A 461,373-nucleotide genomic window follows, 5' to 3' on the forward strand; every position below is an offset into this window, starting at 1 on the left:
TCTGAAAAAATCATCACAACAATCAGCTTTTTCCCTGAATCTCTCAGATAGAATTGAAAGTTGGCATATTTACTCCCCTTGCTCAGAATCAAGCATTGAATCTCTCAGATAGAATTGAAAGTTCACAAATTTAGTCACAAATGCGCTAGGAAACAGAAGAATCTCTCAGATAGAATTGAAAGTCAAACCCATGCTTTCTTAGTATTTCTGCTGCTTCTGAATCTCTCAGATAGAATTGAAAGCTCTTGCTAATGCTCTAGCAGTCGATCATAGTAGGCGAATCTCTCAGATAGAATTGAAAGAATAGCAAAATCCACTTATCGCCTACCCAATCTTTAAAGAATCTCTCAGATAGAATTGAAAGATTTTAAGCGGGATCGTGGCTCCTGTGCTGTCAACCGGAATCTCTCAGATAGAATTGAAAGTTGCCTTTATCGGTAATGTATATTTTCCGGCTTACATGAATCTCTCAGATAGAATTGAAAGAACCATCCCCAAACATATTGAATACCGCTAAGTATAGCGAATCTCTCAGATAGAATTGAAAGCTTGAGACCCCTTGCCCAACTCCTGCTGAAACACTTATGAATCTCTCAGATAGAATTGAAAGTATACAGACCATCTCTCACAGCATCAGCTACAGCCATGAATCTCTCAGATAGAATTGAAAGAGAATTGTAAGTGAAGCAATCGCAACAACAATAACTAAGAATCTCTCAGATAGAATTGAAAGAACTCTTCCATGTATTCAACCAAACTTTCCAAATCCTGAATCTCTCAGATAGAATTGAAAGTTAAAATTAATAGCGAAATTCAAGCGGTGATTCATAAGAACTTCTTCAACACTTCCTCTATAGGGAAACTTTCCTTAGATCTTATCCATGCTTCTTCAACGAAGAACTTTATTGCCATTTTCGCTGCTGTTTTGTCTATCGGAATTGCATCAGAACTCGTGCTGAAGTAGTTCATCATAGACATCGCGGAAGCTAATTGAATTGCCCTCTTCTCCAGTCTCATCGAAAATGGCACAGTCTTTCCTCTCAAGCTTTCAAGAACGAGCTCGGATGCTCTTTCTATTAGGCTGATCATCTCATCGGTGAGCAAGATCTTCTTCTCGTTGAAGATTCCCCTTACCATAGGGTTCTTGGTCTGTATAGCATAAATGAGAGTGAGATGATCTCTGAGCCTTGGGGCAACCATCCTCATCTTACTTTGAAGAGCTCCGAGCATGAGCCTCATCTGGCTCTTCGAGAGCTCGCTGTACTTCTCCTTTGTGAGCCTGTGGAGCCTGCACAGCATTCTATCTTCGATGGCATTGAAGTTGGGATCGCTCACAGTTACCTCATATCCAACTTCTTCCACTTTCGTGTTATAGTTCACTGAAAAGAAAGAAGAGAACTTATAGGGGCCTATGCTGTAGGACTTCGTCTCATATCGGATTGTTCCTCTCTCCATAGCGAGCTTCATTGGTTCCACCATACCTCTATATTTGAACCAGTCGTTGAACTCGGTAACTATGAAGTTTAACTTTCTATTTTCATACGCCTCACCTATAGCTATGAACTTCGCTGGGGTCATACCGCCGCAGTACCTGTTTAAACCCGGGAGACCGTGCGGAGGGACGCCTGAGCTCTCGTTGCCGAGTATCATGTCCTTGGAAGCAAACGTTTTACCTGTTCCAGGCTCACCGAAAAGAGCTAGGTTGAAGCCGATGCTGCCAGCCTTATTATTCGAACCTGTTATGATATCAGAGTCTGCGAGGGAGTACTGCTGAGTTATCGTGAGTAGGTGGTCGAAATAAATCGCGGGGCCGAAAAGATCCTGCAAATAATCTATGAGAAATTGGGGCGAGAAGGTTTTTCCAAAATTAAAATTCACAGCTTCATCGAGCCTTTCCTTTACGAGTGAGTTTAAATAACTCTTGAACTCTTCCTCCATCCTCTTAACTTCATTGAGCTCCTGTTCGGCATCCTTTGTGCTCAGCTTCGGGATCGGAGACCTTTCTAATTCAGAAAGGGCCTCTATTACCGCTGGCCTTATCTCCAAAGGCATCATCCATCCCCAATAATTAAAGTTCTTAGAATGCCAGACGAGATCCCATCTCGTGTAGAGCTCAGACAGGAGCCTAGCTGGATAAAATTTTTCTCCTAAAATCTCGCTGACCTTCCCAGCTATCTCATCTATCGAAGCGAATTCGGATTCGGCGAGGACTTTTAGCAATGCATAGCCCTTTCTCCCATGTGCCTTGACCACTTCTCTCACAGCTTCCTTTACTTCTCCCCATGAGCTTTTCAGCTCCAGAGTTCCCCCAGCTTTAACAGTATAGCAATTTCCTCTGAAGTTTTCAATCTCCTTGTAGGGTGAAATCTCAACGACCTTTCTCAGCTGAGAGTCGCTCATGATACTCGCCAACTCTTTTAAATCGACCTGCTTTCCAAGCTTCAGCTTCTCCAGCAAAGGAGAGTTCGCTGCTGTGATGGAGTTTGCGAAGACTTCCTTGTAAAGCCTGAGTCTGTCGATATCGCCCCAGCTAAAATCCAAGTATGGGTAGTACCTCTTGAGTATAATTATCCTTTCTCTGATCTTTTCCTCTGGAGAGCACACATATGGAGAACTGGAACCCATGCATTTGCACCATGCTTTAAAGCAGTAGAAGCTTTGGATAGGCTTCTAATATGTATATGCGTTTCACTTCTATATTAGCATGATCTGGCTATCTTGAGAATTTTTCCCGAATTTTTCTCAAATCTTAAGAAAGCTCAGTGGGAAAGAATTTTTCAAGCTTTCCCGCTCAATCGAGAAACGGGCTTTCAGTTCATGGATTTGGAGGGGAAATCGCAGATTCCCATGAAATCCGCTTTAATAGTCTTTGGTGGTCTGCGATCTATTTACTGAGTTTTCAAAAGCATCAGAGAATATACCCAATTCTTCAGGTTTTTTCGTTTTTTCCAGGTGTCCCTTAGCCTTCTTCAATTTTCTTTTCATTATTTTATGTGAACATTTGTATGCTTATGATTGCGCGTGTCTCAAAAACCTCTAAATATGATGAATCAAGAGGAATAAACAGGTGTGCTGGTATGATGGCTATAAGTTAAGCCATCAAAAAGATATTTGCTGAATTGAAAGAGCTGCCTCTGCTGAAGAGGTCATCGGAATCATTCATCATAGTGCGCAAAAGTTTTTTAATGATTAAAAATTAAAAAATAATGGGAAATGCTAATGATAAATGTTGAGAGCCTCGTGGTTTCGTATGGACGGCTTAAGGAGCCTGTTTTGAAGAGTGTTAATGCGGTCTTTGATGGAAAGAGTCTTGTTTTGGGGCCGAATGGCTCCGGAAAGACGACCCTTTTTAGGGCTTTGTGTGGGCTTACAAATGTGAAGGGGGGGGGCAGGATTTTAGTTGATGGTGTTGATGTTGAGAACATATACGCTAAGACAGGAGTTATAGCCGCAAATTTTCCGGAAGTTTTGTCTCTTTTATCGATTAGAGTTGTTGACTTGATAGATTTGCATGCGGACTTAACTGGCGGAGATCGATCTGTTGCTTTGCGAATTCTTGGTGATTTGGGGATAAGTGAAGCATTTTTGAGAGGTAAGAAGTTGCATTAGCTTTCAGCAGGTCAAGTGAAGGCTGTTTGCACTGCAATAGCCCTTGCGACTCGCGCCAAGCATGTTCTTTTAGATGAACCTTTCGAACAGTTGGATCCTGCTAGAAAGAGCAGATTAATCGGATATTTTGAAGGCTATGATGGTTTAATAATCTTAAACACTCATGAGACTTGGCTTATAAGAAACTTGACTGGTTGGAAGGTCTTTTTCATGTTTGAGGGAGTCCTATACGGGCCTATCTCGACCGACGATTTGTTGAATGCCAAATTCTCCATTAAAGATGAAGCTGGAGCCCTTATCAAAATGTTGGTTTCAGGCAAAACCGTGAGCTTAGTTAAAGGAGAGAGTGGAAAGGCAATTTTAAGTTTGGATAGCCTTGATAAAGTATACGAGCTTGCTTTGGAGGCTGAAAGAGCTTGACGAAGTATTTCAGACTAAACCTTAAAGCGTTACTTAAAAACCCGGTACTGATCTTCTGGGCAATAATTTTCGTCGAGTTTTGGGTCTTAATGTGGGCTTATGTTTTTGGGGCAAGCGTGCCATCTTATGAAGAGGCGGTCAAAGATTATGTATCTCTTGCATTCGGAAGCCTAACCATTATAAGCCTTTCTGCTGTGGCAACAGGAATAATGAATTCTCTTATCTACGCTTCAAAGTCAATAAAGTTTGTAACTAAGTATACAAAGCTTTCGCCATCAAGGTTTTTGATGGAAAATGCGACCTCCTCGCTTGTGGTTCTGTTAACGGTGTCTGCCGTAATGTTCTTTTCCATGACTGGGGTATTTTGGCAAAAATTTGGGACGCTTATCCGCCAGAAAACACGTTAGGCTTAGTTGTCAGCTCACTTTTAAGCGCTGTCTTTCTATACGCCTTTTCAGCCTTTCTAAGCCTCTTGATGATAGTTTTAAAATCCCCTAAATCAGCATCTTTTGTGACAGCCGTCCCATTAATGCTGTCCTTTCTAAGCTACTCCTCCCTCTGGTTAAATTTAAAAGCATCCGCCTACATATCACCGTTTAACTGCATATCCGCCCTATTCTACTATTATTTTTCAGGTAACGAGCCTGCTACCGGAGGCTACTTCACTTCTGGCGGCAAAGAACTGATGAACGTGACATTAACAGCTTTTTCCCTAATAGGATGGACTATTATCATGCTCATTCTCGCAATTATTCTGCTAAGAAAGATGCGCGGAGTAAGCATAGAAGAAATCAGACTTGTATAGTAGCTGAAGGCTCAACTTTCCAAGCGTGCAAGCTGAAAAATTAAACAAATGGTCTAGATAGGCATACGGCATCCGCGTACATCATAGCATTAAGGGCACTAAGAGACCTTCAAAAACTTTAATAAACCTTATTCCCTGAAATAGACGCTAACCCTCACTAGATACAAGAAGCTCCGCCGCCCTGATGGCTGCCCACGTTGGATCTATTAAGGCATTTCTATGCTCTTCTCGAGGGACTGGGCAAGTCCGCCAAGGCCCATGCACTTTAAGAGTGGAACATTGGCTCCCACTATCTCTGCTTTTACTGCCTCCTTCCTAAGCAGATTCAGCGTTCTTTACCAGCCTTTCTCTATGTCTGCTATTCCTATGGGAATTCACCAAACGTCTACAACATTTTTCCGAAGCCAAAGCTCCTAACCCTTTCCCTTATCATTGTCAGCCCCTCTTCTTCTGCCCTGCCCCCACGTTAATGATCGCTATGTTTCCGCAGAACCTCGCAATGCTGAGGGAGCTCTCGGCGGGACCCAGCACGAATATTTTATCCCCTATCTTCTTCCTCGATACTGAAACCCCTGGATTTAGAAAGCAGTTGACTATTACTGCATCATAGCCTTGTTAGGCTTCTCTCCAAGCTCTATATGTTTCAACTGTTTCGGGACCTGAAGGGAGAGATCTCACTTCTACTGCAGTACCTGGGCTGGCATAATACCTGTAGATTTTCTCATCTCCTTCGTTCCACCTGGAGCGCCCTATGGGATTTATTACCAGGACCTTCTTCATGCGATCCCTCTCCTGCTAACTAGCTCTTCTACAGGTATGTACTCAAGGTTGAACCCGAAGTGCTTGGGGCCAAAGAGCTCAAGACCGCGCTCAGTCCTCCAGACTTTCGGAGAGGGGGCAGCTACTGCTATGACCTCCATACCTTCCTTCAGGTCTGTGTTAGTTACAGGATTTCCATCGCTCGAGAGAAGAGTAAAAATGTCGGGTGGCATTACTAGCGACTCATCGTTGATCCAAACCATGATGTGCTCATTCATTATCCATGATCTCAGCTTTCTCCCAGCATAATCTCCTTTCCCTCTTAATTCAGCTTCCCCTCTTAAAAATCCCCTTTCATCTCTCCAACTGTACTTGCTGACTATTCCTTCGAAGACAACCCAGCCTCTCAGCAGATCAGCCACTCTTTCTGCAGTGATGTTCCCCCTCTCTCCCCTTGCTTTTGCTGAGAGAATTTCGTCGCCCAATTTATAAGCTAAGCTCATGGTTCCCTTAACAACAGCATTTTCAGCCATCTCTTTAGTGAGAGGAGTATCAACAACAGCTACAAATCCCCCTCCGAGGACTGAAATATATCTTGCAATAGCTTCGTAGTCGTCTATATAAGCATTTTTTACAACAACCACATCTCCCGTTTCAGTCACGAGAGCAGAAGGAGCCATCGAGTACCCAAAGATGAGCACAGTGCATTGATGGAGCTCTGGAGCAGCCCTCCCAAGAAGATCTCCATCTATTGCAGGAAGATCTCTCCTTGCCCCTATGCTTAGAGCAATGGAGGTGTTGGAACCTCCCATTTCCGATGCAACAACGGCGTTCACTTTCTTCCCTAGCTCTTTTTCCAGTATTTCGAAGGCCTCAGAGATCGGATCTTTGATAACTACTGGCTTCTTCTGCTTCAGACCAGGTGCTATGGATCCTACATAATACGGTACCACGATGACTCCATCGCTGGGCAAAGATTCCAAGTCAGCTATTTTGATGGGCTTCTCCTTTTCCTTTAGGACCCCGCTCAATGCTTTGTAGCCTTCCTTCGGATCTCCGCCTCCGCCAGTTCCTAGAACTGTAGCGCCAATAACGAGCCTTTCTACATCTCCTTCATTTTTGAGCTCCTTTACCATATGCTCCCCTATGAGTAATTGAATGTTTTATATTTAATTCTAACCGTTAAGTTTGCAATTCAAATATAATTGAAAAACTAAGGAATCCGAGGGCTCTATAGATTGCATCGCGAAGCATCCAAAGAAATTCTACAATCTTCTCATTGCCGCTCTCTGGAAAAGATCTCTAACCCTCATTGAGGTATGTCCTTAAAAGAACATTTTAAAAGAATGCGGAGAGATTCATAAATAGCATGTAAATCGCTACAATAATTATGATTATTGCGAAGATTTTGGTAAGCAATCTTTTTGAAACCTTCGATGCGAAGTAAGCACCTATCCACCCTCCGAAAATGCCGCCTAAGATATATGATGCTGAAATAATTAAGTTTAAATCTCCGCTTATAGCATATCTTATAGCTGTTACCAATCCGAATAATCCTACCGATATCAGGGATGTTCCAACCGCCTGCAATATATTTAAAGCGGCGGAATAAATTAGTCCCGGCACAATCAAAAAGCCACCTCCAATACCAAAATAGCCTGATGCAAAACCGACCAGGAATCCTATAGATAATAATTTCGCAATTGATTCTTCATGTTTTGGTTCTGCTGCCGCGTTAACGCATTTTCTTTTCAGCATGTATATACCAATGATTATCATTAATATAGCAAATAAGAACAAGAGTTTTTTACCAGGAGTTAAAAGCCCTAATTCAGCACCAATTAATACACCTGCAACTCCTGGAATGCTGAATAAAATTCCTTTCCTAAAATTCACGTTTTTCTTCCTCGCATGAGGTATCAAATTCAGGAAAGCATTAATGCTTACCGCTAATGCGGTAGTCCCTATTACCATATGCGGATGGTTAAATCCGACGAAATATAAGAGAAGTGGTATAGCAAGTATTGAACCGCCGCCGCCTATCAAGCCAAGAGAGAATCCTACTATCAACCCGGAAATAATAGAAAGAATTATTTGGATCCCGGTAGGCTCCAACATACTCCTCAGAACACCACTATGCTATATTCTTCTATTTCCTGACCTGTTTCCGCATCATCTGAAATCGGTTCTATACTGAGCAATTCATCTTGTTCGGTTGAGTGGTATTTTTTAAGACCAAGAGAACAGGCTTTCACAAATATTCTCATCTCAGCGGCATCGCCGATCCGCCCTTCGAACGGTGATGATTCTACCTGTTTTTTGTTTGCGACCTGAATATCCCGCCTCAGAGGCAGCATTTCTATTTTACTAAAGGAATTTTTTAAAGAATTGATTTCAGAATTGAAAGCTACCATTTCTGCTTGAATGCTACCTTTGCTCGACAGAACCATAGCCAACATCCTTCCCATATTATGTATCACCGAGGTATAAAAAAAAATAGGTTAAAAAACTTATCTATATCCAATTTTATTAATTTTCAACCTAAGCATTCCATACAGTACAATCCATGCGCTGAGTAACACCGTAACCATGAAGACAAAGCTTGATACGGCCATCTGTATATTACCGCTCAATATATGTCCTGAAGCGCAACCATTTGCCATTCTTGCCCCGAATAACACCAGGAAAGTGCCTATGAATGAGCCTATGGCCCTTTTTGTCTCACTTGGACCAAATCTACGTTCCCATACTTTTGGAACCAGGGGCTTGAATGCCATAAACCTCTTTGATATTAATGTAGCAGATATGAGACCGCCAAGGAATGTGCCGAGATCTGAGAGAGGTTCCCAGCCAATTTCGCTAAATGGATTATTTACAGGGACGCCGTTAACCAGGTGCATGCCGCCGAAGAGCTGGAAGTATAGATTTGAAGCAGCCCACATAGGATTCAACAGATACGATAATTGCGCGCCAATCCAAGAGTATGTTGTAGATTCACCAAATATTTGATGCAAAATTATCACCGCCACTGCCGTGATCGTAAATTCCGCACCTAAAATCAATATATATCTGGCGTTTTTGATACTGCTTTCATTTGTAATTCTCGTAATAAAAGGTCTTGCATGCGGATATTTTTCTTTCTCCTCATTTATCAAATCATTAAATTGAATTACGCTCTTGCTTAATCCCAGTATGTGAGCGCCGCAGGAATCCTTTATCTTTTCTCCTGGATACCTCGGCAATATCAAGAACAAAAGTATTAATACTGTTCCAAAAATAAGCGAGACCTCGAACATTCCTATTTTTGATGTTTTACCTAATATGTCAGCCCAGGTAATAGGCCCATAGTTGAGAGTATCCCAGAAAAATGGTTTAGCATAACCGAATATGAGGGACCACGTAAACGCTCCTAGCAATCCTCCCAATAATGCCCATATAGCATCTCTGCGCCCTTGACCCAACGCAATCCATACCGTCCCTGGAAAATAACCGGCTATTCCAACACCTATTCCAAATATTATTCCTCCTATTATTACCCCAGGCACGAAGAAACTTTTGATCCCGAAGTTTGGACTCGGCACTATCAGGTTCAGCGCATAAAGCAAAATCGCACCAAAACCTATTGCGAATCCAAAGCAGACCATTAGGAATCGATCCTGGAAAGCCATTACCCTATATAGCGTATCTGGGTCAGAAAAGTTCCACAATTCAAGCGGTATAGCGAGTAACATGCCGGCAACGATTCCGAGTAATAGAGGAGCCTTGGTCTCATGCAGGACAATCTGCATGTATATGCCGCCAAAGAGCATTAGCAAAGATATTATAAGCAATGTTACTGTTGCTCCTAGAAATATTTTCTCATCTTTTTCCATTTTCTGATACCACAATAAGGAGATCGATGTAGTCAAATAAAAAAATATCGCTAATATTTATAATGTCTAGATAGCATATCCGCTACCTCCAAATGCGCCATCACTATTCGCACCATTAACCAAGAACGTGTAGCTTACTGGGTATTTGAATCCTTGCAGATCCCATTTAGTATTATGATCTGCTTGGTATGAAAATTATTACGCAAGTAGCCTTTATGCTTGGGCATAAGGATAGCATGTAAGTTAAAAGGGTATAATGCACACTCGTATATATAATATATTGATAATAGACGAATACATAATTAATACACAACCATATGTGCTATTTTCCATAAAGTAATTCTTTAAAACCCAGTACCGTGCATCTGAGTATAAAGGTTTGGGTGGAGTAGGTTATGAGCTGGCATAAAGGAGAGAGATCCATAGTCTGGGTAGATGAAGTGAGGAAATGAGACATATTCTTCGTCGGAGGCAAAAATGCCAACCTAGGCGAGATGATTGCAATAGGATACAAGCAATCCGGGATTCGCTGTCACGCCACACGTCTTCAAATATATTTTCAATTCTAATTGACTGTGAAGGAAGCTTAGTGAGAGAAGTCTGCTGCGGTGAGCTTTAAAGTTCCGAAGTAGCTCTCGAGCGCTCTCTTCATTCCCTCGAGCCTGCTCCTTTTCCTCGCCTCTGCATGCACAGCAAACAACTTGATCCCTCCAGCTGCATGTTTTTTGAACAGATTGGCAGAAGAATTCTTCGTTATTGAAACCTGGGTTGAAAAAAGCAAACGATTTGGGATTTGGAAACTAGCTACTCTCTCCGGATAATTAGGCCATCTCATTCTGATCTCACGGTATTAATGCTGCTTGTTTAGTTAGAGAGGTGAGAGAACGAACGTGAGCGAAGCGTTATTTATCAGGTCCTGCTTGAGAATATGAACGCTACCAGACGCTATCCGTAGAAGCGCTCGTAGCTCATAACAAAAGTTCTGAGCGGCCAGAAAAAGCAGAAATGCTCGTTCTTTCCATTAACGCTTTTGTTCAATTCAATTCTTTCATCTGAAAAGCCGATCTGAAGTTGCAATTGTCCCCATCAAGCAGAACATTCAACATCTCAGAATGCAAACTTTTTATATTATTAACTTCAATAGATCATTTAGATATGAAGAGGTAATCGATCTATGATCAAGTGCCCAGTATGTGGACATGAAGGTAATGAGGGAGAGTTCAAGCTGTTTAAGGAGCCGTGGAAGTTCAGGTTCTACGATGTTAAAAGGCTGGAGTGCCCAAAGTGTCACGCTATATTCAACTATTACAGCGGAACTTCTCCAAAAGGGAGGAAGTCAGAGTTTGTGATCAAGGTGAAGCCGAGGGAAGTCAAGAGGGTTAAAAAGTAAAGCCGTCCTTCTCTTTGCTATATCAAAACTGAAGAAAAGCTATTTCTTCAATTTTTCAAAAATCATCTTCATATAGTATGGATTTTCAGTGTGAATTGGTACAATTTCTTTAGGCCTCAGAATACCTATTAAATCAGAAAACTGATGGGGGTAGTAGTGACCAGAGAGGCGCAACCTATATACTTCAATGCCAAGCATTTCGAACCACTTTGCCAATACCGATTCTTCCACCTCTTTATAGCCTTCATTAGGCTCAGGATCTGTTAAGACAGCGACAGCTCTCGGAATCTTCAATTCCTTCCCCCATAGCTTCATCCTTCTCAAAATTTCGAGCAAATTAATTGGTTCAACTATTAGAATATAATCTCTTGGGTTCTGGAGGATGTCATATTCGATGCTTACTGCATTAAGAAGAATTGGTGGCGGAGCTTTTCCTTCAATCGCCATGTATATATCCTCAGTCGTAGAATTGTACCTATCGCGGATTTGCTCGACCATCCAGAAAATCCTTTCAGAACCTACTACTACTTTCCTTCCGAACATTCTAGCAAAATCCAATAAAAAGCTGAATAGCTCAAAGTCCAAAGGGTCTATAAATACGACAATTAAGTCATAAGCAATGAATATTTTGTTGAAGGCATCTCTTAACATATTGACAGTGATCGGAAAGCTCTCAAGTTTAGAGCTGAAGTTTGTCCCCTCAATAAGAGCTAAGTCAACCCTTTCAATGCCGAGCTTTTCAATGAAGCAACGAAGATCGCAGTGGAATATAGTTGAGGGAGATTCTATTCTTAGATCTCCATTGTAGAAAATGTTCGTATCTTTGCCAAAGTAAATGTAGGCAGATGAGTGAAAAGCGCTATGGTGAACAGGTATAAGGTAGTCTATGCAATATCCAACCGAAAATTTTTTGGTAATGAGTTGAGTATATATATTATAGAGTATGTGATAGCATAAACAGACCGAATTCAGTTTTTAAAAATCTACTGAGCTTTACTTGACTACGCCTCTTTAATGCGAGAGACAGTAGTTCAATCCTTATTTCTGTTTTATAATTATAAACATTCAGAAACTCTTACAACATGCAAACTCATTCAAGATATGAAATATAATTTTATGAATTCTCAAGAATACTTGGTGGAGCAGTTATCAAATTTAAAATAAAACTGAGGAATATGTGGAGATTTCTTGCCCTTTAGGACGGGAAGATAACGGATGTTAAAGCACACTATTTTGATAAAAACTAATTAATTCATACTCAGGTTAAATGATAGAATTTGCTTTTAGTTTGGTGCTATGTTTTGAAAATAAGTTCAAGCTATATAGGTTGCAAGCTTGCCATAGAAATTGAAGGCATTCGGAATGATATTTACGAATGATGAAGGAAGGTCATGGATATTTTGGCTTGAGGACCGTGGAAGATCGCATCCTCATATAATCTTAAACTGATGGGATAATTGCTTTTACTCCAACGTCTTCAGAGGCTTTTGCCTGCTTTTTATCGAGAGTTATCAATGGAAGATTTTTCTCTGCAGCTAGTGCTATGTATAGAGCATCATAAACAGTTGTGCCAGTCTTCAGCGCTATTTCAAATCCTTTCGAGATGTATTTGCCCTCGGGCTCTATTAATACGTTGATACCGATCATTGAGAGCAGTATCTCTCGCAACCTTACAGCTTGGTCTATGCTAATAGTTTTTCTAACCGAATAATCTCTCCATATGGTGTTCAATACTTCTTTCACGGCCAGATCTATAGTTGTACATAATTTTACAAATACTACCAGTCTTTCCCACCCAGGTTCTTTTCTAATGAATGCAGCTAGTACAGAAGCATCAATGACTTTCACGGTCCTCCCTCACAGAAGAAGTTGAGGAGCCCCTGGGGGACTCTATAGGTATTTGTGAGAGCTCCTCGACAATTTTTTTAATATTGTCCTCGGCTTCCAGCGTTCTCAGCTTTTCTTCTATAAATTTCCTTATCTCCTCAGCCCAATTGACCTTATCCTTATACCTGTTCATCTTCTCCTTGATATCCCTTCTAAGCTTGAGACTGAAAACACTCATCTAACCACCAAGATAATAGTAGGTAAACTAAAAAATAAACCTATTGGTTTACTTAGAAATAAAGTCATCACGAAAACATATACCCCAGCCACCTTTCAATTCTATCTGAGAGATTCCTAGTAGAATTAAAGTATGTTGATAGGCTGAACAAGATCTTTCAATTCTATCTGAGAGATTCAAAGCGGGTTAAGAGTTTTCAAAGAAGACGAGTTCCACTTTCAATTCTATCTGAGAGATTCACATAACTTTAATTCAGAAACGCTAAAGCTCTTGATTGGAAACAGAGACTTTCAATTCTATCTGAGAGATTCAGTGGGCTTACAAGACATTTTTAGTCTAAGAGAGAGCTTTCAATTCTATCTGAGAGATTCAAATCAAGCAATTATGTGAAAGCGGCAAGCTGGTCAGCTTTCAATTCTATCTGAGAGATTCAAATAGCTGATGCATTAGGGTTCTTCATAACTATCACACTTTCAATTCTATCTGAGAGATTCATGTCGATATACTTATTTTTTCGCCTTTTGCCTTTTTCTTTCAATTCTATCTGAGAGATTCACGTTAAGCGTGGCAGCACTTGAAGCAATATTCACATCTTTCAATTCTATCTGAGAGATTCTGTGGGCTGGTAAATACTTCGAAGCCGTGCTGCCGACTTTCAATTCTATCTGAGAGATTCAAGTCAAGCCCTGTCCCAGCTATTTTTGTTGAGGCGCTTTCAATTCTATCTGAGAGATTCAACGCTGGCTTTAATGAATTGAATTTCTTCACCTCTTTCAATTCTATCTGAGAGATTCATGGTGAAGTTGTTGAAGAACAGCCCGGTTTTATAATCTTTCAATTCTATCTGAGAGATTCCGGAAGAAATAGCACAGCAAGTTAAGCTCATACTTGACTTTCAATTCTATCTGAGAGATTCAACCCAAACCCCAAACCAAGTAAAAGATCCTAGAGCCTTTCAATTCTATCTGAGAGATTCGTAGTTCAAATTAGCGTTGATCAAATTATGGTGCCGGACTTTCAATTCTATCTGAGAGATTCCAATGCGTTTGAATTTACTGAAATGCATTTGGTAATACTTTCAATTCTATCTGAGAGATTCACAGCATGGGATCCTTCAGCCTATCCAAGTTGCTCTCACCTTTCAATTCTATCTGAGAGATTCTACAAAATAATGCTAAAGTATTTGAAGCAGTTACAAAGCTTTCAATTCTATCTGAGAGATTCTGCACGATTTTTTGAGCTCATTTGTATAATTTATAATTTGGTATTATAATAAAAACTTTTCGGTCCAATTGCAAAAATTGCAAGATCTGATATATTTTTCCCCATTTTTTCTAGGAAATTGTAATAAAAAATATATAATAGAAATATGTTTAATTTATCCTTTAGTTTAAAATCAGCTTTGTTCCCAACTATGCGAAATTTCATCCATAAAATTCATTCACAAATTTTTATTTATAAAGGATTTAAATACTTCCCAAAATAAAAAGGGAAAAAATAATGAATTTTAGATTAAGGTTTGGTGCTTTTCGGCTCTAGCATTTTAAAAGCAGAATTTTATGGTTTCTAAATGATATTAAAGATTTTAGCGAGAGAGTATAAAATTTCAGTAAAATATTATATTTATTCAAAATGAAGAAGAATATAGTTGGTGAAACATTTGGACCTGATAATTCCCTACTCTCCAAGCAATCAGGTTCTCATAGGAACGCTCGGCTATGAGCTTCTAGCGAGCGATAATATAGAGAGAGTCATTGTACTTTCTGAGAATGATGCTGGCTCACAAGCTGAGGCTTTGAGATCTATAGGCAAAAAGCTGGGAATCAGCGTTGAGATCAAGAACCTCGGGACTGAGCTCCACTCGTGGTCCTCCTTTTCAATGACCCCAGACTCTGTTCTCGACATAACGCCGGGAAGGAAGATCTATGCCTCCCTCCTACTTCAGAGCTGCATGAAGAGGGAGGGATGCAGGGCGAGGTACCTCTACTTGGAGGACGAGAAGAAGTACGGGTACAATTACTTCGGATACATGCCCATGTGGGCATTCAAATTCATTGAGTTCCACCCAGAGCTCCACCAAGCAGACTTGAGCGTCAGAAGGCTTGAAAAGGTGCTCCACGCGGAAGGAATAGAGGAGAAAGAAGCAAGCGTTATTCCAGAAACTTTTCAGTCCATAATAAATCTCCACTCATATTCAGGAGATGAGGAGTTCTCGATCGAGGCCTGCGGGGGGAGGGCTGAGTTCAGATTTGGAGATAAAGGGCTGTTTCTAAAGGATTTCTCATTCTTGGGAAAAGGGGATGAGGAGGCGTTTGATGAAGCTCTGAAGAGCTTTCTCGAAATAGAGAACAGAGATGAAGCTGCTGAGAAGGCCAAGAAATGCATAGATGAGGGAGGGGTCATCGCACTGGACACCAATGTTCTAATACAGGGAAGGATGTTCAACTTCTTGAGATCCCACAGTAAAAATGTGGAAATACTGAAGCCGGTTTGGTCGGAGATCATCCCTTATGCTCTTGAGGAGAAGATCAGCTCAGTTGGAAGGAGGCGCCTCGCAGCATTGAGCAGGGCCGCTGCGCTCAACAACTCTGTACCTGCTATGAGGGATTACCGCAGAGGGGATCAGGAGATCATCAACTCCCTCAAAAATATGAAGAACGAAAAAATGAAGGTCTGCTTCATGAGCTCCGATAGGAGGCTGAGTGCCATTGTCTCAACGGTTCTTGGAGACGACACAATATTTCTCGAATCGCCAGAGCTCAGAGAAGAGAGCAGAACGTGCGCCGAGGAGGTCGCGGGCTTCATGATGAATCTGGCTTTTTACTGCAATGAAGGCAAGCTCAGGATAGGAAGGGAAGAATATATGTTCAAGCTTGGAAAGATAAGCAACAAAACGCTTCAAATGCCTGAGCTGAGGGTCTCTTCTGAATCGATGAGCGTTTTGAAAGCCATAGATTTGCTCGTTAGGGCTACCGTTTAGCTTATGCTGTGTTAAAAATAAGCAAGACTAAGAGAATATGCTTCTTGAACTGAGAATGTTACTGAGGAATCTCTCAGATAGAATTGAAAGTTTCTTGTAGGAGAGGGCTCCACCCCTTCAATCTCCATCGAAGTCAAAGGAGATGAGCAAGTAGGTAACTATAAGTACTCATTTTCAAATATAAAAATATTTGATGATTGCTATGCCTCTTTCTTATGTTGGAACGAGCGGCTGGGTATACGACTGGAATGAAGGAGGGGATCTCAGGTGGTACGCAGAGAGCTCTGGGCTCAACGCTGTCGAGCTGAATGCGAGCTTCTACAGGTTCCCCTTCCCCTCCCAAGTTCTCGGATGGAGGAAGAGGGGGGAGAGGCTCAGGTGGTCAGTGAAGGTCCACAGGAGCATAACACATCTCAGGAAGATGGGGAAAGGATCTGAAAAAATATGGGAAAAGTTCAGAAGGCTGTTCTCCCCTCTCGATGATATAGTAGATTTCTACCTTTTCCAGCTACCCCCGAGCTTTTCCTGTAGGGAGGAAATGATGAAGAAGATCGAGGATTTCGAGTCCTCCTCCAAGCTTGGGGAGAGGATGGCAGTTGAGTTCAGGAGCAGCTCGTGCTTCAGAGAAGAATTGTCTTCTTGGGGGGAGAGGCTGGGGATCACCTTGGTTTCAGTCGACTCACCTGAAGGGACATGGGTAGCGAAGTCTAGCAGTTCTCTCTATTTGAGATTGCATGGGAGGGGGGAGTGGTACTTCTACAACTATAGCAGAGAGGAGCTCGTAGAGCTGATAGAGAAATCGATCTCGCTAAAGCCTGAAAAGATCTACATATTCTTCAACAACGACCACTACATGCTGGAGAATGCTAGGCTGGCCCTCGAGATCCTGAAGAAATATGAGGGGTAGGAAGCGTTCATCGAACCTCGAAATGCACATGTCCTTAGTTCCAGATCCGCTCTCGGCTGGGGCTTTCATCCTCTCCGCGATCATTCCGAGCCAGCTTTCCCCGAGGATCTCCCTCAGTATTTCCTTTCTCATCATTCTGCTTGATCTCAAGCAATATATTGGGATCTGCAGGGAGAGGTCTCTAATTGGTTCATCGAGGAAAGGGGAAAAAGCATTCATGTTGAGGCACTTCGCTATTTCCACCTCAGGAAACCTTCCGTATGAGAGCATTCTTATTGAGTTATCTAGATCTTCTTCTCCCAAGCTCAGGAGGAAGCTGTATCCCGCGAAGAGCTCATCTCCCCCGCTACCAGTGTAAATGCACCTGCACCTGTCATCTCTCGCCTTTTTTATTACTGAGTAGAAAACCGCGTCGTTCCTGAACTCTATACAACCTCCATCGAGGTGAGAGTTCAGGTTTTCCTCTCCGATGCACTCAGTTATACTCTTCCTGAGATCCTCAGATCGGTAAGGTTCTATGAAAACGAGCTCAGCATCTATATTGAACTTCTTTGAAAGGTAGTTGGCGAATGCTATATCTTTCGGGAGCCCTCCTCTGTACACTGCAATATATCCTTTCGGCTTGATCCCCTCTAGCAGAGATGCGAGGAGCACAAGCGAGGAATCTATCCCCCCGCTTAATGCGATGCAGTCGCATCCGCTCTTCTTAACTGCTCTCCTGAGCATCTTGAGGAGCTCCTCCCCATAATACCAGCAAGGCGCTTTGATCCTCAATCAGATCACCCTCAGAATTTTGTAACCGTCGTAATCCTCAACCAGGGATTTTGAATATGAAAGCGGGGCTCTGTGCATTGGTCCGGAGATGACGAGAGTGTGGTACTCCCCCCTCTTTTCGCATCTCTTAAGAAATTCTCGACGCTCTCAGAGCTTATCTCTCTGCCAAGCCAATTGCTCATAGAATATTCGCACCCTACTACTAGAGTCCTTATCCCGCTGGCAATCTCCTCATGAAGGAGCTCTTCAGGATCTATCCCCCAGAGGCTCTCAACAAGCTTTGCCCCAACCTCCTCCCCTAACCTCTCCATGTATTTGAGGTGATCCTCTACGTATACATCCCCAGCAATTATCTCCTCTGCTCCAAGCTTTCTGAGCACATCCGCGGTCTCCTCGAACTCCTTCCCCTTATTTAGCTTTACAGCAGCAACAAGTCTTCCAGTGAGGAGGATCGTTTCTGGGGACTTCCCCATGTTTAAAAGTGAGGGCTCGGTCTGGGAAAATCGTAGACAAGGAAGAGACCTACGTCGAACCTTTCCTCATTTTTATAAGCAGCATAAGAGGAGCCTCTCTCTTTCCAGAGATCTCAAGATAGAGATAGCCCGTCCCTCCTCAACTCCTTCTGTAGGAATGAGATCCTCAACTGGAACAAACTCTATGCGGATCACCGGAGCCTCCGCAAAAAGCCTCCTCCCACCCATAACCTCCACTCGTTGAAAGATCTATCAGAAAAGAATATATAAAAACAGCGATAAAGCCAGTAGAGTCGCGGTGAATGCGAGGGACTCGCACAGGGCGAGCCTCAAAGCTCTTTCCAGATCGTGATAAGAGGGGAGGGGAAACTCCTTTCCTATCGTATAGTGCATGTGCTTTTCAAGCTTAATTCTCAGGCACCCCGATGCAGCAGACATCGGATTTCCCGCATTTATGCTCTCCGTGCAGTTCCTGTACTTTCTGAATGCAGCCCAGGCCTCCTTCACCTTCCCACCGACGCACGGGCAGAGAAGGACTGTGATGAGGGACCCGATCCTTGCAGGGATGAAGTTCAATATGGTATCCATTTTCGCGGAGGCCCATCCCTTCTCCCTGAACTCATCATCTTTATATCCAAGGGCGGAATCCATAGTATTGGCCAGCCTCTGCAGCAGAGCACCCAAAGGCCCAAGGAGCAAGTAAAAGAAGAGTGGAGATATGAAGCCATCCACCATGCTCTCGAAGAGGGACTCGATCCCCGCAGACGCTATATACCCCTCACCCAACCTGCTCAAATCCCTCCTCACTATATTGGAGGCGCTTTCTCTCGCGCATTGAATATCTCCTCTCTTCAGGCAGTCGCTCGCTTCCCTCACATAGTCTATCAAAAGCCTCTGAGAAATCGACACCTTCATGATATATATTGAGAGGATCATCCAAACTAATTGGCTCACTGGCCTGAGTATGAACATTGCGAGACCGTAAGCAACTAGGTGGATCCCTACAGAGCAGATCCAGATCGCGACTCCCGCGGCCTTGCTCTTGGGGAGCCTTCTATGGAGGAAGAGGGCGAGCGCATAGGATGTGTGGACGGGGTGCATATAGTAGAGAAAGCCTTCGTGCTTCGGATACATCCAGTCGAGGAGTAGGGCGGAGAGGAGGATGATCGAAAAGTAGGAGAAGCCTGGTGGATAAAGCCAGCTTAGATCCATAGATAAGCACCTGCAGCATATACAGTAAGGAGGAGGGCGTAGCAGAGCTCATTCGAAAATCCCAATACATCGCCATTGGCATATCCTAAAGCTTTCTTGCCCATATAATATGAGAGAAGCGAGGATAGAAGGAGGGAGGACAGGGAAAGGGCTGTGATGATCAGAGAGAGCTTCAAGCTGAAAGAGAGCATGAGTGTAAACGGAAAGGAGATGAGGAGGGAGGCTGCAAGGCTTGAAGGAGAGGAGCTCCTCTTGAATTCTCTTCCCATCCCTTCAGGAGGCTCCCCGCTGAGTAGGGAGGTGAGGATCATCGATGAGGGGGACCAGACTTCGGCTGAAATGGGAAAGAGTATAAGAGCATATCCGGGCTCTTGAAATGAAGAGAGAGACGAGTAGAGCCACAGAGTAAATACGGAGAAGGACGCTATAGCGTAAGATCCCCTGTACTTATCCTTGAGGACTTTTTTAGCATCGACGCCAAACCTCCCAGCAAGCAGGGCTTCAGTGAAGTCTATAAATCCGTCTGCATGGAGAAAGCCCTGCATGATGAAGTGAAGGGCTACAATAGAAAATGCGATCAGGGGGACGAGCTTTATTTTGAGGGAGAGGAGGACAGCGGCTGGAATTATCGCGATGCCTCCCCTCAAAAGCCCTATAATGGGAAGCAGGTAAACAGATCCGAACGAAAGGCCTCCTTCTCTGTACTTTCTTGGGACTGGAATGGGAGTTAGGAAGGAGAGGAGAGAGAAGAAGTCTTTCACTATTCTACTCGTTTTCTATCACCCTCTTCAGGGCATTTATAAGCTCATCGTCCTCATGGGGCTTCCTGATCCCTATCCTTATAAAGCTGCTCCCCAATCCCTTAAACGAGGCGCAACTCCTAACATGTATTCCCTCCCCCTTCAGCAGGAAGCTTAGATCCAGACCTCTGGGAGACTCAACCAGTATGAAGTTAGCGGAGCTGTCATAAGGCTTAAGCCCAAGGGATTTAAGCTCATTCAGCATCCTCTTCCTCTCGCCTTCGATATACCTCCTCGACCGCATTATAAATTCCCTCGCCTCATCCTTCCTGCTCAATAGCTCCCTAGCGAAGCAGTCCGCGAGGCTTCCAACGTTCCACGGCTGCCTCACAGCATCTATTTTCTCAAGCACCTCTCTGCTTGAAGAGAAGAGAAATCCGAGCCTTATTCCTGGGAGGGAGAGCCACTTCGTCATGGACCTAACGAGGAGGAAGTTCTCTGGAATGCCTGATCCCAACTCTATTGCGCACCTACTGCAGAGCTCCGAATACGCCTCATCCATTAAAACCCTCGCTCTGCATCTTGAGAGCTTCTCGATTATTTCTCCCCTCTCAATATAGATCCCGAGGGGGTTGCTCGGATTAGTTATGACTATAAGTGAATCTTCCCTTCCGCACGCTTCCTCCAGATCAGAAAAGTTCAGGGAAAAAACGTCTCCGCTTTTCCTATAGAAAACAGGCTTGTATGATATCCCCAGCGCTTTCGAAAGAACCTCATATTCTCCATATGATGGCTCCAAGACGTAGATCCATTTAGGCTTAAGAGCGAATATTGCAAGGTTTATCGCCTCCCCTGCACCTGAGGTCGGCACTATGTCTTCTTCTCTGCAGCCGTAAAAGCTTGAAATGGCCCTCTTCAGCTTTTCATAGTTGTAGTCTGGATACCTCTCAAGAACCCCGCTCTTAATGCACCTCTCCACTACCTCATAGGACCCTTCAGGAGGTCCCAAAGGGTTAAGGTTAACGCTGAAGTCTACCCCCTCTTCTCCCCTTCCTCCGTGGATCCGCAAAGCTCGACCGCCTTCTTCAAATCTTCAGGTGTGTCTATGTCTAAAAGATCTCTGTCCTCGTTAAAATACACATTCTCCCAGCTGCCCCCCTCCCTATTGAAAAGGGAAATCCCTGTTTCCTCGGCTGATCCACTTCTCATTTTTACGAGAGTGACGACATCTGCTTTAGAATTCAATGCTTTATCCAAAAACCTCTCTAATGCTTCCCTCGAAAGGAAGGGCATGTCTCCGGGAAGGATGAGAGCGGGGAAGGTGACCCTCTTCAGGATGAGTGATAGGTCCTCAACATATCCAAGGCCAGGGCATTCAACTGCTTGAACCCCCTCTCTCCCCTCAACCTTCCCCAAGTCCTCTCCCCTCACACATACATACACTTTTCCATTTCCCCTGACCTTTTCAGCGGCATCGATGGAAACATCTATGAGCCTCTTCCCGCATATTATGAGAAAAGGCTTCTTCAATCCCCCCAGCCTCTCTCCTCTCCCTCCAGCCATGATCACTATATCCAAGGCTCACTTCCTCGAATACTTATCGTATATCCTGCTGAGCACCCCTCCAACAATCGCTCCGACCACGTCGTCAGTCATCAGAGGCAGCCCGCTCAAATCCTCGAGATCTTTATCCCCCTCCTTGATCCTGTCTATCCAGTAGTATGCGAGGAGGCCTTTGAATCCGTTTAAGTATTCGGCAATAGCCTTTCCCATTACCTCATCAGCTATTATTCCAGAGGAATCGCTTGAGTACTCCTCCGCTTCAATCCCTGGAAGCAGCCCAAAGGACAGGAATGATTCGGCGAGCCTCGCACTCCTTATGATTATCCTCAGGTTCGGGTCCTTTAGAATGGAGTCGATCTCCTCTTTTATTTCTTCCTCAGCATCAAGTTCACTGAGGAACGGTATTGGCGCTTTTCTGTAGGCCCTCACTGCCAGCTTTACGACCTCGTCAATATCTTTGAATCCAAGAGTTTTCGCGGTGTGCTCATCAACAGGAGCGTTCCTGATCTGCTCTGAAAGCGCTCTCAAAACCGCTAAGGATGCAGAGATCCCCACATCTGTAGCCGAGCCTGCAAATCTCTCCCCTCCAAATGGAGAGGCGACCATTGTCGCATCTGAAGGCGTTCCTACATAAGATGAAGAGTAGCACATTGGGCCGCCGAGTGACATTATCATCCCCTTCACCTCGGAAACTGTCCTGAAGAGGTCCAAAAGCCCCACATCGCTAAGAGGCTCATCCACGATTACAGCCACATTTATGGTCCCGAACTTCCCTCTCTCTGCACCTTCAAAGCATGAAGGAGAATCTACGCCATACGTAACGAAAGCCTCCGCTTCTACCCCTTTGTAGCTGGAAGATCCCCTCGAGTATTTTTTCAAGTCTACAGCCGTGAGAAAGATGGCGGACTCCTCAATGTCTATCCCCAAGCTTCTGGAAGTTTCCCTGCAGAAGTTGTTAAGATCAACATGCTCAAAGTTCTTCGGAACCCTTTTGAACCCTATGTACCTGATCCCTCCATAAACCTTTGGGCAGCCTGATGTCGAGAGGGAAGAGTAGCTCTTTCCCAGGTCTATAACTAAAGCATCGCTTTCCTCAACAATTACCCTTGATATGGCCTCTCACCTCATTTTCATGAGCCTTTCATACTCAATATATATGGACCGCTTTAAATCCTCCACGCTTCTTCCCTTCAATAGGGCTAGTACTGAGGTCCCTCCTGCCCCAACTCCCTCCTTCACAAACCCCTCATCATAAGCCTTAAGCCCTTCAAAGGGGGAGTCGGAAAAGGAGAGGTCCGCATAGACTAAGGAAGCTCCAGGGGCTAATGAGCCCACTAGTTTGCCCATTTTCTCTCCCTTATCATCAAAGACCCACTTCGTAGTTGCTATGCTCACCTTTTCCTTATCGAATTCCTCTCCTGATGCCCTCATGAGCGCTAAGGCTGCGAGCATTTGAGTCCCACCTGCAAGTATTACATGGCTCCCCCCGCTCAATGCGCCGATCGCGATTCCAGCTATTGATATGTGGAGCGGGTCCCCCAAAACGTCGTTAATCTCGAATGGGTCATCCATTCCTTCAGCCCTCTTGAGGGCTGCTTCTACGACCGATTTCTTTATGTCAATAGGGTTTACATTTGAGGAGCTGCTTACAGAACTGCAGTCCCCCATGCCCAAACCCTTGAGTATAGAAAGAGCAGTAGTTGTACCACCAGGCATGCTCTCCCCTATCAAAACAACATCTGATAGAGAGCTGAAGGTCTTCCCCGCGGTCTTCGCCTCAGAAAATAGCCTTTTCGATGTCCCTCTTGGAAGCGCTTCCTCTTTATCTATCCTCCCCCCGACCCTCCTGCTAGGGAGTGTGAGGGCAGGCAGCTTTGGCTCCACATACGACCCTGAATTCACTACAATGAAGGGCGCGTTTGAAAGCTGAAGTGCCGCCCTCGTTATAACTGCAGGCGTGGGGATCCCCGAAGGTGTAGTAGGGATAGAGTCTATGCTTTGAGGCTTCCCATACTGAACGTACTCGACATCTAGAGCTGGAGTGAATAGAGTAGCGGCTGCCATTTCCCCTGCCAGAGAAATGTTCGGAATTGTTGATGTGAGTGTGGAGGCGATTACGCAAACTACTACAGCTTTTCCCTTTCTCATCTCTTCAGTTTTGAAAGAGCCGTGCACTATCTTAATTCCCTTTTCCGTTTCAAGACACCCCCTTCTTGCTTTGGAAATTAAAACAATTGCTATACCTTGAGATCCTTGAATAATACTGATGTTCTTCTAATCAAAAAATAAAAGTTTTATTCAAAACATAAAAGTGAAAGTCCTTGTAGGCTCATTTAATTCGGGCAATAGAACTGAAAATTCACTCCCTGGATAGATATTCAGCAAAGAGCCCGACAATCTTTTCCGGGTCATCGCAGTAGATTCTAACAGTTTTAACTCTATCCTTCTCCCCCCGATTTATTTCAATTTTATTTGATGAGATCCCGGTAAGTTTTGAGAGGAATTTTATTAGAGAAGCGTTGACTTTCCCCCGCTCTGGAGGTTGTGTAGAATGAAAGATTAGCTCTCCCCGTTCAGAAATGATGCCCGTATCTTTGGATTTCGGCTTGACATATATGATCAGGTCGACAAACCCGTTTCCTATCTGAATTGAGCTTTTTGCAACGCCGTTTTTACCAGGCATATCGAAGATCCCCGAATTCTATTAGAGCTGAATCTGAATGATGCTCTAAGCAATTTCTATAATTTAATGAAGAGTTAAAATGCTTTACAGCAGGCGATTGAATTGCATACATGCTTCTCGTTAGACCTTCTTCTGGCGCGGCATCGCACAAGATGCAATTGGATGAGGGAGGTGAGGATGAACTGTTATGGAATAGACCTGCGCAAATGATTTGGGGAATTGAGCTTTTCAAAAAATATGTATTTAAAGCGTCATAGCGATATTTTAGTTCAGAGGGGGAGGAGTTTCTTGAGCGGTGGTGCGGTAGAAGTAAGGTGCAAAGGAGGATTCTTGAGGAGCATTAAGGCTGGAGAGGAACTTGTGGAAAAAATTGAGGAGATTTCAAGTTCATATATGATAAGAGCGGAGGACGTGATATGCTCTCTAGCTGAACCTGTTGAGAACTACTACCTGAGAGTGAATATAATGAAGGGGAGCAGAGAGTACGTCCTCTCAAAGATGCCTCACGACTCTCATGCTTCTCAAGATGAAAGGTTTGAGGAGATGATCAACGTCAAGGTAAGAGGAGGAGAGAAGGTTGAGGAGATGAAGAGATACGTGATCGCCGATATCAAGGCAGCAGAGAGGGTCATGCTGGGCTCAGACCTCTTCATGCCCGGGGCATTGAAAGTTGTCAATGGAAAGAGGGGGGAAGAGGTCGCAGTTGTTTCGGAAAACGGATATGTTGTTGGGAGTGGAATTCTGGACATCGATCCTTCAGAGGTGAATCCAAAAAAGAGGGGAATTGCCGTTAGGATCGAGAGGAGCCCATACAAAATGGTGAAGCTGAACTCTCTGGATATTTTCAAGGAGGGATACATCTACGACCAGTCATTCCCATCAATGCTCCTCATCCACGCTTCCTCTCCAAGAGAGGGAGATGTTATAGCAGATCTGACCGCATCGCCCGGCGGAAAGATCTCTCATGCATATGAATTCACTCGCGGAAAAGCTGAGTACTACGCCTTCGATCACACAAATGCGAAAGTTGAGAAGGTCGAGGAAACGATGAGGAGGCTCGGGCACGAAAATGTAAAGGTATACAAGGCTGATTCGAGGTCTTTGGGAAAGGAGTTCCCTTGGCTCTCTCCAAGCTTCACAATTGTCGATCCCCCATGCACGGGGCTAGGAAATAGGCCTAGGCTCTCTTTCAGCTTTGAAGAGGAAGAGCAGGAAGTCCTTATAAGGCTGCAGAAGGCTCTCCTGAGTGAAGCCATAAGGATAACATCTCCCGGGGGGAAGATCGTATACTCAACATGCACCTTGACGGTGGAGGAAAATGAAGGAGTGGTCGAATGGGCTTTGAAAAACTTTCCAGTATGTGCGGAAGAGCCCCTAGCGCCTTATCCGAGAACAAAGCTTTCAGATTTCCCCTTTGCGAGGTTCCTTCCAGGATACCACAAATATCCTGGCTTCTTCTTCGCCGTTCTCAAAAAGCTCTGATCCCATTTAGCATTCAATTCCGACCTCCTCCCAATCCCAAAGAGAGAGGGGACTCGCGCATCTATCTGCTTTTACATCCTTAATCTGCGGGGAAGTGGATGCGATCAGAGGATCCTCATCTGGAGCTCGAATAGAGCTTTTTCCTCAATGTTTAGAACTGTTAAAATGCCTCTATTTTGTTCAAGTAAAGAAAATCGATAAAGTTAAGCTGGTGCGTTTCACCTAAGGAAAAAAAGCTTTAGCGGAGCCAAATATTTCTAGAGCTATATTTCATTTTCATGAAAAGAAAAAGGGGGGTTATTTTGCAGTCAATCCTTCTTTCCCCGTTTTCTCTTCTTTCTTTTCCCCCATCTCTGCAACTTCTCTCAATCCTACTATACCGTAAGGGCTGACCGCTCCAGGGCCTGCAGGCATTAGATTAGTTGGTATTAGCATAAGCGTGCCCTTTCCTTGAAGCCCGAGCTCATACAATATATTCATCCACCTCAGCTCTAGACCGTACTTGCTTGATTCATACAGCTTTGCAGCCTCTATCATTTTTGCTGCAGCTTCATATTCAGCCTGCGCAAGCGTGACCCTAGCCCTTCTCTCCCTTTCCGCTGCTGCCTGTCTGGACATCGCTTCCTGGAGGGCTGTTGGAATTAATACGTCTCTAATCTCAACGGAAGTCACCTTAATCCCCCAAGCCTCTGTCTTCTGATCTATAATGTTCCTTGCAATTGTCCCTATCTTCTCCCTTTCCGCGAGAAGCTCATCAAGAGTGATACCTCCTATAACTTCTCTAAGCGTTGTCTGTGCAGCAAGAGTTGTAGCTAGAATATAATCTTCAACGTTCAAAACGACCTTCTCAAGGTCGACTGGCTGGAAGTACATTACCGCATCTACATTCACAGGGACGTTGTCCTTTGTGAGCGTCTGCTCGGTTTTAAACGCCTGAGTTTGAAGCCTTGTTGATATTACGAATGGAACCTTGCTTATGAGCGGAACAATGTAAACTATTCCTGGCCCCTTGAAACCTCTAAATCTCCCCAAGACCAAGTAAGGTGCTCTTTCCCACTCCTTAAAGACCTTTATGCCTGAGAGAAAGAATATGAGTACGAACAAAACTGCGATAGATATTCCGATAATCTCTCCTAAATTTGCACTTATATACATACATTTTACCCCAAATATATATATACTTGAATTTTAGGAAAAGGATCTTCCCTCGCAACTATTGAAGCATTAAGAAGCGCATTGCAATTTTTAAAGCTTTGAAAACTCGCTGATTTTTCAGCTTTTACATCGATCCTTATCCTATAATATTTCATATATATTGCTAAACGCAAATATAAACATTTCATATGAGATGTTCCAAATTCTTCCCCGATTTCCCTCTTGCCTCTTCAACGATTAAAATCAGCTCTTCCCTCGCTACGACTCTCACCTCGCTTCCGGCGCTTATCCTCTCTCCATTCTTCGATCTAGCCCTCCATATTATCCCCTCAACCCTAACTTCCCCTTCCGGGTCAAGATCCTTTACAGCAATTCCCTTCTTTCCAATTAAAGACTCCGGCCCAGCCTTAGGCTTAACTCTGAACGTCTTCCTTATCCAGTTCAGGTAGTAAGCGGCGATTATGCCAAGTCCTGCAATAATTCCAAACATTATATAAGAGAGCATTCCGTATGGAGAGGGAGAGTAGCTGATCCCAGATGCAAGTATCCATGTGCCGAATAAAGACAGTAGCGTCCCCGCGATCAGTAAGAGACCGTGCCCGACCTTCACCTCTGCGATTATTAGAGTTCCCCCAACCAGGATGATTAAAACCCCCACGATATTCCCCCCTATTATCTGCGATCCCCAAAGTCCGAATGCGGAAAGCAGGATTCCCAATATTGTGAGCAAAATAGTTGCGTGGAAGATGTCGAGCATTATTGCCATCATACCGAGCGTTATAAAAAGCCCATCTACAGTTGGGTTGCTTATAAAGCTCACAAACTGGTCATATACGGAAGGAGAGGAAACAGTTTGGGAACAGCCTGAAATGTTCATTGCGACGAGGACATCGGATAGCGAATTGGCTATTCCGTCGATCAAATGGTACTGGTATGCTTCTCCTGCGCTGTAAGCAGTATTGTTTAACACCATCGCTTTCACGGCTGTGACATTCCTTCCATGAAGCTGGGCGAGGCTAACCATCCAGGCTAGCATTGCATTTTTAACATGCGCCTGCTCCTCAGCGTTCCCTCCCTCAACGATGGGGGTTGAGGGGCCTATAAAGGTCCCGTTAGACATGTATATTTTATCCGATGCAACTGCAATATATGATCCAGCAGATGCAGCCATCCCTCCTGGAGGAACAAATGTAACTACAGTTATGTTCTTTTGCTCAGCCTGAAGCGTCATGTTTACTATGGACATCATTGAATCCAAGTATCCTCCTGGTGTGTTCATTTCGATAATTACATACGGAATGCGGTTCGATTCAGCGTAGCTGAATGACCTCTGGAATAGGGATACCGCGCCTGGATCAACCTGCATATTGAAGTTTATAATCATGCATTCATGGTTCTCCTGAGCGTTTGCGAGCAATGGAAAGAGAAGAATGATGACGGCTGCGGATATAAAAATATACTTTAGCGAATTTGGCAAAAGTCATCATCAATTACTAATAATATGATTTTCAGAATTTATTTTTTGCCTCTTCAAAAGACTGAAAGCAAATGCTTTTTTAGATCTGCAGGAATTAATTATACAGAGGTGGTGTGCGTTGGAAGAAATATGCTTGAAGCCGATCGGATTTGTGAGACATGAGAAGGATGAGGAGCTGAGGAGGAGGTGGGAAGGTGTTGAGGGCGAAATAGAGATACTTCCCGAGTATGAGGAGGGCTTGAAGGGAATAGAGGGCTTTTCCCACATAATCCTTATAGCCTACCTTCATTTAGTAGAGGGAGAGAAGAGGAGAGTCCTGAAGGTGAAGCCGAGAAGGCTAAGAAATTTTGGAATAAGCATAGATGACCTCCCTGAAGTTGGGGTCTTCTCTTCCGATAGCCCTCACAGGCCGAATCCTATAGCTATTTCAATCGTGAAGCTTAAGGGAGTCCAGGGAAGGGTTTTAGAAGTTGAGGGCCTCGATCTATACAGCGGCACCCCCATCCTCGACATAAAGCCTTACGGATATGAAAGGAGGATAGAAGAGATAAGGGTTCCGTGGTGGTCAGATGAGGTGAAGAGAAGAGTCGAGGAGAAAATGGGAAGGGAAAAAAAGAGAGGGAAAGCGGATGAAAGCCCTGATCTTCACCCGTAGAGCTTATATAGGAGACCCAGAAAGTCGTTTATCGTTCCATTGACCCAGTAGAAGCCCGTTGGTCCCACCATGCACACAACGTTGGGATAAACCAGTCCAAGAGAGTTGAGCCTGTTTATGTAAGAAGTGACCGCAGAATATGCCCCACTTGCATCGACCTGGACGAACTCCTGGTAGTTTATCCCCGCAAGCTCCGCGGCAGCTGGATCTAGAAGAGAGACCTTCCCGCTTCCCTCAATAATTAATGTGAAGCCCCAATACGGGTATTTGCTGTACCCTGTCCCGTTCAGAAGAACCATGTAGATAGGGGGCATTGATGTGTTAAGGTAGTTACTTAAATAGCTCGCATATAAGGTTGAAAGGAGTAGTGCCTGATCCTTCGCATCACCATATCCATTGTTCAATACTTCTGTGGCGTTTTCAAAGTAGAGCTCCCTAAGATAAAAAGAAGCGCTCCCTCCGCTCTGATTTACTACCAAGAAAGGAGTGTCGTAGTTGAGCCTTATGCTTCTTTCTACATAGTTATAGAGCCTGTAGAGTCCTATGTAAGGAGTGGTCTCATTTCCAACAGCGCTCCTCATCGCTGAGATCACGGCTGGAGAGTTGTAGTCGAAGAAAGCTTCAAGCTGAGCTCCCGGATTCCCCCTCTCAAATGAGAGCTGGGAAATCGTGGAGAGCTGAGAGAGGAGGTTCGCATATGAAGTGTTCAAACTAGAGAGTTCTGATATTGCATATGAGTATGTCTCGTTAAGCTCGCTCATTTTTGTCAGGAGCTGCGAGTAATTTGCCTTCAGGCTTGAATATGAGGCGTTTAAGCTTGAGTACTCGTTCATGAGCTGCGAATAAGATGAGAGCAGGCTCGAGTAAGTCTCATTCAGAGAGCTCAAATTTCCATTGCAAGAAGCTAGGCTTGAATTCAGGATTTCAATAGTGCTGGTGAGGTTCTGGTTCATCTGCTGGAGCTGGGCGATCGTCTCGATATATGTTTGGTTCAGCTGGCTTAAAGAGCTGTTGTAGTAGAAAAGCTTCTGTTGCAAATCCGAAATCGTCCTCAATGCATTTTCGAGGGACTGCTGAACTGAGCTAGAGCCTCCTGAAGTGTTCTGAGGAGTTTGGGAGCTGCTGGTGAGCTGATAGAGGTACGATGCGAACCCAGTTAAGAGTATAAGCAAAAGGATCGAAATTAATATGCTCAAGCTTCCTTTTGAAAAGATCTTTTTAGCCAATACATACACCGTTTTTCTCTGCTTAAAACTAAAAAGATTTTTTATAATATTTGTCTTTTATAAATAAAAATATTTTTCCTCTCTATATGAAGGACCTGCAAAATCTACTGAAGCCCACGCCATTTTATTCCGGGGATGAAGGCCTTTATTGATCATGAACTATTGCCCTCTTGCAAAAAAGTATTATCGCATTAGATGTTACGGTTGAGCTGTGCGCGTCTCCGCTAGGATCGGTTAAGTGAAGAGCTCAAGAAATTCAGCATTTCTGTGAGGTTTGCGCTCTACTTTTTTGGGATAGGAAAGCTAAAAATTTGCAGTCATTAATGAGGAAATTGAATAGAGTTGAGGGCTTTTAGCCCAGTTGCTTTCTAATTCAACTCTCTTTGCGCCCTTAAAACAGAAAGATGTACAATGTTATTGCAATTGCGGCCGCATATGCGACCAGTGCAAATAATACTTCATCCTTTCTTATGCGCATTCCCACCACCAAGTAAGATTGTAGTGAAATTCATCAAGCTACATGCTTCATATTTTTCCGTTTTAACATTGCGCATTTTTATAAAGTATTATTACAGAAAAAGTCTTTATAAATTTTACTCCAAATATTTGTTTATTTTTAAATTATATAACTTTCTTATTCGCTGTAATATTTATGGAGAATGGGAGCTATTTGAAAGCGGGGAGCCACCAATCGACCTATGATTGCATGTTTCATGCATTGCCCAAAAGAGCTCTTTGCTCGAAGCAGAGTGCCATAGATTCCTTAAAAGAAGGCTTTGCTCTAAATGATTATGCTTTTGGAAAGATTTCTCATTCACGATTTCTTAATAAATCGTTTTTTAAAAAAATTTTATCTGGAGGGCTCCGTATAAGCTGCTCATCATCTCATTTGAGGGAAAGGCGATGCATCAATACGAAGAATTGGGAATCAAGCTCGATCAATTGATTAATTCTGACAGCAATGGAAGAGGAGTTGCGAAAAAGCTCTATCCTTATGCTTTCGAGAAAGCTGGTGAGCCTTTAGTATATAAAGCTGCAAGGGAGCTTGTAGAAAATTCAGATAAGGGCTCTCCAGTCTTGATAATGACGGGGTTTAGAACTCCCCCACTTTACGTTCAAGAGACAGATGGTCCTTTAGGAGCGGCATCTATTTCTAGAGCTTTCAGCATATGCTTGAATGCTAAGCCGATAATTCTGACTGAGCAAGACGAGAGGTCCTTGAGAATAGTGAGAGCTGCAGTTGAGGGAGCGGGGCTCAAAATATCGCCTCTGGAAGATCTGTTAAGAGGAGATCAAGACCTCTCAGCTTCAGTCGTAGGATTCACGCACAGTGAAGAATATGCAGAAGAGGATGCGAAAAGACTCATTGATGAGGTGAATCCGAGAGCCGTTATAGCTGTGAAGAAAGCGGGGAGGAACTTCAAGGGCGTATACCATAGCATGAGCGGCTTGAATGTGAGCAAATACCACGCGAAGGTTGAATATATAGTCGATGAGGCGAGGAAAAAGGGGATCTTGACAATAGGCACAGGAGATGGGGGTAATGAAGTGGGAATGGGAGCAATCGAGGATGCTGTAAGAAAGCACGTCCCATATGGAGATGTGTGCAGGTGCCCGTGCAGAGGGGGGATTGCATCATCCTCAAAGGTCGATGTATTAATAACGTCCTCGATATCTAACTGGGGAGGATATGCGCTCAGCGGGATGATCTCGAAGATCCTTGAGAAGCCCAACGGCATTCACGATCCTGAAGCCGAGGAGCTCATGTTCTCCTTAGTCGCTAAGGAAGGAGCAGTTGATGGAATTAAGGGAAAAGCTGGGAAATCTGCGGACGGATTGGGCGTCGAGGCTCATAAATCAGTTTTAATGCTCATACGAGAAATGCTCTTTTAGCATCGCTCAATGTAAAAAAATAGGAAAGCTCTAGAGCGGCAGATGAGATCCCTCCATTTTGAGCTCTGCCACGGGTGCTAAAACCTCGGCAACAAAAATCCTCATCTCCCCACAGTTTTCTTCCAGCATAACTCGACACTAGAAACTACAAAGAATGCGCCGGTATGCATGGTACCAACAGCTACCTCCTGATAAAGAGCAACGCAGGGATGGCTTGATACTGCGATCTCGATGAAGGGAAGATGACGAGCGAATTAAGAAATGTTATGAACAGCTATGAGAACAGAATTCTGAATGGCTACGGACTTCAAGGTACCTCCAGATAAGATGTTCGGCTTGAGCTCACTTCTCGCACAGAAACTCTACTGAGAGAGTGAACACGGGGAACCCAATGTCCGCTTCCTCAGGCTGTCTGAAAGTCAGGCTGGAGAAGATTGGACATTATACGATAGGCAGGGAATTCCGTTTCCTTCCTCCGAAGATTTGGAGAGAGCGCTTAAGCTCGCAATCTGCGAGTCGCTTGCATATTTGATCATTGTTCTCCTCATATCATCATCTTTTTATTTCCTTTCAAACTAATTCGATGTGGGTGAGAGCATTGTCCACGATGAGTATAAGATCCTGGAGGAATGCTGAGCTCCTTCGAATAGATGAGATCATTCCTGCAGAGGATATAGAGGAGCCGAGGTTGAAATATTTGCTCGCTTCTCTGAGAGAGAAGAAGGTCCTTCACAGACCAATTATCGTTGAACACAGGAAAATGCTGGTTATAGATGGGCATCACAGGCTAAGAGCTCTAGAAGCCTCAGGGGCTAAGCTAGTTCCTGTCATACTTGCAGACTACAGAAGTGATGTTAGATCTGTTGGAAGGTGGATGTATATAGGTTCGTGGAGCATCGATAGGGAAACAGTTCTCAAAAGAGGGCTCGAGGAATTGGAGCACTTGGTAAAAAGAGGAGGGAGCAGGAAGATAGAAGCTAAGGTCAGAAATGAAACGATGAACATAAAAGCTGACAGGCTCGATGCCTATATCTCCCTCAAGTATTCCGAATTGCTTAGGAGAGTGATGAATGAACTGAGCAAGGTCCCATTCGATGAGGGAAAGTGCAGATCTTCCGAGATTTGCCTCTCTTTTCCAGAGCTAGAGATAGATGACATGTACAGGATCCCCTATACTTCTCTCCTCCCTCCGCGCTCAACACTGCATGAAACGAGCCTTAAGGAAATAGAGGTCCCCTTCAAGTTGAATGATCTAGGAGGTAAGTTTTAAATGAGGGTTGCCTTCCTTTCTGGAGGAAAGGACTCTTATTACGCAGCATACAGGAGCAGCTCGGGCTTCGATATAGGCTTGTTCCTCGTTTACGATTTCCCGAGGCCGAGCCCCCATTTTCTGAACCTGGGAAAGAGCATAGAAACGATCCTCCTAACTGGAAAACCTGCGGTAGTTGCGAAGCTGGACAAGGGAAAGGAGTTTGAGGAAACAGTATCTATACTCAAGAGGCTCGGAGCAAGTGAGATAATAGCTGGGGATGTTTACATTGAGGATCACTTGAAGTATATGGAGAGCTTGGCGAGAGAGTCAGGTGCAGCTCTGATCGAGAGCCTTTGGGGTCTAGACAGCGAGGAAGTATTGAGGAAAGAGATGGAGGATGGGATAAGGGGTCTGGTCCTGGGATCGATTTCTTCGATAGACAAATGGATAGGAAGAGAGCTGAACGCTGGAAGCGTTGACAGCTTCATTGAAGATGCGAAGAGAGCTGGAGCAGATCCGCTTGGGGAGAATGGAGAGTATCACACAATTGTTACCTTTGGACCTATGCACAGGGCTCCCCTTTCCTATTCCAGAGTTTCAATTGAGGACTACGATGGATACAAGATCCTGAGGCTGATCTGAACTTGAGGACCAACGCTCCTTGTTGGTACTATTCTTATGCCTTATTCAAAATTCTGAAGGTTGTAGTAAAGGAGAGCAATTGCGACTGCATAGCTCTCAGCGGAGGGATAGATTCCTCAACAGTCCTCGCAGCCGCTATTTCAGAGGGCATTAAGCCCAGGGGCTATGCTTCAGTATATAGAAATGGTCTCCCTAAAGATATTGCGTTTTTGAACTACATCTCTAAGCTCTTCAACTTGGAAGTGAAATATGTCTTCATTGATGACCAGGATATTGAAGGGCTGAGGAAAAGCATCGTCGAATGCATCGGAGAGGAGAAGCTGAACTCCCACGAAGATGGAGGATGCATAGAGTTCAGAAATGATGCTGTATTTTACTCAGTGATCAGAAAGGCCAAGGAAGATGGATGCAAATGCATTTATACTGGAAGCGGGGGCGATGAGATATTCGCGGGATACAGCTTCCTGCTGAGCAAGGAAAGCGATGAGCTAGACTCATCTATAAAAAAACTGGCTTACGGCAGATTCCCCGAGCTTGAAATAGCTGAGTGCCTGAAGATGAGAGCTATTGCGCCTTTTCTCGATAACAGGTTGAGGAGCTTCGCTCTGAGCATACCTGTAAATTGCTTGAGGTCAAATGAAATGAAGGGAAAGGATGTTCTGAGGGAAATTCTCAGAGGAGTTGGCTTGAAGCTGATAGCTGAGAGGGCAAAGGTTCCTGCGGAAAGTGGTTCTGGGACAAGGAGCATGTGCACTTCCCCCTTAGATGAATATAGAGAATAGAAAAGCTATTTTTGCTGAACGAATTCACGGTTCAGAAACTGAATTGAATCCCTTTTCATCTCCCTGAGAGGAGTATGAGTGCAGGAAATTCCGAACAAACGACCATTCCACTGCATTGAAGGCATATATACTATTAACCTCAGTCTTTCCATCTTCGTTATTGGAAATATCTTTATAATTCAGGATGAACAATAAATTTCCTATACAAGAATCTGTTAGATAGGATTGAGACAACGTTTTACACGTTCCAGGCTCACCGTGAATCTATCAGAAAGAATTGAGAGCCAGAATCCCTCCATCTTTCTCTCGGATCTGAAAAAGCTGAACGGAAACAGAAATTTTCAAACTTTCCTGCTCAATTTGAGAAAAGAGCTTTCAGTTCATAAAAAATTGAAGTATAGCATGGATCCCATGGATGTCGCTCCAATGGTTTATCAGGTCTATGATCTATTTTCTTGAGCTTCTCCTGTTTTACTTAAAAAGCGATTCAAGAATTCCTCCGTAATCTTATTTGCTATCTTCCTTACATCCTCTTCATCGAAGTCAAGAGTTGGAAGTTTGTTTATTCCCTCCTTTGCAACAGTTATCTCATAAGTAGGCTGTATCCCCTTCTGTTTCAGCACGTTAGAAGCACACATGAGCTGGCAACCGTTAATAGCTATTACTGCTCTAGCTTTCTTGAAGATATCTAAGTGAAGCTTGCTTCCAGAAGCTACTGCCGAGAGGCAGCACATCCTCACCTTGTCCGGAAACGTTTTTGTGAGCATTCTGGCAACTTCGTTGCCTATCTGCCCAGTTGAAGAAGCTCCATCGCAGGTCGCAACAATTATCAGACCTTCAGCGTAAGTGCTGCAAGAAGGGAGAAGCTGATATTTACTTGTTTTCTCAGAGCTCATCAAGGTAGTTCCCCTTCCAAATGATAGCAGTCAAGACTTACTCTGATAAAACATGTCTTAATAAATATTAAATATATATTTGGTGAAATTCATGGGAATCTCTTTTCCCTCCTTGTTTATTTCCGATACTTAAAACACTTTTCTCCATAGCACACCAATTTCTCTATAGCCTTACCCTCAACCTCTTTGCTGCTTCTCTGTAAACGTGATCAAGGAACTCGTAGTTCTCCAAGATGCTGAGCTTCTCCAGCTTATCAATCATCCTAGAGAGCGTCGATTTGGGCATAACTATCCCGAACTTCTCCCCAATATACTTCCTCACATCACTCCAGCTTCTCTTTCCATTCGCTATTGCTTCGAGGACCATCTTCTCCCTGTCACTGAGCTTCGATAGCTCGCTCAGGGCAAGCTCTACAGCAGCCTCCCTTATGTCATCCATCCCCCTCTTCCCATCGATGTATTTCCTGCCGAAGAGGACGAGCCACCCAATTATTTCGTCGAAGAACTCCACAGCTTCCCTAATCTCTTCCTCTGGTGGTTCAAAACCTTCCTCTCTGAACCCCCTCCTCAAGAATTCCTCGGACATCCCCCTGGAGAATCTCTCCACGCTCACCTCATAGATCCCTCTTCCGTAGAGAGGGGAGGAGGGGTTCTCTGTCCCCAGGAATTCCCGGAGGAGCCCAATCTCGGAGCCAGCAACGATGAAAGTTATGTGCTCCAGGTTGTCATAAGAATATGCGATGAGGTTCTTGACTTCAGCGGAGAGGGGAGGTCTAAGGTTCTGAACCTCATCCAACATGACGACGAACCTCCCTCTTCTTGTTTATTTCTGTCAGCAGCCCCGCGAGGCTGAGAGAATCCCTCCCTTTCCATCTGATCTCTAGGGAGAGCCCGGCGACTTCGACTCCCCCTTATCCCCTCGGGAGCTTCTTCATTTTGGCGATATTGCTGCTCATCGCATCCGCTACCCTCATGTACATATCATCCCTTTTGACTAGGCCCCTCATGTCTAGGTAGACCCCATCTACCTCGTTTGCGAGTACCTTCAGCACGCTGGTCTTGCCTATTCTCCTTATTCCCAAGAGGGCAATCAATGGATACCGTTTGTCCCTAGATGTTCATTCCAATCATTTTATATAGGTTCTTGGTCGCATCTAGGGACTTCCACCTCGCCCACAGGTCACGAGCTATCGCTGTGGGCTCATGGGTGGTTGTCGAGCCCAACGGCACGAGGCTCCCATCTAGGGGAGACCTGCCTAGGCTCGGAGCAGTGCTCCCATCGCCTAGGCGGATCTTGAGGAGGTTCCAGACGGCTACCACGTCCCTGTGCCAGGCCTCGCCGCCCTTAGTGCACCTCCCGAGCCTGGATCCATTCTCGTAGGCGATCTCCGAGCAGTGGATCGGGCAGAGCCTGGACGTATTCCTCGGGTTCACGTAGACTACCGGAAGGCCGTGTTCTCGGGCTTTCTCCTCAATCGCCTTCTGCATGCCTCTAAAGGCGGCTTGGAATATCCTGTGCCTCAACTGGCGATCCCTTATCCTGGAGACCATCTTCTCACCGGGTCTCCTGCCGAGCCTCTCCATGACTATGGCGTAACCTCTCTTGGAAGCCTCTCTCACAATGATGTTCGCAATCTTCCACCTCGCGTCATCTTTCTTTTCCTTTTCCTTGAGCTTCCTCAGGATCCTCTCTTATTCTTTCTCGAAAAAAAGGTGCCCGAGCCAATATCGAGAAGCTCTTCTCCAATCGAGAACTCTTTTTCCCAACTCCTATTTACTTTCTGTGGATCGATGGTCGTTCGATCCTTTCGGTGAACTCCCCCTCCATATATTCTCCGTCGACATACCCTGAAATATCCTCTTTCTCGGATCTTTAAACGGATGGAAGCATGCATTCTGGATATAGATTTTCTCAATCCGCATCTCTCTCAGAGGATGCAGGAGGATTCGTCCTGAAGAGAGAGGGAGGGGTGGAGGATGAAATGAAGCGGTTGGAAAGCAGGCTGAAGCGGGCCGAGAAGCTCCTCGGGAGCCACAAGCTCCCGATGAACAGGATCAAGAACATCATCGAGACCAGCGTGGACTGGAGAGTTTGCTCTCCTGATACGATCAGGAGGATCTCGAAGGAGCTGAAGGAAGCCCAGTCTATAGATTGAGCGAACGAGGGAATCCTTCTATGGAAGAGTGCTCTGGTTGCAAGGAGTTGATCTGGGACTACAGGACGGGGGACATCATATGCTCCGAGAGCGGAGAGATCTGCGAGAAGATATACGTGGAAGAAGATGCTCCTGCGAGAGTAGAGGGGGAGGGGAAGAAGTCCAGGGGGAGGAAGAAGGACCTACAGAGGTCCTACAGGGCATATTTCAGGCTATTGAAGAAGGCGAAAAGAAAGGGGCTCCTGATAAGCGAGGAGGGCTTCATGCGCTATCTCAGCTCAGGCAAGCAGGTCATGGTCTTCTCCCATCCCAAGACCCCCTCCCTCATGCGCTTCATAATGGAAAATGAGATCATCAGGAGGGCTTTCGAGAGGGTGAGCAGGGATCCCAGGTTCTCCGGGAGGACTCTGAGGGCCAAGGCGGCTGCAGCGATGATCTTGGCTTCAAGCGACAGCATTGCGCGCATAGCCGAGGTGACCGGGCTGAGCCCCGAGCATATAGCGAGGCTGAGGAAGCTTCTTAAGGAGGACAGCTTTTAAAGGGAGATTTTTTCTGGGGATGAGAATGGAGTTCGAGGCCAGGCTCTTCAGGTTCGTGAGCACGGGGGACATCTCAATTTTGAACGAAAGGGCTTTCTCCTTCTTCAGGATGAAGCACCTCCTCTATTTCTTAATTTCTATCTTCTTCCTGTGGAGGGGGATGAATGGGAGCCCCTCCCTCCTGGCTATGGGATCCACGCTGGTCGCTTTCTCTATCCTAACTTCCCTGCTGAGCAGAGGGGCTATGAGCTTCGAAGCGAAGATGATGGCTCTCCTATCTTCTATTCTCGAGATGACCGTCTCGCTGGGGAGAGAATATGAAGGTTAAGTTCGGCTATAGAGTGAAGGGATCCTTCGAGATACCGTTTGGAAATTACAGGGTGGAGCTCTCTCCATACGATTTGGAGAGCATAGTCCTGAAAGGCTACGTTCTTCATCCCAGAATAACCCCCAGAGGGATCCTGGGGAACGCTTGGGTCGAGAGCATTGAGAACTGCGAAAACGCCGTTTTCTTGAACGAGGACTCGTATATTTGCAGTGCTCTCGCAGGACTTTCACACGAGGAAATGGGGGTAGCCCTGATCAAAGGCATAAAGGAGTACATCGTTGAGCTAGGGAACGGAGCAAGATATAAGGGGGAAAGGGCAGTTTTCTCATCGGCAGCGGGAGCCTCTGTCATCGCCCTCTACGATCCTCCCTACACCCATGTCTTCACAGCAACGCAGGAAGGTTCTACTGTTCATGAGAGGGTCTACAGGGGGGAACCCGAGAGGGTTAGCATAGGCTACAGGAGCTTTTCCGTAGTCTATAGAGATGGGAGATCGCAGATCTTTCACGCAGACGAGATAAGTGAAGCGGGCTTTCCCATCGATGCTCTAGCTCATTGCAATGGCACCGTCCTAGGAAAAAGCTCTGGATGGCTCATTTGGATGGATTCAGAGATGCCGAAGCCAACCACCATAGTTGAGAGCGAAAAGATCAGCTTCATTGGCTTCCAAAGCGGGCTCCCCATCTTCAAGATAGAGAATAAGCTCCTTCGATTAGAGGGAGGAGCGCTGATAAACGTGGAGATACCTGATGCTTCAGGATTCGTTACTGCGAGCAATGTCATAGTCATAAATCGAGACGATGAGCTCTTCGTCTATGATGCGAACCTGAAGCCATATATGAAGATGAGGAAGGATGCTTCTTCGAAGTGCTTTGCTCATGAAAGCGAGGTCTTCTGCTGCACTGAAGGCATTTGCGGGTTTCTTGAAAGAGGGGAAAGCGAGCTTCAAGCTTCAGCAGACATCTCTAGCGGTTCTCACACTCTCCATATCGCAGCGACCGATTTCCCCTTCTACATTGTCTCAGAGAATGAAGAGAGAAGAGGGGGAGAGATAGAGATGAGGGAGGAGAGAGCGACGATACTTGAGCCGTTTGAGTTCTTGGTGGAGCTGAGGCACCTGCTGGGTTCGCACAAGCTATACCTCCTATCGCCTGAAGCTGAAGTCTCCATCGACGCGGAAGCGAAGATTCTCACTAGCTCTGGAAGACACGAATGCGGGGGATCGGCCTACGGGAAAATAAACGTGAAGAGAGTCGAAGCTCCTGAGAGGATCAAGCTCTTCGCCCTGGGAAAAGATCTCAAGGAGGGCGAGAACATAGAGCTCTGCCTAGAGAAGGCTTCGGAGACTATAAATGTTGAGGCCTTCGATGCTATATCTAATGTCAGGAAGGAAATAGCGAATATAAAGCCGAGCATAACCTACATCGGTTCTCCCTCATCTGATATCAAGGTTGTACATGAATATGATGAGAGCGTGATCGAGATCGAGAGCGATGCTGAGGTGAGGAATCCAATACTGCACTGCAGGAATGGTGATTTTCCCCTTCAGGGAAAGATCAGCGAGGTCAAAGGGTGCGTGGCTCCCGCTTTCATAACTTATGAGCTCTACAGAGAGGGTTTCATTTTTCTTAGGAGGAGGGATGTTGTGCTCAAGGGATTGATTGACTTCCTGCCTCTGAGCATAAAGGAGTCTGGACTGAACGAATATAGCGAGGGGGGCTTCGTGGTGAAGATTGCGGTTCCAGAGCTACCAAACATCGATCCCCTGAGCAGCTTTAAGCTCAAGGTCGGAAGAGGTGCTGAGCTCTATTTCAAGAGCAAGCAAATCGGAAGGATCGCCATCCTGCTGGGGGATAGGAGCTTTTTGAAGACAGCAATAGTCAGGGCTGGGATGAATGTTTTATATATTCCCTTCAGCTCGAGCTATTTCCTAACTTTCGATAATGGTCATAGAACATACAGCTATAAGCTAGAAGTTCCAATCGAAGAACTGATGAGAATTGCCGTGAAGCAGGCAGAAGCCCTAGCGATGAAAACTGAGCAACGCATCAATTTTATCAATCTGCAGCAGCTTTGAATCGATTTCTTCTCTTAGTCTTGCTTATTTTCAACTTGGCTCTGTTGTTGGGAGGCAGGTTGTGGTAAAATTTTCCAAAAAGTTATTCAGCAAAACCTTCTGCTACAAACTACTGAAGCTGTCTCACTTTTCGCAATATTTCCCGAGCTATTTCGGGAAGTATTTAAACCCCTTATAAATGCAAAATTCAGACAAAATTCTATATATAATTTCAACATGTTATTCCATCAAAGCAGGAGACATTATAAATGAATAACTTATTTGTTAAATTATTATATACTTTTAATTATAATTTCCCAGAAATTTCTGGGAATTGATGGTCCTTTCGCGATCTTTTCGAGCGAGAGCGAAAAGCTTTTATTGATAATACCGCACAAGTTCATGAATTAAGCGGAAAATTTGTAAGGGCAAAAAGCTTTTATTGATAATACGCCATTATAAATAGTAAGAATGAACGCTACAAATAGTGCAGAATCTACTAGATAGAATTGAAAGTTTTTTTCGATCCATCTTCCGGATTTCTGTATACCACGAATCTACTAGATAGAATTGAAAGCTTTTCATGACCTTTGGAATGGTGTTTCCCTATGGAGAAGCAGGTTGTAAACCGCGAACCGGAGAAGAGGATAGACCCTCTGGTGAAATACGCAGAGTGGAACAGCCTCGACGTCAACGAGAACGCGAACAGGTACATAGGACCCACTGGGTTCTTCAGCTACCTCCTCGAAGATTACATGAAGAGGGAGCTCCTCGGGCTCATGCCAAACAGGGTTCTCAGATCCCACTCGGAAGGACTCATCTATATCCACAAGCTCCCTCACAGCATCTACATCCCGTATTGCTCGGGCCACAGCATAAGCAGGCTCCTCGAAAAGGGTCTGGAGACTTTCACCGTAGTGTCTAGACCGGCGAAGCACTTCGATACATTCGTAGATCACGTCGCAAATTACCTCATAACCATGCAGCACTACTTCACTGGAGCTCAAGCATTCTCGAGCGTCGAGTGGTACGCTGGCCCATTCATAAGGAATGATGGGCTCGATAGCAGAGAGGTGAAGCAGCACATCCAGAGGCTGCTCTTCAACCTCAACTACCCAACGAGGGTTGGAATGCAGACGCCCTTCACCAACTTCACGGTCACGATGGACGCCGCCAGGAAGGCTCTGGAGGGAGACAGCGCCGTATATGATGGGAAGAAGCTCAATCCTCTCGGAGCATACGAGGACGAAGCTAAGACCTTCTTCAAGGCGATGGTAGAGCTGCTCATGGAGGGGGATGCTCTCGGGCAACCCTTCACATTCCCGATCCCGACCCTCATGACAACAGCTTCGTGGCTCTGGGAGGACCCAGAGCTCCATGAGCTCATATTCAGGGCAGCAGCCAAGAAGGGAAGCTTCTACTGGCTCAACACGAGGGTCGTTGATCCCGATGCCTCATTCGCGATGTGCTGCAGGATAGCGATAGACAGGAGCGAGCTGACCTACGCCCTTTCTGGGAAAGGTAAGCCAGGTCTGGGAAGCTTGAAGATGAGGGACCTGGAGGAGGTTCAGAACGAGTACTGGAAGAAGATGGAGAGGCAGAGCTTCGGGGGAATATGGGCCATGCCCGACATAACTGGAAGCGTCAATGTTGCTGATGTGAACCTCCCCAGAGTAGCTTTGGATGCCCAGAGCGAAGAATCAAAGTTCTGGGAGCTGTACGAGGAGAGGCTCATGCTCGTGAGGGAGGCTGTGGACTGGTTCAGGCAGAGATATGTTAAGCTCATGAAGCAGTACCCGAGCCTCTATGGAATGATTCTGAAGTACATGCCCGAGTTCCCATCGAGCCACTTCAATACGATAGGCTTAGTTGGCTTGCCCGAAGCCGCGGCGATATTTATGGCTGATCCGAAGCTCTGGTTCGAGGGTTCGAGGAGCAACAAGATGAGCGCAGCCGATCTCATGAGGAAGATGGTGGAGTTCGCAACGAAGCATGCGAGGGAGTGGATGAGGGAGAGCGGTGTGCCCTGGAACGTCGAGGAGGTACCCGCTGAGTCCGCTTCTCCGAAGATGGCAAGCATGGACCTGAAGCTTTACCCCCATCTCTCTGAGTATTTGCCAGATCCCAGCGAGCCCGTTTACAGCACGAGCATCGCCCCATACTATGGGAGCATAGAGCTGCCGGAGAGGATAGAGATAGAAGCGAGGGTGCAGAAGTTCTTCACTGGAGGAGTCATGATGCACATATTCCTCGGGGAGGAGGCTGAGCCGGAGTCCCTAGCTAAGCTAGCTAAGAGGATGATGGAGATGGACCTAGTATACTGGAGCTTCACTCCTTCCCTAACTTACTGTCCCTCGTGCAGGAGAACCTTCACTGGCCTCCACACAAAGTGCCCGGTCTGCGGGAATGAGAATGTTGAGATATGGAGCAGGATTATCGGCTATTACAGGCCGCTGAAGAACTGGAACCCGCAGAGGAGGAAGGAGTTCTGGACGAGGAAGCACTACTCCTGGTGAGCTCCAGCTTTGAGCGATGCGAGGCTGATCGGGGCAGGCTGGAAGAGCATTAGCCTCATCGACGTCGTGGATTCAGTGACCTTCACTGTATGGCTCTGCGGATGCAACCTCAGCTGCCCCTTCTGCCACAACTGGAAGCTAGCTGGCAACAATCCAGAGAGGTGCGACTTTCTGGACAACAGGAGGCTCCTCGAGGATGTCGAGGCATCTAGAGGCCTGATCGATTTTCTGCATGTGACTGGAGGGGAACCCCTGGTTCAGTACATTGAACTCGGGAAGCTTCTTCGGACTTTGAAGGAGAGCTATGGCATCGAGGTGAGCTTGAACACTAACTTGACCCTCACCTCTCCCTTGAGTAGAATTATTGAAGAGGATCTGGTGGATCACCTCGCTACGGACTTCAAGGTACCTCCAGATAAGATGTTCGGCTTGAGCTCACTTCTCGCACAGAAACTCTGGCAGAAATATGAAGAGGGCCTCTCGCTCGTCGCAGATCACCAGCTCCCGCTCGAGCTGAGGATCCCGATAGCTAAGTTCACCACCCCCGAGCTCCTCGGAGAATATCTAAGAAGAGTGGAGAGGAGCCTCTCCAGGCTAAGCAAGCTGGTCATTGTTATCAACCCCCTGCTTGGTGAGCCAGCAACTACTCCAAGGGATAGAGAGTGGTGCTCCTCTCACTGCAATCCAAGCAACGACCGATTGGATGAGATAGCTGAAAGTGTGAAAAAGCTCGGCTTCGAGGTCAAGATCAAGAAGTGGGTCCTGGGCTGAGAAATGATGCAAAAGATGTGGAAAAACTATAGTTCTTTATCCTTTCATGGGGCGATATTTCTCTGGTTGCTCTTCTTTGTTTTGTGTGAAATCGTTCAGCTTATAGTCCCATTTCACAGCTGTGTGGAGCTCTCGAAAATTTCTTTCAATGATCGATCATAAGATCCCCGGTAGAAAGTACAACAAGAGAGAAATTTTTTCTCGCTATTTTTCAGAGTAACATCCTATCCAAGATGAGAGAGGAATTAAGATGGTAGAAGGAATCGAGACTGCGCATGGTAGCTTGGATTTAGAAGGGCTGGTAAAGGAGAAGCCGATCGCTGTGTGTGTCATTAGTTCAACGCTCACATCTACAATACCGAATATATCATTAGCAGGAGAGATATCCATAGCAACCCTTTTCACTCCCACTCTCGATGTAGAATACGTCTTCTATGGAAAGCCCATGAGCATAGATATTATTCCAACCACTCCCAGCGGGATACCAACTCCAGCTCTCATAACAAGAGTAGCGCTCCAGCTCTCAGGGATCCCCTTCATAGCAGTTGATTCAGGTTCATATATTGAACCCAGGATGCCCTTCATTGCCTTGCCGAGTAGGAGGGTCGGGGAAGATAAATGAGGAGGAAGCTCTCCCGAGAGGCACTTCGAGGAAGCTCTTTCTCGAGGCGAAGAGTCTGGGAAAAGTCCTCGGATCCCTCTCGAGAGTCGTCATGGTCGGAGAGAGCATGCCTGGTGGAACTACGACTGCCCTCTCCATACTGAGAGCCCTCGGAATAGGCGATTACAACTCCACGAGCAGCTCCTCGAATATTAATCCTGTAGATATAAAGAAGAAGGTGGTGGAAAGAGCCTTAGAGAGGGCGAGAGGGGTGAGCGATCCCTTCGAGATAAATGATATCGCTGGAGATCCTCTGCACATATCTGTAGCAGGTATGGCAGTCGGGATATTGAGTGCAAACAGCTACGCGATACTTGCTGGAGGAACTCAGATGCTCGCAGCTCTGGCATTGATGAAGTCCTCGGGTGAGAGCTTCAATGAAGAGAGTGTGGCAATAGCGAGGACGAGATGGGTCTACGAAGATAGGGGAGAGGAAATGGTCAAGATAGTGAAAAGGATATCGCCGGGATCATCGATCCTCTATATAAACTTGAACTTCTCGGATTCTCCTTTCGAAGGTCTCAGAGCGTTCGAGAAAGGCTTCGTGAAAGAGGGGGTGGGAGCAGGAGGGGCATCGATACTTGCCATCTCGAGAGGAGTGAGTATGGAAGGTCTGAAGGCATCTATTTATAAGGAGTATGAGAGTCTCATAGAGAGAAAGTGAGGCTCTATGGCAAAAGTAATTGATGAGAGCAGCGACTTCCTTCTCATAGATCTCGAAGGAGAGCTCATGTCTCTCTCTACTTCAGGCTGCCCGAAGGTATATGAAAGAGCGAGATATTTAGCCTTCAAGAGGGTGCCGAAAGGCTTCGAGCATGTTGATCTAGATGAATACTGCAGAGAGGTATCGAGGAGCCTCGGAGTTGATATCGAGGAAACAGCCCTTTTCTTCACTGCAGTGGACCTGAGGAATTACTCGAAGGGATCATACAGCCATAGAGGAGTGAAAGCTGAGGCGTTCGTAACCTATGGCGTTGACTCACCATCATGCTTCGAGGAAAGAAGGCGGGAAATTGGGACGATAAACGTCGCAGTAATAGTAGAGAAGCCCATGAGCAGGGTTGGGCTCCTCGATCTCTTCAGGACAGTCTCTGAGATAAAGGGCATGTCGATATCGCTCGGAGGTCCTATGTGCCCCTCTCATTCCTCAGTAGGAACGGCATCCGACGCAACAATGGTAGCATCTCCTCAAGGCGATGAGAGTTTTGGTGGGATAGCTACGGATGTAGGCATCTCTGCTTCTCTAGCGCTTCTCGAGGCGATCTCCCAGCAAATTGCATCGATACCCCTGACCTTTAACTTTTGCCCCATGTCATGAAGGAAGCCTATCAAGAAAGCATCTTGAGATTCTGGTACATCCTCATATCTTTTACCATAAACCTCGACAAAAATTTCGAAGGCCCTCCCTACAGCGTAGCTGTGAAGAAGAAGCGATATCGATGTCCAGTACTTCGCAGGGGTAGATGATATAGGTGGAGGAAGCAGAGAATAGGCGATTTTAAGGTCGCGAGCGTAACCCAATATTGATTCACTCTTACATCATTTCTTATATGATTTTGTTTTTTAATATTTAAAACTTACCCGCCATTTGGTCAAACTATGACAAGGGGAGGGAGAGAATGTCAATTTAATAATGTATGGAAGGTTTTTTAGATCAGACCACAATTTATAAGGAGGTCGATAGTAGATGAACATTAAAGGCTACAGGGTAATCGTGGAGGTCGAGTCGAGCCAGCCAGTAGTGGAGTTCACAGGGAGGTTGGTCAAGTCATTCGTTTTCGCTTTGAACCCGCATTTGGAGCTCATGAAAGGCTTTGAAGGAATTTTGTCGCCACTGCACATATCCCCACTCTTCAAAGTGAAGCTTGACCACGACTTCGGTGAGCCGGCTTACACATTTGCTGTTGTTTCAAAGAAGGAGGAAAGGGAGATAGAACCCCTGAACTTGAACGGAGAGTTCGTATTTCACGTTGGGGGAGATGAGAGTACAGTGAACAACGTAGTGGATAAGATAGGAAAAATCAATGGTTCCATCTTTCTCAGGATCCACGACGCCTTGGTCAAGTATAAAGTTGAAAAAATAGTGGACGTTACCGAGGAGGTATTTGGAAAGGTATATCAAATAACTGACAAGGTTAAAGTCTACCTGAAGTCACCGGCACAAATATTCAACCCCTATGCATCTACGAAACTCCCAAAATTCACTCCTTCTGCGATTGAAGTACTGATCGCCCCATATGCTATATTGAACCGAAATTACACGATAACGGAGAGCTTAGTCGTTTCCTCTTTTCCAACTATCGGGAAACTGGTGGAAACTTGGTACAGCATAAAGACTTTGAGGCCTATAGCAATATTCTTCAAGGGAAAGAAACAAGTTAACCTGGCAGGAAGTATAACCTATTTGATTCAGAACGAGAATGCTAAGGAGCTCGAAATGGTGCAGAAAACTCTGGCAGTTGCGGAACTAGCAGGTATAGGTAGATCGCGTCAGAATGGTTTCGGAACAACAGTCGTGGTCAAGTAAATAGAGGGGAGGTTTCGCTTCAGATGTCCAGGAAAGTATTTATAAGCTTTTCCGACAAAAAAATACATGTCTGCAAAGCTGACGGGATCCTTTTTGTCGGTGAAAATTGGGGTCCCGCATAGAATTTCCCGCATGTCAAAGCCCCGGTTGAAAATAAGCAAGACTAAATCTGCCAGATAGAAATGAAGGGGAGGATAAAAAAAGAAACAGAGCTGATTTCACTGTAATTAAGAGTCAAGGAAAAGGGAGATCTCTCCCAGTCCTATTCCCCTGCTTTTCCCTACCCCAACTATCTCCGCGATCTTAAGTAATCTAACAAAAGCTCCAGCAACCCCCTCGTTCATTGCCCTGTAGTTGATCCAACCGATTATTCCCCTGCCTCTCCTCATATTTCCCTTATCATCCTTTCCAAGCAAAACAGTGACAGGTTTGAGCTCGTGATCGACCTCTTCTACGAACAGGTCAAAGAAGCGAAGCGCCATGTAGGGGACCCTTTGATCCTTTTTGCCTATTTCACCCAAGTGCTCTAGCAGGTTCTTCAAGACGCTGCCCGCGAGCAAACCAGGAGTTGGTAACAGGGAATAGCTATCCTTCAGAGCAGAAGCTCTCTTCGAGAGCCATGGCGGTGTTGCTATCTTCTTGCTCAATATCGTCGGAGTTAGGAATCTCACCCTCACGGATCCCGCTGTTGAAGCAGGAACTTCCCGTATGATGTCGATCGTGGTCACCTCTAGCTCAACTTCGCCATAGGGAGTTTTGACCGAGACATATGGCTTCGGAAGGTAACTCATCAATGCATTGCTATCAGATATCAGGACGATCTCCGCCTCATAGAACTTATCAGGATCCATATGAAGGAGACCCTTTTTCCCCTCGAGAGCTACAAGCCTCCCTCCGCTGCCAGGAAGCCTGAGTGCCTTGTAGAGCACTTTTCTAGGTCTCTTCGATTCAGCATACATTTCCCATATATTGTGCAGATCTTCCGAAGATGCTACCGCGGCTTTGAGCAGGTTCGAGCTCAATGGCGGAAGCATTATGAAGTCTCTCGACTTGACCCTGTAGCTTATTCTAATCAGGCTTCTCGTTCTCAAGAACTCCTCTACAATCGCGTTCACTTTTTTGAGCATTTCAATCAACGCCATCAGAGTGGTTTTTTTCTCCTTCAGATGGAAGTACGTTCCTGAAAGCTCTGGAAATAACCATTCCCTTGGGTGTGAGTTTGTACAGATCTTTCCTTCCTCTCTTTTCTGGTGTTATCAGCCCCAGCTGTCTGAGTAGCTTCACTGATCTGAATACTGTTGGCTTCGATTTTCCAAGCTCACGGGAAATATCGTCGAGCGTCAGCGCTTCCTTTCTGGAAATCAAGTCAAGAACTCTCAGCGACAAGCTGGATAAAAATGGCTTGACAGTTATGTAAGTAAGAAAAGATATATCGTATCTACCCTTCAGATCTTCGGTCCATATTCTGATTTGGAGCCTATAGGGATCCACAGAAGCAATAGCTGCTCCGAGGGTTATTATACCGATGAGCCTCATTCCACTGCTAACATCTATTATGATGCTCGATTCTTCTAGATCGAGAAGCCTCTTTGAAATCTCATGAAAAGCTTCATGTGGTGAAGAGAAATCTATTTCCCATACTTCCACGCTTCTTTCAACATACTCTTTGATAAAAGTTGTTATTTCATCGAGAGCTTTCAAAACCTTTTCGTTCTTGTCGTTGTTTATAACTGCTATGAAGAGATCTGCATCAGGCTGTTCTAGAATCGTCTTGAATATGAATTTCGGATCGAATCCAACGGTGAAAATGACCGATTTCTTCATTACTTCATCTCTCCTCTATACATGACAAGTCGAAATCGACGAAGAATTTCTTTTTAATGTTTCTCTCTTCACCCATATCGCTTTCAACTTGGCTAGCAGAATAATTGTCGCTCATGATAAGTACCTTCAGAATATGCTGAGCCATCATCGATACCTTCGCAGCTTTCGGTTCATGCATTTCAAATATATTCCACGCTAAATATCTTTCTGTAAACTCTTTATAAGTTTCAATTAATCCTTTGAGTTCTTCATCTTCGACTTTCTCCCTCATTTCCAGCCATTCTTCCAGTCCCATCCCATTGACCACTTTAGCGAGAAAGTCCCTTAAAATGAAAGGTATTTTACTTCTATAGGTACTGTTAAGGAATCTCCCATAAAATCGATTTATTATCGCTAAAGTGCTTAACCTATCTCCCATTGCCAGGTGGTGAGCACGCACAGCGAGATGCATTGAGATCGGAACTGCATAGAACGAGAAATCATCGGGTTTCATGTTCTTCTTTAATTCAAGTTTCTTCGAAGCGATGTGCATTACTAGGCTGGAAAGGATCTCATGTCCTGCGAAGCTTTCAGGTGGCTCCTTGGTTTCAGGATTATGATAAAAAATTTTCCCCATATCGTGAAATATAATGGTAGAAACCATCGCCATGTCCAGCTCTCTTTCCGGGATGCCGAGCCTCTTAGATAGCCTCGCTGTGTATTTCCTACGTTTGTAGCACTTCTCATAGAAATCTATCATTTTTTTAATATGTTCATCTAACATCTGTCCTTTTCTAGCCCAAAAGCTCATTATCGTCCACCGTAAGCGATGTCCGCATATAAATCTTCTGATATGCTAATGGACTCGATGCAGTTCTCTTTCAAATAAAGGTTAACTTTTTCTATACTTTTCTCTCTACTGAGCATAGCTTCAATCTTATTTATAAACTCTTCTTTACTCAACACCTTCCCCTCCTCTCTGCAAGTTTCGATGTTGCGAATTTCGTTCAAGAGCCTATCTTTAGGGTATGCGAAGAGATCCTGAACAGGTATAGAAACGCTGTCTCCTCTCCTCCCCTCGATAAAAGCATTTATGCTAACTATCCTTCTTCCGAGCTCTCCAGTTAAGAAATCATTGATGTTTAGAGGTTGATCTCGCGGAGAGAGCGATAGTATGTCCTTTCTATATTGGATGTGCTCCTCGTCGCTTCTCATCAGACCATCCCACTCTTCTACTAGCTTCATATAGCCTATTTTTCCCTCTTTCCCCAATGGTGCTTTGAGTGCGACCCTATTGAGCCTCTCAACTAACAGGTCTTTCGTCGCCTCAACTTCTTTTGCATCATAGGGTCCTCGTCTTTCTGTAATCAGTATCACCAGCTCTCCATCCACATCTTCATCCTTCCTCAGGAGCCTGCCTGCCCTCTGTATCAAGCTGGGGAGAGGAGACAGTTCGGCAACCATGAAATCGCTGCTAATATCGATTCCAGCCTCTACAACGCTAGTCGCCAGTGCTATATAGCTTTCTCCCCTCTTGTACATATCCAAGAGCTCCGAAGTTCTCTCTTCTCTATCGTTCTTCGAGAGGAGACCGTGAAGAAGTATGGGCCTTTCTCCCAATTCTAATAGCTTTCTCTGAGCTTTCAATACTGTTTCCCTGGTATTCAGTATTATGAGGACCCTTTTTCCCTCTCTCTTTCTCTTAATTGCCAAAGAGAGAGAATCATCCAAACTTTCGCTCATTGATATGCTCACTCTCTTGGCAAGAGCTTTTTCTTCGAAATCTTCATCTCTGCCGTCCGCTTCCCCGCACTTTTCTCCATATAAGCACTCTGTATACTTTATATCAATTTTCAGCATATCCCTGGTCGTTTCCAGCAACTTCTTCGCATTACTGATCATGGATCCAGGTATCGTAGCCGAAGCCAAAACCACCGTCGCACCTGTCCCCAAAAGATAGTAGAGCGTGTTATAGAACATTTGCTTCATGCCTTTCTCCAATACCATCAGATGAGGCTCGTCTATGAACACTAGAGACTCGCTCACGTTGCTCCTCGATACGGGATAGTGACCCCTCGTCGAAAAATCCTTCTTGAAGAATCCGCGGAGAAGGGCTTTCAATTCTGGAATTGGAATCTTGTGCAAATGCATGCCTATAGTGTCTATGGTCGTGACGATGACCTTTTTATGGAAAAAAGGCGACTCTCGGCGCTCCATATATTCCCTCGCTAAGATGTCAGAGTTCTCCCTCAAACAGGGGACCCGTTCTGCTAGCTTTCTGTACAGATCCTCATTCAAAGTTCTCAGGGGGGAAACATAAACAGCCCTCTCTATGTTCCCATTGCATGTCATCTCTGCAAATTGGAGAAAAAGCTCCGTCTTTCCATAACCTGTGGGTAGCCTCAGGACTCCCAGTCCTGGCACGGAGGGATCGAAAAAATCTTGAAACTCAGTTATGAGGAGCCTCATAGGAATCCCTCGTTATGCGCATAAACACCTCAAGCCTTCTTTATGAGCTTCATGAGTTGCCTGAGTACTCTGGGGTCTCTGAAAGTATATTCAGCATCCCCCGAGAGTCTAGAAAGTCTATAGACGTTTCCATAAGGATCGATGCCTGAGAGGATATTCCAGAGGCTCCTGACCATTGCGCTCATCGTCGAGAGATCTCCCCATTTCTCCTGGCAGATCGCTGAGCTTCTGCCCGCGGCAGATCTCAGGGTACACTTCAGCAAGTCCTCGATGCTTTTTTTCAGCGTTCCATACTCCACACCCGTGATGAGGGGCTGAAGCATTTGATAGAGCGAGCTGAGGCTTATGGGGATTTCTTCTGTCACTATGTATGCGTTGTTCCCAACGGAGATCCTTTGATAGCTGAGGCTTATGACACCCGCTCTACCTAGTATTTGCGGGCTCATGTTGAGGAATAGTAACAGGGTATAGGCTTCTCCATGAGAAGGCGGCTCTTTAACCTTTATGGGAGCTTCTGAGAAGTCTTCTATAACGGAAGTTATAACGCTAGCTGAACCTATATTCTGGATTTCGGATAATATGAGGTTTTCATCAATCAACAAGCTGAGGAGTGTATCTCCGAAGTAGCCAGAGAAAGAGGCCAGCCAACCACCACCGAGTATGCCGTACCAAAGCGGAGAAATCTTCATATCGCCCTTGAATTTCAGCGAGAGGTAGTTTCTTCCATATTCATATTTTTCAAGCTTGAGTACCTGTAACTGGGCAAAGTCAGCCATGTCTCCTCCTAAATATAGAGTATCACCCGAAAGATTGATGCTTTTCAGCTCTGTTTCGAGGGCGATGTTGCCGATCCTGGATATATACATAGGCATGCTATCTACAACTTTCTTGAAGAAGGAGCAAATGGTGTCATCATCGCTGATGGAAAAGCCAAGCTTTGATGAAAGTCTTTGGGCTACCCACTTATAATCGTTGATATTCAGTTTAATACGGGGGCAAGGAAGTCTTTCACTATTCGTGGCCAATAGCTTTGACTTATACATATTTGTGATTGAGGAAAAAGCCCCATTGAGGACAAGGTCAGGCGAACCACTGAAAACAAGAGAGTCTCCAGCTATATTGACTCCACTAGGTGCATAGCCCGCCATGAATGAGGCGAAGTACAGAGAGAGCCTCCTCGCTGTCTGAAACTCGAAAGGCGGAATTTTCATGATAAATCCTCTTTCCCCCATCGTTCTCACCATTCTATCAGCTTTATCTCATTCTCCTCGATAGCGTATGCGCAGATATCTCTATCCGAATATACCCTGAGCTTCTTCTGCGTGAAAACGCTGCCGTCGTATGCGAAAGCCACCTTAATTGTCGGCATCCCCATCGACGTGGGACCTGACATTTTCCTCCAATCGTAATGCTCGACGATTTCAACCACTCCTCCATCAAAACTCTCTACCTTGAGACCAATCTGTGTAAGGGGAACAGTGTAATCGGTCACGAATTCCTTATTGCATATTTCTTCAGCTACTCCATAAGAGACCTTTGTTGGAGAAATGAGAGATTCTTTGTCTCCCAATCTTACCATGGAGAAAGATGCAGCTATAACTTCCTCCTTCCATCGGTGTCCCAGATTCCTCGAGGCAGCATCCTCATCGAACAGATATATGACGGAAAGATCTGACTCTCCGCTGACATAGAGCCTCTGGTAGGCGAAAGCATCGCTCTTAAGTTCTCTTTCATTCTTCTTGTAGAACCACATTTTCGTCACAGTGCTATAAGGAAGCAGCGATAGACCGCTTCTGAAATACACTCCTCTGAGCGAAGAAGACAGCAACTTCGGCATGTAGTCTTCGCTCGATTCTGGAAAGTTCTTCAATTTTGCCAATGGGTAGGAAAGTGCCCCAATCAGCGTAGTTGGTGGCGGTAACCTGAAAGATGTCCTGCTCTTTGTAGCCGTAATTATTCCGAAATTCACCGCTGAGGATACGGGCAAAAAATTAACTTTTAGAAAAAAGGGTTTATTCTGAGTCATGGACCCTCTGCACCTAAACGACTCAACACGATTCTCGTTAATTCTTTGAAGAACTCCTCGGGCGTTTCTGTTGACTTCACCCCTTCGACTTTTTCTCCGTAGACTATCACATCCTTCCAGAACTCCAGTTCAAGATTTTTCATCAAGTCGGCAGTTTTTTCCACCTTCTTAATGGTTTCTTCTATGTATCTCTTTTTCTGGGGGGGCACGGGTGCTATGGGAACAGGGTGACTTACTACTCCAACTAGGCTCTCTACACTCAATATTGGATTGAACCTGCTCCTCTTCGCTCCGAACTGCTGCGCTCCAAATGTAAGTGATAAGGCTAAGAGCGCCGTTTTTACTCTCCTGAGCTTTTCAGCATTATCTACAACATCCTCTTTTCTTATCATGCTCGTTTTTCCGATATTCGAAACATCAAGGAAGAATGAGATCCCATATACAGTGGAGGCTACTTCAACGTAATAGATCATCTGCGACTTTCTCTTTCTCTCCTCTTTCTCTGTTTTCTCTTTTATTTCCTCTTCTGTTTTCTCTTCTATTTCCTCTTTAGAAGCTATCTGTCTGGTGTGCATTTGAGCTTCTATCACCGATTCAGCTACAGCATCTTCTATGGGGGTCGCATACCCAACATAAAAGAGGCTGGTCCTTCTGATTGGAAGTTCTTCGGCAAGCATGAAACCTCCAATATCGGCGACAAGGCTTTCCTTGATGGCGACCCTTTCAAACTCATGTTGGAAATCTTCCACAGTTTTTTTGCTTCCTTTATTTGATTTCGCTTGTTCGAGGATTTCTTTCAGAGAGTCAGTTATGTGTTTTTTATCGGAGAACTTTATCATCTCGTTCCTCATTGCCCATTGGTCGATCGGTGGAGGATTGATCTTTTCCTTTTCGTATATCAGTTTTGCCGCTTCGACTAAGTTCGATTGAAATGCATGTCCTAGACTTTCTCCGCTGATTGCTGGAACATATATGACTCTGTACCCCTCCGACGTCTTCATTATATATGGAACTCGCCGATGCTTTGAAACGTTTCCAATGGTCTCTGTCATATTCAGTGCCTCAGCGTTTGCAATAACTCTTCCTGAAATGTATATGTATACCATTACGCAACAACCCCCTCTGCTTTATTTTCTTCGCTTTCTTTCTCATGAGTTAGCGAGAGAGTTGCCAAAATGCTGCCAGCGATTTTTCCCTTCTTTTCATCCATCAGGAGCCTGATGGTGATTTCCACGTCCCTCTGTGGAGGAAGTCTATTGGGATCTTCGCTCGCTATCATCCTGAGGGCTCTCCACAGAGATTCTACTCTCAGTTCAGGTTTCTGAGAATCAGCAATGACATCTATAGTGTTGTAGGCCTTATTTTCTATAAGAAGGTTCAATGCCGTCGCAACCCTCCTGAGGGCCCACCACTCTGAAGGTTCGAGCTTTTCGGCCATATTTATCACTATAATAATCAAACGAAGAAGTTGTATTTAAACTTTTGTTTTTTAGATATATTAATTTTAAAAGTTTTATTTCATTTTTATGAAATAAAATTTTCTGCACAATAGGATAGAATTGGGTACTCTTTCAATTCTATCTAATAGATTCTTTTTCAAAATGATCAATTCTTTTTCGAAAAGTCATTCTTTCAATTCTATCTGGCAGATTCAATATCCAATCCTTACCATGCCCTTCATAATATGTACTTTCAATTCTATCTAACAGATTCTTGAACAGTATGGGGGGGATCCTCGCGAGACCAATACTTTCAATTCTATCTAACAGATTCCCCGCAGGCAGGCGATAGAAAACATTGTTAATGCGCTCTTTCAATTCTATCTAACAGATTCTAACCGGGCTGGTTTGTGCAGTATTCGACGGGATCGCTTTCAATTCTATCTAACAGATTCGCAATTTGCTAATTGCCACAAGAATAAAACAACTACTCTTTCAATTCTATCTAACAGATTCAGCAGTCGGGCCACGTTAATCCGGGGCTAATTTCCCTTTCTTTCAATTCTATCTAACAGATTCACTCTCAATGTCAGCGTTACTAACTCGCAGCTAAATGCTTTCAATTCTATCTAACAGATTCTTGGTAGGCGCAATTACGTTTATTAGCCAACTGAACGCCTTTCAATTCTATCTAACAGATTCAGCTAAGCAACCGCAACAACAACAACAAAGCACACTTGCCTTTCAATTCTATCTAACAGATTCACTACCTTTGGCAGGAGTTATACGAGAAGAAACTAACTTTCAATTCTATCTAACAGATTCAAAAACAATCGAAGAGGACATAGAAAACTTAAGAGAACTTTCAATTCTATCTAACAGATTCGGATCCCCAGCGTTGACATATACGAAACGAACTCGTCCTTTCAATTCTATCTAACAGATTCCGAAGACAAAAGTAAGCAAGATGAAATAGCGGATTTCTTTCAATTCTATCTAACAGATTCAATTTATCGCTGGCCAATACTCTTAAAGATCATGGCTTCTTTCAATTCTATCTAACAGATTCAAGCGTTATATTTGAGCTTACTATAGTAGCGTTCACATCTTTCAATTCTATCTAACAGATTCCAGAGGGTAAGATAAACGAGGGGCTGATCGCCCTATCTTTCAATTCTATCTAACAGATTCTGCACTATTTGTAGCGTTCATTCTTATTATTTATAATGGCGTATTATCAATAAAAGCTTTTCGCCCTCGCTCGAAAAAATCGCGAAAGGACCATCAATTCCCAGAAATTTCTGGGAAATTATAATTAAAAGTATATAATAATTTAACAAATAAGTTATTCATTTATAATGCCCTCTGCTTTGATGGAATAACATGTTGAAATTATATATAGCATTTTGTCTGAATTTTGCATTTATAAGGGGTTTAAATACTTCCCGAAATAGCTCGGGAAAAAATTACGAATCGCGAGACAGCTTCAGAAAAGCATGATTTTTCACAGGTATTTCCGGGATTTTTTTACTATCTCAACTTTCATACAAAAAAATTTGCAATTCTAAATAATGTTTCGATGATGCAGATGCTCTTTTCTCTGGTGAAGGATGTTCCCAAGAGGCTGTATTGGCTCAGGAGCAATGATCCTGTTCCCGAGGACTTGAGAGGATGGAGCTATCATACCTACCCGGTCAGGCCCAGAGCCTATTTCGGATTGGGGGTGAGCGAAGTAGCGTACAAGTACTGTGAAACCTTCAGAGATCTGTGGATGCGGAGGAAGGAGTATGTCAGGGGGGAAGTGCTCGAGAGCTCTCCTCTTTACATGGGAAAACTCATCCATTCGCTCATGAACTATGCTTTCAGGGATGCTTCAGAAATAGTGAGCAGAAATCTCGGTCCTCTGGAATCCATTAGAAGGGCTCAGGAGCTGTCCAGAAAAAGGGCCTCTGAGCTCACGAAGAGCTATTATAGGAAGGCTATGGAATTCTACATGACTATGGTGCTCTCGGCGATCAGCACACTCTGGATACAGCAATCTCTGACTAACGATCCTCTCTCTTACATATCGATCAAGACCGAATTCGTCATCGATGGTACGCCTGTAGGTTTGAGCAACACTCTGAGGGTCGATGCATATCACGAAGGAGGAGTGATAATCGAGTACAAGCTGGGAAATCCAGATCCTTTGCTGACTGAGAGGCATTCTGTCGGACTCGCAGGATATGCTCTCGCCATCGAGAGCTCTCTCGACATCCCAATAGACTACGGCGCAATCGTCTATATCAGCGAACTTTCCAGGAGACCATCGATAAAGGTCTTTCCCGTTTACATCTCATCCCTATATCGCAAAAAGTTCTTGGAGAACAGGGACGAAGCGATAGAGGTTCTCATGAGGGCAACACCGCCTCCGAGAAGCGGCAACTGCTATCAGTACTGCCCCTTCTTCAAGGCGTGCAACGGAGGGGAGAGGAGTTGAGGCTGCTTGTTATAACCGGCTATGGGAAAAGACTCTCTGTCGAAGGAAAGGTCTTCAAGATTGAAGATAGGAATAAGAGCTCTTCGAAGGTAAATCCAGCAGATATTGAGAGCATAGTAATTGAATCGAGTGGAGTGAGCATAACTTCCGCAGCAATAGAGCTCGCCTCGATGGCCGGAATACCCATATTTATAATCAGAGGAAGGGGATCCCCCACCGTGATATCTCCGATATACTCCGTGAAGACCGCTGAGACCAGAAGGAAACAGTACTCTGCTACGACGGGAAAATCCGGCTGCACCCTCGCCAAGAGCCTCGTCAGATCTAAGATATCGAACCAGGCTGAGTGCCTGAGAAATCTGAACCGATACTTCAACGATGAAGATGTGAGGAAGGAGGTGGAAAAGCTCAGGGAAAACTCGAAGAGGGCGCAGGAGCTTCAGTGCTCGGAAAATTGGAGTTCTCAACTGAGACAGATCGAATCGAGCGCCGCGAGGGCTTACTGGGGGAGCTTGGCAGTATTCCTCCCAGAATCTATCGGCTTCGATGGAAGAGATGTGGATTCGGGAGATGCGTTCAATTGCTCTCTGAACTACATCTATGCTCTCCTATACAGTGAATGTTTCAAGAAGCTATCGATAGCTGGTCTTGATCCTTACGGAGGGATATATCACGTCGATAAGGCGGGAAGGATGAGCTTAGTCTACGACTTCTCCGATCCGGTTAAGCCATTTCTCGATTACAGCCTAACTAAGGAGAGACAACTCCTCCTCAACATCAAGGTCTCAGATGGAGTCCTGGATGAAGATGCCAGAAAGAATATAATTCTTCTGTACGATGGGGCGAGGAAATCTAAAGTCAGAATCTACGACAAGACGAGCGTAACTTTTCAGGAAGCCCTCACATCTTTTGCCTTCAATCTAGCTGAGAGCTTCAGAAAAAGCGAGGAGGCCAGGATGGATATGTCGATGAAGTGGTGATCTTTGGGCTTCTATATAATCGTCTATGACATAGGAGATCAGGGCAAGAGACAGAGGGTCGTGGAGATCCTTGAAAAGTGGGGGCTGAGAAGAATACAGAGGAGCGCGTTCGTGGGATACGTGCAGGAGGGAAGAGCGAAGGATATCGCGAGAGAGATAGAGATGACGATCGATTTGGAGAAAGATGTGGTCCACATAGTCCAAATAGAGAGGAAAGAATGGAATCGGGCTATTGTGGTGGGAACGAGCAAATGGAGCGCCGGATCTCCCGAAGGATCGGTGGTCTTGAGATGAAAGAGCTGAAGGGCAGCATAAGCTTGAGCCTAATAAGGAACCTACCATATTGCGAGAGAATGGTCTGGTTCAAGTTAAACTCAGATATAGAGGAACCTCCAACCCCCTCGATGATTCTATCGAGCGAGAGGCACAGGGATCTCAAGAGAATCGCGGAGAGCCTCATGCTACCTCAGCCCATGCAATTCAACAAGAAGCTATGCCATCCTCAAATTCCCGTCTGCGGTTCGCCCGACATCATTTCTGGGGAAGAGAGGAAGATCATAGTCGAGTACAAGCATTTTTCCAGGGAGAGAGGCGACTTCCAAGACTTCAGAGCCCAGCTGCTGACATACGGCTGGTTAGTTCAAGAAGTGGAGGGGAGAGTCTGGAAGCTAGTCCTCATGGTGGGAAGAGAAGTTGTCTGGGAGCAGGAATACAGTTACGAACTTCACATCAGCGCGAGGCATCTCGTAGAAAGACTCCTGAAGATTTTGGACTCTCCTACACCTCCAAGCGCGAGCTATGGGGGAAAGTGCTCATACTGCTTCTTCAAGTCAGTATGCTCCTCTTCCAACCAGCCTGCCGAAATTTTATGACTTCTTTTCCAATAATTCTCTACTTTCTTCGCTGAGGAGGGCGGCTGCCTCTCCCCAGGGAGTGAGCTTCAGCGGGCTCCTCCCCTTCCTCTCTACCAGTCCGAGCTTTTTCAGGTAAGATATCCTGTTCACCACGGTCTTCTCTCCGCAGCCAGTAGCCTTAGCGATGTCCTTTACGCTCATGTTTCCCGAGTTCAACACGGCTCGGAGAAGCTGGGAGTCCTTCGTGCCTAGTCTGCTCATGAGGAATTGGATGAAACCCTCCGGTATCTCCAGGTCCGAATCTGTCCCCCTCTATGCTCGTCTCAACGGAGAAAGATCTCTTCATGCTGAACAGGGCAAGCATCAGCATGACCGTGATCCCCCTGAGCCCTCCACCAGCTTCAACGACAATTCTCCTGTCTCCGCAGACCTCCCTTATCTTCTGTGCTATCGCTGGGATGCCCTTCCACGGTTCAGCGGGATCGATCCTGAGGGTCTGCATGTTCTCTTCCTTCACCCCAGCCTTGCTGGCGTAGAGCTTGAACTCCTTCACCGCCTTCTCTGATGCGGGGATGGAGGGACCGGAGATCACGAGGATCCTATCCGCCGTCTTTACCCCTCTATCGGCAATCCTCCTCAGTCCTATATCCGAATGGAACCCTAGAGTGACGATGAGACAAACCTCCAATTGAACCACCTTTATCCCGCGCACCGTGCATATTTCATATGGCTCATTATTAATGATTTGCCTTCCGTACTAAAGAGTTTCCCTAACTATCATGTCCAAGAACGCTAAGTCGTCAGCCCTTTCGGGACCTTTCAACTTGAGATTGGGTATACCTGTACCCAGCTCGCCGATCCTCCCGAGCTCGAAGGAAAAGGTCCTTTCAGCCATGCTCAGCTTGAACCCCTTGCACTGGAAAGCTAGGTTCAGAAAGAAGCTGTAGAGCTCCTCCGCGCAGAATTTCCTTCCCTCTTCGAGAAATGGAGCTCTCATCAGAACTTCATCTCCCCTCAAGACGTTGCTCACTGCTAGGCTCAGCCTGACGTCTGAGGTGAGGAAGCAGACCTTCTTCCTCTCGTCGAGCAACTTCTTCAGGGAGTTGATTATCTCAACGTCTCCCTTCAGCATCCTATCCATAGTGGGAATGGTCTTATTCAGGGCTGTGGCTCTGATCACCCCAAGCAGCTTCTTCCTCCCGAGAGAGGTCTCCTTCTCCTCCAGCGCCTGGGGGAGCAGCTCTGCCCAGATTGGCTTCATTATCTCCACATACTTGTACTGGGACTTCAGATAGTCGAAGATCCTACCATGGATGAAGACGTTGGTGTCGGGGACTATGATCCCCCCTTCGCTTACGCACTTAGAGAGTTTAGAGTAGACCTCCTCCTTGTTCTCCAGCTCCAGAGAGCTCGAGAGAACCTCCTCGAAGGTTTCCAAATCTCCAGAGCCAAAGGAGCTGTAGCTCTTCAGGATGAGGCTTTCCTCTGTGAACTCGAACTCGGCCCTTCCACCGCATGCTTCTATGGAGAACTCGTTAGCTCCAGACTGAGAGTACAGGTTCACGATAGCTTGTATTGTTTCTGGAGCTACCTTCTGTAAATGCTCCTGAGGGTCAGAGATGTGAACTTCCTTGAGCTTCGATGCATCTAATTTCAAGAGATTGAGCTCTGGATAGAGCTCGATGAACTTGAAGGACCACTTCGGCATATAGCCGAAGAACTTGTACCCATATTTCTTCTCCTCCTCTATGTAGAGGTACCTCGCCCTGCAGCTCCTGGAGACTAGGCATTTCTGGAGGAGGACAGAAGCATATATCTTCCTACCAGGTGTAATGTCCAGGATCGTATCTTCCGGTATCTCGAGACGGGCCCAGGACCTCGGGTCTCTCCCCAGAACCCTCAAGCTCAGCTTCGCTCCCAGAGCTCGGGAGATCTTCTCGATGATTTCCAGCATCTCTTCCGGTTCCTGCTCCGATGTCAAAATGATCTCCTCGAACTTCTCTCCAGTCGCGATCTCGTATCCGAGCGTCCCCAGGAGAACCTGCCTGCTGGGAGAATAGGGTATGATGAGCTTCATTGAAAGTACCAATATAGTTCTAGTAAAGCCAAATAGTTAAAGTTATATTTCAGAAATTCTTTTTTGAGCCGCGCAAAAGAGTGTGTTTCGCGATTCGCAATATTTCCCGAGCTATTTCGGGAAGTATTTAAACCCCTTATAAATGCAAAATTCAGACAAAATGCTATATATAATTTCAACATGTTATTCCATCAAAGCAGAGGGCATTATAAATGAATAACTTATTTGTTAAATTATTATATACTTTTAATTATAATTTCCCAGAAATTTCTGGGAATTGATGGTCCTTTCGCGATTTTTTCGAGCGAGGGCGAAAAGCTTTTATTGATAATACGCCATTATAAATAATAAGAATGAACGCTACAAATAGTGCAGAATCTGTTAGATAGAATTGAAAGTGAGGATGACTACATTGTAGTGCCTCCACAGAGACAGCGAATCTGTTAGATAGAATTGAAAGTGTCAACTTCAAGCTGAATTACTTGCTGCTGATCGCTGAATCTGTTAGATAGAATTGAAAGTTTGTGCCACTTTTTGCGATCGGCGCGATTGTGCTAAATGAATCTGTTAGATAGAATTGAAAGAAATCCGCTATTTCATCTTGCTTACTTTTGTCTTCGGAATCTGTTAGATAGAATTGAAAGGACGAGTTCGTTTCGTATATGTCAACGCTGGGGATCCGAATCTGTTAGATAGAATTGAAAGTTCTCTTAAGTTTTCTATGTCCTCTTCGATTGTTTTTGAATCTGTTAGATAGAATTGAAAGTTAGTTTCTTCTCGTATAACTCCTGCCAAAGGTAGTGAATCTGTTAGATAGAATTGAAAGGCAAGTGTGCTTTGTTGTTGTTGTTGCGGTTGCTTAGCTGAATCTGTTAGATAGAATTGAAAGGCGTTCAGTTGGCTAATAAACGTAATTGCGCCTACCAAGAATCTGTTAGATAGAATTGAAAGCTCCAATGCCTGGGGCACTAGAGTTATTATTATTATGAATCTGTTAGATAGAATTGAAAGTAATAACGAGGCCTTCGTTCTCGAGCTGTTTCAAATGAATCTGTTAGATAGAATTGAAAGACTCCTAGCCCAATATCAATTAATGCAAGTTCTGTAGAGAATCTGTTAGATAGAATTGAAAGTATAACATGCATCTTATCACCTAAGCTATCATCTTCCTGGAATCTGTTAGATAGAATTGAAAGGCTTTAGATATCTCGTGTTCCTTCAGATAGTATTTAAGAATCTGTTAGATAGAATTGAAAGCTTGTTATTTTTCCTTGGCTAACGAGACTGTCTAAGTGAATCTGTTAGATAGAATTGAAAGTTAGACACGGCGAGACGCAGATAATACCCTGGACCGGAGAATCTGTTAGATAGAATTGAAAGTATCGTGCATAACGAGTTTAAAGAGTGAGTACCAATCGAGAATCTGTTAGATAGAATTGAAAAGCGATTCCGAAAAAGATATATAGTTTATAGCTAAATAGAAGTTTAGGAGAACTGCCTTGAGCGAGAAAAAGTACCATGTAATTGTAACCGTAGGGACAAGCATACTCAGGAACACCTCTTCGGAGGATACGGAAAGAGCCTGCAGCGATCCGAAAAGCCAAAAGTGCCTTGAATTTCTGGTCAAGAAGCTGAATTTTGATCCGAGTAAGGTGAGCGCAGAAGTAAACTCCATGCGAACATATCTGAATGAGAAAGAGCGGAAAATAGCTAGCGTGACTCTTCTGGCGAGCGATACGGATGAGGGGAAAGTGTGCGCGGAGGCCCTCCGAAGCTTCTTCGAAGATCGTGAAATAAAGGCGGAAGTGATGGTCGTAGAAAAGTTAGGTAAAGCCTTCGAAGTGGGTACTTCGAACCTTATGGATGCGATAGCGAAGGCAGTCGCAACTGCAAGAAAGGAGGGGCTCGAAATCATCTTGAACTTGACAGGTGGATATAAGGCCGAATCGGCCATCGCCTACGTTTCAGCGCTCCTCCTCAGCGTTGATAAGGTCTTATACATTCACGAGACCCTGAGGGTCCCAGTGGAATTGCCCGCCCTCCCGTTATCTATAAAGGGAGAAGAGCTCGATAGGCTCAGTAGGCTCACCGAGCTGAACCCTTATTGCAAAGATTGGCTCGAAGCAGGGTTCAACGTCAGAGAGATCGAGGACCTCGTTGACAAAGGTCTTGTGGAGATGGATGGAGGAAAGTGCAAAGTGAGGGATATAGTGAAGGAAATCCTGAAAATATATGAAAGTTAAAAAATGTTCAATTCTTGAAGTTTATGTTTTTATAGGGATGAAGCTCACTTCGACTACTCCATATCCTGTCATAGTTTTCGCTCCCAAACCAAGCGGGAACTCTCTGAAATTCTTGAAGGCTCCTACGAACTTTGTGAGTGCCTGTTTTTCCTGCTCGTCAAGCTCATCGCATACAGCTGAGAACGCTCTGAATGTAACCCCGCTGGGAACAGTCAGGAAGAGAATTGGGTTGGGTTTACTTTCATGTTCGCCAATCCCATAATCAACTTCCCTTTTGCCAATCTTATGATCAGATTCCCTGTAGTGAGGTGTGATAACATCTGCTTCAAATAATCCATTTTGCGCTTTCACTGGATAAGCATCGAAGATCGAGAGGATCCCCGGATGCTTTCCCTCTTCCCCCTCGCTTTTGCCGAACAGAAGCGAAATATTGTTATGCGAAATATCGTTATTATTGAGGGACAGTTGCATTCTCAGAGCTCCTCGTAGCGAAGAAGCGGGAATGAATGGAACATTCATGTAAGGATCGATGGCCAACCCTAAATTGAGGGGCATATATGGGTATTTCATCGAAACTATAAACCTGCTCTTCGTCTCTATCTCGAGCGAATATACTCTTGGACATGCCTCTTTGAGTCCATTTTCTACATCTTTTAAGTATTCATTAACAAGATTCAGGTCAGTTTTTTCTCTGCTTTTTAGTTGTTGTATATGCTTGACAATTTTCCCGTAAAATTGGGTTAATTCTACTTCGCCAGATTTTTCGCTCGTAACCTCATAATATTCCAATATGGAGCGAACTATTGAGGAGTACAGGTTTCTGTTTACGAGGCTCTTGAAACGTTCGTTCAAGATATCGTGCATATTTCTTTCCTCTACCCCTTCTTGTTCTCTACTTCTATCAAAACCACTCCCTTGCTTCCTCATATTACCATCTCTACTTCTATTATGGTGCGGTGATCTACTTTCATCCCATTTCATATTATTTCAACCTCCGTGGCCAGATCCTTGTTATTTTGTATTTAGTCGAACAGTAGGCTTTCAAGCAATTCTCGAATGTTTTTTTAGCATCCCCAATCTGCTGCGAATCGATTTGTTTCCCATTTATCATGATATCAGGCCAGTCAGCTGATGCGAGAACCGTCAAGAATGCACCATTTCCAAATATCTTGTTATCGTGAGCTGATAATATGACCGGGGATGGTCTTCTCCATTCTTCAGATTTCCCTCCTTCCTTCTCTTCTTTATATTTCCCTTTTCGTGGTATCCCCAGGAACCAATCGTATTCCTTTAAATTAGAACATATTTTAGGGAAGTTTCTTTCTCGTGACCTCATACTCAAATTGAATAAATTATGGAGATCCTTAAATACATCAAAAGCCTTCTTACTCTCATCCCTAGCCTCAACATGATAAATTGAGGTAATATCCTCGTGATTTTTTGAGAGGCAAGGGAAGTTCGGAAGGTTTTTATCTATTGATTTTTTCGTGCATTGAGGATCTTTAATTGAATCCAGATTTCTGAAATGTTCGTAGGTCTTATCTACTAAATCCTCAACCTTCAAACTAAGTTCATTTATTCTCTTTCCATTTATTTCAGGCTGTTTCTCTATTTCTATAATATCGAGGCTACCAAGACCTCTTCTTCCTCCCTTACCTATCCCCATTAACATAATGGCTGATAAGAAAGATAGTACCGCTGCCGCTTTTTTATTAGAATCACTTTCTGTAGAAAATAAAGAAATAGTGTAAAATCTAGACTGCGGTAAATATAGTTCTAAAGTCCTCTCAACCCCACCTTTCCCCCTTCTCTTTAAGATCACTTTTTCCGCATTATTAGGTTCTAGACTCTCAGGCCTACCACCCAAAAGTAACACGATCCTCTGAAGCTCCTTTAAATCCGTTTTATTTATACTCGCCTTTTTGAAATTCGTAGGTTCAAAAGTTTCATTTACTCTTATAATGTACTTCGAAGGCATGGCGCTTTTACCACCTATGTTTACCCCAGCATATCCAAGCCCAAGATCCTTTCCAACGATTTTAACGAGATCAGAAGGTAAAGGGTTGCAGCCTCTATCATATAAAACACCACAGGCAAAGGCTCTAGCCCACCAGCGCCATATACCTTTGAGCTCAGTTGGTCTCAATCCAATCGGATCCACTATGTTCGGTTCATACCAGCCCACTAAGAGAGGGGTAAAGTTTGTGACCTTCAGCCTCAGTATCTCCTCTATCAATGCTGTTCACTCTCCGGTTCCGGTAGATATGCTTCTGAGAACCTCTTTATGAGCTCAGATATTATGAGGGCTTTCTCAGAAAGCGGGGGATAAGACGATGCCATCTTCAAGAAATCCTTAAGATTCGTGTTCTCTCCAACGATTCTCTGCCTTTTTAATAGATACATGAGTATGAGCAAATAGCTTCCATACCCAAAATCCGGCGACTCACATTTTTTCTCCTGCCCATCATCAGTAACAATTAATTTTTTTTCTAGATTCTTCAACAATATATCCCTATCTGGGCTTTTCGATAGTTCATTAGCCATTTTGGGAAAGCAATCCTTAGATTTCGCTAAGTATGTCACAGTGAATAGAGCTAGTCCGCTGGTGAAGATTTCGGTGGGAGCGTCCCTAGCCCTAGACCTCAGGGCCTTCAAGTATTCCTTAACATCTTTATCTTTGCTTTCAGCGACTTTACTGAGGTAGTCGAATATCTCGATGAGCTCCTCCATCAACCTCACATTTGGGTCTTTCAGCTCGTATGCATTACCCATTTCCTTCACCTTAAATATCAAGCAGATAGATTTCAGCCAGTCCTCTTCCCACAGACTCCTTACCGCCGATGAAAAGGTAGAATGGATTCTTCTCCACCAAATTTTTGAGTTTGCTCAGGTCGCTCTCATTTACGACCAATGCTGATAGCATGAGGGTCTCAGATGGCAGAAGCTCCTCGCTCCACAGGCCACCCTCCTTCACCACCTTTTCATCACCTTTTAACCGAATCCTGTACTGTATTACTATGCTTTTGTTTATTATCGCCCTGCTCTTCGATTCCTCGTCAGTGACGAGACAGATGCCTCTTTCTTCTATCCTTTTGATTAGTTTCTCAATTTTTTCGTTCTTTATCGAAGATATCTTATTTATGAGTGTATTGATCATATTGAATTCCGTTGGATTACTCTTTGCGGTGAGGTCAAAGATTTCGTTCAATGTGATTTTTCCATCTTCCAGAAGATAATCTTTATTGACTATCACATCAACTTTCTCGATGGGTTCATGAGCTCCAGCATTTCCCACAGTGCTAGACCCTTTAGACTCTACTCCCGTATCTAACTTGAACCCTGCGAGCTCTGCGTATGGCTCGAGCCTCTCAATAACTTGCTTTGAAGTAACGTATGTCCAGACTTTTTTATAGGTCCTCGCAGGTATGAGAAAAAGCCTCGCATCCAGAACCCTCAATTTCGAAGGTTTTTCATCATCACCAAACAGCTCTTTGATGAATTTTTCATCTTTGCCATATATCCTGTTGAACTGCGATTTTATCGCTCCCTTCAGGCTAGTTCCCCATATGATGGGGAAGCCGAACTCGTCTCTCTGCACTGAGAGATCGACGTGCTCTCCTTCACCGACTCCTACATGCAAAGGCGTAATGGCCCTTATTAATAGGAGAAGGGCCTTTTCCCTATTATAATTTAATCCCATTATTCTCTCACCTCTTTTTTAAATTTAATGTTAAAAAAAGTTTGTAAGAAATATGAAAAAATAAAATTGAAGCTCAGTCCTGACAAAGCTCATCACCAACCTTCAACAGTGATGCGAAACCCAGAGAGTAGAGTACCTTCAGAACTTTGGAATTGTTGCTTCCATGTTTATCAGAGACCTCCAGCAAAGTGCCCTGGGGAAGTGCTAGAATCTGCGGCCTCCTGCTCTTATATACTTCGGAGAATCCGAGCCCCATCCTCACTACCTTGACCTTGCAGCTTCTCTCGTCGCATATGCCACGGACTGAGGAGGGACCTCCGAATGGCTCCAATCCCGTAACTTCGCTAATATGAGAGGAGTTTCCGTGCTTCGGTATGAGCGGTATTGGAGAGAGAGCAAGGTAGCACCCTTGCTCGAGATTCGAAAGTGGGGAGAACATGGCGCTGAAGATAGAATCCTCTTCTTTGCTTCGGTTGATCTCCAGGAAAGCTATCCCACCTTCGCCTCCAAACCTTATTGCCCTTTTCTGTTGAATGTTCCCCGATCCTTGACATCCCGTTAGCTTGTAGACGTAGTTCGGCAGGACTGGTCTCTTTTTCTCATTTTCGACCATCTCGTACACAGATACCAAGTATCTGTAGTGCATGCCAGACCTTCCGACTTTCTCTTCACTTTGGTTATAGCCCCTCTTCAGGGAGACCCCGACTCTTCTCTCTGTTCCATGAATCAGTTTGGCTTTATTCTGATCTCCAATAACAGCAATTTTCTTCACATTATCGTATTGAACGGGGAGAAAGACCCCCTCTCCAATTGGGACAAAATACCTACCCTCTGTTTCCAGAAGGGGTCCTGTGATGCTGAAAGGTATCCCGCAGGGCTCGGTGAGCTTTTCATTCAGCTTCTCTGAAAGCTTATCTAAGCCTAGCAACTTGCTGCTCTCATTTGTTGGAATGGTGATTCCCAAGGCATCTCCCAATGTTCCCGCTACCGTGGTGGGAGGCGGTATCTCCCAGACGCTGTGGGATGCTATGTAGTCGGGAGAGCTGAAAGGCCTCCTCGAGAATATAGGATTCGTGATGGGTTTTATTCTGAGGATCATTTTGGCAGATCCCTCATGATTTTTATCGATTTGAATATGTGATAGAGAAGGGCGAGGTTCTCATATGAATCCCCAACCATACCTTCCGTTGCCTTAGAGTTAACAGCGGTGAAAGCATTCGCATCTTCGAGCGATCGCATCAGTTCATTGACCATTTCATCTTTTCTCTTGGTTGAGATATTCCTCTTGAACACGTATCCGTTGAGCTTTTTCAGAGCATTTCTTTTCTTATCATTATCGGGGTTCCATAATTCCGATGGAACTTGGTCGAAGGCGTCTTCGGGGAGGTTACCTGAGAGCATTCCGAGTAGCCTCAGCATCCACAGCCTCCCCAATGCTCCAACATGGACTTCATCGATGACGAGCTCTATATCTCTATCTTTCCTCAACGAAAACGGGAGGAGAGATATGTTCTTATCGGAGCTGTCACTCATCACGATGGTGTCCTTCGCCACCCTCTTGCCGTTCAAGCTCCATGAGCTCTCTTTGGCTTCATTTTCTAAGAGCTCCCCTGCCTCTGCTATTTCCTCTCCCGTTAAGTCCTTTATCTTAGCGAACCTCAAGGAGGCGCTCCTTCCCGTAGGCAAGAGAGATGAGACAGGGATCGAAGCTTCCCGTAATGGTAAATTGTAGTCCTTCTCGCTTTCCTCTCTCTGGTCTCCTCTGATTCTCAAGATAGCGAATCTATCTTTCCCTTCATTCCAGTACCAGAAGGATTTTCTGAGCTCAGCTACTGCCTTGATAGATGTCTCAATTGGAAGCAGGGCATTGAGGTCATCTCCTCCAGCGTAAATTGGGAAGCCCTCATTCATCCTGATGAGCATAGTATCTCTCAAGGCCTGGAGCATCAGAGATGTGGATATGTGCATGTAGTAGCTTGGAGAGACTATGATGCCCTCAAATTCTTTGTATTGAGAATGCATGCCTTCCCTGATCTTGATGGTTTTCTCTAGGATTTCAGCGTTTTCCATCGCCTTCTTCTCAACTTCCTCTATTTTCACTCTCTGCTCTCCCGAAGCGTTTTTCTTCATGCTGTCATATAGCATCTTGACGTACTCGCTCAGCTTCATCGTTCTCATCTTTCCATCATCGGTGAACATCTCAGAGTAGAGGGGGAGCTTGCCAGAGACGATTCTTCCTATGAAGTCGCCGTCCATTCTAAGTATGGCATAGTATCTCCTCAGCCTCAGCATCGCCTCGAAGAGCGAGAGGGCTCTATCCAACCGCACATCTTTCTCATTCTCCTCATCCTTATTCTCCTCACGATTCAGGTATTCTTCAAATAGCCTTCCGAGGTCCTTTCCAAAGTGTTTTGAGACCATTTCAGCGAGTTTGCCCATGTCCTCTTCATTAGCGAGAAACTTCTCCTTCTTGAGCTCTTCTTTAAGATTCCTCAGAGCATCTTCTAGCATATTTATGAACTTCTCCTCTTCATCTATTCCAAGTTTATTGGCTGCTTTCTCGAAGCCTTCATACCTCTCTTTCCCCAAATGGGAGAAAGTCTCAGAAAAAACGAGGGAAAGAGCCTCCCTAATTTTATCGTTATCCAACTGGACGTTTGTTTTTACCCCCTCTCTCTGATCTTCAACGACTTTGATGAAGTTCTGCAGCAGTTTTTCCCTTAAATCGAACTCCTTTATGAACAGATCTAGTGATCTTAGGACCAACCTATCCGTGGACTCGAATCCAAGTTTTTCTCTTTTTTCTAAGTAGAGCAGCCTTCTCAAAAGGCAGTAAGGACCTAGCGCCTCGCCTGGCTTAATGATTGAAGGGAGATCTTCCAGTTCGCTCCTGGAAACTCCAGTGATCTCGAGAATTTTCTCGAGATCTTCTTCTTTATATTTAGCAACGTCATTCTTGAATTCTTTGCCCAGCTTTATGGCCGGCTCCTCACCACAGAGGGAGCACTGGACCCAGCTCTTGAACTTCATCTTATCAACATCTACTTTATCAGAATCGTAAACTGGAACTATGGAATCACCATTATCATCGAGGACCCAGAATGCTTTCGGGATGGGATCTAGCCTGTAGGTTGGGCTCTTGTCCAATAGGAAGATCAGGACGTTCCAAAGGAGGGGGCTGATCTCCCCTTCCTTGCTGAGAAGAGCTGAGCTCTGACCTCCTTCGACCTTCCAGCCGATTTTTTCCAAATACTTATTTAAGTTCTTGTTGACCTCATCGACATTGACGACTTTTATTCTTGGGTAGAATGGGGGTTCTTCAATAACTTTTTCCCCAAACTGCTTTATCATCTCCCTCAGAGCTTTCTTCATCCTATCTCCATTGGAGTAGAAGCCCGCTTCTTCCAGTATTTCTTTCCAGGCTTCCCTGAACCAAACCTTGACGAGGTCAGCAACGTCCTCCTCTCTCTCTATGTATTTTACGCTTCCATCTTTGTCCTCTATGTAAAACATCTTCGGGAGGATGAACCTGATCTTCTCGGGTATCATTGGGGTGATCTCAGCTAGTTCGAACAGATCGTTGCCACTGAAAGATTCATATGGTGATATCATTTTCATGAGCTCGTTTGTAGATTTCTTTAAAATGTCGACCAGGTTTTTCTTCTTCAGATCTTGTTTTCCCAGTTTCTCGGCCTCATTAGATAAACTGACGAGCAAGTAGGGATTCAGCCTAGGTGAAGGAGATATCAGTACATCAGGACCAAATGCCTTTATAGCCCTCCATACCGTCCTCCAGGATAGGTTTGATATAATCCAGCTCGCAGCCCAAAAATCTCCGAGCTTCCTCGAATGAGAGATAAAGCTCTGAACTCCTGGGATATCGACGGAAACCACGAAGCCCTTTGGGACATCCGTTACTCCATTGTTATCGTAGAAGAAGTTCGATGCGGATGCCGTTGCGTAGAGGTGGTCGAAGACCGTGTGCGTGGGGAACCTCGTATCCGCTAAGCTGGGAGGTAACCCCAATTCGTACCACTTTATTTCGTACAGAGCAAATAGAGTTGAATATGCGAGCCAAGTTGATTTCCTATCTTGTGGATTACCCGCTGCCATGGAAACTGCTTTATTGAGCTCTTCGGCCCATCTTTGGACAAGTTCATCCATCGTTTTTCTGTCGGGGAATTTCAGCTCTATGCTCTCGTCTGGCTTGAAAATATTATGGAGCCTGTAGTAATCGAGATATCCTCCCTCATGGAATTTCTCGACCCCATGGAGGATGAGTCTGTCGAAAGAGCTAGCCAGCCGGTCCGCATTTCGCTTGAGCCTTTCCTCATCTCCAATGCTCCCCTTGGCGAAGCTGCTCAAGACTTCATCTTGGAGCACTTTCCCTATCCTTTCATGCCCCTCCTTGAGCACAACCATCTTATGAGGGGGATCATGGAACAGGAGCTTCGCTTTGAGCTTGTAGAAAATGTTCAGATGGTTCCCTTTCGAATTGTTCTCTTCCATGAAGTATCACTACGCTTTGGCAAAAATAGTTACAATCATATAGTTCATAATGGAAGAACATATATATATGCATTTTTGATATAAGATATTGAAATTCATGACTATTTCTGGGATGACCATGAGTAACCATGGCTCGAAAGATCAAGAACTTATAATAGCTACTTGGGGAGCTCCTTGGGTATGGAGAAAAACGAAGTATGTACTTCATGAGGAAGGAGTTAGTGAGTCGGTTGAATCATGTTCGAGCGTTTTCGCGCTAGCTAAGAAGCATAAAAATGCGAAAGTGATAATAGTTGGAGCAGATAGCCTGCTGGATTACGAGCAAAGACAAAATGGAAGAGGCGACGATCAAATCTGCAGAGACATATTCTATGAAGTCGCGGATAAACTTGGAATTGAGCCCTTATCCAAGTCTATGGAGAAATATAGCAGCTATGAAGAAATCATCTTGGATGCTAAGAAGCTGATCAGTGAAACAGCTAAGAGGATGAGTCCAGAAGGCTTGATGCTGAACAATATGGAAGCGATCATCATGCCAATGCTTGGGAAGCCCTCTGAGGTCACTTTCAACGGAGGGCCAAGGGATCCCTTTTCTGTCCTCTTATTCGAACTCTTCAAGATAACAAAAGATAGTTCATTTGGGAAGATATACCTCGATCTGAGTCAAGGAGTCAACTATATGCCATCCCTCCTCCTACAGGCAGCGAAGATGCTAGCCTCGCTGAGCCTCTTTGATCCATCGATAGATACCAAAGATGTTGTAGAGATAAAGGCTTTCAATTCCGAGCCTGCCCGAAAATTGAGTGAGATCGCTCTTCACGAGATTTATTGGGAAAATGTGGGAACGATTCAGGTCCCCTTAGGCTTAGGAGATAGCAGAGAGATCAAAGTTTTGGACAGAAGAATTGAGATAAAGGGGGATGATGGCGAAAAGGCCGTAGACAGCTTGAAAAAGTTCAACGAAAAATACGATAAGATTAAGGGATCCGTGAGCAAAGTCCTCAAGAGCTTGAGGTACCCAGTTCCTCTTCTCCTCAGGTATAGCTGCTCTACGATAGAGGATTATAGGGAATTCCTCAATGCCCTCGATGATGCGTTCTCACTGTGGAAAGAGAATACCGTCATCAATAGCGACGGCAAAAGGATCGAGAGGAGGTTGGAGCTGAACTACTGGGGATTATATTCTTACTCATTGTCCTACAAAGCGTGCTCCCAAATCAAAGATTCAGTAAGACAAAATGCCGATGGATCGACGAAGCCGCAGAACTCCAATGACGTCATCATGTACTTGGATGAATTTGATAAAAAAATCGCGAGGAAAATCTATAGAAGAGTGAGCAGAGCTTTCGAACCGATAATAACAAACGAAGTGAGCAATATAGATAAAAAGATAGAAGAAAAGGGTGAAGTCTTGAATAAAGGAGAGTGCCTAGAACTGGATGAGCTTTTCGAGAAAGAAGGAGATTCTGAGGAGAAAGGATCCAGTGCTTCGAAAGGAACCAGGGAACCGGATAGAAGAATCGTCATAGCCCATGCAGGACTTCAGAGAGAATATGTAGAAGTTTGCCGTGAAAAAGGGGGTGGAAGAATATACCTTAGGTACATAGCTGACAGTCCAGAGAGAATTTTGAAAATCCTAGAGTAGCTTTTTTTAAACCCTTTCATCTTTGCTTGATAGCTTCTGATTTCGTCATGAGGCATTACAAATGAATAACTTATTTGTTAAATTGCTATATACTTTTAAATATAACTTTCAAAAAATTTTTGGGATTCGATAATATTTCTGCATCTCTTTAATAAGCGCTACAAGTAGTGCTGAATTTGCTAGATGGAATTGAAAGGATTTTCTGCGTTAAAAATACCTCTCTCTCGATCAAATCAACGAAGCTCCACATCAGTAATGGTATTCAATAGATATCGTCACAGCCGTGCCTAGCAGTATTGAAGGGTTATGGATGGTTATGTAAGTCTCACCTGGAAGCACAGGTACAATGAACGTCCCGCTTGAAGACTCCTTCTGGAGTGGATATCTTGAGAAGTAGCTCCCCCCTGGAAACTGCTGGGAGAAGTTGCCCCCTATCAGGATATAGACCGGGCTCGTTGAGGAGTATGAGATTTTCAAGTAACCAGCATAAGGTAGGGTGTAGTTCATAGTTACCTGCCCCATGGAAGGTATGGCTATTGCCCTGTTCGTTTCCAGTGTTTCGCTGTACTTCAAGCTTACTATATTGGAGAACCTGTTCTCTTCATGATAGCTCCATAGGAAAGCTCCAATGAAAAGTAGCATCAAGATCAGAAGGATGGATATGGCTTTAGAAGATCCTTTTTCTCTCACCTTTGCTTTCGATTTCAGTTGACATTTTCTCTCCTTCTCCATAACTTAGCTATATCTATTATTAATACTTTACCAGTTGTTTGAAATACAAGAGCTCAGCTTTCATATGAATCGGGACTTTGGCTTTGCTGATTCAAGCTGAAGAATTTTTCGAGTCAAGATTCTCGGTTCACCTGGCATCGATCGCATGTTCTAGAATGGGAACAAGGATATTGTCTTTAAGGATAAACTTTTATATATCATATTATTAGATTCGAAGTGTTCAGGTGTTTCTACATGTCTTCTGATAGGGAGAGAATCGAAGCCCTCTTGAAAAAAGCAGAGGAAATTTCCGGAGAGTCGAAGAGGACCGACTACAAGATGCCGATAATTCTCCCATTCATCCCAGCGATTCTCGCAGTCATAGCCATGATACTCATGTTGTTCGGCTTCTTCTATTACTTCCCGAACCCAGGTCACATCTATTATGCAGTCTCAATTTACCAGGATATTCCCCCAAATGGAATGGTAATTTATCCTTTCAGGGAGATCGGCTATGGGATACTTTTGATTGCCGTGCTGATGTATTTCTATGTCGTCTATAAATGGATCAAGAGGAGGAACGATCACTTCGCTAGGACTCTTTCCTTCTATGAGAACATAGCGGAAGCGGCTGACATCCTGAAGTTCAAGAGAGCATACTCGATAAAGTCCAGGTTCAATGAGCTGAAGGAAGTCGACAGCAACACGAAGAGCGCTATAGCCAACGCGATCCTCATAATCGTGCCCTTCTACATCTTCTACGTGTTCCACTTCCTCAACAAGGATTTCTACAAGCACTCGGAGAAGGAGAAGCTGCTGCTGAGCGAGCTGTTCGATGAGATCAAGGAAAAAATCCCCTCTTTCACCAGGAAAGCTGAGGAGTTCGCCATTGTCCCAGACAGGAGCACGTTCCTGTACATAATCCTCTATTTGATATCTTCGGGGCTCTTTGGAATATACTGGGTCTACACTCTCACGAACGATCCGAACAAGCACTTCGAGAGCCACGAGCTGATCGAGAAAGAGCTCATCACGGCGCTGAGGGAGATTTCCTCAAAGCAGTAGATTTTTTCCTTCGAAATCTCCTTCGCAGGATGAATTCCAGGCTCCTTCTGTTCAACGCTGAAAAACTTCTGGACTTCAGTCACGGCTCGGCGATTTCACCATTGGGTGAAATGTGAGCTTTTCCGATATCAGCAAGGCTCTATGGTGCTCGGCGGCTTAGAAGTCACCGCATATGTAACCATCGTCACGTTCTCAACTGAGCTCGTGATCTTTTTGACCATCTCATCTAAGACTTCATAGGGCACTCTGAAATAGTCGGCTGTCATTCCATCCACGCTCTCCACGATCCTTATCGTCACTATGTAGCCGTGGCTCCTCGCATCGCCTTCACTCCAACCCATCTATCCTCTCCAACCGTGGTGAAGGTCTGCCAAACCCTCTCGTAGAGCCCGTGCTTCTTCAGAACATCCTCGACTATCTTGGAGGATCTTCTCACGACCTCCAGCTTTTCCCTCGTGAACCTTTCGATCACCTGCACCACGAGACCTGGACCTGGAAAGGGGTGACTCTCGATCAGGCTCTCGGGAAAAGTGTAGTTTCCGAAGGGCATATAGCTGAGAGATCATACAAGTTTTCACGATGGCTCTATTTACTCTAAAAATAATATCATCTTTTTTATCATGCTTTCAATGGATCGGTGCTGAAAGGGCAAAAACCAAGGCTGCTATCGATGGTATGAGAGCGCTCTTCAGCTTTCCCAGGGCGAGCTTCTCCGCAACTATGCCATAGGTTAAAGCGCTCACGTAAGCAATTGCGATCTGGCTCGGGAATAAGGTACCTCCGAGATTCAGCATCATTGCGCTCATTATCGGGGAAAAAAGAGAAGTCCCGAATACTATAGCTAAGACCTGTGTGAACTTTTTGAGTGAGCGCTCGCTCTCATGTATGAAATCAACGAGGAGCTGGAAGATGTTGGGATCGCAGTCCCCTGCGCTCTTGAAGAAATGCCTCGCCTCGTCCATGAAAACCACTATCCAGGGCTTCACACTCTTCCTCCTTTCCCTTTCCATCGTTTCGCCCCTGTAGAGGAGCAGGCTCCTCCAAACCCTCACGTGGTTCAGCATGTCCTCTGCGATTTCATCGACGCTCGAGGCGAAGACAGCTCTGAGCGTTGAGATGAATCCAGGGAGGCTGAGGATAAGGGCGATGAGAGAGAGCTCAAAAACTAGCCTTCTGAACTCCTGGGCATTGCCGTTGATCGCAAGGATCATCGCTGGAAGGAAGAGAAGGGACCCTGCAGAGAATGCGATTAGGTTCAGCGCTCTTTCCACATCCTTCCTGAAGATCACCCTCATTGCTAGAGGGTAATCGGGGATCATGCTGAGCAATAGTGGGAAAAATGCCAGAGCTCCCCAGGCGAACGCATATGTTGAGTTGGATGGAGCGTTCGATGAGCCTTCAGTCAGGCTGAAGCTCTGGAGAGCGAAGAATCCAGTGATCATGCTCGGAGCCATGCCCAAGAGTGCGATCAGAAGCAGAGCGAGCATGATCCTCGACTGGATGCTCTTTTCGAGCTCCACCTGAGCATTCTTCACCATATCATTTGCTCGATCTCTGAGCATGTACAGTGCAGTCCCCGAGCTCAAGCTGGAAGCGTATTCGTTCAGGAGCTGCCTCGCTCTTCCTCCCAAAATGTTCGAGATGTAGTGGAATGCTTCGTTGTTCCCGAACAATTCTGAAAGCTGGACGAACCTCTCTCCTATTGCCTTGATCCCCTTCATCGCCTTCGAATTAGCGGAGAACTTGAGGTACTCGGAGAGCTCCAGACCCGTCTTAGAAACAGAGGCTGAAGCGATCAGCAAAAAGGCGAATTCCTGCTCCACATTCTTCCTCAAGCTCTGTATCGAGAAGGCTGTGTTCAGGATTTTGAAGATGAGGAGCAGGGGTAACGCTAGAATGAGGAGAGCCGTCATCAGATCGATATTTCCAAAAGCGAGATAGAAAGCGAGGAGAAGCGCGGAGGAAAAGAGGGATGAATAGAAGGTTAGCCCAACTTCCTTCCTTGCATTCCTGTACTTCCTCAGATTTGGGTCGCTCACTGCTATCAAATGCATGTATTTCTCCTCAAGGCTCTTGAGCAAGCTCAAAGGGATCGACCTTCCAGGAGATTTTCGAACATCTTGCTTTCCTCCTCATCCTTCACCTTTCTGTTCAGGGCTTGGAAAGGCTTCTCCAACCTCATCTCGAGCTCCTCGATCTTCTCCGATCTCGAGATGAGCGTCTCGAGGGAGATTTCCATCCCGTCCTTATCCCTGTCCCAGATGGTCTTCGAAACTACATTCTGAGACAGCGGATCGTACTTCAGCTCTGCCAAGAGCTTGAGCTGTCTCCTCGGTTTATCTCCGAAGCCCATTATTGCGACGAAATGGAACATGCCAACTTGAGATGGAGCTAGGTTTATCGGAGGGCTCATGAGCCTCGTGGAGACTTCTTCAGGGGAAGAACCGTGGAAGCTAGTCAGAGCTCCCAATCCCACCATCATGGCTTGCGCTAAAACTCGTGCTTCCTGCCCCCTCGTCTCCCCAACTACAATCAACCTCGTTCCTGAAGCCCTGAGAGAAGCTTTTGCTAGATCGAATAGATCCACCTTCACCGAACCGAGCTCGAAGGTAGTATAGCGTGTCCATGGGGATCCTTGAGGAGGATCGATCTCGCCAGTGTCCTCTATGACCATGACCTTCCATGTTTTTGGAACGGAATGGTAGAGTAGGGAACGCATGACCGTAGTTTTCCCAGAGCCTGGAGGTCCTGCAACTATGACAGATCCCCTGGCATTGAGGACGAGCCTCAGCAGCTCAGCAACTGCTCTTGGCATGACCTTCATCTCTATGTACTGCTCGATGCTCGGAGGCATAGGGAGTCTCTTCCTGATGACGATCTCTGGTCTCTGATGGGAGACCGTTGGGAAGACGAGGTGGACTCTGTGTCCTCCGTCCTTTGGGGGGAGCTGCGAATCTAGGATGGGGTTGGAAGTCGATATGAAAGTATTGCACTTCGTTGCTATGACCTGCTGCATCATGACAATTTCTTCGTTTGAATTGAAAATGATATTCGTGGGGACGAAGTCCTGCTCAGGCCTGAGCATTTCAACGAGAGAATGCCTCACCCATATTTGCCCAGGTCCTTCAACGCTCAAGTCCAAGATATAGGGATCATCGAGGATGGCTTGCAACTTCCCGTAGCCAACGGCGTTCCTCAGCACATAGATAGCATCGGGGATCCTCTCCCTCTCTATCTTCAATACTGCAGAGATGATATCTGCAATGTCGTTCCCCCTCTTCATCAGCAGGATAATTTCCTCCAGCTTCTCTTCAATTCTCTGCCTTAGATCCTCGACGTTCTTCAGGGGCTTCACTACATAAGCGAAGTTGCTCCCGCTCTCGACGATGCTGACTCTGAAAGCGCCAATGTCGTAGCTGGAGACTGAGTTCCCCGCGATCTCGGGGAAGCTATGGGAGGAGCTCAGGAGCCTCAGCTTCTTCTCCCTCTTCTCGAAGAACTCTTTCAGCTTCCCAAAGAGCTCTGAGCCCCTTGTCCTCTCTTCCAAAGCTTCCCCCCGTATAGAAGAAGGATTTTAAAAAATGTTGGGTTCTGAGAGGGTCTTTCCATGCAGAGAAGCTCCTCAACCTCCCCCTATTGCAGTTATCCACTGAGACTGCAATGAAATTGGTTCCTGGACCCGGACGTTGATCTGCTTCACAGCCACCCCGCTCCCAGCATTGACAGTTATCACGTAGATCTGGTCGCTCTTCGCTGATATCGTGTTAGGAAGAGCGGGGGTTATCCCCGTTGCAGAGAAGGAAAGAGCTGTACCGTTGCTCAGAATTACCTGGACCTGGTTCACGGCGAGGTTGCCCTGCAGGTTGTTCCTGACGTCCAGAGAGATGACATATCCGCTGAAGGTCGTTTGGACGCTGTAGCTAGCTGTAGCCATATCTATGTTAGTCATCCTGCTTTGTTGCGTTGACAGCCACCCCCTCAGTGCGAATACGGCAACGACAGCGATGAGGAGCAGGGCCATTACGGAAACGATCTCGCTGATTCCCCTCTCCTTTCCTTTCCTCGACCTTCTCTCACCCTTTTCCTCTGGAATACCTTCGCCTTCCTGGGACATTCTATTCCCCATAGATATAACAGCTGGTTTATAAAGCGTCAAGATATGAGGCCTGCTATCAGGGCTGAGTAGAAAGCCATTATTAATGCCCCGATTATAGCCCCTATCAAGAGCTTCTTCCCGCTCTCCGTGTTTCCCAAGACGAAGTGAATTGCCCCTGCTATAAAGCCCCCTGCAACAGCTATCCACCCAAGCCACATCAACCAGCTCAGCAAAGTCTGTATCGCTCCCGAGATGCCGGGAGGAGGAGAAGGTGTTATGCTTATGGGAACTGTTTCAGCTTTTGCCTCCATTCCAAAAAGAGAAGCAATGAAAGCATATATGCCTTTTCCGGGCATTTCATCCCCCAAAAAATGGGGGAGCATTTAAAAAGTGACGTCCAAGGACCTTCGATCTTTTCAGAAATTAGAACATTCAACGAGATAGAGCAGTTTCGAACTTTCGTGGGGGCAAAAAAAGTCTAACTAATATATGCGATAGCGGAAAATCATGTTATTGAGACTCCCCCATCCACTACTACGACGCTCCCAGTCATGTAGGAAGATTCTTCGGAGGCGAGGAATGCTGCTACATTGGCGATCTCTTCGGGGTTCGAAACCTCGCTAGCACCACCCTCTGTGAGTTCAGTTTTTTGAACTCCTCCGGAGTCATCATGAGGTTCTTGGCTGCCCTCTCTATCATCGGGGTGTCCACCCATCCTGGAGCGATCGCGTTCACTCTTATCTTCAATTTTCCAAGCTCAATAGCAGAGACCATCGTGAACATTATGACTCCAGCCTTTGAGACGCTGTAGGCATCGCTCCAGCCAGCGGTTTTGAGCCCCGCCATGGATGCAATGTTTATGATCGATCCCCCACCCCTCTTCGCCATATGGGGCACCGTGTACTTCGTTATGAGCCAGACTCCCTTCAAGTTTACGTCCAGGACTCTGTCGTACTCCTCGGAAGTAAGATCGAGGAGAGATTTGTTGGGAGGCTCAATGCCCGCGTTGTTCACCAATACATCTATTCCCCCGACCACCTCGATTGCCTTCTCTAGGCCCCTCTTCACGCTCTCTTCATTGGGAGACATCTACCTTGAAGAAGTGAGCATTCCCTCCCTCATCGTTAATTTGCTTGGCTACCGAAGATCCGCTCTGCTCCGAGACATCGAATATTATGACCGTGGAGCCCATAGAGGAGAGCTTTTCCGCAATAGCTTTCCCTATTCCACTCCCTCCCCCGGTGACGAGGGAGATCTTATTCTTTAATGACAAGTAAGTCACCAAACATAATATAGGGTAACTTTCAATAAAAATGTTTTGTATTTATTTAGCTTGAAATAAAGAGCCAAGGTCATGTTTTAGTAGATAGTTAAGCGCTCGGCTTTCAAGGATATATGGAGATTTTCCTTGAAGTGGGTTCTTCTTCATTATTTTAAAAATTGAGGAAGTAGATTTTGTGATTTGGTGCCTCTACAGAGCGCATTTTTATGTGGGAAAAGGTCAGTTTCAGATAGCTATTAGATATCTATTATTTTTTGCTAGCAAAAATACATGGTCGTGAAACTAGTGGGGTTCTCTATGTCGATGGAATTTTGAGCTCCCCACGAAATTTACCGTATACCGAAATATTTAGTTTTTTTTAAAAAAAGCCAGACTGAGAGTCCGTTGGGTGCGATGAAGATCGCTACATAGCTATAGAATTGTCCGGAGCTCCAAGCGTGATTTCCATTGGCCGTTAAGTACTCATTGACCTCGAAAAGAGCGTGGTAACAACTGTGGGAGGAAAAGAGCTTCGCTCTAAATCTTTGCCAAGGGAAGTGATAGAGATAATAGAAGCTGGAGGTTTGATAGAAAAGCTGAAGAAAGAGCTCGTCTCCTAAACTTTTTTCCAGTTTATATCAGCAGGTTCCATTTAGGAAAAATCTTTGGTCTTCAAAAGGGAGAAGGATCCTCCTAGTGATTATAAAAAGTGCATAGTGAAGAGTTTTTCCGGAGAAAATCTCTGAACATCATGAAGAAAGGAGCTCGGCTGTAAATTAATAAGGGTGTTCGCATAATATTTTCCAAGTTCATGGGAATACTGGGATGTAGCTCTGTTTGGCATAGCGGCAGGCTCAAAGCTATCAGAGGTGCTTCTGGATGATCCAGGTATTGATATCCTACTGGCTCGCCATCTTCATCGCCGTGTCATTGCTAGGGTACGAGCTCAGTAGGCTCTTGAAGAAGATGGTATTGGAATGGAACTTCGAACCTCCAAAACTCTTGAAGAAAGTTTTCGATGTGCTCGACATCATCGGGCTGGGATCCTCCTCGGAGAAGTCCTTCCTCAAATACATCGCCGATGCCTTCCTGCTCAACTTCATTTTAATAGCCATAGACACGATTATGCTCATGAAGCAGAGCCTGTTCTTTGGGGGACCCGATCTCCCTTGGGACTTGGCTTTGAACACGGCAGTTTCATTTGTCACGAACACGAACCTGCAGCACTACGCTGGGGAGATATCCCTCACGAATATGGCCCAGTGCGTTGTCATAGGGACAACGATGTTCATAGCTCCTGCGACTGGAATAGCCGTTTCCTTGGCTTTCATGCGATCCCTCAAGGGGCTCCAGGCCGGCAATTTCTACCGAGACCTGGTCATGGTCACCTTTTTCCTCCTTCTCCCCATCTCCATCATCGCTGCCGTGATTTTAGCTTCCCTCGGTGTGCCGCAGACATTCGAGGACCATGTGGCATTCGAAAACCCCTACGCGGGCTCATTCATCATGAGGCTGGGCCCGATCGCTTCATTTGAAGCAATAAAGCTTCTCGGGACAAATGGAGGAGGATTCTTCGGTGCCAACTCGGCTCACCCCTTCGAGAACCCAAATGGTCTGTCGAACTTCATCGAATCTGTCCTCATGCTGCTCATACCGACGAGTCTGCTCTTCACGTTCGGGAGGATATTCGGGAAGAAGAGAGGGCTCTCCATGTTCGCCATCGCCTATGCTTTGGCCTTCATGATTATAGGCGTCGCCGTGATGAACAGGGTCCCAGCTCTCTCCTATCTCGCAGAACCCCGCCTAGGATATGAAGGGGCACTAGCTTTCAACACAGCCTCCCTCCTCTCCGATACAGGAGCGACCGCATCTAGCCTCTTCGCCATGAGACCCTCAGCCATCGCCTCATTCCTCATAGCGATGTTCATCCAGTCTGTGCCCGGAGCTGATGGGGTTGGACTGCTCTACCTTCTGGTCTATATCTTCATAATAATATTCATAGGATCCCTCATGATAGGGAAGACGCCAAAGTTCCTCAACATGGGGATATCTCCGAAAGTCGTAAAGTATTCTACTATCGTATTCCTCATCCACCCTACCATCATACTCGTCCCAACTGCCATCGCTCTCCTCACGAAGCAGTACCTTTCTTTCGCCTCATCTCTGAACCCCCAAGTCTACACGATGGTGCTCTATGAGTTCACCTCAGCTGCAGCAAACAATGGCTCCGGCTATTTAGGCACGATGGGAAACACAGCCTTCTGGAACGTTTCGACAGCCATCGTCATGTTCCTCGGGAGGTATTTGCCGCTAGGGCTCTTCCTCCTCATCGCCCAAGATCTGCACAGATGCAAGAGGGGGGTAGCAGATGAGCCTGTTAAGACCCAGGGCGGTCTCTTCATAGTTTTCTCCGTTGTGATGATAATCATTCTGACTGCGCTGACCTTCTTCCCGTTCATCGTCATAGGTCCAATGCTCATGGGTGGTTGACATGAAGAAGTTCGATGTTAACTGGAATACTGTGCTCCTGGACTCCGTCAAGAGGCTCAGCCCTCTCTACCTCCTCGGAAAGAGCCCCATAATGTTCATTGTGGAGCTGGGGGCCATCTTCGAGCTACCGCTCCTCTTATCGCCTTCGAAGCAGTTCAGCGCGTGGTTCTACCTTGCTGTGTTCATCATTCTATTCATGACCGTCTGGTTCTCGACATTCTCCGAGTCCCTCTCCGAGCAGGAGGCTAAAGCCAGGGTAGACTACCTGAAGCAGTTCGAGGAGATCGTTATTGCCCACAAGCTCGTGGGGGAAAAGAGAGTTGATGTGAGGTCGAGCGAGCTGAAGATGGGGGACTACGTGGTGGTGGAGCAGAACGAAGTTATTCCTCAGGACGGCTTCGTGGTCGAGGGTGAAGCTTCTGTGGACGAGTCGATGCTCACTGGGGAATCGGAGCCCGTCTTCAAGGGAAAGGGAGACAAGGTCATCTCTGGCACAAAGGTAGTTGCAGGGAGGATAGTCGTTGAAGTCGCTGCGGAGCCCGGAAAGAGCTACTTGGACAAGATGATAGCGCTCATAGCCGGGGCGAAGAGGAGCAGGATGCAGAGCGAGGTCATGCTCTCCATTCTCCTTCTCGGGCTCTCCCTCATATTCCTAATCGTAGTCTCATCCCTCTACTTCATCTTGGGATCCTTCGGTTCCTACCCGGAATCCTCCCTCATGATATCCCTTCTCGTTGCTCTGATGCCCACCACTATAGGGGGACTCCTCCCAGCGATCGGCATATCTGGAGTTCTCAGGCTAGCTGAACACAACATTATAGCTAAGTCCGGAAGAGCAGTTGAAGCTGCGGGGGATGCCGACGTTGTGATCTTCGACAAGACTGGCACGATAACTGAGGGGTCGAGGAGTGCAGTTGAGTTCATCCCCCTCGACGGCTTCACGGAGAGAGATGTAGCCATTGTAGCTTACCTCTCAGCCATAGGGGACTCGACCCATGAGGCCAAGTCCATAATCCAGCTGGCCGAGGAGAAGGGAGGGATACCCGCTAAGTTTCTTATGGAGGAAGCGAAGGTAGCTTCGAAGGTTCTCTACACCCCGAGCAGAAGGTACAGCAGCATAACGCTATCTTGGAAGGGGAGCAAGAATCAGCTGAGTCCCCAGGAGATATCGTCGCTGAGCAGGATAGAGAAAAAGATGCTGGTCATGAGGGATTTCGGTGAAGATGTCACTATAATAAAGGGAGCTCCAGACGCCGTGCTCAAGCTGCTCAACATAGATAGGGATCCTGTGGTCGAGGACATCATAAAGAGGGTGGGGGCGAGGGGGGACACCCCGATACTGATTGCCCTCAACGACAGGCTCATAGGTTTCGCGGTGCTGAGGGACAAGCTGAAGAAGGGGATAAAGGAGAGGATAAGGGAGCTGAACCTGATGGGGATAAAGACAATCATGATAACTGGGGATAATCCATATACAGCTGCGAACGTAGCAAATGAGGCGGGGATAGAGGGCTTCTACGCCCAGGCCAAGCCGGAGGACAAGCTCATGCTCGTAGAGAAGGAGAAGAAACAGGGATTCGTGGTGGCTGTGATGGGGGATGGAACAAACGACGCTCCCGCCTTAGCAAGAGCCGATGTCGGCGTTGCGATGCACACGGGGACCGCTCCAGCTAAGGAGGCAGCGAACATGATCGATTTGGACTCTAACCCCTCCAGGATAGTGGATATAATCAAGCTGGGGAAGTCCATACTCACGACGAGGGGGGCCCTCACGACCTTCAGCATCATGAACGATATAGCGAAGTACTTCACGATACTACCCTTCATAATATCTACCATAATGCCAGGAGTGAGTTTCCTGAACTTCCTGAACCTCTACAACACCGTCACAGCAGTTCTCGCAACGATGATATTCAACGCCATAATAATACCCATGCTCATACCTTTGGCTCTGAGGGGGGCTGGCTTCAAGGTCTCAAGCTTCAGGGAGCTGCTCATCAGGAACCTCTCCATATATGGAGTGACGGGGGCGATAATACCGTTCATAGCCATAAAGCTGCTGGACACGCTCATGGCCTACGCTTTGTATGGAGTTTGGTGGTGGTGAGAAGATGACTTATTTTAAGAGATTCTTGGGTGCCGCGCTTCTGCTCCTCGCCATGATCGCTTTCCTTGGCCTGCTCTATCCAGCCTTGGTCTGGGGCATATCCAGCTTGGTTTCTCCATGGAGGGCTGGGGGGAGCCTCTATACTTCGTGCGGCAAAGTCATATCCTCTGATCTCATTTCTGTCTATAACGAGAGCAGCCCTCTCTTCCACCCGTTCCCTCCGAATTCGACGAGCTCGGGAGTAGATCCCTACATCCCCCTCGAGGAGGCAATGAAGCAGGTGGAGAGGGTCTCGAAGGAGACGGGAATACCCAGGGAAAAGCTGGTAGACCTCCTCATGAGCAACGCCGCATATAACGACATGATTGATCTGCATGTTTTCTCGCCAGGTTATTCGATAGTGAACGTCGAGGAAGTCAACATGCAGATTATGGAAATGATGAACGTGACATGTGGGGTGAGATGATGGATCTGCCCACACTTCTTTTCATCATCTTCATAGCTGCATCGGCATCTGTTCTGATATGGTCTCTGGCGAAGGAGGAGCTGATCTGAGATTGAAGCTCATGGATAGTTACAAAATTGCTGAGGTTTCAGCTTCAGATGTCCAGGAAAGTATTTATAAGCTTTTCCGACAAAAAAATGCATGTCTGCAAAGTTGACGGGATCCTTTTTGTCGGTGAAAATTGGGGTCCCGCATAGAATTTCCCGCATGTCAAAGCCCTAGTTGAAAATAAGCAAGACTAAGAGCCTACAATACTGACTGCATTCTTACTGCTTCGTTGAAAATAAGCAAGACTAAGAGTGAGTTTGGTTCAGGTAGTTATAGTAAGTCCCCGAAGCGATTAGTTTTCCTCCGTAATATACCGAAACGTCCATGTGTCTCTTCGCATCCCCTCCCAAGAATATCTGAAAACCATGGAAATCGCCGAAGGGCAGAGAGACCAGCGTAAATGATACTTTCTGTCCGCTTATCTCAAATTTCTGTGCATCTTCATTATAAACAGAATATATGCCATATAGCTGCGATATGACGTTCTTGTTGGTGGTCGTGGTGTATATCGTGATGGTCGTGTCGTTTGGCGTGGAGCTCGTGGGCATCGGGCTCACGAAATAGAATAAGTCGATGCTCGTTGGAGATGGGTTCGGGGGAGTTGTTGATCCGCCACCGGATGGTTTGTGTGTGCTCTCCGTTGAGAAGGTCATGCTGACGTTCCCGCTCACCGTTATGCTGTATCCGTTCGGGAGCGTTATCGTTTTTGAGGCATGAGTCCAGGTTATCTTTGGATTGCTTCCTACAACATCGTTCCTGTTGAGGGACCAAGATTGCGATGTTATCGTGTAGGTATAGCCTGATGCCATTTTCAGAGAAGCTGGGGGATTGAGGAAAGCGAGGTATCCTTCTCCCTTCAAGTCGCTAATTATAGGTGTCGCAATGGGTACATCTAATCCCGTTGATCCGAGAGTATCCTGGTCTTGGATGAATATCTGGACATCGCTTCCATAACCTGCCCATGCTGAGTAGGAAGAAGAATCAGCATAAGCTCCTCCCATGATTAGGTTGTTGATGGAGAGACCCACAGATGAGGGAAATTGATATTGTGAGGCGGGATAAGTATATCCAGTGGCGAAATCGGTTCCTAGGGTTATGCTCGCTGAACTCCCATCTAAGATGCTATTCACCGTATAAACAAATTTGAAGACAGACACTGTATTTCTAGTCACCATATCGGTTGCAACTCCTGCATAAACTTTCGAGGTGCTCAGATATACTATAGCTATGAGGTCTGACGATGGCATCTTGTATAGCTGGACATCCGTCATCCCAATGGCGTTCATGCTTGGAGAGGAGATGGATAGCTTCATTTTCTTGAAACTGCTCAAGCCAGCTATAGATTTGCTCAGCCCAGAACCATCTGTGTTCATCTGGATCGATACCCTCCCTCCCTGTCCATCGGTTATCGTGAGATTGAATGTATTGGAGTTCGGGAGCCACGTCTCGCTTATGCTTGGAGAGCCCGTGTAGAAGACGATCACAGGCGTCCAAGTATTGCTCACTGAAACACGCACAGAAAGGTCTAGCTCGCCAGCATTATTGACACCATAAGCTCCAGATCCCGTGACGGCATAGCTTAAGTAATACTCCGTGTTGTTTCCCACGAAGTAAGTTTTAAACGAACCCGTTTTCTCCACGGTTCCCACAGCACCGAGGATAGTCCGATTCAAATACTGCATTGTGGGTAGATCGTAAGGCGTGAAAATGAACAGGTTTCCGTATTTCGTTATCACTCCGAGCGATGAGTTCTTATACTGTGTAATGTAAGTTAAAGAGCTCTGGGAAATGTTCAATGGAATCCAGGTCTCTTGGGGGAGGCCGAGCGTTATATTGTAGAAGTTCTCATCATAGACAGCTTCGTTAGAGAATATGATCCATCCTATTATTCCCGAGGTTATCGAGCTCTTGACATATATTCTACCATCGGAGGCATTGTAGTAGAACAAAACGTTCTCAGCACGCTTCAAGTTGAAGGCATTCACGAATTGGTTGAAGCTCCCGAGATAGTTATACTCGGCCTGGATGTTCCTGACAACGACAAACATCCCAAAGACGATTAGGAAGGCAATAATAATGGCTCCCAGAATTTCAGATTGTGCTCTCATCTTCACGAGAGCCTCATCTCCTGCGTCCCCAAGCTGTAGTTCCAGAAGAATGCGTTTCCATACTGCGTCAATATGAGGATGCTAGTGTTCGCATTGATGAAGGAATCGATACCCAGCGTCTTCAGATCGACGCACGAATTTGCAGGTATAGTAGCTCCCACGTCTTGAAATCTGTTGATCTCGGCATTCCCTGGCGTATAGACCACGAGCAAGACCACCTTCGTAGCTATCGTGGAGCTTATGCAGATGCTGTTTCCCGTGGCATTGAAGAATATCCTCTCTGCTTGCTTGAAACTCTGGAGCTGGTTGTAGTGAGCTATTTCCTCGATTCTCTCCCTCTCGATCATGACAATTTTCCCGAAGTGGTAGAAAATCGTCGCAAACATCACTGCGATTATGATTAGAGCGAAAGCTCCAGCGATTGCTCTTTGCTTCATCCTATATTCACCACCTCGACACCAAATGTGTTTCCCAAGTTGTCGGAATAAGCTATGGGACAGCCGGGGATAGTAGCGATGACATAGCTTCCCGCGGGGATGTATCCCAAGCTGTACATGGCATTTGCTCCAGACGTAGTATTGTAGATTATGTAAGCTTTCGGAATGCTCTTGATCCCGTAGTTATAAACGATGACTTGATAGTTCCCATTGTAATAGAAGGCGAAGGCGCTTATGGTGGGGGAGCTGGGAGATATGCTGCTCTGAGCCCTTTCGCTCTGAATCTCCAGCCACGGTATTACGTAGAGGGCAGTCGCTATGAGCACCAAGCTCAATGCTATGCCCACGACTATTGTTGAGATGCCCCTCTCCCTCATTTCATTCCCCAGATCTATGGAAAGTTTAAAAGCGGTCGCTTTTCCTGTGGGAGAAAGAGCCTTCTAGAGCCTGCATGACTTTAATATCTGGGAATACAGATGACCTCCTGGCCGAAACTATTCGAGCTATGGAGTAGAGCGGGATCGATCGACCTTGCTGAACAGGAAGGGAGGGAGCTTGGCGAGGGTGGGGATGAAGCTGACCCCAGCGCTGCTCATCTACGTTTCCATCGTGCTGATAAGGGCGGCGAATGCGAGCTTCATCGTATCACTCGTCGCAGCCTTCCACTCGATCTCCGCCTACATGCAGGGGATCATACAGGCCTCCTACTCGTTGACAGAGGCAATCTTCGGAATCTTCGCGGGGATAATATATGAGTACCTTGGAAGCTTCAGATCCATTCTCCTCTCCTCTTCCCTGCTCTTCGCTTCTTATGCTGCAATGGTGGTCTTCTCTTCGATTGAGGTTGGACCACAAGCTTTCGCGGTCCCCTCAGCCCTCGCGGGACTCTCAGCCTCCTTCTTGCTCACCTCCTCCTTCGCCGTGATTTCCGAGGAGACGACATATGCGAGAAATCCATTTGGCTTGAGAACCTTGAGGCCCAAGTATATGAAGAAGGCATATATGTTGGGTCTCCCCCATATGATCTCCCCGAACGACTTTCTCAGCGATCTCGACCAGCCTCGGATCCGCCTCCCAGCAGTGGAGCTCCGGCTCAATGAAGTGCTCCATTACAGAGAGCAAAAATTCTCCGGTCCCGCATGAAATGTCGAGGACCTTCGGCCTCTCGAGCCTCGGGAGCTTGGAGAGGAGCTCCTCTCTGAGGCTCCTCAGAGTGAAGAACTGTCCCATCCTCTTTCTGTAGATGGGATCGCTCTCCTCCAAATACTTGAGCGTCTCAGGATGGTACTTCCTCATCTTCATTCCTTTCTCCTTCCGAAATCAATTGTTTTACAGAAATCAAATATATTCATTCTTGCCGAGCATTCATCGAGTGCGATGCTCTTTGCACGGGGAAGAATTAGCAATGCTTTCCAGATGGAAGGCATAGCTTAGCTTCCCGTGAAGCTTTGGTGGGAAAAGGGCAGCATCTTTTAAGACCTTTCATTTCTTTGGGAGGAGAGATGTGGAGAGAAGGAAAAAGATGGAAGTGGTACAGGCTCCAGGGGTCGAGCTTCACCATCCTACCATATGAGGATAGGGATCTGTTGCTCTCAGACTTCGCTTCTATGCTCACATCTTCGAAGCGGGGAGCGATCCTCGCGAGGAAGACGCAGAGAGAATTTCAGTATTCCTCCCACATCTTTCAGTCGTTTGAAACGGAGTTCTTCCTCGCAGCGAGGGCCGATGCCCAGATATTTTGGTTCGAAGCGAGAGAAGTTGAAGAGCCGAGCAGACCGAAGGTGAAGAAGCTCCTAGATCCGTTCACGCTGAAGCTAGAGGATGGTTCTCTCACGAGGGTCCTCGTGGCATATAGGTTCCCTTCAGCGCTCCCCGAGGGGATCCTATATTCGCTCTTCTCCGAAGTGAGCGAGGTAGCTCTGCTCTTCAGGGAAATTGAGCATTCAAAGGCTGTGGGCTTGGTTGAGAACGCGAGGAAGAGGAGGATGGATGGGGAAAGGATCACCGAAGGCTTCGAAGCCCAGAGCTTAGGCGATCTAGCTCTGAGAGTCCTCTCAGGCTCATCGCTCTTCGAGTTCTATGTCCTCTTCACGCTCATAGGCTCTGATGCGAAAGAGCTCAGAGCCAAGGAGAGGAGGCTGAAGGCTCTTCTCAAGGGATATGGGATGGATGCTGATGCACCCCCGATCCAGCGGGATCTATACATGCTCAATCCATGCTCGGGGATATTCTGCATCGAAAAGCATTTTTCCGATGGGGAAAGCTTGAAGCCTCTGTTCTTCTTGATAGATGAAGAGCTCCATGATCCCAATGGCGTTTTCCTCGGCATGAGCGGGACGGGATCTCCTGTTCTCCTCGATCTGTGGAGCAAGCCGAATTTGAACTTCGTGATCGTGGGGATCACTGGATCGGGAAAGAGCATGACAGCAAAAGTCTTCCTCAAGCGTTTGAGAGAAAAGGATGCTTCTATTCCAATCGTGGGGATCGATCCAGAGAGCGAATACACGGAAATAGCTAGCAAGTTCGGAGCACAGGCTGTTGAGATAAAGGAGAGGGAAAGTTTGGGTCTAGATCCTCTGAAGCTGATGCGAGAGGGAGCTATGGAGATCGGACAGGTGAGCGATGTCCTAAGCGAAATATACAGCATCCCTGATGCTCTGCAGGGCGTCCTGAGGAAGGAGCTCTTCATGAACGGCGATTACAGCGAGGACATCGTGGAATTCGCTTCGAGCGTAAAGGATCCCACGCTCTCGAGGTACCTGCAGGGGATAGGAGCTCCGCCAGACAGCTATGTCTATGAGGGATCCCCTCCCGTTTTGTCGAAGAGCGTTGTCTTTGGATTGAAGAACGTGAGGAGCAAGAAGCTAAAGCTCCTGATCTCAGCCCTGATTTCGAGCTATGCTTACAATAAGCTTTTAACGAGAGCACAGAAGAGCGCGTTTTTTGTTGATGAAGCCTGGCTCTTTATGGAGACTCCGAGCATCTTATCGCTATTCGAAAACATAGCGAGGAGGGGGAGGAAGCACGGGACTGCCTTCCTCTACATCTCTCAGAGAGCTGAGGATTTAGCTAGGAGTAAGGAGGGGAGGACGATCCTAGAGCAGGCTGGGACTGTTTTCCTCATGAGGCAGGAGCCACAAGGAAAAGACGCTGTGAAGGAGATCTACAAGCTCTCAGACAGCGAGGCTGAGTTCTTGGTGGGGGCTCCTATTGGCTCTGGGATATTGAAAAGCTGGAGGAAGAGGATCACTCTCCAGATCGCTACCACTGAAGAGGAACTCGGGGCATTTTCAACAAGCTTGGGGAGATGATGGGGATGGGCTTTCCCGAACTAATAGCTTACATTTGGGAGAGGGAGTGGAACGCCCTAACATCGCACTTTTCGAGCGTACCTCAAGGCTTGCTCGCCTTCTTGATCTCTGTTTCACTCGCCACGCTTTCAGTGTTGCTATGTCGCTTAATCAGGAAGCTCGCTTACGCGTCCCTAATAGCACTCTGGGGCATCGCCCTCATTTCACTGCTCATCATTGGGGCGATACCAAAGTGATCGACGTCTGGGCTCTAATCTCTTGGGGGATGTGGATAGCGTTCTCCATAGCTTCAGGCTCCCTCATTTATGGAGCGATATCGAGGATCTTCGGAAGGAGGGAAGGGGGGAGATACCTTGCTGGGGGGATGGTTGCAATATTGGTCATAGCTTTCGGATGGGGTCTAGTCCAAGCTCTATACGAAGGTGCTTCTCCTCCTTTACCATATGGATGGGTGTTTTATGCGGTCGCGGGCGTCCTTCTAATAGGTTCAGCTGTTTATCTGGCGATGGGGAAGAGCTCCGAAGGAGCATGGAGCCTGCTCGGTGCCCTGCTCATCGTAGGGATTGGGATGTTCGCATCTTCTATCGCATCTGGAGTTTCCTTCCAAGGCGTTGGGAATATCGATGTGAATCTCTACCTCGATAGCTTGTTCCTGCAGAGCGGGGAGACTTTGAACCTCACGATAATTCCTCAAGGGGGATCGCCTCCCTATTCAACAAGTGTGGATTGGGGTGATGGTTCAATACCCACAGCTACAAATATCTACAACATTGTCACGCTCCAGCATACTTACGTTTTGGGAGAAAACCAATCTGGGAATGGCTTCACAATAGTTGTGAGTGCTCGGGACAGCTCGGGAAAGGAGGGAATGAATGCTGTGGGTATAAGCGTGGTGAATGCTGACTACTGCCCTCTGTCATGGCCCTTCGATATCTTCTGCGGTCTGGTGAAAAAAGTTTCGGTGATACTCCCCGCCATCGACCTCCAGAAGCTCGTCGCTTCTCCCCTCATGCCCACGAGCGGAGAGCTCTGGGATCTATACCAGCAAATCCTGAAGCTGAGCATGAGTGCTTTCGGTCTCTTCCTAGCATTCAGGATTGCCTGGGACTTCATCGAGGAAGGGAGCATCGCGGAGACTTTCATCTCAATATTCAAGGATGCTGTAGTTGTCATCGCTCTGGCTCTACTCATCCCCTATATCTACAATGCAACAGCACATATCCTCAACACCGTGAGCTATTCCCTCATCTCTCGTATAGACATATCGTGGGTGATGGGATGGATCATGCTCGAGGTAGCTCTGGGAGTAGCCCTCGGGTACTTCGTCCCGTTCGTAGCAGAATATGCAGCTATGCTCGTCTTCGTGCTCTTGATAGCGAGCATGTTCATATATGTCAGGTACTTCCTCATCCTGAGCCTGGTCATAGCTTCCCCACTCCTCTCCATAGCGTATTTACATCCAGGTCTTAGGAGTGCTGTGAGGACAGCAACTAGCTTGATAGGCGGGCTTATGCTCTCTGGGCCTATGGCAGCGGTATTTCTCCTCGTCATGGAGGAGCTCATGCCCGGGAAGAGCATGACCTTCGGGATACTTTATCCTGTAATTGTGGGGACCCTCCCAAATATCCTCGGGATCTTCGGCTCTGGCATCGCAGGAAGCGTGACGAGGTCCCTGAGGTCACACATGAGGATCCTCTACTATCCAGTAAAAGCCATTGGGAGCTTGAAGCTGCGGGAATCTTCTGTTTCAAAGGAGGAAGAGCCCTATGTTGCTGTGCAGAGAACTGGCTATGCTAGGCTGAGGATACCCCACTCTTCCGCACAGAAACCGACTTTCACAATGAAAGCAGCGGAGAGGGAGCTCAAGCCCATAGTAACGGGAGAAGTCATAGGCAGAGCCTACAGGGAAGCGAAGAGAACCAAGGAGGTGATGGAGAGGTTGGCCGAGCTCCAGGAAAGAAGTCTTGGGGTAGTCGGAGTGTTGGAGGGTTTCGAGAGAGCTAAAGAAGTCGAGAGGATGTTGGCCAGAGAGAGGATCGATCCGAAGCTTGAGGCTTTCAAGAGCTTCACCATGTCATTGGGAAAGCATGCTGTGAAGCAGGGGGCAACAAACTTGAGGAGTCTCGCGGAGCACACGAGAGAGGCGCTGAAAAAACACATTGAAAGCGAGATCGAATATGGAGCTAGGATGTTTCGGGAAGCCCCTCGCGAATTACCTGAAAGAGTGAAAAGGAACTTGGAAGATGTCGAAAGGAGGTCTGTTAAGCTGAATCGGCATCGATGAGGTCTGCTTCGTGCCAGAGCATCCCCAGCCTCGGAGCGATGTAGCCCTTCTCTATCCACGACAATACCTCTTTTCTCTCCTCCTCATCTTTTAAGTCCATTTCGTCAGCTTTTTCTAGGAAGATGCCCAAGAGCTCCCCCCACCTTATGCCTGGATTGACTTCAATGTTAGCTAGGATTTGAGATAGAGCTGTGCTTTTGCTCAAGAACTTCACACCATCTTCCCTCTCAACCAAGAGCTCCCATTGATCACCCTGCTTTTCCTCGATCGTTCTGAACTTCGGGAAGAACTTCAGTGCATCGTGGGCGTAGCTTCCAATGTAGCTTATATCGAGATCTCTGAAGTTCGGGAAGAACAGGTATGGATAAGCGGGGAAGAAGTCCAATTCTCCGTTGGCACTGTAGAGATCTGGAAGCACAATAGCATCGTCTTCCAATTGGGCGTTCCTCAAGCATGGCTTGAATGCGAACTTCATTGCTTTGCCTCCCTTCAGCTCAACTCCGAAGATCTTCTTTCTCCTGATCTCGCTCAAAGCGGAATGCGCGTCCATTTTCCCAGCCCCAAATATCTGGGGAGGCTTTAAAGGGTCGTCCCGAGGGAGAGCGATCTCTTTAATAGAATACGATCGATTTGGGGGATGAGACCTTGCTCTATGAGCTTGAGCCAAGGATAGGTTCAGGGCCCTTCAGCTATAAGCTCTTCGGACCTAGATTCACTCTCTGCACTGTGAACGATGGAAAAGAGCTGAGGCTGTTTCTGGAGACGGCTTCAAGCCTTGAGACGCTGAGAGCATTCTTCGGAGTGGAGAAGGCAAGCCTCAGAGATGTCATGGGGATCTTTGGGAGAGAGCTCTGGGTAGGGGATGCCAGGGTGAAGCGAGAAGAGGACTTCTTCCTTTCCGAGGTCTTCGTTTTAGATATCGCGGGGCTGGTCAACTCTCTCGAATTCAGAGGAGGGATATGCACTGGAATGTCGAGGGATCCAGAGCTTAAGAAGCTTTTCTTCAGAAGGGCGAGCTCCCTACAAAACAGGGCCTCGAGGTACAGGAGCGGGGAACTCAGCATAAAGGCGCAAGAGGTGAGGAGGAGGATACCCAATGTCTTGCTCGGGAAGCTCCTGGCCCTCGCGGAAAGCAAAAAGGGGCTCATGGAGCTGGAAAGGCTCTTGGAAGCATCATCTTCCGTTCCTTTGAGATTCGTCAACAAGAGGGTGAAGGATGAGGAAGCTCTAGGGAAAGCCCTGGATCCTCCAAATTTGGGAGGATTCTGGGGAATAATTTTCGGAGAGAGGAACGAGATAATCTGGGACGAGGAGAACTTTGGAGAAGTGATCAAGCTGCCGGATCCCTCACTGCACAGGATAAGCTTCGTCAGGGGATCACCGCTCCCCTCTCTGATCCCTATGAGGATGGGGAAGGGGAGCTTCAGGATTGGGAAGCTGGAGGATGGGAGGGAGTTCAGGCTGAGCGTTGAGGATCTCTACAGGCACGCCTACTTGATAGGGCAGACGGGATCGGGTAAAACCACCTTCCTCAAGCTCCTGGTTCACAGGATCCACGAGATCGGAGAAGCTTCGGTTATAGTCATAGATCCCCACGGAGATATGACTGTGGAGCTGAAGCGAGAGATCCCCCATGCGAAATTCTTCCATCCCACGAGAGCTCCCTTTTCAATGAATCCTCTGGAGCTCCCGAGAGCTGAGAGCAGGGACCACGCCATAACATTGGCTACGGACATCTTGCTCAAAGTCTTCAAGGAAGTTCTGAATTTAACCGATTACGCTGTAAATGTTAAGTACATGCTCCAGGTCATTTTGAGGACTCTGTATCAAGAAAAGGAAGAGCCGACGATGGCAGATCTATATCATGCTATCCTGGGTCTCTATGAAGGAACCTATGTGCTCGATGTGAAGGATATCAGGTGGAAGCAGAGCGTCGAAGCATTGCAGAGGATGAGGGAGCAGACGTTCATTTCCGCACTCTCGAGGCTGGAAGCTTACGCGAATGATCCCTTGCTTCAAAAGCTCACAGGTAAAACGAGCATAAATATAGAGGAAATAATGAAGCCTGGCTCTCTATCGCTCTTCTCTCTTCCAAAGGCCGAGCTCGGAGAAAACGTCACGAGACTCACAGCATCAACAATTGTCATGAAGCTCTGGTTCGAAGCTCTAGCTAGGGCGAGGCTCCAGAAAAAGAGAACACCAGTTTTCCTCATGATAGATGAGTTTCAGTTTGTCGCGGATTTGCCTATCATAGAAACTATCCTGAGCGAAGCAAGAAAATACGGCCTGCATTTGATAGTTGCACACCAGCACACGAAACAGATCCCCGATGACCTCCTGCAGAGCATTTTGACGAACTGTGGAGTGAAGGTTGCATTCGTGGTTGGAGGAGAGGACTTGAGTAAGTTGGGAAGGATGGATGCATCCTTTGCCGAGAGCCTGAGCAAAGCTCTGACTGGTTTGAGGGTAGGGAAGGCTGTGGTGAAGATGACCGCGAGAGCGGGGGAGCAACAGCCTCCACCAGCAGTCGTTGAGATCGACGGTGATTGATCTAATTAGTTTTCAAATCGTAATAAGTATTGGAGAAAAATTTTATTAATAGGGGATTTTATAAGATCAAATCAAAAAGGGAAATATAATATGACAGAAGAACTTCCTTTTATTTCGCTCTTAAAGCTTGAATTGATTAAAAGAAATCCACATGAGGAAGTCATGATACAGAAGAGCGTGCTTCCTGATCCGGAGGCGGTGGGCTTCAAGAAGGCTCTAGGGGAGCCTAAAGGGCAGAGAGCAGATTACAGCTATCCTCTGGAAAACGGCGGGAGGATACATCTCCTGGACTACGGAGATCACTATAGAGCTCACAGGGATAATGTAGATCCAGATAGAGACCCGATAGGGCACTTGATCTATGATTCTCCTCGTATTGCTCTCGCCTTAGGGGCCATCGTTGGAGGTCTTCTCGGCAAAAGCTCATCGAAGGGGGATAAGACTGAGGGGTTTTTGTGTGGCGCTCTTATAGGGCTCCTTCTAACTAGTATCTTTTTAGTAGGCTCCCCTCCTCTCAAAAGATGAATGCATCAAGCAGGGTTTCCCATATGATTTATTTCCAGTATGGGGCAAAAGAGAACGCTTCATAACTGCAATCCATCTCCGCGAATAGTGGAGGAGCTCGAAGGGAGGAAGCTCTTGGATCCCTTTGCTGGTTTTGGCTCAATACCGCTCGAAGGCATGAGGTTTGGCTCGAATGCGACTGCCGTCGAGTTACTTCCAACTGCATATGTTTTTCTGAAGGGAGATGTGGGAATCTCTGGCAGTGAGGCTAAGCAACTTGAGATAGAAGATATTGTTAGGAGTTTCAACGATTCGAGACAGCTGAACAATTCAATTGAGTACAAGCTACCTAGCTGATTTATGACATAGTTAAATGAGGCAATCGCGTCACCCAGCAATTGAAGGATGACCATGATATCAAAGAGCTTTATGATATGGACACTGCAGTCTACATAGGAAGCTGGGAGATCAAACGCCCATTTTGTGGAAGATACACTCCGTTAATTGGGAATTGATGCGGGGGGTGGGATTTGAACCCACGCAGGACTTCTCCATCGGAGCCTCAGTCCGACCCCTTTGGCCATGCTCGGGCACCCCCGCCCTCGTTTTGTTAATGGCACTCAAGATTTTTATATTTTTCTACTGATATTTAATCTCGATCCGATTTATTTACTTTCTCTTCTATATCTTTTTCCATCCCCGCTTATCCAGTACTCTCCATCTTCTCTAACTTCAAGCTTAAATACTGGAGGCTCAAACTTCGCCCTCTCTAGGGCCTCCTTCGCGGAATCGAAGGCCTTTTTCCTGGAAGTCGCGGAAGATGCTACAAGTATCGTCGGATCCCCGGGACGGAGCTCGCCTATGCTCTGAACTATTATTAGGGAGAGGACCTCCTTGTCTGAGGAGAAGCTCTTCGCTATTGAATCGAGAGCTTGGGAGGCGTAGGGCTCATATGATTCATAAATCAATCTCTCAACTCTATGTCCCTCAGCTCTGCCCTTAACCGTTCCCAGAAATATTGAAAGGCCTCCAGAGCCATGCGGGCTCGTTGCACGAGAGATCCACCTTATAATTTCAAAAGCCCGCTCAAATGTCAGGTGCTCTGCAGTCCTACCCTGGAAGCACTCTGCCTTGAGGATTGGAGGAGGATCAGTGCACGGATTGTAGCTCTCTCCCATAGTCTAGCCTCCTGATGGGGGAGGTATTATCGCTACCTCGTCCCCCTCCTTTAAAGCTTGATTCTCCGGGGCCCTCTTCCCGTTCACAAGAACGATAAGCCCCTCGCTCCTCGCACCCTTCATATAGTAGAATTCAATTCTCCTCATGAGCTCCCCAACGCTCAGATCATCCTCAACCTCTTCCTCCTTCTCATCCCACCCGGTCAGATCCTTCACCAAGCCGAAAGCTCTAATCCTGATCTTCAAAGCATCCGCCCCAATCTAGACATCCTCAAGGTGTAAAAAAATTCGCGTATAGAAACAAGATATATAATTTCTTTTTTAAATAATTTTTCTTGGATCCTTATCGGATTTTCCGATCATCCGCATCGAGGAAGGCTGTTCTGAGCATGAGGAAAAGCGATCTCGAAGAGGTCTTGAGGCCTTACACTTTAGAGTGGTTCAGGTGGTCATTTGGAGATTTCACTGAGCCTCAGAAGAGGGCAATACCCCTGATCAAAAGAGGAGAGAATGTGCTCATCTCGTCACCAACAGGAACTGGGAAGACGCTGGCTGCATTTTTGGGAATAATAGATGCCCTCTACGCGCTCTCAGAGGAGAAGAAGCTCGAAAATGAGATCTATGTTCTCTACGTCTCACCGCTGAGGGCTCTTAACAATGACATCAGGAGGAATCTCATAGAGCCTTTGGAGGGGATAAAGAAAATAGCGAGGGAGAAGTACGGAGTGGAGCTTGAGGACATAAAGGCCTCAATAAGGACGAGCGACACCCCTCAGAACGAGAGGCAGATAATGCTCAGGAAGCCACCCCACATCTTAATAACGACCCCAGAGAGCCTCGCTTTAATACTGGTAGCCCCTAAGTTCAGGGAGAGGCTCAGGAGCATAAGGTGGGTTATAATAGACGAGATCCACGAGATCGCCTCATCGAAGAGGGGGAGCAACCTTTCAATACTTTTAGAGAGGCTTCAGGAGCTCGCTGAAAGGGAAGTTCAGAGGATAGGGCTCAGCGCTACTATATCCCCCCTTGAGAAGATTGCGAGGTTCCTCGGAGGATACGGAGATGATGGGAAGCCGAGAAGCGTGAAGATAGTAGATGCGAGGTTCAAGAAGCCGTTCGATATAAGGGTTTTGGTTCCAGTTAAGGACATGATATATGCGAGCGAGGAGGAGCTCTCTGATGGGATATACTCTAAGATAGCGGAGCTCGTCCTCTCTCACAAGTCCACACTGATATTCACGAACACGAGGAGCGCTACAGAGAGGGTGGTCTTCAAGCTTAAGAAGGTCCTAGCTGAGAAGAACCTTGTCGGCCTGGATGATATAGGGGCGCATCACAGCAGCTTGAGCAGAGATATAAGGCTCGACGTGGAGGAGAGGCTCAAGAGGGGGGAGCTCAGGGTGGTCGTCTCGAGCACCTCCCTTGAGCTCGGAATAGATATAGGATATATAGACCTCGTGCTCTTGCTCAGTAGCCCTAAGTCGGTGAGCAGACTGCTTCAAAGGGTTGGGAGAGCGGGGCACAGGCTTCACGAGGTCAGCGAGGGAAGGATAATAACTGTTGATAGGGATGATCTGGTGGAGTGCTCAGTGCTTGCTGATGCTGCAAGGAAGAGGCTCATAGACAAGACGAAGATCCCCGAGGCCCCCCTAGACGTATTGGCTCAGAACATCGTTGCAATGAGCTTAGAGAAGAAGTGGAGGGTTGAGGATGCGTACAGAGTTGTGAAGAGAACTTATCCGTACCACAAGCTTAAGTACGAGGACTTCCTCTCAGTTGTGAAGTTCCTAGGTGGGGATGAGAAGAGGCTAGAGGAGCAGAAGGTATACAGGAAGATCTGGTACGATCCTGAGGAAAACGCTTTCGGGAAGAAGAGGAGCACGAGAATGATATTCAATCTGAATCAGGGGACGATTCCTGATGAGGCTAAGATAAAGGTATTCCTCAAGGGGAGGAAGTACATAGGGGATCTTGACGAGGGCTTCGCCCAGATCCTCTCTCCTGGCGACGTCTTCGTGCTAGGAGGAAAGACATACGTCTTCAAGAAGCTGACGGGCTTGAAGATGTTCGTGGACTCGGCGGAAGGCCAGAGACCTACAGTTCCATCATGGTTCAGCGAGATGCTACCCCTATCATTCGACTCAGCTCTATTAGTTGGGAAGTTCAGGAGGCATGTGAAAGAGCTTCTTGAGAAGTACGGATTCGACCTGAATAAGGCTTCTAAGGATATAGCTGATGAGATGATGCTAGATGAGGATGCTGCAAGAGAAGTAGCGAGATATATTAGCGAGCAATATGCCTTTACCTCGGGAATAGTTGCGAGCGATAGGCTCGTGCATATAGAGATCTACGATGATGAGAGGGGGAGGAACATCATATTTCACTCCCTCTTCGGTAGGAAGGCGAACGATGCCCTTTCGAGGGCTTATGCTTATGCGCTTTCAGAGCAATCCGGAACCGCAGTTAGGGTCACAGTCTCAGATAACGCATTCATGCTCACCCTCCCGGGGAGGCCTGAGGTTGATGTGTCGACCTTGGTGAAGAGTGTGAACTCGAAGAACGTCGAGGATCTCCTCACAAAGAGCATATACAATACTGAGATGATGAAGAGGATATTCAGGCAATGCGCGCAGCGTAGCTTCATGATACTGAGGAACTACAGGGGGTGGGAGAAGTCCCCGAATAAGCTTCAGCTCAGCGCCCAGACGATACTAGATGCATTGAAAGAAGATAGCGAGAATCCTGTAGTGAAGGAAACTGTAAGGGAGATAATACATGACCACATGGATGTGGATGCTGCAAAGGAGGTTTTGAAGCGGATCGAGGACGGAGAAATAGAGGTTGAAATTACTGGCCCATCAGAGGTTCCGAGCCCGTTTGCCCATCACATAATTGCAATAGGATACCAGGACATAGTATTGATGGAGGACAGGAGGAGACTGCTACTGTCGTTATATGAAAAGGTAAGGAAGTACATCGAAAATAATGAGAAAATGAGAGATAACCTGGCTTTTTCCTCTTCCTAGTCCTCTAGCTTTGAAATCTTGAGAGCCCCCATGGAAGGAGGCAAATATTAAATATTCTGTAAAAGAAAAAAATATTTGGCACACGGGTAGGGTCAGGGGCTCGCCCTCCCGTTCCCGAAATGGGCGAAATGCGGGGACCAGCAATCCCGTGCATGGGGAAGGGGCACGGCGGGCAGGTCCTGGATAGCTATGAAGTCCGCCCTGTGGGGTCGGGGGAAGCGGCCGGCCGTCTGGAGGGACGGTCTGGACCGCTTTTGCCGGGGAAAACAGGCCAGGCCCGGAAGGGAGCAACCTATCCTCGGACTCCGGCGTTCACAGGTCACCGGGCAGAGCGATTCCAGGGGAACCGCTGTCGCGCTCCTTTTCTATGCACGGGAAGCCGTGTGCCAAAATGGAAATATTTATTTGAAAAAAATTTAAAAATATTTGTGGTGTTACTAGATGAGCAAAAAGTTCGGCAACTTTACTATAGAATCTATAATGAGTAGCCCCCCCGTGGTTGTCCACAAGGAAACCTCGGTTCATGAGGCTGCGAGGATAATGTTCAATAACAGGATAGGAAGCGTTTTAGTTGTAGAAGATGATGGTAGGCTCATAGGAATCCTTACGGAGAGGGACCTTGTTTACCTAGTTGCTTCCGATAAGCTCCACACGGCGAGCGAAATGAAGGTCTGGCACCTGATGACTGAGAACCCGATCACGGTGAAGGCAAACGAGACCATCGGAGATGCTCTTTCGAAAATGAAGGAAGTGAACATAAGGCACTTACCCGTAGTAAACGACGAGGGAAAGCCCATAGGCATCGTTTCAATGAGGGACATTTTAGACTATATAATAAGCTTTCTGGATCTATCCTTCCATTAGAAACCTTCACATAACGGGTAGCTTTCCTTAACGGTTCAAGACATTGAGAACGATTTTCTAAGAATAGGGGAGGAGAGGGGGAGGTCCAGAGCCCCGCATCCTTGGCCGCTAGACTACCCGGCTTCATTCAACAGTTATTATTAAAAATTTAAGGATATATTTATTTTTTCTCCAGGAACTCCTCTATCTTCAATGCGGCATCAAGCCCGCTCTTTACTGCGGGCCCTATCTGGGAAGGTCCGTGCTTTACATCTCCCGCCGCAAATACCCCTTTAACGCTCGTCTCAAACTTTTCGTTTGCAGCTATAGTTCCATTGCTGTTCAGTTTTATTCCAGCCTCTCCAACATCTATTGGAGGGGTGGGAATAGGGCCAATTGCATTTATGATCGTGTTCAGGTAATAGGTCTGAACCTTATCTTCATGTACTATGAGCTCAGCGCTCCTGCCGCTTCCCCTCATCTCAGTGACGTAGAAGCTCATTCCTTCAGCAACTCCGTTTTTGCATAAGACTTCCCTAGGTGATAGCAGCTCGTAAAATAAAACGCCCCTCTCCTCGAGCATCTTTATGTCATTGGCCCCCATAGGGGCATCTTTTTTCGTCCTTCTGTAAAAGATAAAGGTTTTTGCCTTAAAAGCTGTGCTTGAAATGAAGGCTGCATCTGCAGCAGTAAACCCTGCGCCTATGACACCTACAGGCTCCTTTACATAGGTCCTTATGTTGAAAAGCTTTTGATATCCGAACTTCTCGAGATGGTAATCTATGAGCCACTCCACCGATGGGTAAACATTCTCCGCATTTTCACATCTCACATTCATCCTCTTCGTCTTTAGAGTACCTGTTGAGATAAGAGTTGCGTCTGAGCTTCTTATTATCTCTTTAAGGGGGACCTTCTCCCCGACCATTGTCTTGAGGTGTGCTCTCACCATTCCAGTGGAAATCAGCTCCTTAACCCCGTTCCTAATGCCGTCCTTTTTCAGCCTTTCCTCCGGTATCCCAAACATCATGAGGCCTCCAAGCTCAGGATGAACGTCATAGACGTGTATCTCGTATCCCTTGCAAACTAAATACCCTGCTGCGCTTAATCCTGCAGGCCCTCCGCCAATTATTGAAACTATTTTATTCTTTTCCTTTGCTATTTCTTCTGCTTTACACTTTAAGAACTTCAAGATGGACCACCGGAAAATCTTTTTACTTTATTTTTTAAATATTAAAAATATATAAAAAATGAATTATTTATCAAACTGAGAAGCTCTCCTTTTCGAGCACTTTCCTAACGTGCTCTGGAAGTTTTATTGTAAGCTTCGTTCCAGGAAGCTTCGGGATGTAGAGCGGTTTAGGAATCCTCGGGCCCTCTATCAAAACGCCTATGACCTCTCCTGACTTAAGCCTAACAAACGTAAGCCTGTAGCCCTGAACGAATATCGGCTCATCATACACAACGGAGGCTTTAGCACTCATATTTATTTTCACATCTTTGTTTTGAATGCACATAAAATATTATGAAATAATGTTATAATAAATTTACCTAATAGTTTTTTGAAAATTAAGTTGTTGAGTAATAAGATATTCTATTTTGTTGAAACTCCTCAGTAAGCTGAAAGAAAAGAGCGCCGCGGCCGGGATTTGAACCCGGGTCACGGGCTCGACAGGCCCGCATACTAGGCCAGGCTATACTACCGCGGCATCCATCGGATCAATATTTTTTGACATGAGAGAGATTATAAATTTTTGCTTAGAGAATTCAGGAGTTTTTCGAGGAGCTCTTTCCAGCTGGTAGATTTTTATGCCGCAAAAGATTAAAAATGAGGGAGCTCAAATATGAACAAAAAGAGGGCAATTCTGAATTGAGAAGTCCCCTCAATACGTGCGGAGAAAAGGGATACTATGTTCTGTTTTTAAAGTGCACAAGGGATGTGAATGTGAAAATTAAAGATCGCGGCGAGTTCTATTTTAAGAGGGGGTATTACGCGTATATCGGCTCTTCGTTTATCAGAGGGGGAATACAAGCGAGGCTTAGGCACCACCTAAAAAAGAAGAAAAAGAAGTTTTGGCACATCGATTTCTTGACATCGAACGAGAGCTTTACAATAGCAGGATACATATGCCTATCTTCCCAGAAAAGGGGGCTTGAGGCTGAGCTCGCGGAAGCTGCTGAAGAGTATTGTGAACCGTACATAAAAGGCTTTGGGGCTACAGACACAAAGGATGCGGGGCACCTATTTTTCATTGGTGAGGATGTATTTGAATTTTTGTATCATTTCATGAAAGGTCTCTTTGCTTAGCTGAAAGCTCAGCTCATTTCCAGGATTTCCCTTATGATCCTCTCTCTTTCCTCTTCGCTGAAGATCCCTCTTGTCTTTATCGATTTTATTCCTAAAACAGAATATGTCCTTATATCATAGTCGCTGTCCCCTATGAAGACGATCTCTTCCTTCCTCAGCCCGTACTTCTCCATCAGGAACTTCAGGTGGGGCTCTCCCTTATAGCTGTCGCTTCCATTAAAACAGAGAACCTCATCAAATGCTCTTATGCCCTCTATTAGGTAAACGACGGAGCACTCGTTGTTCGTTGAGAGGGATGAAATTATCCCCCTCTCCTTAAGATTCCCGATCAGAATCTCCACATGAGGAGAAATTCTCTTGCTTTTTAATATCACCATCTTCCCCTCTATGAACCTTCGGTATATCTCTTCCGCCTTTCCGCCTTCAATTCCCATGATCTTCAGCTGCTCCTTGAAGCTCATGCCTGCTGTAGAAAGGTATAAGCTTTTCGCCTTCTCTCTATCAATGCCGGCTATTTCCTCAATAATCTCAGAGGCAAGCCCAGCATATTCATTCATCGTATCGATCACCGTCCCATCGAAGTCAAACATCACGGCTCTTATCATTATTATCCCCTCCCTTTTTCAAATGCTTTCTGAGCTCAATTTTATATTTTTGAATTGGGGTCTTAGTTCCGCAGTCCTCAACGCATAGCCCTATGGCTTTTGATTTTTCACAATCATAAGGCTTGTACTTGATTCCGCTCCCCCTCTTCCCAGCTAGGTGCTCGACTTGATATCTCGCGATCTTTTCATTGTAATCAGGCAGCTGCTTGAAGACCTCCAAGACATCATCTATGCTTATGTTCAGGTTGAGGAGAAATGTGGCTATCTGGAACCTCTCCTGATGGCTCAAATTTTCTCCGTTTGATGCCTTCCTCAAGATGTTCTTTATGCACGGAGGGAAAAGCTCCGGCTTATAGGCTATCGCTCCTCCACCCTCTCCTCCAATTTGAGATTCTCCATAAAAGCTGATCCTCCTCTTAGCTACCTGAGACTGAACTTCTACCGCAATATCCTTCAGCTGCGGAGGAAGGATGCTGATATCGCTTATATCGTTTGAGATGCGCTTCAACTTGTCGAGCACCTTGTAATAAACTGCCTCTTCCATGAGCCTTTGGAGCTCTGCTCTTTGAATGTAGACCATTCCACCGCTTATAAGTTGGTTGGAGAACCTCCACTTCTCATCGCCTTCTAGCCTCTTCCCAAGCCTCATATAGTCAAAAATTGTTATGGAAAAGGTAAAAGACTTTCTCTGATCCCCTCTGCTCAGCTTTCTTATCGGAATAACCAGAGGTTCTGCTAAAAATCTCACGCCGATCTTCAGATAATCTCTTGCAATCTTAATCATCGTCTCCTCATCAAACCCGTTGAGCTCCTCTCCGAAAGACTTAGCTATCGATATTGAGAATCTGTTCATAAGCCAGTTGTCCTTCACAGATGAAGTGACGATCATAGCGCTGTAAAGGGAAACCGCCTCCCTTTTCAGATTCTTCTCATCCCTTTCGAAGCTGTATGACTCTTTCTCAATTACAGAGGAGATTATCTCTCTTATCCTCGGAATGGCTCCGTGCATTTCTATTATATCTATTAAGCTCATTCCCTGCGGGATCCCCTCATACGACCTGAGATATCCTATAGGATCGTCGAGAAGGAAGGAGTACCTGAGCAGCCTGAAAATAGATCTTCCTGAAGGCATGTCATTCATCGCTTAAAGCCATTCATAAATGCCGTATGTTAGGAAATTTCAAGGGATCATATAAATTTAGTTCTCCCTCTAAAAAACCTTTTTTCTTTTAAAAATAAAGGAAATGCATATAGAAAAAGCTAGAGCAGCAGGATCTCGCGCTTCTTTTCAAACACCTCTGATCTGAACGGAGAGGATGAGGCCCCAATGTTTCTTGACTTTAGAGCGCCCGCAGTGACCGCAAGCTCCAAGCTCTCTTCTACGCTTCTAGTCTCTATTAGGGCGCAATTGAATACAGCATCGAACGCGTCGCCCGCTCCAGTGGTGTCCACATACTCCACCTTTTTCAGGATTCTAGAAGTTCTTTTGCCCTCGTAGAATGCTTCTGCCCCCCTTTCGCCCAGCTTCAATGCCACGATCGTCTTCCAGCTCATATCGTAGAGGAAATCTGCAAACCCATATCCCCAAACATTCCTTGCGAATTTTTCATTGAGGAAAAGAACGTCTACAAGCCCCGTGAATTCGCCAATCACTTTTTCATACTCTCTGCTTTCTGTCCCCGGATCGAGAGAAAAGATGGGGCTCTTTAGAACACGCTTCTCCTTAATCTTTTTAATTGCGCTGAGAGCAACGGAGCTCTTTACGCTTGAAAAATGGACGACATCAACCGAATTTATTTTTTCAACCGAGCGAGCTATGTAATCATCATCCAGCAAGTTATTGACCCCCCTGTATGAGATGATCCTCCTCTGCTCGTTTGGGAGGTGTATTATGTTCGAAACTCCCGGGGAGCCCTCTTCTACAATCTTTACATTATCGATCTTAACCCCGTTTTCGATCAGGTATCTGAAAAATCCCAGCGATGAGAAGATGGGTGTAGTTATGCCGATCAAGTAGGAGGTGTGTCCAAACCTTGAAGCTGCCACAGAATAATTCAGCGCGCCTCCTCCCGCCCCTATGAAGAGGCTTTTCGCCTTTACGGAATCATCTTCAGCGGGAAGCTCAGGCACGCTCGAAATTATGTCGATGTTCAGATTTCCTACCGAAACATGCACTCCGAACTTTCCAGAATTGCCGGATTTTAAAAAACTCTTCATTACTCTTCACTAAAGCCGCATCTTATCTTTGAGGAGGAGCGAAGGATAGAAGCTCCTCTTCCCGCTGTTTCTCTTGAGCTCATCCCACTCGCTCAGTATTTTTACAGCCTCGTCTGCGACCTTCACAGCATCATCGACTCCAGCATTCGGCACGAACTCGTTAGTCACTCTATTTGCTATCACGGCGCATATCGAAGAGGCCCTAGCTCCGTATATGTTTGCCATCGTGAATATCGTGGATGCCTCCATTTCGAAGTTCAATACGTTGAGCGATTTGAGCTCTGAAATTATCGACTTCGCCCAAGAGTTCATGAAGTTTTTATAACCAGGCCTTCCCTGCCCTAGGTAGAAGCTGTCGGTAGACGCAGTTATCCCAACCCAATACCTCTTATTTAGGCTTTCCGCTGCCTCTACTAAAGCCAAAAGAACCTCATAGCTTGATACCGCTGGGTACTCAGGAATAGCATACTGCTTGCTCGTTCCATCAAGCCTCACAGCTCCGCTCGATATGATGAGGTCCCCGATCTCTATCTCTCCCTTTATCGCTCCAGTGGTCCCCACTCTGATGAATGTGTCTGCCCCCGCTCTGAGCAGCTCCTCTACAGCAATAGCTGCGCTCGGACCGCCTATGCCTGTAGATGTCACTGAGATTTCAGCCCCCTTGTATTTTCCGCTGTATGTTACATACTCCCTGTGCCTTGCTACAAACCTCCACTCATCCCAGGTCTTCGCAATTAATTCCGACCTCTCAGGATCTCCGGGCAAAAGAACATATCTGGCGACATCTCCCTGGGATATGCCCAGATGATAGAGCTTTCTTCCATCGGTCGTAGGAGAATCCGCCTTAATTTTTCCCCCCTCCAAAGAATTCACCTCCTCGTTTTATAAGTTTCCTTTTTGAACATATTTCCTATTTGATAGTAGACGTTCACTTCCTCAATTGCATCCTTAGGCAGCTTTGTGTAGTATAAGAGCGCTCCTCCGGGCTCCAGCTCCTTGTTTTTGTCTATCGTCTCAGTTATCTGCTTCTTCAAATATCTCTGCTCTTGGCTTATTTGATCGAGAGGAGTTACCGTTATGTAGTATACAAGCTCAATCTTCCATACTATGATCTTGTCGCTTCCCGCATTGACGATTTTTAAGAAACCCTTATCGCTGAGCTCGATATTAAGCAAAAGCTTCACCTTCTTTTCGCTCAATTACGGCTGAAAAAGCCATAGGATCAAGAGTGAAAACCAACTAATAATTCTTTGCGATCTATTATTATTAAAAATTTTCCACAAGCTGAATTCATAATTTTTCGAGGATGGACTTGAGCTCAAACAGATCCTCAACTACATAGTCAGCTCCAGCCCTCAAGAGCTCCTCTCCGGACTTGCACCCATTTATCGTTATCCCTATGCTTATGCACCCGTTCTTTGGACCTGCAGATACATCATCCACATAGTCTCCTACCAAAATGCACTTACTGAAGCCTCTATGGTTGTTTATTATCTTTCTGACGGCGTCATCTTTAAGGAAGGGCTTATCACTATCGTAAATTTTCAGCGTATAGACCTCGCTGACGTATTTCGAAAGAGAGAAGTACTCAAGCTCCTTCAAGACCTCATCCCCATCTACCCCTCTTCCTGAGAGGACCACGACTATACCCCTTTCATTCAAGAACCTCAAGAGCTCCTCGGCTCCATCTATTGGCTTTATTTCGCTCCTGTCTTTAGCATAGTACATCTCTTTGAAATCCTTCCAAAAATCTTTAGGATAATTCTTGTAGTTATCTAAAGAGTTCGTGCAGAACTTTTCGTAGAAATCCTCAAAACTGATATCTTCATTGAAGTACTTCTTTAAAAGCTGGCTATATACTCTGTAGAATACCTTTAAGCTGTCTATAAGGGTCATATCAAGGTCCAAAATGTAGAGAGTTTTCTGCATTAAAATTTTACCTCTAAACCCTTATCCTTCAGAGCGAACATGAAAAATTACACATCTTCTTTTAGGTGTTATTTCCTATTAAAGCTTATTTGATCAGCTTGCAATGTGATGATGATCAGCCCCGAGCACAAAGCAATAGAGTTCTCTGTGCGATCAAGAAGGATCCATTCACTTTCCAATCTTCTTCAAGAAAAAGTGTTCATGAATAGATGCGGGAAAGACGCTACACTTCAGAGCGTAGATAATGTGAGCACTAAAGCACAATGTCCATGAAGTCTACAGGCAGGGGCTTGTTTTTGCTCACGTATTCATCATACTTCGAGGAGAGGAATTCCATAAAAGTTGGGCACATGTCGAACTTCCCATCCCTGTCGCATGTCTTTCCGAGCCTTATGAAGCACTTTTGGGTTTTCTTGTCAAAGTAGGGGCATAGCTTGTGATGCTTTTTCGCCGATTTAATCATTTTTTGGATCCATTTGTCCTTTTCACTTAACCCTTGCGCATCCTTGCTTCCAGAAAAATCGATCACTTTGAACCACCTCAAACGATCAAAAGTTTTAATATCTAAGTCTTTTATTAATGTTAGCAGTAGTCAGTTATATATTTTAACCTTACTGGAAAAGCCTGATGATGAGGCTTTCAAGGTTCGAGGCAAATCTGTCGATGAGTTCCGAACCCGCGTCTGAAGAAGAGGTGGTTTGCAATTCCCTGTCCTTTCTTTAAAAATGGTATGTGCTACAGTCCCCTCCTCCCGGAGCCGAGGGCTGATATCGTAAAGAAAGGCATTTGCGACGGAGACGAGCTCTCCTATTCAAGGTGCAAGTACTATACGAAGGTATTGAAGGATGAGGGAAAGAACGAGGAGTATCTAATTCAAAAGTACAGACCTGATCCTATGCTTAACATGGTCTCATACGAGCCCAAATCGGGCTGTGAGTTCTTTAAAGTTGTGAAGAGCAAAAACGGCTATGTCGTATTCTGCGATGCCCTTCAAAGATATTTGACAAAGCATGAAATAGAGCTCTGCATGAAAGATTTTGAGAGGTGCCCAATTAGGAGGGTTCTAAGTTTAAGGGTCTAAAAATTACTCTTCTCCTTGTTCCTCAAAGAGACTATGCTTGATTCTATATCGCTTATTGCAGTATTGACCATTTTATTTATATAAGGAAGGACTGTCTTCTGTGAGGAGTAAACCCTCAGCTTCATCAATTCGTTTAATGCATCTTGCATAGCATAAATGGCCAGCATCTCCTTGGTTTTTACGACCAGATTTTTAACAATGTTCAGCTTCATTATGGCTACATCTAAAAGCTCTTTTGAGTTCACAAAAATGCTGTCGCTAGAAACGCTTCGGGACGCTTTTGGCTCCACATTCTTTAAAGCGTTCTCTAGTAAATCGAGATAGTAGTCTATTTTTGCCTCAATTTTCAACAGCTCATACCTTTCTTCAAATATCTCCTGCAAATTGCTCCCCTACTATTTTTTTATGAAATAAAGAATACTTAAAAGGGAAACCCCAAGCTCAAATTACAACTGAAATCCTCGCAATTTTATAGAAGGGATGAAGGTTTATAAGATTTGGTAGCACTCTAAATGGACCTCATTTGGTAGCACTCTAAATGGACCTCTCGCCCTCTAGAGTGTGAGGAGATCAGAACGGATCTGGCATTTTTTAGTGCGGAGAAACTGATTTTTGAGGAAAAAATCAGGTTTAATAACTAGCCATTTGCAATTTTTAGTTAAAAATATTATCAATAAAAGGTTTATTTGAATCAGTTGAGCAGGTGTTGCTTGATTTGAGCAAAAGTCAGAAGTCAGTTAAAACCGGTGCATCATTCATCGAAAAGCTATACTCTCACAAAACTTTAATATCTCTTGCGATAGTAATCGCAATCTCTGCGGCTGCTTTTTACATAAGAATGCTCAGGGTCTTCAAATATGGCTACATGCTGGATGAAGCAGATCCTTTTATTGCATACTACGCGACTAACTATATGGTTCAGCATGGGATATCTTCATGGTACTCTCTAACACAGAGCAATCCCGCCATGCAGATATTTTGGTACCCATGGGGAAGGGACTTGGCATATTCTGACTACCCGCTCTTTATGATGCTCGCCGCTCTTACATATCCCATAGGGAAGCTATTTGGCCTGAGCGTTATGCAGTGGGTAGTTATACAGCCTCCTATTGCCGGCGCGCTTATAGCTCTGTTTTCATACCTGCTTGTAAGAGAGGTCACAGGCGAGATGGCAGGGATCATCTCAGCATTCATGGCAGCTGTTCTCCCAGGAATGCTCGACAGGACAATTGCAGGATTTTTTGTAAAGCTCGGAATGGTTCAACCTCTGATAGTGCTGGCATTTCTATTCCTCGTGCTTATGTTTAAGGAAGGAGAATTAAAGCGAAAAATTATTTATACCATTATTTCAGGAGTTCTAGTCGGCCTTGTAGCTTGGGACTGGGGAGGATATCAAGTAGTTGACCTTGTAATAGGAACTTTCCTAGTTTTTTACCCCCTTGCAAAGGAGCCTGAGATCAGAGAATTCTACTCCATTTGGCTCTTTACAGCAGTAACCCTAATTGTCCAACTTCTCTCTCCCCCAGTAGGTCTGATGAGCATAATAAAGGGCTCAGGACTTTTCATAATAGGTGGAGGCATCGCATATACCTTCTCATTCCTTCTGCTCAGGTACTCTAAGAAGATTGCTCTCCTCAAGAAGTACTCATGGAGAAAGATATATTCAGGTTTTCTAGTGTTCCTAGCTGTCGTAGCAGTAATAATGCTTTACTTCAACTTCTTCGATATTTCCGGAAGGGCTTATTACTTCATTGGACTAAATACAAACAACGCACTTGTGGCTTCAGTTTCAGAGCACCAGGAAATGACATTGAGCGGCTTGATAAGCGAAGTGGGGCTCTCCTTCATACTTACAGTCTTTTACATAGTCTACGGATTGTTCCAGTCGAGGAAGCAACCGCTTCATATGTTCTTCATCGTCCTCGCAGTGTACTCAATAATCATGGGGTTTAAGGCCTCCTACCTTCTCATGTTCGTTGCGACTTCCTTCAGCATTACAGGAGGCATTGTGGTAAATCTGATATCAGACAACTTGGTCAAAGCTTTCGGTCTTAAGGAGCTGAAGGTTGAGAGGAAAAAGAAATCTCAAAAGGTCAATAGAGACAGCATTGGGATCACTATTTGGTCCGCTGCCCTCATTGTGATAGTTGTCATAGGATTCATTCAAATGAGCACGACTATAGCTTATGCACAAACTCCCCCGCTAATTCTTTCGGGAGGGATCGGGATGGCGAGGGAGAATGACGCTTGGATATATACGCTAGATTACATCAAAAATGATACTCCTGCGAACAGCGTTATTTTAACGTGGTGGGATTACGGCTACTGGATACCGGTCATGACCGGAAGGGCTACTGTGGCGGATGGAGCAACGATAAATCAGACGCAGATACAGCTCCTCGCGACAATTTTAACCAGCGACAACATTTCAGAAATAGATAACATAGCTTTCAATGAGCTGCGAACTCCTCAGAATGCCACGTATGTCCTCACATTTGATGTCTTCGAAGCATATAAGCAGAGCAGCAATACCTGGGTCGTTGGGCCGTACACCAGCATATACTCAGGCTCAGAAGGGCTCGCGGATATTCCAAAGTCTATTTGGATGCTGAGGATAGCTGATAGAGTGAACTTGACTGGATATTCGCCTTACTTTGCAGTAACTACAATACCTTACCAAGGAAGCTATTATCCGGTTATTGGACCTAACTGGACGAATCCTCTTGTTCAGAGCACTTTAATTTACAAGATGATGATAGACGGTGTATACATGCTCAATAACACAGATATTGTAGCTGGGACGGTCAATAATTTAACGGGCAATGTAGAGTTCATGGATTATGCAACGGGCAACATCATTCCTTATCATCCACTTGACGGTCTCCAGCCTGTGAAGATAATAACTGACAGCATTTACAGCAATAATACTACAAACATATTTGTTGCAGTATTTCTATATAAGCTAGGCTGACTTTTTCCAAACCATAAGTAGGGTTTTACGTTATTATTGTCTTCCTGAAAATTTTTTATCATCTTCCATTTAGCATTAAAGGCTGGAATTTAGCGAAAAATATTTTTGATAATTGTTGGAAATATTAATTATACAAAGTAAGCTTGAAATTGCTGTGCTGTTAATTTAAAAATTGGTAAAAGGATTTTCAATCGTGAAATTCGTTTAAAAATTATAAAAATTATTTGGAGAGCAGTGGAGATCTCGGCATGAAAAAGGATGAGTGCAATTGGACTGCTTTATATGTTAATTATTCAAGCAAAATAGCATTAGAAATTGCGGATCAGATACTAAATGAAGCTCGGGAAATAGGTGAAGAAGTGAAGATCATATATCGAAAAACAGGCCTTCTTGAATATGATGGCTATAAAGTAGAAAGCAAAAAGCCATGCAGGCTCATTATAGTAGGTGGAGATGGGACTCTCTTAAATGCTCTTCAGGATGAGACCAATCATGACGCGATCATTGCGACTGTTGCGGGCGGGAGGAGAAATTTCTATTACGACGCCTCATCCATTCAAGGAAGAAGCATACTGAAAAGACTCTTGAACGGGGCATATGTCGAGCAGAAGGTCTGGGGATTAAAATTGGAAATGGGAAGGAGAAAGCACTTCTTTTTTAACGATGCGGTTATAGCTTCGAATCACATGAAAGTAATTGAGCTAAATGTCTTCATAAATGGGAGGAAGCTATACGAAGTTGCTGGTGACGGCATCATTATCTCAACATCATCAGGCTCTTCTGCCTACAATATTAGCTGCGGAGGTCCGCTGGTTGACTTCTCTCACCCTTCCATACTCTTGAGTCCTTTGAATTCGACTATACTCTGGAATAGGCCCGTTGTTTTGGACTATTTGTCTTCAGTTGATATAGAAATAGAGAGAAATATCGAATATTCAAAAGTGATTTTAGACGGAACAAAAGTTTTAGATCCTGAGGAGAAGATAAAAATATACATGTACGAGAAGCCAATTAGGTTTGCTCGCTTTGAGCGGTTGCAGACATATGAAAAAATCTTCAGATTTTAAAACTGTTTATATATTCGACACTGGCGCATTCCTGACAGGACTGCACCTGTCATTTCCGTTCCAAATTTATACAGTGAAGGAAGTTGTAGATGAAGTGAAAGATTTTGAAAACAAGAGCAAGCTGGAATATACCTTATCAGCGAACAGAATAATTATTGAAGAAGTAGAAGACGACCTTAGATCATTAAACAAGAAGCTCAGTAAGGCGTTAAGCAAAGCGGACAGAAAGCTCATAAATCTCGCGCTGAAGAAAAAAGGCGAAGGTTTTAATGTTGTTGTGTTCACAGATGATTACAAAATTCAGGAAGCGCTCCTCTCTGTCGGCATAGAGTTCAAGCCAATTAGATATAGAAGTATTAAGAGATAATCATAACAAAAGACTTATTATTCCATATGTTGAATTTAAAACATGTACCCATGCAACTTCTTGAAGCATGGGGAAGGGGAGCTGTGAGCCCCCCAGGAAGAGCAAATGACGGGAACGGCATAAAGCCTTCTCTAGATGCTTAAAGCCCTATAGAGGGTAGCTCACGCAAAACATAACGGAAGGTATGAACTTTGAGTGAAGAGAAAGATATGGGCGAAGAGCCCCAAAATAAAAAAATAATGGATTTAAAACAGGGCGAAAGCTCTGTTAGTATAAAAGCCCGAGTTCTTGAAACGGGCGATACAAAAACAATAGAAACGAAGAAAGGAACAAGAACAATAAGCGAAGCGATACTGGGAGACGACACCGGAAGAATAAAGGCGACTTTTTGGGGAGATAAAGCGGGAAGCGTGCAGGAAGGACAGGCTGTAGAAGTTAAAGGCGCATGGACAACGAGCTTCAGAGGAAAAGTGCAGTTGAACGTAGGATCGAGTTCAGAGGTGTCCCAAATAGACGATTCGGAAGTACCACAGAAAGATGAAGTCCCAGAAAGCGAGCCGACCGCCCCAATGGAAGATAGAGGATATGGAAGCAGAAGGCAGGGCGGAGGAAGAAGGGACTACAGACAGGGAAGGAACTATCCTCGTAAGAGAGAATGGTGAATATAACAAATGAGCTATGCAGAATTGAAGAGCAAAAAGTTCACGCATAAAGGAGAGGAAACTGGTGCTACTGAAGATACGTTCTATGTAACGGATGAAAATCAGGTCACATATGAGATGTCCGCTGCAGTATACTATATATGGAAAGTTTCTGACGGAACTAAGAGCTTGGAAGAGATCGTAAAGCAAGCAAGCGAGGAGCTTAACATACCGGTCAATGAATTGGAAGAGCCTATTGCAATGATAATTACCAAGTTACTCGAGAGCAACTTACTAGCAGAAGTTAAATAAAAAAACATAAAAACCCAGTTCAACATAAAATAATATCGGCGGGTAAAAAAAGCGGGGTAGGGCAGCCAGGTAGCCCGCGGGAGGAGCAGAAAAGCTTTCTGCTCCCGCGAAGCTCATAAAAGGTTGCCCAATGACATTTGAGAAACCCCGAGGTCGGTGGTTCAAATCCACCCCCCGCTATCTTTCGGGGGACCCGCCGCCAAAATTTTTATATCTTTAAGATTTTTTCCCTCATAAAAGAAAAGCAGGATTTTCTCAACTCTTCATTTTCCAGTAGTTTGCTATAGTTTTCGCAGTTTCTTTTAAGAACGGAATAACCGTAATAATCCTTTATGCCTTGAATATGAAGAACAATGTCGCTTTTTCTATCGAATTTTATCTCTTTTTTTATTTTTTCCTCTAATTCTTTGCACAGATCCTTCTTAACCCCTCTTACTTCACAATTTACATACTTTACTGAGATCTCCGACTTTTTCAGTACTTTTAAGAGTTCATCTGAGCTCAACAAGGGGTAGATCTTCATAGGATAAGAGAGAACGCTGCTTATCAAGAGATTATAGGCGAAATACGGCGAATCAGTGAAAAAAAGAACAACCCCCCCATAGACGGCCTTTCTTTCTTCAAACTTGACGTTTTTCAGAATGAAAAAGCTCAAGACCTCATTTATCAGCTCATTCTCGCTGTTTATTTTCGTTGTTATGAGAATCAAATTCACTCGCTCCTCCATCTGCAGATATCTGCTAGAGGACAGAGATCGCACTTTTCCCCTTTCGGTCTGCAGAATTTCCTCCCTACGTATATTAACTTGTAGTGGGCTTCTTTGAGCAGATTTCTATCCAAAACTTCCCTCCAAAATTGGCTAACTTCTTCATAGTCCATTTTTTTATCCAGAAGCCTTTCAGTAACCCTCTTTATGTGCCTGTCAACTGGGAAGAGAGGCATGTTGCAGTATACTGATAAGAAAAGATCTGCGGTCTTCTTTCCAATTCCCTTAATTGAAGTTAGCTCTCTGCGTGCCTCTTCAGGAGGCTTTTTGCACAGATTTTTTAGGAAGAGCTCATCTTTAGATAAAAATCCAGCTAATCTCTTTATAGTTTCTGCTTTAGATTTATACAACCCAGAAATTCTGATTATTTCCTCCAATTCACCCAAACTCATTGAGTTCAATTTCCGAAAATCGAGCCCTCTTTCTACCAAATTCAAAAAAGCTTCAATTGCATTTCTATCGGTGGTGTTCTGGCTCAGTATAATTGAAATTAAAAGATAAAAAGGATCGTCGAAATTCTTACTGACCTCTTTGACTATAAATCTCTGTCCTTTCTCTAAGTTCAGATCTCTTAGAGCTTTGTTGATCTTTTCTCTTAAAAAATCATTAGTGTCTTTTTGCATAAAGCTTCCTTTTTACTCAGTTACTTCCCAGAGTGTGAATGGAGTCCACATCAGCCAAGCTGGCGCGTTCTTGACGAATTCATAAGCTTCTTCCCATCCGTTTAGCCCGATTTCCTTCGCCAGCTCCTCAAGGGTCATTTGAGTGTACACGTACTTTCTCAATACCTTCAAAAGCCTCTCGTCAATAGGTATTTCTCTATCCTTTACTTTTACCACACTTATAGATCTTACCTTATTTTTCGTTTCGCTCATTTACATATCACCTTCCATTTGGTATGAGATAAGCAAGCATGGGGCCGCCGGGATTTGAACCCGGGACCACCAGCGTTCCAGGTTTTGTCATATCGGGGTTCCTCCCCAGGCTGGCATCCTACCAAGCTAGACGACGGCCCCCCAGACACTCTTATTTTTTAAGAAAAGAGTTTAAAAGTATTTATTAATATATTTCCTTCTAAACTCCTTCAAAAACGAAAATTGAAGCGGACTTTCACGTCCTTTTCCTTTTAAATCTATAGCATAAACTATTATTATTTAGGCGAAAAAAACCATGTCCGCTATTGATAAGTTTGGTAAAAGATGGTCTCCGCAAGATTCAGAAGGCATGTGGTCTAAAATTAAAGACAGAATAGTTCCACCACCTCCTGTCAGATACAGAATAACAATGGCATTGTTCAAAATTAGGATTGAAAAGAACAAGCTTGAATACACACTCAATAAGCTTCAGGAAAGAGCAAACGGCCTGTTTGAAAAAGTGGTAGACGCTCAGGTTAAAAAGGATAGCGAAAGAGCTGCGATGTATGCAAACGAAGTTGCAGAAGTAAGGAAAGTTGCGAAGACAATTATGAGCTCAATATTTGCTCTAGAGAGGATCGGATTGAGGCTAGAGACAGTTAGAGATGTGGGAGATCTGGTAAGCGCGATGGGACCAGTAGTAGGAGTTGTAAAGGAAGTTAGAAACAACTTGATGGGCATAATGCCAGAAGTAGCATTTGAGCTTGGAGAGGTCGACGAGATACTTCAGAGCACAGTGACTGAGCTAGGAGAATTCACCGGAATTCAGATGAACAACATCTATGTAACTGATGAAGCAAAGAAGGTAATGGAGGAAGCTGCCACAATTGCAGAGCAGAGAATGAAGGAGCAGTTCCCAGAGCTTCCTGGAGGAAGCATGAACCTGCCAGCGCCGCCATCTGCCAACGCATCTGACAAACACTAACAAAAATTAATATTTTATTAAAACAGTTTTTTGTTTATTTTTTATTTTCTGAGTCAGCAGCGTTTTCATATCATTGCATGAGCTCAAAGCTTTTAACCTTCATCATTCTAAGAATTGAAAATTTAATTTTTAGATAAAAAACCTTCTCCCAGCAAACTCGGAGTATCCTGAAAGCAGGGATTCAATTTCGATGAGTCTGTTGTACTTCGAAGTCCTCTCTCCTCTGCATGGTGCTCCTGCTTTTATTGCTCCATTCCTCAGTGCAACAGAGAGGTCTGCGATAAATGGATCGTCGGTCTCCCCGCTTCTATGGCTTACAATAGCCTTTATGCCAGAATGCATGGCCATTTCTGAAAACCTTATGGTTTCTGTTAAAGTGCCGATCTGGTTGGGCTTTACTATGACCCCAGACACGCTCCCTTTTTCTAAAGCCTTTTCGAGCCTTTTTGGATTGGTTGTTAGAAGGTCATCCCCAACCACGAGAACCCCCTTCTTTCTTAATTTTGAATTAAGCTCAGAGAAGCTTTCAAAATCTTCTTCATAGAAGGGATCCTCTATGCTTTTAACAGGATGAGCATCGATCAGCTTAAGATAGAATTCGAGCAATTCATCTTTTCTGTAATTCTTTCCGTTTACCGTATATACCCCTTTTTCCTCGTTGTAAAAGTTACTCGAGGCAGCGTCAATAGCTATGTAGAAGTTGTCCCCGACTGCGTAACCTGAAGCCTTTATAGCGTCTTCCAGCAGGATCACTGCTGCTTCAGGATCTCTTATTGGAGGAGTAAATCCCCCCTCATCTCCTACAGAAGTGTGGATTCCGCCGTACTTTTCTTTAATTATCTCCTTCAGTTTGTGATAGACCTCTGAAGAAGCCCATATAGCATCTTTAAATGTATCAAACCCTACTGGAACGATCATGAACTCTTGGAAGTCGAGTCCGCTACTTGCATGCTTTCCTCCGTTTATTATATTCAAAAATGGAACTGGGAGGATAAACTCACCGACTCCTCCCAAATACGAATACAGCTCTTGAGAAGTAAGGATTGCAGCCGTCCTTGCAACTGCTAAGCTCACACCAAGCATAGTGTTTCCTCCTAATTTGCTCTTGTCTTCTGTACCGTCTAAAGACATCATTATCCTGTCTATCTTCTGTTGCTCCCTCACATCTTCTCCAACAAGGGCTTGAAGGATATAGTCTTTCACTGTTTCAACTGCCTTTGAAACACCCTTTCCCCCGAGCTTTCCGATCCCGTCTCTCAGTTCTGCAACTTCATGCTTCCCTTTTGAAAGCCCTGATGGAACGTTTGCGCACCCTCTCGCCTTTTTTGTTGAAACGCATACCCTTAAAGTGGGATCTCCTCTAGAATCAAGGATCTCATAAGCGCTAATTTCTGTGATTGCGAAGTCTGAAGAGTCTATCATAAAAATCACCTTTAGCTATAAAATGCAATTAGGATTATAAATGTTTTCCTAGTTAACTTTTCTCTCTTCATTTTAAGGATAAGTTTTCATTCTCTTCGCCAGAGATCCTTTTTGTAAGGGCGGGGTAGTTCACTTTGGTGTAAAAAAGAAAATTAATTATTTTCAATTTTTGATCATAATGACTTGGAGGTATTGTGATTTGGTAAAAAAGGAGAAGAAGCCAAACGTTTGTCCTAGGTGCGGTACAGAGGTTCCAAATCCAACAAAAACTTGGAACTTTGTTTCCCCTCTACCAGATGATAAAGGTAGGATCACAATAACAGTTATGGGATCATATAAGTGCCCTAACTGCGGATATAGTTGGAAGGCCGCTATTTCCAAGCTTAAAGTCGGAGGGGGAGAAGTCGAAATAGATGCAGGAGGGAAGGAGAAGAAGATAGCGGGGGAAGCTCCAAAGCAAAAGCCTGAAGAGATTGAGCTGGATTTAGAGGATATCATCAATGAAGACGATATTAATGAAGAATAAGCATGCGTTTATTTTAAAATTGCCGCTTTTTGCAAAAACGCTCATAATAAACTCAGTTGTGTATGAGCCCCCTTTCTAAATTTTTTCCTTCTTCAATGCTAGAAGATAAAACTTTGCTGAAGTATGGCTCTGAGAGTATATTTAAAAGGAGATCCTCGATTTCATCTGTGCCTGAGGCATTTGAAATTTTATTCGCGCTTATCCTATATTCATTTATTTTTACTTCATTTTCTTCAGGAGACTCTCCAGGAATGAGGACTGTAGTAAACTCGGTTTTAAGACCGTATTTCAAAGCGATGCCCAATACTGCTTCCTTCAGCATCCTCTCGGCCTTAACGCCTGAGATAGAAAAGTCTCTATAGAGAGTGATCTTGTTCATATGTCCACCTTAAAATATAGTTATATAATGGATAGGATTTAAAAGGAAAAAAGCGAAAGAGTTTTTACTCAAACAGCTTTTTAATGTTTGATTCGTAGTCTTTTTCAACAATCCCCTTTTCCGTTACTATTCCACTTACCAACTCAGGAGGGGTCATATCAAAGGCAAAATTATAAGCGCTCGTGCCTTCCGGTGCAATCCTCAGCTTATTGAGCACAGTTGTGACCTCGCTTTCGTCTCTGTTTTCAATGATAACGTCTTCAGGAGAAGTAGTTAGGTCGAATGTTGATGTAGGGGCCACAGCGTAAAATGGGATCTTGTGGTAGCTTGCAAGTACCGCGATGCCATATGTTCCGATCTTGTTTATAACGTGACCTGTCCTAAGAATTCTGTCTGCCCCGACAAATACCTTGTGAACCATTTCCTTCATCATTACTATTCCGACCATGTTATCTGTTATCAGTTTGAATGGTATGCCTTCTTTCTTGAGTTCCCAGGCCGTTAGCCTAGCCCCCTGAAGAAGAGGCCTCGTCTCAGTCGCTATAACTTTTATTTTCTTTCCATTTTTCCAAGCCGTTTTTATCACTCCTAAGGCAGTCCCGTGCCCTGCTGTAGCAAGGGATCCTGTATTGCAGTGTGTGAGTATCGTATCTCCATCCTGTATCAGCTTTTCTCCGATTTCCCCCATCTTCAAATTGTTTTTTATATCTTCAATCTGTATTTTAAGCGCCTTAGAGAGGAGCTTCTCCTTTATTTCCTGAGGACTGAGGTCAATGGACTCGTAGAAAGTCTTCTTCATAATGTTTAGAGCCCAAAACAAGTTGTACGCCGTAGGTCTCGTATGAGAGAGGATCTCTACAGCTTTTTCTATGTTTTTCATCATTTCATCTTTATTGTTAGGAGAGTTGTAGGCAACCATCGCAACTGCGAGGGCAGTAGTAACACCTATAGCGGGTGCTCCCCTTATTTCAAGCCTTTTTATTGCTTCAGCTACTCTATATATATCGCTTGACTCAACATATCTTTCTTCCCAGGGAAGAGATGTAACATCTATCCATCTTAGCTTTCCATCCTTCCACTCTATAGGAACGATAGAAACTTCTTTTAAGACTTCTTGAAGCTCTTTTTTAACAGAATCTAGCTCACTCAAAATACTCACCTTATAGGCTAAAAATATTATCTGAATCTTTATTTAAATATATTTGCTATAGATTTAGTACTCTTTGCCTGTATTTATTTTGTTTAAATAATGAAAAAAATACTAAAAAATAAGTAGATACTTTTTTATAAGTTTATGTTTCTAAAACTTCTTGATCGGCTATGTCCAAAAAGATAACGCTTCTTGAGGCTATAATGCTTGGAATTGGCGGAATGTATGGAGTAGGTATATTTGTCTTTCCCGGATCGACTGGAAGGCTGAACGACGGGTTGGACTTCCTTGCTTGGCTAATTACGGGCATTATGATGATTGCAGTTGGGCTTGTTTATTCAGACATGTCCTCCGCATTTGAGGTCGATGGCGGTCCCGCAGTTTATCCATTTGAAGTATTTAAGAAAAGAGCATTATCTAAGTTTTTATCATTCTACAGCGGCGCAGGCTTTTTCGTTGGATGGACCATTGCCATAACCATATGCGCGATAACTTCTCCTTATTATCTGTATTATATATTACCGATTTCTCTAAACTATTCTATTGTGACCTCTCTCATTCTGATTTTTTTCGCAACTTTATTAGTCATTTTTGGAGTGAAATTAAGCGGAAAAGTAAACCAAATCTTGACGTTTATTCTTCTAGCAATTACACTTGCTTTCACAATCGCTGTTTTTTCATATTCTGGACTCCCCATACATTTATCAAATAACTACAAATTCGACATAAGCAAATTTCTTGCATCCATTGGAATTATAATCGGTGCATATGGAGCGTGGGCTTCAATACCGAGCGTTTACAGCAGCGTTGAAAATCCAAAAAAGAACGTCCCGCTGTCCGTCGCAATATCGATCCTTTCTGTAGCTGCCATCTACGTTCTTATGGTGATGTCGCTCCATAGCTTGATTCCGTACAATGAGTTTTTGAACAATCCCGAAGTGGCATACTCACCTTTTTCTTATGCGTCCATTCAGCTGGAAAAGCTCACAGGTACAAAAATATTTACATATTTATTTTCGCTTTCCGCTTTATTGGCGATTTTCACGACCATGATCGTGGGTTTCCTCTCCCTCAGCAGAGCCGTTTATGCTATGTCTGAAAAGGGGATAATACCTCAAAAAATCTATGACATAGACTCGAAGAATGGAAGATACATCCTGTCAACTGTGATTATAAGCTTAACTTCTTCGCTCTTCTCATTATTTCCACAGTATTTCTATAAGTTCATGGTAATTGGTCTAGTAGTAGGAACGAACATTCCCTACGCTATAAATCTAATCTCATATATATACTTTAAGCATAGTTCACCTTCAGGCTTTCTGAGCAGAAGAATAGGAATCTTTTTAGGAATAATGTCCTTTAGCATCATAATCGTTTCATCATATGCTCTTTCTCTTCAAGAAGTTAAGGCATCCGCTATAGCTCTCTCTATCCTTTTTGTTGCATATGTTATATATTACTTTTTTAGGAAATAAAAAACCATAATGAAATTATATTTTTCATATTTTAGAGGAATTTGTAAATTTGAAAGATAAAAACATTTTATTAACTGTAAGATCGGCTTTTTCACAAATTATTATAATCAAGTTTTTTATAATATAAGTAAACTATAGCTTTCGTATTATTTATATAAGTCTGTAAGTAATGCTCTAAAGGAGGTATTTATCAAAGGCAAAAGTGTAAATGTTGTATTAAGCACAGGTCATGAAGAGGATATAAAAATAGCAAGTGAAACTAACAGTATAGACGTAGTTGCTAAGGTCGTTGATATTTATGATGATGTAGCAATTATAGAAAGATATTAGAAAGCAAAATGATCTATGAAGTTACTCTAGTTATTTAAAATTAATATTTTTTATTTGCCTTATAATTTTTATTATTATAAAAATTTTTAAATTAGGTATTCAAAAATCCTTCTCCCTCTGTAGTTGTATACAATTGCTTTTATAGCCATAACTTCTTCAATACTATAGGCTATACTCTCCCTTCCTATGCCGCTCTCTTTTCTGCCACCATAAGGATAGTATCCAATTCCATGTCTAGGTATGTCATTTATGTATATAGCGCCGTATTCCAGATACCTTATGATTTTTCTTATCCTATTTATATCCTTTGCAAATATTGATGCATCAAGTCCATATTTCCTATTATTTGCCAGCATTACTGCTTCATCTTCGTTTGCATAATTAAATATTATTGCTACCGGAGCAAAAACTTCTTCTTTATAGAGAAGCAGGCTATTCAATTTGCTTTTATCCGTTATTTCAATAAGTGTCGGTTCCACATAGTTCCCATTTAATCTCCTTCCTCCATAGAGAATTTTTCCTCCTTTCTCTACTGCATCTTGTATACCTTTCATCATTTCTTCGACTGCTTTTTTAGATATAAGAGGTCCCATAGTGGTATTTGGATCCCTTGGATCCCCTACTTTCACTTTTGCTAAATTTTCTACAATTTTTTTCTTTAGCTCATCCTTTACGGAATGATGCGCAATTATCATTTTTATAGCATCACACCTTTGTCCTGCATAGCTGTATATCCCAGTTGATATCAATCTTGAAGCCTCATCTATGTCTGCATCATCTAAGACTATTGCCGGATCTCCTCCGCCTAACTCCATTATGTATCGTTTAATTCCACCCGCTTTCAATACTTTTTTCCCTGTTTCACTGCTACCAGTTAAGCTAATTACTCCAATTCGAGGATCTGAAACCACTTTCTCCATTTCGCTTCCGGGAACAGTTAGCACCATGAGTGATTCCTTTGGAAAGCCAGATACTTCTGCAATACGGGCGAACATTAATGATGGAACTGGAACTTGTGTTGGTGGCTTTATTATAACAGCATTCCCCGCGACTACACTATATGTAAACTTAGCAACTGTATCGAAAAGGGGATAATTAAAAGGTGAGATAGCGAGCACTATTCCATAAGGTTCTTTTCTGACTAGACTTTCGGACTCTAATGTTGTCTGATCCCAATCACCAGGGATATACTCGCCATATACTTTTCGAAGATCAAGCATAGCACTCTTTAACCTGTTTATGCTCGCATTTACTTCTCCGGCAGCCTGATCTCTCGTTTTTCCAGCTCCAATCATTAGCGATTCAATAAAATCCTCTCGGTGTTCTTCAATTAATTTAGCCATTTTCTCTAAGTATTCGATTCTCTTATACCCTGGAGTATTCCTTATCTTCCATTTTCCCGATTCATACAATTCTTTTATATAAGGCTCAATATCATCATATGTCAATTTAGGTATAGTTCCAATAGTATTGGTATCTATGGGAGAGAAGATTTGTTCTTCCTCCCTACCAAATATCCACTTTCCAAGCACAAAAGCCTTATATCTTTTACCTAACTTATTTTCTTCAAAAATATCTGAAAAGAAGTCTCTGTCGTCTTTATTCATGATGTTTACCTTGATTTTTATAATTAATTTTTATCATTACATATAAATATATAAAAATATAAAATTATTTTTCATTTTTTAAAAAAGGATATTCAGAAAAGGCAATGCGTTTTAGTAAAAAATTTATAGCGAAATAAAAATTACTAATTTTAAAATTTTTTAATTGATGAGCATCGTCTTAAAAAGTGATGCAAGATGTTTAAAGGTTCAAGATAGTTCTAGTCCGAGACGAAGGGCATGTTAGTACTAACCACAGGACTTATCTAAGCTTTGCACTGAGCTCCTACGGATCTCTTTCCTTTTTTTAGACAAGCTATTCTTCCTGTAGAAAGCGATAGCAACGGAGGGGTTAAAACAGGGCAGTATGGCTTGTGCAAAATAGAGGCGTCCCTATTGGAGTCTGAATTCAAACCTGAAGAGGTTGCAGCCGTTGATCCGAGGAAGCTCGATAAAGCAGCTGGTCCGGAGTCAAGGGCTGTGGGGATCAGATCGATTGATCCGCTTGGAATTAATTATGGGATAGCCATAATAATTCTCCGTAGATTTTGTCACATCTTCCACGGTTATCATAAATCCAAAGCTTATAAAAAAGCGGGGGAGATTTTTGGCTTTAACGAGAGAGATATGGATGTTAAAATGCATCAGTTTTCTTCAATAGAAGGGAAGTCCTTGCATAAAACATATTCGCTGTTGATTATTTTGAACCCAAATGCAATCAACGCTTTCAATAATGAAGCTTTAGAGGAATCCACCGGTATCCGAATTTTCATTTTTGGCTTTAAGGCTATTTTGGTTTTTATAGCACTTGCTATTGTTATCAACGAATCAGTAGCTTTATAATAAGAAAGCGCTAATCTCTCGATTACAACTTTATTTTTATCTATATGCGCCCTTGCTACTCCTATAAGCCTTTTCCCGCTATATATAGTAATATATGTAGCTTCTTCCTTGCTGATTTTATATATAGAATCATCGATATCCCAAGTCAAATTGCTCCATATTGATGTGTCCAGGAGCTTTATCTTCGAATTTATCTCATTATGCTTTTTTACGCTATCAACTTTCAGCTTCAAGCCCTCAAGCTCTCCAAGCTTTCCATTTAAATTATCCAATCCAGCTTCTAAAATAAATACAATGTTAGTAACTTTGTAGCCGTTTTTCAGGTACAATCCTAAAGCATTATTGTTTCCGTTTTTCACAGAGAGATATATCCTTTTTACTCCCTCAAGCTCAAGAGTTTGCTCTATACAATTCAACAGTTTCCTTCCTATTCCCAATCCTCTATAGCGAGAATCCACCGCAAAAGCATCAATGTATGCTTCTTTCCTTTTTTTATAAAATATTATGAACCCTACAAGTTTCTTTCTTTTTAATGCGACATATATCCTCGCCCTTCTGCTCTTTTTCTTAATTATGCTTTTCAGCCAATTCTTGCTCTCTTCATCCAAATATTCGATGTTTTCACTATATATTTTGAAAATGCGGTCCACGTCAGAAATTCTTGCCTTCCTAACGATAACGTTCTTCATCGAATTTTCTTTTTTAGAAAAACTATCTTCTAATTCCAAATTTTCCATGCTTTCACATTCAGCATATACAAGTTATTTATCAAAGCTCAATTAAGATAAAATAGATTCCCTTTTATTAAATTTATGGAATTGTTTCATAAAAAATAACAGTTCCGTCATCTTCCTCTTTTACGCCTTTTATCTTGATATAGTTGATTTCGCTTGTATTCTTTACATGTGTGCCGGAGCATGGAATGGAGTTGATATTTTGTATCTCAACGATCCTGTATATTCCAACATCCGGCAACCTCTCTAGATTTGGTGCATTAAATACAAATTTTTCCAATTCCTCTCTTTTAACATATCTGACATTTACACTTATGCCCGCTTTGACCGCTTCGTTAGCTGTTTTTTCTATCATTTCCAGTTGAATATGACTCAAGTTTATATGCTCATATTTTATGTAGGATCCGATACTGGCATGATTGGCTTCGATTGTATTTACCTTTTTTCCAGTAACTTTCATAACAGCGTAGTCAAGAATATGACCTGCAGTATGAGATCGCATGATTTTGTACCTTCTCTCCCAATCAAGCTTTAGTCTAAAAATCTCCCCCTTTTCCTGTATTCCGCTGTTTTTTTGTATATTGGCATAATGAAACGCGACACCATCAACTTCCAAAACCTTTTTCACCTCAAAAAGCCTCTCGTTATCATAAATTGTTCCGGTATCGCTCTCCTGTCCTCCGCTTTTTGGATGAAAGATAGTCTTGTCAAAGACCAGGTATGCTTTGTTTTTGCTTTCCATTAAAATTGATAAAAGATTGGCGTTTATTTCCTTCAAGTAGGAATTTTCCAGGTAAACCTTTTCAGTTGGGCTAAATTTCCTAGCTTCTTCTTTTAAATTAACCAAATTCTACCACTCAAGGTATATTTTAAAAAAATAATAAAGATATTTAACTTATTTCAAATCTTCTATAATTTCTTCAGTGCTTACTACCTTTGCATAAATTTGGTTTATTATCCTCAATTCCATTTCATGGTACTCTTGCGAAATTGCAGCTGTTGCATCCTCTACTACATAAACTATGAAACCCCAATCTGCTAAATCTCTCACCGTTCCTGCAACGCATTGATCCGTGACAATTCCAGTAACTACAACATGTTCAATTCCCATCCATCTAAGAATATGTCCCAAGGAAGTTCCATTAAGTGCGCTGTCAGTAGTTTTGTAAACAACTATTTCGTCTTTTAGCGGTCTTAATTCATCAACCTCTTCCTGCGAAGAAGTTCCTATAATTTGAAGCGAATAATTCCATCCAGGTCTAGATTGAACAGGAGACCTATCTTTTCCATCCGTTCTGTAACTTCCTATAACAGCATGCACTACAGGAAGCTTATTTTCTCGGAAAAAATCGAGGAGCTTTTTTATATTGGGTATAGTGACTTGGACGAGTCTATCATATAGATATGCGTGTCCATGCTTTTCTTTTATCATCTTTGCCTCTTCTAAAAATCCCTTCTGGACATCGACTATTACAAGGGCAACTTTATCTTTTTTTGGCTTCATCTTTTCCCAAAAATCTCCTTCTGGAATGAATTTATAATATAAATTTTGATATTTCTTAAAAGTAGGTTCTTTCAATGGTATCCCCTAATATATTCTAATTAATATAACATATTAAAAATTTTTTATTATTAAAAAATTATTTATTCTTTGGAATAATATATTTTGTAGCAATTATGAGCAATATTGTCCATGTCAGATTTCCTAATATTGTAACAAAAGCCGTAAGAGCCCCATAGGACAAAAACATATCTAAAATCATTGCAAAGAAAATTAAACCGAGGCTGATAACTGCAAAAGCAGGCGTGAGAGGCCATAGCGGGACTTTCCAGGGCAGTTTTTCTATAACATCTTTATGCTTTTTCCTTAGTTGAATAGCAGCAGCAAGTGTAAATATCCAAGAAACTGCCCAAGCCCAAACGAGAGAGTACCCCAGCATAGCATACACTGTCGTTTGTCCGGCCATTGCACCTAAAATTATTAATATGATGGAAATTACTAATACGAATAAAGTAGCATAAGTCGGTGTTTTGTACTTAGGATGAAGATATCCCCACCACTTGGGTACTTTATATCCTCTCCTTGATAGATCATATAAATTTCTAGGGGGCTGGTACATTGTCCCCATTAGAATGCAAGTAGCGGCAGCGAGCCAAGCTCCAAAAGTGATAATCAGCCCTCCAGCAGGTCCCCATAATCTCTCTGCAGAGGTAGAATATAGCGCTTGATAAAAAACGACAACTTCGTTATATGGAATTGTGCCAACCGCACAAACCAAATCCCAACTGTAAAGAATTATAAAGGTCAGTGAAGACCAAAAAAGGGCCCTAGATATATCTATTGGTCTTTTAGCTTCCTCACCTGAAAATATTATAGTTGAAGCTCCCATATACGCATAGACACCTATAGGAATTGCGGCAAGAAAACCGAAAAATCCGTTAGGCATAAAGTTTTCTTTAAAATAAGAAAAATTGATATGAGGAGTTGCAAATGCTGCATAAGCTACCATTATCGCCACTAGAAACAAAACCATTATCAATTGAGCTTTTGCTGCAATATCAACTCCAAGTATGTTCATTATAGCAAAGATTACATTAAACAGAATGGCAAAAACAGTTACCCATAACGTTATATTTCCCAAGTGAATACCGGCGTAATCAAGAAGCCAATAGACATAAGTTCCAGTAGCTAATCCTGTAGAACCTCCTGCAATTATCCACCCAATGCTGTATGAGACAGAAGACACCAACTCCCATTTTTCTCCCAATAGCTCTTTTACCCAAATACTTGGTCCTCCAGCAGAAGGTTTCCATACAACAAGTTCGCCGAATGATAGCATTAAAGCCATTTGAGTAATTCCCGCGATAAGATATGCAATAATTACAGATGAACCGGCCGAAGCGACCGCATATCCAGTAAAGGTGAAAATCCCGTCTCCGACTACGGCTCCGACAGCAATACCCCAAATCATCCAGAAAGAAAGGACCTTTTTCAATTCTAACTTTTGCGCTTCTTTATTTTTTTCTTCCATAAGTCCACCTTCCTTCCATATATTTATTAAAATATTTTAAAATCATATTTATAAACAAAACTGTTAAAAAATAAACAATAGTTATGGTTTTATTTTAATTAGAATAGTAATATGTTTCATAAAATATGGAAATGTAAAGTATTAACAAAAATTTCTAAACAATTCATTTATGATTATAATACTGAATCGAATTTTTGTACTTATATAAAGTTAAAAAATATTAATCCGATTTGATTTTAGATAACATCAATAATGGTATTATGTAGAATTATTGAGAAGAGCTGATTATTATGTTCTACAGAAAAATTTTCTATCTTCTATCGATCATTATTATTGCTGCATCCTTTGCCATAATTGTATCAGAAGCACAAACCTCTGAACCAACAAACACTCAAATAAACTCAATTAATTTCGTTTCTTCTCAAAACACTCCTGTTTATCCCGGGAGCAAAAATGCCCAATTGAGGATAGAAGTTCTCTTTAACGTAAATGCCAGTAATGCTATAGGAAACTTGAGCAGTTTGCCACCCGGTTTTTCCCCGAGCTCAAACAGCGGGTATTCATCAGCTGCGAGAGATTTGTATGGGAACCAGGTTTATTTTATAAATGCTAGCGATGTGGTGTATTTTGAGTACTATTTAAATGTTAATAGCGATGTCTCTCCCGGGACTTACCCTATTGGGTTCTCCTTATCTTATACCATTAATTCCACAACAAGAGAGACTGACTACTTTACAATTTACGTTACAGTCTCTCAATATCCCCCTTTGATGGTTAAAGTTGTCTCTTCCCAGTGGAATCCAGCGGGATATCCTGGGACTCAGAATACGCAGCTTCAAATCACGATAGAAAACGATGGTAACAGTACGATCAATTCTGCGGTTGCTTCTCTTTCGCTTCCAAGCGGGTTTGTCTATACAGGCGGAAGCATTCAGATTGGAACCCTTCAGAGCAATTCAAGAACGACGATCTCTTTTTCAGGAATAAATATCGATAAAAGCCTCTCGCCCGGCAATTACACTTTTTCTATAACCTTAAACGCGTTAATGTCCACCCAGGACGGAGTTGGATATGACGCGCAGGGAACCATTACATTTACAGTTCAGGTGGAGAGCATTCCCTCCTACTATTATGAGCTAAATCTTCTAAGCCTAAAATGGGGAGCAGCATCACCTCAGCCCGTCTATGAGAATTCCAGATACGTGCAACTCAGTGCAACCTTTTTAAATACAGGTCAATACCCGATTTTTTCTGTGAACGGCACAGCAAATTCTGAGTACTTCATTCCGATTTCGAACATCGACTCTTACTATGGAAGCATTTCAACTGGGGGAACATTCACTCTTTCGTTCTATTTCGACATAAACTCAACTTCTCTCTCTCAGCTTCTTTCCCAAAATGAAGTTCCTGTACACTTCAATGTTTCTTATATGATAAATTTAGGAAACAACGCATACATAGTAATTTTTTCAAACTTCACTAGCTTTGTAGGAATTGAGAATTATGTAGGAGTAAGCAACGGAACAGGGGTCTCTCTCATATCGAGCGGCTGGCTTAGCAGCTACACAGTTTATCCAAACACAGACAACGCCATTTATACTGTACAGATAGCAAATAGGCTTCCATTCTCAATCAACGGTATAAATGCCACACTGTTCCTTCCAAGCGGCTTTGAAAGCAACGGGTGCAATTATGCAAGTGCATATTACGGCACTATCTTGCAAAGCTATTCCTCTTCTACTCTTCAGTTTAAATTTAATGTAGGCAACATTCCTCCGGGGATTTACAATGCTACACTCTTGGTTGACTACATAGCAAATACAGGAGGTCCGGGCTCAAGGCTCTTCAATTTATTTCGAGTACAGCTTAATATAACTGGGGAAAGCAATACATTAGAGGTAGTCGACTCGTCTTTTCCACTAAGCTCCGCTGACACTTTTTCCCTCGGCGATCAGTTCAGGCTTACAATAAGGAATTTGGGATACGATTCTATGAATTACCCCGTTTTAACCGTTAACCTACCCCCGGGGATCACGTACTCAAACACAAATACTTCAGTATTTTCCATCCTTCCATATACTCCCTCAGTCTCTCTTCCATCTCAGCTTACAGTTCAGAGCCTACAGGCATACTACCAGCAAGTGCTTTCGAGCTCTCAGCAGTCTAGTACCCAGCAGTCAGGAATTCAGAAGGGAAGTACTATTACATTTTCATTCCCTCTGAACATAAATGTTAACAGTACAGGAATTTACACTGCAAATGCAACACTCAGCTTCGTTGATGCTTGGGGGAACATTAGAAATACCTCAATAAGCTTTCAAATTCCAGTGCTTGGGAACATTAGGTACATTGACGTTAAAGTATTTGGGTCTCTCGATATAAGGAGCAGATACACCAACATGACCGTTGTAATATGCAATTACGGAAGTAGCCCTGCTTATAATGTATATGTAACTTTATCTCCTCCCTCAACAATAACCTCAGGTGCATCATCCTCACTGCTCTTGGCTACGCCATCTGTCTTCTACATAAAAGAAATTCCTCCAAACAGCAATGTGAGCTTCCCAGTTACTTTTGCATTCAATCCGCTTGGAGCTCAGTCCTTTTCCGGTGCTTCAACAATTATAAACTATGGAGTCGCGCCATTGAACATCCAAATAAGCTATGAAGATCCTCAGGGAAATTCAAAGAGCTTCACTACCTCTTTGGCGCTGTCAATTGAGCCATTCATAGATATAGCTTTGACCGGCGGACAAGCTATATACAGCAGCAATGACATAAAGGTGACGGGAACATTGATAAATTACGGCTCATCAACCGCTTACAGGGTTGAAGTTGTTGGGAGCACAGGAAAACAGACTTCTAGCTATTTTGTTGGAGACATAGATCCAAGCTCACAGTATGCCTTTAGGGTCGATATCCCAGCTTCTCAGTATGTCCCGATTGTAAACATAACAATAAGCTATTATAACGCCTTCAATGAAAATATCAATAGAACGCTACAGCTCTCTGTTATCAACCAACAGGTGAACGAAACTTCCGCAACAACTACAACCTCGACCAGCGAAATGCCTGAAGAATATATTATAGCATTATTCATCGTGGCGATTTTCCTGCTTGGTGCAGGATACATAATTTATAGAATGTATAAGACTCACCAAAAAGACATTGAAAAAAGGTTGCCAGAATGAGCATCAAAAGGTTTTTCTCGCTTTTGGGAATGTCCTATAAAATGGCAGTTAAGTCCCTCGGAAGCAGGAAGCTAAGGAGCATATTGACTATTCTAGGAATAATTATAGGCCCAGCAGTAATTGTCATGATGGGAGCTGTAGTAGGAGGGTACTCTCAATACATCCTCAATCAAGTGACGAGCCTCGGACAAAACAACATAATGATAACTCCGTCTTCAGATTATACTCTGACATCTAGCGATCTGAGCTACTTCAAGTCGTTCAGTTATGTTGTAAATGCCGTGCCATATTACTTGACACAAGCAACAGTCACAGTGGGCAACTCTCAAGAGCAAATTTATATTTACTGCACGGATGTGAACTTCGTATTACATGCGATTGGAGGGCTGGAAATCGAGGAGGGAAGCGCTCCTTCGCAGGGAGATGTGCTTGATGCATTAATAGGGCATAAAGTCGCCTACGACCAAAATGGAAATTTAGAATATGGAGTGGGCGATGTGGTACCATTAAAAGTTTTTACGAAAATCACTAACGGAATCCCTCAGTACAAAACAGTAAACGTAATTGTAAGCGGAGTGCTTAAAGAATATGGGGGCGCTCTTATCTTCAGCCCAGACCAGACAATATTCTTAGATACTGATGCGGGTCAGAAGCTTTTAGGTCTAAACAGCTGGAGCGGCATATTAGTACAGGTGAGTGATCCTATCTACGTGAAGGATTTTGTCAGCACCGTAGAGAGCACCTATGGAAATAAGGTTTCTGTGATCTCCTTCAGTGCAATTGCAGATATAGTTTCAAGCATAACTGGAGCAGTAAACTATATAAATTATGTAGCTTCACTTTCTGCATTTGCCGTTGCAATAGCTGGGACAACAGCGACCATGGTTACTTCAGTCATTGAAAGGACGAAAGAGATAGGCGTAATGAAGTCGATAGGATATACCAACAGGGAAATCATAATAATGATATTATCTGAATCAACTCTCATGAGCTTTATAGCAGCCGTTGCAGGCAGTCTGCTCGGAGTTGCAGGTTCATTTGTGCTTGGAGGAAGTGGAATGACTATAAGGGCTGGAACAAACACAGTTGTAATAAACAGTCATCCGCTGTTCTCTGCACATTTATTCATAACTTCAATTGGATTGACAATACTTGTAGGAGTAGTAGGAGGGATTTTGCCTGCATATATGGCCTCGAGGATCCCTCCCGCTGTTGCGTTGAGATATGAATGAGTTTTTTAAATGTAAAAAATATATAGAGAAAAATAATTATAATTTATTTGGTGAGAGAATGTCAGAAGTACCACTAAAGCCTGTGGGGAAGGAAGAGATCAGAAAACTTGAACTCGCTCTTATTATTGCGACTTTGTTCAGAGAAGACGTCCTTCAGCAGGCTCTTGAAACGAAAGACAAATTGACATGGCTTGATTCTCTGATAGTTGCTGCAGGAGCACTGGCTAGGGAGAGAGCGGGAATTCCGGCATCGAGGATAGCTGAAGAGCTTGAAAGGACTGAAGCAACTATAAGAAACCACCTTTCAGGAAAGACAGATGCTGGAAAGATGGTTAAAGAAACTTACGAGCAATTGGTAAAGAGTGGAGGGAGCTTAAGCAACATAGTTCCCGAAATCCTTGTAAAGAGCAGCGAAGAGGAAAAGTGCAAGGAAAGACTTGAATTAGTGAAGCAAAAAATCGAAGAGATAAAGAAGCTATTAGAGTAATTTTTTCATTTTCCTCAGCAACCAGTGAGACAAAGAGCTCTGGAAGAAGGGAAGATGCTGCTCATTCCTTCTCCTAGACTGAAGACAGGGTTCATGCTTTTGAACCCGAGCGAGATCCAAAAAAAGCTATACAGGGAAGCTAAAAGGAGCAAGGCTGAAGAAGCATTCAATAAGCTCAGGAAGATAATAAGCTCTGAAGATTTAGGGGGAATTGAAAGATCCAGCAGAGAGTTCAGAGAGGGATTCAAGCTGAGATGAGGCTAATCGATACAAGTGTTTTGATTGAGGATGTAAAGAAGGGAGTCTACGAGGAAGGAGCCATTTCGTCAATAACTTTAATAGAAGTGCTTCGTGGTATAGCTCCTGAGAAGAGAGTAATGGTTAAAGAGCTTTTGGAGAAAAGCTACGAGCTTAAAAGCTTAGATAATGAAGCAATATTAAAGTACTGCGAATTATACGATGCCCTCAAGGAAAAGGAAAATCTCATACGTGATGCGGATCTCTTGATCGCCTCTGTAGCTATAGCAAAAAACTTAGAGCTCATGACGAAAGATAAAGATTTCGAAAGGCAAAAGGACTTAGGGCTCAAATTGAAGCTGGAAAAATAAATTGCAAGCCTAGACAAACTGTTTTTAAATTCATTACAAAAAACTGAGCTAATTAGCTGATGTTCATGGCTAATGAGGAAAAAGAAGCGATAAGGAAGAGAATTTGGTCCCTCCTTGAGAGTAGACGAATCTCGTATTTCTAAAGGATGTAAGAGGAAGAATACCAAGCTTCAAGGGGCAAGAGAGAGTAGCTGAAATGCTGTTCAGCACAAAAGAATGGAAGAATGTTAGAATCATCAAGGTGAATTCAGACTCTTATCTTTCTTTTTTTTAATAAAAAGGTAAATAAATGCTTGAATTAAATTTTTAAATGAACCATATTCTGTTAAAAGGGTAAGAGCGAAATGGCGAATCTTCCACTAAGTATAAATGATAAATATTTGTACAACCGGATACTTCTTGCTTTAAGGGAATCTCTTGATGACGAGCTGGGTCCGTCTTCTCAAGACAGGCTTTTCTTGATCTCTGAGCCTCCTGAAAATGTAGATGCTGATCTGTCTTACCCTCTTGTTAGAGAAATAAGGCAGATGAAGAGAGGCATTGAAGATTATACTAAAGAGCTGAGCAGAAAACTTACCGAAGCTTCTGGAGTAAAAATCGACGCTACATACACTTCAGGGTACTTGAATTTAAAGTTTAACAGAGTGGAGTTTGCAAAAAAATTCTTTGAGGAATTTTTTAGAGATCTAGATAACTACGGCGGTGGTCAGGCAGTTAAAAAATTGAACATTGTCGTTGAACACACGAGCGCAAATCCACTTCACCCACTGCACATAGGGCATGCCAGAAATTCCTGCTTGGGCGATACTATAAGCAGGTTGCTAAAATTCTACGGAATGAACATTGAGAGAAGGTTCTACATAGATGATATGGGCAGACAGATGGCTTTGCTTATATATGGGATATTAAAGCTTAATGAAGATGGTGATTGGAAGAGATTTTTGAATGAGGAAAAAATCGATCATAGGATAGGGGAAATATATGCTGCCACAAATATACTTGTTGAAATTAACGAGTTAAAGAAGAAGATTAAAAGTGCTAGCGAGGACGATTACCAAGCTTTAATTGCTCAGCAGGATGAGCTGGTTGCAGAAAGCGCGAGGATAAGGGATAGATCGCCGGAGATTTTTGATGTGCTTGCAGAAAAAATTATGAAAGACGAAGATCCTGAAAAGGAGATTTCTCAACTTTCTCTGAGATATGAGCAGCACGATGAAAATGTAGTGAAAATATTCAGAGAAGTTATAGAGCTTGTGATAGGAGGCTTTAAAGAGACTCTGGGTAAGCTTGGGATAGAGTTTGATAAATGGGATTATGAAAGCGACCTTGTTTGGAGCGGTCTTGTTGATGAAATTTTAAGGAAAGCTAGAGAATCCCAAGTCTTCACTATATATAAAGGAGCAGAGGCTTTAAGCTACGAGACCATTCTGAACGATAGCTTAAAGGAAAAGCTGTTCATACCAAAAGAGATGGATATTCCTCCTCTGATTTTGAAAAGGAGCGATGGAACTACCCTATATACTACGAGGGATATCGCCTACTCTATTAAAAAGTTCAAGGAGTTCAATGCAGATTACGTTATAAACGTAATAGCAAAGGAGCAGACCCTTCCGCAGGCGCAGCTCAGGCTAGCTCTCTACTCTTTGGGATATAGAGAGTACGCAGAAAGGCTTATTCATTACTCATATGAGATGGTAAATCTCCCTGGATACAAAATGAGTGGAAGAAGAGGAAGGTTTGTTAGCCTAGATGAGCTAATTGAGATGTCTGAAAACGCAGCAAAGCAGGAGCTTTTGAAGAGGAAGGGGCAGGTTGCTGAAGACGTCGAACAAGTGTACAAAGCTGTAGGCAGGAGCGCTGTTAGGTACTCGCTTGTAAGCATTTCTTCGGAGAAGCCTCTCGTACTTAAGCTGAATGATGTAATAAACTTTGAGAAGAATACCGCTCCATATGTTCAATATACCTATGCAAGAGCTTTCAGCCTATTGGCAAAGGCCGGAAGCTATGAAAGGCCCACGGAATTTGATATCATAGAGAAAGACGATCAGACATATAAGCTGATAAGATCTCTCTCAAAATTCCCATGGGTGATTCACAAATCTACAACTGAACTGAAGCCTGAGCTCATTGTGGCATATTTAGGCGATATCTCTCAGAAATTCAACAGCTGGTATGACAACGTCCCGGTTCTTGGTGAAAAGGATGAAAGGTACAGGGCTCTAAAAATTGCCACAGTAAATGCCGTGAAGAGCATTATTGGATCAGCTCTCAATATAGTTGGAGTTGTGACATTAGAGAAAATGTAAATCAAAATTTTCTTCACTTTTTAAACTATCGGCTTTTTTGCTTCATAGCAGACAAATGATCCGTTTTCATTAAAAGAAGGCTCTTCTGGAACTGGACTCGAATTAGGAGGGTAGTGAAGCACGCTGCCAAATTTTTCCAGAATGAAGCCTGCATTGCTGATCATTTCCTTAATCTCTTTCTTTGTGAAGAATACGGCTTCCTTATAGAAGAAAGTCTCTTCTTTCTTCTTCTTTTCTTCGTAAAAAGATCCCCATTGTGAATCAAGCGGGACGACACATGTGACCAGTTTTCCCTCTGGCTTTAATATTCTAAAAGCTTCCAGAAGAGTCCTGTTAGGGTCCTCTACGAAGCATAGTGTGACGATTAGGTAGGCTGTATTGAAACTCTCATCTCTAAGCGGGAGATATTCAGCAGTCGCCCTAATTACTTCAATCCCTTTTTCTGCTGAGATTTTAAGAGATGAGACAGAAGGATCTATACCAAATTCGACATTTAATGGTTTAGCGAATCTCCCTGTACCTACTCCAATTTCTAAACAAGGGCTTATGCACGGAAATCTTTTAGCGAGATCAACCTCGCTTTTATATATTTTTTGTTGTTTATCAAACCATGAGTCATATTCTTTCGTTCGCTCATCAAAAATTTTAAAAGTGATCCTTTTTCCTTTGTTATTCAATTTAATCAACCAGGAAAAATTAACACTTTTACATTTAAAAAACAAACTCTATATCCATTCCTGCAATTTCCTACAAAACGTTTTTTATTATGTTATGATAATTTTAAATTGTTAATTTCGAATTTTAGGTGTTTTGCTTGATAAGGGATTTCATTGATAAAAAGCCAGTCGTAATGAATTGGGCTGATTCTCTGCTTGCAGTTTCTAGGGAAATGCTGAAGAGGAATAGGAATCATTCAATAATAGTGGATGACAGCGGAAGGGCATGGGGGGTTGTGAGCATAAGGGATATTGCAAAGGCCATTTTTGTAGAAGGTGAAGAAGGAATAGAAATACTTGAATCTGGAAGGCTTGGGAAAATACTGGAAAGTCCTATAAAATACTACGCATCATCTCCAATCATCTCCCTTAATATTGAGAGCTCCCTGGACGACGTCATCGATCTTTTGGTGAACAAAAATATAGGCTTTGTCCCAGTTATAGAAAATAACGAGATCATGGGTGCAATTGATGAGAGAAATTTACTAAAAGCGATCCCAGAGCATATAGACTTGAGCCCGTGCGAAGTTCCAGCTCCAGAGCCGCAGTCTGTCGATTTCGATGAAGAGATACTGGTTGCTGTAGGGCTTATGCTGAGCACTGGAGTGAAGCAGCTTCTAGTGATGAAGGGGGAAGAAATATACGGCATGACATCATTATTGAAAATACTTTACTACGTGCTTTCTGAGCATTCAGTCGATCTCCTCCTTAAAGGTAGCAGAAAGCCAGTTGAGGAGATGGTTGCGTATGTTTCAGAAAATCCATGGCAGATTGATTGTACCTATTCTCTGAAGGAAGCTGCGTCTTTAATCTACTTTGAAAGGCTTGGAGCTGTATTGGTAAGAATTAATGGAAGCGTAAAAATCATAAGCGATAGGGATTTATTGAAAGTTCTGCTTTTTAACTACTGAACCTAAAAATTTTAAACTGTTTGTTAAAAATTTTAGATTAGCATAAAATCAATACATATTAAAAAGGGAAATTTAGAAATTTTTGATATATGTAGGTGTCACAGAATGGAGATTTTGTTCATTGGAACAGGAGCTGGAGGTAGTCCAGGCTCAAATAGATGGAGGGCTTCGTCTGTAGTTTTCAGTGAAGAGACAGCTCTCTTAATCGACTGCGGAGTGGGATGCCATTACAGGCTCGGTGAAAGAGGCTTGCTAAAGGAAATTGATGCAATATTCATAACTCACTACCATATGGATCATTTTTTGGGATTACCGGAGCTTTTATTCCAAGCCCATATTGAAAAAAGGAGCAAGCCACTTAAAATAATTGGTCCCAATGGAATAGAGAGCATGATAAGAACAGCTGCACCCCACCTCTTTTCAAACATAAGCTTCTCCTTTTCAGTTGAAACAGTTAAAGTACATGAAACCTATAAATTAAATGACCTCACTTTGATTCCAGCACCCGCATGTCATACTATTGAAAGCTACGGGTTGAAGATCCTCGATAAGAGGGGGAACTCATTAGGATTTTCTTCAGATACATCCGAACCATGTGAATCTTTGATTTCCGTATTAAAGGGGGTAAAATACCTTGTTCATGAGGCGACTTGTGATGAGAGAAACAAAGATTTATGTCATAAATATGGACATTCCACTGTTTTAGAAGCAATTGAAGCGGCAAAAGCAATTGGAGCTGAAAAGCTGATTTTAAATCATATAGATGAAAACTTCAATAACTTGAATAGCAGTTATCAAATTTTACCAAAATCGTTAAACGGCAAAGTAATATTTGCAAATGACCTTGATAGGATCATACTCTCTTAATTCTTCGATCGTTAGGGATAAATCCTAACTTCTTACACTACAAAAACTTCTCTACTTCTCAGAGTATAGTATCCTCATTTTTTAGAAAAAGTATTACCCTTGATTTTTATGAAGGTAGCTTCATGCTAAAATAACTGGGCTTTTATCATTTTAAATTTTATTTGGATTTGCAAATTGAAGATAAGAAAATTTAAAACAGATTATAACAAATTTTAACTTAAAAATAGGTGATCTTATTTATGGGTAAAAAGAGAGCTATATCCACAATTGCAATCATAGGAATTGTAATTGTCATTGCCGTTATAGGGATTGTAGCCTATTACGCGATGGAAAACAGGGGAGGAACCTCCCCAACAACAACCACCACAACTACTTCTGGCTTGAATGGATCTCTTACAGTGCTTGTGCCAAGCGGAGATCCTACTCTTCTACCATACGTGCAGATGGTCGCGAATGACTTTATGTCGAAAAACCCTGGAGTTACTATCCAGGTTCAACCTGTTCCATTCGGACAGTTGGTCTCTACAGCTTTAACATCTCTCAGAAACCAGAATCCTTCTCCTGATTTAATTATATATTATCCTTCACAAGCGTCAACATTAGGACCATACCTCCTTGATGTGAGGCCCTACTTTACGAAAGGGGTATTTAATTTAAGCGATATACCGCCATCCACACTCCTTCCGGCATACCTTCTAGATTCACAAGGAGGAGTTGTTAAGATATCAGGAGTGCCGTTCCAGCAGGTATTCGGTTATGTGCTCATTTATCAAAAGAGCATATTCGAAAATCAGACACTAGCAAATGAGTTCAAATCCAAATATGGCTTTGACTTTGATCCTACGAAGTGGGATACTTGGGACAAGCTTATAGATGGTGCCCAATTCATTCAATCTCAAAACATAACCAAATACGCCCTTCTATTCCCTGATGGATTGACTCAGTCGATATTCAATGGGTATGTTTCAATATTCTACACATATGCGATAAACGATCCGTGCACTCAAGTTCCGCAATCAAGTCAGCAGGGAATCCCTGTTCAGGGATACTGGGCGTTTTTCAAGCTCGTCAACAAAACGATCGTGCCTACAATAAATTGCACCGCTGGTGTTCAGGCACTTGAAACATATAAGCAATTGATCCAGTTCCAGCCTCCAATTGACCAGCAGGCAATGGAATACGATCAGCTCAGAGACCTGTTCTTAACTGGAGATTATGCGATGGTTGCGGCTTGGACGAGCTTCATACCAATTTACAACAACGCATCTCTCTCTAAGGTAGCAGGGAACATCGGGATTGCGCCACTTCCAAGCGTTGCAACAGGTCAGGCACCAACATTTATAGGAATCAATCCGAACTCAAAGAACCCAGACCTAGCTGCGGACTTCATTGCATTTATGACGACGGCTCAAGAATATAAGAAGGGAGCTGAATTATATGGTTTCATGCCGGCTACGTTTTCCGGTATGGAGGTTGCAGCAACCGTTAACAATACTGCATGGGTTGCAAACTTCATACCTTTGCTGAAGAACATGACCATACCGAACCTTCAGAGAATGGCCCTCGTAAACTACATTAGCAACTTCTTTACAGATTTGAGACCAATATTCATTAATACTGTCGCCGACTACTTTAGAGGAAAAATAAGCGCGCAGGACGCAGTGAATTACATAGAGCAACAGTGGATAAACCTTATGAAAGTTTCCTCATAAACTTTTTTTTGGTGTAGTTCATGAGGAAAATAGACAAATATATTTTTTTAATTTCACTTCCAGCCATAGCTTATATTCTCATATTTACAATTTATCCTATAGTAAGTAACTTCATCTTAAGCTTATATACTCAGGATCCTCTCGGAAGATTGATATATACAGGTCTTGAAAACTATTTCTGGTTTAAAAAGGATCCATATCTTTCCAGGATCATAGTGAATACGCTTTTATACATGTTTGCAACCCCGATTATTGACATAATCTTCGCGATTCCCTTAGCTGTTGCACTGAAAAGGGTAGGGAGCAAGTGGCTGTTCCTCATAATGCTTCCTGCATTTATTCCTCCTGTCACAGCTGCAAGCATGTGGTACCTCATGATAAATCCGTTCTTTGGAGTAGCATATTACCTCACAAAAACCAACTTAGCTTCATCAATTTGGACCGTTGTGCTTATAGATGTGTGGAGAAGCCTTCCGATGGCTACGCTTATAATTTATTCCGGATTGGTTTCAATACCAAAAGAAATACAGCATGCTGCCAGCTCTGATGGTCTTGCAGGTGCAAAGAGATTCTTTATGATAGATCTTCCTCTCATCTCGCCTCAAATACTTACGGCTTTTGTCCTTATGATGATAACTGGACTCTTTACATTTGACCCAATTTATATAGGCACATCTCAAGCTGGGCCGAGGATTCTGGACAATTTAGCATATTACGCCTTTGACCAGTTTTACTCCGGTGTTCCTGGATATGCAGCTGCCATAATTGTTCTCATGTCGCTACTATCAACAGCTCTCGCTATTATCTACATAAAAACTTTAGGATCTCAGAAGTTCATGAGGCTGTCCGTTCCGGACTTTATACCAAACTCTGAAGCTCCCCTCTGGTTGCATAAGCTTATTGTTGCTATTTACCTAGCCTTCTTCCTCATACCGATGTACTGGATTATAAATATAGCACTGAAGACACCTATTGAGCTTATAAGCATCCCTCCCTTACTATATCCGAGGTCAGTAACGTTTGCCAACTTCGATCTCATGTTTACTCAAGGTTTGCCCTATATAATAACTACACTTGCAGTGGCTTCTATAAATACTCTTATAACCCTCTTTCTCGTTTCCCCATTGGCGTATTCGATGGCATCTCATAAATTTGGCGGTAGCAAGTTGCTTATCTACATCCTCTACCTCAACGCTACTCCTACGCTTATATACATAATCCCAATTTTCGCATTTTTAAAAATACTAGGTATAATTAATACGTGGTGGGCCTTAATACTGACATATCCAATAATGACGATCCCAATAACGACGTGGATAATGTATAATTATTATTTAAAATTTCCAAAGCAGATCGAAGAAGCTGCTCAGATGGATGGTATGAACAGGCTTAAGGTATTCTACAAAATGGTTCTGCCATTGAGCAGAAGCGGTCTCAGCGTTGCGGCCATCTATGCATTTTTGTATAGCTGGGGAGCGCTCATCTTTCCTCTAGCTTTTACCTATTCGCCATATGATCTCAGTAAGCCTTTAAGCTTTTCAGGGGCTCAGACCTTTTCAATATTCATAGGACTCCTCATGAGTCCTGTTTCTATGAGCTATGGGGGTGTAGCTGCGGCCGGAGTCATAAGTTCAATCCCGTCTCTGGTGCTCCTCTACTTCGGTAGGAATAACCTTGAAAAAATTTGGGGCTCAAGTGGTGGAAAAATATGACACTAAGGCTTGAAAATTTGAGAAAGAGATATGGTCAGTTTGAGCTTAGGATAGAGGAATATACTTTCAAAGAAAAAAGCTACAATGTAGTTTTAGGCTCTTCTGGATCTGGAAAGACTACCACCCTCAGGCTCATTGCAGGATTGGAACTCCCAGATGAGGGGAAGATAATACTAGATGGTGTCGACATAACAAATGTTCCAGCATGGAAAAGAGATATAGGGCTCGTATTTCAGAACTATGCTCTTTACCCTCATTTAACTGCGTATGAAAATATTTCCGTTCCGCTTAAAATAAAAAAGCTAGACAGAAAGACAATAGATGAGAAAGTTAAGAATGTCGCTGAGATACTCGGGATCTCCAGCGAGCTTCATAAGTATCCTCATCAGCTTTCTGGTGGACAGCAACAGAGGGTCGCAATTGCAAGAGCCCTAGTTAAGGAGCCAAAAATACTTCTCCTCGACGAGCCTTTGAGTAATTTAGATGCGAGGCTAAGACTTGAGGTCAGGGTATTTCTAAAGGAATTGCAAAGGAAGCTGAACATGACTGTAATACATGTAACACATGATCAGGAAGAGGCTATGGCAATAGCTGATAATATAGTAATACTGAATTCCGGCAAAATCGTTCAAGACGGCAGTCCCGCTGAAATCTACAGGAAACCTAAGAACACATTTATTTTTACCTTTATTGGACTGAGCAACTTGCTTCCTGCGTCGTTTTTTGGTATAGATGATGCTGACCTTGTTGGGTTTAGGCCAGAAGATGCTGAAATTGTAAACACCGATGGAGACATCAGCGGATTAGTTGAAGAAATTCAGTACTTAGGTGCTTACAAGCTATTGGAGATTTCAATTGATGAAAAACACAGCGTGATTGTGAGGGTTTTGCCTAGTGAAGAAATTTCTGAAGGACAAAAAGTTGGGATATCGATCCCAAGAGATTTAATGCTTAAGTTTAAAAATGAGGAGAGAGTCCCTCAATGAGAAATTTCAAATTAATTTCGATAACTCACACAGATCTAGACGGAGTAGGCTCTTCATCCCTATACATAAGAAATACAAAGCCTGAAAGCTATAAAGTTATATTCGTTGAGCCTTACCAGCTTTTAAAGGCGGTTAAGAGCATAGCAAAATCTGATGAAAGTTTCGATGAACTGGTTATTACCGATATAGGTCCGAATGCCTCAACTATTAAAGAAGTAGAAAGAGCGTTGGAAAAAATATCGAGGGAAAAAGGAGCTAGAATAAGATGGTTTGACCATCACATATGGAATAATGAGTGGAAGGATGATCTCATCAAGCAAGGTGTAGATCTGAGAGTTGACGAAAATCACTGCGCTACTGAGGTTGTTTATAGAAATTTGAACACCGATGATATTTTTTCTTATATGCTTTCCAAATCTGTGTGCTCAGCAGATTTATGGATATTTAACGACTGGGCTGCACCTTTTTTGGTTAGATTTGTAGGCAATGGCAGAGGAAAAAAATGGCTCGAATACGTTCATAGCATATTTGTAAAGTCCCCGAGCTTCGAAACGCTAATTGAAGCATCAAAAAATAAAGCCGTAGAAGTGTTTGACAGGGAAATTGAGCTCATGGGATTTTATAGAGAAAAAGCGGAAGATATCAATATAGAAGGGATCAAACTGACATTTGTATTTAAAAGTCATAACGATCTGAGCACAAGCATGCTTGCTCAGTATCTTATGTCTGTAAGAAATTCAGATATCGTAGTTGTGGTGGATAAGAGAGGGAAATATGAATTTAGGTCGAAAAAGTGCAACGTTAGAGAAATAGCTTTCAAGCTGGGAGGTGGCGGGCATCCGGAAGCTTCAGGAGCTCCTTTTCCCAATTTTCTTACACTACTTATGAAAATGAAGCTCTATGGGCTTGCTGTTGATTTGGCAAAAAAGAAGCTCTTAAATACTGTAAAAGAAGTTTCATGCATCCCCTTTAACGTTATTAAGAAAGAGATTTAAATTTTTTATCCTGTTCATTACGTAATATCGTTCTTTTAGAAATAATAAAGATCAGATAGATAAAACCCTGGAGCTATTTTTCAATTAAAGAAGCATGGGAAACCTAATATACGCAGAAAAATAGCAGAAGCTAACGGGCCCGCGGGGATTTGAACCCCGGACCACCAGCTTAGGAGGCTGGCGCCCTATCCTGGCTAGGCTACGGGCCCTTCAAATATTTTGTTTATACAAATTACTTTAAAAAACCTTTTCATGTACTTAAAACTTCTTCAATTATATTGGTTTAAAATTCAAGCGCAATCTCTCTTTCTATTTTGCTTCTTATGCTCTTTATAACTTTATAAACGGATATCGGCTCTTCACAGATAATCCTTATCTTAAATCCTATCTTCTGTTGCTCATCGAGCCATTGAATGCTCGAAAAGTGCGGCTGTGCAAACAAGACGCATCCTTCTTCTGTCAAGCCTGTTATCGTTCCGCCCACGTGTGTCTTCTCTCTGAGAATGCTGGAAATAGCGTCCGAGAGAGAGGTTAAATAACCAGCTTCAGGCACTCTTACAAATAAAGAAATATCTATTGTTCCCATATTACATTCCTTATCTTTTTTACTATTAAAATATTATTCATCTTTTCAATAATATTTTTTAACATGCCATTAGAGAGATCTTACAACTGAAAGCCTCGCCCTTTAGGCGGGGAGGAGGTCAGAGAGGAGTAAGGACTTGGACAAATTAGAATTAGTCAAAATTCTTCTTCAGCTGATTCCTCCTGGAAAAGTTACAAGCTACAGTGAGCTCTCAAAGATAACTGGCTGGTCACCGAGATCAGTTGGAAAAATATTATCAAAGAACGATGAGCCCATCTTGGTTCCCTGCCATAGAGTTGTAATGAAAAACGGCAATCTGGGAGGTTATTCTGCTTTTAGCGGTAAAGAATTTAAAAGAAGGCTTTTGGAACTAGAAGGAGTTGAATTTTGCAGTAATGGAAAGATAAAAAGAAGTAATTTTTATAAACTTTCAGAGATCCTTTGAGCTCAGCTTTTCAATGATTTTTTTCGCTAAGAGTTCAAGAGATCTGTCAATTTCGCTCCCGCTTGCAAGCTCATAAATAGGAACGCCCTTATCCTGGGACTCTCTGATCCTTTCATCTAAAGGAATTTTTCCTAAAGCCTCAATCCCGTGATCCCTTGCAATCTCCTCGATGTAGCTTTTTCCAAAAACTTCGATTTTACTGCCATCATCGCAAGTGTAATGACTCATGTTTTCAACGATCCCTAGTATGGGAATCTCCATTTTCTTGAGAAAGACCACTGCCTTTCTAACAACTCCTTCAGATAGCTTTCCGGGAGATGAGACGATGATTGCATATTTTGGTGAAGGTACATATTGAGAAATTGTAATAGCCTCATCACCAGTACCTGGAGGCATGTCGAATATTAGGAAGTCGAGATCCTCCCATCGAGTCAAAGCGAGGGTTTGAAGTATGAACTTCGTTCTTAAAGCGCCCTGCCAAATTAGAGGAGAGTCCTTTTCTTTTAGCATTAACTCAAGACTCATTACCTGTATACCTTTAATGTTTGCAGGAATAAGCTCTCCAGAGCTTTCTTCCATATATATTTCGGCATCGGAATTCCCGAGAACGAATGGTATTACGGATCCCGTCTCATCAGCATCATATACCCCAACCTTATAGCCCATTTTTGAAAGATACATAGCTATAGATGCAGCTATAAAGGTCTTTCCGACACCACCTTTGCCGCTGAAGATCATTATCCTGTTTTTTATTTTTTCAAACTTTTTCTGCATCATGCTTATGTACTGATCTATCTCTTCGGCTGCCTTTTTCGGATTAGTAGTAGTGCTCCCTGCCTTCATTTCCCTAATTCTCAGATCATTTTTTCCGCTTCTGCTTTCTGACATGCTATACACCCTTTCTACTGTATATAGTTAACAATTGAGGTTTTATAAAGAATACATATGTAATGCTTTCAAATGCAGATCTCATGCAATTGGAGTAAAGGTTATTGCTGAAAGTACTAAAAGCAGCGTAAAAGTCTGTATGAAGAAATTCAGAGCTTTTCCTTTATTTCCAGGGATTTTCAACGAAATGATTTCGCTTATTATCCTCCCTCCATCAGTGATAAAAATAGGCGCCGCATTTATTATCGCGAGGCTGAAGTTTATAACATACATAAATGTGAAAAATTCCAGCATGGGAAAATAAACACTATCCGGAAGTGATTGTATGCCTTTTGCCTGCTCGATTGTGATTCCAATCTTACTTACATTCGAGGGCTTGTAGACAAGCAACCAGCTGAGGTTTTCAGAGCTTGGAGATCTATATGTAATATTGAACCAAACCCCACTGTTGGTGTAGTTCTCGATTATCGGCCCTATATCATATGGAGAGCCTATTTTTGTACCGTTTATTTCCAGTATCGTGTAACCCGGCTTTATTCCATAAATTTGTGCTGGAGATCCACTTTCCACAGAAACCACTGTCGCTCCGACAGCATTTACTGTCATGAGTAAAATTAGAATTAGAAAGATGAACGCTATTATCAGGTTAGATGAAGGCCCAGCAGAGAGTATTTTAATCTTATCTTTAAAAGATGCTTTTTTGAACGCCTCTTCGTCCGGCTCCACAAATGCGGCCGGTATAAATACTGCAAGTATGAATCCTACGTTTTTAACGGGGATATGTGCTACCCTTGATGCAAACGCATGAGAAAGCTCATGGATTAGGGCAGCTATTCCTATAGAAATAAGTATGTAGATAATAGCGGTTCCTTTTATTGTTATCCCAGGTATAATTGGAACGAGACCACCTGAGCTGTATCCTGAAAACCTTAAAGCTACAGCTTCGATCATGTAGTAATAGAACATGAAGAGCGATATGAACGTGAGAATTACTGAAGCGTATATTAATCCTCTCAGAAACTTGTTTTTTTCATATTTATCCAAAAAGGAGAGAGCAGAAGGCTTTTTAAAAATTATAAAAAAGGGGGAAACTTCCAATCCTTTAAATTTTTTCCTTAAAGCATACCCAATGGCGAGTGCTATGACCCAATAAGTAACGATCGCGACAACCGTTAAAACTACATCATTCAACGATCATCACACATAAAAAAATCAAAAAAGGCATATATAACTTTAGCTTAATTCTTTTACCTTTTCGACGAAGTCAACTTCGTAAGGAAGTCCCACAAATGCAACTTCTCCATTTATTGCTATTACAGGCACGCTCATCACATTGTATTTGTCAGCGATGTCAGGGTTCTCATAAGCTTCTACTGTATCTGCAATTACGGATTTGTTTCCTGATTTGTATGATTCGAAAGCGATCATGTTTGCAAGCAGCGCTGCATATGGACAGTATGGGCATGATGGAGTAATTATAACTTCAATATACACCTTTCTGTTTATGCTTTTGATGGTTTGCTTGCTGCTTTCTTCAAGACCTGAATCGTTCTGACTAATTCTGATAATTGTCTCTACTAAGCTCCTTATCTCCTCTCCTGAAGGTATACCAGTATATCTTATCCTTCCCTCAACTAATGTTACAGTAGGCGTTCTTGATATTCCATACTGCTTAAATTTCTCTACATCCTTTTCTTTATCATATACAACAAAATCAAACAGCTTTTTTCCGTTTACGCTAGGACTTTTTTCCCTGAAATAACTTAAAAGCTTTATCGTTTCCTGACAGTAGTAGCAGCTTTCTTTAACAAAAATCTCTGCAATCACTGGAGATGCCATATCTCTAAGCGCCTCTTCGAGAGCCTCTAATGTTTCTTCGTCAAGCTCTCCTCCAGGCACCATTGGGTGCTCTTCATTAAATTCGGATGTCTCTTCTTCTGAACTCATGATTATTCACCTAAAAAATGACATAATCACTCTTTCGTTTGAAGGATTAAAAGGTTAACGTAAAGATCTTTTTTTGCACATTAGAAATGTCATATTTAATCCGAGAGCCTCCTCTATCTTAGTATGATGTTTGAATATTCCTAAGGTATTATTTTTTAAAGCCCGATGATAAGATATGAGTATGGTAAGGGAGTCAGTTCATTTTAGCACTTGATCCTCGAATACTCTTTCTTTTAAGGTCAGCGTCTTACCTTTTTAATCCTGTTTCTTGAATTTCAAAATTTTTAATTTAAAATATCTGGAGATCAGATTATACAACATGTCCATATCAACAAATTGAAGGTTTTTAATCATGAAGCTGTACTCAAAAAAAGGCGATGAGGGAAGCACGTTCTGCATGAAGTATCTAGAAATGGTTCCTAAGAATCATCCGTTTGTTGAATTCGTCGGAGAGCTTGATGAGGCTGAAGCTTCCTTAGGGCTAGCTAGTAGCTTGATTCCAGATGAGCTTAAGGAAATAAAAAGCGAGGTTGATTGGATCCAAACCCTTTTGTTCAGGATAGGTTTTACTATCGCTGGTAAGGACTGCATCAGCGAAGAAGACTTAAAAGTACTTGAGAGCATAGCAGATAAATATTCAATTTATGCAAAGCCTCTATTTTTGCTCAACGGTGGGCATCCCGCTGCAGCAGCCGTATCGCTATCTAGGGCAATAGTCAGGAGAGTTGAAAGAAGACTTATAGATTTAATTTCAAGAAAGGAGGTCATAAACAAAGAAAAGCTGGTCCTTTCCATTTTGAATAGAGCGAGTAGCGCTTTGTATGGAATACAATTAGCCATAAACGGCAAATTGGGATATGAGACCAAAAGGATAGAGTGTGGAAGCTCAAAGCTCGTATAAAAATTCCGGAATTTCTACGATTTTTTTCCCAGAAATTACCTGATCAATGCTGTGTATTACTCCTCCATAGTTTAAGAGCTCCCTTTCAACTTCTTTCAGATCAATATCTCTGCCCTCTATCACTATTAAGATTGACTCCGTTTCTACATCAATCTCTTTGACAGTTATGTTTACACCTTCAACTCCCCTCACTCTTTCTAAAACTAGCGAGAGCTCATCAATGCCTATTCCTTTGATTGGAATGAGAACATCCAGAACGGCCCTTAAAATGCCCATATCTTATTATCACCGGCCTATTCCAAAATTATATTTGATTTGTTATCTTTATCTTTTTTTCTATATATTGCGGCTCGCTATTTTCCTTCCATATCAACCTCAAAGTAATCGAACTAGAATTAGGAGGCAACTTAAGCACCAGCTCCCTCTTTGCTGAGCTTTTTGGCTGTATGCTTTCTAAGTCAATTTTTGATACGAGAATACCTGAAGAAAATGCAACCAGCATCGGTGCTTCGAGCGGACTTTCAGAATTATTGAAGACGTCTACATTTACGATTACACCGCTTTCATTTCTTCCCCTTATCTCCGCCTCCAAATCTATGCTCCGCTGTTTCTTGCTTGCAGAGTTCACTATCAAATTTGTAATTAATATGAAACTCTTGCTCTTTCCGCCGACATCAATTCCATCATTCTTAAAACTTAAAGTAAATATGGGCTCCTTGTCAAAGGGAATTTGATAATCATCGCAATTTTTTGAAATCTCTAAGCGCTTAACGTATCTCTCATTAACCCTTATCTCTAAATACTGAGGAACTTTCTGCGCAAATATGTTAAAGTGAATGTTATTTTGCCTCAATTCATTGCTTTTTACGGATATCTTCTTTATTTCCTGGCTCTTTATAATAGCCCCTCCAGTATAATACTTTATCCAGTTAGTCGTATCCGAATTATCTTCAATTAGCTTTATAATCGTCGCATGGGTCAAAAACACAGGTGTCGAGGATATAACTGTAAGCTTATGGAACCTCCTCTTCGCCTCTCTATTTACAAGCGGGGTGATGTCTATCACCGTAGCTCCATATGTATTTTCTCCAATAGGTAATATAAAATTCGGCTTAAATTGTTTTGATACAGAAATACCATCGAACCAGATCCTCCACTTAACGCTTTCCTGCTTGTCAAAAATTGCTCCTATTTCAAGCAGTGATAAAGTAGCTTTAGAATTGTTCTTCACTTTGTGAAAATAGACTGACTGCTTAGAAGGTCTATACAGACCGCCAATGCTTTCGCCTATTACTACCGATTCGCTAAGAGCCTCACCGCTGAACTTTTTTTCCAATAGTGCTGTTAAAGTGCTATCATCCAAAATAATGTCACCCTTTCAATAATTCTTAACTAAAAAGCAATATATATCATTTGACAGTTTTAGCTTTTATCATTTGCCTAATTAAAAAACATGCTAAAGATTTACCAATATAAATGATAAGGGAACAATTATTGGAACCACAAATCCTGTCAGGAAGCCCTGCACGAAAGCAGCGATAACGCTATCTTCACTCTTGCAGTACTTAAGCACAAATGGAAACAAAACGTCATATACAGGATCTCCGGCATAAGTTACTGCGCCAAAATCTCCAAAGTATTTTTGAATGCTTGGAAATGCGATTATGCCGAAGAGCTCACGGGACAAATTGGAAAAGAAGCCTATAGTTCCTAGAGTGCTTCCGCCTAAAGCGCTTAAATATGGACCTGTAAAAGTATACCATCCGAGCCCCATGCATGCAGGTATGGAGCCCTTCCCAAGCACAAAAAAGAAAAGCAAACCCGTTATAAGAGAACCTAAAATTCCGAACAACAGCGTTCTTACTCCTAAAAACGCCTTTCTAAAGCTTTTGATTTCCCTAATCCTTAAAGATGCTTCTATGCTGGCAAAAAACACAAGCATCACTAAAAAAGAATTCTCCATTAAAAGACTTACATTCTCAGGCCTAAATAACTTTCCTGCAATAAAACCAGCTATGAACGCGAGAATTACTGCTTGATAAAACTTCATCATTTGGTACCTTTCATAACTATTTTTGCTAGAAAAGCTCCTAAAATTCCACTTAACACTCCCATTATTGAAGATATTGTGATCAGAAAGACGTCTGCGGTTTCCCAGCTTGAGCCCATCTCCATACCCACAGAAAATATTATAACAAGAACTGAAATTTCTAGCCCATAGCCAATGGCCTTTTTCACTCCCTTTCCGTTTTCAAACCTTTTCCTTCCAAAAATTCCAGCGAGAAATCCTATAAATATTGCAAAGTAGAGAATGCCCAAATATGCAATTTCATCCATTTATCCTTCACCTTTTGCTCTCCATTTTCCCATATGTTTAGGATAGTTGTATTTTGGTTCTATTCCAGCTTTTTCAAGCATTTCGCAGAGCTTGCATACATCTCTTCCGATGCTCGTCGGCTCGCCACATATTCTGCAAGTTGGGAGGGAGTTTAGTTCCTTCAGCTTGTTTGTTCTATCTAAAAGCAAGTTATCAAAAAATTCCAAAATCCTCAGCTCAACGCCCGGAGCTTCCCTTTCAAGCATGTAGAGCCAGTGCCTTATTCTTGCTCTCAATGTCGGCTGGTAGATTATATACGGACACTCGGTTTCTTGAAATTTGAATCCAAGTAAATAGGCATAAAATGCTGCCTCATACTCGTATATCTTTCTCAAGGGCTTTACTCTCTGCACTAGCTTGTCGCTCAACTTAGGGGAAAGTGGGTGCTGTCTCAGTAGCCTTTCCGGATCTCCTCTAAGTATGTTCATAAAAACGGTTTGAACCTCATCATCCAGATTGTGGGCTGTGAGTGTCCTGTCTGCTCCGAGCTCTCTGGCATAGACATTAATTATCCTTCTCCTCAAGCTGCCGCAGTAAGTGCAGGGAGAGAGCTCAATCCCCATTTCACGAGATTTTTCTACTATTTCTCCAAGGGAATAGCCCACAAATTCCTTTATGCTGGTTATTACTGTATCTATGCCCCTCTCTTTAGTATATTTCTTTATCCTTTCTATGTACTCCTGCCTATTATATCCGGGAATTCCCTCTACAATTGATAGTGCTATAATTTTGCTTGAAGGGTGAAAATGCGATACTGCATCTAGAAGAACAAAGCTGTCTTTTCCTCCGCTAATTGCGAGGAGGAGATTGTCTCTTTCTGAGAACATCCTCTTATCTTTTACTTCGTTTGCAATCCTTTTCCTAACATCCTCTATAAAGCACTCTCTGCAGAGATACTTGTTCGTGAAGGCTTGATAGAAAACTGCCTCTCTTCCGCACAAACTGCACTTCACAATCTCACGCACTTGCATCAGTATTATTGAAATGAGAAATTAAATACATTTTGTTTAAAAAAAGAGATAATTTTTAGAAAAAGTTTATATTAAAATATGAAAAAGATCAATTGAATTTTAACAAAGGTGACTATTTTGCTTTTAACGAAAGAAGATGCTTTAATAATCGGCGATTGGGACGCTGATGGAGCAGTCTCCGCTGCAATACTTTCGTATATGCAGAACAGCAGAGCGTACCCTTCAAATAAAAAGCTTGTCGTATATGTAAGACCTAGCGGTCCCAGAGAATTGAGAAAAGTTATGAACGATTATTCTGGGTGCCCCGAGTTTATTGCGTTTCTAGACATACCATATATCCAGGAAAATTTTGGGATTTTTGAAGACATAAAAAAGAGCTGTCCTAACACGCAAGTCATTTATGTAGATCACCACTTCTCCACAATAGACAATGTCGAGGTGCTTAGAAAATTTATTGACAAGTTTAGACTGGGGAAGGATAAGCCTACGTCCATGCATTTATTGGATATTGCTCACGAAATTAAGCTCCAGCTTCCTCAAAGGCTTGAGCTTTTTGCGAAGGCTCTTTGGTATATAGAGCTAGGGAGGAAGCCATCTGATGAAATAAAGGAGACCGTTAGAGTTGTGGCTACGATCTCGAGGGCTCTAAAGCTGAACAGGGAGGAGAAGTTTTGGGAGAAAATGGTTAGGTGGCTATCCAACCCACTCCCGATACCTTTGGGAAAAAGCGATTTGGAAATACTGAATAAAGTTGAAGAGGAAATAAAAAAGAGAGATGAGGAGCTTGAAAAGGCAGTGGAAGACCTTGCAATAAGCGCGAGGAGGGTCGGATGCTTCAGGTTTGTTGACGCGAGAAAGAAGTGGAAGAGGAGAGGCGTCTCCAGTCTTGCGACGAGGTTAGCGAGGAAGTTCAAGGCACCTGTCGCTCTTTTAGCTAAAGTAAAGGATGGAGAGATTTTGGTGATAAGGACTAAAAATGCAACTGCTAAAAAAATCGCGGACGAGCTCTATGCTATTGGCATGGCTGTTAATACTGGAGGCCATAGAAATATAAGCATTGTAAGGCTGAAGAGCGGTTATGATTTGAAAAAAATAGAAGATGTATTAGTAAAGTACTGTAGGTACATATGAAAAATCACATCACGTGGCTTTTGAAGACCTTGTCATGATATATAATTATTCCCTTATCAGTTATATCGAAAGGATGTCTTCTCATATCATGCGCAGTGCCCCTCATCTTCCAAACAATTATAGACCTTAAAAGCTGCCCATCATATTCGTCAAGATCTAGCCTTATTATCCCATCAGCAGCATGCTCAACGCCAGGACCTCCGAAGCCTCTTTCTGTTACGCTTACTTGGGAAATTAAAAAGCTTGTTGTTCCCAATCCAGAAAGTATCCTTTTTAGTTGCATTACTGTATTTCTGGCAATTGCAGGCTTAGTCATGTATAAAGTGGAGACGGAATCTATAACTACTCTCTGAGCATTTGTCTCTTTAATAGCCATTCTAATTACATCTATGAGCTCTCCGACATCATCAACGCTTTTTACAACATACTTCTCTCTTTTCGCAGCTTCACCTATGCCCGAAGTAAATGCATCTACAATAGCGAACTTTCCCTCCTCTTCAAATTTTTTCACATCCCAGCCGAACGTAGCCATAGCTCTCCTCACTTGAACGGGATGCTCCTCTAAAGACACATATACTGAAGCCTCTCCCCTCACAAGTCCATTGTACAGAAAGTGCTGCGAAAGTATTGTCTTTCCTGTTCCCGGCCCTCCGGTGATTATGACAACGTTTCTTTTAGGAATCCCCCCATTCAGTAGCTCATCAAGCCCGGGGATCCATGTTTTTACCCTTTCAATAGTAAAAGACACTTTTTATCACTCATAATGATTTTATAATATATTATGCAGGCGTGTAATAAATTATTTACTGAATATTTTTATCTGAAACTTTTTCTGAAACTTTTCTGTGGTTTATTTGACGCGAATGCCTGAAAGATACGTCTCCTCTATCTTTACATCTCTGATCTCTCTCTCATCGAGCTCAAACGGATTTCTATTTACAACGATGAAGTCGGCGTATTTTCCTTCTTCTAGGCTTCCCAAACTACTCTCTTCAAACAGGAGATATGCAGAGCCCTCTGTATAGAAATAGAGAGACTCCTCTAAGTTTATCCTTTCATCTTTCGTGAATTCATATATTGGCAAATTTTCGTATTTTCCCCTTGTAATGGAGCTATAAACCGTTTCCCATGGGTTCAGCGATTCTACTGGAGAGTCTGTGGAAAATCCCAGTTTAATTCCTTTCTTAATCATCGACTTGAATGGGTAAGCCAACCTGATCCTTTCCTCTCCAACTCTATTTTTGATCCACCAGTCAGATATTACAAAGCGCGGCTGAAGTGATATAGCTATTCCAAGTTCAGCAATCTTTTCTAATTGGTCAGGCCTCAGGATTGATGCGTGCTCTATCCTATGCCTTTTCTCCTTTAAATTTCCAAGCTTTTCGTAAGCGCTAATTATCATATCTATTGCCCTATCTCCAATTCCATGAACAGCAATCTGTAGCCCCAGCTCGTCCGCAGCTTTAACAATTTCCATTAGAACTTGTTCATCAATATTTGAATGACCGCTATTTTCTGGGTCATCAGAGTATGGGCTTGAAAGCCATGCGGTTCTTGCGCCAAGGCTTCCGTCTGCTATTATTTTAATTCCCATGAGCTTCAACATATCATCCCCTACCCCTCTTTTTAATCCCAAACTCTTAAAGAAGTCGAATAATTCCATAGCTTCTTGATAATTCAAATAAGCCCTTACCCTAACCTTCATCCTGCCCTCATCTTTTATCTTCATAAGAGCTTTGAAAGCCTTTAAGCTACAGCTCACGAACCCCACAGTAGTTACTCCTTGGGAAGATGTGTAATTCATCGCATCTTCCAAAAACTTTGAGTAATCGTCAATGGTGAGGGATTCCGAAAACTTTCTCCTTGCAACTTCAAACGACTCCTCTTTCACCACTCCAGTTGGAATTCCATTCTCATCCTTCATAACACCAGGAAGATCGCTGTTTATAAGACCAGTGAGTTCCATAGCTTTAGTATTTAGAACTGCAGCATGCATGCAGATCCTTGTAAGCATTACTGGCTTCTCCTTTACAACTTCATCCAGGTCGTGCCTAGTTGGCCATCTCTCCATTTTTTCTTGATCCCATCCGTGCCCGAGGATCCAGGAATTTCTTGCTTTTCGAACGTATTCCCTAAGCATAGACTTCATTTCTTCTACGCTCTTCACTTCTCTCAGATCAAGCATATTTAAAAACATTCCGAGTTCATCCAAGTGCATATGCGAGTCAATAAATCCAGGAAGGACCACTCTTCCATTAAGGTCTAATATTTTTCCATTGAGCTTTCTGACCACATCTCTCACAATGCCTTCCTTACCCACATATACAACCCTACCCTCGCTTACGATCATTGCCTCTTCTATCCTCAAAGGGTTAAAAGACGCATATATCTTCGCATTAACGAAACCCGTTACCATAAAGCTCCCCATCACTTGAATATAATTATAATCACTCACTTTAAAGGATGTGGGTTCTTAAAAGCGAAGAAGGAGGTCAAATAGGATTTTGCAAAAATTTAAAAAGCAATAAATTTTGCGCTTTTAGAAATTAAAGAATTGCAGTTATTTATAGCTAATTCAAAAAATGCGGCGGCCGGGATTTGAACCCGGGATCACCGGCTTGGAAGGCCGACGTCCTAGTCCAGGCTAGACGACCGCCGCTCTTGTTCCTCAACTAGTGATGTTTAATGAAAAAATCCTTATAATTTTTTTGCTTTTTCAAAAAAGGAGTATAGGGGATTGTTAAAAAATTATTGAGCCGTATATCCCCCATCTACTACAACTTCTGAACCAGTCATGAAAGATGACTCATCGCTCAGCAAAAATACGATAACTGAGGCGATCTCCTCCGGCCTTCCAAGCCTTCCAAGAGGATGCAGCTTCTTTAGGGCCTCATATACCGCATCTCTATTTCCTGTACCCTCCGCATAACCCCTCACCATTGGAGTATCAATAAATCCAGGATGGACAGAATTCACTCTTATGTTATATTTCGCATAGAATAGAGCATCGACCTTAGTCATGATCCTTACGGCTCCTTTTGAAGCATGATATGGAGGTACATCCGGAGCTCCTACTATTCCATAAATAGAAGACAGGTTTACTATGCTACCTCTGTTGTTTTTAATCATGTATGGAACTGCGTGCTTTGTGCAGAGGAACACTCCATTGAGGTTAACATTTATGACCTTATTCCACTCTTCAAGCGTTATCTCATGAGTGGGCTTGCTCACTCCCGCTATTCCAGCGTTGTTAACCAACCCGTAGACATCTCCCAGATCTTTTGAGATCTGCTCAAATGTTCTCTTTACCTCATCTTCGTTCGTCACATCAAGCCTGTAGAATTTTACGTTTTGATTCCCAGTTGTCCTCTTAATCTCCTCTGCAGCCTTTTTCCCTTCATCTTCAAGAACATCGCACACTGCTACCTTTGCCCCTTCCTTCGCTGCGAGCATTGCTGTAGCATATCCAATGCCTCTTGCAGCACCTGTTATTACCACTACTCTATCTTTTAATCTTTCACACAATTTTTACACCATTTTATATTATAATCTTCTATACTATTTAAAAGTGAGTATATATTTTATATAATTTTATATTTTATAATTTTTTCATAAAATTAATTTGTTACTGTGAAAAAGAATTCAAAGATCGGAGAACCAGTAAAAAAAGCGCTTTTTCAGCTTATTTTTAGAAGATTTTTTAATTTGAATTTCCAATTGCCCGGACGCTTCGATAATCGATTTAGCGATTGATCGATCAGTAAATTTATCGGTGCACTTTATAAAACACCTCTGCAGTTTTAATATGGAGAAATACTTTGAATCAATTTTTTGGAAAAGTTATGGAAATACTTTGGAAGATGTTCCACTTCAAAAGAAAGGAGTTTAGCTATTTAAAAGGAAGATTTTCCTCTATATAAATGCTTTTAAGTTTTACTTCTTTTCCTTCAATTGATATATATGTATGAAAGTTTTGTATGATTTGTGGGAACACCATAAGCTTTGAGAAAACGGAAAATTTTCGCCGATTAGCTATGTATTTTACCCAATTTTTTGTGAAAGGATAGCTAACAAAATCCCCTTAATTTTTAGTGTAATTTAATACTGAAAAATCGGATAGCTTCATTAGATATAAACTTTTTCTGTAAGATTTTTGGCACTCTGTACAGCATTTCTTCATTTACCTTTTAGTGAATTTAAATAGCTATTTTGCCATTTTCGAGGTTAGAGAACATTCATTTTTAATACCAGTTGTCCTCCATCTTAAAAAGGAGAAATGAGCTTAACAGTTAATTGTGAGCATGATTGAAATGCTCGGACATCTTTTTTCTTGGTCTCCGCACGGCGCATTGGAAATGAGGTTAAATCAACCGCCGGTGTTTTTAATCTCCAGTTAAACACACCGAATTTTAAGCTTGGTTGTCTTGACATAATGCTCGGATGTTTTCATGGAGACCCTCATCGGAAATCTTCGTTAGAGAAAATTTCTTTTACATCGGCACATCTGGTGGAAGCCTTATGAATATAAACGCTTTCTCTATATCACTCAGAAAGGCATCTTATTTCTTCAACATTATTGCTTTCAATCTTCTTTCCAACAACAGCAAATAGGAAGCCTCTGTATGCTCTAAACAGTTATATTCCGCACTCAAAAATACAAATCCTAAAAGAAGAAAAGAATTAAGATGGATCTTACGGAATTCCTAGACATGCTAAGACAAATGGAGATATGGAGAGAAGAACTACCCATATAAAGGACAGTAATACTAACAAACTCAGAACGATTAGTAGCAAAACCAAAAAAAGTAACACGGACAAGATGGCTCAAATTGTTAATCGTATAAGTATATAGACTGCAATTCTTCGATCAACACTACTTCTGCGAACTACCAAAATCCTAAAAACGATCAAACTCAAAAAACGGTACCGAAATACGCAAGGAACCAAAACCTTCCTCTCTAACAACCTAATAAAAATTTTCAAATCCAACACGATACCAATCATCAAACCCTCTTCATCTCATGCTCACGAAGCCTAAAAATAAAATACCAATGACCAACTATCCTTCTGCGCTTGAAGCAATACTTATTGGAAAGCCTTACCACGTTAAAGCTCTTTTTATAATGGGTGGCAATCCGGTATTAACAATCGCTATTTACAGATGGCTAAGGAACTAGATTTTATAGTTTTTTGATGCAAGTCGATAAAAACCCTTTCAACTCTAATCCTATATCTGTAATTTTCCAAATTTGCTAGAATTTTTATGATGAATAGTTTTAGAAAAGTTTTTTACTTTCGGCACGAAAGTAACTTTCGGTGTGAAAATGTTATTTGATCCGAGGCCAAAAGTAAATAAAAAAGATCTTTACGATTTCGAAAAAGAATTTGAATTTCTCAAGAAAAATATAGGAGAACCACTTTTAGTAGTATCGGGCTTAAGAAGAACGGGAAAAACATCTCTCATTCTTTCCACTCTCAATGATTCCGACATTCCTTATGTTTTCTTTGATATGAGAAGCATGCCGAATTCAAGAAGAGACCTATATCATCTCTTATCCGAAGGGCTCACTGACTTTCTTACTAGAATCTCAAACAAAGAAAAGTTTTACAAGTCCTTAACCAAGATGCTTAAGCTGATTAGAGGCATATCTGTAGATGGATTCGAAGTTTCTCTTTCATGGGGGAAAGATAGAGCTTCGCTTGTGGAAATTCTTAGAGCTTTAGATGAATCATGCGTTGAACACGGAATAAAAGCGGTTATTGTCTTTGATGAACTTCAGAGGGTAACAGGAAAATTATCTGTAGAGCTGGCTAATGCCATTGCATATTCGTATGATCACTTGAGGAATTTATCATTTATCGTTTCTGGCTCGGAAATGGGTGTACTATACCGATTCTTCGATGAGCCGAACGCTCCACTCTACGGAAGAGCTTACCTTGAAGTAAAGACTAGAAGGCTTGACAAGGAAAAATCTATAGATTTCTTGAAAAGGGGATTCGAAGAATCGAAAATTAGAGTAAATGATGAAGAATTAGAAGCTGCTGTTGATAAGCTTGACGGCATTATTGGCTGGCTGACTTATTACGGATATTCTAGAACAATGCAGAATAGAGATTTTGAAAGTATATGGAGAGAGGCTGTTACAATGGCTAGGCAGGAGCTTGAGAACTTTTTAAAAAACAGGGTAAGTGCAGAAAGATATAGAGCCGTATTAAAATTTCTCGCTAATGGAGAAAGAGAATGGAAAGAGCTCAAGAAAAAAATGGAAGATTTGGAAGGAAGGGTTTTAAGTGAAAGGGTGCTTTATGATATCCTCATTACGTTGAGGAAATATTCAATAATTGATGATCAGAACAATTTCCTAGATCCTCTTGCTGAAGAAGCTGCAAGGAACTTATAGTAAAAGTGATCTTTGAAGAATAAAGGTTTTTAAGACTATTTTAAGCGATTTTGTTCAATATTAATAGGTTATTATTTTAGAACCATAACACCAAAATATAAAGATCTCTTTACTAATCTCGTCACTATTTTTGCAATAGCCACCCTTTATCCATATATGGTTCAACTGAGAACAGAAGCGCTAGGAAGGCAGTTGAAGCTTTGGAAGCAAATTATAATCTCATTAATTTACGTATTCATTTTGTTTCCACTACTAGCAATATCTGTAGCGAATAAGTTGGGTCCTCAGTTTGGAATAGGATTTGTTGCAGCGAATTCGGTGCCAGCATCAAGCGCAGCACTTGGTTACGTTTTAATTTCGGCAGGAAACGCAGAACTTGCTACTGCCCTAATACTAATTTGACATAATTGTTGCAATTCCAGCCTTGCCAGTAATTTTGGGATTATACAGCAGGAGCATATCCGTCCCCGTGCCAATTGGCACAATTCTTATCTCACTGACTGAAATATTGATCCTCCCGCTGATTGCAGGACAGCTAATCAGAATATATATAGAGAAAAGTGTGGAAGCTTGAAGAGCTTAGAGTGATAAGGAGCTCACTTTCAGTAGCGACTATGATTTCACTGTTTGTTTTGATATTCATTATAATTTTTTCAAAAGCTTCATTGCTTATTGCAAAGCCAACAATTGCCTTAGAGATCATAGGTTATCAAACACTGATAGTGTTCGGATTAATTGCGCTGTCTTTGGCTGTCGATAAGGTCCTGCGCATAAAGTATGAAGATCACCAATCAATTATATTGACTTCCATTACCAAAAACGAAAGTGTTGCTGTAGCGATGGCTACAATGGCGCTTAGCCCTGCTGCCTCCGTAGTTCCGCAATAATCCTATTGATCCAGCCAGTGCTTGCAATTTCTTACATTCATCTTGAAAAAGAGGTAAAGAAGTTATTAGGAACAGCAAACTCCTAATTTTTAAGAAAAGCTTCAGCAATTGCTTGTTTCAAGACAATTCATATTTCTTTGTTTTTCCTATTAATAAGTCCATCAGAAGTTTTTCATGCTTCTTTTCATCTTCTTCTATAAGCTCAAAGATTTTTTTGATTCCTCCCTTTAAATTCTCTCCGAGAATCCTGGTGATAATCGAAGACAGAGCTTCCTCATAAACTCCTCCTTCATAATTAACCAGCATACTTATAATTTCATAAATTTGCTCGTCTGAAATTTTGTCTATTTTAAATACAGAGGCCTTTAATTGCTTTATAGAATTCAAGGAATCCATAAATAAGTCTCCAAGAATATCTCTACAAAGATCTTCATCGGAGGATTCTCCGTTCAAAAGTCTATCGTAAATCAAATAATGCTTATAAGAGTCCATCCCGATGTATAAAAATATATGCTTGATGTCTTCTTTTTCTATTTTGGAATAAAGCATGTTATAAACAAAATATGTTTCATATTCTATATCTCTTAAACACTTTAAGTATTCTTTAAATTCTTCCATAACTTTACATCTCTTTAAAATTTTCTCTTCATTTATGTTTTATATTTTTTCCGTTTGCTGAAAGATCTTAGGTTTTCAATAAATAAGTACGATCATTCCAATATATAATTGCGATCGATTTAACATTATTAATGCAAAAAACTTATATAAAACCTTCATTTTTTTTCAATTGGTGAATTATGCGTTGACGGAAAAATATCTTCAGGAAAGGAAAGATTACGTAATAAGTGCAGTTTCCCTATACCATCCGATAACCGTCATAAGAGGAGAAAATGCTTTTTTATTTGATACTGAAGGAAAAAAATACATAGATTTCACCTCAGGGATCGGAGTTACCTCTCTAGGACATGCAAATCCTGAGCTTATCGATGCGGCTGTAGAGCAGCTGAGAAAGTTGTGGCACATATCAATAATGAACCTCAATTATCCTTCATATGTTGAGCTGGCAAAAAAGATATCCGAAGTATCTCCAGGAAAGGAGAAGAAAAGAGTTGCATTCTGGAACAGCGGATCAGAGGCGATTGACAACGCTATTAAGGTGGCAAGACAGGCGACTGGAAGGCATGTAATAGTTGCATTCGAAAATGCATTTCACGGAAGAGGCACTTACGGTCCAGCGCTGGCTGCTACAGGAAAATATATGCCATACAAAGAGAGCATGGAGCCATTTTCCCAAGGAGTTGAGCTTCTTCCATATCCTTATTGTTACAGATGTCCATTTAGGCACGAATATCCGGAATGTGGTCTAGCTTGTCTAGATTATATGAAAAAGTGGTTTACACATGCAAGATATCCTCCCAACAGAATTGCTGCATTTTTAATGGAGATGATCCAGGGAGAGGGAGGCTTCGTCGTTCCTCCAAAGGAGTATGTAAAGGAGCTGAAGAGCTTTTTGGAGTCAAATGGCATTCTGCTGATAGATGATGAAGTTCAAGCAGGATTTGCGAGGACTGGAAAAATGTGGGCAGTTGAGCACTTTGATGTCGAGCCAGATATAATGGCATTTGCAAAGGCGGTAGCCAACGGCCTTCCACTCTCGGGAATCGCAGTTAGAGAGAGCATCGCGGAAAAAGTGCATTTAGGCTCCCTTGGGGGAACCTTTGGTGGAAACCCGGTCTCCTGCGCCGTTGGATTGAAAGTTTTAGAAATAATGAAAAGAGACAACCTTCCTGCTAGGGCTGAAATGCTTGGAAGGATAATTAGAAAGCGGCTAGAAGAAATGTATGAAAAATATGAAATAATAGGGGATGTGCGTGGCTTGGGGATAATGCAGGCAATAGAGATTGTAAAGGATAGAAAGACAAAAGAACCGGACGAGGATATAACAAAAAAGATAATAAATACAGCTAGAGAAAGGGGTCTTCTTTTGCTCATAGCCGGTCTATACTCTAATGTTATTAGGCTACATCCGCCTTTAACAATCGAAGAAGACGTGCTAAAAAGAGGGCTCGATATATTAGATGAGTCAATAAAAGAAGCTTTAAAAAAGAAGTAATTTTTACTTTTTCTTTAAATATCCTATAATTATTAATGCGGTTAAGATAAAAGCGGATCCTAAACCTACCAATGCTAAATAGTTATATGAAGCAACTATGTTTATAATTGAGCTATATACGCTGAATCCTGCTGAATCCGTTACTTTTACTTGAATTTTATTTAAGCCATTCGCTAGAGAAAATGTATATTCCGGCTCACTGCTTGTTGATACGATCTTTCCGTTTAAATACCATGTATAAATGTATGGAGGCGTACCGTTATTAACGCTTACAAAGACCTCGACCTTGTTGTTTTCAAACAAAAAGTTACTTGATGAAGAAATATATGTGAAGTTACTCATAACGGGATCTGGATTTACATCTACTTTGATCTCTTTTGAAACTTCATATCCTGCTGAGTCTTTTGCAATGGCTTTAACATAATAGCTTCCTGGATAGGTCGCATTAAGTATATACTGAGAGGTGTTAAAAGCAACGGGAGTTCCGTTGATCATCCATATATACATAAAAGGAGGAGTCCCTGAGCTCACATTTACAGTAAAAGCTATTGGAACGCCTACATCACTATTACTTCTTGCATAATCAAGACTGATCGCTGGAGGACTGTTTACTTTTATTTCAAGAAGCTTTTCTACGGTGAAATTCGCAGAGTCTTGTAAATATAGAACAACGAAGACAACTCCAGAGGCGCTTGGAGCATATGTAACATTAACTTTGCTCCCTTGCTGCAAAATACTTCCACTATCTATAAGAGACCCATTGGCATAGATAGAGTAGGTGTACTGAGGAGTGCCGTTAAATGCATAAAATGAGATACTTATTGGTACACCGACATCTGTTTCTGTTGCATTTGCAGAAATAAAAACGAAAGGATCTGGGTTTACATTTATAGTATAACTATTTGAAAAAAAGGAATTCCCTAAAGAATCATTTACTTCAATAACAATATAATGCCCTCCCTCATTCAGAGGCTGAACAAATGCTAAAAAGTTTAGCTTATCTGAATAGGAAGTTAGCTGATAGATTGGAGAACCGTCTACATAAATAATGTAAGTATATGGGGGAAGACCTCCGATGATCTGAGAACTTATTTCAATTGGAAAACCGACATCTGCATCTGCATTTGGATATGATATTGCAATTTTTGCGCTGAGTTTAGAGAGATTGACCGAGTAGAACACAGGATAAAAATTTCCGCTCCCTATTTGAACCGTGGGAATTCCATCAATTAAATTTGTCGAGAGGTCATCTGCTCCTTCAGCTGTATCGCTCCCAAATCCATATAGAGACATGGGAAGAACAATTGTTTCATTCTCCAGAACATATTTAAGCATCAGCTGGGCATTCATTTTTGTAAAATTAGTGATCTCTCTATTCCCTTCTCCTCCGAACACCAATTCAGAGTCGTAAAAATGTCCGCTTGGAGTTTGGGAGAAGCCCGAGATTATAAATGAAGCTGATGTTATCCCTGTTTGTGGTATAATAACTTTATCGTACCAAGTAATTTCTTCGCTTTCTCCCAGAGAATATCCAAATGAGATGTATACAGCGTTACTTGAGAAATTTTCGCTCACTGCAAGTTTTAAGTTCAAAGGAAGAGTATATTTTCTCATTTCTGTTGAATAAGCATAGTAGTCTTCTCCTACGTTGTCAACATAAACATACCCATTTCCTTTAACGCTCTGGTTTGTAAGGAAAGAAAAATGTGAAGTAAAGTTCCAAACGTTATCTACAAAGAACAAAGTATTATTATTAGTCCAGAAATTTGGAACGTTCTGAACCCAATATGTATAAGATCCGTATGTTGTATTCACCTGAAGAACAACGTTGAGCTGAAGACTAGCTCCGTATTCTGAAACCCCAGATGGAGACGTTGAATTATATGCCTCTATTGAGTATATGTTCGCTATTCCAATAGCTTCCTTGTAAAGCAATTCATATGGAATTAGGACTCCCGAGGAATTTACAACCCCATAGTCCGCAATTCCGATTGGCGCAGGAAGGCTGTTATAATATGAATATACATCTATAGGGATCGTTGAAACCTGGTAGCTTACATAAGCTATTTCGTTCGAGGCATCATTGTAAACTACTAGATAGTAAGTTCCGTAATGCATAGGACCTATATTAGCTGAAATGTTATATCCTCTATAGGAATAAAGATATTCGATTGAGCCGGAAGATTTAAAAGTAGATAATTGGGAAGGAGTCATAAGATACACATCTACTATTTCACTGGAATTTACCTCAAATGTTATGTTCATTCCGCTTTCAACTTGTATAGGATAGTAGAGAAAGTAGTTAGGTTGGATGCTCACATAACTTAATGAGCTTTTTTCTGGCACTTCTCCGAAAGGCTCAGATCTTGCAACTGAGCTATTTTCAACAAGTGCAACATTAGAAATACTCGCAATAGCAGTAACAAAAATAATTGTAAAAGCAAGGCAAAGAACTTTCTTCCTCATTTATAGTAGACCTCGCTCAGCAAATATAAATAAGCATTTTTTTAAAAGCTTTTCTATTTAAATTATGAAGGTGCTTTTGAAAGCTTTTTCTTTTTGTTTTAGTACATATTGAAAAAATATAACCTAATTTTACTTACTTTTAATGTTTTTTAAGACTGGGGAACTAAGTTGACCGGAAAGCTTGAAAACCTAAAGAGAATTCTAGCTATAGGTCCAGCAACTTTAGTTTCTGTCGCATATATTGATCCGGGAAATTTTGGGACGAATATTGAAGCTGGCTCTAAATACGGGCTCACTCTGCTTTGGGTCGTCTGGCTTTCCGGAGCAATGGCGATCATGTTTCAGTATATTTCCGGAAAGGTTGGTATTGTCACGGAAAAAGGACTGCTTGACGTATCGATGGCAAAGCTCAGAAAAAATGAAAAAAAGCTCTACTTTTTCGGACTGTTTATTGCGATACTCGCCACCGACATGGCGGAGTTCGTAGGTATGGCTGTCGGTTTTCACCTAATTTTAGGCATACCGCTCTCAATTTCAGCTGGCCTCTCAGTTGTGGATGTTCTCTTGCTTTTTTTACTTACTGAAGACTTAGGGAGAATGGAAATTGTAATAGCAGGACTTGTAGGGATTGTTGGATTAAGCTACTTGATCGAGTTAGTAATTGTTCATGCTAATCCTGAAGAAATTCTCATGCATTCATTCATCCCTTATTTAAGTGGAAGTGAAATGATCCTGACCGCAACAAGCATAATAGGTGCGACAATAATGCCTCATGCAATTATTCTTCATTCGTATTTGTCTGCAGAAAAGTCAGCAGGGAAAGGAGGAATTAAACAAAAAAGGGGAAATTAAGAACCATCTTAAAGAAACACTCGTTAATTTAGGAGGTGCCAGCCTTGTTAATGCTGCAATACAGATAATGAGCTATTATGCATTTTATCTAAAAGGGTTGACTAATATTACTAGCTTGGAAAGTGCGTATTACACATTAGCTCCTCTTTTCGGTGCTTTAGCATCATGGATTTTTGCGATCTCTCTCTTCTCGTCTGGATTGAGCTCCTCTATGGTAAGTGTAATAGCTGGAGTAAAGATATTGGAAAGCTATTTTGGAACTCCTACTAAGCAGTGGAAAGTTAGGTTAATGCTGAGATTGATAAATATGGTGCCATTTCTAATTGCAGTTTACCTTGGAGTGGACATGATGAGCATTCTCGTCTATACCCAGGCAATTCTCTCTTTCTCTCTTCCCCTTGTGCTCTTTCCTCTTATTAATATAAGTAAAGATGGAAATTTAATGGGAGGATACAAAATTAGTAAGCCTCTTTACGTTATATCCTTAGTATCTACCGTATTTATTGTCCTAATAAACATCGCTATGTTTGTCTTTTAATTTTTCTGACCTCCTTCCCAGCTTAAAAAGCGAGGCTTTCAGTTATAAAGAGTATTTGCAAAAAGAATTTTGAATATTTGGAAGTAGATTTATCCAAACCATTATTCGAAAAAACGATAGAAAAATAAATTAGTGATAATTTTCATCCTGTAGATCAGATGCTTTTTCGTTTTTCGTTTACACTTTTTTTGTAATTAATCAGATGCTGGTTTATATCCAATTTCGTTACGACTTTAAAGACAAAGCTCTATATTTCAACAAGCTCTTCAATCGGTATAAATCTTCTATACCACTTATCAAAAATCTCTCTAGTAATAATGTGTAGCTCGATTGGTTCATCTATCGATTTAAAAACCTTCACCATTATTTCATATTTCAATTCAATTTTTTCTGTTATTATCAAAATATCAATGTCGCTTGAGGCTACGTTTTTTCCCTTGACAGCTGAGCCAAAAATATATAGTTTTGCATTAGGGTCAAAGCTGTTTACAATTTCTTTAATTTTTCTCCCTATTTCTATATAATTTTTAAAATTTGCTTTATAGGAAAACATTATAATTCATCAATTATAGGTTTAAATACTTCTTTGACAAATTTAAAAAGGCTAATTGTTTCCTTTTCTTCATAAGTATAAGGGAAATATCTTGAAGCCACGTATGCCTCCTCTAATCTTGCTATGTAATGCAGTTTATCCTCGTCTTCAATAAATGAACGCAATTTTGTATTTATTTTTGTTAAATCTTTTATAAGTCTTCTAATTGAATGAGTCCTTGGATAAGTTCCAAAATGCACCAGCATTTTATATTTTAAAATAAGCTGGCAGTACTGCTCCAAGCTAAAAACTGCGAGGTCCCATTCCTTTTTCCCAATAAGATCCTCAGAATTCCTTAAAAAAGCTTCAGCCCTTCTCTTTATGATTTCCGCTTCTTCAAAAGACAGTTCTGTTCACCATGAGTTCTTTAGGTTTGTTTTTATTATAAGTTTTGCCTATACAATAATTTCGACAATAGTATTAAATTAAAATAAGATCTTCTTTAGCTGCATAATCAACTACTTCAAAATATTCATCTTTTCTCACTTTCCGATTTAAATCTCTCCACCTCTCGCTTTCTGATAACACCCTATAAGTAGGATAGTACTGATCCATAATGTTTACAACAAGCCAATCCTTCGGCATGTTTTTAGAAAGCCATTCAATTATCGGGATACTGCAACACTTCACATGGTTTGGAAGCACTAAATGCCTTAATATGATGCTACCTTCATTTTCTATCAATAACAAATTTCTGATTACAGCTTCTCTATACCTTGGTGCAGCGGAGAGCACTATTGCATGAGAATCATCCCAGTATTTAAAGTCTGGAAGCCAAAGATCTATGAGATCTCTGAGCAGTATAGTGAGTTTCTCGCTCATATAGAAATTGCTGTTCCATATCTGAGGCGTATTCGTTTTTAGATATTTAAAGCTTTCAACAATTGCATGTGTATAAGGGGTAGGCTCTCCACCTACATGATTTATATTCTTTGCACCTTCTTTTACAAGCTTATCCTGTATTGCAGCAAGCTGCTGAGGTGCTACGACTTTTCCTTTGAGTGGAAAGCTTTGAGAGATTTCATAGTTCTGGCAATAAACACATCTGAGATTGCATCCAGAGTAAAAAATTGTCCCGCTTGGAACAAGTGGATATTCTTCTCCGTAGTGCAGAAAATATGATGAAATATATGTCTTATAATCCACTTTGCAGAATTTTCCCTTATCTGTTAACCTATTCGATCCGCATTTTCTCTCGCAATATTCGCAATTTGTAAGCATTCTTTTTAGTATTTCAATTTTAAGGTCCAAATATGAATTATTAGAAGAATCTCGTAGCTCGATGGATTCGTCTTTCATTATGTCGTTTGATAACTTATGAAATTCTTTCTCAAATTCTTCATGTAAAGACCAAAGCTCTTGTAGGCTAAGGGAGGTCAACTTAACATCGACTTCAAGACTTCTAGCGATCTTATATTTGGGCGGATACCTTCCTCTTAATATTCCATAGTACCAGCTTAGTGCTCTCTCGATTCTTGAGTTCAAACTGATCCCTTCCGCGAACTCGTCATAGAAAAAATTGGTCAAAAGGATGTTTGATCCGATGTTATTTGATTGAAATGAATGTTTTTAATTGCAGACCTTTGCATCATCTAATAATTGATTTTAAATATACGGATTTGTCAGGAACAGAGGGGGATATAATGTCTAGTACTTCTTCTGTAGCTTTCATTGAATCCCCATTAAATGGCTCGTATACATACATTGCATCTTTAATTAGGTCAATATCAATTCCCGTAATAATGGAATATAATTCTAAATATCTGCTTCTGTCCTTCGAATACGCTTCTAGAGATTCTCTATACATCCAAGTTATTTTTTCTCTCACACTTTCAGCAACAATATTTGAAATTGCTAGGGAGCAACACAGCTCATTTTCCATAATTCCCGCATCTTTTACTACTTTAAATCCCATCGATTCGACTTTTTTATACAAAGGATGCCAAGTTATTACATAACCTTTTTCTTTTTTGGCCATGTAGAGGAGCTCATCAGGAGAGCTATAATATACGGTATTTTCAGCATCAATAATACCATTTTTGATAGATAAGCTTCTTATGTAATCCATAGTGCTGAGCTTACTCGAATGAACCTTATTCCCCCCATCAAGATATAAAATCTCATACCCTCTCCCCATACCTCTAGGGAGAATTTTGTAGCTTTCATAAATGGTTGAAAAAATGAGCTGACCAATAAAGGGGGAAATTGCAAGATCTATTCTCCCGTGGACTAAAGCATCTAGAGCTTCTAAGCCATCGCTAAAAACTTTCACGTTCACTTTATGTTTCATTTCGTTCATTTTTTTCAAAAAGTATCCCAAGAAGAGGTATTCGCTCGAATAAACTATTCCGATCGTCATCCTCATTTCATCTTTTTCATGAGCTTTTTCCTTTATCCCGGTATATGCATAGATAAATTTGCTTCTTCCTATCTGCTTCCTTTTTATAAGCCCTTCTCTTTCCAGCTCATATAGGATTTCACTTACTCTCGACTTTGAAGCAGAAATGCTTCTATGAATATAAGATTGGGGTATTGATTCCCCTTGAAAGTTTGCGAGAAGTTCCAGTATTTTTTCTTTAAGCTCTCCTTTAGACATGATCTCAAAAAATTTTATATATAACTGAGTATTTAAAATTTATCGAACATATGTTCGGTTGTGATTTAAAATGAGAAGAACATATATAACGTTTAGCTTTCTCATATTAGCTCTTTTTTATCTGGTTCCCTATGCTTTTCTGAGAAATTCAAAAGGAATTGAACTCCTACTCTTCTGGCCTTCTTTAGCTTTCTTTTGGATATTGCTCTCCTTAATACTCTTGTGGAGAGGAAAAATGGAATGAACGTTTTTATCATCTATTTTTTAATTTATGCTATTATTGGAACAGCAATTGCAGTTGCATCAAAAAGAGTTGGCATAAAGAGCGCGAGAGATTACTATATTGGTGGAAGAAAAATAGGAGGAATTCTAGCTGGTGCTACTTATGCTGCGACCACTTACAGCGCGTTCATGATGATAGGACTTGTAGGAATGGCTTATTCGACAGGAGTGGGGACGCTTGGCTTTGAGCTTTCATATTTGCTTTCTACAGTCGCAATTCTCTCAACAGTCGGATATGAAATATGGAGGATCTCAAAAGAAAGGCAATGGATCTCTCCATCTCAGATGCTAGGAGATCTTTATGGTTCTATCTTTTTATCAAAATTTATTGCTCTTTTATACATTTTTGCTATGATCCCATACATAGCAGCTCAAATTCAGGGGTTGGGCGTAATTTTCCAAATAGGAGGGATGAGCTATGAAAGTGGCGTTGTCGCTGCGGCCGTAATCGTCGCACTTTGGATAGCTATTGCGGGAATGTGGAGTGTGGCAACTACCGATTTGTATCAAGCTATTTTAATGCTCGGAGGTGGAATATTATTTTTATATGTCGTTATTTCGATGATTTTGCCTTTTGGCGGATCTCTAAGGGCGATAGAGGTTCTAGCAAGCAGCGGATATTTAGGTATTATGCCATTTTGGAGCTTTCCCGTTTTTCTTTCTTATACACTACCATGGATCTTCTTTGCTATAACAAATCCTCAAGTCATTTCAAGGCTCTTCATACAGAGAGATGAGAAATCTTACAAAATGAGCGTCACATTCTTCGCTGCCTTTGGACTTCTATATACTTTATTGGCAGTAATGATTGGGCTTTTTGCGAGATATCTAGCAATAAACGGTATAATCCCTTCAGGTTTGGGAGGCAATTATGTTACTCCCGCGATTCTCTCGAAGCTTAGCGCAATAGCAGCTGGTTTCATAGGGATATCTATCATAGCTGCTGCGATTTCTACGGCTGACGGCATTATTCTCTCTGTATCGAGTGCTATCTTCAAAGATCTTCTAGGACTTAAAGATAAAAAAGTTGAGTTGATTGCTACAATCGATGTGGTTTTGACAGTAGTAGCTTCAATTTTAGCTTATCTTCACCCTGCTTATATTGTTGACCTTTCAGTTATGACTTCATTGTTATTATTGCCTTTAGCTCCAGTAACTATAGCTGGAATTGCTTTTAAAAACAAACTGGGAAAGTTTTCAAGAGCTTCCAGTTTAGCTTCTATAATATCGGGAGTGACGATAGGTGTTTATGGTTTGTATGCCAATGGAGCCGGAAGAATATTCACATCGATGCTTTGCGGATTGCCAACATCCCTATGGGTTTTATTGATATCATGCTTAGTCATTGTAATAGGGATATCTTTAGATTATTAATCCAAATTAAAAAGACATATTTTAGATTTAAAATAATTTTTAACAATAAAAATGATAATAATGAATTTTTATTATTAAAAATTTTATAAAAACTTATAAGTTTTTTAAAAATTGTAAAAATTCTACAATAAATTTTTATATATGAGAAAATATTATAATTAATATGGGTGGAAAATTTGAAAGAAGATTTGGAAGACTTCTTAAAAATGAATTTGGAATCGATATTTACACTTACTCCAGCTAGGCCAGTTACGTATTTTGGAGTTGGAGCGATCAGGATGATATCTGAAATTTCAAAGAACTTAAAGTCTAAAGGCATTGATAGGGCAATTATTGTTACAGATCCTATTGTTTGGCAGTCTACAAAAGTGGAACAATATATTAAGCCTGCTCTTGAGGAGAACGGAATAGAATTTACAATTTATGATAAGGTTAGACCGAATCCTACTTATGCTTCATGCGATGAATTAGCTAACATTGCAAGAGAATTTAATGCCAAAGTATTTATAACAGTTGGTGGAGGAAGCCACAATGATACGGCGAAAACGGCAGCCGCACTCTTAAAGAATCCGGGAAAGACTGCAAAGGATTTGTATGAGAAGATAATTCTGATAAATGAAGCAATACCAGTTGTCTCAATCAACACTACTCATGGGACTGGGAGCGAGCTTGATAAATATGCAGTAGCTCAATCTGATGGCGGCTACAAGCCTGCAATTGCAGGTCCAGGTTTATATCCCGTATTTGCTATTGAAGATCCGGCCCTTACCTTAACCCTTCCTAAGAGGCAGACTCTGTCAACAGCATTGGACGCATTTCACCACAGCTTTGAGGCTGCAACCACAAAAACAAGAAATCCGTACTCAACACTTTTATCGAAAACAGCAATAAGGCTAATTGCAAAGTGGCTGCCCGTAGCAGCGAATGAGCCCAATAATATTGCTGCAAGATACTGGCTAATGTATGCTTCTGCTATAGCTGGAATATCATTCGATATCGCATCTCTACATTTAACACATACTCTGGAGCATCCAATGAGCGCGCTGAATCCAAAAACTCCTCACGGCATAGGACTGACCGCAATTTTTCCAGCTGTATTAAATGTAACTTATAAGATCTTCCCGGAGCTATCAGCAGATCTTTTGAGCTCAATAATACCAGATCTAAAGGGAGTGCCTGGAGAGGCAGAATATGCTGAAAGAGAAATTGAAAAGTGGTTCGCATCAATTGGAGTTCCAGACAAGCTGACGGATTTAGGATTTACGGATAAAGATGTAGATAGACTTGTAGAAAATGCAATTACTTCTCCAATGACTCCGCTCATGGCAGCAACTTCACCTGTTGAGGTCACAAAAGAAGTTGTAAGATTTATATACGAAAGGTCGCTCAGACCGATACATTAAATTTTAAAAAAATTAACTTTTTTTCCGTATGTCTTCTAATATTTCTTTCGCCCTATAGAATGAGATGTTTTTCTCGTTTACCATTATTTCAGCTATTTTTTCAGCCTCTTCGTAGCTTGCTCCTGCCATCACAGCAATATTCTTAGCATGAAGCCTCATATGACCTTTTTGTATTCCTTCTGTAGTAAGTGCTCTGAGCGCCGCAAAATTTTGAGCCAAACCAACTGCCCCCATTATTTCTGCTAGCTGTTTAGCAGTACTTATGTTTAAGATCTTCAATGCGATCTTTGTTATTGGGTGAACTTTAATAGAACCTCCTACTATACCAACTGCTAAGGGCATTTCCAACGTACCTACAAGATTCCCCTCTCTGTCTTTTTCCCAAAATGATAGGGTTGTATATCTTCCAGTTCTAGCAGCATAGGAATGAGCCCCAGCCTCTATAGCCCTATGATCCTGACCTGTAGCGAGGGCGACGGCTATTACTCCATTCATAATTCCCTTGTTATGAGTTGCAGCTCTATATGGATCGGATGCAGCAATTTCAGAAGCCATTGCGATAAGTTCAACAGCCTCCTCTCCAAGCATTTCTTTTTTAACGATAGCCCTTGTCCTTACGATCCTCCTATCAGCCAGGTTGCTCAAGATCCTTAAAATTGCTCTTCCTTCAGTTAATTTTTCAATGAATGGCGCGACTTTTTCTGCCATTGTGTTAACCGTATTAGCTCCCATTGCATCTTTTACATCTACTAGTAGATGAACACATAGAACTTTTCCATAATTTCTCGTATCAATTGCCCTTACCTCAACGTCCTTTGCTCCCCCTCCTATGTTAACCAGATATTTATCTGTCTCATTTGCTAGCTTCAAGATTTCATCTTTATTCTCATAAATGATTTGCGAGGCGAAGCTGATGTTTTTTACTCCATATATATAAATTTGCCCTATCATGATCGAATCTGTAGCAATGCTGATTATTCCGTTGCCATCTCTCATAAACCTAGCAGCGTTTGATGCTGCAGCTACAACGCTGGCCTCCTCTATTACCATTGGTATTAGGTAATCCCTTCCGTTGATTCTAAAGTTTGGTGCAACGCTGAAAGGCAGAGGCATCACTCCTACCACATTCTCTACCATAGTTTCGGCTATTTTTCTATCTAGACTACCCATGCTTTTAAGGAGGTTTACTTCTTCATCGCTCAAATTTGAAAATTCCTTGACTATTTTTAGCTTTTCTTCAAAGCTCATTTTATGGAAATCCTGGATTCTAGAGCTCTTTTCTCCCATCTTTTCCACCTTTCAAACTTGACCTCCTGAAGAACCGTCTCCCCTTATATCGCTGTAGGCCGCTTTTACTCCATTTTCCAAAATTTCTGCAATTGCTGCAACTCCGATCCTACTCGGATATCCCCTTTTAATAATCTTTTTCCCATTCAATTCATTCGCGCTAGGCATATCTATTCCCTCCTCATATTCCACTAAATTATTTTCAGGGTCCCACACAAACCTTGGATGCTCGAGAGCTTCTTGAGGATTCATCTTAAATCTAAAAATGTTCTCATAAAGTTGAGCGTGTAGCTGAGGCCTGTAATGGGCTCCAGAAAGCCCTAAAGACATAACCCTTTCTTTACCCTTTATTATCATTGCGGAAAGAGTGTGAAAGGGTCTCTTTCTCGGTCCAAGCGCGTTCGGATGCCCATCAATCAAGTTAAAAGAAGAAGCCCTCTTATTAAAAGTAATTTCAAATGTCGGCTCAGTTACATAGCTTCCCCAGCCTGTAAATAATGACTGTATCCCGCTAACTACATAACCGCTTTCGTCTATAATAGAGAAAAATGTAGTATCGCTACCTTGAGTAGATAGCGTGTTTCTGTATTTCATTGATTTTATTGCATTATTTAGAAACTCCTGACTTAAAAGCTCCTCAACAGTTGTTTTCATATATTCAGGATCTCCTATGTATGCATCTCTAACTGCATATATAGGCTCATAAAGCCTCAAATGAGATAAAACTCTCTCTCTTGAGGTTGAATTATAGCTCATTCCAAGATACTCCAAGAGCTTTAGAAGCTGAAGGGTTGTTATTCCTTGGGTATTGGGAGGCATTTCATATATGGTGTTGTCTCCCAGCTCTATGCTTATAGGTTTTCCGATGTGGGCTTTAAACTCCTTAAAATCTGAAAGCTCAAACGCTCCACCAAGACTGTTTAGGTATTCTACAGCCTTTTCAGCTATCGGACCTTCATAAAACTCTCTCGGATCCTGCGAGATAAGAATAAGCGCATTAATTAGGCCGTCATATTTGAATATATCTCCTGCTGTATAGCTTTCTTTGTTCGAGAAGTAGGTTTTTTTAGATCCAGGATCCTCGAGAAGTTTTTCCTTGCTTGAATTCAGAGCAGAAGCGAATGAATTGCTAATCGGAAATCCGTCCTTAAGTGAATCGACAACTATACTAACCAACTTCTTCCATTCCATTGTTCCGAACTTTTCCCACATAACTCTCAAGCCATCTACCAAGCCCGGAACTACAATACTATGAGGTCCCTCGTTAGGCATCTTATTAAATCCTCTGCTTTTCATATATTCAATACTAAGCCTCTTTGGGGCCCAGCCTGAACCGCTTATGTAGTGGACTTTTTCAGAAGGATCCGCGATCAAAGCAAAAAAATCTCCACCGATTCCCCCGAGGTGAGGAAGTACAACGCTCAAAGTCAAAGAAGTCGCAACAGATGCATCAATCGCGTTTCCCCCCAAATCCAATACCTTCACTCCTATAGTTGTAGCAATAGCAGACTCACTTGTAACTACTCCACCTTTTGAATAGAACGGATGCTTAAACATAAATTTTACCTCTTTTATAATTTATTTTTAATTTAATAAAAACTTAATGGAATTTTCTAACATAAATCGACTAGCTTTCTAGATAACTCGTGTTATTTTTTTCCCTCTTCTTTGATAGTTTTCTTTTCACGCTCGAGAGATAAATAGTGAAGATATGCAAGATAAATTGCAACCGCTCTAATTTTAATATAGCTTTCAATTTTTTTCTTTTCGGAGTCAAGAAGTTGCTTATAGCCTTGTGACTTCATCCTTTTTATTATCATATTGATCTCCTCGATGTCGGCTAAGTCTGCTTCCTTTCCAATTAATTTTCCATAGAGCCTTTTGCCGAGCATTATGTAGGGCTCAAGTGATGGCGGCTGCATTACGTTTTCCAGCAACTTCATTACTTCAATTCCCTTTGATTCAATCATTTTGGGGAGCTTTCTAAGCCCCATTGTAGATATGGACTTCGCGACCTCTTTCGAACTGATTAGTATGTTGTATTCTTCGTATTCTGCGAGATCATCGATTTCACTTTCAATTTTTTTAAGCATTGCTCCTGGTGGAAGCCCGAATGAAATCATGTCAACCCTTGTCTCCCCTTCTAGATTCTCTCCATCAAAGTATGTTAAGCCCAAAACGTAGAAGAGGGGTGCTTCGCTACTCTGATCTTCTATAGGTTCAAGTAGCGCGTCTATCGATAAAAGCTTTAGAGATTTGCTGGGCTTTGTTATCCTTGCAGCGAAATTTTTTACAGAAAGCTCTATGTGCCTCCCTTGGTCTAGGTACTCTAGGACCTTCTGGGCATAGCTTTTTACATCTTCCCATCCCATCCCAAAAGCGAGGAAATCAGCATATGCTATTTCATCGACCTGATCCATCATTATAAGATCAAGAGTATCGGGCTCATATCTTCTGACTTTTTCCGCGAACTCAAGCCAATCAAATGAGTCCAAAAAACCAGCCGATGCAGATTCGTGAACTTCAATGAACTTCTTCTCACTGACATTGCTGATTCCATATTCAATAAGGCCAAGATGTATACTCTCGATCCTCCTCAGAGCTACGGAAATAAATGCAAGAGCGATCCTAAGCATCCTTAAGTCGAGTCTTTCATCCACTTCATAGATATAGCCATAAGTAAAATCTCTGTACATACCATGAACTTCAACCGGAACTACTATCGCCCTCTTCTTCCTGTCAACTATAGTTGAATTTCCTACTTTGAATATTGAAGGCTTTTTCGATGATACGAGCCACATTATAGTATCAGGAATTTTAGTGAGCATTCCAAATCCATTTCTGGGAGGATATACAACAGGTTCCACTCTCGAAAAGAGCCTTCCACTTCTTATATCATTGTAAAAGTTGGCATCTTCCCCCCACCTAGCTTTTGTATCTAAGTACTCCTCAATCGCTCTCGCAAGTCCCTCGTCCTGCCAAAAGTTCACATCTTTGATCTTCTTTTCGATTACTGAAGTCACGGATCTATATTTTTCAGACATTTGGTGGTAAACGACTATCGCATCATTTGCGTGATCGAAGCATCCAAGCTGAAATATTTCTACCAAATCGCAGAATCCTATAGGCTCTAAAGGTATCTTTTCACTGTCACTCTCCAAGTACCTCTTTATGCCATACGGGGGGCCAAGCTCATAGAAGTTCAGCCTATCCCAAATGAACTTTAGCCTGCTTTTATTGACCTGCCCATCGGTCAAGATCTTAGCTCTTTTCAGCGCCTCTATTTCTGGCTCAGTTAAGTCCTGCCTCAACCAGGGGGAGACAAGCTTCACTATTCCAGTGAAGAGCTTCATGTACAGATTCTTTGGGTTTATTATTGTTTTTTCTACAGGAAGCGAAACCCAATTTTCAAAAGCCTCGTAGCCCTTCGCAAAAAGCTCTCTATCCCAGTGGTTGTGAGGAATAATTATTGACTCAGTAAACGGTATTTCCTCCCTTCTTCCCTTCCTTCCTTCCCTCTGCAAAAATTCTCTTAAACTGTCTGGAAGACCTATATGCACAATCCTAACTACTGAACCTATATCAATGCCCTGTGAAAGCGTTCTCGGCGAGACTATTATCTTTATTTTACCCTCTTTCGCCCAATCCTCGATCTTCTTTCTTTCTGATTTCGAAACTAAATGATGATGAGTTGCAACCTTGTCCTCTCCAACTTTTATTTTCAGCTTCCTAGCAATCTCTTCAGCTCTGTTTATTCCCGAAGTAAATACAATTGTAAGTCCATCATCTTGCAGGTATAAAGATAAGATATCTGTAATATCAAATTCTATGGAAGGAACATTATAGCCTAAAGCCTCAAGATACTCAAGGGTTTTGTAGGGATTTTTCTTAAACGAATTGAGATCTTTTAGGGAGTCCAATATTGACTTGTCGACATCTTTTCTGCTAGAAAGTGACCCTTCATACTCTTTTAATTGATTCCATATTTTTTCAAGATCTTTTCCAAGGACGACGCATAATCTGTTTTCAACATGAAAAGGTTTTCCTTCTATTATTTCAAAGTCTCTATCTGTGATCGTTTTTAAATAAACTCCCAACTCAGTTGGATTGGAAAGAGTAGCAGTTAAGATAGCTACCTGAGGCTTTCTTTGAGATACTTTGCTTATGAGCTCAAGGATGCCTAAAATTAAACTAATGCTTCTAGGATCGTAAAAATCAAGTTCATCAATAACAATTAAGCCTGGATTGAAGTAAAAGTCCTGAAATATTGATGTATTCTGTTTTGTGAAAAATTTTTTCAGGTCTGTCAAGAGGAATGCAGGATTGGTTATCAAGATTTTGCTTGAGATTATCTTTTTTCTAAGGCTTAAAGTTCCGTGTTCCTTCCTATAAGCTTCTTTTGACGGGGAATCCAGCTGCATTACAGGAACTGAAAAAGCCTTAGAATATGCCTCAATCCTGCTCACTTGGTCATTTGAAAGAGCTAGCGTTGGATATATAGCAATTGTCCTGAAATTTTCATGAGTGCTGGCCTTTTTTAAAGCATAGAGGGCCCATGCTTCAGTCTTTCCAGACCCCGTTCCAGACTTTATAATGATGTTTTTTCCTTCTTCGAGGGCTTTCATAGCTTTCAACTGATGGGAAAATATAGGCTTATCAGATATTCTTTTTATGAACTCCTCTTCCGTATTTTTGAGCTCAGGAAACATTTCTGCAAAAGTGATCTTTTCATATTCGGGAGAGATTTTTGGTTCGACCTTTGTTATGACCGTATAGCCCTTTTCTTTTAATACATCTGAAGAATCTGTAATCCTCATCTAGAGTTCACTCACTATAACGTTATTTCACACTCTCTAAAGGCAAATCTAGATAACTGTTTTCTGTAAAATCATTAATGTATTTTGAATCTAAGAATAAAAATAATTTACCATATAATTCAGGCATTCTGTTTTTCCCTGATAAAGCACACAATTCTTTAAGGGCAGAGGTGCAGTTTATTGAGCACCGAATAAGCTAATTATACATAAACATAAAAAAGTAGATTTTATTTAAAAACATTAAGAATTTTAAACTGGTGATAAATTGTTCAGCATAGTTGTTGTAAGCGATAGAGTATTTAAAGGAGAAGCCGAAGATGAAAGCGGAAAGCTTATGAAAGGGCTTTTAGAATCTAAAGGATTTAAAGTCGATTATATATTTACAGTTCCTAATGATCCTAAGGAAATACTGAGAGTGTTAAGAAAGTCGAATTCAAAAGCATTTATATTCATAGGAGGGACGGGCCCGAGTCCAAGAGATATTACACTAGACACTTTGGAGGAAGTAGCTTGGAGAAAGATTCCGGGGTTCGGGGAAGCGTTTAGGATGAAATCCTTTGAAAAAGTTGGTGCGGCAGGGCTAATTTCAAGAAGCGAGATGTTTCTGCTTTATGACGGAAGAGTATCTGTGGTAATTCCAGGCTCTTTAGATGCTGTCAAGACAGGATTCGAGCTAATAGCAGGCATCGTACCGCACTTGTTAGAAGAGGCAGAAAGGTTTGAAGGAGAACACAAAAAGCCTAATGTTAGCAACAAATAACTTTTCCTGCATTGCTATCAGCTATATATCCGAAATACCTCTCTGCAATTTTTTTGATCTTATTAAACTCTAAGTAATCAATAAATGTCTTAACAGCATTTTTTTCAAGGCTCTTTCTGTTTACTGCGAAGTCATAGTGCTCCTCTGTCAACGGTATATATCTCAGTCCATAAATTCTAGCTGCATGCTCTATGCAAACACCTGCATCTGCTCTTCCCTGTGAGATAGCAGCAGCAACTGAATTATGAGACGGCAAATTATATTCGTAACCTTTGAGCTCCCTAGTTATCTTTTTAAAATCTACCCCTTTTTCAGCAGAGATTCTTTTGAGGAGATAGTCAACATACATTCTTGTACCGGAGCCCTTGTTTCTATTTGCAAATCTAAGTCCACTTTCCAATACATCTTCTAATCCTCTTAAATTTGTTCCCTCTCTAAATGCCAGCACGAGCTTTCTTGAGTATCCTCTAACAAGCAGCGCACTGCTTTTTAGAACTGGATCTTTATTCAGAAACGGAGCATTGTAAGTACCTGTATTCTCATCAAAGAGGTGGATTGGAGCTATATCAATAAATCCCCTCTTAACTAACTCAAGCCCTAAATATGACCCAACAGGTATGTATGAGAGTTTCGCTTCGAGTCTGCTTTCTTTCAAAATATCTGGAAGCATTAGATCGTGGCTTCCCATTATTATTCCTTCCTTGTCTTCAAAGCTGTTAAAAACAACGACATCTACCTCGCTTCCCTCCTCAATTACATCTTTATTCTCACTCAAAAGAGCGATCCCATCAGCCCTCGCAACCATCATTATGCTTCCAGAAGATGTAGAAAAAGGTATTGCATATATTTTTTTATCAATACTGTTAAGTAATACAGGGACCAGCCACCTCCTTCCGATATCCTTTCTAAAGCTGACCGCAATAGAAGCTTTTTTTGTTTTTGCCCTATATTCAGTACCTCTGATTTTGAATAATGCAGGTAGTAAAATGAGCAGAGAGTTTGCAAGAGAAGAGAATGGAAAGCCCGGCAATCCTATTAGTAGTTTTCTTCCAGATCTCGCTAAAACCGTTGGCTTTCCCGGCTTGAGCTTAAAACCGTGTATAAGTACTTCTCCTACCCTATCGAAAACTCTATAAACAACATCATCGATTCCAGCAGATGTTCCTCCACTTGTTATAATGATATCATAGCTTTTGAGCAATTCTCTTATTCTTTCTTCAAGTATGTCTTCTTTGTCTTGAACGATTCCAAACATATCAGATTCTATTCCATGAGCTTTTAACAAGCTGTATATCATATAGGCATTTACATCGTAGATCTTTCCGATGCTAAGATCAGATCCGGGTGGAACTAACTCATTGCCGGTGGAGAGAATAGCAATTTTCGGCTCAATATATACTTTTACCTTGTTTATTCCCATTGAAGATAGAATTCCTATGTCTATATGGTCCAAAACCCTTCCCCTACTAAATAGAAGCTCTCCTTTTGCGATATCGCTACCTGCAAATGATATGTTCTCTCCGGTGTAAACAGATCTGTAAACTTCCACATATTCATTCTCTTTTCTTTTTGTGTATTCCTCCATTACTATTCCTGAAGTTCCCCTCGGTATCATTGCTCCTGTATCTATTTCTACCGCGTTTTTCTCATCTACTTCTATTTTTGGGAACTCCCCTATCCTTACCTTTCCAGCTATTTTGAGGACTGCAGGATTAAGCTCATCCGCGTTTTCAACAGATTTTATATTTACAGCATATCCATCTACTTCAGACCTATCAAAAGGAGGATAGTCGATAGGAGCATATATGTCATCTGCAAGGACTCTATAAAGGGCTTTCTGCAAATTCACTTCTTCAATTCCCAGGGGATTTAGCAACTGCTCTTCTTCTAGAACTTCCAATCCTTCTTCAACTGATACTAACCTATGAAACAGCTTTCTTTTCTCCATCTTCATTTCACCTTATAGAATAAAATTTATATTAGATGGACCCAAACCGTCTCTCCCTCTTCAAAACCTTCAACATTTCTCGGTATTATCATGAATGCATTCGTTTTAAGGAGAGAGCTCAATATTCCAGATCCTCTGAGCATAACGGGCTCCGCGCAAAGCTCATCGCCGCACCTAAATACATTTACACGGATAAATGTATCATAACCAATTCCTCCCGTAACCCTCTTTGTAAGCTTTGCAGGTATTTCAATATTTTCTAAACCCTTTGTCCCGAAATACTTTGATAAGAACGGGAGAAAGATGAATCTCAAAGCTACAAACGAAGCAACAGGATAGCCAGAAAATAAGAATATTGGTTTTCCTTCTATTAAAGCTATGGTAGTAGGCCTTCCAGGTCTCATCGCTATTCCTCTAGAGAGAATCTGCCCGTTTAGGTTTAAGATTGCATCAAATGTGAGATCTCTCTCCCCTGGACCAGTGCCACCTGTAGTTATTACGATGTCGTTTTCTTCTAAAGCTTTTTTGAGAACCTCTACGATTTTCTCCTTCTCATCTTCAACTACTCCATAGTGAGTCAATTGCAAAAAATTATGCTCTATTAATGAAGCGTAAATCAGCCTTGATGTAGAATCAAATACATAGAATTCTCCCTTTTTGTGCGTATTATTTATATCTACAACTTCAGAGCCTGTAGCTATTATGCCTATTTTAATCTTTTCTAAAACTTCAACCTCTTTAATTCCCACTGAAGCAAAAAGCGATATGTGCCAAGGCTTAAGGATCTGACCTTTTTCTGCAATTATATCTCCCTTTTTTAGATCCTCTCCTTTTTTAGAGACATTTCCGTATTTTGGAACGCTTTTCAATATATGGACTGAGTGCTCATAAATTCTGGCATCCTCCTTCATAACTACTGAATCGTATGGAGAAGGAATGGGCATTCCGGTATTAACTTGAACTGTTGAGCTGCAGTCAAAGCCCTCTCCATTCTTTTTCAAAGCTAGAATTATGGGATTGTTGAATGATGCAAGCGATACTTCGTCGCTACAAACAGCAAAGCCATCTACTGCGCTTCTATTCACTTCTGGCACATCTACTGGGGAAACAATAGATTCATTTAAGATCATCCCTATAGATTCATTTATGTGTGTTTTGAAGCCTCCTTTGCGGATTTTTACGCTTTCCAAAAGAATCTTAATTGCATCTTCTATTGGTAAAAAATTATATTCATAAGCAAAGTTCATATTGACGCGAGCACCATTTTTATTCTGAATAATGCATTATTAAAAACGTTTTTGTATAAATTTTTAACCGCGAGATTCAAATATTAACGAAAGATTTTTTTAATATGTGTTTTAATTTAATATCATTAAATTTCAAGGGGCAATAGTTTTGCAAAACGATAAATTGGTCGATAGATTCGGAAGGAAAGTTGATAGCTTTAGAGCTTCAATTACATCTCGATGCAACTTCTCCTGTATCTTCTGCCACCATGAAGGGTTGACTGCAATACCTAGGGATGAGCTTCTTTCTCCAGATGACTATGGCTTTCTATCTCTAGTTGCAAAGAAGTTCGGAATAGTTAATTATAAACTTACAGGTGGAGAGCCTCTAGTGAGGAAGGACGCGCATGAAATTGTTCGTGCTTTAAATGAAAACGGCCTTCATGTAACTATGTCGACAAACGGATATTTTCTCAAGGAAAAATCAAAAGATCTCTCTGAAGCTGGTCTGGAGAGGGCGAATGTGAGTCTTCACTCTCTAAACCTGGGAACATTTTCGTACCTTACTGGAACAAATGGGAAATATCTGGAGAAGGTCATTGAAGGGATTAATGAAGCTTTAAGCTACGGTATAGACATCAAGCTCAACTTCATACTGATGAACTCCAACAAAAATGAGCTTAAGTCAATAGTTGATTTTGCATCAAGCAAAGGCGTTAATTTGAACTTAATAGAACTTATTCCCTTAGGCACTCCGAAAAATGTATACGAAAGGGAGCATTTTCAAGTTAAAAGTGGATTTGAATATCTTGAAAAAGTTTCCGTAAAAAAATATATAAGAGAATTTCAAAACAGGCCTGTATATGTTTTGCCCAATGGAGTAGAGGTTACAGTAATTATAGGATATGGGAATCCTTATCTTTGTAGCAAATGCTCGAGACTGAGGCTAACACCTGAAGGAAGAATTAAAACCTGTATTTTCGTTGAGGACAAGTATGTTGACATACTTAAAGAAATAAAAAATAGAGATGAAGACGGTGTTGCTGAAGGATTGAGGAAAGCCGTTTTATTAAGGGAGCCGTATTTCAAATTTGGAGGTGAAAAAAATGTGCACCAAAATGGTTGACATTAGCGAGAAGGAAAGCGTTTACAGAGAAGCGATGGCAACTGGATTTATAAAATTAAAGAAAGAGACACTTGAACTCATGAAAAGCGGAAGAGTTGAAAAGGGAGATGTATTCTCGGTTTCGACAATTTCTTCAATTATAGGAGTGAAGAAGACTCCCGAGCTCCTCCCTCTTACTCACAACATACCTATAACTAATGTCGATACAAAGTATGAATTTGAGGAAGATGGAATTAGAGTCTATGTTACAGTAAGAAGTGTCAGTAAAACTGGAGTTGAAATGGAAGCACTTGTAGGTGTTGCGAGTGCACTCTTAAACATATGGGACATGGTTAAAAAATATGAAAAGGATGAAAATGGTCAGTATCCAACAACAGAGATAAGGGAAATTAAAGTAGTTAAAAAGATTAAAAAGTAAAAAAGAATTTTTATAGTTAGATCAAAACTTAAAAAATTTATATATTGGAATCACATTATATATTTCTTAAAATAATTCTAAAGGTAAGGAAATAATGTATGGGAATTGGGGTAAGATTTTAAGGGTAAATCTTACTGAGAAAGAGATAAAAGTTGATACTTATGAAGAGGAAGTAGCTAGGAAATGGCTCGGCAGTAGAGGACTTGGAATTTATCTACTTCTAAAAGAAATGGATCCGAAGGTTGATCCGCTCGGTCCAGAAAACAAGCTTATTATTGCTGCAGGACCGTTAACAGGGACACCGGCTCCTACTGGAGGTAGGTACAACGTTATAACCAAGAGTCCTTTAACAGGATACATAACGTTCTCTAATTCAGGAGGGTACTTTGGAGCTGAGCTTAAAAAGGCTGGATATGATGCGATTGTCGTTGAAGGAGCCTCAGACAAGCCCGTTTATCTATACATAAATGACGAACATGTAGAGTTGAGGGACGCATCTCATCTGTGGGGCAAAAAAATGAGCGAAACAGAGGCAATAATAAAGAAGGAGCTGAATGAGGAACACTTGAGGGTTGCAGGAATTGGCCCAGCTGGTGAAAATCTGGTGAGATTTGCGAACATTATGAATGACGTGCACAGGGCAGCTGGAAGAGGAGGGCCAGGGGCAGTTATGGGTAGCAAAAAGCTCAAGGCCATTGCTGTTAAGGGTAGCAAGGAAATCCCCGTAGCAGATAAGAACAAGTTTATGAATGTCGTGAGGGAAAAGGTCAACAAAATTAGAAATGACCCTGTAGGCGGAGGAGGTCTTCCAAAGTACGGGACCGCAGTTCTCGTCAATATAATAAACGAGAATGGTCTATACCCAACAAGGAACTTCCAGACAGGAGTTTTCCAATATGCATATGAGCAGAGCGGAGAAGCGCTTGCAGAGAAATATCTTGTAAGGAATAATCCGTGCTTTGCATGCCCAATAGGATGCGGAAGAGTTACAAAGCTCCCAACAGTTGGTCAAACAGAAGGTCCAGAATATGAGACGATCTATGCTTTAGGCAGCACGTTGGGAATAAATGATCTTGCCACAATAGTTGAAACCAATCATTTAGCGGATGAATACGGCCTTGATACTATATCTCTTGGAGGGACCATTGCTACAGCTATGGAGCTATATGAAAAAGGATATATTAAGGAGGAAGATTTACAGAAAGGTCCTCCGCTTAGATGGGGCAACACCGAAGTACTTCACTATTATATTGAAAAAATTGTGAAGAAAGAAGGTTTTGGAAAAGAGCTCGCAGAAGGAGGATATAGGTTAGCAAAGAAATATAATGCCGAGCAGTATTTTATGGGAGTAAAGAAATTGGAGCTTCCAGCATATGATCCCAGAGGGGCAGAGGGACATGGCTTGGGGTATGCAACGAATAATAGAGGAGGATGCCATGTAAAGAACTACATGATTAGCCCTGAAATTCTGGGATATCCGTACAAGATGGATCCCCACGATATTAGCGATGCAAAAATAAACATGTTGCTTCTATTCCAGCACCTCACTGCAATTATTGACTCTGCAGGTCTCTGCCTCTTTACGACATTCGGGCTCGGTGCGGATGATTATACCGATCTACTCAATGCTGCACTTGGATGGAACCTGAAAACGGAAGATTATTTGAAGATCGGAGAGAGGATTTGGAACGCAGAAAGACTATTCAACCTCAAAGCAGGTCTCGATCCGCTAAAAGAGGATACATTGCCAAAGAGGTTCTTAGAAGAACCTATGCCTGAAGGTCCAAACAAAGGAAGAGTCGTCAGGTTAAAAGAAATGCTTCCGAGATACTACAAGATGAGAGGATGGACCGAAGACGGGAGGATTCCAAGAGAAAAGCTTAAGGAATTGGAATTGGAGCAGTTTGCTTAATATGAATATATATAAATATTTTTTTAAATTTTTCTTTAAAAAATTTGCTAAATACACAATAATATAAGATTTTTATTAAGATGAATTGAAATGGTTAAGGTAAGACTTTTCGCAATGCTCTATGAATTAACTAATAAGAAAGAGCTTGAAGTAGAAAATGCAAACACTGTCAGAGAAATTATAGAAAAACTTGATTCGATGTATCCAGGCTTCAAAGGATTTCTTGAAAAAGGCTACCTTATATTGGTTAATGGAATAAACATTGTACATTTAAATGACCTCGATACAAAAGTTAATGACACCGATGTAGTGAGCATATTTCCTAAAGTAGGCGGAGGGTAATTATGAGTAAAGGCGAGAGAAAATTAGAGACCGATTATACATTAGAATTATGGGATTCGACTGTTTTTTTAAGACCTTCGCTTAACATGAAGTACCTATATATTGAGCTAACTACGAGGTGCAATTTGAAGTGCAAAATGTGCTTTAAGCAGTATTGGGAAGATAAAGAAGGTGATATGGACTATAATCTCTTCTTAAAAATATTGAACGATACACAGGAATTTCCAAGCATAAAAATGATCTTTCTTGGTGGAATAGGAGAGCCTACCGTATATCCGAAATTTACCGATGCAGTTAAAGAAATAAAAGATAGAGGCTATGCTTTAGGGCTTTCAACTAATGGAACGCTTTTGAATAAATCTTTAATAGACTTTCTTATCAATGAGCAAGTTGATCTCATTTATTTTTCAATGGATGCCCTTCCTGTTCAGTCAAATCAGGTTAGATTGGGGCATGTGACTTCAGAAATAACAGGTGCAAATATCAAGAAAATAATTGAGGAGAAAAAAAGACGTGTACTTCCAAAGCCTTCTATCAGCGTGGAAGTTGTCGCAACGAAAGAAAACTATAAGCAGTTGCCAGAAATGGCAAAATATCTAAATGAATTAGGAGTTGATTCGATGCTTATATCGAATCTCTTGCCAATGACTGAAGAACAGGTGAACGATATCGTCTATGACGGGAAAGTAGACATGAGTAAAATAGTTGATGAACTGGAAAAAATATCATCTTATGGAATTTATATAAAGATCCCCTACTTTGAGTTAAAAACTGAGAGGAGATGCGAATTTGATGAGAACAATGCAGTTGTAATTAGATGGGATGGCGAGGTCTCGCCTTGTTACAGGTTCCTTCATACTTACTATGAATACATATTTGGAAGGAAGAAAAAGGTTAATGCTTATTCTTTCGGAAATGTGAAGAATAGGAGCCTTAAGGATATATGGCTCGATCCTAAATACTCGAAGTTCAGATTTGTCATGAAAAACTATATGTATCCTTCGTGTACTGATTGCCCACTGAGAAATGCTTGCGATTTCGTAAAAACAAGCGATATAGACTGCTGGGGTAATGAGCCCAGCTGTGCTGATTGTCTTTGGTCAAGAAGACTGATTTTCTGCCCTATTCCTCAATATATGTACGGAAAGTACTTTTAAAAAATTAGAGGTATTTTTTAAACCATGAAACTATTTGATTGAGCCTTTCAACTCTGTTTTTAGGTTTGCCCTTTCTTGAGAGCTCGTGGTTTTCACCTGGAAATATTACGAGCTTGGTTTCCACACCTTTAAGCTTTAATGCTGTGAATAGTTGGTATGCTTGATCTATCCAGCACCGGTAGTCCTCATCTGAATGAAGGATAAGTGTTGGTGTCTTGACATTGTTGACATATTTCAATGGACTTCTGTCCCAATATACTTCTATTAAGTTACCTGTCCATAGATCCTTCCCTAAGTCTCCTCCTATTTGATCTTCAGCGAAGTAATAGCCTATATCAGAAGTTCCATAGAAGCTTATCCAGTTGCTTATTGACCTCTGAGTTACTGCCGCTTTGAACCTATTAGTATGACCAATTATCCAATTTGTCATGAACCCGCCATAGCTTCCTCCAGCAACTCCAAGCCTATTTTCATCAATGAAGGAAAAGTTCTTAATCGCGTAATCTAGTCCTTCCATTAAATCCTGATAGTCTCTTGTACCATATTTTCCTCTCATATCCTTGAAGTCCTCGGTATATCCTGCGCTTCCTCTGGGATTGAAGTAGATTACCGCAAACCCCGCATCAGATAGTACGTGGAACTCATGCATGAAGCTCTCGCCATATGCAGTTGCAGGTCCGCCGTGAATGTATAATATAGCCGGGTACTTTTCACCTTCTTTGAATGTTGTTGGCTTGAGAACCCATCCATCTATGATGTTCCCATCAGAAGCAGTAAACCTGAAGTACTCGGGAGCCTGAATCTTAGCTTTTTCTATAACTTCATCATTAAAGCTCGTAACTTTTCTCAACTCTTTGTTTTCATAAATGTACAGCTCTGCAGGTCTCGTAGAGCTCATTATTGTTAAAGCCACTCTATCTTTAAACGATGTAAAGTCCTCAACCGTAAATTCACCTTCTACGGCTGGCTCAATCCTTCCTATACCATCAGTTCTATAAAGGGAAACTATTCTTCCTCTATTGAACGGGAAATAGAGCCATTTCTCGCTCCATTGGAGCTTTCCCTGAGAGGAGGGACCTCTAACATCAGAATTCATATTATTTGCAATGTCCCAGTCGCTTAAAGTAATCTTCTTTATTTGTCCGCTTGATAGATCCATTATCCAAAGCTTTATATGGGAATTTAGACCATGGGTGAAATCGCTAGCTCTAAAAGCTATTTTAGAAGAATTTGGATCCCAGGCTAGATCTTCAATCGAAAACTGTCCCTGAGTGAGCTTTGTTACTTCTCCTGTTTGCAAATTAATTAGCTTTATATCCGTTTTGTAAGGCCTCATATGGTCTTCCGCAGAAATGTAAGCAATTTTCTTTCCATCAGGGCTAATTTGAGCAAAACCTATTTCTTCATTTCCCTCAGTAAGCTTTTCTAGATTCCCATTGTTCAGATCTAAAAAGTAAAGCGCATTCCTTTCTCCATATATATATCCTTGACCATTGAACCAAAAAGGAACTTCATCTATTATTTTTATCTCTTCTTTCTTTTTAAGCGTCGGTAGGCTTATTAAGACCTTATCTTTTGAAGGGTGATGCCCGAATATCTGGAAGCCTTTTTCATATTTGAACACCAATCTAGGCTCCGTTTTGTTCTTTAAATCGAGAACCCAAAGCTCTAGTCCCTCTTCGTTTTCTTTTATCGATCTTCTAGATAGGAAAAGGATCTTGTTCGAATCTCCTGCCCAGAATGGGGAAAAATCCGACGGTCCGTTTGTTACGTGATAGTATTCATCTTTTTCAATGTCATATATCCAAAGTTTCGAGTAGTATTTATTGTCAGAAATGGAGGGCTTTGTTGTGACAAAAGCGACCTTCTTTCCGTCAGGAGAAATCTTCGGATCTGATACGAATGTTATCTTTTCAAGATCTTCTATCTTAAGTCCCATAAATTCCACCTTTTAAATTTTTAACAAGTCTATTTATTTAAAAATTATGTATGTTAATAGCACTTGCATTATTAATTAGTAATTTAAGGTTCCATTTGTAAGCTAACATTGAGAGGAAATTTTGAAAATCTCTAACATAATTATCTAATTAGGTTATCATAATTTAAGGAAAACCGACTAGATAAAAAAATTAGATTATTCCAAAAAGCATAATCAAAATTGTTGCCAATATTAAGCTGATTATTGTCAATATGAGCGTTGACGAAGCTGTGAAGTTTGGGTGCCAGTTATATTTTAAAGCCATTATCGTATTTAGCGTTGCGGGTGGCATTATCCCAAGCAATATTGTTTCATACCTATAGAGCTGTGAAATATGGAATATATAAATATATGGAAGGTAGACTATTGGATTTAGGACAAACCTCATGAATGCCATAACATAAAACGCTTTTCTGAAGCTCCCTCTAAATACGTCTGTACCGAAAGTTAGTTGCATTCCCATTACAAATATTGATAAATAGACAAGGGCTTTTGGAGCCCAGAAAAGCAGAATCGGAATATTTGAAGCGATATATGGAGTAGCGTAGTGTATAACGTTTCCCATAAAAAATCCCAAGATCACAGGATTCAAGATAATCCGTTTTGATAACACTTTACCGCTTCCTATAATATCTGGAATAAGTATTGCATATATAAACGATATTAGCCCAAAATATAAAGACATAGTTGCATTTCTAAAAGCTGAATATAGGACAGGATATCCTATAAATAAGTTGTTTTGGTTGACGCTATTTATTAGAACTACATATTTCGTTTCTTTATCTTTGAACGACATTTTACAAATAATTACCCCTGCAATTAGAACGAATGTAGTTATTGCTACAAAGGGAAAAATGAGCACACTCATAATTCCGCTTTCTGAAAAATTGTTTATGAATGTTAAAGGGGTGAGCACCCAGTAAACAATATTGAAAAGTATTTTTGCCGTTGCTGGATACCAGTTATAGTTTATGAAAAGACGCTTGTAGAAAAAGCCTGCAAACATAATTGCAAAAAGCAATGCTATAGACTCTAGCACAGGTACTAAATCGAACGCCATTCTTCACCATCTCTTCTTATTTTTCACTTCTAGTAGCCGGATTTAAACAAACAACCACCAACCTCAAAATGGAGGCTCACGTTTTTTTTGTGAACTAGACTGAATTATCATTTTCCCTTAACATCGCCTCTGACACTCTATTCTCCTTAAACTAAGAGGTTTCCCTTTAGGTAGATTCATAGGTAATATTTTTAGTAAAAAAATATTTTTTGTAAAGTTAAAAAATGTTTTTAATAATTTTTAAATAAAATGATATCATGGTATTAGGTAGAGGTATTGAAAATGTGGAAACTTAGAGCCTTAAAAAAATTTCCCTTTGGCGGACTCTATAAAAATAAAGAAGAAACAAAAATCAGCTTAATAGGCGCACCATTAGATTTGACAAATTCACATGCACCGGGTACATATCTTGCACCTGAGGCCATAAGGAGAATTGCTGAAAGCCTTGAATGGTATTCGCTTCTCTATGAAGGAGACTTTTCTGAAAATGGAATTTATGATGAAGGAGATTTGGTGCTTTTTCCCGGAAAAGTGAGGGAAAATATAGATCTTATTTCAGAGTCGCTATTAGACATTAAGGAAGAAAAAAGAATTCCTTTTATGCTTGGCGGAGAGCATACCGTGACACTCGCTTCTTCAAAACTGCTTGATGAAGACACTTTGTTGGTTGTGTTCGATGCCCATTTTGATTTGAGGGACGAGTATTTGAATTCAAACATAACACACGCGACAGTAATGAGAAGAATAGTTGATAATTTCGAACCAAAAAATTTACTTTTTATCGGAACGAGAGCTGTTTCTCAAGAAGAACTGGATTTTGTAAAGAAGAATCAGATTGAATATATAACAAGCAGAAGGATCTGGCTGTATGGAATAAGCGAGTTTGCGAGGAACATTGAAAGAAAGTTGGAAAAATTTGGAAAAATTTATGTTTCCATAGATATAGATGCGGTAGATCCTGGTTACGCACCTGGGGTGAGCACTCCTGAACCTTTGGGGATAGACCCGCACATGTTTTTTGGACTACTGGATCCTCTTGTTAATGAGAAGCTAATAGGATTAGATATAGTAGAAGTGAATCCAATTAGAGATGCAGGAGAGGCAACAAGTGCTCTAGCAGCAAAAATTGTGATAGAATCTGCTATAAAGCTTAATAAAATCTATAACAAAAGATAATAGAAGATTAAATTGCCTTGATTTTTTTCACTGAAGGCTTCCTGACTTTATAAATAATTTTGCTACCGCAGTAAATGCACTTTATGCTGTGAAGTAGCTCGAAATCGTGAGGTTTAAGCTCTCTCCCGCATCTTGCACATATGTAAATTATACTTTCTAGACCTTCATTCTTACCTTCTTCTTCCAATGAAATCACCCGGCTATTATATTCTTGTCCATCATTGGTTAATTACTTTTTTTAAAAATCTAGAATTGGAAAAATTATTTTTCATCGAACCCCTCTTTTCCTATAAGAGGAACAAAAACACACGAAATACTTTTTTTAATATTGAAGGTTTTTTCAGAATTTTTTCTAATTACATAAAGCGACTGAAATTCTATGCTACCTATTGGTATTACCAAAGTTCCTCCTACTTTTAACTGATCCTTTAGGCTTTCAGGAACTTTTGGAGAGGCTGCGGTTACAATAATTCTATCATAGGGCGAAAATTCTTTCAACCCTTGAGAGCCGTCTCCTACAAAAACGGTGACTCTATCACAATAGCCTGCCTTTTTTAAATTTTCTTTAGCGAACTCAGCAAGTTCTTTAATTCTTTCTACAGTATATACATGACCCGATTTTTTAATTTCTGTGTTACTTGGTGCTACTATTTCTGCGAGAATGGCTGCTTGATACCCGCTACCCGTTCCAACTTCGAGGACTTTATCTCCAACTTCAGGATCAAGTAGAGTTGTCATTATTAAGACCATGTGCATAGCGCTTATAGTCTGTCCATATCCTATAGGCAATGGAGTATCTGCATTGGCCATATCTTCATATTGCTGAGGAACAAAGAGCTTTCTGTCAACCTTTAGAAAAGCCCTTCTAACTTTTTCTGGAATTCTAAATCCTTCGCTTTCCAAATTTTTTATTACCCATTCTTTTTCCTTCATCCGCTTGCCTCTTATCATTATTAATTTGTTAAGAGTAAATATTTTTTACAGACAGAAAGTAGCTTAAAATTGGTGCATTGCCATTGAGAGAAATAAAACTCATCGTAGCAGCCAGTGATTGGATCGTCGCTTATGGACATTACAATGTCTTAGCTACCCACAGGACAACTTTTGAAATTACAAAGGATAATTATCTTACAAAAAGGGGAAATTGCATAATAGGTATAAAGTCATCGAAATCATTAAAAGATCTTTCTGAAGATATGAAAAATAACCTGAGGAATTCTAATACAATAGTGAGATTAATTCTATATGTAGATGGAAAGAGTGATGCCGTAACGTGTATGGGCAATGAAAACCTCATACTCAACAGCGATTCGAAAATAATTGTAAGAAAAAGTGGCTATATCGATGGCTCGACGCTATGCATAAATGCAGATAAGTCTTCGAATGAGCTAAGCAGAGAAGTCGTAAAAAAATTAAGAGAAGGTAAAAAGGTCACTTTAGGATTGATTGTATACTCATTATCACTTCATTGAACTGATATATCTATTCTGTAGATAGATTTTGACGGAGAGTATTCGATTGCCTCCTTTATATAATCTATCCTTGAAGATTTGATCAAAGACGCAATCCCCTTAACTTTTTCTTCAAGTTTGTCCTTTACTATAAGGGCATATATATGAAGCGTTGTCCCTGTTTTTACAACGGCATTAACGTTTTGAAGAAAACCTTCGATCATTGTCGGATTATTCATTATTATTCTGTCAAACTTAGCTTTCTTGCTCATCATTAAAAGCAGTTTATTAGCCTCGAGGTTTGAAGCTATTACCTCTCCAATTATCTTCTTTTTATTGAGCAAAACTGAAGCATTTAAGAACTTTATTGCATATGGATTTATGTCGTTTGCGAAGACAATAGCTCTTTTTGCTGCAGCCAAATGTATGGAGAAGCCTCCAATTCCTGAAAAAAGGTCAAGCACAACCTCCCCATCTTCTGAAATTTGTGATATATAGTGATGCTCTTCTGCAAGTCTCGGATTGTAATATACCTTTGAAATATCTACATAGAAGAGGAGCCCGTATTCCTTTGCTATTGTCTCCGTCTTTTTTTCCCCGAGCAAATGTATTATCTTTGGAACCCTAAATTCTCCTTCAGTTCCAATTTTACCATAAACACTTTTTATATATTTGTTCACTCTCAATATCTTCTCAGCGAGCTCCTTTCCACGATCAATCTCATTTTCATTTTTTAAATTTACTAATGCAATGTCTCCTATCACTAAGAAGCTTGAACTGCTATCTAGGTTTTTATTGTTAGAAAGTTGGTTTTGAGACATTTTTCATCATTTTTTAAATAGTGAAAAAAGCCGCCGGCGGGACTCGAACCCGCGACCACCAGCTTACAAGGCTGGCGCTTTAGGCCGTTGCGTCTGCCTGCTGAGCTACGGCGGCATATAATGTTTTTATCTATTAAGATTTTTACAAGAGGATTTAAAAATTTTATACTTTGACCGTATATAAACAAATTTAAAATCTATTCAATAAAATGTATGCTATCCATCAGGTTCTCTTCGTATGTTTGTGTTGAGAGATCAATTACTGCATATGCGCCTGTCTTATTCTTGTACGGATAACCCTTCGTAGTAAAGAGAGTAAGTACACGTCCATCATGATTTATCTTATAGCCAAGCTCTGTATATTCATGCCCCCTTATAACCATTTTTATGCCAAAGTTATCAGCAACCCAATTGGTCACTTGCTTTCCCCAAAGGTATCCTATTCCTCTATATGAAGGAAGTTTGTCTATGTTTTCCTCAATAGGATCGTTCCAAAGGATTTCTGTAATTACATTTATTTTCTCGCTTTCGTTCCTTCCAAGGAGGTACTCATAGATATTACTTACCTTTTGAAAAGTCGTTACTGGAAGCCCTCCATGAAGTGCTATTATGTTTTTATTTAATATAATTGCGGCATCTAAATAATCTACCAAGCTGACAAATGTATTATAAATTCTTATCCCTCTAGTGAAACCGTACCTGCTATAAAGTTCTGTAGGGAAATCATGAGGATATGGAGGCGCATGCTTTAAAAGCTCGTGATTCCCTCTTAGAACGAAAATCTCTTCAGGGTACATAGATTCTAATTCAAGAACTGAAAGGAGAGTTTCGGTTTGATATAGTCCTCTATCCACATAGTCTCCCAAAAAAATAATCTTTAAATCTCCTTTTTCTAAGCTGTTATAATCAATTTTTGACAGTATATTTTTTAAAGTCTCAAAATCGCCGTGGAGATCTCCTATAAAGAAGACTCTACCGCTATGAGTTACCTCTCTTACATAAAATTTATCGTTATTCCTGCTTCTTTCTTCAAGATAAATTCTAAATGAGTTCAGCTTCTCTTCAACCTTATAAGGATCATTTATGTAAGAGTTTATAATTGAAGCTACTGCTTCTGCGATCTCCACAGAAACTCACTGACATTATTTTAAAAACATTTGAAATATAAAGCATTTTCTCCGCATATACTAAAAGAGCAAAGAACAGCAATTTTCTAGATGAAAAAAATAAATTATAGTTGTGCATATAATATATATAAAAATAAATAGGTGAAGTTTGGTGGAAGTCTCATTAAAAACAGGACCGGTGAGAATGAGCGGATATGCTTTAAAGCTTAGGAGGGCCACTAATGCAGCTTTAAGGAAACTTTACCAGGAGAAGAAAATAGAGCCAAAAATCGCTAATCAGATGCTTACTGACCTCAACAAAAGCCTTTATGACATACTGATAAATAAATACAATATTCCAAAAGATGCTGTTATAAATATAGAACTCGTTCTTGATATATCAGACAGCAACCTAAACCTCAAAGATATAAATATCTCCATTTATGATAAAGATGATATACTCAGCGGAAATGTAACTAAGGAACTTAAGCAGTTATTGAAATTATAACCTCTATTTAAAATTTTTGCCATTTTGTTAGCTATAATTTTGCGAGAATAAGAATAGGTTATCGAGCAATCAAATACGAAAAAATATCGTAATACGCGGTTTTCTCATTAAAAAGGCACTTATAATATTATATAATAATTGGATCGGAGGAGCTTGCTATGAGCTTAAGTAGTGATTCAAATGAAATTAATGACTCTATATTCAAAGAGAGTTATATCCTTTACAAGCTTTCAGAACTTAGCAATATCGAGCTCTCAGCCATATTTGAGAAATCTCTTTCAAATGAATCTTTCGAGCTTAACTTAGGCATTGAGCCAGATGGATATGCTCAGATACTATTTAACGAGGTCTTAAGAAGGGCGGGGAGACTGCCTTATTCAAAAGAGTTAAATTTTTATATATACAATGATCTTTTAGAATTTACAGTAGAAGATATAATTCAATCGGTTGGGGAGGAAAAGCTAGAAAAATTAATCATGTTTATGCTTGATGAAAATGATAAAAAAGAAGAGATAGAAGCAATAATATTTGAAATGGTAAAAAATTTTTCGAATAATGATGAAGTAATTGAAAAATATCATGAAGTCAAGAATGCATTAATAAGGAAGTATGAGAAAGAGAAATCGGTGATAAAGAGCTTTATAGCACACATGATAAATAAAGCAATAAACAATTCCTTCCCGCCGGCAGTGATAACCCTATGAGACCTGATAAAAATGAGAAAGCCATGGCAAGAAGAATTTACATATAGCGTAATAGACCTCTATCTATTCAACAAAGGCGATTTGAATTCAGTTTCTCAGATCCTTCCGATGGGTCTTAAGGCATTTGGAAGCGAGCTAACCGATTATATCATAAAGAATACTATTAAAGAAGCAAATGGAGATTTTTACTGCGGGATTTGCTCAAAGGGACCATTTTCTAAAAAGGGAATAAAGCTTCACTTACTGAGAGTTCACCAGAAGGACATATTGGAAATTATTGATGAGTTTGTCATGAGCAGAATAAGCGCGATCAAAAAAAGCAGGATTTAGCTATAGTGTCATTAAAGCTTAATGATCAGCTTTGCAATGTGATGACGATTAGCCCCGAGCACAAAGCAATAGAGTTCTCTGTGCGATCAAGAAGGATCCATTCACTTTCCAATCTTCTTCAAAAAAAGTGTTCATGAATAGATGCGGAAAACCTATGAATTGCTCTAAAAAACTTATTCCTGAATTGAGGAGAGTAGGTCAGTTAACTTCAAGTGCTGGCAATTATTAAATTCTTTCTTATTTTGTCGGTCTTTCTTTTTACGTACCCAATAAAGAATCTAAGCAAGAACTTTAAAGGATCATACGCTCTTGACTTCAGATAATAATGGTTCATGATTTCCTCGCTCCAATATATGGAATGATCCAATATCTTGAACATCAGCTCTATATGGGAGTCTTTCAGCATCTCTCTCTTGAACATTACTCCATGTTTTAAGTTACCCATAGGCACGAAGAGCATTGGGACTATAAGGCTTCTATATGGCCTGAGCTTTTCTATCAATTCAATTGTCTCCATTACATCCTTTTCCGTTTCTTCAGGAAGCCCAATTATAAGCGTTGCTGCAGGAATTATGTTGTTTTCATGCATAATTCTAAAAGCATCCTCTACTACTTCATGCCATTTTTCTGGTTTGTATGGAGCGGACTTAGCAGGCATGATCTTCTTCGCAAGTTCATATCCTCCAGTTTCAACACCTACTTCAACCCCTATATAATCCTGTTTTTCTCTGATCTTCTCCATAACTTTCGTTATGAGCTTATGCTCTTCTTCTGCATATTTTATTGCAGCTAAACTTGCATGGCTCCAAGCAAGGCTTTTCACGTGCTTGAGCACGGTATCATGAAGCTTGAGAACAGGATCAGGTCTGGGCTTAACTCCATCTGCGCCGTAAAGAAGGATATCCTCGCTGTGTATTAAACCTCTGGTTACACCATTCCTAACATTCACTAGAACTTCTTCTTCAATTTTTTCGAGAGGAATATATCTCAAAGGTCTGAGCGTTACGCTGCAGAATTTGCATCCTCTTGGACAACCCCTCATAATTTCAATAAGCCCATTAACGCTTGCTTTTTTTATCGTAGGAATTTCCTCAATGCTTGGAGAGTCATGTGAACCTGCATAAATATAAAATGGTAGCTCCTCGTTGTTTAGTGCTTTCTCTATTATATTTGGAAGAATCCTCTCAGCTTCTCCATCGAAAATAGATGTGACTCCCCACTTTTTCCAAAGCTCTACCTCATAAAGCCACTGCCACGCAGCTGGTCCGCCTGCGATTATCTTCACGCCTCTCCTTCTCATCTTTTTAACAGCTGGACTCTCCATAAGCCTTCTAAAGCTTTTTCTATTTACAGGCTCCCTTCCTGTTATAAGCCACCATTCATTGCTTGGAGGTCCATATGCAAAAAAGTCATGATGTCCAACCAAAAGAAGCTTTGAAGTATCAGCATATCTGTTAAGATAGCTTGGATCTATAATTGATGCATTGTATCCTTTATCTAAGAGTACTGCCTCCACTTTTCTCAATCCATACGGAGCTTCATTCGGCTCTCCGTTAGCCTTTATTTTTGGCTTCGGTGAAGAAATCCAGGTCCATAAAAATTCTGGAAGCCCGATAGATGGACCAGTTGCAACGAAGCCTAAAAACTCCCTTCCATGATGATTAGACATCATAGTCCTATCAGTGGTAATAACAATATCCAAATTACTCACTTTCATTCACCCTTTTTAGAATTGTAAATTGTATTCCCTTTTTCTTTAGGGCAGAAATTGCGCTTTCAAATTGCTCATCTACAAGTGTAAAATCCGCCATGTCATCTAATGCCTCATCATCCAAGCTGGGGTCTACTTTCCTCACATATATATTTACTCCAAGGAAAAAGTTCATTTCTAAGAATTTTTTCACAGTTAAAACTGCTTTAGGCTCATAAAGAGGGGTAAAGATTATAAAATCTACGCTTTTTCCCTTATTTAGAGCCTCTCTGTATATGTCTGAAAAAGTACCAGAAAAATCTAGCATGCTGTTATCTTTCGTAAAAACGTTCACTCTGAGAGATGTTCCATTAGGCGTTTTTGCTCACCCTTCTAAGCATTAAATCTAAATCACTAAGGAAAGTTTGAGCCTTCTTTCTGTCTTTTTCATCTAAGTTGTTAATAATAGAAGATAAATTCTCCTGAAGGCTTTTTAAATGCATAACTACATGATTATATATCCCTTCTTTCTTAGCTACGAAATAGACCTTCTTTCTTTCTGGAATCCTCTCCACCAGATTGAAGGATTCCAAAAGCTTTAAAATGTTGGATACATGTCCTTTAGTATATCCGCTCTTTTCAACAAGCTCTTTAAAACTCATTGGCTTTCCGTTGTAGAAAAGTATGCTGAACAGAACACATGCGGAAAGTGGAAGTCCTGTAAGCAGAAGCAATTTTATTAGTCCTAGATTTGTCATCTTAGATCTCCTTGTTTGTTTTTTATTAAACTTTTCAAACTTTAAAAACTTATACTTATTTTACTGATTTAAATATTCTTCTTATTTTTGAAAAGATCAGACCTCACACGGCAAATCATCGCATGAATGCTCATATTCAGGTCGCTCATCATTTCTAGAAAGTTTAGTAATCAATGCTTTTTATGCATAAAGATATTAATTTTTTGAAGCTTTTTATAATTTGTTTGGTTAAAAACAAAGACAAGGGCATTAGATGTTCCTCGTTTATCGAGAGTTTTATTCTTTGAAAACTAGAAAAAGCTTATCACTCTTTATAAACAAATTTTTTATACTTTATTTTTGAGGGTGTTAAATTTGGATGGAATATCGCCAATCATTAAAAAACCATGCGTAGTAGTTTCAATATTCAGCGGGGGTCCTGACAGCTTTTGCTACACGCTTAAATGGATCAAGGAAGGGTGCGATCTTCATTTGCTCACATTTAACTACGGGCAGAAAGCATCAAGAGAGGTTGAAGTCTCTAAAAAGTTATATGAAAAACTGAAGGAATTTGCTGGAGAGAGTATAAGAATAGAGCATAAAATATTAGATATTTCCTTTATGAAGGATCTCTGGAACAAGACGCAGCTTATCGATAAGAGCAAGGAGCTCAGCAGTGAGTATGAGACCAGCATCGTCGTTCCAATAAGGAATGTAGTAATGCTTTCTATAGCCTCTGCTTACGCATATTCCCTCATTTCTGAAGACGAATCACTTAATGCATACGTAATTTATGGGGCTCATTCCGATGACGCTTCAATTAGCGAAAAAGCCGGTGGTCCGAAATATCCCGACTGCTCTTCTGAGTGCATAGAAAGTCTTCAGGCTTCTTTTAGGATATGTCATTTTCCAAAAGATAGGAGGCTTGAGATCTGGAGCCCGATAAGAGAGGGCATGAGCAAAGCTGAGAATATAAGAAAATGCTATGATATTGCTGAAAACATTATCTACGAAACTTGGAGCTGCTATAGAGATGGTGACTTTCATTGTGGTAAGTGCGAAAGCTGCATAAACAGGCACAAGGCCTTCTTAAAAGCGAATATCCCTGACTGCACGATATATGGTGAGCCACCGGGAAATCGGGAAGAATTCATAAAAGTAGAAAAAGGATATATACATAAATCATGTAAAAAATTTTATGAATTTTCAACAAATTATAATAAAGAATAAGCATGTATATTAAATACGGGGCTTAACATGAAGGTTAACATCGTGAGGTTTGCTGTATTTACTGCTTTAGTTTATGTCTTTACTGTAGTAGTTCAATTTGCACAACCTTTTACAGGTGGATATTTCAATTTGGGAGAAGCTGCTATTTACGTATGTGCGCTGATTTCCGATCCATTAACTACTGGACTTGCAGGGGGGATCGGCTCAGCACTTGCTGATGCGACCACAGGATACGGAATATTTGCTCCAGCGACCTTATTAATAAAATTTACAGAAGGATATGTTGCCTCTCTTCTGTTCAAAAAAATGGGAAGAAGCAATAGCAGTATCGCTAACTGGCTGGTGAGCTTAATTTACTTTGTTGCAATTTCTGCTATAGGAATAAAATTCTTCAGTGGAAACCTGACCCTTTCGCTTTCAAGCTATTCATTTTCATTTAATATTCCCTGGGAATTTTGGGTATTAGTTGGTGCTATTATTATGATAATTCCCTTCATAATTGAAAGAAGGACAAAAGCAGGCGCAAGATATGCTTCTCTTCTTCTGGCTGGAATGATCATGGTCACAGGATATTTTCTTTATGAATTTTTCATTAGTAACCCTCTGACTGGAAGGCCGAGCATCGCCGCTGTGTTTGAGGTACCGGTTAACTTCGGTCAGGCATTAGTGGGAGCGGCTGTAGCGATTCCAGTATATAGCTTTTTAAGGAAAGGAGGTTATATTGAAGATGAGGAGGACAAAAGCGAGGATAAGGATAAGAAATGAACATATCTCAGAAAGTTTTCGTTGATAATTTGAGCATCTCTTATAAGAATGATGAGCAAATAGTAAAAAATATCAATTTCTCTTTAAATGAGGGGGAGCTTCTTCTCTTAATAGGGAAAACTGGAACAGGAAAGACATCAATTTTAAACGTTCTTGCAGGAAATACTCCAAGACTGATAAAGGCTAAGGTCGAAGGGAATGTTAGGATAAACGGCATAGACCCAAGAGATTCGCCTAGCGAGGTGCTACTCAGAAACGTTGGTCTAGTCCCTCAAGAACCTTCTGATGGAGTAATAGGAGATACTGTAGAAGATGAGGTACTCTTAAGCTTGATGTTTAGGAATGATGATGCGGATGTTGAAGGGTGGCTGAGGCTTTTTAATCTTGAAAGGCTTTACGAGAGGACTACATTCACCTTAAGTGCAGGTGAAACTCAAAAGCTTGCTATACTCTCAAGGGTTCTTTTAAATGCGCATGTTCTCCTCTTCGATGAGCCCACAACGTATTTAGATGAGGAATCCAGAGAGGGTTTTAAAGAAGTGGTCTTCTCTCTTCTGAAAGCCGGAAAGACGGTTATAATCACTGGACATGGTGCTACCTTTTGGGATAATATACCTAAAAAGATAGTAGAACTCCCGAGAAAAGCGGAAGAAGTAAACGTCGAGGAGTTTTCAAGAATTGAAGTTGATCGATTAAATAAAATGACTTATGTGAAGGTAAAAGGTCTTGAGTATCAATATTACCCTTCAAAAGTTCCGATATTTAAAAACATCAACCTAAGCTTTGATGGTCCGGGAATTATCCTCTTGAAAGGACCTAATGGCTCTGGAAAAACAACATTTCTCAAGCTCCTTTCGGGAATTGTTAGGCCAAAAAGGGGAAAAATAGAAATGTCTCACAGTGCTTTATTTATTCCTGACAACCCGCTTCTATACTTTAGCAAACCAACTCCAAAGGAGGAGCTAGAGTTGTTCGCAGGAAATTTAAAAAAAGAGGAAAAAGAAAGGCTTCTGAAAATTAAGATTTTTGCAAAAAAGATGAAGGAGCTGAGTAGTGGGGAGAGGAGGCTGATCTCGTTGATTTCTGCATCTCTTTCCCACCATCCGATAATTCTCATGGATGAACCAACTGTAGGTCTAGATCCGGAGTATAAAAGCACCGTTTTAGATATATTTAAAAAGCTTTCAGATTCTGGCAGACTTCTTATTATTTCATCTCACGATAGAGAGGTTGAAAAAGTAGCTACGGAAGTTGTTGAAGTGAATAAGCTGAGTGAGAACTAATGCTTAGAGAGATCATCTCTTTCCTTGCGAACACAATAATTAATTCGATATTTATCAACCCCTCCGTTCCTCACAGAAGGGCACATATATTTTCAAAGCTTCTTTTTGTAATTTCTATTGCAGTACCATTTTACGAGAGACCTATACTTGGTTTTTTCTTCATAGCTGAAATCTTCCTTATTTATCTCCTTTCTGCAAAAAGTTTTTTGGAGCCTACATCTATGATCATCATTTCTTCGATTCCCGCTTTTTGGATGGCAATTTCAGGAATGATAGTTTTTGCTCTTTCCGGAACAATATCAATTTCCTGGTTCGCGGAAATACTATACAAAACTCTGTTCTACTCTCTAATCGCTATGCTAACCGTTAGCCTTATAACTCCAAGCGACATATCCTCGATTCTTAGATTTTTTACAAAAAAGATAGCATACCCTTATCTTCTCTGGTCACTAATTCCTTATCAGCTCAAGGACGCAGTCATTTCACTCAAGGTGCAAGAATTGAAGAAAAGCCCCGTGAGTAGCAGTGTTTTCGTTGTATTTTCCGAACAGCTTGAAAGGTCTGACCAGATCACAATTGCAAATATACACAGGCTTGAATCGAACATTAAAAGGTTCATTTATAAGAGAAGGAGTAAGAAATTTACCTTATTTTTCTTCATTCTTTTCGTAATCAACTTCGCTTTGATGCTTATCTTTCAATATATCAATCTTTAAAGTTTCGTTTTAATGAACGTTCAATAAATATTATAAAAATTCCATCACAACAATTATATTTGAGATTATCGGTAATGCCTATGCCAAAATACACTTTTGGTCCAATAATTTCTAGAAGGCTAGGATTAAGCTTAGGAGTGAACAACATACCATACAAAACTTGCTCATACTCATGTATATACTGCCAGCTTGGAAGGACGGAGAATTTTTCAATTGAACGGAGAGAATTCTATAATTGGAAAGAGATTGTAAACGATGTCGAAAGGACTGTGAATGAGCTGAATGGAAAAGTCGACTATATTACGTTTGTCCCGGACGGCGAGCCGCTGTTGGATAAAAATATAGGGATTGAAATAAGTGAGATCAAGAAAAGAGTTTCTCCAAAAGTTGCAGTTATTACCAATTCATCTCTTCTATACCTTGAAGGAGCGAGAAGCGATCTCTCGGAATCTGACCTCGCATCTGTGAAGGTTGATGCAACTAGAGAAGATGTTTGGAGGAGAATAAATAGACCTCACCCTAAGCTATCTTTATCTAGCATTTTGGATGGAATAAAGGAATTTTCTAAGACCTATAGAGGGAAGCTAATAACTGAAACCATGCTTGTTGATGGAGTGAATTCGGAGACTAAAAGCATTGAGGAGGTTGCCTCATTTATAAATTCAATAAATCCGGCTAAAGCATATATATCAATTCCAGTAAGACCTCCTGCGGAGCAGTTCGTAAAATCTCCGAGTCCAGATAAGCTCGTTGAGGCACATGAAATATTTAAGAGAATCTTAGGAGAAGAAAAAGTGGAACTTCTCAACCTTCCTGAGCCTCCGCCTCCTTCTGCGCACGGTAGTTCGGAGGACTGGATCCTCTCTGTAACTTCGGTGCATCCCCAAAAGCTTGAGTACGCATTAAATGCACTTAGTGGAATAACAAACGATCCGGAAGGAGTTATAGCAAGGCTCGAAGCTGAAGGAATGATAAAAACTGTTGAATATGCGGGATCGAAATTTATAGTTAGGTGGTTCGAAAACAGAAAGAAATGATCAGAACTGTAAAAGTAGTTCAGTATATTTTTTAATTTTATCTTCTCCAAATTGAGCGAGCCAAGCCGTCCACGTCAATTCTATGGGTCTATATCCGTAAGAAATAGCGATTCTTTCAGCTTCCCTGACAAATTCTATATCTCTTTTTGTATTTATTTCAGCAATTTCTCCTGATTTATACAGGGTTTCATTTAGAAATCTTTTGACAACTCTATCTGGCACGATAGTATCTACCCCTCCCATCATCCTTAAATATTGAAAGGTGACGATTCCCATTCCTTTCATTCTTCCTATTAGATCCTCCCTCCACTTTTCCAATACAGCACTCTTTGCCCAAAGTCTGAGAGCTTCTCTGTCTTCCCTATTTATGGATGATAGATAAAATGCTATTTCCTTTGCGACATTCCAGGACCTCTCGTTCTTCCACACTGCTCGAAGATTATCGATATCTGCGCCAGCTAGGTCTCTCAAGCCTTTTATCTTCCCAGCATCGACAAATTTTTCTTTGAACTCCAGTGCTCTCGGGAGAATTGAGTTGAAGTAGTTTAAGCCTGTAGAGGTGAAGGAAGCATCAATGACCATCATTAGCGCGCTTCCTCCCCACCTATCACTCTTCAGCACCTTATCGCAGTATTCTCTAATTCCAGGAATTTTATTTAAGTACGAATTTAAAATTTCTTTAAGCGAAGCCAAGCTCTTCGCCTTTTAGATTTTTTAAGAATTTACGGTTATTTGAACGGGATAGAAAACGCATGCCCCCTGATTATTAGGCATCGTGCAGTATTCTAATTGTAAGTAAAGCGTAGCTTGCTGAGAGCTCTGAGTAAAGAAGCCTGAAAAGGTAGCATTAACATATCCATTTGGTGGAATAGAAACCCATCCTGTGGAGTTGCTTAAAATTGCCCCATTGGAAATTTGAATATAATTGGAAGAAGTATATGTCGAGTTGTAAAGTGCGATATTTGCATTAAGGCTTCCCATATTTCCGGTCATATTATTGAGGAAAAGAATAACATAATATGAAGAGCTATCTGTATTGATAATAGAAAGAAGAATAAATCCCGTGATGTTATATGTATTTCCCGAAATAGCCGCACTGACATTAATAGAAGTTTTATTTGCCCCAAATGAAAATGAAAGAACCCCGCTTGTCAATGTATAAGTATCTCCTCCCAAGATGCTATCTGTGCTTGGAACTGTATAATTTAGTGTATATTTTCCAGCATTGCTTCCTATGATTATTGAACCTCCAGAACCCGTTCCGACTACAATATCGCTCAAAATATAAAGCTGCACATTATTTCCTGTTGAAATAGTTGAATTGATTAGATTTCCTAAATTATCCCAAACTTCTATTTTATAACCTTGAGGAACGTTAAGAAAGTTTACATATCTAGGATCAGTAGTAGATGTTATGAAATCATCAAAATATACACCACTACCACTTAAATTATTAGTAACATCATCAATTTCTAACCCAACATATGAAGGTTGAAATAAATAACGCCCTTTTATTGTGGCTGATGTACTTGCAACAAGAGCTCCAGATGTATCATATACGTATGCAGATATGCTTATGCTAGATGATGCATATACATAATTAACAACTAATATATACCAATTATTCACATTATAATTTGATATGCTAAAGTAATTGAATTGATTCCATCCCCATCTATTTGAATAGCCCCATATGTATAATTCACCATTATATATTGAAATTTCGTAAAGTTGAGATTTATTGCTATCAATTAATGCTATCCCTTTATAAACATCAGGATTAGTTGTTGCTAGCTTAACTTTAACGGAAACCCAAAGCGAATTATAATTGCTTATGCTCGTTTGCCAATAATATTGAGATGCATAACCAATCCCTCCGTCATTATCCTTTCCATATAGAGCATTTCCCTTATAACCCTCATTTGGAGAAATACTCCAGTTTCCTCCGATGTTACTCCATCCAGAAGGCATCTGCTCAAAATCTGTGTAACAAATAGCACTTCGAGAGGTTCTCTGAAGGCTCATTGGATAGGAAGGTGGCGGAGCTTGGAACTTAATTGAAGGATTCGTTGGTTTTACATTGATTTGAACCGGATCATATACAAATACGCTTGCTATTGCTATTAATCCCACTAGAGGAACTATCAAGATCGCGAGTGTTTTAAACTTATTCATTTTCTTCACAATTTTCTTCCATAATATTTCTACGATCATCAAATTTTTTGTCTTGTCTACTTAAAAAATTTTTATGTTGAAAGGTTCGCTTTTTTGAAAATGAACCAACCAGCAACAAATGGAACTGCTATCCACAGAATTCCTGAAGCTATTACAAGAGCTGGATTGATGACTGAAGAAGCAACGCTCGGGGCTAAGCTCAGAGATCTGCTCACGAAATACGAAGCGAATTCCGTCAAACCGAGTGGGCTGAAGTAGTCTAGCTCGTACCTGAGCTTCTGCAACATATCGAATAGATTGCCGCTTGTTCCGTATAATTCAAAGGCAACTACAGAGGCGATTATGCTGAGGATTATCGTGAAGAATATATACAGGAATACTGAAAGCGCTAGGTATCTTCCTGAGCTTGCGACAGTCGATATAAAATAGCACAAGCTATAGAAGGCGACTAGAGCGCCAGTGACTCCTAAAAATAGGAGAACCATTTGGCCTGCTCTCAAGGTGTATCCTATCAGAGCAATGCTCCCTAGGACGAAGGAAGTAAAGAACACCGCCGTAGAGGTAATAGTTGTTAGAACTCCAGCCGCATACCTCGTGTAGTATATATCCCACCTCGTTACAGGTCTGGCTAAAAGGAACTCTAATGCACCCATTCCTCTAGGCTTTGCAATGAGCGCATATACTATATAGAGCACAATGATTGGAAAGAACTCTGCAAAGAGCGAAATTCCTGAGGCCCCTAAGGCCAAGCTTGTTACAGTCCTCTGCACGCTACCGGGCGTGTATTGCTCTACAGGAATTGTTGAATAATATTCATTCCCTTGAGGGTCTTTCATTACAAGAAGAGCAAGTGACTGGTTCGAAAGATTTTCACTCAGCGAAAAGATATTCGCGCCTGGAGAGACATTTCCTATATATTTCGCACTGCTTAAGTTGATTTGGCTTAATGAAGATAAGATTGTCGAGTTCACAAGCTCATAATAAAGCGAATACCCTCCACTAGGTAGATCTAGAATTAGGAAAGCTTTGCTCAGATTCTCATTGCTGTAAACGCTTCCGGATCCGTAGATTTTCTCCGTATTGTTTATTCCTGAAAAAGTCAAACATGAAGTGCACCAATACAGATTTCCTCCTCTTTCGTTAAATGTAGATAAATACATCAAAGACCCTATGTTTGTCGAAAGGTCTATTTCAAGCACAGGAGTCAAGCCGGATGTATTCAGCATGGAAATATCTTGAGTGCCGAGAGAAATACTATAATTTCCGTAGCCGCTTATTGGAAAAGTCTCACTCTTCACCAGAATTGAGGAATAAGGAGTTCTAGGCGAATTAGCCTGTTGCGTGAGGTTTACAAGAGAAAGCGTTACATTAACTGTTCCCCTAGCTGGATTCAGATCTGCATCGTAAGCATAAAGCTGAACGTTAAGCACACTGCTGCTGATATTAAGGCTGCCATAGCCGTCAAAAGAAACTGTGCCTGAGCTCATGCTTAAAGTTGCAGATAGCATATAGGATAGACCTATTCCTGCAAGTATAAAGACGATCAAAGCTATAAGTGTTGCAGGTCTGAGAAATGACCTTTTGAAGTCGTAAAGTAGAGCTCCCATTGTTATTCACCTCTGCTTTTCAAAAGCGAGAAGAAGAAGTCCTCAAGGCTCCTCTCCTCATACTTTATTTCGAGAACGTTGAGACCCTTTTCTACTAAAACCTTTACAACCTCTCCTGAGCTCACGGATGGAGAAGAAATGACAACGTACTCTCCTTGCTTTGATACTTTTCCGTATTTTTCAAGTAAGTTCACAGTATTGTCATCAATTTTATCCAGCTTAATTACAATTGATGGCTTAACTGTGTTTATTATTTCATCAACTTTGTAGGATCCTATAACCTTGCCTTTATGTATGAAAACTACCCTGTCAGCTATATTCTGAACCTCTCCAAGTATGTGCGATGAAAATAATATTGCCTTCTTCCTCTTTTTGAAATCCACCGCCATATCTCTAAAAAAAGCAATTCCTTGCGGGTCAAGCCCATTTAGAACCTCATCAAAAATGAAATTGGGAGGATCGTTTATCATGGAGACTGCAAGTGCAAATCTCTTCTTCATTCCCTGAGAGAAAGCTGAAAGCTTCATGTTAAGAGCATTTTCTAGTCCAAATCTCTCCAGCATTTCCTTTCCCATTTTCTTTGCCTCACTTGAAGATAGACCATAGTAACCTGCCAAGTACACGAAATAATCTAAAGCTTTAAAGTCTGTTTCGAAAATGGGCAACTCTGGAACCCAACCGATCTTCTCAGAAGCCTTCCTCTTATCTCTCGTAATTGAGAACCCATCGATTGATACGTCTCCTGAATCAGGGGGGAGAACGCCGACGGCTACCCTGATAGTTGTCGTCTTTCCTGCACCGTTTAATCCGACATACCCTACTATCTCTCCATTACTTACATTGAAAGAGACGTTCTCTATAGCTTTCACATTTCCAAAATATTTGCTTATGTTGTTTATTTCTATCAAAATTCGACACCAGAAAATTGTCCTGAGTCTATTTTGCGTAATTCTCTTAATATTTTTTATTTTTTAATTAATATTAATAAATTATCAAACTATAGAAAGTAGCAATGGCAGAAGCAAAGGTTATGCGTAGCAAGAGCGTTAGTAGCTGAGCCAGAAGTTCTGCTCATGGACGAACCAACTTCTTCTTTAGATACTATTTCTGCTGATAAAAAAGCTGATTAAAAAAACCTCAGAATCATTTTGCTATAATCATTGTAACTCACAGTATATACAAGCACTGAGATTATCTGAATATACTTCATTTTTATATTTGGAAGAGTTAGCCAAATATGGTCATACAGAGCAGATCTTTGACAAGCCTAAAAGCGAGTTGACAAAAAGATACATAAGAGGAGAGTTTGGTAAAAAATCATCATTATTTTTAAATAATAAAATTCGATTTCAATTTCACAAAATTATTTTTCAGAAAACATCCCGCCTCCTCCGGGAGTCTCAATAATTACTTCATCTCCCTCTCCAAGCATCTCCTTAAATTTGCTCCCATTCTCCTCTATCTTTCCGCTTTTTCTCACTACTTGAACTCTTGCAGGCTTTCCTGAACCTCCTCCCCACAGTCCATATGGTCCTCTCTTAAACCTATCTCCTATTATCGCTAAATAAGCAGGCTCCAAAACTCTAAAAGCCCTAATTATTCCGTCTCCACCTCTATATTTCCCCTTTCCTCCGCTTCCCTCTCTGATTCTATATTCAGTAAAAATTATTGGGTAGCTCCTTTCAGCTATCTCTATCGGCGTATTCATAGTATTTGTCATGTTAACATGAACTCCGCTTACCCCGTCCTTCCCCGGCCTTGCGCCCGTACCGCCACCTATAGTCTCATAATAGGCCCAACTTCTCCCTCCTTCAATATATCCTCCAAGCATAACATTCATCATAGTTCCTGAGCCTGCTGCTGGAATCTTTTCAGGGAGAATATATGAAAGCGCTTTGAAAACCGTATCTACAATCCTTTGGCTAGTTTCCAAGTTACCCCCAGAAACTGGAGCGGGTTTTCTAGGGTTGAGTACGCTTCCCTCTTCAGCCCTCACATTTACTATAGAGTAAAAACCCTCATTTGTAGGGACATCCTCTTCAAGGAGAGCTCTAACTGAATAGCTTGAAGCAGCAAATGTTACTCCAAATACGGCATTCAGAGGTGCAGCAACTTGCTTAGAGGAGCCTGAGAAATCTATATCAACCCCTCTGCTGCTTATTGAAACATTTGCTCTTATCGCAATATCTCTATCATCGAGTTCAACACAATCCTCAGCGCTCGCCTCTCCCTTCTTCCAGCTATCTATTTGCTTTAGAGAAAGGATCCTTGAATACTCAATAGACTTTTCCCATGAATTCTGAACGTTTTCTACTCCATATTTTTCGATCATCTCCTTTACTCTTACAGTTCCAACTAAATCTGCCGCAATTTGTGCGTGAAGATCCGCTATTACACTCTGAGGAGTTCTAACGTTTTCCGCTATAAATCTTAAAGCTTCTCCATCAATCTTTCCCTTCTTCACTAACTTTATTGGAGGTATTATTAGGCCTTCTTCATATATGCTCTTGGCATCAGGATTTATGCTTCCTGGGACAGGTCCGCCTACATCTACGTGATGAGCCTTATTTACCACATAACCAATGAGCCTTCCGTGATGAAAAACAGGAGCGAGTAGCATTATATCGTTGAGGTGGGTCCCAGAAATATAAGGATCGTTTACTGCGATTATATCACCTTCTTCAATCGCTATGCCATTCTGTTGGATAAAAAATAGAAGTTTTTCAAGTCCAACCCTAAACGAACCTAAGTGAACTGGAATATGCTCGGCCTGAGCAACGATCTTCCCATCTTCATTCGCTACAGCGCAGCTATGATCCATCCTCTCCCTTATGTTAGGGGAAAAAGCCGATCTCTTAAGAGAAATGCCCATTTCTTCTGCAATATACGAAGTAGTTTTATATATAAGCTCCCAGGCTACCATAGCTACATCCTCTCCAATATGAGCTCTGAAAAAGCGCCAACAGATACCCTCCACCCTGAAGGTACAAATGTCGTCGTATCATATTCATCTATTAGCAACGGCCCTTCAGCTTTAAAGCCTTCATCCAATGAATACCTGCAATATATTGGGGTTTCGATCCATTCCCCATTCATGTAAACTTTTCTGTATCCTTTTGCCCTTCCAGACGCTCTAATCTTAGGGGCTGAGAACAAAGGTTTCTCCCTCTTTGAAACTGCAAAGACTCTTGCCAGTACAACCTCTATATCACTTTCAAGCATAAATCCATAAGTTGAGAAGTGCTTTTTATTAAAGGTCTTTTTTATCTCCTTAATATCTACGGGACTTCCAACTGGAACGGTGAGCTCCCATCCCTGTCCTACATATCTCACATCGGCATACCTAATAAAGTAATCGACTCTTCCAACCTTCTTTAAAAGCTTTTCCTCCATATTTCTATAGGCCATTTCAATGTCTTTTGGAAATGCTGTCCTATCCTCAAATCTCCAATCTGCCATTAGAAGTCCTAAAGCACTGAAGACTCCAGGATGCGGAGGTATAACGATTTTCTTTATTCCTATCTCGTTGGCAAGCTCAGCTGCAAACTGGGGACCTGCACCGCCGAAGGCAAATAAAACGAATTCTTCTGGATCTATCCCCCTCTCAACAGTTACGAGCCTTATAGCTCTGGCCATTTCAAGGTCTGCAAGCTTTATTGATCTGTTAGCTATCTCTACAGGTTCTCCTAAAGATGAGAGAGCCTTGATAGCCAGATCTTTCCGGATCTTCATTTTGCCACCCAAGAGGCTTTCCCCTATCCTTCCAAGAACAAGATTTGCATCTGTGAGAGTTGGGTACTTGCCACCCCTATCATAGCAGGCAGGACCAGGGTCAGCACCTGCGCTCTTTGGTCCAATTCTAAGCGCTCCTGCATCATCCCTCCATATTATTGTTCCTCCGCCCGCTGAAACTTCAGCTAAGTCTATAAATGGAAATCGAACCGAGTACCCTGAGCCCTTAATCATTCTTCCATGGTTGCTCTCTCCTCCCACCTCATATTCGCTTGTTATTTCGAACTCGTAATTAACTATAGTCCCTGCCTTAGCAGTAGTACCCCCCATGTCAAAGCTTATAGCCTTATTGATACCCATCATCCTGCAAAGCTCTGCTGTAGCAACGACCCCAGCAGCAGGTCCGCTCTCGACAAGCTGGACAGGCCTCTTACTGGCCTCCTCTGCATCTACAATACCTCCTGAGCTAGACATAACCAAAAGCTCCTTTACGTTAAGCTCTTTCAGCCTCTTATTGAGCCTTTCAATATACTTAGAAATTATTGGCATTAGAGCAGCATTCACCAAAGCGGAAGAAGTCCTTTCATACTCTCTGGGCTCGGGTGATACGAGATAAGATGGGGAGACATATTCTACATATTTGCTTAAGATCCTTTCAGCCGTCTTCTCGTGTGATGGATTTATGTAAGAATGGAGGAAAGAAATTGCCACTGAAGAGACACCCGCTTCCTTCAATTTTGATCCTATCTCTTCGATTTGCTCCTCCCTAATTTTCTCGAGCACCCTGCCGAATGCATCTATCCTCTCATTTGCCTCAAATATAAAATCTCTTTCAACAAGAGGCTTAGGCTTTTCGAAAAATATATCGTAGAGTTTTGGTCTGTTCTGCCTCCCTATCTCAATTACTCCCTTAAATCCCCTTGTAGTAACTAGAGAGAGTTTGGGAATCTCTATTCCAAACTGCCCTCTGATGGCATTTGTACCCAAAGTAGTAGCATGTATTACTGTTTCTCCACTGCCCAAAGCTTTTAATCCCTCTATAACAGCATCTTCTGGGCTTTTTGGAGTAGATAAAGATTTGAAGAAACCTATAGATCCGTCATCCTTTATATACACAAAATCCGTAAATGTTCCGCCAGTATCTATTCCGACGACTTTTGGCAAATGATCCCACCTAATGAAGCATAAATTAATCTTGAAAATTTTGCTCTAAATAAATTAATTGTTAATATTTCAGGGGATTGCATCAGATTTGAGATAAAAAATCAGTGTATTGTTTTTTTCATTCTTCAGCTAGTGATTTTACAATGAGTACTTTTAAAATATATATTGAAATAACATTTATCCAGAGCAAATTTCAAAAAATGGTTGAATTGCATGTAGAAATCAAGAGCAAAAAACCACTTTCATTCTGGTTTCATAAAAAGTTAAAAAACCTCAATTTTAAAGTTTGATATCAGTAATGGTACTCAATTGATATTGTGAGAGCTACACCATTGAATATCGAAGGGTTGTATATAGTTACATATACTTCTCCCGGAAGCACAGGCACAACAAAAGTTCCGCTAGAAGATTCCCTCTGAGGAGGGTACCTAGAAAAGTAGTTTCCGTCCGGGAACTGCTGGGAAAAGTTGCTTCCTATCCAAATATAAATGGCGCTCGTTGAACTATATGATATTTTCAAATAGCCAGCATATGGAAGTGTATAATTTAATGTAACGTAACTCATAGAAGGTATTGCAAGCGCTTTATTCGATTCAAGCGATTCGCTATAGTTCAAGTTTGCAATATTGGAAAGCACGCTCATCTTATAATAGCTCCAAGCGAATGCGCAGATGAACAGGAGCGCTATAACGAGGAGAATGGCATTTGTCACGTTAAAAGATCCTTTTCTCTCGTTTTTTCTTTCTTCACTTTGGGTTCCAGTAGATATTTTTTCTCACCATCACATAACTTAACCTCTTCTCTATCTTATATTTTTCGAAATGCCGAGGGAAACGCATTTATCTGAAATCTTTTAATTTTATATTTATTGATCTAAAAGGGCGATTGAATTGGTGAGACCAAAGTTTTATGGAGTTATTACTCCATTTATAACTCCTTTTAAAGAGGATCTTTCCCTAGATTTGGATTCTGCTAGATGGCTCGCAAGGTATCAGGCAGAAGGAGGTGTTCACGGAATCTTTCCAAACAGCACTACTGGAGAATTTGTTCACCTTTCAAAAGAGGAAGCTGTAAAATTGACAGGCACGGTACTAGAAGAGGTAGGCGGGAAGGTCTGGATAATTCCAGGCATAAGCGCAAATAGCACTGAAGATAGCATATCGCTCGGAAGGATTTTTAAGAATATGGGAGTTTCTGGAACGATCATCACTCCGCCATTTTTCTTTAAAGTTTCTGGAGAGAGGCTGAAGCTTCACTTCTCGATGGTAGCTGAAAGAGTAGACCTACCTATTATAATTTACAACATTCCTAGCGCAACTGGAATAAATATCCCAATATCGCTCTACAGGGAGCTTTCGGAGGAGTACAGCAATATAGTAGGGGCTAAGGTGACGTATGAGAACTTCACATACCTCAGGGGGCTGATCCAGGAAGTGAAGTCAGTGAGAGAAGATTTCTCAATTCTTGTAGGATTTGACGACATGCTTTTACCGAACTTAATGATGGGCGGGGATGGAGGAATAATGGCTTTAGCCAATGCGGCACCTAAGATTCATAGGAATGTGTACGACTTTTGGAGAGAGGGAAGTTTTGAAAAGGCATTGGAATGGTGGAAAAAGTTGCTTGAGCTCACTAAGGTCTACGACATTTCCACATCTTTTCCAACAGCTGTGAAAACGCTTCTAAGTGTAATGGGATCGCCAGTAAAGCCCTACGTTAGACCTCCTTTAACTCCTGAGAGAGATGAAGTTGTTCAAAAAGTAAGAAAAATAGCGGAGAGCTTGGGCTTGAAAATTTAATAATAAAAGTTTTTTTAAAAAAAATTACCCCCAGAGGTCTTTAGCTTGCTTTAAAAGCCCCAGCTCTTCAAGCTTTTCTTTCATAGGCTTTCCAGTAACAGGATCGATTTTTCTCATAGCATAATAATGCCTCAGCATTTCCTCAATATTCGGGACATTCCCCTGAGTCCCTCCTCTTTTTATGGACCTGAGGATTATTTTTGGAAGCTTTTCATCTTCTTTTCTCATTCCAAGTCTCAGGTTTATGCTTCTCTTTATATTGTAGATCCTCTCACCCAATACATTGAACTCTTTAGGCTCAACCTTCACTCCAGTTATTGCTGAATAGAATTTTGATATCGTTGTAAGAGAATTTGCGGAGAACTTACATAGTATAAGCGAGTCGTAAACTTCTCTAACATTTTGGAACTTTATAAAAGACTCCACCTTCTCTGGATTGGAAGCAAACCTATCTGTCTGCCTGATTCCGAGCTCAGGTATCTCCTGTCCAATCTCAACAGTAAAGTAATCAGGTCTCATGTGACACGCTCCTCTAGTGCTTGTTGCGTATGTTAATGCTTGCATCGAAAAAGCCCTGGGATCATGCATAGGTATTTCAAGCCCCTTTACAACAGCTACTTCTCCATCTTCTATGCCCAGCTTACTTGCAGCAACTTTCGTTCCCTCTGCGAGAATCCCTCCAATGCTCTTTCTATTTGCTATCATGTGAACAAGCTCTATAGCTACATCCTTATCTCCCCATTTAGCTTCCAATCCTCCTAGCTTTTCCTTGGTGAGCTTCCCCTTTTCATATGCATTCATCGCAAAAGCTACGGATGCTCCTGCGGAAATTGTGTCCATCCCATAGGCATTGCAGAGGTAGTTTATATATATCAATGCATCTAAATCATCAATACCGCATAGAGGACCAAAAGCCGCAGCGGTCTCATACTCTAAAGTATCAGCCTTTTCTAAGCCATATTTACCGAACTCAATTTCCTTGCCGCACGCGATCGGGCATCCCGTGCATGCGATTGGCTTCACATAATATTTCTCTCTTAGGGCCTTCCCATTAAGTTTGTATGCTGGAAATATTGAATCCTGGTAGTATTTAGTAGGGACGTCTCCATAGGACATTCCGGCTGCGACATAATCTAAAGTACCGTAAAGGCGAGACATATGGGTTGTGGGGTTTGACTCAATTTCTGCTATTGCTTTAGGCAGGAGCTCAGAAAATGTCTTGGGATCCGCAATCGGCGGCTCCATGTTCCCGTATACTGCTACAGCCTTAAGATTCTTCGATCCCATAACTGCCCCCATTCCTGTCCTCCCAGCAGCTTTTCCCTCGTCATTGATTACTGCTGCAAATTTGACCATATTTTCCCCTGCAGGTCCTATAGATGCCACCTTAACATCCCTGCCGAGCTCATCCCTTATCGCTTCTTGAGTCTCATACGTAGTTAGTCCCCACAGGTCGGATGCGTCCTTTATTTCTGCCTCTCCGTTATGGACAAATAGGTATACAGGCTTGCTGGATCTTCCCACAAATAGTATTCCGTCGTAGCCGCTCAGCTTTAAGGATGCAGGAAAATGTCCCCCTGCAGTCGACTCTCCCCACAGCCCAGTAAGCGGGGATTTTGCACAGATAGCGTATCTGCTAGATGAGGGAACTTTACTTCCAGTAAATGAACCTGTTATAAAGAGGAGCGGCGAATCAGGAGAAAGCGGATCCAGATCTCTGGTAAGGATGTCATAAAGCAGTGCTGCTGCAAGCCCTGAGCCTCCTACAAAGCTCTTTGCCATTTCTTCGCTTAGTTCGAGCGTTTTAATTGTGCCTGTGCTCAGATCGACTTTAAGTATTTTTCCATGAAATCCTCCTATCATAATTACCACCCATACTCTCCTTTTAATGCGTTAAGAAACAGCTCTTTAACTTCCTCAATAGAAATAGGCCTTGGAGACATTGGAGTGCATATATCTTCATATGCGTATTCTGCCAATACATCGAGCTTTTCTCTGAGCTTTGCCTCATCCACTCCTAGATCCTTTAGAGTTAATGGAGCTTTGACCTGCTTGAAGAAGTCCAAGAACTTTAAAACAAGTGCTTTTTGCAGCGGCTCTTCATTCACCCCAAGCTCCTTTGCAAGTTCTGTATATTTATCAGAGACCTCAGCGTAAAAGCCAATGACATACGGTATGAAGACTCCAACTGCGAAGCCATGATGTATTGAGAAGACTTTTCCCAACGAATGACCCAAGCTGTGAGTGAGTGCTATTCCTCCATTGCTAAAAGCTAATCCTGCCATCGTAGCAGCCTCATGGATTTTCAGTCTAGCCTCTATATCATCTGAATGCGAAAGAACTCTCGGAAGCCATCTCATAATCAACTTTATGGCGCCTATCGCTAAGAAATCGGTCATTTCAAATGAAGAATGGGTTAAGTAGCTATCTACAGCATGAGCAAATGCATCAAGTGCGGTTCCTAATGTAAGCTTTGGAGGAAGCCCCACGACAAAAGAGGGATCAAGGACTGCAAAATCTGGAACGAGCTCTGGATGGACGACTGAGAACTTTCTAGGTGGGGAATAAGACTCATCGGTGATCACTGCTGCAGAAGTTGCCTCGGAACCTGTTCCGCTTGTCGTAGGAATTGCTGCAAAGAGAGCTTTATTTCTTAATCCGAGAGGGGCCATAGGGTTTATAAGCTTAAAATCAATATCTGGTCTTTCATAAAGTGCCCATGCAACCTTTGAGGTGTCAATAGCGCTCCCGCCGCCAACAGCGACAATTAAATCTGCATCAAACTGTTCCATAGCTTGAGCACAAGGCTTAAGCGTAGATATGGGGGGTTCTGGAACGACCTTATCCCATACGGTGGTATTGAATCCAAATGATTGAAGAACCCTGCCTACTCCAAATGCCATGGGCTTAATATACGGATCGGTCACGATGAACGCTCTTTTCTTTTTTAAAGCTGATGAAACACTCGACGCGAACATAGGAGTGGCGGCGAGGCCCATAAATATTCTTGGAGAAATGAACGTCGTTATTAGCGTTCTACCTTCTGGGGAATATGCAAACTGTAAATATTGTCTAACAACTGGTTTATATAGATACCAATTCGACATGGTTAGAACACCTTTATATATCTTTATTATTTATAATTATAGTTAGAACACTTATAAAAAACTTTTTAATATGACTTATCAAAGGATTTAAAAATAATTACAAAAATAATTAAAGTTTTTTCTTCCAGATACCTAAAATAAGCAATGATGCGACTACCGCAAGTGTTATGCATAACACAATTATTCCCATCAAAGAGCCTTTTTCGGAACCGACAGTCTGCGAATTGGATAAAGTGCTCGTTGAGCTGTTCTGAAGATTCTCTTTCTCTTCGCTTTGAGAAGTGCATGTCCCGTTGTAGGTGCAGGCCTCAGTTGTTTGGTTCTCAAAAGTGTTTGAGGAAACGTTTCCCAATCCTGATTTCAGACCTTCAAATTTAACTTCAACATATGCGGGGATTATGCCAGAGCTTGAATAAGCTCTGAGGAATAGACTCAAGCTTGTAGAGTTACTTACCTGTATCGTTACCAGGGAAATCCCATTGCTAGAACTGCAATTTTCGCTGCTGTAAGATCCTTCTATTCTCGTTACTTCTACATTACTCGAAGTTGGATGGAGTATTAAAATGTATACAATACCTGGAGATTCCGCATTTATAGAAATTACCGAGCTACCCTCTTCATTCAAGATCATGCTCATGTTCTCTAATTCTTCACCTCCTATGCTATTCAGGATGTATTCCGCCCTACTCGCAAGATCTGAAGGAATTAGCACGTCTCCGAGCAAGGTCATATTGGGATAGAAGCTCCAACTTTCAACCCAATTTATGGCTTGAGTAAGTAGCTGCTCCGAAGTGTTGGTGTTGAATGACTCTAAATTGAAGCTGAAGTATACTGAACGGTATCCATTATCGCTCCAGAACTTATCATAGGCAATTATCCCGGCGAGCCCATCGCTTGATATTGCCACGATTTTTGGCTGATATGCTCCGAGAAGGGCTTCCATCAAACTTTCTGGGATTCTTAATGTTATATTGAATTTCCCAATTCCGGGAATTTTAAAGGAGATATTAAGATCATTTCCGTAAATAGAAGATGTTTGAACCGCTTCATAAATGAGAAGCATATCAGTAAAGGAAAAATTGCGATAATTTGATAGATTACTCCCGTTTGAGTTAGAAAGGTTTACAGTTGGCCATTTTGAAAAATTGATTTTATTTGATACTATAAAGTCAATATCCTGGGGGAAAGCCAGTTGCCATCCTACTTCTGTATATAAAAAAGGAGAACCGTTTTGGCTTCTTTGGTTGTCAAATTCAAAATTTTCTGGCAACGAAAGGCCCATTTTCTGAGCATCTGAGGTTGAGTTTAACTTCCCGCTGAACTGAACAAACGGAATCTGAAGAGGAATTGATCCTATCATCTCAGCTACTTGAGGATCAGCGTTAATGCAAAAGAAGTTTGACACCTCATCTTTTACATATTCGAATAAGGTAAGCTGCGGAATGCCAAGAAGAGTTGCCAAGTTGTCGAGGCTAGATAAATTTGACGTATTATAGTCTATGTTTCCTTTAGCTCCTACTTTTGTCTTTTCGCTACAAGATTCCCAAATTACCCAATCGCTGAGAGATCCCTGTGTAGCTATTAGACCGGCATGGTGTTGACTGACATAGCTTGAAAGTGCACCAAGAGCTCCATTGTCCTTTAAATCCCAATCGAGGAGAGTTGAGCTCTCCAAGCCTAAATACAAATTGCTTAAGATGATCGCATTCGGCTCATATTCTTCAAGTGCTGAGCTCAAATCGCTCGAATCTGTTATGTATATTCTATATTGCTTTCCTATTAAATTCCAGTAATGAAATTGCAATGCTCCTAGACTGTTGTGCTCACTTGCCTCGGTCCAGGAGTCGTTTATGTTATTGATAAGACCTTGGGAAAGATTATATGAAGAGATTGAATTGATAAAGCTACTTGTACTATTGTAGATTAGCCAAAGCTTAACGCTGGGATCAACGATGAGAATTTTGTTCGTACTAGAGCTGTTGTAAACATAGTACATACCTGCCAAAGATTCTGATGTATTGTTGTAAATGTCACTCGCCATTGATTTGTAAACTACATAGTTGCCAGGTTCTTGACCTGGTATTTGTGTTTCAATTGCTTCGATAGTTGAAGTTATATTGGGAATACTAGCATTTATTCCAAAGCTACTTAGCTTTGAAGCTATTCCCTGAAGATAGCTGTTGATCTCTTCAACGCTATTTTCTATCCCTGTGCTCAACTCTTCTGAGTGCGCACTTATCCATAGTCCTCCAGATATGCTGTACTCTATGCTCAAAGAACTAAGCGGATTTTCTCCGACTGCTACAGCAATTAAATTTAGTGGCATGCCGGAGCCTAAGGACAGCCCATCAGGAAGAAATATCGGCATACTTAGTGAAGATTGAGTAAAGTTTTGAGAATTTGGAATGAAAATGAAGGTAATCGGAGGAAGCATGCTATGATTTTCTCCATAACTGACATTATAAGAGTCTTCATAAATAATAATCCCGTTTTTAACAACCTTATAGCTTACGCTTGAAATTACAGAGACGGTATAATTTGTGGTATATCTTAAAATTGGGGAAATATATACAGCAGAAAAGTTCTTCGTAATAAGTCCAGGTATATAAGCAACACTCCATCCGGGATAGAAGGGAATTGAATTGAATGTGTAGTTTATGAGCTCTTGCTGGGGGAATTTTAGCCCCATATATGCCCCCAAACATGCTGGACAGATGTCACCTTCAATTCCGACTGTTATGTTTATGCTCACTTCCACGCTATAGCTTTCATTTCCATTAATAAAAATTAGGACAGGCTGTAGCGAGGAGACTTCATTAGAAGCAGGATACTGGTATATAGAAGGCTGAAATGCACATTGGCTTTCATTCGCAATTGAAGATGAAGATACAATTAGAGATGACAAATATGTTATTGTTATAATAAAAACTGAAAAAAATAAAACTCTCTTTGCAATTAAGGAGTTCTCAGACATGCGCATCTATCTCTTTAAAAAAATTTTATTGCAAATTAGATAAATATTATTAAAAATTTTATTTTTTGTGATTTTTATTAAATATACTAACCTAAGTTGATCTCTTTATTAATATAACCAGTGTAAAAACATATGTTTAAAAGTGATATAATCCAGGTTGAGGTTTACTTTTAGCGAAAAATTCTTTAAATTATAGAGCTATTGCATTGTTATAGGTCTTCCGTGACCTGGATATATAATTTTAGGCCTAAGCTCAAGCAACTTCTTCATGCTCTTCTCTGCCATTATTTGATCAAGGGTAAACTTTCTTGGAGGAAGGGATGGTTTTCCATTATCGCTTTCAATTGCATCACCTGAAAACATAATATCTCCAGAAACGTAAGCAGTGCTTCCTGGCGTATGACCTGGAGCTGCGACAGCTTTCATGCCAGCTACTTCATCTCCATCCTTAACTTTAATGTCGACTTTAACAGGCTTAATGGTCGCAAATAAGGACATTATTCTTAGAGACAGGCTCGGAAATTTAGGCCTTGCACTTCCTTCTATAATGTCAGCCTCAGCTTCCGGAGCTACTACTTTTGCTTTTGTCCTCTCAGCTATCTCAGATGCATACTTAATGTGATCATAGTGATAATGAGTTATCAAAACATATTTTATTGAGATCCCATGCTCTTTTGCAATTAAGAGTACATCGGAAGGCTTAGCACCTGCATCGATTAGAATACCCTCGCTTGTAAGATAGGTATTACACATTCCTTTTATCAAAAATACTTCCAAGCTTTTTCCCCTCTTTTAATATAATTACGTAATTTATAAAATTTAACTCATTTAGATATGAAGTATAGGGAAGAATCTCAAAATATATACGTAACGAATTAATTTTTCGCAAATATAAAAAATGAATTAGGAATGAGCTATGAAGAGGAAAGCCCTAATTCTTATAGGACCTGAGTTTGAAGATATTGAAGCATTATATCCTTATTATCGCTTAATTGAAGCCGGATTTGATGTAACAGTAGCTGCGCCTTTCAGCGGTGAAGTAGAAGGCAAGCATGGATATAGAATGAATTCTAAAGCAATAAAAGACATAAACCCTGATGACTTCGATATTCTCGTCCTTCCTGGAGGAAGAGGACCTGAAAGGATAAGAGTTTCAGCAAGAGATGACGCTGTAAGAATTGTGAAGAGCTTTTATGATTCTGGAAAGCCTATTGCAGCAATTTGCCACGGACCTCAACTCCTCTTGTCTGCAGGAATCGTGAAAGATATCAAGCTTACAAGCTATCCAGGGATTGCAGACGACCTAAAAGCTGGAGGCGCTGAGTGGTTAAATGAAAAGGTTGTTGTTCATGGAAATATAATTACATCGAGGCTTCCAGAAGATCTTCCTTATTGGATGGAAGCATTACTGAAGGCGCTCAGCAATTCCTGAAGTTTTTCATTCATTATTATAAATTTGTAGAAATCGACAGCTTATATCAGTAAAAACTATAAATAATGCATAATTGAAAATCCAAAACATTTAAAAAAAGGCTTACTTTAAGTGCAAAAAAAGATACTATAGATGAAGCAAAAAAAGTAGCGCAAAGAGAGGGAAAGACGCTGAATAGCATAATAAAGAGATGCTTTGAGCCATTCGCTTTCCTGTTGAAAGTCGAGTCGAATGAATTGAATGGTAACAAGTTTTCTTCTTATATACATAGATAAGTTAAGAATATAAGTTGACAATTTCTAAAACTTTTATAATAATTTTTTATGCAAAACTTATATATTTTGATTAATAAATTATACTAGTGGTAATATGTCTTCTGAAAAAGAAAGAGTTGAAGCTCTTTTAAAAAAAGTTGAAGAAATTTCCCAAGAATCGAAAAAATCCGACTACAAGATGCCGGTAATTCTTCCTTTCCTCCCTGCAATATTATATTTCGTTGCAGTAATATTGTTAGCTATTGGAATGCTTTATTCCTCTCCGAGCATAGAATATCCATATTCTTCATATTCATATCTTCAGGAAAGCTCGCATAGTTTCAATGATTCTGTTTTCTCTTCTTTATTAATACTATTCGGATTTTTGGTAATAATTATTTCCATATTCATCAACTTCTACGTTATATATAAATGGGTTAAAAGAAGAAATGATCACTTCCTCAGAAATATGTCTTTCTATGAGAATATTGCAGAAATAACGAATCTTTTAAAGTTCAAGAGAGTATATTCAATTAAATCCAGACTAAATGAGCTGAAAGATATCAACAATAATATAAAAAGTGCTATTGTCAATTCGATATTAATAATTGTTCCGTTCTATATCTTATATGTTTATCACTTCATCAATAAAGACTTCGTAAAGCATTCTCAGAAGGAAAGGCTTCTTTTAAGCGAAGTTATAGATGAAATTAGGGAAAAAGTCCCTTTATTTACAAGAAGAATAGAAGAATTTGCTGAAGTTCCAGACAGAAGCACGCTTTTATACGTAATTCTTTACTTTATTACCTGCGGACTTTTCGGCATATATTGGGTCTACACGCTTACAAACGATCCAAACAGACATTTTGAAAGCCACCAAATTATAGAGAAAGAGCTGATCACAGCACTGAAGGAAATTTTATCAAAACAGTAATTTTTTGCAATATTTTTTTAAACGCTAGTAAACTGTCTCGCTTAAAGTACTGTGTCTCTGATAGAGAGGATGAAGTTATTTGCAAGTAGCTCGAAAAATTATTCTTCATTAAAATGCAATATTTTTATATTAAATTTATATATAAAAATTAATAACTAAAAAGTTAATCGATCTATGATTAAGTACCATAATCCAGGTATGTTGGTAATGAGGGAGAGTTCAAGCTGTTTAAGGAGCCGTGGAAGTTCAGGTTCTACGATGTTAAAAGGACTGAGTGACCAAAGTGTCACGCTATATTCACAACTATTACAGCGTGCTTTTCCAAAGGAAAAGGAGTCGGAGTTCGTGATTCAAGTGTGACAGAAAAAGGTTATAAATTAAGAAAATGTCGCAAATGCATCACTCAACATTTTAAGTGTAAGCGGAAAGTTTTCCAATTCTGAACAAAAGTTTGTACTTCCAATTACAGCTATATCAACTTTTTTATTCCAAGCTTTTAATAGAAGTACTAAGATCCTAGTGGAATAAAACAGACGGAGATTCTGCTGTCAGTTAGGAAAACCTCCTGAAGGAAATAATCAGTATGATCGAGAACAACAAAGTAGCATTTGAAATTCTGACTAAGGGCAGCGCTTGCTGTAGGGGATGATCTTTGCCTAGAAGAGGCTGAAAAGCATTGAAGCCTCCGCATTGCTTTCTGCTAGACTGATTTCATTTTCGGAATGTTTTCTTCAACCGTGTCTTTTGATTCCAACGAACCAAAAATCTTATAAAATTCGAGGATAAAGACCTGCAGGCATCATATCTTTTTTGTTCTAATGGTAGATTGCTATTTTTTTGATGACTCTGCCCTAGCTGCCCTCCTTCTTGAAGAAGAGAAATTGAATCTCTCTGTCTGAGTGGATAGCATGTAATGATCCGCTAGTGGTATCATGCACTAGCGAATTTGAAAATTTTTAGCCGATTCCATAGAGCGAAATTCTTCAGCTTTTTTAAAAGACCAATTATCGATATGATGCAACTATTCCTTCGTAAGCATTATCCTATCATTCGATTGATTTTAATAAAAAAATATTTAATAGTGGGATAATTTAATATTAAAAAACAGAAAAAGGTAATTTGATATGGAAAAAGAAAAGGGCAATATATGGTATATCTTTGCATATATATTGACCTGGTTATCAGGCATAATAGTATTCATTACCGAGGGACAGAAGGATAAAAGGCTCAAGTTTCACTCCCTGCAGTCGATTTTCCTCGGAATATTAGGCACAATAATAGATTTGGTATTTTTCTTCATACCTTTCCTCGGACCTTTCCTGCTCTTTCTGGTTTGGCTGTACGGGATGTACATAGCTTTTAAAGCATACAGTGGAGTGGACGTCAAAGTTCCAGTCCTCGGAGACTATGCAGCGAAGTATTCTGAATACACTCCTTAGCCTTTCTCCTTTCCAAAAAGCACGAGAGCTTCAGAAAATTTTTTATCATTTCCCTAATGCAAATAAGATAAGCGAGGTGCGGCTATGTGCCAGAAGAAAGCGCCAGACGAGGTGTCCAACGTCGCACCTCATGTAAAATAGAGCGATGGATCGGGAAAGAGCTATATCTCGTCCCAAAGATTTTTAGAAGACCCTTGTATTGGAAGAGCCCTCGAGAACTTCTCGATGAGAGGTTTGAGCTCCTCCCACTCTTCCTTGCTAATTGGAGGTGTTCCCACTTCTTGCTTGATCTTCCTCATGAGCTCCACTGACTTCCTGCACCCGTTCTCAGATTTCGGAATCACGAACCACATGTAGACTATCAGCAGTGTGAACTTCATGGGCTTTGCCTGAGATCCCATGAATTCCATTATGAAGAATTCATCGGTCTCAGCAGCCTCAGAGAAGGAGAGCTTTTTGAAGTAAGAATATATGAGTGAAGTTGGGAGGAAGAGGGCCTCAATCATGTTCTTCACGATTTGGGCGTCGGAGGTTGTAATGCCGCTCTTTTCTTTCGCTGTATTGAGGAGCTCGACTGCATCTTCTCTATCCAGGAGCTCGGCGCTTTCTCCGTATCTTCCGAAGATCTTTGGAAGTGGCCTGTCAAGTATTCCTATGCTGTAGACCTTCCTCATTTTGTTGAAAAAGTTGCCTCCATAATAAAGCACATAAGGCTCGCAAATCAAAATAAATCAGCTCATATGTTTTCTGTTGCACCAGCTAATTAACTTATCCTCGCTCGGTTTAAGCGCCTTCCAGCATTACCTCCTCATTGAGCTGATATGAATGATCTTTAGAAAAAAAGCTTTCCATGAACAGCATTAAAGATAAAGAAGCTCTGTGCTTCGAATTCTCGAGCCTAGATGTAAACCTTTTCTCAGGATTCAACGTCTCCAGGAACAATATAGAACAGAAGGTGCGTCTCTGGCTTTATTCTCAATGCTTTCCTGCATTTTTCCGTATCTCTTTTATTACGCTCGAGCTAAGCAAAAAGATTTTGCCAAAAGGCTTAGAATAGATAAATTCGTACTAATTTATTAAAGATAATTTATAAAGATATAAAAAGGAGAGAAGATGATTTATGAAAGAATCGGCATAAATGTCTTTCTGACAAATTCTGAAGGAATAGAGGCTGGTGATTTTTTAGAAAGGTGCTCAGACTTCATAGTTATTGAAAGATCTTTCCCACCTACTAATAATGAGGGAAAATTCTATGCATATTTCCTTGTAAAGAGTGGGTTATCTACCGAGAGTGCGGTTAAGATTATCCTTACTCTTATCCATAAGGGAAAAGCGTTTTACTATGGATTGAAGGACAGCAACTCGCTTTCTGTGCAGAATATCGTTTTAACAGAATTTGTTGGAAAAAATTTGTGTTTTGGAGGTAAAGCTAGGCTAATATATCAAGGAAAAACTGATTTTATCCCCAAAAAAGGGGGGTTCAATTCAAACATATTTGCAATAAAGTTTCCGGACTCTATAGATGCGGAAAAAACGCTTGAGGAAATTAAAAAGCTCAAAGCATTTCCGAACTTTTTTGGTCATCAAAGATTCGGGTTCCATGAACCCTTTAATCATGAAATTGCGATAAAGCTATTGAAAGATGGAAAGCTAAATACAAGAAGTTGGAAAGGTGAGTTTTTAGCGGAATCGCTACAGAGTTATATTTTCAACGTCTGCCTTTCAAGAATAGATTTTAAGGAAGATTACAACAGTAAGATGGGAATTCTTTTAGGAACAAGACATAAAGAGGCTTTAAAGAAGAAAGTCTTGTTAAAGGATCATTACGAATGTTCACTGGAAGTTGCGGAGGAGCTTGGAATATTGGAGCTGATAGAAGGAAAAGATTTCCTTAAATACCAGCTAAGGCCACTGTTTATAAAAAACCCTCTCATCAAATATTATAAATCTAAAGAGAAGCTAATAGCTATTGCCAAGATGCCTCCTGGAAGCTATGCATCTCTGATTATAAGAGAAGTTTTTAAGAATGATGAAAGCTGGATGAATAAAAAATGCGTTGCTGAAAAAGTCTGTAAATAAAAAGTGAAGGCTTCTTCTATGATTCTTTGCTGTTCAAACGCAAAAGGACCTATTCAGTGATTTTATTAAATATAATACTTAAATTTTCAAAGAATTAATTAAATTGAGAGAGCGGTTGAGGAAAAATGATAGAGGAAGAGGAAACCAAGAAAATTCTTCAAGAAATGAAGGAAGACCACATTCATGGTGCTTCATGGTATTATGAAAAAATGGTTGAAGTATTTTAAAAAGCTGGGTTTTTCGATAAAAAGCTTGCAAATGAATTAATTAAGATAAGACCCGGGATGGCCTCTATCCAAAATGTGATTGAATCGCTAAAAAAGGCTGAGGAAAAAAGGAATCGGTTTTAATAGAGCTTTAGAAATGCTGGAAAAATACAAAAAAAGCTTCAGAATACTTTTCTAAGACTAAGATCAACGCCACATCTGTTATGACAATAAGCTTTTCATCTAATGTTTTCAATTTTCTCAAAAATTCAAATGTTAAGAAAATATATAGTTGAATCTGAGCCGAACTTAGAGCTAAATGAAGCTAAGGAAAAGCTACGGAAAAATTGTCGATGCCGAGGTTATTTTACACAGCTCAGTTCATTATTTCATTGGGAAAGTGAATGCCATTGCAACTGGAGCGGATGGGATATATGCATCAGGAGATGTTCTGACCTTCTCCCCGCTCTAAAGGGCGAGGGTTTCAGTTGTAAAAAAATATTTAAATTAGGCTAGTCCCATAAATAGCATTAAAGCTGGTACTAGCACGCCGATTATTCCAAATACTATTAGAAGCCAGCCTAATGCTTTTAAAGAAACTTTTCCTCTGGTCATCAGAAATATAGCAATAAATGTTATTATATATAATGTTGTCGCATACGCGAAGAGGTAGTTATGAACTAGCGCAATAAAGGCGTAGAGGAACCAAATCATACCAATTGCTGCATACAAGGAGTAGTCTCCTACGGGAGTTAACCCATACCCTTTAATTAAAATAATTCCTAACGCAACCCATATTACTCCAAAGGTTAAAGCAAAAGTTGCGGTTGTTCCTAAATTTAGTGCGGTTGCTGCATATAAAGCGGCAACTACGTTGAAAATTGCCGCAGCCTCACAAAAAACCCCTGAAGACTTGAGGTCTGGCTTGTTGCTCATAAGTGACATTCCCAGCACAAAGAAGTTTGCTCCAAACAAATATAAAATCATTCCTACTAAAGATTCAACCCACTGCATTTTTATCACTTATAATATTATTATAGAAAACTTTTATTTAAATTTTCATTTCCTATATTTTTATTCTATAAAAATTTTTCGATTAAAATGGAGAAAATTTCTTATCAAGTTGTTCTTACAACTGGACACCTTGTCCAAGTGTGGAGGAGAAATCAGCTATTAGAAAGCTTTGATGAACTTTTTTCTAGCGAAAAAAGGGATCACCGCTATTCCTGTGAGAAACCCCCCGACATGTGCCCAAAATGCTATTCCTGTATATACAGCAGAAAAAGTGGTTAACACAGCTAAGACGAGCTGATAAATAAACCATATGACAATGAAAATTATTGCAGGAAAGTTTATAACTACAGGCGCCCAGAACCAGAGGGTCAATGTCTTAACCATGGAGCTTGGATAAAGCATGATATATGCTCCAAGGACTCCGCTTATCGCTCCGCTCGCTCCAACCGCTGGTATAAGCCAAGGGTTGTTCATTTGTGAAATTATGCTTGAAGTTTCAGGAACATGAACTAATGTTATACTAGTTACGTAAAACAGTGCGGCCCCTGTACCGCTAAGAAAGTAAAATAGTAAGTACTTCACTTTACCTAAAGCAATTTCTATACTGTCACCAAATATGTAAAGAAAAAGCATATTGCCCAATACATGTACAATATCTGTATGTATAAACATAGCTGTGAATATGGTCCAGAGTCTCTCTCCATTAATAATGTAATACGGCGTTATCCCAAAAAACTCTATTATATCATTGATGCTTGTAGCGTTTGGCAAAATCACCCATGGGAAGAAATACGTGACCACGAAGATCCCAATGTTTACGAAGATCAAAATTTCATTCACAATTGGTCTTTCTGTAATTTTTTCGCTATTTGTTGCAGGAAGCAAAGTCTCACTGTCCTACGCTCTTCGTCTTAATCTCTAACACTACCTTTGATCCATTCTTCAGCCCGAGTTCTCCCCTCAGATAATCGGGTGCAACTATTTCAATTATATCCTTCTCATGACTAGTCCTGTCTGGGATTATTATCGCGGCTCTCTCATATCCGTTTACTTTAACGGGAAATAGCGTTGCCCCTCCGTAATACCTTTCCTCATTTCTAAACCCTTCTATCCTCAATCCCTTTTCTGGATTCAAAAATGCTCTCTTCAAAACGCTTTCCCCCTTAAGTCTAACATTCAGAGTCCCTGGATATGGAACGAAACCGACTAGCTCCTGTATTTTCTTTGAGTAATATGGCAATTTTATGTAGAACCTGCCCTCTCCCAGTCCTTCAACGATCTCTCCTTCCAGAATCAAAACATCCTTTTCCTCTTTTACTATGCTTTCAGCTTTGCTCCATAAAGTCTCAACAAGCTTTAGACCTTTTTCCGTGATTTCCAAATATTCTCCTTTCCCCTCTACGATCCTATAAATAATACCTTGAGCTTCCAGCTCTCTCAAAATTCTGGATATGCTCTGCTGACTAAGACCGATTTTTTCAGATAGAGCTTTTTGGGTTGTTCTAGTCCTTTTTTTGCCATCAAATATTAAGATTAGCAACATACCAAATCTTGCATCCTCATAATTCATCTTTAGCAACCTTCTTGCTTATTTTATCTGCATAATTTAGAGGAAACGGTAACCCGGGTTTCTTTCTCAAATTTTTAACAATTTCAAAAGCTTTTTCGAGAGGTATCTTATAGCCTGGACTTATATAAAGTTTCCTTGCATTTTCCGGATAGCTTAATATTTTTCCGATGAGAATGCCTTTATAGAAAAAATTTCCCTCTTCATCGATCTTGTCGTAAACAAGCAAACTCTTCGCCACGCCAATAGTTGGAATATCTAGAGCTAATCCCAAATGTGTCGCAGAACCAGAAAATCTCGGATGAGCGATGCCGTGGCCATCCACGAGGAGCAGATCGATGTCAACAAAATCTCTTAAAATAGACACTGCAGCAGCTGCCACGGGAACTTCTCTAAATCCGAGGAATCCAGGTATATACGGGATTCTGATCTTGTCTCTAATAGCCACGAAGAACGCATCATTCTCTTCCCTTCTGTATGCGACTGCAGAAGCGATAATTTCTTTTCCCTTTGTGAAGGCACAATCTACAGCAGCTATGTTTATATTGTCCGATAAGTATGTTTTGATTAAAGATAGTTGAGCGAATGCTTTTTCTTTAAACAAAAGCTGTGATGCCTTCGCTTTTTTTATCGAGAACCTTCGCTTCATAAACATATCCACTAAATTAAATTATTAAAAAAACTAAATCTGCTTTACGGAACCCTCATAAGATCCCCTGTCGCTGATTACTACGTAGTCTATTGATCCTCCTGACATCGCATCCCTTCTTACTCCCTGCTTCACAGCCCTTATTGCGAGGTCAATAGCAGTCTTTTCATCTATATTCTGTTGATATAGCTCCTCTAAAACACCTATTGCAACCGGACCGCCCGTTCCAATTGCCATATATTCATCTTCAAGCACTGAACCTGCAGGATCTAAAACTACCAATGTTGGCTTTTTATCATCAATCCCGGCTAGAATGAATTCTCCATAAAGCGGAAACCCCCTATAAGAATAAAGTATATTCGAAAGCAACTTTGCTGCGCTCTTTGTAGACATTTTGCTTTTTATTTCTGTTTCGTAATACCTTATTTCCTCCCTGAAAATTCGAATTATGTTCTGCGTATCTCCCATCAAGCCCGCAGTTCCAGCCCCAAGCCTCTCGTTAATTAAATATACCTTTTTTGCCTGGCTGCTCATTATAAAAGTTCTATAGGTCATCCTCTCTTCTCCTGCAATAACGGCGCCATTTGAGAATTTTAAACCGACTACCGTTGCCCCCTGAAAAGTTTCAACCATTTAAATGCACCTTATATAATATTTTTAACGCTATATGTTATTATCATTTCACATTATACCAACTAAAATAATTTTTGTATTGTTTAACGTGATATTTTACATTATGAATTCAAAAAAATTAGTTGCGCCCGGTTAGAAAAAAATAAAACTAATTCAGCATAATATTCTATTTGTTGGAAGGAGGTTTTAAAAATGAAGTCTTATGCAAGAGTTTTAGTTATGGGCTACGGAGTCATAGGGAAAAGAGTTGCTGATGCAGTTGTTCTCCAGGATGACATGAAGCTTGTCGGAGTTGGTGATGTTTCTTCGGATTGGAGGATAAAACTCGCGCAAAAGAAGGGGATAAATGTTTACGCTGTTGGGAATGATGCGAAGGAGAAAATGGAAAAGTCAGGAATAAAGGTCGAGGATACTGTAGAGAGCTTACTAAAAAGTGGCGCCGTCGATATCGTAGTAGACGCCACTCCAAAGGATATTGGTGCTAGGAATAAAGAGACTCTTTATAAAAAGTATGGTGTCAATGCAATTTTTCAAGGAGGAGAAAAGGCTGAGATTGTAGATGTGAGCTTTATTGCGCAGAGAAACTACAGAGAAGCATTAGGCAAGAAGTTTATAAGAGTTGTAAGTTGCAATACAACTGCAATAGGTAGAGTTATAGGAGGGCTCCATGAAAAAATTGGAATAAAAAAAGCGAGAGTTTCTATCATAAGAAGGGCCGTAGATGTTTGGGAGAGCCACAGCACTGGTATAATGAACACTGTGGTACCGGAATCAAGCATACCGAGCCACCATGGACCTGATGTTAAGACTGTTGTAAAGAACTTAAACATAGTAACAATGGCATTCAAGGGATCGCATAATCTCTTTCATATGCATTCCGGTTTCATTGAATTTAACAGACCTATCAGTAAGGATGAAGTATTGAATGTTCTTAATGCGGAGCCGAGGGTATCGCTGATCGCATATAAAGATGGTCTGATGGGGCTCAACAGCGTTTTTGAGCTTTCAAGGGATTTGAACAGACCAAGGGGGGACCTTTATGAGGTTCCTGTCTGGAGCGATCTGATGAAAGTAGAAGATAATGAGCTTTACCTTATATGGGCCACTGGAAACGAGAGCATAGTCGTTCCGGAAAGCATTGATGCTATTAGAGCGTCACTTGAAATAGAAGAAGAACCTGAGAAAAGCATACAGAAGACTGATAAGACACTTAACATAACTAAAAGTTTATATTAGAAAGGAAAAAAGGATCACGGAATATAATTGAGCCAGCAATGGATCGGTATTAAATACGATTTTAATGCTTTTTTCATTACTATTCAACTTAAATCTAAACATTATCTCTTTTGCTATATCCTCTTCTACCGTAGTGCTTAAAAGAATATTTCTTCTTTGTATGTCCTGCATTCCTATCGCTATATCACCCCTAAGCAACCTGCAGGCAATTCCCTTTTCCTGAAGGATATACATTAGATAAATTGCTCCCGGCTCCAGAGAAGGCGTATAGATTACGTCGCAAGATTCCCCAGAACTTTCAAGCTCTTTTATAGATTCTAAATATTCAGCATATCTTTCCGAAATAAATGAAAAGCCTTCCGACAAGCTTTCTAAATCTCTTTTTGCATTTGAAATTCTCATATCGCTTCTATTTGTCAGCTCTTTTGCGACCTCAATTCCCAATAAAGATGCAAGTATAGAGGAATACAGAATTTGGTTTTCCCTTGCATCTATCTCTATAGAATTCTCCTCATTTATCCATCTTGAAATTACCGGATCATCTATATATGGTATGAGGAATAATGAGGGAACTAGCATAACTGAAGAAGAGCTTGCAAGTCTAGCAAACTGGTTTCTTTCTTTTAGGCTTGCCATAATATAAAAAATCTTGAATGTACTCTCTCTATAGGGAATTACGTTTAAATACAGCTCAGTAGACGGAACGAGCTCAAATCTTGCCTCCTGGGTTAAAACCCTCAAATAGTTGAAAAAAATTGTTGCAGGAATTACCCCATATCCAGAATATGAGATGATTATATTGCCTTCTTTTAAAAAATCAAAAACCCTGTTGAAAATTTCCTTCGATTTTTTTACCGCATCATTCAAAATGCTTATCGTTTCTTTTTCATCAAAATTTACAGAAGCGCCGTGTTTAGACTCCTGCAACAGCTACATCCTCCGTTTTCTTCTGGATTTTCGGGAAGCTCCGGTATTAAGTTATATAAAATCTCTCTGGCTTTTTTAACATTTTCTGACATAACTCTTTCAACCTCATCAGCAGTAACTGGTCTTTCCGCCCAGACATCGTAGTCTGTTATCATTGCTAGTGTTGCATAGCACAGCTCCATTTCGCATGCTAGGTTTACCTCTGGCACTAATGTCATACCAACTATATCTGCTTTAAATACTTCTTTCCATATCCTGCTCTCAGCAAAAGTACTGAATCTCGGTCCCTCAATACATACATATGTGCCTTTAGTATGTATATTTATATTAAGTTTTCTTGCGGTTTCTACTACTTTTCTTCTAAGCGACTCGCAAAAGGGATAAGCCATGCTTACATGAGCAACTCTAGGTCCGTCGAAGAATGTATATTCCCTACTCTTTGTAAAATCGATAAATTGATCCGGTACTATAAAATCTCCAGGCTTCACATCTGTTCTTAAACTCCCAACGGCACTAACGCTCAGAACCCACTTTGCACCAAGCTGCTTTATTGCCCAAATATTTGCCCTATAATTTATCTTGTGAGGCGGTATTCTATGACCCTTTCCATGCCTTGGAAGGAAAGCTACTTTTTTGCCTTTCAGAGTGCCTATTGTAAAGGCATCGCTCGGAGCTCCATAGGGGGTATTGATCAATAATTCCTTTGCATCTTCTAAAAATTCCGCAGAATAAAGCCCGCTACCGCCTATAATGGCAATATCTGCCTTTTCCTTAATTTTTGAAGAAGTTTTATTTAACCAGTTTTCCAAGTATAACACCTCTTTTTTTATTTTTTATAACTCAACTATATTAATAATTAAATTTAGGGTATCACATTGCTTAAAGAAGCTAAATTTTTAATTAAAAAACTGAAAATGCAAATGTTAAATTACCAATTTTTCGCGAAAAATATGCCGAAATTAAAATATAACATCTGTTGTTATTGTTTTATGGTGATTTTTAATGGTGAAGATCCCGATAAAGCTGGTAACATGGAGCGAAGTTGAAAGTTGGTCAAGAGACCTTGCAAGAAAAATTATTGATTCTGGATACCAGCCGGATGTGATAATTGCAATAGCTAGAGGAGGGGTTGTCACTGCGAGAATTTTATGTGATTATTTAGGAGTTCTTGATCTTTTGTCCATAAAAATTGAACATTGGATAGAAACTGCGGCTCATACCGAAAACGCAACTGTCAAATATTCATTTAATACGGACCTTTCATCAAAGAGAGTCTTGCTAGTTGATGATATATGCGACACAGGTAAAAGCATAGTCGTTGCTAAAGAGCACATTACAGAAAAAAGTAGACCTTTAGAAATAAAAACTGCTACGATGCAATATATAAGCAGCGTCGCAAAGTATAAGCCTGATTATTACATAGATGATGTAAAGGACTGGATATGGTATTTGTATCCGTGGAACTACATGGAAGATTCTATAAATTTAGTGAAAAAGATCCTTCAGTCAGATCCTTTCAGAAAGTGGAGCGTTGATGAAATATCAAAAGGATTTAAAGAAGCATATGGCATTGACCCGCCTATAGAGCTGAACCAGGTAATTGAAGAGGGAATAAGAAGAGGTATATTTTATCACGAAAACGGAGAAGTCAAAATTAAGAAACAATATACAATTTAGGCAATATATGTTATTTTATTCATCTTCAAAACTTCTTTACTTCGTTCTTTTAATAATCACTGTAAATTTAAAACTTGATGAAGCAAAGATAAACTCGAGTCGGTAGAAATGAACGAAAAAGCTTTGAATTACGAGGTTTCTATATTTAAATATTTAGCAGAAAAAGGAGAGGCAAGTATAGATGAATTATCAGATGTTTTCAGCCTTCCTCCAAGCAATATTATTGAAAAGATAAAAAAGCTAAATGAGATTGGGCTATTTATAAATTCGGAAGACAACAAATTCAAAATTCCTTCAAGTTCTGATTTCAGCTTAATTGCTCTATATTTAAAGAGGATGAATACATTTATAAATTATAATATGATTTTTTATGAAGAATGCGATGGCTCTCAGGAAATTGCGGAAGAAATTGCGAAGAATGGAGCTGAAGAGGGCAATTTAGTATTGTGCGAAGAGATAAAAAATGCCAGGGGCAGGTTTGGAAGAAAATGGCATGCACCAAAAGGCGGTATTTGGTTTTCTTTAATTTTAAGACCTCCGTCTCTTGAATGGATAAATTTAATTTCTCTAGCAATGGGAGCCTCTGTATCTATTGCTATTGAAGACGTTTTGAATATTAAATCAGGGCTTAAATGGCCGAATGATGTTTTGATTAATGAGAAAAAAATCTGCGGAATTCTCAGTGAAGCTAAAATTACAGATGATAGGCTTGATTATGTAATTGTGGGAGTTGGGCTTAATGCAAATAATGAATTGCCAAACGAGCTTAAAGCTCAAGCTATTAGCCTTAAGCAGATATACGGACGCAATATTCCAGCGCTTCCTCTCCTTGGTAGGATTTTGTATCTGTTCGGCTGGGAGTATAAAAAAATAATTGAAGGCAGAGTTGAAGCTATAATAAGCGATTGGAAGCTACGCTCGTTGACCATAGGGAGAAAAGTTCGAATAGAAAATCGTGATGAAATCGTATATGGAACGGCTGTAGATATTGACACTGATGGTTCGCTCGTTGTAAATTTAGAAAATGGGAAAATAGAAAAATTTTATGCTGGAGACGTTTTTCATTTGAGGTTTTGAAAAAATAAGGCTGAAATCTTTGTCTTTAAGGGGGAATAAAAATGCTGGAGTTTTTCTATCGATGATAAGTATTAAAACGATACATGTATTGAATAAAGAATTGTCCCAAAGAAATAGATGAGGGATTAGCAATCCAGAAACGATCCAGAAGTGGATCTCTGATCGTTCTTACTGCCATGCATATGAAATATGTAAAAACCGAATAGACACATGAAATTTATGAATCGCTCTAAAGGACTTATTCCTGATGAGAAGAAATCAGAGATATTTAAGGCTCTTTATACTATAAAAATATTGTAGCGTAAAAATAGTGTAGAAAATGAACAACATTTATAGTATAGTAAAAAAAGCTCTTTTGTCGAAGGAAAAGAAAAAATATGTCTTCTATGCTCTTGACAGAAAAAAGTCAACCTTAAGAGAAATTAGAGGAAATGAGATAACCGATGTAAATGAGTTCGGATTTCTTATCCTTCTTGATGGCTCGCAAATTCCTATTCACAGGATCAGAAAAATAACCTTTAAGGGTGAAGTCATTCTAGAGAGAAAGGGGTGAGATTTTGTCTTTTGCTGGTGCTTTCCTTACATCTAATGAAAAAGCGGGGCTTTTCCACTATTCTATAAGTCAAAGGGTCGTGGAAATATTGATTGACGACTATGAGGAAACGGAGAAAGGAAGAAATTTGCCCTGGAGCATGTTTAGCAAAATTAAAGATGAGCTAACAAGTGAAGAGGTAGGAAATTTGGCAAGAAGGTATAACCCGAGGCTTATCATGTTCAATGGAAGCAATCCTTTAAAACATGAATGGATCTTAAGATCTATTGAACCTATTAAAAAAATGAATATAGATGTTGGAATAAGCTATTCCTGCCATAAAATCGATGAGAATTTTAGCAGTTCTACAGCAGGCTATTATGCGCCTAAAATCTTCAATGCAAGTATTATATATAAAAACATAGAAAAAATCGAAAGGTGCATAGAATTTTCAAATCTAAAGAAAGAAGCCACAGAGTTGCAAGTTTTTCTCGAAAATAAAGGTGATAAAGCTATTGTTGATCTTCTGCTAGATCACTTTAATGAATTTGAATTTCCCGTTCATATATACAACTGGATCGATGAAATGAGCAAAGAAGAAATTAATAAAATAATGAGTATCTCTCTAAATACATACTTTCATGACCACACGGGAAAATCTATCAATTATTTCGCCACGAGATGCCAAAAATGCAGAAATGTTGTAGTTACCAGGCATGAAGAAAACCTCATGAAAAACAACCTTAATGGGGAGAATTGCCCTTTCTGTGGTTATAAAATACTATATAAGTCGCCTCTGAAAAAATATAACATAAGCAAAACTTTTGTGAGCAAGAAGGTCGAAATAAATTGGTTGATGAATATAGAACTCCCTTAAATAATTCTCAAAATTTAAGAGTTGCAAAGTTTTGGGATCAGGTAGAAGGAAAAGAGAAAACTGTAAAATGCAAGCTTTGCAAGAGGTATTGCGAAATATCTAATAATAGCTATGGAGCATGCGGTGTAAGAAAGAATATAGATGGAAAGCTTTATACATTAGTCTACGGTCTTCTTACAGCTGTTGCTATTGATCCAATAGAGAAGAAGCCCTTGTTTCACTTTAAACCAGGCTCCTCGGTTCTTTCAATTTCTACCGTTGGGTGTAACTTCTTCTGTCAATTTTGTCAGAACTGGGAAATAAGCCAGTCGAGGTTGGAGGAAGGACTTTACGGAAACTATTACGAACCTGAAGAAATAGTTAATATAGCATTATCAAATAGGGCAGATGGAATTTCATATACTTATAATGAGCCTACAGTATTTTATGAATATATGTATGATGTCGCAAAAATAGCCAAGCAGAAGGCACTTTTCAATACAATGGTTACAAATGGATATATAAGCGAATATGCTTTAGAGGAGATTTCATCGTATATGGATGCAGCAACTGTTGATTTTAAGGGCAGCGGAAATAAAGAGTTTTATCAGAAATATATGGGAGTGCCAGATCCCTCACCTATTTTTGACACCTTAACTCTCATGAAAGAGAAGAAAATTCACATTGAAATAACTGATCTCGTAGTTCCCAAAATCGGTGATAGAGAAGAAGATATTGATAAGCTTACAAAGTGGATCGTGGAAAACCTCGGCGATGAGACACCTTTCCATATATTAAGATTTTATCCCCAATACAAGCTGAATTATCTGCCTATAACCCCTGTAAAGACTTTAGAAAAATTTGCAGAAATAGCTAAAAATAATGGACTAAAATATGTATACATAGGCAATGTTCCCGGACACGGGCTTGAAAATACATACTGCCCATCATGCGGAAAAGTTCTTATTGAGAGGGAAGGTTTTTATATAGAAAAAATAAATCTCACAGAAGACGGGAGATGCAAATACTGCGGATATAAGACAAACATAATATTATAATCAACTGGTGGGAAATGATGGAATGCAAATATGTTGTTTTTATGGGTCCTGCTGGAAGCGGGAAAACAACATTAACTGCGACTTTTTCTGACTGGCTTTCTTCTCAAGGAATAGACAATGTAAAGGTTAATTTAGATCCCGCAGTAGAATACCTTCCTTATGATCCAGATATTGATGTTAGAAACTATGTAGACGCCAGAGAGGTAGCAAAGAAGTATTCTTTAGGACCTAATGGCGCTCTGCTTGCTAGCATGGATCTCCTTTATGGAAAGCTTGAAGATATAAAGAAAGAACTTATGGAAATTGAAGGTGAGTATGTGCTCATTGATATGCCTGGTCAGCTCGAACTTTTCAGCTTTAGGAGTACAGGTCCTCTAATTGTAGATAGACTCTCTTCCAAAAATCGGACAGCTGTAGTTTTTTTAATGGATGCAAATTTTACAGCTTCAGTTGAAAACTTTCTCTCAATACTCATGCTTAGTCACAGCATAAGAATCAGGCATTATTTCCCTCAAATAAATGCAATATCCAAGATCGATCTCCTCTCTCCGGAGTTATTGGAAGAATTATTGACTTTAAAGGAGTCTCCTGAATTATTAAAAGAAAAAGTCATAGATAAGGGAGATCCGAAATATCATGACTATATCAACAGTATTGCTGACTTTCTTATCGAGGAAGGCATTGATTTTATACCTGTTTCAAGCACAACTGGAGAGGGGTTAGATGAACTCTTCGCCTCAATTCAAAACCTTATTTCCAATTTAGATGAAATAGAAACAAATCTCTAATTTTTTATTTTCGTTTGCTGAAGGCAAAATACTAACTTTCTGAACAACATTTTTTTATTAAGGAATAAAACTTAGCCATTTTATCTTCTGAAACTCTGTTGAGGAGGATCTTCACATTTTTAGAATTTACTATATTTCCGTGAGGTCTCAAGCCTCCGGACATGTTATATGGAATGTGCAGAAATTCATGAATTAAGACTCCAGTAATTTCTCTTTCATTCAAAGATTTTATTTTGTTGCACAAAAATTCTATGGTATATAAAGGTGGAAGGACGTGTCCTATTTGGATAGCTTTTGATAGACCGTATATCCTTGCATACGCATTTGATTTTGCTCCATGCGAAACGACAAATGCAATGTTGTTAAAATTTATTTTTAAATCAGAATCCAAAGCAATCCCTTTTGCAACTTCTCTGATCTCATAGCATCTTTTGTATTTTATCATTACGCTCACATCTTAATTTATTATAATAAAAAATTTAATGGAGGTAATTTCTTTTTATTAAATGGAAAAATTATATAAAAATCACTTTGTGATAATTGGCTGGTGAAATTAATATTGATAAACTTTCGCAATAATTTGGAAGCCTTCTTTGAAGATAAAAAAACACTTTTGGACAAAAAGATCAGCGAGTTATTGGAAGAGCATGTAGAAGCCAATGCCATTGATGTATCCAAATATATAGTAGAAGGCGGGAAAAGGCTTAGAGGTCTCCTAACTCTCTTCATTACTGATGTTTTAGTAAATGACTACAACAGAGCGGTGAGGGCAGCTGTTGCATTGGAATTGGTGCACTCTTGCAGCTTAGCAATTGATGACATAATCGATCAGGATGTAAAAAGAAGAGGTAGGCCTTCGGTATGGGTTGCTAAAGGAATTTCTAAAACAGTTCTTGTAAGCAACTTATTAATACCTATTGCAATTAAGGAAGTTTCTTATTTGGGAACTTCAGCTGTAAAGAAGGTAATAGAGACGTGGCTGAAGGTGACTATGGGGGAAATCTATGATGTTTTCGATGAAAGTTCTTCTTATCTGAAAACTATCGAATATAAAACCTCAAGCCTGTTTCAGCTTAGTCTTGACTTAGCCGTAATAGCTTCAAATAGAGAAGATCTTATAAATGTATTTGAAAGATACGGTTTATATCTGGGTTATCTGTACCAGATTAGCGATGACTTGGTTGATGCTAAGAAATATATTGAAAATAAAAATGAAGAAAAGCCTTTATTTTTAATAAAGATGCTAAATTGGCTTGGTGCCAGCAATTTGATCTCATGGGAAGAACTTAAACTAATGGTTTTTAAGAAATTAAATGAATTTTATAACTCAGCTATTACCGCTATAAATGGTATTAATGATAAAGACCTGACGCTTATACTGAAAGAGTTACCAATCTATATTGTCGACAAGATTTTGGAAGAGGGAAACTTGAAATGGAATTTAGTAGAATAAATATAATAGGTGCGGGTCCAGCAGGAGCTAGCCTTGCATTTTTTCTCTCTTCCCTAGGCTATAGCAACATTACAGTTTATGAATCATCAAAAGTCCTCGGGAGCAAACCGTGCGGAATGGCTGTACCAGCTTCAATTAAAGATTTGATAAAACTTGAAAATGAGCACATAATTAATGAAATTAAAGGATATAGATTGTTTATTGATGAAAAATTGCTTCATGAAGATATCTCAGGAACGCATTGGGGATATATAATAAATAAGCAAAAATTTCTTGAAGATCTTGTTAGTGACGTGGAAGTTAAAAGAGAACATTTAAAAATAAACTTAGATGAGCTTAGTAAAAGGAAAGATGAGCTGTATGTAATAGCCGCGGGGATTTATTGGAACGGATCGCCAAAAGAAAGACTCAATGCTGTGGAAGCTACTGTAAACGTTTATAATTGGAATGAACCTTCCATTATTCAAATCTGGTTTGATACAAAATTAATGGGATATTACTGGGCATTTCCTCATTCAGAAAAGAAAGTAAACATAGGTGTAGGAGGATTTGAAGATTTTTTCAGTTTGAAGGCTAGGCTTATTAAGTTTATCAAGAAAATCGGTTCTGTTGAGAAAATGGAACCTGAAAAGATACTAGGAAGTCAGATTGTAAGCACAGGAATTGTTGATAGTATCCTTTCCCCCGCTGAAAATGTATTTGCAATTGGTGAAGGAGTCGGCAGTGTTCTCCCACTTACAGGTGAGGGGATAAGACCGTCAATTCAAATGGCGAAAATCTTTTCCGAAAATATTAGTAGTAAGGAATTATTCATTCAAAATTTTAAAAGTTCCGCTCTTTACAAAACGAGCAAGATACAAAGAAAAATACTTTCTATTTTAAAACAAATGCCCCCATTTTTGAGGAACAAAATAATGAGGAGTATCCCAAAAGACATAATGATAAAGATCGGATTAGGAAGCTACAGTGAAAATGATGTCAACAAGCTAAAATTGATATTAAAAACATTTCAAGTCTGAGTTCTTTTGCTTTAACACTATCGGAGTTTTAAAAAGTGGAAATCTCTTTCATGAAAACAGAATAGTTTAAAATCTAAATAAAAAGAATCAGTGAGAGAGCTCATCATCATTGTTTTGTTCTCAGACGGTTTGCTTTCCATCATCTTCACGTTATTAAATTAAAATACTTAAACTCGCTAGATTAAAAAATTAACTTATTTATTTCGCAATTAAAGTGGTTTTATATGAATAATATGAATTACATAAGGGTGGGTGAAAAATTTAAATTCAAATGCACTAGATGCACGCTATGCTGTGGCACTGGTCCTAATGTTTCAATAACGGTATTTGATGTAATAAGGATGTCAAAGTATCTCGATGTAAACCCAATTCAATTTCTTAAAATCTTCACCAATGTTATAATTGCTGACTTAATTCCAGTAATAGCCTTAAAAGGAGATATTGCAGGAAGGTGCGAATTTCTTGGTTTTGATAGTAATGGAAAGACCTTCTGTAAAATTTATAAGTACAGACCGCTTAAATGTAGGCTTTATCCTGTCAAGCTCATTTCTCCAAAAAGCAACCACGTTTATTTAGATACTGATTGCCCTGGACTGTATGCTGAAGATGCAGAGTTCATTGACTTTCCGGTGGATATATACAAAAGAAATGCGTATGAGGTTGAATGGCAATATAAAAAGCTCTATGAAAAGATCTTTAATGAAGGGAAGGAACCGCTCAATGCTCTTTTAGAATTAATAGAGGAGCTCTATGAGGAGGCAAAAAACAAAAACCCGTCATGGCTGGAAATATGAGCTATTTCATTCTATTTTTCCAAGCTTTCAACTGACCTCCCCCCACCCTAAAGGGCGAGGCTTTCAGTTGTAAACTATTTGATCAGTGAAGTAGCAAATGTATTGTTCGTATTTAAAACATATTTACCTCCATCGTTTAGAACTATAATTTTTTCTTTCTTAAATTTATAAACCGTCTTTCTGATCTTTTCTTCACTAGCTAATCCTTTTAGCAATTCGTGAAGTTCTTTTATAGTAAATCCTTTGCAGTTATTTTTAAAGAGCTCCAAAATAATGTTCTCAAGCTTATCCACATGTGGGGCTAACATAACCACTAGGTCTTTGTCTTCATATATTACATCTAAACTATTTTCAACTATTTCCTTTTCGGCATTCATTCTAATACATCCCTCACAATATTCAATTAAAGATTAGAAAACTATATAAGAGAAAAGCTAAGCTCTTTCTAGAGCTCCATTTTTTCTTTCAATTTATCAATGCAGAGTTCAGCAACCACCACAGGATATTTTACTCCGAACATTTCCAATATTCTTGGATGGACTTCTCCTATATAGCCAATTCTTTCTTTTTCTATAAATAATGATGCGCTTCTCCCCTTAATTAAGAAGCTTTTTTCCTCTCTCTTCGAAATTGGCTTTAGCTTCAGAATTTCTAGCAACGAATATATATGAGATTGCATCTCTTCAAAACTTGCTCCTTCATTCACAATTGCATATCCTGCTTTGTTTTCAGTAATTGGGATTCCACCGCTCGCATATCCACATTCTCCGATTTCGAATATCTTAATTGGAAGCTGGAGATGTTGACTTTCTTTAATCGCATAAAGTAACGAAGGTATAATTGAAGGTCTTATAATTTTCATTGTCTCTGTAACCGGATTTTTTACTCTGATTACTTCTTCATTTTCTCCTATAAATTTAGACGCGTCATCTCCTGATAGAATAAATCCGAGTATTTCTTGAAATCCTAATCCTGTGCTTACTTCTCTTATAATTTTTTCTACAACAGTTAAATCTGAAATTCTTCCATCCAGAGGTGTGTATTTGAAATCTAAGGGTATAGAATTATACCCGTAAGCCATTGCAATATCTTCTACTAAATCTACTTTATGCAGAATGTCCATTCTGTATTCTGGCACTATTACATTTATGCTATCTTCAGAAACAGAAGCAACTTTAAACCTCATTTTTTCTAAAAGCTCTGTTATGTCATTCAATGACAACTCGAAGCCTAAATTTTTAATTATATATTCTGTTTCGATCCGAATTTGCTTTCTTTCTAGCGTAGGGGTCAACACCTTTCTTTCCTCATTTCCGTTAGAATAAACAATTTCAACTTTTCCAATTATACTTCCATGGTTTTCATTCAAAACGCTTGTTATCAAATTAAGAGTGCTCGAAATGGTATAAAAATCGTTGCCAGTGATGTCAATTAAAAGATTTTTTGTGCCCGGCTCAATTCTAGTAATATCTGAGTTTATGACTGGAGGTAGGCTTATTATTTCATTACCAGAGTAGATTGCAGGATGGCTGCCATTGTAAAGAGAAAGCTCCCCATAGCTTATTCCTTGCTCTGTTGATTTTAGAACTTCCCTTATCTCCATGTTTCTACCTATAAATAGAGGTCTCATTTTTTCATTGAGGCTGGCAAGCTTATAAGTTATTTTCCTATCAGGAATCTTATCTAAATCATGTATTCCAATAGCCATTTTCTTCCTTTTTCTTCCAACAGTTAAATGAAGCTTTTCCTGAAACTGGATTAGCTCTTTTATGTCTTCGTCATCGAGAGAAATTCCTCGAATTGTAGCTATTACAATCTGCGGTCTGCTTGGCACATATTCAGCTAAGACCTCTATATTATCTATTAAGGTATTTGGCTCGAAAAGCCCTTTTTTCTTTCCCAGTAAGCCTTTAATAGCCCTTCCCAAACCTTCACTTATATATAAATCAGGCCTATCGCTATTAACTTCGACTTCTAAAAGCTGATTGTCTATAGTTCTGCTTTCTGATTTCAAGTTGAAAAGAAGATTAGAAAGTTCTTCTTCTGAAAATTCTTTTTCTATGAATTTTGCCAACCTTTTTTTGTAAATTTGAAGCACGGGCATATTCTAAAGACACCTTTAGTAATTCAAATATTTAAGAGCATTTGAGTAGGAATTTCTCAGATTTTCTAAATTTCTGTCATAGAGCATTCTTATATCGCTTAGATTCAATAAAGCCATAGCAAGCCTGTCCAGGCCCATTCCCCAAGCACCAACAGGATGTTTTATATCGAAAATTTCAAGCACCTCTGGCCTGAACATTCCTGCACCAAAAACTTCGACATAGCCTAAGTTACCAATTTTCACGTAACCCTCTACACTAGGCTCAGTAAACGGGAAGTAAGCTGGCTTAAAAATAAGCTCCTCAAATCCCATTTTTTTAAAGAACAGCTTCAGCATTCCTAAAAACTTGCTAAATGACATGTCCTTCTCGGATATGATCGCATCAAATTGATAAAACTCAGGTAGATGCCTTGCATCTATAACATCCGGCCTGAAGACTTTCCCTATTGTAAAAAATCTAAACGGAGCCTCAGGACTTAAGCTTAAAGTCCTTCCCGAAACCACTGTAGTCTGCGTCCTAAGTATTAATCTTTTTGCCACCTCTTGATCCCACTTATATCTCCATCCGATGCTACCAGTTTTTCCGCCATATTCATGAACTTCTCTAGTCTTCTCGATCAGCTCCTTTCTAGCAAATATTTCCTTTACTTCTTTATCAATCCAAAAAGTATCGTGTATTTCTCTAGAAGGATGATCCTGAGCTTGAAATAGAACGTCAAAATTCCAAAATTCCTGTTCAATTATCGAACCGTAGACTTCTTTAAATCCAAGCTCTAAAAGTATCATTTTAATTTTCTCAATAAATTTGCTGTAAAAATGCTGAATACCGGGATAAACTTTAGGAGGCTCAGCCTCAACGTTATATTCTTTGAATTTTACTTCTCTCCATTTGCCGCTCACAATGATTGAAGAGGTTATTTTTGAGACGACCGATTCTCCTTTTTCAAGCACTTCCTTTATTTTCTTAGCTTCAGGCTTGATCTTTCTTTCCTTTAGAATTTTTTTCTCAATAAGACCTCTCTTTATTAAGATCTCTATTCTTTCTTTAAATCCTTCTACGCTCTCGCTTCTTTCTATTTTTAAAAGAATTTCTTTGTCTTTCTTTAGCTCTTCTACCTTTTCTGGAATTAACTTAACTTTACCATTTTTTATGTCTATTAAACCTCTCTTCTTCCCTGCAGCAAGCGCAATTGGGAGAATCTTTCTGTCTATGTTTTTCTCGAGCTCTTTCATATCTATTTCCTGTTTTTCTCTTAAAGCATCCAATAATGCTTCTTCCGGAAATCCCTTTTCGAGGACTTTTTTTCCTTCTTCCGTTAACTTATATTGTATCTTATAATTTACCTCCTCTCTCACCAAACCCTTAGATTTTAAAAGTTCAACTACAGCATTCGCTGTGGAGATAGGAATATTGCAACCGCTAGCTAATTCTTCTATACTGAAGACTTCATTTTTATCAGCTAAGAATTTTACAACCTTTTGCTCATTATCGCTTAATTCATACTTACTTTCCATCACAACCGCCAAAAGACATATATTTATATAAGTTTGAGATTTTTCAAACTTAACTGATAATTAATAAAAACCAATTTAAATAAATTTTCAGTTAACTTTTAGTCGGTGATTCCCTTGGAAAAAGGCATAGGAATAATAGGAGCAGGCTACATGGGACAGGCACATATAAGAGTTCTATCTGAAATTGCGAAGAAATATAGCTTAAAGATAACCTTTGTAGTGGAACCTGACATAAATAAAGGAATGGATATATCCGCTAAGTATCAGCTAAGATATTACCAAACACTATCCGAAGCAATAAAGAATGAGGAAAATTTTATAGCATTTGTTTCTTCGCCCACATCCACTCACTTAGACTACATTGATGAGCTTTTGTCTAATGGAATTGAATACATTTTTGTGGAAAAGCCGCTGGGAAGCGATATAAATAGAGCAAAAGAGATTTTTAAAAAATATGGAAGAAATGTGTTAGAAAAGGTAATGGTCGGTCATATAGAAAGGTTTAACCCTGCGTTTGTAGAGTTCAAAAAAATTGTAAAAGAGGAAAGTGTGCTAGGAGACCCCATAAGTATTACTTCGAGAAGAGTTGGGCCTTTTGCGGGCAGAATTAGAGATACTGGAGTAATATTAGATCTAGCAATTCATGACATAGACCTCTCTCTAAGTCTCTTTGATAATGAACCTAAAGGAATAGATTCTTACAAGTACAATGTTTATAGCAAGGAGTACGAAGACTCTTGCTTTATAATACTGAATTACGGAAAATTCCTCCACTTTATAGAGGCCAACAGAGTTACCCCATATAAAGAGAGGAAAGCTATATTTACAGGCACTAAAGGCATAGGTATAATAGATTATATGCAACAGTCATTAGAAGTATTTACTGGTCTATGGAAAATGGAAAGATCTGTTAACAAGAGAGAGCCTTTGGCTGTTGAAGACGAAGCATTCCTTAATGCTGTTATTAAAAAAGAAAAAGTCCCTGTGACTTTTGAAGATGGAATTAGAAGCCTAGAAATCGCATTAAAGGCTTTAGAAATAGCGAAAAATAACAATAAATAATTTTTAATAAAGTTAAGCTTATTTATTTGCACTGACTTATTAATGATATTAGCCCGCTAGTCTCACGTCCTCAGAAACGCCATAAGGCGGATGAAGATGAAAGAGGAACGGTTAAGCGGGCAAAATTCTCAATCTAACAAATCTGAGTATATAGCTTTCTTAAGCTTTTTTCTATATTCTTTATCTCTGATCAGCTTTAAAGACATTGTCAAGAAAAGCTTTGGGGAAAAAATAGGAAATAGAATAAAATTTTGGTGTTCATCGTAATCTATTGCTTTGCTGGATATTATCGAATAATTTTTAGATATGAAGCTAATTGTTTCATCTAATAATTCCTGATTACTTGGATTATGAAATACTCTAGAAATCCTCTCCTGTTTTTTCAGCTCTCTAAGGACATTAAAAATATTGCTTTTTATTTTTTCAAACACGTCCTCACAATTTATTCGCGTTACGTCAAAGTTTAAAGCCTTACTTATGCCATATATACCACCACCACTAAGCGGCTTCGACATTCCGAGAGCATCTCCAATTGCTATGACTTTTTTTGGAAATGCTACAGCTTCAGGTAAAGATACATTTATGACTCCGCCGTAGCTTTTTACAATTTTTATCCTATTATTCCCAAATAGTTCGTTCTCAAACTTATTAAGCGATAGCGGTATTTTTTTAGGGTCAAGAGACCCCAGTCCCAAAATGAATGTTCCTCTATTTAATGGAACTTTCCAGCTGAAAAATCCTGGAGAAAGATAATGATTAAAATAAACAGAAATATAATTTTCTTCTTTTATATTTCCCTCAATTTCAATAAGTCTGTTGATTCCTATTATTTGACTTGTTCTTTTATGCAAAAAAGGAGGAGGATTTTGCTGTATTGAGTTTCCCCAAGCTAACACTATATTATTAAAATCTTCAATTTTTTTCGTAGAAAAGTTGTAAAATCTGTCATGATCAACTAAAGCTACCTTTGTCTTTAAATAAACATTAACTCCTAATCCTTCAGCTATTTTTAACAGCTTTTTTTCCAAGCAAACTCTGTCAATACTGAATATTGGCTCATTTAGTTTTAATTTAATGCTTTCACCATTTGAATTAAAAAAAAGCGATCTCTGTAAATTCTTTTTTGATACACTCATCTATTGGCGCATTCATCATCTTTAATGTCTTCTTGGAAACTATGCCTGTACAGTGCTCAGGGAGGCCCACTTCTGTATGCTCTTCATATAAATAAACATTGCAACCTGATTCGGAGAGTCTTATAGAAGTAAGGAGGCCTGATATGCCTCCACCTATTACACCTGTTTTCAAAAAATACACCTTTATGGAAAAACGTTTAAGCTCCTGTATATTGTAATTTTTCTTGATTCTTCTTCTAGCAAAAGCCAATCATCATAGCTCATCTTCCAATCTGCGGCACCAACATTTTCTATAACTTGTTCAGGATTCTTCGCTCCTGGAATTACTATCACATTATCATATGAAGTGAGGAGCCAGTTTAGCGATACTTGCGAGGGAATTTTTCCGTATTTTTCTGCAATTCCTTTAACAAGATCTATTAGCGGCATAATATTTTTAAAGTTCTCAGGATAGAAGATGGGCTCATTCTGTCTTACATCAGAGAATTTAGGAAGATTTTCTGCTGTATATTTTCCGGAAAGGGCTCCTTTTGCGAGAGGACTCCATGCTATTATTGACATATCGTTTTGTAAAGCATGCGGTATTATTTCTTTTTCCGCATCCCTTTCAATCAAATTATATCTTACTTGATTGCTTACTACTTCTTCCCTAGAAAGGCAGAAGTTTGCCTCTTCAACTAATATTGAAGGAAAATTGCTAACACCGATATATCTCACCAAACCCTGAATTACCAATTTTTCCAAAGCCCTCATGTATTCGCATGTAGGTATATTATTCCAAAGAGGAGGAGAATGCACTTGAAGAAGGTCAATGCTCTCCTTTCTCAGTCTTCTTAAGCTTCCTCTTACAGCCCTCAATACGTCGTGATAGCCAAGCATCTCTCCGGGTATTTTAGTAGCTACAAATACTTTCTCTTTGAGATTGAGCTCCTCGAGAGCTCTCCCTACGAAATCTTCACTCTTCCCTCTTCCATATGCTATTGCAGTATCAATCATGTTTATCCCATTGTCAACTGCCGTACTGATAATCTTTTTTATCATCTCATAATCCAACAGTCCCCAAGATTCACTGAACTGCCAAGCTCCTAAACTTACAGCACTTATTTTTTCTTCTGTTGAACCTAAAGATCTGTATTCCATTTTTTCACCTTAAACATTATTTAATCTTCTTTCTAAAAAATTTATTTAAAAGTTCGAATAATAACCAATTAAACATAAAAAAATAAAAATGGTGTTATTTAATGAAAACTCCTTGGAAAAAACCTTTTCCACCCAGATGCCTTACAATTGCCGGAAGTGATAGCGGAGGAGGGGCTGGGATACAAGCAGATCTCAAGACTTTTACAGTTCATGGAGTATATGGAATGGTTGCAATAACAAGCATTACAGCACAGAATACAAAAGAAGTAAGAGCTATTTATGATGTTTCTCCTGAAGTAGTTGCATCACAGATAGAAGCAGTTTCGGATGATATAGGAGTAGATGCGGCTAAAACAGGAATGCTAAGCAACAAGGAAATAATCCATGCAGTTTCCGGCGTTTTAAAAAAATACGACTTTCCTCTCGTTATCGATCCTGTTATGGTCGCTAAAAGCGGAGCTAAATTGCTGAAGGATGATGCTATTGAAGCGTTGAAAAATGAGCTTTTACCGAGGGCGAAAATTGTTACTCCAAATAGAATGGAAGCTGAAATTCTTTCCAATGAAAAAATACAAACTATTGATGATGCTATAAAAGCTGCAAAAAAAATAAAAAAAGAATATGTTCCTGAAGCCGTTGTCGTGAAGGGAGGTCATATTTCAGAAGATAGTAAATATGCTGTTGACGTCTTGTACGTTGAAGACCACGCAATTCTACTAGAAGGTGAGAGGGTTAATGGATGTACTCATGGGACAGGTTGTAGCTTTAGTGCTTCTATAGCTGCTAATTTAGCCTGGGGATACGATATTATTGAAGCTGTAAAAAATGCGAAAGAATTCATTACTCATTCAATAAAAACTGGCATTAATTACGGAAGTGGACATTGCCCTGTAAATTCTTCATCTTGGATATACATTCCTGCAGAGAAGTTCAATATAATAAAAAATCTTGAGCAAGCAGTAAGTCTTTTAGTAGATAATAGTGAGGAATTCGTTAAGTATTACCCGGAAGTTGGCATTAATTTAGCAATGAGCCTTCCTTCATGGTACGTAAAAGATGAAAATGATGTAGCAGGGATTCCTGGGAGAATAATAAGAATTGGAAAGAAGCTAGAGGCGTGTTATAAGCCTGAATTTGGAGCTTCGAAGCATGTAGCAAAAAGCATTATAGCAATTCAGAAGCACGACCCCTCAATTAGAGCAGCTATGAATTTAGTATATGATGAGAGTTTCTTAGAAAATGCCGAAAGGCTTGGATACATCATTTCAGGATTTGACAGAAAGTTTGAACCTGAAGATGTCAAGAAAACTGAAGGAGCCACCACACCATGGGGCATTGATTTTGCAATCAAAAAAATTGGGAAGGTGCCTGATATCATATATGATGTAGGAGAGCCTGGAAAAGAAGCATTAGTCTTCATATTTGGACAAAGCGCTAAGGATGTAGTAGAAAAAGCGCTTAGGATTATAAGAAGTAATTAATAAGAGAAAAACATATTTTATTTTCTCACTTTATATAATAATAAGGTGGTTTCTTTTGAACAACTGTTTAAAGATTTTTTACCATGGACATTCATGCTTTGAAGTAAAAACTGGTTCAAATTCAATTTTATTTGATCCTCATCCAGGAGAAAGCATAGGGCTAAAGCCCATTGAAACAAAAGCAGACATCGTTTTAATAACGCACGAACATTTTGATCACAACGCAAAAGAAAATGTAGTTAAAGAAAACACACAAGTACTTTCGTCATATTTTGGAGAAAAAAGACTAAATGCTAATGCAGAAGAAATCTTCGTTAAAGGTTTTAAACTTCCACATGATAATCAAGGAGGAAGGAAAAGAGGTTTCGTTGCTGCATATCTTGTAAAGATAAGGAATTTCAAATTGCTTCATCTTGGAGATTTAGGAAGCGATATTTCCAATGAATTGCTAAATGAAGTTAAAAAAGAAAGGATTGACTTTCTATTTATCCCTGTGGGAGGATACTACACAATAGGTCCTCAAGAGGCATGGGAGATTTCAAAAAAAATAAACCCGGAATATATAGTTCCTATGCATTATTGGAGAAAGAATATGAATTTGCCAATAAGTCCTCTAAGTGATTTTCTGAAATTTGTCAATGTTAAAAGAACTGAAACTACAAATCCATTTGAATATTGCAAAGACATAGAGAAAATTGAAAGAGAAATGGAAGTACTTTTATTTAAAGAATACTACTAATTCTTTAATCTTCAATTATTTTTATTCTCGGTTTTTTAACCGCAGACTCTTTTTCCGCTTTCGAGAGATACATTATTATAGCTTTTCGTATTATATCGCTTCTATTTGTACCGCTTTCCTGCGCAAGCATGTCTATTCTTTCCAGCAATTCTTCATCTAGCTTAAATGTAATAATTTTCATCGTCATTTTTACCCCTATAAATAAGTAATGTCTACAATGTTTTATTTAATTATTTGATCGAGTATTACCTTATTAGTAATTAAATAAAAAGACTAATGGCAATACTATATATACTTGTATTTCAGTATTTTTCTTGGAAGGGAAAGACTATGCCAACAGTTCATCTTTCTATCTCAGATAAGCTGTATGATGAGCTCAGAGAGATAGCTGAAGAATATGGCATCCAAATAACAGACCTAATTAAAGTATTTATTAAAAATAATTTAAAAGCAGCAAGACGGGGTACTTTATCTCCAGATAATGAGGATACTGAAAAATTGGAAGAATTGGAAGAAAAGATTGAACAAATTTCAAGCCAAATAATTCAACTTAATAAGTTTACAGAAAGACAGTTAAAAATACAAAACTCTATGATCAAAGCTTTGGAAGAAAAAGTTTCTAACTTAGAGCTTATAATTGATGAGCTGGAAGAAAAAATGGATAATGAAAAACCTTACATTGAACCAGAAATCATGAAATAAACTTGTTAAGTTCGCTGATAGTAAATCAACTTTTAGCTGAAATTGAGCTCGGTAGTAGAAAAAATTATAAAAGGGTTGAATACAATAATTAAAAACTGATACCGCAAGCCTTGTTAAAAGGCTTCCCCCCGTAGCTCAGCGGTAGAGCGGCCGGCTGTAGTGAGACGGCCTCCGAATTAAGGAGGAAGATCTGCCGAAACCGGCAGGTCCCGGGTTCGATGCCCGGCGGGGGGACTCTTCCCCCCAGTCAGCCTTTGAAAATTTCTTAAAAATTGAAAAGCTTTTAAACTATACTTGATTTGGGAAAGCATAAACTTAACTAATAACTATTCTAAAAAATGCAAAATGGTGATTTTTTTGAGCGATGTGGCTATTAAGGCAGAGGATGTATGGAAGATTTATAATCAGAATCACACTGACGAAGTTATTGCCTTAAGAGGTTTGAATTTAGAAATAAAAAAAGGAACGATCACAACTCTTTTAGGAAAGAATGGGGCTGGAAAGACTACATTTTTAAGAATTATTGCAACGCAGTTAATTCCTACAAAAGGAAATATTAGCGTTTTAGGATATGATGTGATTAAAGATGTTTGGAAAATAAGAGAAAAAATAGCTGTAATACCTCAGGACGCTAAACCTCTACTTTTCCCTTCTCCATTGGAGTTCATAAGCTCTTTTCTGGTAATGAGGGGGTATTCATTTTCTGATGCTAGAAAAAGAGCAAAGGAAACGCTCAGCGAATTAGAAATTCCTGAAGAATATTGGAATAGAGCTGCTTGGGATTTAAGCGGTGGATATCAAAGGAGACTTCTTCTAGCCGCAGTAATGGCAAGTGACTCTGAACTAATATTACTCGATGAGCCTAGCGTAGGATTAGACCCTATTGCAAGGATGGAGCTTTGGGGAAAAATAACTCTGTTGAAAAAAATGGGAAAAACTGTTCTTCTCACAACGCATTATATGGAAGAGGCAGAAATGCTCAGCGATCATGTAATTATAATCGACAAAGGAAAGAAGATTTTAGAGGGAAATCCTAAAGAGTTAATAAACAGTTTTAAATGGAAGCATAAGATTGAAGTTCTTGACGAATGCGATATAAGCTTAATGAAGAAAATGGGTGTACTATTCGGTTCAAGACCTCCTTTTGTCATTTATCTAAACTCTTCCATTGATTCTGTTTTAGAAGAACTAAATTCAAATGGCTGCAGGGCTTCTGCTTCCCTAACAACACTTGAGGATGTATTTCTGTATGCTGTAGGTGAGGAAAAATGGAGCATAATAAAAGAAGAATAATATTGCAACTTAGAGGAGCTATATCTCTGGGTTGGCTAAACGGTGTTGTAGCTGCAAGGAGAAATCCGCTTTGGATAATAAGTAATTTGATACCTCCTATTACATTCCTTATACTAATGAAGATATATGCAAGGCCGGAGATGGTGGAATACGCGCTGATTGGAGGTTTTATAATGATCATCGCATCAAATGCGATAGGACTTATGGGGGATACCGTTTTTTATAAGAGGGAAGTTAAATTCCAGGATATGATAGTAGCAAGCCCTATGACGCCTGTGGCATATATGTTCGGTCTTGTGCTTAGTGGAGCTTTCTTCTCTATACCTGGCATAACGTTATTTTTAATATTAATGGCTTATTATCATCTGCTCTCTTTCGTAGCTTTTGGAGTAATAATACTTTCTAGCATTTTATCTCTAGTAGCACTTTCTGGACTAGCATTCACATTAGCAACTTTCGTCAAAGAGCCAAGATTCGTATGGCCTCTCTCTGGAATTTTGTCCTTTTTAATCTCTGTACTTCCTCCCGTTTACTATCCTTGGATCCTGTTAAACAAGTGGCTTGCAGTTATCTCCATGTTTATTCCTTCTAGTTCTGCTGCCGCTTTATTTCAAAAACACTTGGGATTGACTTCATCATTGCCCATGAATGAATTATTTATATGGATAATTTTAATAGTAGAATCCTTACTATTATTAGAGGTTGCCATGAAGCTCAGTAATTGGAGAGAATCGTGAGGTGTTCGAAAATAACAATAAAGGTATTTTTTGATGGATTATATGTAAAAAAAGACGAGGAAGGTATAGGTACTTATGCTTTTGTAATATATAGGAACAAAGAGAAAATTTATGAGGAGATGGGTAAAGTTAGCAGAAAAGAAGGAAGGGTTACGAATAATGCTGCGGAATATATAGCTTTAGAAAAAGCACTTAGATGGATTATTGAAAGAGGACTTAATGATGAGAAAGTTATAATTTTGGGAGATTCTCAACTAGTTATAAGACAATTAAATGGGGAATATAAGATAAAAAGCGAAAATCTTTATCCTTTGTTCTTGCAAATTAAAAACTTGCTTAATAAATTTAAAGATGTTGAAATTTCATGGATACCAAGAGAAGAAAATCAGGAAGCCGATTTTCTGACAAAAAAGGCTTTAAGTCTAAAGTAAAAATAAAAATAATCTTTAAAAATTTTAAACCCTTCTACAAACTTATTTGCCTTAACAAACTGTTTTGAGTTTCATAAAAGTTTATATTTTGATGTTAATGTTTTTTTGCTATTTATAAATCTCTCCGCATTTGATTTCTAGAGTTGAGCTGCTCTGTGAAGGGAAAAGAGCTCTTCCAGAGAGCAGCGATAAGAAGATTGTAGAATTTCTTTGGATGCTTCGCGATAAAATCTATAGAGCCCTCAGATGCTTTAGGATATTGTTGCATGCATAAACATGTTCTCCAAATACCTTGCTCTCGAAAGCCTTTAAGCCATATGCAGAACCAAGAAGGGATGCAGGAGAATAGAGATGATAGGATGATATCGATCTATAGGAACTTATATGAAACTTGACACCCTCTCAGTATTATTAGATGCAAATTTAAATAACTTCTTGTTTCTTAATTACATGCTTTAAAAAGTTTTTGAATTTTAAATTCTTTCAACATGAATCGCTACAACTGGGCAGGATTCTTCGGCTCTCTTTGCGCATTCATAAAGCTCCTCGGGAATTTCACCTTCAGAAATTTCATCTGTCAACTTCATTGAATATTTATCGATAACTCTATTTTTACCATTATCTGAACCTAGTTGAAATATTTCGCTACAAACTGTAGGTGCGACACCACAAGCTATACAAGTTCTTCTATCGACTATAACTCTAATTTTTCCCATTTTTGTCCCCTTTTTTATATTATTAAATAATAAGGTTATATTTTAATTTTTGTCTTTAAAAAAACTTTAAAAAAGATCTTTTTGAAGATCTCAAGCTGGAAAATTAGCTTTTTACTTGATAGGTTTCAATAATATAACCATAAAAGCCGGAAAGAAGCATCTGAATAGCAAAAGATGCTATAATTAAAGACATGAACTTTCCCAAACCGTTAATAAATGTAGGTCCTAAAAGTCTCAATAATGCAATCGATACTATCAACGTTAAATATACGAAAAAGCAAGACAAATACGCAGCTAAAAGAGTATTAATGATTCCATGCAGTTCTCCGAATATAATAAGTGACGTCATAGTTCCCGGGCCTATGATCAAAGGTGTTGCTATTGGAACGACTATCAAATCTCCTGTTTCTACCTCTTTTGGCTTATGTCCCGTAGTCAAAGTGTCAATAGCTACAGTAAGAAGAATTATCCCTCCTGCAATCTTTAAGCTATAATATGAGATGCCAAAAAAAGAAAGTATATATCCGCCAGCTAAAACAAAAATTGTACTGAGAAAAAGAATAGTCAAAAAGACCTTATTTGTTATTGAAAAGAAACCCTCTCTCTGATTGCTTTCGACTAGGTCAGTAAATTTAGGTATAGCTACTAACGGATTCATTACAGCATAGAGCTGTAAAGACAAAACTATTATTTCACTTGCTGAAATATTCATATATATGCTCACCTTTTTTCTTTAAAAATAATTTTGTGCATCTTAAATTTTTAGCTTTTCAAACAAAAATATTCGTACTAGTATTCATTTCGCATTAATGAGGTTTTTAAATTATTGTGCAATTTCTTTATAAAGAAAAAAAGAATAAATTTTAATAATATTATTTCTACGCAAGTTTATAGAAATTTGGTGAATCCATATGTGTAGGTTGTTTGGATTTATAGGAGATCCTGGGTTTGAAGATACCCTTTATAAACCAACATTACATGCATTTGTATCCTCCAGTTATGAAGATCCGTACGCTGCCAATATTTTCAAAAGGGCTAACTTTTCTCATAAAGAAGGTTGGGGGGTATTTACAGCATTAATAAACGGGAGAAAGGTCTCATATAGCATAAGAAAAAGTTTGCATCCAGTATACATAGATAAGCCTAATGATAAGCTTTTAAATAGCGAAGATGAGAGATACTACCGTCCATTTGCAGTTAAAATTTTTCATGCAAGAGCTACAAGCGAAAAATCAACGGTCAATATATTAAATGTTCAGCCATTTGAATTCATGACCACATCTGGTTCAAGACTGATTATAGCACATAATGGTGCAGTAGACAAGCAAAAACTTATTGGAATGATCGACGAAAAAGAAAGCTATAAAAAAATATTTGAAAAGTATAGCGACACATATGTGATGGGAAAATATTTATCATCTATAATTCAAGATGATATAAAACATGAACAAATAAAAAACCTTAAAGAGTTTACTCTTTCCGCTTTGAATATCTCTTTAGTTCTTCTAAATGAAGAAAAAATACAGGTTGTGTTCGGAAACTATTACGTAAACGACGAAGAAAAAGATTACTATAAACTATATGTCAAAAACTTAAGAGATGCGCTGGTGTTTTCTTCATCTACTGCTGTAGATTTTTACTTAAGCGCAGATGACAAGCAAAACTCTGGATGGTTTACACTAAATAATGGCGACTTTTATAAGTTTGAAGTGAATTATTCTAAAAAAATACCAAAGCTTGAAGATTTGACTGTATTTAACATTAGATAAATTTTAATATTTCTTTCTTATAGCATTATAAGTCGAAAGTACATCTTCTATAAATCTATCTTTTTTGTATAAATATGCTGGGTGCCCAGAGCTTTCATATACTTTAAGCTTTCCATTTGGGAGAGATTCTACAAATTTTTTAACCGAATCAAAATCGATTATCGTATCCTTTTCTCCTATAATCACGCAAACCGGAAAATTGTATTTGTTTAAAGAACTTAGTACATATGTATCATCAGTTCCTACTGGGCCTATTAATAACAATCCTGAAACAGGGTTTGATGCGGAATATAAAAGAGCTAAATACCCTCCCATGCTAGCTCCAACCAATAAAGGTGGTTTTAAATCTTTCTTTATTTTTTTAAGTGCTTCTTCCAAAAATGCCTCGTTTTTGTGCATATCTGTATCTTTTGGCTCGCAACTATTTTTTATGCCATAAGGCATATCCAAAGCAATGTAAGGTATTTTTTTCTCGTCAAAAATCTTAAATATCCCCACTTCATTCCATACATCGCTACTAAAGCTATAACCATGTAATAAGACGATGGGACTATCTTCGAGATCTATATTGTCATATATGTAATTACACTGTGTCCTACCTACGCTGATTTTAGAGCTTTTCAATTTTGATCATCTTTTCTACAATAATTATATTAAATATTACATGTAAAATAAAAAATATTTTCGTCAAATTGCCTTAAATATATTGTAATATTTAAAGCAAAGGATTGATGAATATGCATGAAATAGCAATAGCCCAAGGAATTATAGAAGCTATTAAAGAAAAAGCTTTTCACGAAAAAATCAGCGAAGTAAAAGTATTATTTGGAGAGCTACAAAATATAGATATAAACATTGTTATGAATTACGTAACGATGACATTAGAATCATTAAACATAAAAGTAAAGCTTTCATATGAAATTCGGGAAGCCCGATTCAAATGTAACAAATGCGGTTATGAATGGAGTCTGAGCGATGTTAGTTTGAGCGAGGACGAAAGAGAAATGATACATTTTATGCCTGAAGCTGTACACACAGTAGTTTCATGTCCTAATTGTAAAAGCTCTGACTTCGAAGTTCTCGACGGAAAAAATGTTATGATGCTGGTGAGATAATTTGAGTCAGAAATTAATAGATCCCAGAATATTCGGGATAAGAACCAAGACAGCTAATGTAAAAAATATTATTGGAATAGTGAGCAGTAAAGGAGGTGTAGGGAAAACAACCATTTCTACCCTCTTAGCAATAGCACTTAATGAGCTAGGTTTAAAAACAGGGCTTTTAGATCTCGATTTGACCAATCCTAATACGCATTTAATATTAGGAGCTGACATGAAAATTAACTTCGAAGAAGAAAATGGGATAAAACCAGTAATTATAAATGAGATAAAGTACTTCTCTCCTGTCATTTTAACAGAAGGAAGAATTTCCCCTTTAAGAGGAAGAGAAATAGATAGCGCATTAAAAGAACTTCTTTCTATACTCGACTGGGGAAGTCTCGATTTTCTAATAATTGACACCCCTCCTGGAATGTCGGATGAGCTATATGACTTGATAGAATTGCTTCCCCAGATAAAATTGATATTAGTATCTTCTCCTGACAAATTATCTTTGGAAAGCATCAAGAATATGATTAAAAATTTGGAAAAAGAAAATGCAAAAATTTTGGGAATTGTAGTGAACTTGTATAGAACAACCTTCGATGCTTATAAAAACCATAAAGAATTATTAAATAAAGGATTAAAGATGCTAAAGCTTATCTCGTATGACGATACTTTTATTTTTTCATTAGGATCAATAGACAAAGTTAAAAACACAACAGTATTTAAAGAAGTTTATGATATCGCTCTCGAAATATTAAAAGAAGCCAGAAAAGACTGAGGTATTTGATATGAAGCTTAAGGACATATTATATATAGCAGTAATTGCTGCTGGGTATGCTGGATTAACTGTTTTAATCGCTCCAATAGCATATGGTCCAATTCAGGTGAGGATTAGCGATATTTTTTTAGTGCTTCCGTTCAACAAAAAGTTCGGAACAAAGGCTATTTGGGGGCTTACTATTGGCACGTTCATTGCAAATTTAAATTCTCCATATAACCCATATGACCTTATCCTGGGAACTACTGCTTCTTTCATTTCAGCTCTTGCTATCTATCTTTGTGGCAAGTATATCAAGAATAGAAAAGTAGGACTTATAGCTGGAATTGCTGCATCCATTGTAATTGTGGACTTTTTCATAGCCTTTTTGCTCCTAAACTATATATTTAAAGTACCTCTAGGTATAAGCATGCTTGGCGTTACTATAGGTCAAATAATATCTGTAGGTATAGGTGGATATCTACTAGCTATAGGGCTAGAAAAGAAGTTTCCAGAAGAAGGTGAGCAACAAATTGCTGAAAGTCTCCAATCTAACAGTTGAATTTTTTAAAAAAGTGGCTTTAGAAGATATAACTCTTGAACTTCCCCCAGGAGTGCATGCGATTTTGGGACCGAATTCCAGCGGAAAATCGACTCTACTGAAAGCGATTGCCTCTTTAATTCCAATAAAAAAGGGAGAAGTTATATATGATGGAATTTCAATCTCTAAACTTCCGCCCAAAAAAAGAGCTCAAATTGTTGGATATTGTTGGCAAAATCCGTATCAAGGTTTTTTTGAAGATAGTGTGAAGAGGGAAATCGAGTTTATCCTCAAAAATACAAACGCAAAAGCCTCCGAAGAAGTCTTAGAAATACTTGGTGTAAATAAGCTATACGAAAAAAATCCATTTAGGCTAAGCGGAGGAGAAGCTAGAAGAGTGAGCATTGCTAGTATAGTTGTCGCTGATCAACCGATAATACTGCTTGATGAACCTTTCAATGATATGGATTTGGATGGTTATTTATCTATAGTAAATCTTTTAAGCTTTTTCAGAAAAAGAAACAAGACCGTTATTATAGCTTTAAACAATTCTATGCACCTTAATTTAGTTAAACCTGATGATGTATTTGTTATATACAGTGGAAGGATCGTTGAAAAGACGACTCTTAGAGAATTGAATGATGATGTCTTAGAAAAGTACAATATTGTAACGAGGAAGCTGATCCTTGAATCCGCTTGCTGAGGTTATAAAAGCCAAAGAAATAGATACTTGGCTACATAAAGAAAAATCTTTTTATTTAAAGATTTTCTTGCTATTTTTTACAGTTTTCGGAGCCTTTTATCCAAATAGAATAGATGTTATGATTTTTGATTCTATTTTGCTAGCATCTTTATTTATTTCTGGAAAGCTTTACGATCTTTTTATCAGTTTGATATTTTTATATTCAATGACTATTCTTCCAATTGAGCTGATAAGCTTTTTAAGTGGAACGAATGTTAGTTATCTTATATTTCTAGCAATTTACACCCTTTCCACTGTTCTTTCTTTTTTCTTATTTACTTCGACGACAAAAAATGAAACGATCGAAGAGAAGATTAAAATAAAAGTGCTTATATATTCTTTCAATTTCATTTATTATGCAATTTATGAGCTCCAAGAAATAATAAACAGTTTTAAAGTAAGAGGATATCAAGTTTCTTATTTAAAACCTTGGAAAGCTGTTCCTATTTTGGTAAGCTATGTATATTTATTGTCGCAAAGACTAGACATGATAGAAATTTCAGTTGAAGCGAGAGGTGGAGATTGAACATATTTATTTATAAAAATAACTCATTAAATATTGGTATTACAAAGCTGAAAAGTATATTAAATTGATGCTGTTTATCAATAATTTTAAGGGCCCGTAGCCTAGCCAGGATCAAGGTACCGGCCTTCGGAGCCGGGGATCCCGGGTTCAAATCCCGGCGGGCCCGCATGAATTTTTCTTTTCAAATTTTTATTAGTTTTTTTAAATGACTTGCCGAATAGCTGTTGGAAAGAGTAATACGGATAAAAATATTTTTCTCTAATTTTTATCAAAAAAGACTTCACGTAATAAAGTATATTCTTTTAATAATTTATTAATGAGAAATGCCTAGACAAACTATTTTGAGTTCCATATAAGCTTATAAGTTCGGTATCAAATTATATCAAGACCTATGAAGCTCGAACCCCTAAGAATTAAATTCCTCTTTTCTCCTAATATAATGTTAGATTTATTTTATTTATATTTGCTAATAAAATTAGCAAACTTTTATAATTATAAATAATATAAAATATTATAATAAGGTTAGTATTTTAAAAATCTTGTGCGAGTTATAAAAGAAAAATTAGAGAAAAGTTTTTATATCATGATGAAATATTTTCTAAAATCTTAAGATCCAAAAATAAAAATTTCAATCAATAAGATGGGGAAAATGGATGGATAATCCTTCAAATAATAGTTCATCAGAAAAAACACAGACGGAAAAAAGTTCACAGCCAAAATTGAAAAAAGTTTTGACTTTTACTGATATTTTCTTGGTTTCTCTAACAGGAATGATCGGTTCTGCGTGGCTTTTTTCCGCTTTAGGAGCATTAAACTATATGGGACCTGCTGCTATACTTTCTTGGATAGTTGCAGCTATTTTGTTTGTTTTCATGATAGTGACATTTGCAGAGCTCGGGGGTCTATTTCCTTATAGCGGAGGAATCGCTAGATATAACCACTACACACATGGGCCAATCAGCAATTTCTTTTTGAGTTGGGCATATCTAATTAGTTCAATAACCACTTCACCTGTTGAAGCTGTCGCTATTGTTGAATATTCCAGTGCATGGTTGAAATGGGCCTGGAACCCCGAGAAAAACGTTCTTACTCCTGAAGGCATGGGTCTAGCGGCGCTTTTGATAATTTTCTTCTTTATAATTCAGTATATAGGTGTCAGCACTTACCAATGGTTCAACAGAATTATAACAGCGCTAAAATTTGTAATCCCAGTTTTGACGATAATTTTGATATTTACGATGTACTTTGATGGAAGGAATTTTATGGGATTACCAGGAGGATTTTTCCCATTTGGAGCAGCAAGCATTTTAACAGGTTCAATAATCAGCGGTGTAGTATTTGCTTATGAAGGATTTGAAGAAGGACTTATGTATGCTGGAGAGGCTAAAAATCCGCAGAGAGATGTCCCATTAGGTATAATAACAGCATTGTTTGTAGTTGCAGCTATCTACATCCTCCTTCAGGTAGCTTATATAGGGGGCATAAACTGGTCTGCAGCAAGAGTATCTCCAGGAGATTGGACAGGGCTTTATAATGCTTGGGGATCCTCTCCATTTTACTATGAACTAGTTTCGACAGGCGTTCCTCTGTTGGTCGGATTTGCAGTAATAATCGCTATTGATGCAATACTTTCCCCTGCTGGCACATTTGCAGCGTATGTAGGAAGTACTGCTAGGCAAATATTTGCGATGGCAAAAATTGGATATCTGCCAGAAATTTTTGGGAGTATTCACAAGAAGTACAGAACTCCATGGGTCGCTTTGATCTTTTCAACTATTATTGCCATCATATTCTTAATGCCATTCCCAACTTGGTATAGTATAATGAGCGTTTCAGTTTCTGCAGCTGTTTATTCCTACATGACCGGCGGAATTACAGCACATGCACTGAAAAAACTTGTGCCAGATCTTAAAAGACCATATAAGACTCCATTTTGGCAGTTGTTCTATCCTGCCGCCTTCGTTGTAGCATCTCTATTCGTTTACTGGTCTGGCTGGAGCGTAGTAAATGTAATCATTGAAGTTTTGCTAATAGGATTGCCCCTGCTATTTTTAGGTCCTTATGGAAAGAAGTTGTCTGTTTCCAGATCGTTCATTTATGCGATATCATTATTTGTATGGATCGGTACAGGATCTGCAATAGGACTTTACTATTATGTATTGGATGGAATGGGAATTCAAGGGTTCATCATATACTGGTCATTAGTGTCTTTGATACAGATCATAACCCTTTCTCTAATATGGTTAAAGACAAAATCCCCAGATATAAAAGCGTCGTCTTGGCTCATCATATATAACATAGTCATAGGAATCGTCTCTTACATAGGTAGTTTAGGAGCCCTTTCATCGCCACTCTTGCCAGTACCATATGATATAATTGTAATGATAATAGTCTCTTTGCTAGTATACTATATAGGTTTGAAAGTAGCATACAAAACTGAAGATCTAGAAAAAATAGAGAAAACAGGTATTGTCCCAGAGGAGTAATTTAATTTTTCAATTTCTTTTTTTAATTTATAGCTGAAAGCCTAATTTTTCTGGGAAAAAATAAAAAGCTTATACTTTTTATTTTATTTTCAGTTTTGATACTAAGTACTAAAAAGTGTGTATTCATTGAATGAAAGGTTGTTTCTAGAAAAAAAGTTAGGAGATAATGATAAATTTTCAAAGGAGGATCTCTGATCACGCCACTTCCCTACAGATGAAGGATATAAAAATCAGTCTCTGTGAGCTGAGCCTACCAATTCTAATAACGAAGTTACGTTGTGAAATCTTAGCCAATTTTCTAGTCCACCTAAAATAGATTTTATGGTATGTTTGGGGTCATCATTCGAAATCAATGCAGAACCTATTTGAATGGCTTTTGCGCCTGCTGAGATGAATTCAGCGGCGTCCTTCCAATCTTTCACTCCTCCACTTCCGATGATTTCTGCTCTGTACTCTCTATATACATCATAAATTACTCTGACTGCAATCGGATGTATAGGCGGACCTGATAAACCTCCATGAATATTAGAAAGTACTGGCTTTAATGTATATACATCTATATAAATAGCCTTTACAGTATTTATCAAACCTAAAGCTTTTGCACCAGCCTCAAGTGCTTTGCCTGAAGCTTCAACTATTTTATCATTCAGACCAAGCTTTGCTATAACAGGTATTTTTATAATTGATGAAACATTCTTTACAACGTTGAAAACGTTTCGAGGGTCGGCACCTATTTCTAGACCATATCCTTTCGTATGGGGGCAACTTAGATTTAGCTCAATAGCATTAGCTCCAGAGATCTCCGCCTCCTTTGCTACTTCTGAGAATTCATCCTCATTAGTACCACCAACACTCACAATAATAGGGATGTTGAGCTCTTTTGCCTCTTCTACAAGCTCTTTTATAGTACCTTTTCCCGGATTTTCTAGCCCAACAGCATTAATGAGTCCCCCATTCGGCAAAGAGAGAATTATCGGAGGTTTGTTGCCAATTCTTGGCATCGGAGTTATAGTTTTTGAAACCACTGCTCCAAAACCATATTCATATAGCCTTTTTATCGCTTCCTTGTTCTGTCCTAATATTCCACTTGCATTCATTAATGGATTCTTTAAAATTATTCCCGCTAATTCTATATTTAATGTCATTAATATCACCATCCAGTTCATTTTAAATAGGATATTTTGGGCCTTTCTATTATTTCTCCGTCTAAATAAACTACAGTTCCATTAATTATAGTTGAAGAGACGTCTCCTTTAATGATTAATCCGTCGTATGGAGAGAATCTCGCTTTTGTGTAAAACTTTGAAGAATCTATTTTCCATTCTTTATCTAAGTCAACGACAGTATAGTTCGCCTTACAACCTATATCAAAGCACCCCCATCCGGGCTTCATGTTCAGTATTTTATGAGGGCCCATAGACAACAGTTGAATCAAGTCTTCTAGATTTAATATTCCCTTATTTACCAAATTTATCATCAAAGGTACAGCAATTTCAATCGATGCTATTCCTGATGGGCATTTTTCAAATGGGAGAGACTTCTCCTCTATGCTATGAGGTGCGTGATCTGTACTTATTGCATCAAAATGAGGTAGCAACCCTATAAGCTCTTTAGCTATATCTCTTGTTCTCAATGGAGGATTGACCTTTGCAAGGCATCCAAATTTTTCCTCATCTTCTGAACTTAAATATAAATAATGAGGACATGTATCCGTTGTGAATTTATACTTTTTAGCCATTTCATAAACATACTTATTTGTAACATGAGTAATATGTAGCTTTGCCTTTATACGTGCACTTTCAAGCATATATCCGATTTCTTTCAAAGCGAGCATTTCTGATTCAATGGGCCTGCATGCCCATCTTTTTCCTTTTCCACACTCGCCTAAAGCATCCTTATGCTCAAGATGTATTATTATTGGTTTTTCTATTCCATTAGCCACAAAGCTTTTTAAAATTTCTGGAAGTCTCTCGTGTTCTTCTGGAAAAAGCTCTCCTACGGAAACGACTTCTTTTGCTTTAAGCATTTCAATAAAATCATCAACATCTTTGCCAATTGTTACAGAGATACCGAAATTCACGTATGCTTTTTCATATAAGCTTTTAATTTTCAAATTCAAAGACTTTGTATTATCTATTTTCGGCTTAGTATTTGGCATATCTACAATCCCTGTAAAACCTCCTCTTGCTGCAGCCTTTGTGCCGCTTTCCTCATCTTCCTTGTAACTCAGCTCAAGCCCTCTCAAATGAGCATGTAGATCTATGAAGCCTGGTAAAGCTATCCCTTTCTCTCTCAAGTCTATGCATTCTATATTTCTGCATATAGCTTCATCAGTATTAAGGAGCCTCTTTGAAACAATACCGTCCTCAATAATTAGTGTGAGCTCTTTTAATTCTTTTCCAATAAGAGCCTTAAGCAATAATGCTCTCAAAATGGTATTTTACCTCCGAACATTCAAATACTGGCCCATCTGAGCACATGAGCTTCGTTGTTCCTTTTATATAGCATGAACCACAAATTCCCATTCCACATTTAGTTAAATTCTCTAAAGCTACATAACAATCATTCTTTTTATTACATAAGTTGCAGAAGTTTTTCATCATTACTTCAGGACCTACTGATAAAATCCTATTGTATTCATTTAATCTAATTTCTCTTAGCGCATCCAATGCCTTTCCGCATTTTCCATAGCTACAGTCCTCGGTATAAATTATGAAGTTCTTCAAATTGTTCATTTTTCCATATATTTTAGTTACTTCAAAAAGCTCTGAGCCTTTCTTTACACCCCATACCAAATCAATTTCTGAGCCTTTTGAAAACTTTACAAAATAAGGTATTGGGGCAATTCCTATTCCCCCTGCAACAACTAAAATCTTTTCTCCATTTTTAAAGAAGAACTCTTTTCCAAGAGGACCCATAATGCCCAAAATTTCATTTTTCTTTTTTAAGCTTAGGGCCTTAGTGCCGTTTCCCTTAATTTTATATAAAAAAGTCAAGCTATTTCCGTCATAATCTGAAACGCTAAGCGGAATAAAATCGATTCTAGGAATCCATACCATAAAGAAATTAAATGGCTTGACTTCTAAACTTAAATCTTCTAATGGCAAAAAAGAAATTAAAAAAGTATTTTCAGCGACTTCTTCGTTTCTTTCAATCTTAACGGGCTTAATTTCAAACTTTTTCTTTTCCATTTTTCCTATTCCTCTCAAATTTTGCATATATATCAAATTAATCTTTATTTCTTTAGATAGTTAGTCAGCTTTACTATATCATCTTTATATATTATCGTACCGCAGTACTCGCACTGAAGCTTTAAAGGATCTCTTGACAGGACTTTGAACTTTGTCTTTATGCTTTCATTCCTTTCGTTAGTAATGCAAGTCATATTTGGGCATTTTAACAGCCCTTCAACACGATCTGGTAAGCTGACTTTATATTTCTTAACAACCTCAAAATTTTCTACTATGTTAACTGTCGCAGAAGGCGCAATTAGTGATATGACATCGAAGTCTCTTGGTTCAAGCCACTTTCCTTCTATTTTTATGATGTCTTTTTTCCCCAGCTTTTCACTTTCTACGTTCATTATTATTGCGATCCTATCTCCTTTCTCTCCCCTTATGCCTAGTACTGAAAGTATGTTCATTGCCTTTCCAGCAGGTATGTGGTCTATGACAGTTCCATGTTTTATTTTTGAAACAACTAATGTGGACTTCTCGCTCATAGCTCAACACCAAAGATGAGTGATAATAGAGCCATCCTCACAGGCACTCCATTTTTGGCTTGTTGAAAATATGCGGCATATTCGGTAGAATCGATCTCTTTGTCTATCTCATCCAGCTTAGGTAAGGGGTGCATTATTTTCAACCCCTTTTTCGCATTTTTTAAAAGATCAAGCGTTATTTTATATGACCCTTTTGCTTTTTCGTACTCGGTAATATCTGGAAACCTCTCTTTTTGCAACCTTATAGTATAGAGAACATCAATTTCATCAATTATTTCTTCTAAATTTCTGATTTCCTCGAAAGCAACTCCTTTTTCTTTTAGATAACTTATAACCTCTTCCCTTGCGCCCAAATTCGGCGGAGAAACTAAGTAAAGTTTCTTAGGATTATAAATGAGAAGGCCGTAAATGAATGATGTTGAAGCTCTTCCATATCTCAAATCTCCTACTACTGCATAAGTTAGCTCATCGATCGTGCCAAAAATTTCTCTTATAGTATAAAGATCGATCATTGCTTGAGTAGGGTGATGTTGCTTTCCATCACCCGCATTAATAACAGGATTTTCCGCAATTTCGGATGCATATTTTGCTGCTCCTTCCAGTTTGTGCCTTATTACAATCAAGTTTGAATATGAGTCAAGCATTCTTATAGTATCGGTAAAGTTTTCTCCTTTGCTTATGCTTGTTCCCTCTTCTCCAGAAAAACCGACTACATCTGCTCCCAACCTTTTTGCAGCAACTTCAAAGCTGAATCTCGTCCTTGTCGAAGGCTCAAAAAAAGCCAGCATGACTACTTTATCTTTTAAAAGCTCAAGCTTTTTATCCTTATGCTTTTTTGCTCTGTCTGCATATTCGAACAATGTTTCCAAATCTTCTCTAGTGAACTGCTGTATAGAAATAACATCTTGGTTATAGAAATCTTTATTTATCATAACGCCCTTGCTTAAACATTTCATAAAAAAACGGTATAAAAGCTTTTCTTCTGAAAGTTTCCATTGCCTTTTATATCTTATCAGTATTTTGAGAGATACTCCTGAATTTCTTTATAGGTTTTTTCATCTATAGTATTACTTTCATAGAGCTCTTTAAATAGTTCTTTCGCGGTAAAGAGGCTGTAAAGCTCAACTCCTATGGACTTAAGCTTTTCTCTCGCTCCTTGCTCTCTATCAACTACAACAACTGAGAACATAACATTCCCTCCCATTTCTTTGACGGCACTTATTGCATGTTCTAGAGAACCTCCAGTTGTTGCAACGTCATCTACAACCACGGCTTTTTTGTTTCTCACTTCACCTTCAAGCAGTGCTTGTGTTCCATGCTCCTTTCTATCAAGCCTAACATAAGCAATAGGCTTTCCTGTTTTACACCCGATAAATGAAGCGAGAGCAATTCCAGATGTTGCAATACCAACTATAACATCAGCCTGATCAGTTGGAAATCTCTTCACGATTTCTTCTACAACCTTCTCTCTAAGCGAAGGAAAGCTGTAAAGCCTTCTCAAATCAATGTAAAATGGACTCTCTATCCCAGATGTAAGCTTAAACTTTCCAATTTTTATTATTCCGTTTTTTAAAAATTCTACTGCAATCCCCGACATATTTTCACCCTCTCCTCTATCGTTTTTATAATTTGGGTAGCTTTTTCTTTTATATTTTCTGCGCCAGTTATAGACCTTCCAATAATTTCGTAATCAGCTCCATTGCATATAGCACTTCCAAAATCTGCCCCTTGGGCGCCTACTCCAGGTGATAAAATTTTAATATCTTTTCCCACTTTGCTCCTTACGTTCCTTATTACATCAACTCTTGTTGCTGGCGCTACAACCCCCCAGGCGTTAGCCTTAACTGCAATTTGAAGGAAATCATTTAAATGTCCATCAATATACTCCTTTGATCCTTCATGCGACATTGAAACAACTAATATGAGTTTCAAGCCGAGATCTTTAGCTTTCTTAGAAAGCTTATCTATAGCATTTGAATACCCTACAAAGCTATGTGCGATCATCGCATTAAATCCGTAGCTCTTTATTATTTCTGCAGACATCGACATAATATCCCCTATATCTGCTAGCTTAAAATCAGCTATCAAAAGCCCTTTATAATCTTTAAAAATACGTTTATATGATTCAAGCCCGTTTTTCAAAACTGCTGGGAGACCAATTTTAAAACCGCTAACTAAACCATTTAGTTCATAAAACCTATTTTCTATCCATTCAACCTCGTCTACATTTGGAGGAGGATCCAGTGCTATGATTATAATTTTAACCACCTTTTTAACTTTTGAGTGTTAATGGGGCAAAAGTCCCCTTCAATAAAGGAGGGGATGAATAGCCCTCTATAGAAATGTTCTTATGATTATCAAAAAATAAATATAACTATTCGATACAGACTTGACAAAGATACTTATGGTCACACTGGAGGCCCTGAAAAAATATGTGAAGAGCCAAAGGGAGAGAATAACGTGATCCAATTGGCATTCAAGTACAAGATTTATCCAACGAGAGAAGATGTAAAAAAGATGAGTGTATAGTAAGTTTCCTGGAAGAAACAGGAAACCTCCACCGCAAGGGGGGAGATGCCTCTTCAGTAAGGGCGGGGTAGTTCACATATCATACTATCATATTTTTAAGCTTCGATTCTAGTTATTTAGAATAATATTACAAAATAACAAAAGTTATTAAACAATAGAGGAGGGTGCTGTTAATGAACTTGCTACTTTCTATAAAGAACTTATCGAAAAGCTTCAAGTCAAACAGCGGCGAAATAAAAGTTATAGATAACATATCATTAGATATTTATAACGAATTTTTTGTGATTTTAGGACCTTCTGGATGCGGAAAATCTACTCTACTTAGGATTATTGCAGGAGTTGATAAGCCTACTAGTGGAAATATAATATTTCAAACTGGTAAGCCTCCAAGGTTCGGATTCGTATTCCAGTTTCCATCGCTTATTCCATGGATTACCGTTTTAGAAAACGTAGCAATTGTTCTGAAAAATATGGGTATTCCTAAAAATGAAGCTGAAGAATCCGCAAAAAAGTATCTTTCAATTGTTGGTTTAAGCGGTTTTGAAAATGTATATCCGTATGAGTTAAGCGGAGGGATGAGGCAAAGAGTTAATCTAGCAAGAGCTTTATCAGTTCAGCCAGAAATTCTCCTTATGGATGAGCCTTTTTCCAATTTAGATCCCTTAACTGCAGAAAACTTAAGGGCTGAAATTCTAGATATATGGCTTTCTAACATAACGCCAATGAAAGCGATTATAATGGTGACTCATTCTGTCGATGAAGCAATATTCCTTGCTGATAGAATAGTTATTCTAACTCCTAGACCTTCTAAGATATCAAATATTGTTAATGTTGATTTACCAAGACCGAGAAACAGGAGATCCCCTGAATTTGAAAAAATAGAAGACTTAGTCTACTCCTATGTTAGTTAGAATATATATAACTATATTTTTATTATTATTTGCGTTTCTATTCGTCTCTAATTCTAAAAATAGAGCATATATAGGATCGAACATAATTTTAAAAATTCAAGAATAATTATTAAAGATCAATGACATAACATCAAGAACTGGCTATTTCCTTTTTATATATTTTCTGTGAAATCACTGAATTGTTGGGAATATATACTAATGTATTATCGCTCTTCTTTAATAGTATGAACATTACTCCAATATCTAGAACTTCTCCATCCTCGCCTACGATATTGACTTTATCTCCTATTTTGAATGGTCTTATAGTTAAAAGAAATAGACCAGATATTGCCTGCCCTAGAACCTGTTGGCTTGCATAACCTACTACTAATCCTAGAAAACCTCCTAAAGCTACACCAGCCGTCCCTCCAGCAACACCTCCAGCAATAGAGGAAAGAATTGCTCCTATCCCTATGATTTTAATAGCATTTCTCGCTCCAGCAGCAGCAGAGTGATCATATTTGAACCTTAGATTCCAATATATCACATCAGATAATGATGCGACAATTAAATATCCAAAAAGAATAGCTAAAGGAATATTTATATATGAAGAGTAAGATGAAACATTAAGATTATGTTCTGCCAAAAGCTTAAATACATACCCATTTATTAAGGCACTTATTATTATATATGCAGCGATCCAAAGAGTTAATTTATATATAGAATAAGTGAATTTTTTAGCTATTTCTTTTCTATTGGAAGACATAACTAAATCACTATATTTAATTTACTTTTTCGTTTCTTAAAAATTTTTTAATTTTGAAAAGCGATCAAAAAAATCTTAAAATAAAAACAATGATATAAGGAGCCCATTTTCATTAAATGTGGCGGGCCCGCCGGGATTTGAACCCGGGACCTACGGGTTAAGAGCCTCGGCGAGCTCTTGCCTAGTACCTGTTTTTAATAAAAATTATCATAGTTAATATTTTTTTCTTCTTTTTGTTTTGTTTGGAAAATATAAATCAATGAAAACTCCTTATATAAAAATTTATCTTTTTGTTAACAATCAAGAATATTTAGAAATGGAGCATTCCTTATTATAACATAAGTTTAGTATTGAGTATGCTCAAGGCTAATAAACAGGATTTGGCTACCTCTTATAAGAATGGTACCATATTTCGCTTTAGGTTCCCCAGTTCTCTCCTTTACTTCTGTGCAATTTTTCAATATCACGTTCATAGTGCTATCGCTAAAATCAAGCTCTCCTATATATTCTCCGCCATCTTTTAGTTTAACTAATACATTATTCCCTTTAGCATCTTGTAAATATTTCAATGGTAATTGTGTTTTTGATGACATTAAATTTGCACCTTTATACATATTCGATATAATTTTTACACTAATATGCTTATTATGATGGGGTTTTTATCTCTATCGTTCTACTTTTTGGAGTATCTTATAATGATCTCTTTCTTCATCTCAGGAATAAGCTCCCTTCAGTAAGGTCATTGGCCCACATATCAATTCGTTTTTTTACATCTTTCATATACATTACAATAAGAATGTTTTCAAAGATCTCTTTTCAACTTTTCTAAAGGTTTCTCTTCGACATTCATGAAGTAAAGTTAAAAACTTTTTAATTATCACTGCTTTGAAAAGTGAAGCTTTCGGTTGTAAAGTTCATCTCTATTTGATTCTAGTGGATTTCGCTCTACTCCCATAAATTCAGCTGCATCTGTGATTTTAATTTTTTGATTATAATTTATTCTCAATCTTTCTAGCCTGTTTACATAGTTTTTTTCTCTGGCAAAGTGATGATCTATAATAATTGTGTTCAAAGTATTAATAGAAAAAATTTTTTCTAAATTTTTCTCTCCGTTTTCAACTTCTTCTACGCCCTTTATTGATCCTATGAGATAATAAGGAGGACCACTGATATATACAATTGTAGGTTTGTTATTTATAATCCAACGAGCAGCTTCATCATCTCCCGGACCCTGTGTATCTGAAGCGAACAAATATCTTTGTTCTTCATCATCAATTAATATAACTAGAACTTTTCCTAAAGGCGTATTTTGAGATCCATGCCATAGCGGGAAGGAAATCTTCATTTTTATTCCTTCAAATACAAAATCTTCACCGTTAGTGAAAATTAACTTAGAAATATCCTTAGTTTTTTTAATAAATTCTTTGGCTCTCATTTTTTGACTATAATTAATATCAATTTCAGGATGCTTCATAATGATAGTTTTATTTTTAAAAGCTTCAATACAATAATCATTGCTAAGGTAATGATCTCTATGAAAATGAGTTATTACTATTAAATTTGAATCATTAAGATTTTTGCAAATTTTTTCAATACTTTTTTCCAATTCATTTAATTCAATCTCATGAGGAGGTAGTCCATATCTATATGGAGCCAGTGCAGCTCCTGGATCAATAAAGATTTTAAAGCCTTTGGCTTCAACAATATTAGCCATTGATCGAACTCCCAAACTGTCCGATGTAATAATAGTAATTTTCGTTTAAGTCTACCTCCTAATAATGAATTAAATTAAAAAAAATAAAAGTTTTAATTGTACAACAATAAGATGGAAAACCATGGAAGAAAAAATATCAATAATGCAAAAATATAACATAACTTATGACACTTATGAGATGCTTTATAAAATAGAACAAGAAGAAAAATATAAGCTAATTGATAAGTTAATTGACCAAATAAGAGGAAAAATATTAGATGCTGGAATTGGGACAGGTCTTTTTGAAGAGTATTTATTTAGAAATGGAAAGATGATAAATTTCGATTTGATTGTTGGCATTGACATAAGCATTAAAATGTTAGATGAGCTGATTAAGAAAAGAGATTTTTTAAAAGAAAAAATTGAGTTAGTAAACGGAGATATTGCATTTGCGCCATTTAGAGAAAAAATTTTCGATTATACTTTTTCCTTCACATCTCTTTTTTTAAATAACGATTATGAAAATGAGCTAAACGAGCTTGAAAGGGTCACTAAAAAGAGCATTGTATTAAGTATTCTAAAAAAGGGACTAAAAGAAAAAATGCTTGAAATTCTTCAACATCATAATGCTACTATGATCACGCAAAATGATAAAGATGCAGTATACTTAATTAAATTAAAAAATCATTATCAAAATCAGCTTTGATATGTTGTGATTAAAAATGAACATAAAAGAATCAATGACAGTTATTGATCTTATTGCATTTTTAAGAGAGCTAGAAAAAGAAAAAATTAACTTAAAAGTTTCTAATATTTATCACATCCCTCAGACTAAGAGAATCTTAATCAAGTTAAAAGATCCTTATTTTAAGTTCCTAGTAGCTGAAGCTTCTAAGAAAATTTATTTTTCTAAGTATTCATTACCAACTCCGGAAAAGCCGAGTATTTTTGCACTTTCGCTTAGGAAGTATTTAAATGAAAGAGTTATTACGAGCATAAAACAGATAGGTTTTGATAGAATTTTAAAACTTGAATTCGATAATGACTACGCTCTATATATCGAACTACTCCCTAGAGGAGAAATCATCTTAACAGATCCTACAGAAAGAATCATTCATGCATCATCATTCAAAAAAATGAGAGATAGAAAAATAGAAAGAAATTCGCAATATATTCTGCCTCCAATTTTTGAGAAAAGGCCTACGGCCGAAATGTGCATCGAAGCTTTATCAAGCGAAGGTAAAAAGGGCTTAATTAAAAAACTTGGGCTTCCACATGAACTTATTGATGAAGCTATAGGAGAAGTTGGTTGCGAAAATTGTTTTGAAAAAATTTGCAATAAAATTGAAGAAATAATGGGTTCTTTAGGAATTGATGGAGGATATATAGTTCATCAAGATGATACGCTTATAGCATTCTATCCTTTTAATCCATCTGTAATTCATAAGAATTCTAAAATTGAAAAAACCGAAAAATTCAATGATGCTCTTGATAAGTATTTTTATAGTATTGATGTTCTGAGACCCGTTGCTTTGGAAGACGAAGAAATTTCAAGAACAAAAGCTAGCATTGATAAGATTAGAGAAGATATTGAAAAAGGTGAGCAAAAGGTAAAAGAGCTATATGAAGTTGCAAACAGATTAGCTTCATTTTCTTCATATATAGAAGAAAAAATTAAATGTGCTAGAGAGGTTCAAAAGAAATACGGTTGGGAAAAAGTAAAGGAAAGATGCCCAGGCATACAAAAAGTTTTTCAAAACAGTGGAGAGTTCACTTTAGATTTAGAGGGAAAAGAATATAAATTCAATATATTTGAAGATGCCTTTACGCAAATTGGTAAAATTTTTGATGAAGCTAAAAAACTAAAGAAAAAAGTTGAAAATGCAAAAGCTAATTTAGAAACACTCGAATTAAAGCTCAAAGAGTTGAACTTAAAAAAGCATGAAAAAGAAAGAGAAGTTAAAGCTATAGCGAGAAAAAGAGATTGGTATGAAAAATACATATGGAGCTTTACAAGAAACAGGTTATTGATTATAGCTGGCAGGGATGCACAGCAAAATGAAGCTATAGTAAAAAAATATCTTATGAAGAACAAAAAATCTCTGTATTTCCATGCAGAAATTCATGGCGCGCCTTCTACGATATTATTAGCAGAAAATGAAGATATTAAAGAAGAGGATATATATGACACATCTGTTATAGCAGCATCTTATTCGAAAGCATGGAAGGCCTCTCTAAAAGTCGTGGACGTATTTTGGGTACATAGTGATCAGGTTTCAAAAACTCCCCCTGCTGGAGAATACCTTGAAAAAGGAAGTTTTATGATATATGGAGAAAAAAATTATGTAAGAAACGTTCCATTAAAACTTGGAATTGGATTGCAACAAACTGCCGATAATGCTTATAGATTTTTTGTTGGAAGCGAAGAATCAGTTAAGAAGAATTCCTATCCAGTAGCTATTATTGAACCGGGAAATATTGAAGCTCAAGAAGTAGCAAATAAAATATATCAATATATTAAGAATTTAAACTTTGAGTCGCTTCCATCGTTAAAAGAACTGGTTCAGATAATACCTGGAAAGTCTAATTTATCTTTTGAAATCAATCATTAATCGCAAGAGGTTAGGTATAGCATAACATATTATAATTAGAAAGAAAAAAATATAACTTTTTTAATTTATATTTAGCTTTTGAATAGAGGGAACATCAATGGATATAAAAAGAAAAGAGTATTCAGTTAAAGATTTAATGAGTTTTAATGTTGTTACAGTTGATCCTAATACTTCGTTAGATGAAGCAGTAAGGATTATGCTAGAAAATAATATTGGAAGTGTAGTTGTTGTAAACGAAAAAGGGGTTTTAATTGGAATATTAACAGAAAAAGACTTAATCACAAAAGTGATTAAAGGAAAGCTCGATTTGAAGGATCTTAAGGTGAAAGATATAATGAGTGCTCCAGTCGTATACGTTGAGCCCGATACTCCTCTTTACGAAGCGGTTGCATTAATGCAATCAAAAAAGATAGGTCATCTTCCAGTTGTAAAAAATGGAAGAGTTGTAGGAATTATTGCAACAGGAGATATTATATCAATAGCGCCTGAATATTTGGAGCTACTAAGAATAAAGAAAAAAAGATGAATGGATTTATTAAGTTGAGTGTCATGATAGTTTCTCTCGTTTCATTGTCAATATTTATTAGATTTGTTTATATGTGAAAAGAATTCTTCATCAGCCAAATCTTTTATCCTTTTCGTAATATTCATTAGGTTGTTTTCATACCACTCTTTTCACCTTTTTTCGAAAAATTAAAAAGTAACATTTAAAATGTCATTATGTTTCTATTAATATTCTATAAAAATCATTAAATAAGAGGTTTTTAAAATGACAAAAAACATATATGTCGAAGAAGTTGAGTGGCAACTGCCTCAAGATATGGAAATTGAATTAGTCGAAAGAAAAGGTATAGGCCATCCAGATTATATAGCTGATTCTGCTTCTGAAGAGGTTAGCATAGGATTATCGAACTATTATATTGAGCATTACGGTAGAATTCTTCATCACAATGTGGATAAGGTATTAATTGTTGGAGGACAATCAGATCCTAAGTTCAGAGGAGGTCGCGTCCTCCATCCTATATACATATTAGTTTCAGGCAGAGCAACAACTACAGTAAAAACTGACGATGGCATTGAGAACGTCCCAATTGGAACTATTATAATGTCATCAGTAAAAAAATGGATTAAGAACAACATGAGATATTTAGATCCAGAAGAGCACGTCATTGTGGACTATAAAATAGGAAAAGGAAGTGAAGATCTTACAGGGATATTTGATAGAGGACTTAGTGTTCCGCATGCAAATGATACGAGCTTCGGTATAGGATTTTACCCATATTCTACATTGGAAAATGTTGTTTATCAAACCGAAAGGTTCTTAAATAGTCCAGAAATGAAGAAGAAAATTCCAGAACTAGGAGAAGACATTAAGGTAATGGGCTTAAGAAATAAAAAAGAAATCGATTTAACTATCGCAGGAGCTATGATTAGCAAGCTTGTCGACGACAAAGATCATTATATCAATATTAAAGAAAAAGTGGTTGAAGAAGTTTATAAATATACAGAGAGATTGGCACCTGAATATGAAATAAAGATATTCTTTAATACAGGCGATTCTCCTGAAAAGAATATCTTCTATTTAACAGTTACGGGAACGAGCGCAGAGCATGGAGATGATGGCGCAACTGGTAGAGGAAATAGAGCCAACGGGCTTATCACACCGATGAGACCTATGAGCTTAGAAGCAACAGCAGGAAAAAACCCAGTCAATCACGTTGGAAAAATTTACAATATCATCGCTATGCTAGCAAGCAAGAAAATATATGAGGAACTTCATGAAGAGGCTCATGTTATAGTTCAGATATTAAGCCAAATTGGAAGGCCAATCGATGATCCTTTGGCAACTTCTATTAAATTAACATCTAAAACAAAACCGATAACTAATGATATGAAAGAAGAAGCAAGAAACATAATTGAACAAGAACTAAAAGAAATAACAAAATATACGAAATTAATCCTCGAAAAAAAGGTACAACTATTCTAATATTTTATTTAAAAAATAGTTTTTAAATAATGGTCATATTTTTTAAATTTAGCTTATAATTTTAAATCATAAAGATGACAAAATTTTTAGTAATTTAGAATTTATCTCCATTGATTATAAACCTAAGTCAGATTTTTACCTATCTTTTCTCCTCTTTTCCCTATATTCATTGAATATCTTTTCAAACTTTTCTATCTCTTTAACTTTCTCTATCTCTTTAAGCTTTTCCTCGGCTTCTTTGATCTTATCCAGTACTTTTCTTTCTATGATAATAATGTCTTTAATTTTTTTGTAGTCGTATTCAAATATGGAAACAACAGGTATACCATTTTCTTTTAACAAATTGTATATACCACTATTTTCGCTATACTGATATGAGATGAGAATTCCTCGGATATTTTTATTTTTTAAAAGAATTCCAATATCGCTTTGGTAAGAATCAGGGTTTTCAACATAAATCAAGTTTACATTATATTCGAGTAGTTTGTTAAGATTGCTTTTCGTTAAACTTGAAACAATTGGAACGGGTATATATTCTCCTTTAACTAACTTGTCAAGTATATCTTCATATTCCTTTACCCTTTCTTCGAGCATTTTTATATCTAAATTCTTTGCTTCCAGCTGTTTATTTAATTCGCTAATTGATTCTTTTAAAACACTCATAGTCCTTTCAATGCTAGAATTTATATCAACCAGCTGAACATTCTTTTTTGCTAGTTTAATTTCCTTATCTTTGTTTTTTAGTTCTTCGTAAAGTTTGTTAATCTTTGCCTTTAACAAAATGTTTTCTTTTTTTATTTTTTCAAGCTCTTCATTTAATTTCTTTTCTAAATCTCTGGCTCCGGCTTTATAATCTATTATCACTTTATTTTCTCTTTCCATACTCAGTATCCGTTTCAGTTCTTCTTCTATGGCATCAGAGACAGCCTTACCTTTAATTACTTCCTGCTTTATTTTTCTAGAAGATAAAGAGAGCCCGGTTCTCAAAAGATATTCATCAACTTCTTTTAATTTTTTAGAAAGCGTTTTGAATGCGTTGTAAGCGGCGGAATATGCGTCTCGCATATGAGAATCTAATGATATATCGCTAGTTCCTGATAACGCATTAAATGCCATTTCTCTTTTTACTTCTACGCTCAAAGATTCCTCAGGTATAAAAAGTTCCGCATTAAATTTACTTGCAATTTTTTTAACGGTATCAGGAACAGGTTTAACATCTGCAGCAATTATTACCGGACTTCCATAGCTTTGAATCAACTCTATAACTTCTTCTCTATCTCCAGATCTTTTTGTTCCTAAATATAGTAAATTTCCTTCTATGTCTAAGATTGCAATGCCGAAATTTAGTCCAGGATCTATACCTACAATAATAGGTTTATCTTCTTTCTTCTCCTTTTTAAAAGCGAAGGATATTACCAGGTCATTCTTTATTTCTATACTAACACTTGTTCCTTGCCTGGGTTTTATCAATCCTATTAAACTACTTCTTGGGGTATAGACTGTAAAAATCGCACCATCTATTCCCGCTCCTGATTTTCTATACAAAAGTTCATAATCAAAATTGTTCTTGTCTAAAACATCTTTTATATCATTGGTTATTTGGAGGATAGTAACTCTAACTTTTCTCTTATATCTGTTGTTACTCATTCCTCCAGGTCCATAGCTTCTATTTTTTCTAACAATTATTTTAGTTCTGATCTGTTTTTTAATTAAAGAAGTGCCATAACCTGTATAAGCAAGATATGCTAGATAATAAGCAGTTTTTTGCGGAGTTAAATTAAAAGTTGAAATGCCGGACTTTTTCAAAATGCCTCTAAAATCCTCAAAACCTTCATCATTTAAATTCACTTGAATGAATTCTGTATTTTCGGGGAATAAAGAAATTATCCTTTTTAATTCTCTTACGTTTGGAGCTAATTCAAAAATGTTATCTGTAGCGACTTTTTTAACATTATAGTCCCATGCCAATCTTATTATTTTTTCTAGGCCTCCATTTTCAATTTTAGAAATGAGTTTGCCATCACATATAAGTACAATAGCATATAATTTTTCCATTTGGTTACTAATATCAAAACCAAGTACGCATATATTCGCGTTTGTTTTGCTCATTTTAAACTTTTACCTTATTTGCTTATTTTTAAAAGGTATTTTTCACCAAATAGCAATTATCTATTAATTTTAGAAGCTTAATATTACATTATTAACAACGTAGATTATAAGTTTTTAGCGTATTTCCCACTTAAAAATATTGTTGATTTTTTAAATATTTTTCACATAGTAAAAAATTTCTTCTTTTGCTAAAAATTTACGAATGAAAGCCTAAATTTTAAATCAGTGATTAAGGTTTAAATATTTTTTAGATTTCGATCTCTATTTAAGTTTAGCGATCAGCTTTCCAAGGTAATTAGGTATTACTAAATCTAACTGTTTGCATGATGGTTGACCTGAATTTAAGCTAATAGAGCTTTTAATGCTTAAGAATGATCTCCGACCACTATGTTTTGATGAAATATGTATTCAAAAATAGATGCGGAAAACCTCCTCGCTCTTTAGGGCTAAGAAGAGATCAGCTCAGGATTTTAGTATTTTTATAAAAAATTCCTCGCAATTAAGTTGTGAATTATATTTTTTATTAAAAAAAGTGCAGACATTATAAATATCTCTTTTTAAATAGCTGTTTGCATTTGGATGATTTTTATCAAAATATTGCGGCCAGTCAATGAGTACAGGAATCTCATCGGGTAGTTTTATTATAATGTTATATTCGCTCAGATCGCCGTGCACTATTCCAACTTTGTTATAAGCGATATCGATGACTTCCAATATTTTGAGAAAAACAGTTTCAGGATTTTTCAGCTCTTTTATTTTATACAATTCTACTCCTTCAACATATTTCATAACTACAAGGTTTCTGTTGTATCCAACTACCTCACTTACGTACTTAGTATATTTTGAAAGTATGTCTAAAGCCTTATACTCTCTTTGTGCGCTTATTTTTGATTCATCGAACCAGTTTGATGTCCTCTGCTCTAAAACATACGATCTGAGCCTTTCAGTTTTTTTAAAACTCCTCCTTCCAACCATATGAAACTTTAAAGCAAGTCTTAAGTTCCCTGGACCTATTGCTTCATAAATTTCGCTTTCTTTACCAACATTAGTAAGATCTCCTATAGCCGTTACTAGTCCCTTTCTTACAATTGCACTTAGTGAAATCATATTTAATCCAAGATATGTAAGTTTATATCCTACTATACTTCCTATTTGCCTTCTTATTAACTTCAACGATGAAAGAAGATTTAAAATTGAGTTCATTTTTTCAGAACTAATCCTTGCCTTTTGATGAATATAAGATATTGGAACATATTCGTATTTATGAAGACCACTTTCAATCGCAATCAATATTCTAAACCCTTCATTAGGTATTTTCAAATATAATTCTCCCAATTTCAAAGTTATCACTGAAACATTACCAAATTTCTATAGAATTGTTAATCAAATAGGTTTATATGTTATTTCTGAGTAATAATATTATGGTTTAGGTGATTTCTATTCCAGTTGGAAAAGTTAAAGCTGAGAACATATTGAAAAAATTTCCATATCTTTTGCCATATGACAAAGCTTCTCATGCTAGAGAGCTGATAAGAGAGTATAAAATAAGGGTCCTGGCTGTTGCGAATTCTCCTAATAATCCAAAAATAGTTGGACTAATAAAAAGAGTTAATATCTTAAATATAAGTTCGACAAAGTCAAATCTTCAGGTTAATGATATAATGGAACAGCCTATTGCTATTATTAGAGAAGATGATGAAGTTGATGTCATCCTTAATGCTTTATTAAAAAACAATGAATGGTATGGGATTGTTACAAACAGCAGTGGAGAATATAAAGGTATTGTCGGTCTAGAAGATGTAATTAATTATTATTACAAAAATGAGCCTGAAATCTTTAATGTTGAGGCCTCGGTGCTTTCAAAAAAATTAGAATATCTCTATGAAGATGACGAGATTTCAAAAGCTTGGTACAAAATGCTAGAACATGATTATGCTGGTTTTCCAGTTGTTAAGAGAGATTTAAAAGTTGTAGGATCTTTGACGCAACATGATTTGATAAGCAAAGGCTATACGAGAATCCAACTTGAATCACAGACCTCACCAAGAAAAATACTTGTAAAAGAAGCTATGAACGTGCCGCCTATATGCATCAAACAAAGCGATAAAGTTACAAATGCTGTAGATGAAATGGTAAATAAAAATGTAGGCAGAGTTTTTATTATTGATGATGGTGGAAAAATAAAAGGAATAATAGACAGATCAGATATCGCTAGACTAATATTTGAAAAGAAAATTAAAAGTTAAATAGGTGAATTAATTTGGGTTCAAATTATTTTAGAAGCAGGATAGAAGGTTATAGATGGCTTAGGAGCGATGGGAAGCCCAGTTTCAGTACAAGGGTATATAGAGTAGAAAAAGAGCTCGAAAGATTAGCAAAGAAAATCTTTGTTAGCGTAAGTCAAACTTCACCTGTTTTAGATGCAATTGAAAAAATGTATACATTTCAAGAAGAGCAATTGTTAGTGCTACATGGAGAGAGTAATTTTTCAGGTTTAGTGACAAGTGAAAACGTTATTGATTATTTAGGTGGGGGGGAGCTTTATAACATTGTCATGGATAGGCATGGTGGGGAAATCCATAGCGCTTTAAATGAGCAAGTCAAAACGATAATGATAAAGGAATCTCCATTTGTATATATCAATGAAAAGCTTCCTGACGTCATATCATCAATGATTAAAAATAAAACAAGAGCTCTACCCGTCTTATATAAAGATAACACAGTATATGGAATAATTACGCAGAGAGATATTGTAATGCTATTGGCAGAAAAGAGGACCGGAGTCAAAGCAGGTGAAATTTGTTCACCTATCATTTCAGTTAATTCTCTTGATCCTCTTATTGTCGGCATGAAAATGCTTGTTCAGACAAGCTTAGATAGCATATATGTAAAAAATGAGATGGATCAGATAATAGGTACTTTAGATTCAAGTGGAATAGTACAGCTTTTCGGTTCACATGAGGCTTTTAAGTTCGTTAAAAAAGGATACTTAACAGAAGTTAATTCTATACCAATAAAAGATGTTATGCAGTTTAATATTGAGAGAGTTTATAAGCAGGTCGATATGGGTGATGTAATAAGTAAAATGTTCAATAAAAAGCTCAAAACTGTTCTTGTAACAGACGAGAATGATGAAGATATTGGCATGATAACATTTGATGACGCTTTTTTTGTTTTAGCCTTGCCTATTTAATTTTTGCAAAAATATCATTGGGGTTGAAATCTAAATGGTCGTAAAAATAAATGACTATATAAGTTCTCCTGTTATTTCCGTATTACCTTCTGATACCTTGGCATATGCGAGAAACTTAATGCTTAGACACGAAATAAGCCGGCTCCTTGTTATTGATGAGGGCAAGCTTGTAGGAATTCTCACATCATCCGATCTCTTAAAAGCCTTGAGCGTTCCAGAATTTTCTAACGTATCGTGGGATAAAATTTTAGTTAGAGATGTGATGAGTAAAAATGTTATAACCATAAAAATAAACTCTTCAATTTCAGATGCTGCTGCTCTGATGAAAAAATACATGATTGGTTCACTGGCTGTAATAGACAACAATGGAGATGTCGTCGGATTAATTACGAGAACCGATTTAATCAAAGCATACGCTGACAATTACACAAATAATTATACAGTTAAAGATTATATGGACAAAAATCCGCCAACAATATCACCATTTCATCCAATTACTTCAGTATTTGACAAAATTGAGGAAAAGCCATATTACAAGGTAATCATAGTAGACAGCGGAAAGCCGGTCGGAATCATAACTAAGAAAGATATAATATTTCTAAGAAAGGATGTATTTTCTAGGCAGGAAAAATATATAAAAAGAGACGAGCTTCTAGAAAAAGGAAGAACGGGCGGAGTTAGATATTATATCGTCCCTCTTGCAAGCGATATTATGAGTACAAATTTGGTGACTGTTTATCCAGACGAAAAGCTTCCAGAAGCAGCAAAAGTTATGATAAAAAATAAGATAGGAAGCTTAGTTGTTATAAGCGAATCTAATGGCCTTCTCTTAGGGTTGCTGACGAAAAATGAAATAATAGATGCTATAAGTAAGCTTTGAGGTGGGAAAAATGGCATGTGATATAAAAAATTTATTAAATGAGAATGTTAGCTTTCTATTGAGAACAGATTTTCCGACTATTGATAAAAATCAAACACTCACGCAAGCTTTCAAATTAATGGAAAAGTATAGAATTGATAGAGTTGTTGTCACGGAAAACAAAATACCAATAGGTATAATGACAAAAAAAGACGTTCTGAATAAGTTAATGGTAGAAAGGACAAGATTAGTTTCTGCATCAAGATTGCATGTTTCGAGCTTTTATACGCCAAATCTATATCATGTTGATGAAAGATCAACAGTAGCCGATGCTGGAAGAGAAATGAAAGAGAAAAAGATCAGTTCAGTTGCAGTAATGAAGGACGATGCTCTAGTGGGTATCGTAATAAGAATGGACTACTCAAAGCTATTGTCAAGCTGTGAAGAAATTTCATCAAAAAGTTTTGCATCTTCTTTGAAAAAAGTTGTTAGATTTGGAGAAAGAATTACAAGTCTAAGAGAAATATTCCTCAAAGAAGATGTAGTATACCTACCAGTAGTTGACCCAAATAATTATTTAGCAGGGTATATAACAGTCAACAATATTGCTGATGCACTTTTATTTTATCAAAAAGACACAAAAGAATCTCTCAGGAAAGTTGCAAGAAAAGAAATTGTGGTAGAAGAAGTAATGAGTAGACCTCCTTTATTCGTATATTCAAGCGATCCGATTTCAAAAGCATCAAAATTAATAATAGAGCATCAGTCAAGAGGAGTTTCAGTAATTGAGAAAGATTTGCTAATTGGAATAATAGATGATAATGATATATTAAGAAACATAATTTGATTAAAACTGAGATGACTTAAATAACTTAAATTTTTTAGATTTTTTAAATGAAAATATAAAAATTATCAAGGATTCTTATTTTCGAATGGTAGTATTAAAATGGAAAAAAGATTTATTGTCGATTGTATGCTCGGAAATGTTGCTAGGTATTTAAGAATATTAGGATATGATACATTGTATGAAATAGATATATCAGATGATGAAATTATCGAAAAAGCAAAAAAGGAAGATAGAATAATAATTACTAAAGACAATCTTTTATGGAAAAAGGCACTTTCAGACGGAGCAAATGCTTTTCTTGTTAAAAAAAGTTATTCTAATACAAAGGACATTCTATGTGAGTTAAAAAAGAACGGGTTAATATCTTTGAAATTCAGTCCGCATAATAGCAGATGCCCATTATGCAATGGGAAGTTAATGATCAGTATAAATCAACCGCTTCTAAAAATACATAAAAATAGCGAAATGAGAGTTTATTTTGTATGTCAATCATGTGGAAATATATATTGGATCGGAAAACATTTTAAAAATATATTGAAAACTTTGGAGGATGCAGAATATGAAGCAAATAGAACCTGAAGAACTAACATTGGAAGATGGAAGAATTTTGGTGAAAAAAGCTAGAGAAAGCGTAGAGAAAGCATTCATTTATGAAGAAGCCAAAATTAATGATGTACCTGAAAAACTGAGGAGACCAGGAGCGGCTTTTGTTACTATAAATATTATAAAAAACAGGAAAAAAGAGCTAAGAGGATGTATAGGCTATGTAAAGCCCGTATATCCGCTGATTCAAACGGTAATAGAAGTTGCAAGGGAAGCAGCATTTAATGATCCTAGATTTCCACCGCTTCAGAGAAGAGAATATCCATTCACTCACTTTGAAGTTTCTGTTCTCTCTGGTATGAGGGAGCTACCGAGAGACCCTGAGGAAAGATTAAAGAGCATAGTTATGGGAAAAATGGGTTTAATGGTAGTCAGAGGAATATTCTCGGGTCTTCTTTTACCTCAAGTTCCTATTGAAGAAGGATGGGATAAGGAGACTTTTTTAGAATATACATGCTATAAAGCTGGATTAGAGGGATCATGCTGGAAGGATGAAAAAACTGAATTTTATTATTTTGTAGCAAGAGTTTTTGAGGAGAAATATCCATTTGGTGAAATTATTGAGAAAGAACTTTGAATTAAATTTTTGTGATGGATCAAAAATAGGTTACAAATTGCAAACTGAAAGTCTCGCCTTTTGATGTAGCGATAAATATCTAAAAGCTTTTCTAGTTTTGGTTTTTATTGAAGATGAACATAAAAGCGATGTACGCATTGAATAAAAGAGGTTCAGATCTCATATAAGTTCATATTAGTTGATGCATCCCTTCTTGGTTCTGCATATGGCTTTGGAGCTTTCAAGAGCAAGGTATTTGGAGAACATGTTTATGCATGCAACAATATCCTAAAGCATCTGAGGGTTCTATAGATTTTATCGCGAAGCATCCAAAGAAATTCTACAATCTTCTTATCGCTGCTCTCTGGAAGAGCTCTCTAACCCTCATTGAGGTATGTCCTTAAAAGAACATTTTAAAAGAATGCGGAGAGATTTATAAATAGCGAAGAAATAACATTAACATCAAAATATAAACTTTTATGAAACTCAAAACAGTTTGTCGAGGCTCTCACCGAGAAAAAGGTGAGGAATAGACGATCCTAGAAAAAGCTCTCACTGTTCTGCGTAAGAAAGAAGCATTCATGAATAAATGAGGAAAACTAATGATTTCCCGAAGGGAGAATAAGTTGCCATCGAAAAACTAACATATGGTTTGATGTATTGTTTGAAACTACAAAACAATCAGTTTAACTCTGATTAATCATTGACAAAAGTCTCATGCTTGCCGGTTATCATCATCTTGCATAAATCACATAGAACGGATATTTTATTTTTTTCTTGATATGAAATTGTTTAATTATTAATATATAAAAAATATAAATATATCTTGGGGTAATTTTCTATGGATTTCGAGATAATTGCAAGAACCTTTGACGCTTTAGAAAAAATTTCATCAAGGATCGCTTTAACTAACGCTCTTGTAGACTTATTCAAACAAACTTCTAAAGATGAAGTAAAGATTGTAGTTTATTTAATACAAGGAAGATTATGGCCAGATTGGAAGGGCATGCCAGAAATAGGTGTTGCTGAAAAGCTTTTAATTAAGGCAGCTAGTATAGCACTGAATGTAAAAGAAGAACAAATAAATAAAATTTACAAAGAAGTTGGTGATCTTGGAAAAGCTATTGAGCAGATTAAAGCAAGCAAAGATGCTACTGCAGGTACATTGACATCATTTTTAGGAGTTCAGAAAAAAGAAAAGCTAAGCGTGAAAAAAATATATGAATCATTTGTGAAAATAGCTACTGCGGAAGGGGAAGGCAGCAGAGATATAAAACTTAGAGTTCTTGCTGGGCTTTTGAAAGATGCGCAACCTATTGAAGCTAGATTTATTGTGAGATTTGTTGAAGGTAGATTGAGAATAAATATTGGAGATGCAACAGTTATGGATGCTTTATCGATAGCCTTTACTGGAACTGATGCAAACAGACCCATTATAGAAAGAGCTTATAACTTGAGAGCAGATCTAGGAGATATAGCAGAGATTTTAGTCAAAGATGGCATCAATGCTTTGCAGAATATTACTCCTAAAGTTGGCATACCGATTAGGCCGATGTTAGCAGAAAGACATAATGATCCAAAAGTTATGTTAGAAAAGGTTGGCGGAAAAGCATATGTTGAATATAAATATGATGGAGAAAGGGCACAAATACACAAGTCCAACGATGAAATTACAATCTTTTCTAGAAGACTTGAGAATATAACGCACCAATATCCAGACGTAGTAGAGTACTCAAGGAAATATATTAAGGCTAATGAAGCTATAGTTGAGGGAGAAATAGTTGCCATTGATCCTGATACAAGAGAGCTTAGACCATTCCAAATACTCATGACAAGGAAAAGAAAACATGACATTACAAAAATGATGAAAGAAGTACCAGTGAGTGTTTTCTTGTTTGATGCTATTTATGTTGACGGCAAAGACCTTACTAACTTTCCTCTTCCTGAAAGAAGAAAGTATCTTGAAAGCGTTATTGCTCAGAGTGATGATATGCAAATTGCTCAATACAAATATATAGATAATGCGGAAGATCTTGAAAAGATGTTTTATGAAGCTATCAGTAATGGAGCGGAAGGGGTAATGATAAAATCAATAAGCGAAAAGAGCATTTATCAGGCTGGAAACAGAGGATGGTTGTGGATAAAGTATAAAAGAGATTACAGAAGCGAAATGAGCGATTCAGTCGACTTAGTTGTCGTAGGTGCATTCTATGGCAAAGGAAAAAGGGCTGGTAAGCTCAGTACAATCCTTGTTGCAGGCTACGATCCAGATGCAGATGTTTTTAGGACTGTCTGTAAGGTTGGAACTGGGTTTACAGACGAAGAACTAGATAAAATGACAGAAGAGTTCAAGGGCTACATCATTGATCATAAAGATCCTAGAGTTATAAGCGAGATAACTCCTGATGTATGGCTGATACCGAAAAAAGTCGTCGAAGTCATAGGAGCAGAATTAACTTTGAGTCCATTGCATACTTGTGCAAAGGGAGAAATAAGTAAAGAGGCTGGCTTAAGTATAAGATTCCCTAGATTTATTAATTGGAGACCAGATAAAGGTCCTGAAGATGCTACAACTTGCAAGGAATTGGTTGAAATGTACAGAATGCAACTCAAGCAAGTCGAAGAGGAGCAAAATCCATAAAGTTATTCCGATATTTTATTTATATTTTTATAATAATCTGTAATAAAAAGCTTTAAAGCTTCAGAAATTCCCTTTATCGATAAAGGGGTCAATTTTTTTATTTCAATAGAGATTTCCTTAACAAGATTCCTATCTTCAATAACAGAAGTTTTCGCATCTTCTGCTATAAGTTCAATATCTTTTTTCAGTTCCTTAAGCATATCTTCGTTTTTTTCTACATCGAATAGCGGTCTTAATTTTATATAAGAAGACGACATAGAAATGATAGCTATAGATTTTTTATTAACTTTTATCTCAACGCTTTCTTCCTTTTCTTCTTGATAATTTTGTTTTTGAGAAGAGATTCCTGATTCAAGAATCGCGAGCAAAAATTCGTAATATTCCTGCTCTTTTTTCAATTGTCCAATTTTTTCTTCTAGAAATTTTTTTAGTTCGCTTTTTTTGTCATTACTCATTATATTCATTCCTTTAAATTTTTAGTTATTCAAATCTAAAATATTGAAAATAACTTGTTTAGAATATTAAATAATAACGGATATAAAATTTTAACTATATTGGAGGAATAAAATTGAGGCATTATAGAAATAAGTCAGAAAAGTTTTTCGCTTTATTCTTTACGTCATTGTTCATTCTGTTTTTAGTCGTTTATCCAATAATAACTAATGCATCTGAGATAGCAGGAAAGAGCATTGAAATATTTGTTCCGGCAGTGACTGAAAAAGGCGGAGTCATTTTAAAATTAAAGATATCTCTTATTCCAAATGGTTCTGGCAACATTTACATTAAAGGAGCACTTTTTGCTGGGAACGATACTCTCAATTCTGCTGCAGTAGCATTCTACGTTGGGCTTTTGATGGCGAATAAAAATCCAATGAATTATAATGGAATTATTGAGTTCACAAGTCCCTTAACACAAATTGAGGGGCCAAGTGCAAGCCTAGCTATAGCAGAAGCTTTTTATATGCTCGCTAAAGATATGAACCCAACTTCTCTTTCTTCCAGTGTTATAACTGGTGCAATAAATATCGACGGTCTGTCTGTCATCATAGGTGGAGTAGAGGATAAGCTTAATGCCTCAATAAATAGTGGTGCCTCTTATTTTTACCTTCCATATTCAAACTACAACTTACTTGCTGAAACCAATAGCATCCAAAATATCGGAAATATAAACATAATTGGAGTTGGTGGCATAGCTTCTCTTTCTAACTCTTTAAGAGGCATTAATGCTTTACCTTCAATATATATGAACGCTGTTATGCCAACTGATATTTCAAACTATATGGGAGAAGTGGCTTTATATTTTATGAATAAAACGAAAGAAATTTCTTATAATTTTTCAATAAGCAATTTTACCGATATAACTAATCTCGTAAGTCAAGGCGAAAATTATACAGCATCGAGCTTGTCCTTTACCCTTTACATAGATTCACTGTATTATTACTTGCAGCAATCTTTGAATAATAAAACATTAGTAGAGGAGTACATCAAAAAAGTAAATGAAACTATCAATGAATTAAAAGAGAAAACTTTAGAAGATGAAAATAAATTAACCAATAACGATAAAATTCCGATCAGTTTATTTGAAATCTTCTCAACCGAAGAAGAAAGGATATGGGAGGCGCAAGGGTATTTAAATATGGCATCACAATCCCAACAGCAAAATGATACCGCCTATTATTTAGCATATGCTATTGGCAGACTGGAAACAGCGAAAACTTGGTACGATATGAGTAAATTGAATATAAGTGAAGGACAATTATTGAATTTAGAAGCTTTTCAAAATTCTATGAAACAGTATATCGATTTTTTGAGTATAATCTTGAACTATATTAATAGCATTATTTCTCAATCTTCAGATGCATCCGTCCAGAACTATTATAAAGAGCTATTAGATATATATAACAAAATTTGCTCTAATTCAACAGATATATTTCTAAAGTATTCTTTAGCTTCAGTACTTACATACGATGCAACGTCTTTATTATCGTCCATGAATTATATAGATGAATACACAATGCAAGAATATTATAATGAAGATCTTTATAATTTTGAAATCTTTTACTCAAATCTTCTTTCAAATGGCATTTCACTATTTATTCCATTAGCTTATTATCAATATTCTAGTAGCAATTTGCTTACTTATGATAATAGGCTATACCTTTTGGAAAACTCGATATCTTGTATTTTGCCCTTTTTATTCTACTCTTTTAATGCAAATTTATTATATTCAACAAGTCCTTCTTCGCAAGTAAAATTGGTAATACCTAGCCAAAACATAATTTTTGAGACGCTATTATTTTGGGGAGTAGGTAGTGCTATTGCAGCATTTTTCTCCCTCCTTATTTATCATACGAAAAAGAAGATTAATATGTAAGCAAAAGCATTCCTTGCTTCAAATGTTAAGTAATCAGCTTTTTAGGTACATATCTAAATCTTCCTTGAAAACTTCATACAATCGGGGATTTCTCAAAATCATTGCAGGATGATAAGTAGCATAAGTCTGGAAACTTCTATCATAGGCTTTGAAATTTCCTAATTTCCCTCTGATTTCCGAGATCTTTTTTTCTTTAGGAATTTTCTTATAAGGAAAAGATTCATCGTACAAATATTTTACAGCTGTACCACCTAAAAGGACAATTTTTAAAGGATTTATATACATCAATTGAAATATCAAATAGTGTAAACATGAAAGAACTTCATTTGTTTTTGGCTTTCTGTTTTTTGGCGGCCTGCATTTCACAACGTTTGTAATGTACACATTAATTCTATCAACCTTAATCTCATCTAGGGCTCTGTTTAATACTTCGCCTGCCCTTCCAACAAAAGGCCTACCATAAATGTCCTCATTTTTACCCGGCGCCTCTCCTATTAATACAAACTTAGAATTTAAGTTACCTTCTCCAACCACTGGTTTAGTTCTGCTGAGATAAAGCTCGCATTTTTTACAGTTTTCAATTTGTTTTATAAATTCATCATAGGAAATAAAGCTCATCATACTGGAACCCTCCTTTTACTGAATTGGCTATTTAGTCCAGAATCTTCAATCTTCCAAACATAATGTTCACTCAACAGATAATTTGCTACGAAACCAAAAATTATGCCGACCAAATTTGATATTAAAGGTTCCACTTTCAAAATAGTGCTTAAAAACAGTAATATGACATAGTTAATAGAAATTCCTATTGCAGAAGAAATATGATATCTAAAAAATTTTTTAAAAGTGATGCTTTTTTCAGAGCTTTTAAATGTATAAATAGAATTCAATATGAAATTGTTAATTATGCTTAGTTCTATAGAAAAAGCGCCAGAAATATATAATGGTAGATGGAAAATATAGTGAAATATCCACAAAGCTGCTTCATTAACAGCAGTTCCGGACAATCCCACTAGCATAAACTTAAGAATTCTATATTCATTTAAAGACAGAAGATGGAGAATATAATTGATATACTCTTTTAAACCAAGCTTACTTTTTCCCGCATATCTTTTCTCAAAAACGTATTCTATCTCTCCAATATCATTTTGCTTTACATGGCTTTTTACTATAATTTCTAGAAGTATCTTATATCCCTTAGGATTCAGCTTATCTTTCGTTTCTAAGTACACTTCCCTTTTAAGCGCAAAAAAGCCCGACATAGGATCGCTGACATTTTTTAGTTTTGGCAGTAATAGCTTTGCAAGCCCTCCAGCTATTTTTGAAATTAATCTTCTATATGTAGGCATGTTTTTGTAACCATTTTTCCCCATTCTTGTAGCTATTACAATTTTATAATTTTCAATAGCTATTTTCCTATACAGATCTGGAATTTTCTCAGGAGGATGTTGGAGATCGGCATCCATTACGACAAGAACCTTACCTTTAGCTTCATTCATTCCTCTTAGCACCGCTGTTGATAGCCCCCTTTCATTATTCCTTACAATAACTCTTACGTTTTTTTCAATATCAAGTCTTTTTGCTTCTTGGACAGCTACTTTCGAAGTATTGTCCGGGCTGTTATCATCTACTATGATGACTTCATAATCATAATTAGCTAGAGAGGCTGCTATCCTCTCAAAAAGTGCACCTATGTTTTCCGCTTCATTAAAAGTAGGAATTATAATTGAAATTTCTTTTAATTCTTCCAAAACTTCTCACTTTTAAATATGTATCCCAAAAGATTCTTCAATAGCTTTTAGCGTTGGGAACTCAATAAGGTCTTTATTGTATGTATCAATTATGATTGGGACTATCTCATCGATTATTCCATATTCTCTAATGATCGGTGAAAGATAGTTTTCTCTAATAAGTGAGATTGGGTTTCCTGATTGATAGTAACCTGCAGCGGGAATCACTATTACGTTGCTACCATTTTTTAAGGGAACCTTCAAGAAGCAAGGCATTTTTACAACACTTCCTATTTCGTCTTTTATAGTAAAAGAAGGATGTTCATGCCCTATTATAATATTTTTATAACTAAAGATCTCTTCTGTCAATTTGTGTCCATGTAGCAAAATAGTCATATTTGAAAGCTTATAGCTTTCAACAATGGGTACATTCATTTTTTCAGCAATTATTGAAACATAATTATCATGATTACCCCTTACTAAAATGACTTCATCGTAGAGATCTTTTGACTTCCCAAAAAATCTTATTATTTCTTCTCTCTCTTGAATTGTCAGTCTATTGAAGCTGTTTTTTATGTCTCCATTAATAATGAGTTTTTTAGCTTTAGTTAATTCCTTTAACCTTATTATCAAATCAATTGCTTTTTTCAATTGCATCTTAGGGAGAAAGACTCCACTCTCAGCCGCTTCATCCTCGAATCCTAAATGCAGATCTGCAATTATAATGCTCTGAGAAGCCTCATGGAATATCGCTGGCTCTCCAGCTATTATAGAAAACTCGCCTAAATTGAGCATTTTTGTTCCTCTTAATAATTTATTTGTGGCAAAAAATATAAAATTTAAGAACTCTTGCAACAACTTAAAAATTTTTCGATAAAATTATGAATAAAAGTTTTTCAAGCTCATTTACAGCAAATTTCGTAGCTCGATAGTAATGATAATTTTGTTCACATTAATGTTATATATGCGGATAAAAATTATTTCGCAAATATACACAGAGAACTAATTAAGTTTTATAAATAGATCTAGCTTAGAAAGACCGTATTTAACTTTATAATTTGCTATTTTATTAAATCATATAGACGATGATGATGTGGGCAGCCCTTGACCGAATGGAGTGATGCCCCTATCTCACACTGAGTTATTTAAGTAGTGATTATATGACAAGCAAGTTAACATGGGGAAGTATAGTAATTGCAGATTTGGATAACTTTGAAGAAGTAGTTAGAGAAAAAGGTTTAAATGAATACGTTAAAAATTCTATAACAAACGCATTAACAGAGGGTGTAATTTTTTTAGCAATAAAGTTCAGAGGAATAATTATTTACGGAGTAAATAAAGAAAGAGGGACAGAAGAAGCAGTTTTAGAGTTTCCCATGATGAGATGCTCAGATTTAGAATCAGATCTGTATTCTATAAAAGAAGAAATAAACAAAAACGGTGCAAATATTACAGTCGTATGCTTAGAAGGCTACGTTTTAGGAAAAAATGCAAATAGTAGAAAGGAAGCATATTATGGAACTCCATGGAGATCATTTGCTAGAAAGATTTTAGAGGAAGCAAAAAGGAAAGGCGGTAATAGGATAATAATTATTTGATTTCTAAACTGGAATTGCGATTAAAATCCCGTCTTTATCATGGATAATTTTGGCATAGACGATATCCCCTATGCTTAAGCTTTCTCTTCTGCTTATCAAAGTAAAAACTCTATCTTTTTTTGGTGGTATAGCAAGATATTCGTTTTTAAGTAAGCCCTTTTCTACTAAAGATAACTTCACAATCTCCCCTTTCTTATATCCGTTCGGTATCCTTTCAGATTTTTCTAGTCCGTAGTCTTTAGGGTCTAATAGGAGCTTTATCTTATATCTATCTTCAAGCTTTCTCATCCATTTTTCAAATTCCTTCCATGATAATGCTATTATTCCTGGGACTTTTCTTCCGTATTTATGAGAAACATACTTTTGAATTCCTAATGGGGGAAACTTTTCACCTAATCCAATTTTTATCGCAAACTGTATTATTTCTTCAATATCCTCATCGTTAACTGTTGGAATCCAAACTGGTGCTAAATGAATAGCAATTCCAAGTTCTTCATGAGCATATTTAATGAGCTCTTTAACTTTTTTTACCGAATAAAAATTATTTCCAGAAAGCAATTTTCCTTTTTCCTCGTTTAAAGTATCTATACTTACATTTAGCCTGTCAATTCCAGCATCTTTTAGTTTTTCCAATGTTTTAATGTTTGCTGGAAATAACCTAGTTTCTACTGTTATCGATTTTACATTTTTCATTTCCCTTACAGCTTTGACAAACTCTGGAAGATCTTTATGAGTAATAGGATCGCCCATCCCGTCAAAAATTAAATGAAAACTACTTTTAAAATTGCATGCATACTTAATCCATTCGTAAAGCCATTCAGGATCCCTTAGGATAAACTCTCTTTCCCTATTTGATTTTGGACCCGCTGAAACGCTACAGAAAATGCATGATAAACTGCATAACGTTGTAATTCTTACCTGTAAGTTATTGTAGCCTCTATCAATTATTCCAAACGAAATATGACCTATAAGAGGGAAAGGTTTCCTTATTTCTAAAACTTTTCCAACTTTTGTAAGTCCAAGCTTAGATTCTAGGATAACCATAAAACCTTCTTATCCTCCAAGCAGATGGATTAGAAATTCCTATAAAATATAAAAATATACTCCTGATAATACCTTTTTCATCTTCTATTCTTTTCATAAGAATTGGAATCCAGCCTTCTATCGAAAAATCTAACGTTACGATCTTTGTTCCTTCTTTGAGCTCTTTATCGAGCTTTAGCGAAATCTCTCTCAAAAAAGATGGAAACATGTATATGTAAATAAAGTCAAATTCGCTATAGTCGATCTTTCTCGCATCTTCGCATATGACTGAAAATTTATCGTTTACACTATTATAAATAGCGTTGCTCAATGCCAAAGCGCATAAATCTTCCCTTTTTTCTATGCACGTAGAACTGCAACCGAAATACTTTGAAGCAATTATTGCAACTCTCCCATCTCCACAACCAATATCGCATATTTTAGAATCTTTATTTAGTTTTGCAATCTCAAAAGAAAAAATTATGGGTTTAATGGAGGAGGGTATCCAGGGAGCGTCAACCTTTTCTTCTTTAGGCCATATTGGAATATCTTCCCTCATAGACGACCCTTTTAGAGATGGTTAACTTTATATATAATTCCCTTAGTATTAAATTATAGTGCATACAAATAAATTAATTAGTAAAAAGGTGGAATGTATGGAAAAATTAAAGATTTTTTCACTCCTTTTAATAATAACATTAGCTTTTGGTATAGCAGCGCCAGGAATCTTGTCTAGCGCACAGACAGCAAACTCGATAACGTTGATTGAATTTAGCTCTTCCGGAGGACTTTTCATGAGTCCATGGAATCCAGTGCTAGGATTTACAGACATATACAGCTACCAGCTTTGGATACACGTTAGAGAGTGGGGACTGTATCCAAGTCCATCCACAGGAATGCCAGTTCAAACAACAGCAACTTATCAATACATAGGAAATTATACGGTTAATCAAACCACAGGAGTAATAACTCCTTATCTTACCATACCGAGCAATGCTCTAGTATTTGATCCAATTGCTCTTCAATGGGTTCCAATAAATCAAGCTGCTCAAAATTCGACATACGCTTCATTCGTAAATTCTCAGCTTCAAAGCTCAGGAGGAACCCCACCTGGGTTTTATCAGTCGCTAGCATCTTATATTCAGAACGATGGAAAAGCACCTGTTGAAATAATATTCAACTTCGAGCAAGTTCCATGGCATGATGGCATAAACTTTAGTGTTGCAGATGTGCTTGCGTGGCTAGCCTTCATGTGGAGATGGAGTACTGATACAAGCTATATAACAAATCAAACAGATCAGTATTACGACGAGACATTCTCTTCGCAGTATGGACCTACAATAGGAATGTTTGAAGGTGTCCAAATAATTAATGATACGTCCTTAGCGATTTACACAACCTATGTTGATGTTGATCCTTCATTAATTGCTTATACTGTAGATCCATATCCAGGAGTTCCTTATGATTTACTTGCGGCAATGGAGCTTGCAGTAATGAATAGTACTAACTTATGGTGGGAAAGTACAACAACTTCAAAGGGAACAGTCAGCGGAATTGATATGCTCATAAATGCGCAACAAATCAAAGCTGCTGCCTTAGCCCTAACTCCATCTAACGTTTATTACTTTAATGGGTTGTCAAAATTTGGATATAATTATGGAAGCGATCTCTCTCAGAGAGTAAATGCTTTGGTGAACTGGATTAACACTCATGGAGTCGCAGTAGTCAGCAACGGACCATTCTATGTAGACTCTTACAATGCTCAATCAAACACTATGGTTCTGAAGAGCAGAACATTCTTAGGACTACCAAAGATTCACTATATATGGAACAATTTAACGGTTCCAAGCCTTGATGAAATATTTGTAGAGTCAGTTACAACGGAAGATGCGGGCATACAAGCTGTAAAGAGCGGTACAGCTGACATATTCTTCTATAGTGAGCCAATAAACAAGATAGGTACAGTTCCCTCAACTGTAACATTAATCCCAACAACAACGAACTATAATGACCTTGGAGTTAACCCAGTTAACAATGTTTACGATCCTTCACAGCCAGGAACTATTCCACTAAAGGATAGAACTCTCAATGGCACAATTGTTCCAGGATTAGTACTCTACAACCCAAGCTCGACATTAGGAATAGACCTGTCTAAATACGGACATCCTGACTGGGTACCAATCAATTTGATAAACTCTACCGTAATGGAAAGCAATTACTTCCAGTTCAACCCAATGGCTCTTCAGGGAGTGAGATTTGCATTAAACGTTTTGATCAATAGAAACTCTTTGGTACAAAACGTTTACCAGGGTAGCGCGGTGCCATGCTTCAGTGCGATAATTCCAGGATCCCCAGCATATAAAGCATTGAATATCAGTACATATGAGCAGCAACTTGGTCTTTATGGGAGTGGAGATCCTACAACTGCGGTAGCAATTTATAACCAGTCAATACAGCAGGCCAACCAGAGCTTGAATAGCTATGGAATGTCGCTTAAGTATATCACAGATTCAAGCGGAACATGGCTATATCTGATATTACCCGATGGAACACAGAAGAAAGTTACAATATACTTTGAGGTCAGAGGTGACGATCCGTTTAGAAAAGCTATAGGAGATCAGATAACTCAATGGATTGAACAGTATTTCCACATATATGTACAGGAAGATTACATAACTAGACAAGTAGCAAATAAAGCTATTTATGGAACTGATATGGCGTCATTCTCTATGGGGAACCATCCATGGACGATGTATACTGAAGGTTGGGTAGCCAACTACGATGAGCCTATATACTTCGCGAGATATGATGTAGCTCAGATGTATGCTCCGTTTACATACGGATTCCAGCCTACCCCATCGAATAGCCAGCAGTGGTATCCATGGAACCAGACAATCTATCAGCTAGGTCAGAATTTGGCATTTGGTATATACACTCCACAACAGGCAAATCAATTACTTAATGACATAGTAAAGCTTGATGTAATGGGAATGCAACAGTCCTGGAGAATATTCTTAACGCAGGGATTGCAGTACTATATGGTTAATGGAGCCAGAGTAGTTATTCCATACTATGGCGTTCAGACAGGATTAGGGAGCATCTGGGCTCTTAATACTGCATATGTGGTCAGCGGAACTACAACATCTCCGTCTACAACTACTACAACAACTCCAACTACTACCACTACTCCAACTACTACAACAGCACTTTCAGGTACGTCATCTGCATTGCTCTGGGGAATAGTGATTGTAATTATCATAATAATCGTTATATTGGCATACTACCTCACAAGAAGGAAGAAATAAAGTATAATAATTGAATAAAAATAATAAATTTTTTTTAAAATTTCATTATTTATTTCATTTTTTAATAAAAATTTGTTCTATGGCATTCTCATTTTTCTTTAATAAACTTTAAATATAACAATATTTTTTCATAGTTTTAGTTAAGTAAAATTATGTGTGGTTGGATTATAATGGCGAGCCTGAGCAGAACTATAACTTTACAAATAATTAGCAATATAGCCGCATTAATCATAATAGTCGCAGTCATATCTGCGTTATTGGTTTTTTATAGTCAGACAACTTTACAGGGTATAGTTGTTGAAATGGTGCAGGATTTTGCAAGGCAACTTGCAAAGAATCCAACTATTCCTCCAGATCAAAGACAACAACTTGTTAATATGTATCAGCAATCATTAATGGTACGTTTTGGACTTGTCGGAAATCCGTTAACGAAAGTTTATCATATGATGATAAATATTTTTATGTTGAATTTGGGCAATTCAAGGCAATCATATATGGCAGGCACTACATCAATTTCGGGTCAAGTTATTTTTGCTTTGAAGAATACAGTAATTCTGTTTCTCACAGCAACGTTAATTTCAACCTTATTAGGTTTGGGTCTTGGTATGTACGCTGCTAGAAGACCGCACGGAATAATAGACAGCTTAGTTTCGTTTTTCGCAATACTATCATCGAGTTTGCCGATGTGGTGGGTAGGAATGCTTATGTTGCTGGCTTTCGCTTTTAACTTGCATTGGTTCCCTACACAGAGCCTTCCAGTATATTTTGCTATTCAACAATTGCATGCTCAATATGCTTCTGGAGCAATAGGATTTTTTACTTATGTATTTGACTACATACAAACGTGGCTTTATTATATGACATTGCCGCTTATTACCGTAGTTTTAGTAAGCATCGGAGGATGGGCATATATAGTTAGAAATGTTGTTATAGGAAAAATGGCTGAAGACTTTGTTATGACTGCTAGAGCAAAAGGAGTGCCAGAAAGAAGAGTTTTATTCGGGCACGTCCTCAGAGCAGCAAGTCCTCCAATTGTTACTACAGCTGTTCTGAATATCATAGTAAGCCTAGGAGGAGCTATAATTACTGAAACAGTATTCGGATGGCCTGGAATGGGTCTTTTGTTCTGGATAGCTATAGAAAACAGTGAGCCAATGTTGATTGCAGGGAACGTGTATATTACAGTGTTATTGTTTATAATTGCAGTAATTATCCTCAACATACTTTACGTGTTCCTTGATCCGAGAGTGAAGACATCTGGTGGACAACAAATTTTCTAAGGGGGGAATAATTTTGAGTAAGAGATTTTCTACAAAAGGCTTAAAGAGGTTTTTTGGTGAATTAAAAAGATCAAAAGTCGGGATTGCAGGATTTACTTTATTTTTAATTTTTTTATTATTAGCTTTATTATTTCCATATATCGGAAATATGAACGATATAAAAAACTGGGATAATTTGCAATATTGGCAAGACAACCCTAAAGCCGTCCCACCCTGCTGGGCAACGAGTAATCAGTTTTCCACAGTAAGAGTCGTTGGTGAAGAAAAATCTGATAACTTAATCGTGAGAACTGGCGAATTTGAGAACTTTACCTATAAAGAATATTCGTTTATGTATGAATTGAAAAACGTTCCTCCTAACGAAATAATATTTTCATTCAATATAAATTATAACAGTCCAGTATATGTCATGCTGGTGTTGATAAGACCTGACAATAAAACACTGTATTTAACTGGAAATCCAATCAGTGGACAATATACATCAATTACAAATTTATTCGGTGTTAGTCCTAACAGCTATACAGGTTCAATAAGACTTCCTGTTTCCACCTATATAAACAACATGGTAACTGATAACACATACATACTTCCATGGTTGCAAGAGAATAACATAACTCTCCCTATTCAAGATGTATATAGACTACCGAGCCTGGCTTTTAATGCTATTCATGAAGTCCTATCTCCAAACATGCTTGAAACAATAAGTCCTACATACTTGACAGGAACTTATAACTGGACAATAATGTTCTATAGCACAGGCAACTTTACAGTAAATGTCAAAGAAATAACAGCATTAGGTGGGTGCTATGGAATATTTGGAACTGACAATGTGGGCAGAGATTTATTTATGGGTTTAATATACGGAATTAGGTGGGCACTGATAATCGGTTTTAGCGTCAGCGTGATTTCGGTTCTCTTCGGAGGGCTTTATGGAGTAATAGGTGGGTACTTAGGCGGAAAAACTGATGAAATATTGTTAAGAGTAGCTCAGATATTCTACTCTATACCAATTCTACCAATATTGATATTGTTAGCAATAATATTTAGACCTTCAATATGGAACGTAATTAGTATGCTAATTATATTTGGCTGGCCATCAACCGCTATAGTTACAAGAAGTATGGCTTTACAAATTAAAGAGGAAACTTATGTTGAAGCAGCTAAAGCGCTAGGTGCTAGTTCCTCTAGGATCTTGCTAAGATACATCTTTCCACAGGTGCTTCCATATCTATTCGCTAGCATGGCTTTAAGCGTTCCCGGCGCTATACTTACGGAAGCAAGCTTGAGCTTTTTAGGATTAGGCGATCCTAGCATTGTAACTTGGGGGAGAATATTAAATGAGGCGGAAATTGCTGGGGCGACAATAAACGGATATTGGTGGTGGGTAATTCCTCCAGGATTAATGATAACATTGATAGGATTGACATTTATATTGATTGGGCAGGCATTGGATACCATACTTAATCCAAAGCTAAAGAGGTGATCATAATGTCAGTTGTATTAGAAGTTAATGATTTAGAAACTCACTATTATACGTCAAGAGGTACTGTAAAAGCTGTTCACGATGTGAGCTTTAAATTAAATAAAGAGGAAGTGCTTGGAATTGCTGGAGAAAGCGGATGCGGAAAATCTACACTTGGGTGGAGCATAATGGGAATGCCTCCGCCACCAGGGAGAGTTGTAAAAGGTAGCGTGAAAGTCGATGGTATCGATGTTTTAAAACTATCAGATGCCGAAAGAAGAAGAACAGTGTTATGGAAGAAGATTAGCATGGTATTTCAAGGTGCTATAAACGCTTTCAACCCGGTATATACAATAGGAGATCAATTAGCTGAACCACTAATTATTCATGAAAACTATACTAAAAAAGAGGCAATAGAAAAAGTAAAAGAATACTTAAAGATGGTAGGGTTGAATCCAGATGTAGTAAAAAGGTATCCTCATGAATTAAGCGGGGGAATGAAGCAGAGAGCTGTAATTGCGATGGCACTCATATTAGAGCCAACTGTTTTTATTGCCGATGAACCTACAACTGCTTTAGATGTAGTAGTTCAAGCCCAGATATTAAACTTAATGAAGGAGCTGAAGAAGGAGAAAAAACTGAGCTTCATATTAATTACTCATGATATGAGCGTTATTGCAGAACTTGCTGATAAAGTAGCAATAATGTATGCAGGCGAAATCGTCGAGCTTGGAACATCTGAGCAGATCTTTCTAAATCCAATGCATCCTTATACGCAAGCATTGCTGAGGAGTATACCGAGGCTGAAAGGTGATATTAAGAAGCTTGAATATATACCTGGAGAGCCGCCAAATCTAATCTTTCCACTCAAGGGATGTCCGTTCAATCCTAGGTGCACTAAAGCGGTGGATATTTGTACAAAAGAAAGGCCTCACTTTGTTGAAGTAGAAAAGGATCATTATGTGAAGTGTTGGCTTTATGAAAAATGAGTAATGGTGAGAAATAAATGACCGAAATTAAAGAGCTTGAAAAGTTCTTTGAAGATCATCCTGAAAATTTGTTGATAGTCAACAACTTGATGGTATGGTTCCCGATCAAAAGGGGTATAGGGGAGATTTTCAGAAGAAAGCCCCAAAGATACGTGAAAGCAGTAGACAATGTTTCATTTAACATTAAAAAGGAAGAGACATTTTGTCTAGTAGGAGAATCTGGTTGCGGAAAGACAACGACTGGTAAATCATTATTAAGATTGGTTCCAATTACAAGCGGTGTCGGGTTATTCCGACCTAGTGATATAACTATTGAGAGGCTGAAGAAAGAAGGAATAAAAGTCAACAACGGATATGTCAATATCTATGGCTTACCTCCAAAAAAGGTAAAACCAATTAGAAAAGATATACAAATGATTTACCAAGATCCGTTTGGTAGCTTAAATCCGAGATATAAGATAATGGACATTCTTACAGAACCGTTAAAAATACATAATATTGGCTTGAGTGAAGAGGAAGAAAGAGAGTTAGTATATAAAACTTTAGAAAAGGTTAAATTAAAGCCACCTGAAGATTTTGCTGATAGGCATCCTCATCAGCTTAGCGGAGGACAAAGGCAGAGAATTGCTATTGCTAAAGCAATGATAATGGGCCCAAGATTAATAGTTGCAGATGAACCTGTATCTATGTTGGATGTTAGTATCAGGGCCGAAGTACTTGAATTATTGATGAACTTTAAGAACGAGAATAAATTAAGTTATCTTTTTATAACTCATGACCTTGCAGTCGCCCGATACATATGTGATAGAATAGCAGTAATGTATTTGGGAAAAATTGTCGAAATGGGAAAAGCTAGAAACATTATAGAACAGCCGATGCATCCTTATACAAGGGCATTAGTTGCAGCTATACCTGAGCCTGATCCCTCTAATAGATTAAAAGTCAGAAAGCTATTTATAAAAGGAGAGGTACAAAGTGCAGCTAATATTCCCAGTGGATGCCGCTTCCATCCTAGATGCATGGCTTACGATGAAAATAAACCAATATTAGGAGACATATGTGAAAAAGAGGATCCAGGGTACTATATAACTGAAGATGGAAGGCTAGTAAGTTGCTGGTTATATAAAAATCTTAAGAAAGCAGAGAAATTTGAAGATTTCTACATGTAAATTCTTATAAGTTATCTTTTTGAATAGAAATTTTTTCCTTTTTTATTAGTAGGTTAAGCATTTTCTCAATATTTTTGAGTCTTTTATCAAGAATACGAACAGCATTTAAGTTTTTATCTACTTCAGCTTTTACAAAAAATCCATCTTTTCTTATAATAGAGAAATCTTTACCAAAAATCTCATCGTAAATTCCTAGGAGAAAATAATCTTTAGAGATTTTCCCTCCTTTAGGCATATTGTATTTGTTAAATATTCCACCTAAAAATATTCTGTTTAGTTCTGTAGTTAAAAATTTCTTCACATATCCACCTTCTTTTTTCGCATCGTTATATCTGTCTTCACTTGCCTTATTATACCAATTTTTTACATGCGTTTCAATGTCTTTATAATTTATGCACATAGATAAAGTATGTTCAAAACCAGAATTAAACCAAGTTACGTTTATCTTTGATACATCTAATGGACTAATTTTTGAGGCAAGAATAATCCTTTCCTTTTCATCTAATTGGCACAAATAATGATTTTCCATAACATAACTGCTTATACGTTCATTATCTTTTTTTACCTCAAAGAAAATCATAGGAATAATAACGTTTGCATGACTCAATATTTTCACCACTTAATATTATTAGTTAAAACATAGACTTATCTAATTTTTATTTTTGATATAGTCTTTTGTCTAATTTTATTTTAGCAATAGTAAAAAATTTTAATAATAAAAGTTAAAGTTAATTTGGTGAAAATTTTGATAAGGATCTTTCCAGAAAGTAAGGCAGGAATTATTGGATGGGGAGCTTATATTCCAATATATAGAATTAAAGTTGAAGAAATAGCTGGTATGTGGGGCAATGATTTGGAATCGATTAAAGGTCTAAATGTCGAGGAAAAAAGCGTCGCTGGTATAGATGAAGATGCAATTACTATGGGATATGAAGCAGCAAAAAATGCCATCAAGAGGGCATTAATTAATCCAAAACAAATTGAGGCTGTGTTCTTTGGAAGCGAGTCAAAGCCATATGCTGTTAAGCCTAGTGCAACGGTTATTGCAGATGCATTAGGGATAACTCCCACTACTATGGCAAGCGACTTAGAATTTGCGTGCAGGGCTGGCAGCGAGGGAATTCGGGCTTCTATTGGACTAGTCTCTTCACAAATGGTTAATTATGCGCTTGTTATTGGAAGTGATACTGCCCAAGCTAATCCTGGCGATGTACTTGAATATACTGCTAGTAGTGGAGCTGCGGCATTCGTTATAGGTCCAAGTAATGAGGCAGTAGCAGTTTTTGAGGCATCATATACATATGTAACTGATACAACTGATTTTTGGAGAAGAAGTTTAAGTCCTTACCCTCTGCATGGGGAGGCATTTACGGGGGATCCCGCATATTTTGATCATATTGTAGGTGCTGTAAAAGGCTTGCTAAATAAAACAGGTTTAAAGGTAGAGGATTTCGACTATGCGATTTTTCACCAGCCAAATGGAAAATTTCCATTAAGAGTAGCTGAGAAGCTCGGTTTCCCAAAGGAAAAGGTGTTTCCCAGTATTGTGGTTAACAAGATAGGAAATACGTACAACGGATCTGCTTTACTGGGTCTTAGTAAGATCCTTGATAGTGTAGATCCTGGAAAAAGAATTTTGGTTGCTCCATTCGGAAGCGGTGCGGGAAGTGATGCCTATAGTATTGTAACTACAGATAAGATTAAAAACAAAAGAGACCTAGCTAAAAAAGTCTCAGATTATATTGAAAAAAAGACTTACATAAATTACTCAACATATTCTAGATACAGGAACTTGATAAAAAAGATTGGTGTGTGATTTATATGAGTGCATTTATAACAGGATTTGGTCTGACTAAAATTTCAAGAGACTTTTACAGTACGATTGAAGATATGGTATATAATGCTGTGAAAAAAATGCTTGATCAATTTGGGAATTTATCTTTCGTTGATACAGTTATAGTTGCAAACGCGTTTGGATATTCTATGCAAAGACAAAACATGTTTTCATCTTTAATATCTGAAGAGCTTGGAATAAAAGGTGCAAGAACCTTCAATGTAGAAGCAGGACAAATAAGTGGTCACTCTGGTTTAATCTTAGCTGACAGTTTAATAAAATCCGGTTATTCAAAACATGTCCTTTTGATTGGGTTTGAAAAAATGTCCGATTATAATTCAGAAGTTTATAATTCACTGATTTCTCAACTTACGAACATAGAATATGAAGGAATCTACGGCTCTACTTTAGCATCTAATTTCGGTATAATTGCTAGATATTATCAAGAGAAGTATGGATTGAAGGAGGAAGAATTTGCTAGTTGGCCGATTCTTATGCATGAAAACGCATCTGAAACGTATCATGCTCAGTTGAGGTTTAAAATCTCTACTAAGCAGGTGCTTGAATCAGAAGCGGTTTCTCTTCCAATCAGGATGTTACATTCGCCACCAATTAGCGACGGTGCTGCTGCATTGCTTATTAGTAGAGAGGATCGGGAGTTAGTGGGTAAAGAAAAAAGGGTAGTAGAAATAAGAAAAGGATGCATTAGTTCGGGAACATTTGAACTTTCTTTAAGAGAAAGTTTGTTGTTTTTTGATTCGTTAGAATATGCAAGACAATGCTATGGGATAAACGCTTTTGCGGAAGATATAGCTAAAACCGAATATATAAGCATGTCTGATGATTATACAATAACTGCTGCTGTTATTGCAGAAACTATAGGTTTATCTAAAAAAGGTCAATTTTTTGCCGATATTTACAGTGGGAAGTTTCGGATCGGAGATAAGCAAATGATAAATATAACTGGAGGTACAAAGGCAAGAGGGTACCCGATTGGTGCATTGGGGGTTTATGAAGCTGCAGAAATTTCCGCTATGATGTCGGGAGAAAAAATAAGAAGTAATCAAATTGATTTAAATGATGCTATTATGATTGGAATAGGAGGAGCGGGCAGCTCTTCTGCTATTTTGCATTTGACAAAAGCCTAAAGGTGAGAAACATGGAAAAACTTTCAATTTCTAAATTTTGGAGGAAAAAATCACAATATTATAATTTAGTAGGAAAAAGATGCAAAAAATGCGGATATGTTTTTTATCCGCCAAAACATGTTTGCCCCAAATGTAACTCAAGTGATTTAGAGGACTACTTCCCCCCTGAAACGGGAACATTGATATCATTTACCAAGCTATATGAAACACCAAATACCTATAAATCTCAGAAGCCAATTTATTTGGGAATAATCAAATTTGGAGAAATTAACGTTCTTACTCAAATAGTTGATGTGCAAAATGAGGATGAACTAAAGCCAGGAATAACTGTAGAAAGAGTCTTTAGGAAAATCAACGAAGATGGAAATTATGGACTGATATACTATGGGATTAAAGTTAGGCCAGTCGTATAAAAACGATATAGAAATCTTTATGCACAATACAATAGATTTTTTCTATATATAATATAATAAATAAATGTTTATAAGTTCTTTTTATTTAAAAATATTCAAATTAAAAAATTTCAAAAAGTGTAAAACTTAGATATATTTTCAATTTGTTTAAGAAAAACATGTAAAACAATGTTCAAAAAGAGGGTGTATATAAATATGAGCAAACCGAAAAAATTAATCTTAGTTTCAGCGGAACATCATCCTTATCATAAAAAATGGCTTCAGCTATCTCAAGAAGTAGCACAAACATTAGGATTAGACTTTGAATTAAAACTCGAAGATTACGTTTTCGCTATCGAACACGGAGTGACAGATGAGCTGGGAATGGCAGGCTTACCTCAGCTTTTTGTAGAGATGGAAGATGGCAGGATAGCGGTAGTCCTTTCGGAAGTACCATTAGATTCAAACTATCAGCCAGATTTTGAGAAGTCAAAAGCTGAAGTTATAGAAAAGATTAAAAATATTGAATAATAATCTCAAAATAATTTTTAAAGCTAATAATTCTTTTATTTATTTAATGATAACATAGTTAAATAAGCATTGAAAATATTTTATACTCAAGGTGAACGGGTTGAGTTTATTTAAATTAGGAAAGCTACCAAACGATATATTTGATAGAATTATCTATCCAAATATAGGTCTACTCAGAGATAATGTTATGGTAAGGCCCAAGCATGGAGTTGATGTTGGAGTTTTCGACATTGGCGAATATTCAATCATCGTAAAGACAGATCCGGTTTTTGTTGTACCAGAATACGGATGGGAAAAAAGCGCATGGTTTGCAGTTCATATACTTGCCAGCGATGTTTCAACAAGCGGGAATCCCGCACAATATATGGCAATAGACCTTAATTTGCCTAAAAAAATTACAAAAGAGCAATTTTCGGTATTATGGAGCAAAATTAGTGATGAATGTAAAAAGCTTGGCATTTCAATTGTAGCCGGTCATACTGGAATATATGATGGTACAGATTATCCTATGATAGGTGGCGCAACAGTACTTTCAGTAGCAAAAAAAGGTAATTATGTCACCACAGAAATGGCTGAAGAAGGAGATTTGATCCTAATGACAAAGGGACCTGCTATAGAAGCAGTAGGGATACTTTCTACTATGTATCCGGAAATTGTTGAAAAAGAAGGAGGAAATGAGCTGAGAAGAAAAGGAGAGAGTTTTTTCTATAAAATGAGCGTTGTAGAAGACGCACTAAGTTTGTCATCATTAGGTTTAAGAACTGCTATAACTAGCATGCATGACGCTACCGAATATGGAGTATGGGGTGCACTACACGATATATCAAGAGCTAGCAATTCTTTAGTAGAAATTCAGGAAGAATCTCTTTTTATTGATGATGATGTTGAAAAAATATTGAGAATTTTCGAAGAAAAAACCAAAATCCCAATAGACCCATATGCTTCAATAAGCGAAGGCACATTGATTGCTACCGTTAAGAAAGAATATGCTGATCAAGCTATTGATGTTCTTTCTAGAAAAGGAATTAAAGCAGGTATAATTGGAAGAATTAGAGAGAAAGGAAAAAGAGGGGTATATATAAAAGGTAAAAATACTATTAAAGAATTAAAATTTCCAGAGGAGGATCCCTTTTGGAAAGTATTTTTTGCTTTAAATAAAAAATAAAATCATCACGCAAAAGAAAGGGTTTAAAATGAGTTCAAAACCTGAAGTTCCTAGAGGGTTCAGAGACTTTCCGCCAGAGGTTATGGAACTAAGATTAAAAGTTATAAATACAGTAAGAAATATTTTTGAAATTAATGATTTTCCGCCAATGGATACTCCTTCAATTGAATATTGGGAAACCTTGGCTGGAAAGTATGGTCCAGAAGCTGAAAACAAGCTAATTTGGAGATTTAAGGATCCTTTTAGTGAAAAAGAGTATGCTTTAAGATACGACTTAACTGTACCATTAGCTAGGTATGTAGCATCACATCCTGAGCTTCAGCTACCTTTTAAAAGGCACCAAATTAGCTATGTATGGAGACATGAAGAACCACAGAGAGGAAGATATAGAGAATTCCTTCAGGCAGATATCGATACAGTAGGTTCAAAATTTGTAGAATCTGATGCCGAAATAATAAATACAATGAGTTTAGTTCTAGAAGAGCTTGGCTTAGACGACTTTATAGTTAAGATTAACCATAGAAAAATCCTTTATATAATATTCGAAAAAAGACTTGGAAGTAACGTGACGTCAGTTTTGAGAGCTATTGATAAACTAGATAAAATAGGAATTGATGGAGTTATATTAGAATTGCAGAAAATTGGGTTGGACGAATCCAGTATAAATTGGATTATAAATCTCATAAGCAACAGAGATTCGATAGATAACTTAGAAAACATAAAAAAGAATCTCGTCGAATTCGATTTTTCGCTCGAAGATCCATTAAATGAGCTAATAGAATTTAGAGAGTTTTTGGCTCATAGAAAACATATAGTGTTCGATTTAAGTCTTGTAAGAGGGTTGGATTATTACACTGGCATTATATTTGAAATTTCTCTGGAAAAGGGAAGTCCTGGTTCGATAGCAGGAGGAGGCAGATATGACAATCTTATTAAGATGTTTAAAGGAAGCGATCTTCCAGCTACAGGGGGTAGTCTGGGCATAGAAAGAATTTTTGATGTACTTGAAGAAAGAAATATAACGAGTAAATTTAAGAAGAAAAATAAGGTTTTTATTATCACTTTAAATGAAGATAGCTATAAATACGCATGGAACTTTTCATATGAGCTAAGAACAAGAGGTATTAAAACTGAAATTGATTTAATGAGAAGGAATGTTGATAAACAGAAGAAGAAAGGTGCTTCTGAAAATATTTTATTCCATGTATATATAGGCAAGAAAGAAAAAGAAGGAAGATACATAACCATTGTAGAAAGAGATACAGGTAAAAGGCTAGAGCTTCCTTATGATAAGGCAATTGATTACATATTGATTCAATTAAAAGAGAGGTAAATGTAAAGATGAAGAGGTTAATAGATGTAAGAGAAGGAGAAAAAGTAAAAATTGTTAGAATTGATGCTGGCGAAGAAGCTGTAAAAAAACTTTTGAGATTGGGAATTATTCCAGGAACCGAGGTTGAAGTTATAAAAAACAATTATGGTCCTTTGCTTGTAAAAATAAGAGATTTAAATATTGCAATCGGTAGGGGGATTTCTCAAAAAATATTGGTTGAAGAAACGCAATGATGTTATTCTTCAAAATTTTAATTAAAAAATTTGTTTATGGATTTTATAATAATTTTTTAATCCATTCAATGTTATTATCTCTCATCCTTTGGATTTCTAAAATCCCTTCTCCGTTTATATTGCTAAATCTTCTTTGGATTTTAATATAATCTTCAATAGGTTTAATTTTTCCTTCTTTTATTACAGGCATGCTAGGACCTGAAACTCTCAACTTGTTATCAAAGTACTCATAGAGTATCCACATGCCAGTCTCTACAGCCAGTCTTGCTACTTCTACGGTTTTCGATGCATCAAATCTCCATCCTACAGGACAAGGAGAATGTAACTGAATAAATCTAAATCCTCTAATTTCTTGAGCTTTTTTAAGTTTTTGATAAAGATCTTGCGGATATGCAATGCTTGCAGTAGCGACATATGGAACATTATGAGCAATCATTATTCTTGCTACATCTTTTTTAGGTTCGCTCTTTCCATATACGGGAGTTGTAGTTGTCCAAGCCTTTATTGGTGTAGAACTGCTTCTTTGTATTCCTGTATTCATATATGCTTCATTATCATACATTATATATATTATGTCTTCGTTTCTTTCTGCAGCCCCACTTAGTGATGCCATACCAATGTCTGCAGTACCACCATCTCCAGCCCAAACTATAACTTGTGTATCCTCTAAGCCTCTTTGTTTTAGGGCTTCTCTCAAACCGCTGGCTACGCTTGCTGAACTGGCAAATGGTGTATGAACAATATTCATTTTTAAACTGCTATATGGATATGTTCCAACGACAACTGATGTGCAACATGCAGGGATAACCAAGACAGCATTACCGTTAAATGCTGCAGCAACAGTCTTTAGTCCGATGGGTATTGGACATCCAGGGCAAGCTGCATCTCCTGGAAGAACATGCTCTCTCATTTGATACGGTATTGGTGGTTTATTCGAAGCTGAAATTGTTCATCACCCCTTTATGATACCATACAACTTTATTCGATTCATCACCTGATTCATATTGCTTCAAAAATGACCTGAAAATTTCGTAAAAGTCTTTTAATGTCATATCGACTCCTCCTATTCCGGCAATAACATTATGTACAACATTAATTTTGCTAGAAGCTAAATGCAAACTACTTATGACATCTTGATATATTGAGCCAGTACTTCCATAACTGATGCTTCTATCGAATACAATAGTCATTTTTGAATTAAATAGATACTTTTTATAGTCCTCTGTTGGCATCGGTCTGAAGTACCTTACCCTTAACAATCCAACAGGATAACCTTCACTTCTCAAGACATTAACTGCTTCAATAGCATCTCCGCTCCAAGCACCCATAGTTACCATCATATATTTTGCATCCTCACATTTATAACAGGCGGTAAGTCCGCCATAGCTTCTCCCAAAAATCTTTCCATATTCTGAATCAATTTCTTTAGCTTTCTTATATACGTTCATCATCGATTTCTGCATATCCATAAACATTTCTTCAGTACCTTCAGGAAGAGTCATGTTTCCAATAGCTATTGGGTTTTTAGGATCAATAGTGTACGGCTGAGCTCTTTCTCCCACAAAATCTTCAGCTTCTCTCTCGTCTGGCAATATTACAGGCATATAAGTTCCTCCTAGTACAAATCCTTCTAATCCAACTATAACAGGAAGATATATATCTGGATCTTCGCTAAGTTTAAATGCCTGCAAAGTCAAGTCTAAAACTTCCTGATTATCCATTCCAAATGTCATTATCCATCCTGTATCTCTTTGATCCATGTAGTCGGAATGATCAGGCCAAATATTCCAAGGAAGTCCAATTGTTCTTGTTACTATTGCCATTACTACAGGTATTCTGCTTCTTGATACCCAGTGCAACCATTCGTGCATATAAAGCAATCCATGGCTTGAAGTTGCAGTAAAAGCTCTTGCACCTCCTAATGCTGCTCCAAACGTTGCTGCAAGAGCACTGTGCTCAGACTCAACTTTTATTATTCTCGCTTTTAATTCCCCTCTTTCTACAAATTCAGATAGTTTTTCAATTATTGCTGTTTGAGGTGTAATGGGATAGGCCGATATGACAGAAGCTTTTGATAATTTAACTCCATAAGCAACTGAATGATTTCCACTTAAAACTTTTTTATTGATATTTTTAGAACTCATTTTAACACCTCTGAAGATTGTTCTGGAACCATAGTAATTGCTTTTACTGGGCAGACATTCATGCAGATTCCGCATCCCTTGCAATATTCGTAATTTATTGTCGCTCCTGTGTCTTTTTCGACCCTAATAGCGTTTACAGGGCAATAAGTTTCGCAAAGCATGCATCTTGTGCATTTTTTGATATCAACTATTGGTCTTTCAGTCCTCCACTCGCCTGTTTTCCCTGCTGCACCCTCTTTTGGATAGGATATAGGCAATTTGCTCTTTGAAGGAATAATTTTTAAATTACTCATTTTTTATTTCACCCATTTCCTTTAAGCTTTCATAAGCAACTTTTACCGCTTTTTTATTCTTTTCCGCAATCTGACCTTCGAAGTTTTCATCTATTGCATTTAATAGAGAATCTAGTTTTATTATTCCGAGGATTTTTATGAAAGCTCCCAATATGCTTGTATTTACTAGAGGCCACCCTGCCATTACTAAGCCCTCATTTTTTGCTATAGCATTGGCATCAACAGTATAAACTTTAACATTTTCTATAAAGTTCAAGTATTTTTTTAGGTCATTTAGATTGATTAATGAAGCATTAATTAACAGATTTCCATTTTTCCTAATTTTAATATCTTTTAGCTTTGGCAAAACAGCTCTATCTAAAACTACTAGACTATCCACTTCAAAAAACATTCCATGTTTGTATATTACACTATCGCTTATCCTGCTGAAAGCCATTACTGGAGCTCCTCTTCTTTCCGCTCCGTAAAATGCAAAGGCTTGAGAATAGAAGTTTTCATATGATGCTGCAGCCGCTAAAAGTTCAGAAGATGTAACTGCTCCTTGCCCTCCTCTTCCATAAAATATAATTTCTTGCAACAATATTCTCAACCTTTTTTATTTCGAATGATTATTATCATTAATCACTTAAAAATTTTTTGTTAAAACTACTAATTTTTAAAAATTAGATACTAAACGTTGTTTTTATATTAAAAATATCTCTAATTAAGGCGTAAAATTAGTTTACCGAATTTGTTCAGATATTTCTGTTTATCTTAAAAGATATAGTAAGATAATATTTTTGAAAAATTTTAAGTTAATCTTTTCTGAACCCGCAAAGAGAATTTTTCAAATCTTATAAAATCTCAATTGATTAAAAAATATAAGATAGTGATCATTTTCCAAAATATTAAATAACGATCATACATACTCAAGAGATCTTTTAAAATTCTCTTTAAATATACTTCTTAGCTTGACGAAAAACACCATTGAAAAAGCTGCAGGTATTATAGAAACAAAGATATAGGAAAGCCTCCAAATCATCGCGTTTGCAACTCCAGTAGAAATTATCAGTGCATATTCAAAAAAACCGCTTCCTCCAGGTGTGGGATACAATTGTACCGAGTAACTCATAGAGTATGCAAATAATCCATTAATAACGTTTATTAAGCTTAAATCATAACTTGGATCTAGAACTAAAAAGCTAAATACATATATAATAATAATAAAAATTGTATATAATATTGCTCCTTTGTTAATCTCACTGCTTATTCCCTTTTTAACCAAATCTCTAAAATCTTTATATTTTTCTAAAAATATGCCAAATATTTTTGGAGTCAATCTTTTTTTGAAAAGTTTCCCAACAATTTTTACAAGAATATTTTCTTTTAAAACAAAACCTAAAAATATAAACAACCACAAGGAAATTGTAATAAGTGTTGAAATTAAGACTAAAATTGATGTTGGAAAAAAGACAATAGAGCCCACAAATGCAATCGCAGTTAAAATTATTGAGTCATAAAAAGTTTCCAGCAATCCAGATGAAATTGCTATCTGTATCGGAATACCTTCTAATGAAACAATCGTGGCAATTCTAGTCGGTTCAGAACCTATATTAGATACAGTTATCAATCCCATAAAGTCCCCCATAAATCTCGAAAGAAAAAGTGTTTTTAGTGAAACTTTCACCTTTAATTTATTAAATATAAACCTTAGCCTAAAGATCTTCATTGTTTCTGCGATAAATATTAGTAATGTAGAAAGGAGAAAACCTGTAGGATCTTCTAAAATTAGATAAATAAAATTTAAGCGAAACATTTTTATCAAAATAGTATAAATCGCTACAACGACAAAGATGCTGGAAACAGCAACTACCCAAATTATGTTGTTTTTTACTTTTTCCAAGGGATTAACCTCAATTTTTACTTAATTGCTTATTTGCTCTATATTTAGCATAAAATTAAAAATTAAAAAATATTTTGTTTCGAATATACAGCTTTTTTTCAAAATTTATTTAAGAAAATTTTCCAATTGTGAAAAGAGAAGAAATAAGAAGAGAATCGCCTTTAAGCTTTTCACCACGCTCTATGTCTTCTATCTTAAAGTTTAGCTAAATATGTTTACAACTGAAAGCCTTGCCCTTTATGGCAGGGAAGAGGTCAGATTATTGAAATGCTAATTTTTAAATTTTAATATCTTTTTTCTTTTGTATATGGTATTACCTCCTTTTCCAAAATTAGAATGCTTTCTTCAAATTGGGCAACTTCCCCATTTCCAGACTCAATCAGCATTGGATATCCGATAGCTAACTTCTTTGAAACTAGTGTTGCTATATTTTTTCTGAAGGTATTTTTATCAATGTAATTTTTAAAGTATCTTTCATTAAATGGAAGCTCCTTAAATTCATCAAATATATATCTATAAAAATCTCTTAGGGTAGGTTCTAGCTTTTTCGTTTCATGAGGTGATTTTAAATTTAATGAATAAATAGCAGTGAAGTTACTATCTATAACTACTCCTGCACCATTCGTAGCAAAAGGTTCAATTGCTATTGCAATATTCGGCTTTAATCTTCCGCTTACAAGTAAATTTTTTGTATTTGGAATAACAAGACCACTGTGCAATTTATAATTTTGCAATTCATGACCAGTTAAGTTCCTTATAGGCTTTGCTTCATAACTTATTATTGTTTTTTCTATTATCTCACTTATTTCAGATATCTTTATTCCCGGTCTTATAATATCAATTGCCCTCTCTAATGCTTCTTTTGAAGCCATTAGGAGATTTTCATTTTCACCTGAAAAATCTATGCTAAAAGCAGTATCGGCAATAAATCCATTTACATGCACACCAAGGTCTATTTTCAATATTCCATTTTCCGGTATTATATCTTCAGAATCTAAAAGAGGAGAATAATGCGCCGCTACATGACCAAAGCTAAGATTACAGGGAAAAGCTAATTTTCCTCCTAGCTCTTGGATTTTTCCTTCAATCTTTTCTGCAAGTTCGAAAAAAGTCATCCCCGGCTTAGCTATGCTTCTCGCATATTTTTTCGCTTCTATGGAAATTTTTCCCGCATTAATATATGATTGAATCTCTTCTTCCTCCATAACTCCTCACACGCTAAAAGCTAAAAATTATTAAGTAGAAGATGGTTCTTTTTCTTTCTTTTTATTTAGAGCATATGCTCCAGCAATGACAAACACGATAATCACAATAACAATAATCAAAATGATATATGCATTTGGAATCATAGTAGTTGACATCGTTGAAGAACTAGTTTGAGAGCCTGTTGTACTTAAAGTTTGTGGTTGTGTTTGAATTGTTATGTTCGACATGTTAATTCCGCTTAGCATTGAGAATAAGGATGCATAAATAGAACTTTCTACGGCCAGAGATATTGCACTAGTAAGGTAAGAAGAGTCCTTGGTTTGATTATATTGGGAAAGCAGATTTTGAACTTGTTGTAAATATGCAATTGAGATCAAGCTTTTGTATGAAGAATTATTTAATATATTAGCTGCGTTATTAATTTCTGCAATTATATATTCTAACATATCGGTATCAAAAATCACATGAATATCTTTAGTGCTAGTGGCAATTACTTCTATACTGTAGTAGATCGCAGCTGGATAGTCGCCACTATAAAAGTAGTTCAAAGCATTATTGCACTCGTTAGAAATTAAATCAAGATCGGTAGATACACCAACATCATTAGCTAAGCTTTGATAGTATGTATATACCGATTTTGCATATTGAGTATAATAGTCAGCAACATAATATAAAGTTGAAGAAGTAATAGGTTCAGATGATACATTTGAAAGACTTAACCAATTCCTCGCTGAAATTACACTCATATTTGCAATTGCTAAATCAAAAGGATCTTGCAAAGTATACACATAGGTCATTTGAGATGGATTATAGTAAGAAACTACCGAACTAGCAGCTGCATTAAGAGATTGATTAGCAGTGTTTAATCTATCAAGCGATGCGATATAGCCTTCCATTCCAGTAATTGTAGTAATATTCACTTTTTTAATTTCAGAAAGGAGTGAATTATACGTTTGATTTATCTGGGTAATATAAGTAAAAATGTTCGTCTGATTTGTAGAAGTAGTGAGAATAATATAAAGCCCATCTAAGATTATGTCACTCTGATATATATTAGAAAGTGCACTATAGTATTGTTTATTGCTCCAAAGTATTTGAGCGTTGCTATAAAGAGATGTGCTAGTATTTATGTACTGATTTACATAACTTATCAAATTGCTAGAATAAACTCCGCTTTTTAATAAATCGGTCACCTGTTTCATCGTTATATTGTAAATTTGCTCAAGTTGAGCTTTCCAATTATAAAAATATTGGACAACTTCTGGAGGGAAAGTTAAATTAAAGCCAAAATATCCTGGTTGTAAAGTAACATTGTTAAAGAAATAAGTCATAGCCTGTTGTATAGTTGATACTTCTATAACCTTTACACCAAGTTTCTCGCCTAGTTCTGTAACATTAATTTGCTGAGGCACATATCTTATTATCGTCCCAAAAGGAGTTGATTGCTCTACGGTCTTTTCCTCAGTTACAATTTCCTGCCCTACTGGAATCAAAAAGATCTTGTATCCAGCCTCCGCTGCAGCTTGTAATTTTTCTGGTATACCGCCTACTGGACCAATTGTCCCATCAGGGTTTATCATTCCCGTCATTGCAACATTGGTATTAGGAGTAAGATTTAATAAAGCCGATATTATTCCAATCGTCATAATAGCACCTGCACTAGGTCCTCCTACAATATAGCTGGGAGATTTTATTGAAATGAAGTAATCATATTTTTTATAGTCAATTCCCAAAATGCTTGTTGCCACGAGAACAGCGATCCTTGCTGCAGATTGTGTGTCTATTTCAGTCGCAGGATCTGCGGAAAAGTATACTTCTCCTGTTCCAGGGTATGCCACAGTTACAGTTAGATTTGTGACTACTCCAGTATTGCTAGAAGTTACTGCTAATGCTGGCAGTGACACTTTAGTTAAATAATTATAATTAAACGTTTCTATAGAGCTTGCGTTGGGAATTAAAATGCTGGAGTTAAGAGAAATAAATAAAAGAATCACGATCCCGAAAGCTTTTTCAAAAAAATTCAAAAAAATCACCCTCGTCATTTTAATTTATATATATATGTATGAGCTTCTCTGATTCCAACAATTGCAGTTATATTTTCTTTTTTGCTTATATATGTTTTTGCTCTTATTTTAAATAGATTGAATTTTTTTAGAATGTTGAAGAATAATGATTCATAGACTATTAGCTTGCAATTTTTTCCTTCAATACTTTTACTTCCCTTTATAACTTTCTTTATTGTTAAGTCGACTACATGAGGATAAAAATAACTTAGTTCACTTATTTTGGCAGATTCTGCGATAAAATCAAAAATTCCTGCATATTTTCCATCAACTTTAAAGATACCTTTCGGCATATTTCTATTGACCGGTATTAAAGAAACATCATATCCTTTATATTTTCCCCTTCTTTTCGGTTCATATGAATCATAAATATATTTAACAGGTACTGACAAACGAACTGAATTTTTTATAAACCAATTTTCAAGCTCATTATTTTTATAAGGTTCTATAATATTGGATTGTTCAATGACTTTGAGACTTTTAGAATCATATATAATTACATCTATATCACTTACATTTGGGTTGTGAATACCAAGTGCTATGCTTCCTCCTATGCCTATAGAATCTAATTTTATTCCATTTTCTTCAAGTTTTAATATTAATTCTAAAGCAGTTTTTTCTAAGCTATCTCTGGTTTTTCTCAATAACCTTTCGATGCTCTTACCCGGATCAATATGAAATTTTATATCAATAAAGTTTACATACGGAAGGAATGTCTTAAGGTTCGGATCGTATATAGTTTTAAACCCTTTATGTGCGATTTCCGGGGAATATTCCCTAAATATTCTCATATAGAAATTTGGTTCACTTCCCCATATTGAAGGAAATGCACTTAATTTGTATTTTTTAAACGCATAAATGATTCCTATCGGATGATAGTAGCCCATTACTTGATAAATAGTTCCATACTTATCGATTATTAGGTCATGGTCTATAAACATTTTACCTCGCCATTGTAAAGAAAATTTAATTAAAGAATCGAGATTTTATCTGTAATCTTATAAACTTCTAAGAGATCTTTTTGAAAAGCTCATCGGTAAGAGGTCTTTAATTCGTGCTGATTTAAATATTCCATCTTTATTAGCAATAATTACTAAAGCGTTTGGATTAAATTCTAAAATCACCTGTCTGCAAGCGCCGCATGGATATATGTGTTGTTTGGTAGGTGTGTATACTAATAAAATCTCTATTTCCCTATCTCCTTCGGAAACAGCTTTAAATATTGCAACTCTTTCAGCACAAATGGAAAGTCCGTAGCTTGCGTTTTCTATATTTACACCTGTATAAATGTTTCCTTTTTTAGTTTTTACCACTGCGGCAACTGGAAAATGAGAATAAGGAGAATACGAGTTTTTAATTATATCTTTTGCTATAGCTAATAGCTTTTCTAAATTAATTTTCTCGGAAATGGCTTTCACCTTATTTAATAATAATTAAGACCGAATAAAAATTTTATTTCCATTATATAAATTTTATATGAACATTTAAAATGTATAAATAATCAATTATGCAACAGTAAAATTTATATTGAGGGGGTATTACCATATAGCTAAATTAACATATTTATTTATTGAGTTTTCGCTAGAACTGAGGGGTTATATTTAAATTTTCCTTTTTCGCATTATTTATCGGTGTTTTAGCTATGGAGTCTGGATTATTAATCAAAGAAAATATAAGAGAAAATGTAAGCGTAAAAGTATATGGAAGCCATATATATGGAAACCTTAAGAATTGCAACAGGGCTAAGCTCTCCGATGAAGGAGAGCTTAAAAACATAGTAGCAAATGCTGCTAAGATTGGGAAGATGACGATGTTGGACTTAAGATCATGGAAAATAGGCGAAGGAGTTTCTGTAGTTGCAGTTATACTAGAAAGCCATATTACCGTACATACATGGCCAGAATATAATTTTGCAACTGTAGATGTTTACAGCTGTGGAACGCATACAAATCCGAAAGCTGCTTTTGAATATATAGCAAGAGAACTAGAAGCAGAAGAAGTTGAATACGGAGAAGCAGACAGAAGTCTTGCATAGTTTTAACTTTTTTTTATTTTTTGTGATTTTTATGATAAATAGAAAAGATCTACCTAATTTGGTCACAGTCATTAATGGATTAGTTGGATCCTTTGCATTATTGTTAGCGATTAGAGGAGAAACCGAATTATCTATTAGATTAATTTTTCTATCATTGTCTTTGGATGTACTTGACGGTCTTCTAGCAAGAAAACTTAATGCTATGAGCGAAAGCGGCGAGCTTTTAGATAGAGTTTTTGATAGGGTTTACCAAGTAATTGCTCCGTCGATAATTTATTGCTACATGCAAAATTGGAATGTAGGGAGCATGTTCTACTCAGCCTCTATAATTACGCTCAGCTTTTGGAGGATCATACGACGAACACCAAGTAAGGAATATTTTTTAGGTCTTCCTCTTTTTGTTCACACATTTGTCATTTTATCCAGCTATTTATCGGGCATTGCGTTGCCTTATTATCTCATGCTTGTTTTGGTCATTGCTTCATTATTTCCAATAAAATATTTTAGAAGAATAAGAACATTATCTCCAAATGAAACAAAAGGAACTTTTTGGCAAATAAGGATTATAGTTCCGTTATTTCTTTCAATCATTCCATATTCTAAATTAGAAATTTTGTTCGAATTACTATTTTATATTTTTATTATATATGCACTTTTTGGTTGGATACCTTTGCTTCGTAATAAAAATTTCTTTTTAAGAGAGAAATAATTTAAAGGTCTAAAAGATGGAAGAAATTCTTTTTAAAAATATAAAAGGAATTGTTGGGGTATACGAAAAGAAACCTACATTGTTGCGAACTAGTGAAATATTTATTGATGAACAGGGAAGCTTACATTATGAAAAAATAAAAAAGACAGGAAGAGTAATAGATTGCAAAAATGGTGTAGTTATACAGTCTTTTTTTAATGGCGGATTAGATTTAAACATATATATGAAAAATTCCGAGAACATTATTGATAACATATATTTTGATAACTCTTATTTGTTAAGAGGAGAATCAAAGATTTCTAAAGAATTATTAGAGTTAGCAATAAGAAGAAATATTATTGAATCCCTTCTAGGAGCTGTAACAGGAACTATACACATCGGATTGAAATGTTCCCATGTAATAGAACATTCTAGCAAATTTGGCTTTAAGACACTTTGTGGTCCTATTATATATGGAGAAAACATAATTGATAAAAATGAAATTAATAATTATGCATATTTAAAGAACATAGTTTTGAATGTCTACTTAAATAAGAATTTAAAGTTAGAACATCTAAAAAATTTTATAGAAAATTATGATAACAAAGTAACAATAAATTATAGACTTCCCAATTCTCATTTGGAATATCTAAGTATGTTAAAAACTACAGGGAATACTCCTATACTGTCTCTAGCGAAAATGAATCTAATAAAAGGAAAAATAATTATATCAAATGTAAATTGGATTACCAATACTGAAATTGAGCTTATGAAAGAAAAAGATATCTTCTTAGAAAATTCTCCTGTAATGTCATCATATCTAGGAATAGGAAGCGTATTGCCGATTGCGGAATTTATGAAAGATAAACTAACTGATAAAATAATTATTGGGACTGATTACTTTTTTGAAGGCCTTTTTCAAAATTTAGTGACAAATTTATTTATATTTTTTATTCTTCAAAGGTTCTTCTATTCTTCACGGGCAATAAAATGGAATGATGTTATAAATATGTTATGGAATGGTTGGCAATTAATATCTAGTGAAAAATATTGTATAAAAGATGGATGCGAGCCAGATTTAGTGCTCATTGACAATATAAATTGGGGAGATTTAAATTTCGAAAGAGCAATTTTTAATAGCAACCTTTTCAATATAAAAGGGATATATATAAATAAAAAAAGTTACTTGAATTCGAGAGATTTAGATAAACTGAGAAAAGAAAAACATTCAATTGAAGGTGAACTTATTTCAAAAATGGACATTCTATTGACAAAGGTTTAGAATATCTTTTCTTATTTCACTATCGAACTCTTTTAGTATTTCATCGACTTCTCTTTTTGTATTGACAATGATGTCTTTAACATTTTCATATCCATTATCATAAAAACGTTGAGCTTGAATACAAGTAGATAACCGGTCAGATAATTTTACAATTTTTGCTTCTAAGGTTTTGCCAATCGAATATTCTTCATAGATCTCTAATATTTTGTTATATCCTTTAAAAATATCTGAAAATATTTGCAGTTCTAATGCTTTCTTCTTTTCATCTCCTAATAAGTTCTCTTTTGCAAACAAAGTTATATCTCCAATTATGCATTCTGAGAAATCGTGAAATAAACTCATTGATATAGTTTTTTCCATATTGATATTGTAACCATGATTAATTAAGATATTTGATATAACTCCTGCAATCGTAGCGCTTTCAAATGAATGGGATGCAACCGTTTCTGTAATCGATGGGGGGATTCCCCTTTGCATCCAGCCTGTCCTTGCAAGTTTTTTTAAAGCATCTATGCAATTGTTGATTCGTGAAAAATTGCTATTTTTGTTCATATTTTTCAGCCTTAATTTAAAATTAATTTAAAATAAATATTTTTTATTAAGCGATAATTTTCATTGTTATTAAATTTATTTAGAGTTAAATTTTTAAAAATATTGGAATTATCCAGAAAAGCGTATATTTTAAAACTTAAAAATGCTTTGAATATAAGGTGGGTAGAAATTTTTAAAGATCTAAGCAAAAAGATAAGAATGGATCCTTTTTACGTTGTAATGTTTATCGAAGGACTTGCTTTTGGAACATATATAGTAACAATAAGAACTAATATTGGAATGGAAAATTACAATGCTTATTCTTTTTTAACTTTAATAGCAGCTATGGAAACAATTCCCGGAATTTTTTCTGTATTCGCAGGAGGAATTAGTGATAAAATAGGCAGAAAAAAGATAATCTTTTTTTCTGGACTAATGTCGTCAATTTTTCTTATTTTATTGAGCAAAGTTCAACTATCACAGTTACCAATCTTTGTATTTTTGTTTATGAGCTTTTATACGATGTTTTATCCAATAATTTTTGGCATTTCAATAAGCAAAAGTAAGGGCTCAGGCTATTCCCTTAGCAAGTTTTTGTTTTTTAATTCTTTTGGATGGAGCTTGGGAGGGATACTTCCTGGTCTAATATTAAACTTATGGAATTTAAATATTCTTTATATAATAGCTGCTATTTTAATAATTATTGCATCAGTAATTACCGTAATATCTTATAATGAAAAAGAATATCAAGATCCAACTGTAACTTTGACTGACTTCAAAAATGAAATTAAAAAGGCCATACCTTTTTTGTTTCCTCTTATATTAGGATCTGCCGGATTTTATATGCTTAACAGTATTATGTCGCTAAGGCTTTTTATTTCAGTTAATAACATTTTACTATATGGAATATTTTATAATACGATAACAGGTCTCTTGAGTAGTATAGCTAGACTGATTGCTGGTAAAGCAATAGAGAAAATTCATCCTTATAAAGTAACTTTTTCATCTTTCTTTTCATATTTGATATTAGCGTTATTAATGGAAAAAGCCAATAGCACTTTGACTATATTACTGTGGTTACTGCCCATATATCCATTTTTTGAAACGTCTAGTTACTATGTTTTAGGTAGAATGATAAAAACTACTTTTCATTCGACAGCATCCGGACTTTTTACGACTGCTGTTTCATTAGGGGGAATAATTAATCTTTCATTATCTTTAGTTTTTTATCATTCGAGCTATCAAACGCTATTAATCATAGATTCTATATTATTATTAATTCCTTCCATATACTTAATTTTTCTAGTCAAAAGTTCAAACCGTAACTAGCTTTATTGTGTGGACTTCCCCTTCCTTAAATCTATAAGTTTCAATTAACGTATCTCCTTTGGATAGTTTTCCTTCTGAAATTAAGACTTTACGGATTTTTTCAAGGCCATTTTCATAACTATCAGCAGCCAAGACGTAAGGTTCAACTCCCCATATAATTGATAGTTTTCTTGCTGTATGCATATCTGGGACCCCAGCGTATATGATTCCATAAGGTCTATATAACGATATATTCTGAGCTGTTAGTCCAGATTTTGTATAGACGGAAATCTTTGCATTTAATTGCCTAGAAAATTCCGAAATTCCCAAAGCAAATCTATGGGCTAAAGAATTTTCAATAGGCTTTACTGGGTAGACTATAGCGGAGTTTTTTTCGGCTTCTATAATGACTTTTTTTAACCATCTGACAGCATCGATAGGATAATTTCCAATAGAAGTTTCATTTGTAAGCATTAAAGCATTTGCACTTTCTTGGACAGCATTATAGATATCGACAATTTCACTTCTAGTTGGTATAGGAGAATTGAGCATAGATGATAAAAGTTGAGTTGCAACAATTGATGGCTTGCCTTGTACAATAGATTTGCTTATTAAATCTTTTTGGATAGTTGGCAAAGTTTCCATTGGAAAATGTGTCCCAAGATCACCTCTTGCTACAACTATTCCGTCGGCCACTTTTAGTATTTCCTCTACATTATATACTCCTCTTTTCGTCTCGATTTTTGCTAATATGTTTAGTTGTTTATTGCACTTTTTATTAAGGAGTTCTTTTAACTGAAAAATATTATCTTTTGATTCAACAAAGCTTGCCATCAAATGTGAAAAATCATTGTTACATGCAAATTCTATATCTCTTTCATCTTTTTCTGTAACATATGGAATTTCTATATCTTTATCTTTTATAGAAATTGATTTCCTGGAAGTTATAACTCCTCCAGCTATAGTCTTAGCAATAAAAGATTTGGGAGAAGTTTCTAAAACAATTAGTTGTATAGCACCATCAGCCAGCTGAATCACATCTCCCCTTTCAACTGTCTTGAAGAACTCCTCATATGGTAGTGGGATATCGTTCGTTTCGGATTTGTTTCCATAAAAGAATTGGACAATATCATCTTTTTTTAAATTAATCTGATTTATAAGTTGCCCAATTCTAATATTTGGTCCTTGAAGGTCTCCAATTATACCAAGTGGAATGCTTAATTCTTTTTCGACGCTTTTCAAGTTATTTATGTAATTATACCATTGGCTAGGATCCCCATGACTGAAGTTAATTCTAAAACCTCTTGCACCTTCTTTGACTAATGACAAAAGAACTTCATATTTTTCGATCGAAGGTCCCATAGTAACAATTATTTTTGTTTTGTTTTCCAAACTGACCACCTGGATAATCAGAGTCGCTCCACTTCTTCATTGCAATACTGCTCTGTGTCGTTATATCATCATATTAAAATCTTATTATAATTAAAAAAACTTTTAAGTTTTTATAAAACTTATTCGAGAACTTCACTTATTTATCTTGATTTACTTTTCAGATTTTATACTTTTTTCATCAGAACGCATGCTATTTTAATTACTCATTCTCAATCAAAAAAATGAGGCAAGAAGAGCTTAAAAACCATTCCTGCCTTATACAGTAAAGCTTTCAGATATTAATTTCAAAGAAACTAACGATATGTATATACGTCAAGGACCACTTGTGCCTTTCTAGGTCCTACAGTTCTTACAATCCTTCCGAAAATTAGCTCTGACTTCCACCCTAAGCTTAAAAATTTTTCTTTTACTTTTTCGTAAGCTTTATTTATTGCGCACTCTTTTTTACCATCATATTTTTCGAATTCATAAATGTGTAGAAAGCCATACGGATTTCTTAAAGATGTCAGTGCAGCATTATAAAAGCTACTGTCAATATTTGGAAGAGGCAAAAGAACTCTATCGGCGGTATTTTTTAGATCTCTTGTCATAATCTCTCTTGCATCTCCGAGCAACACTATTATTTTTTCAGTTAAGTTGTTCAATTCCACATTTTTCTTTTGTAATTCAACAGAAAAAGGATTAATATCAATCGAATATATTATTTTTGGATTTGAATACTTGGCAATTACAATACTAAAACCTCCTATGCCCGAAAACATATTTATTATTATTTCGTTGTCCTTTACAAGCTTTGCAATACGGATATGCTCATAGCTTAACCTTGGAGAAATATAACTTTTTTCTATATCAACATAAAAAGAGCAATCATGTTCTTTATATATAGTTACTGTTTTCCTTTCGCCATAAAGATGAATATATTTCCTTGTCCGTTCAATGCCATATATGGGCGTTTCGGTGAGCCATATACTCTTAACATATGGCATTCTTGATGCCAATTTTTCTGCAATCTTTTTAAAAATTTCTAGCTCATAATTTTTAATCCAGACCGGAGATTTTATCACTGCTATATCTCCTATCAAATCAATAGAAGCTTCAATTTTTTCATTGATATTCAATTCTTTCAAAATATCACTTATGACATCATTCCTCAAAAAAATCCACCTGATAATATTAACAATAACAAGAATGGTAAAAATTTATGTTAGAAAAACTTTTCTATCTTAATTATCAGTTTTTCTGTTCCATCAACTTTTGACACGCTAATTTGCTGGTCATTTACTTTGTAGTTACAGACTGGACATTTATAGAAGCTTTTTATTCTCTTCGTTCCATCTGTAAATTTTTCTGTCTCTATCGAATATTCCATTATAGTTTTACATTTCGGACATTGTATTCCTTCCCCAGTCTGCATTTGCATATCGCATCTCCTACTTTTTCTAGAAGTCTATAATAATATTAAATTCTTTTGATTAAAACCTTAATCGTTAGTAGAATTAAAAAATAAAAGCTTATAAAGATTTTTTATTTTTTATTGCAGCGTGCGCGGCAGCAAGTCTTGCAACCAATATTCTAAATGGAGATGCACTGACGTAATCTATTCCTCCTATTTTATGGAAGAATTCTATCGATGTAGGATCGCCTCCATGCTCACCGCAGACGCCAATTTCAATGTTTGGGTTAACACTCCTTCCTTTTTGCACAGCTATTTTAACGAGCTCTCCTACTCCTTTTTCGTCTATTACTTCGAATGGATTGTTCTTGAGTATTTCCAGCTCAAGATACTTTGGCAAGAATTTATTCTCAACATCGTCTCTGCTGAAGCTGAAAGTTGCCTGCGTTAAGTCATTCGTGCCAAAGCTAAAGAATTCAACATTCTTTGCAATTTCGTCTGCAGTTATTGCTCCCCTAACTGTTTCGATCATCGTTCCTATTTTGAAGTTTAATTTTATTTCATATTTTTTCTGAATTTCCTCAGCAGTAGGCAATATGGCTTTTTCTTTTACAAACTTTATTTCATCTGCTATTGCTACCTGAGGGATCATTATTTGGACAATTGGGTTCTTGCCTTCCTTTATCAATTCTGCCTGTGCTTCAAGTATGGCCCTAGTTAATCCCCTATAAACTTCTGGGAATGTTATACCTACTCTAACACCTCTATGTCCCATCATTGGATTCGCTTCAACAAGAGCTTCTACCTTCTTGTAAAGCTTCTCCAAGTCCTTAATCTTATCTTCGCTCGCACCAGACATTTTAGCTTCATAAATTTGTCTTAGTAGTTCTTCTGGCTTTGGCAAAAATTCATGTAATGGAGGATCTATTAGTCTTATCGTGACTGGTAACCCATCCATTATGCTCAACATTTCCTTGAAGTCTTTCTTTATCATTTCGGAAAGTTCTTCCATTGCCGCTGTTCTTTCTTCCGTAGTTTCAGATAGTATGACCTTCCTTAGTTTTTCTAATCTTTCAGGTCTTCTGAACATTCTTTCGATTCTGAGCAATCCTATACCCTCCGCGCCATATTCTCTCGCGATTCTTGCATCTTCAGGTACATCAGCATTTGCCTTAACCTTCAATACTCTTACCTGGTCTGCCCAAGTCAAAAGCTCTTGTAACTCCCCACCAACCTTTGGTTGGACTGTTGGAACTTTTCCTAAGTAAACGTTACCTGTATTACCATCTATTGTGATTATGTCTCCTTCTTTTATCACTACTCCATTAACTCTGAATTCTTTCTTTTCATAGTCTATCTGAATTTCTTCTGCACCAACAACTGCGGTCTTCCCAATTCCTCTTGCTACGACAGCTGCATGACTGGTCATCCCTCCTCTGCTAGTAAGAATGCCTTTAGCGGCGTAAAATCCGTGAACATCATCAGGTTTAGTTTCGACCCTAACCAAAATTACTTCTTTTCCTCTCTTAGCCCATTCTACAGCATCGTCAGGATCAAATACTACCTGTCCATATACTGCACCTGGAGAAGCAGCAAGACCTTTAGCGATAGGCTTTGGAGCACTAGTTTCATCTACTTTAGGATACAGTAATTGCAGGACGTGTTCAGGCTTAACTTTAAGTATAGCTTCTTCTTTTGTTAAAATCCCCTCTTTTGCCATATCGACCGCAGTCTTCACTCTCGCAAGAGGAGTCATTTTTGCATCTCTAGTTTGTAGGAAGAATAGCTTCCCTTTTTCTACGGTAAATTCCACATCTTGAACATCTTTATTAACTTTTTCAAGCATTTTTAAATTCTTATAAAGATCCTGATAAAGGGAGGGAAATCTTTCCTTTAGGTCGCTAATATGCATAGGTGTTCTGATTCCAGCTACTACATCTTCTCCTTGAGCATTAGGTAAGAACTCTCCGTATATCTCGTTTTCTCCAGTAGCGACGTTTCTAGAGAAGACGACACCCGTACCTGAATCCATTCCCATATTACCAAATACCATAGATTGAACTGTTACTGCCGTACAACCTGCAATTTCTGGTGTTATTTTATTTGCAATTCTATAAAATATAGCTCTCGGGTTCATCCAGGACCTGAATACTGCTTTAATAGCCATTTCTAATTGGTACCAGTAGTCTTGGATAAATTCGCCTTTCTCCTCACGAATAATCTTCTTATATTCTTCAACTAATTCTTTAAGGGCATTGGTGTCCAAGTCTATATCATTTTTTGCATTGTATTTTTGCTTAATTTTATTGAGAGTCTCATCAAACTTTTTATCATCTATTCCAAGGACAATTTTTCCATACAGCTGGAGGAATCTTCTATAAGAATCATAAGCAAATCTTTCGTTATTTGTCTGTTGTGCTAATCCCTTTACAGTTTCATCGTTAAGACCCAGGTTTAAAACGGTATCCATCATACCTGGCATTGAAACCGGAGCGCCGCTTCTCACCGAAACAAGTAACGGATTATTTTTATCTCCAAACTTTCTTCCTCTTTTCATTTCGAGCTTCTTCATATGTTCCCTAACTTCATCCATTAATCCCGCCGGAAGTGAAAGAGTATCTATAATTCCCCAGAGCTTTTTTATAAGCTCATCCCTAACTTGAGGAGGCACGCCTTTCTCTAATTGCTTCACAATTTCATCAATTTCTTGCTTTCTTTGCTGGAAGAAATCTCTACAAGCATCGGTAGTAATGGTAAATCCGGGAGGAACTGGTAATCCAGCTTGAGTCATCAGTGCTAGTCCTGCTCCTTTGCCTCCAAAGAGCGCCTTATTTTTTGGATCTCCTTCTTCAAAGTCATATACATATTTCTTACTCATTTTATTAATCACCTAACTATTCTGATTTATTTCTTTTGTAATTATAAATAACTTTATTTATAAAAATTATTCTCGTTTTTTGTTATGAAATTATTATTAAGTGTATATATAAAATTCTCATCATTTAAATTTTTAGAAGTATAACAGATATTTTTAAATGGACAGCCATCGCAAAAGCTCTTAGATCTTTTTTGAGGAATTAATACGTTTTTTATAATCAATAAGTCTAGAATTTTTCTAATTTTAGATTTATCTAAACTTGTTTCTTTTTCTAAGATTTGTTCATCTATTTGTCCATATTTTTGTAATATTTTAAGAACAAGAATCTCCTCATCATTCAAAGTTACAGTTTTTTTGATTTTTTCTAGATCAATATTCACTATTCCATCCTTCAGGGCAACCTTTTCCGAATCTTATCGGCTTATCAAGTTTGGAGAGTAACACTATCCTGCTAGGTTTGCTTTCGCTTCTTATAGGATATCCAGTCGCTTTAGAGAGCTCCTCCGCAAATTTTCTTACTTCGTCATGTGTTGGCATATTGTCTCTGCTCAGTCTGAGCATGCTGGCACCTACATACATGTATCCTTTAGGCTCTATATAGGTAGGTTGCATTATTTCTACAATTTTAGCGAATCCATTAATAGCTTTTTCATCCATGTTTATTCCCTTCATCAAAGTTATTCGAAGCACCGTCGGTCTTCCATATTCAGGTAAACCTTTTAGAGTTTCCATGGTTAATTCCCATGCGTTAGGAACTAAGGGCTGGTTCAGCCATTCGTACATTTCTTTATTGTATGCTTCCATACTTATATATAATTGAGATGGCTTTTCTTTTAGGTTAAGTATAACATCCGGTCTTACGCCTCTTGTCACTAAGAAAGTAGTCATACCTCTTCTATGAAATTCCATTATAAGATCTTCAAGTTTATTGTATAAAGTAGGCTCTCCTGTTAGACTTATTGCAACATGTTTTGGATCCATCGCTTCTTCAAACATTTTTTTATCAACGTTTTTATGATCTTTGTAACCACTGAGCATCTTTCTCTGTTCTTCTATTAATCTATCGACAACTCTTTTGACATCATCATTATAATCAGGCATTTTCACCTCATTCCATTTTAATCCAGTATCAGAAGGCCTAAGCCTCCAGCAGTGAACGCATGCATTCCAGCACCAAAATGCAGCTGGGGACATTTGAATGCATCTATGGCTTTCAATTCCATAGAATTTGCATTTATAGCAAAATCTTCTCTGGGTAAGCGCATTTCTCGTCCAGCTACAAGTTTTCAAAGTAGTATGTGAATCAACAAAATGATACCCTTGCTTCTTCATTACTTCTGAAAGTACATCATAGACGTTTTCTTTCTTTTCGATAACGTTCATTTTTTCCACCTTTCTTTCCAGTTGACTTATAATAATAGTAAAGAAAAATTAATAAAAGTAACACAATTATCATAGCATAATCTAAAATTTTTGAGTATCCAAGGATTATTTCCCAGTTATCTTTCAATATAATTCCTATATAAATTAACATTAAATTCCATGGGATCGATCCTATAAGCGTATAAATCGAGAATTTTTTAAAATTCATCTTTGCTAAACCTGCAGGAAGAGATATCACAGTTCTGATAGCTGGTAACATTCTTCCGATGAGTATAATTTTTGATCCATGATTCATAAAAAGTCTATTTGCTCTATCTAAATCGCTATCATCTATAAGAAAATATTTTCCATAGTATTTCAGAAACTCTAAACCAATTTTTTCTCCAACGAGATATAATATAATAGAGCCGAGCAGGTTTCCCATAGTACCTGATATTAAAACAAAATATACATTTAATACATTGCTCCCTACTAAGAAACCGGAAAATGTCATAACTACTTCACTCGGAATAGGAATCAAAGCGCTCTCCAAAGTCATCAAAAAGAAAATTCCAAGATATCCTATTTTTGAGATAATTGTTACAGAATAGTTGGTAACTAACTGTAAAATAGAATTAGAACTTAAAGAATGGTAAAAATAGACGGAAGTTAAAATAATCAGAAATGATAAAGCAAATATGATAAAAAAACTTTGCTTTTTCATCTGAGCACCTCAAAATCACTTTGATGTTATTTTTTTCACAAATTGTGATTTCTGCGCTATTGTCATTGAAGATATTGTTTTTGGAATAATCACTTCATCAGATACTTTTATAGCTCTTACCTTATTCTTTATGAGCTCTTCTGTTACGTTATCCGCGAAAACGATCCTTTTTACATTGACAAATATTAGTGGTTTTTCCGAAGATTCTAAATCGTTTTTTGATACGGTTATTTCACCTATGTTAGAAATTATAATGTAATCCTGTGTAGTAATACTTGACTTTAATTCGCTTAATGGAGTCTTTATTGCTTCAGAAGCTGCTTTGATAGTTGTATCGACTATTTTTGAAGTTTTTTCTATACCTATATCTATACTTGCTAGTAAATTTCCTATAGCCTCATTGACGAGAGAGCCAACCGTTGTATTAAGTTGTTTTGCCTTATTAGATATTTTTTCATAGAGATCTTTATCAATACCTCTAATTGTTATCGTTATTTTTTTCTCTTCATTTTCATTAGATTTATTTTCTGTCATACATGTCACCATTGTATTACTATTAGATTAAATAGTTTATTAATTTTGCTTTTAGTTTAATTTGGATAAGATACTCTAATAGGGGTTCAGGTCTCATATAAGTTCATAGATTAATCTCATCCCCTCATTTTTAATTTCCTGCATCCCTTCTTGGTTCTGCACATGGCTTAGTGACTTTAACAACACCCCGGGACTGCACATCTTGAGTATTTGGAGAACATGTTTATGCATGCAACAATATCCTAAAGCATCTGAGGGTTCTATAGATTTTATCGCGAAGCATCCAAAGAAATTCTACAATCTTCTTATCGCTGCTCTCTGGAAGAGCTCTTTTCCCTTCACAGAGCAGCTCAACTCTAGAATTCAAATGCGGAGAGATTTATAAATAGCGAAGAAATAACATTAACATCAAAATATAAACTTTTATGAAACTCAAAACAGTTTGTCGAGGCAATTTTTTCAAGTAAAGATTTTCAAACCGAATTTCATCGTATAATTATAAATAAAAAAATATAAAAATAACATTAAAAAAATACTTGTTTATGTCTAATTTGAAAAAGGTATTACTATGAAAACCATAGACAAAGAAGAAATTTTTTCGGAAAATATTGGAAGTACTTTAATAAAACTTTCAATTCCGCTAATAGTATCGGATTTAGTACAAGTTATATATAACTTTGTTGACACTTTTTGGCTAAGTAGATTAGGTACTGAAGCTCTTAGCGCTCCAGTAGTTTCATGGCCTCCAGTATACTTTTTAATTTCCTTCGGTGCAGGATTGTTATCAAGTGGCATCGCAACAATTTCTCAAGATTATGGAAAAGGAGATTATAAAAGCGCAAGAGAATATTCTGGGGTTCTCTTTCTCTTTACATTAGTTTTTTCACTAATTGTATCAGTTATTCCTGCTATCTTTTCTTATTATATTCTAAAAATTATGAACATTCCGGAAGACTTGATTCCATTTGCTAACATTTATTTGAGAACAATTCTTCTTGCAACGCCATTTGCATATATAGGCATTACATTTACTACGATAACATCTGCTTTAGGAGATGTAGGACTAACAATGAAAATCAATTTGCTTTCTGTTGTTATAAATGTTATTTTAGACCCATTCATGATATTTGGAATTTATCCTTTTCCAAAAATGGGTGTGTTTGGATCAGCATTAGCAACTCTTGTTTCTGAAGTTGTCGTTGCGATTTATTCTATATTCATGCTTTTCTATAAATATAAAAAACTGAATATTGGAGTAAAGGATTTGAAGTTCGATATGAAATGGTTAAAAGAAATCTTCAGAATTGGGGTGCCGCTAGGCATCCATAGATCTTCTAATTCTTTAGCCCAAACTTTTTCAATATCTTTACTTTCTTTTTATGGAGCGGATGTAATAGCTGCGTATGGTATTACCACACGAATTATAGATTTTGTTCAATCAATAACAACTGGTTATGCTAGGGCGACTGCCATTATGGTTGGCGCTAACCTTGGGAGAAAGTTCATAGACAGGAGCAAAGAAGTAGTGAAAAAATCTCTTCTCGATCTCTCTTTGATTTTGGTTTTCATAGGAGTTATTTTAGTTTTATTTAGAGATCAGCTCATAGGTATTTTTACCCAGGATCCATCTGTGTTTAAATATGCTGTTGATTACTTATTTATTTCTTCGATAACGTTACCATTTTATGGATGGTTCTTTATTAGTTACGGTGTAGCAAATGGATCTGGAAATACTTATTTCTTTGGATTATTATCTGTATTGAGAATGTGGGTTTTTAGAATTCTTCCCATGTTTATATGTATTTATATATTAACCTTTAATGTAATTTATATATGGCTTGTAATAGCAGTAAGCAATATAATAAGCGGTATTACGGGACTAATGTGGGTTAACAAAAAAACATGGATTGTTATAAAATAAAAAAATCATTTCTTCTTTTGGAGCTTTTCTATTTCTTTTTTGCTTAAAAGTCTATATACAGTAATTCCAGTTTCTGGACTTTTTCCTTTGATTGCAAGCCTCCCGTTCTTAAGCGTAACAACTTCGACATTAGTAAGTTTTACTTTTTTCTTAGCTTTAACATCAAATGCTTCATATTCCATTTCATATCACTTCTTTTTAATATTTTTATATTTTTATTTTTTTAAACTTTTCTCTCTTTTTTTGTAATATAAAAAAATGATAGGCCAATATTTCTCACCTTTTTAATATAAATGACAAAAAGCTTTGTATTTATTTTTAGCTTACTATTCTTTAATCGTGGAAAATATAGGATGGAGGTCCAGCTTTGATTATTAAAGGAGATCTTTTTTGATTAGTGAAAGATCATCCCAAATCTCAAGCTGATGAATCTTTATACTTTCAAGGTTAATTATCTAGTTATAAAAAAGATGCAGGTCTTAAACTGTGAGACAATATATAATAAGTTAGATATTATTTCCAATAGATTATCAAAACCCTTTGCTAAGTGAAAAATTATCAATATAACTTAAGTTCTTTGCTTTCTAATATCTTACCTATAAAATCCCTGATAATTTTTGCACATTTGTCCATATCTTTTCTGAGCTTACTTTCAATTATCTCCTTTGATGAATAGTAGGTGTATTTAGGTCTCCCGACCCCATAATTTTCAATCTCTCTATTTCTTACGACAAAGCCCAAATTAAGTAAATTTGTTAGACTTCTACTTATGGTAGCCTTACTTAGCTTAAGATCATTACTTAGCTCTTCAATAGTCGTTTTTTTATCAATAATTTTAAATAAAATCATAAGGTCAGTTTCAGAAAAATCATAGCAAAATTTTACAAGCTCATACAGCGTTAATTCTTTTCCGCTCGGAAGTTTTATTTCCTCTTCCTTTAATTCATCACTCGTCATAATCACCTTGAAATAAAATATCTAGTATATTTTTTATTATTTTTATTATTTTTATTTTTTGTTGCATTTATTATTATTATTTCTATCTATTATTTATAACTTATTCTATGGAGGAGTTTTAGATTACAAAAATGTTTTTAGAGCTTCAATATCGATATAATTTTAATTTGAAGTTCTTTTTTATTCTTTATTAATATGTTTTTATAATGAAAAATTATATAAAAATAGATGAATTTTTTGTTAGGGTAAAAAGCTTATAAGAAAGTTTTGCAAATCTTTTTTTGTCTTAATGGTAGGTATTTAAATCTTGAAGGGCATAATGATGGTTAGTCTGTGAACAAAAAAGTTTGCCATTCTAAAAGTCCAAAAAATGTCAATTCAAAATAAAGATTTTAGAATGGACCGGCCGGGATTTGAACCCGGGGCCTCTCGGATGCCAACCGAGCGCTCTTCCAGGCTGAGCTACCGGCCCGTCATGAAAAATATATAAAGTTTAGAAGCATTAAAAAATTTTCCTTTATATTTAACATGAAAAAAATCAAACATTAAAAAATATTAGATTTGACTTTTATTTTATATAATAGGTGAAATTATGTCTTATAAGAAAAAAAGGACAAGTCCATTTGACTTGATTGACGATTTCTTCAAGGAAATCGAAGACATGTTCGAAGAAGAATTCGAAAGGATGGAAAAACTATCGAAAGATTTTACGAAGTCACCGCTTGTATATGGATTTAGGATGACAATTGGTCCAGACGGGGTTCCACATATAGAGGAATTTGGGAACGTTAAGAGGGTCGGAATGAAACCAAAAATTTCAGAAGAAAGAGAGCCTTTAGTTGATATATTTGAATCTGGCAATTTACTTACAATAGTTGCTGAACTTCCAGGTGTAGAGAAAGATAAAATCGATGTAAAAGTAGTGGATAGTAAATTAATAATAAGAGCGAGTAATGGAGATAGAAAATATTACAAGGAAATTGAATTGCCAAAGCCAGTTAAACCGGAAACAGCAAAAGCGCAGTATAAAAATGGAGTTTTAGAAGTGAAAATTGAGCTGAAGGAACGGGAAAAGGAGGAAGGTCATAAGATAAAAGTCGAATGATAGTTTATTCAGCTGTAAGGTTCATAAGATAGTTAAAAAGGTCTCTTAGAAAATCACTTCTAGTATAATAACCTTTTTTCTCAACAATTTTATCTAATTTTTCTAATAGTGAATTATCAATTTTAAAAGTGACAGTATATTTGCACTTAAAAGGGAGAAGACCATTATTTTTAAAATTATATTTATCCGTATTTATTACAACGTCCTCTATTATATTCCTTAAATAATCACTTCTTGAAGAAAAGCCGTTCTCCTTCCAGGCGCTCTCGATCCATTTCTTTAAATTTTCATCTACTCTGAAGGAAACTATTTTGACAGAGTTTATAATTAGCTCAAATCTTGATGATTCTTTTTTATCTGCAATGAATATTATGTCGCTTGGCATCTGAGATCCCTAATTCAAAAATAAATCAAAAAAGAAAAAAAATATTGACATTTTTTTAGTTAGGCATGCTTATAAATCCTTTTTATCAATATATTATAGAAACTTCCTATTGATGCTAGCGTGTTTATTGATGTTTTTTACTGTTATTTAAACTGTAATACGGTGTATATAATGAGCGACAAAAAAATTATAAATGAATATTTAATGGACTGTCCGATTTGTAAAGCAAAGAACTCTCTAGTTATAAGGGAAATCATTTACGATATGCCACAATATGGAATGTCATTGATTGTAGGAGCTAAATGTGAAAAATGCGGATATAGATTTTCATATATAATTCCATATGAAATTGGAAAAAAGAGGATCATAGAATTAAAAATAGAAAATGAGAGAGATCTCAATATAATTATGTTTATCGGTGAAAATACCGATATTGAAATTCCTGAAATAAAAACCGAAATATTGTCTTCAGAATTAGACGAAGGTTTTGTGACAACAGTCGAAGGTTTATTAGTAAGAATAAGAGAACAGGTCAAAACAATCTGTACAGACGAAGATAATTGTAAAAATTATTTAATGCAAATAGATAGGTTACTTCACTTAAATGAAGCATTTACAATAAAATTACATGATAATTACGGGAGGACAAGAATATATTCGGAAAAAATCAAAGTAAATTATGAATAGTAATTATCTTTTTGAATTTAAAATGCATTTATTCTGATCTGTTTCACCTGAACCTACAATCTCTCCATTTTTTATGTAATAAATTTTTTGCGCACAATTTCCAACTTCAATATCATGAGTAACCAAGATTATAGTTTCACCCGCCTTGTTTAGTTCTTTAAGTGTTTCCATAACTATTCTTCCTGAGTCTCTATCTAGATTACCCGTCGGCTCATCTGCTAAAATCAGTTTTGGTTTTCCTACTAGGGCTCTTGCAATTGCGACCCTCTGTTGCTGTCCACCAGAGAGCTGGTTAGGCTTTTTCTTTAGCCAGCCCAAATCTCCGCCAGCTCTTAGAAGGGCTTCACGAACAAGCTTTTCTCTTTCCTCTTTGCTTATATCTCTTATAAGAAGAGGCAGTTCTATATTTTCATATACCGTTAATCTTTGAATTAAATTAAATTGCTGAAAAACGAACCCAATTTTCCTATTTCTTATTTTTGCTATTTCGCTATCCTTTAATTTTGCTACATCTATTCCATCTATATATACTTTTCCAGCATTAGGTCTATCAAGCAGGCCAATTATATTCATCAAAGTGCTCTTGCCAGAGCCTGAGGGGCCCATTATAGAAATAAACTCTCCGCTTCTGACTGTAAGGTTGATTCCCTTTAAAATATGATATTCTATTTCTCCTGTTTTGTATATCTTATGAATGTTTTCTAATCTAACGATATTTTTTTGGCTTTCCACTCAATTTTAACCTCATTTAGCATACTTTAGTTCCAGGAGAAACGTCTTTTTCAGGTAGCAATAAAACTGGCAATTGGTTGCTCTCACATCCAATAGCTAAGATCATGCCTTCACTCACATACCCCAAAAATTTTTTGGTTTTAAATTAGTTAGAACGGGAACCTTTTTTCCCACAAGCTCTTCAGGTTTATATGATTCAGCGATTCCAGAGATTATTTGTCTTTCACCGATAGATGGACCAAGATCAATAATCAGCCTCAAAAGCTTATGACTCCCTGGAATTTTTTCAGCAAATTTTATTAGCCCTATTCTTATGTCTAATCTAGAAAACTCTTCATATGAAATTTCGTTAGTATTTTGTTTAGACATTTTTCCACCTTATTGAGACTTTTTAAATTTATTTACTCTTATATAAATTTTTTACAATTAAAATTGTTTCACATTATAGCAAATAATACATTCTCATTTTCATGCTAAGAAAAGCTTAAAAACGAAATTAAAATTAATCTTTTTCTCTAAAACTTAATACTCAAGATCATATTTATAAGAGGTTTTAACATAAAAATTAACATGCATGTGTGCTAAGTATAAACAAGGTTATTATAGCATTTGGTAACTCGCTATAATGCTAATGAGGAGGTGCTGTAGAAATAGTGAAAATTCCTCTCGATTATATTTGTGTCAAGACAGGAGTTTTGTGTCCGCGATGCCAGAGGCTAGTAGATAGTGGAAAAGTCGATAAAAAAGAAATTCCTGTAATGAAAGCACTGATTGAACTAGAAGAAGAGAAAGAATTCAAATTTTTAAAAGATCTTAATTATATAAGAACCATTTGGAGCGAAGATCTTTGCGTTATAGTCGTAAAATCCGATATGCAAAGTCAATATCAGCTCAAGAAAGTTGCTAAGGCGTTGAGTGAAAAGTTGAATGTAAGGGTTCAAATAGTGGAAGATACAAGAGATCTCAAAAAATTAGCTTCAGAGCTTTTAAGCCCGGTTAGAATAGTAGGTGTTAATACGATATGGCTTCCAGATGGAACTACAGAATATGTTATAAGGATAAGTAAATATGATGCGAGAGCACTTCCCACTAAAGTTGAGGTTTTAGAAGATGTGTTTCATAAGCTTTTTAAATCTCCTGCAAAAATAAAGATGGAATAAAAATAAAAAATATATTAATTATTTAAAAAGTTCAGCGTTTACTTTTTCTCTCTTCTTTTCATAATATCAGGTATCGCTAGTAACACTAGCATCACAACTTCTGAAGCGGCTCCAAGTATTATGTCATGCCATCCAAAGAGTATTCCATATGCCCAACAGTACATAAGGCTAAGCACACCAATAATAAAGAATCCAATTATCAGCCACCATGGAGCCTTCCAAGCTGCTTTCTCGTGCCACTCCTTTGTTGCTCTGATCTTCAAGTTTGCTACGCTTAATAGAAATATTGTTAACATGTATGGAACTTGGAACATAGCGACAAGTATAGCGTATATCGGAGTATATAACAACATTGCTATGTTTATGATATAAGTGAAAATCAGGCCAATTATTGGAACTCCATATTTGTTTGTTTTTGCAAAGATCTTTGGGATGTCTCCCTCAACAGCCATTTGATAAAGGACTCTAGATCCTCCTATCATAGCAACATTCGCATTTGTTAGTGTTCCGCTTATTAATGCAGTCCACATTAATGCTAAACCGACACCGCCTAATACAATTCTTGAATATTCAAATAATGGCGCTTCCCCTGTCCCTAGATCGCTTCCTAGAACTCCAATGCCGGTTATCGTTATGAGGCTTACAAATAGTAATGGAATCAAAGTAGAGGCAAGCCCTGCTCTTGGGACGTTTTTCTCAGGATCCTTTATTTCAGGCACTATTGATGCAAATATATCTGTAGCATATGTGCTCCAAGTCGAATATAAGGATGCTGCTAAAAATAGCATGAACATTCCGTAGAGCGAATTTGCGGATGCACCCGGTATTTCACTGCTAGCTACCCAAAATGGATGAAAGTTTGATAAGTTAACATATGGTATTGCAACTAAACCAACAAAAATTGTAGGTACAATTCTCAATAATGTCATAATAACTTCAGCTAATCCAGCCAATTTTATTCCGAAGTAATTAATTATGAAAAACACCGTCACCGTTACGCCAGTAAATATCGTTTGATACGTAGTATTAGTAGGCCATATATACCATCCGGTAATTAATGTACCTATAGTTGCTGCTGTTCCCCAGCTTACATAGAATCCCCAAGCAGTTAGCCCTCCAAGATATTTTCCTAAAGCGATACGAACGGGAGCATACTCAGAGCCGGCCTTGTCAGGCCATATCGTAAAGTCGTATGCAAGGGTCATTGCTAGAAATCCGCCGAAAATCATCGTAACGATCCATACAAAAGATGCTGCCGGGCCTGCAATTCTATAAGTTACAGGGTAATTTCCAAAAAGACCATTCGACCCCAACGTTCCCAATACTAGTGAAGCTGACACAAACCATCCAACCTGCCTTTTTAGACCATGAGAGTCTGCCATTCATAACACACCTTTTATTTTATTAAAAGATTTACTTATTTTTAATTTTCGCATAATATTTAAATTTTTCTTCACATTCTAAAAAATTTCTATAACAATTAGATTTATAAGATAAAGTTTTTTTAAATTATGTAAAAAGAAAATTAAGAAGAAATAAAATTTCAAAAAAACGAATTTTTTAAAAAAGAATCTTTTGAATATAAACCATTAAAATGTTTTTTATTATAGAAAATTATTACTTGTCAGACTTTAATAATATAATTTTTATATAATCTATTTAAAATCAATTTTTTTATTCGTATTTCATAAATTTTACTCTTACAACTTCTTAATTAAATGCATAGGATATATTCGCGAATTTTTTCTTTGAAATAAAAATTTGCGATAAACAAATTAAAATATTGAAGTCTTTAGTAAAAAATAATTTTTGTTCCTCAGCTTTCTACTAAAAAAGAAAGCAACTATCTACCTTACGCTATTTAATGAAAGGGGACTAATATAAAAAGGCTTCAATACAAATCAAGCATACCAGTTATTTTGTCAACGAGTTCTTCTGGTGCTGGTCCTATGCCTACAGCAGTAATAGTACCTTCTGGTACCTGGGTTAAACCTGCATCTTTAATAAGTGAAGCGGGAAGACCTAAGCTTTTTGCATTATTGTAATATACTAATAATTCATCTAAAGAACTTACTTTTAAGACAACTTTTTTTTGTCCTTCTTTTATCCATTCTTCAAGCCATTTTTTCCATTCATTTCTATTGCTATTTAAAATTTGCAATACGCATTCAACGCTGGCATGTGCAACTTGAGCAGCCAATTTACCTGGACTAAGTCTCAAGTCTTTTCTGGCAACTATAACTTGCTTACATTGCATAATAACTTCACTTAAAGCAATGCGAAGAATTTTTAAATATAAAATTTGTTTAGGTTTTTAGCCTTTTTTAGGTTTATGCTTACACCCTCATCTTTTTACCATAGAGACCATTTGTTAGGATAGGGGAGGTTTACTTGAGTTTAACATATAGTACTATTGCGGAAAATTTAAAATTTATTAACGATTTGAAAATTAATAGTAAAAAAATGAAAATGTTAGATGTGATAAGTATGCAATCAAGCAATGTTGCATCAAAATTAAGCGTACATAACACCGTAAAAACAAGAACTTGCACCAGTTGTGGAAAGACAGTTTCTCCTGAAGAAAAGCCAACAATTTTCCTGTGCCCGAACTGTGGACAAGTTGAAATAGTAAGATGCAGTAAATGCAAGAAGCAAGGTGTAAAATATAAATGCCCGGTTTGTGGTTTTGAAGGACCGTAAAAGGGATGAGAAGAAATGGCAAGAGTACTTGTAAGCTTAAAAATTTATCCAAAAGATGCTGAAGCTAAAAGAGAGGAGGTTGCTGACAAAATCAGAAAGGCTTTACCGCAGGATTATATCATAATTAAGGCATCTGAAGAGCCAATAGCATTTGGCTATACGGCATTAAAATTATATTTGACTTTTCCTGAGGAGACAGAAGGTGGAACAGAAAAACTGGAGGAAATATTAAGAGGTATCGAAGATATAGATGATTTTGAAATCGAAAGCGTCTCAAGATTAAGTAGTTTCTAAACCTATTTATTTCTGACTTTAAATAATTCTCAATAAAATCTTTTATAAATATCGCGGCTGTAGTAAAAACCAAAGATTTCACATGCGAAAATACAATTTAGCAACTTCTTAGAAAAATGTTTATTATATCTTTTGCAGTACTTTTATTTTGTAGTTAAAGATGTTTTATAAAACATATTGTCGCTATATTTTTAATCGTTTCTTCACTTATTAAAAATTTAGAAGTGTTGTAATATGAGTACTACTAATGAAAAAAAGGAGCTTTTATTAAGAGTCGCAGAAGCTAAGCAAAAAGATGTTGGGAGAGGAAAGGTAAGAATAGACCTGGAGATGTTGAAGGAAATTGGAGTAGAACCTGGAGATGTCGTTGAAATTGAAGGAAGAAGAAAAACAGCCGCTATTGCCTGGCCAAACTATACTGAAGATCAAGGTCAGGATATAATAAGAATGGATGGATTGGTTAGGAAGAACGCAGGTGTGAGCATTGGGGATAAAGTAATCGTGAGAAAAGCACAGACGAAGCCAGCTACATACGTAAAGCTTGCCCCAAATAACTATAACATCGAGGTTGAAAACAGCTTTGTAAATTACATAAAGAGGAGGCTAATTGATACTCCTGTGGTAGAAGGAGATACAGTACTCATTCCAGTATTGGGTCAGCCAATTCCATTTTCAGTGATACAAACCAAGCCTATCGGGATAGTCATAATAACTAATGAAACTAACTTAATAGTTTTAGATAAGCCGGTAGATACGGGGAAAATGCCTAGAGTTACATATGAAGATATTGGAGGACTTAAACCGATTGTTGAAAGAATCAGGGAGCTTGTTGAGCTACCGCTTAAATACCCGGAGGTTTTCAAAAGATTAGGAATCGAACCTCCCAAAGGAGTACTACTTTATGGAGCACCAGGAACTGGTAAGACCCTTTTAGCTAAAGCTGTTGCAAACGAGACCCAGGCATACTTTGTTGCGATAAACGGCCCTGAAATTATGAGTAAGTTCTACGGAGAAAGCGAACAAAGGTTGAGAGAAATATTTGAGGAAGCCAAGAAGCACACACCAGCTATTATATTCATAGATGAAATAGATGCAATTGCCCCTAAGAGAGACGAAGTAATTGGTGAAGTTGAAAGGAGGGTAGTAGCTCAGTTGCTAGCACTGATGGACGGACTCGAAACTAGAGGAGATGTTATTGTAATTGCAGCAACGAATAGACCTAACGCCATTGACCCAGCATTAAGAAGACCGGGAAGATTTGATAGAGAAATTGAAATACCTCTGCCAGATAGACAAGGAAGGCTCGAAATACTTCAAATTCATACGAGAAATATGCCCTTAGCGGAAGATGTAGATTTAGAAAAGATAGCTAGTATTACTCACGGATATACGGGGGCTGATCTTGCAGCCCTTTCAAGAGAGGCAGCGATGCATGCATTGAGAAGGTACTTACCGAAAATAGATTTAAACAGTGAAAGAATTCCAGAAGAAGTACTTAATAGCATGGTAGTTACTATGCAGGACTTTATGGAAGCATATAAGGAGATTATTCCAAGCGGATTAAGAGAAATATATATTGAGGTTCCAAATGTTAAGTGGAGCGATATAGGTGGGCTTGAAGAGGCAAAACAGCAGCTGAGAGAGGCAGTTGAGTGGCCTCTCAAGTACCCTGAGTCATTTAAGAAGATCGGCATAAGACCTCCAAGAGGCGTATTACTCTTTGGACCTCCTGGTACTGGGAAAACGATGCTCGCTAAGGCTGTTGCAACTGAGAGCGAGGCGAACTTTATAGCAGTCAGAGGTCCAGAGGTGTTGAGCAAGTGGGTTGGAGAGAGTGAGAAAGCTATAAGGGAAATATTCAGGAGAGCAAGACAATACTCTCCTGTTATTATATTCTTCGACGAAATTGATTCGCTTGTACCAATAAGGGGAATGTCAAGCGACTCTTATGTTACTGAAAGAGTAGTAAGCCAATTGCTGACAGAAATGGATGGAATTGAAAGCTTAGAAAACGTTATAGTTATAGCTGCAACTAACAGGCCAGATATAATCGACCCTGCTCTCTTGAGGCCAGGAAGGCTTGAAAAGCTCATCTACATTCCCCCTCCGGACAAAGACGATAGACTAGAGATTCTAAAGATTCATACAAAGAAGATGCCTTTAGCAAGCGACGTCGATCTGGAGAGGATTGCAGAAATTACTGAGGGATATACGGGTGCAGATATAGAGGCTTTGGTTAGAGAAGCAGGGTTGAGGGCATTAAGAGAGAATTTATCGGCAACTGAAATTAGGATGAGACACTTTGAGGATGCCCTGCAAGTAATAAAGCCGTCAATTACTAAGCAGATGATCGAATACTATATTAAATGGTTTGAGCAAGCGAGACAAGCTATTAGCAAGAAAATAATAGAGACGACTCCTTATATTTAAATGGAGGGGGTAAAAATAAAAAGCATCTGGAGGAATTTGCCTCTTCAGGAGATAATTTATAGAGTTCTCCAGCTCAAAAATGGAATATCTACTGATAAAGAATTATATGAGGCTGTCAACAATGCTGCAGAAGTAAGTTATTCTGAATTTTTGAAAACTATTATGAAAATGGAATTATATGGACTTTTAAAGACAAGCTTAATAAAAGAGGACGTCTTAAGTATAGAATTGAACAAAGAGAGTTGAGCATCTTGGGAGTAAATATAAGGGAGCTTATTCCTCCTGAGGCTATAAAAGAGATTGAGCTTGAATCACTTAAAGGAAGAACGATTGCAATTGATGCATATAATGCACTATATCAATTTCTAGCGGCTATAAGGCAACCTGACGGGACACCCCTTATAGATAATAAAGGAAGAGTAACAAGCCATTTAAGCGGAATTTTTTATAGAACAATAAATCTTATTGAAGCAGGAATTAAGCCTATATATGTATTTGATGGTCTACCTCCTAGTTTGAAGGAAAAAGAACTAGAGAAAAGAAGAAAAGTAAAAGAAGAGGCAGCCAAAAAATATCAGGTAGCAATTGCTGAAGAGAAATATGAAGAAGCTAGGAAATATGCCCAGATATCTACGAGGCTTAATGACGAGATGGTGAAAGAGGCTATTAAGCTACTTGATGCCATGGGCCTTCCAACTGTACAAGCTCCAGCAGAGGGGGAGGCTCAGGCTGCATATATGGCAAAAAAAGGAGATGTCTGGAGCTCTGGAAGTCAGGATTATGACAGTATATTGTTTGGGTCGCCAAGAGTGGTTAGGAACCTTACAGTCTCTGGAAAGAGAAAGCTACCTAAAAAAGATGTCTATATTGATATCAAACCGGAAGTTATAGAATCAAACGTAATTTATGAAAAGCTCGGCATCAACAGAGAGAAGCTTATAATCATAGGAATTATGCTAGGTACGGATTACAATCCTGACGGTATTAAGGGGGTTGGAATCAAAACAGCTTTGAAAATTGTAAAAAGCTATGAGAAAACGGAGGAAATTCTCAAGAGCCTTCCTCAAACTCAGGTAGATTACTATGAAATCTTCAACTATTTTATGAACCCCGAAGTTACCGATAATTATACAATACAGTGGAAAGAACCTTCTGTTGAAAAAATTAAAGAAATATTAGTGGAGGAGCATGACTTTAATGAAGCTAGAGTTGAAAACGCTATTGAAAGACTTCAAAAGTCTTTTAAAGAAAATGTAAAATCTCAAACTAAAGGTCTCGACTTTTGGTTCAAATAAAAAACATTTTGAATTTTAGAATCAAATTAGTTTGCTAATCAGTTTTGGAATTTCAAATGGGTTTTTTGCTACAGGTATTCCTGCATTTTCTAAAGCTTTGATTTTTCCCTCATAAGTGCCTTCTCCCATAGTAATTATAGCTCCCGCATGCCCCATTCTTTTGCCCGGAGGTGCTGTTTTGCCTGCTATGTAAGCAACTATCGGCTTGTCAAATTCTCCTTTCTTAAATCGCATTGCTACTCTTTCTTCAATGTCGCCTCCTATTTCCCCCACCATAACTACCGCCTTCGTTTCTTTATCATCATTAAATAATTTCATAACTTCTATGAAGTTTAGACCGATTATCGGATCTCCTCCAACGCCTATAACAGTCGATTGCCCAATTCCCTCTCTTGATAGAGCGTAACTTATCTCATAAGTCAAAGTACCGCTTCTTGACATTATGCCTACGGGGCCCCTTGTAAATACGCTTCCTGGCATTATGCCAATTTTCGTCTCGTTTGGAACTATAATTCCAGGACAGTTGGGACCTATAATTCTTATGCCTTTCTCATTCGCATAATTGACAAATTTCATCGTCTCATGCACGGGAATCCCTTCAGTTATAACGATAATGTTTTTTATTTTATTTTTAATTGCTTCATACACAGCATCTGCAGTAAAAGCGGCTGGTACAAAAATTATAGATGCGTCAATATGCGGATTCTCAGACATAGCATTCTCTACGCTGTTATATACCTTTACACCGTAAACCTCTTGACCTTCTTTGCCAGGTGAAACTCCTGCAACAATTTTTGTACCGTATTCAAGCATTAACTTAGTATGGAAGGATCCCTCTTTCCCGGTAATCCCTTGGACCAATACTTTTGTATCTTTGTTGACTAATATTGCCATTTTGTTATTCACCTCCCTTTACAGAATTGACAGTGCTTCTCGCAGCTTCAATTGGATCATTATATGAACTTATTCCCAACTCTTTAAGTATCCTTTTCCCTTCCTCTTCATTTGTGCCTGAAAGCCTGACGAAAATCGGCTTAATTTTACCAACAGACTTCAATGCTCCTTCTATTCCTCTAGCTACTTCATCGCACCTGGTTATTCCTCCAAATATATTGATAAATATACTTTTAGCTTTAGGGTATTCAAGCAAGAGAGAAACAGCCTCCTTCACTCTTTCTGAATTAGCTCCACCGCCTATATCAAGAAAATTCGCAGGACTCCCACCGAACTCATAAATCAAATCCATAGTTGCCATTGTTAGTCCTGCACCGTTTCCTATAATCCCAATATTCCCATCTAACTCGACAAATGCAAAGCCTCTTTGTTTAGCTCTGATCTCCCATTCAGTTTCTTCACCGCTCATTTCTTTGTTCGCAACAAGTTCCTTATGCTTATAGACAGAATTATCGTCTATTATAATTCTCGAATCTAAAGCTATAACTTCTCCGTTTACAATAGTGAATGGATTGCTCTCGACTAAATCTCCATCATACATTTCAAAAATGTTATATAGGCTCTTCAGAAATGATGTGAAGCTAGCTAGCTCTTTTCCACTCAGACCTAGCTTATATCCTATATTTCTTGCTTCGAAATCTCTCATACCAAGGATCGGGTCAACATGATATTTTATAATGCTTTCCGGGCTTTTTTTAGAGACTTCTTCAATTTCCATACCGCCGCTTTTGCTTACTAATATAACTGGGCATCTTTCGGCTCTATCGATAGTTATAGAAGCGAAATACTCATTATCATGTTCTACTGCTTCTTCAATAAGCAGGAAATTCGGTTTTAGTCCTTTAATTTCTAAATTAAACAGATTGTTCGAAACTGTAACAGCTTCGTTAATATCTTTAGCAAATTTTACTCCTCCTGACTTTCCTCTTCCTGCAACCAAAACTTGGCTTTTTACAACTAATGGGAATTTCAGTTTGCTCTCTTCAATCTTCTTTTCTATATCATCACTTTTTGCAATGACGACCCCCTTAGGAACCTTAATACCGTGCAATTTGTAAATTTCCTTTGCTTCATATTCAAAAAGCTTCACTTTTATCACTATCCTTTTTAATTTTTTAGATATTTAGTTAATTTAAACTCTTAAAATTTATCGTTGTGGCATTAAACAACTATTTTTGTATTGAATAAAATCTTAATATGTAGGAAAATGGTAAGTGCATTTTTAGGAAACTTCTATGTGTGGTTAAAAAATTACGAAAAATTTTTTAAAGCGAAACGTTACTCAACTCTCAAAGAAGATTGCTGCTCATGTAGTTAACTCAATAGCTAAAGGGAAGTGCGGGGGGTGGGATTTGAACCCACGCAGGACTTCTCCATCGGAGTCTGAATCCGACCCCTTTGGCCATGCTCGGGCACCCCCGCATTTACTAGGTAAAAATCTTTTTTTTAATATTATATATATTTTTCAGGTATATTATTTGGATAAAATGCTTTTCTTGGCCATATCTTATTTTTTCTGAGGATTTCAACGACATGAGGATATAGAAAGACGAATTCTTCCTCGTAATTTTCATATAGTGAAGAATCAATGTCACCGAGCTTTTCACGTAAATCTTTGCAACTCTCTTCTTCACTGAAGCTCTCCATAACAGCAGGATGCGCTCTGACATTAGAATCTATTAGGTTTTTTAATGCATTTATTTGCACTTGAAAAAATTCCTTTTTTGCACCTGTAATTGAATGAAAGTCTTCTGGAGTGCATCCTTTTATTGAAACCCTCACGTGAACGTTTTCAAAATTCGATAACTCCGGAGAAAGCTCATTATAATAGCCGAAGTAAATTCCATTTGTCTCCAAAATGAATGTCATGTCATAGTTTTTTAAATTTTCAAGCACTTGAATTAAATGTTCGAAGCCTAAAGTTGGCTCTCCTCCACTTATTCTTATATTTTTGTAGCTTTTTTCGTTTGCAATTCTTATTAGTTTAGAAGCTACTTGCTCGGGAGAATAGAAATTTCCAAACCTCTCTGGATAATCTCTTTGTCTCCAGGCCCAGCAGAACTTACATCTTAAATTGCACCCTATGCAGTCAGCTGTAGCGATCCCTCCATACCATTTCCCACCTCTAAATCTATAATACTTCCTTAGCCAAATGCCGTGATCTTCTTTTAAGATTATCTTTTCAATAGTTTTTCCAAGCTCTATTGGATTATAACCCGTGTTGTCAATAAAAGAATTTATCATGATTTCACTTTTTTTCATTTTTTAGGATTATTTTAACAGAAGCAAACAGCACTGCGACTATAATCCCTATATCTATATATATGTAAATGTTCTTAAAAAAGATGTATCCGTTAAGCGTGTAGTATATTGCTGAACAGCCGTAATATAAGTCTCCTGCGGACGATGAACTCGAAAATGTTCCAGAGATATATGGGAGTATCAGCTCAACCCTTCTCTTCAATGTGAGCATCATAGAAATTACGACAAACTGAGAGACATAAATTCCATATGTCAACCAAGAAAGGAAACTCAACCTTTTTCCCTTATCTAAAAGCAGAGCCAAACTAACGATGAAAGTAGGAAGGATCAAAGCGAGTAGGATTGTTGAAATGATATTGACTTCGTTCAGCATTTCCAAATTTAATTGAGTTTTTTCAAAATATTTTATTGAATAATAAACCAAGGAAATAGTTCCCGAAAAAGGGTTCCCTTTGATTAAAACTAAAGGGAATATGAATATAAGTAGGTTGAAAACGAAATATATGAATCCAGCTATAAAAAGAGTAAGCTTTTCTCTATCCATTTTTCTTAACCTGAAACATAATATTTTAAAAATATTTGATTTCCATCATATATGTACTGTACATCCACATATTCATATGCATGTTTCTCAAAAGGATATGCGAGCTCTGAATTTTGAGGTACTCGCAATTCAAATGACTTTGAATCGAATTGCCTTCCAGGAAAATCCGCATAATCTAAAGTTATATTTACATCTACTGGGAAGAAGTTGCCGTTTCTTATAAAAAGGGTAAAGTTATCAATGCTGAATTCAAGCTTCTGAAAAGGCACGTTTAAATAGTATATCCCAGATAAGTTTCCTTTATCCAATTCTGCACTTATTCCGACTTCTAATATGTTTGAGCCATTATAATATGCACGCTGATAAATAACATATGGAACTTCAATCACGATTGTCTGATTATTTATAAAACATTGTGTGAGGTTCTCACTTACAGGAGAGAGAATGTAGCAACTCTTTATATTCTGAAATGAGATGTTCTCCGCGCTGTAGTTTAAAGATACGCTTCCATCCGAATTAAAATTATAGCCTGTAAGGTTTACTCCAGGCTGGTAAGGTAAGATAGAAGATGTCTCTATCTCAACAGGCATTGTAATAAGGAGAATTACCGATATTAGGACATATATACCGAAAACCAAAACAGAAATTGAAAATCCGCTAGGGAGGAAGCTTTTTCTATTAAAAAATATGTAGAGAGCAACTAGAAGGAATATTAAAATCCATATATAATTAGGTATTACGAAAAGCTCCTTATATTTTACGTTCGAATAGAGGATGGGAGGGTCTATATAAGGATTGTTATCGCCCTTCGTGATTACATACTCATTGTACGTGCCTACAATCCTATGAATCACACACTGAGTTTTAGATACGCACCAAACTACAACTTCTCCGTTTTTATAATTTTTATCGGTAATACCTACGACAATATCTCCCGTTTTCAAAGTCGGATACATGCTATTTCCGCTTACTACAAATAATGCGACAGGAAGTCCTATAATCTTCCCCATAAGAAGGAGAACCAGAATTAAAGAAATAGAACCAATAATAACTTTTTTAAGATGCTTCACACCATATAGCACCTTTAAAAATATAAAAATTTAAAAATTAAATTATGGTTATGGTGTTGAGTTTGGAGTTTCTGGGCTTGGACTGTATATTATATACAGCGAACCACTTGCTGAACTCGGCAGAGTGCTCCCTTCAGGAATATATACATGCAGACCGATGACGTATTCATTTCCTCCACTTAGAGTTCCAAGGTTGAGCGGCGAACTGCTAGATAAAGTTAAAAGGTCGCCTTTGATTGTTCCGTTGACAATTAAATAGACGTGGGAACCGGATGGCAGTCCGCTTATAGGATTATTAACACTTATCCATACATTATAACTTTGACTGTCAGTGTTTTTAATAATTGCTATATTTTCATAATCTGTATATTGATATGTTGGATGAATGGTAATGCTCAAGCTAGATTGATTATTTCCTGGCGTTACAGTTATTGTATTTCCACTTACGAGATCATGACTACCGGCATTGGTTCCTGCTAGCAATTGTATTGGGTTGGATACTGGGCTCAGTGATAAAGTTACTGGATTGTAAACGAAGACGCTGGCATAAACAACTGCTAATGCTACTCCAAGTATTACTGGAATTAATAGTTTATATGTTTTCATACTCTTCCCTCATTAATAGATTTCATTTATAGTAAAATTATATGAGTTCTTTTTTGCTAACAAGATATTTTAAGAATAACTCCTAAAAAAAAGAGACAATTTATCAAATAAAAAATTTACATAAAATTTTATTATTCTAGTTTTATAGCTATGATGGAGAACCGTACCTACTTTAATGCGAGAAAAGCTTGAAAAAACCTTAAAAGCTCTTTTCATTTAATAAACCTTTTAAAAACAATAATTGAAAAATACTGCTGGCGATCTGCATTTTGCTGTTATTTAAAAAGGAAGTGAATATGGCTTGGACAAACGTTTCCTTGCACTCAGTTCAATTATTTTTACATACAGCTTTGTCAACTCTATTGTATCTTTAGCTTCAAGCTTGAGAGTCTATGAACTTACTCAATCTACTTTTATGCAGTCTTTGACGTCTTTTTCATATAATACATTGTATGCATTGGGAAGCTATTATTACTCCAGAATATCTGGTAAGCTGAAGCAGGACCAGTTCGCAATTTTCTCCCTTATTTTGATGGCATCAAGTATACTATTTATGGCTTTTTCCCCTTCAGCTATCTTTATAATACTGTTCAATGGAGTTTTTGGGATGTCAATCGCATTTATCTCTCCTCTCATGGCTGGGATGATAATAAACTACTTGATGAAAGATAATATAGGAATAACTAGAACGAATGTGATAAGTAGCTTAGGTATAATATTTGGATATATATTTGCAGCTTTTGGGGGTGCACTATTTTCATCAAAAGATTTGATGTTTATTAATACTGCTTTTACGTTAGCTGTTTTGCCTCTAGTAAAATATTTTCCAGAAAAGTTCAAAACCAAAGGAGAGAGAAGAGCTCTTATCCTTTCATTAATGCCTCAGGTTGCAGGAAGGATTAGAGCCATCCCGCATGAAATCGTTAAATATGAAAGGGAGTTATCATTTAAAGCTCTTTACAACGACTTCAAAAAAATGTTTTATTTTAAAAAACTTAGGGAAATGCCTACTGTGCTCCTTGGAGCGACAGTTTTATATACAGCCATTCAGATATTTTTCACTCCGATGCCCTCATATTTGAAAATATTCGGCTATACGGATAGCGACATTTATACTCTGTACTTAATTAATAACTTTACGACTTTACTCCTATATGACTTTATGAGGAAGAGAACTGAGACTGAATCTGGAACATGGAAATTGCTTATCATAGCCGTTATGGTAAGACCTATTCTCTTTCTCTTTCCTTTGCTTACATATTTGAAGGTACCGATAAACTTGATATTTGTAATTTTTTACATAGGAATTGGAATAAGCTGGTCCGGTATTTCAGTAGCTCTACCAGTTCTTATAATGAAGAACGCAGATCCCGAATCAAAAGGATTGGCCCTGAGCAAGATGAATGCAACAACTACAATAGGAACTATAGTTGGCTCTTTTGTGGGAGGAATAGTTTCTAAATATTATTTTATAACTGGAACATCTATCCTAGCAAGTTTGATGGCTTTGGTATCATTGGCAATATTCTTTAAAGCTTCCAAAATCATACCGACCTAATTCTTCACTTACGACAGGATGTAGTTTAAATAATTTTAAACGATTTAAATCTTTCAAAGCTTAGTGATGAGCTTTGTTAGCAATGAATTTTTCTAGTTAAATTTTCGTATAAAAGTTATCTTATAGCTCAAAGCATTTTCGTAGCATACAAACAATAAATATATCATTGAATAGGACAGAGACATGTGAACTGCTCCACGACTAAAGTCGGGAGCTTCCAGCGTTTAGGGTAGGCTTTGCGCCTATCCCCTCATTTGCTGGTTTGCGAGGCTCACAGCTCAGCCGTCACACAGAGCTCATTGACCTGTGGGCTATATTAATTCCTACAGCTGTCAATTGAACATCCTTTTGTACAGTAACATCCATTGAATTCTCTATTTCACTAACATCTAAGCTTTGCCCATTCATGCTAGAACTGAAGCTCTGGGTTTTCTGGGAACTCATAATATAAATCGATATAAAAAGAACTTCTTATACTTTATGAGGAAGATTTCAGAAAAAATTTTATGATTTTTATAAATGAAAATATTTTAAAATTGTCATATAGGAGGAAATCAAGCTTGCTAAGCGGATTTTACCTTTTTATACTTTTTGCTTTAAATGCATTATTTTTCGGTTACGTTGGAATTGTTGATTTGAAATATAGAGAAATAGACGACAAAGCCTTTTACTGTTTCATCCCGATAATACTAATCTTAAGCATTTACTCCTATTTCCAAAATGAGATTATTGAAATTGTCAATATAATAATAGGGGCTTTTCTATTCATTTTTGCTTTTTTCATGTCAAGGTCTGGGTTTATAGGCTCTGCCGATGCGTTTATAACATCATATGTTTTTTTTCTAAACCCATATGTCTTATTAATTAGACATTATGTAATGCCTGCAGGAATATTTATTATTATAACTTCCCTTTTGCTCTCATTGCTTTTAATTTTTAAAAACATTATAATTAATCTTAAAAGAGTGAAATATTTCAGAGATATCACAAACGGTTTGGGGCTTTTAGTAAAAATATACTATTTTCTCTTTTGTGAGACTTTGAACAAGGAGGAATTTAAGAAAAAGAAATTTTACTTTGTTGTTGCAACTAAAAGCAAAAAAAGGATATACGCAAATGTGGAAAAAGAGCCTTTTTCTTTTGAAGAAAAGGGCATAAAAACCGATTGGATTATAGCAATGTATGGCATACCTCTCGGATTTTTCATCTTTTTAGGATTATTGCTCACATATATGATGATTTTTTTAAAAATAATATTAGTTTTTTGATTTTCTTTTAAAATAAAGCGAAATTTTTGATCAATATAAATATAATTTCATGTTTTTCATACTAAGTGAACTACCCCGCCCTTACTGAAGAGGCATCTCCCCCCTTGCGGTGGAGGTTTCCTGTTTCTTCCAGGAAACTTACTATACACTCATCTTTTTTACATCTTCTCTCGTTGGATAAATCTTGTACTTGAATGCCAATTGGATCACGTTATTCTCTCTCTTTGGCTCTTCACATATTTTTTCAGGGCCTCCAGTGTTAAATGTTGTCCACTCCATCCCCGCCTCATTGAAGGAGACTTTCGCCCAAAAAAGTTAAAGGTCTAATCTATTACGTGGTATTTCTTCTTAATATAGCTGTACATAAATGCCCAAACAGTTCTATTTACTATAATAATAAACATTACCAATAAAAACACATATGTAGATAAAGCCAACATATTTCCGCTGTATGTCGAAAGGGAAATAAGGTAACCAATGCCAAAGAAAGTTATAAGGTTTGTTCCAATACTAGCATATTCTGCAACAATATCCGCATTCCACGCGCCTCCCCAACCAGCAGATAGGCCTGCTACTAAATATGGAGATATCATAGGGATGTATATATAAAAAAGCTTGTATATTCCTCTTATCTTGTAAATTCTAGACATTTCCATAAGATTTTTCTCAATTGGTCCTATTCCTGTAAGGAATACATTGAAGAAGATATACCATATGGAACCTTGAAAAATTATGAAAAAGGATACTAGTAGAGGGGGGAATCCTCTTTCAATAAGTAAGAGGAAAATCGGCCACCATAATATTGAAGGCATTGAAGCCAAAACTTCTCCAGCCAATGTAAATATGGATCTATAAATAGTAGGCTTTTCATATAAATAATAAGATATAAGAATTAAAAAAATCAAACCCAACATCATAACGAGTACTACTCTTGCTGTACTTATTAAAAGTCCTTCAATGCCATTTAATATAAGGCTAGCCTGAAAAGTTTCTGCAATATAATTTTCGATTGCTTTAGGGATTTCTATAATGCTGTATATGTTAAATAATATAATAACAGATAGAAAAGCTAAAAGTAAAAATGACGCTATAAATTTATAATTCCTAGATTGAGTGTGCAAGCTTATTTTGCTATTTATTTTTCCATTAATAATGATCAAGCCATCAACGATTTTGCTTACAAGAGGTGAGAAAAAGGAAGTAAGTTTTTCGTACAAAATGTCTACGGATAGACCTTTAAAAGATTCTTTTCCTTCACCTGCAGCGGAGTTAAAAAATGGATTCAAAAACAAGACATATATCAAAACAGACGTTATCATCAAAATAAAAGTTCCAATAAATACTAAAGAGAAATTGTTCGAATCTGCTGCCATTTGAATATAAGTTCCTATTCCTGTTAATTCATAGTTTGTTGATCCTAAAGTGATAACTTCCGATGCTGTAAGAAAGAACAAACCTCCTGCCCAAGATATTAAAATGTTTCTTGCTAGAGCTTGTTTGGAATAAGGAATATAAATTTTAAAAATCTTTGCAACAGTTGAGAGTTTATAAATATTAGCCATATCTATTATTTCTTGAGGAATTACCTTTACAGCAGAATACACTCCAATTATAAGATTCCAAGATTGGCTTGTAAATATTAAAAAAATTGAAGCTAATTCAGGACCTAACCACCCTGGCAAATTGTTTACAAATAGCAATATTATGAGAGGAAAGAAGCCTAAAATAGGAACGGACTGTAGCACATCGATAATAGGATATAAGATCTTTTCCACTTTTTCATTTCTTCCCATCGGTATTCCAGCTAAATATGCAACTAATATTGAAAGAAACAATGCTAAAAACATTCTAAGCATGCTTAGTGCTAACGCTATGATAATGTTCACAATATCACCGCATTTTTTATTCAAGCCCTCCGCATTAAAACGCGAACTTATCAAGTGTAACAGTTGAAATTTAATTAAAAAGTATAAAGCTTATAAATTTTAGTCATTTTTATTTATAATTAAATTATTCTTGTTAACTGTCGCTTGATTATTTAAGAAAGTTAAAAAAGAGATTTTATGAATGATAAATAAACTGGCGAAGGCGTGAGCGGTCTACTTTTATATTCGGGATGGGACTGAGTTCCAACGAAGAACCTATTGCTGTTATATTCGATAAACTCTACTCTGTTTCCTTCTAAGCTGTAGCCCGAGATTGTTAAACCGTTTTCAATTAATTTGTCAATATACTTTGGATTTATTTCATATCTATGCCTATGCCTTTCATATACTATTTCCTGCTTATACATATCATATACTTTGGTGTTTTTCACTAGCTTTATTGCATAGCTTCCCAACCGCATAGTTCCTCCTAAATATTTTACGTTCATTTGTTCTTCCAATAAAGAAACAACCGGATAAGGAGTTTGCGGATTTATTTCTGTACTGTGAGCCCCTTCTAATCCAACAACATTTCTTGCAAATTCGACAACAGAAAGCTGCATTCCGAAACAAATTCCCAAAAGTGGGATATTGTTTTCTCTTAACATTTTTATAGCCCTAATTTTTCCCTCTACCCCTCTCTTCCCAAAACCTGGCAATATAATTCCTCCATTAATTCCATTCAATTCTTCTTCTAAATTTATCTTGTCTTCTTCGATATCCGTTGATTCTATCCAGATAAGCTCAGGTTTTATTCTGTAAAATGCACTAGCATGAATTATTGCTTCTTTTATGCTCAAATAACTGTCATGGAGTTTCGTATACTTTCCTATCATTGCAATTTTCACGCTTTTTGATGGATTTTTCAGCCTCTCTAAGAAATCTTCCCAATCATCTAATGAGTATTCTCTATAGTTCAATCCTAGCTTTTGAACAATATACTTATCTGCACCTTCTTTTTTCAACATTATTGGTACTTCATATATAATATCAACATCATGGGTACTAATAACGCCATTCATTGGAACGTTTGTAAATAGAGAAATTTTCGATTTAATTTCTTCATTTATGGGAACCGTGCTTCTTCCAAATATCATATCTGGCTGGATACCTATTCTCCTTAGTTCATTAACGCTATGTTGAAGCGGTTTCGTTTTTAATTCACCAGTGTTTGGAAGCAAGGGAATATACGCAATATGGATATAAACTACATTTTCCTTTCCAAGGTCAATAGACATCTGCCTAGCTGCTTCTAAGAAGGGAAGACTTTCGATATCGCCCACTGTTCCTCCTATTTCTACAAATGTAACATCACTTGAATATTTTTTGCTAATATCTTTTAGTTGATCTTTTATTTCATTTGTTATATGAGGTATTATCTGCACAGTTTGACCGAGAAAAACCCCCTTTCTTTCTTTCTCAATTACAGAACCGTATATTTTTCCAGTTGTTATGTTATTTTCTTTACTTAGATTTATGCCTAAAAATCGCTCGTAGTGGCCTAGGTCTAAATCTGTTTCTCCACCATCATCAGTAACAAAAACTTCGCCATGCATATATGGATTCATTGTTCCAGCGTCTTTATTTAAATAAGGATCAATTTTTACAATCGTTACAGTGTATCCCATTTTTTTTAGCAACATAGCTAAACTTGCAGTCGTAATACCCTTTCCTATACCGGACATTACTCCACCTGTAACAAAAACATACTTGTTCAAGGACCAACACCGCGAGCTTAAAGTAGTTTAACAAAAACTTAATAAAATGAAAATTTTCTCTGAAAACAATTAAAAATTTTTTGTTAAACTATACTTTCGATAAATATTGTCACATATCCTAAATATGGAATGACAAAAGTGCGATTGTCGGGAGACCAAACTACACCTATAATTCTATCATATGTTATTCCAAGACCACTGGGAAATTGCCCAAGAGCGCTGTCATCGATTGGATTATTGTCTCCCTTAGTTGTATAGTAAACTACTCCGCTTATATTTTCAATAGCGACAACTCTATGTATAATGTATCCACCACCTAACCTTTCATAAACTACTATATCCCCGACTTTTATTTGATCAGGTGACTTATGTATGAGAAAAACGATATCTCCTTCCTTAAGCAATGGTAGCATGCTAGTTCCTTTAACAACTGCTACTGGATTAGAGAGGCCAGTTGCTTCTGATAAAGCAGGTCTAATAGAAATTACCAATATTATAAGTACTATTATAAAGATCATATCACTTTTATACTTGCTTAAAAAGCCTTTTCTATTCGAATAGCTCATAAGTGAGCGCCCTTTTTACTGAATTTTATTTCTAACGATCAAAACTCCTTCTTCGTAGTCCCAATAAGCGATCTCAAAAAAGAAAAGCCACATGCTTATGCACTTTAAAGCTTTACCGATTTCCTCCTCTCCATAGTATCTAGACAGGATCTGATAAACTTCATCTTCTGTTAATATATTGTTGCTATCTCTTGATTTTTTTATTATATCTTTTATCGGCTGAAGCGTTGAGATTTTTTCTTTCAATAAATCTCTAACTTCTAAATGATGAGTCATTGCTATTTTTTTGCCAAAGTCTGTTAATAATAAATCTCCATTGTTATAAGAAATAAGACCTAGTCTTTCAGAAATATCTATTGCATGGGGTAGAACATCTATGTCTACATCTGTCACATCATTAATGTATGATACGTCTGCCATGCCCCCGACGCTATAAAGAGATTCTACAAGCCCTAGAACATGATCTACACTGATGCATTTAGGAGAAACAGGCAGGACGTACTCTTTTTCTATGTTCAATTTATAATTCATCCTCCTAAAATAGACAAAACGTTTGGTGTTTAATTAGTTACACATTTTTATAATTAATTTTCAATAAGAAACTAATAAACATAACCTGTTAAACTATAGTTGCTTTAAATTTATTAGATATTAGTATCTTTTCTTCTTGTAGAAAAAGTTTAAAAATAAAAAAGCTTAAATCAATTGCAATCTTATTTATTTATAAATCCCTTTATTTCTTTAAAAATATTAAAGTCAAGTAAGTTTATTAGGAATATTATGCTTATGGTGTGCTATATGAAAAAAACAAATTCGATATCAAAACCTGTAGTACAAATAGAAAATATTGTAGCAACTGTTACACTTGATCAGCAACTGGATCTGCATGAAATAGAAAGAAAAGTTCCCAGAGTAGAATATAATCCTGATCAGTTCCCTGGGCTTGTTTTCAGGCTAGATAGACCAAAAATAACTGCACTAATTTTCAAATCAGGAAAAATGGTTGTAACAGGTTCAAAAAGTACCCAAGAATTGATAACTGCAGTTAAGAGAATTATAAAAACATTTTATAATCATGGGATAAAAATTACAGGAAGACCTAAAATACAGATACAAAACATCGTTGCTTCTGCCAATCTTAATGTAGATGTTAATTTAGAAGATGCAGCATATAAATTAGAAAATAACATGTATGAGCCAGAGCAGTTCCCTGGACTAATTCATAGAATGACCGACCCATATGTGGTATTACTGATATTTAGCAGTGGTAAAATGGTAATTACTGGTGCTAAAAGGGAGGAAGAAGTTTCAAAAGCAGTCGAAAACATATATAAGACTTTAAAAGAATTAGATTGCCTCGTAACGAAAAGCGAAGATGAGCAAGAAGAAGAATTTTTTTGAATGAACAAAATAGAACTATTTTTTGATCTGACATCGTTCTCGTCTATTAATGGGTTTTTTCAATTGTAATACAATTACAAAGTCTCATGGCAAGAAAATTCGTAAATTTAATAAAAATTCAATAATATATTCAACCGTTATCTTTTTAAACTTTTTATATAATTTTAATAAATTCGATTGTGGGCCCGTGGCTCAGCCTGGTAGAGCGGCGGAGGGCCTTGCCTAGTACCTTTTCTTTTTTCTTTCATAAAAACTTGTAAAATTTTTACAATAAGAAGCTTTTTGAAATAATATTTTTCATTTTTTTAACATTTATGCAATTTTCTTTTTACTTTTTATTAAAAGAACAAAAGGAAATAAAAATACCTTTTTGTAGGAATATTTATTTAAAAATCGCGAAAAATTAATAAACATCTGATAAAAATAATTATTTAATAATTATTTATAAAGTAAAAAGGTGGAAAAGGGATGCAATCTCAAAGTAGTATCGAAGAAGGAAAAAATATTAAAAAACCGCAAAAAGCAGGAATTTTTGAAGAAAATGGAGTACTATATGTAAATGGAGATGAGTATATAATTAGAGTTACCTCAGCTTTGGCCAACAGCACAAGACTTTTCATCCTAAAATACATTAAAGAGCATGAATCAGATGTCGGTGAAATAGCTGATCTAATTAAACAAAGTAAAGCTAATGCAAGTGCGCAAATAAAGAAATTAGAAGAAGCAGGACTAATAAGAACGACTTACAAGCCAGGACAAAGAGGAGTTAAAAAAATTACTGTTAGCAATGTTAAACAAATAGTGATAAACCTGGAGTAATCATTGAAAATAATTAAAAATCCAAAGCATTTCCGACACAATAAAATAAAAAATTAATAAGACAAATAATTGGTAAATTTTAGCATTTTTCGATGACTATTGAAAAACTTTTCTCTATAAAATATAACATAAAAAAGTTTAAAACGGTTGATTTTTTCTGAAGGACAAAGTTTCAGGTATAAAAATTTATCTAGCAATTTCAAAAATTTTAAAAAAAAATTCTAAAAGTTAAAATTTTTCAGACAATGCTTGTTTTTTAACTTATTATATTTAGAAAGCTATTTAGTTTTGATTTAGGAAATTTTTATTTCTAACTTTTTATATAATTTCAAATGGTTGATTTAATATGAAATACCATCCATGGATACCTAATGATAATGAAGAATTATTAAATATAATGTTAAAAACAATAGGCATTAATAACTGGGATGAACTTTTTACAAGCATTCCTGAAGAAATAAAGTTGAAGAAAAAACTGAAAATTGGTGCAGAACGTCCCCTTAATACAATAGAGCTAGAAAAACATATGAAAGAAGTTGTAAGGGCACAAAATATAGTAGATTTAGAAAGAGTTTTTTCTGGAGGACCCGTTGCACCTCACTTTGTTCCACAAGTGACTACTTATCTAATAAATAGAGGAGAATTTTTAACTGCTTATACTCCATATCAGGCAGAAATTTCACAGGGTTTGCTAAAAGCCTTATATGAATACCAGAGTCTAATGGCAATACTTTATGACATTGAAATAGTTAATGCTGGTATGTATGATGGAGGAACCGCGCTTGCAGAAGCCTCGCTATTATCTATAAGAATTAAGAAAAATAAAAAAATTGCGATTTCTTCTACGCTTTTCGAGGAGTATAAATCTGTAATTAAAACATATTTATATGGTCAAAATGCAACCTTAATTGAATATGATTTTGATAAAGATACCGGAGAGATAACGGGAGAAACTATTGAAAAAATTAAAAATGAAAAACCTTCTGGAGTAATAATAGATTATCCATCAAATTTTGGTCCAATAAGAAAATCGACAAAAGAACTTATCGAAGAAGTCCATAAATATGGATCGCTTGCAATAACATTTTCTGACCCTTCATCTCTACCTATATTAACGCCACCCGGAGAGCTAGGTTCAGACATTATTGTAGGAGAAGGACAAAGCTTGGGACTTCCGATGTCTGGAGGAGGAAGTCTTTTAGGTATATTGGGCATAAAAAATGATAAGGAACTTTTAAGAAATCTTCCAGGTAGGCTTATAGGGGAAACTGTTGATGCGGATGGAAAGAAAGGATATATGATGATACTTCAAACAAGAGAACAGCATATAAGAAGAGAGAAGGCAACATCTAATATAACAACAGCCACTACTTTGAATGCAATTGCAGTAGCTATTAATGTTTTACTATATGGAGAAAAAGGCCTAAAAACCAGAGCTGAAAAAATCCTTGAAAACACCAAAATGCTTAAGCAAGCACTAGAAAAAAATGGAATTGAAGCAAGTTATAAAAAGGCCCTTCATTTTAAGAATATTAGCTATAAAATTGACGATCCTTTCACAGAAGGAAGAGAGATTATTGAAAAATATAAAATAATACCCTTTACACCATATCAAAATTATGCGATTTCTTCTGCTACTGAAGTGCATAATAATGAGGATATTTCACTTTTTAGTGAAGCCATAGGAGGTGTGTTGAGAAAATGAGCTTTAGACAAGCTAAATGGAATGAACCTATAGCTTTTGATATTGAACATCAAAATAGGTCTTCCCTTGAATTTGAAGTCGATGAAAAACTCGAATTACCAAGTGAGCTAAAAAAGAAAAGAGCTAAAAATTCCTGGAATGAGTGAAATAGAGGTAGTAAGGCATTATACAAGGTTCACAGAAGAATCTTACGGCGTAGATAATGGTCCTGTTCCTCTTGGATCCTGCACGATGAAGTACAATCCTAGAATTGCAACGAATTATGTAAATAGCGAATATTTAGCAAACATTCACCCATCTCTATTAAAGTTTGAAACAGCACAAAACATATTGAAATTAATGTATCAGCTTCAAGAATGGCTAAAAGAAATAACAGGAATGGATGCCTGCACTCTTCAGCCACCTGCAGGGGCTTCAGGAGAGCTCACTGGAGTCTTGATAATTAAAAAATACTTCCAAGAAAGAGGAGATACTCAAAGAGATGAGATGCTAATTCCAGACAGCGCCCACGGTTCAAATCCCGCAAGTAGTAGCATGGGTGGTTTTAAATCTGTAAGAATCCCAAGTGACGAACATGGGCTTGTCAATTTAGAAGCTCTAAGAGCTTCTGTAAGTAATAAAACAGCAGGCCTGATGCTGACTAATCCAAACACTCTTGGTCTTTTTGAGAAGAATATTACAGAAGTAACAAAAATTCTTCATGAGAATGAAGCGATAGTTCACTACGATGGTGCCAATCTGAATGGAATAATAGGAATTGCTAGGCCTGGAGATATGGGATTCGATATCGTACATTTAAATCTTCATAAAACATTTTCAGCTCCTCACGGAGGAGGAGGACCAGGCGCTGGAGCTGTATGCGTTAAAAAGTATCTAGAAGATTATTTGCCTGGATATATTGTTAGTAAAGACGACAATGGTAGGTATTTCCTCAAGAAAATGAGCAAGTCTATAGGAGATGTATACTCAACGTATGGAAACCTTCCGGGCATGATATATGCGTATATATTTATACTTTCCTATGGAAGCGACATTTACAAAGTGGCGAAATATTCGACACTTAATACTAATTTTTTCATTTCTTTATTAAAAGGAGTAAAGGGAATAACGCTACCTTACGATGAAAAAACTCCAAGGCTTCATGAAACTGTGCTAAGCTTCAAAAAGTTAGCTGAAGAGACTGGAGTGACGGTTGAAGATGTAGCCAAATACCTCCTTGATAACGGCTTTTATGCACCAACGATTTACTTCCCATTAATAGTGGATGAAGCTTTTATGATAGAATTTACAGAAACCGAAAGCTATGAAAATATAGTAAAATATGCTGAAGTTGTAAAGAAAGCCATTGAAATAGCGTATACAAATCCAAGTGAATTGAAGCAGGCACCAATTAATACAAGTGTAAGAAGGTTAGATGCAGTTAAGGCAAACCATCCATCAACTCTCAAGCCATCTGTAAAGTTTGGGAGGAAGTAAAAAGGTTTGAACTATAAACCTAACAAATTTTTTTGGGAGAAAATCTACAACTGGTTAAAATCTTTTATTGAGCTTTCTTTTTACTCAGATAACAATAGCGCTCTTCTGCTACGTTCGTTTTTGTTAGATTATCCGAGGATTTCGCTCGAGGAGATATATTCTTCGGTAGAAGGAAAAAAAGTTATAGTCATTGCGGGCTCGAAATGCTACGAGGATTATATAAATTGTAAAAACCCAAATGAAGCTATTATTTTTGTAGCGGATAAAGGGATTAAATGCTTGTCAAGAAATGATATAAAACCGACCGCAATTATAACAGATTTAGATGGCATTAATGATAACATTTTATTTCACCCTAAATACAAAAATTCCTATTTTTTTATTCATGCACATGGCGATAATCAGGAATTAATAAAAAAATATTTACCTTCTATTATGAAGCAAAAAATTAAAATAATAGGTACTACACAAACTAAACCTTTTTATCCTTTATTCAATTTTGGGGGATTTACTGATGGTGATAGAACGGTTTTTACCGCATTATTTTTTAAAGCGAAAGAGATAGAAATCTATGGAATAGGTGAAGAATATTTCAATATCGATGTGTTCTATAATCTTAATAAATTGGATATAAAAGCAAAAAAGTTCCTTGCGGGCTACTTAATTATAAATTGGTTGAAGTGTAAGTGGAAATATAGAATAAGCATTCCGTATGAGAATGATGAAAAATGTCTGGAAATATATCCTTGGGAAGAGTAAATAAAATTCAAGTTGGCGTCGAGAATATTTCCTTTGATGCATCTCACTATACTAAAAGTTCTGATGGAAAATGCGAAAACCTTCACGGCCATACTTTTATTCTATCAGTAGAATATGAAGGAAATTTTAATCAGGAAAGCGGCATGGTCTTTGATTTTATAGAACTCAAAAAAATCATAAAAGATGTTATTAAAGATTATGATCATAAGCTAATTCTTCCAGCAAAAGATAAAGAGAATACTAGAATTGAAGGGGAATTTTCCTTATCTGTTAAGTACTTAGATTATCCGGCAGCAACAACAGAATATATTGCCCTTTCTATTTTTCATGATATTGCCGAAAAGTTAAAAGGAAGAATTAAAATTAAGCTATATGAAGGAATGAATAATTATGTAGTTATAGAGGGAGAAAGTGCTTGACGAAGTTCTCTCCTGACATTCATGAGAATCCACCCGAATATAAAATTGCAATTAATAAAGCAGGAATCGAAGGTTTAAAGAAAAAAATAAAAATTAAGATCGGAAACTCATGTAGCGAAAAACTGTGTACAATCAACTTATATATAGATCTTGACAAAGAATTAAGAGGGGTTCATCTATCAAGATTAGTAAATTCTTTAAATCAAGAGCTAAACAGTAATGAATGTTTTAAATTAAATGATCTTCTGGAAAAGACAGCTAAAAGAGTTTTAAACACGCATTTTTCTTCAAGCCGTTCAGAAATACATGTATCGTTTGAAGACATTATTGAAGATACGCGGTTTGTACTGCATGCGAGTTATGTAAGAGAAAAAAATGGTTCACAAGAAGGAAAAGTTTCTATTGAATTAAATGGAATCACGTCGTGTCCATGTGCAAAGGAAGTGTTTAAATTCTATGAAAACACGGAATATGAAAAAACTCCTACTCATATGCAGAGGGCTGAATTGCACATCACCTTAAATTCAAAATATAACCTAGATCTGTTGTACAATGAATACTTACTGAAGGCTATAAGTGTCGGAAAAAGCTCATTTTCCGACATTTTAAAAGAAACACTTAACAGAGATGAAGAATATGAATTCATAAAGAAAACTATTAATAATCCTATGTTTGCAGAAGATGTGTGCAGAAAAGCTTATTTTTATCTTAAAAAGGAGCTACCAAGTGACATTGGGCTTAAGATTAAAGTCATTAGTTATGAGTCAATACATCCATACAATGTAATAGCAGAGGTTAGTGACCTTGAAGAGCATAGGTATTGATCCTGGAACAAAAAGCTTTGACATAGTAGTTATGGATGAAGAAAAAATAATCGAAGAGAAAAGCATTCCCACAGAAATCATCGCATCAAATCCTGATATTCTAATAGATGAAATTTTAAAAATAAAAGATTTTGACGTTATAATTGCCCCCTCAGGGTATGGATCTCCATTTGTATGTAACGAAAATATAAAAGATATAAGGTTATTTGCATCCGAAATCCTTCTTCTTTCTAAATATAAAGAATTATTGAATTTAAAAGATGAGGGAAGTATGGTCTATAAGGCTCTTTACAAGACTTCAGTAAAGCTTTGGAAGAATAAAATAAATGCATGTTATATCCCATCGGTAAAACTTTTAAATAGCGTTGAATTAAAATTTAAGATTAATACAATTGATTGCGGAACTGCTGATAAGCTAGCTTCAGCTTTTTATGTTATTAACTACCTTCGTGATCGAGAAAGCTTCGATATAGATAAAATTAACTTCACTATGCTAGAAATAGGGTATGGGTATAATGCTTTAATTAAAGTAAGGCGTGGAAGAATAGTTGGTGGCATAGGAGGCACTAAGTTAGGAATTGGTCACTTAACTATAGGTCCGATTGATGCTGAAATAACTGCATATAAAAGGCGGTGGAAAAGAAATGATATATTTTATGGAGGTCTAAAAGATTATTGTAAAACTTCTTCTCTTGATGATGCTTTGAAATCAACTGAACCTATTTGTAGGGCTGCTGTTGAGCAAATGTTTGATTCTATTTTTGAGAAAATTTTAATATTAAACGAAGATACTAAGGACATATTGATTGTAACTGGAAGATATTCTAGCTCAAACGAATTAAAAGAAAAATTGTCTAGTAATCTTTCGAAAAAATTCGAGCGTATCATATTCCATCCAAAATATTTTGAAAATTCTTTTGTAAAAGAATCTGCATTAGGTCAAGCAATGATAGGTCTCGGTTTTATGGGAAGCAAATACAAGGAAACTTTTGATGTTTTAGGTATAAAAGAAAGTAAAGGTACAGTTCTCGATTACATTATGCATCCAAAAATCCTTGAGCTAAGAGAAAGACTTCTTCAAATTTATGAAAAAGCTTTAGTTAATAGATGATTTTGTTGTATTTTGAAGTTAATTATTAAAAGTTTATGAAAGCAATAGCTTAATATTAAAAAATAAATGTATATTTATGATAAAAAGCAATGATGACAGTCATGCCGAGTGAACGAAAGGATGTGCCTCTCCGGGGAAACTGAGCTATTTATTACAAACAAAAAGCCTCCTTTTCAAGGCTGGAATGAAGATTATAAGCTTTTCTATTCCTGCTTTTTATTACTGATAAAAATTAAAACAGCGTATGCATTAAATGAGGCGTTGTCTTCAAGAACTTAACAAAGAATAGTCGGCCCAGATAAATCTTTAGAAAGGAGATCTTTGGTCTCTCTCACTACCTAGCAGATGAAGCATGCAATTGTAAATAATTGCGAAGAACCTCTCGCCCTTGAGGACGAAAATGAGTTCATTTATGCTTCAATATTATATTGCAAGTTGATATTTAACGATTGAAATTTTTATCTCATAAATTAAGTTCGTAAAAGATTGCTTTTTTGTGAAAAATAAAGATATAAAATTTGCAATATATAACATGTGATAACCGGGTTATGTATCTTAAAGAGCTTTAAACTTTTCAAACCATGCATCATATCTCTTTACAAACAAAGGATCCACGCTAGGCTTTCTCTCCTTTAGTATATTGAGAAAATCTTCCATGGTTATCGACCTTGGCTCACCTTCTCCATTTTTCTGTTCAAAGAATTCTCTAATAACTAGCGTATGTGTAGCCTGAATTATATCCCTTATATCACTTGCTGAATATCCTTCAGTTAATTGAGCGAGTCTATCCAAATCTACATCTGAAGATAAATTCAAACCTTTCGTATACAAAGCAAACAACTGTCTCCTTGATTCCAGATCTGGAAGAGGTATCAATATTCTTTTATTGAACCTTCTCACAAATGCCTCATCTAATTGCCACGGTTTATTTGTTGCACCGATTACATACACATGTATTTTTTTATCTTTATCTTGAATCCCATCCATTTCTTTGAGGAACTGATTTCTTACCCTTACTTCTCCTCCAACTTCTCCGCTAAACGTACCCAACAGTGCGTCTATTTCATCTATGAAGATTATTGCAGGACTACCTTCTTCGCTCTTTTGTCTTGCATATTTGAAAATTTTTGAGACGTTTTTCTCAGCTTCTCCTAACCATTTGGACATTATACTCGCCGCATCAACATATAAGAAATACCCGTTGACTTCATTGGCAACAGCTGCCGCAAGCATAGTCTTTCCGCACCCAGGAGGACCGAAGAGTAGTATACCTCTTGGCCATCCTAAGGGAAAGAGATCTGGTCTTTTCACCGGATATACTATAGCCTCAACAATTGCCTGTTTGGCCTCTTTAAGGTCAGCAATATCACTAAACTTTACATTAGGCTTTTGAGTCAGAACGATATCATTTATAAAGCTATCTTTTTCGTTAGATTTACTCGCAGTATTAGATTCTATTGCTTCGGTATTGCTTTGCAGTTGCTGGATCCTCTTTTCGTAGCTTTTAATCATTTCTAAATAAGTACTTATCAAAGGACTGTCAGGATACATTCTAACAATTTTTGTCAAAATTTCGATAGCCTTTCTATAATTGTTTATGGCCGTCTCATAATCTCCGTCTTTATCAGCTGCTACTGCTGCTCTTGCATATCTAGTTGCCATTTCTTGTAAATAAGGGAAAGCCATAAGTACCTTCACCTTTAAAAAAAATTATTTAGGATTATCTTTGATCTCTATCTTTCCTTTTTTCTTTAAATTATATAGAGCTTCGTATATCTTCTCCTTATCAATTCCGTAGTTTGTAGTTATTTCTTGAATATTCAGCTTTCCTCCTGTCTTTTTTATTTCATTTAGAATTATATTTTCCACAATTTCAATATTGTAGGAAGATGATGATGTTTGCGCCTCTAATTGGATTTTTTCTGTTTTATTTACAATGCTTTTTTGCTGGTTAATTTCCCTCTGAGTTGACTGCTGAGTACTTAAATTTGTGATTTGTGTTGTCTGCTGGATTAGTTTCTTTGGCTCCGGTAGCATTTTTTCCACGTTGCTGTCAGCCAACTTCCAAGCTTCTTGAATTATTTTTTCCACATCTTCATTAATCATAAAAGTCTGGTTTGTATTGAACCCCCCCATTGAATTACTAGTGGAAATCATCATGTCAGTTATGTTTCTATTAATTTCATCTAAAGTTTCTCCTACTTTAGGGAATATAGCAGAGATTTCGTTTTTAACTCCAGCGAGCATTTTAGAAACCGGACCGAGCGCTGCTTGAAAGTCTTTATAATCTCTTACAGTTTGAAGTCTTTGAATTACTCTTTCGAAGCTTATTTTAGTAAATAAGATCGCTTTTAAAAAGTTTCTCAACTCGTAAACTTCTTCTGCATACATTTTTGCTAAATTATGATATGTTCTTTTTTCATCTTCCTTTATATTCGGAGAATCATATTTTTTCAAGTTCTCTACGATTCTGTCCGTAAGCTCTTGTATCCTTTTTTTCGTTCTATATTCCAGTTCATCAAATTTTTCTCCTTCGTCCTTTAACCTTACTATTACATCCTGTATCATGTCTTCCCATGTATAGTTCTTTGGACTGCCGAAAATATTCTTTAGCCAGCCTAGCAGGCCTGCCTTTTTTTCATCCCTATCGATACTTAGACCCATAACCCGGTTACCACCTTTATTTTTTAGTATTTATTACTGGGATGATACGGCAGGCACATTTGCATTATCAGATTGAGGAGCAGATTCGTGAAGCTCAACGACTATAGGTTGCTCTACTTGAGGAACTTGGGGAGTGACATTTTGAACTTCTTTAACTACGCTTTCAACATCTAGGCTTGATGTTTCTAGCTTAACTATTAAATCCATTATCTTTTTTGCATCATTTTTCTCCTCAAGGTTTCTATCTTTATTTAATCTTAAGATATCTGCAGCTGGTTTATATCCCCTTTCACTGATTTCTCCAGCTATATAGCTCATTTTCAGCGCAGTTATAGCTTTTTCTATTTGAACGATTTGGTCTTCGAGCTCATTTATCCTCTTCTTAATCATGTCTTTTGCTTCATTCGCATCTTTTTTTAGAGTATCAAGGTCTTTTGAAACGTTGGCTTTAAATTCCTCATATGATTGCCTTGTTATTTCTCCTTTTGCATATAACTCATCTAAAGCTTTTGCTCTTCTTCTCGCTCTTTCAAGCCTTTCAATAACTTTTAAAGCTGAATATTTCCATTCTGGAAGAAGAATAATATCATCTTTCTGGATCAATATTCTTTCGGCTGGAAGTGTTTTAAAATTTATATCTCCAAATAATATCTCTACGGCATTAACATTCCCATCCACATTACTATAAATACTTGCGAGAGACCCTACAACCCTCTGATATGGATCTTTTACTTTCTGTCCGACATATTTATCCAACATGTCTACAGTATATATGACCATTTTCATACTCCACCTGCTTCTTTCTAAAATATTATACTAATATCATAGCATTTAAAAGCAAAAAGACAATGAATTTCAGATCGAGAAAATTTAGCTTCAAATTCAACAAAATTAAACATCATTTCATGAGATCTATGTAATACTAACTTGCTTTAGCGAAAAAACTATTTTTTCTGAATTAATGGGAAGTCTGAAAGCTTAGCTTCTGCTTCTTTCCCTTTCGCATCTTTTATTTTTATACTTTCACCTACTATGGCATATCTACTATCAATATATAACTGTGCAATTCCTCTTTCCAATACAGGACTATATGTGCCACTTGTCACCCACCCTACTTCTATGTCCTCTACATAAATCTTGTAACCGCTTCTTGGAACGAATCTTGAAAAGTCCTTTTTCATAATTGCACCTAGTCTGATCCATCTAGCTCCTTCTCTTCTACATGCACGAAGTGCATTTTCACCGATATATCCGTGCTTTTCCCAGTCTATAGAACCAAGACCGTACCTTAAAGAAATTGCACACGGAAATCTCATTGGGTCTTCGCCATATTCGTTTCCTCCAAGCACATAACCCATTTCCATTCTAAGCGTATCTCTTGCGACAATACCTATAGGTTTTGCACCAGCTTCTAAGAAATTTTTATAGACATTTTCTGCAATGCTATTTTCAACCCATATTTCAAAGCCATCTTCTCCTGTCCATCCGCTTCTACTAATTAAAAATATAGGATATTCTCCTAATTTGATATCTAACTTAAACTCCAGAGGTTTAAGCTGCAATGCCCCATTTATTCCAGCTTTTTCTGCTACTTCAGGACTTTTTGGGCCCTGAACTGCAAGCATGACATATCTTTCGGTAAGATCTTCTATTTCTGCATCAAAATTAAACTCTTCTTTTACTTTCTCAAGATGCTCCAGCACTCTTAGCCTAGTAGCAGCATTTGCAACACCTAGCCACTCTTCATCATTAACCTTATACCACATCTCATCATCAATTACTCTTGCATATTCATTTAAAGCCAAAGCAGGGCCACTCATAAAATTAATTTTGGTCTTTGCAATTTTCTTTGTAAAAACCTTTTCCAAAAGCTCCAAAGAATCTTTACCTTTTAAACGAAGCCTTCCCATATGTGAAACGTCAAAGATACCGACTTCATTTCTGACATTTAAATGCTCACTGATAGTAGAATTATAAACCATTGGAACTTCCCAACCTGCAAATTCTCCTATAGTTGCTCCTAGGCTTTCATGCAGGCTTTTTAGAACTAAACTTTTCATACTACAATCACCTATACGGAAAATCAAGTCATTTTAATATTTAAAAGTTTGTATATAAAAAAATTACCAGTGCTTAATACTTAAAAATTTAAGCGGGATTTTAACTAGACTTTTATTATTTTTACTGAAATTTTTGGGTTCACAAAAATCCTCTATTTTCCAAGCTCCTTTGAAATTAGTTCGGCTACCTTCTTACCTGATATTAGCATCCCAGAAAAAATCGGCCCCATTCTGTAAAGCCCATGTAAAGTAGCAACCGACATTCCAGCAGCATAAAGTCCATCACATACTTTTCCACTAAATTCAACAACTTGTTTTTCTCCTAGTTCAGCATGTGCAGATGATTCATTTTTAACATTTATCGCAAAACTTGGATTCTTTTTTGCTAATATTTTTATCAACTCTGCATCATGTCCAGTTGCATCCAATATAGCTTTTCCAGTGAAAAATATGGGATCTACATGTAGCTGTGCCAAATCTATAGCACTCCATTTTACAACAACTCCACTTACCCTAAGTGGTTTTTCCCTAACAATCAAATCCTCAACAGAGTATCCAAAAAGAATCTTAGCACCTGAATTTATTGCTCCAGTAGCAAGTTTTGAAATCAACTCGGATGCGTCAAGTGTGTATAAGTCTTCAAATTCTGTTTTTTTATATTCAATTTCAAAATCTTTGATGATTTTTAGTGCGTCAGATTTAATTACAATTTTATGCATTAAATTTCCTCCTCCTCCTATTCCTCCTCCAAAGCTAAGTTTCCTTTCTAAAACTAATACTTTGAGCTTCTTATCTGCTAAATACTTAGCTGCAGTCATTCCGGATGGTCCAGCACCTACTATAATCACATCGCTGTCAGCAAACTCAATAAGGTCTTTCATGCTATGCTCAAGAATCAACTTTGTGATCTTGAATTCTAAATTCTCACTCATAAGAAATCCCTGATATAACTATATAATCAATAATATAAAAATTTTGTTATAAACTCATTTAAAGAGTTTAGAATACTTGCAAAATATGATTAACTACTTGAAGATGTTTATAGAAGAAGCTTAAGCGATTGCATGAAAATAATTTATATTTACTAGAAAAATAAATAATTAATTTGAACTAATCTTTAGAGGCTGTTTACTATGACCGAAATTGTCAAAATCAAGGATTATAACGTAAGAAAAGACTTTTATTATACAGAAACAGATGAATGGATAAAACTTGAAGGAATGAATGCTAGAATTGGAATAACCGATTACGCTCAAAAGCACTTGAAAGACATAATCGGAATTGACCTTCCTGAAAAAGGAAAGAAGATCAAAAAAGGGGAAGTTTTAGCAACGTTGGATTCTATAAAGGCAACGTCAGAAGTCTACGCTCCAATTTCTGGCGAGATTTTAGATGTAAACGAAACTCTGCTTGAATCTCCAGAGCTTATGAACAGCGATCCATATGAAAGCGGCTGGATAGCTTTAATAAAAATAGAAAATAATGATGAGCTGAATTCGCTTCTTACATTTGAGCAATATGTTAAATTACTTGAAAGCAGAAAGTAGTAAATGGTGAAAAGTTTGAACATCATAAGAGAGGAAGAAATTGGAGGAATATTAATACAGGAATATGAAGAGTTTAAACTGGAATCTCCCTCCTTTTTAATAGTAGGTTTTCCTGATGCAGGTTTGGTAGGTGGCATAAGCTTAAATCATTTAATTAGAGAGCTTAACCCAAAGGAAATTGCGGGAATTGATATTCCGAGGCTAAATCCCCCAATAGCGATCATTAGGAAAGGCGAGTATCATCCTCCTATAAGGATTTTTAAAAAAGATAACATCCTCTTTTTAGTATCAGAGATTCCTATTCCAGCTAATACTGTGCAACCCCTAAGCTATGCCATACTTGAATATTGCATGAGAAGAAGAGTTGATTACGTAATCGGTCTAACAGGAATAGGTTCGACTGAGAGATTGAATAAAGAAAAACCTGATGTATTTATAGCTTATGAGGGTGATCAAGCAAAAAGAATGATATTGATAAATGAAGGAAAGGTATTTGATGAGGGTATGTTAATGGGACCATTTGCAATATTTCTCAAAGAGGCAAAAAGATTTAATCTTCAAAGTTTAATAATATTGGCAGAAAGTTTTCCTGATCTTCCAGATCCTGAAGCAGCATCTGTCGCCGTTGAATATTTATCTAAAATTCTTTCAATAAAGATAAGTATCGACAAACTCCTTGAAGAAGCTGAATACATTAGACTTAGAACAAAAGAGATAATGAAGCAGACAGCAAAAGTAATGGGACAGATGGGGAGAAGTGCTGAAGCCCAACCTGGTATTTTATATACGTAATAAACTAACCAAAAAGGGTCTACAAGATGTATTGGTATGACGATTTTGAGCGAATAAGGGAGTATATCAGAAAAAGGATTAAAGAAATGGAGAGAGAATTTGAGGATGCTTTTTTAAGTACATCACTGCCTATTGAGGAATTTACTGCGGAAGATATCTCTTCTCCCCTTTATACGATATATGAAAGTGAGGATAGCTATTACGTAGTGATCGATGCGCCTTATATGGATACTTCTTCTCTTACAATAGAAGCACATGATAACATTCTCAATATCGAAGTAAAGCTTAAAGAAAAAATTAATCTGGGAAATATCGGATATAGACTTCACTCGTGCGAAATTTTCAACTACAGAAAAACTATATCTCTTCCTCCAGACGCAGACGTTTCTCGTTTAACATATAGTATAAAAAGCGGCAGAATCATAATAAATATACCAAAGAAACATGAGAGGTGAACAGTCTTGATAGGCAAAAGCATGCAACTTCCATTAGTTTCTGATCTGATGGAAGGGAATTTATCAGAAGGAATATATGTAATTGCAGGACCTCCAGGTATTGGAAAAAGTGTATTTGTAAAGAGGCTAATTGCCAATTCAATTGCCGATTCTTATATTCTCTATGTAAGTGTTGATTCAAGTATTAAGGACATGCTGGAGTTTTTAGAAAAAATGAACATTTCGAAATATAAAGACCATATTCAATTTCTTGACGCTTTTTCTACCACCTTCACTGGAATAAAACAAGATATACAGTATGAAAAAATTAACTTGGAAAGTGCAAGCGATTCTCTTTTTACAATTTATTCAAAGCTATCTCAAATGGATGGCAATAAAATTCTCGTTATCGATAGCATCACAGAAATGCTTATCGGAACTGACCCTGATACAAGTATATCGTTTATAAAAGGACTTAAACAAATTACTGAGTCAACGCATACGTTGGGGGTAATTACAATTCATACAGGTCCAGACAGTTTAAAGGATATACTATGGATATTGGAGTATCTTTCTGATGGGTATATTGAGCTAGCATTTGAACCTAACTTCGAAGCTGTAGGTATATTGCTTAGGAGAATAAGGATCAAAAAAATGAGAAACAAGTTTCATGATAGCAATTGGTATCCATACAAGATAGTGAAAGACTATGGCTTGCAGTTTATGAGCCCGCAGGAATTAAAAGCTATTGCAGACGTTGTTACAGGGAAGAAAAGTTCTCAGTAATTTTGGTGAAATTAGTTTGAAAATTTGGCTCGATGCACTGACTCCAAAACAGCTTTTACTCTTTTCCTACACTGCAAAAAAAGTAGAAGAAGAACTAAACGTGGAAATTCTTCTTACTTCTAGGAATACAGAAGAAATTGAAAGGCTTAATAGAATTATTCCATTCAGAGCAAAGCTCATAGGAAGCTATGGGAAAAACTTTGAAGAAAAGTTAATATTAGATTCAAAGAGAATAATTGACCTTTATGAAGTCGTTAGAAGGTTTGAGCCGGATATATTGGTAGCATATCCCAACCCAACGGCAAGCAGAGTTGCATTCGGTCTAAAGAAGAAAATATTAATATTCAGTGATACACCACACGCAGATCATGCCCATAGGCTCAGTGTTCCATTAGCGGATTGGTTGGTTTTTTCAAAGTTTCTAGATAAAAATCTTTTTTACAGATATATTTTGCCAAAGTTTACGAAAATCGTAACTTATAGAGGAGTAGAGGAGCTTGCTTGGACAAAAGATTATTTTCCAAACGATGAGCCTATTAAAAAAATAGGGCTAAATCCTTTTGAATATGTTGTTTTCAGACCACCAGAACGATATGCCTCGTACTATATATGGGATAGAAATAATTTAACCAAGAAAATTATTCAAGAAATTGCTGAACTTGATAAAAAAGTTGTACTTTTCCCAAGGTATGAAGAAGATTCGTTATTATTTAAAAGCGAAAATGTGATAATTATTGATGTGCCGGTTTTTGGGCTTGATTTAGAATATTTTAGTGCACTTACGATATCTGGAGGAGGGACGATGGCTAGGGAGGCATCCCTCTTGGGTGTGCCATCTTTCACGTTTTTTCCTGGAAAAATACACATAAATACAGCACTTGCAAAAGAAGGCTTCCCAATATATAGGTTCTTTGAATTGGAAGAAACACTTAAGTTTATTGAAATGATTTTAAAAGAGCCAGAAAAATATAGAGTTGATACTAAGAAATTAATTAAAGACATGGAAGATCCGTCGGTAGTTGTAAAAAAACTCTTTAAAAATAACATATAAGAAGAAAAGTGATGAGATTTGATTTTTTACGCGTTCCCAGTTTGGCACCAAAAGCCTTTAAGAAAAGAGGAATTTGAAGCTATTTATTCTAGCGGTTTTTCTTACGCTGAAATTAGTATTGAGTACCCGTGGCCTTTTTGGAAATCTGAAAGCTTTTATGAACAAATAGAATTTATAAAGAGTTCAGGATTGAAAATAGGTGTTCATTTGCCATGGAGAGATATACTTATTATCTCTCCCTATGACGAAATAAGAGAAGGAGCAGCGAATTATTTGAAGAAACTTGTTCAAACACTTGAAAAAATAAACGCGGAATACGCTGTAATGCACCTCACTACTAGAGAAGAAATCAACCTTAAAGACGAGACATATTTACAAAATATAGAGACTGTATTGAACCAGCTCATTTCTGAATATAAGATGCATGGCATAGAATTATTATTTGAGAACCCGCCTGCAGGTATTTTATCAAACAGATACAATTTCACTAGCTTAATAAACAGACTAAATGCAAGGATATGCTTTGATGCAGGTCATCTAATTTCAAGATTCTTAAAGGGAAATTCTTCCAACTTGCAAAATGTAATAAACTTTACTAATGATTGGCTCTTCAATCTTTTTGAATATATTAAAGTTGTTCACATTCATGGTGCTACAAAAGTGAATGGAGAAGTTATTGAGCATTACTTAATCGATGACTACGTTGACTTCTTTTACAATATACTAGAAAAGTTTAATCAGAATAAGAAAGATGTAATTGTGACATTAGAAATTTTTTATAAAAATCTTGAACGGAAAAACGCCGATTTAACTACTTTAACCAATTCTCTAAATTTACTAAAAAGAAAGTTTATTTTTTAAAATTTTTATAGTAGGTGAAATTTTTGCCAATTACATTGGGCATTGATGAAGCTGGAAGAGGATGCATGATAGGTTCCATGTTTGTGGCAGGTGTTGTAATAGACGATAGGGCAGAAAAGGTATTTAAAAAGTATGGAGTTAAAGATAGTAAAAAGCTTTCAAAAAATAAAAGAGAAAAACTTTACGATATCATAACTTCTAATGCATTATGGTTCGAAGTCGTTGAAGTAACACCATTAGAAATAGATAACCAAAACATAAACTATCTTACTATTAGAGCAATGAGAAAAATAGCAAATGACGCAACCAAAGAAATAAAATATTTGAATAGAATTATTGCTGATATAGTTGGTAAAGGAGATTTTAAACTAGTAGAAAGTGATAATATTGAACAACTGGTCTTAAAAAAAGCTGATGAGAATTTTATAGCTGTCGCTGCTGCAAGCATAGTAGCAAAAGTTCAAAGAGATAGGGCTCTAGAACAAATTAGAAACAACTTCGGCTTAATTGGTTCAGGATATCCAGGGGATAAAAAAAGCGTTGAATGGCTAAAACTTCATTATTCTAAAATTCCAAGAGAGTATATTAGAACTAAATGGAAAACTTTTAAAAAATAATGTCTTAACTTTACTTTCTAAAATCCTAATACAGTGAGAAAATGCCTACTAACCTGCCTCCTGAAGCAAGAGCTAAATGGATTAAGGTAATGGAAGCAAAGACTACTGAAGAAAAGATTAAGGCTCTAGAAGATTTTATTTCCTCTGTTCCAAAGCATAAAGGAACAGAAAATTTGTTATATTGGGCAACAAGGAGGCTAAGTCAACTTAAGGAAGATGCTGAACTAGCAAAAAAGAAGAAAACTGGAGGAGGTATTAAATTTTATATTGAAAAAGAAGGCGATGCGCAGATAGTAATGCTTGGACCTCCTCTCTCAGGAAAAACCTCTCTTCTATCTAAATTGACAAACGCAAAAGTCGAGATCCTTGGTTATCATTATTCCACAAAAATTCCCCAACCTGGAATGCTTAAATATATGGATGTTTACTTTCAGCTTATTGATACGCCAAGCATACCTTATAAGATGGATGAAAGTGTGCCATGGCTCAATAGAACAATTGGACTTGCTAGAAACGCAGATGCCATTATTCTAGTATTAGATGGCAGTAAAAACGTAAAAGAACAGATACTCGGTTATTTGGAATTGCTGGAAAAGGCGGGAATAATGACAAAAAAACCTAAAGGAAGTATAGAAATAAAAAAAGCAAGCAAAGGAGGATTAAATATTATACTTAATGGAAAAATAGTTGATGGTAGAGTCGAAGATATAAAGTCTATACTTAAAGACTATAAAATTATTCATGCTGTCGTAAAAATTAATGGAGAAATTAGTTTAGAAGATATAGAGACATCGATTATTGGCAGTAAGGTTTACAGACCTACCATTATCACAGTCAACAAGAGTGACCTTATTGATAACATTGAAGAAGTTGAAAAGGAAATAAGCTATATTTCAAAAGAAGTTGAAGGCGTCATATTTACTTCAACAATTACTAACAAAAACTTAGAAAAAATTGGAGAACTTATATTTAAAAGTTTGAGATTAATTCGAATTTATACCAAACAACCAAATGGCGATGTTGCAAAAAAGCCGCTAGTTCTTAAAAATGGGGCAACAGTTAGAGATGTCGCGTCTAGCATTCATTCTTCACTAGAAGAGTTTTTTAAATATGCAAAAATATGGGGAAAAAGTGCTAAGTATCCAGGCGAAAGAGTAGGTTTGGATCACGAACTTCAAGATGGAGACATAGTCGAAATATATTCTAAGGTATAGTACTGTCTATTCATCTTCACCTAGGTTATACGGCATACCTTTTTTCCATATTTTTTCCGGCAGTTTATCTTTATATTTCTTGAGAAATTCTATATCTTTGTTTTTTTCTTCTTTCCTTATGTAGTCAGGAAGCATGTGAGGTATCCCATTAATTATAGGATACCATCTTCCGCATCCAGGACAGTATAATACTCCAGTCTCAATTTCCCTTTTAAAGCATTCTTCACAAGGAGGCGGAGTTGTTAAATTCTTTATGAAATCTCCTCTATATGCGCAGTATAATTCGCATAATGGAGCTTTCTGAGATAATTTTCTTTCTTTTTCAACACTTTCAATTACTATTAATTCTAAAGGAAATTTTTTACATATAGGACATGCTAGTATATCCATCAATCTATATTTCATACTTCTTCAACCGAGGATAATTTTTTCAAGTTCTTTTAAAATAAGCTTTTCCTTGTTTTGTATTTTAGACTCAACCATTACTCTTAATACGGGTTCCGTACCACTAGGTCTTACGAGAAACCACGAATCTTCCTGTAAAACTTTTACACCATCAATATCAATCATTGGATAACTTCTATAACAATTTTTTATTTTTTCTATAATTTCCTTAGCTTTACTTATATCAATACTGTATTTTGTTTTTATTGTATAAGTCTTTGGATAGATAGAATATAATTCTGATATTTTTTTTCTTTCTGCTGACATAACTTCAAGCATTAGAGCTAATGCCATACCTGCATCTCTTACATACTGATGTTTTGGATACATAATTCCGCCATTCTCCTCGAATCCCAAAAGCCCACCCTCTTTTTTTAGTTTCCTAGCGATATCGACGCTACCAACCTTCATCCAAATGACGTCTATTCCGCGCTTTTTAAGCAACTCCTCAATAAAATAGCTACTGCTGATTCCTGTATATACTTTCTTTGGAAGCTCCGGGTTTTTTTCCGAGAGATATATTGACAGAATGACTGCTGTTTTATCTCCCCACAGAACGTTTCCAAATTCATCAAGAAAAATCGATCTATCTGCATCTCCGTCAACAGCTATTCCTAAATCTGCATTCACTGCTTTTACAACATTGGAAGTATCAAAAAGAGTTTCGGGAGTTGGCTCAGGGAGTCTGCCTGAAAAATCCGGATCGAGGTGAGAATTTAAACTTATGGGCTTTCCTCCAAGGAGCTTTACAAGCTTTGGAATAACTAAAGAACCAACGCTATTTGCTCCATCTACAACAACTTTAAAATTTCTTCTTTTTATAATCTCATCGTCAACATTATCTAATATCCCTTCCAAGTACTTATCAAGCGGATCTGGGTACTTCGGAATAAAGAACTTTTCTTCTGAAGATATCTTTCCGGAAATTCTGTTTTCTAAATATATTTTTTCTATTTCATTTTCTTTCTCTCTCGGTATTTCAATTCCATCGCTATCAATAACCTTTATACCATTATATTCGGGTGGATTGTGACTTGCAGTAATCATCACACCTCCGTCAAAAAAACCTTCATTTTTTATAACATACTGTAAAGCTGGTGTGGTGATTAATCCTGCGTCGTAAACCCTACACCCTGAAGTTAAAAATCCAGAGATTATTGCATGTCTTATCAGTTCTCCGCCATACCTAACGTCTCTCCCTAGCAAGAACACAGATCTTTCTCCAAATTCTTCACATATAGCTTGCGATATTTTCACCAAAAATTCAGCTTGAAGTTCATTTTTAACTTTTAATCTTATACCATCGGTTCCAAAAATCTTTCCCATGATGAAACACCTATGATGTGAAAATATTAAAAATGTTTATTTATGAGCTTCCTATAAGTGTATATTGATTTTAATTATTGAAGTTGATATGATTTCATTTATTTAATTTTAAATGGCTTTTTAAAAATTTATTTAAATGTTTTTTCCTATTAATATCTCATTTAAGTTTATTTGATTTCAAAAAATAGAGTGGTGCAAAAATTTGAAATTTAATACCTTAAAAGAACCGCCTTACTTACAAGTTGCAATAGATGTTACAGATCTAAAAAAAGCACTTTTCATTGTCAGACAAGTAATAGATTTAAGTGATAAAATAATAATCGAGGTTGGAACCCCACTGATAAAGAGCTATGGCATGTTACCTGTAGAAATTATTTCTTATCTTTACCCTGAAAAAATCATTTTAGCAGACATGAAAACAATGGATGTAGGGTATTTAGAAGCAAATTTGGCTTTTAAATCCGGCGCTACAATTTCCACTGTTTTAGGTGCAGCCGATAATGAGACCATCCAAGGCGCTCTAAAAGCTTCGCTTGAATATAACAAATTCATTCAGGTTGATTTAATTAACGTAAAAGACCTCGCAAGCAGGGCAAGAGAAGTTGCTGAATTAGGCGTACATATAGTTGGTTTGCATGCTGGTATAGATCAGCAGACAAATAAAAAGCTTAGAGCTATAGATATGATAGAATTGTTAAAAGAAATAAAAAATGCAGTTGAAAAAACATCGTTGGTTTCTATCGCTGGGGGCATAAAGCAGGGAGAGTTAAAAAGATTTGCTGAAAATGGAGCAGACATAATAGTTGTAGGTGGAGCTATAACATCCAGTGAAGACCCAAGAGAAGTTGCTAAAAATATGTTAAAAGAAATACTTTAAATTTTTAATGCAACATCAACTGTTCATATTTAGTTATATAGTCGATGCTACTCTTGAGATCTATGAACTTTGCGGATGCCTCGATTACCTCTTCCTTTGTGACTTTCTGTTTGTTTTTTCTAATAGCTAATACTTTTGCAGGTACCATAAGCTGTATAGCGTACCTAAGGCTTCTATTAACACCTATGTTGGTCAGTTCTTCTATTGCATCATCAGAGAGTGGTATATCTTCTTCTTCTGACCTTATCAAGATTATTTGCTTAATTTCATCTCTATTATACGGCCTTGTAGTAATAATCAAAAGTCTATCAAGTAAATCTAATGGCATTCCGTGAGGGGATTCTATATCTGTTCCCCTTATTTTTGTGATCCCTCTATTTGTTGCTAATATTATTATCGGTGCAAGCTCGCTTTCCATCGCCCTAGTCAAAAAGCTAAATGCTTCTAAATCAAGCATATGTGCATCATCTATAAATAGTACTCCAGGTATTATCTCTCCCATACCATCATTTATCCATTTTTTTACCTGTTCATCAACTTCTTTTCTAACATCCTGACCTATTTCCTTTAATGGTGAGAAACCGAAAAGGATTTCTAGACCTGCTTTTCTCGTTGCAAAATATATATCAAGATCATGCAATGTTATAGTGTGAACAATTTCTTTATCTTTCTTTATCGGACCTTGAGGCATTTCCATTATTCTTTCGCTTGAAATATAAGGAGATTTTTCTTCTGCTTCTTCCTTTAACCTACCTTCTTTGAATATTCTTCCAGTTTGAGAATCTATCCAAATAACATCTCCTTTTTTAATTCCTAATTCTAAAAGTTGTTGTGTTATTTCTTCACTAACTGTTAAGGTTATGTTTTCATCTTTAGTTTCTAAAGTAATTTTTGCCTCTCTTGGAATCATCATGTATGGATTATATGGATTTCTCAGCCTCCTTATTTTTAGCTCTTTAACTGCCCCTTCATATACAGTTCTTTTCTCCTTGATTCTAACACCTATGCTTTTTCTTAAAGTTTGCATTAACATCTCTGTCTTTTTCATTTCAGTAGAATATATTTCGGAACCAGTAAATTCTACAAATGGAGTATCTTCGCCAAGCTCTCTTGCTATTGCTACTGCAAGCGCAGTCTTTCCCGTACCTGTTGGACCTACAAATAGAATCCCTCTTCCAGCCATTTTGCCTTCTTTTATCATTTGAACAACGATGCCTGCGGCTTCTCTAGCCTCTATTTGACCGACAAGTCCATCCGCTATTTGCTTAGCTTTACCATTTTCATCAAGACCTAATCCTTTGATATGACTATGAAATCCGATTCTCTTAAATTCCTTGACTTTCGGTAATTCTTCAATTATCGACATAGTGCTGTTCACCTTTGAATCTTATATTTTTATATTAGAAATTGCATAATATATTTGATAATAAAATTTAGGTAAAAAATTTTTTAACAATATTTAAGCTTAAGCTATCGTACTAGCCTATCTATTGTTAATTTTGGTGATAAAAAATGGACATGAACCTTAGAAATAAAAAAATCATCATATTGGCTGGTTCCACAGGTATGGGATTTGAAATAACAAAAAACCTTGTTAATGAAGGTGCAAAAGTAGTGTTTTGCAGTAGCAATGAAAATAATTTAAAAAGGGCTATTAGCTTATTAGGCAACCCCATTAATTTAAAAGGAGAACTTTGTGACCTTTCCTCAACGAATAGTATTAAGAATTTTTTTGAGAAAGCGAAGGAATATTTAGAAAACTTTGACGGTATGGTTTACAATACTGGAGGTCCTAAAACAGGTAACATTAATAGTTTAAGCGAAGAAGATTACTATTACGCTTATAAGCTATTATCAGAAAGTGCATTTGTTTCTACAAAAGAGTTCTTGAAGTATGCTAATAAAGGTGCATCTGTAGTATACATGACAAGCACTGCGGTGAAAGAACCAATTTATAATCTTCTGCTTAGCAATACAATGAGACTAACAGTAATAGGACTCGCGAAATCTCTTTCTAGAGAATATAGCGATTTTGCCAGATTTAATGTTGTTATGCCAGGTTATATTTTGACAGAAAAGTTGAAGCAGTTATTAGAAGAAGAAGCTAAAGAAAAAGCAACGACATTCGATAGTATTGTAAGTCAATATATAAAGGAAATACCAATGAAAAGGCTTGGTGATCCAAAGGAAGTTGCAAATCTTGTTTTGTTTTTACTAAGCGACTTATCTTCATATATAAATGGCGTTGCAATTGCAGTAGATGGAGGAATGTTAAAAAGTATGTTATAGAAAGTAATGCTTCTGTTCTGATAAGCCGTCATTAGAAAATTATTTTTTTGAGCCCAAATGCTTTGATTGAAGCTCTACCTCAGCTTCAACCATAGCAATTTCTCCCCTTAACTCTTCAACAGCTTTCTTCAATTCATTCATTTCATTTTCGGGAATTCTTACTAAAGATAACGCTTCTTTTCCAATACTTGTAGTCTTGAGCTTTTTTGCTCTACCTGCGGTCTCAAGAAATTCAACATATAGAAGAGCTAGAATATCTTCTTTAAGGCTTTTGCTAACAATTGCATTTCCTACTTTAAAGAAAGTGTAATCAAACTGAATTCCTTTTTCTTTAAGCTTATAAATTAATGTATTTAATCCTTTTTCTGTTATTTCACCATAAATATCTATTAATTTTAAAAGCTTCATGAGCTTAGGATTTTGCATAACCTGATCTCTGGTAATAAGTTGTTTGGCTTCTAACTTAAGTTCTTTGCTCTTTTTTTCTTGACTTGGAGCAGACATTGTTTTAACACCTTATTTTTAACAAATTCTAAAAATTAATATGATTTAACGTTAATATTTTATTCGCGTTAAGCATCTATCCATTCTCTAAATGTGAGCTACTCTGCCCTAAAAGACGAAATTATTGCTAAAAATTTTATAATAACTTTTTTTAACCGTAGAAATAGCATAGGTTACAATTGAAGGCCCAACCATTTCTAACAGAGAAAGGAGAGCTAAAGCTCATAAAAATTCTCATCTATCTTCCAAAAAATTTTTTAAAAAAGTTTATTATTTGATGAACAAATAGCTTACGTCAGTATTTACAAAAACTCCAGCAGCAGTACTCCCTTTCGAAATCTCTGCAGAAATTGTTTTCCCTCTCGTACCCATAATGACCAAATCGTAGTTTTTGCTATTAATCTCTTTAATAAGTTCATTTGAAACACTACTTTCTTCTGGATTGAATTTAGTAACTTTACTAATTATTTCTACTCCCCTTTCTTTCGCTAAAATTTCTGCCTTCTTAATAATGTTTTCATTACAAGAATTATTACTACATGCATATATAACATGGACCTCGGATCCGAGCATTCTCGATAGCTCTAATGCAATTTTCAAACCTCTTTCACTGCTAGCTGATCCGTCAAAAGCCACTAGGATCCTTCTGAGCGCATAGCTTAAGCTAAATGCTCTATCAACGTAGCTACTCATCTTCTTCCCCTCATTATTCTAATTGTATTCCATCCAAATTAAATTTACTTGCTGAAAATGAAAGCGCTTCTATACCAGGAAGCATTTCTCCGCTCAAGTATAGTAACAATGCTCCACCACCACTACTATTATGAATTCTAGTTCTTAGGTTTTCAGGTATGAAATCGAGCACTGCGGTTAGATGCCCGCCTCCAAGTATAACTTTTGCATTTGTTGATGCAGCATTCTTTACAAGTTCAATGGATCCTTTCATATATTCTTTTTCTTCTATAACTCCTGCCGGCCCTCGCAATACAATTACCTTAGCTTCTCTCATTATGTTAGAGTATTCTTCAATGGTTTTCTCCCCTATATCTTTAATTAAGCCTTCTTTTTTCGGCAGTTCTTTTATATCAACAACGCCTCCACCTTCAATAACGAAATCTTCAGGCAAAAGGATTCTATCTTTGTAATTTAACAAAATTGATTTAGCATTAGATAATAGAGAAATTCCACCTAGTTTTTCAAGTTTCTCTTTATTACTCTTACCAATATCAATTCCTGATGCGAACAAGAACAGTTCTGATACAAGCCCAGTTAATAGGACTCTAGTAGACGAATTTGAATTTTTAAGAATATTATTTATTATTCTGATACTATCATTAATTTTTGTACCACCGAGCACAAAGATCTTTGGAGATATTTTAGGATCTCTGATTTCCTTTAAAGCAATAACCTCGCTTTCCATAACCCTTCCTGCAAGTGACGGCAATACGTAAGGAAAACCTACTATACTTGCATGCTTCCTATGTGCAGTGGCAAAAGCATCATTAATGAAGTAATTAAATAGAGGCGCTAGTTTTCTTACCATATATGATTTTGAATGAAAATCTCCTGAAGCTTCAATGTTTTCTTCTGATAGAAACCTTACGTTATCTAGCATTAAAACTTCTCCATCTTTTAGCATAAAAATGCTATTTCTCGCGTGAGGTCCTATTATATCATCGATGAAATTTACTTTGTAACCAAGCTCTTTTTCTAAAAGTAAGCTATGCTCGCTCAGATCACTAAAATCTTCCATTCCAGGCCTTCCTTGATGCGTTAATATTACAACAGATGCATTTTTATCTATCAATTCCCCTATAGTTTTAACATGTATTTTTATTCTGGAAAAATCTATTATTTTTTTGTTTTCATTAAGTGGGCTATTAAAATCTACTCTTAAAAGAACTTTTTTCCCATTTAGATCAACTGAATCCAGAGTTGCAACTTTAATGCTCATTTCAGTCAACTCTTTGAGAAATCAAAAATTTTTCCAGCATACAATATAAAAATTATCGCTAATAAAAATATTTAAAGAAAGAGATTAGAATTGATATAAATTCTTCATTATAAAAGACTAGAGAATTTTTCATTCCTATATTTTTATCAAAAATTTTTGCTAAAAAGATTTATTATTTGAAAAATTAAATAATAGAAGTTTAATGAAATATGGGATATGAATTTCATGAGCAAAAAAGACGACTTAAATGATAAAAATCTTCTTGAAAGGATCATTAACAGTTTCTTAAATATATTTTTCAACTATAATAACATAGAGGCTTATTCCATTGCGCAAAGTCTAACTGATATAGAAATTTTCGAAAAGATAGATGCCAATGAAGTAAAAATATACATTATGTTACCAGAAAGTTTATCAGAAGAGCAAGTGAAAGTTGTTCCTATTGATAAAAATCATATAAAAATATTCGTAGAAAAATATGAAGAAATATACAGAAAAATAAAATTACATTATAAAATTGATATTAAGTCTGTTCAAGCAGAAAGAAAGAAAAAAGACCTAATTGTTCTCACTGCAAAAAAGAAAAAATTTTTAAAAATTAGTTGGAATCAAAATCATTGATATCATTCTCAATTATATGTATCGAAGTAGCATCTACAATGTGGTTTGCTATATCAGTAACATTTCCGATAACTATTACAGGAGCATACTGTGTTAAGTTCCCTTTGATCTTGGTATTAGATAATATAATTACTGTCCATTCGGTGGGAATCATTTTGTTCCAGGCTCCCAAACCCTTCACTTCATTCGTCATAGGTTGAATAAGAGGAGTACCTCCCAAAACGGTCAAATTATTTTGATTTATACTTATAACGATTCCCTTAACTGTTATTAGCCCCGTATAGTTATAATACTGGCTCTCAAATAAAAGTATCAAACTTATAGAGTTGTCTAAGTTTTTAAGCGCATTTAAAATAAGAACTTTTACTGAATTTAATTGTTTGTCTACAGTTATGTTGGATAATTCGGATATCAATTGTTCCGTTTGATTGCTTATTTGCTGTAAAGAACTAAATGCGTTTTGAGCATTTGTTGCTGAAAGATCTAAGACAGCAGCATTTGCCGACATTACTAAATTTTCGGCACTATTAATATAGTTTGTAAGGATCTCTACTTGTGTCTGATTTACATTAGCTCCATTTCCATGACTAATTCCTTTTCCATATGAATAATTTTCCAATTGATTCTGAGCGACTCTTAGCAATACTTCTGATGATGTAAAAATATTAAAACCAAATTTCTTTGACAGTGGCTCGCCTTGCATGTATTGAATTATTGTTTTGTTAATTTCATCTTTACTTATTACTGAAGATAGGTTACTATTTTCTATTTGATTCTGTATCTGATTCATTATTTGCTGTATATTCTCTTCCATTTCTCTTTGCATAATTCCAAGCCCTCTAACTGCCATAGCCTTCTCTCTGATATTTTTCACATTCAGTATTTCTGTTGAATTTACTATACTTGTATTAAACATTGAGTTTATTTCGTTTATCCTTTTTATAGCTAAATCAGATAGCTCGGCCTGAATCTTCGCTTCCTTTATTGAATTCTCCATGTCATTAAGTTCTTTTACTACATTTTTTAATATAATTGAAGCCCCTGTATAGTTTCCTTGGTTAATCAAATTTAGAGCTTGATTTAACTGTTGCGTTAGATTAGCTTTTACCTGTGAATCTAAAAAGCTCATATTATTAATCCTGTAGATTAGTTGAGTAACTATATTATTTAGCTGAATCTGAGCTATTTCTTTTAATTCTGGAAGAGATAAATTCAGCTGTTGCAATCTCAATATATATATTTCTTTTACTATTTCTATATATATCTGGGTGGCTTTACCTTGCTCTTCGCTCTGAAGTGCTGAGATGAACTGCGTAAGAAGCAATTCTAGTTGTGAAGTATTTAATCCTTTTGATTTATAGTAATCAATTATATTATTAATACTGTTAACTATAACTTGTTCAGCTGTCTGATTAGTTACCTGTGATCCCTGTGCCGTAGTAGTCATTACGCTCGAGGTGTTCGTTGACTCTGCGGATGATATTGTAAACACGTTTCCAAAAGAGAAGGTCAGCAGAATAAATAGTAAACCAGAGACCGTTCCGGCGAATAATTTTTTTGATTTTTTTCTCATTTTTTCCATCAATTGCATCACCTTTTTCATCAAAAGAATTTAACGCTATATATGTAAATATGAACAACTCCTGTACACAAATTGAACAAAAATGGAACACAGTGATAGAGACATAGAAATGAAAAAATAAGTAGTTTTTATAAAGATGGACGCTCAGGAAACTTCACATTGTATCGAGAAAATGAGTGGGTAAAGGTTTTTGAGCGTTGAGACCTCTGAAACCCTAGATGAAGCTGAAGCCCCAACCCTTTAGAACAGTGTAGCTCACTGTCCTTCTTTTAGCTTGTAATAAACCTTTCCACCAACTTCGAATTGTTCTATGATTCCGTCTTTTTTTAGTCTATTTATTCGCCGATAAAATGCAGATCTCGGAATATTGAGTTGGTTCAGAAGATCGCCGGGAGTTATCGGTCCTTTCTCTCTAATGATTTCAACGATTTTTCTATCCCTATCATCTAAATACTTTATTTTTTCTTCTAAGCTTTTTCCTTTTTTTGGACCTCTAAAGTATAAATATCCGATAAGCAACCCTATGGCAATTAAAATAATCCCAATTATATATAAAGCATAATTGCTAATGCCTTGGTGTAATCCTGCAGTTGAAGGTGTTGTGCTCGTAAAGCCTGTTGTGTTTGTAATGTTAGCTGACTGCAGGTATGAATATGATAGTGTTATATTGCCAGGCATATATACAAAATATAATCTTCCATCCGAAGTGACATTAAAATCGATTGGTAAGGGATTCGTTGAGAGCAAAATTGCGCCATATGGGAGAACAACGGTAGTATTAATGTCACTACTAAAGCTCACATTCCAAATAGTTCCATTAGGATAAGCTAATTGTGAAATATATTCTAAAAGCACATTGCCAGTAAAATTATTCGGTACTAGAACTATTGTGTTATTCTCCAAGTAATAATCAACGTTTGATGTGTTAATGTTGAGGACATATAGGCAATTTCCAATGCAATTTACAACAGAAACGTCATTTACTGGTATTACTTGTTTAATAGATGCAATTCCATAGCTATCAATACTGATCACAGCATTTGTATAACTGGGTTCTTGTGCTATTGAAATAAAAGTAATTGAATAAATGAAAATTATAATAAACGCTAAGACAATTATTTTCTTTCTCATAATAACCACTTGTCTATGTCACTAAGTTGAAATTGGACACTTATTTACTATGAAAAATATTTATACTTATCTAAACTAACATTTTATATAAAAATTAGGCGAAAAATAAATTCTTTTTCTTCTTTCGATTTCAGATGACGGGTGCTATATATTGTCTGAAGAAAAAACGATTATCGAGTTTCAACCATTAGATGTTAGCTATGAACAAGAAGGAAACAACGTATTCATTGTAATTTGGGCTAAAAACAGAGCTGGAGAAACAATTACTTTATTGGATTGGAGATTTAAGCCATATTTTTACGCAATTCTCGAAGAAGAATCTAATATCGAGAAAGTAAAAAACGAAGTTTTAACTTTAGTTAGAAGAAAGGAGCCTAAAGCCTCTGTTGAATTAGTAGAAAAAAAGCTTTACGGAAAACCAGTAAAGGCTTTAAAAATCATAATGATGATACCTGAACAAGTCAGGGAAGTTAGAGACAGAGTAAAAAATGTTCCTATGGTAAAAGATGTCCTAGAAGCGGATATAAGGTTTTCAATGAGGTACATGATTGATAAGGATATAAAACCGTTTAGATGGTATAAAGTACCTGTAAGAGAGGTCTCTAAGAAAAAATATAGAAGTGCTAAGATTTACGAAGTCCTTGAAGATCCGATAGAGTTAGAAGCAGAGGCTTCTTTTCCATCTCTAAAAACTATGGTATTTGATATAGAAGTGTACAGCACAACAGGTTCCCCTAGGCCAGAAAAGGATCCAATAATAATAATCGGTCTTATGGATGGAGGTTTAAAGCAGTTTTATTCAGAAAATAAAGATGATAAAGAAACAATAAAAAAGTTTATCGAAGAAGTACAGAAAATAGATCCAGACATAATTTCAGGTTATAACATTAATGTTTTCGACTGGAATTACTTGCTACAAAGGGCAAAGTACAATGGATTGAATCTTGATGTCACAAGAGAAATAGGGAAATCACCTGCAACGAGCACAGCCGGTCATATCAGTGTAGCAGGAAGACTGAATGTCGATATCTTTGATTTTGCACAGGAGATTTCTGAAGTTAAGAGAAAAACACTTGAAGATATTTCTGAATATATGGGAGTAATGAAGAAAGATGAAAGGGTTCTTCTGGAATGGTATGATATCCCGAAGCTCTGGGACACAGGAAAAGAAGGCAGAGAAAAAGTCCTCAGATACAATAGAGATGACGTTATTTCGACTTATAGGCTTATGGAAAAATTTTTGCCTTTTGGAATTCAGCTTTCTGGACTTACAGGAATTCCGCTTGATCAGCTTATGGCTACCAGTGTTGGTTATAGATTAGAATATTACCTCATAAGAAAAGCATATAGATTTAATGAAATAGTGCCTAACAGAGAAGAAAGAGAAAGGGAAAGTTACAAAGGAGCAATAGTTCTGAAACCAAAATCAGGTGTTCATGAAAATATTGCGGTTTTAGATTTTGCGAGCATGTATCCTAATATAATGATTAAATATAATGTTGGACCGGATACTTTAGTAAAAGAATGCAAAAATGATGAATGTTACGTGGCTCCTGATGTTGGGCACAAATTTAGAAAGGAACCACCAGGATTTTTCAAAAGCGTCTTGAGCGATCTTTTAGCCGCTAGACAAAAAATAAGGCAACAGCTAAAAAAATTGAAACCAGGCGATCCAGAATATAACGTACTTGATGAAAGACAGAAAGCTATTAAAGTTTTAGCGAATGCCAGCTATGGATATATGGGGTGGCAAGGCGCAAGATGGTATTGCAAAGAATGCGCGGAAGCAATTACGGCTTGGGGAAGACAGAATATAACCTTTGCAATCGAAAAGGCAAAAAAGTTAGGTCTTGATGTTATATATGGAGATACAGATAGCCTTTTTGTCCAGTTTGATGAGAAAAAGATCAACGAGCTTTTAAACATAATAAACAGCGAATTAGGGCTTGAAATTAAAATTGATAAAATCTATAAGAAGCTTTTCTTCACTGAAGCAAAAAAAAGATACGTAGGAATTACAATAGATAATATAATAGATATCGTTGGTTTTGAAGCTATAAGAGGGGATTGGTCTGAAATTTCCAAAGATATACAAACAGAAATTGCAAGACTCATATTGGAAAAGGGAACCACAGAAAAAGCGATAGAATATACTAAAGAAATTATTAGAAATCTAAAAGAAAAGAAAATTCCTATTGATAAGCTTGTAATATGGAAAACGATAACAAAGCCTATTGAAGAATATGAAGTTGATGCACCGCATGTAACTGCTGCAAAGTTGTATCAAGAATATGGACTAAAAATATCACCTGGAGATAAGGTAGGATATGTAGTTGTATCTGGAGAAGGAAAAATCAGTGAAAAAGTAAAGCCATATTTTGCTGCTACACTTGATGAGATTGATGTCGATTATTACGTAGATCACCAGATTATTCCTGCAGCTATGAGAATATTAGAGTATTTTGGCGTTTCAGAAAGCGTATTAAAACAGGGAGCGATAGAAAAGCAAAAATCGCTCTTTGACTACCTTTCAAGTAAGCAGAAAAAATAATATATTTTATGTTTAATGTGTGTTCTTAACTTGAATACTTTAGAAAAAAGTGATATAGGATGCCTATTCATCTTAAAATTGGAAAGAACGATCTAGCGAAAAAAGTTGTAACTGTTGGAGATCCTAATAGAGCTTCATTATTAGCAAATTCTTTGCTTGACTATCCCAAGCTAATAAATGAAAATAGAGGTTTATTGTCTTATACAGGGACATATAAAGGAGAAAGAATAAGTATTGTAACCCATGGAATCGGAATGCCAAGTGCGTTAATTGTATTTGAAGAGCTTGTTTCATTAGGCGCAAAGGCTATAATAAGGTTTGGAACATCTGGCTCATTAAAGGAGCAAGTAAAAATTGGCGATATAGTAATTGCAGAATCAGCAGGACATTTTAATTCAAGTGCAATAAGGCAGTATTTTGATGATATAATTCCTCCAAATGGGTTTTCTTTCGATCTTATCAATACCCTAGTCGATAATTTTAAAAGGAGCGACTTTAATTTTCATGTCGGTCCTATTATAAGTAGCGATGCTTTTTATTCAGAATCGAAAGATTTGGCCTTAAAATTATCACGTTTAGGATTTTTTGCTATAGAAATGGAATGTGCCGGTTTAGCGATGATAGGTTGGCTAAGAGGTTTAAAGACCGGATGTGTATTATATGTAACTAACCATCTCCTAAGAAATGGGGAGGAGATGCTAGATTCAGCACAAATTAATAAAAAGATGGTTTCGGTAGCTACAAACATATTTGACGCTTTAACTAATTTTGCAGTTTGAAGTGAAAAATATGAAAACTGTAGAAATTAAAAAAGGGGCAAAAAGTTTAATTGAAAAGCATTTTTATTCTATTTACTCTAAATGGGTAAAAAGCGACTCCTCATTATCTAATGGAGATTTTGTAAAATTTTTATTCAACGGAGAAGTTATTGGATATGGTTTTTATGAAAAAATTGGTTCTATTGGGGGTAGGATAATATCTTATATAAGCGAATACGACAATCCTGATTTAAATGAGCTAATTAGGTGGAGAGTTAACCAAGGGTATCTCATTAGAAAAAAAATCGGAGAAAAGAAAGAAAGAGGGTATAGGTTATTATATGGCGATTGTGATGGAACGCCTGGATTAATAACAGACGTTTTTAATGACACTTCCGTAATCCAAACTACAAGCTATGGCTGGGATAGAAATCTTAGTCTGTTGGCTGATGCTATAGTAAAAGCTGGTATTTCTGAACGAGTTTTTTTAAAAAATGATCAAAGAGGAAGAAAATTTTTTGGATTACCAATAGAAAAAAAGTTTCTTCATGGAGAGCCGCCTCCGTATACTTACATTAAAGAAGATGACTTAATATTTAAAATCGATTTTTTAAATGGACAAAAAACAGGTTTTTATCTAGACCAGCGAGAAGCGAGAAAGAAGATTTCATCTCTATCTTTAGATGGTGCAAAAATCTTAGACCTTTTTTCATATACAGGAAGCTTTTCCGCCCATGCATTAAAGGCAGGCGCATCTTTTTCTTTACTTGTTGATGAAGATGATAGAGCATTAAATATTGCAAAAGAAAACCTTATCAAAAATGGATTCGAAGACAAGTTTGAAATAATCCGCGGAAGGGTTGAAAAGGTTATAGATTCGCTTTTGATCAAAAAAATGCAGTTCGACATCGTAATAGTTGATCCTCCAGCATTTATCCCGTCAAAAAACTTATATGAAAAGGGAATTAAAGCATATAAAAAGCTATTTGGCAACACCTTAAGGCTTGTTAAGCTGGGAGGATATATTTACGCATCAAGTTGCAGTTTTCATCTTAGTTCGGATGAATTATTAAAAATTTTGCAAGAATGGATAAACTATTATGGTTATAAATCGAGGGTCATTTATGAGCTTTCTCCATTCAATGTATTTCCATTCACAAGACCATTGGATGTTGAACTTAGATATCTAAAAGGATTTTTGTTAGAATTAGAATAGAAGAATACTATTAAAAATAACTTTTTAAGTCTAAATTAAAAACATTGATGTTAAAGTGTTAACTATGAAAATCTCTGTAATACATCCAAGTGCTATTCCTCCATTTTCTGCAAGACAAATTATTAGAGAAGCAAAAGCTAGAGGTCATTCGGCAAATTACATAAGACCTCAGGAGCTTAATGTGATTTATGTTAACAATAGTCGGATAATTATCAGAGGTAAAAGAGAGATAAAGCCAGAAATAGCATTTATTAGAGGAATGAGTTATCCTGGCTCAATTGAACATTTTATTTGGATGACAAACATAGTAAAAATTCTAGAAGAGACAGGAACATTCACTATTAATAGTTATTCATCTATTATGACTGCGAGAGATAAATCTCTCTTACCGTTGATTCTGTCAAAAAATGGACTTCCCTATCCTAAGACAATAATTACTGAAGACCTGCAAAAAGCGTTAGATGTTATAAACGAATATGGAAAAGTTGTAGTAAAGCCTATTATTGGTAGCTTGGGAAGAGGAGTGATGCTTCTAGATAATGTCGATGTTGCATATACTGTTTTAAAACAGCTTCTCTCATGGAATCAACCAATACTACTTCAAGAATTCATTAACAAGAAAGACAACAGAGATATAAGAATCTTGGTAATAAATGGGGAAATTTATGCGGCTTATTACAGAAAGGCTAGGCCAGGATTGTTCAAAACAAATATAGCACAAGGAGCTACGCCTGAACCTGCAGTATTAGATGAAGAGTTAAAAGAGCTTTCAATAAAAACTACTGAACTTTTAGGATTATTTTATGCAGGAATAGATATAGCAGAATCTGAAAAAGGGGAGAGGTATATACTAGAAGCAAATGCCTCTCCTAATTGGAAGGGTCCCTTATCTATGGGTCTCAATCCTGCTAGAAAATTAGTTGAAGAAGCTGAAAAAACTTATAAAAAATAGGTTGTCTAAAATGTATGTTGATTTATTTATTTCAGCAATAGTAGGTATATTTTTTACTTATTTTTTTACATTCATTGTAGAAAGATTTGAAAGAAGGATTGGACTTTTAGGTGAGGATGTTCATAAGAAGCCTGGTAGATTTTTACCGAAATCTGGAGGATTAGGCTTTCTATTTGGCTGGTCCTTTTCGATTTTAATTTATATGTTTATGAATGCAGGAAACAAAATGATTTTTAATGATTTAATTACTATTCTTTTGATTATCTGGTTCGTTGGAATTGTTGGCTTATATGATGATATGAAGAGACTTGGAGGGATAACAAAGGTCCTATTGACAGCACTGCCTGGAATCGCTATTTATTTTGCGTCTCTTTATAGGCCATTTGTTTTCATACCTTTTTTAGGAAATGCGAGGTTATCTATTGTTTATCCTATACTTCTTCCAATAATTTATGCTGTAGCATCTAATGCTATAAATATGACTGATACATTTACGGGAGTTGCTCCGGGAGTAGTTCTAATTTTGACAATTTTTACTTTCCTTTCCTTTTTATTTTTCCCATTATTACCAAAAAGCGATCCTTTATATCAAATTGCAATTATTTTAGCCGTTCTTACTATTTCTTCTCTTATAGGATATTTACCACATAACTTTTATCCAGGAAAGAGTTTCAATGGAGATTGCGGTTCTTTATCGTGGGGAGCGATCTTAGCTACCATAGCTATCTTAAGCAAAACTGAGTTCTTTCTTGTTATGGCAGCTATTCCAATAGTAACGAATGGCTTCACAATTTTAAGCAGTATAAAAGGCATAATAGAGCATCATGAACTAAAGACGAGACCAACGATTCCAGATAGAGATAATAACATAATTAAAGCAAATCCGGATGAAAATGCACCAATAACTCTTGCTCATTTATTAACTCTAAAAAATCCCTTATCTGAAAAGGAACTTGTGATATCCTTATATCTCTTAGTAAGTATCTCAAGCATTTTCACAATGATCTTTTATGCCATTTTATTTTGATTTTTTGCTAAAAAATAAAATAGAAAAAAGAAAAAATTATTTTTTATTTCTGCTTACTAGAGAATCTACAGCCATTATTACTAATATCAATAGAACAAACACGATGCCTAAAATTATATCATGCCAGCCCCATAATACTCCATATGCATAGCAATATCCAAAACCGATTAAACCTACAATAAAAGCTCCTATTACTACCCACCATGGGGCTTTAAATATAGCCTTTTCATGCCATTCTTTTGTTGCTCTAATTTTAAGATTTGCTACACCCAGCAAGAACCAACAGACAATCCAAGGAACTTGGACAATAGCTACCAAAACTGCATATGCAGCAGTATAGAATATCATTATAACGTTTATTAGATATATTAGAATTAATCCCCAATGTGGAACGCCATATTTATTAGTTTTTGCAAAAATCTTCGGCATGTCTCCTTCTACAGCCATCTGATATGTTACTCTTGATGCGCTCATTAAAGCAACATTTGGAACAGTCAAAGCACCACAAACTAATGCTATCCATAGCAATATTTCTCCAGCATTCCCCAAAACAATTTGACCATACTGAAATAGTGGCTTTGAAAGAGTCCCCATTTGTGAACCTAAAACACCTATAGCAGTGATTGTTATTAAACCGACAAAAGCCAAAGACACTACAACCGAGAACCAAGCTGCCCTTGGAATTCCCTTTTCGGGATCTTCGATTTCTGGTACAATCGAAGCAAAAATATCCGTTGAATATGTGCTCCAAGTGGCAATTAGTGCGGCAGAAAGGAACAGCATAAGCATGCCTTCCATGGTATTAGCCTGAACTCCAGGAACTCCAGAAACCCAAAAAGGGTGGAAATTAGACAAATTGACGAATGGAATAGCTACGAGACCAACTAATATGAGGGGTACTACTTTAAGTATTGTGAGTATAGTCTGAGTTATACCTGCTATTTTAATGCCAAAATAATTGAACACAAAAAATATCGTTACCAAAGCAAAAGCGAATAGCTGTCTGTGTAGAAACGTCGAAGGATCTGTGCCAAATATATATCTGCCTAATATTAGAGAAGCTATTGCTCCTGCAGTTCCCCAGTTTATATAAAATCCCCAACCTGCAATGGCTCCAGGTATTTTTCCCAGTGCTATTCTCACTGGAGCGTACTCAGCTCCCGCCTTATCTGGCCATATTGTAAAGTTATAAGCTAAAACTACCGCTGCAAAAGCACCAAAAAGCAGTGTAACAATCCAGACAAGAGCTGCTGCAGGACCAGCCATACTATAAGTTACTGGCAAGTTACCAAATAAACCTGTTGCTCCTAAAGTTCCAATAACTAAAGCCGCTGAAACATACCATTTAACCTGCCTTTTTAAACCCTGAGAAGTCATATTTTTAACCTCACTTTTTTTATAAATAAAATATTTATTAATGATCATATATTTTAATGTTTCTGTAAAAGTTAAAAAATCAAGACTTGAAAAAAATAAAAATTTAATTCTTTATTTATAAATATGATTTATTTAAAAAATTATGGTATTACAGCGGTTAATACTGCTTTTTCTGTATGCAACCTATTTTCTGCTTCATCGAAAACAACACTCCATTTACCTTCTATAACTTCTTCGGTCATTTCATTTCCTCTATATGCTGGCAGGCAGTGCATAAAAATCACATCAGGCTTTGCTAATTCCATATGAGAAGGAGTAACTGTGAATGGCTTAAAGTCTTCTTTTCTTTTATCTTTTTCCTGCTCCGGCTTACCCATACTCCACCAAGTATTTGCGATCACTACATCTGCACCTTTAACTGCTTCGTTGAGGTCATGGACTATTTCCAATCTAGTCCCTCTTTTTCTTGCTTCTTGCTCAGCAAATTTCCAAATTTCTTCATTAGGTTCATATCCTTTAGGAACTGCTATTATGAAATCCATTCCATGTCTTGGTGCTTCTACTATTAATGAATGTGCGACATTCCAAATGTCCCCTGTATAAACGACTCTCAATCCATCCCATTTGCCTTTTTTCTCTCTAATCGTCATTAAATCTGCAAGGACTTGACATGGATGCTCTAAATCCGTCAAAGCATTGATAACCGGCACTTTCATATACTTAGCAAATTCTTCAACTTCATCTTGTCCAAATGTCCTTATTACGAACCCTTTCAGATATCTATCAAGGACTCTTGCTGTATCCTTTACCGGTTCGCCTCTTGTTAATTGCATCTCATCAGGCCTAAAATAAAAGGGAATGCCTCCAAGTTCTGCAATACCTACTTCAAATGAAGATCTAGTTCTAGTTGATGGTTTCCTAAATAGCATCCCTATTGTTTTTCCTCTTAATGGTAAGAACTCAATTTCAAGTTCCCTAAGTTGCTTTAACTCTACAGCTAAATCAATCAAGTAATCTATTTCTTCTCTACTAAAAGCTCTTGTAGTAATAAAATCCCTACCTCTAAAATTTTTTATTTTCGAAAAATCAAACATATCTTTCACCTTTTATTAAATTTATTAATTTTGTTCAAACATAATAAATATTTAATGTCCTAACAAAAATTAAAAAATAATCATTTAGTTATTTTTTAGATTTTTCACTTATTTAACTCCCATAGCTCTCTTGTAGAGCACCTAACTCCTCCGCCGCCGGCTTCAATCTGAGGTATTTTTATTCTCAATAATTCAAGTCCGTAAGTTTTTTCTATATATTCATTTGCTTTCTCATTATAAGAATCAACCGCCAGTTTTCCATTGCCGAGATTTAAAGCGTTTGTCATGGTGATCGGGCTCTGACTCTCCCTTGGCATCTCATCAATTTTAACTTCAAGCTCTTTCATGAGCTTAAGGAATTCTGTTACTCTAAACATCCCGCTTTTTCTATCATATTCTAAAGCAGAATAAAAGCCAACTCTTGAAGGATCTATTATCCCCACTCTTTCGCCACCAACGTCTCCCAAGTAAGCAAATGCGGTATCGAGATGAACAGCCCCAAATTCCCAGTATTTAATGTATCCAGCTAGAGGAACTCCTATTATCCTAACGTCTTCTGGCAATATCTCGCCTAAAAATTTAAATGTCGCATAGTTAGAACCTCTTACCCCGATGCCTGTCAACAGTGCAACTCCTTTTTCAGTTTTTATTATAAAGAAATTTCCTCCCTCCATTACAGCTCTAACCAGCATGTTGTCAAATTTAACCCATCTCGCCCTTGCCATAGGGTATATATTTAAGTTGTAGTATATTTCATTAAGAACTTCCTCTTCCCCTCTTCTTAGCTTCAAGCTCATGTTACCAATAATTGGATATTTTAGCCACGTTACACTCTGGTCTCTTGTATAGAATATTTTGGCCATATTTTCAGGGACATTTACTTTAAAAATCTTTGACCTTACGAAGAGGTTCTTCGCTTCATCATAAATTTCGGAATCTATTGCAACAAAAGTCTTCACTCCATTTTCACTAAGCGTGTTAGCTATTCTGGAAATATCTTCAGACAGTTTTATTGCATCAGGAGCATCAGAACCATCCAGGGCTTTTTCTCTCCAAACCCATTCAGTATGTCTTCCCTTTACTATATTTAACTGTTTATTAGAAACTGCCAGCATTAGTATTCCTTCTCTTTTCGAATCTTCACCTCTTAAATCATCACTCCTTAAATTTTCTATTACGGAGATTTGTTTTGCGATTTTTTCTTCCCAATCAAAAAGAATTTCCATATCGCTTTTTTCTTTTAGTTTCATATAATCGTTATATGGCATTAAACTTATAACTTGATCCAGTGCAAGAAATTTTTCGAGGGCTTTATTTCCTAAAGCGTTCTCAATTTTAGAGAGTTCTATAGATTCCGTTATAGGCTGTTGCGGTAAAACTATTCCTGCTTTTTTTCTTACTGATTCACTGAGGTCAAAAGAAGTAATGGGCGGATTAAAGACAAGCTTTAGCCCTCTCTCTAACTCATTTTTTTCCATTTTGCTTATTATGTCAATATCAATAAAATTCAATTTTTTCACCAAATTATTTCTATAATTCTTTAATATATATCTTTTTTTAGAATTATCAAAAAACTATTTAATCAATTTTTTATTAATAAAAAATTATTTTTAAATAAAAATTCGAACTTTTTACAAGTAAATTTTTTTGAGGACTTCTGAAATATCTTCTATACTTGCATTCTTCTCATTAACTCTCGAAAGGGAAAGATTACACATAGGGCACATCGTTATAATGCGATCACTTGTGAGAACAAGCTCTTCTAGCCTAGTTTTCGCTATTTCTTTTGATAATGAAGGAGATAATGTCTCCACTGGACTGCCACAACAAAAAGTCAATTCTTTTGTTCTAAAAGGTTCGTTAATTTTTACTCCTCCGTTTAAAAGAAGTTCTCTTGGTTGAGTAATGATGTTGAGGTTTCTAGCATAATAACAAGGATCATGTATCGTAAAGCTCTCGTGAATTTCTCTTTTAGGTTTCATTTTAAATTTATAAAGCAACTCTAAGTAATTGATGACATTAATGTTAAAATCTTTTAAAATTTTTGGATAAATAGTTTTCAATATGTACGTGGTATGAGGGTCTATAGTTATTACTGCCTTAACACCCGATTCCTTTAAATTTTTATGAACTGATTCTGCGTGTTCTTTAAAAGCATCTTTTAGTCCATAGTCAAACAAAAGAACACCTGTATACATGTCCTTATCATAAAGATAACCAAAATCTGTTCCCGTTGACTTTATAAGTTCAACTATATTTCGTATTATAGAATATTGCTTTTCAAGTTCATCCTTTGATACGTTTACAACTATTTTAGCGAAAAAATCAGTCAAGCTAATGAATCTTTCTCCGAATTTCATAATAATTGAAGTACCTTTAGCTTCTTCAATTGACTCTAGATAATTGGTAAATTCTTTAATGTAAGGTACTAGCTGATATAATCCACCGGTATAGATTACTGTATCTGTGTTTTTTGGCAAATCGGTGCCCAAAGCCCATTTATATATGATTTCAGTTGAAACGGGAAATGGGATCCCATATTTCTTATCAAAGCTCACCATCATATTTAAAATTTCCTTAATTGGAAGTGTCATTTTTTTCACCTTAAAGCATATTTTTATTTATCAGATATGATTTAACTGTCCTAACATCTTCATCAATTCTTATATTTGCTGGGCACTGTGTAACGCAAGCACCGCATTGAAGGCAAGTGAATATAGCATCAACTGCGCCATCCGTAAGAACGTTTTCTCTTACAAAATTAAGAATTGCTGTGATTCTTCCTCTAGGCCCATATATTCTATTTTTCTTAATCTTCAAAGTAGGGCAGACCCATTCACAGTTTCCACAAAAGGCACAGCTTAAAGCATCATCAAGAACTACTTTTATTTTTTCGTTGACAATTTCTTCATCTTTGCTTTGAGCATCCTCCATTTCCTACACCTCAAATATTTTACCAGGGTTCAAAATGTTCTTAGGATCAAATGTTTGCTTAATTGATTTCATTATATCGATAGCCTTCACGCTGTTTTTGCTTTTTAGTTCCATTATCAGGTCTTTTTTCTTGTCCAGACCTATTCCATGTTCAGAGCTAACAGTACCGCCCAATTCAATCACAGCTTTAAGTATCTCGCTTTTCATCTTTTCGTATGTTTCAATCTGCTCTATGTTCTTTTCCTCGATTTTAATTACGGGGTGCAAGTTTCCATCTCCTACGTGTCCAGCAAGCGTTAAAGGTAATCCATATCTTTTTTCTATTTCTCTTATTCTTCTTACAGCTTCTGGAAGCTTCGAAGGAGGAACGCTTATATCTTCATTGTAATCTATTATTTTGCTAGCAGGATTCTTTCGCATTTTTACTACTAGATCTCTCAATCCGATGTCATAATTTCTTCTTATATCGAATATCCCTTCGCTTTCGGCTTCATCTAAAGTCTTTGCTTTATACACATTTTTTGCTCCATTTCTTTTCAGTATGTTTTCGACTAGAGATAATACCCTTTCAGAAGATTCTGGAGAAGTTATTATAGAAGTAACAAAATAATGTCCATTTCCAGCTATATTGATTTTTAAAACTTTAAGTGTAAGCTCAACGCTTTTGTCATCGACAAACTCCATAATTAAGATATCTAGCTTATTTTTCTTAATTTCAAGAAGAGCATTTACAAGTCCCTCGATGTCATCAAAAAATGCAGCAAGCGTAATTACGTTTTCCGGAAGAGGAGTTATTTTTAATGTCGCTTCAGTCACTAGTGCAAGGGTTCCCTCGCTACCAACAATAAGTCTAACAAGATCATATCCCTGCCTACATTTAGAAGTCTTGCATCCTATCTTTAATATTGTTCCATATTCATTTGGTATAACAATTTCTAACTCGTTGACCCAATCCTTCATGGTGCCATATTTAACTCCCCTCATTCCTCCAGCTCCAGTATTAATCGCGCCACCTACCGTAGCTATTTTTATAGAAGCAGGATCAATAGGAAACATAAAACCATAGATAGAAAGTTCTAAGTTTAAATCATAAAGCCTAACGCCGGGTTCAACTACTACATACGAATCTAGTATGTTTATATTTTTTATTTTATTCATCCTTTCAAAGCTAACTATAACTCCGTCTTCTCTAGGAAGAGATGATCCTGTAAGCTCACTTGCAGATGCCTGAGGATATATTTTTATATTGTTTTTGTAGCAATATTTCACTATTTCTGAAACTTCTTCAGTATTATTAGGAAAAACAACCGCTATTGCATTTCCTTCCATATGTGATGCATTTTTTGCATAAACTTTTATCGTTGACTCGTCAGTAATAACATTCCCGTCAGAAACTATAGATGACAAGTCTTTAGCTATAGTTTTTTTGCTTTTTAGCATTTTTATTTTCCCAATTTATTATTGTTTTTAAATAATATAAAAGACTTATCATAAAATTATTTTTTAGACAAAAAATTTCAATTTTAAAATATAATCTAAAATTTTTTAAACCTAAATTAAACAATCGAAAATATCATGCTTCTCATTTATTTAATTTCAAAATAAAAAAAGGCTTTACTCAGATTTTCTTCTTTCTTTAAATATCTCTTTTCAGGAAGTTTGAAGTTTATTGTTATATTTACAAATAAATATTTTTTATATAAGAGAGCAAGAGAGATGATAAATCTCTAGGTATTTTATATGGTTATTTTAGCTGGAGGCGTTTTTAGGATAGGAGAGCTTATAATATTTTATTAATTTCTAATTGTTGAGCTTACTTAGTTATGAAAAATTTTAAATGACATAAAGTATAACTTGTTATTCCTTTTTTAAAAGAACATGTTTAAAAAGATTGAAAAAAAGCGATGATTTTTAACAAAAAATTATAAATTATTGAGAAATTAAGGCTTTTATTTGAGCTTTTTTCCTTGCTAATGAATAATTAATTAGAGCTTGAAGACCATGAATCGCTCTTTCTGGTGTGGGATACACAGGCACTTTTTCATTCTCTATTTTCTTTGCGAGATCTTCAATTATAGATTTCGCCGCATACCAATTTACTACTATAGGTTTTTTCGTTATTGGAACGATCTCATTTATTATCGCATCTGTTATAGCTTCTACAGTTTCTCTTGGAAAACTACCCTCAATTATTACCACATATCCATCAACTACATTGTGCTCTTCTAATACTTTGAATGTCTTTGAATAAAATTCATATTGCTGTTTTGGCGTTCCCTGAGCTGTTACATCTATTGGGTTATATGGTGCACCATAAGGAGGGATAATTTTTCTGATTTCATCTATTACATTCTGTGGTAGCATAGGAACGTTAAATCCAACCTTTTCCGCTTCATCAGCTGCCAATATACCAAGTCCTCCAGAATTGCTCAATATTCCTATACCCCTAATTTCACTATTTGTCGTTCTATTCTTCTGCATACTTAAAGCTCTTATATAGTCTATCAAATCTTGCATTGATTCTACTACAAAAGCGTGGTGCTGCTGAATTGCAGTCTTATATATATTGTAGCTTCCAGCAAGCGAACCTGTATGCGACATTGCGCCTCTGGCACCACTAGAACTTCTTCCTGATTTGAGAACTACAATTGGTTTTTCGCTTATGGTTTCTTCTACTGCCTTTAAAAACTCTCTTCCTAGGCCATTAGGCAATCCTTCAAGGTATATTCCTATAGTATTAGTTGTCTCGTCTTCTTTCAAAAATCCAATGATTTCAGCCTCATTAACATCTCCTCTATTTCCAAGATTTACAAGGATGCTAAACCCAATTCCTTCGTCTTGGAACCAGTCAAACGTACCGTCAGCGATCGCTCCACTTTGTGATATAAATGCAGTAGATCCTTTTCTTCGGATTCCAACTCCGAATGTAGCATTTAAATCGACTGCTGTCGAGACTATTCCGAATGAGTTCGGGCCAATAACTCTCATTCCACAGCTTTTAGCTCTTGCTATCACCTGTTCTTGGAGTTTTCTACCCTGTTCTCCTGTCTCTGCAAAACCCGATGTTATTATTATTGACGCTTTGACTTTCTTTTTACATGCCTCTTCTATAGCACTTAGAACTCCTGCGGCAGGAATGACAACTATCGCCAAATCAACCTCGTCTGGCACGTCTAATATACTTCGATATACTTTGTATCCGTTAAGCATATTATGCTTAGGATTTATTGGAAACACTTTGCCTTTATACCCGCTGATAACGTTTCTGAAAACTAACCCTCCTATTTTAAGAGGATCTTCAGAAGCTCCAATTATAGCGACGCTACTAGGATAAAAAAAATATTTTAGATCGCTTTGCATAACTCTCTACCTAATTCTTCACCCTTTTCGAATGCTTTTATATTCAACTCAACGTATTTTGGTCTTACATTTTCTTTTATTGCTTGGATAAAGTATTCTCTATCTATACCGGTATCAAAGAACACTCTAAATGCTCCTAGCATCAAGACGTTAGCAATTCTTGCGTTGCCTAGCTGTTTTGCCATATCGGTTGCCGGTATAATACATATCTTATCCGTGACTTTCTTTATAGCTTCTATTACTTCTTCTTTAGTAGGATATTTAGATTCACCCAACATTACTGATGACGGTATTATTCTATAATCGTTTATTAGTATTGCACCATTCGGCTTTAGCATGTTAAGTCTCCTTAAACTTTCAGATAGCTCTAACGATATGATTGCATCTGCTTCATGCTCTAAAATTATCGGAGAAAATGCTTTTTTCCCGAACTTCACATGACTCGCAACTGGTCCGCCTCTTTGCGCTGAGCCGTATAATTCTCCTACCCTTCCTTCAAGGCCGGAATCTATGGCAGCTGCTACCAATATCCTTGCCATTAATACGTTTCCTTGTCCACCTATACCTGTTACAATTACCTGTTTAGTTTCGTTGCTCATTGTTTACCACCCTCCGGTTTTATTATCGCATTATAAGGACATACTTGCGCACATACTCCACATCCGACACAAAGTTCATCTGCAATGTGAGCTTTTTTCTTAACAGAATCCCACTGTAAAGCTTGGCATCCAAGAGTCAATAGGCAAACACGGCATCCCGTACATTTATCCGGGTCAATATAGTAAGGAGTCTTTGGCGGCTCTACATATAACGCACAGCCCCTCTTTGATACAACAACTACGTTTTCACCGGTCTCTCTTATTTTCTTTATAGCTTTCCTAAATGCCTCTATAGAGCCTTTAACATCATATGGATCGATTACTTCAACTTCATAGCCCATAGCTTTGATCACGTCTTCCGCATTTATTGATGGATTCTGCGAATGATCTCCTCTCATTCCCGAACTCGGGTTCGGCTGACCTCCGGTCATTGCTGTAATCCTGTTATCAGCAACTATGAATAGCATTCCTTTCTGACCATTCCATTTTGCATTTATTAATGCAGGCATTGATGCATGGAAGAATGTCGAATCTCCCACAATACCTATAACTGGATCCTTTGTTTTCAATGCAACTCTAAGCCCCTGCGGAAATCCAAATCCTGAACCCATGTTCAGGCTAACATCACCGATTCTCATTGGAGAGAACGGAGCAAGACCGTAGCACCCTATATCTAGAATTATTGGTATATTGTCAATTTTAACGCCTTCACGTAAAAGTGCCATCTTAAGGGCATAAAATGTTCCTTGATGAGGACAGCCGGCACAGAATGTCAGATATCTAAATGGAGTTATTTCTTGAGCTTTTTTAACTGCCTCTTTTACTTGTGTTGGTATTTCTGGTAATCCTTTAGCACCAAGCTCTTTACCTGCTATATCAACTAATGCATTGGCGATTATTGAGCTATTCAATTCATTGCTCCAAGGTATGTTTCCAGTATTACGTCCATAAACTTTAAGATTGCTCAAACCGTTCTCATGAGCGATAACATTTACATAGTTTTCGAGATAAGGTTCGGTTTCCTCAGCAATTAAAACCTTATCTAAACCATTTATGAAGTTTGCGATTACCTTTCTTGGTACTGGGAAAACTCCTACCAGACCTAGAATGCTTACTTTTCCCTCAAGTCCAAGCTTTTGCAAAGCCTCTCTAGCATACATTATGTTTATACCATCTGCTATTATTCCTATTTTGCTATTTCCCTTTTCATAATAGTGATTCAAGTTCTCTATGTCTCCTTGTATTTTATAGAGTTTTTCATGTAGTTCTTTATGTAATTTTTGTATGAATACGTCTCCGGTGTACCATCTGTCAAGATTCTTAACGAACTTACCTTCTGGAAGCTCTTTCGGATACTTAGGTAACTTACCAATCGTTACAGAACCACTCGCATGCGCAATTCTGTGCGTTGATCTAACAATTACTGGCAAGCTGTATTTTTTTGAAAGTTCGAAGGCCTTTATCATTAAATCTTTTGCAGTCTGCTGATCATATGGCTCTAAGCAAGGGAAGTGAAACATCTCACAGTAAATTCTAGTATCTTGCTCATTTTGAGATACCCATGCACCAGGGTCATCTCCAACATATATTACCAACGCTCCATCTATGCCCGTCATATTTATTACATTAAAGAAGTCAGAAGCCACATTGACACCTACATGCTTCATAGTAACTAGAGCCTTGAGCCCTGCAGCTGCTGCACCGCCTGCCACTTCAGCTGCCACCATTTCGTTAACGGAGATCTCCGCATAAATGCCTAACTGTTTTCTCATTTCGTTTAGCATTTCTAAAACTTCAGAAGACGGAGTACCAGGATATCCTGCAACAACATCAACGTCAGCTTCAAGCGCGCCCCTTACGATAGCCTGGTTGCCTACCATTAACATTCTTTTTCCTGGTTCATCTAAAAGTAAAGGATTTTTTTCAGAACTCATTTTGTTTCGCCTTTTTGAAATAGATAATTTGTGATATAAAATTATTTATTACTTTACTTTATATATAAATTTTTCCGTTCATAAATATCTCCATTATTATAAATTTAAAGTAATTATTTTACATTTTATAAATGTTATATAATAATAAACATTGTAATGATGCTTTATCAATAAAAATTTGAATATATTAATTTTTATAAATAAACTTTCTATCTTTCTATATTTTTATTTCATGTGAACTAACCCTGCCCTTACAGGTGGGCATCTCCATCTTGTTATGAATATTTCCTGTCTGCAAGCTTTAAAAGCTTCCCGAACCAAAAGCGAAATGCTTAGAAAAGCATTATAGTCATGATCACTGATCAGAGCACGCAATCAGAAAGACAAAAATACGATCAGATAGAGTAAAGTCTTCTTTCACATATCCATACTTAGTACAGGACTTTGAGGCATACGCTGAATTTCCTTTCACTACCCATTAATTTCTCCACTCCTTTATCTATAACCTCTACTTCGTATATTTTACTTGTTTTTTAAATTTTTCTTAAGAAATTTATTAAAAAATTAATAAATCAAATTTTATGCTAAACTTTCGGTTGCAATTCTTATAGAGTCAACTTTAATGTAAGGGACTTTAGTAGGTATACTTACTTCCCACCACCAAATCTTATATATATCTTTTGAAAGCATTGAGATTTTCTTCAATAAATTGCTAAATGAATCGGCTATTCTAATTCTATCTAAATACCCTACAATTTCTCCATTTTTTATGAGAAGAATGGCATCCCTAGGCGCGGTAGAGAAAATGCCTTCTGCATAGTTGTGCAATCGTGTATACCAGTTGTTGTTGAAGAATATGCCGAGTTTTGTTTCCCTGATCATTTCTTCTAAGCTACTATCGCCAGTGTTTACTTTTATATTCCAGTTAATTGGAGCTAACATTCCTGCATTAGCTGTAGATTTCGTATTAAATTTCTTTGCAGTTTTCGAGTTGTGCAAGAATGTTTTAAACATTCCTTTTTCAATTATTGGTTTAGTATATGTGGCAAGTCCTTCGTCATCAAATTTAGTAGAGCCTGGAAGATCTGTTTCTTCTGGAGAATCATAAAGTGAAAGTTGTTCAGAATACATGTTGTTTTCATTATTTTTGAAAAATGAAAGGCCAGCTAATGCATTAAAAGCTGAAGCAGAAAACATAATGTAGTTCAGCAGATTTCCTGCAATAAGCGGTGACAATATTATGTCATATTTTCCGCTGTCAATTTTTTCTTTTTTATTTTGAAGCAAAGCAAATTGAGTTGCCTTTTCTGAGGTATTAAGAAGCTCTTTTTCATCAAGGTACCTTGAACCAAAACTCCACATACCGCTTTTTTCTCCTTTAAAGGATCTTATATAAGTTTTAACTGCCGTACTGACTTCATTAAAGTTTTCCTCACCATTTATAGACAATACTTTCTCTTCTTTGATAAACGAAAGAACCCCCGCGACCTTTTCTGCCCCGGATTCCAAAGATTTCTCTATCATTTTTTGCATGTATACGGGCACTTCGCTCATTTTTTCGATAACTTTGATATCAAGAATTTTTGAACTATGTTCAGCGTTAGGCTTTGGCAATTCAGCATAAAGTTCAGATGGTTGGATCTTGCTTATTACATTGCTACTGCTATCGAGTATTTTTCCAATATCTTCAAATGAGCTAAAATGTGTAGACATAACTGAAATTCTCTTATCCTTTGCAAGATAAAGATCAAGTCTTTTATTCGACCAGTTTTGTGTTATTGTTATCGTGTTATTTGCAGCTTTTGTCATCGTTTCTTCTAGATACGTAATTTTTACAACAACGTCATCAAAACCTCCTTTTTTCATTTTTTTAGCTACATCTTCTGCAATGTTATTTATTTCCCCACTCATTATGCGATCACCCCCACTTTCATTTTGCTTAATCTTATATTTGGTCCTCCATGCCAAACAGGAACGCCTTGATGAGGCTCGCCTTTCCCGCATGTTCCCGAAGAAAATTCTAGATTTTTATCTTTACTTATTATGCTACTGTAAAATTCTCTCGTATTGAATTGAAGGACAGGGTTTAAAACGGGTTCGCTAATTTCTCCTCTTTCTATTAGATACGATTCTAAACCTACATACCTTTGTCCCCATCTTATATCATCGATATTCCACTCCATATAGCTTTTAATGAAAATTCCGAAATTAATGTCTTCGATTAATTCTTCGAAAGTCATATCTCCTGGTTCTAAATATGTGTTTGACATTCTTACAATAGGCTCACTGGTATAATCCATAGCTCTAGCTCCACCGTTGCTATTTGTTTTAAATACGGATGCAGTCCATCTGTTATGAAGAGGCTCGTTCAAAAGACCCTTATAATAGATATATCTCTTTCTTGCGGGGACAGTTTCATCATCATATAAGTAAAATCCATTGCTCTCAGGTATTGTCGGATCATCTATAACTGTAGCATTCGAATTACCTATATACACTTTACCGATCATTTCAGGCTTTACAAAGCTTTCTCCTGCCTGTGCGCTTTCTCTCCCCCAGATTCTATCTGCCTCCATTGGATGTCCTGCACTTTCATGGACAATTAGACCTACTATTTCACTACCTACTACCACATCTACAGCATCTTTTGGGGGAGATTTACCTTCTAATAGAACTTTTTCTAGAGATTTTAAATCATTTTTTATTTCATCTTCAAGCCTCCAGCCTTTTAGAAGCTCGAGTCCTCCACTTGCACCTTTTTCTATCATTTTTTGCATTGATCCTTTCTGCGGGTCATATATAATTATGTTTCCGAAGAAGTACAGTCTAGGTATTTTACTCTCTACATATCCACCATCGCTATTGACGATAACTTTTTCTTCTATTTCATCACTGTATGATTCAAACATTGCATTCAATTTCGCATTCTTCATGGAATCTAGAGCAACCATGTACAAATTTTTCAAGTAAGAAATTTTTTCATCTATTGGCAATTGATCAAATGATTCTTTAACATAAACTTCGTATTTACTCTTACCTAGACTCCTTTCTTCAGATAGTGAAAAATTCTCTTTTTTATTTATATTGAGTGCTTTTGCATTGGCAATGGCTTTATCTATACCAGTAAAAATGCTTTCTTTACTTATATCATTTGTAGACGAAAAAGCCAAATTGCCGTTATAAAGTACTCTTATGGCTATACCTTTTCTTGACGATTTTCCTGCACTTATTAAATTTCCATTTCTAAGAATCACATAATTTTCTTCATTTTTATGAAATCTTATTTCTGCATATTTAGCTCCTTGTGTTAATGCATAATCCAATGCTTTTCTGAGTAAATCCTCATCCAAAGTTAAACATCTCCTCTTTCAATTGATAAATAATTTGTTGTTATAAATTTTAAATAACTTTTTTGTTGGAATGAAGAATAAAACTTTCGAATGTTTTCTTAAAAAATAAAAATAGTTATTGCAGCTACACAGTTTCTACCTAATTTTTTCCCTCACTCTAAACAGAGCATGGTTTTTGCATTTATTTGAGTTTATATCTTTCAATAACAGAGCAGTAAAGTTAGATACATTCTCCGGTAAACAACAAGTATTTTCGGGCGTAGCTTTGGGAGTTCCCGCGATATTCATGATACAATTCATAACATCTTCAGCGTGTGTTTACGTAATCTCGTATCTAACGGATAAAGTTTCTAATAATAGAGATGAAAGATGAAACCCTTAAAGATGTTTAAACCTTCATTGCAATAACAAATGAAAAGATTTTCAGCTGTAAAAAAACTAAATAGAACAAAAAAATGTTGAGTCTATAATAAAGATCCTTCATAAAACTAAGCGAGAGTAATATCAATAATATATAATAGCATGTTCTATGTTGTATAGAAGGTCAAGTACAAGCGTTACCTCTATAGTGAATATGTCTTCAAGTCAAAAAAGATCACCTTAATCATTCCTTGTGATATGATAGAAGACGAATGGGCCCGCGGGGATTTGAACCCCGGACCTCTGCCGCGTGAGGGCAGCGTCCTAACCAGCTAGACGACGGGCCCGAGCTATGGCAATTTTAGTTTAAATAAAATCTGTTTAAAAGCTTTTTCTAAAACTTTATTATTTTTAATTTTTTAATATTTTAACATTAAAAATATGAGGGGAAAGTTTTGAATAAAACCTCTAATATTCCCAAAGAACTTTTAGATAAAGTTGAATCATTAAAAGATGAAATGGTTAATACTTTGGTAGAACTCATAAAAATTCCTGCAATCAGTCCTAGTTCTGGAGGAGAAGGAGAGCTCGATAAAGCTAAAAAACTCCTTGAAATTATTAAAAAATGGAAGTTCGATGATATTATTGAAGTCAATGCTCCTGACCCAAGAGCAAAAGGAGGAATAAGACCAAATATTGTTGCTATTTATAAAGGTAAAAACGAAAAAGATAAGATCTGGTTTTTAACACATATGGACGTTGTTCCACCTGGAGAATTAAGCAAATGGACAGAATGCAAACCTTTTGAACCTGTCGTTAAAAATGGAAAGGTTTATGGCAGAGGATCCGTTGACAATGGGCAGTCTCTAGTAGCTTCATTATACGCAGTAAAAGCCTTGATGGACTTGGGAATTAGACCCTCTAGGACAGTGGCTTTAGCTTTTGTAAGCGACGAAGAAACCGGTTCTGAATATGGAGCGCAGTATTTATTAAAAGCCAGACCAGATCTATTCGGAGAAAATGATTGGATAGTAGTTCCAGACGGAGGAAATTCTGAAGGAAGCTTTATAGAAATTGCAGAAAAAGGTATTCTTTGGCTAAGAGTTAAGGTCACCGGGAAGCAGGTCCATGGCTCAATGCCCGACAAAGGACTTAATGCCCATCGTGTTGCTGCCGACTTTGTTATAACATTAGATAAAAAATTGCACGAAAAGTTTAACAAAAGAAATGATTTATTCGACCCTCCGAGGAGTACATTCGAACCGACTATGGTAAGAGGTTCAGCTGGTTCAGTTAATATAATTCCCTCTGACCATGAAATCACTTTTGACTGTAGAATATTGCCTGAATATACTATTGATGAAGTCCTAAATGTAGTAAACCAGACAAAGAATGAAATTATTGCAAAACACAAAAAAGTCATTGAGGGAGAAAGTCTACCCAAAATTGAAATTGAAATTGTTAATCGCAGTGATTCTACAAAGCCAACAGATCCAAACAGTGAAATAGTGAAAAAGCTAACAGAATCGATACAAAAATTGAGGGGCATTACACCGAAAACAGGCGGAATAGGTGGAGGTACAGTAGCGGCATTCTTCAGACAAAAAGGAATCCCTGCTGTAGTTTGGTGCACTATCGATGAAGTTGAACATCAGCCAAATGAATATGCTTCAATAAAGAATATGGTCGAAGATGCGAAAGTCTTCCTTTCACTAATGATATAAATTTTTAGCCCAAAATCTTAAATTTATTAAACACGAAGGAGTGAAGTAATAAAATATATATGAAGGTAGAGTATAGATTTATATTATTGTTATAATAAGAAAATTACACAAAGGTGGTTTCGTTGAAATTAAGTAGTGTTGTAAAAATCGATCCAAAAGGTAGGGTAACAATACCACTCTTTATAAGAGAGTCTATGGATATTTCAGAAGGAAGGTATATGGTGCTCATTGCTGACGTAGATAAAAAAGAAATGATTTTAACTCCAATAACTACTAAAAACGAAGAGCTTTATGAAATAAGAGTTGAGCTCCAAGACAAGCCTGGTGCTCTAGCAGATCTTACAAAAGCCTTCTTGGATATGAAGTTGGACATTTTAATATCTAAATGTTCTACTATAAAGAGAGGAGAAATTGGAGAATGCACGATGATCGTTGAACCTGGGAATAAAGAAATAAAACCTGAAGAAATCGAGAAAAAAATAAGCGAGTTGCCTGTCATCTACATGGTGTCTGTAAAACCTGTCGAGAAGAACTTTTAGAGAAAGCATATTTATGAACTCTACGAATTTAGTATTTGTCGGAACATGTGGCTTTCCGACATCAATGAAGAGAGTTTTTTCTCTAGTAGATGTAGTAGAGATTCAGAAATCTTTTTATGATTTGTTATCAGATAAAGAAATTTCTAATATCTTGAAAAACAAAAGAAATGAAAATAAGATAACCTTGAAATGCTGGCAAGTGATTACACATCCTTCAACTTCTCCTACGTGGAAAAAAATGAAAAATAAAATAAATGGAGAGATTAACAATTACGGATACCTCAAACCTACAAAAGAAAACTTTGAGGCATTCTCGAAAGTTGTAGATCAGGCTAGAAAGTTAAATGCAGAAGTAATAGTTCTTCAATCTCCTCCATCTATGCCTTATGACGAATATACCAAAGATAGAATTTCAAGTTTTTTTAAAGAAATTACAAGCATAGTTGAAAAAAATATAAAAATTGCTTGGGAACCAAGAGGAAAATATGCTGAAGATGATTCTTTTTTAGAAAAGATCGAAAATGAAAAAGTAGAGATAGTAACTGATGCATTAAGAAGAGGTAAAATTTTTTATGAGCATTTCCTTTATATAAGACTTCACGGTCTAGGTGGAAAAAGAGAAACAAACTACAAATATAAATACACAGATGAAGATTTAATCTCTCTATCAAAATTAATTGGAAAAGCTATAGTTCATAATAAAAATATATATGTTTTGTTTAACAATATATTTATGTTAGAAGATGCTGTTAGATTTAAAAAACTTATGACAGGTGCAATAAAATAATTAAGAGTGATTACTTTGAGCATCTATTGGTACAGATGCGATTTATGCGGGAAGAATTCGCCTACTGCTAATTGTACGATAAAAAATAGAAAATTAAATGTATGCTATAGATGTTTTATAACATTTAAACTTTGGAACAAATGTAGCGATTATGGATGGAAAATAGAGGTAAAGAGACTTAGCAATGCAAACACCGAAGAAAAACTGGAAAAACTGGAGTTTATATTAGAAGAAATTAGTAAAAAAGAATAAAACTAGAAAAGTCAATTTTATTCCATAGGTGAAAATTTATGAAGATTATCTTAAACGATGCAAGCGATCTTAAAGATATTATAGACGTACTCGCAAAAGTAGCAGAAGAAGTTCCTTTAACTATAAGCGAAAAAGGAATTTCCAGTAAAACCTTAAGTGAAGATAAAACTACAATGAGTATCTTAGAAATACCATCTGAAATATTTAATGAATTCGAGCTTGAAGAGAATATATCATTCAGGGTAAAAATTAGAGATTTCAACAAAATACTAAAAAGAGCAACAAAAAACGATGTTTTAGAACTTTCATTGGAAAAAGATAAAGGGATTTTAAAAATCGTTTTTAAAAATTCAAAAAACGGCGCTATTAGATCGTTTGATTTGCAGGTTTCTATAGAAAATGTAGAAGATATAGGCGAGCCCAAGGTAGATTTACCTATAGAATTTGAAATTCTAGCTGGTGATTTAAAGGATATTCTAGATGATGTCAGCAAAGTGGGAGAAGAAGTTGAATTTGAATATAAAAATTCGAGCATTGTGATTAAATCTGAAGGTCAAGGCAGAGCTTATATTGCAACTCTTACTGAAGGTAATCCTTTGATTTTATTAAAGTCTTCTGTAAGTGAAGCGAGTTCAAAATACGGTGTTGAGCTTTTATCTTCGGTTGCTAAAAAAATGGACAGTAACACTACCACAAAAGTGGCTTTTGGTTCACAACTTCCAATAAAAATACAAGTTCAATTTACACCTGGTGGATCGTTAACCTATTGGGTCGCTCCGAGAATTTAACAATAATTTAATTTTATGCTTATAAATTATCAGTGCTTTATTGAAAAATTCAAAGTAAGATTTCCAAGCTCTTTTTCATGTAACCTACTTCGCCTTAAATGATGGAGCTTTTGGTGTTCAAATAGAGCTTCACGCGCGCAGCTTCATCTAGGGTTTCAGAGGTCTCAACGCTCAAAAACCTTTACCCATTCATTTTCTCGATACAATGTGAGGTTTCCTGAGCGTCCATCTTTATAAACTTTTATACATGAAGATTTTAACATTAATAAAAAAATCTCAAATTCACATTTATACTATTTAAAAAACTATTAAATAAATTTCAAATTGACAATATTATCTTATTGATTTGCTTTAATGCTACTTGTTATAGTAGCTTTTTCTGGGCCGTGTGGTCCTGGTATAAATAATAACTTTGATTTATATATTTCCACTTTTCTTATTGGGTAGATCTTTTTTGCCTCTGAAAATATTTCCGTTGATAAATCATTTCCGACTAATAGCTGAATAACTTCATCAAAGCTCTTCTCCTTTATCCTTTCAGTAATTATCTTTTCCATAATTTTTCTGATAGCTCTTTTTTGGCTAGTATTTGCTTTATAGGATGTGAATGTTATAGCTATAATCCTCAGCTTATAGCCATCCTTTGTCTCTACGTTAAATATTCCCTGCACTTTGCTACTCTTTCTTCTGGTCAGAACCTTAATATAATCCCTTGCCAATTCGTGACCTTTAAATCTGGTATGTGCATTATGACCTTCAACCTTAATTATTTGGAAATTTAGCTTTATGTGAACCTGAGTATAATCACCAGTTATGTCATAGAGAGTTGCTTCTACTGTTCTTCCAATTAATTGCTCAGGAGTTAGAGCTGGTATGCTACCTATAGAGACTTCTCCAAATACCGATGGTGCAATAACCTCATACCATTTTTTCATTTTCCAGGTTTCTTTTAATTCTCTCCTTTTCCCTTTTACAGACGACATTTTCTTCCCCCATATAGGTAATCTTTATAACTTTTCTTTTGCTCCTTTTATTGAATTAATTACAGTTTCGATTGAATTTATATAATCTTCAATCGTATTTCTTACAGTTAATATATTAATTCCTTTATAAACAATCTGAATTAATATAGAAGTTTTGAGATTATAAGTTTTAACTTGAAGTTCGGGAGAACTTGTTAAATCATCCGGTACTAAAGAATTAATTATGCTTTTACACAAATTCTCATTTGTTAAAGATATCTGAATATCTGCTTTGATATTGAACAAATTTTCATTCAATTTTTTCACCGTATTATTTCTATATAGGGAAAAGTTAACTTGTTTGATGATTTTAAAATTTTATTTCTTGTCTCATTGTCTAAATTTGAAAGTTCAAATATAGAAGTATAAAGCTTTCCATCTCTCTCACATACCACTATTTTTTTGCTATCTACAAGTCTGCGGTTTCTAAAAAAGTCCCCAATAAATGAAACCGGCATAACTTCATTACATTTGATTTTCAAAAAATTTCCTTCGAAGGTCATATCCTCTTTTTTAAGAAATTTTTTAAATACATCTGCAATTATTTTAATGTAAAAATTTCTATGGACCATAAGTCCATGCAGAGGTAACATTCCAGCGTAAAATAAATATAATGAGGCTGGAGATACTTCTAAAGCTATATCTATACTTTCTGCGATTTCTTTCAGGTCAAAATCTATGTTATTAAGTGTAGCAGATATTGAAACTCTTATCAGATCCTTACCACCGGCATTTGGATCAATTTTTTTGTATTCGTTTAAGAGAAGTTCAGCTATTCTTTTTACTTTTTCTGAACTTTGTTGAGTATAGTTTAAGTACGGATCAATTCCCTCTTTTTCTAAAATTTGCTTTATAAACCCAGGGTCTGCCACAGAAAAAGAAGGATAAAAAGGATCAATGGTAAAAAACAAAGAATCAATGAGACTTTTTTCGCTTCCTCCAATTAAGTTTAAAGATTTCTTTAAGATTTTTAATTGAGTAAAAGAAAGATATGATGATATTAAGTGCTCTGTTTCAAAGGGCGTTTTGAGCTCCTGATATATACTCGAATATACTGCAACTTTTTTATCTTGATCTATAAGCATACTTCCTTCTAGGATTTGAAGAATGGAATAAACAGGATTAAATTGAATAACATCAATAGAGGGTTTTAATTGAATGCTTTTAGTTTTCGGAATTACAATTACTTTTTCATTGCTACTATTTTGCATTCCATTATAACCTATTAAAATATTTAGCCCTTCTTCAGAGAGTTCCTTGTCATATGTAATTTTTAAAAAGCATTTCTTCCTTGTTAAGGATAAACTGGATGCTAGAAAAATCCCTGCATGAGTGCTCATCTTGTCTGGGTATGCGCTTATAAATATTGGTAGGTCTTTTGAGATATATTCGCTTAATTTTTTTGCGTCATCCGCATAAGCTTCAGATATTGAAGGATTGCTCAAAATCCCACTCATCATTTTTTTGTTTTTATCAGATATTTTTACCTATATAAATAAAAAAGCTTATTCACAAGTTATCGATTATTTTACAACGGAAAATTTACTAACTTATGAACAAAAGCTTAAAAAAATTATAAACTTCTATACAATACATTCAAACGTAGTACTTGTAATTATAAATAAGAGAATTCTGATCATTTTCCAAAATAAGCTATAAATGGTTTTTATTGCTCTCCTTCATCACTGCCTTCGCTTTCTTCCTGCATGAGTTCTAAAGCTATTTCATAGTAGTCTTCAACTCTTTGCTGCTGCTCTTCGTCGCTAACTCCAAATTTAGAAGGTTCTGAAACTAAAGATGTAGTTTTTGGCTTGTCCTTTTCTTTGACTTTTTCTTTGATGACATAGCTTTCCTTTTTCTTCGCTTTCATCTCATATCCACATTTTGTGCATCTTAGTACCGTTTCTCCATCTTTTTTCACTGGTACCATGATGCCTCCACATTTTGGGCAAAACTGCATTTTTCCATTACCTCGATTATTTTTACTTTTAAAAAGCATTTTTACTATTTAAGCCATATAGAAATATTTAAAGATAACGCTATTACGCTTGAAACTACATTGTAACAAATTTTTAAACTTTTATCTTTTTTGATAAAATAATTTTTCATTGTGTTGCATTTTTACGATAGCACTGATCGAAACTTTATGCAAGGCTTTAGATAAAGAAAGAATTCATTCTAAAACAGAGAAGAACTTCCGAATTCTACTTCACCACAAAGAGCAATGCTCTTTAGACGGAATAATAGTTCTCATTTATGTGTGAATATATTGTCTACTTACGAAAAGTTGAGAATGAACAGAATTCTGTATTGAGTTTTTTAAGTTTTTTTCAAGCTCTTATATTTAACTCATATGATACAGAAGTAAAATTTTAGATCTTTTTTGTTATATATTGAAAATTTCTGCAAAACAACTTTGAAAAAAATTTAGCCTTCAATCATGCTATAAATGATTGGCCTTTTAACTGTTGTAAATTCGTTTTCTTATCATATTGAAAAGTGGATTTATTAAAAGAGATATTTTCATAAATTTATAAAAATAAATTTATATATTTTAGAACAATTTGCAGGGTGTTATTTTATTGAGTAAAAATATTACTGCAGTTATACTGGCTGCGGGAAAAGGAGAAAGAATGTGGCCTTTAACTTATGATACGCCGAAGCCGTTATTACCAATTTTGTGCAAACCATTACTTAATATTCATCTAAACGCATTAGAGGAAGCTGATTTATTAAACTCAGCAATCGTCTTAACTTATAAGAATAAGGAAAAAATTTTTGAATATTTAAATGGTTACAACAACCTAACGGGGAAAAAAATTAAATTAATGGAGCAAAGCTTACCGCTTGGGACAGGCCATGCAATTAAAGAGATTCTAGAAGGAGCAGAAGATCTCGGAGATGAAATTTTAGTTGTATATGGAGATATATTTGTTCCAAGTAAAGAAATGTCTAGAATTCTTAAAAACATATTGGAGTTTGATGGAAACATTATTGCTGTAAAAGAAGTGAATAACCTTTCGAAATATGGGCTAGTCAAAGTAGACGAACATGGAAATCTTTTAGAAATACAGGAAAAAAGAAAAGATATACCTCCTGATGTTAATGGTTATGTAAATGCTGGAATTATGAAGCTTAGAATTGGAGATTTGAAAAAATATATAGATAAGACTGAAATTTCGCCAAGAGGAGAAATTGAACTGACATCGGTATTAAATTTGATTGCAAAAAATAATTCTGTAAAAATTTATCCGATCGAATCCTCATGGATGGATGTCGGCACCCCATGGGATTTGCTTAAGGCTAATATAATTGAATTAGATCATTATTGCTCGGAACTTGGAAAGAATCCTGAGGACTGTTTGATATATGATAAAAGTACAGTTGAAATCATTGAGCCGGTTTCGCTAGAAGGACCGATATATATATCCGGAAAGGCTGAAATAGGTCCCTGTTCTCATTTAAGAGAACATACAATTTTATGCGGGGAAAATAAGATAGGCTTTTCTGTCCAAATAAAGTCCTCAATTATAATGAGAGGTGCAAAAATACCTCATTTAAACTATGTCGGAGATTCTGTAATTGGCGAATATGTAAATTTAGGGGCAGGCACTGTAACTGCAAATCTTAGGCACGATGGAAAAAACGTTAAATCGCTTGTAAAGGGAGAATATATCGACACTGGAATGAGAAAACTTGGCGCTATTGTTGGAAACTATACAAAAACGGGGATAAATACTTCTATATTGCCTGGGATAAAAATTGGTGCGAATACCTGGATCAATGCTGGATGTATAATTGATAGAGATGTACCAGACGATGCTATAGTATATTGTTCTCAAGAAAAGAAAATTAAGAAAAAATAAGAAAAAATGGGTAAACATCTTGGATAAGGGAAAAATTTTTCAAAACGAAGTAAACAACATTATAAAAAAGAGATTTGACTATCACATAGCATTGCTTTACCCTTCTACTTACAGATCTAGCCTATCTAGCTTAGGATATCAGTTAATTTATTTTTACTTAAACAGCTTTGAGGAAATTTTTGCTGAAAGAGTAATTACAGAATCAAGAGGGGATTATATCAGCATTGAAACGGGTACGCCACTAAGTAAGTTCGATATCATATTTGCAAGTGCTCACTATGAGTTAGAATATCCTGAAATTATAAGGACGCTATTGAGATCAAGAATATCTCCTTTGAAAGAAGAGAGAAATAGGCCGATTTTAATTATAGGCGGTCCTTCTCCTACGGCAAACCCTTTTCCGATGGGAAAAGTTGCCGATTTTATCTTTAGGGGTGAATTTGAAAGTACCGGCAAAAAATTTTTCGACTCAATTCAATATATTGATAATCCGAAGAAATTTAAAGAAATGCTTTCTTCTATCGAAGGCTTTTGGAGCTTGGAAAATAGAACAGAAAAAATCTCAATAGTTAAAGATTTGGATTCTTCTTTTTTTCCAATTATTCAAATACAAAATCCTCATACCGAACCAATTTTGGGAAAGGGGTTAATGGTAGAAACTTCTAGAGGTTGCAATAGAGGTTGCTTTTTCTGTATGGAATCGGCCATATCGCTTTTTAGAAGAGAGAGAAGTGAAAATAAAATTATCGAATTAATAGAACAAGGGCTAGAAGTTAATAACTTAAATAGAGTAATTTTCTTTTCTCTTAGTTTTTTTGATAGCGCTCTTGGAGAAAAAATCTTGAAGTATGTTGTAGATAGAGGCATAGAAGCAAGCATTCCAAGCGTCAGGATTGATTCTCTTGATGATAATAAAATTGAGCTGATAAAAAAAGCTGGACAAAAAACTCTTACTGTCGCACCGGAGACTGGTATATATGAGCTGAGAAAAAGCATTGGAAAACCTATTAAAGATGAAATGATACTACAAATTGCTGAAAAACTTAAGGCTCTTGATATGGGAATAAAATTATATTATATGATAGGGCTACCGGGAGAGAGGCAAAGCGATTTGGATGCTATCATTGCACAAGTGGAATATTTTTGGAAGACTCTAAGAAACAAGAAAAAAATTAAAGTTTCTGTAAATCCGTTTATTCCGAAGCCATTAACTAAAATGGAAAATGAAAAAATGGAAGAAGCAAACGAGCTACAAAGAAAAATTGATTACCTAAATGCAAAACTCTCGAAGATTTCTGAATTTGAATACTATCCTCCTAAATTAGCACGTCTTCAGTATACTATAAATAGCTTGGGAGAAAATGCACATGTTTTTTTAATTGAACATGCATTAAAGAAAATTAGGGACTGAGAAGGTTGGTAAATTACTTACCACCATTAATAGGTGTAATTGGAAAAACTAATGTAGGAAAATCGACGTTTTTTTCTGCAGCTACAATGACAACAGTTGAGATTAGTAACAGACCTTTTACCACAATAAAACCGAATCATGGAATAGGGTATGTTAAAATAACTTGCCCTCATCTTGATTTTGGTCTTGAAGCTTGTAATCCAAGAACAGGTTATTGTCAAAATGGTAATAGGTTCGTTCCTATCGAACTGCTCGATGTTGCTGGTCTAATACCTGGTGCACATATGGGAAGAGGCTTAGGAAATAAATTTATGGATGACCTCAGAAAAGCAGATGCATTTATTTTAGTTATCGATGCATCTGGGTCTACAAATGAAGAGGGGAACCCAGTACCGCCCGGTACCTACGATCCTATAGAAGAAGTTAAGCAAATAATAAATGAAGTTGATTTATGGTTGGCTAAAATAGTAAGCTCTGATTGGCAGAAGTTTTCTGTAAGTGTTGAAACAAGCAGAAAGAATTTTGTAGATGCATTATACGATAAAATTTCTGGACTATCTATAAAAAGATCTCATGTGATTGAGGTACTTGAAAGGATTGATTTGACAAATAAAAGACCGAGCAATTGGAAAGAAGAAGATTTTTATATTTTTGCAAAAGAATTAAGAAAGACGGCTAAGCCTCATATAATTGCTGCAAATAAGGCAGATCTTCCTACCGCATATGAAAATATTGAAAGACTGAAAAAAGAATTTCCCGAGGTTCCAGTTGTTCCAGTTTCATCTGAATCTGAACTAGCTTTAAGAAAAGCTGCAAAGATGAATCTGATCGATTATATTCCAGGAGATAGTATATTTTTTATAAAAGAAAATGTCAAGTTAACTCCACAGCAGGAAGTTGCTCTAAAATATATAGAAGAAAAAGTCCTTAAAAGGTATGGTTCTACAGGTGTTCAAAAAGTAATTAATTCTATAATTTACGATGTATTGAAAAAAGTTGTAGTTTTTCCTGTTGAAGACATTAATAAGCTTACAGATAAAAACGGCAATATATTGCCAGATGCGCTAATAGTAGATCATGAAGCTTCTCCTAAGGTAGTAGCGGGTTTAATACATACTGAACTAGAAAAAGGATTTCAGTATGCTATTGATGCAAGGACAAAGCAAAAGATGGGAGAAGGTAGCAGAGTTTATGATAGGCTTGTCTTTAAAATTGTCTCAACAATCTGAGTGTTCTCTTTCTGAAGGATGAAGGTTTGTTTGGTGCTCATCATTTTTATTAGTTATACAGCTTACACCTTTCACCTTCTAGGAGAGAGAAGGTCAAAATATACCTCATTGAAGAAATTTTCCCTTAATATCCGATAAAATTAAATCGAAAATTCTATATAAAAATCTTGCAGTATATTGCTTATTTCTCTTTTTGTCTTTTCGTTAACATCAAAGACAACAGCGCCCATTCCTGGTTGCCCATAAATTACTCTTCCACTGGAATTCATTGGTATTAATAAAGGGACATATAATGATAGAAGATCTTCCTCTCCTCTAACAATTACTAAAGATGAAATGCCTTGGATGTAGTTAATTAAAACTTCAGAAAGTTCTTCATTTATTGTTTCTTTACTGATAGTTCCTTGTTTGTTATATATTTCGATTATATCCGTATAGTAACTTTTTATCTTTGAAATATCATATCTTTCTCTTTTTGTCTGCATATCTACAAAAGAAAGCACAGGAGATTTTTCTGCAATTTCTATATACTTTTCCGTTACATAATCTCCTATTGTTATATACCTGAATTTATTATGTGTAGTTTTTATAAGGTTTTCAAAAGAGGAACCAGAATAAATTGGACCAAATGGTTCCGAAAGAACTTTCTTGAGTTTATCATTCATTTTTAGAACTATTTATCATCACCTAATCTTTATTGCATACTTTCCAGGCTTCGTAATTCCTAAGATTTGAGCTATTTTACTATTATTAACATCTAGGACAATTACAAGTCCTTCCCAATCATTAGTAAATTCTTTAGACCCGCAGACAGGACATACTTCGACATTTGGTTCTACAAGAGCCTTGCACTTTATACATGCCTTATAAGGAGATTTCAACCTTTTAGACATTGCTTATCCCTCTACAGTTTTACCAAGGTAGGGCTGTCTCATAGTTAATTGGACCCTTATTTCTTTTTTTTCAGTAGAAAAACTTAATGCGATAATCCTTGCTCTAACAATATCTCCTCTTTCAATGATTCTATTACTGTTTTTCAGAATAAATGCTTCCCTGCTGCTATCATATTCAACGTATTCGTCAGAAATTTGCGATTTATGCACAAATCCATCTATTGGACCGATCCTAATGAATAATCCATAATCTTTAACGTCTGTTACAAAGCCCTCTACTACTTCATGCATTAAAGGCTTCATAGAAATTATTGACGCTTCTACATTATGATAAGATGCTCCATCTCCATGCACAATTTTTCCAAATGGATCTACCTTTGCCTTTTCGACACCAATAATAATTCCAAGCTCATCGTCATAGTATCCCGAGTAATATTGATTCAGTATTTCTGATGCGACTTTGTCCAAATCTTCATTCATCCTTTCCGGCGGAATCCTTAGTATATCCTTTACCCTAGAACGTAAAAACATATACTCATTACCTCATTGCTACAAATATTGAAAAGTTGTTTTATATTATTGATATAAAGCTTTTATAAGTATTATGTTAAATTATAGCCAGAATTCGAAATCTGTTTCAAGGGAGTTTTCACTTTCTCTGTAGTAAATACTTTTTATCCCGATCTGTCTCAATTTTCTCCTCAATTCTCTGTCATTTGTAGCAACAATTACAATGCCCTTTTCGGTTAAGTTCAAAGCAATTTCTAAAATGTCTTTATCAGCAGAAAAATAATTAGACTTTTGAAGTTCACATTTTTCCTTAATCAAGCCAATTCGTTTTTTTATTTCATTATCATTTTTTCTGTTTTTCCTCTCCAATTTTTCTAATTCATTTAAAACGCTTTCTAAGCAAATGAATTCCGGTTTATAATTAATCAAAGAAGAGATCTCTTCGAAAACATCAAACTTTCTTAGATGCATAAACAAGAAATTTGTGTCAAGCACTACATATATGTTTTTTATAACTTCAAGATCCCCCATCCTGCCAATCTCCACTTCCCATTAATCTCTCTGCTGAACACAGCCCTGCTACCGCTTATGCCAACAATGGGCTTTGAAAGCGAAATTTCTATTACATTGCTTGATACTCTCTCAACTACTCCTTTAGTTAGAGCAGTCCCTATCGTAATCATTAGTCTTTCTTTTGCCTGAATAGGTCTTGCTGTGATGAATTCTTTTGCACCTACAACTCTTTCGAGCAAATGATATTCCATTTCAATATGGTCTATTATAGGAAGTTTATTATTAGGAATTGTAAGAACGTTTCCAATAAGTTGATCTCTTTTAGTAATAGATGGATCTAGCTTTGTCCCTACAGCGAGCAATCCGCCTGGAAGGGCTTTTTCAACCTCAATTTCACCGAACCTTAAACTAGTAACTTCAGTATATATAGCCTGATATTCTTCTCTTCCGCCCGATTTTTTAACTTTCATGCCTGGCAGAATTACTATTTCATCGCCGATTTTAAGCTCTCCTTGCGAAAGTGTGCCTCCAACCACACCACCAGCAAGTTTTTCAGGAGGTGTACCAGGCTTATTTACATCAAAGCTTCTAACAATGTGCATTAAAGGAGGCTTAGTCAGATCTCTTTCCGGAGTAGGTATGTACTTTTGTATTGCAGCCATAAGAACATCAATATTAGCCCCTTTTAGAGCGCTAATAGGTATAATAGGAGCATTTTCTGCCCATGTGCCTTCTATGAGACGTTTAATTTCATTGTAACTTTCTCTAGCTCTTTCCCTGCTTACTACGTCAACTTTGTTCTGAACTATAATGAGATTTTTTATTCCGATTATTTCAAGAGCCTTAAAATGCTCAAAAGTTTGCGGTTGAGGACACTTTTCATTGGCTGCTATCACTAAAAGTGCTCCATCCATTATAGCAGCACCAGAAAGCATGGTAGTCATAAGTATTTCATGTCCTGGCGCGTCAACATAAGATATTCTTCTTAAAAGCTCAGGCTCCGATCCTGAGGGACATTCCTTGCATTCTGGTAAGGGCTGGTACTCTTCTGGAAATGGACAGTTAGAACACCTATATATACCCCCATCTGCATATCCAAGCTTTATTGTCATTCCTCTCTTTAACTCTTCACTATGTTTTGAAGTCCAGATACCAGTGAGAGAATAAACTAAAGTAGTCTTTCCATGGTCTACATGACCTGCAGTCCCAATATTTACTTCAGGTTGTTCCTTTTTTTCATAAGCCAAAATACATCACTTTAACGATATAATTTATTGCACTAAAATAGTATTTATTTGAACAAAGCTTTCATCTATTGTATTTCCTCTGACCATTTTTCTTCTTTTTTCACCATTTCTTTCAGGATGATAACCAGGAGGCCCTGAAAGTAGCAACTTTTTCTTAACTGCACCAGGAAGATCCTTTCTCATGGGAAAACCGCTGTTATCCGAGCCCCCTTTCACTACTAGTTTACCTTTTAGATCTATAATTACAGCGTCTATTTCGTCACCTATCTTCATTCCTACAAATCTTCTGCTCGTTGAATCATCTAGAGTTAGCTGAAATGCTTTTGACTTCATAGCTATAGCTTCCGCCTGAAGTTCTCCGATTTTTTCTCCTAAAAGGTCTGAAGATATCTTTACTGTATTTTCATCTAAACCGTCTTCAATAGTAGTCTTAAAGTGCATTTTAATTACTTTTCCGCCTTCCTGCGAGAACTTTAACATGAGAACGGCATCATTTACGTTAAGCTTATCAGCCAATGCGCGTGAAACAATAGCAATGGGAAGTTTTCTTCCTTCTTTTTGCTCCTTGCTCAGCTGAATTTTTTCATCTCCAACTACTTTCACTTTGATTGATTGATTATTGTGCTTTGGAACTGATACTACTAATTTAAATTCGGGCATTACTTCATTTACCTCCGCATCCAGCTCTTTTTTCATTGCCGGATTTGCAGATTATTTAAATGCGTTTAAATTTATTATTATTAAAAGGATAATTAAATTTTAATTATACCTTTTTTGAAAGCATAATAATTAAATTCTCTATTTCAACAAAAGAAATTGAGTTTCTTTTACTCTATTGCAAATGTTTATAAGCTTTTTGCTCAGAGATAATTTTGAATTAGACATTTATCCAATCAACAATATAAGATAATGACTCGTCTTTAAAAACAAATAACAATTACATTTTTGGTGATTAAATTGAGCGGTACTTCTAGAATCGAAGAGCAAAAACTGAGGCAACCTATTGTCGTTGTAATGGGTCACGTAGATCATGGAAAAACAACGTTACTTGATAAAATTAGAGGGACAAGTGTCGCTAAAAGAGAGCCTGGAGAGATAACGCAACATGTTGGTGCAAGCGTAGTTCCCTCGAGAGTTATAGAGCAATTAGCTGAACCTCTTAAAAAAATAATACCTGTTAAGCTAAAAATTCCAGGGCTGTTGTTTATAGATACACCTGGACATGAGCTTTTCATGAATATGAGAAGAATAGGCGGAGCGATCTCAGATTTTTCTATATTGGTCGTTGACATAATAGAAGGTTTCAAAGAGCAAACTGTAGAATCATTGCAACTTCTAAGGGCGAGAAAGGTTCCATTTTTGGTCGCTGCAAATAAAATTGATAAAATTCCGGGTTGGAAGCCTTATCCAAATGAAGCTTTTATAAATTCATATGCTAAGCAGTCACAAAGAACTAAGGAACTTTTGGATGAGAGGATATATCATCTAATGGGAGAGCTTGGTAGATACGGATTTAACAGTGATAGGTTTGATAGAATAAAAGATTTTACACGAACCGTGAGCATCGTTCCCGTCTCCGCAAAAACAGGTGAGGGAATACCAGAATTGCTTGCAATGCTTGCAGGGTTGTCTCAGCAGTACTTGAAGGATAGGCTGATATTTACTTCAGGAAATGCCAAAGGAGTAGTGCTTGAAGTTAAGGAGATGCCAGGACTGGGGAATACTATTGATGTAATAATATATGATGGAATTTTAAGAAAAGGAGATACAATAGTTCTTGGAAGCGCCGAAGGACCGATCGTTACAAAGGTTAGAAATCTCCTTATGCCTAAGCCATTGCAAGAAATCAGATCGCCAGAAGACAAGTTTTTGAGTGTAGATGAAGTTGTAGCAGCTGTTGGGGTAAAAATTGTTGCTCCGGACTTAGACAATGCAGTCGCAGGAACTCAGCTATATGTTGCAAATACACCTGAAGAAATAGAAGATGCTAAAAATAAAATACTAGAAGAGCTAAGTAAGATAAAGATAAAAACAGATAAAAGCGGGGTAGTAGCTAAAGCTGATACTTTGGGGACTTTAGATGCACTTGTTGAAGCTTTGAAAAGAAATAACATTCCAGTTAGAATAGCTGATATAGGAAATATAACAAAAAGGGATGTTGTTGAGGCATCAATTTCCAAGCAAGATGATGAAACTTTAGGCGTAATTTTGGGGTTTAATGTTAAAGTAATGCCTGATGCTAAAGAAGAAGCCGAAAAGTTAAATGTGAAAATAATGCTAAACAATATAATTTATAAGCTTCTTGAAGACTATTTCAATTGGAAAGAGGAAGTAAAGAGATTAGAAAAAATAAAAGAAATGGAAAACTTAGTTTGGCCTGCAAAATTTAGAATAATCCCAGGATTTGTTTTCAGAAGGAGCGATCCTGTTATTGTTGGAATCGAAGTTTTGGGAGGTATACTCAAACCTGGGAGCCCATTAATGGACGAGGCAGGTAGAAAGCTTGGTATACTTCAGCAAATTCAAGACAAAGGACAAAGTCTTAAAGAAGCAAAGCCAGGCATGCAAGTCGCAATTTCAGTCAAAGGCAACATAATGGTTGGAAGGCAAATAAACGAAGGCGATATTATTTATACAGACGTTCCCGATCTGCATGCGAGGACATTTTTAACTAAATTCAAAGGCGATATAAGTGATGATGTTAAAATGGTATTAGATGAGATAATTAAAATAAAAAGAAAAAGCGATCCATTATATGCTTTTGTATGATTTTGTTCTATGAATTCCATAACAAATAATATTTAGCATTCAAAATTCTAATATCATGTTTTCTAGCAGTTATAGTTCCCCGCATTTGTTCAAGCTTAAATTTTTTGCTTACGAGGCAAAAAGAATAAACAGAAATCACTCTTGAGCTTTCTATGAGATTTACTGCTTTAGGTTCTAGGATAACTTTTATGCAAAAATTAGAAGTCATTAAAGGAAACTTCATTACTTGGCAAAGCTTATTGCTAAGCTTTTACAAGAATAAATCCTTAAAAATATTTAAACAAAAAGGCGTGACTTTAAATTTCGTAAAATCAGGATTAATAACTATTAGTAATATAACTCAGTATTTCAGAAGTTCTGATTCAAGAAAGAATATTTTATGCTCTCTTTCATAGCTTTCTTTTGAATCAGATGCATGAATGACATTCTCTTGAATGTCGAGTGCAAAATCTCCCCTAATAGTCCCAGGCAATGCCTTTCTTCCGTCTGTAGATCCTATTAAAGTTCTTACAACTTCAACTGCTGAATCGCCTTCAAGCACCATTACCACTACAGGTCCTCTGGTTGCAAAATTAACTAAATCGTTGTAAAATGGCTTATCCTTATGAGGAATATATAATTCTTTTGCCTGCTCTTTGGTCATTTTTATAAGCTTCATGGCAACTATTTTTAAGTTCTTTCTTTCGAACCTCGATATTATTTCTCCGATAAGTTTCCTTTCTACAGCATCTGGCTTTATCATAACAAATGTTCTTTCAATTGCCATGTAAATCACCTTTTTGCTACTTTTGTCCACTTTAGTTTTGTTGCTTTTCTATTAAGCACTAGCATATTTTTATAGCATTTTCTGCTGCAAAACCACATAACACTTCCATCAACTTTTATGTACATCAGACCAGTTCCTGGTAATATTTCATTACCGCAAAAAGCACACTTAACAAGCCTTGCCATTTTTGATCGACCTTCTTTCTGTTGGTTTATACAACAAGACTTTTAACTTTTTATGTTTAATAAGCTTTATTATTGTCAAATTTTAAATTATTTTTAACAATCAAAGGTAGAGGGAAAATAAAATGAGCTTAAAGGAAGAAAGATCTGCGATAATTGAAGAGTTTGGTTATCCTGCAGAGGTTATTCAGATAATAGGAAGAACAGGTGTTACTGGAGAAATCATTCAAGTCAGAGTTAGAGTTCTTGAAGGAAGAGATAAAGGAAGGGTTCTTACGAGAAACGTAAAGGGTCCTGTGAGAATAGGTGATATTCTGATACTCAGAGAGACAGAAAGAGAAGCTAGAAGGTTGTCAAGTAGGTAAAAAAACAAAGAAAAATTTTTATGCAGACTTACTTCTTAGTTCAGAGATTTTGCTGATTAAAGAGTTTAACCCTTCTTTAGCATCTCCAGGATCGATTATAGCTACCGCTGCAGCCTGGACATCTATTCCTACAGATTCTCCTAATTTCTTTTTGCTAGGTACATACGTATATGGTATTTTTTTCTCATCACATAAAAGCGGCAGGTGAGCTACCACTTCTGGAGGATCCACGTCTTCAGCAATAACGACAAGTTTTGCTACTCCTCTTTCTACTGCTTTAGTTGTTTCGTTTGTACCTTTCTTGATTTTACCAGACTGTTTTACCTTTTCTAAAAGTTTATAGGTTTCATCTGCAATTTCTGGAGGTACATTAAATGTTACATAAAATTGTTTTGACATGGTCTTTCATTCTCCTTCTCATATATTTTCGAAGGGATCTTTCATCCCTTTAGTTTCTTTTATGATAAACAGGTTTTAAGCTTTTCTATTTATTCGCGATTTTCTGCTCTAATATTTTATGCTTGAAACTTCTATTGTAGTCATTTTATAAATGATGAAATATACATAGAATTGTGCAAGCTTTTTTGTTATGTTATTTTTAAAAGTCAAACAATATATTATTCATGAGAAAATACTAACTCGACTGATGGAGATACCCTTTTAACCCTTGCAAATCCTACTCTGATTAGCTGTATAGTTTTTCCACTAAGACTTTCTAAGATTTCAACTTTCTCAATATCACCATACTTAACTTTAAGCTCTTCTTTTGATGGAATAAGGAGAGAAGCTATTGTCGAGTTCTTTTTCTTGACCCATTGTATAATACTGAGTTTTTCTTTTCTAGCAATATCAACGCTCTTAGATTTGAACACAAGTCTTTCGCCTGAAATTTCAAAATTCGCCAACTCCATTAGCCTTAATGACTTCGTTCCACTATTGTTAATGCTCTCATAATCATCTCTTGAAATACTAATTATATCTCCATTGCAAACCTCATATTCTCTGGATCCTAAAGACTTATTATCTGGGTGGTATGATATGGTCGTCCTTAAACATCCTTCTTTTAGGTTATCGATTTTCAAGTATACTGGTTCTATAACGAACATGATCCTATAAGCTATAGGATCAATTATCTTTCTGTTTTCAGAAGCTAGATTTACATAGCTAATACTCGCATCAGAACTTTTAGCACCGACAGTTAGTATAAGATTTCTAATGGCTTCAGGTAATATCCCTCTTTCTCTAAGCCCCATTATTGTTCCAAATCTTGGATCGTCCGGTCCGGAATACAAACCTCTGGATTCTTTTAGTATTCTCTTTATCTGTGATTTGCTCATTATAAAATCTTCAAGCTTCAATCTTCCTAAATGTATAGTTTCGGGCTGCTTCCACCCCATATACTGATAGAGATGGCTTTGTTTAATAGTGTTTTGCTTATGTTCCTTACCTCTTATTACGTGCGTGACACCCATTAAGTGATCATCTACGCCGGCAGCGAAATTATAAGTTGGCCAAACTATGTATTTAGAGCCTACTATAGGATGTGGGGTCTTTTCTGTATCTATAATCCTAAAAGCAACCCAATCAATTAAACTTTTATCCGTATATTTTAAGTCTGTTTTTACTCTTAGTACAGCTTCTCCTTCTTTGTAGTAACCTGAAAGCATTTTTTCAAAAAGCTCTAGGTTATCTTCTGGAGATTTATTCCTATTTGGATGAACCTGACCTGCCGATACGATTTCTTCGTATTCCTGTTTTGTTGAGTCATCAACGTAAGCCCCTCCTTTCAATATAAGCTCTTTCGCTATTTGATAGTAGATTGGAATTCTCAAACTTTGAATATACTCTTCATCCCATCTGATGCCTAGCCACTTTAGATCTTCCCTAATTAATGAATATGCTTCTATCATTGGAGTTTTTGTTCGAGGATCTGTATCTTCAAATCGCAAAATCATTTTACCTTTATACATCCTGGCATATTCATGACTGAGAATTGCAGGCCTAGCGTTACCCAGATGTATAACGAAATCTGGATTTGGGGCAAATCTTGTGATAATTTTTTCATATAATTCGGCATTGGGAAGAGGAGGAAGAACTTTTTCTTCTTTCTTCTTCTCTTCCGTCAATGAAACTTCTGGAAATTCTTTTTCCAAAATCTTTTTTTGTTCATCAATGCTTTTTGAGTTGATTTCCTCGACTTTTTTCTTTACACTTTCTATAATTTCCTTGATACTGCTTTTCAGCTCTGGTTTTTCCGCAACAATTTTTGATACAACTGCGCCTACTTCAGCCTTACCATTGTGCTTTATGGCATTTATCAGTACATGTTTTTGTATTAGCTTATCTATTTCTTCGTCCATCTTGTTTTTACCTCGTTTTAAATGTTTTTAAAGAAAAGAGAATATTATATTTTTCAAAGAATTTTTCAAACATAAAGGAAAGGTTTTGTTCGTGCTTTTGACTAAAAATAAATTTACTCAAAAAATCTAAAGCTTTAAAAAAGCTAAAAATTATGCTCTATTTTAAAATAAATACAATTCTTTCAGGCTTATATGTAGGATCCTGTTCCACCAATATTATCTGTCCTTCAAATGGAATTTTAATCCTTCTTAATATCCCTTTCTTTGATTTGGAAACAGCTATCTCATCCCATTTCTTCACGCTATCTCCAGGTTTTTTTCTAGTGTTTATTTGCGATGCTTCTATTATGAAATATTTTAGTTCTTCGTTTCTTTCAATAAGAAACGAGTTTTTTGGAGTTTTTATTATAAAATTTCCCTTAGAAACGCAAATGTTCCTCTCTCCAAAAGAAATATTATTAAATATAATCTCTTCACATGCGATCCTATCAAGGCTTATGTCCAGCTTACTTTCAATATTTTCATTGCTCTTTAGATAATTTTTTACTGAAGGAATCTTTTTATCGTCTTCTAATCTGTAGCAAATATTTACCATTTATTTTTTTCTCCTCACAACGAGATCTGCAATATCTTTTAACAAGCTAATATATTCTTTATTCGTACTACCTTTTATCTCATCTAAATGGCTTTTTGCTTCCTCAGCTAAGTTTCTCGCCTTGATATTTGCATATTCTAACACTCCGAGTTCTTCAATAATTCTTGCAGCAACAGCATATTCTTCTTTTCCTAATCCCTTTTTCCCTAGTATACTGATTAGTTTGTTTCTTTCTTCTTTATTGGATAAGGCAAGAGCTCTTATTATAAGCAAAGTCTTTTTCCCTTCTCTTATATCACTGTAGACTGGCTTTCCCGTTTCTTCTTCTTTTCCAAATATTCCAAGAATATCATCAACAATCTGAAAGGCAATGCCAATTTTTCTTCCAAATTCTGATATATGCATCAAATCCTTTTCGTCTGCTCCTCCAATTGTTGCCCCAATATATGCAGAGCTTTCAATTAATGCGGCTGTCTTTTTTTCTATCATATTCATATATTCTTCCTCACTTACACTTTCTTTTTTCTCAAAGCTCATATCTAGCGCCTGACCTTCTGCTACCGTAAGCGAAGCCCATGCAAGCTTCTTTGAAGCTTTTATGCATCTATCTTTTATCTCAAAGTCATCACAGGAATGTAAAGGAAGATATAAAGAGTATGAAAATAGAAGATCTCCAGCCAAAATAGCTGTAGGAATCCCCCAGAGCTTATGAACAGTTGGAACGCCTCTTCTATAATCGTCGTTATCCATAATATCATCGTGAATTAAGGTAAAGTTGTGAAGCAATTCGACGCCTGCAGCAAACGGCAAGAGGTATTTTTCACTACCTCCAAATGCATATCCAGAGGCAAAAACTAGTGCAGGTCTCAACCTTTTTCCTCCTGCTTTTAATATGTAAAGAGATGATTCGTAAAAATCTGGAGGCTCTCCGACAAGCTTCTCTTTTATGTAGCTATCTATATTAATTGAAACACTTTTTAGAAAGTCATTCAAGCTAATCATAAGTATAACACCTTTTTATTTTTTCATTTTTTACGAAAATTTTTTAATTTTTCTATTTTCTAAAAATTTTATTGGATCTATACCCCTTTGGCTCAGCCAATTTGTAATTTTTTCATCAAAAACTATAGGCACATTTTTTAGCTCTTCGACATCTTTAGCCGAAGTTAATAGCATAGCTATTTTAAGTTCCATTATAATGTTTCGAACGTATCTATCTAAGCATTCTTTAGACCTTGCAGCTTCTTTTAAAGCAGGTAACGCAAAGCCTGCAATATCAGCTCCTATAGCTATTGACTTCGCAACTTCAACTCCATTCCTTATTCCCCCGCTCGCAATTATCTTTATTTCACTCGAAACACTTCTCGTTTCAATTATAGATAATGCCGTTGGTATTCCCCAATTGTAAAATTCATAGATGCCGGGCAGATCCACTTTTTCACCTCTCAGCTTTCGTCTTAAAATTTCTACCTTTATCCAGCTAGTCCCCCCGGCACCAGCTACATCTATATATTTAACACCTGCTTTTACGAGCGCTGATGCAACTTCTTTTGATATTCCATATCCAATTTCTTTTACTATAATGGGAACTGACAGTTCGTTTCTTAATATTTCAATATTTTTTAGTATATTTCTGAAATCTCTATCTCCTTCCAATTGAAAAAGCTCCTGTGCTACATTTAAATGTATAGCTATAGCATCAGCATCAATCATCTTGATAGCTTTTTCGGCAATTTCTACAGGCTTATCGCCGAGTTGTTGCGCTCCTAAGTTTGCTATAACCGGCACGCTAATCGCTTCTTCTCTTACAACCCTGTATGTCCAGGAAACTGAAGGATCTACTAATGCCGCTCGTTGACTCCCCACTTCAATTGCTATCTTATTCTCTTCTGCTACTTTTGCCAAAACTCTATTAATATCACCTGCATATACATGTCCTCCCGTGATGCCGGTAAACATCAATGGAGCAGAAAGCTTTTTCCCTAAGAACTCAACAGTGGTATTAATAGAATCAAAGGAAAGTTCGGGAAGAGCTTGATGTATTAATTGAATATTCTTAAGTAAAGTGTCGCTAGTTTCAATTTTTTTACTTAAGGCTATTATAATGTGATCCAGCTTTCTATTTGCAATATTCATAAATGTTCTCACTCGCTAATGACATTAAAGAAAATTCGTAGTCATGCTTTAAAAATTTATGGAATTATTTTTGTTCCATTGACAGTCTTGCCAGAAATTAGATTATATATATTTCCCTCTATAAGTCCGTTTGATATCCATACTTCTTTTATCGACGAGCTAGTTGAAAGATATTGATATGTTTTTTTCAGCTTTCCTAGCAAGCCGCTTGTCACATCGACTACGTTATTGTATATAGAGGCTTTTTTAATAACACTGTCAATTTCATTCAAACGAATTTCCTTTAAAATAGTCTCTGGATGACCTAATTCTAAAAAGACACCATCTACATCTGTAAAAAATATAATTCTTTCGGCATTGATGTAGCTTCCTATCATTAGAGCCAAATCATCCCCAGAAATTATAGCTGGATCACAAAAGTTATCCCCGTAGACAATATCGCCAAATAGGATAGGAACGCTTCCTTTTTCAATTGCAGTTTTGACGATCTTCAGATCACATGAAAATCTTTCTCCAATATTACATAAGTTCACGCATAAAGAATGTGGAGGGAAAGATACTGCCTTTATTCTATTTGAAACCAATATTGAGGTCATCATATAATTGAGCTCTTGCATAGAAAAAGCTATCGGAGAGATAGTCTCATTTGATATTCTTCCATATATATCTATGGCTCTTTTTGCCTCTACGTGACCGAATGATCCTCCTCCATGTATTACGACCAAATCGATCTTTTCATCAATTGCACGCTTTATCTCTTTTGCAATGCGGATGACAACCTCTTTTCTAAACGAGTATGGTTTTGATTTATCTGTTATCAAGCTTCCTCCAAGCTTTATAACGACTTTCAAACAGATCATTCCTCAGCGTTTTTTATTTCTACCGATAAAAGCTCATTTTTATAAGACGGGACTATGAGGTTCTCCTTTTCCGGCAAAACATCATATATGGCATAATAAAGGGAATTTAACCCTCTTATTGATTGCTCAAATTTTTCCTTATTTTTTTCCACAATTCCATTGACATTAAGGATAAGAAGATAAGAATTAAGCTTGGAATACATATCAAGAAGACCGCTATCGATTTCTTTCTCAACGCTTATGCTTCCTTTTTCCTTTATGCCATTACATCTCACTTTCAAATCTTCCAGAAATATTTCTCCATCGGTATCAGAATATATCAAGGATTTTTCTCTCACTGTAGCTCTAATGAGAGATTGCAGAATTTCTTCTGGAAAAATTCCAACACTGTTCATAACTCCGTTTAAAATTTCTATTTTTTCGTCATTTGAAAATTTTTCTTCATAGTATTCTTCTAGGGAAAGTATGACACCTTTTAATATTAATGCGACAGCGGATGGAAGATTAGAACAATTTCCAATTCCTCTCGCTTCAATATCAACTTTCAATGGTAAAGGAGATCCCTTCTTTATCAAATATGATACATGTTCCATACTCGCTTTTGCGATTCTTTCATCGAGTCCTCTTATTTCTATACTAAATTCGCTTGATTGCTTTATTTTATAGCTAATTTCTAAATAACTATCGGTTAGATAAGCAAGAAATGGTGTGTTCCTTTTCGGTATTAAAACTCCTAAAGTAAGTGGTATTTTTGAGAGAATTTCCATCTCAAGCCAACTCTTTTTAAAAATATGCTGAAATTCAAATAGGGAATTTTGCCGAAAGATATCCCACAACTGCGTCTTTATCTCCAGTCAAGTCACCTGAAGTCGCATATTTAAGAATTTCCGGTTCCCTTCCGTTTTTCATTTTTGATATCGTCATTAATATCATCACTCCTCCAGGTCCACACATCGAAACGTTCTCGGTCTCTAAGTAGTTATAAAACAAATTAATGTCTCTTTTTTTAATCATCTCAAATGCTTTTAGATCTTTCCTCTTTGCGACATCATAAGGCTCATAATGGCTCATATCGCTACTTGCAATGATGGTAAAATCTCTACCTAGATGTTCGGTTGCATCTAATAATTCTTCCGCAATCTTTTCAACAACCTTTGGAGTCTGCCTCATTAATACAATTGGTAGTATTTGAAAATCCTTTTGAAATATGTATTGCAGAAATGGTAGCTGAACTTCGATGCTATGTTCATATAAATGAGCATTGTAATCTGGAACTAAAACTTTTGATTTTGTAATAAGATAATCTCTTAATTCTATATCAACATTGATAAGCCCTAATGGTGTTCTCCACTGTTTCCATGGAGCAAGAGATACTTGTGCACCTAAGCCGGTATGATTTGGTCCGATTATTATAAATGTGTCCGGCTTTTTTTCTAGAGAAATATTATAATATGTATGTGCGGCTACCGGTCCAGAATAAATGTAACCTGCATGAGGAGCTATATATCCAAAATTGTTTTTTGTTATTGAGTTTGAAAAAATTGCTTCTTTCCCAGGGCCAATAGGGTGAAGAAAAGCCCACCTGATCTGTTCTAATAATTTTTCTTTTCTTAATTCATAAAATTCTCCGGCTACGACTGGATCTCTTACAAGATCACCGCTCAAGCTTTTCCACCGACTCTAGCTTCAAAGGCATCTGGAGGTTCTTGCAAATCAGCATTCTGTAACAATAGCCCTTTTTCTCTCAATATCTGCCTTGTCAAAATCCAATATAGCAAAGCTAAGCTTTTTCTTCCTTTATTGTTTGCAGGAATTATAAGATCAATATTATCTATCCTGTTATCTGTATCTGTAAACGAAATTATCGGAATGCCAATTTTTGATGCCTCATTTATTATTTGCTGATCTGCTCTTGGATCAGTAACAACAACTATATCTGGTTCTATATACCATTCAAGGTGAGGATTTGTAAGGATACCTGGTATGACTCTTCCTGCTATATATTTAGAGCCCACGTATTGAGAGAACTTCTTCACAGGATTGTGTCCGTATTGCCTGACACTTACGACCAAAATCTTTTGAGGTTCATATCTTGCGAGCATTTTTGAAGCTATTCTAAGTCTTTCATCAATTTTTCTAACATCGAGAACATAGAGTCCATCAGGTCTAATTCTATATACAAATTCCTTCATGTTTTTATTGCAAACGTAAGTTCCAATGTGAACTCCCGCAGCTAAATATTGTTCAATTGGAACAAGCAATTCAAAAGCCTTCTCATGAATTTCACTAACCATCTTAGATTCTTCATTACTCAAATTTTTCACCTCATAGGTTTGAACTTGATTACCTGTTCAATCAAATCTACATGAGAAATGAGAGTTCTCCTGCAACAATACCTGTCAATTCCTAGATCATCAAGCACTTTCTCAGGGTCCTCGCCTTTGCTCACTCTTTCTTTAAAAGGCTCCCAATATTGCCCTAAAGGCTTTCCGCATGTATAGCATCTTACAGGTATAATCATGGTTATCTCACCTATATGATTTTTGCCATCTCCTTCTTGCACTGTATCTCATGTATTTCTCCGGCTCTGTTCTCCTGGGATCTCCAGCAAGAAGAACTCTATCATATTCTTGGAAAATTGTCTTCAATCTTTCACTTTCAAAGTATTTTACTAATCCTCTAGCAATCGCAGTCCTAGTAGCGTCAGCTTGAGCCATAAATCCTCCTCCATTTACAGAAGCAATGATATCTACCTGTTCTCTATGGTCTTTTCCAAGAAGCTTAAGGACTTCAACTATCTTGTTTCTAAAAAGCTCTACTGGATGTAGTTCTATAGGCATTTCATTTACAAGTACTCTTCCTTTTCCTGGCTTTATTACAACTTTAGCTATTGCACTTTTCCTTTTTCCAACAGATAAGACCACCTTCAAGCGATAACACCTCTCCACCCTAATGCTTCTGATAATTCCCCTACAGATATGTATCTTCCCTTACTAAGATCAGCAACTACATCTTCAAATTTTATCATTTCTTTTCCATGAAATTCTTTTGGAATACCAATATAAACTTTCAAGTTAGATAGGGCTTCTTTTCCTTTAGGCTTTCTAGGAAGCATTCCTCTAACAGCTCTTTTTACAATATTTCTTGGAGATTGCGGCCTTCTTGGACCCTGTTTGTCTGGATTTCTAAGGGTCCTCACGCTCCACAATTTTTTATAACCTTCAATAACCATATTTCTTTCTCCGCTTATCATTGCCTTCTCAGCATTGACAACGACAACTCTTTTCCCAGTAAGAAGCATTTTAGCTATTTTTGAAGCCATCCTTCCGAGTATCAAATTTTCAGCGTTGACTATTACAATTTCTTTTTCGCTCAAAATAATTCACACCTCTATTTAAACTATTATTCTTTTTGGAAGAGAATCTATTTTGTCTTTCAATTCTTTATTTCTCAATAAGTCGTCTAATAAGTAAATCTCCGCTCCGCTTTTTTTGAGCTTCTCATATGCTTTCATAGAATATGACTCGGCGATTATTACTATTTTTTTAGTTAATTTGCCTGAGCCTAGAACTTTTCCGGGTACTACTACTACTTCTCCCTCATTAGCATTCCGATTAATTTTTGATATATTCGCTTCAACCATCTTTCTCCTCGGTGCTGAAAGCTCCTCACTTATTCTTTCCCATATATTAGCTTGCTCATCCTTTGACAATTTCTTCAAACCTTTAATGAGCTTTCTTTTTAGTAAATTTGTAGGACCAGTTCTTGCCATTATTTTAATACCTCCATTTCTTTTATTACTTCTTCAAAAGCTTCTGCTTTTTTATTCAAAATTTCTAAAGCCTTTTCAATTATTAATTTTGTTGAAAGCGAACCCGTTGATTCTACTCTAAGTATTTTCTTATTTTCAAGATAATTAATCTTCATGCATTTCCTACAGACTTTATCCTCGCAAAATCTAAGAAGGCTTGTATTTTTGAAATTTTCGAGCTCGATTTTTCCTTTTTTCATTTCCATCATTTTTTCTGCAAGCTCTTCACTAAATTCACCGATACATTTTAAGCATTCATTAGATTCTTGTTCCTCGCATTGTTCAAATGAAAAAATAATTTCGGGCACAGAAATTAAAGCTGATATAGATACAGGGCTCCATTTTATATGCTCTTTTCCTCTCCCCAATCTAGCCTCAGCTTCAAGAACAATTTTTTGCCCTTTTCCTAAAACCACTATTGGAATATCTTTAAACACTGGATAAATGTCAGGATCTTCTGACTTCAATTCTCCCGTGTATACTACTTTTTTATCTTCATCTTTATTCTCTACTTCTAAGTGAAGAATATCAAAGCAGTTTTCGCAATTTGTACATTCTGCGCATTCCTCAGGCGCCCTATATTTTTCCAGCGCTCTATCACTGTAAAGAGGGATCATCCCTAAACGATGGGCTAAGACTTCGTCATGTAAGACACTGTTATTTTCCAAAATTAGAACGTTGTCTACTGCCATTGTAGGGACTTCTTCAATTATAATTCTTCTCAGAGAAGTGAGCACCTCTTGAGGTGCATCTTCAATATATAGTTCTAAAAAATTTTCTTTAATATTTATCGGTTTGATCTTCATAACCTTGACCCTTTACACTCTTCTACCTCTTCTGCCACCAGGTCTTCTTGTTGTATCATGCGGAATAGGCGTTACGTCCTCTATCCTTCCAATAATAAATCCTGATCTTGCTAAAGCTCTAATAGCTGCTTGTGCACCAGGTCCTGGAGTTTTTGGACCGTGACCTCCTGGAGCTCTTACTTTTATATGTATTGCTGTAATTCCTCTTTCCATAGCTTGTTGAGCCGCCCTCGCGGCACTGATCATTGCAGCATATGGAGATGGCTTCTCTCTATCAGCTTTAACTACCATACCTCCTGAAACTCTAGATGCCGTTTCTGCCCCAGACAAATCTGTGATATGAACTATAGTATTGTTTAAACTGCTGTAAATATGAGCTATACCCCATTTCAATTCTCTACTACTTGAAGACATGCTCTATCACCATTTACTGGCTTGCTTCTAATTCTCTCTTAAAAGGACTACTGCTGATTATATCGATTAAATCTTCCTCGCTTCTCTTTACTAAATATCCAGGACTGGTTACTCTTCTTCCATTTATACCAATATGCCCATGAACTATCATTTGCCTTGCCTGGTAGATTGTTTTTGCTAAGCCTTTTTGATATACAATTGTCTGAAGCCTTCTGTTCAATATATGCTCTGCATTAATAGAAAGTAAGTCATCTAAAACAGCATTTGACTGAACAATTCCCTGAGAGTACAACCTTTTTAATAAGTTCTCTTCTTCCTTTTTCCTTACATCTTCAGGCAAAGCTAATAGCTCTCTGGCCCTATGTCTAATTTTTCTTGCCATTGTTTGGGCTATCCACAACTCCTTTTTATTCCTGAGACCAAACTTACCTAATAATCTCAGCTCATTTTCTAGTCTTGTTTTATCCCAAGGATGACCAGGCCCTTCCCATTTTTTTCTAAGCTTTCTCGGATCGCCCATTTAATACCACCTTATGACTTTTGCTCAGAAGACTGAGGCTTTGCTGCAGTCTTCTTTTTAGACACACCTACAGTGACTCCAAGCCTACCAGTAGTATGAGTCCTCTGACCCCTAACTTTCAATCCTAGCGAATGTCTAATTCCTCTCCAGCTCTTAATTTTCTTTTCCCTCTCTATGTCTTGCTTTACTTTGAAAATAAGCTCTGAACCAATGAGATGAATATCATCTCCAGTTTCATAATCTTTTCTTCTGTTAAGCATCCATTTTGGCAATAAGTTACTTGCGGAAATTTCGCTAATTGCTTTTTCAATCCTGCTTATTTCTTCATCACTCAGAAAACCTGTCCTCTTCTCAGGATCAATATTTAACATTCTCAATAAACATACAGCAGTTGTATATCCTATTCCTTTAATGCCTGCTAATCCGTAAGCAAGCTTTTTTCTTCCATCAAGATCTGTACCAGCTACTCTAACAATATACCGAAATTGTCCTGCTTCTTCGGCCATTTTTTACACCTTTACTTCCATATTACAGCAAAATCCTATTAATTGATAAGATCATGAAACCAACAAGCATATATTTTAATATCTCAAGGGGGTTTTTATTTGTTTCATGCTTTGAAACTTTATTTGTTTTTCGGTATTTATTAGGTTTTTGAAATTATTATTTGTTTATCCGATTGTTATAAATAATGCTATAACGAGTTGGTACATTGTTGAAAAATTGAGACAAGGATAATGAAGAGAGTGAATCTATATTGAAAAAGCTAATATCTAATGTATCACCTCAGGAGATACAGAGCGGAAATGTTTACAAAGTATTAGTTAAACTAGGTACGCCATTAGCTTTAAGCGAGATGGTGCAGGTAGCTTATGATCTTGCAAATCTCTATTGGCTTGGCCGGGTTGGAAAAGATGCTGTAGCGGCACCTTCAGCTTCATGGCCTTTCACATATACTTTTATCGCAGCAATGAATGGACTCCTTGCTTCCGGCACAACTTTAGTTAGCCAGTACAGAGGAGCAAATAATATAAATATGATGAATAAAAGTGTCGCTCAGACTTTTGTTTTGGCAATTATCTCGAGCCTTATAATATCTGTTTCTGGAATATTAACCATTCCATACATTTTATATGCGGCTGGAATACCAAGTGACGTCTATCCTTTGTCAGTAGTTTACTCAAGAATAATGTTCGTCGCTCTAATCTTTATTTCTCTCTGGGAATCGTTCAGAGCTGTCGTCTCTGCTTCAGGCAATACAATTACACCTATGAAGTACAATTTCTTTGGAGTAGGACTCAATATGATATTTGACCCATTTCTAATATTGGGAATAGGTCCTTTCCCTATGCTTGGAGTAGCAGGGGCTGGAATTTCTACATTGATTTCAAGAGCAATAGTAGCATTCATTTCTCTCAACAACATTATTCAAGGAAAAAGCGATGTAAGGTTGATAAAAAGTGAAATGAAAATTGACAAAAATATTTTGAAAATGATGGTAAAAATCGGAACTCCGTTGTCTGTAGCGTGGGTAATGGAGGCGCTGGGTTTTTCCATTTTGACGGCGATAATAAGCATGGAAGGCAGCACAGCATTAGCTGCATGGGGGATTGGGGACAGACCATTGAACTTGCTAAATTTTGCTACGATCGGTTTTATAAATGCAACGGGGATAATGGTAGGACAGAGCCTTGGGGCAAGCAACAGGAAAAGGGCAGAGGAAAGCGCTGAAAAATCATTGATGATAATCTCTTTAATTGGAGTGATTGGTGGGCTTATTTTTGGCGCTTTTGGGAGGCATATCGCTAGCTTTTTCATACAAGACCCTGATGTTATTGAGGCGACAATATATTACTATATATACATGGGTTCAACAATTGTGTTTTTCTATTATATTCAGCTAATGGGCGCAATTGCCCAAGGAAGCGGACATACTAGGTTTGTAATGGTGGTAAGTATTCTCAGAATTTGGATAATCCGAAATGTTTTAGCTTATATTTTTGGACCAGGTCCTTTAAATATGGGCATTCCTGGCATCTGGATAGGAATGAGCTTAAGCAATATCATCTCTGGATTGGTAGCTTTAATCTGGATATTCAAAGCAGATTGGAAAAAAGGAGTGATTAAAAAATAAATCATTTGATTATCTTCTCCTTTATACTATCAATCCACTCAGGCTTTAAGCTTTCATAAAAAGCCTTAAGGAGCTCAACGCTATAATGAATATCGACAAGATCGATGACCTCAACTGGACTATGAATATATCTTGCAGGTATGCTTATAGTCCCAGCTGGAACTCCCTCTTTAGTTAGTTGAATTGCTGAGGAGTCCGTTGTTCCCCCAGTGAGAACTTCTGCCTGATAAGGTATTCCGCGCTCTTTCGCTACAGATATCATTTTTTCGAGAACAGCAGTGTTGGTTATTAGCCCAGAACCGCTTCTTCCATCAATTATTTTTATTGCAGGACCTTTGCCCAATTTAGCAACCTGATCCTGCTCATCCACATCTGGAACGTCATTTGCCGTGGTTACATCTAAGGCTATAGCTACATCTGGAGATATTTGATATGCACTTGTTCTTGCTCCTTTTAATCCAACTTCTTCTTGAACAGTTGCAACAAAATAAAGATCTATGTCATTTGGCTCAACTTCCATAAACGTTTTTAAAGCGACAACCAATCCAGCTCTGTCGTCAAAAGCTTTCCCTGTTACCCTATTACCTATCAAATCGGCGAAATCGTAATCAAGCAACACTCTAGAGCCGTGTTCAATTCCCATGGACAATGCTTCCTGCCTCGATGATGCCCCTACATCTATAAACAGCTTGTTCATCTCAATAACTTTCTTCTCCTCTTCAGGAGTTATTAGATGAGGTGGCTTAACGCCTATAACTCCAGGAATCCAATCGCCTTTATTTGTTCTGACTTTTACCCTAGTCGCGGGAAGTATTCTTTCACTCCACCCTCCTACTGGAGAGAATCTTAGAAATCCGTTATCATCTATGTATTTAACTATTAAGGAAATCTCATCCATATGCGCAGCAATCATCAGTTTTTTCCCGCTTACACCTTTCTTAAGCGATATCACATTTCCCATGCTATCAATCCATATCCTATCAGCATACGGCTTCAAATCTTCAATTAACAGATCTCTTACTTCATCTTCCATACCGCTTGGACCATTTGCCTGAGAATATTTTCTTAAACATTTTTTGTATTCGTCTTTGTTAAAATTCTGCATATAACTCAACCCCAAATGTTAAGATAAAAAATAGTTATATTAAAAGTTATCATTTAAGAAGGTTTCTTACCTTTTCATGAGCTCCAATGCCCCAGCGACAAAAACAGATGATCCTATCGGCAGTATCTTTTCGTTTAGATTAAACTTGGAGGTATGCACTCCGTAGATGTATCCCATCTTTTCATTGTAGGTACCTAAGAACATAAAGGTTCCTGGAACCTTTTCCAAATAGTATGCAAAGTCTTCTCCACCCATTGTTGGCTTTGATTCCACTACCTTTTCCTTGCCAAGCAAACCTTCAACTACATTTTTCATAATCTCAGTTACTTCTTGATGATTTATAAGAACTGGATAGCCATATAAATATTCTAAAGAGAAGTCTCCATTAAATGCAGATGTAACTCCTCTAATTATCCTCCTAAGCCTCTCCTCCATGCTGTCTCTAAGCTCCTTGCTCAAAGTTCTCACAGTCCCAAGCATTTCTACCTTATCTGGAATGATATTATGCGCAGTTCCTCCATGTATTGAACCTATAGTTATCACAAAAGGCTCTAGAGGATCTACCTCTCTGCTAGATATTGTGTGAAGAGCATCTACCACCTTTGCCGAGATCATAATAGGATCAACTGCGAGATTCGGCTTAGCCCCATGACCTCCTTTGCCCTTAACGGTAATTTTTATCGTATCCGCCGCTGCGAAAAACGGTCCCTTTCTGTACCCTATAACTCCTTCTGGGAGTTCAGGCCAGACGTGCATTCCTAGTATGTAGTCTACGCCATCCAAAGCTCCTTCCTCAATCATTGGTTTTGCTCCTCCAAGCGTTCCTTCTTCTTCAGCAGGCTGATATAGCAGTCTCACTCTTCCATTTAACTTGTCCCTGAGCTCATTTAGGATTAAAGCTGCTCCATAGACCATGCTCATATGAGCATCATGTCCACATGCATGCATGAATCCCTCGTTTAGAGATTTGTATGGAACATCGTTCTCCTCCTTTATCGGCAAAGCATCCATATCAGCTCTTATTGCTACAGTCTTTCCCCCTTTCTCTTTGCCCTCTATATCTGCTATTATTCCAGTTCCCGCGAGAGTTCTCGGATGCAATCCTATCTTCTCCAAGTGCTCTACCAAGATCTTGTGAGTCTCATATTCTTTGTGAGCAATTTCTGGATGCTGGTGAAGGAGTCTTCTAAGCTCGACTATTTCCTTCTCCTTTTCCCTAGCTAATTCCAAAATATTTACCATTAAATTCACCCACTATTAATATTTTAAAATAAAAATAAAAATTTTTTTAATATTATTAAGCATGTACATCATAGTCTGTGAATTCTTCTGGAGCGATGCCTGATTCGTACTTAATTTTAGCCATTCTGACAATAGCATAAACTGCTAGAAGAACTACTAAATTAAGTGCTAACCCCACTAGTCCTACGTATGCATATTTGAACCATGGGAGCAATGAAGATGCGAACTTCACTGTATATAGGCCATATGTAGTGAAAGTAACGCCAACAGCCCAACCTGCAGCTACGCTGTATTTGTCAAGGCTGTGCCAGTACATAGAAAGAATTATTGCAGGAAGCGTTTGAAGTAGCCACGCATAGCTCATAGTGAGTAGATAGAATATTAGACCAGAAGCTGCCGGTGTCAAGACAAAAATAAGGCTTGCAACTATCATTATAAACACCGAAATTCTCCCTACAAGCACCTGCTTCCTTTCGCTTGCCTGCTTATTGATGTATTGAAGATAAATATTTCTGGTTATTAAATTAGCCGCAGAAAGTGCCTGCAATGATGCAGGTATCATCGCTCCAATTATTATTGCTGCAAAAGCTATGGACACGAATGTTGGAGAGAAGTATGTAGTAAGTACGCTTGGAAATGCCAGACTTGAAACCTTATTTGGAACGAGATTTTCGCTCAAAGCTACTAATCCGAATATCGCAAGGATCAGCATCCATACCTGATATACTGGAAGTAGTACGGAGTTTTTCTTTATTGTTTTTGCATCCTTTGAACCCAAAATTCCTGTCAATAAGTTGGGGAACAGCAGCCATGCTATACCATTTCCAAAAGCAAGTGTCATATATCCAATCATGAGGTTAGGAGGTATCATGTAGTTTAGTCCTTGAGCATCTAAGCTTTTAAAGACCAAGCTAAATCCATCGAACCTTATTGCAAGGACGACAGTTATTGTGATTATAACTGCCCATAGTAGAATGTCTTTTATTATCGCGCCTAGTGCTGGACCCCTTAACCCAGCGACAACGGTAAACGCTGCTACAATTAAAAAAGCTATTATATAGCTTTCCACAATAGGAAAATTCATTGCCTGAAGAACATATTTGATACCTACTATTTGAAGTGCTATGTAAGGAAGCATTGCGATAATTCCTGTCAAAGATATCAAAAGAGATAATGTATCGCTCTTGAACCTTTCCCTTACATAATCTCCTCCTGTAATCATTCCCTTTTTCTTCGCAATTAGATAAAGCCTAGGTGCAACGTAATACAAAAATGGATATGCCATAGCACCGTAGACCGCTGAATATAGTATAAAACCTCCCTGACCATATGCTCCTCCAGGAACAGAAATCAAAGCATAAGCAGTGTATATATCTCCACCCATTAAGAACCAAACTATTAATGTGCCAAACTTTCTGCCTCCTATACTCCACTCACTAATTTTAGACATATCAGCTGCTCTCCACCTTGCTCCTAAAAATGCTACTATTATAGTTGAAGCGACTATTAAGAAGAACAGTGCTATATCAAATGTAGAAAATTCCACGTCTACCACCTCTCCCTATCAATGAACTTGAAGACAATAAATGTCAACACAGGCTGTATGAATATCCATGAAAATAAGTACCAATATAGAAAAGGCCATCCTCCTAAGTAAGGTTCTTTTCTGTTATAAATAGGCGCTGTAAATACTAGTGCAGTCCATGGTATTAGCATTAATAGCAATATTTTTATGAAATGCTTACCTTTTGATAATTTTCCTCTTTCCACAATATCACCTTAAATTATTTTTTAAAAACCTTTTGTTTTTAAATTTTTTTATCGTTTTTTTGTTTTAACAAAATTTCCTTTTTTATTTTAATATTTTAATAATTAAAATGTAAAAAATTTTCATAATTAATAACTAATAAAATAAGAAGAAGCGCCGGGGGCGGGATTTGAACCCGCGCTCCCCGTATGGGGAACTGGCTCTCAAGGCCAGCCCCTTAGTCCGCTCGGGCACCCCGGCTTTTTGCAAAAATATCAATTATTATAGAAGGTAAAAAAGTTTTTAATTTTTTAAAAATAATGTTTAAAAATAATAAAGTTATGTTGCTAAGAGTAGAAAAGCCACTGGGATCCGCTAGTTATCCAATCTTCAAATGTATATGTTGAAGCATACAGTTTGTATTGTCCCATATATTTATAATATACAGGAAGACCTGAAGACGTCGGCATGTTAAACTGTATTATTAGAGGAATATCTGCTCTGTATGGATAAATATAGTTGTTGAACTTCACAGTAAATGTTACCGTACTACCAGCAGGAATTAGCCCAGAATATGATCCAGGAGTTACATTAGCATTCCATGATGAATATGCAAAGAGTGGGTAAATCGAAGGAGCAACTACAGCATAATATTGAGTTGCCGCATATGGAAGCTTGATTGTATAAGTTACTGTACCCTGAGGTCCTAATTTAGATATTGGCAATCCTGAGATCTGAAGTGGAGTGACTGAGACTAAGAATCTTTCAGCATTAGTTGAACCGTCAAATAAAGCAGTTCTTACAATGAGCGTATATATGCCTGTATTAGACTTCTGTGTGGGATACTCGAAATATCTATACCTCGTGCTCGGAAACGTTATTGCAGAAAGGTTCTTCCCATCTATACCACCTGTTGCAGTCCATAGGAAAGTTCCCGCCCATAAGTTCTCATGATATGATACAGATTCTCCGAAGAATCCGCCTGCAAACTGTCCATCAGGACCTAATGCATAAGTGATTAAGCTTGTATTACTATAAGTCCATGTTGCTTTGAACTCGAATGCAGATAACGAAGGAGATTGGACGTTTACATAGAAATATCTCCAATCTCCGGCTTCGTATCTCCAGTCCCAATCGTTGTCCCCTCTGATGTTTGATGGACTCAGCATTAGGCTTGTATCTGTCGTCGGATTGAGGTATAATGTGCCGCTCATCGGCATGTTTGTATACACAGTGTAGCTAATAGGGACGTCATAGACTCTATACGAACCATCTGAGAAAGTAGCTCTTACCCTCATAAAGGACTCATATGCGGTAGGTGCTAATGAATATGCAAAGACAGTTCCTTGCAGAGTTACTGACTTACCAGGTAGCAAATTCATACTAATAGAAGGAACGTAGACTGCAGGATCTTTAACTAACATAAATTGAGAGATCGTCAATGTTGCAGGGAAGTTGACAAGTGGTACAGAGCTATAATCTCTATGTATGAACACCCTTATAGCGAGCTTAGCATTCGGTCCAAATTCTTGTAGTAACTGTCTCGGATTGCTTATCTCTATGGAATTGTAGTTGGATGTCGCATAACCTACGTTTATGAACGCCAACTCGTTTCTATCAGGCACACCGTTTCCATTAGTATCATTTATCCAGACATATGCATAAACATCAATGTCGAAATCTGGATTATAATCGTCATTGTTGTCCAGCAACCTGAAGGGGGCATTAACTTCTGCTAATAATATGCTCGTGCCTGAGCTGATATTATTTGGAGAAAGGATTATCCATTGGTTTGATATTGTTGTTGATCTTGAAACATTGAACAGCAACTGGTAAGTAACTGGAGCGAGTATCCTTTTCATTGTATAAACGCCATCTATACTGAAGGTTGCAAATGAGGTTGATGGATTCTGAATAGTAAAGGTGAAGCTCTTCATCCCGTTTAATGGAACATCTGGGACATAAATGCCGTAATAATTCTGTGAAGAGAATGCACTAGGAATGTTTGGATTTTGAACTTGGAGGTATGCTCCATAAAATCCTAAAAATGACCCTGGCATATAGTCCTGGAAAGTCCAGTACCACATGCTAGACATTTTAGATGCACTTAGTGAATACTCGCTTTGAGATGAAATTAAAAGCTCATCGGACTTTCCAAGTACATATTGTACAGCTCTCGTAATGTTGATCCTGCCGGCCCCCTGATCATAAGGCATGTATCCTAAGCTGTCAGCTGTATTCATTAGTATTTCCTTGAGCATTGATGGCGGAACACTATTGGCAGATGATCCCACTTTTTCTTCGAGCGCCTGTATCAAAAGTGCGACAGCACCAGCAGTTAAGGGGGTTGCATAGCTTGTCCCTCCAAAGATGTTATAATAAATAGGTATTGGAGCCGCTGTAATTCCCCAGGCACCAACATCAACTATATCTGGCTTTAAGTATCCCATTGGAACGGGGCCTCTGGCAGACCACATAATTATGTTATCTTGCGTATATCCACCATATCCATATCCAACCTGGTAAACTTTCCACAATGTAGATGCACTCACTGTAAGTGCTCCTACAGCGGCACCCGGAGAGGTGACAGTTCCAAATCCAGGCCCCCCGTTTCCTGCAGCTTGCACTACGAGTATTCCTGGGAATGAGGGATCTAAGAACCCTGGAGTTGTTAGAGCATTGATAAGCATTGATTCAATATCATAACCAAATCCAGAAATATCATATATGAAGTTGCTAATTCCCCAGCTATCGCTTATTACATCTGCTCTCTTTTCGCCTGTATAATAGATTGTACCGTTATTATTTACATCAAAACCTGAAGCCCACAAAAGTCCCATTTCAACATCTCCATACCATAAAGCCTTGACACCAATAACATTAGCATCCTTTGCAATTCCATTAACAATTCCATTGCCAGCTGCAGCGGAAGCACATGATGTACCGTGACCTTCAAAATCATAGAAGAGACTTATATAATCGCCGTTCAGATCCCATCCAGGATAATATGCACCATAACTATTAAACCAAAGTCCGACGTCATAGAAAAATCCACCAGCAACTCCTAAGCTAAGATCCTCTTCAGGAGAGTATAGTATTCTATTTCCATCATATGTGACAACAATATCTCCATTATCTCCAAATACACCATCATTATTTGCATCAATTACCAATAACGTATAGTTTCCTGGAGTATCAGGATCTGACATCAAGACACCAACACTAACGAGTCCTGCTACAGTATATTCAAGGGTCATTCCAAACTTATAGATTCCGCTGGATGATGGAATGTTTCCAACATAGTAAGATGAGTAGCTTGGAGGAACTGTCTCGTAATATGGGTCAAGAACGACGAAATAATTCTGACCGACATTTATATATCCGCTACTGTTGGCCTGAAAGCTGTTTGTGAGTATAACCTGAGATTCGTCTGCATCCAATACCATTGGCTCTCTGATATTTGAAGTTGTCCCATAAACCGTTCTATAACTCCCAACATAGTAGATCAATTTGCTTTGCAGATCTGGATGTGCATAATCAACACCAGTGTCTACAATTGCTATTTTCACTCCACTACCAGTAATTCCATAAGAATTTTCTACAAAACTAGCACCGATAAGATTCCTCACGTCATTTGTTTCAGGTTGAATAGAATTGTTTACTCCAATCTGCGTATAATTATCGAAAGGACTAAAAGTACTGGGCTCGAAAGTTGGAACGGCACTAGCATATATATTTGTTATATATGTTAATCCAACTGCTTGTATTTGGTTATAAAGCAATTTAGCCGGACCATATAACCTAATTGTATACCCCCCATCTTTGTTCTTAACAGGATTTCCAAGTATTATTGGAACTTGTGAACCGTGAAATGAAAATGTATATCTGCTTAACTCTGATACAATTTTTGAAATTTGCTGTGAAGATTGTGGGGATAAGTACAACGAAACCATAACAGTACTATTTCCAAGCTGAGAGAGTGAACCTAGTTCCTTTGAAATTCCGCTCAAATTACTGCCTGTTGTACCAGTATTGTTATATGCAAACGCATTTATTGGTGCAGACATAATTACTATTAATATAATTGAAATCAACTTAAATAATATATTTCTATTTACCAAATTTTATTCACCTAAAAATCTTATTTCATTGTCATAATATTTAAATATTATCTTATTAAAATAAAATTCACTTACAGAGGGAAAAATACAATTATCAAAATTTTATTATAAAAATATAATAGAAATAGAAAAATTAAAAAAATATAAAAAATAAAAATTAAAAAAATTAAAATATTGATATATTTTTTTACTTATTTACTTGGAGTAGTTGCTAGAGATTTCTTAAGGGTATTGTATACCATTGTAGATATTGCAAGCGCTACTAATACAAGTATCAAGGTTACCAAGCTAATGTACAGTGCATATGCTGCTTTGCTTGCAGCATCGCTTGCTTGCGTAGTAGCTGCATTAGCTGCAGAAACCGCATTGCTTACTTGACTGCTTAAATTACTCACTTGTGAAGATAATGCATTGATTTGGTTAGCAGCATTAGATGCTGCAGTAGCTGCATTCTGAGCCTGGGTCGCTGCACTGCTTGCAGAGGTTGCTGCATTCTGAGCTGCAGTTACTGCCTGCGAAACTTGGCTAGATAGCTGGTTAACTGATGTGCTTAAACTATTGACATTATTAGATAAAGTGCTTAATTGAGAGCTCATAGTATTTAATGAACTATTAATACCGTTTAACGCATTGTTTATTGTGCCTACCGCTGCATTGAGATTGTTCTGCAGTGTTGTTAAACTGTTTGAAAGTTGAGTGCTAACGCTAGTTAACTGACTAGAGAGAGCACTTTGAGCACTGTTAATGCTACTTGTAATGGTACTGACTGCATTCTGCAAATCACTATAAGTCGCAACCTCTGTCAAATTGTTAATTACATACGCATAGCTTGCATCAGTCGCCTGAATTACTGGCGTGCTAGTGCTTGATGGCACATAATATGTTAAATTAACCATATATGCACCTGGTTCGACGAATGGAATCCACAATCCTAGTACGTTAGTAAATTGACTTGTCAGTAAACCATTGCTCGTTGAAGTCCATCTCTGAACGTTGGTAGTTACAGCCATTATAGCATCTGTGTTGTTTATCAGCACTCCAGCCATAGCAACACCAGCTGGGAATCCAGTACCAATTACTCTTACTATGCCAGAACCTACTAATATTGGTGCAATATCTTTATTGAGATCTAGTAGCAATATCTTTGGAACTACTTGAGCAGGCGTGTTAGGTAATATATTAGTACCATTGTAGAATCCTAAGGTAATCGTTCCAATCGATGAACCTGCAGCTTGCAATAAATAGGTACCTTCAGGAACTGTTGGTACAGTGAAACTAAAGGTAGCCGAGCCACTGTTATCTGCTGTAGCTGTTCCTACTTGTATATCACCAAAGTATATATTAATTGTGTCTCCTGGTACCAATCCGGTAACTGTAACTAATACTTTATCTCCAACATAGTCGCATGTACCGCTTACTGCTGCACACTGAGAGCAGTATTTCTCACCAACATATTGCTCACATGGACATACTATTACAGTTTGATTATTATAGCCTGCATAAGCAATTGGACTGCTTTTCGGTTGCATCGTAATTGGGTTAATGATCTCATAATATCCTCCTGCACCAACTACTATAGCTGCTCTGTACTCGAAGCCCCAGCTATCTTTTCCCCATATGTAGTGGGCGCCAAATGTAATATTCGAAGATGGCATAGTAACATTAAATGTTAAGTTTCCATCTTTGCCCAAAGTAAATGTTCCTAGATTTATTGACTGATCAAGGGTCACTGTCAAGTAGTTTGTCTGATATCCATAGTAAGTTCCTGGACCGTAACCGTAAGCTACTACCGTTATTGTTTGTCCCGGAGTTACAATTGCGTTAGATGGATAATATATTATGAGAATTCTCTGCACGAGATAGTAATCATCGGGGAATGTTATATTATTGCCATTTGATTCGACTACAGTTGGTATGTATAAGCCAGCAGTCATGTTTGTTGGATAGTATTGATAAAGGTTAGAGAAGTTAAAGAACCCGTAGCTGTTAGTCGTTATATTACCAGAGGAAACATTAAAAGTATATGATACATTTGTAAAGTTCTTGTTGTGCAATGTTACATTCATTACTTGAACATTTGGATCGAAGCCGATGCCAATTAATGTTAGATTCTGAAGTTGCTGGTCAATACCATTTCCGGTATTTGGAGATAGTACCAGTTGTGGAAGGACTGTAAATGTTCCAGGTTTCTGATTACTTATATAGGTAGCACCAGAGCCAATAAAGTATACCGAATATTGCCCCATCGGAATACCTTCAGTGAAGTTTGAGCTTGAACCGTATAATGGTAGAGTTATACTTGCAGTTCCATTAGAGTTCACAGTTAAATATGTACTTAAATTATACACTGCAGTGAATGTATTGCTGGTAAAGTTAAATGCTGTAATAACTGCATTTGGATCTACACCATAAACGTTGACGGTAATGCTATTTGGATTGCCTAAAGTATCAGCACATGGAGTTTGAATCGGAGATATTTCAACTTTTGGATATATATTGAGATAGCTGTATTCGCTAGTAAGAAATCCTGAAACTAGAACATATACTACAGGTGGAGATTGTATGCCTGGAAGAGACTTTGGTAAAGTCAATGTCACATTATACAATCCAGTCGTAGAGGGACTTATTGTTTGTGTTACCCATACATTAGATCCAACTGAATCACTAGCCAGTTTTATTGTATATGTACCTGGCAAATTAATTTGCAGACTTACTGTGATTGGTTCTCCTGGATAAGCACTGCCATCTGGCGCGGTTCCAGTAACGCTTATTATAGTTGCTCCTCCTTGTTGAGCTACTGCAATTGGTAATGCAAGTATTACTATAGGTATAATAGCTAATAATATTAGACTAATTTTTTTCATATTGTCCATAGAGGATTTACCTCCTTTGCATTTTACTATTAATTTAATTTCAGGTATTTAAGAGATATGTGTCTTTATGTATATATAAAAGAATTTATTGTATACAATTGCTTATAATAATGCATGCATAAAACAATTAATTTTTAATAAGAATTTAAATAATGATTATATTAAAAATTTAAATGATGATTATCAATGAGCGAAAGAGGAAAAAAGAGGTTTCTCGCTATTTCTGAAGATATAATTACAGAGGCAATGAACATAAGTGAAAAAGTTGGAATCCCCTTCACTACACTAATAGAGAGAGCTCTCAGCGATGTTTTCAAAGTAATGAAGTACAAACCGCAACTGATTGATGCGCTTTCATACGCTGATGCGGTAGATGATATACGAAAGCTGGGAGGAATTGTTATTCCAATGACTTTTTTCAAAAAAAACATTGAAAAGTTAAGCGATAAGGAGCTGGAGGATTTAGCCAATGAGTTGTATAAGATGAGCCTATGGTATGGAGAGCTTGCAAAGGTAAAAAGAGGAATAAGCGTAGATGAGTTAAAGAGAGCTATATCATTATGGATACCTAGCTCAAATATTGAGGTGATTGAAAATGGATCAGAGATGAAGATCATTGTCTCTCTATTAGATGCAAATGATAAAGTTTTGTCTGTAAGTAAGAGAATCATTGAGGGATTGCTCGAAGGTTTTGACTTAAAAGTTAAGGAAATTTCCTTAGGAAACAGTCTTATAATAGCAAAGGTGCACGGAAAAATTGAGGAAAAATAGGAAGAGCATTGCAGCTGACTATGATTTAGCTGAAAGGTTGAAAGAATTTTCAAAAAATAGAGGAATGAATTTTTCTAAATATTTAAATGAGATTTTGGAGCAGTGCGTTTATGCTGAAAAGCAGGGCCTTTACCCACCAAACCTCCTAAAGGAGAAGAGGAGGCAGTATGTGCTTGAAAAGCTAGGATTTGTCTTGTTGCCTTCTGATATAATTGAAAAAGCTAAAGATGTAGGAGAGCTTGAAAAATATGGAGAATCAATAGGGAAAACCATTTCTGAGCTCAGTGATGAGTCATTTGAAATTGTAGAGATGCTTGTAAACAACATGAAAATTGGCTTTTCGCAGAGTGACTCCGTAATGCTTATACCTTCCTACGGCTACCAAGAATTTCTAAGAATTTTTGTCGTTGGAATAGCAAAGGGGGCGGGTTTAAGAGTTGAGAAAAAGGGGGAGTTTTACTTAATATATCGAAATATAGATGAAGCTATGAAAAGTGAAAGTTCCTGATCTAAAGGTTTTGATTTTCCTCAATTATCCTTTTTATTTCATCCTTCGAAAGAACCTTTGCCCCGTAAACTTGGGACATATATACTAAAGCGTAACCGTGATCGCTTTCACTAAATGCTGCAACGCATTCTTTTGGTATAATTATCTTATACCCTCTGAAAAATGCATCTGCAGCTGTATGAAGAACGCATATATGAGTACTTGTTCCAGTTAAAATCAAAGTATCTACATCCAGCTCCCTCAATAACAGATCTAAACCTGTAGAGAAAAATGCGCTGTACCTCCTTTTCTTAATAATGAATTCCCCATTTTGGGGCTCTAGCTCTTCAATTATTTTGCTTCCCCACTCTCCTTCAATCGCATGTTCTCCCCATACTTCAATTTCTCTATCAACCCCTTTGATATGAGAGTCAACAGCATATATCACCGGTATACTGTTCTTTTTTGCAAATTCCTTAAGCTCCCTTATGCAGGGAATAATTTTCTTTACATTTTCATTACCGAATTTTCCATCGACAAAATCGTGGATCATATCTATTATTATTAGGGAAAATTTCATTTGAAGCATACCTCCATAGTAAAAAATTTCCTTATATTGATAAAAATTTTTCAGTTAAAGTCTTATTTCCCTATCAAGTTCTTCTAAAAACCGCTCAACAAACTTACTTCTCTCTTCCGCAATTTCCTTTCCGGGTTTCGTATACATCTTATCTTTAAGCTTTAGAATTTTCCTGGAAAAATGCTCAAAACTCTCATTCAAGCTCCTTTCATGCTTTCCACTATATGCAAAAACTCTAGCTATTCCAACCGCTCCGATTGCATCAATCTTGTCTGCATCGCTTAATATTTTGGCCTCAATAGATCCAGGCTCGATACCAGAAGAGAATGAGTGCGCTCTTATAGCATGCGAGATTTTTTTGATTTTTTCCTCTCGGATCCCGAATTTCCTCAAAATATCTTCAGAAATCTCTGAAGCTAAAGCTTCGTGATTTTCATCATCGCTTACTCTTGATATGTCATGGAGATAGGCTGAGGCAAGGAGTACAAATGTGTCGACTTCCTCTTCCACCTTTTCGCCAATATATAGGCATAACCTTACAACCCTTTCAACATGCTCAATTCCATGTGTTATGTCTTTCTGTGGCATGACCGACCTTGCTAATAATTTAAGAACTTCCAGCACATTTCTTTCTTCTTCCTTTAATTCGGTTAACATATTCCTCTCTCTTCTTAAAAACGTTTTGAAATATTTTGCTTAAAGTATTTTAAAACTTTTGCGATATTGCGTCTCATTAGCATTGATAAATCAAAAAACTATCTAAATAAAAAGGATCATTCGCCGATTACTTCTATTAGAACTTGTCTTCTGTTTCTTGGTCCATCAAGCTCAAACAGCATAATTTCCTGCCATGTTCCCTTTATGAGTTTTCCATTCACTAAAGGAAACACTTTTGAAGGACCGAAAAATGAAGCCGCTATATGGCTATCTGCATTATTATCTATCAGATTGTGATAGTATTTTCTTTCTTTATCAAGAAACTCATCAATCCAGTTAATTATATCTTTCTTTAACCCTTGTTCGTCCTCATTAACTACTATAGTAGCAGTGGCATGGAGCACAAAGATTAGAACAATTCCATTATTAATTCCACTTTCTTTTACAGCCTGTTCGACAAAAGATGTAATGTTTACAAGCTCTCTTCTATTTTTAGTATCAATAGAAATGCTCTTTACGAATGTCTTCATTAAAGAGCACCCTTTAAGATTGAATTATAGAATTGAAGAAATCTATATACTTTGCTAGTCTAAACTCGATGCCATGTCCAGGTAAAACAAGTGCATCTGCGTTTACTCTTTCAAGTATTAATTTGATGCTCTTCTTCATCTCCTCCTCATTACCGCCGAAGAAATCAGTTCTTCCTATGCTCCCTGCGAAAATTGTGTCGCCAGAAAAAGCTAAATCAACCTCTCTTAAATAGAGGAGTATGCTTCCTGGTGTATGTCCTGGAGTCTTGAGCACTTCTATTTCTTGATCGTCAAACTCTATTTTTTCTAAATCTTTTAAATCAATATCAGGATCTAAAGGGCAATCCTTTTCATTCAAATTAAATCTTTTTAGAACTTTTTTATTGTGTTCTTTCAAGAACAAATCCTCGCTACTCATGAAAAATTTTGCATTATATGCACTTTTGATTTCGTCTACTCCGCAAACATGATCAAAATGACCGTGTGTTCCAATAACCCATATAGAATTTAAATCTCTATTTTTTAAAAAATCAACAATTACATTGCTACTTTCTCCTGGATCTATCATGAGAGCCTTTTTCGGATCTTTGCTGAAAATAATATAAGTGTTCGTTCTCAAAACTCCGTGCTTTATTGCATATATAGCTAAATTACCAATACTAAATTTCTTTATTGCTTGCATAATTGTAGTCTACCGATTATTATTAAAATTGTCTGAATTTACAAATTTTTCGATTATACTATCTTTGCTCCTATATAAGACAGAAAAGCTCTCATTTGATTTTTATCATTACTCACAAACCAAAAGAGAAGAATTTTGCTATTATAAGTATTATTGAAGACGAGAGAACTATCAAGATATTGTCATCTAATGGATTATACTCGTATCTTTCTACAAAAGATGCGACAACTGAGGCGATAACTCCCCAGTACCCAGCATATATATATCCAATTGGTATCATTAATGCTGCCATAGCGAGATTGCCTGCCCAGTGCTTAGTCCTCTTTCCAAAGAGGAGGTTCCTCACTATACCGGTTATTCCGTCTCCAAAGCTTATAAGCATAGGCGGCAACATCGCAACGAAAGGGTTGCCCAGGTATAGCCACAGAATCAGTATGGAAAAACCCCAAGCAAATGCGAAATTCACTTCATATTTATTCTCATCGACTTGAAACCAATAATACTTTTTCCTGCTTTTGTGCTTGTAGAGGAGAAAAGATCCTAGCAAAACTGCAAATAAAAATGGCGTAAAAGGTTCTTTAAAGATAAATGGGATAAAGGCAGAAACAACCCCTCCAACAAAAATGTGTATTATCTTCCTGTTGTAATATACAGCTTTCCTTTCTTTTACTCCTCTTTTTATCATAGCATCATATGTTTTCCTAGTCACATAACATATTAATAAAAAAACGTATATAGCTAATGGAATTGCAACAGCTAAGTCTCTAATAAATACATCTATACTGTACGTTTCCAAGCGATAAACACCATGGCAAAATATATTAAATTATTCCTGACGAAAGTATTAAATCTTTTTCTAAAGAAAAAATTACAAGATGATGCAAAAATGCCACTTAACAGAAAGATAATGGCTGCCGACCAAGAATTAGCGGAGAAGCTTTCAAAGCTTGCTGAAAAATATAATACTAGCCTTTTCAACTTAACAAATAAGGCAATTTCTTCTTATATAATAATGGAAAAGTCTGGGTATGGAGATCCTGTAGATGGAGCAGTAGATTTGACAATTTTTCAAACGCTCTTGTCCTTCGGCTTCAAGCTAGAAATTCCCAATCTAGAGGGTGATGAAGCGAAAAAAGCTGGAAGAGCTGTTTGGATTTTAATATCCAGCAGGGTCGATGGGGCTGACAAAGATAAAGTTCTCCTCAGACTTTTAAGCTTATTTGTTGGCGAGAAGAATGTTTTCACTGAGACTAAAAATGGAGAAAAGAGATTTGTAGTTTCCCTTCCTATAAATCCCAAGGTAAATGAAGAAGCTTTAAAAGATATCATATATGGATTTTTAGAAGAAGCTTATGGAAGAAACAGGTTCGAAATTGAGAATAAGGCTAAGCTTTTAATAATCAGTATTTTTTCAGATTAAATTCTATCTATCTTTTCGATATATTTGTTGAGCACAGGAAGTCCGCAGATAATATCTCCATTTATGTACTTTTTCAGGAAGTTAATAGTAGAGTACGAAGTGTCCTTGCTATTAATTGCCTCTGATGGAGAGAAAAATTTTGCGTCTCCTGCATCACTTCCAGCCTTAAGCTCTCCTCTGACATTCTCAAAAAGCACATCTATGAGAATATAATGCCTCCAAACGCTTTTATCCTCTTTTAACACTATAAGCTCATCGACATTAACTATACACTTAGCATCTCCAATAAGCCCAGTTTCTTCATAAAGCTCTCTTTTTGCTCCGTCAAAGATCGTCTCTTCAAGCTCCAAGTGCCCTCCTGGAATCGCCCACTTTCCTTCTTGCGGTGGGTAAATTCTCTTAACAAGCAAAATCTCTCCTTTTTCATTAAATACGACAGCACCTACACCTACAAGAGGTCTAGCACTCATCACCTTTCGCCTTTTCTATCCTCTTCTCTAGGCTGTCATTCTTTCCATCTCTTTCTGCCATTCTCTTCGCATAATTTTTTATTTCATTCAGATCATATTCAAAGCTATACCAAGGTTCTTTCTCTTTTTTCATAATTTCAGCAGCCCTGCATACAT

General features: G+C 37.9%; 467 protein-coding genes, 13 tRNA genes, 1 other RNA gene, 5 pseudogenes and 4 CRISPR repeat arrays (1 of these 490 only partly in view). Of the genes and pseudogenes, 211 read left to right on the forward strand and 275 right to left on the reverse strand.

Going from position 1 to position 461,373, the window contains the following annotated elements; all coding sequences use genetic code 11:
• The first annotated feature begins 36 nt into the window (after positions 1-36).
• Positions 37-794: a CRISPR direct-repeat array (repeat unit 24 nt; unit sequence GAATCTCTCAGATAGAATTGAAAG).
• 31 nt (positions 795-825) lie between these two features.
• Positions 826-2,625, reverse strand: a complete 1,800-nt coding sequence (locus FFONT_RS00005) for a hypothetical protein (protein WP_014557147.1) — start codon at positions 2,623-2,625, stop codon at positions 826-828.
• Between the two features lie 594 nt (positions 2,626-3,219).
• Between FFONT_RS00005 and FFONT_RS00010 the strand changes: the two genes are divergently transcribed.
• Genes FFONT_RS00010 through FFONT_RS00025 form a run of 4 tightly spaced genes read left to right on the forward strand, consistent with a single transcriptional unit; the run spans position 3,220 to position 4,834 of the window.
• Complete coding sequence (locus tag FFONT_RS00010; protein ID WP_158308266.1) at positions 3,220-3,609, forward strand: ATP-binding cassette domain-containing protein; 390 nt, start codon at positions 3,220-3,222, stop codon at positions 3,607-3,609.
• 15 nt (positions 3,610-3,624) lie between these two features.
• Positions 3,625-4,029 carry an ATP-binding cassette domain-containing protein gene (locus tag FFONT_RS00015; RefSeq protein ID WP_148683401.1) on the forward strand — a complete coding sequence of 135 codons (405 nt, stop codon included), beginning with the start codon at positions 3,625-3,627 and terminating at the stop codon, positions 4,027-4,029.
• The gene (locus FFONT_RS00020; RefSeq protein WP_148683402.1) at positions 4,026-4,436 is read left to right on the forward strand and encodes a hypothetical protein; all 411 of its coding nucleotides are present in this window, start codon (positions 4,026-4,028) and stop codon (positions 4,434-4,436) included. Before FFONT_RS00015 ends, FFONT_RS00020 begins: the two co-directional genes overlap by 4 nt.
• Positions 4,394-4,834, forward strand: coding sequence for a hypothetical protein (locus tag FFONT_RS00025; RefSeq protein ID WP_014557150.1), 441 nt, complete (start codon positions 4,394-4,396; stop codon positions 4,832-4,834). The genes FFONT_RS00020 and FFONT_RS00025 overlap by 43 nt, the downstream gene beginning before the upstream one ends.
• Before the next feature lie 615 nt (positions 4,835-5,449).
• Here FFONT_RS00025 and FFONT_RS06950 read toward each other — a convergent pair.
• From FFONT_RS06950 to FFONT_RS00050, 6 genes are all read right to left on the reverse strand, one after another.
• Entirely contained in the window at positions 5,450-5,614 is a 165-nt protein-coding gene (locus tag FFONT_RS06950; protein ID WP_014557151.1) for a hypothetical protein, read from the reverse strand.
• On the reverse strand, positions 5,611-6,729 hold the full coding sequence (locus FFONT_RS00030; protein WP_014557152.1) for a DUF917 domain-containing protein: 1,119 nt from the start codon (positions 6,727-6,729) through the stop codon (positions 5,611-5,613). The genes FFONT_RS06950 and FFONT_RS00030 overlap by 4 nt, the downstream gene beginning before the upstream one ends.
• 202 nt (positions 6,730-6,931) lie before the next feature.
• Positions 6,932-7,711, reverse strand: coding sequence for a sulfite exporter TauE/SafE family protein (locus FFONT_RS00035; protein ID WP_014557153.1), 780 nt, complete (start codon positions 7,709-7,711; stop codon positions 6,932-6,934).
• Between the two features lie 5 nt (positions 7,712-7,716).
• A complete protein-coding gene (locus FFONT_RS00040) occupies positions 7,717-8,061 on the reverse strand; it encodes a hypothetical protein (protein WP_148683403.1) in 345 nt (114 codons plus the stop codon).
• A gap of 42 nt (positions 8,062-8,103) precedes the next feature.
• Complete coding sequence (locus FFONT_RS00045) at positions 8,104-9,465, reverse strand: YeeE/YedE thiosulfate transporter family protein (protein ID WP_014557155.1); 1,362 nt, start codon at positions 9,463-9,465, stop codon at positions 8,104-8,106.
• A 586-nt stretch (positions 9,466-10,051) separates the two neighbouring features.
• The gene (locus FFONT_RS00050; RefSeq protein WP_148683404.1) at positions 10,052-10,300 is read right to left on the reverse strand and encodes a hypothetical protein; all 249 of its coding nucleotides are present in this window, start codon (positions 10,298-10,300) and stop codon (positions 10,052-10,054) included.
• 339 nt (positions 10,301-10,639) lie between these two features.
• Here FFONT_RS00050 and FFONT_RS00055 point away from each other — a divergent pair, with 339 nt between their 5' ends.
• Positions 10,640-10,855, forward strand: a complete 216-nt coding sequence (locus FFONT_RS00055; protein WP_014557158.1) for a hypothetical protein — start codon at positions 10,640-10,642, stop codon at positions 10,853-10,855.
• 39 nt (positions 10,856-10,894) lie between these two features.
• Here FFONT_RS00055 and FFONT_RS00060 read toward each other — a convergent pair whose 3' ends face one another.
• The gene (locus FFONT_RS00060) at positions 10,895-11,413 is read right to left on the reverse strand and encodes a hypothetical protein (RefSeq protein WP_148683405.1); all 519 of its coding nucleotides are present in this window, start codon (positions 11,411-11,413) and stop codon (positions 10,895-10,897) included.
• A gap of 61 nt (positions 11,414-11,474) precedes the next feature.
• On the opposite strand from FFONT_RS00060, the gene FFONT_RS00065 reads away from it, so the two are divergent.
• Positions 11,475-11,663: a hypothetical protein gene (locus FFONT_RS00065; protein WP_148683406.1), complete on the forward strand. Its 189-nt coding sequence runs from the start codon at positions 11,475-11,477 to the stop codon at positions 11,661-11,663.
• A gap of 632 nt (positions 11,664-12,295) precedes the next feature.
• On the opposite strand, the gene FFONT_RS00070 is transcribed toward FFONT_RS00065, so the two are convergent.
• Positions 12,296-12,703 carry a type II toxin-antitoxin system VapC family toxin gene (locus FFONT_RS00070; RefSeq protein WP_148683407.1) on the reverse strand — a complete coding sequence of 136 codons (408 nt, stop codon included), beginning with the start codon at positions 12,701-12,703 and terminating at the stop codon, positions 12,296-12,298.
• Positions 12,690-12,920 carry a type II toxin-antitoxin system VapB family antitoxin gene (vapB, locus tag FFONT_RS00075; protein ID WP_014557161.1) on the reverse strand — a complete coding sequence of 77 codons (231 nt, stop codon included), beginning with the start codon at positions 12,918-12,920 and terminating at the stop codon, positions 12,690-12,692. Before vapB ends, FFONT_RS00070 begins: the two co-directional genes overlap by 14 nt.
• 92 nt (positions 12,921-13,012) lie before the next feature.
• Positions 13,013-14,144: a CRISPR direct-repeat array (repeat unit 24 nt; unit sequence CTTTCAATTCTATCTGAGAGATTC).
• Positions 14,145-14,571: 427 nt separating this feature from the next.
• Here vapB and FFONT_RS00080 point away from each other — a divergent pair.
• Positions 14,572-15,900: a hypothetical protein gene (locus tag FFONT_RS00080; RefSeq protein ID WP_425276989.1), complete on the forward strand. Its 1,329-nt coding sequence runs from the start codon at positions 14,572-14,574 to the stop codon at positions 15,898-15,900.
• A 193-nt stretch (positions 15,901-16,093) separates the two neighbouring features.
• Positions 16,094-16,807: a DUF72 domain-containing protein gene (locus FFONT_RS00085; RefSeq protein ID WP_014557168.1), complete on the forward strand. Its 714-nt coding sequence runs from the start codon at positions 16,094-16,096 to the stop codon at positions 16,805-16,807.
• Here FFONT_RS00085 and FFONT_RS00090 read toward each other — a convergent pair.
• From FFONT_RS00090 to FFONT_RS00130, 10 genes are all read right to left on the reverse strand, one after another.
• On the reverse strand, positions 16,709-17,581 hold the full coding sequence (locus FFONT_RS00090; RefSeq protein ID WP_148683410.1) for an asparagine synthase C-terminal domain-containing protein: 873 nt from the start codon (positions 17,579-17,581) through the stop codon (positions 16,709-16,711). The genes FFONT_RS00085 and FFONT_RS00090 overlap by 99 nt on opposite strands.
• Positions 17,582-17,592: 11 nt before the next feature.
• Entirely contained in the window at positions 17,593-18,054 is a 462-nt protein-coding gene (locus tag FFONT_RS00095) for a Dph6-related ATP pyrophosphatase (protein ID WP_014557169.1), read from the reverse strand.
• A 72-nt stretch (positions 18,055-18,126) separates the two neighbouring features.
• Positions 18,127-18,282 (reverse strand): hypothetical protein, encoded by a 156-nt coding sequence (locus tag FFONT_RS06955; RefSeq protein WP_158308267.1) that lies wholly within the window; start codon positions 18,280-18,282, stop codon positions 18,127-18,129.
• Positions 18,283-18,306: 24 nt separating this feature from the next.
• Positions 18,307-19,266 (reverse strand): cobalamin biosynthesis protein, encoded by a 960-nt coding sequence (locus tag FFONT_RS00100; protein ID WP_014557171.1) that lies wholly within the window; start codon positions 19,264-19,266, stop codon positions 18,307-18,309.
• A complete protein-coding gene (locus tag FFONT_RS00105; protein WP_014557172.1) occupies positions 19,257-20,027 on the reverse strand; it encodes an adenosylcobinamide-GDP ribazoletransferase in 771 nt (256 codons plus the stop codon). The genes FFONT_RS00100 and FFONT_RS00105 overlap by 10 nt, the downstream gene beginning before the upstream one ends.
• Before the next feature lie 4 nt (positions 20,028-20,031).
• A complete protein-coding gene (locus tag FFONT_RS00110; protein WP_148683412.1) occupies positions 20,032-21,075 on the reverse strand; it encodes a pyridoxal phosphate-dependent aminotransferase in 1,044 nt (347 codons plus the stop codon).
• Positions 21,039-21,575 (reverse strand): NTP transferase domain-containing protein, encoded by a 537-nt coding sequence (locus FFONT_RS00115; RefSeq protein WP_244403689.1) that lies wholly within the window; start codon positions 21,573-21,575, stop codon positions 21,039-21,041. The genes FFONT_RS00110 and FFONT_RS00115 overlap by 37 nt, the downstream gene beginning before the upstream one ends.
• A gap of 12 nt (positions 21,576-21,587) precedes the next feature.
• Positions 21,588-22,682 (reverse strand): adenosylcobinamide amidohydrolase, encoded by a 1,095-nt coding sequence (locus FFONT_RS00120; protein ID WP_158308344.1) that lies wholly within the window; start codon positions 22,680-22,682, stop codon positions 21,588-21,590.
• 6 nt (positions 22,683-22,688) lie between these two features.
• Positions 22,689-23,717, reverse strand: coding sequence for a nicotinate mononucleotide-dependent phosphoribosyltransferase CobT (gene cobT / locus FFONT_RS00125; protein ID WP_148683414.1), 1,029 nt, complete (start codon positions 23,715-23,717; stop codon positions 22,689-22,691).
• Between the two features lie 211 nt (positions 23,718-23,928).
• Positions 23,929-24,252, reverse strand: coding sequence for a DUF167 domain-containing protein (locus tag FFONT_RS00130; protein WP_014557177.1), 324 nt, complete (start codon positions 24,250-24,252; stop codon positions 23,929-23,931).
• A 288-nt stretch (positions 24,253-24,540) separates the two neighbouring features.
• Between FFONT_RS00130 and FFONT_RS00135 the strand changes: the two genes are divergently transcribed.
• Positions 24,541-25,734, forward strand: a complete 1,194-nt coding sequence (locus tag FFONT_RS00135; protein WP_158308268.1) for a PUA domain-containing protein — start codon at positions 24,541-24,543, stop codon at positions 25,732-25,734.
• Positions 25,735-26,031: 297 nt separating this feature from the next.
• Here FFONT_RS00135 and FFONT_RS00140 read toward each other — a convergent pair whose 3' ends face one another.
• Together FFONT_RS00140 and FFONT_RS00145 are read right to left on the reverse strand one after the other, a co-directional pair.
• Positions 26,032-26,889, reverse strand: a complete 858-nt coding sequence (locus FFONT_RS00140; RefSeq protein WP_014557180.1) for an SPFH domain-containing protein — start codon at positions 26,887-26,889, stop codon at positions 26,032-26,034.
• A gap of 184 nt (positions 26,890-27,073) precedes the next feature.
• Positions 27,074-28,366 (reverse strand): NfeD family protein, encoded by a 1,293-nt coding sequence (locus FFONT_RS00145; RefSeq protein ID WP_014557181.1) that lies wholly within the window; start codon positions 28,364-28,366, stop codon positions 27,074-27,076.
• A 118-nt stretch (positions 28,367-28,484) separates the two neighbouring features.
• Here FFONT_RS00145 and tsaA point away from each other — a divergent pair, with 118 nt between their 5' ends.
• Positions 28,485-29,021: a tRNA (N6-threonylcarbamoyladenosine(37)-N6)-methyltransferase TrmO gene (tsaA, locus tag FFONT_RS00150; RefSeq protein ID WP_014557182.1), complete on the forward strand. Its 537-nt coding sequence runs from the start codon at positions 28,485-28,487 to the stop codon at positions 29,019-29,021.
• Here the strand turns inward: tsaA and FFONT_RS00155 are convergent.
• Positions 29,012-30,247: a hypothetical protein gene (locus FFONT_RS00155; RefSeq protein WP_148683416.1), complete on the reverse strand. Its 1,236-nt coding sequence runs from the start codon at positions 30,245-30,247 to the stop codon at positions 29,012-29,014. The two genes, tsaA and FFONT_RS00155, sit on opposite strands and share 10 nt — an antisense overlap.
• A gap of 903 nt (positions 30,248-31,150) precedes the next feature.
• Between FFONT_RS00155 and FFONT_RS00160 the strand changes: the two genes are divergently transcribed.
• A complete protein-coding gene (locus FFONT_RS00160) occupies positions 31,151-32,140 on the forward strand; it encodes a DUF4392 domain-containing protein (protein WP_014557184.1) in 990 nt (329 codons plus the stop codon).
• Between the two features lie 419 nt (positions 32,141-32,559).
• Here the strand turns inward: FFONT_RS00160 and FFONT_RS07150 are convergent, their stop codons facing one another.
• Entirely contained in the window at positions 32,560-32,688 is a 129-nt protein-coding gene (locus FFONT_RS07150; protein WP_280101537.1) for a hypothetical protein, read from the reverse strand.
• A 59-nt stretch (positions 32,689-32,747) separates the two neighbouring features.
• On the opposite strand from FFONT_RS07150, the gene FFONT_RS00165 reads away from it, so the two are divergent.
• The 3 genes from FFONT_RS00165 to FFONT_RS00175 are packed head-to-tail and all read left to right on the forward strand — an operon-like array spanning position 32,748 to position 34,816.
• Complete coding sequence (locus FFONT_RS00165; protein ID WP_014557185.1) at positions 32,748-33,410, forward strand: ParB N-terminal domain-containing protein; 663 nt, start codon at positions 32,748-32,750, stop codon at positions 33,408-33,410.
• The gene (locus tag FFONT_RS00170; RefSeq protein ID WP_014557186.1) at positions 33,411-34,034 is read left to right on the forward strand and encodes a TTX_0299 family putative ATP pyrophosphatase; all 624 of its coding nucleotides are present in this window, start codon (positions 33,411-33,413) and stop codon (positions 34,032-34,034) included.
• Positions 34,035-34,036: 2 nt separating this feature from the next.
• A complete protein-coding gene (locus FFONT_RS00175; RefSeq protein ID WP_014557187.1) occupies positions 34,037-34,816 on the forward strand; it encodes an asparagine synthase C-terminal domain-containing protein in 780 nt (259 codons plus the stop codon).
• A gap of 440 nt (positions 34,817-35,256) precedes the next feature.
• On the opposite strand, the gene FFONT_RS00180 is transcribed toward FFONT_RS00175, so the two are convergent.
• The 4 genes from FFONT_RS00180 to FFONT_RS00195 all read right to left on the reverse strand — a co-directional run bounded on the left by FFONT_RS00180 (position 35,257) and on the right by FFONT_RS00195 (position 37,332).
• On the reverse strand, positions 35,257-35,712 hold the full coding sequence (locus FFONT_RS00180; protein ID WP_014557189.1) for a putative zinc-binding protein: 456 nt from the start codon (positions 35,710-35,712) through the stop codon (positions 35,257-35,259).
• A 163-nt stretch (positions 35,713-35,875) separates the two neighbouring features.
• Positions 35,876-36,511: an AAA family ATPase gene (locus tag FFONT_RS00185; protein WP_148683418.1), complete on the reverse strand. Its 636-nt coding sequence runs from the start codon at positions 36,509-36,511 to the stop codon at positions 35,876-35,878.
• Between the two features lie 112 nt (positions 36,512-36,623).
• On the reverse strand, positions 36,624-36,806 hold the full coding sequence (locus FFONT_RS00190; protein ID WP_148683419.1) for a hypothetical protein: 183 nt from the start codon (positions 36,804-36,806) through the stop codon (positions 36,624-36,626).
• A gap of 16 nt (positions 36,807-36,822) precedes the next feature.
• On the reverse strand, positions 36,823-37,332 hold the full coding sequence (locus tag FFONT_RS00195) for an IS200/IS605 family accessory protein TnpB-related protein (protein ID WP_014557190.1): 510 nt from the start codon (positions 37,330-37,332) through the stop codon (positions 36,823-36,825).
• A 269-nt stretch (positions 37,333-37,601) separates the two neighbouring features.
• Between FFONT_RS00195 and FFONT_RS00200 the strand changes: the two genes are divergently transcribed.
• The 10 genes from FFONT_RS00200 (at position 37,602) to FFONT_RS00245 (ending at position 47,266) form a co-directional block, all read left to right on the forward strand.
• Entirely contained in the window at positions 37,602-37,868 is a 267-nt protein-coding gene (locus FFONT_RS00200; RefSeq protein WP_014557191.1) for a hypothetical protein, read from the forward strand.
• 20 nt (positions 37,869-37,888) lie between these two features.
• A complete protein-coding gene (locus FFONT_RS00205) occupies positions 37,889-38,407 on the forward strand; it encodes a hypothetical protein (protein WP_014557192.1) in 519 nt (172 codons plus the stop codon).
• Between the two features lie 25 nt (positions 38,408-38,432).
• Positions 38,433-38,735 (forward strand): hypothetical protein, encoded by a 303-nt coding sequence (locus FFONT_RS00210; protein ID WP_014557193.1) that lies wholly within the window; start codon positions 38,433-38,435, stop codon positions 38,733-38,735.
• 184 nt (positions 38,736-38,919) lie between these two features.
• Positions 38,920-40,812, forward strand: a complete 1,893-nt coding sequence (locus FFONT_RS00215; protein ID WP_148683420.1) for a hypothetical protein — start codon at positions 38,920-38,922, stop codon at positions 40,810-40,812.
• 587 nt (positions 40,813-41,399) lie between these two features.
• Complete coding sequence (locus tag FFONT_RS00220) at positions 41,400-43,307, forward strand: anaerobic ribonucleoside triphosphate reductase (protein WP_014557196.1); 1,908 nt, start codon at positions 41,400-41,402, stop codon at positions 43,305-43,307.
• 9 nt (positions 43,308-43,316) lie between these two features.
• A complete protein-coding gene (locus FFONT_RS00225; RefSeq protein ID WP_014557197.1) occupies positions 43,317-44,078 on the forward strand; it encodes an anaerobic ribonucleoside-triphosphate reductase activating protein in 762 nt (253 codons plus the stop codon).
• Between the two features lie 250 nt (positions 44,079-44,328).
• The gene (locus tag FFONT_RS00230; RefSeq protein ID WP_148683421.1) at positions 44,329-44,700 is read left to right on the forward strand and encodes a nicotinate-nucleotide--dimethylbenzimidazole phosphoribosyltransferase family protein; all 372 of its coding nucleotides are present in this window, start codon (positions 44,329-44,331) and stop codon (positions 44,698-44,700) included.
• Positions 44,663-45,403 (forward strand): nicotinate-nucleotide--dimethylbenzimidazole phosphoribosyltransferase family protein, encoded by a 741-nt coding sequence (locus FFONT_RS00235; RefSeq protein ID WP_148683422.1) that lies wholly within the window; start codon positions 44,663-44,665, stop codon positions 45,401-45,403. The genes FFONT_RS00230 and FFONT_RS00235 overlap by 38 nt, the downstream gene beginning before the upstream one ends.
• 6 nt (positions 45,404-45,409) lie before the next feature.
• Positions 45,410-46,057, forward strand: coding sequence for an adenosylcobinamide amidohydrolase (locus FFONT_RS00240; RefSeq protein ID WP_014557198.1), 648 nt, complete (start codon positions 45,410-45,412; stop codon positions 46,055-46,057).
• A 441-nt stretch (positions 46,058-46,498) separates the two neighbouring features.
• Positions 46,499-47,266, forward strand: coding sequence for a Rossmann-fold NAD(P)-binding domain-containing protein (locus tag FFONT_RS00245; RefSeq protein WP_148683423.1), 768 nt, complete (start codon positions 46,499-46,501; stop codon positions 47,264-47,266).
• 227 nt (positions 47,267-47,493) lie between these two features.
• Here the strand turns inward: FFONT_RS00245 and cas6 are convergent, their stop codons facing one another.
• The 8 genes from cas6 to FFONT_RS00285 are packed head-to-tail and all read right to left on the reverse strand — an operon-like array spanning position 47,494 to position 55,002.
• The gene (cas6, locus tag FFONT_RS00250) at positions 47,494-48,393 is read right to left on the reverse strand and encodes a CRISPR system precrRNA processing endoribonuclease RAMP protein Cas6 (RefSeq protein ID WP_014557200.1); all 900 of its coding nucleotides are present in this window, start codon (positions 48,391-48,393) and stop codon (positions 47,494-47,496) included.
• A gap of 1 nt (position 48,394) precedes the next feature.
• The gene (gene csa3 / locus FFONT_RS00255) at positions 48,395-49,090 is read right to left on the reverse strand and encodes a CRISPR-associated CARF protein Csa3 (protein ID WP_014557201.1); all 696 of its coding nucleotides are present in this window, start codon (positions 49,088-49,090) and stop codon (positions 48,395-48,397) included.
• Between the two features lie 4 nt (positions 49,091-49,094).
• Positions 49,095-49,880, reverse strand: coding sequence for a hypothetical protein (locus FFONT_RS00260; protein ID WP_014557202.1), 786 nt, complete (start codon positions 49,878-49,880; stop codon positions 49,095-49,097).
• Positions 49,880-51,538 carry a CRISPR-associated helicase Cas3' gene (gene cas3 / locus FFONT_RS00265; RefSeq protein ID WP_014557203.1) on the reverse strand — a complete coding sequence of 553 codons (1,659 nt, stop codon included), beginning with the start codon at positions 51,536-51,538 and terminating at the stop codon, positions 49,880-49,882. The genes FFONT_RS00260 and cas3 overlap by 1 nt, the downstream gene beginning before the upstream one ends.
• Positions 51,539-51,567: 29 nt before the next feature.
• Positions 51,568-52,782: a hypothetical protein gene (locus tag FFONT_RS00270; protein WP_014557204.1), complete on the reverse strand. Its 1,215-nt coding sequence runs from the start codon at positions 52,780-52,782 to the stop codon at positions 51,568-51,570.
• Complete coding sequence (gene cas5a / locus FFONT_RS00275; protein ID WP_148683426.1) at positions 52,776-53,564, reverse strand: type I-A CRISPR-associated protein Cas5a; 789 nt, start codon at positions 53,562-53,564, stop codon at positions 52,776-52,778. The genes FFONT_RS00270 and cas5a overlap by 7 nt, the downstream gene beginning before the upstream one ends.
• The gene (gene cas7a, locus FFONT_RS00280) at positions 53,561-54,670 is read right to left on the reverse strand and encodes a type I-A CRISPR-associated protein Cas7/Csa2 (RefSeq protein ID WP_014557206.1); all 1,110 of its coding nucleotides are present in this window, start codon (positions 54,668-54,670) and stop codon (positions 53,561-53,563) included. The genes cas5a and cas7a overlap by 4 nt, the downstream gene beginning before the upstream one ends.
• The gene (locus FFONT_RS00285; protein ID WP_014557207.1) at positions 54,670-55,002 is read right to left on the reverse strand and encodes a hypothetical protein; all 333 of its coding nucleotides are present in this window, start codon (positions 55,000-55,002) and stop codon (positions 54,670-54,672) included. Before FFONT_RS00285 ends, cas7a begins: the two co-directional genes overlap by 1 nt.
• Before the next feature lie 130 nt (positions 55,003-55,132).
• A CRISPR array of direct repeats spans positions 55,133-56,194; the repeat unit is 24 nt; unit sequence CTTTCAATTCTATCTAACAGATTC.
• Positions 56,195-56,582: 388 nt separating this feature from the next.
• Between FFONT_RS00285 and cas4a the strand changes: the two genes are divergently transcribed.
• The 4 genes from cas4a to cas4 are packed head-to-tail and all read left to right on the forward strand — an operon-like array spanning position 56,583 to position 59,334.
• Positions 56,583-57,482 carry a type I-A CRISPR-associated protein Cas4/Csa1 gene (cas4a, locus tag FFONT_RS00290; RefSeq protein ID WP_014557209.1) on the forward strand — a complete coding sequence of 300 codons (900 nt, stop codon included), beginning with the start codon at positions 56,583-56,585 and terminating at the stop codon, positions 57,480-57,482.
• On the forward strand, positions 57,479-58,462 hold the full coding sequence (cas1, locus tag FFONT_RS00295; RefSeq protein ID WP_014557210.1) for a CRISPR-associated endonuclease Cas1: 984 nt from the start codon (positions 57,479-57,481) through the stop codon (positions 58,460-58,462). Before cas4a ends, cas1 begins: the two co-directional genes overlap by 4 nt.
• A gap of 3 nt (positions 58,463-58,465) precedes the next feature.
• A complete protein-coding gene (gene cas2 / locus FFONT_RS00300) occupies positions 58,466-58,756 on the forward strand; it encodes a CRISPR-associated endonuclease Cas2 (protein WP_014557211.1) in 291 nt (96 codons plus the stop codon).
• Positions 58,753-59,334, forward strand: a complete 582-nt coding sequence (gene cas4, locus FFONT_RS00305; protein ID WP_014557212.1) for a CRISPR-associated protein Cas4 — start codon at positions 58,753-58,755, stop codon at positions 59,332-59,334. The genes cas2 and cas4 overlap by 4 nt, the downstream gene beginning before the upstream one ends.
• Here the strand turns inward: cas4 and FFONT_RS00310 are convergent.
• From FFONT_RS00310 to FFONT_RS00320, 3 genes are read right to left on the reverse strand one after another with little or no spacing between them, the layout of a single operon-like run.
• Positions 59,329-59,532, reverse strand: a complete 204-nt coding sequence (locus FFONT_RS00310; protein ID WP_158308270.1) for a helix-turn-helix domain-containing protein — start codon at positions 59,530-59,532, stop codon at positions 59,329-59,331. The genes cas4 and FFONT_RS00310 overlap by 6 nt on opposite strands.
• On the reverse strand, positions 59,495-60,028 hold the full coding sequence (locus FFONT_RS07260; RefSeq protein WP_014557214.1) for a hypothetical protein: 534 nt from the start codon (positions 60,026-60,028) through the stop codon (positions 59,495-59,497). The genes FFONT_RS00310 and FFONT_RS07260 overlap by 38 nt, the downstream gene beginning before the upstream one ends.
• Before the next feature lie 45 nt (positions 60,029-60,073).
• Complete coding sequence (locus tag FFONT_RS00320) at positions 60,074-61,393, reverse strand: hypothetical protein (RefSeq protein ID WP_014557215.1); 1,320 nt, start codon at positions 61,391-61,393, stop codon at positions 60,074-60,076.
• A 374-nt stretch (positions 61,394-61,767) separates the two neighbouring features.
• Positions 61,768-62,836: direct repeats of the CRISPR family, unit length 24 nt; unit sequence GAATCTGTTAGATAGAATTGAAAG.
• A 56-nt stretch (positions 62,837-62,892) separates the two neighbouring features.
• Between FFONT_RS00320 and FFONT_RS00325 the strand changes: the two genes are divergently transcribed.
• Positions 62,893-63,636: a putative CRISPR-associated protein gene (locus FFONT_RS00325; RefSeq protein WP_014557217.1), complete on the forward strand. Its 744-nt coding sequence runs from the start codon at positions 62,893-62,895 to the stop codon at positions 63,634-63,636.
• A gap of 21 nt (positions 63,637-63,657) precedes the next feature.
• Here FFONT_RS00325 and cmr6 read toward each other — a convergent pair whose 3' ends face one another.
• From cmr6 to cas10, 6 genes are all read right to left on the reverse strand, one after another.
• Positions 63,658-64,617, reverse strand: a complete 960-nt coding sequence (gene cmr6, locus FFONT_RS00330; protein WP_148683431.1) for a type III-B CRISPR module RAMP protein Cmr6 — start codon at positions 64,615-64,617, stop codon at positions 63,658-63,660.
• A gap of 1 nt (position 64,618) precedes the next feature.
• A complete protein-coding gene (locus FFONT_RS00335) occupies positions 64,619-65,872 on the reverse strand; it encodes an RAMP superfamily CRISPR-associated protein (protein ID WP_014557219.1) in 1,254 nt (417 codons plus the stop codon).
• Positions 65,869-66,408: a type III-B CRISPR module-associated protein Cmr5 gene (gene cmr5 / locus FFONT_RS00340; protein ID WP_148683432.1), complete on the reverse strand. Its 540-nt coding sequence runs from the start codon at positions 66,406-66,408 to the stop codon at positions 65,869-65,871. The genes FFONT_RS00335 and cmr5 overlap by 4 nt, the downstream gene beginning before the upstream one ends.
• Positions 66,409-66,418: 10 nt before the next feature.
• Positions 66,419-67,336: a type III-B CRISPR module RAMP protein Cmr4 gene (gene cmr4 / locus FFONT_RS00345; protein WP_014557221.1), complete on the reverse strand. Its 918-nt coding sequence runs from the start codon at positions 67,334-67,336 to the stop codon at positions 66,419-66,421.
• 73 nt (positions 67,337-67,409) lie between these two features.
• The gene (locus tag FFONT_RS00350; RefSeq protein ID WP_148683433.1) at positions 67,410-68,312 is read right to left on the reverse strand and encodes a hypothetical protein; all 903 of its coding nucleotides are present in this window, start codon (positions 68,310-68,312) and stop codon (positions 67,410-67,412) included.
• A 119-nt stretch (positions 68,313-68,431) separates the two neighbouring features.
• Entirely contained in the window at positions 68,432-71,845 is a 3,414-nt protein-coding gene (gene cas10, locus FFONT_RS00355) for a type III-B CRISPR-associated protein Cas10/Cmr2 (RefSeq protein ID WP_014557223.1), read from the reverse strand.
• Between the two features lie 118 nt (positions 71,846-71,963).
• On the opposite strand from cas10, the gene csx1 reads away from it, so the two are divergent.
• The gene (gene csx1 / locus FFONT_RS00360; protein ID WP_158308272.1) at positions 71,964-73,490 is read left to right on the forward strand and encodes a CRISPR-associated CARF protein Csx1; all 1,527 of its coding nucleotides are present in this window, start codon (positions 71,964-71,966) and stop codon (positions 73,488-73,490) included.
• 249 nt (positions 73,491-73,739) lie between these two features.
• Here csx1 and FFONT_RS00365 read toward each other — a convergent pair whose 3' ends face one another.
• On the reverse strand, positions 73,740-74,222 hold the full coding sequence (locus tag FFONT_RS00365; protein WP_014557225.1) for a hypothetical protein: 483 nt from the start codon (positions 74,220-74,222) through the stop codon (positions 73,740-73,742).
• A gap of 234 nt (positions 74,223-74,456) precedes the next feature.
• Here FFONT_RS00365 and FFONT_RS00370 point away from each other — a divergent pair, with 234 nt between their 5' ends.
• Positions 74,457-75,266 carry a DUF4234 domain-containing protein gene (locus FFONT_RS00370; protein WP_014557226.1) on the forward strand — a complete coding sequence of 270 codons (810 nt, stop codon included), beginning with the start codon at positions 74,457-74,459 and terminating at the stop codon, positions 75,264-75,266.
• Positions 75,267-75,394: 128 nt separating this feature from the next.
• Here FFONT_RS00370 and FFONT_RS07265 read toward each other — a convergent pair.
• The 7 genes and pseudogenes from FFONT_RS07265 to FFONT_RS07155 all read right to left on the reverse strand — a co-directional run.
• Positions 75,395-75,792, reverse strand: a pseudogene (locus tag FFONT_RS07265) (GMP synthase (glutamine-hydrolyzing)); the annotation flags it as partial.
• A gap of 100 nt (positions 75,793-75,892) precedes the next feature.
• Positions 75,893-77,353: a hypothetical protein gene (locus FFONT_RS00380; protein WP_014557227.1), complete on the reverse strand. Its 1,461-nt coding sequence runs from the start codon at positions 77,351-77,353 to the stop codon at positions 75,893-75,895.
• Entirely contained in the window at positions 77,350-78,813 is a 1,464-nt protein-coding gene (locus FFONT_RS00385; RefSeq protein ID WP_014557228.1) for a type II/IV secretion system ATPase subunit, read from the reverse strand. The genes FFONT_RS00380 and FFONT_RS00385 overlap by 4 nt, the downstream gene beginning before the upstream one ends.
• 75 nt (positions 78,814-78,888) lie before the next feature.
• The gene (locus FFONT_RS00390) at positions 78,889-79,380 is read right to left on the reverse strand and encodes a hypothetical protein (protein WP_014557229.1); all 492 of its coding nucleotides are present in this window, start codon (positions 79,378-79,380) and stop codon (positions 78,889-78,891) included.
• Between the two features lie 38 nt (positions 79,381-79,418).
• Positions 79,419-79,718 (reverse strand): hypothetical protein, encoded by a 300-nt coding sequence (locus FFONT_RS00395; RefSeq protein WP_148683435.1) that lies wholly within the window; start codon positions 79,716-79,718, stop codon positions 79,419-79,421.
• A gap of 149 nt (positions 79,719-79,867) precedes the next feature.
• Positions 79,868-80,451: pseudogene (locus FFONT_RS00405) on the reverse strand (SDR family NAD(P)-dependent oxidoreductase).
• Positions 80,438-80,635, reverse strand: a complete 198-nt coding sequence (locus tag FFONT_RS07155; protein ID WP_014557232.1) for an SDR family NAD(P)-dependent oxidoreductase — start codon at positions 80,633-80,635, stop codon at positions 80,438-80,440. Before FFONT_RS07155 ends, FFONT_RS00405 begins: the two are co-directional and overlap by 14 nt.
• 867 nt (positions 80,636-81,502) lie before the next feature.
• Here FFONT_RS07155 and FFONT_RS00415 point away from each other — a divergent pair.
• Genes FFONT_RS00415 through FFONT_RS00425 form a run of 3 tightly spaced genes read left to right on the forward strand, consistent with a single transcriptional unit; the run spans position 81,503 to position 85,686 of the window.
• Positions 81,503-83,113 carry a potassium-transporting ATPase subunit KdpA gene (locus FFONT_RS00415; RefSeq protein ID WP_014557235.1) on the forward strand — a complete coding sequence of 537 codons (1,611 nt, stop codon included), beginning with the start codon at positions 81,503-81,505 and terminating at the stop codon, positions 83,111-83,113.
• Between the two features lies 1 nt (position 83,114).
• Positions 83,115-85,220 carry an HAD-IC family P-type ATPase gene (locus FFONT_RS00420; protein WP_211206235.1) on the forward strand — a complete coding sequence of 702 codons (2,106 nt, stop codon included), beginning with the start codon at positions 83,115-83,117 and terminating at the stop codon, positions 85,218-85,220.
• A 4-nt stretch (positions 85,221-85,224) separates the two neighbouring features.
• Positions 85,225-85,686, forward strand: coding sequence for a potassium-transporting ATPase subunit C (locus FFONT_RS00425; RefSeq protein ID WP_148683438.1), 462 nt, complete (start codon positions 85,225-85,227; stop codon positions 85,684-85,686).
• Between the two features lie 332 nt (positions 85,687-86,018).
• Here the strand turns inward: FFONT_RS00425 and FFONT_RS00430 are convergent, their stop codons facing one another.
• The gene (locus tag FFONT_RS00430) at positions 86,019-87,422 is read right to left on the reverse strand and encodes a hypothetical protein (RefSeq protein WP_148683439.1); all 1,404 of its coding nucleotides are present in this window, start codon (positions 87,420-87,422) and stop codon (positions 86,019-86,021) included.
• A gap of 162 nt (positions 87,423-87,584) precedes the next feature.
• On the opposite strand from FFONT_RS00430, the gene FFONT_RS00435 reads away from it, so the two are divergent.
• On the forward strand, positions 87,585-87,836 hold the full coding sequence (locus FFONT_RS00435; protein WP_148683440.1) for a hypothetical protein: 252 nt from the start codon (positions 87,585-87,587) through the stop codon (positions 87,834-87,836).
• 47 nt (positions 87,837-87,883) lie between these two features.
• On the opposite strand, the gene FFONT_RS00440 is transcribed toward FFONT_RS00435, so the two are convergent.
• Positions 87,884-88,318, reverse strand: coding sequence for a hypothetical protein (locus FFONT_RS00440; protein WP_014557240.1), 435 nt, complete (start codon positions 88,316-88,318; stop codon positions 87,884-87,886).
• Positions 88,315-88,695: a hypothetical protein gene (locus FFONT_RS00445; protein WP_014557241.1), complete on the reverse strand. Its 381-nt coding sequence runs from the start codon at positions 88,693-88,695 to the stop codon at positions 88,315-88,317. Before FFONT_RS00445 ends, FFONT_RS00440 begins: the two co-directional genes overlap by 4 nt.
• A 178-nt stretch (positions 88,696-88,873) precedes the next feature.
• Between FFONT_RS00445 and FFONT_RS00450 the strand changes: the two genes are divergently transcribed.
• The 3 genes from FFONT_RS00450 (at position 88,874) to FFONT_RS00460 (ending at position 93,913) form a co-directional block, all read left to right on the forward strand.
• Positions 88,874-89,461 carry a hypothetical protein gene (locus tag FFONT_RS00450; protein WP_148683441.1) on the forward strand — a complete coding sequence of 196 codons (588 nt, stop codon included), beginning with the start codon at positions 88,874-88,876 and terminating at the stop codon, positions 89,459-89,461.
• 308 nt (positions 89,462-89,769) lie between these two features.
• Positions 89,770-91,629 (forward strand): VirB4 family type IV secretion system protein, encoded by a 1,860-nt coding sequence (locus FFONT_RS00455; RefSeq protein WP_014557243.1) that lies wholly within the window; start codon positions 89,770-89,772, stop codon positions 91,627-91,629.
• Between the two features lie 232 nt (positions 91,630-91,861).
• Entirely contained in the window at positions 91,862-93,913 is a 2,052-nt protein-coding gene (locus tag FFONT_RS00460; RefSeq protein ID WP_014557245.1) for a hypothetical protein, read from the forward strand.
• Here the strand turns inward: FFONT_RS00460 and FFONT_RS00465 are convergent.
• A complete protein-coding gene (locus FFONT_RS00465) occupies positions 93,891-94,463 on the reverse strand; it encodes a hypothetical protein (protein WP_014557246.1) in 573 nt (190 codons plus the stop codon). The two genes, FFONT_RS00460 and FFONT_RS00465, sit on opposite strands and share 23 nt — an antisense overlap.
• 95 nt (positions 94,464-94,558) lie before the next feature.
• On the opposite strand from FFONT_RS00465, the gene FFONT_RS00470 reads away from it, so the two are divergent.
• The 3 genes and pseudogenes from FFONT_RS00470 to FFONT_RS07270 all read left to right on the forward strand — a co-directional run.
• The gene (locus tag FFONT_RS00470; RefSeq protein ID WP_148683442.1) at positions 94,559-96,463 is read left to right on the forward strand and encodes an ATP-binding protein; all 1,905 of its coding nucleotides are present in this window, start codon (positions 94,559-94,561) and stop codon (positions 96,461-96,463) included.
• Positions 96,464-96,553: 90 nt separating this feature from the next.
• Positions 96,554-96,988 carry a hypothetical protein gene (locus FFONT_RS00475; protein WP_014557248.1) on the forward strand — a complete coding sequence of 145 codons (435 nt, stop codon included), beginning with the start codon at positions 96,554-96,556 and terminating at the stop codon, positions 96,986-96,988.
• 60 nt (positions 96,989-97,048) lie between these two features.
• Positions 97,049-97,479: pseudogene (locus FFONT_RS07270) on the forward strand (DUF1156 domain-containing protein); the annotation flags it as partial.
• A gap of 3 nt (positions 97,480-97,482) precedes the next feature.
• Here FFONT_RS07270 and FFONT_RS00485 read toward each other — a convergent pair.
• The 3 genes from FFONT_RS00485 to FFONT_RS00495 form a co-directional block, all read right to left on the reverse strand.
• Positions 97,483-97,567 (reverse strand) — tRNA-Leu (locus tag FFONT_RS00485).
• Between the two features lie 65 nt (positions 97,568-97,632).
• On the reverse strand, positions 97,633-98,145 hold the full coding sequence (locus tag FFONT_RS00490; protein WP_148683444.1) for a molybdenum cofactor biosynthesis protein MoaE: 513 nt from the start codon (positions 98,143-98,145) through the stop codon (positions 97,633-97,635).
• 3 nt (positions 98,146-98,148) lie between these two features.
• Complete coding sequence (locus FFONT_RS00495; RefSeq protein WP_158308273.1) at positions 98,149-98,391, reverse strand: MoaD/ThiS family protein; 243 nt, start codon at positions 98,389-98,391, stop codon at positions 98,149-98,151.
• A 143-nt stretch (positions 98,392-98,534) separates the two neighbouring features.
• Here FFONT_RS00495 and FFONT_RS00500 point away from each other — a divergent pair, with 143 nt between their 5' ends.
• The 3 genes from FFONT_RS00500 (at position 98,535) to FFONT_RS00510 (ending at position 102,035) form a co-directional block, all read left to right on the forward strand.
• Entirely contained in the window at positions 98,535-101,171 is a 2,637-nt protein-coding gene (locus tag FFONT_RS00500; RefSeq protein ID WP_014557250.1) for an ATP-dependent helicase, read from the forward strand.
• 79 nt (positions 101,172-101,250) lie between these two features.
• An RNA gene (ffs, locus tag FFONT_RS00505) (signal recognition particle sRNA) lies at positions 101,251-101,557 on the forward strand.
• 55 nt (positions 101,558-101,612) lie between these two features.
• Positions 101,613-102,035: a CBS domain-containing protein gene (locus FFONT_RS00510; protein ID WP_014557251.1), complete on the forward strand. Its 423-nt coding sequence runs from the start codon at positions 101,613-101,615 to the stop codon at positions 102,033-102,035.
• Between the two features lie 160 nt (positions 102,036-102,195).
• Here FFONT_RS00510 and FFONT_RS00515 read toward each other — a convergent pair whose 3' ends face one another.
• The 3 genes from FFONT_RS00515 to FFONT_RS00525 form a co-directional block, all read right to left on the reverse strand.
• Positions 102,196-103,203 (reverse strand): FAD-dependent oxidoreductase, encoded by a 1,008-nt coding sequence (locus FFONT_RS00515; RefSeq protein WP_014557252.1) that lies wholly within the window; start codon positions 103,201-103,203, stop codon positions 102,196-102,198.
• Positions 103,204-103,273: 70 nt separating this feature from the next.
• On the reverse strand, positions 103,274-103,528 hold the full coding sequence (locus FFONT_RS00520) for a hypothetical protein (protein WP_014557253.1): 255 nt from the start codon (positions 103,526-103,528) through the stop codon (positions 103,274-103,276).
• A 117-nt stretch (positions 103,529-103,645) separates the two neighbouring features.
• A tRNA-Asp gene (locus tag FFONT_RS00525) sits at positions 103,646-103,720 on the reverse strand.
• Between the two features lie 119 nt (positions 103,721-103,839).
• On the opposite strand from FFONT_RS00525, the gene FFONT_RS00530 reads away from it, so the two are divergent.
• Positions 103,840-104,319, forward strand: coding sequence for a GIY-YIG nuclease family protein (locus tag FFONT_RS00530; RefSeq protein WP_014557254.1), 480 nt, complete (start codon positions 103,840-103,842; stop codon positions 104,317-104,319).
• 8 nt (positions 104,320-104,327) lie between these two features.
• Here the strand turns inward: FFONT_RS00530 and FFONT_RS00535 are convergent, their stop codons facing one another.
• The 7 genes from FFONT_RS00535 to FFONT_RS00565 form a co-directional block, all read right to left on the reverse strand.
• Complete coding sequence (locus FFONT_RS00535; RefSeq protein ID WP_014557255.1) at positions 104,328-104,924, reverse strand: HAD family hydrolase; 597 nt, start codon at positions 104,922-104,924, stop codon at positions 104,328-104,330.
• On the reverse strand, positions 104,902-106,056 hold the full coding sequence (locus FFONT_RS00540) for a hypothetical protein (protein ID WP_158308274.1): 1,155 nt from the start codon (positions 106,054-106,056) through the stop codon (positions 104,902-104,904). The genes FFONT_RS00535 and FFONT_RS00540 overlap by 23 nt, the downstream gene beginning before the upstream one ends.
• 128 nt (positions 106,057-106,184) lie before the next feature.
• Positions 106,185-107,141 (reverse strand): carbohydrate kinase family protein, encoded by a 957-nt coding sequence (locus tag FFONT_RS00545; protein ID WP_014557257.1) that lies wholly within the window; start codon positions 107,139-107,141, stop codon positions 106,185-106,187.
• Between the two features lie 9 nt (positions 107,142-107,150).
• Positions 107,151-108,014 carry a uridine phosphorylase gene (gene udp / locus FFONT_RS00550; RefSeq protein ID WP_014557258.1) on the reverse strand — a complete coding sequence of 288 codons (864 nt, stop codon included), beginning with the start codon at positions 108,012-108,014 and terminating at the stop codon, positions 107,151-107,153.
• A complete protein-coding gene (locus FFONT_RS00555; protein WP_148683447.1) occupies positions 108,011-108,316 on the reverse strand; it encodes a hypothetical protein in 306 nt (101 codons plus the stop codon). Before FFONT_RS00555 ends, udp begins: the two co-directional genes overlap by 4 nt.
• Positions 108,317-108,431: 115 nt before the next feature.
• Positions 108,432-109,070, reverse strand: a complete 639-nt coding sequence (locus tag FFONT_RS00560) for an HAD family hydrolase (protein ID WP_014557260.1) — start codon at positions 109,068-109,070, stop codon at positions 108,432-108,434.
• 253 nt (positions 109,071-109,323) lie between these two features.
• Positions 109,324-109,599, reverse strand: a complete 276-nt coding sequence (locus FFONT_RS00565) for a hypothetical protein (protein ID WP_014557261.1) — start codon at positions 109,597-109,599, stop codon at positions 109,324-109,326.
• Positions 109,600-109,800: 201 nt separating this feature from the next.
• On the opposite strand from FFONT_RS00565, the gene FFONT_RS00570 reads away from it, so the two are divergent.
• Positions 109,801-110,151 carry a hypothetical protein gene (locus FFONT_RS00570; RefSeq protein ID WP_014557262.1) on the forward strand — a complete coding sequence of 117 codons (351 nt, stop codon included), beginning with the start codon at positions 109,801-109,803 and terminating at the stop codon, positions 110,149-110,151.
• Here the strand turns inward: FFONT_RS00570 and FFONT_RS00575 are convergent.
• On the reverse strand, positions 110,148-110,534 hold the full coding sequence (locus FFONT_RS00575) for a hypothetical protein (protein ID WP_014557263.1): 387 nt from the start codon (positions 110,532-110,534) through the stop codon (positions 110,148-110,150). The genes FFONT_RS00570 and FFONT_RS00575 overlap by 4 nt on opposite strands.
• Before the next feature lie 332 nt (positions 110,535-110,866).
• Between FFONT_RS00575 and FFONT_RS00580 the strand changes: the two genes are divergently transcribed.
• The 6 genes from FFONT_RS00580 to FFONT_RS00605 all read left to right on the forward strand — a co-directional run bounded on the left by FFONT_RS00580 (position 110,867) and on the right by FFONT_RS00605 (position 115,689).
• Positions 110,867-113,122, forward strand: coding sequence for an STT3 domain-containing protein (locus FFONT_RS00580; RefSeq protein ID WP_158308275.1), 2,256 nt, complete (start codon positions 110,867-110,869; stop codon positions 113,120-113,122).
• 248 nt (positions 113,123-113,370) lie between these two features.
• Positions 113,371-114,189, forward strand: a complete 819-nt coding sequence (locus tag FFONT_RS00585) for an NAD(+)/NADH kinase (protein WP_148683450.1) — start codon at positions 113,371-113,373, stop codon at positions 114,187-114,189.
• Entirely contained in the window at positions 114,167-114,556 is a 390-nt protein-coding gene (locus FFONT_RS00590; protein WP_014557266.1) for a hypothetical protein, read from the forward strand. The genes FFONT_RS00585 and FFONT_RS00590 overlap by 23 nt, the downstream gene beginning before the upstream one ends.
• A 191-nt stretch (positions 114,557-114,747) precedes the next feature.
• On the forward strand, positions 114,748-115,218 hold the full coding sequence (locus tag FFONT_RS00595; protein WP_014557268.1) for an OB-fold nucleic acid binding domain-containing protein: 471 nt from the start codon (positions 114,748-114,750) through the stop codon (positions 115,216-115,218).
• Positions 115,219-115,227: 9 nt separating this feature from the next.
• A complete protein-coding gene (locus FFONT_RS00600; protein ID WP_014557269.1) occupies positions 115,228-115,509 on the forward strand; it encodes a PqqD family protein in 282 nt (93 codons plus the stop codon).
• Between the two features lie 50 nt (positions 115,510-115,559).
• A tRNA-Met gene (locus tag FFONT_RS00605) sits at positions 115,560-115,689 on the forward strand.
• Positions 115,690-115,717: 28 nt separating this feature from the next.
• Here FFONT_RS00605 and FFONT_RS00610 read toward each other — a convergent pair.
• The 4 genes from FFONT_RS00610 to FFONT_RS00625 form a co-directional block, all read right to left on the reverse strand.
• Entirely contained in the window at positions 115,718-116,224 is a 507-nt protein-coding gene (locus FFONT_RS00610; protein ID WP_014557270.1) for a hypothetical protein, read from the reverse strand.
• Positions 116,221-116,898, reverse strand: coding sequence for an endonuclease III domain-containing protein (locus FFONT_RS00615; RefSeq protein ID WP_014557271.1), 678 nt, complete (start codon positions 116,896-116,898; stop codon positions 116,221-116,223). Before FFONT_RS00615 ends, FFONT_RS00610 begins: the two co-directional genes overlap by 4 nt.
• 12 nt (positions 116,899-116,910) lie before the next feature.
• Positions 116,911-117,150, reverse strand: coding sequence for a hypothetical protein (locus FFONT_RS00620; RefSeq protein WP_014557272.1), 240 nt, complete (start codon positions 117,148-117,150; stop codon positions 116,911-116,913).
• A gap of 39 nt (positions 117,151-117,189) precedes the next feature.
• A tRNA-Pro gene (locus tag FFONT_RS00625) sits at positions 117,190-117,291 on the reverse strand.
• A gap of 154 nt (positions 117,292-117,445) precedes the next feature.
• On the opposite strand from FFONT_RS00625, the gene FFONT_RS00630 reads away from it, so the two are divergent.
• Positions 117,446-118,114, forward strand: a complete 669-nt coding sequence (locus FFONT_RS00630; protein ID WP_014557273.1) for a Snf7 family protein — start codon at positions 117,446-117,448, stop codon at positions 118,112-118,114.
• Positions 118,115-118,243: 129 nt separating this feature from the next.
• Here FFONT_RS00630 and eno read toward each other — a convergent pair whose 3' ends face one another.
• Positions 118,244-119,536 carry a phosphopyruvate hydratase gene (gene eno, locus FFONT_RS00635; RefSeq protein ID WP_014557274.1) on the reverse strand — a complete coding sequence of 431 codons (1,293 nt, stop codon included), beginning with the start codon at positions 119,534-119,536 and terminating at the stop codon, positions 118,244-118,246.
• Positions 119,537-119,714: 178 nt separating this feature from the next.
• On the opposite strand from eno, the gene FFONT_RS00640 reads away from it, so the two are divergent.
• A complete protein-coding gene (locus FFONT_RS00640; protein ID WP_193803440.1) occupies positions 119,715-120,062 on the forward strand; it encodes a chromatin protein Cren7 in 348 nt (115 codons plus the stop codon).
• A gap of 52 nt (positions 120,063-120,114) precedes the next feature.
• Here the strand turns inward: FFONT_RS00640 and FFONT_RS00645 are convergent, their stop codons facing one another.
• Together FFONT_RS00645 and mtnA are read right to left on the reverse strand one after the other, a co-directional pair.
• On the reverse strand, positions 120,115-120,441 hold the full coding sequence (locus FFONT_RS00645; RefSeq protein ID WP_014557276.1) for a hypothetical protein: 327 nt from the start codon (positions 120,439-120,441) through the stop codon (positions 120,115-120,117).
• Between the two features lie 64 nt (positions 120,442-120,505).
• On the reverse strand, positions 120,506-121,600 hold the full coding sequence (gene mtnA, locus FFONT_RS00650) for an S-methyl-5-thioribose-1-phosphate isomerase (protein WP_014557277.1): 1,095 nt from the start codon (positions 121,598-121,600) through the stop codon (positions 120,506-120,508).
• A gap of 161 nt (positions 121,601-121,761) precedes the next feature.
• On the opposite strand from mtnA, the gene FFONT_RS00655 reads away from it, so the two are divergent.
• Positions 121,762-123,066: an APC family permease gene (locus FFONT_RS00655; RefSeq protein ID WP_014557278.1), complete on the forward strand. Its 1,305-nt coding sequence runs from the start codon at positions 121,762-121,764 to the stop codon at positions 123,064-123,066.
• Between the two features lie 416 nt (positions 123,067-123,482).
• Here the strand turns inward: FFONT_RS00655 and gapN are convergent, their stop codons facing one another.
• The 5 genes from gapN to FFONT_RS00680 form a co-directional block, all read right to left on the reverse strand.
• On the reverse strand, positions 123,483-125,003 hold the full coding sequence (gapN, locus tag FFONT_RS00660; protein WP_014557279.1) for an NADP-dependent glyceraldehyde-3-phosphate dehydrogenase: 1,521 nt from the start codon (positions 125,001-125,003) through the stop codon (positions 123,483-123,485).
• A 641-nt stretch (positions 125,004-125,644) separates the two neighbouring features.
• A complete protein-coding gene (locus FFONT_RS00665) occupies positions 125,645-126,580 on the reverse strand; it encodes a GNAT family N-acetyltransferase (protein WP_014557280.1) in 936 nt (311 codons plus the stop codon).
• Between the two features lie 73 nt (positions 126,581-126,653).
• A complete protein-coding gene (locus tag FFONT_RS00670; protein ID WP_014557281.1) occupies positions 126,654-127,424 on the reverse strand; it encodes an alanyl-tRNA editing protein in 771 nt (256 codons plus the stop codon).
• A 48-nt stretch (positions 127,425-127,472) separates the two neighbouring features.
• Positions 127,473-128,156 (reverse strand): cysteine hydrolase family protein, encoded by a 684-nt coding sequence (locus FFONT_RS00675; RefSeq protein WP_014557282.1) that lies wholly within the window; start codon positions 128,154-128,156, stop codon positions 127,473-127,475.
• Positions 128,157-128,217: 61 nt separating this feature from the next.
• Positions 128,218-129,609 carry an APC family permease gene (locus FFONT_RS00680; RefSeq protein WP_014557283.1) on the reverse strand — a complete coding sequence of 464 codons (1,392 nt, stop codon included), beginning with the start codon at positions 129,607-129,609 and terminating at the stop codon, positions 128,218-128,220.
• 290 nt (positions 129,610-129,899) lie between these two features.
• On the opposite strand from FFONT_RS00680, the gene FFONT_RS00685 reads away from it, so the two are divergent.
• The 6 genes from FFONT_RS00685 to FFONT_RS00710 all read left to right on the forward strand — a co-directional run bounded on the left by FFONT_RS00685 (position 129,900) and on the right by FFONT_RS00710 (position 137,433).
• Positions 129,900-132,800 (forward strand): COG1361 S-layer family protein, encoded by a 2,901-nt coding sequence (locus FFONT_RS00685; protein ID WP_014557284.1) that lies wholly within the window; start codon positions 129,900-129,902, stop codon positions 132,798-132,800.
• Entirely contained in the window at positions 132,797-134,032 is a 1,236-nt protein-coding gene (locus FFONT_RS00690) for an ABC transporter permease (RefSeq protein WP_014557285.1), read from the forward strand. The genes FFONT_RS00685 and FFONT_RS00690 overlap by 4 nt, the downstream gene beginning before the upstream one ends.
• A 58-nt stretch (positions 134,033-134,090) precedes the next feature.
• Positions 134,091-134,519: a transcriptional regulator gene (locus FFONT_RS00695; RefSeq protein WP_148683451.1), complete on the forward strand. Its 429-nt coding sequence runs from the start codon at positions 134,091-134,093 to the stop codon at positions 134,517-134,519.
• Between the two features lie 54 nt (positions 134,520-134,573).
• Complete coding sequence (locus FFONT_RS00700) at positions 134,574-134,777, forward strand: hypothetical protein (RefSeq protein ID WP_148683452.1); 204 nt, start codon at positions 134,574-134,576, stop codon at positions 134,775-134,777.
• Positions 134,774-135,127, forward strand: a complete 354-nt coding sequence (locus FFONT_RS00705; protein WP_014557288.1) for a type II toxin-antitoxin system VapC family toxin — start codon at positions 134,774-134,776, stop codon at positions 135,125-135,127. Before FFONT_RS00700 ends, FFONT_RS00705 begins: the two co-directional genes overlap by 4 nt.
• 344 nt (positions 135,128-135,471) lie before the next feature.
• Positions 135,472-137,433, forward strand: a complete 1,962-nt coding sequence (locus FFONT_RS00710) for an arginine--tRNA ligase (RefSeq protein WP_014557289.1) — start codon at positions 135,472-135,474, stop codon at positions 137,431-137,433.
• A 20-nt stretch (positions 137,434-137,453) separates the two neighbouring features.
• Here FFONT_RS00710 and FFONT_RS00715 read toward each other — a convergent pair whose 3' ends face one another.
• Positions 137,454-138,110, reverse strand: coding sequence for a class I SAM-dependent methyltransferase (locus FFONT_RS00715; RefSeq protein WP_158308276.1), 657 nt, complete (start codon positions 138,108-138,110; stop codon positions 137,454-137,456).
• Positions 138,111-138,247: 137 nt separating this feature from the next.
• Between FFONT_RS00715 and FFONT_RS00720 the strand changes: the two genes are divergently transcribed.
• The 6 genes from FFONT_RS00720 to FFONT_RS00745 all read left to right on the forward strand — a co-directional run bounded on the left by FFONT_RS00720 (position 138,248) and on the right by FFONT_RS00745 (position 145,332).
• Positions 138,248-139,060: a CBS domain-containing protein gene (locus FFONT_RS00720; RefSeq protein WP_148683454.1), complete on the forward strand. Its 813-nt coding sequence runs from the start codon at positions 138,248-138,250 to the stop codon at positions 139,058-139,060.
• Between the two features lie 105 nt (positions 139,061-139,165).
• On the forward strand, positions 139,166-139,927 hold the full coding sequence (locus tag FFONT_RS00725; protein ID WP_014557292.1) for an MBL fold metallo-hydrolase: 762 nt from the start codon (positions 139,166-139,168) through the stop codon (positions 139,925-139,927).
• A 239-nt stretch (positions 139,928-140,166) separates the two neighbouring features.
• Positions 140,167-141,639 carry an ABC transporter substrate-binding protein gene (locus FFONT_RS00730; RefSeq protein WP_014557293.1) on the forward strand — a complete coding sequence of 491 codons (1,473 nt, stop codon included), beginning with the start codon at positions 140,167-140,169 and terminating at the stop codon, positions 141,637-141,639.
• 20 nt (positions 141,640-141,659) lie between these two features.
• Positions 141,660-143,351, forward strand: a complete 1,692-nt coding sequence (locus FFONT_RS00735; RefSeq protein ID WP_014557294.1) for an ABC transporter permease — start codon at positions 141,660-141,662, stop codon at positions 143,349-143,351.
• Positions 143,348-144,337, forward strand: coding sequence for an ABC transporter ATP-binding protein (locus FFONT_RS00740; RefSeq protein ID WP_014557295.1), 990 nt, complete (start codon positions 143,348-143,350; stop codon positions 144,335-144,337). The genes FFONT_RS00735 and FFONT_RS00740 overlap by 4 nt, the downstream gene beginning before the upstream one ends.
• Positions 144,334-145,332, forward strand: coding sequence for a DHH family phosphoesterase (locus tag FFONT_RS00745; protein WP_014557296.1), 999 nt, complete (start codon positions 144,334-144,336; stop codon positions 145,330-145,332). Before FFONT_RS00740 ends, FFONT_RS00745 begins: the two co-directional genes overlap by 4 nt.
• 134 nt (positions 145,333-145,466) lie before the next feature.
• Here FFONT_RS00745 and FFONT_RS00750 read toward each other — a convergent pair.
• Positions 145,467-145,541, reverse strand: a tRNA-Arg gene (locus tag FFONT_RS00750).
• Positions 145,542-145,615: 74 nt separating this feature from the next.
• Positions 145,616-145,918 carry a hypothetical protein gene (locus FFONT_RS00755; protein WP_014557297.1) on the reverse strand — a complete coding sequence of 101 codons (303 nt, stop codon included), beginning with the start codon at positions 145,916-145,918 and terminating at the stop codon, positions 145,616-145,618.
• Positions 145,919-146,054: 136 nt separating this feature from the next.
• Here FFONT_RS00755 and FFONT_RS00760 point away from each other — a divergent pair, with 136 nt between their 5' ends.
• Entirely contained in the window at positions 146,055-146,363 is a 309-nt protein-coding gene (locus FFONT_RS00760) for an MGMT family protein (RefSeq protein WP_014557298.1), read from the forward strand.
• On the opposite strand, the gene FFONT_RS00765 is transcribed toward FFONT_RS00760, so the two are convergent.
• The 3 genes from FFONT_RS00765 to pdo form a co-directional block, all read right to left on the reverse strand.
• On the reverse strand, positions 146,349-147,251 hold the full coding sequence (locus FFONT_RS00765) for an Mrp/NBP35 family ATP-binding protein (RefSeq protein ID WP_014557299.1): 903 nt from the start codon (positions 147,249-147,251) through the stop codon (positions 146,349-146,351). The genes FFONT_RS00760 and FFONT_RS00765 overlap by 15 nt on opposite strands.
• Before the next feature lie 81 nt (positions 147,252-147,332).
• A complete protein-coding gene (locus FFONT_RS00770) occupies positions 147,333-148,442 on the reverse strand; it encodes a site-2 protease family protein (RefSeq protein WP_014557300.1) in 1,110 nt (369 codons plus the stop codon).
• A gap of 42 nt (positions 148,443-148,484) precedes the next feature.
• Positions 148,485-149,198 carry a protein disulfide oxidoreductase gene (pdo, locus tag FFONT_RS00775; protein ID WP_014557301.1) on the reverse strand — a complete coding sequence of 238 codons (714 nt, stop codon included), beginning with the start codon at positions 149,196-149,198 and terminating at the stop codon, positions 148,485-148,487.
• A gap of 352 nt (positions 149,199-149,550) precedes the next feature.
• Between pdo and FFONT_RS00780 the strand changes: the two genes are divergently transcribed.
• Positions 149,551-150,099 carry an ATP:cob(I)alamin adenosyltransferase gene (locus tag FFONT_RS00780; RefSeq protein ID WP_014557302.1) on the forward strand — a complete coding sequence of 183 codons (549 nt, stop codon included), beginning with the start codon at positions 149,551-149,553 and terminating at the stop codon, positions 150,097-150,099.
• Here the strand turns inward: FFONT_RS00780 and FFONT_RS00785 are convergent.
• The 5 genes from FFONT_RS00785 to FFONT_RS00805 all read right to left on the reverse strand — a co-directional run bounded on the left by FFONT_RS00785 (position 150,085) and on the right by FFONT_RS00805 (position 153,429).
• Positions 150,085-150,375 carry a DUF211 domain-containing protein gene (locus FFONT_RS00785; RefSeq protein ID WP_014557303.1) on the reverse strand — a complete coding sequence of 97 codons (291 nt, stop codon included), beginning with the start codon at positions 150,373-150,375 and terminating at the stop codon, positions 150,085-150,087. The two genes, FFONT_RS00780 and FFONT_RS00785, sit on opposite strands and share 15 nt — an antisense overlap.
• A gap of 28 nt (positions 150,376-150,403) precedes the next feature.
• Positions 150,404-151,462, reverse strand: a complete 1,059-nt coding sequence (locus FFONT_RS00790) for a hypothetical protein (RefSeq protein WP_014557304.1) — start codon at positions 151,460-151,462, stop codon at positions 150,404-150,406.
• Positions 151,463-151,555: 93 nt separating this feature from the next.
• Positions 151,556-152,149: a LysO family transporter gene (locus FFONT_RS00795; RefSeq protein WP_158308277.1), complete on the reverse strand. Its 594-nt coding sequence runs from the start codon at positions 152,147-152,149 to the stop codon at positions 151,556-151,558.
• Positions 152,149-152,436 (reverse strand): hypothetical protein, encoded by a 288-nt coding sequence (locus FFONT_RS00800; protein WP_014557306.1) that lies wholly within the window; start codon positions 152,434-152,436, stop codon positions 152,149-152,151. The genes FFONT_RS00795 and FFONT_RS00800 overlap by 1 nt, the downstream gene beginning before the upstream one ends.
• On the reverse strand, positions 152,437-153,429 hold the full coding sequence (locus tag FFONT_RS00805; protein ID WP_014557307.1) for a TIGR00269 family protein: 993 nt from the start codon (positions 153,427-153,429) through the stop codon (positions 152,437-152,439).
• A gap of 135 nt (positions 153,430-153,564) precedes the next feature.
• On the opposite strand from FFONT_RS00805, the gene FFONT_RS00810 reads away from it, so the two are divergent.
• Positions 153,565-154,578, forward strand: coding sequence for a hypothetical protein (locus tag FFONT_RS00810; RefSeq protein WP_148683455.1), 1,014 nt, complete (start codon positions 153,565-153,567; stop codon positions 154,576-154,578).
• 4 nt (positions 154,579-154,582) lie between these two features.
• On the opposite strand, the gene FFONT_RS00815 is transcribed toward FFONT_RS00810, so the two are convergent.
• The 4 genes from FFONT_RS00815 to FFONT_RS00830 form a co-directional block, all read right to left on the reverse strand.
• On the reverse strand, positions 154,583-155,326 hold the full coding sequence (locus FFONT_RS00815; protein ID WP_014557309.1) for a KaiC domain-containing protein: 744 nt from the start codon (positions 155,324-155,326) through the stop codon (positions 154,583-154,585).
• A 102-nt stretch (positions 155,327-155,428) separates the two neighbouring features.
• On the reverse strand, positions 155,429-156,994 hold the full coding sequence (locus FFONT_RS00820) for an amidohydrolase (protein ID WP_148683456.1): 1,566 nt from the start codon (positions 156,992-156,994) through the stop codon (positions 155,429-155,431).
• Positions 156,995-157,161: 167 nt separating this feature from the next.
• Positions 157,162-157,237, reverse strand: a tRNA-Gly gene (locus tag FFONT_RS00825).
• An 89-nt stretch (positions 157,238-157,326) separates the two neighbouring features.
• On the reverse strand, positions 157,327-158,103 hold the full coding sequence (locus tag FFONT_RS00830) for an SDR family NAD(P)-dependent oxidoreductase (protein WP_014557311.1): 777 nt from the start codon (positions 158,101-158,103) through the stop codon (positions 157,327-157,329).
• Positions 158,104-159,629: 1,526 nt separating this feature from the next.
• Here FFONT_RS00830 and FFONT_RS07160 point away from each other — a divergent pair.
• The 5 genes from FFONT_RS07160 (at position 159,630) to FFONT_RS00850 (ending at position 161,866) form a co-directional block, all read left to right on the forward strand.
• Positions 159,630-159,755, forward strand: coding sequence for a hypothetical protein (locus tag FFONT_RS07160; protein WP_272985758.1), 126 nt, complete (start codon positions 159,630-159,632; stop codon positions 159,753-159,755).
• Positions 159,756-159,902: 147 nt separating this feature from the next.
• The gene (locus tag FFONT_RS00835; RefSeq protein ID WP_014557315.1) at positions 159,903-160,979 is read left to right on the forward strand and encodes an AAA family ATPase; all 1,077 of its coding nucleotides are present in this window, start codon (positions 159,903-159,905) and stop codon (positions 160,977-160,979) included.
• 135 nt (positions 160,980-161,114) lie between these two features.
• Positions 161,115-161,381: a hypothetical protein gene (locus tag FFONT_RS07165; protein ID WP_280101543.1), complete on the forward strand. Its 267-nt coding sequence runs from the start codon at positions 161,115-161,117 to the stop codon at positions 161,379-161,381.
• 13 nt (positions 161,382-161,394) lie between these two features.
• Positions 161,395-161,553, forward strand: a complete 159-nt coding sequence (locus tag FFONT_RS07170; protein WP_280101544.1) for a hypothetical protein — start codon at positions 161,395-161,397, stop codon at positions 161,551-161,553.
• 10 nt (positions 161,554-161,563) lie between these two features.
• The gene (locus tag FFONT_RS00850; RefSeq protein ID WP_148683459.1) at positions 161,564-161,866 is read left to right on the forward strand and encodes a hypothetical protein; all 303 of its coding nucleotides are present in this window, start codon (positions 161,564-161,566) and stop codon (positions 161,864-161,866) included.
• Between the two features lie 117 nt (positions 161,867-161,983).
• Here the strand turns inward: FFONT_RS00850 and FFONT_RS00855 are convergent, their stop codons facing one another.
• On the reverse strand, positions 161,984-162,484 hold the full coding sequence (locus FFONT_RS00855; RefSeq protein WP_014557316.1) for a hypothetical protein: 501 nt from the start codon (positions 162,482-162,484) through the stop codon (positions 161,984-161,986).
• Between the two features lie 184 nt (positions 162,485-162,668).
• On the opposite strand from FFONT_RS00855, the gene FFONT_RS00860 reads away from it, so the two are divergent.
• Positions 162,669-163,979, forward strand: coding sequence for an aspartate aminotransferase family protein (locus FFONT_RS00860; RefSeq protein ID WP_148683460.1), 1,311 nt, complete (start codon positions 162,669-162,671; stop codon positions 163,977-163,979).
• Positions 163,980-163,982: 3 nt separating this feature from the next.
• Here the strand turns inward: FFONT_RS00860 and FFONT_RS00865 are convergent, their stop codons facing one another.
• Positions 163,983-166,445: a thermopsin gene (locus FFONT_RS00865; protein WP_014557318.1), complete on the reverse strand. Its 2,463-nt coding sequence runs from the start codon at positions 166,443-166,445 to the stop codon at positions 163,983-163,985.
• Positions 166,446-166,613: 168 nt separating this feature from the next.
• On the opposite strand from FFONT_RS00865, the gene FFONT_RS07175 reads away from it, so the two are divergent.
• Positions 166,614-167,297, forward strand: coding sequence for an Nramp family divalent metal transporter (locus FFONT_RS07175; protein ID WP_014557319.1), 684 nt, complete (start codon positions 166,614-166,616; stop codon positions 167,295-167,297).
• Complete coding sequence (locus FFONT_RS07180) at positions 167,218-167,835, forward strand: divalent metal cation transporter (RefSeq protein WP_148683461.1); 618 nt, start codon at positions 167,218-167,220, stop codon at positions 167,833-167,835. The genes FFONT_RS07175 and FFONT_RS07180 overlap by 80 nt, the downstream gene beginning before the upstream one ends.
• Positions 167,836-168,082: 247 nt before the next feature.
• On the opposite strand, the gene FFONT_RS00880 is transcribed toward FFONT_RS07180, so the two are convergent.
• The 4 genes from FFONT_RS00880 to FFONT_RS00895 form a co-directional block, all read right to left on the reverse strand.
• Positions 168,083-168,388 (reverse strand): nucleotidyltransferase domain-containing protein, encoded by a 306-nt coding sequence (locus FFONT_RS00880; protein ID WP_014557321.1) that lies wholly within the window; start codon positions 168,386-168,388, stop codon positions 168,083-168,085.
• Complete coding sequence (locus FFONT_RS00885; protein WP_148683462.1) at positions 168,388-168,774, reverse strand: HEPN domain-containing protein; 387 nt, start codon at positions 168,772-168,774, stop codon at positions 168,388-168,390. Before FFONT_RS00885 ends, FFONT_RS00880 begins: the two co-directional genes overlap by 1 nt.
• 73 nt (positions 168,775-168,847) lie before the next feature.
• Complete coding sequence (locus tag FFONT_RS00890) at positions 168,848-169,912, reverse strand: radical SAM protein (protein ID WP_148683463.1); 1,065 nt, start codon at positions 169,910-169,912, stop codon at positions 168,848-168,850.
• Positions 169,913-170,015: 103 nt separating this feature from the next.
• Positions 170,016-171,023 carry a DUF7343 domain-containing protein gene (locus FFONT_RS00895; protein WP_014557324.1) on the reverse strand — a complete coding sequence of 336 codons (1,008 nt, stop codon included), beginning with the start codon at positions 171,021-171,023 and terminating at the stop codon, positions 170,016-170,018.
• A 240-nt stretch (positions 171,024-171,263) separates the two neighbouring features.
• On the opposite strand from FFONT_RS00895, the gene FFONT_RS00900 reads away from it, so the two are divergent.
• Positions 171,264-172,679 carry a sodium:solute symporter family protein gene (locus FFONT_RS00900; RefSeq protein WP_014557326.1) on the forward strand — a complete coding sequence of 472 codons (1,416 nt, stop codon included), beginning with the start codon at positions 171,264-171,266 and terminating at the stop codon, positions 172,677-172,679.
• Between the two features lie 167 nt (positions 172,680-172,846).
• Positions 172,847-174,082, forward strand: a complete 1,236-nt coding sequence (locus FFONT_RS00905) for an iron-containing alcohol dehydrogenase (protein ID WP_014557327.1) — start codon at positions 172,847-172,849, stop codon at positions 174,080-174,082.
• A 12-nt stretch (positions 174,083-174,094) separates the two neighbouring features.
• Here the strand turns inward: FFONT_RS00905 and FFONT_RS00910 are convergent, their stop codons facing one another.
• The 3 genes from FFONT_RS00910 to FFONT_RS00920 all read right to left on the reverse strand — a co-directional run bounded on the left by FFONT_RS00910 (position 174,095) and on the right by FFONT_RS00920 (position 180,186).
• Positions 174,095-175,369 carry a hydroxymethylglutaryl-CoA reductase, degradative gene (locus tag FFONT_RS00910; protein ID WP_148683464.1) on the reverse strand — a complete coding sequence of 425 codons (1,275 nt, stop codon included), beginning with the start codon at positions 175,367-175,369 and terminating at the stop codon, positions 174,095-174,097.
• 12 nt (positions 175,370-175,381) lie between these two features.
• Positions 175,382-176,926, reverse strand: coding sequence for a gamma-glutamyltransferase family protein (locus FFONT_RS00915; RefSeq protein WP_014557329.1), 1,545 nt, complete (start codon positions 176,924-176,926; stop codon positions 175,382-175,384).
• A gap of 92 nt (positions 176,927-177,018) precedes the next feature.
• The gene (locus FFONT_RS00920) at positions 177,019-180,186 is read right to left on the reverse strand and encodes a DEAD/DEAH box helicase (protein ID WP_014557330.1); all 3,168 of its coding nucleotides are present in this window, start codon (positions 180,184-180,186) and stop codon (positions 177,019-177,021) included.
• A gap of 265 nt (positions 180,187-180,451) precedes the next feature.
• Here FFONT_RS00920 and FFONT_RS00925 point away from each other — a divergent pair, with 265 nt between their 5' ends.
• Positions 180,452-180,946: a MogA/MoaB family molybdenum cofactor biosynthesis protein gene (locus tag FFONT_RS00925; RefSeq protein WP_014557331.1), complete on the forward strand. Its 495-nt coding sequence runs from the start codon at positions 180,452-180,454 to the stop codon at positions 180,944-180,946.
• On the opposite strand, the gene FFONT_RS00930 is transcribed toward FFONT_RS00925, so the two are convergent.
• Positions 180,933-182,894, reverse strand: a complete 1,962-nt coding sequence (locus FFONT_RS00930) for a molybdopterin biosynthesis protein (RefSeq protein WP_211206238.1) — start codon at positions 182,892-182,894, stop codon at positions 180,933-180,935. The two genes, FFONT_RS00925 and FFONT_RS00930, sit on opposite strands and share 14 nt — an antisense overlap.
• Before the next feature lie 26 nt (positions 182,895-182,920).
• Complete coding sequence (locus FFONT_RS00935) at positions 182,921-184,141, reverse strand: molybdopterin molybdotransferase MoeA (protein WP_014557333.1); 1,221 nt, start codon at positions 184,139-184,141, stop codon at positions 182,921-182,923.
• Between the two features lie 148 nt (positions 184,142-184,289).
• On the opposite strand from FFONT_RS00935, the gene moaA reads away from it, so the two are divergent.
• The 5 genes from moaA (at position 184,290) to FFONT_RS00960 (ending at position 189,075) form a co-directional block, all read left to right on the forward strand.
• Positions 184,290-185,246: a GTP 3',8-cyclase MoaA gene (gene moaA, locus FFONT_RS00940; protein ID WP_211206239.1), complete on the forward strand. Its 957-nt coding sequence runs from the start codon at positions 184,290-184,292 to the stop codon at positions 185,244-185,246.
• Entirely contained in the window at positions 185,227-185,664 is a 438-nt protein-coding gene (gene moaC, locus FFONT_RS00945; RefSeq protein WP_014557335.1) for a cyclic pyranopterin monophosphate synthase MoaC, read from the forward strand. Before moaA ends, moaC begins: the two co-directional genes overlap by 20 nt.
• A 94-nt stretch (positions 185,665-185,758) precedes the next feature.
• Positions 185,759-187,576, forward strand: coding sequence for an aldehyde ferredoxin oxidoreductase family protein (locus tag FFONT_RS00950; RefSeq protein WP_014557336.1), 1,818 nt, complete (start codon positions 185,759-185,761; stop codon positions 187,574-187,576).
• A 90-nt stretch (positions 187,577-187,666) separates the two neighbouring features.
• Entirely contained in the window at positions 187,667-187,918 is a 252-nt protein-coding gene (locus tag FFONT_RS00955; protein ID WP_014557337.1) for a MoaD/ThiS family protein, read from the forward strand.
• 2 nt (positions 187,919-187,920) lie between these two features.
• The gene (locus FFONT_RS00960; protein ID WP_014557338.1) at positions 187,921-189,075 is read left to right on the forward strand and encodes a tungsten cofactor oxidoreductase radical SAM maturase; all 1,155 of its coding nucleotides are present in this window, start codon (positions 187,921-187,923) and stop codon (positions 189,073-189,075) included.
• Between the two features lie 4 nt (positions 189,076-189,079).
• On the opposite strand, the gene FFONT_RS00965 is transcribed toward FFONT_RS00960, so the two are convergent.
• Both FFONT_RS00965 and FFONT_RS00970 read right to left on the reverse strand, forming a co-directional pair.
• Positions 189,080-191,014 carry a S9 family peptidase gene (locus FFONT_RS00965; protein WP_148683465.1) on the reverse strand — a complete coding sequence of 645 codons (1,935 nt, stop codon included), beginning with the start codon at positions 191,012-191,014 and terminating at the stop codon, positions 189,080-189,082.
• A gap of 190 nt (positions 191,015-191,204) precedes the next feature.
• Positions 191,205-192,113, reverse strand: coding sequence for an AEC family transporter (locus FFONT_RS00970; RefSeq protein WP_014557340.1), 909 nt, complete (start codon positions 192,111-192,113; stop codon positions 191,205-191,207).
• Positions 192,114-192,395: 282 nt separating this feature from the next.
• On the opposite strand from FFONT_RS00970, the gene speB reads away from it, so the two are divergent.
• Complete coding sequence (gene speB, locus FFONT_RS00975; RefSeq protein ID WP_014557341.1) at positions 192,396-193,289, forward strand: agmatinase; 894 nt, start codon at positions 192,396-192,398, stop codon at positions 193,287-193,289.
• A 7-nt stretch (positions 193,290-193,296) separates the two neighbouring features.
• Here speB and FFONT_RS00980 read toward each other — a convergent pair whose 3' ends face one another.
• Both FFONT_RS00980 and FFONT_RS00985 read right to left on the reverse strand, forming a co-directional pair.
• Complete coding sequence (locus FFONT_RS00980; RefSeq protein ID WP_211206240.1) at positions 193,297-193,476, reverse strand: TFIIB-type zinc ribbon-containing protein; 180 nt, start codon at positions 193,474-193,476, stop codon at positions 193,297-193,299.
• A 74-nt stretch (positions 193,477-193,550) separates the two neighbouring features.
• Positions 193,551-194,222: a protein-L-isoaspartate(D-aspartate) O-methyltransferase gene (locus FFONT_RS00985; protein WP_211206241.1), complete on the reverse strand. Its 672-nt coding sequence runs from the start codon at positions 194,220-194,222 to the stop codon at positions 193,551-193,553.
• 83 nt (positions 194,223-194,305) lie between these two features.
• Between FFONT_RS00985 and FFONT_RS00990 the strand changes: the two genes are divergently transcribed.
• Entirely contained in the window at positions 194,306-194,761 is a 456-nt protein-coding gene (locus tag FFONT_RS00990; RefSeq protein ID WP_148683466.1) for a DUF371 domain-containing protein, read from the forward strand.
• Here FFONT_RS00990 and FFONT_RS00995 read toward each other — a convergent pair.
• From FFONT_RS00995 to FFONT_RS01005, 3 genes are all read right to left on the reverse strand, one after another.
• Positions 194,755-195,561 (reverse strand): class I SAM-dependent methyltransferase, encoded by an 807-nt coding sequence (locus FFONT_RS00995; RefSeq protein WP_014557345.1) that lies wholly within the window; start codon positions 195,559-195,561, stop codon positions 194,755-194,757. The genes FFONT_RS00990 and FFONT_RS00995 overlap by 7 nt on opposite strands.
• A gap of 28 nt (positions 195,562-195,589) precedes the next feature.
• Positions 195,590-195,676: transfer RNA gene (locus FFONT_RS01000), tRNA-Thr, on the reverse strand.
• 82 nt (positions 195,677-195,758) lie between these two features.
• Entirely contained in the window at positions 195,759-196,688 is a 930-nt protein-coding gene (locus FFONT_RS01005) for a metallophosphoesterase family protein (RefSeq protein ID WP_014557346.1), read from the reverse strand.
• A gap of 151 nt (positions 196,689-196,839) precedes the next feature.
• On the opposite strand from FFONT_RS01005, the gene FFONT_RS01010 reads away from it, so the two are divergent.
• The 3 genes from FFONT_RS01010 to FFONT_RS01020 all read left to right on the forward strand — a co-directional run bounded on the left by FFONT_RS01010 (position 196,840) and on the right by FFONT_RS01020 (position 198,209).
• Positions 196,840-197,175: a DUF2258 domain-containing protein gene (locus FFONT_RS01010; protein ID WP_014557347.1), complete on the forward strand. Its 336-nt coding sequence runs from the start codon at positions 196,840-196,842 to the stop codon at positions 197,173-197,175.
• A 158-nt stretch (positions 197,176-197,333) separates the two neighbouring features.
• Complete coding sequence (locus FFONT_RS01015) at positions 197,334-197,879, forward strand: hypothetical protein (RefSeq protein ID WP_014557348.1); 546 nt, start codon at positions 197,334-197,336, stop codon at positions 197,877-197,879.
• A gap of 12 nt (positions 197,880-197,891) precedes the next feature.
• Positions 197,892-198,209 carry a hypothetical protein gene (locus FFONT_RS01020; protein ID WP_014557349.1) on the forward strand — a complete coding sequence of 106 codons (318 nt, stop codon included), beginning with the start codon at positions 197,892-197,894 and terminating at the stop codon, positions 198,207-198,209.
• Positions 198,210-198,417: 208 nt separating this feature from the next.
• On the opposite strand, the gene FFONT_RS01025 is transcribed toward FFONT_RS01020, so the two are convergent.
• From FFONT_RS01025 to FFONT_RS01035, 3 genes are read right to left on the reverse strand one after another with little or no spacing between them, the layout of a single operon-like run.
• A complete protein-coding gene (locus FFONT_RS01025) occupies positions 198,418-199,878 on the reverse strand; it encodes a B12-binding domain-containing radical SAM protein (protein ID WP_014557350.1) in 1,461 nt (486 codons plus the stop codon).
• Between the two features lie 34 nt (positions 199,879-199,912).
• A complete protein-coding gene (locus tag FFONT_RS01030; protein WP_148683467.1) occupies positions 199,913-200,254 on the reverse strand; it encodes a hypothetical protein in 342 nt (113 codons plus the stop codon).
• Between the two features lie 16 nt (positions 200,255-200,270).
• The gene (locus FFONT_RS01035; RefSeq protein ID WP_014557352.1) at positions 200,271-200,657 is read right to left on the reverse strand and encodes a hypothetical protein; all 387 of its coding nucleotides are present in this window, start codon (positions 200,655-200,657) and stop codon (positions 200,271-200,273) included.
• Positions 200,658-201,002: 345 nt separating this feature from the next.
• On the opposite strand from FFONT_RS01035, the gene FFONT_RS01040 reads away from it, so the two are divergent.
• The 5 genes from FFONT_RS01040 to FFONT_RS01060 all read left to right on the forward strand — a co-directional run bounded on the left by FFONT_RS01040 (position 201,003) and on the right by FFONT_RS01060 (position 205,667).
• Positions 201,003-201,866, forward strand: coding sequence for a 7-cyano-7-deazaguanine synthase (locus FFONT_RS01040; protein WP_014557353.1), 864 nt, complete (start codon positions 201,003-201,005; stop codon positions 201,864-201,866).
• Between the two features lie 27 nt (positions 201,867-201,893).
• Positions 201,894-202,631 (forward strand): ECF transporter S component, encoded by a 738-nt coding sequence (locus FFONT_RS01045; RefSeq protein ID WP_014557354.1) that lies wholly within the window; start codon positions 201,894-201,896, stop codon positions 202,629-202,631.
• Entirely contained in the window at positions 202,628-203,914 is a 1,287-nt protein-coding gene (locus FFONT_RS01050; protein WP_014557355.1) for an ATP-binding cassette domain-containing protein, read from the forward strand. The genes FFONT_RS01045 and FFONT_RS01050 overlap by 4 nt, the downstream gene beginning before the upstream one ends.
• On the forward strand, positions 203,914-204,630 hold the full coding sequence (locus tag FFONT_RS01055; protein ID WP_014557356.1) for a hypothetical protein: 717 nt from the start codon (positions 203,914-203,916) through the stop codon (positions 204,628-204,630). Before FFONT_RS01050 ends, FFONT_RS01055 begins: the two co-directional genes overlap by 1 nt.
• 80 nt (positions 204,631-204,710) lie before the next feature.
• Positions 204,711-205,667 (forward strand): radical SAM protein, encoded by a 957-nt coding sequence (locus FFONT_RS01060; protein WP_148683468.1) that lies wholly within the window; start codon positions 204,711-204,713, stop codon positions 205,665-205,667.
• On the opposite strand, the gene FFONT_RS01065 is transcribed toward FFONT_RS01060, so the two are convergent.
• The 4 genes from FFONT_RS01065 to FFONT_RS01080 all read right to left on the reverse strand — a co-directional run bounded on the left by FFONT_RS01065 (position 205,668) and on the right by FFONT_RS01080 (position 210,357).
• Complete coding sequence (locus FFONT_RS01065; protein ID WP_014557358.1) at positions 205,668-206,360, reverse strand: hypothetical protein; 693 nt, start codon at positions 206,358-206,360, stop codon at positions 205,668-205,670.
• A gap of 21 nt (positions 206,361-206,381) precedes the next feature.
• The gene (locus FFONT_RS01070; RefSeq protein ID WP_148683469.1) at positions 206,382-207,842 is read right to left on the reverse strand and encodes a hypothetical protein; all 1,461 of its coding nucleotides are present in this window, start codon (positions 207,840-207,842) and stop codon (positions 206,382-206,384) included.
• 71 nt (positions 207,843-207,913) lie between these two features.
• Positions 207,914-209,449: an ABC transporter permease subunit gene (locus FFONT_RS01075; protein WP_014557360.1), complete on the reverse strand. Its 1,536-nt coding sequence runs from the start codon at positions 209,447-209,449 to the stop codon at positions 207,914-207,916.
• A 2-nt stretch (positions 209,450-209,451) separates the two neighbouring features.
• Positions 209,452-210,357 carry an ABC transporter ATP-binding protein gene (locus FFONT_RS01080; RefSeq protein ID WP_014557361.1) on the reverse strand — a complete coding sequence of 302 codons (906 nt, stop codon included), beginning with the start codon at positions 210,355-210,357 and terminating at the stop codon, positions 209,452-209,454.
• 117 nt (positions 210,358-210,474) lie between these two features.
• Here FFONT_RS01080 and pstB point away from each other — a divergent pair.
• Positions 210,475-210,579: pseudogene (gene pstB, locus FFONT_RS07275) on the forward strand (phosphate ABC transporter ATP-binding protein); the annotation flags it as partial.
• Positions 210,580-210,812: 233 nt separating this feature from the next.
• Here the strand turns inward: pstB and FFONT_RS01090 are convergent.
• The 3 genes from FFONT_RS01090 to FFONT_RS01100 all read right to left on the reverse strand — a co-directional run bounded on the left by FFONT_RS01090 (position 210,813) and on the right by FFONT_RS01100 (position 215,057).
• Positions 210,813-212,372: a hydantoinase B/oxoprolinase family protein gene (locus tag FFONT_RS01090; RefSeq protein WP_014557362.1), complete on the reverse strand. Its 1,560-nt coding sequence runs from the start codon at positions 212,370-212,372 to the stop codon at positions 210,813-210,815.
• A gap of 2 nt (positions 212,373-212,374) precedes the next feature.
• A complete protein-coding gene (locus tag FFONT_RS01095; protein WP_014557363.1) occupies positions 212,375-214,345 on the reverse strand; it encodes a hydantoinase/oxoprolinase family protein in 1,971 nt (656 codons plus the stop codon).
• Positions 214,346-214,637: 292 nt separating this feature from the next.
• Entirely contained in the window at positions 214,638-215,057 is a 420-nt protein-coding gene (locus tag FFONT_RS01100) for a hypothetical protein (RefSeq protein ID WP_014557364.1), read from the reverse strand.
• 181 nt (positions 215,058-215,238) lie between these two features.
• Here FFONT_RS01100 and FFONT_RS01105 point away from each other — a divergent pair, with 181 nt between their 5' ends.
• On the forward strand, positions 215,239-216,144 hold the full coding sequence (locus tag FFONT_RS01105) for a dihydrodipicolinate synthase family protein (RefSeq protein WP_014557365.1): 906 nt from the start codon (positions 215,239-215,241) through the stop codon (positions 216,142-216,144).
• A gap of 24 nt (positions 216,145-216,168) precedes the next feature.
• On the opposite strand, the gene FFONT_RS01110 is transcribed toward FFONT_RS01105, so the two are convergent.
• The 4 genes from FFONT_RS01110 to FFONT_RS01125 form a co-directional block, all read right to left on the reverse strand.
• Positions 216,169-218,007 (reverse strand): aldehyde ferredoxin oxidoreductase family protein, encoded by a 1,839-nt coding sequence (locus FFONT_RS01110; protein ID WP_014557366.1) that lies wholly within the window; start codon positions 218,005-218,007, stop codon positions 216,169-216,171.
• Between the two features lie 2 nt (positions 218,008-218,009).
• Entirely contained in the window at positions 218,010-219,251 is a 1,242-nt protein-coding gene (locus FFONT_RS01115) for an iron-containing alcohol dehydrogenase (protein ID WP_014557367.1), read from the reverse strand.
• A 109-nt stretch (positions 219,252-219,360) separates the two neighbouring features.
• Positions 219,361-222,225, reverse strand: coding sequence for a hypothetical protein (locus FFONT_RS01120; RefSeq protein WP_014557368.1), 2,865 nt, complete (start codon positions 222,223-222,225; stop codon positions 219,361-219,363).
• A gap of 198 nt (positions 222,226-222,423) precedes the next feature.
• Positions 222,424-223,002, reverse strand: a complete 579-nt coding sequence (locus FFONT_RS01125) for an MBL fold metallo-hydrolase (protein ID WP_014557369.1) — start codon at positions 223,000-223,002, stop codon at positions 222,424-222,426.
• Positions 223,003-223,141: 139 nt separating this feature from the next.
• Here FFONT_RS01125 and FFONT_RS01130 point away from each other — a divergent pair, with 139 nt between their 5' ends.
• From FFONT_RS01130 to FFONT_RS01140, 4 genes and pseudogenes are all read left to right on the forward strand, one after another.
• A complete protein-coding gene (locus FFONT_RS01130) occupies positions 223,142-223,657 on the forward strand; it encodes a type 1 glutamine amidotransferase domain-containing protein (protein ID WP_014557370.1) in 516 nt (171 codons plus the stop codon).
• Between the two features lie 104 nt (positions 223,658-223,761).
• Positions 223,762-223,932, forward strand: a pseudogene (locus FFONT_RS07280) (hypothetical protein); the annotation flags it as partial.
• A gap of 94 nt (positions 223,933-224,026) precedes the next feature.
• Positions 224,027-224,845, forward strand: coding sequence for a DUF4234 domain-containing protein (locus FFONT_RS01135; RefSeq protein ID WP_014557371.1), 819 nt, complete (start codon positions 224,027-224,029; stop codon positions 224,843-224,845).
• A 1,124-nt stretch (positions 224,846-225,969) separates the two neighbouring features.
• Positions 225,970-226,284, forward strand: a complete 315-nt coding sequence (locus FFONT_RS01140) for a DUF4870 domain-containing protein (protein ID WP_014557372.1) — start codon at positions 225,970-225,972, stop codon at positions 226,282-226,284.
• A gap of 161 nt (positions 226,285-226,445) precedes the next feature.
• Here FFONT_RS01140 and FFONT_RS01145 read toward each other — a convergent pair whose 3' ends face one another.
• Positions 226,446-227,009, reverse strand: a complete 564-nt coding sequence (locus FFONT_RS01145; protein WP_148683471.1) for a hypothetical protein — start codon at positions 227,007-227,009, stop codon at positions 226,446-226,448.
• A gap of 388 nt (positions 227,010-227,397) precedes the next feature.
• On the opposite strand from FFONT_RS01145, the gene truD reads away from it, so the two are divergent.
• Together truD and FFONT_RS06960 are read left to right on the forward strand one after the other, a co-directional pair.
• The gene (truD, locus tag FFONT_RS01150) at positions 227,398-228,363 is read left to right on the forward strand and encodes a tRNA pseudouridine(13) synthase TruD (protein ID WP_014557375.1); all 966 of its coding nucleotides are present in this window, start codon (positions 227,398-227,400) and stop codon (positions 228,361-228,363) included.
• A 525-nt stretch (positions 228,364-228,888) separates the two neighbouring features.
• A complete protein-coding gene (locus tag FFONT_RS06960) occupies positions 228,889-229,041 on the forward strand; it encodes a hypothetical protein (protein WP_014557376.1) in 153 nt (50 codons plus the stop codon).
• Positions 229,042-229,076: 35 nt separating this feature from the next.
• On the opposite strand, the gene FFONT_RS01155 is transcribed toward FFONT_RS06960, so the two are convergent.
• The 5 genes from FFONT_RS01155 to FFONT_RS01175 form a co-directional block, all read right to left on the reverse strand.
• Positions 229,077-229,583: an AmiS/UreI family transporter gene (locus tag FFONT_RS01155; RefSeq protein WP_148683472.1), complete on the reverse strand. Its 507-nt coding sequence runs from the start codon at positions 229,581-229,583 to the stop codon at positions 229,077-229,079.
• A gap of 159 nt (positions 229,584-229,742) precedes the next feature.
• Positions 229,743-230,468: a rhomboid family intramembrane serine protease gene (locus FFONT_RS01160; RefSeq protein WP_014557378.1), complete on the reverse strand. Its 726-nt coding sequence runs from the start codon at positions 230,466-230,468 to the stop codon at positions 229,743-229,745.
• Positions 230,469-230,472: 4 nt separating this feature from the next.
• The gene (locus tag FFONT_RS01165) at positions 230,473-231,153 is read right to left on the reverse strand and encodes a DUF120 domain-containing protein (RefSeq protein WP_014557379.1); all 681 of its coding nucleotides are present in this window, start codon (positions 231,151-231,153) and stop codon (positions 230,473-230,475) included.
• Positions 231,143-231,799, reverse strand: a complete 657-nt coding sequence (locus tag FFONT_RS01170) for an endonuclease V (protein WP_158308279.1) — start codon at positions 231,797-231,799, stop codon at positions 231,143-231,145. Before FFONT_RS01170 ends, FFONT_RS01165 begins: the two co-directional genes overlap by 11 nt.
• A 33-nt stretch (positions 231,800-231,832) precedes the next feature.
• Positions 231,833-232,432 carry an Ntn hydrolase family protein gene (locus tag FFONT_RS01175; protein ID WP_014557381.1) on the reverse strand — a complete coding sequence of 200 codons (600 nt, stop codon included), beginning with the start codon at positions 232,430-232,432 and terminating at the stop codon, positions 231,833-231,835.
• A 192-nt stretch (positions 232,433-232,624) separates the two neighbouring features.
• Between FFONT_RS01175 and FFONT_RS01180 the strand changes: the two genes are divergently transcribed.
• Positions 232,625-233,668, forward strand: a complete 1,044-nt coding sequence (locus FFONT_RS01180; protein WP_014557382.1) for a type II glyceraldehyde-3-phosphate dehydrogenase — start codon at positions 232,625-232,627, stop codon at positions 233,666-233,668.
• Here FFONT_RS01180 and FFONT_RS01185 read toward each other — a convergent pair.
• Both FFONT_RS01185 and FFONT_RS01190 read right to left on the reverse strand, forming a co-directional pair.
• On the reverse strand, positions 233,660-234,595 hold the full coding sequence (locus FFONT_RS01185; protein WP_014557383.1) for a hypothetical protein: 936 nt from the start codon (positions 234,593-234,595) through the stop codon (positions 233,660-233,662). The genes FFONT_RS01180 and FFONT_RS01185 overlap by 9 nt on opposite strands.
• Complete coding sequence (locus tag FFONT_RS01190; protein ID WP_014557384.1) at positions 234,565-235,404, reverse strand: S-methyl-5'-thioadenosine phosphorylase; 840 nt, start codon at positions 235,402-235,404, stop codon at positions 234,565-234,567. The genes FFONT_RS01185 and FFONT_RS01190 overlap by 31 nt, the downstream gene beginning before the upstream one ends.
• Before the next feature lie 193 nt (positions 235,405-235,597).
• Here FFONT_RS01190 and FFONT_RS01195 point away from each other — a divergent pair, with 193 nt between their 5' ends.
• The 6 genes from FFONT_RS01195 to FFONT_RS01220 all read left to right on the forward strand — a co-directional run bounded on the left by FFONT_RS01195 (position 235,598) and on the right by FFONT_RS01220 (position 240,583).
• Positions 235,598-236,272, forward strand: coding sequence for a phosphoribosyltransferase (locus FFONT_RS01195; RefSeq protein WP_014557385.1), 675 nt, complete (start codon positions 235,598-235,600; stop codon positions 236,270-236,272).
• A gap of 108 nt (positions 236,273-236,380) precedes the next feature.
• Positions 236,381-237,349: a biotin--[acetyl-CoA-carboxylase] ligase gene (locus FFONT_RS01200; RefSeq protein WP_014557386.1), complete on the forward strand. Its 969-nt coding sequence runs from the start codon at positions 236,381-236,383 to the stop codon at positions 237,347-237,349.
• Between the two features lie 319 nt (positions 237,350-237,668).
• The gene (locus FFONT_RS01205) at positions 237,669-237,902 is read left to right on the forward strand and encodes a DUF504 domain-containing protein (protein ID WP_014557387.1); all 234 of its coding nucleotides are present in this window, start codon (positions 237,669-237,671) and stop codon (positions 237,900-237,902) included.
• Positions 237,903-237,906: 4 nt separating this feature from the next.
• Positions 237,907-238,758 (forward strand): hypothetical protein, encoded by an 852-nt coding sequence (locus tag FFONT_RS01210; RefSeq protein WP_014557388.1) that lies wholly within the window; start codon positions 237,907-237,909, stop codon positions 238,756-238,758.
• Positions 238,731-239,795: an AmmeMemoRadiSam system radical SAM enzyme gene (gene amrS / locus FFONT_RS01215; protein WP_014557389.1), complete on the forward strand. Its 1,065-nt coding sequence runs from the start codon at positions 238,731-238,733 to the stop codon at positions 239,793-239,795. The genes FFONT_RS01210 and amrS overlap by 28 nt, the downstream gene beginning before the upstream one ends.
• A 17-nt stretch (positions 239,796-239,812) precedes the next feature.
• A complete protein-coding gene (locus tag FFONT_RS01220; protein ID WP_014557390.1) occupies positions 239,813-240,583 on the forward strand; it encodes an ATP/GTP-binding protein in 771 nt (256 codons plus the stop codon).
• Between the two features lie 31 nt (positions 240,584-240,614).
• Here the strand turns inward: FFONT_RS01220 and FFONT_RS01225 are convergent, their stop codons facing one another.
• Positions 240,615-241,028: a putative metallopeptidase gene (locus tag FFONT_RS01225; protein WP_014557391.1), complete on the reverse strand. Its 414-nt coding sequence runs from the start codon at positions 241,026-241,028 to the stop codon at positions 240,615-240,617.
• 114 nt (positions 241,029-241,142) lie between these two features.
• On the opposite strand from FFONT_RS01225, the gene FFONT_RS01230 reads away from it, so the two are divergent.
• From FFONT_RS01230 to FFONT_RS01240, 3 genes are all read left to right on the forward strand, one after another.
• Positions 241,143-242,036 (forward strand): polyprenyl synthetase family protein, encoded by an 894-nt coding sequence (locus tag FFONT_RS01230; RefSeq protein WP_158308280.1) that lies wholly within the window; start codon positions 241,143-241,145, stop codon positions 242,034-242,036.
• Positions 242,018-243,055, forward strand: coding sequence for a geranylgeranyl reductase family protein (locus FFONT_RS01235; protein ID WP_014557393.1), 1,038 nt, complete (start codon positions 242,018-242,020; stop codon positions 243,053-243,055). Before FFONT_RS01230 ends, FFONT_RS01235 begins: the two co-directional genes overlap by 19 nt.
• A 224-nt stretch (positions 243,056-243,279) precedes the next feature.
• Entirely contained in the window at positions 243,280-243,849 is a 570-nt protein-coding gene (locus tag FFONT_RS01240; RefSeq protein WP_148683476.1) for a YkgJ family cysteine cluster protein, read from the forward strand.
• 74 nt (positions 243,850-243,923) lie between these two features.
• Here the strand turns inward: FFONT_RS01240 and FFONT_RS01245 are convergent, their stop codons facing one another.
• The 3 genes from FFONT_RS01245 to pheS all read right to left on the reverse strand — a co-directional run bounded on the left by FFONT_RS01245 (position 243,924) and on the right by pheS (position 247,468).
• Positions 243,924-244,226 (reverse strand): hypothetical protein, encoded by a 303-nt coding sequence (locus FFONT_RS01245; protein WP_014557395.1) that lies wholly within the window; start codon positions 244,224-244,226, stop codon positions 243,924-243,926.
• Positions 244,227-244,294: 68 nt separating this feature from the next.
• Positions 244,295-245,953 (reverse strand): phenylalanine--tRNA ligase subunit beta, encoded by a 1,659-nt coding sequence (gene pheT, locus FFONT_RS01250; protein ID WP_014557396.1) that lies wholly within the window; start codon positions 245,951-245,953, stop codon positions 244,295-244,297.
• A 15-nt stretch (positions 245,954-245,968) separates the two neighbouring features.
• Positions 245,969-247,468, reverse strand: coding sequence for a phenylalanine--tRNA ligase subunit alpha (gene pheS, locus FFONT_RS01255; protein ID WP_014557397.1), 1,500 nt, complete (start codon positions 247,466-247,468; stop codon positions 245,969-245,971).
• Positions 247,469-247,582: 114 nt separating this feature from the next.
• On the opposite strand from pheS, the gene FFONT_RS01260 reads away from it, so the two are divergent.
• Positions 247,583-248,530: a Gfo/Idh/MocA family protein gene (locus FFONT_RS01260; RefSeq protein ID WP_148683477.1), complete on the forward strand. Its 948-nt coding sequence runs from the start codon at positions 247,583-247,585 to the stop codon at positions 248,528-248,530.
• Between the two features lie 128 nt (positions 248,531-248,658).
• On the opposite strand, the gene FFONT_RS01265 is transcribed toward FFONT_RS01260, so the two are convergent.
• The 3 genes from FFONT_RS01265 to FFONT_RS01275 form a co-directional block, all read right to left on the reverse strand.
• Entirely contained in the window at positions 248,659-249,558 is a 900-nt protein-coding gene (locus FFONT_RS01265; RefSeq protein ID WP_148683478.1) for a geranylgeranyl reductase family protein, read from the reverse strand.
• Between the two features lie 64 nt (positions 249,559-249,622).
• A complete protein-coding gene (locus FFONT_RS01270) occupies positions 249,623-249,838 on the reverse strand; it encodes an NAD(P)/FAD-dependent oxidoreductase (protein ID WP_158308281.1) in 216 nt (71 codons plus the stop codon).
• An 11-nt stretch (positions 249,839-249,849) separates the two neighbouring features.
• The gene (locus tag FFONT_RS01275) at positions 249,850-250,806 is read right to left on the reverse strand and encodes an aldo/keto reductase (RefSeq protein WP_014557399.1); all 957 of its coding nucleotides are present in this window, start codon (positions 250,804-250,806) and stop codon (positions 249,850-249,852) included.
• A gap of 101 nt (positions 250,807-250,907) precedes the next feature.
• Between FFONT_RS01275 and FFONT_RS01280 the strand changes: the two genes are divergently transcribed.
• Positions 250,908-252,287, forward strand: coding sequence for a bifunctional hydroxymethylpyrimidine kinase/phosphomethylpyrimidine kinase (locus tag FFONT_RS01280; RefSeq protein ID WP_014557400.1), 1,380 nt, complete (start codon positions 250,908-250,910; stop codon positions 252,285-252,287).
• 55 nt (positions 252,288-252,342) lie between these two features.
• On the forward strand, positions 252,343-253,026 hold the full coding sequence (locus FFONT_RS01285; protein WP_014557401.1) for an MBL fold metallo-hydrolase: 684 nt from the start codon (positions 252,343-252,345) through the stop codon (positions 253,024-253,026).
• 4 nt (positions 253,027-253,030) lie between these two features.
• On the opposite strand, the gene ccr1 is transcribed toward FFONT_RS01285, so the two are convergent.
• A complete protein-coding gene (gene ccr1 / locus FFONT_RS01290; protein WP_169311376.1) occupies positions 253,031-253,213 on the reverse strand; it encodes an aCcr1 family cell cycle regulator in 183 nt (60 codons plus the stop codon).
• A 143-nt stretch (positions 253,214-253,356) separates the two neighbouring features.
• Here ccr1 and FFONT_RS07070 point away from each other — a divergent pair, with 143 nt between their 5' ends.
• The 5 genes from FFONT_RS07070 to rnhA all read left to right on the forward strand — a co-directional run bounded on the left by FFONT_RS07070 (position 253,357) and on the right by rnhA (position 256,189).
• Complete coding sequence (locus tag FFONT_RS07070) at positions 253,357-253,728, forward strand: hypothetical protein (protein ID WP_211206244.1); 372 nt, start codon at positions 253,357-253,359, stop codon at positions 253,726-253,728.
• A 124-nt stretch (positions 253,729-253,852) separates the two neighbouring features.
• Positions 253,853-253,962: transfer RNA gene (locus FFONT_RS01300), tRNA-Tyr, on the forward strand.
• 132 nt (positions 253,963-254,094) lie between these two features.
• The gene (locus tag FFONT_RS01305; protein WP_244403694.1) at positions 254,095-255,021 is read left to right on the forward strand and encodes an ABC transporter ATP-binding protein; all 927 of its coding nucleotides are present in this window, start codon (positions 254,095-254,097) and stop codon (positions 255,019-255,021) included.
• A complete protein-coding gene (locus tag FFONT_RS01310; protein ID WP_148683481.1) occupies positions 254,997-255,758 on the forward strand; it encodes an ABC transporter permease in 762 nt (253 codons plus the stop codon). The genes FFONT_RS01305 and FFONT_RS01310 overlap by 25 nt, the downstream gene beginning before the upstream one ends.
• Positions 255,755-256,189: a ribonuclease HI gene (gene rnhA, locus FFONT_RS01315; protein ID WP_014557406.1), complete on the forward strand. Its 435-nt coding sequence runs from the start codon at positions 255,755-255,757 to the stop codon at positions 256,187-256,189. Before FFONT_RS01310 ends, rnhA begins: the two co-directional genes overlap by 4 nt.
• Positions 256,190-256,662: 473 nt before the next feature.
• Here rnhA and FFONT_RS01320 read toward each other — a convergent pair whose 3' ends face one another.
• Positions 256,663-256,905 (reverse strand): ferredoxin, encoded by a 243-nt coding sequence (locus FFONT_RS01320; protein ID WP_014557408.1) that lies wholly within the window; start codon positions 256,903-256,905, stop codon positions 256,663-256,665.
• Positions 256,906-257,008: 103 nt separating this feature from the next.
• Positions 257,009-257,617, reverse strand: a complete 609-nt coding sequence (locus FFONT_RS01325) for a MarC family protein (protein WP_211206245.1) — start codon at positions 257,615-257,617, stop codon at positions 257,009-257,011.
• Between the two features lie 199 nt (positions 257,618-257,816).
• Between FFONT_RS01325 and FFONT_RS01330 the strand changes: the two genes are divergently transcribed.
• Positions 257,817-258,674, forward strand: a complete 858-nt coding sequence (locus FFONT_RS01330) for a class II glutamine amidotransferase domain-containing protein (RefSeq protein ID WP_148683483.1) — start codon at positions 257,817-257,819, stop codon at positions 258,672-258,674.
• A 3-nt stretch (positions 258,675-258,677) separates the two neighbouring features.
• On the opposite strand, the gene FFONT_RS01335 is transcribed toward FFONT_RS01330, so the two are convergent.
• A complete protein-coding gene (locus FFONT_RS01335) occupies positions 258,678-259,298 on the reverse strand; it encodes an alpha/beta fold hydrolase (protein WP_148683484.1) in 621 nt (206 codons plus the stop codon).
• Positions 259,299-259,405: 107 nt separating this feature from the next.
• On the opposite strand from FFONT_RS01335, the gene FFONT_RS01340 reads away from it, so the two are divergent.
• The 7 genes from FFONT_RS01340 (at position 259,406) to FFONT_RS01370 (ending at position 264,829) form a co-directional block, all read left to right on the forward strand.
• A complete protein-coding gene (locus FFONT_RS01340) occupies positions 259,406-259,789 on the forward strand; it encodes a hydrogenase/urease maturation nickel metallochaperone HypA (protein ID WP_014557412.1) in 384 nt (127 codons plus the stop codon).
• Between the two features lies 1 nt (position 259,790).
• A complete protein-coding gene (locus FFONT_RS01345; protein WP_014557413.1) occupies positions 259,791-260,555 on the forward strand; it encodes a P-loop NTPase in 765 nt (254 codons plus the stop codon).
• Positions 260,556-260,565: 10 nt separating this feature from the next.
• Positions 260,566-261,096, forward strand: a complete 531-nt coding sequence (locus FFONT_RS01350; RefSeq protein WP_014557414.1) for a QueT transporter family protein — start codon at positions 260,566-260,568, stop codon at positions 261,094-261,096.
• On the forward strand, positions 261,068-261,778 hold the full coding sequence (locus FFONT_RS01355) for an energy-coupling factor ABC transporter ATP-binding protein (protein ID WP_158308283.1): 711 nt from the start codon (positions 261,068-261,070) through the stop codon (positions 261,776-261,778). Before FFONT_RS01350 ends, FFONT_RS01355 begins: the two co-directional genes overlap by 29 nt.
• Positions 261,762-262,343: a hypothetical protein gene (locus FFONT_RS01360; protein ID WP_014557416.1), complete on the forward strand. Its 582-nt coding sequence runs from the start codon at positions 261,762-261,764 to the stop codon at positions 262,341-262,343. Before FFONT_RS01355 ends, FFONT_RS01360 begins: the two co-directional genes overlap by 17 nt.
• 90 nt (positions 262,344-262,433) lie before the next feature.
• Positions 262,434-262,509 (forward strand) — tRNA-Arg (locus FFONT_RS01365).
• Between the two features lie 487 nt (positions 262,510-262,996).
• Positions 262,997-264,829: an APC family permease gene (locus FFONT_RS01370; protein WP_014557417.1), complete on the forward strand. Its 1,833-nt coding sequence runs from the start codon at positions 262,997-262,999 to the stop codon at positions 264,827-264,829.
• 230 nt (positions 264,830-265,059) lie between these two features.
• Here the strand turns inward: FFONT_RS01370 and pyrD are convergent, their stop codons facing one another.
• The 7 genes from pyrD to pyrF all read right to left on the reverse strand — a co-directional run bounded on the left by pyrD (position 265,060) and on the right by pyrF (position 270,818).
• Complete coding sequence (gene pyrD / locus FFONT_RS01375) at positions 265,060-265,974, reverse strand: dihydroorotate dehydrogenase PyrD (protein WP_148683485.1); 915 nt, start codon at positions 265,972-265,974, stop codon at positions 265,060-265,062.
• A gap of 17 nt (positions 265,975-265,991) precedes the next feature.
• On the reverse strand, positions 265,992-267,260 hold the full coding sequence (gene pyrC, locus FFONT_RS01380) for a dihydroorotase (RefSeq protein WP_158308284.1): 1,269 nt from the start codon (positions 267,258-267,260) through the stop codon (positions 265,992-265,994).
• The gene (locus FFONT_RS01385) at positions 267,241-268,020 is read right to left on the reverse strand and encodes an iron-sulfur cluster-binding protein (RefSeq protein ID WP_158308285.1); all 780 of its coding nucleotides are present in this window, start codon (positions 268,018-268,020) and stop codon (positions 267,241-267,243) included. The genes pyrC and FFONT_RS01385 overlap by 20 nt, the downstream gene beginning before the upstream one ends.
• A 44-nt stretch (positions 268,021-268,064) precedes the next feature.
• Positions 268,065-268,550: an aspartate carbamoyltransferase regulatory subunit gene (gene pyrI / locus FFONT_RS01390; protein WP_014557421.1), complete on the reverse strand. Its 486-nt coding sequence runs from the start codon at positions 268,548-268,550 to the stop codon at positions 268,065-268,067.
• A complete protein-coding gene (gene pyrB, locus FFONT_RS01395; protein WP_148683487.1) occupies positions 268,547-269,482 on the reverse strand; it encodes an aspartate carbamoyltransferase in 936 nt (311 codons plus the stop codon). The genes pyrI and pyrB overlap by 4 nt, the downstream gene beginning before the upstream one ends.
• Before the next feature lie 80 nt (positions 269,483-269,562).
• Positions 269,563-270,147 (reverse strand): orotate phosphoribosyltransferase, encoded by a 585-nt coding sequence (pyrE, locus tag FFONT_RS01400; RefSeq protein WP_014557423.1) that lies wholly within the window; start codon positions 270,145-270,147, stop codon positions 269,563-269,565.
• The gene (gene pyrF / locus FFONT_RS01405) at positions 270,129-270,818 is read right to left on the reverse strand and encodes an orotidine-5'-phosphate decarboxylase (RefSeq protein ID WP_014557424.1); all 690 of its coding nucleotides are present in this window, start codon (positions 270,816-270,818) and stop codon (positions 270,129-270,131) included. Before pyrF ends, pyrE begins: the two co-directional genes overlap by 19 nt.
• Positions 270,819-271,252: 434 nt before the next feature.
• Here pyrF and FFONT_RS01410 point away from each other — a divergent pair, with 434 nt between their 5' ends.
• Complete coding sequence (locus tag FFONT_RS01410) at positions 271,253-271,990, forward strand: ABC transporter ATP-binding protein (protein ID WP_014557425.1); 738 nt, start codon at positions 271,253-271,255, stop codon at positions 271,988-271,990.
• A 130-nt stretch (positions 271,991-272,120) separates the two neighbouring features.
• Here the strand turns inward: FFONT_RS01410 and FFONT_RS01415 are convergent, their stop codons facing one another.
• From FFONT_RS01415 to FFONT_RS01425, 3 genes are all read right to left on the reverse strand, one after another.
• A complete protein-coding gene (locus FFONT_RS01415; protein ID WP_014557427.1) occupies positions 272,121-272,735 on the reverse strand; it encodes a mechanosensitive ion channel domain-containing protein in 615 nt (204 codons plus the stop codon).
• A gap of 344 nt (positions 272,736-273,079) precedes the next feature.
• Entirely contained in the window at positions 273,080-273,328 is a 249-nt protein-coding gene (locus FFONT_RS01420) for an LSM domain-containing protein (RefSeq protein ID WP_148683488.1), read from the reverse strand.
• A gap of 284 nt (positions 273,329-273,612) precedes the next feature.
• The gene (locus FFONT_RS01425; protein ID WP_014557429.1) at positions 273,613-274,449 is read right to left on the reverse strand and encodes an MBL fold metallo-hydrolase; all 837 of its coding nucleotides are present in this window, start codon (positions 274,447-274,449) and stop codon (positions 273,613-273,615) included.
• Between the two features lie 121 nt (positions 274,450-274,570).
• Between FFONT_RS01425 and FFONT_RS01430 the strand changes: the two genes are divergently transcribed.
• From FFONT_RS01430 to FFONT_RS01445, 4 genes are all read left to right on the forward strand, one after another.
• Positions 274,571-275,134 (forward strand): class I SAM-dependent methyltransferase, encoded by a 564-nt coding sequence (locus tag FFONT_RS01430; RefSeq protein ID WP_014557430.1) that lies wholly within the window; start codon positions 274,571-274,573, stop codon positions 275,132-275,134.
• Between the two features lie 16 nt (positions 275,135-275,150).
• The gene (rqcH, locus tag FFONT_RS01435) at positions 275,151-277,040 is read left to right on the forward strand and encodes a ribosome rescue protein RqcH (protein ID WP_014557431.1); all 1,890 of its coding nucleotides are present in this window, start codon (positions 275,151-275,153) and stop codon (positions 277,038-277,040) included.
• A gap of 97 nt (positions 277,041-277,137) precedes the next feature.
• Positions 277,138-277,566 (forward strand): CBS domain-containing protein, encoded by a 429-nt coding sequence (locus tag FFONT_RS01440; protein ID WP_014557432.1) that lies wholly within the window; start codon positions 277,138-277,140, stop codon positions 277,564-277,566.
• Between the two features lie 243 nt (positions 277,567-277,809).
• Positions 277,810-279,027 (forward strand): methionine adenosyltransferase, encoded by a 1,218-nt coding sequence (locus FFONT_RS01445; RefSeq protein WP_014557433.1) that lies wholly within the window; start codon positions 277,810-277,812, stop codon positions 279,025-279,027.
• A gap of 135 nt (positions 279,028-279,162) precedes the next feature.
• Here the strand turns inward: FFONT_RS01445 and FFONT_RS01450 are convergent, their stop codons facing one another.
• Entirely contained in the window at positions 279,163-281,136 is a 1,974-nt protein-coding gene (locus tag FFONT_RS01450; protein WP_148683489.1) for a DUF460 domain-containing protein, read from the reverse strand.
• Between the two features lie 462 nt (positions 281,137-281,598).
• Positions 281,599-282,486, reverse strand: coding sequence for an RIO1 family regulatory kinase/ATPase domain-containing protein (locus tag FFONT_RS01455; RefSeq protein WP_014557435.1), 888 nt, complete (start codon positions 282,484-282,486; stop codon positions 281,599-281,601).
• A gap of 80 nt (positions 282,487-282,566) precedes the next feature.
• Here FFONT_RS01455 and FFONT_RS01460 point away from each other — a divergent pair, with 80 nt between their 5' ends.
• From FFONT_RS01460 to FFONT_RS01490, 8 genes are all read left to right on the forward strand, one after another.
• Positions 282,567-283,382, forward strand: a complete 816-nt coding sequence (locus FFONT_RS01460) for a CBS domain-containing protein (RefSeq protein WP_014557436.1) — start codon at positions 282,567-282,569, stop codon at positions 283,380-283,382.
• Between the two features lie 14 nt (positions 283,383-283,396).
• Entirely contained in the window at positions 283,397-284,329 is a 933-nt protein-coding gene (locus FFONT_RS01465; RefSeq protein WP_014557437.1) for a CBS domain-containing protein, read from the forward strand.
• 34 nt (positions 284,330-284,363) lie between these two features.
• Positions 284,364-285,209, forward strand: coding sequence for a CBS domain-containing protein (locus tag FFONT_RS01470; protein ID WP_014557438.1), 846 nt, complete (start codon positions 284,364-284,366; stop codon positions 285,207-285,209).
• A gap of 10 nt (positions 285,210-285,219) precedes the next feature.
• On the forward strand, positions 285,220-286,035 hold the full coding sequence (locus tag FFONT_RS01475) for a CBS domain-containing protein (RefSeq protein WP_148683490.1): 816 nt from the start codon (positions 285,220-285,222) through the stop codon (positions 286,033-286,035).
• Positions 286,036-286,134: 99 nt separating this feature from the next.
• The gene (locus FFONT_RS01480) at positions 286,135-286,614 is read left to right on the forward strand and encodes a Mut7-C RNAse domain-containing protein (RefSeq protein WP_014557440.1); all 480 of its coding nucleotides are present in this window, start codon (positions 286,135-286,137) and stop codon (positions 286,612-286,614) included.
• Positions 286,595-287,215, forward strand: a complete 621-nt coding sequence (gene amrA / locus FFONT_RS01485; protein WP_014557441.1) for an AmmeMemoRadiSam system protein A — start codon at positions 286,595-286,597, stop codon at positions 287,213-287,215. The genes FFONT_RS01480 and amrA overlap by 20 nt, the downstream gene beginning before the upstream one ends.
• 254 nt (positions 287,216-287,469) lie before the next feature.
• Positions 287,470-287,598 carry a hypothetical protein gene (locus FFONT_RS07185; RefSeq protein WP_014557442.1) on the forward strand — a complete coding sequence of 43 codons (129 nt, stop codon included), beginning with the start codon at positions 287,470-287,472 and terminating at the stop codon, positions 287,596-287,598.
• 437 nt (positions 287,599-288,035) lie between these two features.
• The gene (locus tag FFONT_RS01490; RefSeq protein WP_014557443.1) at positions 288,036-289,835 is read left to right on the forward strand and encodes an ATP-dependent DNA ligase; all 1,800 of its coding nucleotides are present in this window, start codon (positions 288,036-288,038) and stop codon (positions 289,833-289,835) included.
• Between the two features lie 2 nt (positions 289,836-289,837).
• Here FFONT_RS01490 and FFONT_RS01495 read toward each other — a convergent pair whose 3' ends face one another.
• A complete protein-coding gene (locus tag FFONT_RS01495; RefSeq protein ID WP_148683492.1) occupies positions 289,838-290,290 on the reverse strand; it encodes a hypothetical protein in 453 nt (150 codons plus the stop codon).
• Positions 290,291-290,403: 113 nt separating this feature from the next.
• Between FFONT_RS01495 and FFONT_RS01500 the strand changes: the two genes are divergently transcribed.
• A complete protein-coding gene (locus FFONT_RS01500; RefSeq protein WP_014557445.1) occupies positions 290,404-292,209 on the forward strand; it encodes a S16 family serine protease in 1,806 nt (601 codons plus the stop codon).
• A gap of 33 nt (positions 292,210-292,242) precedes the next feature.
• On the opposite strand, the gene FFONT_RS01505 is transcribed toward FFONT_RS01500, so the two are convergent.
• From FFONT_RS01505 to FFONT_RS01515, 3 genes are read right to left on the reverse strand one after another with little or no spacing between them, the layout of a single operon-like run.
• Positions 292,243-292,830 carry a uracil-DNA glycosylase gene (locus FFONT_RS01505; protein WP_014557446.1) on the reverse strand — a complete coding sequence of 196 codons (588 nt, stop codon included), beginning with the start codon at positions 292,828-292,830 and terminating at the stop codon, positions 292,243-292,245.
• Positions 292,827-293,960 (reverse strand): glycosyltransferase, encoded by a 1,134-nt coding sequence (locus FFONT_RS01510; RefSeq protein ID WP_014557447.1) that lies wholly within the window; start codon positions 293,958-293,960, stop codon positions 292,827-292,829. The genes FFONT_RS01505 and FFONT_RS01510 overlap by 4 nt, the downstream gene beginning before the upstream one ends.
• 12 nt (positions 293,961-293,972) lie before the next feature.
• The gene (locus FFONT_RS01515) at positions 293,973-294,734 is read right to left on the reverse strand and encodes a metallophosphoesterase (RefSeq protein ID WP_148683494.1); all 762 of its coding nucleotides are present in this window, start codon (positions 294,732-294,734) and stop codon (positions 293,973-293,975) included.
• Positions 294,735-295,099: 365 nt separating this feature from the next.
• Between FFONT_RS01515 and FFONT_RS01520 the strand changes: the two genes are divergently transcribed.
• Positions 295,100-295,537 carry a hypothetical protein gene (locus FFONT_RS01520; RefSeq protein ID WP_014557449.1) on the forward strand — a complete coding sequence of 146 codons (438 nt, stop codon included), beginning with the start codon at positions 295,100-295,102 and terminating at the stop codon, positions 295,535-295,537.
• Between the two features lie 3 nt (positions 295,538-295,540).
• Here the strand turns inward: FFONT_RS01520 and FFONT_RS01525 are convergent, their stop codons facing one another.
• Both FFONT_RS01525 and FFONT_RS01530 read right to left on the reverse strand, forming a co-directional pair.
• A complete protein-coding gene (locus FFONT_RS01525) occupies positions 295,541-296,581 on the reverse strand; it encodes a radical SAM protein (RefSeq protein ID WP_014557450.1) in 1,041 nt (346 codons plus the stop codon).
• A complete protein-coding gene (locus tag FFONT_RS01530) occupies positions 296,562-297,119 on the reverse strand; it encodes a class I SAM-dependent methyltransferase (protein WP_014557451.1) in 558 nt (185 codons plus the stop codon). Before FFONT_RS01530 ends, FFONT_RS01525 begins: the two co-directional genes overlap by 20 nt.
• Positions 297,120-297,216: 97 nt before the next feature.
• Here FFONT_RS01530 and FFONT_RS01535 point away from each other — a divergent pair, with 97 nt between their 5' ends.
• The 5 genes from FFONT_RS01535 (at position 297,217) to FFONT_RS01555 (ending at position 304,765) form a co-directional block, all read left to right on the forward strand.
• Positions 297,217-299,865 carry an ABC transporter substrate-binding protein gene (locus FFONT_RS01535; RefSeq protein WP_014557452.1) on the forward strand — a complete coding sequence of 883 codons (2,649 nt, stop codon included), beginning with the start codon at positions 297,217-297,219 and terminating at the stop codon, positions 299,863-299,865.
• A gap of 170 nt (positions 299,866-300,035) precedes the next feature.
• Positions 300,036-301,145 carry an ABC transporter permease gene (locus FFONT_RS01540; RefSeq protein WP_014557453.1) on the forward strand — a complete coding sequence of 370 codons (1,110 nt, stop codon included), beginning with the start codon at positions 300,036-300,038 and terminating at the stop codon, positions 301,143-301,145.
• A 13-nt stretch (positions 301,146-301,158) separates the two neighbouring features.
• Positions 301,159-302,628, forward strand: a complete 1,470-nt coding sequence (locus FFONT_RS01545) for an ABC transporter permease (RefSeq protein ID WP_148683496.1) — start codon at positions 301,159-301,161, stop codon at positions 302,626-302,628.
• A 5-nt stretch (positions 302,629-302,633) separates the two neighbouring features.
• Positions 302,634-303,596, forward strand: coding sequence for an ABC transporter ATP-binding protein (locus tag FFONT_RS01550; RefSeq protein WP_014557455.1), 963 nt, complete (start codon positions 302,634-302,636; stop codon positions 303,594-303,596).
• 17 nt (positions 303,597-303,613) lie between these two features.
• Positions 303,614-304,765 (forward strand): ABC transporter ATP-binding protein, encoded by a 1,152-nt coding sequence (locus tag FFONT_RS01555; protein ID WP_014557456.1) that lies wholly within the window; start codon positions 303,614-303,616, stop codon positions 304,763-304,765.
• 4 nt (positions 304,766-304,769) lie between these two features.
• On the opposite strand, the gene FFONT_RS01560 is transcribed toward FFONT_RS01555, so the two are convergent.
• A complete protein-coding gene (locus FFONT_RS01560; RefSeq protein WP_148683497.1) occupies positions 304,770-305,372 on the reverse strand; it encodes a hypothetical protein in 603 nt (200 codons plus the stop codon).
• A gap of 147 nt (positions 305,373-305,519) precedes the next feature.
• Between FFONT_RS01560 and FFONT_RS01565 the strand changes: the two genes are divergently transcribed.
• From FFONT_RS01565 to FFONT_RS01595, 7 genes are all read left to right on the forward strand, one after another.
• Positions 305,520-306,581, forward strand: a complete 1,062-nt coding sequence (locus FFONT_RS01565) for a hydroxymethylglutaryl-CoA synthase (RefSeq protein ID WP_148683817.1) — start codon at positions 305,520-305,522, stop codon at positions 306,579-306,581.
• Between the two features lie 5 nt (positions 306,582-306,586).
• Positions 306,587-307,747, forward strand: a complete 1,161-nt coding sequence (locus FFONT_RS01570) for a thiolase family protein (protein ID WP_014557459.1) — start codon at positions 306,587-306,589, stop codon at positions 307,745-307,747.
• Between the two features lie 11 nt (positions 307,748-307,758).
• The gene (locus FFONT_RS01575) at positions 307,759-308,160 is read left to right on the forward strand and encodes a Zn-ribbon domain-containing OB-fold protein (RefSeq protein WP_014557460.1); all 402 of its coding nucleotides are present in this window, start codon (positions 307,759-307,761) and stop codon (positions 308,158-308,160) included.
• A gap of 195 nt (positions 308,161-308,355) precedes the next feature.
• Complete coding sequence (locus FFONT_RS01580; RefSeq protein ID WP_148683498.1) at positions 308,356-308,670, forward strand: hypothetical protein; 315 nt, start codon at positions 308,356-308,358, stop codon at positions 308,668-308,670.
• Between the two features lie 91 nt (positions 308,671-308,761).
• Positions 308,762-309,835 (forward strand): AIR synthase family protein, encoded by a 1,074-nt coding sequence (locus FFONT_RS01585; RefSeq protein ID WP_014557462.1) that lies wholly within the window; start codon positions 308,762-308,764, stop codon positions 309,833-309,835.
• Between the two features lie 28 nt (positions 309,836-309,863).
• Complete coding sequence (gene hisS, locus FFONT_RS01590; RefSeq protein WP_014557463.1) at positions 309,864-311,168, forward strand: histidine--tRNA ligase; 1,305 nt, start codon at positions 309,864-309,866, stop codon at positions 311,166-311,168.
• Positions 311,169-311,176: 8 nt separating this feature from the next.
• Complete coding sequence (locus tag FFONT_RS01595; protein WP_014557464.1) at positions 311,177-311,401, forward strand: FeoA family protein; 225 nt, start codon at positions 311,177-311,179, stop codon at positions 311,399-311,401.
• A gap of 43 nt (positions 311,402-311,444) precedes the next feature.
• Here FFONT_RS01595 and FFONT_RS01600 read toward each other — a convergent pair whose 3' ends face one another.
• The 9 genes from FFONT_RS01600 to cdd form a co-directional block, all read right to left on the reverse strand.
• The gene (locus tag FFONT_RS01600) at positions 311,445-312,311 is read right to left on the reverse strand and encodes a 3-methyl-2-oxobutanoate dehydrogenase subunit beta (RefSeq protein WP_014557465.1); all 867 of its coding nucleotides are present in this window, start codon (positions 312,309-312,311) and stop codon (positions 311,445-311,447) included.
• A 19-nt stretch (positions 312,312-312,330) separates the two neighbouring features.
• Positions 312,331-313,545, reverse strand: coding sequence for a pyruvate ferredoxin oxidoreductase (locus tag FFONT_RS01605; RefSeq protein ID WP_014557466.1), 1,215 nt, complete (start codon positions 313,543-313,545; stop codon positions 312,331-312,333).
• The gene (locus FFONT_RS01610; protein WP_014557467.1) at positions 313,542-313,838 is read right to left on the reverse strand and encodes a 4Fe-4S binding protein; all 297 of its coding nucleotides are present in this window, start codon (positions 313,836-313,838) and stop codon (positions 313,542-313,544) included. Before FFONT_RS01610 ends, FFONT_RS01605 begins: the two co-directional genes overlap by 4 nt.
• A complete protein-coding gene (locus FFONT_RS01615; protein WP_014557468.1) occupies positions 313,831-314,418 on the reverse strand; it encodes a 2-oxoacid:acceptor oxidoreductase family protein in 588 nt (195 codons plus the stop codon). The genes FFONT_RS01610 and FFONT_RS01615 overlap by 8 nt, the downstream gene beginning before the upstream one ends.
• A 318-nt stretch (positions 314,419-314,736) precedes the next feature.
• Positions 314,737-315,720: a flippase-like domain-containing protein gene (locus tag FFONT_RS01620; protein ID WP_014557469.1), complete on the reverse strand. Its 984-nt coding sequence runs from the start codon at positions 315,718-315,720 to the stop codon at positions 314,737-314,739.
• A gap of 284 nt (positions 315,721-316,004) precedes the next feature.
• On the reverse strand, positions 316,005-316,925 hold the full coding sequence (map, locus tag FFONT_RS01625; RefSeq protein WP_014557470.1) for a type II methionyl aminopeptidase: 921 nt from the start codon (positions 316,923-316,925) through the stop codon (positions 316,005-316,007).
• A gap of 30 nt (positions 316,926-316,955) precedes the next feature.
• The gene (locus tag FFONT_RS01630) at positions 316,956-318,950 is read right to left on the reverse strand and encodes a S16 family serine protease (protein WP_158308286.1); all 1,995 of its coding nucleotides are present in this window, start codon (positions 318,948-318,950) and stop codon (positions 316,956-316,958) included.
• A gap of 14 nt (positions 318,951-318,964) precedes the next feature.
• Entirely contained in the window at positions 318,965-319,930 is a 966-nt protein-coding gene (locus tag FFONT_RS01635) for a nucleotidyltransferase domain-containing protein (protein ID WP_014557472.1), read from the reverse strand.
• Positions 319,931-319,987: 57 nt separating this feature from the next.
• A complete protein-coding gene (cdd, locus tag FFONT_RS01640) occupies positions 319,988-320,407 on the reverse strand; it encodes a cytidine deaminase (protein WP_014557473.1) in 420 nt (139 codons plus the stop codon).
• Positions 320,408-320,631: 224 nt separating this feature from the next.
• Here cdd and speD point away from each other — a divergent pair, with 224 nt between their 5' ends.
• The 3 genes from speD to FFONT_RS01655 are packed head-to-tail and all read left to right on the forward strand — an operon-like array spanning position 320,632 to position 322,994.
• The gene (gene speD / locus FFONT_RS01645) at positions 320,632-321,024 is read left to right on the forward strand and encodes an adenosylmethionine decarboxylase (RefSeq protein WP_014557474.1); all 393 of its coding nucleotides are present in this window, start codon (positions 320,632-320,634) and stop codon (positions 321,022-321,024) included.
• A gap of 31 nt (positions 321,025-321,055) precedes the next feature.
• Positions 321,056-321,733: a CDP-alcohol phosphatidyltransferase family protein gene (locus tag FFONT_RS01650; RefSeq protein WP_014557475.1), complete on the forward strand. Its 678-nt coding sequence runs from the start codon at positions 321,056-321,058 to the stop codon at positions 321,731-321,733.
• Positions 321,734-321,749: 16 nt separating this feature from the next.
• Entirely contained in the window at positions 321,750-322,994 is a 1,245-nt protein-coding gene (locus FFONT_RS01655; protein WP_014557476.1) for a hypothetical protein, read from the forward strand.
• On the opposite strand, the gene FFONT_RS01660 is transcribed toward FFONT_RS01655, so the two are convergent.
• A complete protein-coding gene (locus FFONT_RS01660; RefSeq protein WP_014557477.1) occupies positions 322,977-323,546 on the reverse strand; it encodes an HD domain-containing protein in 570 nt (189 codons plus the stop codon). The two genes, FFONT_RS01655 and FFONT_RS01660, sit on opposite strands and share 18 nt — an antisense overlap.
• 147 nt (positions 323,547-323,693) lie before the next feature.
• Here FFONT_RS01660 and FFONT_RS01665 point away from each other — a divergent pair, with 147 nt between their 5' ends.
• Entirely contained in the window at positions 323,694-324,854 is a 1,161-nt protein-coding gene (locus FFONT_RS01665) for an MFS transporter (protein WP_148683500.1), read from the forward strand.
• Here the strand turns inward: FFONT_RS01665 and pyk are convergent.
• The 8 genes from pyk to FFONT_RS01705 form a co-directional block, all read right to left on the reverse strand.
• Positions 324,840-326,225, reverse strand: a complete 1,386-nt coding sequence (gene pyk, locus FFONT_RS01670) for a pyruvate kinase (protein WP_014557479.1) — start codon at positions 326,223-326,225, stop codon at positions 324,840-324,842. The genes FFONT_RS01665 and pyk overlap by 15 nt on opposite strands.
• A 293-nt stretch (positions 326,226-326,518) precedes the next feature.
• Positions 326,519-327,379, reverse strand: coding sequence for a class I SAM-dependent methyltransferase (locus tag FFONT_RS01675; RefSeq protein WP_014557480.1), 861 nt, complete (start codon positions 327,377-327,379; stop codon positions 326,519-326,521).
• A 50-nt stretch (positions 327,380-327,429) separates the two neighbouring features.
• Positions 327,430-327,645 carry a hypothetical protein gene (locus FFONT_RS01680; RefSeq protein ID WP_148683502.1) on the reverse strand — a complete coding sequence of 72 codons (216 nt, stop codon included), beginning with the start codon at positions 327,643-327,645 and terminating at the stop codon, positions 327,430-327,432.
• Positions 327,646-327,736: 91 nt separating this feature from the next.
• Positions 327,737-330,496 carry a pyruvate, phosphate dikinase gene (ppdK, locus tag FFONT_RS01685; RefSeq protein ID WP_148683503.1) on the reverse strand — a complete coding sequence of 920 codons (2,760 nt, stop codon included), beginning with the start codon at positions 330,494-330,496 and terminating at the stop codon, positions 327,737-327,739.
• A 53-nt stretch (positions 330,497-330,549) separates the two neighbouring features.
• Positions 330,550-330,876: a hypothetical protein gene (locus FFONT_RS01690; protein WP_014557483.1), complete on the reverse strand. Its 327-nt coding sequence runs from the start codon at positions 330,874-330,876 to the stop codon at positions 330,550-330,552.
• The gene (gene twy1 / locus FFONT_RS01695; RefSeq protein ID WP_148683504.1) at positions 330,866-331,879 is read right to left on the reverse strand and encodes a 4-demethylwyosine synthase TYW1; all 1,014 of its coding nucleotides are present in this window, start codon (positions 331,877-331,879) and stop codon (positions 330,866-330,868) included. Before twy1 ends, FFONT_RS01690 begins: the two co-directional genes overlap by 11 nt.
• A complete protein-coding gene (locus tag FFONT_RS01700; RefSeq protein WP_148683505.1) occupies positions 331,845-332,582 on the reverse strand; it encodes a DedA family protein in 738 nt (245 codons plus the stop codon). Before FFONT_RS01700 ends, twy1 begins: the two co-directional genes overlap by 35 nt.
• A gap of 15 nt (positions 332,583-332,597) precedes the next feature.
• A complete protein-coding gene (locus FFONT_RS01705; protein ID WP_014557486.1) occupies positions 332,598-333,116 on the reverse strand; it encodes a hypothetical protein in 519 nt (172 codons plus the stop codon).
• A gap of 568 nt (positions 333,117-333,684) precedes the next feature.
• Here FFONT_RS01705 and FFONT_RS01710 point away from each other — a divergent pair.
• Entirely contained in the window at positions 333,685-335,037 is a 1,353-nt protein-coding gene (locus tag FFONT_RS01710) for an MATE family efflux transporter (protein ID WP_014557488.1), read from the forward strand.
• Positions 335,038-335,042: 5 nt separating this feature from the next.
• Here the strand turns inward: FFONT_RS01710 and FFONT_RS07040 are convergent, their stop codons facing one another.
• The 3 genes from FFONT_RS07040 to FFONT_RS01720 form a co-directional block, all read right to left on the reverse strand.
• Positions 335,043-335,219, reverse strand: a complete 177-nt coding sequence (locus tag FFONT_RS07040) for a DUF5679 domain-containing protein (RefSeq protein WP_014557489.1) — start codon at positions 335,217-335,219, stop codon at positions 335,043-335,045.
• A gap of 376 nt (positions 335,220-335,595) precedes the next feature.
• Positions 335,596-335,994: an Lrs14 family HTH-type transcriptional regulator gene (gene lrs14, locus FFONT_RS01715; RefSeq protein WP_014557490.1), complete on the reverse strand. Its 399-nt coding sequence runs from the start codon at positions 335,992-335,994 to the stop codon at positions 335,596-335,598.
• Positions 335,995-336,392: 398 nt separating this feature from the next.
• Positions 336,393-336,466: transfer RNA gene (locus tag FFONT_RS01720), tRNA-Ala, on the reverse strand.
• 120 nt (positions 336,467-336,586) lie between these two features.
• Here FFONT_RS01720 and hsp20 point away from each other — a divergent pair.
• Complete coding sequence (gene hsp20, locus FFONT_RS01725; RefSeq protein WP_014557491.1) at positions 336,587-337,099, forward strand: archaeal heat shock protein Hsp20; 513 nt, start codon at positions 336,587-336,589, stop codon at positions 337,097-337,099.
• Positions 337,100-337,103: 4 nt separating this feature from the next.
• Here hsp20 and FFONT_RS01730 read toward each other — a convergent pair whose 3' ends face one another.
• Positions 337,104-337,484 (reverse strand): ribbon-helix-helix domain-containing protein, encoded by a 381-nt coding sequence (locus tag FFONT_RS01730; protein ID WP_014557492.1) that lies wholly within the window; start codon positions 337,482-337,484, stop codon positions 337,104-337,106.
• Between the two features lie 171 nt (positions 337,485-337,655).
• Here FFONT_RS01730 and FFONT_RS01735 point away from each other — a divergent pair, with 171 nt between their 5' ends.
• Positions 337,656-338,171 (forward strand): ZPR1 zinc finger domain-containing protein, encoded by a 516-nt coding sequence (locus FFONT_RS01735; RefSeq protein ID WP_148683506.1) that lies wholly within the window; start codon positions 337,656-337,658, stop codon positions 338,169-338,171.
• Between the two features lie 3 nt (positions 338,172-338,174).
• On the opposite strand, the gene FFONT_RS01740 is transcribed toward FFONT_RS01735, so the two are convergent.
• Together FFONT_RS01740 and FFONT_RS01745 are read right to left on the reverse strand one after the other, a co-directional pair.
• Positions 338,175-338,903: an ABC transporter ATP-binding protein gene (locus FFONT_RS01740; protein ID WP_014557494.1), complete on the reverse strand. Its 729-nt coding sequence runs from the start codon at positions 338,901-338,903 to the stop codon at positions 338,175-338,177.
• 114 nt (positions 338,904-339,017) lie between these two features.
• Positions 339,018-339,272 (reverse strand): hypothetical protein, encoded by a 255-nt coding sequence (locus FFONT_RS01745; RefSeq protein ID WP_014557495.1) that lies wholly within the window; start codon positions 339,270-339,272, stop codon positions 339,018-339,020.
• A gap of 284 nt (positions 339,273-339,556) precedes the next feature.
• On the opposite strand from FFONT_RS01745, the gene FFONT_RS01750 reads away from it, so the two are divergent.
• Positions 339,557-340,063 carry a transcription elongation factor NusA gene (locus tag FFONT_RS01750; RefSeq protein ID WP_014557496.1) on the forward strand — a complete coding sequence of 169 codons (507 nt, stop codon included), beginning with the start codon at positions 339,557-339,559 and terminating at the stop codon, positions 340,061-340,063.
• A gap of 38 nt (positions 340,064-340,101) precedes the next feature.
• On the opposite strand, the gene FFONT_RS01755 is transcribed toward FFONT_RS01750, so the two are convergent.
• Positions 340,102-341,445: an APC family permease gene (locus FFONT_RS01755; RefSeq protein ID WP_014557497.1), complete on the reverse strand. Its 1,344-nt coding sequence runs from the start codon at positions 341,443-341,445 to the stop codon at positions 340,102-340,104.
• Positions 341,446-341,954: 509 nt separating this feature from the next.
• Entirely contained in the window at positions 341,955-342,320 is a 366-nt protein-coding gene (pth2, locus tag FFONT_RS01760) for a peptidyl-tRNA hydrolase Pth2 (protein WP_014557498.1), read from the reverse strand.
• A 134-nt stretch (positions 342,321-342,454) separates the two neighbouring features.
• On the opposite strand from pth2, the gene FFONT_RS01765 reads away from it, so the two are divergent.
• The 5 genes from FFONT_RS01765 (at position 342,455) to fen (ending at position 346,782) form a co-directional block, all read left to right on the forward strand.
• The gene (locus FFONT_RS01765) at positions 342,455-342,763 is read left to right on the forward strand and encodes a zinc finger domain-containing protein (RefSeq protein WP_211206247.1); all 309 of its coding nucleotides are present in this window, start codon (positions 342,455-342,457) and stop codon (positions 342,761-342,763) included.
• A 15-nt stretch (positions 342,764-342,778) separates the two neighbouring features.
• A complete protein-coding gene (locus FFONT_RS01770) occupies positions 342,779-343,057 on the forward strand; it encodes an elongation factor 1-beta (RefSeq protein WP_014557499.1) in 279 nt (92 codons plus the stop codon).
• 234 nt (positions 343,058-343,291) lie between these two features.
• Complete coding sequence (locus FFONT_RS01775; protein WP_014557500.1) at positions 343,292-345,487, forward strand: CDC48 family AAA ATPase; 2,196 nt, start codon at positions 343,292-343,294, stop codon at positions 345,485-345,487.
• Between the two features lie 36 nt (positions 345,488-345,523).
• Entirely contained in the window at positions 345,524-345,733 is a 210-nt protein-coding gene (locus tag FFONT_RS01780; protein ID WP_148683508.1) for a hypothetical protein, read from the forward strand.
• A 5-nt stretch (positions 345,734-345,738) separates the two neighbouring features.
• Positions 345,739-346,782, forward strand: a complete 1,044-nt coding sequence (gene fen, locus FFONT_RS01785) for a flap endonuclease-1 (RefSeq protein ID WP_148683509.1) — start codon at positions 345,739-345,741, stop codon at positions 346,780-346,782.
• Positions 346,783-346,803: 21 nt separating this feature from the next.
• Here the strand turns inward: fen and sucD are convergent, their stop codons facing one another.
• The 7 genes from sucD to FFONT_RS01820 form a co-directional block, all read right to left on the reverse strand.
• Entirely contained in the window at positions 346,804-347,676 is an 873-nt protein-coding gene (sucD, locus tag FFONT_RS01790; RefSeq protein ID WP_014557503.1) for a succinate--CoA ligase subunit alpha, read from the reverse strand.
• A 4-nt stretch (positions 347,677-347,680) separates the two neighbouring features.
• Positions 347,681-348,826, reverse strand: a complete 1,146-nt coding sequence (gene sucC / locus FFONT_RS01795; RefSeq protein WP_148683510.1) for an ADP-forming succinate--CoA ligase subunit beta — start codon at positions 348,824-348,826, stop codon at positions 347,681-347,683.
• A 247-nt stretch (positions 348,827-349,073) separates the two neighbouring features.
• Positions 349,074-349,158 (reverse strand) — tRNA-Leu (locus tag FFONT_RS01800).
• A 30-nt stretch (positions 349,159-349,188) separates the two neighbouring features.
• Positions 349,189-349,980, reverse strand: coding sequence for a radical SAM protein (locus FFONT_RS01805; RefSeq protein ID WP_014557505.1), 792 nt, complete (start codon positions 349,978-349,980; stop codon positions 349,189-349,191).
• 4 nt (positions 349,981-349,984) lie between these two features.
• Positions 349,985-350,542: a hypothetical protein gene (locus FFONT_RS01810; RefSeq protein ID WP_014557506.1), complete on the reverse strand. Its 558-nt coding sequence runs from the start codon at positions 350,540-350,542 to the stop codon at positions 349,985-349,987.
• Positions 350,543-350,547: 5 nt separating this feature from the next.
• The gene (locus FFONT_RS01815; protein WP_014557507.1) at positions 350,548-351,612 is read right to left on the reverse strand and encodes a signal peptidase I; all 1,065 of its coding nucleotides are present in this window, start codon (positions 351,610-351,612) and stop codon (positions 350,548-350,550) included.
• Between the two features lie 48 nt (positions 351,613-351,660).
• Positions 351,661-352,218, reverse strand: coding sequence for a hypothetical protein (locus FFONT_RS01820; RefSeq protein ID WP_014557508.1), 558 nt, complete (start codon positions 352,216-352,218; stop codon positions 351,661-351,663).
• A gap of 301 nt (positions 352,219-352,519) precedes the next feature.
• On the opposite strand from FFONT_RS01820, the gene FFONT_RS01825 reads away from it, so the two are divergent.
• Positions 352,520-353,776 (forward strand): MFS transporter, encoded by a 1,257-nt coding sequence (locus FFONT_RS01825; RefSeq protein ID WP_148683511.1) that lies wholly within the window; start codon positions 352,520-352,522, stop codon positions 353,774-353,776.
• Between the two features lie 285 nt (positions 353,777-354,061).
• Here FFONT_RS01825 and FFONT_RS06965 read toward each other — a convergent pair whose 3' ends face one another.
• Positions 354,062-354,220, reverse strand: coding sequence for a hypothetical protein (locus tag FFONT_RS06965; protein WP_158308287.1), 159 nt, complete (start codon positions 354,218-354,220; stop codon positions 354,062-354,064).
• Between the two features lie 116 nt (positions 354,221-354,336).
• On the opposite strand from FFONT_RS06965, the gene FFONT_RS01830 reads away from it, so the two are divergent.
• On the forward strand, positions 354,337-355,044 hold the full coding sequence (locus FFONT_RS01830) for a hypothetical protein (protein ID WP_148683512.1): 708 nt from the start codon (positions 354,337-354,339) through the stop codon (positions 355,042-355,044).
• A gap of 141 nt (positions 355,045-355,185) precedes the next feature.
• Here the strand turns inward: FFONT_RS01830 and FFONT_RS07045 are convergent, their stop codons facing one another.
• The 5 genes from FFONT_RS07045 to FFONT_RS01850 all read right to left on the reverse strand — a co-directional run bounded on the left by FFONT_RS07045 (position 355,186) and on the right by FFONT_RS01850 (position 359,772).
• The gene (locus FFONT_RS07045) at positions 355,186-355,323 is read right to left on the reverse strand and encodes a hypothetical protein (RefSeq protein ID WP_014557513.1); all 138 of its coding nucleotides are present in this window, start codon (positions 355,321-355,323) and stop codon (positions 355,186-355,188) included.
• Between the two features lie 44 nt (positions 355,324-355,367).
• A complete protein-coding gene (locus tag FFONT_RS01835) occupies positions 355,368-356,930 on the reverse strand; it encodes an ABC transporter permease subunit (protein ID WP_148683513.1) in 1,563 nt (520 codons plus the stop codon).
• Between the two features lie 161 nt (positions 356,931-357,091).
• Positions 357,092-358,687, reverse strand: a complete 1,596-nt coding sequence (locus FFONT_RS01840) for a CTP synthase (protein ID WP_148683514.1) — start codon at positions 358,685-358,687, stop codon at positions 357,092-357,094.
• A gap of 83 nt (positions 358,688-358,770) precedes the next feature.
• Positions 358,771-359,253 carry a signal peptidase I gene (locus FFONT_RS01845; protein WP_014557516.1) on the reverse strand — a complete coding sequence of 161 codons (483 nt, stop codon included), beginning with the start codon at positions 359,251-359,253 and terminating at the stop codon, positions 358,771-358,773.
• Positions 359,254-359,268: 15 nt separating this feature from the next.
• Complete coding sequence (locus tag FFONT_RS01850; RefSeq protein WP_158308288.1) at positions 359,269-359,772, reverse strand: AAA-associated domain-containing protein; 504 nt, start codon at positions 359,770-359,772, stop codon at positions 359,269-359,271.
• A 279-nt stretch (positions 359,773-360,051) separates the two neighbouring features.
• Here FFONT_RS01850 and FFONT_RS01855 point away from each other — a divergent pair, with 279 nt between their 5' ends.
• From FFONT_RS01855 to FFONT_RS01890, 9 genes are all read left to right on the forward strand, one after another.
• Complete coding sequence (locus tag FFONT_RS01855) at positions 360,052-360,654, forward strand: TATA-box-binding protein (RefSeq protein ID WP_211206248.1); 603 nt, start codon at positions 360,052-360,054, stop codon at positions 360,652-360,654.
• A 468-nt stretch (positions 360,655-361,122) separates the two neighbouring features.
• A complete protein-coding gene (locus tag FFONT_RS01860; RefSeq protein WP_014557519.1) occupies positions 361,123-361,473 on the forward strand; it encodes an ArsR/SmtB family transcription factor in 351 nt (116 codons plus the stop codon).
• A 346-nt stretch (positions 361,474-361,819) separates the two neighbouring features.
• Positions 361,820-363,178: an aminomethyl-transferring glycine dehydrogenase subunit GcvPA gene (gcvPA, locus tag FFONT_RS01865; RefSeq protein ID WP_014557520.1), complete on the forward strand. Its 1,359-nt coding sequence runs from the start codon at positions 361,820-361,822 to the stop codon at positions 363,176-363,178.
• A complete protein-coding gene (locus tag FFONT_RS07080) occupies positions 363,175-363,324 on the forward strand; it encodes a hypothetical protein (RefSeq protein WP_014557521.1) in 150 nt (49 codons plus the stop codon). The genes gcvPA and FFONT_RS07080 overlap by 4 nt, the downstream gene beginning before the upstream one ends.
• The gene (gene gcvPB / locus FFONT_RS01870) at positions 363,317-364,654 is read left to right on the forward strand and encodes an aminomethyl-transferring glycine dehydrogenase subunit GcvPB (RefSeq protein WP_014557522.1); all 1,338 of its coding nucleotides are present in this window, start codon (positions 363,317-363,319) and stop codon (positions 364,652-364,654) included. Before FFONT_RS07080 ends, gcvPB begins: the two co-directional genes overlap by 8 nt.
• A gap of 120 nt (positions 364,655-364,774) precedes the next feature.
• Positions 364,775-365,413 carry a 6-hydroxymethylpterin diphosphokinase MptE-like protein gene (locus tag FFONT_RS01875; protein ID WP_014557523.1) on the forward strand — a complete coding sequence of 213 codons (639 nt, stop codon included), beginning with the start codon at positions 364,775-364,777 and terminating at the stop codon, positions 365,411-365,413.
• Positions 365,383-365,832: a 6-pyruvoyl trahydropterin synthase family protein gene (locus FFONT_RS01880; RefSeq protein ID WP_014557524.1), complete on the forward strand. Its 450-nt coding sequence runs from the start codon at positions 365,383-365,385 to the stop codon at positions 365,830-365,832. The genes FFONT_RS01875 and FFONT_RS01880 overlap by 31 nt, the downstream gene beginning before the upstream one ends.
• Positions 365,829-366,656 carry a GTP cyclohydrolase I FolE2 gene (locus tag FFONT_RS01885; RefSeq protein WP_014557525.1) on the forward strand — a complete coding sequence of 276 codons (828 nt, stop codon included), beginning with the start codon at positions 365,829-365,831 and terminating at the stop codon, positions 366,654-366,656. Before FFONT_RS01880 ends, FFONT_RS01885 begins: the two co-directional genes overlap by 4 nt.
• Positions 366,637-367,767 carry a DUF1464 family protein gene (locus FFONT_RS01890; protein WP_148683517.1) on the forward strand — a complete coding sequence of 377 codons (1,131 nt, stop codon included), beginning with the start codon at positions 366,637-366,639 and terminating at the stop codon, positions 367,765-367,767. Before FFONT_RS01885 ends, FFONT_RS01890 begins: the two co-directional genes overlap by 20 nt.
• A gap of 555 nt (positions 367,768-368,322) precedes the next feature.
• On the opposite strand, the gene FFONT_RS01895 is transcribed toward FFONT_RS01890, so the two are convergent.
• The 5 genes from FFONT_RS01895 to FFONT_RS01915 all read right to left on the reverse strand — a co-directional run bounded on the left by FFONT_RS01895 (position 368,323) and on the right by FFONT_RS01915 (position 373,423).
• A complete protein-coding gene (locus tag FFONT_RS01895; RefSeq protein WP_014557527.1) occupies positions 368,323-369,453 on the reverse strand; it encodes an AAA family ATPase in 1,131 nt (376 codons plus the stop codon).
• Between the two features lie 24 nt (positions 369,454-369,477).
• Positions 369,478-370,431, reverse strand: a complete 954-nt coding sequence (locus FFONT_RS01900) for a cell division protein CdvB (RefSeq protein ID WP_014557528.1) — start codon at positions 370,429-370,431, stop codon at positions 369,478-369,480.
• Between the two features lie 33 nt (positions 370,432-370,464).
• Entirely contained in the window at positions 370,465-371,211 is a 747-nt protein-coding gene (locus FFONT_RS01905) for a CdvA-like protein (RefSeq protein WP_148683518.1), read from the reverse strand.
• Between the two features lie 164 nt (positions 371,212-371,375).
• Complete coding sequence (gene gcvT, locus FFONT_RS01910) at positions 371,376-372,491, reverse strand: glycine cleavage system aminomethyltransferase GcvT (RefSeq protein ID WP_014557530.1); 1,116 nt, start codon at positions 372,489-372,491, stop codon at positions 371,376-371,378.
• Between the two features lie 152 nt (positions 372,492-372,643).
• A complete protein-coding gene (locus FFONT_RS01915; protein WP_014557531.1) occupies positions 372,644-373,423 on the reverse strand; it encodes a sulfide-dependent adenosine diphosphate thiazole synthase in 780 nt (259 codons plus the stop codon).
• A 201-nt stretch (positions 373,424-373,624) separates the two neighbouring features.
• Between FFONT_RS01915 and gcvH the strand changes: the two genes are divergently transcribed.
• The 8 genes from gcvH to FFONT_RS01955 are packed head-to-tail and all read left to right on the forward strand — an operon-like array spanning position 373,625 to position 379,793.
• Positions 373,625-374,038: a glycine cleavage system protein GcvH gene (gene gcvH / locus FFONT_RS01920; RefSeq protein ID WP_014557532.1), complete on the forward strand. Its 414-nt coding sequence runs from the start codon at positions 373,625-373,627 to the stop codon at positions 374,036-374,038.
• A 15-nt stretch (positions 374,039-374,053) separates the two neighbouring features.
• On the forward strand, positions 374,054-374,830 hold the full coding sequence (locus FFONT_RS01925; RefSeq protein ID WP_158308289.1) for a proteasome assembly chaperone family protein: 777 nt from the start codon (positions 374,054-374,056) through the stop codon (positions 374,828-374,830).
• A gap of 26 nt (positions 374,831-374,856) precedes the next feature.
• Entirely contained in the window at positions 374,857-375,285 is a 429-nt protein-coding gene (locus FFONT_RS01930; RefSeq protein WP_014557534.1) for an Hsp20/alpha crystallin family protein, read from the forward strand.
• A 6-nt stretch (positions 375,286-375,291) separates the two neighbouring features.
• Positions 375,292-376,050 carry an RAD55 family ATPase gene (locus FFONT_RS01935; protein WP_014557535.1) on the forward strand — a complete coding sequence of 253 codons (759 nt, stop codon included), beginning with the start codon at positions 375,292-375,294 and terminating at the stop codon, positions 376,048-376,050.
• Between the two features lie 16 nt (positions 376,051-376,066).
• Positions 376,067-377,101, forward strand: a complete 1,035-nt coding sequence (locus FFONT_RS01940) for a DUF354 domain-containing protein (protein ID WP_014557536.1) — start codon at positions 376,067-376,069, stop codon at positions 377,099-377,101.
• Positions 377,102-377,119: 18 nt separating this feature from the next.
• Positions 377,120-377,962, forward strand: coding sequence for a TIM barrel protein (locus tag FFONT_RS01945; protein WP_014557537.1), 843 nt, complete (start codon positions 377,120-377,122; stop codon positions 377,960-377,962).
• A gap of 23 nt (positions 377,963-377,985) precedes the next feature.
• Positions 377,986-378,579 (forward strand): ribonuclease HII, encoded by a 594-nt coding sequence (rnhB, locus tag FFONT_RS01950; RefSeq protein ID WP_148683520.1) that lies wholly within the window; start codon positions 377,986-377,988, stop codon positions 378,577-378,579.
• A 41-nt stretch (positions 378,580-378,620) separates the two neighbouring features.
• Positions 378,621-379,793: an OBG GTPase family GTP-binding protein gene (locus FFONT_RS01955; protein ID WP_014557539.1), complete on the forward strand. Its 1,173-nt coding sequence runs from the start codon at positions 378,621-378,623 to the stop codon at positions 379,791-379,793.
• Between the two features lie 6 nt (positions 379,794-379,799).
• Here FFONT_RS01955 and FFONT_RS01960 read toward each other — a convergent pair whose 3' ends face one another.
• Entirely contained in the window at positions 379,800-380,198 is a 399-nt protein-coding gene (locus FFONT_RS01960) for a Trm112 family protein (protein WP_148683521.1), read from the reverse strand.
• Positions 380,199-380,204: 6 nt separating this feature from the next.
• Positions 380,205-381,563, reverse strand: a complete 1,359-nt coding sequence (gene glmM, locus FFONT_RS01965) for a phosphoglucosamine mutase (protein ID WP_014557541.1) — start codon at positions 381,561-381,563, stop codon at positions 380,205-380,207.
• Positions 381,564-381,765: 202 nt separating this feature from the next.
• Here glmM and hxlA point away from each other — a divergent pair, with 202 nt between their 5' ends.
• Positions 381,766-382,440 (forward strand): 3-hexulose-6-phosphate synthase, encoded by a 675-nt coding sequence (hxlA, locus tag FFONT_RS01970; RefSeq protein WP_014557542.1) that lies wholly within the window; start codon positions 381,766-381,768, stop codon positions 382,438-382,440.
• Between the two features lie 4 nt (positions 382,441-382,444).
• Here hxlA and FFONT_RS01975 read toward each other — a convergent pair whose 3' ends face one another.
• The gene (locus FFONT_RS01975; protein ID WP_014557543.1) at positions 382,445-383,806 is read right to left on the reverse strand and encodes a RuvB-like helicase; all 1,362 of its coding nucleotides are present in this window, start codon (positions 383,804-383,806) and stop codon (positions 382,445-382,447) included.
• Between the two features lie 146 nt (positions 383,807-383,952).
• Here FFONT_RS01975 and FFONT_RS01980 point away from each other — a divergent pair, with 146 nt between their 5' ends.
• Positions 383,953-384,729 carry an SDR family oxidoreductase gene (locus tag FFONT_RS01980; protein ID WP_014557544.1) on the forward strand — a complete coding sequence of 259 codons (777 nt, stop codon included), beginning with the start codon at positions 383,953-383,955 and terminating at the stop codon, positions 384,727-384,729.
• 39 nt (positions 384,730-384,768) lie between these two features.
• On the opposite strand, the gene FFONT_RS01985 is transcribed toward FFONT_RS01980, so the two are convergent.
• From FFONT_RS01985 to FFONT_RS01995, 3 genes are all read right to left on the reverse strand, one after another.
• Positions 384,769-385,233, reverse strand: coding sequence for a hypothetical protein (locus tag FFONT_RS01985; RefSeq protein ID WP_014557545.1), 465 nt, complete (start codon positions 385,231-385,233; stop codon positions 384,769-384,771).
• A gap of 270 nt (positions 385,234-385,503) precedes the next feature.
• On the reverse strand, positions 385,504-385,926 hold the full coding sequence (locus FFONT_RS01990) for a universal stress protein (RefSeq protein WP_014557546.1): 423 nt from the start codon (positions 385,924-385,926) through the stop codon (positions 385,504-385,506).
• 13 nt (positions 385,927-385,939) lie between these two features.
• Positions 385,940-387,187 carry a phosphoglycerate kinase gene (locus FFONT_RS01995; RefSeq protein ID WP_014557547.1) on the reverse strand — a complete coding sequence of 416 codons (1,248 nt, stop codon included), beginning with the start codon at positions 387,185-387,187 and terminating at the stop codon, positions 385,940-385,942.
• Between the two features lie 225 nt (positions 387,188-387,412).
• On the opposite strand from FFONT_RS01995, the gene FFONT_RS02000 reads away from it, so the two are divergent.
• Positions 387,413-387,808 carry a hypothetical protein gene (locus FFONT_RS02000; RefSeq protein WP_014557548.1) on the forward strand — a complete coding sequence of 132 codons (396 nt, stop codon included), beginning with the start codon at positions 387,413-387,415 and terminating at the stop codon, positions 387,806-387,808.
• On the opposite strand, the gene FFONT_RS02005 is transcribed toward FFONT_RS02000, so the two are convergent.
• Both FFONT_RS02005 and FFONT_RS02010 read right to left on the reverse strand, forming a co-directional pair.
• Positions 387,786-389,390, reverse strand: coding sequence for a hypothetical protein (locus FFONT_RS02005; protein ID WP_148683523.1), 1,605 nt, complete (start codon positions 389,388-389,390; stop codon positions 387,786-387,788). The two genes, FFONT_RS02000 and FFONT_RS02005, sit on opposite strands and share 23 nt — an antisense overlap.
• A 255-nt stretch (positions 389,391-389,645) precedes the next feature.
• Positions 389,646-390,521 (reverse strand): winged helix-turn-helix domain-containing protein, encoded by an 876-nt coding sequence (locus tag FFONT_RS02010; RefSeq protein ID WP_014557550.1) that lies wholly within the window; start codon positions 390,519-390,521, stop codon positions 389,646-389,648.
• Positions 390,522-390,672: 151 nt separating this feature from the next.
• Between FFONT_RS02010 and FFONT_RS02015 the strand changes: the two genes are divergently transcribed.
• The 5 genes from FFONT_RS02015 to FFONT_RS02035 all read left to right on the forward strand — a co-directional run bounded on the left by FFONT_RS02015 (position 390,673) and on the right by FFONT_RS02035 (position 397,025).
• On the forward strand, positions 390,673-393,072 hold the full coding sequence (locus FFONT_RS02015; protein ID WP_014557551.1) for a DNA-directed DNA polymerase: 2,400 nt from the start codon (positions 390,673-390,675) through the stop codon (positions 393,070-393,072).
• A gap of 59 nt (positions 393,073-393,131) precedes the next feature.
• Positions 393,132-393,851 carry a purine-nucleoside phosphorylase gene (locus FFONT_RS02020; protein WP_014557552.1) on the forward strand — a complete coding sequence of 240 codons (720 nt, stop codon included), beginning with the start codon at positions 393,132-393,134 and terminating at the stop codon, positions 393,849-393,851.
• Positions 393,852-393,861: 10 nt separating this feature from the next.
• The gene (locus FFONT_RS02025) at positions 393,862-395,046 is read left to right on the forward strand and encodes a class I SAM-dependent rRNA methyltransferase (protein WP_148683524.1); all 1,185 of its coding nucleotides are present in this window, start codon (positions 393,862-393,864) and stop codon (positions 395,044-395,046) included.
• A gap of 64 nt (positions 395,047-395,110) precedes the next feature.
• A complete protein-coding gene (locus FFONT_RS02030; protein ID WP_014557554.1) occupies positions 395,111-395,998 on the forward strand; it encodes an ATP-grasp domain-containing protein in 888 nt (295 codons plus the stop codon).
• A gap of 10 nt (positions 395,999-396,008) precedes the next feature.
• A complete protein-coding gene (locus FFONT_RS02035) occupies positions 396,009-397,025 on the forward strand; it encodes an MraY family glycosyltransferase (RefSeq protein ID WP_014557555.1) in 1,017 nt (338 codons plus the stop codon).
• A 36-nt stretch (positions 397,026-397,061) separates the two neighbouring features.
• Here FFONT_RS02035 and FFONT_RS02040 read toward each other — a convergent pair whose 3' ends face one another.
• From FFONT_RS02040 to FFONT_RS02095, 12 genes are all read right to left on the reverse strand, one after another.
• On the reverse strand, positions 397,062-398,402 hold the full coding sequence (locus tag FFONT_RS02040; protein ID WP_148683525.1) for an APC family permease: 1,341 nt from the start codon (positions 398,400-398,402) through the stop codon (positions 397,062-397,064).
• A gap of 140 nt (positions 398,403-398,542) precedes the next feature.
• Positions 398,543-399,496: an ornithine carbamoyltransferase gene (gene argF, locus FFONT_RS02045; RefSeq protein ID WP_148683526.1), complete on the reverse strand. Its 954-nt coding sequence runs from the start codon at positions 399,494-399,496 to the stop codon at positions 398,543-398,545.
• A 104-nt stretch (positions 399,497-399,600) separates the two neighbouring features.
• A complete protein-coding gene (locus FFONT_RS02050) occupies positions 399,601-401,007 on the reverse strand; it encodes an arginine deiminase family protein (protein WP_148683527.1) in 1,407 nt (468 codons plus the stop codon).
• 120 nt (positions 401,008-401,127) lie between these two features.
• Positions 401,128-402,090, reverse strand: a complete 963-nt coding sequence (locus FFONT_RS02055) for a heterodisulfide reductase-related iron-sulfur binding cluster (protein WP_148683528.1) — start codon at positions 402,088-402,090, stop codon at positions 401,128-401,130.
• 10 nt (positions 402,091-402,100) lie between these two features.
• Positions 402,101-402,430, reverse strand: coding sequence for a 4Fe-4S dicluster domain-containing protein (locus FFONT_RS02060; protein ID WP_014557560.1), 330 nt, complete (start codon positions 402,428-402,430; stop codon positions 402,101-402,103).
• A 3-nt stretch (positions 402,431-402,433) separates the two neighbouring features.
• A complete protein-coding gene (locus FFONT_RS02065) occupies positions 402,434-403,870 on the reverse strand; it encodes an FAD-binding oxidoreductase (protein WP_014557561.1) in 1,437 nt (478 codons plus the stop codon).
• A 489-nt stretch (positions 403,871-404,359) separates the two neighbouring features.
• Positions 404,360-405,790 carry an acetate--CoA ligase family protein gene (locus tag FFONT_RS02070; RefSeq protein ID WP_014557562.1) on the reverse strand — a complete coding sequence of 477 codons (1,431 nt, stop codon included), beginning with the start codon at positions 405,788-405,790 and terminating at the stop codon, positions 404,360-404,362.
• A complete protein-coding gene (locus tag FFONT_RS02075; RefSeq protein WP_014557563.1) occupies positions 405,775-406,389 on the reverse strand; it encodes an indolepyruvate oxidoreductase subunit beta in 615 nt (204 codons plus the stop codon). The genes FFONT_RS02070 and FFONT_RS02075 overlap by 16 nt, the downstream gene beginning before the upstream one ends.
• Positions 406,386-408,323 (reverse strand): thiamine pyrophosphate-dependent enzyme, encoded by a 1,938-nt coding sequence (locus FFONT_RS02080; RefSeq protein ID WP_014557564.1) that lies wholly within the window; start codon positions 408,321-408,323, stop codon positions 406,386-406,388. The genes FFONT_RS02075 and FFONT_RS02080 overlap by 4 nt, the downstream gene beginning before the upstream one ends.
• Positions 408,324-408,902: 579 nt before the next feature.
• A complete protein-coding gene (locus FFONT_RS02085; protein WP_014557565.1) occupies positions 408,903-410,234 on the reverse strand; it encodes a metallopeptidase TldD-related protein in 1,332 nt (443 codons plus the stop codon).
• Complete coding sequence (locus tag FFONT_RS02090) at positions 410,234-411,673, reverse strand: TldD/PmbA family protein (RefSeq protein WP_014557566.1); 1,440 nt, start codon at positions 411,671-411,673, stop codon at positions 410,234-410,236. Before FFONT_RS02090 ends, FFONT_RS02085 begins: the two co-directional genes overlap by 1 nt.
• 633 nt (positions 411,674-412,306) lie before the next feature.
• A tRNA-Val gene (locus FFONT_RS02095) sits at positions 412,307-412,380 on the reverse strand.
• Between the two features lie 171 nt (positions 412,381-412,551).
• Here FFONT_RS02095 and FFONT_RS02100 point away from each other — a divergent pair.
• The 5 genes from FFONT_RS02100 (at position 412,552) to FFONT_RS02120 (ending at position 416,123) form a co-directional block, all read left to right on the forward strand.
• Positions 412,552-413,757 carry a M20 family metallo-hydrolase gene (locus FFONT_RS02100; protein WP_409335748.1) on the forward strand — a complete coding sequence of 402 codons (1,206 nt, stop codon included), beginning with the start codon at positions 412,552-412,554 and terminating at the stop codon, positions 413,755-413,757.
• Between the two features lie 122 nt (positions 413,758-413,879).
• Positions 413,880-414,296: an ACT domain-containing protein gene (locus FFONT_RS02105; RefSeq protein ID WP_158308290.1), complete on the forward strand. Its 417-nt coding sequence runs from the start codon at positions 413,880-413,882 to the stop codon at positions 414,294-414,296.
• Between the two features lie 13 nt (positions 414,297-414,309).
• Positions 414,310-415,083: a DUF72 domain-containing protein gene (locus FFONT_RS02110; RefSeq protein ID WP_148683530.1), complete on the forward strand. Its 774-nt coding sequence runs from the start codon at positions 414,310-414,312 to the stop codon at positions 415,081-415,083.
• Positions 415,084-415,098: 15 nt separating this feature from the next.
• A complete protein-coding gene (locus tag FFONT_RS02115; protein WP_148683531.1) occupies positions 415,099-415,335 on the forward strand; it encodes a hypothetical protein in 237 nt (78 codons plus the stop codon).
• A 38-nt stretch (positions 415,336-415,373) separates the two neighbouring features.
• Positions 415,374-416,123 (forward strand): DNA polymerase sliding clamp, encoded by a 750-nt coding sequence (locus FFONT_RS02120; protein ID WP_014557571.1) that lies wholly within the window; start codon positions 415,374-415,376, stop codon positions 416,121-416,123.
• A 338-nt stretch (positions 416,124-416,461) separates the two neighbouring features.
• Here FFONT_RS02120 and FFONT_RS02125 read toward each other — a convergent pair whose 3' ends face one another.
• The 4 genes from FFONT_RS02125 to FFONT_RS02140 all read right to left on the reverse strand — a co-directional run bounded on the left by FFONT_RS02125 (position 416,462) and on the right by FFONT_RS02140 (position 419,144).
• Entirely contained in the window at positions 416,462-417,106 is a 645-nt protein-coding gene (locus tag FFONT_RS02125) for a 30S ribosomal protein S3ae (protein WP_014557572.1), read from the reverse strand.
• 24 nt (positions 417,107-417,130) lie between these two features.
• The gene (locus FFONT_RS02130; protein WP_158308291.1) at positions 417,131-417,403 is read right to left on the reverse strand and encodes a KEOPS complex subunit Pcc1; all 273 of its coding nucleotides are present in this window, start codon (positions 417,401-417,403) and stop codon (positions 417,131-417,133) included.
• 5 nt (positions 417,404-417,408) lie between these two features.
• Positions 417,409-418,590, reverse strand: a complete 1,182-nt coding sequence (locus FFONT_RS02135) for a hypothetical protein (protein ID WP_148683533.1) — start codon at positions 418,588-418,590, stop codon at positions 417,409-417,411.
• A gap of 221 nt (positions 418,591-418,811) precedes the next feature.
• A complete protein-coding gene (locus FFONT_RS02140; RefSeq protein ID WP_322741382.1) occupies positions 418,812-419,144 on the reverse strand; it encodes a zf-TFIIB domain-containing protein in 333 nt (110 codons plus the stop codon).
• A gap of 583 nt (positions 419,145-419,727) precedes the next feature.
• Here FFONT_RS02140 and glmU point away from each other — a divergent pair.
• The 3 genes from glmU to FFONT_RS02155 are packed head-to-tail and all read left to right on the forward strand — an operon-like array spanning position 419,728 to position 423,651.
• Positions 419,728-421,011 carry a bifunctional sugar-1-phosphate nucleotidylyltransferase/acetyltransferase gene (gene glmU, locus FFONT_RS02145; RefSeq protein WP_014557577.1) on the forward strand — a complete coding sequence of 428 codons (1,284 nt, stop codon included), beginning with the start codon at positions 419,728-419,730 and terminating at the stop codon, positions 421,009-421,011.
• A gap of 19 nt (positions 421,012-421,030) precedes the next feature.
• The gene (locus FFONT_RS02150; RefSeq protein ID WP_014557578.1) at positions 421,031-422,422 is read left to right on the forward strand and encodes a B12-binding domain-containing radical SAM protein; all 1,392 of its coding nucleotides are present in this window, start codon (positions 421,031-421,033) and stop codon (positions 422,420-422,422) included.
• Between the two features lie 5 nt (positions 422,423-422,427).
• Positions 422,428-423,651 (forward strand): redox-regulated ATPase YchF, encoded by a 1,224-nt coding sequence (locus FFONT_RS02155; RefSeq protein ID WP_014557579.1) that lies wholly within the window; start codon positions 422,428-422,430, stop codon positions 423,649-423,651.
• A 140-nt stretch (positions 423,652-423,791) separates the two neighbouring features.
• Here FFONT_RS02155 and FFONT_RS02160 read toward each other — a convergent pair whose 3' ends face one another.
• The 6 genes from FFONT_RS02160 to FFONT_RS02185 all read right to left on the reverse strand — a co-directional run bounded on the left by FFONT_RS02160 (position 423,792) and on the right by FFONT_RS02185 (position 427,474).
• Positions 423,792-424,316 (reverse strand): GTP-dependent dephospho-CoA kinase family protein, encoded by a 525-nt coding sequence (locus FFONT_RS02160; protein WP_014557580.1) that lies wholly within the window; start codon positions 424,314-424,316, stop codon positions 423,792-423,794.
• An 18-nt stretch (positions 424,317-424,334) separates the two neighbouring features.
• On the reverse strand, positions 424,335-424,544 hold the full coding sequence (gene spt4 / locus FFONT_RS02165) for a transcription elongation factor subunit Spt4 (protein WP_014557581.1): 210 nt from the start codon (positions 424,542-424,544) through the stop codon (positions 424,335-424,337).
• Positions 424,545-424,547: 3 nt separating this feature from the next.
• Complete coding sequence (locus FFONT_RS02170) at positions 424,548-425,075, reverse strand: DNA-directed RNA polymerase (RefSeq protein ID WP_148683535.1); 528 nt, start codon at positions 425,073-425,075, stop codon at positions 424,548-424,550.
• Positions 425,076-425,156: 81 nt separating this feature from the next.
• Positions 425,157-425,585 carry a PIN domain-containing protein gene (locus FFONT_RS02175; protein WP_014557583.1) on the reverse strand — a complete coding sequence of 143 codons (429 nt, stop codon included), beginning with the start codon at positions 425,583-425,585 and terminating at the stop codon, positions 425,157-425,159.
• On the reverse strand, positions 425,564-426,814 hold the full coding sequence (locus tag FFONT_RS02180) for a translation initiation factor IF-2 subunit gamma (protein WP_014557584.1): 1,251 nt from the start codon (positions 426,812-426,814) through the stop codon (positions 425,564-425,566). Before FFONT_RS02180 ends, FFONT_RS02175 begins: the two co-directional genes overlap by 22 nt.
• A 24-nt stretch (positions 426,815-426,838) precedes the next feature.
• Positions 426,839-427,474: a 30S ribosomal protein S6e gene (locus FFONT_RS02185; protein ID WP_158308292.1), complete on the reverse strand. Its 636-nt coding sequence runs from the start codon at positions 427,472-427,474 to the stop codon at positions 426,839-426,841.
• Positions 427,475-427,762: 288 nt separating this feature from the next.
• On the opposite strand from FFONT_RS02185, the gene infB reads away from it, so the two are divergent.
• Positions 427,763-429,583, forward strand: coding sequence for a translation initiation factor IF-2 (gene infB / locus FFONT_RS02190; protein WP_014557586.1), 1,821 nt, complete (start codon positions 427,763-427,765; stop codon positions 429,581-429,583).
• Between the two features lie 340 nt (positions 429,584-429,923).
• On the opposite strand, the gene ndk is transcribed toward infB, so the two are convergent.
• A complete protein-coding gene (gene ndk, locus FFONT_RS02195) occupies positions 429,924-430,349 on the reverse strand; it encodes a nucleoside-diphosphate kinase (RefSeq protein WP_014557587.1) in 426 nt (141 codons plus the stop codon).
• 5 nt (positions 430,350-430,354) lie between these two features.
• Positions 430,355-430,534 (reverse strand): 50S ribosomal protein L24e, encoded by a 180-nt coding sequence (locus FFONT_RS02200; protein ID WP_014557588.1) that lies wholly within the window; start codon positions 430,532-430,534, stop codon positions 430,355-430,357.
• A 122-nt stretch (positions 430,535-430,656) separates the two neighbouring features.
• Here FFONT_RS02200 and FFONT_RS02205 point away from each other — a divergent pair, with 122 nt between their 5' ends.
• A complete protein-coding gene (locus FFONT_RS02205) occupies positions 430,657-430,896 on the forward strand; it encodes a 30S ribosomal protein S28e (protein ID WP_014557589.1) in 240 nt (79 codons plus the stop codon).
• Between the two features lie 18 nt (positions 430,897-430,914).
• On the opposite strand, the gene rpl7ae is transcribed toward FFONT_RS02205, so the two are convergent.
• From rpl7ae to FFONT_RS02290, 17 genes are all read right to left on the reverse strand, one after another.
• Positions 430,915-431,295 carry a 50S ribosomal protein L7Ae gene (rpl7ae, locus tag FFONT_RS02210; RefSeq protein WP_014557590.1) on the reverse strand — a complete coding sequence of 127 codons (381 nt, stop codon included), beginning with the start codon at positions 431,293-431,295 and terminating at the stop codon, positions 430,915-430,917.
• A gap of 218 nt (positions 431,296-431,513) precedes the next feature.
• Entirely contained in the window at positions 431,514-433,256 is a 1,743-nt protein-coding gene (locus FFONT_RS02215; RefSeq protein WP_014557591.1) for a glutamate--tRNA ligase, read from the reverse strand.
• A gap of 157 nt (positions 433,257-433,413) precedes the next feature.
• The gene (locus FFONT_RS02220; RefSeq protein ID WP_014557592.1) at positions 433,414-433,851 is read right to left on the reverse strand and encodes a DUF2118 domain-containing protein; all 438 of its coding nucleotides are present in this window, start codon (positions 433,849-433,851) and stop codon (positions 433,414-433,416) included.
• Positions 433,852-434,853: a polyprenyl synthetase family protein gene (locus FFONT_RS02225; RefSeq protein WP_014557593.1), complete on the reverse strand. Its 1,002-nt coding sequence runs from the start codon at positions 434,851-434,853 to the stop codon at positions 433,852-433,854.
• A 30-nt stretch (positions 434,854-434,883) separates the two neighbouring features.
• The gene (fni, locus tag FFONT_RS02230) at positions 434,884-435,987 is read right to left on the reverse strand and encodes a type 2 isopentenyl-diphosphate Delta-isomerase (protein WP_014557594.1); all 1,104 of its coding nucleotides are present in this window, start codon (positions 435,985-435,987) and stop codon (positions 434,884-434,886) included.
• Between the two features lie 56 nt (positions 435,988-436,043).
• Positions 436,044-436,838 carry an isopentenyl phosphate kinase gene (locus tag FFONT_RS02235; RefSeq protein WP_014557595.1) on the reverse strand — a complete coding sequence of 265 codons (795 nt, stop codon included), beginning with the start codon at positions 436,836-436,838 and terminating at the stop codon, positions 436,044-436,046.
• A gap of 5 nt (positions 436,839-436,843) precedes the next feature.
• The gene (locus FFONT_RS02240) at positions 436,844-437,614 is read right to left on the reverse strand and encodes a hypothetical protein (RefSeq protein WP_014557596.1); all 771 of its coding nucleotides are present in this window, start codon (positions 437,612-437,614) and stop codon (positions 436,844-436,846) included.
• 34 nt (positions 437,615-437,648) lie between these two features.
• On the reverse strand, positions 437,649-438,512 hold the full coding sequence (gene amrB / locus FFONT_RS02245) for an AmmeMemoRadiSam system protein B (RefSeq protein ID WP_014557597.1): 864 nt from the start codon (positions 438,510-438,512) through the stop codon (positions 437,649-437,651).
• Positions 438,509-439,141 (reverse strand): 30S ribosomal protein S2, encoded by a 633-nt coding sequence (gene rpsB, locus FFONT_RS02250; protein ID WP_148683824.1) that lies wholly within the window; start codon positions 439,139-439,141, stop codon positions 438,509-438,511. Before rpsB ends, amrB begins: the two co-directional genes overlap by 4 nt.
• A 26-nt stretch (positions 439,142-439,167) precedes the next feature.
• Entirely contained in the window at positions 439,168-439,368 is a 201-nt protein-coding gene (locus FFONT_RS02255) for a DNA-directed RNA polymerase subunit N (protein WP_014557599.1), read from the reverse strand.
• Positions 439,369-439,375: 7 nt separating this feature from the next.
• Positions 439,376-439,801 (reverse strand): 30S ribosomal protein S9, encoded by a 426-nt coding sequence (locus FFONT_RS02260; RefSeq protein ID WP_193803747.1) that lies wholly within the window; start codon positions 439,799-439,801, stop codon positions 439,376-439,378.
• Positions 439,774-440,226, reverse strand: a complete 453-nt coding sequence (locus FFONT_RS02265) for a 50S ribosomal protein L13 (protein ID WP_148683540.1) — start codon at positions 440,224-440,226, stop codon at positions 439,774-439,776. Before FFONT_RS02265 ends, FFONT_RS02260 begins: the two co-directional genes overlap by 28 nt.
• 15 nt (positions 440,227-440,241) lie before the next feature.
• A complete protein-coding gene (locus FFONT_RS02270) occupies positions 440,242-440,619 on the reverse strand; it encodes a 50S ribosomal protein L18e (RefSeq protein WP_014557602.1) in 378 nt (125 codons plus the stop codon).
• The gene (locus FFONT_RS02275) at positions 440,619-441,464 is read right to left on the reverse strand and encodes a DNA-directed RNA polymerase subunit D (RefSeq protein WP_014557603.1); all 846 of its coding nucleotides are present in this window, start codon (positions 441,462-441,464) and stop codon (positions 440,619-440,621) included. Before FFONT_RS02275 ends, FFONT_RS02270 begins: the two co-directional genes overlap by 1 nt.
• 12 nt (positions 441,465-441,476) lie before the next feature.
• Positions 441,477-441,878 carry a 30S ribosomal protein S11 gene (locus FFONT_RS02280; RefSeq protein ID WP_148683541.1) on the reverse strand — a complete coding sequence of 134 codons (402 nt, stop codon included), beginning with the start codon at positions 441,876-441,878 and terminating at the stop codon, positions 441,477-441,479.
• Between the two features lie 13 nt (positions 441,879-441,891).
• Positions 441,892-442,398 carry a 30S ribosomal protein S4 gene (locus FFONT_RS02285; RefSeq protein ID WP_014557605.1) on the reverse strand — a complete coding sequence of 169 codons (507 nt, stop codon included), beginning with the start codon at positions 442,396-442,398 and terminating at the stop codon, positions 441,892-441,894.
• An 11-nt stretch (positions 442,399-442,409) separates the two neighbouring features.
• Complete coding sequence (locus FFONT_RS02290) at positions 442,410-442,904, reverse strand: 30S ribosomal protein S13 (RefSeq protein ID WP_014557606.1); 495 nt, start codon at positions 442,902-442,904, stop codon at positions 442,410-442,412.
• Positions 442,905-443,155: 251 nt separating this feature from the next.
• Between FFONT_RS02290 and FFONT_RS02295 the strand changes: the two genes are divergently transcribed.
• The gene (locus tag FFONT_RS02295) at positions 443,156-444,532 is read left to right on the forward strand and encodes an MATE family efflux transporter (protein WP_014557607.1); all 1,377 of its coding nucleotides are present in this window, start codon (positions 443,156-443,158) and stop codon (positions 444,530-444,532) included.
• A gap of 1 nt (position 444,533) precedes the next feature.
• Here the strand turns inward: FFONT_RS02295 and FFONT_RS02300 are convergent, their stop codons facing one another.
• From FFONT_RS02300 to FFONT_RS02330, 7 genes are all read right to left on the reverse strand, one after another.
• The gene (locus tag FFONT_RS02300; RefSeq protein WP_014557608.1) at positions 444,534-445,637 is read right to left on the reverse strand and encodes a M42 family metallopeptidase; all 1,104 of its coding nucleotides are present in this window, start codon (positions 445,635-445,637) and stop codon (positions 444,534-444,536) included.
• Between the two features lie 66 nt (positions 445,638-445,703).
• A complete protein-coding gene (locus FFONT_RS02305) occupies positions 445,704-446,879 on the reverse strand; it encodes a M20 metallopeptidase family protein (RefSeq protein WP_014557609.1) in 1,176 nt (391 codons plus the stop codon).
• Between the two features lie 55 nt (positions 446,880-446,934).
• On the reverse strand, positions 446,935-448,425 hold the full coding sequence (locus FFONT_RS02310) for a sodium:solute symporter family protein (protein WP_014557610.1): 1,491 nt from the start codon (positions 448,423-448,425) through the stop codon (positions 446,935-446,937).
• Between the two features lie 2 nt (positions 448,426-448,427).
• On the reverse strand, positions 448,428-448,649 hold the full coding sequence (locus FFONT_RS02315; RefSeq protein WP_014557611.1) for a DUF3311 domain-containing protein: 222 nt from the start codon (positions 448,647-448,649) through the stop codon (positions 448,428-448,430).
• A gap of 152 nt (positions 448,650-448,801) precedes the next feature.
• A tRNA-Ser gene (locus FFONT_RS02320) sits at positions 448,802-448,887 on the reverse strand.
• Between the two features lie 86 nt (positions 448,888-448,973).
• Positions 448,974-452,747 carry a S8 family serine peptidase gene (locus FFONT_RS02325; RefSeq protein ID WP_014557612.1) on the reverse strand — a complete coding sequence of 1,258 codons (3,774 nt, stop codon included), beginning with the start codon at positions 452,745-452,747 and terminating at the stop codon, positions 448,974-448,976.
• Positions 452,748-452,938: 191 nt separating this feature from the next.
• Positions 452,939-455,620, reverse strand: a complete 2,682-nt coding sequence (locus FFONT_RS02330; protein ID WP_014557613.1) for a hypothetical protein — start codon at positions 455,618-455,620, stop codon at positions 452,939-452,941.
• A gap of 186 nt (positions 455,621-455,806) precedes the next feature.
• Here FFONT_RS02330 and FFONT_RS02335 point away from each other — a divergent pair, with 186 nt between their 5' ends.
• Positions 455,807-456,391, forward strand: coding sequence for a hypothetical protein (locus FFONT_RS02335; protein ID WP_014557614.1), 585 nt, complete (start codon positions 455,807-455,809; stop codon positions 456,389-456,391).
• Entirely contained in the window at positions 456,378-456,899 is a 522-nt protein-coding gene (locus FFONT_RS02340; protein WP_014557615.1) for a hypothetical protein, read from the forward strand. The genes FFONT_RS02335 and FFONT_RS02340 overlap by 14 nt, the downstream gene beginning before the upstream one ends.
• Position 456,900: 1 nt before the next feature.
• On the opposite strand, the gene FFONT_RS02345 is transcribed toward FFONT_RS02340, so the two are convergent.
• The 5 genes from FFONT_RS02345 to FFONT_RS02365 all read right to left on the reverse strand — a co-directional run bounded on the left by FFONT_RS02345 (position 456,901) and on the right by FFONT_RS02365 (position 460,123).
• Entirely contained in the window at positions 456,901-457,458 is a 558-nt protein-coding gene (locus tag FFONT_RS02345; protein WP_014557616.1) for a cysteine hydrolase family protein, read from the reverse strand.
• 54 nt (positions 457,459-457,512) lie between these two features.
• Positions 457,513-458,115: an HD domain-containing protein gene (locus FFONT_RS02350; RefSeq protein WP_014557617.1), complete on the reverse strand. Its 603-nt coding sequence runs from the start codon at positions 458,113-458,115 to the stop codon at positions 457,513-457,515.
• A gap of 116 nt (positions 458,116-458,231) precedes the next feature.
• Positions 458,232-458,645, reverse strand: coding sequence for a secondary thiamine-phosphate synthase enzyme YjbQ (locus FFONT_RS02355; RefSeq protein WP_014557618.1), 414 nt, complete (start codon positions 458,643-458,645; stop codon positions 458,232-458,234).
• A gap of 13 nt (positions 458,646-458,658) precedes the next feature.
• Complete coding sequence (locus FFONT_RS02360; protein WP_014557619.1) at positions 458,659-459,327, reverse strand: MBL fold metallo-hydrolase; 669 nt, start codon at positions 459,325-459,327, stop codon at positions 458,659-458,661.
• A gap of 112 nt (positions 459,328-459,439) precedes the next feature.
• Positions 459,440-460,123, reverse strand: coding sequence for a hypothetical protein (locus tag FFONT_RS02365; protein WP_014557620.1), 684 nt, complete (start codon positions 460,121-460,123; stop codon positions 459,440-459,442).
• A gap of 90 nt (positions 460,124-460,213) precedes the next feature.
• Here FFONT_RS02365 and FFONT_RS02370 point away from each other — a divergent pair, with 90 nt between their 5' ends.
• The gene (locus FFONT_RS02370) at positions 460,214-460,747 is read left to right on the forward strand and encodes a hypothetical protein (protein ID WP_148683542.1); all 534 of its coding nucleotides are present in this window, start codon (positions 460,214-460,216) and stop codon (positions 460,745-460,747) included.
• On the opposite strand, the gene FFONT_RS02375 is transcribed toward FFONT_RS02370, so the two are convergent.
• Both FFONT_RS02375 and FFONT_RS02380 read right to left on the reverse strand, forming a co-directional pair.
• On the reverse strand, positions 460,744-461,217 hold the full coding sequence (locus FFONT_RS02375) for an NUDIX hydrolase (protein ID WP_014557622.1): 474 nt from the start codon (positions 461,215-461,217) through the stop codon (positions 460,744-460,746). The genes FFONT_RS02370 and FFONT_RS02375 overlap by 4 nt on opposite strands.
• A protein-coding gene (locus tag FFONT_RS02380; protein WP_148683543.1) for a flavodoxin family protein crosses the window boundary here: on the reverse strand, positions 461,207-461,373 show its final stretch. 553 nt of this gene lie beyond the right edge of the window; the window shows 167 of its 720 coding nt (coding positions 554-720); its start codon lies beyond the right edge, outside the window; the stop codon is at positions 461,207-461,209. The genes FFONT_RS02375 and FFONT_RS02380 overlap by 11 nt, the downstream gene beginning before the upstream one ends.

This window comes from Fervidicoccus fontis Kam940, assembly GCF_000258425.1.
Taxonomy (GTDB): domain Archaea; phylum Thermoproteota; class Thermoprotei_A; order Sulfolobales; family Fervidicoccaceae; genus Fervidicoccus; species Fervidicoccus fontis.

Bases quoted from the DNA above. Each gene is read 5' to 3' on its own strand.
- FFONT_RS00370 (WP_014557226.1), top strand. From the start codon at position 74,457: ATGTCTTCTGATAGGGAGAGAATCGAAGCCCTCTTGAAAAAAGCAGAG.
- FFONT_RS01225 (WP_014557391.1), bottom strand. From the start codon at position 241,028: ATGATAAAATACAAAAGATGCTATGAGATCAGAGAAGTTGCAAAAGGG.
- FFONT_RS02345 (WP_014557616.1), bottom strand. From the start codon at position 457,458: ATGAAATTTTCCCTAATAATAATAGATATGATCCACGATTTTGTCGAT.
- FFONT_RS01530 (WP_014557451.1), bottom strand. From the start codon at position 297,119: ATGAGGGAAGATATTCCAATATGGCCTAAAGAAGAAAAGGTTGACGCT.
- FFONT_RS01175 (WP_014557381.1), bottom strand. From the start codon at position 232,432: ATGGTTGAAACTTTTCAGGGGGCAACGGTAGTCGGTTTAAAATTCTCA.
- FFONT_RS02110 (WP_148683530.1), top strand. From the start codon at position 414,310: ATGAACTCTACGAATTTAGTATTTGTCGGAACATGTGGCTTTCCGACA.
- FFONT_RS01905 (WP_148683518.1), bottom strand. From the start codon at position 371,211: ATGGTCATATATACTGTAGACATGTTGGATAAATATGTCGGACAGAAA.
- FFONT_RS00490 (WP_148683444.1), bottom strand. From the start codon at position 98,145: ATGGGAGAGAGCTACAATCCGTGCACTGATCCTCCTCCAATCCTCAAG.
- FFONT_RS00130 (WP_014557177.1), bottom strand. From the start codon at position 24,252: ATGCCTGGTAAAAACGGCGTTGCAAAAAGCTCAATTCAGATAGGAAAC.
- FFONT_RS01555 (WP_014557456.1), top strand. From the start codon at position 303,614: ATGACCGAAATTAAAGAGCTTGAAAAGTTCTTTGAAGATCATCCTGAA.
- FFONT_RS01170 (WP_158308279.1), bottom strand. From the start codon at position 231,799: ATGAAGCGAAGGTTCTCGATAAAAAAAGCGAAGGCATCACAGCTTTTG.
- FFONT_RS00010 (WP_158308266.1), top strand. From the start codon at position 3,220: ATGATAAATGTTGAGAGCCTCGTGGTTTCGTATGGACGGCTTAAGGAG.
- FFONT_RS00695 (WP_148683451.1), top strand. From the start codon at position 134,091: ATGTCAGAAGTACCACTAAAGCCTGTGGGGAAGGAAGAGATCAGAAAA.
- FFONT_RS02025 (WP_148683524.1), top strand. From the start codon at position 393,862: ATGAAAACTGTAGAAATTAAAAAAGGGGCAAAAAGTTTAATTGAAAAG.
- FFONT_RS01195 (WP_014557385.1), top strand. From the start codon at position 235,598: ATGGTGAAGATCCCGATAAAGCTGGTAACATGGAGCGAAGTTGAAAGT.
- FFONT_RS02080 (WP_014557564.1), bottom strand. From the start codon at position 408,323: ATGAGTTCTGAAAAAAATCCTTTACTTTTAGATGAACCAGGAAAAAGA.
- FFONT_RS01115 (WP_014557367.1), bottom strand. From the start codon at position 219,251: ATGTCGAATTGGTATCTATATAAACCAGTTGTTAGACAATATTTACAG.
- FFONT_RS07150 (WP_280101537.1), bottom strand. From the start codon at position 32,688: ATGAGGAGAACAATGATCAAATATGCAAGCGACTCGCAGATTGCGAGC.
- FFONT_RS00800 (WP_014557306.1), bottom strand. From the start codon at position 152,436: ATGGATGAAATTGCATATTTGGGCATTCTCTACTTTGCAATATTTATA.
- FFONT_RS00085 (WP_014557168.1), top strand. From the start codon at position 16,094: ATGATTGCTATGCCTCTTTCTTATGTTGGAACGAGCGGCTGGGTATAC.
- FFONT_RS00910 (WP_148683464.1), bottom strand. From the start codon at position 175,369: ATGGGAGAAAAGAGCTCTAGAATCCAGGATTTCCATAAAATGAGCTTT.
- FFONT_RS01705 (WP_014557486.1), bottom strand. From the start codon at position 333,116: ATGACAGAAAATAAATCTAATGAAAATGAAGAGAAAAAAATAACGATA.
- FFONT_RS00685 (WP_014557284.1), top strand. From the start codon at position 129,900: ATGTTCTACAGAAAAATTTTCTATCTTCTATCGATCATTATTATTGCT.
- FFONT_RS00600 (WP_014557269.1), top strand. From the start codon at position 115,228: ATGAGCTATGCAGAATTGAAGAGCAAAAAGTTCACGCATAAAGGAGAG.
- FFONT_RS01200 (WP_014557386.1), top strand. From the start codon at position 236,381: ATGAACGAAAAAGCTTTGAATTACGAGGTTTCTATATTTAAATATTTA.
- cas10 (WP_014557223.1), bottom strand. From the start codon at position 71,845: ATGGAAGAGAACAATTCGAAAGGGAACCATCTGAACATTTTCTACAAG.
- FFONT_RS01220 (WP_014557390.1), top strand. From the start codon at position 239,813: ATGGAATGCAAATATGTTGTTTTTATGGGTCCTGCTGGAAGCGGGAAA.
- FFONT_RS02275 (WP_014557603.1), bottom strand. From the start codon at position 441,464: ATGAAGATCAAACCGATAAATATTAAAGAAAATTTTTTAGAACTATAT.
- FFONT_RS01475 (WP_148683490.1), top strand. From the start codon at position 285,220: ATGGCATGTGATATAAAAAATTTATTAAATGAGAATGTTAGCTTTCTA.
- FFONT_RS01985 (WP_014557545.1), bottom strand. From the start codon at position 385,233: ATGTCTGCTCCAAGTCAAGAAAAAAAGAGCAAAGAACTTAAGTTAGAA.
- FFONT_RS00765 (WP_014557299.1), bottom strand. From the start codon at position 147,251: ATGTCAGAAAGCAGAAGCGGAAAAAATGATCTGAGAATTAGGGAAATG.
- FFONT_RS01680 (WP_148683502.1), bottom strand. From the start codon at position 327,645: ATGCAAATGCAGACTGGGGAAGGAATACAATGTCCGAAATGTAAAACT.
- FFONT_RS00500 (WP_014557250.1), top strand. From the start codon at position 98,535: ATGAGGAAAAGCGATCTCGAAGAGGTCTTGAGGCCTTACACTTTAGAG.
- FFONT_RS01205 (WP_014557387.1), top strand. From the start codon at position 237,669: ATGAACAACATTTATAGTATAGTAAAAAAAGCTCTTTTGTCGAAGGAA.
- FFONT_RS01860 (WP_014557519.1), top strand. From the start codon at position 361,123: ATGCAATCTCAAAGTAGTATCGAAGAAGGAAAAAATATTAAAAAACCG.
- FFONT_RS01320 (WP_014557408.1), bottom strand. From the start codon at position 256,905: ATGGGAAAAATTAGAGTTATAGTCGATAGAAGAACTTGTATAGCTTGT.
- pth2 (WP_014557498.1), bottom strand. From the start codon at position 342,320: ATGCAATGTAAGCAAGTTATAGTTGCCAGAAAAGACTTGAGACTTAGT.
- FFONT_RS00465 (WP_014557246.1), bottom strand. From the start codon at position 94,463: ATGGACGCGCATTCCGCTTTGAGCGAGATCAGGAGAAAGAAGATCTTC.
- sucD (WP_014557503.1), bottom strand. From the start codon at position 347,676: ATGGCAATATTAGTCAACAAAGATACAAAAGTATTGGTCCAAGGGATT.
- FFONT_RS00855 (WP_014557316.1), bottom strand. From the start codon at position 162,484: ATGGAAGAATTTAAAGAATACTTAAAGTGTTTAAGAGATATAGAATAT.
- FFONT_RS00745 (WP_014557296.1), top strand. From the start codon at position 144,334: ATGAGAAATTTCAAATTAATTTCGATAACTCACACAGATCTAGACGGA.
- FFONT_RS00935 (WP_014557333.1), bottom strand. From the start codon at position 184,141: ATGAACTTTGCTTATGAATATAATTTTTTACCAATAGAAGATGCAATT.
- FFONT_RS01140 (WP_014557372.1), top strand. From the start codon at position 225,970: ATGGAAAAAGAAAAGGGCAATATATGGTATATCTTTGCATATATATTG.
- FFONT_RS00005 (WP_014557147.1), bottom strand. From the start codon at position 2,625: ATGGGTTCCAGTTCTCCATATGTGTGCTCTCCAGAGGAAAAGATCAGA.
- FFONT_RS02350 (WP_014557617.1), bottom strand. From the start codon at position 458,115: ATGTTAACCGAATTAAAGGAAGAAGAAAGAAATGTGCTGGAAGTTCTT.
- gapN (WP_014557279.1), bottom strand. From the start codon at position 125,003: ATGAATAAAGACGACAGAGACTTCTTTTCAGATATTTTTGAAGAAAAT.
- FFONT_RS00835 (WP_014557315.1), top strand. From the start codon at position 159,903: ATGTTATTTGATCCGAGGCCAAAAGTAAATAAAAAAGATCTTTACGAT.
- FFONT_RS00220 (WP_014557196.1), top strand. From the start codon at position 41,400: ATGGAGAAGCAGGTTGTAAACCGCGAACCGGAGAAGAGGATAGACCCT.
- FFONT_RS01155 (WP_148683472.1), bottom strand. From the start codon at position 229,583: ATGCAGTGGGTTGAATCTTTAGTAGGAATGATTTTATATTTGTTTGGA.
- pheS (WP_014557397.1), bottom strand. From the start codon at position 247,468: ATGGAAAGTAAGTATGAATTAAGCGATAATGAGCAAAAGGTTGTAAAA.
- FFONT_RS00510 (WP_014557251.1), top strand. From the start codon at position 101,613: ATGAGCAAAAAGTTCGGCAACTTTACTATAGAATCTATAATGAGTAGC.
- FFONT_RS00865 (WP_014557318.1), bottom strand. From the start codon at position 166,445: ATGAGGAAGAAAGTTCTTTGCCTTGCTTTTACAATTATTTTTGTTACT.
- FFONT_RS01535 (WP_014557452.1), top strand. From the start codon at position 297,217: ATGGAAAAATTAAAGATTTTTTCACTCCTTTTAATAATAACATTAGCT.
- FFONT_RS00590 (WP_014557266.1), top strand. From the start codon at position 114,167: ATGAAAAAATCTTCAGATTTTAAAACTGTTTATATATTCGACACTGGC.
- FFONT_RS01420 (WP_148683488.1), bottom strand. From the start codon at position 273,328: ATGTCATCAAAAACACAATTACCATTGAAATATTTACAAGATGCTAAA.
- FFONT_RS01060 (WP_148683468.1), top strand. From the start codon at position 204,711: ATGCCAAAATACACTTTTGGTCCAATAATTTCTAGAAGGCTAGGATTA.
- speD (WP_014557474.1), top strand. From the start codon at position 320,632: ATGGAGTCTGGATTATTAATCAAAGAAAATATAAGAGAAAATGTAAGC.
- FFONT_RS02055 (WP_148683528.1), bottom strand. From the start codon at position 402,090: ATGACACTTCCAATTAAGGAAATTTTAAATATGATGGTGAGCTTTGAT.
- FFONT_RS01480 (WP_014557440.1), top strand. From the start codon at position 286,135: ATGGAAAAAAGATTTATTGTCGATTGTATGCTCGGAAATGTTGCTAGG.
- FFONT_RS01440 (WP_014557432.1), top strand. From the start codon at position 277,138: ATGGATATAAAAAGAAAAGAGTATTCAGTTAAAGATTTAATGAGTTTT.
- FFONT_RS02300 (WP_014557608.1), bottom strand. From the start codon at position 445,637: ATGCAGAATTTTAACAAAGACGAATACAAAAAATGTTTAAGAAAATAT.
- FFONT_RS00160 (WP_014557184.1), top strand. From the start codon at position 31,151: ATGCATCAATACGAAGAATTGGGAATCAAGCTCGATCAATTGATTAAT.
- FFONT_RS02005 (WP_148683523.1), bottom strand. From the start codon at position 389,390: ATGGAAAAAATGAGAAAAAAATCAAAAAAATTATTCGCCGGAACGGTC.
- pyrD (WP_148683485.1), bottom strand. From the start codon at position 265,974: ATGACATTAAATATAGAATTAGCGGGAATAATTTTAAAGAATCCATTA.
- cobT (WP_148683414.1), bottom strand. From the start codon at position 23,717: ATGAGAAAGGGAAAAGCTGTAGTAGTTTGCGTAATCGCCTCCACACTC.
- FFONT_RS01325 (WP_211206245.1), bottom strand. From the start codon at position 257,617: ATGAATATTTCAGCAAGTGAAATAATAGTTTTGTCTTTACAGCTCTAT.
- moaC (WP_014557335.1), top strand. From the start codon at position 185,227: ATGTGCACCAAAATGGTTGACATTAGCGAGAAGGAAAGCGTTTACAGA.
- FFONT_RS00920 (WP_014557330.1), bottom strand. From the start codon at position 180,186: ATGAGGATTACAGATTCTTCAGATGTATTAAAAGAAAAGGGCTATACG.
- FFONT_RS02140 (WP_322741382.1), bottom strand. From the start codon at position 419,144: ATGCTTTTTAAAAGTAAAAATAATCGAGGTAATGGAAAAATGCAGTTT.
- FFONT_RS00970 (WP_014557340.1), bottom strand. From the start codon at position 192,113: ATGGCGTTCGATTTAGTACCTGTGCTAGAGTCTATAGCATTGCTTTTT.
- FFONT_RS00560 (WP_014557260.1), bottom strand. From the start codon at position 109,070: ATGCAGAAAACTCTCTACATTTTGGACCTTGATATGACCCTTATAGAC.
- FFONT_RS01550 (WP_014557455.1), top strand. From the start codon at position 302,634: ATGTCAGTTGTATTAGAAGTTAATGATTTAGAAACTCACTATTATACG.
- FFONT_RS01735 (WP_148683506.1), top strand. From the start codon at position 337,656: ATGAGCGACAAAAAAATTATAAATGAATATTTAATGGACTGTCCGATT.
- twy1 (WP_148683504.1), bottom strand. From the start codon at position 331,879: ATGAACGTTATCGAAAAGAAAGAAAACGTCTATGATGTACTTTCAGAA.
- fni (WP_014557594.1), bottom strand. From the start codon at position 435,987: ATGAATATTGCAAATAGAAAGCTGGATCACATTATAATAGCCTTAAGT.
- FFONT_RS00895 (WP_014557324.1), bottom strand. From the start codon at position 171,023: ATGTCTAAAGGAGAGCTTAAAGAAAAAATACTGGAACTTCTCGCAAAC.
- FFONT_RS01090 (WP_014557362.1), bottom strand. From the start codon at position 212,372: ATGGTAGCCTGGGAGCTTATATATAAAACTACTTCGTATATTGCAGAA.
- FFONT_RS06950 (WP_014557151.1), bottom strand. From the start codon at position 5,614: ATGAAGAAGGTCCTGGTAATAAATCCCATAGGGCGCTCCAGGTGGAAC.
- FFONT_RS01515 (WP_148683494.1), bottom strand. From the start codon at position 294,734: ATGCTCAATTTAGGCGAGTTTTCTATAATAGCTGGAGAGCCAGCGATA.
- FFONT_RS01810 (WP_014557506.1), bottom strand. From the start codon at position 350,542: ATGGATAGAGAAAAGCTTACTCTTTTTATAGCTGGATTCATATATTTC.
- FFONT_RS00540 (WP_158308274.1), bottom strand. From the start codon at position 106,056: ATGCCTTCAGGAAGATCTATTTTCAGGCTGCTCAGGTACTCCTTCCTT.
- FFONT_RS01975 (WP_014557543.1), bottom strand. From the start codon at position 383,806: ATGTCGATAATTGAAGAATTACCGAAAGTCAAGGAATTTAAGAGAATC.
- FFONT_RS02370 (WP_148683542.1), top strand. From the start codon at position 460,214: ATGCCACTTAACAGAAAGATAATGGCTGCCGACCAAGAATTAGCGGAG.
- cmr5 (WP_148683432.1), bottom strand. From the start codon at position 66,408: ATGGGTAATGCATACGAGCTGAAAGACCCAAATGTGAGGTTGATGGAG.
- FFONT_RS00415 (WP_014557235.1), top strand. From the start codon at position 81,503: ATGATCCAGGTATTGATATCCTACTGGCTCGCCATCTTCATCGCCGTG.
- FFONT_RS01035 (WP_014557352.1), bottom strand. From the start codon at position 200,657: ATGACAAATCTAGGACTAATAAAATTGCTTCTGCTTACAGGACTTCCA.
- FFONT_RS01055 (WP_014557356.1), top strand. From the start codon at position 203,914: ATGCTTAGAGAGATCATCTCTTTCCTTGCGAACACAATAATTAATTCG.
- FFONT_RS00585 (WP_148683450.1), top strand. From the start codon at position 113,371: ATGAAAAAGGATGAGTGCAATTGGACTGCTTTATATGTTAATTATTCA.
- FFONT_RS02175 (WP_014557583.1), bottom strand. From the start codon at position 425,585: ATGGGGGATCTTGAAGTTATAAAAAACATATATGTAGTGCTTGACACA.
- cas7a (WP_014557206.1), bottom strand. From the start codon at position 54,670: ATGGTATACATATACATTTCAGGAAGAGTTATTGCAAACGCTGAGGCA.
- amrA (WP_014557441.1), top strand. From the start codon at position 286,595: ATGAAGCAAATAGAACCTGAAGAACTAACATTGGAAGATGGAAGAATT.
- FFONT_RS02330 (WP_014557613.1), bottom strand. From the start codon at position 455,620: ATGGACAATATGAAAAAAATTAGTCTAATATTATTAGCTATTATACCT.
- FFONT_RS01580 (WP_148683498.1), top strand. From the start codon at position 308,356: ATGAGCAAACCGAAAAAATTAATCTTAGTTTCAGCGGAACATCATCCT.
- rpl7ae (WP_014557590.1), bottom strand. From the start codon at position 431,295: ATGTCAAAACAATTTTATGTAACATTTAATGTACCTCCAGAAATTGCA.
- FFONT_RS00065 (WP_148683406.1), top strand. From the start codon at position 11,475: ATGAATATTTTGTTGAAGGCATCTCTTAACATATTGACAGTGATCGGA.
- FFONT_RS02030 (WP_014557554.1), top strand. From the start codon at position 395,111: ATGAAAATCTCTGTAATACATCCAAGTGCTATTCCTCCATTTTCTGCA.
- FFONT_RS02060 (WP_014557560.1), bottom strand. From the start codon at position 402,430: ATGGAGGATGCTCAAAGCAAAGATGAAGAAATTGTCAACGAAAAAATA.
- FFONT_RS00630 (WP_014557273.1), top strand. From the start codon at position 117,446: ATGTCCGCTATTGATAAGTTTGGTAAAAGATGGTCTCCGCAAGATTCA.
- FFONT_RS01755 (WP_014557497.1), bottom strand. From the start codon at position 341,445: ATGGCAGACTCTCATGGTCTAAAAAGGCAGGTTGGATGGTTTGTGTCA.
- FFONT_RS00535 (WP_014557255.1), bottom strand. From the start codon at position 104,924: ATGATAAGAGCCGTGATGTTTGACTTCGATGGGACGGTGATCGATACG.
- FFONT_RS02305 (WP_014557609.1), bottom strand. From the start codon at position 446,879: ATGGTAAATATTTTGGAATTAGCTAGGGAAAAGGAGAAGGAAATAGTC.
- FFONT_RS01120 (WP_014557368.1), bottom strand. From the start codon at position 222,225: ATGTCTGAGAACTCCTTAATTGCAAAGAGAGTTTTATTTTTTTCAGTT.
- FFONT_RS01045 (WP_014557354.1), top strand. From the start codon at position 201,894: ATGAAGGTTAACATCGTGAGGTTTGCTGTATTTACTGCTTTAGTTTAT.
- FFONT_RS00185 (WP_148683418.1), bottom strand. From the start codon at position 36,511: ATGTTGGATGAGGTTCAGAACCTTAGACCTCCCCTCTCCGCTGAAGTC.
- speB (WP_014557341.1), top strand. From the start codon at position 192,396: ATGTGGAAACTTAGAGCCTTAAAAAAATTTCCCTTTGGCGGACTCTAT.
- FFONT_RS01650 (WP_014557475.1), top strand. From the start codon at position 321,056: ATGATAAATAGAAAAGATCTACCTAATTTGGTCACAGTCATTAATGGA.
- FFONT_RS01540 (WP_014557453.1), top strand. From the start codon at position 300,036: ATGGCGAGCCTGAGCAGAACTATAACTTTACAAATAATTAGCAATATA.
- FFONT_RS00545 (WP_014557257.1), bottom strand. From the start codon at position 107,141: ATGAAGAGTTTTTTAAAATCCGGCAATTCTGGAAAGTTCGGAGTGCAT.
- hisS (WP_014557463.1), top strand. From the start codon at position 309,864: ATGAGTTCAAAACCTGAAGTTCCTAGAGGGTTCAGAGACTTTCCGCCA.
- FFONT_RS00170 (WP_014557186.1), top strand. From the start codon at position 33,411: ATGAGGGTTGCCTTCCTTTCTGGAGGAAAGGACTCTTATTACGCAGCA.
- FFONT_RS01135 (WP_014557371.1), top strand. From the start codon at position 224,027: ATGTCTTCTGAAAAAGAAAGAGTTGAAGCTCTTTTAAAAAAAGTTGAA.
- FFONT_RS00960 (WP_014557338.1), top strand. From the start codon at position 187,921: ATGAGTAAAGGCGAGAGAAAATTAGAGACCGATTATACATTAGAATTA.
- cas3 (WP_014557203.1), bottom strand. From the start codon at position 51,538: ATGAGGCTCCTCATAACTGAGTTTCAAGATTTTTTCGATCCCTCCGTG.
- FFONT_RS01575 (WP_014557460.1), top strand. From the start codon at position 307,759: ATGGAAAAACTTTCAATTTCTAAATTTTGGAGGAAAAAATCACAATAT.
- FFONT_RS01635 (WP_014557472.1), bottom strand. From the start codon at position 319,930: ATGTTTATAGACCATGACCTAATAATCGATAAGTATGGAACTATTTAT.
- FFONT_RS00445 (WP_014557241.1), bottom strand. From the start codon at position 88,695: ATGAGGGAGAGGGGCATCTCAACAATAGTCGTGGGCATAGCATTGAGC.
- FFONT_RS00140 (WP_014557180.1), bottom strand. From the start codon at position 26,889: ATGTATATAAGTGCAAATTTAGGAGAGATTATCGGAATATCTATCGCA.
- FFONT_RS00365 (WP_014557225.1), bottom strand. From the start codon at position 74,222: ATGGAGAAGGAGAGAAAATGTCAACTGAAATCGAAAGCAAAGGTGAGA.
- FFONT_RS00520 (WP_014557253.1), bottom strand. From the start codon at position 103,528: ATGTGCATTCAAAACAAAGATGTGAAAATAAATATGAGTGCTAAAGCC.
- FFONT_RS01880 (WP_014557524.1), top strand. From the start codon at position 365,383: ATGTCTGGAAATATATCCTTGGGAAGAGTAAATAAAATTCAAGTTGGC.
- cas6 (WP_014557200.1), bottom strand. From the start codon at position 48,393: ATGCTCAAAAAAGTGAACGCGATTGTAGAGGAGTTCTTGAGAACGAGA.
- FFONT_RS01110 (WP_014557366.1), bottom strand. From the start codon at position 218,007: ATGATAGGAGGATTTCATGGAAAAATACTTAAAGTCGATCTGAGCACA.
- FFONT_RS01385 (WP_158308285.1), bottom strand. From the start codon at position 268,020: ATGGAAAAGAAAAAGTTTGAAATTAAGCCCGTTAAGATTGAAAGAAAC.
- rpsB (WP_148683824.1), bottom strand. From the start codon at position 439,141: ATGGTTAGTGAAATTCATGAGAAGGCTTTTGAATTGCTTGTTCCAATT.
- FFONT_RS00785 (WP_014557303.1), bottom strand. From the start codon at position 150,375: ATGGGCATTTTAAGGGCCGTTCTGGATGTTCTCATTCCAATCAAAGGA.
- FFONT_RS01470 (WP_014557438.1), top strand. From the start codon at position 284,364: ATGGTCGTAAAAATAAATGACTATATAAGTTCTCCTGTTATTTCCGTA.
- FFONT_RS02270 (WP_014557602.1), bottom strand. From the start codon at position 440,619: ATGGCAAGAACTGGTCCTACAAATTTACTAAAAAGAAAGCTCATTAAA.
- FFONT_RS00100 (WP_014557171.1), bottom strand. From the start codon at position 19,266: ATGGATCTAAGCTGGCTTTATCCACCAGGCTTCTCCTACTTTTCGATC.
- FFONT_RS00705 (WP_014557288.1), top strand. From the start codon at position 134,774: ATGAGGCTAATCGATACAAGTGTTTTGATTGAGGATGTAAAGAAGGGA.
- gcvH (WP_014557532.1), top strand. From the start codon at position 373,625: ATGACCGAAATTGTCAAAATCAAGGATTATAACGTAAGAAAAGACTTT.
- FFONT_RS02215 (WP_014557591.1), bottom strand. From the start codon at position 433,256: ATGGACGAAGAAATAGATAAGCTAATACAAAAACATGTACTGATAAAT.
- FFONT_RS01425 (WP_014557429.1), bottom strand. From the start codon at position 274,449: ATGGCTAATATTGTTGAAGCCAAAGGCTTTAAAATCTTTATTGATCCA.
- FFONT_RS00390 (WP_014557229.1), bottom strand. From the start codon at position 79,380: ATGTCCCAGGAAGGCGAAGGTATTCCAGAGGAAAAGGGTGAGAGAAGG.
- FFONT_RS00260 (WP_014557202.1), bottom strand. From the start codon at position 49,880: ATGAGCTTTTGGGCTAGAAAAGGACAGATGTTAGATGAACATATTAAA.
- FFONT_RS01330 (WP_148683483.1), top strand. From the start codon at position 257,817: ATGTGTAGGTTGTTTGGATTTATAGGAGATCCTGGGTTTGAAGATACC.
- FFONT_RS01775 (WP_014557500.1), top strand. From the start codon at position 343,292: ATGAGTACTACTAATGAAAAAAAGGAGCTTTTATTAAGAGTCGCAGAA.
- FFONT_RS02000 (WP_014557548.1), top strand. From the start codon at position 387,413: ATGAGCAAAAAAGACGACTTAAATGATAAAAATCTTCTTGAAAGGATC.
- FFONT_RS01820 (WP_014557508.1), bottom strand. From the start codon at position 352,218: ATGAAAACATATAAACTATTAATTCCAGTAATACTTGGAGTAGCATTA.
- FFONT_RS01605 (WP_014557466.1), bottom strand. From the start codon at position 313,545: ATGAGTTCTAAAAATATCAATAAAAAAGTTTTAAGTGGAAATCATTCA.
- gcvPA (WP_014557520.1), top strand. From the start codon at position 361,820: ATGAAATACCATCCATGGATACCTAATGATAATGAAGAATTATTAAAT.
- FFONT_RS00615 (WP_014557271.1), bottom strand. From the start codon at position 116,898: ATGCAAAAAGACACTAATGATTTTTTAAGAGAAAAGATCAACAAAGCT.
- FFONT_RS01960 (WP_148683521.1), bottom strand. From the start codon at position 380,198: ATGAAATATAGATTGATGGATATACTAGCATGTCCTATATGTAAAAAA.
- FFONT_RS00740 (WP_014557295.1), top strand. From the start codon at position 143,348: ATGACACTAAGGCTTGAAAATTTGAGAAAGAGATATGGTCAGTTTGAG.
- ccr1 (WP_169311376.1), bottom strand. From the start codon at position 253,213: ATGACGATGAAAATTATTACATTTAAGCTAGATGAAGAATTGCTGGAA.
- FFONT_RS00425 (WP_148683438.1), top strand. From the start codon at position 85,225: ATGACTTATTTTAAGAGATTCTTGGGTGCCGCGCTTCTGCTCCTCGCC.
- FFONT_RS01235 (WP_014557393.1), top strand. From the start codon at position 242,018: ATGGAATTTAGTAGAATAAATATAATAGGTGCGGGTCCAGCAGGAGCT.
- FFONT_RS01845 (WP_014557516.1), bottom strand. From the start codon at position 359,253: ATGAGCTATTCGAATAGAAAAGGCTTTTTAAGCAAGTATAAAAGTGAT.
- FFONT_RS00040 (WP_148683403.1), bottom strand. From the start codon at position 8,061: ATGGGAAGGATGTTGGCTATGGTTCTGTCGAGCAAAGGTAGCATTCAA.
- FFONT_RS01525 (WP_014557450.1), bottom strand. From the start codon at position 296,581: ATGGTTATCCTAGAATCTAAGCTTGGACTTACAAAAGTTGGAAAAGTT.
- FFONT_RS02085 (WP_014557565.1), bottom strand. From the start codon at position 410,234: ATGAGTGGGGAAATAAATAACATTGCAGAAGATGTAGCTAAAAAAATG.
- FFONT_RS00050 (WP_148683404.1), bottom strand. From the start codon at position 10,300: ATGAGATGGCCTAATTATCCGGAGAGAGTAGCTAGTTTCCAAATCCCA.
- FFONT_RS00930 (WP_211206238.1), bottom strand. From the start codon at position 182,894: ATGGAGAAAAGAAAGCTGTTTCATAGGTTAGTATCAGTTGAAGAAGGA.
- FFONT_RS00035 (WP_014557153.1), bottom strand. From the start codon at position 7,711: ATGTTGGAGCCTACCGGGATCCAAATAATTCTTTCTATTATTTCCGGG.
- FFONT_RS01900 (WP_014557528.1), bottom strand. From the start codon at position 370,431: ATGGGTCTAAGTATCGATAGGGATGAAAAAAAGGCAGGCCTGCTAGGC.
- FFONT_RS00795 (WP_158308277.1), bottom strand. From the start codon at position 152,149: ATGAAGTTTTATCAAGCAGTAATTCTCGCGTTCATAGCTGGTTTTATT.
- FFONT_RS07080 (WP_014557521.1), top strand. From the start codon at position 363,175: ATGAGCTTTAGACAAGCTAAATGGAATGAACCTATAGCTTTTGATATT.
- FFONT_RS00730 (WP_014557293.1), top strand. From the start codon at position 140,167: ATGGGTAAAAAGAGAGCTATATCCACAATTGCAATCATAGGAATTGTA.
- FFONT_RS07070 (WP_211206244.1), top strand. From the start codon at position 253,357: ATGCCAACAGTTCATCTTTCTATCTCAGATAAGCTGTATGATGAGCTC.
- FFONT_RS02075 (WP_014557563.1), bottom strand. From the start codon at position 406,389: ATGAGCAACGAAACTAAACAGGTAATTGTAACAGGTATAGGTGGACAA.
- FFONT_RS01600 (WP_014557465.1), bottom strand. From the start codon at position 312,311: ATGAGAGAGCATGTTCTTCCAGGAGATGCAGCTTGCCCTGGATGTCCA.
- FFONT_RS01180 (WP_014557382.1), top strand. From the start codon at position 232,625: ATGAAGTCTTATGCAAGAGTTTTAGTTATGGGCTACGGAGTCATAGGG.
- FFONT_RS01990 (WP_014557546.1), bottom strand. From the start codon at position 385,926: ATGAGTAGCTACGTTGATAGAGCATTTAGCTTAAGCTATGCGCTCAGA.
- FFONT_RS06960 (WP_014557376.1), top strand. From the start codon at position 228,889: ATGAAGCTAAGGAAAAGCTACGGAAAAATTGTCGATGCCGAGGTTATT.
- rqcH (WP_014557431.1), top strand. From the start codon at position 275,151: ATGAACATAAAAGAATCAATGACAGTTATTGATCTTATTGCATTTTTA.
- FFONT_RS01710 (WP_014557488.1), top strand. From the start codon at position 333,685: ATGAAAACCATAGACAAAGAAGAAATTTTTTCGGAAAATATTGGAAGT.
- FFONT_RS01505 (WP_014557446.1), bottom strand. From the start codon at position 292,830: ATGATGAGCTTTATTTCCTATGATGAATTTATAAAACAAATTGAAAAC.
- FFONT_RS01165 (WP_014557379.1), bottom strand. From the start codon at position 231,153: ATGAATTATGAGGATGCAAGATTTGGTATGTTGCTAATCTTAATATTT.
- FFONT_RS02040 (WP_148683525.1), bottom strand. From the start codon at position 398,402: ATGACTTCTCAGGGTTTAAAAAGGCAGGTTAAATGGTATGTTTCAGCG.
- FFONT_RS01700 (WP_148683505.1), bottom strand. From the start codon at position 332,582: ATGAAAAAGCAAAGTTTTTTTATCATATTTGCTTTATCATTTCTGATT.
- FFONT_RS00955 (WP_014557337.1), top strand. From the start codon at position 187,667: ATGGTTAAGGTAAGACTTTTCGCAATGCTCTATGAATTAACTAATAAG.
- FFONT_RS01730 (WP_014557492.1), bottom strand. From the start codon at position 337,484: ATGCCAAGCGACATAATATTCATTGCAGATAAAAAAGAATCATCAAGA.
- FFONT_RS00820 (WP_148683456.1), bottom strand. From the start codon at position 156,994: ATGGTAACGGGTTTCGTTAATGCGAAGATATATGCGTCTTTTAACCCT.
- FFONT_RS00645 (WP_014557276.1), bottom strand. From the start codon at position 120,441: ATGAACAAGATCACTCTCTATAGAGACTTTTCTATCTCAGGCGTTAAG.
- FFONT_RS01415 (WP_014557427.1), bottom strand. From the start codon at position 272,735: ATGTCTTCCAATAGAAAAGAAATAGCTAAAAAATTCACTTATTCTATA.
- FFONT_RS00240 (WP_014557198.1), top strand. From the start codon at position 45,410: ATGGCAAAAGTAATTGATGAGAGCAGCGACTTCCTTCTCATAGATCTC.
- FFONT_RS02120 (WP_014557571.1), top strand. From the start codon at position 415,374: ATGAAGATTATCTTAAACGATGCAAGCGATCTTAAAGATATTATAGAC.
- pyrI (WP_014557421.1), bottom strand. From the start codon at position 268,550: ATGAGCGAGAAGTCCACATTAGTTGTTTCAAAAATAAAACATGGAACT.
- FFONT_RS01855 (WP_211206248.1), top strand. From the start codon at position 360,052: ATGAAAAAAACAAATTCGATATCAAAACCTGTAGTACAAATAGAAAAT.
- FFONT_RS02360 (WP_014557619.1), bottom strand. From the start codon at position 459,327: ATGCAAGCAATAAAGAAATTTAGTATTGGTAATTTAGCTATATATGCA.
- FFONT_RS01075 (WP_014557360.1), bottom strand. From the start codon at position 209,449: ATGGGAGCTCTACTTTACGACTTCAAAAGGTCATTTCTCAGACCTGCA.
- FFONT_RS02125 (WP_014557572.1), bottom strand. From the start codon at position 417,106: ATGTCGTCTGTAAAAGGGAAAAGGAGAGAATTAAAAGAAACCTGGAAA.
- FFONT_RS01915 (WP_014557531.1), bottom strand. From the start codon at position 373,423: ATGAGTGAGAATTTAGAATTCAAGATCACAAAGTTGATTCTTGAGCAT.
- FFONT_RS01350 (WP_014557414.1), top strand. From the start codon at position 260,566: ATGAAGCTTAAGGACATATTATATATAGCAGTAATTGCTGCTGGGTAT.
- FFONT_RS02375 (WP_014557622.1), bottom strand. From the start codon at position 461,217: ATGAGTGCTAGACCTCTTGTAGGTGTAGGTGCTGTCGTATTTAATGAA.
- FFONT_RS00285 (WP_014557207.1), bottom strand. From the start codon at position 55,002: ATGGCCGAAAAGCTCGAACCTTCAGAGTGGTGGGCCCTCAGGAGGGTT.
- FFONT_RS00900 (WP_014557326.1), top strand. From the start codon at position 171,264: ATGAACGTTTTTATCATCTATTTTTTAATTTATGCTATTATTGGAACA.
- FFONT_RS00270 (WP_014557204.1), bottom strand. From the start codon at position 52,782: ATGGTGAGAACGATGGGGGAAAGAGGATTTATCATGAAAATTCCGCCT.
- lrs14 (WP_014557490.1), bottom strand. From the start codon at position 335,994: ATGACGAGTGATGAATTAAAGGAAGAGGAAATAAAACTTCCGAGCGGA.
- argF (WP_148683526.1), bottom strand. From the start codon at position 399,496: ATGTTTGATTTTTCGAAAATAAAAAATTTTAGAGGTAGGGATTTTATT.
- FFONT_RS01430 (WP_014557430.1), top strand. From the start codon at position 274,571: ATGGAAGAAAAAATATCAATAATGCAAAAATATAACATAACTTATGAC.
- FFONT_RS00420 (WP_211206235.1), top strand. From the start codon at position 83,115: ATGAAGAAGTTCGATGTTAACTGGAATACTGTGCTCCTGGACTCCGTC.
- pyrE (WP_014557423.1), bottom strand. From the start codon at position 270,147: ATGTCGGGGATTGCAGTAGAATTTTTAAAAAACGGAATAATAAAAATT.
- hsp20 (WP_014557491.1), top strand. From the start codon at position 336,587: ATGTCTTATAAGAAAAAAAGGACAAGTCCATTTGACTTGATTGACGAT.
- FFONT_RS02170 (WP_148683535.1), bottom strand. From the start codon at position 425,075: ATGTTTTTACGTTCTAGGGTAAAGGATATACTAAGGATTCCGCCGGAA.
- FFONT_RS01995 (WP_014557547.1), bottom strand. From the start codon at position 387,187: ATGAGCATTAAAGTTGCAACTCTGGATTCAGTTGATCTAAATGGGAAA.
- FFONT_RS00570 (WP_014557262.1), top strand. From the start codon at position 109,801: ATGTGCTACAGTCCCCTCCTCCCGGAGCCGAGGGCTGATATCGTAAAG.
- FFONT_RS02290 (WP_014557606.1), bottom strand. From the start codon at position 442,904: ATGGCCGAAGAAGCAGGACAATTTCGGTATATTGTTAGAGTAGCTGGT.
- gcvPB (WP_014557522.1), top strand. From the start codon at position 363,317: ATGAGTGAAATAGAGGTAGTAAGGCATTATACAAGGTTCACAGAAGAA.
- FFONT_RS00995 (WP_014557345.1), bottom strand. From the start codon at position 195,561: ATGTCTCAAAACCAACTTTCTAACAATAAAAACCTAGATAGCAGTTCA.
- FFONT_RS02185 (WP_158308292.1), bottom strand. From the start codon at position 427,474: ATGCCCGAATTTAAATTAGTAGTATCAGTTCCAAAGCACAATAATCAA.
- FFONT_RS01130 (WP_014557370.1), top strand. From the start codon at position 223,142: ATGAAGAGGAAAGCCCTAATTCTTATAGGACCTGAGTTTGAAGATATT.
- FFONT_RS07045 (WP_014557513.1), bottom strand. From the start codon at position 355,323: ATGGAGTGGACAACATTTAACACTGGAGGCCCTGAAAAAATATGTGAA.
- vapB (WP_014557161.1), bottom strand. From the start codon at position 12,920: ATGAGTGTTTTCAGTCTCAAGCTTAGAAGGGATATCAAGGAGAAGATG.
- FFONT_RS00915 (WP_014557329.1), bottom strand. From the start codon at position 176,926: ATGTTTAAGCATCCGTTCTATTCAAAAGGTGGAGTAGTTACAAGTGAG.
- FFONT_RS01980 (WP_014557544.1), top strand. From the start codon at position 383,953: ATGGACATGAACCTTAGAAATAAAAAAATCATCATATTGGCTGGTTCC.
- FFONT_RS02100 (WP_409335748.1), top strand. From the start codon at position 412,552: ATGGTTAATACTTTGGTAGAACTCATAAAAATTCCTGCAATCAGTCCT.
- FFONT_RS02070 (WP_014557562.1), bottom strand. From the start codon at position 405,790: ATGCAAAGCGATCTAAAATATTTTTTTTATCCTAGTAGCGTCGCTATA.
- FFONT_RS00710 (WP_014557289.1), top strand. From the start codon at position 135,472: ATGGCGAATCTTCCACTAAGTATAAATGATAAATATTTGTACAACCGG.
- FFONT_RS00095 (WP_014557169.1), bottom strand. From the start codon at position 18,054: ATGGGGAAGTCCCCAGAAACGATCCTCCTCACTGGAAGACTTGTTGCT.
- FFONT_RS02020 (WP_014557552.1), top strand. From the start codon at position 393,132: ATGCCTATTCATCTTAAAATTGGAAAGAACGATCTAGCGAAAAAAGTT.
- FFONT_RS00205 (WP_014557192.1), top strand. From the start codon at position 37,889: ATGGAAGAGTGCTCTGGTTGCAAGGAGTTGATCTGGGACTACAGGACG.
- FFONT_RS01655 (WP_014557476.1), top strand. From the start codon at position 321,750: ATGGAAGAAATTCTTTTTAAAAATATAAAAGGAATTGTTGGGGTATAC.
- FFONT_RS00180 (WP_014557189.1), bottom strand. From the start codon at position 35,712: ATGAGCTCTGAGAAAACAAGTAAATATCAGCTTCTCCCTTCTTGCAGC.
- csa3 (WP_014557201.1), bottom strand. From the start codon at position 49,090: ATGAAGAAATCGGTCATTTTCACCGTTGGATTCGATCCGAAATTCATA.
- FFONT_RS00475 (WP_014557248.1), top strand. From the start codon at position 96,554: ATGACAGAAGAACTTCCTTTTATTTCGCTCTTAAAGCTTGAATTGATT.
- FFONT_RS01895 (WP_014557527.1), bottom strand. From the start codon at position 369,453: ATGGCTTTCCCTTATTTACAAGAAATGGCAACTAGATATGCAAGAGCA.
- FFONT_RS01570 (WP_014557459.1), top strand. From the start codon at position 306,587: ATGAGTGCATTTATAACAGGATTTGGTCTGACTAAAATTTCAAGAGAC.
- FFONT_RS02065 (WP_014557561.1), bottom strand. From the start codon at position 403,870: ATGCTAAAAAGCAAAAAAACTATAGCTAAAGACTTGTCATCTATAGTT.
- FFONT_RS00755 (WP_014557297.1), bottom strand. From the start codon at position 145,918: ATGGGAACAATAGATATTTCTTTATTTGTAAGAGTGCCTGAAGCTGGT.
- FFONT_RS07180 (WP_148683461.1), top strand. From the start codon at position 167,218: ATGCAATTATTCTTCATTCGTATTTGTCTGCAGAAAAGTCAGCAGGGA.
- FFONT_RS00725 (WP_014557292.1), top strand. From the start codon at position 139,166: ATGGAGATTTTGTTCATTGGAACAGGAGCTGGAGGTAGTCCAGGCTCA.
- FFONT_RS07160 (WP_272985758.1), top strand. From the start codon at position 159,630: ATGACCAACTATCCTTCTGCGCTTGAAGCAATACTTATTGGAAAGCCT.
- FFONT_RS00680 (WP_014557283.1), bottom strand. From the start codon at position 129,609: ATGGAAGAAAAAAATAAAGAAGCGCAAAAGTTAGAATTGAAAAAGGTC.
- FFONT_RS01070 (WP_148683469.1), bottom strand. From the start codon at position 207,842: ATGAATAAGTTTAAAACACTCGCGATCTTGATAGTTCCTCTAGTGGGA.
- cas5a (WP_148683426.1), bottom strand. From the start codon at position 53,564: ATGACTCAGAATAAACCCTTTTTTCTAAAAGTTAATTTTTTGCCCGTA.
- FFONT_RS02035 (WP_014557555.1), top strand. From the start codon at position 396,009: ATGTATGTTGATTTATTTATTTCAGCAATAGTAGGTATATTTTTTACT.
- FFONT_RS01805 (WP_014557505.1), bottom strand. From the start codon at position 349,980: ATGATAAATTCTTTTATTGACAACACGGGTTATAATCCAATAGAGCTT.
- FFONT_RS01340 (WP_014557412.1), top strand. From the start codon at position 259,406: ATGAATATGCATGAAATAGCAATAGCCCAAGGAATTATAGAAGCTATT.
- FFONT_RS07040 (WP_014557489.1), bottom strand. From the start codon at position 335,219: ATGGAATATGAAGCATTTGATGTTAAAGCTAAGAAAAAAGTAAAACTT.
- FFONT_RS01495 (WP_148683492.1), bottom strand. From the start codon at position 290,290: ATGAGTAATGACAAAAAAAGCGAACTAAAAAAATTTCTAGAAGAAAAA.
- FFONT_RS01245 (WP_014557395.1), bottom strand. From the start codon at position 244,226: ATGAATGCCGAAAAGGAAATAGTTGAAAATAGTTTAGATGTAATATAT.
- cmr6 (WP_148683431.1), bottom strand. From the start codon at position 64,617: ATGAAATGGGATGAAAGTAGATCACCGCACCATAATAGAAGTAGAGAT.
- FFONT_RS00880 (WP_014557321.1), bottom strand. From the start codon at position 168,388: ATGTTTTCCTATAAAGCAAATTTTAAAAATTATATAGAAATAGGGAGA.
- FFONT_RS00985 (WP_211206241.1), bottom strand. From the start codon at position 194,222: ATGAAGGAAAAAGAATGGGTAATAAAAAATTTGGAAAGCGAAGGATTT.
- FFONT_RS01745 (WP_014557495.1), bottom strand. From the start codon at position 339,272: ATGTCTAAACAAAATACTAACGAAATTTCATATGAAGAGTTTTCTAGA.
- FFONT_RS01930 (WP_014557534.1), top strand. From the start codon at position 374,857: ATGTATTGGTATGACGATTTTGAGCGAATAAGGGAGTATATCAGAAAA.
- FFONT_RS01370 (WP_014557417.1), top strand. From the start codon at position 262,997: ATGGATAATCCTTCAAATAATAGTTCATCAGAAAAAACACAGACGGAA.
- FFONT_RS01520 (WP_014557449.1), top strand. From the start codon at position 295,100: ATGACAAGCAAGTTAACATGGGGAAGTATAGTAATTGCAGATTTGGAT.
- FFONT_RS02240 (WP_014557596.1), bottom strand. From the start codon at position 437,614: ATGGAAATTCTCTCAAAAATACCACTTACTTTAGGAGTTTTAATACCG.
- FFONT_RS02255 (WP_014557599.1), bottom strand. From the start codon at position 439,368: ATGATTATACCTGTAAGATGCTATACATGCGGAAAGCCTTTAGGGCAA.
- FFONT_RS00780 (WP_014557302.1), top strand. From the start codon at position 149,551: ATGAAGCTGTACTCAAAAAAAGGCGATGAGGGAAGCACGTTCTGCATG.
- FFONT_RS00700 (WP_148683452.1), top strand. From the start codon at position 134,574: ATGCTGCTCATTCCTTCTCCTAGACTGAAGACAGGGTTCATGCTTTTG.
- FFONT_RS02355 (WP_014557618.1), bottom strand. From the start codon at position 458,645: ATGAAGACATTCGTAAAGAGCATTTCTATTGATACTAAAAATAGAAGA.
- FFONT_RS02225 (WP_014557593.1), bottom strand. From the start codon at position 434,853: ATGATTAGCTTGAATGACTTTCTAAAAAGTGTTTCAATTAATATAGAT.
- spt4 (WP_014557581.1), bottom strand. From the start codon at position 424,544: ATGTCTAAAAGGTTGAAATCTCCTTATAAGGCATGTATAAAGTGCAAG.
- csx1 (WP_158308272.1), top strand. From the start codon at position 71,964: ATGAGTAACCATGGCTCGAAAGATCAAGAACTTATAATAGCTACTTGG.
- FFONT_RS02220 (WP_014557592.1), bottom strand. From the start codon at position 433,851: ATGGTAAATATTTGCTACAGATTAGAAGACGATAAAAAGATTCCTTCA.
- FFONT_RS01445 (WP_014557433.1), top strand. From the start codon at position 277,810: ATGACAAAAAACATATATGTCGAAGAAGTTGAGTGGCAACTGCCTCAA.
- ppdK (WP_148683503.1), bottom strand. From the start codon at position 330,496: ATGAGTAAGAAATATGTATATGACTTTGAAGAAGGAGATCCAAAAAAT.
- FFONT_RS00655 (WP_014557278.1), top strand. From the start codon at position 121,762: ATGTCCAAAAAGATAACGCTTCTTGAGGCTATAATGCTTGGAATTGGC.
- FFONT_RS01660 (WP_014557477.1), bottom strand. From the start codon at position 323,546: ATGAACAAAAATAGCAATTTTTCACGAATCAACAATTGCATAGATGCT.
- FFONT_RS01490 (WP_014557443.1), top strand. From the start codon at position 288,036: ATGGATTTCGAGATAATTGCAAGAACCTTTGACGCTTTAGAAAAAATT.
- FFONT_RS01050 (WP_014557355.1), top strand. From the start codon at position 202,628: ATGAACATATCTCAGAAAGTTTTCGTTGATAATTTGAGCATCTCTTAT.
- FFONT_RS00395 (WP_148683435.1), bottom strand. From the start codon at position 79,718: ATGCCCGGAAAAGGCATATATGCTTTCATTGCTTCTCTTTTTGGAATG.
- FFONT_RS02200 (WP_014557588.1), bottom strand. From the start codon at position 430,534: ATGGCAAGGCTTGTTAAGTGTGCTTTTTGCGGTAATGAAATATTACCA.
- FFONT_RS01595 (WP_014557464.1), top strand. From the start codon at position 311,177: ATGAAGAGGTTAATAGATGTAAGAGAAGGAGAAAAAGTAAAAATTGTT.
- FFONT_RS00620 (WP_014557272.1), bottom strand. From the start codon at position 117,150: ATGAGCGAAACGAAAAATAAGGTAAGATCTATAAGTGTGGTAAAAGTA.
- FFONT_RS06965 (WP_158308287.1), bottom strand. From the start codon at position 354,220: ATGAGTTCCCAGAAAACCCAGAGCTTCAGTTCTAGCATGAATGGGCAA.
- pyrB (WP_148683487.1), bottom strand. From the start codon at position 269,482: ATGATAAATAAAGATTTCTATAACCAAGATGTTATTTCTATACAGCAG.
- FFONT_RS00230 (WP_148683421.1), top strand. From the start codon at position 44,329: ATGGTAGAAGGAATCGAGACTGCGCATGGTAGCTTGGATTTAGAAGGG.
- cas4 (WP_014557212.1), top strand. From the start codon at position 58,753: ATGAAAGAGCTGAAGGGCAGCATAAGCTTGAGCCTAATAAGGAACCTA.
- FFONT_RS00530 (WP_014557254.1), top strand. From the start codon at position 103,840: ATGAGGGAGCTCAAATATGAACAAAAAGAGGGCAATTCTGAATTGAGA.
- FFONT_RS01310 (WP_148683481.1), top strand. From the start codon at position 254,997: ATGGAGCATAATAAAAGAAGAATAATATTGCAACTTAGAGGAGCTATA.
- FFONT_RS00690 (WP_014557285.1), top strand. From the start codon at position 132,797: ATGAGCATCAAAAGGTTTTTCTCGCTTTTGGGAATGTCCTATAAAATG.
- FFONT_RS00965 (WP_148683465.1), bottom strand. From the start codon at position 191,014: ATGGGACTTAAGATAGAAGATCTTGAAAAGATAACATTCGTATCAGAT.
- FFONT_RS01015 (WP_014557348.1), top strand. From the start codon at position 197,334: ATGAGCTTAAGTAGTGATTCAAATGAAATTAATGACTCTATATTCAAA.
- FFONT_RS00055 (WP_014557158.1), top strand. From the start codon at position 10,640: ATGATCAAGTGCCCAGTATGTGGACATGAAGGTAATGAGGGAGAGTTC.
- FFONT_RS01610 (WP_014557467.1), bottom strand. From the start codon at position 313,838: ATGAGTAATTTAAAAATTATTCCTTCAAAGAGCAAATTGCCTATATCC.
- FFONT_RS01955 (WP_014557539.1), top strand. From the start codon at position 378,621: ATGCCTACTAACCTGCCTCCTGAAGCAAGAGCTAAATGGATTAAGGTA.
- FFONT_RS01275 (WP_014557399.1), bottom strand. From the start codon at position 250,806: ATGGAATACAGATCTTTAGGTTCAACAGAAGAAAAAATAAGTGCTGTA.
- cmr4 (WP_014557221.1), bottom strand. From the start codon at position 67,336: ATGGGATTAAATTATAATAGGGAAAAGGCCCTTCTCCTATTAATAAGG.
- FFONT_RS00165 (WP_014557185.1), top strand. From the start codon at position 32,748: ATGAGTATAAGATCCTGGAGGAATGCTGAGCTCCTTCGAATAGATGAG.
- FFONT_RS02285 (WP_014557605.1), bottom strand. From the start codon at position 442,398: ATGGGCGATCCGAGAAAGCTTAGAAAAAAATGGGAAGGGCCTGGTCAT.
- glmM (WP_014557541.1), bottom strand. From the start codon at position 381,563: ATGGGAAAGATTTTTGGAACCGATGGTATAAGATTAAAAGTTAAAAAT.
- FFONT_RS00640 (WP_193803440.1), top strand. From the start codon at position 119,715: ATGACTTGGAGGTATTGTGATTTGGTAAAAAAGGAGAAGAAGCCAAAC.
- FFONT_RS02010 (WP_014557550.1), bottom strand. From the start codon at position 390,521: ATGAGAAAGAAAATAATTGTCTTAGCGTTTATTATAATTTTCATTTAT.
- FFONT_RS02205 (WP_014557589.1), top strand. From the start codon at position 430,657: ATGAGCTTAAAGGAAGAAAGATCTGCGATAATTGAAGAGTTTGGTTAT.
- FFONT_RS01025 (WP_014557350.1), bottom strand. From the start codon at position 199,878: ATGTCTAATCATCATGGAAGGGAGTTTTTAGGCTTCGTTGCAACTGGT.
- cas4a (WP_014557209.1), top strand. From the start codon at position 56,583: ATGATGCAGATGCTCTTTTCTCTGGTGAAGGATGTTCCCAAGAGGCTG.
- FFONT_RS01410 (WP_014557425.1), top strand. From the start codon at position 271,253: ATGAACTTGCTACTTTCTATAAAGAACTTATCGAAAAGCTTCAAGTCA.
- FFONT_RS00950 (WP_014557336.1), top strand. From the start codon at position 185,759: ATGTATGGGAATTGGGGTAAGATTTTAAGGGTAAATCTTACTGAGAAA.
- FFONT_RS00030 (WP_014557152.1), bottom strand. From the start codon at position 6,729: ATGGTAAAGGAGCTCAAAAATGAAGGAGATGTAGAAAGGCTCGTTATT.
- FFONT_RS00665 (WP_014557280.1), bottom strand. From the start codon at position 126,580: ATGGAAAATTTGGAATTAGAAGATAGTTTTTCTAAAAAAGAAAATTCG.
- map (WP_014557470.1), bottom strand. From the start codon at position 316,925: ATGGAGGAAGAAGAGATTCAATCATATATTAATGCGGGAAAAATTTCC.
- truD (WP_014557375.1), top strand. From the start codon at position 227,398: ATGATTTATGAAAGAATCGGCATAAATGTCTTTCTGACAAATTCTGAA.
- FFONT_RS00320 (WP_014557215.1), bottom strand. From the start codon at position 61,393: ATGAAGCTCATCATACCCTATTCTCCCAGCAGGCAGGTTCTCCTGGGG.
- FFONT_RS01280 (WP_014557400.1), top strand. From the start codon at position 250,908: ATGAAAACTCCTTGGAAAAAACCTTTTCCACCCAGATGCCTTACAATT.
- eno (WP_014557274.1), bottom strand. From the start codon at position 119,536: ATGATAGACTCTTCAGACTTCGCAATCACAGAAATTAGCGCTTATGAG.
- FFONT_RS02160 (WP_014557580.1), bottom strand. From the start codon at position 424,316: ATGAATGATAAACTCAAGAAAGTTCTTTCGGAACCATTTGGTCCAATT.
- ndk (WP_014557587.1), bottom strand. From the start codon at position 430,349: ATGGCAATTGAAAGAACATTTGTTATGATAAAGCCAGATGCTGTAGAA.
- FFONT_RS07185 (WP_014557442.1), top strand. From the start codon at position 287,470: ATGCAACAATATCCTAAAGCATCTGAGGGTTCTATAGATTTTATCGCG.
- FFONT_RS02280 (WP_148683541.1), bottom strand. From the start codon at position 441,878: ATGTCTTCAAGTAGTAGAGAATTGAAATGGGGTATAGCTCATATTTAC.
- FFONT_RS01240 (WP_148683476.1), top strand. From the start codon at position 243,280: ATGAATAATATGAATTACATAAGGGTGGGTGAAAAATTTAAATTCAAA.
- FFONT_RS06955 (WP_158308267.1), bottom strand. From the start codon at position 18,282: ATGGGTGGGAGGAGGCTTTTTGCGGAGGCTCCGGTGATCCGCATAGAG.
- gcvT (WP_014557530.1), bottom strand. From the start codon at position 372,491: ATGAAAAGTTTAGTTCTAAAAAGCCTGCATGAAAGCCTAGGAGCAACT.
- pheT (WP_014557396.1), bottom strand. From the start codon at position 245,953: ATGCCCGTGCTTCAAATTTACAAAAAAAGGTTGGCAAAATTCATAGAA.
- FFONT_RS00735 (WP_014557294.1), top strand. From the start codon at position 141,660: ATGAGGAAAATAGACAAATATATTTTTTTAATTTCACTTCCAGCCATA.
- FFONT_RS00210 (WP_014557193.1), top strand. From the start codon at position 38,433: ATGGAGTTCGAGGCCAGGCTCTTCAGGTTCGTGAGCACGGGGGACATC.
- pdo (WP_014557301.1), bottom strand. From the start codon at position 149,198: ATGAGTTCAGAAGAAGAGACATCCGAATTTAATGAAGAGCACCCAATG.
- FFONT_RS01450 (WP_148683489.1), bottom strand. From the start codon at position 281,136: ATGAGCAAAACAAACGCGAATATATGCGTACTTGGTTTTGATATTAGT.
- FFONT_RS00440 (WP_014557240.1), bottom strand. From the start codon at position 88,318: ATGAAGCAAAGAGCAATCGCTGGAGCTTTCGCTCTAATCATAATCGCA.
- FFONT_RS01770 (WP_014557499.1), top strand. From the start codon at position 342,779: ATGGCAAGAGTACTTGTAAGCTTAAAAATTTATCCAAAAGATGCTGAA.
- FFONT_RS02335 (WP_014557614.1), top strand. From the start codon at position 455,807: ATGAGCGAAAGAGGAAAAAAGAGGTTTCTCGCTATTTCTGAAGATATA.
- FFONT_RS00045 (WP_014557155.1), bottom strand. From the start codon at position 9,465: ATGGAAAAAGATGAGAAAATATTTCTAGGAGCAACAGTAACATTGCTT.
- FFONT_RS00200 (WP_014557191.1), top strand. From the start codon at position 37,602: ATGCATTCTGGATATAGATTTTCTCAATCCGCATCTCTCTCAGAGGAT.
- FFONT_RS01020 (WP_014557349.1), top strand. From the start codon at position 197,892: ATGAGAAAGCCATGGCAAGAAGAATTTACATATAGCGTAATAGACCTC.